The 461,373-nt window shown below is 51.5% G+C and carries 380 protein-coding genes, 8 tRNA genes, 2 other RNA genes, 5 pseudogenes and 1 riboswitch (2 of these 396 cut by a window edge); of the genes and pseudogenes, 224 read left to right on the forward strand and 171 right to left on the reverse strand.

The genetic code is table 11. From position 1 onward, the window contains the following. From E2566_RS02385 to E2566_RS02420, 8 genes and pseudogenes are all read left to right on the forward strand, one after another. Nucleotides 1–141, forward strand: the end of a protein-coding gene (locus E2566_RS02385; protein ID WP_107169469.1) for a DeoR family transcriptional regulator. The gene continues 558 nt to the left of window position 1, outside the view; 141 of the gene's 699 nt are visible here — the last part of the coding sequence; its start codon lies beyond the left edge, outside the window; its stop codon occupies nucleotides 139–141. 178 nt (nucleotides 142–319) lie between these two features. Next, the gene (locus E2566_RS02390; RefSeq protein ID WP_240958791.1) at nucleotides 320–892 is read left to right on the forward strand and encodes a hypothetical protein; all 573 of its coding nucleotides are present in this window, start codon (nucleotides 320–322) and stop codon (nucleotides 890–892) included. A gap of 35 nt (nucleotides 893–927) precedes the next feature. Further along, on the forward strand, nucleotides 928–1,401 hold the full coding sequence (locus E2566_RS02395; RefSeq protein ID WP_107169471.1) for a hypothetical protein: 474 nt from the start codon (nucleotides 928–930) through the stop codon (nucleotides 1,399–1,401). A 17-nt stretch (nucleotides 1,402–1,418) separates the two neighbouring features. After that, on the forward strand, nucleotides 1,419–1,652 hold the full coding sequence (locus E2566_RS02400; RefSeq protein ID WP_107169472.1) for a hypothetical protein: 234 nt from the start codon (nucleotides 1,419–1,421) through the stop codon (nucleotides 1,650–1,652). An 84-nt stretch (nucleotides 1,653–1,736) separates the two neighbouring features. After that, on the forward strand, nucleotides 1,737–2,210 hold the full coding sequence (gene radC, locus E2566_RS02405; protein WP_107169473.1) for a RadC family protein: 474 nt from the start codon (nucleotides 1,737–1,739) through the stop codon (nucleotides 2,208–2,210). 39 nt (nucleotides 2,211–2,249) lie between these two features. Then, a complete protein-coding gene (locus E2566_RS02410) occupies nucleotides 2,250–2,585 on the forward strand; it encodes a type IV toxin-antitoxin system YeeU family antitoxin (protein WP_107169474.1) in 336 nt (111 codons plus the stop codon). Between the two features lie 68 nt (nucleotides 2,586–2,653). Beyond that, entirely contained in the window at nucleotides 2,654–2,974 is a 321-nt protein-coding gene (locus E2566_RS02415) for a TA system toxin CbtA family protein (protein ID WP_107169475.1), read from the forward strand. A gap of 117 nt (nucleotides 2,975–3,091) precedes the next feature. Continuing rightward, nucleotides 3,092–3,574, forward strand: a pseudogene (locus E2566_RS02420) (DUF4942 domain-containing protein); the annotation flags it as partial. A gap of 7 nt (nucleotides 3,575–3,581) precedes the next feature. On the opposite strand, the gene E2566_RS02425 reads toward E2566_RS02420, so the two are convergent. The 8 genes from E2566_RS02425 to E2566_RS02460 all read right to left on the reverse strand — a co-directional run bounded on the left by E2566_RS02425 (nucleotide 3,582) and on the right by E2566_RS02460 (nucleotide 14,201). Next, nucleotides 3,582–4,747 (reverse strand): IS3 family transposase gene (locus E2566_RS02425; protein ID WP_107171070.1). Its coding sequence is split into 2 segments (ribosomal slippage): nucleotides 3,582–4,501 and nucleotides 4,501–4,747, totalling 1,167 coding nucleotides; the frame shifts between segments, so codons are not numbered across the junction. A gap of 272 nt (nucleotides 4,748–5,019) precedes the next feature. After that, complete coding sequence (locus E2566_RS02430) at nucleotides 5,020–5,640, reverse strand: helix-turn-helix transcriptional regulator (RefSeq protein WP_107170325.1); 621 nt, start codon at nucleotides 5,638–5,640, stop codon at nucleotides 5,020–5,022. 310 nt (nucleotides 5,641–5,950) lie between these two features. Continuing rightward, entirely contained in the window at nucleotides 5,951–8,065 is a 2,115-nt protein-coding gene (locus E2566_RS02435; protein ID WP_107170324.1) for a dynamin family protein, read from the reverse strand. Continuing rightward, nucleotides 8,062–9,039, reverse strand: coding sequence for a leucine-rich repeat domain-containing protein (locus E2566_RS02440; RefSeq protein ID WP_107170323.1), 978 nt, complete (start codon nucleotides 9,037–9,039; stop codon nucleotides 8,062–8,064). Before E2566_RS02440 ends, E2566_RS02435 begins: the two co-directional genes overlap by 4 nt. Then, entirely contained in the window at nucleotides 9,036–9,863 is an 828-nt protein-coding gene (locus E2566_RS02445; protein ID WP_107170322.1) for a hypothetical protein, read from the reverse strand. Before E2566_RS02445 ends, E2566_RS02440 begins: the two co-directional genes overlap by 4 nt. Continuing rightward, a complete protein-coding gene (locus E2566_RS02450) occupies nucleotides 9,860–11,395 on the reverse strand; it encodes a dynamin family protein (RefSeq protein WP_107170321.1) in 1,536 nt (511 codons plus the stop codon). The genes E2566_RS02445 and E2566_RS02450 overlap by 4 nt, the downstream gene beginning before the upstream one ends. After that, a complete protein-coding gene (locus E2566_RS02455; protein WP_107170320.1) occupies nucleotides 11,388–13,046 on the reverse strand; it encodes a dynamin family protein in 1,659 nt (552 codons plus the stop codon). Before E2566_RS02455 ends, E2566_RS02450 begins: the two co-directional genes overlap by 8 nt. 126 nt (nucleotides 13,047–13,172) lie before the next feature. Further along, on the reverse strand, nucleotides 13,173–14,201 hold the full coding sequence (locus tag E2566_RS02460; protein WP_107170319.1) for a helix-turn-helix transcriptional regulator: 1,029 nt from the start codon (nucleotides 14,199–14,201) through the stop codon (nucleotides 13,173–13,175). A gap of 442 nt (nucleotides 14,202–14,643) precedes the next feature. On the opposite strand from E2566_RS02460, the gene E2566_RS02465 reads away from it, so the two are divergent. The 3 genes from E2566_RS02465 to E2566_RS02475 all read left to right on the forward strand — a co-directional run bounded on the left by E2566_RS02465 (nucleotide 14,644) and on the right by E2566_RS02475 (nucleotide 17,712). Continuing rightward, nucleotides 14,644–15,072, forward strand: a complete 429-nt coding sequence (locus E2566_RS02465; RefSeq protein ID WP_107170318.1) for a GNAT family N-acetyltransferase — start codon at nucleotides 14,644–14,646, stop codon at nucleotides 15,070–15,072. 90 nt (nucleotides 15,073–15,162) lie between these two features. Continuing rightward, entirely contained in the window at nucleotides 15,163–16,284 is a 1,122-nt protein-coding gene (locus tag E2566_RS02470) for a ribosomal protein uL16 3-hydroxylase (RefSeq protein ID WP_107170317.1), read from the forward strand. A gap of 300 nt (nucleotides 16,285–16,584) precedes the next feature. After that, complete coding sequence (locus E2566_RS02475) at nucleotides 16,585–17,712, forward strand: lipase family protein (protein WP_107170316.1); 1,128 nt, start codon at nucleotides 16,585–16,587, stop codon at nucleotides 17,710–17,712. 63 nt (nucleotides 17,713–17,775) lie between these two features. On the opposite strand, the gene E2566_RS02480 is transcribed toward E2566_RS02475, so the two are convergent. The 10 genes from E2566_RS02480 to rtcR form a co-directional block, all read right to left on the reverse strand. Next, the gene (locus E2566_RS02480) at nucleotides 17,776–18,954 is read right to left on the reverse strand and encodes an ABC transporter permease (protein ID WP_107170315.1); all 1,179 of its coding nucleotides are present in this window, start codon (nucleotides 18,952–18,954) and stop codon (nucleotides 17,776–17,778) included. Beyond that, the gene (locus E2566_RS02485) at nucleotides 18,948–20,063 is read right to left on the reverse strand and encodes an ABC transporter permease (RefSeq protein ID WP_107170314.1); all 1,116 of its coding nucleotides are present in this window, start codon (nucleotides 20,061–20,063) and stop codon (nucleotides 18,948–18,950) included. The genes E2566_RS02480 and E2566_RS02485 overlap by 7 nt, the downstream gene beginning before the upstream one ends. Next, a complete protein-coding gene (locus tag E2566_RS02490) occupies nucleotides 20,063–21,061 on the reverse strand; it encodes an HlyD family secretion protein (RefSeq protein ID WP_107170313.1) in 999 nt (332 codons plus the stop codon). Before E2566_RS02490 ends, E2566_RS02485 begins: the two co-directional genes overlap by 1 nt. Further along, on the reverse strand, nucleotides 21,058–22,479 hold the full coding sequence (locus E2566_RS02495; protein ID WP_107170312.1) for a TolC family protein: 1,422 nt from the start codon (nucleotides 22,477–22,479) through the stop codon (nucleotides 21,058–21,060). Before E2566_RS02495 ends, E2566_RS02490 begins: the two co-directional genes overlap by 4 nt. 396 nt (nucleotides 22,480–22,875) lie before the next feature. Next, the gene (gene aspA / locus E2566_RS02500; protein WP_005971181.1) at nucleotides 22,876–24,315 is read right to left on the reverse strand and encodes an aspartate ammonia-lyase; all 1,440 of its coding nucleotides are present in this window, start codon (nucleotides 24,313–24,315) and stop codon (nucleotides 22,876–22,878) included. 376 nt (nucleotides 24,316–24,691) lie between these two features. Next, nucleotides 24,692–25,687, reverse strand: coding sequence for a LysR family transcriptional regulator (locus E2566_RS02505; RefSeq protein WP_107170788.1), 996 nt, complete (start codon nucleotides 25,685–25,687; stop codon nucleotides 24,692–24,694). A 607-nt stretch (nucleotides 25,688–26,294) separates the two neighbouring features. Continuing rightward, nucleotides 26,295–26,630, reverse strand: a complete 336-nt coding sequence (locus tag E2566_RS02510; RefSeq protein ID WP_107170789.1) for a hypothetical protein — start codon at nucleotides 26,628–26,630, stop codon at nucleotides 26,295–26,297. Nucleotides 26,631–27,114: 484 nt separating this feature from the next. Continuing rightward, nucleotides 27,115–27,459 (reverse strand): hypothetical protein, encoded by a 345-nt coding sequence (locus tag E2566_RS02515; protein ID WP_107170790.1) that lies wholly within the window; start codon nucleotides 27,457–27,459, stop codon nucleotides 27,115–27,117. Nucleotides 27,460–27,472: 13 nt separating this feature from the next. Beyond that, nucleotides 27,473–27,742 (reverse strand): hypothetical protein, encoded by a 270-nt coding sequence (locus E2566_RS02520; protein WP_010286776.1) that lies wholly within the window; start codon nucleotides 27,740–27,742, stop codon nucleotides 27,473–27,475. A 162-nt stretch (nucleotides 27,743–27,904) separates the two neighbouring features. Then, on the reverse strand, nucleotides 27,905–29,482 hold the full coding sequence (gene rtcR / locus E2566_RS02525; RefSeq protein WP_107170791.1) for an RNA repair transcriptional activator RtcR: 1,578 nt from the start codon (nucleotides 29,480–29,482) through the stop codon (nucleotides 27,905–27,907). A gap of 191 nt (nucleotides 29,483–29,673) precedes the next feature. On the opposite strand from rtcR, the gene E2566_RS02530 reads away from it, so the two are divergent. From E2566_RS02530 to E2566_RS02540, 3 genes are read left to right on the forward strand one after another with little or no spacing between them, the layout of a single operon-like run. Beyond that, a complete protein-coding gene (locus E2566_RS02530; RefSeq protein ID WP_165800678.1) occupies nucleotides 29,674–30,909 on the forward strand; it encodes an RtcB family protein in 1,236 nt (411 codons plus the stop codon). A 4-nt stretch (nucleotides 30,910–30,913) separates the two neighbouring features. Next, nucleotides 30,914–31,705 carry a nucleotidyltransferase domain-containing protein gene (locus E2566_RS02535; RefSeq protein WP_107170792.1) on the forward strand — a complete coding sequence of 264 codons (792 nt, stop codon included), beginning with the start codon at nucleotides 30,914–30,916 and terminating at the stop codon, nucleotides 31,703–31,705. Nucleotides 31,706–31,750: 45 nt separating this feature from the next. Further along, on the forward strand, nucleotides 31,751–33,352 hold the full coding sequence (locus tag E2566_RS02540) for a hypothetical protein (RefSeq protein WP_107170793.1): 1,602 nt from the start codon (nucleotides 31,751–31,753) through the stop codon (nucleotides 33,350–33,352). A gap of 156 nt (nucleotides 33,353–33,508) precedes the next feature. Here E2566_RS02540 and E2566_RS02545 read toward each other — a convergent pair whose 3' ends face one another. After that, nucleotides 33,509–34,546: a S66 family peptidase gene (locus E2566_RS02545; protein WP_107170794.1), complete on the reverse strand. Its 1,038-nt coding sequence runs from the start codon at nucleotides 34,544–34,546 to the stop codon at nucleotides 33,509–33,511. A gap of 82 nt (nucleotides 34,547–34,628) precedes the next feature. After that, nucleotides 34,629–35,420, reverse strand: coding sequence for an HNH endonuclease (locus tag E2566_RS02550; RefSeq protein WP_107170795.1), 792 nt, complete (start codon nucleotides 35,418–35,420; stop codon nucleotides 34,629–34,631). Nucleotides 35,421–35,573: 153 nt separating this feature from the next. Between E2566_RS02550 and E2566_RS02555 the strand changes: the two genes are divergently transcribed. Then, on the forward strand, nucleotides 35,574–36,671 hold the full coding sequence (locus E2566_RS02555) for a DUF1615 domain-containing protein (RefSeq protein ID WP_107170796.1): 1,098 nt from the start codon (nucleotides 35,574–35,576) through the stop codon (nucleotides 36,669–36,671). Between the two features lie 97 nt (nucleotides 36,672–36,768). Here the strand turns inward: E2566_RS02555 and E2566_RS02560 are convergent, their stop codons facing one another. The 7 genes from E2566_RS02560 to rhaB all read right to left on the reverse strand — a co-directional run bounded on the left by E2566_RS02560 (nucleotide 36,769) and on the right by rhaB (nucleotide 48,348). Beyond that, on the reverse strand, nucleotides 36,769–38,718 hold the full coding sequence (locus E2566_RS02560) for a methyl-accepting chemotaxis protein (protein WP_107170797.1): 1,950 nt from the start codon (nucleotides 38,716–38,718) through the stop codon (nucleotides 36,769–36,771). 350 nt (nucleotides 38,719–39,068) lie between these two features. Next, nucleotides 39,069–41,777, reverse strand: a complete 2,709-nt coding sequence (mgtA, locus tag E2566_RS02565) for a magnesium-translocating P-type ATPase (RefSeq protein ID WP_107170798.1) — start codon at nucleotides 41,775–41,777, stop codon at nucleotides 39,069–39,071. Nucleotides 41,778–42,337: 560 nt separating this feature from the next. Further along, complete coding sequence (locus tag E2566_RS02570; RefSeq protein WP_107170800.1) at nucleotides 42,338–43,915, reverse strand: methyl-accepting chemotaxis protein; 1,578 nt, start codon at nucleotides 43,913–43,915, stop codon at nucleotides 42,338–42,340. Between the two features lie 401 nt (nucleotides 43,916–44,316). Then, the gene (gene rhaM, locus E2566_RS02575) at nucleotides 44,317–44,631 is read right to left on the reverse strand and encodes an L-rhamnose mutarotase (protein WP_107170848.1); all 315 of its coding nucleotides are present in this window, start codon (nucleotides 44,629–44,631) and stop codon (nucleotides 44,317–44,319) included. A gap of 138 nt (nucleotides 44,632–44,769) precedes the next feature. After that, on the reverse strand, nucleotides 44,770–45,594 hold the full coding sequence (gene rhaD, locus E2566_RS02580; RefSeq protein WP_107170801.1) for a rhamnulose-1-phosphate aldolase: 825 nt from the start codon (nucleotides 45,592–45,594) through the stop codon (nucleotides 44,770–44,772). A 4-nt stretch (nucleotides 45,595–45,598) separates the two neighbouring features. Continuing rightward, nucleotides 45,599–46,861: an L-rhamnose isomerase gene (locus E2566_RS02585; protein WP_107170802.1), complete on the reverse strand. Its 1,263-nt coding sequence runs from the start codon at nucleotides 46,859–46,861 to the stop codon at nucleotides 45,599–45,601. Then, the gene (gene rhaB, locus E2566_RS02590; RefSeq protein WP_107170803.1) at nucleotides 46,858–48,348 is read right to left on the reverse strand and encodes a rhamnulokinase; all 1,491 of its coding nucleotides are present in this window, start codon (nucleotides 48,346–48,348) and stop codon (nucleotides 46,858–46,860) included. The genes E2566_RS02585 and rhaB overlap by 4 nt, the downstream gene beginning before the upstream one ends. 368 nt (nucleotides 48,349–48,716) lie before the next feature. Here rhaB and rhaS point away from each other — a divergent pair, with 368 nt between their 5' ends. From rhaS to E2566_RS02610, 4 genes are all read left to right on the forward strand, one after another. Then, entirely contained in the window at nucleotides 48,717–49,556 is an 840-nt protein-coding gene (gene rhaS / locus E2566_RS02595; protein ID WP_107170804.1) for an HTH-type transcriptional activator RhaS, read from the forward strand. A 24-nt stretch (nucleotides 49,557–49,580) separates the two neighbouring features. Further along, nucleotides 49,581–50,435 (forward strand): helix-turn-helix domain-containing protein, encoded by an 855-nt coding sequence (locus tag E2566_RS02600; protein WP_107170805.1) that lies wholly within the window; start codon nucleotides 49,581–49,583, stop codon nucleotides 50,433–50,435. 103 nt (nucleotides 50,436–50,538) lie between these two features. Beyond that, nucleotides 50,539–50,829: a CopG family ribbon-helix-helix protein gene (locus E2566_RS02605; RefSeq protein WP_012822277.1), complete on the forward strand. Its 291-nt coding sequence runs from the start codon at nucleotides 50,539–50,541 to the stop codon at nucleotides 50,827–50,829. Next, entirely contained in the window at nucleotides 50,817–51,122 is a 306-nt protein-coding gene (locus tag E2566_RS02610; protein WP_012822278.1) for a type II toxin-antitoxin system RelE/ParE family toxin, read from the forward strand. The genes E2566_RS02605 and E2566_RS02610 overlap by 13 nt, the downstream gene beginning before the upstream one ends. A 59-nt stretch (nucleotides 51,123–51,181) precedes the next feature. Here E2566_RS02610 and E2566_RS02615 read toward each other — a convergent pair whose 3' ends face one another. The 4 genes from E2566_RS02615 to E2566_RS02630 are packed head-to-tail and all read right to left on the reverse strand — an operon-like array spanning nucleotide 51,182 to nucleotide 56,276. Further along, complete coding sequence (locus E2566_RS02615) at nucleotides 51,182–52,870, reverse strand: dipeptide ABC transporter ATP-binding protein (protein WP_107170806.1); 1,689 nt, start codon at nucleotides 52,868–52,870, stop codon at nucleotides 51,182–51,184. Next, the gene (locus E2566_RS02620; RefSeq protein WP_107170807.1) at nucleotides 52,867–53,733 is read right to left on the reverse strand and encodes an ABC transporter permease; all 867 of its coding nucleotides are present in this window, start codon (nucleotides 53,731–53,733) and stop codon (nucleotides 52,867–52,869) included. Before E2566_RS02620 ends, E2566_RS02615 begins: the two co-directional genes overlap by 4 nt. Then, on the reverse strand, nucleotides 53,726–54,685 hold the full coding sequence (locus E2566_RS02625; protein WP_107170808.1) for an ABC transporter permease: 960 nt from the start codon (nucleotides 54,683–54,685) through the stop codon (nucleotides 53,726–53,728). The genes E2566_RS02620 and E2566_RS02625 overlap by 8 nt, the downstream gene beginning before the upstream one ends. Then, entirely contained in the window at nucleotides 54,663–56,276 is a 1,614-nt protein-coding gene (locus E2566_RS02630; protein WP_107170809.1) for an ABC transporter substrate-binding protein, read from the reverse strand. Before E2566_RS02630 ends, E2566_RS02625 begins: the two co-directional genes overlap by 23 nt. Before the next feature lie 545 nt (nucleotides 56,277–56,821). Here E2566_RS02630 and E2566_RS02635 point away from each other — a divergent pair. After that, on the forward strand, nucleotides 56,822–57,436 hold the full coding sequence (locus E2566_RS02635) for a YagU family protein (RefSeq protein WP_107170810.1): 615 nt from the start codon (nucleotides 56,822–56,824) through the stop codon (nucleotides 57,434–57,436). 290 nt (nucleotides 57,437–57,726) lie between these two features. Here the strand turns inward: E2566_RS02635 and E2566_RS02640 are convergent, their stop codons facing one another. The 3 genes from E2566_RS02640 to E2566_RS02650 form a co-directional block, all read right to left on the reverse strand. Next, the gene (locus tag E2566_RS02640; protein WP_107170811.1) at nucleotides 57,727–58,071 is read right to left on the reverse strand and encodes an immunity protein Imm33 domain-containing protein; all 345 of its coding nucleotides are present in this window, start codon (nucleotides 58,069–58,071) and stop codon (nucleotides 57,727–57,729) included. Between the two features lie 86 nt (nucleotides 58,072–58,157). Continuing rightward, nucleotides 58,158–58,622: a DUF4265 domain-containing protein gene (locus tag E2566_RS02645; RefSeq protein WP_107170812.1), complete on the reverse strand. Its 465-nt coding sequence runs from the start codon at nucleotides 58,620–58,622 to the stop codon at nucleotides 58,158–58,160. Nucleotides 58,623–58,736: 114 nt separating this feature from the next. Then, nucleotides 58,737–59,126 carry an Imm10 family immunity protein gene (locus E2566_RS02650; RefSeq protein WP_107170813.1) on the reverse strand — a complete coding sequence of 130 codons (390 nt, stop codon included), beginning with the start codon at nucleotides 59,124–59,126 and terminating at the stop codon, nucleotides 58,737–58,739. A 169-nt stretch (nucleotides 59,127–59,295) separates the two neighbouring features. Between E2566_RS02650 and E2566_RS02655 the strand changes: the two genes are divergently transcribed. After that, complete coding sequence (locus E2566_RS02655) at nucleotides 59,296–59,970, forward strand: hypothetical protein (protein WP_133169880.1); 675 nt, start codon at nucleotides 59,296–59,298, stop codon at nucleotides 59,968–59,970. A gap of 61 nt (nucleotides 59,971–60,031) precedes the next feature. Here the strand turns inward: E2566_RS02655 and E2566_RS02660 are convergent, their stop codons facing one another. The 4 genes from E2566_RS02660 to rhaT form a co-directional block, all read right to left on the reverse strand. After that, nucleotides 60,032–60,361, reverse strand: coding sequence for a hypothetical protein (locus E2566_RS02660; RefSeq protein WP_107170815.1), 330 nt, complete (start codon nucleotides 60,359–60,361; stop codon nucleotides 60,032–60,034). A 48-nt stretch (nucleotides 60,362–60,409) separates the two neighbouring features. Next, nucleotides 60,410–60,829 carry a hypothetical protein gene (locus E2566_RS02665; protein WP_107170816.1) on the reverse strand — a complete coding sequence of 140 codons (420 nt, stop codon included), beginning with the start codon at nucleotides 60,827–60,829 and terminating at the stop codon, nucleotides 60,410–60,412. A 172-nt stretch (nucleotides 60,830–61,001) separates the two neighbouring features. Continuing rightward, nucleotides 61,002–61,517 (reverse strand): hypothetical protein, encoded by a 516-nt coding sequence (locus E2566_RS02670; RefSeq protein WP_107170817.1) that lies wholly within the window; start codon nucleotides 61,515–61,517, stop codon nucleotides 61,002–61,004. A 197-nt stretch (nucleotides 61,518–61,714) separates the two neighbouring features. Then, the gene (rhaT, locus tag E2566_RS02675; protein ID WP_107170818.1) at nucleotides 61,715–62,749 is read right to left on the reverse strand and encodes an L-rhamnose/proton symporter RhaT; all 1,035 of its coding nucleotides are present in this window, start codon (nucleotides 62,747–62,749) and stop codon (nucleotides 61,715–61,717) included. A gap of 194 nt (nucleotides 62,750–62,943) precedes the next feature. Between rhaT and E2566_RS02680 the strand changes: the two genes are divergently transcribed. From E2566_RS02680 to E2566_RS02710, 7 genes are all read left to right on the forward strand, one after another. Continuing rightward, nucleotides 62,944–63,093, forward strand: coding sequence for a hypothetical protein (locus E2566_RS02680; protein WP_165800679.1), 150 nt, complete (start codon nucleotides 62,944–62,946; stop codon nucleotides 63,091–63,093). After that, the gene (locus tag E2566_RS02685) at nucleotides 63,077–63,583 is read left to right on the forward strand and encodes a TIGR00645 family protein (protein WP_012822286.1); all 507 of its coding nucleotides are present in this window, start codon (nucleotides 63,077–63,079) and stop codon (nucleotides 63,581–63,583) included. The genes E2566_RS02680 and E2566_RS02685 overlap by 17 nt, the downstream gene beginning before the upstream one ends. A gap of 94 nt (nucleotides 63,584–63,677) precedes the next feature. Next, entirely contained in the window at nucleotides 63,678–64,715 is a 1,038-nt protein-coding gene (locus tag E2566_RS02690; protein WP_107170819.1) for an NADP-dependent oxidoreductase, read from the forward strand. Nucleotides 64,716–64,802: 87 nt separating this feature from the next. Next, nucleotides 64,803–65,627, forward strand: coding sequence for a helix-turn-helix domain-containing protein (locus tag E2566_RS02695; RefSeq protein ID WP_005971115.1), 825 nt, complete (start codon nucleotides 64,803–64,805; stop codon nucleotides 65,625–65,627). A gap of 198 nt (nucleotides 65,628–65,825) precedes the next feature. Continuing rightward, nucleotides 65,826–67,196, forward strand: coding sequence for an aspartate aminotransferase family protein (locus E2566_RS02700; protein WP_107170820.1), 1,371 nt, complete (start codon nucleotides 65,826–65,828; stop codon nucleotides 67,194–67,196). A 10-nt stretch (nucleotides 67,197–67,206) separates the two neighbouring features. Further along, on the forward strand, nucleotides 67,207–68,361 hold the full coding sequence (locus tag E2566_RS02705; RefSeq protein WP_107170821.1) for an iron-containing alcohol dehydrogenase: 1,155 nt from the start codon (nucleotides 67,207–67,209) through the stop codon (nucleotides 68,359–68,361). 85 nt (nucleotides 68,362–68,446) lie between these two features. Then, nucleotides 68,447–69,850, forward strand: coding sequence for an APC family permease (locus E2566_RS02710; protein WP_107170822.1), 1,404 nt, complete (start codon nucleotides 68,447–68,449; stop codon nucleotides 69,848–69,850). Nucleotides 69,851–69,988: 138 nt separating this feature from the next. Here E2566_RS02710 and ubiI read toward each other — a convergent pair whose 3' ends face one another. From ubiI to E2566_RS02730, 4 genes are all read right to left on the reverse strand, one after another. Further along, nucleotides 69,989–71,200, reverse strand: coding sequence for an FAD-dependent 2-octaprenylphenol hydroxylase (gene ubiI, locus E2566_RS02715; RefSeq protein WP_107170823.1), 1,212 nt, complete (start codon nucleotides 71,198–71,200; stop codon nucleotides 69,989–69,991). A 28-nt stretch (nucleotides 71,201–71,228) separates the two neighbouring features. Beyond that, nucleotides 71,229–72,407 (reverse strand): 2-octaprenyl-6-methoxyphenyl hydroxylase, encoded by a 1,179-nt coding sequence (gene ubiH, locus E2566_RS02720; protein ID WP_107170824.1) that lies wholly within the window; start codon nucleotides 72,405–72,407, stop codon nucleotides 71,229–71,231. A 25-nt stretch (nucleotides 72,408–72,432) separates the two neighbouring features. Then, nucleotides 72,433–73,758 carry a Xaa-Pro aminopeptidase gene (gene pepP, locus E2566_RS02725; protein WP_107170825.1) on the reverse strand — a complete coding sequence of 442 codons (1,326 nt, stop codon included), beginning with the start codon at nucleotides 73,756–73,758 and terminating at the stop codon, nucleotides 72,433–72,435. A 61-nt stretch (nucleotides 73,759–73,819) separates the two neighbouring features. Continuing rightward, complete coding sequence (locus E2566_RS02730) at nucleotides 73,820–74,407, reverse strand: YecA/YgfB family protein (RefSeq protein ID WP_107170826.1); 588 nt, start codon at nucleotides 74,405–74,407, stop codon at nucleotides 73,820–73,822. A 192-nt stretch (nucleotides 74,408–74,599) separates the two neighbouring features. Between E2566_RS02730 and zapA the strand changes: the two genes are divergently transcribed. From zapA to E2566_RS02745, 3 genes are all read left to right on the forward strand, one after another. Beyond that, complete coding sequence (zapA, locus tag E2566_RS02735; protein ID WP_005971092.1) at nucleotides 74,600–74,929, forward strand: cell division protein ZapA; 330 nt, start codon at nucleotides 74,600–74,602, stop codon at nucleotides 74,927–74,929. 74 nt (nucleotides 74,930–75,003) lie between these two features. Then, nucleotides 75,004–75,188: non-coding RNA, 6S RNA (ssrS, locus tag E2566_RS02740), on the forward strand. A gap of 39 nt (nucleotides 75,189–75,227) precedes the next feature. Continuing rightward, complete coding sequence (locus E2566_RS02745; RefSeq protein WP_107170827.1) at nucleotides 75,228–75,869, forward strand: 5-formyltetrahydrofolate cyclo-ligase; 642 nt, start codon at nucleotides 75,228–75,230, stop codon at nucleotides 75,867–75,869. On the opposite strand, the gene nadR is transcribed toward E2566_RS02745, so the two are convergent. The 3 genes from nadR to serB all read right to left on the reverse strand — a co-directional run bounded on the left by nadR (nucleotide 75,866) and on the right by serB (nucleotide 79,561). Continuing rightward, nucleotides 75,866–77,119, reverse strand: coding sequence for a multifunctional transcriptional regulator/nicotinamide-nucleotide adenylyltransferase/ribosylnicotinamide kinase NadR (gene nadR / locus E2566_RS02750; RefSeq protein ID WP_107170828.1), 1,254 nt, complete (start codon nucleotides 77,117–77,119; stop codon nucleotides 75,866–75,868). The two genes, E2566_RS02745 and nadR, sit on opposite strands and share 4 nt — an antisense overlap. Before the next feature lie 64 nt (nucleotides 77,120–77,183). After that, on the reverse strand, nucleotides 77,184–78,566 hold the full coding sequence (gene radA / locus E2566_RS02755) for a DNA repair protein RadA (protein ID WP_039470544.1): 1,383 nt from the start codon (nucleotides 78,564–78,566) through the stop codon (nucleotides 77,184–77,186). A gap of 17 nt (nucleotides 78,567–78,583) precedes the next feature. After that, nucleotides 78,584–79,561, reverse strand: a complete 978-nt coding sequence (gene serB / locus E2566_RS02760; RefSeq protein ID WP_107170829.1) for a phosphoserine phosphatase — start codon at nucleotides 79,559–79,561, stop codon at nucleotides 78,584–78,586. Between the two features lie 156 nt (nucleotides 79,562–79,717). On the opposite strand from serB, the gene E2566_RS02765 reads away from it, so the two are divergent. Continuing rightward, a complete protein-coding gene (locus E2566_RS02765) occupies nucleotides 79,718–80,416 on the forward strand; it encodes a YtjB family periplasmic protein (RefSeq protein ID WP_107170830.1) in 699 nt (232 codons plus the stop codon). 51 nt (nucleotides 80,417–80,467) lie between these two features. Here E2566_RS02765 and E2566_RS02770 read toward each other — a convergent pair whose 3' ends face one another. Then, complete coding sequence (locus E2566_RS02770) at nucleotides 80,468–81,394, reverse strand: hypothetical protein (RefSeq protein ID WP_107170831.1); 927 nt, start codon at nucleotides 81,392–81,394, stop codon at nucleotides 80,468–80,470. Between the two features lie 291 nt (nucleotides 81,395–81,685). Here E2566_RS02770 and prfC point away from each other — a divergent pair, with 291 nt between their 5' ends. The 7 genes from prfC (at nucleotide 81,686) to E2566_RS02805 (ending at nucleotide 88,403) form a co-directional block, all read left to right on the forward strand. Further along, complete coding sequence (prfC, locus tag E2566_RS02775) at nucleotides 81,686–83,275, forward strand: peptide chain release factor 3 (protein ID WP_107170832.1); 1,590 nt, start codon at nucleotides 81,686–81,688, stop codon at nucleotides 83,273–83,275. A gap of 520 nt (nucleotides 83,276–83,795) precedes the next feature. Beyond that, on the forward strand, nucleotides 83,796–84,404 hold the full coding sequence (gene osmY / locus E2566_RS02780) for a molecular chaperone OsmY (protein WP_107170833.1): 609 nt from the start codon (nucleotides 83,796–83,798) through the stop codon (nucleotides 84,402–84,404). A 148-nt stretch (nucleotides 84,405–84,552) separates the two neighbouring features. Beyond that, nucleotides 84,553–84,714, forward strand: coding sequence for a DUF1328 domain-containing protein (locus tag E2566_RS02785; protein ID WP_012773166.1), 162 nt, complete (start codon nucleotides 84,553–84,555; stop codon nucleotides 84,712–84,714). Nucleotides 84,715–84,858: 144 nt separating this feature from the next. Beyond that, a complete protein-coding gene (locus tag E2566_RS02790) occupies nucleotides 84,859–85,047 on the forward strand; it encodes a CsbD family protein (protein ID WP_010284712.1) in 189 nt (62 codons plus the stop codon). 113 nt (nucleotides 85,048–85,160) lie between these two features. Next, nucleotides 85,161–85,958 (forward strand): TatD family hydrolase, encoded by a 798-nt coding sequence (locus E2566_RS02795; protein ID WP_107170834.1) that lies wholly within the window; start codon nucleotides 85,161–85,163, stop codon nucleotides 85,956–85,958. Between the two features lie 302 nt (nucleotides 85,959–86,260). Next, complete coding sequence (locus tag E2566_RS02800; protein ID WP_107170835.1) at nucleotides 86,261–87,538, forward strand: NupC/NupG family nucleoside CNT transporter; 1,278 nt, start codon at nucleotides 86,261–86,263, stop codon at nucleotides 87,536–87,538. Between the two features lie 148 nt (nucleotides 87,539–87,686). After that, nucleotides 87,687–88,403 (forward strand): 4'-phosphopantetheinyl transferase family protein, encoded by a 717-nt coding sequence (locus E2566_RS02805; RefSeq protein ID WP_107170836.1) that lies wholly within the window; start codon nucleotides 87,687–87,689, stop codon nucleotides 88,401–88,403. A gap of 49 nt (nucleotides 88,404–88,452) precedes the next feature. Here the strand turns inward: E2566_RS02805 and E2566_RS02810 are convergent, their stop codons facing one another. Both E2566_RS02810 and E2566_RS02815 read right to left on the reverse strand, forming a co-directional pair. Beyond that, nucleotides 88,453–90,414: a TonB-dependent receptor domain-containing protein gene (locus tag E2566_RS02810; RefSeq protein ID WP_107170837.1), complete on the reverse strand. Its 1,962-nt coding sequence runs from the start codon at nucleotides 90,412–90,414 to the stop codon at nucleotides 88,453–88,455. 97 nt (nucleotides 90,415–90,511) lie between these two features. Beyond that, entirely contained in the window at nucleotides 90,512–91,774 is a 1,263-nt protein-coding gene (locus E2566_RS02815) for an MFS transporter (protein WP_205942497.1), read from the reverse strand. A gap of 331 nt (nucleotides 91,775–92,105) precedes the next feature. On the opposite strand from E2566_RS02815, the gene E2566_RS02820 reads away from it, so the two are divergent. Genes E2566_RS02820 through E2566_RS02850 form a run of 7 tightly spaced genes read left to right on the forward strand, consistent with a single transcriptional unit; the run spans nucleotide 92,106 to nucleotide 108,186 of the window. After that, a complete protein-coding gene (locus E2566_RS02820) occupies nucleotides 92,106–93,302 on the forward strand; it encodes an isochorismate synthase (protein ID WP_107170839.1) in 1,197 nt (398 codons plus the stop codon). Beyond that, a complete protein-coding gene (locus E2566_RS02825; RefSeq protein ID WP_107170840.1) occupies nucleotides 93,299–94,924 on the forward strand; it encodes a (2,3-dihydroxybenzoyl)adenylate synthase in 1,626 nt (541 codons plus the stop codon). Before E2566_RS02820 ends, E2566_RS02825 begins: the two co-directional genes overlap by 4 nt. Nucleotides 94,925–94,934: 10 nt before the next feature. Then, nucleotides 94,935–95,810 (forward strand): isochorismatase, encoded by an 876-nt coding sequence (locus tag E2566_RS02830; protein ID WP_107170841.1) that lies wholly within the window; start codon nucleotides 94,935–94,937, stop codon nucleotides 95,808–95,810. Continuing rightward, nucleotides 95,807–98,950: a non-ribosomal peptide synthetase gene (locus E2566_RS02835; RefSeq protein WP_107170842.1), complete on the forward strand. Its 3,144-nt coding sequence runs from the start codon at nucleotides 95,807–95,809 to the stop codon at nucleotides 98,948–98,950. The genes E2566_RS02830 and E2566_RS02835 overlap by 4 nt, the downstream gene beginning before the upstream one ends. Before the next feature lie 5 nt (nucleotides 98,951–98,955). Continuing rightward, on the forward strand, nucleotides 98,956–99,729 hold the full coding sequence (gene dhbA / locus E2566_RS02840; protein WP_107170843.1) for a 2,3-dihydro-2,3-dihydroxybenzoate dehydrogenase: 774 nt from the start codon (nucleotides 98,956–98,958) through the stop codon (nucleotides 99,727–99,729). A 22-nt stretch (nucleotides 99,730–99,751) separates the two neighbouring features. Next, nucleotides 99,752–106,087, forward strand: a complete 6,336-nt coding sequence (locus E2566_RS02845) for a non-ribosomal peptide synthetase (RefSeq protein WP_107170844.1) — start codon at nucleotides 99,752–99,754, stop codon at nucleotides 106,085–106,087. Beyond that, a complete protein-coding gene (locus E2566_RS02850) occupies nucleotides 106,084–108,186 on the forward strand; it encodes an amino acid adenylation domain-containing protein (protein WP_107170845.1) in 2,103 nt (700 codons plus the stop codon). The genes E2566_RS02845 and E2566_RS02850 overlap by 4 nt, the downstream gene beginning before the upstream one ends. 79 nt (nucleotides 108,187–108,265) lie before the next feature. Here E2566_RS02850 and E2566_RS02855 read toward each other — a convergent pair whose 3' ends face one another. The 7 genes from E2566_RS02855 to E2566_RS02885 form a co-directional block, all read right to left on the reverse strand. After that, on the reverse strand, nucleotides 108,266–109,774 hold the full coding sequence (locus E2566_RS02855; protein ID WP_107170846.1) for a TolC family protein: 1,509 nt from the start codon (nucleotides 109,772–109,774) through the stop codon (nucleotides 108,266–108,268). Between the two features lie 108 nt (nucleotides 109,775–109,882). Then, entirely contained in the window at nucleotides 109,883–111,217 is a 1,335-nt protein-coding gene (locus E2566_RS02860) for a putative Ig domain-containing protein (RefSeq protein WP_240958795.1), read from the reverse strand. Next, the gene (locus E2566_RS02865; RefSeq protein ID WP_240958792.1) at nucleotides 111,099–120,293 is read right to left on the reverse strand and encodes a putative Ig domain-containing protein; all 9,195 of its coding nucleotides are present in this window, start codon (nucleotides 120,291–120,293) and stop codon (nucleotides 111,099–111,101) included. The genes E2566_RS02860 and E2566_RS02865 overlap by 119 nt, the downstream gene beginning before the upstream one ends. Nucleotides 120,294–120,503: 210 nt before the next feature. Further along, on the reverse strand, nucleotides 120,504–121,244 hold the full coding sequence (locus E2566_RS02870; protein WP_107170189.1) for a phage tail protein: 741 nt from the start codon (nucleotides 121,242–121,244) through the stop codon (nucleotides 120,504–120,506). Between the two features lie 484 nt (nucleotides 121,245–121,728). After that, nucleotides 121,729–123,837 carry a site-2 protease family protein gene (locus tag E2566_RS02875; RefSeq protein WP_107170188.1) on the reverse strand — a complete coding sequence of 703 codons (2,109 nt, stop codon included), beginning with the start codon at nucleotides 123,835–123,837 and terminating at the stop codon, nucleotides 121,729–121,731. Continuing rightward, nucleotides 123,834–125,156: an efflux RND transporter periplasmic adaptor subunit gene (locus E2566_RS02880; RefSeq protein ID WP_107170187.1), complete on the reverse strand. Its 1,323-nt coding sequence runs from the start codon at nucleotides 125,154–125,156 to the stop codon at nucleotides 123,834–123,836. The genes E2566_RS02875 and E2566_RS02880 overlap by 4 nt, the downstream gene beginning before the upstream one ends. Beyond that, the gene (locus tag E2566_RS02885; RefSeq protein ID WP_107170186.1) at nucleotides 125,153–125,956 is read right to left on the reverse strand and encodes an efflux RND transporter periplasmic adaptor subunit; all 804 of its coding nucleotides are present in this window, start codon (nucleotides 125,954–125,956) and stop codon (nucleotides 125,153–125,155) included. Before E2566_RS02885 ends, E2566_RS02880 begins: the two co-directional genes overlap by 4 nt. 685 nt (nucleotides 125,957–126,641) lie before the next feature. Between E2566_RS02885 and aepX the strand changes: the two genes are divergently transcribed. The 12 genes and pseudogenes from aepX to phnP all read left to right on the forward strand — a co-directional run bounded on the left by aepX (nucleotide 126,642) and on the right by phnP (nucleotide 136,900). Further along, nucleotides 126,642–127,574, forward strand: coding sequence for a phosphoenolpyruvate mutase (gene aepX, locus E2566_RS02890; RefSeq protein ID WP_107170185.1), 933 nt, complete (start codon nucleotides 126,642–126,644; stop codon nucleotides 127,572–127,574). Between the two features lie 179 nt (nucleotides 127,575–127,753). Then, entirely contained in the window at nucleotides 127,754–128,908 is a 1,155-nt protein-coding gene (gene aepY, locus E2566_RS02895) for a phosphonopyruvate decarboxylase (RefSeq protein WP_107170184.1), read from the forward strand. A gap of 26 nt (nucleotides 128,909–128,934) precedes the next feature. Continuing rightward, complete coding sequence (locus E2566_RS02900) at nucleotides 128,935–129,828, forward strand: NAD(P)-dependent oxidoreductase (RefSeq protein ID WP_107170183.1); 894 nt, start codon at nucleotides 128,935–128,937, stop codon at nucleotides 129,826–129,828. Then, a complete protein-coding gene (phnG, locus tag E2566_RS02905) occupies nucleotides 129,829–130,272 on the forward strand; it encodes a phosphonate C-P lyase system protein PhnG (RefSeq protein WP_107170182.1) in 444 nt (147 codons plus the stop codon). It abuts the gene before it with no gap. Nucleotides 130,273–130,278: 6 nt separating this feature from the next. Then, the gene (gene phnH / locus E2566_RS02910; protein WP_107170181.1) at nucleotides 130,279–130,860 is read left to right on the forward strand and encodes a phosphonate C-P lyase system protein PhnH; all 582 of its coding nucleotides are present in this window, start codon (nucleotides 130,279–130,281) and stop codon (nucleotides 130,858–130,860) included. Continuing rightward, nucleotides 130,860–131,942 (forward strand): annotated as a pseudogene (locus E2566_RS02915) (carbon-phosphorus lyase complex subunit); the annotation flags it as partial. The gene phnH and the pseudogene E2566_RS02915, both read left to right, overlap by 1 nt. 128 nt (nucleotides 131,943–132,070) lie before the next feature. Continuing rightward, the gene (locus tag E2566_RS02920) at nucleotides 132,071–132,868 is read left to right on the forward strand and encodes an alpha-D-ribose 1-methylphosphonate 5-phosphate C-P-lyase PhnJ (protein WP_233671875.1); all 798 of its coding nucleotides are present in this window, start codon (nucleotides 132,071–132,073) and stop codon (nucleotides 132,866–132,868) included. Beyond that, nucleotides 132,865–133,653: a phosphonate C-P lyase system protein PhnK gene (gene phnK / locus E2566_RS02925; protein WP_107170178.1), complete on the forward strand. Its 789-nt coding sequence runs from the start codon at nucleotides 132,865–132,867 to the stop codon at nucleotides 133,651–133,653. Before E2566_RS02920 ends, phnK begins: the two co-directional genes overlap by 4 nt. Before the next feature lie 21 nt (nucleotides 133,654–133,674). Then, the gene (gene phnL / locus E2566_RS02930) at nucleotides 133,675–134,391 is read left to right on the forward strand and encodes a phosphonate C-P lyase system protein PhnL (protein WP_107170177.1); all 717 of its coding nucleotides are present in this window, start codon (nucleotides 133,675–133,677) and stop codon (nucleotides 134,389–134,391) included. Further along, on the forward strand, nucleotides 134,381–135,517 hold the full coding sequence (gene phnM, locus E2566_RS02935; RefSeq protein ID WP_107170176.1) for an alpha-D-ribose 1-methylphosphonate 5-triphosphate diphosphatase: 1,137 nt from the start codon (nucleotides 134,381–134,383) through the stop codon (nucleotides 135,515–135,517). Before phnL ends, phnM begins: the two co-directional genes overlap by 11 nt. A gap of 2 nt (nucleotides 135,518–135,519) precedes the next feature. Then, complete coding sequence (phnN, locus tag E2566_RS02940) at nucleotides 135,520–136,086, forward strand: ribose 1,5-bisphosphokinase (RefSeq protein WP_107170175.1); 567 nt, start codon at nucleotides 135,520–135,522, stop codon at nucleotides 136,084–136,086. A gap of 61 nt (nucleotides 136,087–136,147) precedes the next feature. Beyond that, nucleotides 136,148–136,900: a phosphonate metabolism protein PhnP gene (gene phnP / locus E2566_RS02945; RefSeq protein WP_411829386.1), complete on the forward strand. Its 753-nt coding sequence runs from the start codon at nucleotides 136,148–136,150 to the stop codon at nucleotides 136,898–136,900. 62 nt (nucleotides 136,901–136,962) lie between these two features. Here phnP and E2566_RS02950 read toward each other — a convergent pair whose 3' ends face one another. The 3 genes and pseudogenes from E2566_RS02950 to E2566_RS02960 form a co-directional block, all read right to left on the reverse strand. After that, nucleotides 136,963–137,895, reverse strand: coding sequence for a hypothetical protein (locus E2566_RS02950; RefSeq protein ID WP_107170173.1), 933 nt, complete (start codon nucleotides 137,893–137,895; stop codon nucleotides 136,963–136,965). 1,333 nt (nucleotides 137,896–139,228) lie between these two features. Beyond that, nucleotides 139,229–139,411, reverse strand: a pseudogene (locus E2566_RS02955) (Arm DNA-binding domain-containing protein); the annotation flags it as partial. Between the two features lie 205 nt (nucleotides 139,412–139,616). Further along, nucleotides 139,617–139,790 carry a hypothetical protein gene (locus E2566_RS02960; protein ID WP_165800663.1) on the reverse strand — a complete coding sequence of 58 codons (174 nt, stop codon included), beginning with the start codon at nucleotides 139,788–139,790 and terminating at the stop codon, nucleotides 139,617–139,619. Between E2566_RS02960 and E2566_RS02965 the strand changes: the two genes are divergently transcribed. Further along, on the forward strand, nucleotides 139,722–139,895 hold the full coding sequence (locus tag E2566_RS02965) for a transposase (RefSeq protein WP_165800664.1): 174 nt from the start codon (nucleotides 139,722–139,724) through the stop codon (nucleotides 139,893–139,895). The genes E2566_RS02960 and E2566_RS02965 overlap by 69 nt on opposite strands. A gap of 432 nt (nucleotides 139,896–140,327) precedes the next feature. Here E2566_RS02965 and E2566_RS02970 read toward each other — a convergent pair whose 3' ends face one another. From E2566_RS02970 to E2566_RS02990, 5 genes are all read right to left on the reverse strand, one after another. Then, on the reverse strand, nucleotides 140,328–142,133 hold the full coding sequence (locus tag E2566_RS02970) for a UvrD-helicase domain-containing protein (RefSeq protein WP_107170171.1): 1,806 nt from the start codon (nucleotides 142,131–142,133) through the stop codon (nucleotides 140,328–140,330). A 2-nt stretch (nucleotides 142,134–142,135) separates the two neighbouring features. Beyond that, a complete protein-coding gene (locus tag E2566_RS02975; RefSeq protein ID WP_107170170.1) occupies nucleotides 142,136–144,274 on the reverse strand; it encodes an ATP-dependent nuclease in 2,139 nt (712 codons plus the stop codon). 103 nt (nucleotides 144,275–144,377) lie between these two features. Beyond that, complete coding sequence (locus E2566_RS02980) at nucleotides 144,378–145,409, reverse strand: hypothetical protein (protein WP_107170169.1); 1,032 nt, start codon at nucleotides 145,407–145,409, stop codon at nucleotides 144,378–144,380. 277 nt (nucleotides 145,410–145,686) lie between these two features. Beyond that, nucleotides 145,687–145,947: a helix-turn-helix domain-containing protein gene (locus E2566_RS02985; protein ID WP_107170168.1), complete on the reverse strand. Its 261-nt coding sequence runs from the start codon at nucleotides 145,945–145,947 to the stop codon at nucleotides 145,687–145,689. Between the two features lie 103 nt (nucleotides 145,948–146,050). Next, nucleotides 146,051–146,311: a helix-turn-helix domain-containing protein gene (locus E2566_RS02990; protein ID WP_107170167.1), complete on the reverse strand. Its 261-nt coding sequence runs from the start codon at nucleotides 146,309–146,311 to the stop codon at nucleotides 146,051–146,053. Between the two features lie 120 nt (nucleotides 146,312–146,431). On the opposite strand from E2566_RS02990, the gene E2566_RS02995 reads away from it, so the two are divergent. Beyond that, nucleotides 146,432–146,653 (forward strand): helix-turn-helix domain-containing protein, encoded by a 222-nt coding sequence (locus tag E2566_RS02995; protein WP_010301503.1) that lies wholly within the window; start codon nucleotides 146,432–146,434, stop codon nucleotides 146,651–146,653. 905 nt (nucleotides 146,654–147,558) lie between these two features. Here the strand turns inward: E2566_RS02995 and E2566_RS03000 are convergent. From E2566_RS03000 to aspA (E2566_RS03030), 7 genes are all read right to left on the reverse strand, one after another. After that, the gene (locus E2566_RS03000) at nucleotides 147,559–148,818 is read right to left on the reverse strand and encodes a tyrosine-type recombinase/integrase (RefSeq protein WP_107170165.1); all 1,260 of its coding nucleotides are present in this window, start codon (nucleotides 148,816–148,818) and stop codon (nucleotides 147,559–147,561) included. A gap of 163 nt (nucleotides 148,819–148,981) precedes the next feature. Next, nucleotides 148,982–149,057: transfer RNA gene (locus E2566_RS03005), tRNA-Phe, on the reverse strand. A 126-nt stretch (nucleotides 149,058–149,183) separates the two neighbouring features. Continuing rightward, on the reverse strand, nucleotides 149,184–149,759 hold the full coding sequence (locus E2566_RS03010) for a transcriptional regulator (RefSeq protein ID WP_014914059.1): 576 nt from the start codon (nucleotides 149,757–149,759) through the stop codon (nucleotides 149,184–149,186). Between the two features lie 34 nt (nucleotides 149,760–149,793). Next, nucleotides 149,794–151,518, reverse strand: a complete 1,725-nt coding sequence (locus E2566_RS03015; RefSeq protein ID WP_107170164.1) for a protein-disulfide reductase DsbD — start codon at nucleotides 151,516–151,518, stop codon at nucleotides 149,794–149,796. Next, entirely contained in the window at nucleotides 151,494–151,826 is a 333-nt protein-coding gene (gene cutA / locus E2566_RS03020) for a divalent cation tolerance protein CutA (protein WP_107170163.1), read from the reverse strand. Before cutA ends, E2566_RS03015 begins: the two co-directional genes overlap by 25 nt. Nucleotides 151,827–151,957: 131 nt before the next feature. After that, nucleotides 151,958–153,259 carry an anaerobic C4-dicarboxylate transporter gene (locus E2566_RS03025; protein WP_107170162.1) on the reverse strand — a complete coding sequence of 434 codons (1,302 nt, stop codon included), beginning with the start codon at nucleotides 153,257–153,259 and terminating at the stop codon, nucleotides 151,958–151,960. Nucleotides 153,260–153,508: 249 nt separating this feature from the next. After that, entirely contained in the window at nucleotides 153,509–154,948 is a 1,440-nt protein-coding gene (aspA, locus tag E2566_RS03030; RefSeq protein WP_107170161.1) for an aspartate ammonia-lyase, read from the reverse strand. 479 nt (nucleotides 154,949–155,427) lie between these two features. On the opposite strand from aspA (E2566_RS03030), the gene E2566_RS03035 reads away from it, so the two are divergent. From E2566_RS03035 to ubiA, 6 genes are all read left to right on the forward strand, one after another. Continuing rightward, the gene (locus E2566_RS03035; protein ID WP_107170160.1) at nucleotides 155,428–155,898 is read left to right on the forward strand and encodes an FxsA family protein; all 471 of its coding nucleotides are present in this window, start codon (nucleotides 155,428–155,430) and stop codon (nucleotides 155,896–155,898) included. 254 nt (nucleotides 155,899–156,152) lie between these two features. Beyond that, nucleotides 156,153–156,446: a co-chaperone GroES gene (locus E2566_RS03040; RefSeq protein WP_005971295.1), complete on the forward strand. Its 294-nt coding sequence runs from the start codon at nucleotides 156,153–156,155 to the stop codon at nucleotides 156,444–156,446. Nucleotides 156,447–156,491: 45 nt separating this feature from the next. After that, on the forward strand, nucleotides 156,492–158,138 hold the full coding sequence (groL, locus tag E2566_RS03045) for a chaperonin GroEL (protein ID WP_107170159.1): 1,647 nt from the start codon (nucleotides 156,492–156,494) through the stop codon (nucleotides 158,136–158,138). A 1,107-nt stretch (nucleotides 158,139–159,245) separates the two neighbouring features. Further along, nucleotides 159,246–160,895 (forward strand): group II intron reverse transcriptase/maturase, encoded by a 1,650-nt coding sequence (gene ltrA / locus E2566_RS03050; protein ID WP_107170158.1) that lies wholly within the window; start codon nucleotides 159,246–159,248, stop codon nucleotides 160,893–160,895. Nucleotides 160,896–161,899: 1,004 nt separating this feature from the next. Beyond that, nucleotides 161,900–162,433: a chorismate lyase gene (gene ubiC / locus E2566_RS03055; protein ID WP_107170157.1), complete on the forward strand. Its 534-nt coding sequence runs from the start codon at nucleotides 161,900–161,902 to the stop codon at nucleotides 162,431–162,433. 12 nt (nucleotides 162,434–162,445) lie between these two features. Next, a complete protein-coding gene (gene ubiA / locus E2566_RS03060; RefSeq protein WP_107170156.1) occupies nucleotides 162,446–163,309 on the forward strand; it encodes a 4-hydroxybenzoate octaprenyltransferase in 864 nt (287 codons plus the stop codon). 127 nt (nucleotides 163,310–163,436) lie between these two features. Here ubiA and plsB read toward each other — a convergent pair whose 3' ends face one another. Next, nucleotides 163,437–165,905, reverse strand: coding sequence for a glycerol-3-phosphate 1-O-acyltransferase PlsB (plsB, locus tag E2566_RS03065; protein ID WP_107170155.1), 2,469 nt, complete (start codon nucleotides 165,903–165,905; stop codon nucleotides 163,437–163,439). 251 nt (nucleotides 165,906–166,156) lie between these two features. Here plsB and E2566_RS03070 point away from each other — a divergent pair, with 251 nt between their 5' ends. Continuing rightward, complete coding sequence (locus tag E2566_RS03070; protein WP_107170154.1) at nucleotides 166,157–166,522, forward strand: diacylglycerol kinase; 366 nt, start codon at nucleotides 166,157–166,159, stop codon at nucleotides 166,520–166,522. Nucleotides 166,523–166,632: 110 nt separating this feature from the next. Next, nucleotides 166,633–167,241 (forward strand): transcriptional repressor LexA, encoded by a 609-nt coding sequence (gene lexA, locus E2566_RS03075; protein ID WP_005971310.1) that lies wholly within the window; start codon nucleotides 166,633–166,635, stop codon nucleotides 167,239–167,241. Between the two features lie 28 nt (nucleotides 167,242–167,269). On the opposite strand, the gene zur is transcribed toward lexA, so the two are convergent. Both zur and E2566_RS03085 read right to left on the reverse strand, forming a co-directional pair. Then, nucleotides 167,270–167,779 (reverse strand): zinc uptake transcriptional repressor Zur, encoded by a 510-nt coding sequence (zur, locus tag E2566_RS03080; RefSeq protein WP_107170153.1) that lies wholly within the window; start codon nucleotides 167,777–167,779, stop codon nucleotides 167,270–167,272. A 106-nt stretch (nucleotides 167,780–167,885) separates the two neighbouring features. Further along, nucleotides 167,886–168,584 carry a pirin family protein gene (locus tag E2566_RS03085; protein ID WP_107170152.1) on the reverse strand — a complete coding sequence of 233 codons (699 nt, stop codon included), beginning with the start codon at nucleotides 168,582–168,584 and terminating at the stop codon, nucleotides 167,886–167,888. 112 nt (nucleotides 168,585–168,696) lie between these two features. Between E2566_RS03085 and E2566_RS03090 the strand changes: the two genes are divergently transcribed. Further along, nucleotides 168,697–169,593: a LysR family transcriptional regulator gene (locus tag E2566_RS03090; RefSeq protein WP_005971317.1), complete on the forward strand. Its 897-nt coding sequence runs from the start codon at nucleotides 168,697–168,699 to the stop codon at nucleotides 169,591–169,593. 58 nt (nucleotides 169,594–169,651) lie between these two features. Here E2566_RS03090 and E2566_RS03095 read toward each other — a convergent pair whose 3' ends face one another. The 10 genes from E2566_RS03095 to E2566_RS03140 form a co-directional block, all read right to left on the reverse strand. Then, nucleotides 169,652–170,647, reverse strand: coding sequence for a glutathione S-transferase family protein (locus E2566_RS03095; protein ID WP_107170151.1), 996 nt, complete (start codon nucleotides 170,645–170,647; stop codon nucleotides 169,652–169,654). A gap of 108 nt (nucleotides 170,648–170,755) precedes the next feature. Then, on the reverse strand, nucleotides 170,756–171,151 hold the full coding sequence (locus E2566_RS03100) for a DoxX family protein (RefSeq protein WP_010298854.1): 396 nt from the start codon (nucleotides 171,149–171,151) through the stop codon (nucleotides 170,756–170,758). 276 nt (nucleotides 171,152–171,427) lie between these two features. Beyond that, the gene (locus E2566_RS03105) at nucleotides 171,428–171,718 is read right to left on the reverse strand and encodes a YqjK-like family protein (RefSeq protein WP_107170150.1); all 291 of its coding nucleotides are present in this window, start codon (nucleotides 171,716–171,718) and stop codon (nucleotides 171,428–171,430) included. Then, a complete protein-coding gene (locus tag E2566_RS03110) occupies nucleotides 171,715–172,110 on the reverse strand; it encodes a phage holin family protein (protein WP_107170149.1) in 396 nt (131 codons plus the stop codon). Before E2566_RS03110 ends, E2566_RS03105 begins: the two co-directional genes overlap by 4 nt. Nucleotides 172,111–172,123: 13 nt before the next feature. Further along, the gene (locus E2566_RS03115; protein ID WP_005971326.1) at nucleotides 172,124–172,429 is read right to left on the reverse strand and encodes an ElaB/YgaM/YqjD family protein; all 306 of its coding nucleotides are present in this window, start codon (nucleotides 172,427–172,429) and stop codon (nucleotides 172,124–172,126) included. Between the two features lie 190 nt (nucleotides 172,430–172,619). Then, the gene (locus E2566_RS03120; RefSeq protein WP_107170148.1) at nucleotides 172,620–173,009 is read right to left on the reverse strand and encodes a DUF1090 domain-containing protein; all 390 of its coding nucleotides are present in this window, start codon (nucleotides 173,007–173,009) and stop codon (nucleotides 172,620–172,622) included. A 5-nt stretch (nucleotides 173,010–173,014) separates the two neighbouring features. Next, nucleotides 173,015–173,410, reverse strand: coding sequence for an EnvZ/OmpR regulon moderator MzrA (gene mzrA, locus E2566_RS03125; protein WP_107170147.1), 396 nt, complete (start codon nucleotides 173,408–173,410; stop codon nucleotides 173,015–173,017). 2 nt (nucleotides 173,411–173,412) lie between these two features. Next, complete coding sequence (locus E2566_RS03130; protein WP_107170146.1) at nucleotides 173,413–174,096, reverse strand: DedA family protein; 684 nt, start codon at nucleotides 174,094–174,096, stop codon at nucleotides 173,413–173,415. Between the two features lie 486 nt (nucleotides 174,097–174,582). After that, complete coding sequence (gene exuR, locus E2566_RS03135) at nucleotides 174,583–175,359, reverse strand: transcriptional regulator ExuR (protein WP_107170145.1); 777 nt, start codon at nucleotides 175,357–175,359, stop codon at nucleotides 174,583–174,585. 207 nt (nucleotides 175,360–175,566) lie between these two features. Further along, complete coding sequence (locus E2566_RS03140; RefSeq protein WP_107170144.1) at nucleotides 175,567–176,868, reverse strand: MFS transporter; 1,302 nt, start codon at nucleotides 176,866–176,868, stop codon at nucleotides 175,567–175,569. 417 nt (nucleotides 176,869–177,285) lie between these two features. Here E2566_RS03140 and uxaC point away from each other — a divergent pair, with 417 nt between their 5' ends. The 4 genes from uxaC (at nucleotide 177,286) to E2566_RS03160 (ending at nucleotide 182,495) form a co-directional block, all read left to right on the forward strand. Next, nucleotides 177,286–178,695 (forward strand): glucuronate isomerase, encoded by a 1,410-nt coding sequence (uxaC, locus tag E2566_RS03145; protein ID WP_107170143.1) that lies wholly within the window; start codon nucleotides 177,286–177,288, stop codon nucleotides 178,693–178,695. A 203-nt stretch (nucleotides 178,696–178,898) separates the two neighbouring features. Continuing rightward, nucleotides 178,899–180,365 carry a tagaturonate reductase gene (locus E2566_RS03150; RefSeq protein WP_107170142.1) on the forward strand — a complete coding sequence of 489 codons (1,467 nt, stop codon included), beginning with the start codon at nucleotides 178,899–178,901 and terminating at the stop codon, nucleotides 180,363–180,365. Nucleotides 180,366–180,384: 19 nt separating this feature from the next. Then, nucleotides 180,385–181,875 (forward strand): UxaA family hydrolase, encoded by a 1,491-nt coding sequence (locus E2566_RS03155; protein ID WP_107170141.1) that lies wholly within the window; start codon nucleotides 180,385–180,387, stop codon nucleotides 181,873–181,875. An 89-nt stretch (nucleotides 181,876–181,964) separates the two neighbouring features. Further along, complete coding sequence (locus E2566_RS03160) at nucleotides 181,965–182,495, forward strand: YgjV family protein (protein WP_107170140.1); 531 nt, start codon at nucleotides 181,965–181,967, stop codon at nucleotides 182,493–182,495. A gap of 83 nt (nucleotides 182,496–182,578) precedes the next feature. Here the strand turns inward: E2566_RS03160 and sstT are convergent, their stop codons facing one another. From sstT to E2566_RS03175, 3 genes are all read right to left on the reverse strand, one after another. After that, nucleotides 182,579–183,826 (reverse strand): serine/threonine transporter SstT, encoded by a 1,248-nt coding sequence (gene sstT, locus E2566_RS03165; protein ID WP_107170139.1) that lies wholly within the window; start codon nucleotides 183,824–183,826, stop codon nucleotides 182,579–182,581. 340 nt (nucleotides 183,827–184,166) lie between these two features. Continuing rightward, on the reverse strand, nucleotides 184,167–185,120 hold the full coding sequence (locus tag E2566_RS03170; RefSeq protein ID WP_107170138.1) for a TerC family protein: 954 nt from the start codon (nucleotides 185,118–185,120) through the stop codon (nucleotides 184,167–184,169). Nucleotides 185,121–185,517: 397 nt separating this feature from the next. Next, on the reverse strand, nucleotides 185,518–186,516 hold the full coding sequence (locus E2566_RS03175; RefSeq protein ID WP_107170137.1) for a Gfo/Idh/MocA family protein: 999 nt from the start codon (nucleotides 186,514–186,516) through the stop codon (nucleotides 185,518–185,520). 160 nt (nucleotides 186,517–186,676) lie between these two features. On the opposite strand from E2566_RS03175, the gene rlmG reads away from it, so the two are divergent. Further along, on the forward strand, nucleotides 186,677–187,816 hold the full coding sequence (gene rlmG, locus E2566_RS03180) for a 23S rRNA (guanine(1835)-N(2))-methyltransferase RlmG (protein WP_107170136.1): 1,140 nt from the start codon (nucleotides 186,677–186,679) through the stop codon (nucleotides 187,814–187,816). Between the two features lie 15 nt (nucleotides 187,817–187,831). Here rlmG and E2566_RS03185 read toward each other — a convergent pair whose 3' ends face one another. Further along, nucleotides 187,832–189,886, reverse strand: a complete 2,055-nt coding sequence (locus E2566_RS03185) for an NADPH-dependent 2,4-dienoyl-CoA reductase (protein WP_107170135.1) — start codon at nucleotides 189,884–189,886, stop codon at nucleotides 187,832–187,834. 215 nt (nucleotides 189,887–190,101) lie between these two features. On the opposite strand from E2566_RS03185, the gene E2566_RS03190 reads away from it, so the two are divergent. The 11 genes from E2566_RS03190 to E2566_RS03240 all read left to right on the forward strand — a co-directional run bounded on the left by E2566_RS03190 (nucleotide 190,102) and on the right by E2566_RS03240 (nucleotide 205,052). Then, nucleotides 190,102–190,398 (forward strand): hypothetical protein, encoded by a 297-nt coding sequence (locus E2566_RS03190; protein ID WP_107170134.1) that lies wholly within the window; start codon nucleotides 190,102–190,104, stop codon nucleotides 190,396–190,398. Between the two features lie 296 nt (nucleotides 190,399–190,694). Next, nucleotides 190,695–191,183 (forward strand): ATP-independent periplasmic protein-refolding chaperone Spy, encoded by a 489-nt coding sequence (gene spy / locus E2566_RS03195; protein WP_107170133.1) that lies wholly within the window; start codon nucleotides 190,695–190,697, stop codon nucleotides 191,181–191,183. A gap of 374 nt (nucleotides 191,184–191,557) precedes the next feature. Continuing rightward, nucleotides 191,558–193,027, forward strand: a complete 1,470-nt coding sequence (locus E2566_RS03200) for a GGDEF domain-containing protein (RefSeq protein ID WP_107170132.1) — start codon at nucleotides 191,558–191,560, stop codon at nucleotides 193,025–193,027. Nucleotides 193,028–193,099: 72 nt separating this feature from the next. Further along, nucleotides 193,100–193,462 carry a CopM family metallochaperone gene (copM, locus tag E2566_RS03205; RefSeq protein ID WP_107170131.1) on the forward strand — a complete coding sequence of 121 codons (363 nt, stop codon included), beginning with the start codon at nucleotides 193,100–193,102 and terminating at the stop codon, nucleotides 193,460–193,462. A 355-nt stretch (nucleotides 193,463–193,817) separates the two neighbouring features. Beyond that, the gene (locus E2566_RS03210) at nucleotides 193,818–195,770 is read left to right on the forward strand and encodes a beta-glucoside-specific PTS transporter subunit IIABC (RefSeq protein ID WP_107170193.1); all 1,953 of its coding nucleotides are present in this window, start codon (nucleotides 193,818–193,820) and stop codon (nucleotides 195,768–195,770) included. Nucleotides 195,771–195,912: 142 nt separating this feature from the next. After that, entirely contained in the window at nucleotides 195,913–196,749 is an 837-nt protein-coding gene (gene licT, locus E2566_RS03215) for a BglG family transcription antiterminator LicT (RefSeq protein ID WP_107170192.1), read from the forward strand. 308 nt (nucleotides 196,750–197,057) lie between these two features. Beyond that, nucleotides 197,058–198,680, forward strand: a complete 1,623-nt coding sequence (locus tag E2566_RS03220; RefSeq protein ID WP_107170130.1) for a carbohydrate porin — start codon at nucleotides 197,058–197,060, stop codon at nucleotides 198,678–198,680. Between the two features lie 12 nt (nucleotides 198,681–198,692). Continuing rightward, entirely contained in the window at nucleotides 198,693–200,159 is a 1,467-nt protein-coding gene (locus tag E2566_RS03225; protein ID WP_107170129.1) for a DUF1593 domain-containing protein, read from the forward strand. A 127-nt stretch (nucleotides 200,160–200,286) separates the two neighbouring features. Then, nucleotides 200,287–202,017: a sulfatase family protein gene (locus E2566_RS03230; protein ID WP_107170128.1), complete on the forward strand. Its 1,731-nt coding sequence runs from the start codon at nucleotides 200,287–200,289 to the stop codon at nucleotides 202,015–202,017. 71 nt (nucleotides 202,018–202,088) lie between these two features. After that, on the forward strand, nucleotides 202,089–203,312 hold the full coding sequence (locus tag E2566_RS03235) for an anaerobic sulfatase maturase (protein WP_107170127.1): 1,224 nt from the start codon (nucleotides 202,089–202,091) through the stop codon (nucleotides 203,310–203,312). A gap of 60 nt (nucleotides 203,313–203,372) precedes the next feature. After that, nucleotides 203,373–205,052, forward strand: a complete 1,680-nt coding sequence (locus tag E2566_RS03240) for a sulfatase family protein (protein WP_107170126.1) — start codon at nucleotides 203,373–203,375, stop codon at nucleotides 205,050–205,052. A gap of 57 nt (nucleotides 205,053–205,109) precedes the next feature. Here the strand turns inward: E2566_RS03240 and E2566_RS03245 are convergent, their stop codons facing one another. Further along, nucleotides 205,110–206,498 carry a glycoside hydrolase family 1 protein gene (locus E2566_RS03245; RefSeq protein WP_107170125.1) on the reverse strand — a complete coding sequence of 463 codons (1,389 nt, stop codon included), beginning with the start codon at nucleotides 206,496–206,498 and terminating at the stop codon, nucleotides 205,110–205,112. A gap of 299 nt (nucleotides 206,499–206,797) precedes the next feature. After that, on the reverse strand, nucleotides 206,798–207,562 hold the full coding sequence (locus tag E2566_RS03250; RefSeq protein WP_107170124.1) for a type 1 glutamine amidotransferase domain-containing protein: 765 nt from the start codon (nucleotides 207,560–207,562) through the stop codon (nucleotides 206,798–206,800). A 178-nt stretch (nucleotides 207,563–207,740) separates the two neighbouring features. Here E2566_RS03250 and E2566_RS03255 point away from each other — a divergent pair, with 178 nt between their 5' ends. Then, nucleotides 207,741–208,643 carry a LysR family transcriptional regulator gene (locus E2566_RS03255; protein ID WP_107170123.1) on the forward strand — a complete coding sequence of 301 codons (903 nt, stop codon included), beginning with the start codon at nucleotides 207,741–207,743 and terminating at the stop codon, nucleotides 208,641–208,643. Nucleotides 208,644–208,665: 22 nt separating this feature from the next. Here the strand turns inward: E2566_RS03255 and E2566_RS03260 are convergent, their stop codons facing one another. Beyond that, nucleotides 208,666–209,025 (reverse strand): YebF family protein, encoded by a 360-nt coding sequence (locus E2566_RS03260; RefSeq protein ID WP_107170122.1) that lies wholly within the window; start codon nucleotides 209,023–209,025, stop codon nucleotides 208,666–208,668. 75 nt (nucleotides 209,026–209,100) lie between these two features. Then, nucleotides 209,101–209,176: transfer RNA gene (locus E2566_RS03265), tRNA-Ile, on the reverse strand. A 140-nt stretch (nucleotides 209,177–209,316) separates the two neighbouring features. Between E2566_RS03265 and mug the strand changes: the two genes are divergently transcribed. Beyond that, a complete protein-coding gene (gene mug, locus E2566_RS03270; RefSeq protein WP_107170121.1) occupies nucleotides 209,317–209,820 on the forward strand; it encodes a G/U mismatch-specific DNA glycosylase in 504 nt (167 codons plus the stop codon). Between the two features lie 96 nt (nucleotides 209,821–209,916). Here mug and rpoD read toward each other — a convergent pair whose 3' ends face one another. From rpoD to rpsU, 3 genes are all read right to left on the reverse strand, one after another. Then, nucleotides 209,917–211,752 carry an RNA polymerase sigma factor RpoD gene (gene rpoD / locus E2566_RS03275; protein ID WP_107170120.1) on the reverse strand — a complete coding sequence of 612 codons (1,836 nt, stop codon included), beginning with the start codon at nucleotides 211,750–211,752 and terminating at the stop codon, nucleotides 209,917–209,919. 154 nt (nucleotides 211,753–211,906) lie between these two features. Next, nucleotides 211,907–213,661, reverse strand: a complete 1,755-nt coding sequence (dnaG, locus tag E2566_RS03280; protein ID WP_107170119.1) for a DNA primase — start codon at nucleotides 213,659–213,661, stop codon at nucleotides 211,907–211,909. Nucleotides 213,662–213,813: 152 nt separating this feature from the next. Further along, nucleotides 213,814–214,029 carry a 30S ribosomal protein S21 gene (gene rpsU, locus E2566_RS03285; protein WP_001144069.1) on the reverse strand — a complete coding sequence of 72 codons (216 nt, stop codon included), beginning with the start codon at nucleotides 214,027–214,029 and terminating at the stop codon, nucleotides 213,814–213,816. Between the two features lie 227 nt (nucleotides 214,030–214,256). Between rpsU and tsaD the strand changes: the two genes are divergently transcribed. Beyond that, the gene (gene tsaD, locus E2566_RS03290; RefSeq protein WP_107170118.1) at nucleotides 214,257–215,270 is read left to right on the forward strand and encodes a tRNA (adenosine(37)-N6)-threonylcarbamoyltransferase complex transferase subunit TsaD; all 1,014 of its coding nucleotides are present in this window, start codon (nucleotides 214,257–214,259) and stop codon (nucleotides 215,268–215,270) included. 68 nt (nucleotides 215,271–215,338) lie between these two features. Here tsaD and argR read toward each other — a convergent pair whose 3' ends face one another. Then, complete coding sequence (argR, locus tag E2566_RS03295) at nucleotides 215,339–215,809, reverse strand: transcriptional regulator ArgR (RefSeq protein ID WP_012773258.1); 471 nt, start codon at nucleotides 215,807–215,809, stop codon at nucleotides 215,339–215,341. A 469-nt stretch (nucleotides 215,810–216,278) separates the two neighbouring features. Here argR and mdh point away from each other — a divergent pair, with 469 nt between their 5' ends. Continuing rightward, nucleotides 216,279–217,217 (forward strand): malate dehydrogenase, encoded by a 939-nt coding sequence (mdh, locus tag E2566_RS03300; RefSeq protein ID WP_005971486.1) that lies wholly within the window; start codon nucleotides 216,279–216,281, stop codon nucleotides 217,215–217,217. Between the two features lie 187 nt (nucleotides 217,218–217,404). On the opposite strand, the gene E2566_RS03305 is transcribed toward mdh, so the two are convergent. After that, a complete protein-coding gene (locus tag E2566_RS03305; RefSeq protein WP_005971488.1) occupies nucleotides 217,405–217,668 on the reverse strand; it encodes a helix-turn-helix domain-containing protein in 264 nt (87 codons plus the stop codon). 188 nt (nucleotides 217,669–217,856) lie between these two features. On the opposite strand from E2566_RS03305, the gene E2566_RS03310 reads away from it, so the two are divergent. Beyond that, nucleotides 217,857–218,243: a DNA-binding protein gene (locus E2566_RS03310; protein ID WP_107170117.1), complete on the forward strand. Its 387-nt coding sequence runs from the start codon at nucleotides 217,857–217,859 to the stop codon at nucleotides 218,241–218,243. 248 nt (nucleotides 218,244–218,491) lie between these two features. After that, nucleotides 218,492–218,866 (forward strand): DNA-binding protein, encoded by a 375-nt coding sequence (locus E2566_RS03315; protein WP_107170116.1) that lies wholly within the window; start codon nucleotides 218,492–218,494, stop codon nucleotides 218,864–218,866. A gap of 79 nt (nucleotides 218,867–218,945) precedes the next feature. Here E2566_RS03315 and ispB read toward each other — a convergent pair whose 3' ends face one another. Beyond that, nucleotides 218,946–219,917: an octaprenyl diphosphate synthase gene (ispB, locus tag E2566_RS03320; RefSeq protein WP_107170115.1), complete on the reverse strand. Its 972-nt coding sequence runs from the start codon at nucleotides 219,915–219,917 to the stop codon at nucleotides 218,946–218,948. Nucleotides 219,918–220,173: 256 nt separating this feature from the next. Here ispB and rplU point away from each other — a divergent pair, with 256 nt between their 5' ends. From rplU to cgtA, 4 genes are all read left to right on the forward strand, one after another. Continuing rightward, the gene (gene rplU, locus E2566_RS03325) at nucleotides 220,174–220,485 is read left to right on the forward strand and encodes a 50S ribosomal protein L21 (protein WP_010283026.1); all 312 of its coding nucleotides are present in this window, start codon (nucleotides 220,174–220,176) and stop codon (nucleotides 220,483–220,485) included. 19 nt (nucleotides 220,486–220,504) lie between these two features. Next, a complete protein-coding gene (gene rpmA / locus E2566_RS03330; protein WP_005971498.1) occupies nucleotides 220,505–220,762 on the forward strand; it encodes a 50S ribosomal protein L27 in 258 nt (85 codons plus the stop codon). A gap of 89 nt (nucleotides 220,763–220,851) precedes the next feature. Beyond that, the gene (locus tag E2566_RS03335; protein ID WP_107170114.1) at nucleotides 220,852–221,814 is read left to right on the forward strand and encodes a DMT family transporter; all 963 of its coding nucleotides are present in this window, start codon (nucleotides 220,852–220,854) and stop codon (nucleotides 221,812–221,814) included. A 260-nt stretch (nucleotides 221,815–222,074) separates the two neighbouring features. Further along, nucleotides 222,075–223,247: an Obg family GTPase CgtA gene (gene cgtA, locus E2566_RS03340; RefSeq protein ID WP_107170113.1), complete on the forward strand. Its 1,173-nt coding sequence runs from the start codon at nucleotides 222,075–222,077 to the stop codon at nucleotides 223,245–223,247. 70 nt (nucleotides 223,248–223,317) lie between these two features. On the opposite strand, the gene dacB is transcribed toward cgtA, so the two are convergent. Further along, the gene (dacB, locus tag E2566_RS03345; RefSeq protein ID WP_107170112.1) at nucleotides 223,318–224,751 is read right to left on the reverse strand and encodes a serine-type D-Ala-D-Ala carboxypeptidase; all 1,434 of its coding nucleotides are present in this window, start codon (nucleotides 224,749–224,751) and stop codon (nucleotides 223,318–223,320) included. A gap of 268 nt (nucleotides 224,752–225,019) precedes the next feature. Between dacB and greA the strand changes: the two genes are divergently transcribed. Continuing rightward, the gene (greA, locus tag E2566_RS03350) at nucleotides 225,020–225,499 is read left to right on the forward strand and encodes a transcription elongation factor GreA (protein WP_005971506.1); all 480 of its coding nucleotides are present in this window, start codon (nucleotides 225,020–225,022) and stop codon (nucleotides 225,497–225,499) included. A gap of 128 nt (nucleotides 225,500–225,627) precedes the next feature. On the opposite strand, the gene yhbY is transcribed toward greA, so the two are convergent. Next, the gene (gene yhbY / locus E2566_RS03355; protein ID WP_107170111.1) at nucleotides 225,628–225,921 is read right to left on the reverse strand and encodes a ribosome assembly RNA-binding protein YhbY; all 294 of its coding nucleotides are present in this window, start codon (nucleotides 225,919–225,921) and stop codon (nucleotides 225,628–225,630) included. Nucleotides 225,922–226,064: 143 nt separating this feature from the next. Between yhbY and rlmE the strand changes: the two genes are divergently transcribed. The 17 genes from rlmE (at nucleotide 226,065) to E2566_RS03440 (ending at nucleotide 245,279) form a co-directional block, all read left to right on the forward strand. Then, nucleotides 226,065–226,694, forward strand: coding sequence for a 23S rRNA (uridine(2552)-2'-O)-methyltransferase RlmE (gene rlmE / locus E2566_RS03360; protein ID WP_107170110.1), 630 nt, complete (start codon nucleotides 226,065–226,067; stop codon nucleotides 226,692–226,694). Between the two features lie 56 nt (nucleotides 226,695–226,750). Further along, the gene (gene ftsH / locus E2566_RS03365; RefSeq protein ID WP_107170109.1) at nucleotides 226,751–228,703 is read left to right on the forward strand and encodes an ATP-dependent zinc metalloprotease FtsH; all 1,953 of its coding nucleotides are present in this window, start codon (nucleotides 226,751–226,753) and stop codon (nucleotides 228,701–228,703) included. 117 nt (nucleotides 228,704–228,820) lie between these two features. Further along, nucleotides 228,821–229,654 (forward strand): dihydropteroate synthase, encoded by an 834-nt coding sequence (gene folP / locus E2566_RS03370; RefSeq protein WP_107170108.1) that lies wholly within the window; start codon nucleotides 228,821–228,823, stop codon nucleotides 229,652–229,654. Nucleotides 229,655–229,661: 7 nt separating this feature from the next. After that, nucleotides 229,662–230,999 (forward strand): phosphoglucosamine mutase, encoded by a 1,338-nt coding sequence (gene glmM / locus E2566_RS03375; protein ID WP_107170107.1) that lies wholly within the window; start codon nucleotides 229,662–229,664, stop codon nucleotides 230,997–230,999. Nucleotides 231,000–231,246: 247 nt separating this feature from the next. After that, on the forward strand, nucleotides 231,247–231,579 hold the full coding sequence (secG, locus tag E2566_RS03380; protein WP_107170106.1) for a preprotein translocase subunit SecG: 333 nt from the start codon (nucleotides 231,247–231,249) through the stop codon (nucleotides 231,577–231,579). Between the two features lie 24 nt (nucleotides 231,580–231,603). Continuing rightward, nucleotides 231,604–231,690 (forward strand) — tRNA-Leu (locus tag E2566_RS03385). Between the two features lie 1,292 nt (nucleotides 231,691–232,982). Next, a tRNA-Met gene (locus E2566_RS03390) sits at nucleotides 232,983–233,059 on the forward strand. A gap of 217 nt (nucleotides 233,060–233,276) precedes the next feature. Then, nucleotides 233,277–233,729 carry a ribosome maturation factor RimP gene (gene rimP / locus E2566_RS03395; protein WP_025919808.1) on the forward strand — a complete coding sequence of 151 codons (453 nt, stop codon included), beginning with the start codon at nucleotides 233,277–233,279 and terminating at the stop codon, nucleotides 233,727–233,729. 21 nt (nucleotides 233,730–233,750) lie between these two features. Further along, nucleotides 233,751–235,280, forward strand: a complete 1,530-nt coding sequence (gene nusA, locus E2566_RS03400) for a transcription termination factor NusA (RefSeq protein WP_107170104.1) — start codon at nucleotides 233,751–233,753, stop codon at nucleotides 235,278–235,280. A gap of 25 nt (nucleotides 235,281–235,305) precedes the next feature. Then, nucleotides 235,306–238,005, forward strand: a complete 2,700-nt coding sequence (gene infB, locus E2566_RS03405) for a translation initiation factor IF-2 (protein ID WP_107170103.1) — start codon at nucleotides 235,306–235,308, stop codon at nucleotides 238,003–238,005. A gap of 73 nt (nucleotides 238,006–238,078) precedes the next feature. Further along, nucleotides 238,079–238,477 (forward strand): 30S ribosome-binding factor RbfA, encoded by a 399-nt coding sequence (gene rbfA, locus E2566_RS03410; protein WP_005971529.1) that lies wholly within the window; start codon nucleotides 238,079–238,081, stop codon nucleotides 238,475–238,477. Beyond that, nucleotides 238,477–239,421, forward strand: coding sequence for a tRNA pseudouridine(55) synthase TruB (gene truB / locus E2566_RS03415; protein ID WP_107170102.1), 945 nt, complete (start codon nucleotides 238,477–238,479; stop codon nucleotides 239,419–239,421). Before rbfA ends, truB begins: the two co-directional genes overlap by 1 nt. 121 nt (nucleotides 239,422–239,542) lie before the next feature. Further along, entirely contained in the window at nucleotides 239,543–239,812 is a 270-nt protein-coding gene (rpsO, locus tag E2566_RS03420) for a 30S ribosomal protein S15 (protein WP_010279698.1), read from the forward strand. A 250-nt stretch (nucleotides 239,813–240,062) separates the two neighbouring features. Then, a complete protein-coding gene (pnp, locus tag E2566_RS03425) occupies nucleotides 240,063–242,183 on the forward strand; it encodes a polyribonucleotide nucleotidyltransferase (RefSeq protein WP_107170101.1) in 2,121 nt (706 codons plus the stop codon). A gap of 137 nt (nucleotides 242,184–242,320) precedes the next feature. Then, nucleotides 242,321–243,205 (forward strand): lipoprotein NlpI, encoded by an 885-nt coding sequence (gene nlpI / locus E2566_RS03430; RefSeq protein ID WP_107170100.1) that lies wholly within the window; start codon nucleotides 242,321–242,323, stop codon nucleotides 243,203–243,205. Nucleotides 243,206–243,316: 111 nt separating this feature from the next. Next, nucleotides 243,317–243,388, forward strand: a complete 72-nt coding sequence (gene yrbN / locus E2566_RS22015) for a protein YrbN (protein WP_223193433.1) — start codon at nucleotides 243,317–243,319, stop codon at nucleotides 243,386–243,388. Continuing rightward, nucleotides 243,381–245,279, forward strand: coding sequence for a DEAD/DEAH family ATP-dependent RNA helicase (locus tag E2566_RS03440; protein ID WP_168444495.1), 1,899 nt, complete (start codon nucleotides 243,381–243,383; stop codon nucleotides 245,277–245,279). The genes yrbN and E2566_RS03440 overlap by 8 nt, the downstream gene beginning before the upstream one ends. A 107-nt stretch (nucleotides 245,280–245,386) precedes the next feature. Here the strand turns inward: E2566_RS03440 and E2566_RS03445 are convergent, their stop codons facing one another. From E2566_RS03445 to ubiU, 3 genes are all read right to left on the reverse strand, one after another. Beyond that, nucleotides 245,387–246,394: a luciferase-like monooxygenase gene (locus E2566_RS03445; protein ID WP_165800622.1), complete on the reverse strand. Its 1,008-nt coding sequence runs from the start codon at nucleotides 246,392–246,394 to the stop codon at nucleotides 245,387–245,389. 165 nt (nucleotides 246,395–246,559) lie between these two features. Further along, a complete protein-coding gene (locus E2566_RS03450) occupies nucleotides 246,560–247,438 on the reverse strand; it encodes a U32 family peptidase (protein WP_107167889.1) in 879 nt (292 codons plus the stop codon). A gap of 11 nt (nucleotides 247,439–247,449) precedes the next feature. Next, nucleotides 247,450–248,445: a ubiquinone anaerobic biosynthesis protein UbiU gene (ubiU, locus tag E2566_RS03455; RefSeq protein WP_107167888.1), complete on the reverse strand. Its 996-nt coding sequence runs from the start codon at nucleotides 248,443–248,445 to the stop codon at nucleotides 247,450–247,452. Nucleotides 248,446–248,799: 354 nt separating this feature from the next. On the opposite strand from ubiU, the gene ubiT reads away from it, so the two are divergent. After that, on the forward strand, nucleotides 248,800–249,324 hold the full coding sequence (ubiT, locus tag E2566_RS03460; protein ID WP_107167887.1) for a ubiquinone anaerobic biosynthesis accessory factor UbiT: 525 nt from the start codon (nucleotides 248,800–248,802) through the stop codon (nucleotides 249,322–249,324). Beyond that, entirely contained in the window at nucleotides 249,318–249,860 is a 543-nt protein-coding gene (locus E2566_RS03465) for a GNAT family N-acetyltransferase (RefSeq protein WP_107167886.1), read from the forward strand. Before ubiT ends, E2566_RS03465 begins: the two co-directional genes overlap by 7 nt. 11 nt (nucleotides 249,861–249,871) lie before the next feature. Here E2566_RS03465 and E2566_RS03470 read toward each other — a convergent pair whose 3' ends face one another. Then, on the reverse strand, nucleotides 249,872–250,171 hold the full coding sequence (locus E2566_RS03470) for a GIY-YIG nuclease family protein (RefSeq protein WP_107167885.1): 300 nt from the start codon (nucleotides 250,169–250,171) through the stop codon (nucleotides 249,872–249,874). Nucleotides 250,172–251,229: 1,058 nt separating this feature from the next. Between E2566_RS03470 and deoA the strand changes: the two genes are divergently transcribed. From deoA to deoD, 3 genes are all read left to right on the forward strand, one after another. Next, nucleotides 251,230–252,558, forward strand: coding sequence for a thymidine phosphorylase (deoA, locus tag E2566_RS03475; RefSeq protein WP_107167884.1), 1,329 nt, complete (start codon nucleotides 251,230–251,232; stop codon nucleotides 252,556–252,558). 89 nt (nucleotides 252,559–252,647) lie between these two features. Then, nucleotides 252,648–253,871, forward strand: a complete 1,224-nt coding sequence (deoB, locus tag E2566_RS03480; protein ID WP_107167883.1) for a phosphopentomutase — start codon at nucleotides 252,648–252,650, stop codon at nucleotides 253,869–253,871. A gap of 45 nt (nucleotides 253,872–253,916) precedes the next feature. After that, a complete protein-coding gene (gene deoD / locus E2566_RS03485) occupies nucleotides 253,917–254,636 on the forward strand; it encodes a purine-nucleoside phosphorylase (protein ID WP_039485937.1) in 720 nt (239 codons plus the stop codon). A 50-nt stretch (nucleotides 254,637–254,686) separates the two neighbouring features. Here deoD and E2566_RS03490 read toward each other — a convergent pair whose 3' ends face one another. The 7 genes from E2566_RS03490 to E2566_RS03520 form a co-directional block, all read right to left on the reverse strand. Then, nucleotides 254,687–256,435, reverse strand: a complete 1,749-nt coding sequence (locus tag E2566_RS03490) for an ABC transporter ATP-binding protein/permease (protein ID WP_107167882.1) — start codon at nucleotides 256,433–256,435, stop codon at nucleotides 254,687–254,689. Nucleotides 256,436–256,483: 48 nt separating this feature from the next. Continuing rightward, on the reverse strand, nucleotides 256,484–258,979 hold the full coding sequence (locus tag E2566_RS03495) for a TonB-dependent siderophore receptor (RefSeq protein WP_107167881.1): 2,496 nt from the start codon (nucleotides 258,977–258,979) through the stop codon (nucleotides 256,484–256,486). Between the two features lie 145 nt (nucleotides 258,980–259,124). Beyond that, nucleotides 259,125–260,087, reverse strand: coding sequence for a FecR domain-containing protein (locus E2566_RS03500; protein ID WP_107167880.1), 963 nt, complete (start codon nucleotides 260,085–260,087; stop codon nucleotides 259,125–259,127). Then, nucleotides 260,084–260,626, reverse strand: coding sequence for a sigma-70 family RNA polymerase sigma factor (locus E2566_RS03505; RefSeq protein ID WP_107167879.1), 543 nt, complete (start codon nucleotides 260,624–260,626; stop codon nucleotides 260,084–260,086). The genes E2566_RS03500 and E2566_RS03505 overlap by 4 nt, the downstream gene beginning before the upstream one ends. A 220-nt stretch (nucleotides 260,627–260,846) precedes the next feature. Further along, nucleotides 260,847–261,326, reverse strand: a complete 480-nt coding sequence (locus tag E2566_RS03510) for a discoidin domain-containing protein (protein ID WP_107167878.1) — start codon at nucleotides 261,324–261,326, stop codon at nucleotides 260,847–260,849. A 313-nt stretch (nucleotides 261,327–261,639) separates the two neighbouring features. After that, on the reverse strand, nucleotides 261,640–262,083 hold the full coding sequence (gene rimI / locus E2566_RS03515; protein ID WP_107167876.1) for a ribosomal protein S18-alanine N-acetyltransferase: 444 nt from the start codon (nucleotides 262,081–262,083) through the stop codon (nucleotides 261,640–261,642). After that, entirely contained in the window at nucleotides 262,052–262,465 is a 414-nt protein-coding gene (locus tag E2566_RS03520; RefSeq protein ID WP_107167875.1) for a DNA polymerase III subunit psi, read from the reverse strand. The genes rimI and E2566_RS03520 overlap by 32 nt, the downstream gene beginning before the upstream one ends. Nucleotides 262,466–262,624: 159 nt before the next feature. On the opposite strand from E2566_RS03520, the gene rsmC reads away from it, so the two are divergent. Continuing rightward, entirely contained in the window at nucleotides 262,625–263,668 is a 1,044-nt protein-coding gene (gene rsmC, locus E2566_RS03525) for a 16S rRNA (guanine(1207)-N(2))-methyltransferase RsmC (protein WP_107167874.1), read from the forward strand. 4 nt (nucleotides 263,669–263,672) lie between these two features. Here rsmC and E2566_RS03530 read toward each other — a convergent pair whose 3' ends face one another. After that, nucleotides 263,673–264,665, reverse strand: a complete 993-nt coding sequence (locus E2566_RS03530) for an aldo/keto reductase (protein ID WP_107167873.1) — start codon at nucleotides 264,663–264,665, stop codon at nucleotides 263,673–263,675. A gap of 113 nt (nucleotides 264,666–264,778) precedes the next feature. Here E2566_RS03530 and E2566_RS03535 point away from each other — a divergent pair, with 113 nt between their 5' ends. The 4 genes from E2566_RS03535 (at nucleotide 264,779) to E2566_RS03550 (ending at nucleotide 266,187) form a co-directional block, all read left to right on the forward strand. Then, nucleotides 264,779–265,684, forward strand: coding sequence for a LysR family transcriptional regulator (locus tag E2566_RS03535; protein ID WP_107167872.1), 906 nt, complete (start codon nucleotides 264,779–264,781; stop codon nucleotides 265,682–265,684). Nucleotides 265,685–265,787: 103 nt separating this feature from the next. Then, nucleotides 265,788–265,874: transfer RNA gene (locus E2566_RS03540), tRNA-Leu, on the forward strand. A gap of 78 nt (nucleotides 265,875–265,952) precedes the next feature. Next, nucleotides 265,953–266,039 (forward strand) — tRNA-Leu (locus E2566_RS03545). A gap of 61 nt (nucleotides 266,040–266,100) precedes the next feature. Then, nucleotides 266,101–266,187: transfer RNA gene (locus E2566_RS03550), tRNA-Leu, on the forward strand. A 100-nt stretch (nucleotides 266,188–266,287) separates the two neighbouring features. Here the strand turns inward: E2566_RS03550 and E2566_RS03555 are convergent. Together E2566_RS03555 and E2566_RS03560 are read right to left on the reverse strand one after the other, a co-directional pair. Beyond that, the gene (locus E2566_RS03555) at nucleotides 266,288–266,578 is read right to left on the reverse strand and encodes a DUF1435 domain-containing protein (protein ID WP_107167871.1); all 291 of its coding nucleotides are present in this window, start codon (nucleotides 266,576–266,578) and stop codon (nucleotides 266,288–266,290) included. Nucleotides 266,579–266,684: 106 nt separating this feature from the next. Beyond that, nucleotides 266,685–267,587, reverse strand: a complete 903-nt coding sequence (locus tag E2566_RS03560; RefSeq protein WP_107167870.1) for a LysR family transcriptional regulator — start codon at nucleotides 267,585–267,587, stop codon at nucleotides 266,685–266,687. A 130-nt stretch (nucleotides 267,588–267,717) separates the two neighbouring features. Here E2566_RS03560 and budA point away from each other — a divergent pair, with 130 nt between their 5' ends. Next, nucleotides 267,718–268,500 (forward strand): acetolactate decarboxylase, encoded by a 783-nt coding sequence (budA, locus tag E2566_RS03565; RefSeq protein ID WP_107167869.1) that lies wholly within the window; start codon nucleotides 267,718–267,720, stop codon nucleotides 268,498–268,500. Nucleotides 268,501–268,521: 21 nt separating this feature from the next. Then, nucleotides 268,522–270,201, forward strand: a complete 1,680-nt coding sequence (gene alsS / locus E2566_RS03570) for an acetolactate synthase AlsS (RefSeq protein ID WP_107167868.1) — start codon at nucleotides 268,522–268,524, stop codon at nucleotides 270,199–270,201. Between the two features lie 87 nt (nucleotides 270,202–270,288). On the opposite strand, the gene fucO is transcribed toward alsS, so the two are convergent. Continuing rightward, complete coding sequence (fucO, locus tag E2566_RS03575) at nucleotides 270,289–271,440, reverse strand: lactaldehyde reductase (RefSeq protein WP_107167867.1); 1,152 nt, start codon at nucleotides 271,438–271,440, stop codon at nucleotides 270,289–270,291. Nucleotides 271,441–272,000: 560 nt separating this feature from the next. On the opposite strand from fucO, the gene gcvT reads away from it, so the two are divergent. From gcvT to E2566_RS03620, 9 genes are all read left to right on the forward strand, one after another. Further along, nucleotides 272,001–273,116: a glycine cleavage system aminomethyltransferase GcvT gene (gcvT, locus tag E2566_RS03580; RefSeq protein ID WP_107167866.1), complete on the forward strand. Its 1,116-nt coding sequence runs from the start codon at nucleotides 272,001–272,003 to the stop codon at nucleotides 273,114–273,116. Nucleotides 273,117–273,241: 125 nt separating this feature from the next. Further along, nucleotides 273,242–273,634, forward strand: a complete 393-nt coding sequence (gene gcvH, locus E2566_RS03585) for a glycine cleavage system protein GcvH (protein ID WP_107167865.1) — start codon at nucleotides 273,242–273,244, stop codon at nucleotides 273,632–273,634. Nucleotides 273,635–273,737: 103 nt separating this feature from the next. Beyond that, complete coding sequence (gene gcvP / locus E2566_RS03590; RefSeq protein ID WP_107167891.1) at nucleotides 273,738–276,608, forward strand: aminomethyl-transferring glycine dehydrogenase; 2,871 nt, start codon at nucleotides 273,738–273,740, stop codon at nucleotides 276,606–276,608. A gap of 83 nt (nucleotides 276,609–276,691) precedes the next feature. Further along, nucleotides 276,692–277,378 (forward strand): hypothetical protein, encoded by a 687-nt coding sequence (locus tag E2566_RS03595; RefSeq protein WP_107167864.1) that lies wholly within the window; start codon nucleotides 276,692–276,694, stop codon nucleotides 277,376–277,378. 173 nt (nucleotides 277,379–277,551) lie between these two features. Then, nucleotides 277,552–278,424, forward strand: a complete 873-nt coding sequence (locus tag E2566_RS03600; protein ID WP_107167863.1) for a carbohydrate ABC transporter permease — start codon at nucleotides 277,552–277,554, stop codon at nucleotides 278,422–278,424. Next, entirely contained in the window at nucleotides 278,414–279,313 is a 900-nt protein-coding gene (locus tag E2566_RS03605; protein WP_107167862.1) for a carbohydrate ABC transporter permease, read from the forward strand. The genes E2566_RS03600 and E2566_RS03605 overlap by 11 nt, the downstream gene beginning before the upstream one ends. Nucleotides 279,314–279,444: 131 nt before the next feature. Next, nucleotides 279,445–280,269, forward strand: coding sequence for a phosphodiesterase (locus tag E2566_RS03610; protein ID WP_107167861.1), 825 nt, complete (start codon nucleotides 279,445–279,447; stop codon nucleotides 280,267–280,269). Further along, nucleotides 280,269–281,357, forward strand: coding sequence for an ABC transporter ATP-binding protein (locus E2566_RS03615; protein WP_107167860.1), 1,089 nt, complete (start codon nucleotides 280,269–280,271; stop codon nucleotides 281,355–281,357). The genes E2566_RS03610 and E2566_RS03615 overlap by 1 nt, the downstream gene beginning before the upstream one ends. Next, nucleotides 281,350–282,657 (forward strand): ABC transporter substrate-binding protein, encoded by a 1,308-nt coding sequence (locus E2566_RS03620; RefSeq protein WP_107167859.1) that lies wholly within the window; start codon nucleotides 281,350–281,352, stop codon nucleotides 282,655–282,657. The genes E2566_RS03615 and E2566_RS03620 overlap by 8 nt, the downstream gene beginning before the upstream one ends. 64 nt (nucleotides 282,658–282,721) lie before the next feature. Here the strand turns inward: E2566_RS03620 and E2566_RS03625 are convergent, their stop codons facing one another. The 4 genes from E2566_RS03625 to E2566_RS03640 all read right to left on the reverse strand — a co-directional run bounded on the left by E2566_RS03625 (nucleotide 282,722) and on the right by E2566_RS03640 (nucleotide 288,099). Then, entirely contained in the window at nucleotides 282,722–283,984 is a 1,263-nt protein-coding gene (locus E2566_RS03625) for an MFS transporter (protein ID WP_107167858.1), read from the reverse strand. Nucleotides 283,985–284,077: 93 nt separating this feature from the next. After that, the gene (locus tag E2566_RS03630) at nucleotides 284,078–286,222 is read right to left on the reverse strand and encodes an alpha-galactosidase (protein WP_107167857.1); all 2,145 of its coding nucleotides are present in this window, start codon (nucleotides 286,220–286,222) and stop codon (nucleotides 284,078–284,080) included. A 210-nt stretch (nucleotides 286,223–286,432) separates the two neighbouring features. Beyond that, nucleotides 286,433–287,437 (reverse strand): LacI family DNA-binding transcriptional regulator, encoded by a 1,005-nt coding sequence (locus E2566_RS03635; RefSeq protein ID WP_107167856.1) that lies wholly within the window; start codon nucleotides 287,435–287,437, stop codon nucleotides 286,433–286,435. Between the two features lie 53 nt (nucleotides 287,438–287,490). Continuing rightward, the gene (locus E2566_RS03640) at nucleotides 287,491–288,099 is read right to left on the reverse strand and encodes an HD domain-containing protein (protein ID WP_107167855.1); all 609 of its coding nucleotides are present in this window, start codon (nucleotides 288,097–288,099) and stop codon (nucleotides 287,491–287,493) included. 407 nt (nucleotides 288,100–288,506) lie between these two features. Between E2566_RS03640 and trhA the strand changes: the two genes are divergently transcribed. Beyond that, a complete protein-coding gene (gene trhA / locus E2566_RS03645) occupies nucleotides 288,507–289,154 on the forward strand; it encodes a PAQR family membrane homeostasis protein TrhA (RefSeq protein WP_107167854.1) in 648 nt (215 codons plus the stop codon). Between the two features lie 54 nt (nucleotides 289,155–289,208). On the opposite strand, the gene ygfZ is transcribed toward trhA, so the two are convergent. Then, on the reverse strand, nucleotides 289,209–290,210 hold the full coding sequence (gene ygfZ, locus E2566_RS03650) for a tRNA-modifying protein YgfZ (RefSeq protein WP_107167853.1): 1,002 nt from the start codon (nucleotides 290,208–290,210) through the stop codon (nucleotides 289,209–289,211). Nucleotides 290,211–290,445: 235 nt separating this feature from the next. Here ygfZ and sdhE point away from each other — a divergent pair, with 235 nt between their 5' ends. The 3 genes from sdhE to rlmF all read left to right on the forward strand — a co-directional run bounded on the left by sdhE (nucleotide 290,446) and on the right by rlmF (nucleotide 292,268). Further along, the gene (gene sdhE / locus E2566_RS03655) at nucleotides 290,446–290,712 is read left to right on the forward strand and encodes an FAD assembly factor SdhE (protein WP_107167852.1); all 267 of its coding nucleotides are present in this window, start codon (nucleotides 290,446–290,448) and stop codon (nucleotides 290,710–290,712) included. A gap of 19 nt (nucleotides 290,713–290,731) precedes the next feature. Continuing rightward, on the forward strand, nucleotides 290,732–291,106 hold the full coding sequence (locus tag E2566_RS03660) for a protein YgfX (RefSeq protein ID WP_005971626.1): 375 nt from the start codon (nucleotides 290,732–290,734) through the stop codon (nucleotides 291,104–291,106). Between the two features lie 226 nt (nucleotides 291,107–291,332). Next, nucleotides 291,333–292,268, forward strand: coding sequence for a 23S rRNA (adenine(1618)-N(6))-methyltransferase RlmF (gene rlmF / locus E2566_RS03665; protein WP_107167851.1), 936 nt, complete (start codon nucleotides 291,333–291,335; stop codon nucleotides 292,266–292,268). 65 nt (nucleotides 292,269–292,333) lie between these two features. Here rlmF and E2566_RS03670 read toward each other — a convergent pair whose 3' ends face one another. From E2566_RS03670 to E2566_RS03680, 3 genes are all read right to left on the reverse strand, one after another. Further along, nucleotides 292,334–292,657, reverse strand: a complete 324-nt coding sequence (locus E2566_RS03670; protein ID WP_107167850.1) for a hypothetical protein — start codon at nucleotides 292,655–292,657, stop codon at nucleotides 292,334–292,336. Between the two features lie 28 nt (nucleotides 292,658–292,685). Beyond that, complete coding sequence (gene fldB / locus E2566_RS03675) at nucleotides 292,686–293,204, reverse strand: flavodoxin FldB (protein ID WP_107167849.1); 519 nt, start codon at nucleotides 293,202–293,204, stop codon at nucleotides 292,686–292,688. Between the two features lie 161 nt (nucleotides 293,205–293,365). Further along, on the reverse strand, nucleotides 293,366–294,691 hold the full coding sequence (locus tag E2566_RS03680; protein WP_107167848.1) for an MFS transporter: 1,326 nt from the start codon (nucleotides 294,689–294,691) through the stop codon (nucleotides 293,366–293,368). A gap of 311 nt (nucleotides 294,692–295,002) precedes the next feature. Here E2566_RS03680 and xerD point away from each other — a divergent pair, with 311 nt between their 5' ends. From xerD to E2566_RS03750, 14 genes and pseudogenes are all read left to right on the forward strand, one after another. Further along, complete coding sequence (xerD, locus tag E2566_RS03685) at nucleotides 295,003–295,902, forward strand: site-specific tyrosine recombinase XerD (protein ID WP_107167847.1); 900 nt, start codon at nucleotides 295,003–295,005, stop codon at nucleotides 295,900–295,902. Nucleotides 295,903–296,027: 125 nt separating this feature from the next. Continuing rightward, a complete protein-coding gene (dsbC, locus tag E2566_RS03690; RefSeq protein ID WP_107167846.1) occupies nucleotides 296,028–296,744 on the forward strand; it encodes a bifunctional protein-disulfide isomerase/oxidoreductase DsbC in 717 nt (238 codons plus the stop codon). Nucleotides 296,745–296,750: 6 nt separating this feature from the next. Continuing rightward, nucleotides 296,751–298,511 (forward strand): single-stranded-DNA-specific exonuclease RecJ, encoded by a 1,761-nt coding sequence (recJ, locus tag E2566_RS03695; RefSeq protein ID WP_205942447.1) that lies wholly within the window; start codon nucleotides 296,751–296,753, stop codon nucleotides 298,509–298,511. Nucleotides 298,512–298,748: 237 nt separating this feature from the next. Next, nucleotides 298,749–299,847, forward strand: a protein-coding gene (gene prfB, locus E2566_RS03700; RefSeq protein WP_107167844.1) for a peptide chain release factor 2 whose coding sequence is annotated in 2 segments (ribosomal slippage) — nucleotides 298,749–298,823 and nucleotides 298,825–299,847 — 1,098 coding nt in all. Because the reading frame shifts where the segments join, the coding sequence is not laid out codon by codon here. A gap of 8 nt (nucleotides 299,848–299,855) precedes the next feature. Continuing rightward, nucleotides 299,856–301,373, forward strand: coding sequence for a lysine--tRNA ligase (lysS, locus tag E2566_RS03705; protein WP_107167843.1), 1,518 nt, complete (start codon nucleotides 299,856–299,858; stop codon nucleotides 301,371–301,373). Nucleotides 301,374–301,653: 280 nt separating this feature from the next. After that, entirely contained in the window at nucleotides 301,654–302,409 is a 756-nt protein-coding gene (locus E2566_RS03710; protein WP_107167842.1) for an AraC family transcriptional regulator, read from the forward strand. A gap of 62 nt (nucleotides 302,410–302,471) precedes the next feature. After that, nucleotides 302,472–303,155: a LysE family translocator gene (locus E2566_RS03715; RefSeq protein ID WP_107167841.1), complete on the forward strand. Its 684-nt coding sequence runs from the start codon at nucleotides 302,472–302,474 to the stop codon at nucleotides 303,153–303,155. 81 nt (nucleotides 303,156–303,236) lie between these two features. After that, nucleotides 303,237–303,310 (forward strand) — tRNA-Gly (locus tag E2566_RS03720). A 134-nt stretch (nucleotides 303,311–303,444) separates the two neighbouring features. After that, nucleotides 303,445–305,085 (forward strand): site-specific integrase, encoded by a 1,641-nt coding sequence (locus E2566_RS03725; RefSeq protein WP_057515590.1) that lies wholly within the window; start codon nucleotides 303,445–303,447, stop codon nucleotides 305,083–305,085. Then, nucleotides 305,069–305,721 (forward strand): annotated as a pseudogene (locus E2566_RS03730) (DUF4145 domain-containing protein). The gene E2566_RS03725 and the pseudogene E2566_RS03730 overlap by 17 nt, the downstream one beginning before the upstream one ends. 970 nt (nucleotides 305,722–306,691) lie before the next feature. Continuing rightward, on the forward strand, nucleotides 306,692–307,402 hold the full coding sequence (locus E2566_RS03735) for a hypothetical protein (RefSeq protein ID WP_107167840.1): 711 nt from the start codon (nucleotides 306,692–306,694) through the stop codon (nucleotides 307,400–307,402). Nucleotides 307,403–307,703: 301 nt separating this feature from the next. Continuing rightward, on the forward strand, nucleotides 307,704–308,195 hold the full coding sequence (locus E2566_RS03740; protein WP_057515587.1) for a hypothetical protein: 492 nt from the start codon (nucleotides 307,704–307,706) through the stop codon (nucleotides 308,193–308,195). 83 nt (nucleotides 308,196–308,278) lie between these two features. After that, complete coding sequence (locus E2566_RS03745; protein WP_057515586.1) at nucleotides 308,279–309,268, forward strand: hypothetical protein; 990 nt, start codon at nucleotides 308,279–308,281, stop codon at nucleotides 309,266–309,268. A gap of 705 nt (nucleotides 309,269–309,973) precedes the next feature. Further along, the gene (locus E2566_RS03750) at nucleotides 309,974–310,366 is read left to right on the forward strand and encodes a YybH family protein (RefSeq protein WP_107167839.1); all 393 of its coding nucleotides are present in this window, start codon (nucleotides 309,974–309,976) and stop codon (nucleotides 310,364–310,366) included. A gap of 107 nt (nucleotides 310,367–310,473) precedes the next feature. Here E2566_RS03750 and E2566_RS03755 read toward each other — a convergent pair whose 3' ends face one another. After that, nucleotides 310,474–311,541 carry a DUF1176 domain-containing protein gene (locus E2566_RS03755; protein WP_107167838.1) on the reverse strand — a complete coding sequence of 356 codons (1,068 nt, stop codon included), beginning with the start codon at nucleotides 311,539–311,541 and terminating at the stop codon, nucleotides 310,474–310,476. Between the two features lie 378 nt (nucleotides 311,542–311,919). Here E2566_RS03755 and lpxP point away from each other — a divergent pair, with 378 nt between their 5' ends. The 24 genes from lpxP (at nucleotide 311,920) to E2566_RS03875 (ending at nucleotide 350,455) form a co-directional block, all read left to right on the forward strand. After that, a complete protein-coding gene (gene lpxP / locus E2566_RS03760; RefSeq protein ID WP_107167837.1) occupies nucleotides 311,920–312,843 on the forward strand; it encodes a kdo(2)-lipid IV(A) palmitoleoyltransferase in 924 nt (307 codons plus the stop codon). Between the two features lie 905 nt (nucleotides 312,844–313,748). Beyond that, nucleotides 313,749–315,116 (forward strand): NCS2 family permease, encoded by a 1,368-nt coding sequence (locus tag E2566_RS03765; protein ID WP_107167836.1) that lies wholly within the window; start codon nucleotides 313,749–313,751, stop codon nucleotides 315,114–315,116. Nucleotides 315,117–315,407: 291 nt separating this feature from the next. Then, on the forward strand, nucleotides 315,408–317,054 hold the full coding sequence (locus E2566_RS03770; protein ID WP_107167835.1) for a Na+/H+ antiporter: 1,647 nt from the start codon (nucleotides 315,408–315,410) through the stop codon (nucleotides 317,052–317,054). A gap of 358 nt (nucleotides 317,055–317,412) precedes the next feature. Beyond that, nucleotides 317,413–318,123, forward strand: a complete 711-nt coding sequence (locus E2566_RS03775) for a response regulator transcription factor (RefSeq protein ID WP_107167834.1) — start codon at nucleotides 317,413–317,415, stop codon at nucleotides 318,121–318,123. Then, nucleotides 318,101–319,615, forward strand: coding sequence for a sensor histidine kinase (locus E2566_RS03780; RefSeq protein WP_107167833.1), 1,515 nt, complete (start codon nucleotides 318,101–318,103; stop codon nucleotides 319,613–319,615). Before E2566_RS03775 ends, E2566_RS03780 begins: the two co-directional genes overlap by 23 nt. Nucleotides 319,616–319,923: 308 nt before the next feature. Continuing rightward, nucleotides 319,924–320,148, forward strand: coding sequence for a Flp family type IVb pilin (locus E2566_RS03785; protein WP_005971678.1), 225 nt, complete (start codon nucleotides 319,924–319,926; stop codon nucleotides 320,146–320,148). 10 nt (nucleotides 320,149–320,158) lie between these two features. After that, nucleotides 320,159–320,710: an A24 family peptidase gene (locus E2566_RS03790; RefSeq protein ID WP_107167832.1), complete on the forward strand. Its 552-nt coding sequence runs from the start codon at nucleotides 320,159–320,161 to the stop codon at nucleotides 320,708–320,710. A gap of 46 nt (nucleotides 320,711–320,756) precedes the next feature. Continuing rightward, complete coding sequence (gene cpaB, locus E2566_RS03795; RefSeq protein ID WP_107167831.1) at nucleotides 320,757–321,701, forward strand: Flp pilus assembly protein CpaB; 945 nt, start codon at nucleotides 320,757–320,759, stop codon at nucleotides 321,699–321,701. Nucleotides 321,702–321,781: 80 nt separating this feature from the next. After that, nucleotides 321,782–323,209 (forward strand): type II and III secretion system protein family protein, encoded by a 1,428-nt coding sequence (locus E2566_RS03800; protein ID WP_107167830.1) that lies wholly within the window; start codon nucleotides 321,782–321,784, stop codon nucleotides 323,207–323,209. Nucleotides 323,210–323,230: 21 nt separating this feature from the next. After that, nucleotides 323,231–323,917 (forward strand): CpaD family pilus assembly protein, encoded by a 687-nt coding sequence (locus E2566_RS03805; protein WP_107167829.1) that lies wholly within the window; start codon nucleotides 323,231–323,233, stop codon nucleotides 323,915–323,917. A gap of 14 nt (nucleotides 323,918–323,931) precedes the next feature. Then, entirely contained in the window at nucleotides 323,932–325,131 is a 1,200-nt protein-coding gene (locus E2566_RS03810; RefSeq protein ID WP_107167828.1) for a hypothetical protein, read from the forward strand. A gap of 78 nt (nucleotides 325,132–325,209) precedes the next feature. After that, nucleotides 325,210–326,616 carry a TadA family conjugal transfer-associated ATPase gene (locus tag E2566_RS03815; RefSeq protein ID WP_107167827.1) on the forward strand — a complete coding sequence of 469 codons (1,407 nt, stop codon included), beginning with the start codon at nucleotides 325,210–325,212 and terminating at the stop codon, nucleotides 326,614–326,616. 18 nt (nucleotides 326,617–326,634) lie between these two features. After that, a complete protein-coding gene (locus E2566_RS03820) occupies nucleotides 326,635–327,615 on the forward strand; it encodes a type II secretion system F family protein (protein WP_107167826.1) in 981 nt (326 codons plus the stop codon). A gap of 14 nt (nucleotides 327,616–327,629) precedes the next feature. Next, nucleotides 327,630–328,589, forward strand: coding sequence for a type II secretion system F family protein (locus tag E2566_RS03825; RefSeq protein ID WP_107167825.1), 960 nt, complete (start codon nucleotides 327,630–327,632; stop codon nucleotides 328,587–328,589). Between the two features lie 101 nt (nucleotides 328,590–328,690). After that, on the forward strand, nucleotides 328,691–329,542 hold the full coding sequence (locus E2566_RS03830) for a tetratricopeptide repeat protein (RefSeq protein ID WP_107167824.1): 852 nt from the start codon (nucleotides 328,691–328,693) through the stop codon (nucleotides 329,540–329,542). Next, a complete protein-coding gene (locus E2566_RS03835; protein WP_107167823.1) occupies nucleotides 329,542–330,102 on the forward strand; it encodes a hypothetical protein in 561 nt (186 codons plus the stop codon). Before E2566_RS03830 ends, E2566_RS03835 begins: the two co-directional genes overlap by 1 nt. After that, nucleotides 330,095–330,733 (forward strand): TadE/TadG family type IV pilus assembly protein, encoded by a 639-nt coding sequence (locus E2566_RS03840; protein ID WP_107167822.1) that lies wholly within the window; start codon nucleotides 330,095–330,097, stop codon nucleotides 330,731–330,733. The genes E2566_RS03835 and E2566_RS03840 overlap by 8 nt, the downstream gene beginning before the upstream one ends. 109 nt (nucleotides 330,734–330,842) lie before the next feature. After that, on the forward strand, nucleotides 330,843–332,474 hold the full coding sequence (locus E2566_RS03845) for a Tad domain-containing protein (protein WP_107167821.1): 1,632 nt from the start codon (nucleotides 330,843–330,845) through the stop codon (nucleotides 332,472–332,474). A gap of 57 nt (nucleotides 332,475–332,531) precedes the next feature. Continuing rightward, nucleotides 332,532–342,236: a beta-propeller fold lactonase family protein gene (locus tag E2566_RS03850; RefSeq protein ID WP_107167820.1), complete on the forward strand. Its 9,705-nt coding sequence runs from the start codon at nucleotides 332,532–332,534 to the stop codon at nucleotides 342,234–342,236. Nucleotides 342,237–342,365: 129 nt separating this feature from the next. Beyond that, nucleotides 342,366–344,168 (forward strand): TolC family protein, encoded by a 1,803-nt coding sequence (locus E2566_RS03855; protein WP_107167819.1) that lies wholly within the window; start codon nucleotides 342,366–342,368, stop codon nucleotides 344,166–344,168. Then, on the forward strand, nucleotides 344,168–344,923 hold the full coding sequence (locus E2566_RS03860; RefSeq protein ID WP_107167818.1) for an efflux RND transporter periplasmic adaptor subunit: 756 nt from the start codon (nucleotides 344,168–344,170) through the stop codon (nucleotides 344,921–344,923). Before E2566_RS03855 ends, E2566_RS03860 begins: the two co-directional genes overlap by 1 nt. After that, nucleotides 344,920–346,278, forward strand: a complete 1,359-nt coding sequence (locus tag E2566_RS03865) for an efflux RND transporter periplasmic adaptor subunit (protein ID WP_107167817.1) — start codon at nucleotides 344,920–344,922, stop codon at nucleotides 346,276–346,278. The genes E2566_RS03860 and E2566_RS03865 overlap by 4 nt, the downstream gene beginning before the upstream one ends. A 2-nt stretch (nucleotides 346,279–346,280) precedes the next feature. After that, nucleotides 346,281–348,410: a site-2 protease family protein gene (locus E2566_RS03870; protein WP_107167816.1), complete on the forward strand. Its 2,130-nt coding sequence runs from the start codon at nucleotides 346,281–346,283 to the stop codon at nucleotides 348,408–348,410. A gap of 329 nt (nucleotides 348,411–348,739) precedes the next feature. Then, on the forward strand, nucleotides 348,740–350,455 hold the full coding sequence (locus tag E2566_RS03875; protein ID WP_205942446.1) for a polysaccharide lyase family protein: 1,716 nt from the start codon (nucleotides 348,740–348,742) through the stop codon (nucleotides 350,453–350,455). Between the two features lie 276 nt (nucleotides 350,456–350,731). Here E2566_RS03875 and E2566_RS03880 read toward each other — a convergent pair whose 3' ends face one another. The 4 genes from E2566_RS03880 to acs all read right to left on the reverse strand — a co-directional run bounded on the left by E2566_RS03880 (nucleotide 350,732) and on the right by acs (nucleotide 355,958). Further along, complete coding sequence (locus tag E2566_RS03880; RefSeq protein WP_107170385.1) at nucleotides 350,732–351,652, reverse strand: Rpn family recombination-promoting nuclease/putative transposase; 921 nt, start codon at nucleotides 351,650–351,652, stop codon at nucleotides 350,732–350,734. 253 nt (nucleotides 351,653–351,905) lie between these two features. Then, the gene (gene actP, locus E2566_RS03885; protein WP_107170384.1) at nucleotides 351,906–353,564 is read right to left on the reverse strand and encodes a cation/acetate symporter ActP; all 1,659 of its coding nucleotides are present in this window, start codon (nucleotides 353,562–353,564) and stop codon (nucleotides 351,906–351,908) included. Continuing rightward, a complete protein-coding gene (locus E2566_RS03890; protein WP_107170383.1) occupies nucleotides 353,561–353,872 on the reverse strand; it encodes a DUF485 domain-containing protein in 312 nt (103 codons plus the stop codon). The genes actP and E2566_RS03890 overlap by 4 nt, the downstream gene beginning before the upstream one ends. A gap of 124 nt (nucleotides 353,873–353,996) precedes the next feature. Then, a complete protein-coding gene (gene acs, locus E2566_RS03895; protein ID WP_107170382.1) occupies nucleotides 353,997–355,958 on the reverse strand; it encodes an acetate--CoA ligase in 1,962 nt (653 codons plus the stop codon). 901 nt (nucleotides 355,959–356,859) lie between these two features. Between acs and E2566_RS03900 the strand changes: the two genes are divergently transcribed. The 6 genes from E2566_RS03900 to E2566_RS03920 all read left to right on the forward strand — a co-directional run bounded on the left by E2566_RS03900 (nucleotide 356,860) and on the right by E2566_RS03920 (nucleotide 363,212). Further along, nucleotides 356,860–357,252: a transcriptional regulator gene (locus tag E2566_RS03900; protein WP_107170381.1), complete on the forward strand. Its 393-nt coding sequence runs from the start codon at nucleotides 356,860–356,862 to the stop codon at nucleotides 357,250–357,252. 740 nt (nucleotides 357,253–357,992) lie between these two features. Next, complete coding sequence (locus E2566_RS21765) at nucleotides 357,993–359,324, forward strand: TonB-dependent siderophore receptor (RefSeq protein WP_240618655.1); 1,332 nt, start codon at nucleotides 357,993–357,995, stop codon at nucleotides 359,322–359,324. 27 nt (nucleotides 359,325–359,351) lie between these two features. After that, a complete protein-coding gene (locus E2566_RS21770; RefSeq protein ID WP_244861214.1) occupies nucleotides 359,352–360,377 on the forward strand; it encodes a TonB-dependent siderophore receptor in 1,026 nt (341 codons plus the stop codon). Nucleotides 360,378–360,550: 173 nt separating this feature from the next. Beyond that, nucleotides 360,551–361,075, forward strand: coding sequence for a sigma-70 family RNA polymerase sigma factor (locus tag E2566_RS03910; protein ID WP_107170380.1), 525 nt, complete (start codon nucleotides 360,551–360,553; stop codon nucleotides 361,073–361,075). Then, entirely contained in the window at nucleotides 361,072–362,019 is a 948-nt protein-coding gene (locus E2566_RS03915) for a FecR domain-containing protein (RefSeq protein WP_107170379.1), read from the forward strand. Before E2566_RS03910 ends, E2566_RS03915 begins: the two co-directional genes overlap by 4 nt. 182 nt (nucleotides 362,020–362,201) lie before the next feature. Next, the gene (locus tag E2566_RS03920; protein WP_107170378.1) at nucleotides 362,202–363,212 is read left to right on the forward strand and encodes an AI-2E family transporter; all 1,011 of its coding nucleotides are present in this window, start codon (nucleotides 362,202–362,204) and stop codon (nucleotides 363,210–363,212) included. Nucleotides 363,213–363,353: 141 nt separating this feature from the next. Here E2566_RS03920 and E2566_RS03925 read toward each other — a convergent pair whose 3' ends face one another. After that, the gene (locus E2566_RS03925; protein ID WP_107170377.1) at nucleotides 363,354–364,880 is read right to left on the reverse strand and encodes an MFS transporter; all 1,527 of its coding nucleotides are present in this window, start codon (nucleotides 364,878–364,880) and stop codon (nucleotides 363,354–363,356) included. A gap of 384 nt (nucleotides 364,881–365,264) precedes the next feature. Between E2566_RS03925 and E2566_RS03930 the strand changes: the two genes are divergently transcribed. Continuing rightward, nucleotides 365,265–365,639, forward strand: coding sequence for a hypothetical protein (locus E2566_RS03930; protein ID WP_107170376.1), 375 nt, complete (start codon nucleotides 365,265–365,267; stop codon nucleotides 365,637–365,639). Here E2566_RS03930 and E2566_RS03935 read toward each other — a convergent pair. After that, nucleotides 365,632–367,119 (reverse strand): mannitol dehydrogenase family protein, encoded by a 1,488-nt coding sequence (locus tag E2566_RS03935; protein WP_107170375.1) that lies wholly within the window; start codon nucleotides 367,117–367,119, stop codon nucleotides 365,632–365,634. The two genes, E2566_RS03930 and E2566_RS03935, sit on opposite strands and share 8 nt — an antisense overlap. A 322-nt stretch (nucleotides 367,120–367,441) precedes the next feature. Here E2566_RS03935 and E2566_RS03940 point away from each other — a divergent pair, with 322 nt between their 5' ends. Further along, complete coding sequence (locus E2566_RS03940) at nucleotides 367,442–368,722, forward strand: O-acetylhomoserine aminocarboxypropyltransferase/cysteine synthase family protein (RefSeq protein WP_107170374.1); 1,281 nt, start codon at nucleotides 367,442–367,444, stop codon at nucleotides 368,720–368,722. Nucleotides 368,723–368,783: 61 nt separating this feature from the next. Here E2566_RS03940 and E2566_RS03945 read toward each other — a convergent pair whose 3' ends face one another. The 4 genes from E2566_RS03945 to nifJ all read right to left on the reverse strand — a co-directional run bounded on the left by E2566_RS03945 (nucleotide 368,784) and on the right by nifJ (nucleotide 375,132). Beyond that, nucleotides 368,784–369,854 carry a L,D-transpeptidase family protein gene (locus E2566_RS03945; RefSeq protein WP_107170373.1) on the reverse strand — a complete coding sequence of 357 codons (1,071 nt, stop codon included), beginning with the start codon at nucleotides 369,852–369,854 and terminating at the stop codon, nucleotides 368,784–368,786. 181 nt (nucleotides 369,855–370,035) lie between these two features. Beyond that, on the reverse strand, nucleotides 370,036–370,833 hold the full coding sequence (locus E2566_RS03950; RefSeq protein ID WP_107170372.1) for a deaminated glutathione amidase: 798 nt from the start codon (nucleotides 370,831–370,833) through the stop codon (nucleotides 370,036–370,038). Between the two features lie 21 nt (nucleotides 370,834–370,854). After that, nucleotides 370,855–371,391, reverse strand: coding sequence for a cytochrome b561 (gene cybB, locus E2566_RS03955; protein ID WP_107170371.1), 537 nt, complete (start codon nucleotides 371,389–371,391; stop codon nucleotides 370,855–370,857). 207 nt (nucleotides 371,392–371,598) lie between these two features. Next, nucleotides 371,599–375,132 (reverse strand): pyruvate:ferredoxin (flavodoxin) oxidoreductase, encoded by a 3,534-nt coding sequence (gene nifJ, locus E2566_RS03960; RefSeq protein ID WP_107170370.1) that lies wholly within the window; start codon nucleotides 375,130–375,132, stop codon nucleotides 371,599–371,601. A gap of 587 nt (nucleotides 375,133–375,719) precedes the next feature. Here nifJ and E2566_RS03965 point away from each other — a divergent pair. After that, entirely contained in the window at nucleotides 375,720–376,145 is a 426-nt protein-coding gene (locus E2566_RS03965) for a hypothetical protein (RefSeq protein ID WP_107170368.1), read from the forward strand. Nucleotides 376,146–376,222: 77 nt separating this feature from the next. On the opposite strand, the gene E2566_RS03970 is transcribed toward E2566_RS03965, so the two are convergent. The 3 genes from E2566_RS03970 to E2566_RS03980 all read right to left on the reverse strand — a co-directional run bounded on the left by E2566_RS03970 (nucleotide 376,223) and on the right by E2566_RS03980 (nucleotide 380,570). Continuing rightward, nucleotides 376,223–377,791 (reverse strand): glycoside hydrolase family 43 protein, encoded by a 1,569-nt coding sequence (locus tag E2566_RS03970; protein ID WP_107170367.1) that lies wholly within the window; start codon nucleotides 377,789–377,791, stop codon nucleotides 376,223–376,225. A gap of 54 nt (nucleotides 377,792–377,845) precedes the next feature. Continuing rightward, nucleotides 377,846–379,282, reverse strand: a complete 1,437-nt coding sequence (locus E2566_RS03975) for a glycoside-pentoside-hexuronide (GPH):cation symporter (RefSeq protein ID WP_107170366.1) — start codon at nucleotides 379,280–379,282, stop codon at nucleotides 377,846–377,848. A gap of 355 nt (nucleotides 379,283–379,637) precedes the next feature. Further along, nucleotides 379,638–380,570 carry a LysR substrate-binding domain-containing protein gene (locus E2566_RS03980; RefSeq protein WP_107170365.1) on the reverse strand — a complete coding sequence of 311 codons (933 nt, stop codon included), beginning with the start codon at nucleotides 380,568–380,570 and terminating at the stop codon, nucleotides 379,638–379,640. Between the two features lie 92 nt (nucleotides 380,571–380,662). On the opposite strand from E2566_RS03980, the gene E2566_RS03985 reads away from it, so the two are divergent. After that, nucleotides 380,663–381,145, forward strand: a complete 483-nt coding sequence (locus E2566_RS03985) for a GNAT family N-acetyltransferase (protein ID WP_107170364.1) — start codon at nucleotides 380,663–380,665, stop codon at nucleotides 381,143–381,145. Between the two features lie 45 nt (nucleotides 381,146–381,190). Here the strand turns inward: E2566_RS03985 and E2566_RS03990 are convergent, their stop codons facing one another. Both E2566_RS03990 and E2566_RS03995 read right to left on the reverse strand, forming a co-directional pair. Next, nucleotides 381,191–381,817 carry a LysE family translocator gene (locus tag E2566_RS03990; protein ID WP_107170363.1) on the reverse strand — a complete coding sequence of 209 codons (627 nt, stop codon included), beginning with the start codon at nucleotides 381,815–381,817 and terminating at the stop codon, nucleotides 381,191–381,193. 195 nt (nucleotides 381,818–382,012) lie between these two features. Then, complete coding sequence (locus tag E2566_RS03995) at nucleotides 382,013–382,501, reverse strand: hypothetical protein (RefSeq protein ID WP_107170362.1); 489 nt, start codon at nucleotides 382,499–382,501, stop codon at nucleotides 382,013–382,015. 74 nt (nucleotides 382,502–382,575) lie between these two features. Here E2566_RS03995 and E2566_RS04000 point away from each other — a divergent pair, with 74 nt between their 5' ends. The 3 genes from E2566_RS04000 to E2566_RS04010 all read left to right on the forward strand — a co-directional run bounded on the left by E2566_RS04000 (nucleotide 382,576) and on the right by E2566_RS04010 (nucleotide 384,479). Beyond that, complete coding sequence (locus E2566_RS04000; RefSeq protein ID WP_107170387.1) at nucleotides 382,576–382,905, forward strand: DUF1493 family protein; 330 nt, start codon at nucleotides 382,576–382,578, stop codon at nucleotides 382,903–382,905. A 505-nt stretch (nucleotides 382,906–383,410) separates the two neighbouring features. Further along, nucleotides 383,411–383,902 carry a YhfG family protein gene (locus E2566_RS04005; protein ID WP_107170361.1) on the forward strand — a complete coding sequence of 164 codons (492 nt, stop codon included), beginning with the start codon at nucleotides 383,411–383,413 and terminating at the stop codon, nucleotides 383,900–383,902. Next, entirely contained in the window at nucleotides 383,895–384,479 is a 585-nt protein-coding gene (locus tag E2566_RS04010) for a putative adenosine monophosphate-protein transferase Fic (protein WP_107170360.1), read from the forward strand. The genes E2566_RS04005 and E2566_RS04010 overlap by 8 nt, the downstream gene beginning before the upstream one ends. Nucleotides 384,480–384,652: 173 nt before the next feature. Here the strand turns inward: E2566_RS04010 and E2566_RS04015 are convergent, their stop codons facing one another. The 3 genes from E2566_RS04015 to smpB form a co-directional block, all read right to left on the reverse strand. Continuing rightward, nucleotides 384,653–385,336 (reverse strand): primase-like DNA-binding domain-containing protein, encoded by a 684-nt coding sequence (locus E2566_RS04015; RefSeq protein WP_420892583.1) that lies wholly within the window; start codon nucleotides 385,334–385,336, stop codon nucleotides 384,653–384,655. A gap of 433 nt (nucleotides 385,337–385,769) precedes the next feature. Further along, nucleotides 385,770–386,132, reverse strand: a transfer-messenger RNA (tmRNA) gene (ssrA, locus tag E2566_RS04020). A 50-nt stretch (nucleotides 386,133–386,182) separates the two neighbouring features. After that, on the reverse strand, nucleotides 386,183–386,665 hold the full coding sequence (gene smpB, locus E2566_RS04025) for an SsrA-binding protein SmpB (protein ID WP_010282425.1): 483 nt from the start codon (nucleotides 386,663–386,665) through the stop codon (nucleotides 386,183–386,185). Nucleotides 386,666–386,820: 155 nt separating this feature from the next. Between smpB and E2566_RS04030 the strand changes: the two genes are divergently transcribed. Both E2566_RS04030 and E2566_RS04035 read left to right on the forward strand, forming a co-directional pair. Beyond that, a complete protein-coding gene (locus E2566_RS04030; RefSeq protein WP_107170359.1) occupies nucleotides 386,821–387,267 on the forward strand; it encodes a type II toxin-antitoxin system RatA family toxin in 447 nt (148 codons plus the stop codon). Next, nucleotides 387,257–387,538: an RnfH family protein gene (locus tag E2566_RS04035; protein WP_207189301.1), complete on the forward strand. Its 282-nt coding sequence runs from the start codon at nucleotides 387,257–387,259 to the stop codon at nucleotides 387,536–387,538. Before E2566_RS04030 ends, E2566_RS04035 begins: the two co-directional genes overlap by 11 nt. 235 nt (nucleotides 387,539–387,773) lie before the next feature. Here the strand turns inward: E2566_RS04035 and bamE are convergent, their stop codons facing one another. The 3 genes from bamE to nadK form a co-directional block, all read right to left on the reverse strand. Next, complete coding sequence (bamE, locus tag E2566_RS04040; protein WP_107170358.1) at nucleotides 387,774–388,109, reverse strand: outer membrane protein assembly factor BamE; 336 nt, start codon at nucleotides 388,107–388,109, stop codon at nucleotides 387,774–387,776. A 152-nt stretch (nucleotides 388,110–388,261) separates the two neighbouring features. After that, nucleotides 388,262–389,923, reverse strand: coding sequence for a DNA repair protein RecN (gene recN / locus E2566_RS04045; protein ID WP_107170357.1), 1,662 nt, complete (start codon nucleotides 389,921–389,923; stop codon nucleotides 388,262–388,264). 81 nt (nucleotides 389,924–390,004) lie between these two features. Next, entirely contained in the window at nucleotides 390,005–390,883 is an 879-nt protein-coding gene (nadK, locus tag E2566_RS04050) for an NAD(+) kinase (protein WP_107170356.1), read from the reverse strand. 148 nt (nucleotides 390,884–391,031) lie between these two features. On the opposite strand from nadK, the gene grpE reads away from it, so the two are divergent. Together grpE and E2566_RS04060 are read left to right on the forward strand one after the other, a co-directional pair. Next, the gene (grpE, locus tag E2566_RS04055) at nucleotides 391,032–391,619 is read left to right on the forward strand and encodes a nucleotide exchange factor GrpE (protein WP_107170355.1); all 588 of its coding nucleotides are present in this window, start codon (nucleotides 391,032–391,034) and stop codon (nucleotides 391,617–391,619) included. Between the two features lie 242 nt (nucleotides 391,620–391,861). Beyond that, nucleotides 391,862–393,100, forward strand: coding sequence for an Nramp family divalent metal transporter (locus tag E2566_RS04060; RefSeq protein WP_107170354.1), 1,239 nt, complete (start codon nucleotides 391,862–391,864; stop codon nucleotides 393,098–393,100). A gap of 110 nt (nucleotides 393,101–393,210) precedes the next feature. Here the strand turns inward: E2566_RS04060 and E2566_RS04065 are convergent, their stop codons facing one another. Continuing rightward, nucleotides 393,211–393,876 (reverse strand): hypothetical protein, encoded by a 666-nt coding sequence (locus tag E2566_RS04065; RefSeq protein WP_107170353.1) that lies wholly within the window; start codon nucleotides 393,874–393,876, stop codon nucleotides 393,211–393,213. A 146-nt stretch (nucleotides 393,877–394,022) separates the two neighbouring features. Then, complete coding sequence (locus tag E2566_RS04070; protein ID WP_107170352.1) at nucleotides 394,023–394,253, reverse strand: 2-hydroxymuconate tautomerase family protein; 231 nt, start codon at nucleotides 394,251–394,253, stop codon at nucleotides 394,023–394,025. Between the two features lie 180 nt (nucleotides 394,254–394,433). Here E2566_RS04070 and nudK point away from each other — a divergent pair, with 180 nt between their 5' ends. The 6 genes from nudK to E2566_RS04100 all read left to right on the forward strand — a co-directional run bounded on the left by nudK (nucleotide 394,434) and on the right by E2566_RS04100 (nucleotide 401,302). Further along, nucleotides 394,434–395,015, forward strand: coding sequence for a GDP-mannose pyrophosphatase NudK (gene nudK / locus E2566_RS04075; RefSeq protein WP_107170351.1), 582 nt, complete (start codon nucleotides 394,434–394,436; stop codon nucleotides 395,013–395,015). A 392-nt stretch (nucleotides 395,016–395,407) separates the two neighbouring features. Further along, complete coding sequence (locus E2566_RS04080; RefSeq protein ID WP_107170350.1) at nucleotides 395,408–396,673, forward strand: ABC transporter substrate-binding protein; 1,266 nt, start codon at nucleotides 395,408–395,410, stop codon at nucleotides 396,671–396,673. A 63-nt stretch (nucleotides 396,674–396,736) separates the two neighbouring features. Then, nucleotides 396,737–397,618, forward strand: a complete 882-nt coding sequence (locus tag E2566_RS04085) for a carbohydrate ABC transporter permease (protein WP_107170349.1) — start codon at nucleotides 396,737–396,739, stop codon at nucleotides 397,616–397,618. 1 nt (nucleotide 397,619) lies between these two features. Next, entirely contained in the window at nucleotides 397,620–398,432 is an 813-nt protein-coding gene (locus E2566_RS04090; protein WP_107170348.1) for a carbohydrate ABC transporter permease, read from the forward strand. A 36-nt stretch (nucleotides 398,433–398,468) separates the two neighbouring features. Then, nucleotides 398,469–399,554, forward strand: coding sequence for an ABC transporter ATP-binding protein (locus E2566_RS04095; protein WP_107170347.1), 1,086 nt, complete (start codon nucleotides 398,469–398,471; stop codon nucleotides 399,552–399,554). 224 nt (nucleotides 399,555–399,778) lie between these two features. Next, nucleotides 399,779–401,302, forward strand: a complete 1,524-nt coding sequence (locus tag E2566_RS04100) for a glycosyl hydrolase 53 family protein (protein WP_107170346.1) — start codon at nucleotides 399,779–399,781, stop codon at nucleotides 401,300–401,302. 61 nt (nucleotides 401,303–401,363) lie between these two features. Here the strand turns inward: E2566_RS04100 and E2566_RS04105 are convergent, their stop codons facing one another. Further along, on the reverse strand, nucleotides 401,364–402,395 hold the full coding sequence (locus E2566_RS04105; protein WP_107170345.1) for a LacI family DNA-binding transcriptional regulator: 1,032 nt from the start codon (nucleotides 402,393–402,395) through the stop codon (nucleotides 401,364–401,366). A 621-nt stretch (nucleotides 402,396–403,016) separates the two neighbouring features. Between E2566_RS04105 and maeB the strand changes: the two genes are divergently transcribed. Together maeB and mtr are read left to right on the forward strand one after the other, a co-directional pair. Beyond that, on the forward strand, nucleotides 403,017–405,296 hold the full coding sequence (maeB, locus tag E2566_RS04110; protein ID WP_107170343.1) for an NADP-dependent oxaloacetate-decarboxylating malate dehydrogenase: 2,280 nt from the start codon (nucleotides 403,017–403,019) through the stop codon (nucleotides 405,294–405,296). 434 nt (nucleotides 405,297–405,730) lie between these two features. Beyond that, entirely contained in the window at nucleotides 405,731–407,005 is a 1,275-nt protein-coding gene (gene mtr / locus E2566_RS04115; RefSeq protein ID WP_107170341.1) for a tryptophan permease, read from the forward strand. A gap of 78 nt (nucleotides 407,006–407,083) precedes the next feature. Here the strand turns inward: mtr and E2566_RS04120 are convergent, their stop codons facing one another. Continuing rightward, nucleotides 407,084–407,536: a YaiI/YqxD family protein gene (locus E2566_RS04120; RefSeq protein WP_107170340.1), complete on the reverse strand. Its 453-nt coding sequence runs from the start codon at nucleotides 407,534–407,536 to the stop codon at nucleotides 407,084–407,086. Between the two features lie 3 nt (nucleotides 407,537–407,539). Continuing rightward, nucleotides 407,540–408,472 carry an oxygen-dependent coproporphyrinogen oxidase gene (hemF, locus tag E2566_RS04125; protein WP_107170339.1) on the reverse strand — a complete coding sequence of 311 codons (933 nt, stop codon included), beginning with the start codon at nucleotides 408,470–408,472 and terminating at the stop codon, nucleotides 407,540–407,542. A gap of 181 nt (nucleotides 408,473–408,653) precedes the next feature. On the opposite strand from hemF, the gene E2566_RS04130 reads away from it, so the two are divergent. From E2566_RS04130 to cysM, 11 genes and pseudogenes are all read left to right on the forward strand, one after another. Further along, nucleotides 408,654–409,079 (forward strand): GNAT family acetyltransferase, encoded by a 426-nt coding sequence (locus tag E2566_RS04130; protein ID WP_107170338.1) that lies wholly within the window; start codon nucleotides 408,654–408,656, stop codon nucleotides 409,077–409,079. Nucleotides 409,080–409,406: 327 nt separating this feature from the next. Further along, nucleotides 409,407–410,357 carry a TonB family protein gene (locus E2566_RS04135; RefSeq protein WP_107170337.1) on the forward strand — a complete coding sequence of 317 codons (951 nt, stop codon included), beginning with the start codon at nucleotides 409,407–409,409 and terminating at the stop codon, nucleotides 410,355–410,357. A 76-nt stretch (nucleotides 410,358–410,433) separates the two neighbouring features. After that, entirely contained in the window at nucleotides 410,434–413,019 is a 2,586-nt protein-coding gene (locus tag E2566_RS04140; protein ID WP_107170336.1) for a TonB-dependent receptor plug domain-containing protein, read from the forward strand. 122 nt (nucleotides 413,020–413,141) lie between these two features. Next, entirely contained in the window at nucleotides 413,142–415,916 is a 2,775-nt protein-coding gene (locus E2566_RS04145; RefSeq protein ID WP_107170335.1) for a M16 family metallopeptidase, read from the forward strand. Next, nucleotides 415,913–417,586: an ABC transporter ATP-binding protein/permease gene (locus E2566_RS04150; protein ID WP_107170334.1), complete on the forward strand. Its 1,674-nt coding sequence runs from the start codon at nucleotides 415,913–415,915 to the stop codon at nucleotides 417,584–417,586. The genes E2566_RS04145 and E2566_RS04150 overlap by 4 nt, the downstream gene beginning before the upstream one ends. A 188-nt stretch (nucleotides 417,587–417,774) precedes the next feature. Beyond that, nucleotides 417,775–418,358 (forward strand): annotated as a pseudogene (locus E2566_RS04155) (RpoE-regulated lipoprotein). Nucleotides 418,359–418,527: 169 nt separating this feature from the next. Next, the gene (locus tag E2566_RS04160) at nucleotides 418,528–419,427 is read left to right on the forward strand and encodes a Dyp-type peroxidase (protein ID WP_107170332.1); all 900 of its coding nucleotides are present in this window, start codon (nucleotides 418,528–418,530) and stop codon (nucleotides 419,425–419,427) included. A 293-nt stretch (nucleotides 419,428–419,720) separates the two neighbouring features. Beyond that, nucleotides 419,721–420,749 (forward strand): sulfate ABC transporter substrate-binding protein, encoded by a 1,029-nt coding sequence (locus E2566_RS04165; RefSeq protein ID WP_107170331.1) that lies wholly within the window; start codon nucleotides 419,721–419,723, stop codon nucleotides 420,747–420,749. Continuing rightward, nucleotides 420,749–421,582: a sulfate/thiosulfate ABC transporter permease CysT gene (gene cysT, locus E2566_RS04170; protein WP_107170330.1), complete on the forward strand. Its 834-nt coding sequence runs from the start codon at nucleotides 420,749–420,751 to the stop codon at nucleotides 421,580–421,582. Before E2566_RS04165 ends, cysT begins: the two co-directional genes overlap by 1 nt. Beyond that, the gene (gene cysW / locus E2566_RS04175; protein WP_107170329.1) at nucleotides 421,582–422,448 is read left to right on the forward strand and encodes a sulfate/thiosulfate ABC transporter permease CysW; all 867 of its coding nucleotides are present in this window, start codon (nucleotides 421,582–421,584) and stop codon (nucleotides 422,446–422,448) included. Before cysT ends, cysW begins: the two co-directional genes overlap by 1 nt. A gap of 48 nt (nucleotides 422,449–422,496) precedes the next feature. Continuing rightward, nucleotides 422,497–423,378, forward strand: a complete 882-nt coding sequence (gene cysM / locus E2566_RS04180) for a cysteine synthase CysM (protein ID WP_107170328.1) — start codon at nucleotides 422,497–422,499, stop codon at nucleotides 423,376–423,378. Nucleotides 423,379–423,381: 3 nt separating this feature from the next. Here cysM and E2566_RS04185 read toward each other — a convergent pair whose 3' ends face one another. Beyond that, nucleotides 423,382–425,331: a MacB family efflux pump subunit gene (locus E2566_RS04185; protein ID WP_107170327.1), complete on the reverse strand. Its 1,950-nt coding sequence runs from the start codon at nucleotides 425,329–425,331 to the stop codon at nucleotides 423,382–423,384. Between the two features lie 3 nt (nucleotides 425,332–425,334). Further along, a complete protein-coding gene (locus E2566_RS04190) occupies nucleotides 425,335–426,531 on the reverse strand; it encodes an efflux RND transporter periplasmic adaptor subunit (RefSeq protein ID WP_107170326.1) in 1,197 nt (398 codons plus the stop codon). A gap of 375 nt (nucleotides 426,532–426,906) precedes the next feature. On the opposite strand from E2566_RS04190, the gene E2566_RS04195 reads away from it, so the two are divergent. Together E2566_RS04195 and E2566_RS04200 are read left to right on the forward strand one after the other, a co-directional pair. Then, nucleotides 426,907–427,587: a response regulator transcription factor gene (locus E2566_RS04195; protein WP_107171068.1), complete on the forward strand. Its 681-nt coding sequence runs from the start codon at nucleotides 426,907–426,909 to the stop codon at nucleotides 427,585–427,587. Continuing rightward, nucleotides 427,587–428,954 carry an ATP-binding protein gene (locus tag E2566_RS04200; RefSeq protein WP_107171067.1) on the forward strand — a complete coding sequence of 456 codons (1,368 nt, stop codon included), beginning with the start codon at nucleotides 427,587–427,589 and terminating at the stop codon, nucleotides 428,952–428,954. Before E2566_RS04195 ends, E2566_RS04200 begins: the two co-directional genes overlap by 1 nt. A 66-nt stretch (nucleotides 428,955–429,020) precedes the next feature. On the opposite strand, the gene crr is transcribed toward E2566_RS04200, so the two are convergent. From crr to cysZ, 5 genes are all read right to left on the reverse strand, one after another. After that, on the reverse strand, nucleotides 429,021–429,530 hold the full coding sequence (gene crr, locus E2566_RS04205; RefSeq protein ID WP_010284368.1) for a PTS glucose transporter subunit IIA: 510 nt from the start codon (nucleotides 429,528–429,530) through the stop codon (nucleotides 429,021–429,023). A 150-nt stretch (nucleotides 429,531–429,680) separates the two neighbouring features. After that, nucleotides 429,681–431,408 carry a phosphoenolpyruvate-protein phosphotransferase PtsI gene (gene ptsI, locus E2566_RS04210; protein WP_107171066.1) on the reverse strand — a complete coding sequence of 576 codons (1,728 nt, stop codon included), beginning with the start codon at nucleotides 431,406–431,408 and terminating at the stop codon, nucleotides 429,681–429,683. A gap of 45 nt (nucleotides 431,409–431,453) precedes the next feature. Beyond that, nucleotides 431,454–431,711, reverse strand: coding sequence for a phosphocarrier protein Hpr (gene ptsH / locus E2566_RS04215; protein ID WP_107171065.1), 258 nt, complete (start codon nucleotides 431,709–431,711; stop codon nucleotides 431,454–431,456). A 453-nt stretch (nucleotides 431,712–432,164) separates the two neighbouring features. After that, entirely contained in the window at nucleotides 432,165–433,133 is a 969-nt protein-coding gene (gene cysK, locus E2566_RS04220; RefSeq protein WP_039348726.1) for a cysteine synthase A, read from the reverse strand. A 162-nt stretch (nucleotides 433,134–433,295) separates the two neighbouring features. After that, on the reverse strand, nucleotides 433,296–434,087 hold the full coding sequence (gene cysZ / locus E2566_RS04225) for a sulfate transporter CysZ (RefSeq protein WP_107171063.1): 792 nt from the start codon (nucleotides 434,085–434,087) through the stop codon (nucleotides 433,296–433,298). A gap of 224 nt (nucleotides 434,088–434,311) precedes the next feature. On the opposite strand from cysZ, the gene zipA reads away from it, so the two are divergent. Further along, a complete protein-coding gene (gene zipA, locus E2566_RS04230) occupies nucleotides 434,312–435,331 on the forward strand; it encodes a cell division protein ZipA (protein ID WP_205942504.1) in 1,020 nt (339 codons plus the stop codon). 145 nt (nucleotides 435,332–435,476) lie between these two features. After that, on the forward strand, nucleotides 435,477–436,730 hold the full coding sequence (yjeH, locus tag E2566_RS04235) for an L-methionine/branched-chain amino acid transporter (RefSeq protein ID WP_107171062.1): 1,254 nt from the start codon (nucleotides 435,477–435,479) through the stop codon (nucleotides 436,728–436,730). A 61-nt stretch (nucleotides 436,731–436,791) separates the two neighbouring features. Here yjeH and ubiK read toward each other — a convergent pair whose 3' ends face one another. Next, the gene (gene ubiK / locus E2566_RS04240) at nucleotides 436,792–437,073 is read right to left on the reverse strand and encodes a ubiquinone biosynthesis accessory factor UbiK (protein ID WP_107171061.1); all 282 of its coding nucleotides are present in this window, start codon (nucleotides 437,071–437,073) and stop codon (nucleotides 436,792–436,794) included. A 186-nt stretch (nucleotides 437,074–437,259) separates the two neighbouring features. Continuing rightward, nucleotides 437,260–437,436, forward strand: a riboswitch (FMN riboswitch). A 127-nt stretch (nucleotides 437,437–437,563) separates the two neighbouring features. On the opposite strand from ubiK, the gene ribB reads away from it, so the two are divergent. Further along, a complete protein-coding gene (ribB, locus tag E2566_RS04245) occupies nucleotides 437,564–438,217 on the forward strand; it encodes a 3,4-dihydroxy-2-butanone-4-phosphate synthase (RefSeq protein ID WP_010284392.1) in 654 nt (217 codons plus the stop codon). 83 nt (nucleotides 438,218–438,300) lie between these two features. Here the strand turns inward: ribB and tehB are convergent, their stop codons facing one another. The 3 genes from tehB to norV all read right to left on the reverse strand — a co-directional run bounded on the left by tehB (nucleotide 438,301) and on the right by norV (nucleotide 441,933). Beyond that, entirely contained in the window at nucleotides 438,301–439,161 is an 861-nt protein-coding gene (gene tehB, locus E2566_RS04250; protein WP_107171060.1) for an SAM-dependent methyltransferase TehB, read from the reverse strand. A gap of 107 nt (nucleotides 439,162–439,268) precedes the next feature. Continuing rightward, a complete protein-coding gene (norW, locus tag E2566_RS04255; protein WP_205942503.1) occupies nucleotides 439,269–440,408 on the reverse strand; it encodes an NADH:flavorubredoxin reductase NorW in 1,140 nt (379 codons plus the stop codon). Nucleotides 440,409–440,415: 7 nt separating this feature from the next. After that, nucleotides 440,416–441,933, reverse strand: a complete 1,518-nt coding sequence (norV, locus tag E2566_RS04260; RefSeq protein WP_107171058.1) for an anaerobic nitric oxide reductase flavorubredoxin — start codon at nucleotides 441,931–441,933, stop codon at nucleotides 440,416–440,418. A gap of 166 nt (nucleotides 441,934–442,099) precedes the next feature. On the opposite strand from norV, the gene norR reads away from it, so the two are divergent. Beyond that, a complete protein-coding gene (gene norR, locus E2566_RS04265; RefSeq protein ID WP_107171057.1) occupies nucleotides 442,100–443,638 on the forward strand; it encodes a nitric oxide reductase transcriptional regulator NorR in 1,539 nt (512 codons plus the stop codon). 210 nt (nucleotides 443,639–443,848) lie between these two features. Here the strand turns inward: norR and fumA are convergent, their stop codons facing one another. From fumA to E2566_RS04280, 3 genes are all read right to left on the reverse strand, one after another. Then, nucleotides 443,849–445,492, reverse strand: coding sequence for a class I fumarate hydratase FumA (gene fumA, locus E2566_RS04270; protein ID WP_107171056.1), 1,644 nt, complete (start codon nucleotides 445,490–445,492; stop codon nucleotides 443,849–443,851). A 729-nt stretch (nucleotides 445,493–446,221) separates the two neighbouring features. Next, the gene (locus E2566_RS04275) at nucleotides 446,222–446,458 is read right to left on the reverse strand and encodes a Pathogenicity locus (RefSeq protein WP_107168221.1); all 237 of its coding nucleotides are present in this window, start codon (nucleotides 446,456–446,458) and stop codon (nucleotides 446,222–446,224) included. Between the two features lie 18 nt (nucleotides 446,459–446,476). Continuing rightward, complete coding sequence (locus E2566_RS04280; RefSeq protein WP_107168220.1) at nucleotides 446,477–447,370, reverse strand: LysR family transcriptional regulator; 894 nt, start codon at nucleotides 447,368–447,370, stop codon at nucleotides 446,477–446,479. Between the two features lie 403 nt (nucleotides 447,371–447,773). Between E2566_RS04280 and E2566_RS04285 the strand changes: the two genes are divergently transcribed. Next, nucleotides 447,774–448,244, forward strand: a complete 471-nt coding sequence (locus E2566_RS04285) for a multidrug/biocide efflux PACE transporter (RefSeq protein ID WP_107168219.1) — start codon at nucleotides 447,774–447,776, stop codon at nucleotides 448,242–448,244. 9 nt (nucleotides 448,245–448,253) lie between these two features. On the opposite strand, the gene E2566_RS04290 is transcribed toward E2566_RS04285, so the two are convergent. Beyond that, nucleotides 448,254–448,916, reverse strand: coding sequence for a DNA-3-methyladenine glycosylase family protein (locus tag E2566_RS04290; RefSeq protein ID WP_107168218.1), 663 nt, complete (start codon nucleotides 448,914–448,916; stop codon nucleotides 448,254–448,256). Nucleotides 448,917–449,152: 236 nt separating this feature from the next. Here E2566_RS04290 and ada point away from each other — a divergent pair, with 236 nt between their 5' ends. Further along, on the forward strand, nucleotides 449,153–450,253 hold the full coding sequence (ada, locus tag E2566_RS04295; protein WP_107168217.1) for a bifunctional DNA-binding transcriptional regulator/O6-methylguanine-DNA methyltransferase Ada: 1,101 nt from the start codon (nucleotides 449,153–449,155) through the stop codon (nucleotides 450,251–450,253). Nucleotides 450,254–450,415: 162 nt separating this feature from the next. Here ada and E2566_RS04300 read toward each other — a convergent pair whose 3' ends face one another. Then, a complete protein-coding gene (locus E2566_RS04300; RefSeq protein ID WP_107168216.1) occupies nucleotides 450,416–451,270 on the reverse strand; it encodes an EamA family transporter in 855 nt (284 codons plus the stop codon). Nucleotides 451,271–451,471: 201 nt separating this feature from the next. Here E2566_RS04300 and E2566_RS04305 point away from each other — a divergent pair, with 201 nt between their 5' ends. Further along, nucleotides 451,472–451,927, forward strand: a complete 456-nt coding sequence (locus E2566_RS04305; protein WP_094432061.1) for an Lrp/AsnC family transcriptional regulator — start codon at nucleotides 451,472–451,474, stop codon at nucleotides 451,925–451,927. An 18-nt stretch (nucleotides 451,928–451,945) separates the two neighbouring features. Further along, complete coding sequence (gene alkB, locus E2566_RS04310) at nucleotides 451,946–452,602, forward strand: DNA oxidative demethylase AlkB (RefSeq protein WP_107168215.1); 657 nt, start codon at nucleotides 451,946–451,948, stop codon at nucleotides 452,600–452,602. Nucleotides 452,603–452,685: 83 nt separating this feature from the next. Here the strand turns inward: alkB and E2566_RS04315 are convergent, their stop codons facing one another. The 6 genes from E2566_RS04315 to E2566_RS04340 form a co-directional block, all read right to left on the reverse strand. Next, nucleotides 452,686–454,215, reverse strand: a complete 1,530-nt coding sequence (locus tag E2566_RS04315; RefSeq protein WP_107168214.1) for an FAD-dependent oxidoreductase — start codon at nucleotides 454,213–454,215, stop codon at nucleotides 452,686–452,688. A 110-nt stretch (nucleotides 454,216–454,325) separates the two neighbouring features. Beyond that, nucleotides 454,326–454,673 carry an FMN-binding protein gene (locus tag E2566_RS04320; protein ID WP_107168213.1) on the reverse strand — a complete coding sequence of 116 codons (348 nt, stop codon included), beginning with the start codon at nucleotides 454,671–454,673 and terminating at the stop codon, nucleotides 454,326–454,328. A gap of 46 nt (nucleotides 454,674–454,719) precedes the next feature. Then, entirely contained in the window at nucleotides 454,720–456,096 is a 1,377-nt protein-coding gene (locus E2566_RS04325; protein ID WP_107168212.1) for an MFS transporter, read from the reverse strand. Nucleotide 456,097: 1 nt separating this feature from the next. Then, nucleotides 456,098–457,060: a cytochrome c nitrite reductase subunit NrfD gene (gene nrfD, locus E2566_RS04330; protein WP_107168211.1), complete on the reverse strand. Its 963-nt coding sequence runs from the start codon at nucleotides 457,058–457,060 to the stop codon at nucleotides 456,098–456,100. Continuing rightward, a complete protein-coding gene (locus E2566_RS04335; RefSeq protein ID WP_107168210.1) occupies nucleotides 457,053–457,751 on the reverse strand; it encodes a 4Fe-4S dicluster domain-containing protein in 699 nt (232 codons plus the stop codon). The genes nrfD and E2566_RS04335 overlap by 8 nt, the downstream gene beginning before the upstream one ends. Nucleotides 457,752–458,257: 506 nt before the next feature. Beyond that, nucleotides 458,258–459,223: an alpha/beta hydrolase gene (locus E2566_RS04340; protein WP_107168209.1), complete on the reverse strand. Its 966-nt coding sequence runs from the start codon at nucleotides 459,221–459,223 to the stop codon at nucleotides 458,258–458,260. A 278-nt stretch (nucleotides 459,224–459,501) separates the two neighbouring features. Here E2566_RS04340 and E2566_RS04345 point away from each other — a divergent pair, with 278 nt between their 5' ends. Together E2566_RS04345 and manD are read left to right on the forward strand one after the other, a co-directional pair. After that, nucleotides 459,502–460,401, forward strand: a complete 900-nt coding sequence (locus tag E2566_RS04345) for a LysR family transcriptional regulator (protein WP_107168208.1) — start codon at nucleotides 459,502–459,504, stop codon at nucleotides 460,399–460,401. Nucleotides 460,402–460,572: 171 nt separating this feature from the next. Beyond that, nucleotides 460,573–461,373 carry the 5' portion of a D-mannonate dehydratase ManD gene (gene manD, locus E2566_RS04350; protein WP_107168207.1) on the forward strand. It continues 414 nt past the right edge of the window, so 801 of the gene's 1,215 nt are visible here — the first part of the coding sequence; it begins with the start codon at nucleotides 460,573–460,575; its stop codon lies off the right edge, out of view.

A 461,373-nucleotide genomic window follows, 5' to 3' on the forward strand; every position in this document is an offset into this window, starting at 1 on the left:
GTGACGGTGTCCACCGAGTCATTCCAGCGCCGCGATGATATCTGCCATCTGACCACACAATCCGGCTTCATCACGGCATTGCCGCATTTTCGCTTTATTCACGATGTACTCACCACCTTCGGCACGTCTCCGACCACATAAGTCAGGGACGCGATGCCAACACCAGAGAAAACCAGAAAAACGGATAAAAAAGGACAGTACTCGTAGCGGCACACAGAGGCCGTTACCGGGCAGTTCAGTGAAGGACCACACCTGGCGTCACGGACAGGCACAGCCCTGTCTTGACGATATTCATGATGACTTCAACATAAAGGATACGATGATGTTTACATACCTTCCGGGCAAACGGGGATGGCTGATAATCGGGCTACTGGCGACCTTCTCCGCTCAGGCCGAAACCGAGCTTCCTGCTCAGGTCACCTGGCTTACCTTCAAAAGACTTGGCTGGACCAACCCTGATGGGCTGAGTGATGACCAGTTAATCCGCATGACCTATAGAGGCAGAACGATTTTTAACTATCCCTGGACTGAGCAGTTTTTTGTCAGAGATGGCTACGGGCCACTGTTTCTGGCGAATAAAAAGGCCAAAACCCTTTCTCGGGTAAATATGAATACGCGGTCAAAAACATCAGGTGACCTAGAAGTGGTCTATCGTGGTAACAAAACCAGCAACTGTACCTATGAAATTACCGACACAAAGGTCTACTTCAACGCCAATTTTGCCGACGGCAAACCCGAGCAGCCGACGTTATTGCTGAGTATTCCAGAAAAGTGTATCGACCAGAAAAAGATGGCGGAAATTAAGGCTCAGAAACGTGAACAAGAACAGAAACTGGGTAAATGGCTGGCAGACGGCTTCAACAAAGAGCACCACCGCCGTTACGGCTACTAACCCTGAGACGTGTCCATTCATACAGAGGAACCCGCATGAAACGCATCCCTTCACTTCTGTTTGCAGGCGCACTGCTGTTGCCGTTATCCGCACAGGCCGTACCTAACCTGTGGAGTGCCGATTCTGGTCAGGGTATCACCGAATATCGGATAGCCAATACCGCAGGCAGTGTCTTTACCGTTAACTGTACCGGCAACCCCGACGAGGACAACACGCTGCAACACAGCGTGGCGGTGTCGCCTGCCGGTGGTCAGAGTGTCGATTCCCATTTTTCCACCGAGGTGTATATCGTCGTCGTTATCGATGACCAACAGTACGGTATTCCGTCCTCGTTAGGATGGCGTAATGCGGATAATGCCTGGTTCGCTTTTATTGAGGCGATTGGCAGCGCAACGCAGTTTGACGTTTATCTCAATGACCGGCATGTGGGTGCCTGGGAGCTCAGGCAGAAAAACGTGCAAAAGGTACTGGCTGATATCTCGTCATGTGCCACGACACACCGGGAATAATCGGGAGAGGTAACGCTATGCCCATTATTGCCATCATCGTTATTGTCGTGGTTGTCATTATCTTAAGTAAAACCGGTATCTCGGACAGCCTTATTGGACTGGTTATCGCCACTGTTGCAGGGTTGCTAACCGGCAGCGGAACCGCAGGCGTTGCCAGCGTGGCACTGACACCGTTTCTGGGTATCCCGATAGGGCTGTTTGTCGGTGTAACCGTATTCGCCAAAGTACTACGCTGGTTTTCCCGACGCTAGTGATAGCGTTAACCACACAAAGTAAATCCATCCCTGCCCCTGTTGCTTATGCAGCGGGGGCGCTTTATTTATTAAGGAATCATCATGTCATGCAATTCATGGGCTGGCGGCATCGCGTCCAGAGAGCAGCGCATCATCCAGATGGCGTTGTGCCTGCTGGAAAAACGCGTGCGTAAAAATGCGCGGCAGTTCAAAACCTCTGAGGACACTAAAAGCTGGTTAATGCTGGAACTCAGCAACCTGGAGCGTGAAGTCTTTATGGTGCTGTATCTGGATAACCAACACCGTCTGATAGAAAAGGAAGTTATCGCGCTGGGTGGTATCAACAGTACCGAAGTGCATCCGCGTGAAATTCTCAAAGCGGCCCTGCGTCATAACGCCGCCGCCGTGATACTGGCACACAATCATCCTTCCGGCTGTGCCGAGCCCAGTCAGGCTGACCGCCATATCACTGACAAGCTGAAGGACTCACTGTCACAACTCGACGTCAGAGTCCTCGATCATCTGGTTGTCGGCGGCGCTGAGGTAGTGTCGTTCGCTGAACGTGGCTGGCTGTGATGAGCACATTTACCACCGCACTTTTATAAGGAAACCATCATGCCATCATCGGAGACCCCGGAATGGGGACTAAAAAGTGCTGTCACTCCGCGATTCGGAGCCAGACTGGTGCAGGAAGGTAACCGTCTGCACTATCTGGCAGACCGGGCCAGCTTTATCGGTACGTTTAGCAAAACAGAAGCCCAAAGTCTGGAACGTTGCTTCCCTGAGCTAATTAAGCTGTTGGAACAGAAGCTACGCATGGGGGAACTGAATCCCCGTCAGCAGAACTGCGTCACGCTGCATTGCAACGAATGGATCTGTGAAGCCGATACGCTGGGCAGTGTTGGCTACGTGTATATTGTTATCTATCCCTCTTCGGCAACAGCAGAATAACCTGCAACGTCTCTCCCATCCTGAGCATTTTCCTGATGTTAACGACTTAACCTGTAGAGAGTATTCCTATGCAAACATCACCGGCAATCCCTCCACGGGAGGATAACCCCTGTCCGTCACCTATAACCGTCTGGCAACAACTGCTGACCTACCTGCTGGAAAAGCACTACGGCCTGACGCTGAACGACACACCGTTCTGTGAGGAAAACGTAATTCAGGCGCATATCGATGCAGGCATCACGCTGGCCAATGCCGTCAATTTTCTGGTGGAGAAATACGAACTGGTACGCATCGATCGCAACGGCTTTAACTGGCAGGAGCAATCACCGTTTCTCACGACTGTCGACATCCTTCGCGCCAGACGTGCAACGGGCTTACTTAAGGCATAAAAATCCCGAGCTGTTTTCCAGTAACACCACACCAATCCTATTTATCTCTCTCCCCGATGCATAATGCGCCAGCCGGTAAGGGCTGGCGCATTTGCTTTTATGTATGGACCACAAATGATGCAAATTGAACCCGAGGTTTTAACCGAACACACCGAGCTGATTTGCTCGACCAATATCGAACGTATCGTGACTGGACGTGATACCGCGCTGCAACAGATAGAACAGCTCCTCAACCAGCTACGGGCGATCTCAACACTAACAGCAACTATTGGCGGCGGCACGGCTGGAGACTGGGCGTTAAAGCAAGGGCATCGCTACGACTGCTGGCTAACAGAAGCACCCAACAAGGCGATGTCAGCCATCACCCGCACACTGGATCGCAATATCTGGCGCGACCTGATGCTGAAATCCGGCATGTTGTCGCTGATGGATGCTGAAGCTCGCAGCCAGTGGCATAAAAATCTCGATGAAGGGGAGCTACCGGCCATCAGTGAAGCCAATATCCTCAGCACCTTTGAGCAACTTCACCAGAGCAAGCTGGAAGTATTCGAGCGTGGGGTCATCAACGTATTCAAAGGGCTATCGTGGGATTACAAGACTGTAGTGGTCAACAAAAACTGGCCACCGTGTTAGAGTTTTTCCAGTATCGGTTTTCCGATTCGTTTGGGGGCAACCCACCGTTATAGTCATGCGGCCTGAGTGAGCTGTAATATCCCACGATGTAGTCCGTGATAGCGTGAGCGGCTTCGCTGAAGTTCATATAGCCCATTACGGGTATCCACTCATTTTTCAGGCTTCTAAAGAACCGTTCCATCGGACTGTTATCCCAGCAGTTCCCGCGTCGGCTCATGCTCTGTTTGATCCGATAGCGCCACAGCAACTGCCGGAACTGCCTGCTTGTATAATGACTACCCTGATCACTATGGAACATGACACCCGCAGGTTTGTCTCGGGTTTCCCAAGCCATATCGAGTGCCTTAGACGTGAGCTTACTGTCGGGTGAGAATGACATTGCCCAACCCACCGGCTTTCTGGCAAACAGATCGAGAACAACAGCAAGGTAAGCCCAACGCTTGCCTGTCCAGATATAGGTCACATCGCCGCACCATACCTGATTGGGTTCTGTCACTGCGAACTGACGATCAAGATAATTTGGGACGGCAACATGCTCCTGACCTCCTCGCTTATACCTGTGCGCGGGTTGCTGGCAACTGACAAGTCCCAACTCTTTCATCAACTGACGAGCCAGCCAGCGTCCCATTCGGAAGCCCTTAAGTGTAGCCATGGTTGCGATACTTCTTGCTCCTGCGGAGCCATGGCTGGCGCAGTGCAGTTCCTGAACCAGACTGCGACAATGTATCCGGTGGGCATCCGGTTCGATTGGTCGTGCTTTCCAGTATTTGTAACTGCTGCGATGAACCCCGAACACATGACAAAGTGTTGCCACGGGATAACGCGTCTTGAGTTTCCCGATTAACGAGAATTGTTCAGGGAGTCTGACATCAAGAGCGCGGTAGCCTTTTTTAATATTTCGTTTTCCATTTCAATACGTTGTAGTTTTTTCTTTAACTCACGTATCTCAATCTGTTCAGGTGTAATGGGTGACGCTTTTGGTGATTTACCTTGCCGTTCTTCTCGTAACTGTCTGACCCAGCGCGTCATAGTCGACAGGCCAACATTCATGGCATTGGCGGCGTCAATAACAGTGTAATTTTGGTCGAGAACCAACTGAGCAGATTCACGCTTAAATTCGGGGCTGAAACGTCTTCTCATTGTGTCACCTGTGTTGTTATGAGATGAAGAATATCACCTCTTATCAGGTGGCCAAATTCATTAAACCACTACAGCTTTCGGGGTCTTATATCCTGGTGCAGCTGAGGATCAACGCACCGCCATCACCTTTACGGCATATAGACATGTTGGAAATTGTAGTTTGAAGCTCCTGAACAGATGGCATACGCAACACAAACTGGAAGGGAATATATTGCGACAATGCTAGCAAAATCAGTGGGATTCAAGCCTCCTGCTGCTCTCGGAATTTCATGTCACGCTACCTTATCGACGTAGATAACCCTGTGATGTTCGGCATCAGCGATACTTTTCATGTGTGAGATTCTAGCGATGAGTAAAAAGGTAAGCAGATCCTTTATTCCATATTTTCTGTAGATATTATTTTTCATGTTGTTGGCGGTTTTATGGGTTATCGCCATCTTTTTTGCGATATCTTTTATTGATATTCCGTCTAACCAATAGCTGAAGAATATTTTCTCATTCGGTGATAACGATATCGTCTTCCCTTTTATTTCTCTGAATGATGGCATGGCTGAGATAACTTTTTTAATTGTGCTCATCGATGTGTGTTTTGATAACAGTATTACCTTTTTTGCGATCATCACTGGCGCATGCCTGCGGTTGTTCAGAATAATAACCTTTCGTTCTTGGCTAGCGATATGGTGAGTTAATAATGCCAGATCAATACCATGTTCAATATCAATAATAGATATTCCGGCATGATCATCTATTTTTATATTTTCAAATGCTTTTTTCGTGAAGATACAGGGGGTAATGATATCAATTGCTGGCTGGATCGTTGCTTTTTTCAGACATTCTCTAGGTACATAGGTATGATTTATCACTGTTAAATGATCAACATTAATCGCAATCATGAAATCCCTCGGTCGTGATAGAGCGCTGGCAAAGGCCATGTCTATGTCAGTTTGCGTGTTCGCGTAGTGAATGGAGTAATCCATGATGTTGCTTGCCCACGAATCTATGTGACTTATTATTATTCTGATGGGAGCGACAGTTTGGGTCGCGTGAGGTAAAGAAGAAGGTTTTTTTCTTATGAAAGGTTTTAACGCGACGATTTGATGTGTGGGTAATAAGAAATAGCAAGTTCGCATTGACTATCGTGTAAGTATAGCAATACGAACTTATTTTAGCCTTTATAGGGTTACATCCATATGGACGCGATGCTTAACTGTCCTGTAGTTGGCGGAGTAAACATCGATACCCGTTAATTTCATTTTCTTTATCTTGAAGCCCTGCTTTAATTTCACTGACTTCTGTTTCCAGATTCTCGCTTAACGTTTCCTGGAGGGTATTTTTCAGCACATCGAGTTGGGAGAAGATTTGCTGTGCTCCTACGGTTAGCTGTTGGGACAAGCCGATAAACATCGATCCCAAGGCATCATCCAGTGCATTTTGTAACCGTTGTTTGTCCTCGCTTGTTTTGATTTCATCCTGAAAGGGGATCATGATGCGTGATTCATCCGCTTCCAGCATAAGCTCCGGTAACACTAGGCTGTAGATCGCATTTTCCAGTGCACTACGAAATACGCTAGGATCAAACTGATCGCTGCTTGTATTCAAATGTTGGATAAGCGCCTGACGTAATTGGTTCTTTAGCGCAGCGGGCTCAATTAACCGATTAAAATGCTGGCGGATCTGGCTGGCGCATGCCCGACTATATTGACGAACCTGTTCTATCGCATCCTGAGGACTAAAGTAGTGGTAAGACACGGTACGGGAATCGTATACGGTACGTGTGCTTCCCCAGGAAAAAGGGTTATACCAGCTTGAGTCACTCACCTCGTAGGAGTAGCGTTCTTGCTTAGAACCAGTATGATTTCTCAACTCACGATGACGGGTAATATCTTCACTTAGCCGCGCTTTGACACGTTCTGTTTCCTGACGAGCAGTATGGATGGTATCGCCCAGAATTGTGCGTAACTCTGACGCGATACCCTCAAGCCGTTTCTGACACAATGCTTGCTGCTGCTGCAAGCTGTGTATGTCTTGATTTTCTAACAGCTGTATACGGCTTCTGAGCCTGCCCGATAGGTGCGTGAGAATATGTGTTAGCTGGGTGTCGCTTTCATGCGTAAATGCAGCCCGCTGCTGTTCCAGAAGGGGCTGGCGATCTTGACGTGCCTGTTGCCATACCTTACTTAAGGTGTCGAAATTGGCGATACGCAGCCAGTCCTGCTGTGTGAACGTATTGGGCCAACGCTCTTCAGCGATGCCCTGTAGCTGATTAAAGGTATGCGACATACTGCCGCTCCATTTTTCTTGCGGCCAGTGGGCAAATCCCCATGCGAATGTACTGGCAAACACCGGATGTGCTAATTTCTCCAGAATGGTTGCCCGTGCGTCATTGCCGTTTCCCCGTTGAAATTCCACCAATTCAGCGGATTTTTGTTGGGCAATACGTAACAGTCGCTTTTGAATGTTGTTTTCTGTTTCTGCTAAAGAACCGCGATCGTATCCATCATCCAGAATCACGGAATCATATTGTCCCGCTACCAGTACCAGCCGTTTGACGCCTTTGCTGGGAAGCTGCTCGCCTAATAAGCGAATATCGGCATCATCAAGAAACTGGCTGCAACGAGAGAGGAAAAATACCACGTCGCAGTTCGCCATATAGTCACGGGTTTTCTGTGAGCGGCTTTGGACAGGGTCATTCATACCAGGAGTATCGACGACTTCAAACCCTTTCAGCGTCTCGTCCGGCAGGGTGAGGGTGGTGGATTTTACCAGCGGGGTTAACCGACCATCGTTGCCAGTATATGTGTTTAATAATCCCTGTAGCTCGCTGATATTATCGGCTAAGACGATTTCCGTATGATTCTCGAGGCACGCTACTTTTTGCCAGTGTGCGGCTAAATCGATACCAGCATGCGCTGACATCTCCAATAGCTCACGCGCTACCTTGTGGCTATCACTTACGGAGGATTGCTGCGCCTGAGCCGCTATTTGTTGCCATTCTTCTTTGCTGTAATACTCCACTTGCAGGCTGTGCTGTTCTCCGTAACCGATACGCGTCAGGTTGGCTGTTTTGGGGGTCGCTGCTTCCGGTAGAATAGGGCGGCCATCAAAAAGCAGGGTATTGAGGAAGGTGCTCTTTCCGGCCTTCACCTGCCCCATAATGCCAATATTTAGCGTTTGCTCATGATGCTGCCACCGAGCGAGTTTTTGTGCATAATCCTTTGCTAATGCCTGTAACGCATTACTTTCGTTAACAAATTGAGAGTGGGAAGCTGTGGTAGCTTCAAGTACGCGCTGAATACGCTGTTGCAACAACGTTGTCATTTTGGCCCCTTAATAAAGCAGCTATCATGAATGCTATGTGCAATATTATTGTCTTTGAGAAATGTGAAGACTTTTTCTGAGATGTTTTGCAAACTTGATGTCGGGATTGACAGTCTCTTTAAATTTTTCATCTGACAAATAGAGTCTGGTAGTGTATTAAATTTACCGTAACCTCCCGTTTTTATTTCACGTAGGTTTTTAGGTAATATACTAACATTAGGGAATTCTGTGATTTTGTATGAGTCGAAAGTAAGTGTTTCCATATTTTTTAACAAAGATAAACCCGCAGGGAAAGGTGTAGCGTATTTCCATCCATTGCTATAAATATTGATTTCTGTGATATTTCCTAAATCCTTTTTTTCTTGAGGTATTTTATAATCTAAATCATTACTTTCCCACCACTCTTTTAACCCAAGAAACAGTAACTCAATATAGTCATCCAAAAACTCTCGCCATACAGATATATAGTGAATACCCAGCGTGAGCTCCGATGCTTTTTTCTCTCCTGTTGGTAATCCTAATACCAGGCAGGCAGCATAAACGATGGTTTCCATATGTGGTTGTTCGATGTCCAGAAAGGTTGCTAACGCCTCCAGCAGTGTGACCTGCTGTTGTGTTAGCGGACCATTCGTTCGCGCGAAGATCAGGCAATCTAGCATAAAACTGTAATTTCCCCCCACGTCACGCAAGGTGTTTATCGCCTCTTCCAGCCCCTCCTGTCCCAGCTTCATCGCTAACTGACACAATTCCGCCTGTCGACCGTCCATGCCAATAGTCGGCAGCCAGAGTTGCAGCATTCTTTGTTGATCGGCACTGATTGGACCATGGCTCAACAGCACCATCAACAACAATGCACAGTAATGCCGACGGGTATGTTCATCTTCCTCATTTAGCGAGTGTGTTGAATAAGCATTCTCTTTTATGCGTAAGCAATCTAATTGATTTAGGATCGTGAGAGGGTTTATTTCATTCATGGTAGTTCTCTATAAAAAAAGGATTGCCAGGCACTGAAGGCCGTGGGGAGAGGAATGATTTTAAAAACTGGCTCACCGTTTTTACCGTAATTTAAATCATTACTTTTTACCTCATTCATAATGATATTAAACACGATGCAGGATTGGTGAATATAGACTGTTCGTGAGGTATATTGAGATGGAGAGAACATTTGAAATAGTTGTGTATTAAGAGGCTCTTTGACGCTATACACATAGCGCCCTTTGGTTAAGAATTCACCTTTTTGAGGAAAGGTCGCTTTGTCTGGATCATTGGATATGTATGACGAATCACATGTCGCGATGTTCACTTCCTCCGCGAGGTTGGAGAAATCCGCCAATCGTGTGGTTAGGCCCAGCAGTTGCATACTCCAAAAGTTGATATGTAAGAGCTGTTCTTCATGTAATCCCGTTAATTTGGCTATCCAGGATAAACGTTCGGTCGTGGTTGTGCTGAGTGGTCCGGCAATTCTCTGGGCGACCACAAAATCAAAAAGTAGCGCCTGAGAGGCGTGTTGATCCCGTCGCAGATTATCGAGAATATGCCGCAGTTTATCCGCATCTAATTTAGACGCTTGCTGAAGATAATGAGACAGCGGAAATGAAGGGTTAATGGCTGGCAGTAGCAGTGTCATCAGTCGATGCTGATTGTCATTGAGTGCGCCATTTTCTAGCAGAAGGGTGGCCAGCAAAGTCAGATAGTCGTTCTTAAATGCAGCCTCTTGTGGCGCAATATAATGAGCGTCTAACGGTTCCAGCCCGATGCGTGCCGTATTTATCAATGCGTCCAAATTATTGTGGGTCATGATGAGCTTCCTTTGCTCAGGGCTTGTAACGAGGCGAAGTGTGTATGATCGCGGCGAAGCAAAGCATCCAGCCCAGACAACGGGGCATCGTCCATCAACGGTTGCCAGATGTCGGCCATCTCAGGAACATCGCGTCGCAGCAGGCGCTCCACGTTTTCTGGCTGTATATCCCATGTCAATGGCCGCCACAGTTCGGTATCCACCTCATCACGTAAATCCATATCACGCTCGTCAGCCAAGGTTAATAACATTTTTTGTAGGCTGATGGGGGCATACTCTAGCAGTGATACGCTTTCTGGTTCGTCTAATGGAATACCCAGACGCTGACCAATCTGTTTGAGTCCGCTAAAGAATTGTTGCTGAATAACATTGAGTGACTGGCTAATGTCTTCCAGTTGATGCAGGCTGGCTTTGTTTTTACGTTGCAGGCTGAGAATATCGGCCTGCACACTTGGATCATCACTCAGGGTTAGAATACGGTTGAACTTACTGAGCTGACGTTGCGCATCCTGGCGTGCTTCGTCCAGATAGTTTCCATACGTCATAAACTGGCGTTTAAATTGTTTTGTGAACCCAGGATCGCGTGGAATGCGATCCCAGCCATCAAGGTATTTTGCCAACGGAGACACGGAGTACGGCTGGCGTGGGCGATTTGAGAAAGGAAGGACGTCTAATACTTCAATACCACGCTGTGCCAGCATTTTGCCCACTAACGTGATGATCTTGCCGATTGTTTCTTCAGGGTGTTTATCCGCACGGCTGACAATAACGAGTTTTGGGATCGCGCGATCGAGCGTGGCGAGAAACGCAATGTCGTCTTGGGTTATAGTGCCTTGATCTGCTGGCACCAGCCAAATGATAAACTGTGCGCTGTTTAATTGGCTGCGAGCGATGCTGGCGTCGGTTCTGGCACTTCCCTGCTCATCCGCTTTGCTGTAGCCCGGAGTATCCAGCAGTGCCAGATTTTCCCAGCCAAACCCGTGGTGAGAAACAATCACCGATTTCAGCATCCGGCTCACCTGGCTGCCATAGCTTTCCCGTTCTTCATGGGTCAGGGTGCGAAACTGTTTGTGGCTGATTGAGATAAGGCGGTTAAATAGATTAATGGCTCTGACTTCTGTTGCTTCACCGTCGTTCCCTTTTACCAAATAGGTAGGCAAAGAGGTGGTGGGGTCGACTTCTGTGACCAGGCAACTGCGATCGCCGACAAGCGCATTAATCAGTGATGATTTCCCCGCGCTGAAACTCCCCCCCAAGCCAACGACTACCTTGCTGGAAAGTTCTGGATACTCGCAAAACTCGCGAAAGCGCACCATTTCATGCCGTAATTCATGCAAAATATCGGTAAAGGTTGAAGGGCTGCCTTTGCGTGCCAAGGTCGGCAAATCTTGTTCAATCAGATTTTCCAGCGTTTGTAGGATGGCTTCATCCTCTTTTGCGGCCCCGTTGGGGCGGTCCTCGCAGGATTGGCAAAGTAGGCTGTAGCGTTCACGTAGTACATCTTCACCCAGCGTTGCGATTACATCAGCCATGATTGAATTCCTGCAATTGCGTCAACATCTGTTGCAGCGCTGCGCGATCCTGTTGATATGTTTGTTGGCGTTGCGATTCGGCACTTTTCTCTGCGGCTAACTCACGTGCGACCTGATCTAATGTCGTTTGCACGGTTGCTAATTTTTCCTGTGCGGCCGCGCTAATGGCTCTCATGATGTCATCAATCGTACTACTCAGCGCTTGCGATATTTCTGGTGCAGCTTTTGTGCGACAAGCAGGGATCACCGTGTTGATGACATGCTGTCGGGCTTCCTCCTGCTGCTGACGCTGTATCAGTTCTTTACTACCGCGACTAAACAGTGATTCCAACGCTGAGGTAATAATGGGTGTTAATAGCTTCGCCATCGGGATACGCGTGATGAGTGTGATAGCCATCGGCAAGATGTAGGCTAAGGTACTGGTGATGATGTCCTGAGCGGTTGAATCAGACTGGAACTGATAAGAAAAATTCATTCCTTCCGCCAGCGGCCCTCCCTGTAAGTGCAACTGCCCAAGCTCCTGACGTATTGCCGGTTTGAGGTGACGCTCAACCCCCTGAGAGTAGGCCATACGCAGAGCGTGGCCAATCGTGCTACCCGTCTCTTCTCCATTTAATAACGCGTAGGCGAGGGTGTCTAATTGAGCGTTCAATTTACTGGCAAACTCATCAATAATGGCTTGTGTGGCCACTTCCTGCTGTTCTTGAAGTGTCACGGTTACTTGCCGCAAATCATCCTGTAAACGCTGATACTGCGACGCTAAGATTTCTCGTTTATTTTCGATGCTGTCCAATGTTTGATTCTGACTCTGTGCCAGTTGATTGACACGCGATAGCACGTCCCCGATGTGCTTCTGGACGACACTGCCGATAGCCTGATGGAAAAAATGCTGCTGCAAGGGGAGTAAGCGTCGTAATGCTATAGCCCACTCTGTGGCATTTTTACGCTGTGTGCGGCAAACCGCGAGCAGTGGCTTTTTAGTGATGGCTTCAACCTGCTGCTGAACGTGTTGGACAACCGCATCCACATCTTCTGGGCGTTTTTTGTCACATTTGGTGATGACCAGCATCACGGGCTTTTCATGGATAGACAGCTCTTCAATAATTTTTCTCAAGCTCTCTTTCAGTACGCCTTCATCAACGCTGACGACTACACAGTAGGCTGCACTGCGATCCAGGTAGTTATCAATGGCGAGAGAGTGTTGTTTGATCCCCGATTCCCAACCTGGCATATCAACCAGCGTCATGCCTTCGAGGTGTGCCAATTCTTGAGAGGGCAGGCAAACTTCCACAATATTTTCTGAGTTATGCTCGCCATACTGTTGATTTTTAAGTGCATCACGGGTGAGTGTCTGTGATTCGTGGTGTTTACGCTGCAATACGATGCGTTCATGTGGCGCGAAACGTAGTTCTGTGGGTAAGCTGGTTTCTGGATCGATGGCAACGGAAAGCAAGTTTTCTTGCAAAAAGGTATTGATAAGTGATGATTTTCCCGCGCTGAAGGCACCGATTAGCGGTAAACGTACCGAAAACGTGCTGAGAGTATTCTCTAGCTCTTTTAGAGGAGCCTCAGGGAATTCATATCGTTGCCAGTAGGTTTGTAGCTGTGGAAAACAGGCTTTAACCCGTAATTCTTCTTGTTGTAATGACATACTGCCCTTCCTTGTATAATCGAAACTAAAGGCGAAAAATAAAAATGTGAAACGGTGCGATGTTAGCGTCTCGGGCGTTATTCAAAGGAGATCGTTGATTTTGACGATAAGCCACTGGCACCACGCTTAAATCGCTCTGCCTTTTCCTTCATACATCTCTCTGATTTTTTCGACTTTTTCCCGAATCTCCGCTACCCAACAATCAGGTTTATACACCCGAATATTGTCGTTTAGCCCAAAGATCCACCACAGTGTCTCCTGATCCAGTGGTACGTAAGCCCGTAGGCGTAGCCAGTCGCTGCCTGATAACGGTTCAAGCGTTTGCTGCTGGCTAAGTGGTGTTTCTCGTAAGAGCCAGGCAATTTGTGGGTGAACATCGGCGATTAACTCCACCTCTGTTTCACTCTGTCTTGGAGAAAAAGCGCCAGATGCGATATAGCTGTCAATATCGAAGCTCTCATGCGCGCGGGCGGGCATATCCAGACGTTCTGCGTGTTGGATGCGTTGCAGGGCGAAATGACGCAGGTCGTCATAACCATCGACAGTTGCAATCAGGTAACTTATTGAGTGCCGCGCGACTAGACCGACGGGGTGAATATGCAGATTTTTGGACTCACCTTTGCTACGGCTGAGGTAGAGAATCTGTAACTGGCGTTTTTCCATTAGCGCGGTAGAGACATGAACCCAAATGTCAGCATCCACTTCTGCAGGTTGAAGGATTTTACCGTTAGGTAAAGCCCGCACATGGTTTGCCCAGTGTGCTAGCCCATTATGCTCAAGCCCTTGTAATTGCCTGTTAGCCATTGCGAAATGTGGCTCAAGTAGATGGAGAACGCTGGGGGGTAATAATTTCTCTAGATAATTTTCGGCAAAAGCGAAAGCGAGCGCTGTTGGTGTGTCTAGCGCAGGGAAATCAAACTGGGGCATATTGCTGGGAAAACTCCAGCGGTAAGGTCGTTCATCTTCATTACAATGGAGCGGGAAATCCTTGCTTAGTCGTCCGCCAAGATCCCTCTGTAAAGTACGCAAATCGATGTCAAACTCGCGATCCTTGAGTTTTTGCAGTAGTGCGGGAGTAGAAATACTCCGTGGTTGACGAGGTATCAGGCGCAGGAGCGCCAGATGGCGAAATAATCTGTCTTTGGGATCTGACATAGTGCCGAGCCTAAAAAGAATGCTGTGCTTAAAAGTTGAATACGATAGTTTTTCTTATCGTCCGCTGTGTTGATCTACTCGTTCTCTAGATCTCTTTTCAAGTCATCTATCGTCTGGTTTTGCTTCACCAGCCAGACTCCAACGACCAGACCAACAGTAAAATAGATAAATCCTTTCATGTTGAACACCTTAATCAAGCTAGATAATGTATCGAGCTACACCTTCAGACAACCAAGCGACATTCTGCGTCGCTTGATAGAAAAATGTTGTGCTAGTGTCATCATCGTTGCCGTGAAAAGGGTTTTTATTGACCACTACAAGGCCATAAAAATGCGGTTTAGACATCCTATTCGTTGAAGCTGTTTCTTATGGTGAATTAAAAATAATATCAATTATATTCATATTGTTAGGTTTTTATCATTTCTATTCTTCGGAGGATCTAGTGGAATTAATCGTGACGCACGACATTACTGATAACGATCGGGAGGCGCTTTTTGCTGGCCTGAGAAGCTACAACCATCGGTTTATCAATCCTGCTTCCTTTGGGCAAATCGGTATTTTTCACCGAAATAGCGCTGGGACTATGCTGGGTGGGTTGATCGCAACGCGGAAAGGGTTATGGCTGTGTATTGATTATTTGTGGGTGAGTGAAGAATCCAGAGGTCTGAAGCTCGGTAGCGCGTTGATGAAGGAAGCTGAGCAGGAGGCTATGCGTCTTGGGTGCCGTCATGCGCTTGTGGATACGTTTAGTTTTCAGGCGCTTCCCTTCTATGAAAAGCAAGGTTATCAGTTACAAATGTCCTTACCTGATTTTCCTGAAGAAGGAATGTTAAGGCACTATCTAATAAAGCAAAATATGCAGTCTGCATGATAGTTATCACCCCATTGACCAATGACAAAGTCGTGCTGGCACCACCTTCTTTATAATCAGGCCCGTTTCTCTTCTCACTGGTGTGAACGCATGGCTTACCAACTTAATCTTAACTGGCCCGAATTCTTAGAAAAATATTGGCAAAAACAACCCGTTGTATTAAAGAACGCTTTCCCGAATTTTGTTGACCCCATTACGCCGGATGAGCTGGCGGGTCTTGCGATGGAGGCGGAGGTTGATAGCCGTCTGGTCAGCTATAAAAATGGTCAATGGCAGGCCAGCAATGGGCCTTTTGAACATTTTGATAATCTGGGTGAAACTGGCTGGTCGCTGCTGGCTCAGGCGGTGAACCACTGGCATGCGCCGTCTGCTGAACTTGTGCGTCCGTTCCGCGTATTGCCAGACTGGCGTTTAGATGACCTGATGATATCCTTTTCCGTACCGGGCGGTGGTGTTGGCCCACATATCGATCAGTACGATGTTTTCATCATTCAGGGGATGGGCAGCCGTCGCTGGCGCGTGGGTGATAAACTGCCGATGCGTCAGTTCTGCCCGCACCCTGCGTTGCTGCATGTCGATCCTTTCCCGCCGATTATTGATGAAGATCTTGAGCCGGGCGACATTCTTTATATTCCGCCAGGTTTCCCACATGACGGCTTTACTCACGAAACCGCACTTAACTATTCCGTGGGATTTCGTGGCCCGAATGGTAGAGACTTAATCAGCAGTTTTGCTGACTATGTGCTGGAGAACGATCTCGGAGGTGAGCACTACAGCGATCCTGATTTGACCTGTCGGGAGCATCCAGGGCGGGTTGAAGACTATGAGTTTGACCGTCTTCGCGAGATGATGATCGACGTGATTAATCAGCCGGAAGCGCTTAAAGCGTGGTTCGGCCGCTTTGTAACGACGCCGCGCCACGAGTTGGATATCGCTCCGGCGGAACCGCCTTACGAGCAGGATGAGATTGTGGGGGCGCTGATGGACGGTGACGTGCTGACGCGCCTGAACGGGCTGCGCGTTCTGGAAGTGGGCGGTAGCTACTTCATCAACAGTGAACGGTTGGATACCGTCGATCCTAAAGCGGCTGATGCGCTGTGCCGTTACACCGTTCTTGGTAAAAAAGAGCTGGGCAAGGCGCTGGAGAACCCAGCATTCGTGGCGGAATTAACCGCGCTGGTTAATCAGGGCTACTGGTTCTTCGACGAATAAATTTCCTTCTCTTTAGCGGTTTCTGGGCACGTTCGTCTTGCATGACGTGATTTGGGAGCCGCGCATTATCCCTTGAATGGTTCGCAGTACAGCACGCGTATAGGCTAGCCCTGTGAATACTCGGCAGTCGACCTGACGTCGATAACGCCAATGTGCAGATCGTTATAGCGTTAACATCCCTTGACTAAAAATTAGCTAGCTATTGAATTTATTGATAAAAAATTATCCCGTCACGCAATTTAATCCATAACTGAACTATCTTTAGAGTGATATCCAATTAAATAACTCTGGAGAAATGCCATGCTTCATGTGCCTACACTCAAGCAAAAACCCTTAGCGTTACTTCTCACCCTCTCTGTCGGGATGATGGCTCCGTTTGCTTTTGCAGAGACGAAAACACCCGGTACCCTGATAGAAAAGACGGAGTTGAAGAAAGAATTAGGCCTTATGGAGGCGGGGGAACAGTATCGAATCAAGTATTCTTCGAAGAGTGGCGTCGATGGTGAAAGCCTGCGGGAAGATACTGGCGCGGTTTTCATCCCCAAAGGTGAGGCACCCAAAGAGGGCTGGCCGGTTGTGGTATGGACACATGGGACGATTGGTGTGGGAACCTCCTGCGCGCCATCCCTCAATCCGCGTTCCGCTCGGGACTCGCAGTACCTGAATACCTGGCTGTCGCTGGGGTTTGCGATTGTGGCACCGGATTATGCGGGGCTAGGATCTGCTGGCTTGCATCACTACCTCAATTCACGTGGTGAGGCATGGAGCGTGTTGGATAGCGTCAAAGCGTCACTGACCACATTCCCGCTGCAAAATAAGTTGACGATCGTCGGCCAGTCGCAGGGGGCTCACGCGGCCTTTGCGAGTACGGGCTACCAACCGGGTTATGCGCCGAATCTGAATATCGCCTCGACCGTATTGACCGGCACGCCCTATTTTGATGATAAAACCTCGGCGAAAAAGATTTTTGACGTGGACGTAAAGGGCGGCGATCCTAAAATCCCTTATGTGATGTATATCTATCTGTCAGCAACCGATATGAAGCCAGGGTTTAAGGTCGAGGATTATTTCGAGCCGAAAGCCGCTAAGCTTGTCGAAGATGCTCGTAAGATGTGTATCGGTGAGTTGACGCAAAAAGTAATGGAAGAGGGGCTGAATGCCGCCAATAGTCTGAAGCCTGCGATCTATGACCTACTGGATGACCAAATGGCGCATTTTCGCTACAACACGCTACGTGTTACCCCTCCGGTCTTTATCGGGATTGGAACCAATGACATCAACGTGCCTACCAAGATGCAGGTTCACTTTGCGGAAGATGTCGTGAGTGCGGGGACGTCAGCCGATGTGCATCAATATAAAGGCATGGACCACAGCGAAACGGTGAACGTTTCACTGCGTAATTCTGTGCCTTTCGTATTGAGTAAATAGTGTAGACATACAGCAAAACCGTAAACCTCTTGTCCCGGCGTGTTCGCCGGGACAGTATTCCCGTTATCGACGCGCGGTCTGGTTTTCGCGGCGGTACTGCCACTGCCGATACCCTAGCATCCCCCACGCCAGCAGGCCGTAAAGCACGGCAAGCATCCACAAATGCCACCAAAATGCGCCGATCTGGGTGAAATCTGCTCCCATCTGATTAAGACGCAATATTCCCTGAATCGTGAAGACCGCGGGTATCCACTGAGCCAGCCAGTTCAGTGGTGCGGGGATCATTTCCACGGGCCAGATGAAGCCAGCAAGAAAGACAATCGGAATGGAGGAGAGCAGCACCGCCTGACTAGGGAGATCTTTGCGTGTAAAGGTGGCCCCCAATACGACGCCAAGCCACAGCGTTGAAAGGATGAAGGGTAATGTAAACAGGAGTAGCTGACTCATGCTGGCTTCGCGTGCGATGCCATAGGCATCAAGGCAAAAGCCGAGCATATAGAGCAGCGACAACAGGTAGGCACAGCCAACGACCAGCGTACGCGCCAGCAGTAAACGCCACGGTGCGGCATACTGCCAGTAGCGCACGCAGCCGGACCGAGTGCGCTGATTTTGTCCGGCACCGAGCAGACCGCATCCCATTAGTAAAATCTGGTGCAGTATCAACATGAAGACACCTGGAACTACATAATCGACATAGCCCATGGTTGGATTAAAGACCGGCACGACATTCAGAGAAGTGGCCTGCCACTGCGAGCTGGCGGCGGGTATGCCTTCTCCCTGAGCAAGCAGCCGTGCGACTTTGACCTGTGCGCCCGCGGTGCCGCCGACCGTCGCCAAAGACTGCGCGATCGCGCCATAGATCAGGAAGTAGCTGGCATCGGCCGAATAGCTTACCGTAACGCTTTTCCCCTGCATGATGTCGCGATAGAAGTGGCGCGGAATGTAGAGAATTCCCTTCGCTTCGCCATGCAGAAGCAGCGCTTTAGCTTCATCCAGCGTATTGCGCTGCGCCACCAGCCGTACCTCCGGTGTAGAATCGGCCATAAATGCCAGACGGCGTGAGAGCTGAGTTCCATCTTCATCCACCAATACCACCGGTAGTTCGCGTGGCGTCTGGGCGAGGTAAGGTCGCGGATAGAGAAAGGAATAGAGCAGAATCCCGCCGAACAGGGTGAGTAAGATAGTCGGATCGCGCAGTAAGCTGCGCAGCTCAAACCGGATGAGAGTGGCGAGAGTCAGCATGCGGCCTCCTTGCCACTGGAGCGGTAACGCCAGAGAGTGAGCGGTAGCAGGAGCCAGAATAGGGCGAGCGCGGCCAATGCGGGCGCGATCTGAGCGATCCCAGCACCGTAGCTGGTGATGGCAATGGCAATGTCGCCATAGTGCGCGACAGGCAGTAATTGTCGCCAGAACGTAGCGAATGTCTCCATTGCGGCGGCGGGAAAGGTGATGCCCATAAACGCCAGTCCGGGGGCCATTAGCGCTCCGACAATGGAAACGGCGCGTGCCGGGTCGCGAATCAGCGCATAGAAGGCCATGCCTAGCGCGATGCAGGCACCGGCAGTGATGCCAATCGAGATAACGAGCAGCAGCGCTGAACCGTTGAGTGGATAACCAAGCAGGCTATACAGCGCATAGCTCCATAGGCCGCCCCATGCCCAGCCGATTAGCCAGTGCGTCAGGAATTTAGCACCGATGGCGGTGCGATTCTCTGGCACCCAGAGTGTTCCGTGCCGATCCTCCCGTGCCAGCGTATTCAGGCCGTATAGCGCGAGTAGAATCGACCAGATCGAGGGGATGATCGCGTTCAGCAAAAACTGGGCGTAGTTGGCGTTCTGATTAAACAGTGCGGTAATCTGCCCGCCAATGGGTACCGCCAGTCCTTTGGCTTCGGGAACGGCTGCCCCCTGAGATAGCGCCTGCACCACGGCAATTTGTCCGTTGAATGTCCCCGCTACCAGCGCCAATGAGCTGTTGATGACTTTGGCAATCAGGACGAACTGCCCATTATTCCAGGCAGTAATCGTCGGTAATGTTTTCAGGCGAATATCACGCTCAAAGTGGCGGGGGATGACCACCAGCGCATAGATCTTGCCACCGCGCAACGAGGTCGAGCCTTCTTCTATTGATGAGAACTGATGATTCAGGTCGAAGGAGGATGAGGCATGCAACTCTCTGGCAAATTGGCGCGACATCGTGCTGTTGTCCAGATCAATTAAACCGATGGGGAGCTCGCGGACAATCGCTCCAGATAGCGTCCACCAAACAATCAGCATCGTGACAAGCGGCAGCCAGAGCGCTAATGCCATCCCCCAGCGGTCGCGCCACAGCGCCTTCCATTCGCGTACCATCACATTTCTACCAGCGCGCTCATGCCAACGCGCAGCCCGTCAACCGGTCGAACTGGCCGCGCTTCTACTTCGAACGTCCTCATATCAAATCCTTGGCGGGTGTCCGTTGCCCGCCACGTCGCGAAATCCCCCATGACGGAAACGTAAGATACCTTAAACCGGAATGTCTGGTTATTGAGCGCCGGGATACGCGCCTCAAATTCGGAGCCCATCGCAAAGCGCTCCAGCAGATCTTCGCGTACCGCTAGCTGAATCCAGATGTCACTCATGTCCAGTAGCGTGACCACAGGAAAGCCCTGTGGCGCAATTTCACCGCTGCGCAACAGCACATTGCTGACCTCGCCAGTGTGCGGACTGACAACGCGGGCCTCTGCCAGATAGGCCTCCACCTCGGCGACGGAGCCTGCCGCCATACGCGCTTTTTCCTCTGCGGCGACCTGAGTTTCCTTCCGCGTGCCTTCCTGCGCCATTTGATATTCCTGCCACGCCATCCCTTCGGTATAGCGCGCAGCATCCCACGAGGCTTTGGCTTCATCCCGTTTTTGCAGCGGTAACACGCCTTCCTGATAGAGGTTTTGTACGCGCAGATAAGTCTTATGGCTTAGCTCGGAACCGGCCTTGGCTTTTTGCCATTGATCTTTGGCGGCGGCGATCTGCTGTTCACGTGCGCCTTTTTTGGCTTCCAGCGCCACTGCTCCTGCCGCGGCTTCACCCGCTCTTGCCTGTTCCAGCTTCGCGTCCAGTTCCGGCGTCAGGAGCGTAAAGACGAGATCGCCGACGTCAAGCTGCTGGCCTTTTTGTACCTGCACCTCTGCGATACGGCCAGCTACTTTTGATGACACTGAATACTGCTGTGCTTCGATTTGCCCCTGAAGCCGTATCGGTTCGGGCTGATAGGCGAGCCAGAAGCGATAGGCTATCCAGACAATCACAATCAACAGAACGGCCTGAAGGAGCCATTTGCGTTTTGCACGAGAAGGGCGCAGGGGCTGTGTCATGGCGTCACCTGTATGGCGTATTGGGTCTGGTAGTCAGAGAAGCGGTTTATCTGGCCGGAAATCGCCATCAATCTGGCGATGGATACCACGTAACGATAGGCTGCAGAGGCGCGCTGTGTTTTGGCTCCAGCGAGTTGGTTTAGCGCATCCACGACGTCCAATGAGGTAGACATGCCCTGCGTAAACGCCTTATTACGTAGCTGGACGTTCTCTTCGGCCAGTTTTTCCGTTGAGGACAGAGAGTTGAACTCTTCCAGCGCCAGTCGGGCCTCTCGCCACGTACTCTCGACGACTATTTCAAGGTTCTGGCGCATATCGGCTTCCAGATAGTTAACCTGCATTTCCGCGCTTTTCGCGGCGGCGATGTTGTCGGAACGGCCTTCGCGGCTGATGAGCGGGACGGAAACGCCGACGCCCACCATCCAGTCCGGAGTCGTTCTGGCGGACAGCGTGTCCTGCTCATAGAGCTGATAGTTGCCGAATAGGAATACGTCAGGGGCGTATTTGGCGCGTTCGATACGGATAAGATCCTTGGCCTGATCGCGCTTGGCAGAGAGCACTTTTAAGCCGGGGTGCGTGTTGAGCGTTTGCTTCACCAGCGCAGGCAGTTCGGGAAGCGCTTTGTTGACGAACAGCGAAGACGAAGGGGTTGCGCCTTCTGTTTTGATGAGCTTGGAGAAGAGCATTTCGGTGGTCTCCATGCTTCGCCGCGCCTTTTGTGTTTCGATACGCGCCATGTCATAAGCGGATTGGGCAGACAGCACTTCGACTCGTGCGATTTGGCCCTGCGCTTCCAGCTTGCGCGCATGGTCATAGTGTTGCGCCATGCCTTTCTCAATATCCTGACGCGTCTTCATTACCTGATGCGCCATCACCACGCCGTAGTAAGTCTGTGCCAGCGCCTCAAACTGCGCCAGTGTGCGGACGATCAGCATTTGCTCTGCCTCATTCACCTGTGCGGCACGAATCGACTGAGCCGCATCAATCCTGCCTCCGGTGAATAACGGCCAGACGACCTGAACGGAGCTGGTGACCACATTTTGCTCTGTGAAACGGGTGACGAAGGGATTGCCACTGGTATTAATCAGCTGATTGAGCGCGGCGAAGATGTCCCGGTGGTTCGACAGCGGGTTTAAGTCACGTGCGTCCAGTTCGACAGGTTTGTCGAGGCGCGTATAGCTTGCGCCCACGTTGACCTGCGGCCAATAGAGCCCTTTGGCGGATTCTTTCAGGAACTGTGCGCGATCGACCCCGGCGTGTTCAGCGGCAATGCTGTCATCGCTCTGCAACAGGCGGGCCCAGGCCTGATTAAACGAGATGGTTTGCCCCAATGCCGTGGACGACCAGCACTGCAACAGCAGCAGCGCGACGGGGAAATAAGTCAGAAGCCGGATTTTGCCGTGTGTTATTCGAGGCATGCCAGGTGAAATCATCCTTTTACCCAAATACCGTCAAATTAATAAAAATAAGCCCGCTGAAAGCAGCACAAGGCTTGTCCGTTTGTACATGATGAGGAAAAGCATCTAACGTCAGGTAAACAAACACGTATTGCGGGTGATGTGTTCCGTATTATTTTTTGTGATGATTTAGTTTTGGTCTAAATCCCAAATTATTCAAATAATATAAGGGATTGAATTGGGAAATTTATTTTTAGGGGAGAGGTGCAGCGGGAAATAAGTCACGGTATCTCTGCTACGTCAGCACTCGGCGGATAAAAATAATATCGTCATACTGTAAATAATGAATAAGAAAAAGCCCGAAGTTTCCTCCGGGCCTGTATAGCAGCGATCGAAAATAGTGACAGAAAACGAAAATTAAACGGCTTCGTTTTCGTCGGTGTAGCGTTTGGCTTTGTAGGCCGGGTGCATCAGGTTCTGGATGGAGAAAATGTCGTCCAGCTGTTCTTCGGTCAGCAGGCCGCGCTCCAGCACCACTTCACGCACGCTCTTACCGGTTTCGGCACAGATCTTTCCGACGATATCGCCGTTATGGTGGCCGATGAACGGGTTCAGGTAGGTCACGATACCGATAGAGTTGAAGACGTAAGCTTCACACACGTCTTTGTTGGCGGTGATGCCGTTGACGCATTTTTCCAGCAGGTTGTAGCAGGCGCTGGACAGAATCTGGATGGATTCGAACATGGCCTGCCCGATAACCGGTTCCATCACGTTCAACTGCAACTGGCCTGCTTCTGCCGCCATGGTGACGCAGGTATCGTTGCCGATCACTTTGAAGCACACCTGATTGACGACTTCTGGTACAACCGGGTTAACTTTGGCTGGCATGATGGATGAGCCTGCCTGCAATTCTGGCAGGTTGATTTCGTTCAGGCCAGTACGCGGGCCGGAAGACAGCAGGCGCAGGTCGTTACAGATCTTCGACATTTTAACTGCGACGCGTTTCAGGGCGCTGTGCATCATCACGTAAGCACCACAGTCGGAGGTTGCTTCGATCAGGTCTTCAGCTGGTACGCAAGGCAGGCCGCTGACTTTTGCCAAATGTTGAACGGCCAGTTTCTGGTACTCATCCGGCGTGTTCAAACGTGTACCGATGGCGGTAGCGCCCAGGTTCACTTCCAGCAGCAGCTCAGCGGTGCGCAGCAGGTTACGGTTTTCTTCTTTCAGCAGCACGTTGAACGCGTGGAATTCTTGACCAAGGGTCATCGGTACGGCGTCTTGCAACTGGGTACGGCCCATTTTCAGGATGTTTTCGAACTCTTTTGCTTTGCGCTCAAAGCCATCACTCAGTTGGGTAATCGCTTCAACCAGTTTCAGGATAGAGGTGTATACCGCGATGCGGAAGCCGGTTGGGTAAGCATCGTTGGTGGACTGGCATTTGTTCAGGTGGTCGTTCGGGTTGAGGTATTGGTATTCACCTTTCTGGTGACCCATCAGCTCCAGACCGATATTCGCCAGCACTTCGTTGGTGTTCATGTTGACTGACGTACCCGCGCCGCCCTGATAGACATCGACAGGGAATTGGTCCAGGCATTTACCGTTATTCAGTACTTCATCACAGGCTTGCAGAATGGTATCAGCAATTTTACGTGGGATGGTTTGCAGTTCTTTATTCGCCAGCGCGGCCGCTTTTTTTACCATTACCATAGCGCGGACAAATTCTGGAATATCGCTGATGGTGCTATTGCTGATATAAAAGTTCTCAATCGCACGCAGCGTATGGATACCATAATAGGCATCAGCAGGGACTTCACGGGTACCTAACAGGTCTTCTTCAATACGGATATTCGTTGACATGGTTCTTCTTCCTTTTTCTTGTTCGATGTACATAGCATCGTTTTCAATATTAAGACTATGATTTTTTAGGGTTTGTCTTTCCTGTTTTTTGATTTTCAGGTAACACGAACCCATCACGATTTGTATAAAATCATGGCTATACCCTAAATAATTCGAGTTTCAGGAAGGCGGCAAGCGAAGGAATCCCGATGAGCTTACACAGGTAAGTGATTCGGGTGACTGAACGCAGCCAACGCACATGCAACTTGAAGTATAACGGGTATAAAAAGCGTTCTCGGGGAGACGAACATGAAATAAGCATCGTTAAATGGCTAGCGGTGGATATATTCCTCCATTTTTGTTCCGTCTCCCAATCGTGAATAGTTATACCTAACTGTTATTCCGTATTATCTGGGTTGATCTCAACCAGCTTTTCTATTCCGCGGTTCAGCGTTTTCAATTTCGGAATAAATACGGTTTTAATAATGTCATGTGTGACATCGCACGCTTCTTCAAAGAACGCGCTGTATTCATCACGGTGCCCGACAATATACAGCGAACGCTTAATATTCAGCTGTTCCGGCATATGCGTTAGCACCTCGCGGGAGTGTGCAACGGATTGCAGGAAACTGAGCGGGGTGGTTACCGCCCAACCGATACCTGCCGCCACCATCGAGGTTAAGGTATCCGCATTATCAAATTCGAGCATGTTTGGTACGCGGACATCGATGCGTCGGAGGTAACGCTCAATCTGCATCCCAATCTGCGAGTTCCGGTTAAAGCGCACCAGCGGCAGCGCGGTGGAAAGCTCGCGGATGTCCTCAACCGTTTTGATGCGCTTGCGGTAATCCGGTGGCGTGATAATGAAATAGCCTTCGGAAAACAGCTGATGACGCACTACGCTATCGCTGTCGATCAACGGGTCGCTGGTGACGATCATATCCAGCTCGCGGCGCATTAACGCTTCACCCTGCTGCGGACTGAGCCCGGTACGAATCAGCAACTGCGATGAACTCTTCATCAAACTCTTGGTAAACACCGAACCACAGGTGATGGCAAACGAATCCACCAGGCCGATACGCAAGTCAGGTTTAATCCCTTTTCCCGCTTCCAACACCTGCGCCTTCAGGTTCGCAATCTCCTCCGTCAGGATTTCTCCACGGTTTTTCAACGCAATGCCGTAAGGCGTCAGGACAAAGGGGCGACGAGCCCGGTTTACCAATTTGACGCCGAAATCTTCTTCCAATAACCGGATCGTTTGCGAAATGGCAGAAGGCGTCAGGCCTAGCCGCGTGGCGGCTGCCGTCATGCTTCCTGCTTCCGCCATCGTCACAAAAACATAGACGGCGTACATATCGATCGATTTATTGGCGGACACTGTGCGTTTAACCATGTGAGTTTGCCTACGCTGCAAGGTGAATGTCGTCGAAATATGAAGCGTTAGTCTATCTCATCTCGCTGACTACGACCTCGCTAACTAATGTCAGAATAGTCGGCTAACTTCAGAAAAAATACAGGTTGCATCACTGATTAATTTTTTCTTATTTCTAGCTTTAGCGGATCTGAAGATGAAGCATGAAGAGAGCTTAAGCGCTGCCTGTAAGAGTGACTCAGCTATTTCCTCCCCGTCTTCAGGGCTGCCTCTTAGTCATATTTTTATGCAAACTGAGAGATGGTTTCGTGCGCTATAACATCGATATTTTTATGCTATCTCCGTAGCACGCGCCCGACTCGGGACGGCTCAAACGCCGCTCGCCCCGAGACCCCAGGCTTTTGGCGGAAATTATGCCGCTTCGCGGTACCATCGGTATTCATGAGCACTAGTCGAGCCGCCAGTGACGCGTTCCCTACGCGGCACTGGCTTTCGCGGCATCCATGCCGCTCACTCGGTGCTCATGCCCACCGCTGCATAATTTTTTACGCCGGATAACGGCAAAACTCGTGATGAATCCCTGTATCTGTGTATAAGAAACAATATACAGGGATATAACGTATTGTTTTTACTGCGTAGTGAGACGCGAATCACCCACTGCCGTGACTGTGCGCACATGACGTTCCGCCTGTTCACACATTTCCAGCAGCGCTGGAATCAGGTGTGCGGTGGCGTTGAGGCAGGCGCCTAGCTGGTTGAGGCTTTCTTGCGGCAGTTCCACGTCATTTTGCAGTGTGTCGCCTAGGTAATGCAGGCCGTGGCACAGGCCTTCAACCGATTCGGCAGCAATCGCGCCGAGGTCGCAGAGCTGAACGTCATCTAACTGCGCGAAAGGCAGGCCAGCGATCAGATCGCGGAAAATGGTAATGGTGCTGTCTGCGGGTGTGGCGTGAGTGTCCGTCATGGTCATTTTTTCCTTGAGATAATTAAGTCCGCCACCACACAAGGTTCCAAACTTGGGGGGTGACACAGACAGGATTGGAACCCCGGCTCTCAAGAAGACCGGTCAACCTTACGGTTGTCCTGCCTGCGTCACCGTAAAGAGTGTGCACGCAGCCCCTGAAAAAACAAAGCGTTTTTCAGTCTTGAGATGCTCGGGGTTCCAAGCCCGGCTACGGATGTTGCCGCAGCACAGAGACTGTATTCCAACGATGAAAAACGTGAAATAGGGTGGATGGATTTACAGTGGAATTACAACGGGTTTTGGAATGAAGGTCGCAGAAACAGGCTTGAAAGCCTCCGCTGGCAAACCGCGATACACGGGGCGACCACAGGGGTGAGGCCTCCCTGCGGGAACCTCCCCCTGTGTTTCCCCTAAAATGAGGCGACTACGCTGCCTGTGGGGCGGAAAAGCGTTCTGTTTATCGAGCGGTATCTTATGGAACCAATCAGCTCAACACATGATAGCGATAGAGCATTTTCTCAAGGTCCTGTTTCATGCTGACGAAAAGCAGGATCTCTATGATTCCACTTTCTTCATCAACATCATACAAACAGCGAAAATCATCTTCTACTGAGAGACGTTCACGGAGCGAAATTCCCTTATCGGATAATATCGCGTTGTGCCTGTAGCGTGCAGGATCTTGAGAAATGGCCTGTATGGATGATGAGAACAACGATTCAGACCATGTAGCGGCCTGCGCAATGCCGATATAGTGAGATTTATAAGACTCAGCATCCTGCAAAGACCAGACAGCCGCAGGTGCGACTTTAATGGTGTACGAACTGGCCAAATTGGCTCCTTATTTACGTTCGTGCTTCACGTAATTTTTGTAGTGCTTCCTCGGCGGACATTCCCTGACCGTCTTTAATTTCTTTTTTGGCTGTCATCACCAGTTTCAAAAGTGCGTTAGATTGCCTTTCTCTTTCTCTCTCGATCAACTCTGCCTCGCGCTCTGCTGCCGTCTGCACGAAAAGTTCTGCGGAGCCGTTCTTCGTTATATAAACGCCCCCCTGGAACAGTTCAGGGTTGCCAAGGCCTTCACGGGCCGACTTCTGAGACATTGTGGTTTTCATATCATCTTCCTTAATTAAAACAATTGCTTATGTTGAATATGGCTATAAGCGGTAGACTTCTGCTATGTGACAATAGCGAGTAATTTTCATCTTGCTGTTGCCTTGAGAATAACAGAGTAATGATATCGTAGCCTACACGTAAGGTATAAATTTATGATGAATTTATACCCGCTTCAACCCCTCCCAGCTCAGCCCAAAACGCGCCAGATATTTACGCAGTCGGTCAGCGTCGTTGGGCTTCTGTTTTTGCTGGCGTGAGACGGCGAACAGCTGGCGACCGGCTTCGGAGAGCGAATTGGTGGTACGACAGACGTTGAGCACGGTTTCAAGCTGGCGCTGTTCAAACAGATCGATGTTGGCGAGTTCTGGCGGTAGCGCGGTTGCTGGCGCATCACTTCGCCAACTGGCTTGCAGGCGAGCAACTTCTTCCTCGACCAGTGCAACGGTGATACGCCCTTGTTCCGCCAGCGTCGCCATGCGGGCGATGGAAGAGCCGAGTTCGCGGAAGTTGCCGCGCCACGCGGCCAGCGATGAGCAGGCAAAGGTGAGGTAGCGTTGTCGAGCGTCTTTATCGAAGCGGATCTGTGTTTGGTGATCGCGTGCGAAGCGCTGGAGTTCGTAGTCAATGTTCGGTTCTATATCTTCCCGACGTTCCGCCAAGCCCGGCAAGGGAAAGGTCCACATATTGATACGGGCGTAGAGATCTTCACGAAATTTACCCTGTGCAATCCACTCGTGCAGGTTGCGGTGCGTACCGGCAATCAGTTGGAAATCGCTGCTGACTTCTTTATCCGAACCAAACGGTAAAAAGCGTTTTTCTTCAATGGCCTTGAGCAGCATCGCCTGTTCATCCAGCCCGAGTTCGGCGATTTCATCCAAAAACAGCATCCCGCCGTCCGCTTCACGTAGGAGCCCCGTTCTTGCTTGTAACGCACCGGTAAACGCGCCTTTCACATGACCGAACAGTGTCGACATCGCATTATCGCCGCGCAGCGTGGCACAGTTAACCGCAACAAACCTACCGCTGACCAGATGGCGAGATTGACGTAACTGATAGATGCGTTGGGCCAGAAAGGATTTCCCCGCGCCCGTCGGCCCAGTCAGCAGCATCGGCGCGGTAGAGCGTAGTGCGACGCGTTCAATCTGGTCGATCAGCGCGTTGAACGTGTTGTTGCGCGTTTCGATGCCTGATTTCAGGAACGAGACGGAGCGCTCCTGCTCATGCTGGAAGCGGCTGGTGAGGGTCGCGTAGCGGCTGAGATCCAGATCGATAACGGCATAGATGCCCTGCGGTGCCGGACGATCCGCTTTCTCCCCCGGCGCGGTTTGCAGCAGCTTGGCGGGCAGATAGCGGGCTTCGGTCAGCAGGAACCAGCAAATCTGTACGACGTGGGTGCCGGTGGTGATGTGAACGAAATACTCTTCGTTCTCGGTATCGAACGGGTAGCGGCTCGCAAAGTCCAGAAAGGCGCTGTAGACCTCTTCCAGATTCCACGGATCGTTTAACTCAACGGTCTGAAGCGTGACCTGCGTGGCGGGTGATACCACAGCGATATCCTCTGCCACCTGTTGTGCCATTCCCTCGTTGCGCGATTGATGCAGCAGTTCCAGACGGTCGACCGGAAAATCGGGCTGCTGACACAGGCCGACGGTAGGCCGCCATTTCGTCCAGCGATTCTCCCGTTTACCCCGCCTATCCAGCTTGGTTCCCAGAACACCAATGACGACACGACGCTTCATGTTATACCTTTATATAAATTATTATCCTATAGGATAAATTTACCGGTTCTTTTGTGTTGTTGCTAGTTTTCATGATTTATTTTTTAATCATTAATTATCAATTGGTTATATTTTTATTTTGTCTTTTTCAGAAAACTGGCACGCCTTTGGCAATATCTATAGCGAATAATGACAAACAAAGAGAAGAAAAAATGGAAGAGATGAAAACGCAGGATTACGACATGATGTCACCCGTGAATAGCGCACCGGTAAAAATGTGGACACAGGGCGTGCCTGTGGAACCGGAAGCTCGCGATCAACTGCTGAATACGGCCAAAATGCCGTTCATTTTTAAACATCTGGCGGTGATGCCGGATGTGCATCTGGGAAAAGGATCGACGATTGGTAGCGTGATCCCGACGCGTGGCGCGATTATCCCGGCGGCGGTCGGCGTAGATATCGGTTGTGGGATGATCGCGGTACGTACGTCACTGGTTGCCAGCGACCTGCCGGATAACCTGCTGGGGCTGCGTAGCGCGATTGAACAGGCGGTGCCGCACGGGCGTAGCGTCACGCGTTCCAAACGTGATGTCGGTTCCTGGCAGAACCCGCCGCAGACGGTGGATACACACTGGTCGCTGTTGGAACCGCGTTTTAAGCGTTTGACGGATAAATATCCGCAGTTGCTGAAAACCAACAACTATCAGCATCTGGGAACGTTAGGAACGGGTAACCACTTTATTGAAATCTGTCTGGATGAAGTGGATCGCGTGTGGGTGATGTTGCACAGCGGGTCGCGTGGTGTAGGGAACGCGATAGGGTCGTTGTTCATCAAGCTGGCACAGGAAGATATGCAGCAGCACATTGCGAATCTGCCGGACCGTAATCTGGCGTATTTCGAGGAAGGAAGCCTGCACTTTGATGATTACATCGAAGCGGTTGAATGGGCACAGGATTTTGCGCGTCATAACCGTGAAGTGATGATGTCGCATACGCTGGCGGCGTTGTCCCGTATTGTGACGAAGCCGTTTACCACTCAGCAGGAAGGCGTGAACTGCCACCATAACTACGTGCAGCGCGAAACGCACTTTGGTGAATCGGTGCTGATCACCCGTAAAGGGGCGGTGTCGGCGCAGAAAGGTCAGATGGGGATCATTCCGGGGTCGATGGGGGCGAAGAGCTTCATTGTGCGCGGATTGGGGAACGAAGAGAGCTTCTGTTCCTGTAGCCACGGTGCGGGAAGAACGATGAGCCGTACCGCCGCGAAAAAACGTTTTACCGTGCAAGATCAGATCCGCGCGACCGCACACGTTGAGTGCAGAAAAGACAGCGACGTTATCGATGAAATCCCGATGGCGTACAAAGATATCGATAAGGTGATGGCGGCGCAGTCATCGCTGGTGGAAATTGTGCACACGCTGCGTCAGGTGGTGTGCGTGAAAGGATAAGATCATGATGGAAAAGGATTATCGCGTCGATGCGGCTATGCGGACGCGGATAAAATTAGTCTTACAGGATGTGGAAGAACGTTATCAGGTGAAGGTGCTGTATGCCTGTGAGTCGGGGAGCCGTGGCTGGGGATTTGCCTCCCCAGATAGCGACTACGACGTGCGCTTTCTCTACGTGCATCGGCCGGAGTGGTATTTACGTGTCGAAGCACAGCGCGATGTGATAGAGCTGCCTATCGATGATGAGCTGGACGTCTGCGGTTGGGAATGGCGTAAAGCACTTGGTCTGCTCAAACGGGCTAACCCGACGCTGATCGAATGGCTGGATTCGCCCGTAGTCTATCAGGAAGATCGGGATGCTACGGCTGAACTGCGGGCGGCGGTGCCGACGTGGTTCTCGCCATCCAAGGCTCGCTGGCACTATCTGTCGATGGCGCGTAAAAACTTTCGCGGTTATTTGCAAGACGAGACGGTACGCCTCAAAAAATATTTCTATGTGCTACGCCCACTGCTGGCGGTGCGCTGGATAGAAGCGGGTAAAGGCATGCCGCCGATGCGCTTTTCGCAGTTGCTTGCGGGAACGGTAAACGATCCGCGCCTGTTGGCTGAAGTTCATCAACTGTTGGAGATAAAGCAACGGTCAGGTGAGGCGGAATACGGCCCTCGACGGGAAGTGATCCACGCGTTTATCACGCAGATGCTGAACGATGCCGATAGCCTCGTGGTATTGCCAGACAGTAAGTCCGATGACGACACGATGCTGGATGCGCTGCTGTACCGGACGGTGATGGCGTAATTGGCTATGTTCCTGCCGTCAGAGAAAAGATATTAAGGATAAAAAATGAAAACATGGTTAGCCCGTTTATTGGGTAAGGGAAATGCCCCTGTTTTTCCGGTGACGTGGGAACGCACGCGGCCATCGATTTATGACTGGCTTGCACCTTATGTGGATTCTGGAGAGATTTTGCCGGATAGCGCACAGACATTACCGGATGAGTTACCCGTGAAAAAGGGCGAGATCCGTTGGTCGGCGGGGGCACTTGATGGCGCGATGGGGCACCATTTTAGGTCATCAGGTGATGCGTCATCCGCAGAAACGATTGTTAAGGCGCTTGAAGCGGTACTGGCTCGGCCTGAACACGAGAATATGGCGCGGCTTTATCACCTGCTACAGGGTGACTCACCGCTGGATTACATTGATGCGTTATTGGAAATAATAGCGGAAGATCAGCGTGTTCCCGCTGAAGCATTATGCCGACTGGTTGAATGGCTGGCGATGAAAAGCCCCGATCGGAATGTCGTAAAATTTGCGATGGCTCTGCTGGCCTTTTTCCCTACGCAGAACAGTGTGCAAATATTGAAAGTCCTGGGCGCTCATGATGAATTGACGCTCTATGCGATTGTGGCACTCGGCGCGATTCTGGACGGTGATGAATATGAGCGTGAGAGTCTGGCTTTAGCGAAACGTGTGGGTGGCTGGGGACGTGTTCAACTGATTGAGCGTTTACCAGAAACCGTAGCCAAAGCGACGCGTGACTGGTTATTACGTGAAGGTTATGTCAATGCGGTGATGTATGAGTATACGGCGTGGCATTGTGCGACAAAGGGGTTACTGGTTGACGCGCTTAAACAAGAAAACGATGCGCCATTATTGTTGGGGGCTGGGGAAATTCTACAGGCGTTAATCAATGGTGGACCCGCTCAGGATATGCAGGACTATCCTGATGGCGCAGAAGCTTGCCAGCGATATCTTGAGCAAATGCAGGCAAGCTTTCAGCGTGATATTCGCCACTATCTGGCGATAAGCGATATCTGCCGTTTTGCTTCTGAGCAGCAAAGTGAAGAGGGGGGTTGGGAATCGGCACAGTGCAGTGAACTCATTGATCGAACAACGCGGTTACTGGACCGGCCAGAATGGGAGAGCATTATTGCCGATTGTCTTGAGGGGGAGGATAAGTACCACTTTAATCTTGCGCTTTCAGCCAGCCGTTTACGCCATAGCGATCCCTGGATGTTTATTTATGCCAGACAGCGTGATAACCCTCAGGACGATAACTGGTATCAGCTGATGCAGACGGATAATCCTGACTATGTTGCCAATGTTGTTACGTTGGCGGAACAACAGTTGGATTTACAAAGCATTGCTTCAGGGCCAGACAACTGCATGGGAATGGGACCTGAATATCGGCAGCATCACGCATTGGACTTTGTGCTTCAGGACTTGAAACGATTTCCGGGGATGGGATGGTCATTACTCGAGGTTGGTTTACAAAGCCCAGTGGTCCGTAATCGTCACATGGCGATTAATGCGCTGGAAGTTTGGCCTACGTGGGATGACGCGATTGCGCAGCGTATTGTTGAATGCTTGCGTCAAGAGCCTGATGAGCAGGTACGAGAACGCCTAAGCGCCCTCGCAACCGTATTTGAGGCAATGAAGGGCTAAGAGGATCTGCCCGTGTTGATGTTACCCCGCCCCAAAAAGATATGCTCACGGTGGTACGCCATTTGTGACAGGTCGAGTGGGTAGGCGTCTGGCAGGTGAATTTGCTTGCATTTGTATTGGGCAACGTCGTTGCTATGGCGATGCCCATCTTTTCATTTACAACAACTGAGTGATGGAGCCGCCATTTTCAGTGAATACCACACTCGCTCTTGCACCATTGACGAGTGACATTTGAGGGGGGATATGGCCAATGTCCACATCATACAGCACAGGAATAGTGAGATCCCCGAGAGCAGAACGTAAAGCGTCTAAATAATGTTGTTGTGTGGGGTCACTTACGTCTGGTGCTGCACTTCTGCCTATCAGAACACCTTTCAAGTCATTGAACCAACCCTGTAAGCGTAAGCTAAATAATGCTCGCGTTAGCTCACAAGGGTTCATTTCCACGTTTTCAAAATACAGAATGATTCCTTCGTCGTGATGCTGTGCCCTAAACAAAGATAGGTTACCGAATGGGGTACCCGCTAACCTTGATATGATATCCAGGCATCCACCAATTAGGCGTCCCTGAAAATAGGCAGAAGAAGTGGTTCCATCAAGGTGCTTCCACCTTGTCTTTTGCGTCAGATTAAAACCCGCATCGGTTGCGGTACCCCATTGATTTTCATCAATTTGAAACGCAGTTGATGCGTGTTGTTTAACTACCGTTCCCCGGTCGCTCTCCAAAATATTCCATATGGCTTGCGTGGTGGGATCTAGCTCTTTGGCACCAAGATCCATGAGGTTAGGTCCATGTACCGTTGCCCAACCAGAAAGCGTAGTCAGTGGGAAATGAAATGTACTGAGATCTGAAAATCCAACAAACCATTTAGGTTCGGTTTTTGCTAACCGATTGAAATCTAGTAGCTCAAGTAATTCGATGGCCAAATCACCTCCCCATGGTGGCATAACGGCCTTTACCTCATGGTCGGTTAGGTAACACATCAGCTCTTTTGCTCGTGACGTTTTGCTGGCACTTTTATTTTTATGCTGGGTGCGTAAGCATTCCCCCTCACGGACTCTAAATCCTTTTGCCCTTAGGTTTTTTATGGCGAGTTCCAGTCGAGCATGCAAATGTTGAGGGACACCAGATGATGGCGCAGTTATAGCAATCAGATCTCCTGGAACCAGTTTGGGGGGGAAGCGGATACTCATGTAGTTAAATCCTTATCTTCAAGGCAATCCATAGTCCATAAATTAAACTTAACTACCAGATTTATTTGGTAATATGACGTGATTACCCCTGCCCCAAAAAGATATGCTCACGGTGGTACGCCATTTGTGACAGGTCGGGCGGGTAGGCGTCTGGCAGGTGAATTTGCTTACCTTCGTACTGGGCAAAGTTGACGTCACTGACGGCGCTTTTCAGCTTTTTGATGCGTGGAGAAAGCAGCATTTCCAGCGAATCATTGAAGCTGATGAGTCCCATATCAAAGGCTTTGTCGTGCAGGTTGGACAGACAGAGACCGTTGCTGGGATCGAGGCGATATTCTGCCGCTGTTTTCCACGGTTGAATATGGCTGGCGACCAGTAGCGCGGGCTCTTCCAATCCAGTCACGCAGCAGCGTTCGCCGTAGTTGCTGAGTACGCGTTTGCGGAATAGCTGCTGACCAATGCGCGTTTTTACCTGTGTAAGGCGTTCTCCGCCGTGATAATCAGGGATTTCGCTGTCGTTGGCTTGGAACGGTGCTGGTACTGCTGTCGCTTCCGCCGCTCCTGTTTCGAGCGATACCATCGCCTGCTGGCACTGCTGTTCAAATAACTCAGGATTGTTGCCCATCTCCTTCCACAGCGCGCGGTCAGCGTTGGACGCGCCACGCAAACCGGTGCGTCCAGAATCGATAATAAACGGATCGAGACTAGCCAGATTAACTAGCTTCATCGCCAGTGCGGAAGGCGTGCGGTTAATCAACCCAGCATAGTGAATGATATCGGGGTTACGCGAATGCAGCCTGCCAAACGGTAGCTGACTGTACAGGGTGAAGGCGATCAGTAGCTGATCTCGCGTCCAATGGTTGGTAGCAGCCATGCGTGTGTTGTCCGTTCGTTAGCGCGTCGGGTTAGTGATAGCGTTAACTATGCCAGGTCAGCCGGTAAAATGCATGCGCTTGCCTCCGGCTGGATAATTGCCGCGGGCTGCGCTAACGTTCTGACAGCCTTCCTATTATGACGCCGAGAGACTATGCCCCGTTCTTCTATTCCCTTGTTTCGTCCCCTATGCGCATTGGCTCTGCTGGTGCTGGCGGGCTGTTCTAGCAAGACCGCGACGCTGCCGGAATCGCGGCCTGAGGATGTTCGTGCTCAGGTACTCAAGCTGCTGCCGGACAACGTGAAAGATCGTCAGGGTTGGGCGACCGACATCGCCACGGCGTTCACCACGCAGGGACTCGATCCCAGCAATGAAAACCTGTGTTCGGTACTGGCCGTAACCGAACAAGAGTCGACGTTTAATGCCGATCCGCAGGTGCCGAATTTGTCGAAAATAGCCTGGCAGGAGATTGACCGCCGTGCAGAGAAAGTTCATGTACCGGCGTTTCTCGTGCGTACCGCACTGCTCATCAAATCCCCTAACGGAAAAAGCTACAGCGAGCGGCTCGATAAAGTGCGTACAGAAAAAGAGCTCAGCGCGATCTTTGATGATTTCATCGACATGGTACCGATGGGGCAGACGCTGTTTGGTCGGCTAAACCCGGTGCATACCGGTGGGCCAATGCAGGTGAGCATCGCCTTTGCTGAAGCTAACGTGAGAGGCTATCCGTATACCATGGACGGCACCCTTCGGCAGGAAGTGTTTAGTCGTCGCGGTGGGATGTATTTTGGCATCAAACACTTGCTGAACTATCCAGCAAATTATCCGCAGTCCATTTATCGGTTCGCTGATTTCAACGCAGGACGGTATGCCAGCCGGAACGCGGCGTTCCAGCGTGCCGTGAGTCGTCTGACAGGGATTAAGCTGGCGCTGGATGGCGATTTAATCAACTACCGTTCGGATAAAGCCAGCGCTACGGAGCTAGCGGTGCGTGCGTTGGGGAAACGTCTGGACATGAGCGAGAGTGCAATTCGTCGTGCGCTGGAGAAGGGCAATAGCCTCGATTTTGAAGACACCAGCCTGTATGAACGCGTTTTTGCGCTAGTGGATAAGTCGGGCACGAAAGCGCCGCGCGCCATCCTGCCGGGGATTACGCTGGAAAGTCCGAAAATCACCCGCAAACTCACTACGGCATGGTTTGCCCAACGTGTTGATGAGCGCCGTCAGCGGTGCCTGGTGAGAGCCAAATAGGCAACGCCCTCAGTGAGGGCGTTAGTATCACAATGTGGAAAGGGCAGGCCGACCATTAGGCGATGTGGTCTGCTCTTCTCGAACGGTATCGTCCCCGCTACCTTGATAACAGCGTGTGCGGTAAAGGCTGCTGTGGTGCGCTATCGTCAACCTTGAAGCGGCTGACCAGCGATTCCATTTCAATTGCCTGTTCATCCAGTAATTGGCTGGCAACGGAAGCCTGAGAAACCAGCGTCGCATTTTGCTGCGTGACCATCTCCAATTGGCTGAGTGCTTCGTTAATTTGCGCGATGCCCAGCGACTGCTCATCGGCAGCAACCGCAATCTCATTCACCAGATCGCGTACTTTACGCGTGCCGGTGACGATGTCGTTGATCCCCCGGTTCGATTGGTTGACCAGCTTCGTCCCTTCACTGACGCTGGCAATGCTATCGGCGATGAGCGCACGGATTTTGCCCGCTTCGTCTGCACTACGCTGCGAGAGTTGACGAACCTCCGCAGCAACAACGGAGAACCCTCTGCCATGCTGTCCCGCCCGTGCAGCTTCAACTGCGGCGTTCAGTGCCAGCAGGTTAGTTTGAAAGGCAATAGCATCAATGGCGGCAACGACTGCGTTTACGCGCTGGCTGGAATCCTGAATTCTTTCCATCGCACTGCTGGCCGATTCGGTAATGGTTCCGACGCGGTGAGCCTGATCGTCTACCTCTGTCGTCAACTGACGTGCCTGCCCGGCAAAGTCTGCGGTTTGTTTTACCGTGACGGTGATTTCTTCCATGCTGCTAGCGGTTTGCACCAGTGAAGCGGATTGCTCTTCGGTACGCTGTGCCAGATCCTGATTGCCGTTGGCGATCTCGCTACTTGCACGCCCGATGGTCTGTGAACTGCGCTTAATATTTACCACCATATCGGCGATGTTTTCCAATGAGGCGTTATACGCCTGATTCAACTGCGAAAGCTCATCGGTTCCCGGTACGCGTAGACGGCGCGTAAGATCCCCGCCCATTTCGCGAATGGTCGTCAGCGTTTGCTGAAGCTGTTCGTTGATGCTGCGCATAATCATTAAGGCCAGGCCGATCGCCATCAGCAGAGACACCAGAGCTCCTGCTAAATAGCTAATCCAAGACTGGCGTGCATCGGCAGCCAAGGTGTTAACCTGTGTAGCCAGATCGTGGGCGGCGAGCTGTTCAACCTTTTTCAACTCATCTATTTTTGCTGTTTGCTGGTTAAACCACTGGCTTGCATCAATCGCAAAATTACCGCCAGGGGAAGCGATGGCCTTATTGCGCATTTGCAGCGCGCTCTGGGCGGAAGGGTTATTAAGAGCCTGTTCGAAAGCCTTGCGCAGCTCGATATTGGCGAACATGTTATAGGCAGTGATATACGCCTCTCCCTTACCCACCATTTGGTTCAGACGCTCGAACATCCCGGTAGCAAAGCTATTGGCAGAGAAGGTGTTGGAGAGTACGGCGCGCTCAAGCCCGGCTTGTTCTTTGACGTTCAGCAGGTTGTAGTAGGCCGCCAGCCGCTGTGCAATGCCGCCGTCACTGACCAGATGGGTCATATCTCCGACAATATTCAGCAGATAGGTGACGGAATCGGAATAGTAGCCGAGCGCCTGGGTAACAGAGATCGAGATATTATCGACATTACGGCGATGTTCGCCGATTTGTTGTACTTTCTGCGCGATTTTACCAAGCTCTTCGCTAACGGCAGACCCCAGTTCGTCCTGACTTAGGTTAGCGGTGGTTTGCTCCAGCACCTGCTGTGCCCGATCGGTCGCTTGCCGCTGCGTAGTGAGCTCTGCACCAAAATTTTTCCCCTGACTGCCAAAATAGCCCGCACTCAAACCACGTTCGCGCTGGAGTTGGTGGGCGAACTCGCCTGCATCGCGCGCCAGCGTAATCAGTTTCGCCATGCGGACCATTTCATTTTCCGTGCTGCGTCGCTCCACCACGCCGGAAAAACTGAACCACAACAGGGCAAGGATTGGCGGTAGGAGAGCCAAAATGAACTTACTACGGATCGATATGTGATGTAGGGATTTCATAGATATGCTCCATTGCTTGCAATCCGTCCGTATCTGACATGTGCAGTGTGCAAAAGTAGACAGGGGTTTATTTTAGTTTCGGCGTAATGGGACAATGGTTTAGCATTGATTTCATCGTTCCCTTAAAAAAATCACGCCTATTTCGAATACCACCATATTGATGAAAATATATTTATTATTATTTAATGGGTTATGTGATTTTTTGCAATGAGATCTTTAACTTATCGTACATCTAAGGTGGTATGCGTTTTTTTGCCTTGATGCTGGTATTTTTGCTATCTGGATTACTGTGAGCCGTATCGTGATACGGCGGGTAATAGCGCGCCCGCCGTGAAGATGTGACGAAAGGATTAGAACCATTGGCCGAAGCGGCGGATGTAGGCGCGCTTGACCAGTTGAGCGACGGTGCAGTAGCCAATCAGCGTGGCGACCAACCAAGGGAAATATTCCCACGGCAGCGGCTGCAAGCCGACCAGCGGCCCCAGCGGAGAGAAGGGTAGGTAGACGCCCAGCGCCATCACCAGTCCGGTCATCAACATCACTGGCAGCGCCGCCGTACTCTGAATGAACGGAATCTTCTGGGTGCGCAGCATGTGCACCACCAGCGTTTGTGACAGCAACCCCTCAATGAACCAGCCTGACTGGAACAGCGCCTGATGCTCGACGCTGTTGGCGGCAAACACGAACCACATCAGTGCGTAGGTTGTGATGTCAAAAATCGATGACGTCGGTCCAATACACAGCATGAAACGCCCGATGTTTTTAGCATCCCATTTGCGGGGTTTGCGCAGGAACTCTTTATCCATTTTGTCCCACGGTAGCGACAACTGAGAGATGTCGTACATCAGGTTCTGAATTAGCAGATGAATCGCCAGCATCGGTAGGAAAGGAATAAAGGCGCTGGCGACCAGCACGGAAAACACGTTGCCGAAGTTGGAACTGGCGGTCATGTTCAGGTATTTGATGATATTACCGAACGTTTCTCGCCCTTTGATGACGCCTTCTTCCAGCACCATCAGGTTCTTTTCCAAGAGAATGATATCGGCTGATTCTTTGGCGATATCCGTGCCGGTATCGACGGAAATCCCGATATCGGCATCGCGCAGAGCGGGCGCATCGTTGATGCCGTCGCCCAAAAAGCCAACCGTATGATTATTGCCTTGCAGCGCCTTCAGCACGCGGGATTTTTGTAGCGGGGTCAGCCGGGCAAAAATGGTGCGCTGTTCTACCAGTACGCCGAGCTGTTCATCGCTAAGCGCATCAATAGCATTCCCTTCCAGTACCTCACCCGGTTCCAGCCCGACATCGCGACAGATCTTGCTGGTAATAATCGCGTTGTCGCCCGTCAGGACTTTAACGGCCACACCGTTTTCATGCAGGGCGCGAATCGCGGCAGAGGCGCTTTCTTTCGGCGGATCGAGGAACGTCAGCAGGCCGCAGAGGGTGAGATCGCGTTCATCCTCGGCGCTGAGCGGCAGGGTGCTGCCCACTGGGCTCAGTTCGCGTGTGCCGATCATCAGCACGCGGAACCCTTGCTGGTTGTAGCTTTCTGCCAGTTTTTTCAGCGTGTGGCGGCGCTCGTCGTCCAGTTCATGCCGCTGCCCGTTCTCACTGACATGCGTAGCAACGGCCAGCATTTCTTCTACCGCACCTTTGCAAATCAGGCGCTGTTGGTTGTGCTCATCGGCCACGATGATGGACAGGCGGCGGCGGATAAAATCAAACGGCAGCTCATCGATTTTGCGGTAGCGGCCCAGTGCGGCAATGGCAGGATTATGGCGACCAAATTGCATGATGGCCTGATCCATCAGGTTTTTCATACCGCTCTGATGCGCGCTGTTAAGCCAGGCGAGTTGCAGCACGCTCTCATCGACCTGGCCCTGCGTATTGAGGTGATGCTCAAGGATGATACGATCCTGCGTTAGCGTGCCGGTTTTATCGGTGCACAACACATCCATCGCACCAAAGTTCTGAATCGCGTTCAGCCGTTTGACCACCACTTTGCGTCGCGCCATGGCGATCGCGCCTTTTGCCAGATTGGAAGAAACAATCATCGGCAGCATTTCCGGCGTCAGGCCGACCGCGACCGCCAGTGCAAACAGGCTGGCCTCCATCCAGTCACCTTTGGTGAAGCCGTTAATCAGTAGTACGACAGGCACCATCACGATCATAAAGCGGATCAGCAGCCAGCTTACGCTATTGACGCCGCGATCGAAGGCGGTTTGGGAACGCGTGCCGACGATGGATTTTGCCAGCGAACCGAAATAGGTATGGCTGCCGGTTGCCACCACGATTGCCGTCGCCGTGCCGCTGGAGATGTTGGTTCCCATTAGGCAAATGTTGGATAACGCCAGCAGGTCGCTTTCTCCGCCGCCAGTGGGCTGACAGCCTTTGGCACTGATATCGCTGAAGACATCGTATTTTTCGATCGGCAGCGATTCACCGGTCAGCACTGCCTGGCTGACGAACAGATCGCGTGATTCCACCAGCCGGATATCCGCAGGCACCATGTCGCCGGCTGAGAGGGTCAGGATATCGCCGGGAACCAGTTGTTGAAGAGGAATTTCCTGCATGACAGCAGTGGCGCTGGCGTGAGGGCGTCGTAGGACGGTGGCCGTTGTGCGCACCATGGATTTCAGCGCCTCTGCGGCTTTATTGGTACGAAACTCTTGCCAGAAGCGCAGCAGACCGCTCAGGCTAACCATCACCAGAATGATGACAACACCAGTAAGCGACGTCTCTTCATGGTCACGCAGCGGTAGCCAGTAATCGGTGAAAAAGCTGATAGCGGCCAGCGCCATCAGCACGTAAATAAACGGATTATTAAATGCGGCGGCTAGCTGCACCAGTGCGTGTGGCGCTTTTTCATGGGCGACGCGGTTTTCGCCATAGGTTTGCTGGCGCTCAATGACATCATCATGGCTTAAGCCGTGCAGGTGGGTATTCAGGTTAGCCAGCGTTTGGTCGAGGCTGTTTTGCGCTTCACGGGCAATCGCAAAGGTGGCCGTGGGGGTCTTACGGGCGTGATGATGCCCCGTTTGCGTGATCATATCGGTCATGATACTGCTCTCTTAATGTTGCCTGTCCGCCGCGTACGGGCGCGCATCCCGGATAAAGGGACGTAAAGCGGAAAAAATGAAGGTATTAAGGGAGGTAAACGGCGCAGGCGAGAGAACAGAGAGGTCGGGGAAGAAGACGATCCTTATTCTAACGGATGCGGTTCACCGGGCCATCTAGGGTGCTCGTCCATGTTGTCTCCTTATCGCCATGTAGCGAAATAGTTGTCGGTTTGCGAAACAAAGTACGTAAAAACAAAGTACGTAAAAACAAAGTACGTAAAAACAAAGTACGTAAAAACAAAGTACGTAAAAACAGAGTACGTAGAAACAGAGTACGTAGAAACAAAGTACATAGTTTAGTGGTGCAACCATAACTCAGTTTGCCTAAACCGCACGTCAACGTTTACTCATGAGTGACATCAGAGGGGCTTGTTGCCAATCAGCGGGTGTTACGGTGGCGTACTGCACGGCGGAGAGAGGTCGGAAAAGAAATGAATGAGAAACAAATGAGTTAGAAACAAATGGTCGCCCCGCCGGGTAGCCAGCGGGGCTGCTGCGAATTAATGAATTCTCAGCATGTGGTCCTGATTAACTTTGAAGAAACGAACGGCATCGCGCAGCTGTTCGCCCTGTTCTGTCATGGCATGTGCTGCCGTGGCGGATTCTTCCACCAGCGCGGCGTTCTGCTGGGTGACTCGATCCATTTGTTCTACCGCGACGCTGATCTCTTTGATGCCAATATGCTGCTCGTTGGATGCCTGAGAAATTTCCGCCACGATATCCGTCACTTTTTTCACCGACTGCACAATCTCCGACATCGCCTGACTGGCTTTATCTGCCCGTGCGGAACCGTCGGTGATCTTCTCCACGGTACCTTCAATCAGCGTTTTGATCTCTTTGGCGGCGTTGGCACTCTTCTGTGCCAGCGTCCGAACTTCGCCAGCCACAACGGCAAAACCTTTCCCTTCGCTTCCTGCTCTGGCCGCTTCTACTGCGGCATTCAATGCCAGGATATTCGTCTGGAAGGCAATACCTTCGATCACGGCGATAATATCGACAATTTTCTGTGAACTGTCGGAGATCTCGTGCATACGTTTAAGCATATCATCCACGATGAGCCCACCTTGAGAGGCGGTTTCCGACGTTTGCTGCGCCAACTGGCTGGCTTCTTTAGCGTTATCCGCATTCTGCCGCACGGTGTGTGTCAACTGCTGCATGTTGGCCGATGCCTGAATCAACGAAGCAGCCTGCTCTTCGGTACGCTGTGACAAGTCACTGTTACCTTGAGCAATTTCGCTGGATGCCAGCGAGATGGATTCACTGCCGTTCATGATGGTATGCACGATGTTCATCAACTGTTGGTTCATGTGGTTGATTGACGCGAGCAGACTCGAGTTGTCGCCCTGACGCAACTGGATTTTTGCTGTCAGGTTACCGGACGCGATCTCGGTCATGATTTCTTGTGCGTAATGAGGATCGCCGCCGAGCTGACGAGAAATATTACGTGAAATAATCGTCGCGATAGCAATGGTTGCCAGCAGAGCCAACACCAGCAGCCCCCACACGTAGTATTGTGAGGTACGGTATGTCGTTTCGGCGCTGTCTACGATAGTTTTTGTTGTGGCGATTTCCATCTCGACGAGTTTCGCCAGGTCTTTCATGAGCTGGCCGCGATATTTGCCAGAGCTTGCGCCGCTGATCTTGCTGGCTTCTTCCAAATCGCCCCGATTCACGATGTCAATCAGCGTGGCGTTGACTGAGTTGAAAGCAGAGAAGTTTTCGCCAATCACCTTGATCAGTGCTTTTTTATCCTCATTGCTGGCAACCGCTTGATAGTTCTTAAACGCAGTAAGGAAGGCATCGGCGTTTTGCAATAGTTCCTTACGGTGACCTTCACGCTCCTCAGGCGTTTTTGAGTCAATATACTGTACTTGCTGTAAACGTGTTTCAGACAGCACACCGCGCATTTCCAGGCTATATCGTACGCCGGGTAGGCTGCTGCTGCTTAATTCATCAATACGACTATTATTAACGCTAAGCTGGAGTAGTGAAACCACACCTAATAGCAACATCATTGCTATCAGCACGGAAAAGCCGAGTAATAACTTGGAAAGCACTGTGAGTTGAGAAAATTTCATCGCTATTCTTATTGATTATATAGAGAAGGTAGTAGTGATAACGGCAAAGAAAATAAGATCTTTATAATACGGAATTCGATAAATTGGCCTTAATGAATAAATGGAGTTTAATGTCACCCTGCATTAACATGTCAACACTAAATCCTGATAAATCAAAAATTGATAATATATTTACCCTGATAATGGAGGGTTAAAAATTATTTTAATAAATGTTTTTATTATTGATATAAAGAGGGGTATTCACAAATAGGATAAATAAAATGTGACTATCGTCAACAATCTATAGTTATTTATATCTTTTAAAATAACAATTGTCTGTAACAGAATTTATTCATCAAATTACGGAGGTAATATATTTATTATATTACCTCCGCAGGATTATTCTTAGTTCAAAGCATTACTCAGTCCAGATAAAACACAGGTTTCAGTGCAGCGCTGACCGGGCTGTTATCGGGGTTGGCGGGCATCACGTCGCTCATGTGTTTCCACCAGCGTTGGCAGACTTCCGTTTGCGCAATCGCCTCCCAGCGCGCTTCGGATTCGACTTCTACATAACCGAAGAGCAGGTTGCGTTGCTCGTCTAGAAAAATGCTGTAGTGGTGCGCCCCGTGGTTTTTCAGCACCTCGGCCAATTCCGGCCAGATCGGGTTATGACGACGCTGATATTCGTCGTGGCAGTCAGGAAAAACCGACATCACAAAAGCTTTACGCAACATGGCTGCGTCCTCATCATCGTTAGCAGAACAGAACGCCACGATGGTATGCCGTGGCGTTGTGAGATTGAAGGCAATGTTGTATGCGCCTATGCATTATCTGAACTACACGTATTATCTAAACTACACGTATTATCTAAACTACACGCGCAGCGCGGCTTCCAGCGGAGTGACGCCGAAACGTTTACCCAGTGCGATCAGCTCTTCGGTAGAGATCGTTTGTTTCTTACCGCCCATCGAGATGACTTTCACCATAACTTCGGCGGATTTCTCGGCAGTATCGATCAGGCCGAAGGCGTCATCCAGCGTTGGGCCAGTACCGAAAATGCCGTGAAATGGCCACAGTACCAACGAATGACGCTTCATTTGCTCGGAGGTGGCATCGCCAATGGCATCGGTGCCCGGCACCATCCACGGCACAATGCCTACGCCGTCAGGGAAGACGACCAGACACTCCGTGCTACCTTCCCATAGCTCACGGGTGAACTTGGCGGTATCCAGTTCTAGCACATAGCTCAGGGCGATCAGATTGGTCGCGTGGCAGTGCATGATGACGCGATCGTGTCCATGGGTCACACCCATGCGCACAATGTGCGACTGGAAATGCGAGGCCAGTTCAGAGGTTGGCAACCCGCCGTTGGTCAGCCCCCAGAAGATGCGGTAGCCTTTGCCGTCGCTATCGATCTGCAACACTACCAGTGAATCCGCCGGGTCCAGTTGAACGTTGCGGAAGAACTTGCCGGAGCCCGTAACGATAAACCAGCAGTCCGCCAGTTCTGGCATTGGCTGTGATAGCGCTTCATGACGCGGCTGCGGATAGAAATCGCTTTCATAAGGCGTCACATCCTCAGCCGTCAGGCGCAGGCTGACGTTACCGCCGTTACGTTCGTCCCAGCCTTTGAGCCACATGTCGCTGGTGGCTTTAACCATTCCCTGTACAAACCAGGAAGAGAGAATTGCTTGCATAGTCTTACCCTTGACGTTGAGTGAGGATAGTTTCTTCATACTGACGTACCTGTTGCAGCCAGTCGCTGCCTGGGATGACGTCATGACGCTGGCAGTAGTGCTCCCACACGGCTTGCCACGGCAGCGATTTTTGCTCTTCCAGCAGCGCCAGACGTGCGGTGTAATCGCCGTTTTGCTCCAATGTGCGCAGCGTTTCCGTGGGTTCCAGCAGCGCGCGCAGCAGAGCTTTCTTCATATTGCGCGTGCCGATGACCCAGGCCGCGATGCGGTTGATTGAGGCATCAAAGAAATCGAGCCCGATATGGACGCGATTAAGCAATTTATGGCGCACGATCTCGTGAGCGATAGCCTGCGTTTCGTCATCCAGCAGCACGACATGATCGCTGTCCCAGCGCACCGGGCGGCTGACGTGCAGCAGCAGGCGCGGGACGTAAAGAATCGCGCTGGAGATCTTGTCGGAAATCACTTCCGTCGGATGGAAGTGTCCGGCATCCAGACAGAGTGCGGTGCCGCGGCTGGCTGCGTAGCCGAGACAAAATTCGCTGGAGCCGACGGTAAAACTTTCCGCGCCGATCCCGAACAGCTTGCTTTCCACGGCGTCGATATGGTGTGCCTGATCGAGCGGTTCGGCGATGACCTCATCCAGTGCGCTGAGCAGCCGCTGGCGGAACGCCAGACGATCGATGGTTAAATCTTTCATGCCGTCCGGCACCCAGATGTTCATGACTGACGGTGTACCGAGTTCGCGACCGAAGTAAGCAGAAATCCGACGGCTTGCCTGACAGTGCTCAATCCAGAAGCGGCGCACTTTTTCGTCTGGGTGTGACAGCGTAAAGCCGTCTGCACTCAGCGGATGAGAAAAGCAGGTCGGGTTAAAGTCTAGCCCAAGCTGGTGGCGTTTAGCCCACGCAACCCAAGAGCTGAAATGTTCTGGGGCAATTTCGTTACGGGCGACAGGCTGTGCGGATTCCAGATAGATAGCGTGCAGGTTCAGCCGCTTGGGGCCGGGGATCAATGCAAATGCCTGCTCCAGATCGGCACGCAGTTCATCCGGCGTACTTGCCTTACCGGGGTAGTTGCCGGTGGCCTGAATACCGCCCGTTAATGGCCCGCCAGTGTTTTCGAATCCGGCCACATCATCGCCCTGCCAGCAATGCATTGACACCGGAATCTGGTCGAGCTGTTCCAGCGCGGCCTCTACGTCAATATTCAGGCTGGCATAACGCGCTTTTGCCAACTGCCATGCGGTTTCAATTGGTGTGCTCATTGCGTAGTCTCCTTTTTGCCCTGTGGGGCGGTTTCTGGCTGGCTGAGCGCCTGAAAGCGACGCCAGTGCCCGGCAAAATCACTCTCTGCACGCGGGGTATAGCGATGCAGAGGGAAGTTATGAGTCAGCATGTGACGGAATGCTGTAAGGTCGGTGACAGCACCTAGCGCCATCAATTGGCAGCCGATATTGCCGAGCGTAGAGGCTTCGACCGGCCCGGCGAGAACCGGGATCTGGCATACATCAGCACACAGTTGGTTCAGAAACGCGTTCTGGCTGCCGCCGCCGACAATATGCAACTGGCGGATTGGCGCATGACGCAATTCGCCCAACTCCAGCACGACCTGCCGGTAGAGCAAGGCGAGGCTGTCGAAAATGCAGCGTGCCAGCTCGGCATCGCTTTGGGGAATGGGTTGACCGTGCTCACGGCAATAGTCACGGATTGCCTGATGCATGGACGGTGGGTTGATAAAGCGTTCGTCATTAGGATTAACGAGGCTAACAAAAGTGGGCAGAGCGGCGGCGGACTGAATCAATGCGCCTAAATCCTTGATGCCACGCTCCTGACAAACGCGCTGTAGCAGCCACAGGCCCATGATATTTTTCAGCACCCGATAGGTGCCGTCTACGCCACCTTCATTGGTGATATTGGCTGCTAGCGCCTGCGGGCAGTTAAACGGGGTGTCGCTCTCGATGCCCATCAGCGACCACGTGCCAGAACTGAGGTAGGCGCTGTCGCGGCTCTGCAACGGTGCACCGACTACCGCGCTGGCGGTATCGTGCGTCGCGACGGCGGTAACGGGAATCTGCCGCCCGCTCGGCGCGGCCCAATTCCCGACGGCGTGCCCCGGCTGCACGGGATCGCTCAACCAGCGGCGCGGCACATCCAGATAGTCCAGTAGTTCGCCGTCCCAGGTTTTCTGTTCCAGATTGAGCAGTTGAGTCGTGCTGGCGTTGGTGTATTCGCAGACCCGTTGACCCGTGAGGCGATAGTGAAAATAGTCGGGGATCATCAGCAAATGCTCTACTCGATCCCGATCGTCGGGAGGCATGTCGCACAGCGCTTTGAGCTGGTACAGCGTATTGAACGGCAGAAACTGAATGCCGGTACGTTGATAGATGGCCTCACGGCCCAGCTCTGCGGTGACGGCAGCCATCACACCGTCGGTACGATGGTCGCGATAAGAATACGGTAGGCCGACGCGCTGTCCGTTTTTATCGAGTAGCACATAGTCCACGCCCCAACTGTCTATCCCAATGCTATCGGGGGCGAGACCCGTAGCATCAATTTGGTGTAATCCGGTAAGAATGTCGTGTTCCAGTGTGGCCAGATCCCACTGGTGATGACCGTCCTGAAAAATCAGCGTGTTGCTGAAACGGTGAATTTCTTTCAGCGTCAGATGCTGCGTTGCGGTATGGAACGTCGCCAGCATCACCCGACCGCTGGATGCGCCCAAATCCACCGCCACGATATTCTTCACCGCCATAGCCGCCACTCCTTATCGTTGAATGTGTTGCAGTGTAAGGATCGGTAACAGAAGCCACCTTCCGGTGAGTGCCACCTGTAACAGGCGATTGGCAAAATGACAAAGCTGACCGTGAAAGGGCTCACAATCTGGGAAATTACTCAGAGAATAACCATGAAAAAATCAGGGGAAACGCCGTGTGATCCTTGCCACACTTCAATCAATTAGGCGGAGCGATCTTAAAAAAAGTGCAGTCAGACGGCGCGTGGGTGACGGTATTTGAAGGCTGGTTTTGTGGCTTATGACTACTCTTTTTCAAAGACTGCCTTTTTCAACGGCTGTATTTTTCAAAGGTCGCATTTTTGCCAAAGGCTGAATGGAGAGCTGAAATGACGTTACTTCGTGGTGATGATTTTTTTACTTCGCGTGCCGTGACGGTCGCGGTAGAGCCGCGTACCCCACAGACGGCCTTTCCTGAGCATTATCATGATTTCTGGGAAATTGTGCTGGTGGAGCAGGGCGCTGGCGTCCATGTATTTAACGACCAACCCTACGCACTGTGTAGCGGGACGGTGTTCTTTGTTCGCGATAACGATCGGCATCTGTTCGAAGATGTAGAAGGATTGTGCCTGACCAACATGTTGTACCGTTCGCCGCGCGGGTTTCGCTTCCTGTCTGATATCGCCGCATTTTTGCCGTATGGTCCAAATGGCGAGTGGCAAGGGCAGTGGCAGGTGAATGTGGTGGGAATGCAACAGTTAAAGCAATCGCTGAACAGCCTGGCGGAACTGGCGCAGAGCGATGCGCCGGAAGCGATTGCTGCCAGCGAGAGCCTGTTTCTGCAAATTTTGGTGCAGCTGCGTCAGCACTGTTTCCAAACGCAGGGTAACGGTTCCGAGCGTCAGGGAGTGCAGGCGCTGTTGGGCTGGCTGCAAAATAATTACAGTGAAGAGGTTAACTGGGGCGGTCTGGCCGATCAGTTTTCGCTTCCGCTGCGTACATTGCACCGTCAGCTAAAACAACACACGGGTATGACACCACAACGCTATCTGAATCGGTTAAGATTGCTGGAGGCACGTCGGCGGTTGCAGCAGAGTGATGACTCGATCACCACCATTGCGCACGCCTGTGGATTTAGCGACAGCAATCACTTCTCGACGCAATTCCGCAAGGCATTCTCGCAGGCGCCCAAATCACTACGCCATCAGGCGTTTTCTCGTGAAGAGTAGGCAATAGTCACTGCGGGTGAGGAAATGGCGACAGCAATACGGGGTTTGAAATTACAGACTGAAGACTATTTCCTCACTGACAAGAATGCCGTGATGGTTGCCGAACGGCACCCGCAGCCGGTGTTTCCGCTGCATCATCATGATTTTGACGAACTGGTTATTGTCTGGCGTGGCAATGGGCTACATCTCTGGAATGATGTGCCTTACCGTATTACCCGCGGCGATATGTTCTATATTTCCGCGCACGATCGTCACAGCTATGAATCCGTCCACGAGCTTGAATTGGACAACATTCTCTATATTCGCAATCGCCTGACGTTATCCGCCGACTGGCACACGTTACTGCCGGGCGGAGAGCATCCGCAAAGCCAGCGCCACTGGTGTTTGGGCTCAGAAGGTATGGATACCATTCGTGAGAAGGTGGATGCGCTGACGCAGGAGTGTATGAAATCGGATGCATTGTCGCTGCAACTGAGTGAGGCGCTGCTGTTGCAGATCGCTTTGCTGGCAGCGCGCTATCGCCACACGCCGGATAATCCGCAATTGGCGGATGCCCACCAGCTAGATATGTTGATGAATGCCCTACGCGCCAGTATTGCCGCACCGTTCCGTTTTGAAGCCTTCTGCGAACAGCACCACTTTAGCGCCCGCAGTTTGCGTTCGCGCTTTAAAGAACAAACGGGCATGAGCGTACCGCATTACCTGCGTCAGCTACGGCTATGCAAGGCGATGGAGTTGCTGCGTTATGATTTGCAAACGATTGGTGAAGTTGCGGCACTGTGCGGTTTTGAAGACAGCAATTACTTTTCTGTCGTGTTCCATCAGGCGTTCGGTGTTTCGCCCAGCGCCTACCGCCAGCGCTTTCTGGATGCGGAGTGACTGTGCTTTTTGTCCTGTTCTAACGTTGTATAGCCATAGTGACACCTGCATCGTTCGGGGTTAATATCATTGGTGACACCAGTGATATTAATCGGAGCACATCATGGCTGACACGCCACGCCAAACCACGACGCTGCGCATCGATCAGGACATTAAAGAACGACTGAAAACGTTGGCCGATGACCGCCATAGCTCAGCCCATGCGCTAATGCTGGAAGCCATCGCCGAATACGTGGAGCGTGAAGAAAAACGCAGTCAGTACCGTAAAGAGGCGCTGGCCGCGTGGGAGGAATACCAGAACACCGGCGAACACATCACCGCTGATGAGACGGTCACCTGGTTAGAATCCTGGGGTTCTGGGCATGAACAGGATGCGCCTGCATGCCACAAGTGATTGTTTCAGAACGCGCAAGACGTGATTTGCAGCGTCTGCAGGATTTTCTAAAAAACAAAAATGCGCTGGCTGCGAAAAAGGCCGCTGAAGTTTTGATTCGGGGCATTCGTCAGTTAGAAGCGCTGCCGAATATCGGGCGACCCGTTGAACATCTCCCTCTTGAATATCAGGAACTGGTGATCGAATTCGGCAGCAGCGGGTACGTGATGCTTTACCGCCATGATGAACTGACTGACAGAGTGGTGATCCTGACCGTCAAGCATCAAAAAGAAGCCGGTTACCAAAACCCTTAATCCTGTCCTCTGAGATTACCCATTCGCCAAATTTAGCGTGCCACTACACGTCAACAGCGCTATTCCGCCACCGTCGAGAGCAATAAACGCGTGTAAGGATGCTGTGGCTGGTTGAAGATCTGCTCGACCGGTCCCGTTTCTACGATATCCCCGTCTTTCATTACCGCGATACGGTGGCTCATGTGCTGCACGACGCCCAGATCGTGGGAGATGAACAGCATTGTCAGCCCCAACTGGCGTTGCAACGCGACCAGCAAATCCAGCACCTGCGCCTGTGTGGTGACATCTAACGCTGATACTGGCTCATCGCAGATCAGAATTTCTGGCTCTGAAGCCAACGCCTGTGCGATGGATACACGCTGACGTTGTCCGCCAGACAGTGCTCTAGGACGTCGGGCTAGCAGGTCGGGTGTCAGCCCGACATATTCCAGCAGTGTCAGAATACGACGCTGTTTCTCATCCTCGCTCAGATCGCGGCGCAAACGCAGCGGCTGGTTCAGAATCTGTGCGACGGTAAATTGCGGATCGAAAGAACTGAGTGGATCTTGCGTGATGGTTTGAATGCGCGCACGCAGCGGTCGGCGCTCGCGTTCTGTCAGTGTACTCCAGGCGCTGTCTGCTAATTGGACGTCGCCGCTGTCCGGCTTTTGCAGTGCCAGAATGACTTTCCCCAGCGTGGTTTTACCTGAACCGGACTCCCCGACGATACCCAGTGTTTCACCACGTTTGATCTCAAGAGAAACTTGATTCACCGCCTGCATCCGACTGCCGTCCGGGCGTTTGAATGATACGGCAATCCGATCCGCCGTCAGCGCTACCGTGTCGGTGTTGATGCGATCGGTTGTCAGCGATGGTGCAATACCGCCCTGTAATGGATCGGCTCCAGCCAGCCATTTGCCACGCGTGGAGGCTGTTGGGATTGCCGCCAGCAGTTTGCGGGTATAGGGATGCGTCGGCGCAGACAGGATCTGCCGTGCCTCGCCACCTTCAACCAGCGAACCTTGTTGCATGACGATAACGCGATCCGCGACGTCTGCGACAACGGCAAGATCGTGGGTGATCAGTAGAACACCGTGACCCGCTTGTGCCAATGCGGTGAAGACTTTTAGCACCTGCTTCTGCACCGTAGCATCCAACGCGGTGGTCGGTTCATCGGCAATCAGCAACTGTGGACCCGCTGCCAACGCGGAAGCAATCAACGCGCGTTGACGCAGGCCGCCGGAAAGCTCATGGGGGTACTGTGCAGCTCGATTTTCTGGGTCAGGGATGCCCGCTTGTTTCAGGAGTTCGGCTACGCGTGCGGGAACCTGTTGGCGAGGCAATAAGCGATGGGTCAGAATCGGTTCGGCGACTTCCTGCCCGATCTTGCGCAGCGGGTCGAGAGACACCAGTGCATCCTGCAAAACAAAACCAATTTCACGGCCGCGAATCGCACGCCAGTCGCGATCGGTCAGATAGCGTAAATCGCATAGGCTGCCATCATGGCGCGTGAGTTCAATCGCATTTGCCTGAACATCGACGCCTTCGCCGGATAATCCCACCAGCGTACGTGCCGTGACGGATTTCCCTGAACCCGATTCGCCAACTAACGCCAGAATTTCTCCGGCATTGACCTGAAAAGAGAGATTTTTAACCGAACGAATCGGACCGAAGGGACTGGGAAACGTCACGCTCAAGCTGTCCACGCGCAGCAGCGGCGTCTTCGCCGGTGTATCTGAAGAGGGGTGAGAAGGTGTGTTCAGGCTCATCGGGCCTCTCCTTTTGCCAAAATAGCCTGTAAACGGCGACCGAGCACGGTAATGGAAATCACCGACAGCGCGACGACGCTGGCGGGTAGCAGGCTGACCCACGGTGCGATATCAAGGAAATTACGCCCGTCGGCGAGTAGTGCGCCCCATTCTGCGGTCGGTGGGACGACGCCCAGCCCCAGAAAGCTCAGCGCTGAGGCTGACAGTACGGCGTGCCCGACGCCAATGGTGGCGACAATCAGCAGCGGGCGCAGCGTATTGGGAATGATATGGCGGAAGACGATATATAACGGGTGTTCACCCAGCGCAATCGCATGCTCGACATAGCCAGATAACCTGACCTGTAGCACCTGAGAACGAATCAGACGGGCATAGCCAGCAATGCCTGCCAAGCCGACGGCCAGCATGGTGTTTTCCGGCCCACGTCCCAGCACGGCGATCACCAAGAGCGCCAGCAGCAGATCGGGAAACGCCAGCATGATGTCCAGTAGGCGCACCAAAACCTGACGAATACGCAGCGGGGCGAGCACCGACAGCGTACCAAACAGCACGCCGCCGAAGCAGGCGATGAGCATCGCACCGACGCCAATACCTAACGACAGTGACGTGCCGTGCACGATGCGGGCAAAAATGTCGCGCCCCAACTGATCGGTGCCAAACCAATAAGTGGCATTCGGTGACTGAAATACCGCGCCCATATCCATTTCATCTGCGGCGCGACTGGTAAACAGTGACGGAAAAAAGACCGCCAGCGCCAGCAGGAAAACAATAGCGGCGGGCAGCAGCGTCGCGGTGCTCAGCCACGGGCTGCGATAGGTTTTTCTTGAGGGTGTCTGCGTGTAGGGCATGGGTTCACTACTCATGGGCGCTCGCCTTCTTGCGTAAGCGGGGATCGATGATGAGGTACAGCGCATCCACCAGCAAATTTATGACGACGAAAAGGAACGCGGACAGCATAACGACACCCAGCACCAGCGGCATGTCACGGTTTTCAATCGCGCTCAGCGTGACCTGTCCGATACCGGCGCGGCCAAACACGGTTTCAGTCAGTACGGACCCCCCCAGCACGCTTGCTAATAACGTACCGGTCAGCGTTGAAGCGGCCAGTGACGCATGGCGTAAACCGTGGCGGAAACGCAGTCGGATTTCGCTGACACCGCGAGTACGAACGGTTAACGAGAACGGCTGGGATAACGCATCTTCCAGACCATCACGCAGTACCTGACTCAGAATAGCGGCAATCGGCAGGCTTAACGTGATCACCGGTAATACCAACGACATAAAACCGTCGTTGCCGGTGACAGGGAACCATTGCAGGCGAAAACTGAACAGGCTGAGTAGCACGATACCGATCCAGTAGACTGGCGTGCTAAGCAGCGTCAGTTCCAGCCACGATACGGCGCTGCGTAACACGCCATAGCGACCTGCGGTGAGTAGCGCACTGACGATAGCGAGGAACAGGGCCAATACCAAACCACCAAATGCCAGCGGCAGGGTTTGATGCATGGCATCTGCGATGACGGAGCCGACAGGTTGGCGATAGAGATAGCTGACGCCAAAATCACCCTGTAGCGCCTGCCCGCAGTAGCGCAGATATTGCACCCACAGCGGTTGATCCAAGCCAAACTGTTTGATGAGCACGGCGCGATAGGCTGCATCCACCACGTTTTCGCCGCCGCTGAGAATGGCAACGGGATCGCCGGGGATCAGTTTGACGGCAATAAACGTCAATGTGGCTGCGCCCCAGAGCACAGCCAGAATGGTGAAGAGACGTTTGCCTAACGCGAGCAGGTTAACGTTTAATCCAGACATCATAGAAATTCGGTTTTGCGTTGGTGGCCCAGCTTATGCCCTGTACCTGTTTGGACAAGCCGAGCTGATAAGCAGGAACGTACAAAGGAACGACATACGCCTGATCGATGACTTCGCGCTGTATTTCGGTATAGAGCTGTTTACGTTCCGCTTCGCCTGCGCCGATGGCTTTTCTCAGCTTATCATCCAGCACGCTGATACGAGTAAAACCGTTGCCGTTCGGTGGCGCATAGGCCGAATCAAAGACGGTACGCAGAATATCGGGCTCTGCACGTACGAAGAAGTTAGACGCGATGTCGTATTCGTTAGCGTTAGTGCGCGTGGTGAATTCACCTGCGTCGACTGGCGTCAATTGGACGTCAAAGCCTGCTTGTTTCACCTGGAATTGCACGGCCTGGAACAGAGCGACATCCGCTGCTTCAACGTTGGTTGATGCATAGACAAAGCTGACGCTCAGGCGCTTGCCGTCTTTGGTACGGAACCCTGCGCTGTCTTTCTGTTTCCAGCCTGCGTTATCCAGCAGGTCGTTGGCCTTTTTCACATCAAAGCCCCAGCGTGACGCGACGCTCGGATCGTAGTACAGCGTGGCTGGACCGAGCACGTTATCGGCCGCTTTTAGCGTACCGAAGAAGGCGACTTTTACCGCTGCGTTGCTGTCTACTGCGCTCTGGAATGCTTTACGCACCGCGACGTCCTGGAAAGGACCTTTGGAGGTGTTGAGATAGAGCACGCGGTTAACGCCTGGATTTTCATAGGTGATGACTTCCAGTTTCGGATTACGCTTCACCGTTGGGAAATTGGCAGGCGGTACGGCATCAATTGCCTGAATCTGTCCACTGCTTAGTGCGCCAAGGCGAACTGATGCTTCCGGCAGATATTTGAATACCAGACCATCCAGATAAGCAGGGCCTGTATGTTTTGCATAGCCCGGTCCCCAGTTGTAATCAGGGCGTTTCGTCAGTTTGCTGCCGCTGCCTTTTACAAAGGAATCGAGAATAAATGGCCCAGATCCCACCACGGTATTACTGGTGTTTGGCGTGTTCTTCAGGTAAGTCGGCGATTGAATGCCCAGATACGGTAGACTCAACCCCTGTAACAGCGCCGCAAACGGTGAGCTGTAGTGGAGCACAATGGTATAGTCATCCGGCGTTGATATTTTGTCGATCGGGCCTAACAGCGATTTGGCGTAGCTGGAGGTGGTTTTTGGATCGAGAATGCGTTCGATATTATATTTCACGGCTTCTGCATCGAGCTTGGTGCCGTCGCTGAACGTGACATCTTTGCGCAGATGGAAGGTGTATTCGGTATTGTTATCGTTGATCTTCCAACTTTCTGCCAACCAAGGCGTAAAGCGGTTGTCCTCTGCTTGCCCAACCAGTGAATCAACAACGTTACGGGAAATCAGTGCGGCCACGCCGTAGGCGGTAATGTGCGGATCGATAACGGGAGTATCGCTGCCCAAACCGACATTCAGAATGCCGCCGGCTACTGGTTTTTCAGCACCTTGCGCCGCGTAAGCGCCGGGGTTGAGTGCGAAGAGTAATGAGAGTAATCCTGCGGCGAGAGTCGTAACCTGCGGATGATTTTTTTCCATTCCCTGTGTCCTTTACGAATGTCATGAGGCCATACACGGCGGTCTTTTCGCTACTCTAAAGGGCTGTCTTATGCATGTAAAAGAATAAAAATTGATTTTCAATTCCATAAAAATATATATGCGGAAGGGGATTGGCAGGAACGCTTTACTTCGCTGATGTCGTTTTACTGGCTACGTGCCGGGACGTTCTTTGTCACGGGGTCATGTGTGATGCAAGGTGAGAGTATGAGTTACGGAACTGTTATTATTTCACAAATAAATAACCAGGCTATTTATTATTGACACTTTATTGCTGAGTTATTATTCATTTCTCTCTCTGTAAATATACATTTCGTCTACGTTATAGAATCTGGTTTTTCAATTATTGAATAAAAATTTCACAAAAAATCAACTCGTGATTTCTTATTGTCATTTTATAAAAATTAAAACCGCATTCCTAATAACAAAATAACCTAGAGATATTGTTGGATATATCAATTAACCTCTTTATAAGTACATAATACCTATGTAAGAATATAACCTTTAATGGTTAGATTGGTAAAAAAATGAACTTTTTTGAACAAACATCTCCATCTCGGAGACGCTATGGATTAGCTGCTTTTATTGGTTTGATTGCAGGTATTGTTTCATCTTTCGTAAAGTGGGGTGCAGAAAATCCACTTCCACCGCGTAGCCCTACTGATATGTTTAGTGGCGCTTGTGCACCCGAATCATTGATTAGAGCTGCTGAGCAAATTGATTGTTCTCGTAACTTTCTTAACCCTCCCTACATTTTTTTACGCGATTGGCTTGGCGTCGTTGATCCTAATGCGGCTGTTTATACCTTTGCCGGCCACGTATTCAATTGGGTTGGTGTAACGCATATTATTTTCTCTATTGTTTTTGCCGTAGGTTACTGCGTTGTTGCCGAAGTATTTCCTAAAATAAAATTATGGCAGGGTTTGTTGGCTGGTGCGCTGGCTCAATTATTTGTCCATATGATTTCATTCCCATTGATGGGTCTGACGCCTTCGCTATTTGTTCTTCCTTGGTATGAACATGTATCAGAAATCGTGGGCCATCTCATTTGGTTCTGGTCTATTGAAATTATTCGCCGTGATTTGCGTAATCGTATGACTCACGAACCTGACCCGGAAATTCCTTTGGGCGCTTCACGATAAATCGTGATTTTATTTTAGTGATATAAAATATTACGAGGCTTATTCTTTCTGTTTCACAGTAAAAATAAGCTTGCAATAAAAATTGAAGCTATTCCAGAACGCCTTGAGACTCTCTCAGGGCGTTTTTACTTTCTTGGTTATCAAAGCGATTGCCACTCGGACGGTCAGGTTTCCCTCACGGGAGGGCGATCGAACGAGCATAAAGCAACGACGTTTATTTAAGTTTGTGAGCACTTACATCTTTATTGGTTTTACTGGGAGCAAGGGAACCAAACAGTAAACGCTACCTGCTATGCTTCATCTTGCCAAACGTCCTCATATCCGGCCCGATCGATGATGAATTTTGTTCCTTCGGGTAAAAATAGATACGGTATGACTTCAGGCAACATTTCCTCCAGATGACTCGTGTGAAGTGCCTGATAAAAACCACTCTCAGCGGAATAGTCGCCACAATGAATAAACCAGCTTATCGTGCCATTTTCCGGTAATACGATCCGGGTTCCGTAAATGGGGGAATGTTGCAAGGTGTCTAAGGCAATGGCGATCATTTCCTCTGGGGGATGCAGCGGTAATTGATACTTATCGCAGGTCTGCTTTTGTTGCGCGCTGGGGTGTGCTCGATCCGCTTTTTGCATGGTTAAATTCGCTGTGGTTTTTTATGCCTTCCGAGATTGAGAAACTCAGTATTTTAATTGAGTGGTCAGCCTGTGCCTATGTGACCTCAGCTATCCAGCCACCAATTTAGAAGCGTCTCGTCTTCATCGTCGTCAATGTTCTTATAAATATTTGAAAAGTACCATTCGATGCCTGTTTTTTCGCGAAAGGCGTCGAAAACATCGGCAATCTTATCCATCCCATTCCTTGCAGGAACGGCCAATGTCAAATTTCCCTCAAATATACCGTCTAAGGTTCCATTCAGTTGGTTTAGCACCTCATTTTCTAAACGGGTGATATCTTCAGGGGGAAGTTCATCGGCATAAATATGAATGCAAAAATTACCGCCTCTTCTCAGTACTTCTGGATGTGCGTGCTTGTCTTTAATTCGGAAGGTATCTCCGCGTGCCAAATTTAGTGCCAGGCCAGGAGAAGACAACAGTTCGTAAGTATTTTTCTCGATTTCTCGGACGGGGAGTTCTTCAAACACCGGACCATCATCATTATTTGCTACATAAATATGAACTAACATAGGTGGGTATTACCAATATTTGAGTGCGTAGCGTAAAATTATGCCCCGATGTTAGCCTAAAAATACACTTTCGTATCTTGTTTTCCATAAGGCTGTTGTTTGTACGGCGAATCGTTACGATGATCGAGAGAACTTTGTTGGTGTATCGATAAATATCTGCCGAAGCGAGGCGTCAATGTCGTCAATGGTTCCCAACTTAGGTGTGAGTCCTATCTCAACCGTTTTTATCGTTTTGCACCAGTTTGTCGCGCTTGAGCACGTAAAAATGATTTTGTCTGTCGTGACTAAAACATCATCAATTCCGCCATACCCAGCCATGCCCGGATTACCGATCTCAACATAATAAGTATCTTGACCCAGCTCTTTATCCTGCTCGTCAGGCTCCTCCGCCCGCTGCAAAATCAGAAAATGCTGTGGATTATCGGCATTGTCGGCAAACCCAACCGTTAAAACCGCCTCTTCAGCCGACGCATCATAGTAGGCTGCCGAAAATTTAACGCTCATGACTTTCTCCAGGACTGATCTATCTATAACAGCGGCAGCAGGAACTTATCACGCAGGACGGTATGTTTACAGTCGCTGACGTGATGAAAACCTCTTTTTGCAAAATCTGTGGCAATATCGGATTCAGAACGGAACATGTTTGATAGAAAAAGGGTGAATAAGGTTGCTCATGACAGAGACTACAATGTTGCTCGATATGCCAATCGTGACGTCGACGCTTGACGATCTCAGAAAACAATTTCAGGTATTTGATACGACCCATTCATATTCTGATTACCTGGCGTGTTGTGATTTGGTCGATGAATGGAAATTTTCTGACGGCGATTATTTTGGACATTTACCGTACAGCGATGAGCGTATGGGATTTTCGTCACCCCGACTGATGAAAAGGAAATATGCCAATGTAGATGAAGCGCGTTGGCTGGGGAAATATTGCGCCGGTTTCTCTGGTGGCCGTCATGCTATTACCGTTTCTCCTGGGCAGAAGGGCATTCACGCCATTCAGGCAACCCAATATAACCGCACGGGCGATGTTTTAGAGATTGCTACTCTCGGTTTTAAGGGAATAGATCGTCCAGAACGTGTTGAATCAAAATTGCTTGGCTCGGGGAGAATGTTGCAAGTAGAAGATCGCGCGGTGGTTTATGTGGGCGTTGGTATTCGAGAGGCTTTTTCCGTATTTCTTTACCAGTATTCCTCTGCTGGTCAGGTGCTGTCTGGCCGAGCGTTTTCCAAAGGGTGGCCCAGTGAAGATGAATGGTTCTATCACTACGATAATGACGGGCAACTTGCTGAGATAACGTCAGGTAATACATCCGTTTGGCACAAGAAATCAGTCAGTTAAACGGTCTGCCGCTATCGATCATTGATACGAGGAATATCTGGGTACGATGAACAGACGTCGTTCACTGACCGTTCTTCAGCCGAAAGGCCTCGTTCAATTCGACTTCACTTTCTGCATCCCCATCTTCAAAGCACTTAAAGGCGCTATCGCTGAGTGTATTTAGCACCAGCGCATACAAGTTCGCCGATTTTACATTGACCTGAAGCCACAGCGAATTTTCATTCCCATAGATCAAACGGGCGTCATAGGGCGTATTATTGTTTAGGGTACGGTCTTTCAGATAGATATCGCCATGTTCGGCATGAACACAGGCGTCATTGTTCTTAATCGCATTCATAACACGTTGGGTAATCGAGGTGTCATCAAAGACGAGTTTGTACTCATAGCTCATATTGTTGGGGGCTTATTTATGCTGAACGCTGTTCAACGTCATTAATCATTATTTCGATCGCCATATTAGAGGCAAGTCGATATTGTTTTTGGATAGAATAAAGGCGATCTTTCCTGCAAGCTCAGCCGGAAGCGTCGTCGGTGCGCCATACATATCAACTATTCCGACCTCAACGGCACTATCAACAAGAAAGGAGAATGCTTCACTATCTTGCGGTGCAATTGATAGGACGAGATCTTGCGGTATCTCATCTCCGCGACCATTTAACGGCAGCATTGCCCCTTTTCTTTCCCACTCAATCAGGCTGCCACTTTCAGGATAGTCGTTAAGATGAGCTATCAGCGCCGCGATCGAGGGATGGCGAATCAATTTTGCGTCGCAGTAAGCCTGTAAACAGGCAGAGGCATAGCGTTGTAAATCCCTTGGGGAAAGCTCGGCTATTTCACTCAATGTCACTGAGACCTTCATGTTGTTGTTTCCACAAAATTAAAATTTGCGAATGTTGGATATTCATCCAACAAGTTCATCGCTGCGGATGAAATCGTCGAGTGGCTTATTCTTTTTTCCTATAGCAATAGCATTCGATTAATCCAATCACGACAAACTCATCATTATGTGTTTTATCATTTGAGCCGTACTCTCATCGGAATGTTGCCACTGTGTTCCACTGAATCATATTCTCAGCGAAAGTCCTGTCTGCTTGCAGGGCGCTAAGCTCTCCCGCATACAGTGGATCGCTTTTTATTGTTCTCTCGTCATCATCACTCAAGATTGCCGCTTTTCCTTCCTTCTCGTTGAGTAAAAAGCGCTGAGCCGCCAGGTAGCCATGAGCATCAATAAGAGAAGACTCTGCTGCCTCTAAGCTCGCTTTACCTTCAGAGAAAAACATCAGGAAGTCTGAAAATGCGTAGAGATACAGATTTTTTAAAATCTCTTCGTTATTAGCATCTTGTTCATCCACCATGGCTGCATCTATCGCCTCAAGAGCCCGAACGACATTGAGGTATTGCGTCTCTGATGCAAGATAGTTCCAAAGATCGTCCGTAAGTGAGGTAACCTCCTGCGGTAACTTAATACTCATCGAGTGAAGTACATCACTGAACCGATCAAACGCTTTTAATAGCACGAAGAAAGCGATTTTTTCTGGGTTACCCATTACTCATCCTTCTGATGTTGGGTGTTTAATCGATGAGGCAGAATTCACATCATGATGAATAATGACGTTTTCAGAGAGGCAGCATATAGGGCGGGATGCGGTAATATCAATGCGTTAACGCACTTTTCGTCTGTGTTGATGTTATTGCCATCGCGTTCGACAATAGTCTGGTGGCACCGAACGCGATGATGAAACGGTTACACGGCCATGCCTAACCCAACAATATTCGCCGCCAGAATTATCACCACGCAGCCCAGAACCAGCATACGTACGGGCTTCTGACCCACGGCTTTCCACTCCTTAAATAGCAAGCCGACGATGCCGCCACACAGCACGTAGAAACTCATGTGCAGCATCCAACTGATATAGGTGTAATCAGCTGGAATATTGGCGTGGCCCCAGGCATAGAAGAAGAATTGCAAATACCACATGACGCCGCCCAGAATGGCGAAGAGCGCATTGGCAATCAGTAAAGGTTTAGCCTGCGCCAGGTCGGCTTTTAGTGAGATTCCCTTACACGTCGCTAAACGAATGAAACAGAACCCCAGATTGACGACGGCTCCGCCCCCCATGATCACCACATAGCTGGGGAGCGCGATATACAGCGCGTTGATCCCCAACTCTTGTGCTGCGGTATGCATCGGCTTGGCGGCATCCATCGCAAAGGACATGCCAGCGGAGAAGATCCCGCACAGGACAGCCAGAATCAGCCCTTTTTTCAGGTTGAATTCTTCGGCGCGAATACCGAGTGCACGTTCTTTCAACAAGCCCGCGTAGCTGACAATCGCGACGCCGATGACCGCGACCAGCACGCCCAGCAGCGTCATTTGGCCACCTGCTGAACCAAACAGAATCGAGAATTTACCTTGTAGGACGGGCGTCATCAGCGTGCCAATAATCAACGTCACGCCAATAGCGATACCGATGCCCATCGACATGCCAAGATAGCGCATCGTCAGCCCGTAGTTGATATTGCCGATCCCCCACATAGCACCGAAGAGGAAGATCGGCAGCAGGGTGGCGATATCGAACGAACCGTAATAACGCCAAAAATCAGGCAGTAGCCACCAACTGATACTCCAGGGCAGGATAATCCACGAGAAAAATCCGCCGAGTGACCACATCGTTTCCCACGACCAATTTTTGACCTGCTTAAACGGTGCGTAGAAGCAGGCTGCGCTGGCCGCGCCGATGAAGTGCCAGAAAATACCAAGAAGAATAGGATTGCTCATGCGTAACCCCTTGTTTTTACTTTGTAGTAAGCCTGTAGTCGGCTTTGTATGTAGAGTACGGTGTATGATTGTTGCCAGACCGGCTGGCGTTAAACAGTGTAGAAAGGTGAAAAAATGCGCACCTTCAGATGCGTGCCATCAGGGGGAAAAGAGCGGCATCGGTTTGAAGGTGGATGCAGGCAGGATCACAAAACGTGGAAATCATCGTTGAAGGCGTGATAGGGCAGAACATTCCTCAAATGGCGTATTCGGTTCAAGAATTGATTACCACCGCAGCAGAATTTTTCGCTATTATTTCCCTCTTTTTTCACCTGCATATAGTGAGTTATGGAACGTTTTATTGAGAATCTGATGTACTCATCGCGCTGGTTGCTTGCCCCTGTTTATCTTGGGCTATCGTTGGGGCTGCTGGCGTTGGCGATCAAGTTTTTCCAGGAGGTGTTCCACGTCCTGCCCAATATCTTAGATATTGCGGAAGCGGATCTGGTATTGGTTCTGCTGTCGCTGATCGACATGACGCTGGTCGGCGGATTGCTGGTGATGGTGATGTTGTCCGGTTACGAAAATTTTGTGTCGGCATTGGATATCACTGAAGGCCGAGAAAAGCTGAGCTGGCTGGGGAAAATGGACTCTGGCTCGCTGAAAAACAAAGTGGCTGCCTCGATTGTCGCTATCTCGTCTATCCATCTGCTGCGCGTGTTCATGGACGCGCGTAATATCCCAGACAACAAGCTGATGTGGTATGTGATTATCCATTTGACGTTTGTGCTGTCTGCGCTCGTCATGGGGTATCTGGATCGCATGTCGCGTTACGAAAAAAGCAAAACGGCATAATCAACGCCGCACGGTTTGCGTAGCCAGAAGAAAGAACAGATCCTATTGTTAACGAAGTGATTTTATCAACGCGCTTTGTCTAATGGAGGATATTATGCCGCAAACCGATCGCATTAACCGTCGTGTGGTTCTGGCTCAACGCCCGCACGGCGCGCCGACACCAGAGAATTTTCGTCTGGAACAGCAGGCTGTCCCGTCAGTAGAAACGGGGCAGGTGTTGTTGCGCACCGTATTTCTTTCCCTCGACCCTTACATGCGTGGCCGCATGAGCGACGCGCCCTCTTATGCTAAACCCGTCGAACTGAATGACGTGATGGTCGGTGGAACCATCAGTCGCGTGGCTGAGTCAAAACACCCAGATTATCAGGCGGGCGACTGGGTACTGTCCTACAGTGGTTGGCAGGATTATGTGCTTTCCGATGGTAAAGGATTAACCAATCTGGGGCAGTCACCCACCAATCCTTCCTATGCGCTGGGTGTGCTCGGTATGCCGGGCTTTACGGCGTATATGGGGCTGACGGATATCGGTCAGCCGAAAGCGGGCGAAACGCTGGTGGTTGCCGCTGCGACCGGGCCGGTCGGCGCGACGGTCGGTCAGATCGGGAAACTGAAAGGCTGCCGGGTCGTTGGCATAGCGGGAGGCGCGGAGAAGTGTCGCTACGCGGTTGAGGTGTTGGGATTTGATGTGTGTCTCGACCACCGAGCGGATGATTTTGCCGAACAGCTGAAACAGGCTTGCCCACAGGGTATCGATATCTACTTTGAAAATGTCGGCGGGAAAGTTTTTGACGCGGTGCTACCGCTGCTGAACACCTCGGCGCGTATTCCGGTATGCGGATTAGTCTCTGGCTACAATGCCACAGGGCTGCCTGATGGGCCCGATCGCCTAGCGCTGCTGGCAGGGACTATCTTGAAAAAACGCATTCGCATGCAGGGCTTCATTATCTTTGATGATTATGGACATCGCTTTGACGAATTCTGGAAAGCGGTGTCGCCGTGGGTCGCGCAAGGCAAGATCAAATATCGGGAAGAAATTGTCGATGGTCTGGAAAACGCCCCAGAGGCCTTTATCGGCCTGCTACACGGCCGCAACTTTGGCAAGTTAGTGGTCAGAGTCGGGCCGGATGCGTAGCGACAAGCGCGAGCTAGCGTTGACGAAAAACGAGTTGGCGTAAAAATTGCCTGATCCCCTGCGTCATCGTTGCGGGGGAGAAGGCCAATGCATCCTGATTCTGCGTCGTTTCGCGTGCGGCCGTTGCAGCCGTGGTTTGTCATCAACGCGGCGGAAGATTACCTGAAGAAAAATGTCAGCCAGTCGCCTATTGCCCATTTTTACAGTTTCACGGTCGATCGTGCCGAATCGATGACGTTGGCTGTGCCGGATGGCAGCGTCGATCTGTTGCTGCACTGCTGTCCTGATGCTCCAAGTGGGCGCGTTTGCGGCAGTACCGCATCGGCACAGATTACCCGACTGATGCCGGGAGAGCGCTATTTTGGCGTGCGCTTTATGCCGGGGATCATGCCCGCTTTTCTCGACCTGTCGCCGGGGGAACTGGCAGGGCAGGAGATCCCTTTTGATGAGGTTGCACCTGACACGCCACGTTTGCTGAGACGGCTGGTAAACAGCCATGACTTTAACGAACAGGTCAGCTTGTTTCTGCACTATTTTTCCTACTGGACGAATCGTTCGGCACCGCCGCTATTGCTGCAAATCATCGATCTGATTATGGCCCATGACGGCAAAATCAGAGTCGATGAACTGGAGCGGAAAACGCTCTATTCCGCCCGCTACATTCACCGTTTATTTCATGATAACTGCGGTATGTCGCCCAAAACGTTCTGCCGCACGATTCGTTTCCAGCGGGCGCTTGCGTTGCTCAATCAGGGCAATATCGACAACCTAACCACGCTGGCACAGCGCCTGGAATACGCCGATCAATCGCATTTTTTCCGTGAATTCAAAGCGTTTACCTCCTGTTCGCCGCAGCACTATCTGGCACGGTTACAGGCTGTGCGCTACCAGTACCGTATCCGCCAGTGCTGAATCCGCCATGATGACGCCAGTGCGAAGGCACCTCTCATCCTATGCCGCTTTTTTTGGGGCAATCTGCACCAAAAAGAGGCTATTACTGCACCGTGGTGTGTGCCGATTTATTCTATTTTCCCCGCTTTACCCCTTGCTATAAACGTTTCACACCGTGCGCTATCGCACATTTCTCTTGTGAACGTTGTGAGGTTTTTTATGGCACAGGCAAAAGACATCGTACCGGGTTTTTACACCATTGATGACGCGATCGCACTGGATGGCGAGACCACCCGCGCGCTGCAATTAACCCACCTGAACCGCATGCGCTCTCTGGATGGCCATGCCAAATACTTTGTTCGAGCGGAAGGTAGCACCTTCATTGATGACAAAGGTGAAAAGCATCTGGACATGATTGGTGCGGTCGGAGTGGTGACGGTCGGCAACAACAATGAATTCGTGTGGTCCTGTTTGCAGAAGTGTTTCGATAACCGTCTCTTCATGATGGGCGCGATTTCCTATCACAATGTGGCGGCAGCGCTGGCGCACAACATGGCGCTGCTCTCGCCACAGGGAAAACTGACCAAAATGGGTACGGCGACCGGAGGAGCAGAAGCGATTGAGGGAATGATCAAACTGGTCAAGCTCGGCACTCGACATAAAGCACACAAGACTCACCTGCTGGCGACGCTGGGCGCGTTTCACGGTAAGACGTCTGGTGCGGTGTCGCTCGGCGGCAAGGATAAGTGGCGGGCGGGGCAGCAGCCGACATTAGGCAATATCGATCATGTTGCCTACGGCTCGGTCACGGAGCTGGAAAATGCGTTGGCGACAGGAAAATACAAGGCGTTCGTGGTGGAACCGATCCAAGGCGAAGGCGGGATTATCGTGCCGCCAGCGGGTTACCTGAAAGCCGCACGCGAGCTGTGCGATCGCTATGACACCCTGCTGGTGCTGGATGAGATTCAGTGTGGGGCGGCACGTACGGGCAAATTCTGGTGCTGCGAACACGATGATGTGGTACCGGACTGTATCGTGTTCGCCAAAGGTTTGTCCGGCGGGCTGGTGCCGTTTGGCGGCTATCTCTGTACGGAAAGCTTGTATGAAGCCGCTTATGGCACCATCGAAACCTGCTACCACCACACTGCTACCTATCAGGAAAATACCCTGAGTGCGGCGGCCGCACTGGGTTCCTTACAGTTCATCATCGAACACGATCTTTGCGGTATGGCGGAGCGTAAAGGCGCGTTAATGATGCAGCGGCTGCGTGAAATTCAGGCTCGCCACCCGCAGGTGATCAAAGAGGTGCGCGGTAAAGGGCTGATGATTGGTATTGAGTTTGGTCGTTTGCCGGAGGCACTGCAAGCCAGTATGGGCGAATTCTATTCTATGGCGATAGCGGGCCTGCTGGTAGAGAAATGGCGTATTCAGGTGAATTTCACCATCAATAATCTGGCGGTGTTCCGTTTCCTACCGGCGCTGACGATTAGCGAAGAAGAACTCGACTATGCGTTGAACGCGTTTGAAGCTGCGCTAATCAGCGTGGTTGAACAGGCTGAGCAGGCCAGTAACTCTGTCATGACGGCGTGAGGTGGCTACGATGACATTTACATATTCACAGCCGGTGAAACTGTGTATCGGCAGAGGTGAGGTTGACCGAGTAGGCGAAGAAGTGGCGCTGTTGGGGAAGCGCGTGCTGCTGGTGACGGGAAAAACCAGCTGTCGCCAAACCGGGTTGCTGACGCGTCTGACCGACCTATTAACGCAGAGCGGTGTGCGTTGGGTGCTATTCGACAGCATTGAAGCCAACCCGCTCACCACGACGGTGGATGACGGTGCAACGCTGGCGCGTGAACAGCAGTGTGATGTGGTGCTTGGCGTGGGAGGTGGCAGCGTGATGGACGCCGCCAAGGGCATCGCCTTTATGGCATGCCATTCGGGGAAACTGCTGGATTATCTGTCTCAACCACCGACGCCAGCCACGACGCTGCCTCTGGTGTTAGTGACCACGACGGCGGGAACGGGGAGCGAGGGCAACTGTGTCGCTGTTTTCACCAATCCTGAAACCCACGATAAACCGGCATTTTTCTCACTGGCACTGTACGCACGGACAGCCATTGTCGATCCGACGCTGATGGTTACGCAGTCACCACGTATGGTGGCGGCAACGGGGTTTGACGCACTCAGCCATAACATCGAGGCGCGGGTGGGTAAATTCTGCAATCCGATGACGGAAATCATGACTGAACGCGCCATTCGGCTGCTGACCACATTTTTGCCACGCGTTTGCCGGGATGTGACCGATCTGGATGCCTGGGATCGCGTGTGCTGGGCGAATACGCTCGGTGGTATGGCCATTGGAATGTCTGCCTGCGGTCTGCCGCATGCGATGGAGCACCCGCTGAGCGGGCTGTACAACATCACGCATGGCGAAGGGCTTGCGGCGCTGTATCCCGAACTGATGCGTTTTTCCTGTGCTGAAAATGTCGCGGGTTTCGCCGCGGTTACCTGTGCGATGAGCGATAGCGTAACGCATCTTAATGACACGGAACGGGCGAGACACAGCGTCTATCTGGTGCAGCGTTTTCTGGAAAACCTTGGATTGACGTTTACGCTGCGCGATCTGGGCGTGCGTGAGCAGGATATTCCCTGGCTGGCGGACAACTGTGTGCAGACGATGGGCGTGAGTCTGGAACAGAACCCGCGCTGGGCCTCACGTCAGGACATTGAAGCGCTGTATCGCACCTGCCTGTAAGGTGGCGCGGCAGCAAGGGATTTACCATCGGCCCGATTGCGCGACATCACGCTATTGGGGGCGTTTTGTGTATCCGGGGGCAAAGATGAATACTCATCAATTGAAAAAGAACAGTCTGGGACTGTGGTCGTTGGTCTTCTTTGTTGTCGCTGCCGCCTCACCGCTAACTGGCGTGGTTGGCGGTTTGCCTGTTGCGATCTCCGCTGGCAACGGGGCTGGTATTCCTGCGGTGTACCTGATGGCGGGCGGCATACTGTTGATTTTCTCTTTTGGTTATATCGCCATGAGCCGCTATGTGACCAATGCTGGCGCATTTTACAGCTATATCACTTTAGGTATGGGGCGTCGTGCGGGGTTTAGTGCCTTATCCGTCGCGCTGCTGGCCTATTTTGCCATTCAGATCGCGGTGGTCGCGATGTTTGGTTTTTTCAGCAGCATGTATCTACAGGAACACCTTGGTATTGATCTGCCGTGGTGGCTCTATAGCGTAGTGATGCTGTTGCTGATGTGCCTGTTAGGTATTGAAAGCGTGGAAGTTGGTGGGCGTGTGCTTGGCGTACTGATGTTGATGGAAGTGGGCATCATGCTGGTGGTGGATAGTGCGGTATTGCTGTCCCACGATACGCCACCGCTCACGCTAGAGGCGTTTTCACCCAGTGTGATTAATCAGGGCAGCATGGGTATTGCGTTGATTTTTAGTATCGCTGCGTTTATCGGGTTTGAATCCACGGCGATCTACGGTGAAGAGTGCCGCAATCCTGAGAAAACCATTCCCCGTGCGACGCTGGCTGCTGTGATATTGATTATGCTGTTCTTTGCCTTCACCAGTTGGATGATGGTGCAAGCTTACGGAGTGGATCAGGTTCGGCAGCAGGCGATTAACGATCCCGGACGCTTTATTTTTAACGTATCGAACGTGCTGGTTGGGAAATGGTCTGAGCAGATGATATCGCTGTTATTGATCACCAGCCTGTTTGCTGCGGCTCAGGCGTTTCATAATAATATCTCACGCTATCTGTTTAGTATTGGGCGAGATGGCGTTCTGTCCCCCAGATTGGCTCTGGTGAGTAAAAATAAAGGTACGCCTTACGTGGCGAGCATTGTGCAGACGATCGTTGTGTTGGGCGTATTGTGTATGATGGTGGTGGCGGATCTCGATCCGATGATGCAGATCTTCGCGTTAGGATCGGCGATCGCGACGATGGCGATCCTGCTGCTTCAGGTCGGTGTGTCGCTGGCCGTTATTCGCTTCTTCCAACGCGAAACGCAGCATCCGGTTTCGGCATGGAGTCGTCTGTGGGCACCGATTATCTCAACGGTAGCGATGCTCTCGGCGCTGATTATGGTCGTCAGAAACGTTGATGTCCTGAGTGGCTCATCATCCCAGATCGTTTCGCTGTTGCCCTGGGGCGTGTTCGGTATTGCCGTATTGGGCTATCTGTCTGCCAGTCGTATACGCATCCCATCGCCGCAGGAAAATATGCCGTAGCTGTGTCACGCTAAACGAACCGGACTTATGAGGGTGAGATGAGTCCGGTTCGTTGGTGAGTCGCCTTTATTAAAAATGAATAAGGATTTAAAAGTCAGTAAAATGTTAAAATTCAATCTATTATAGATTTTAGCTCTATTATTTCCCGGCACTGAGCCAGTCTGGCAGATCGTGTAATCCCATTGCCTGACGTACCAGCGTGGGTTTAATTCCGGGCAGTTTGTCCGCTAGCACCAGCCCGACGTCACGCAGCAGCTTTTTCGCCGGATTGTCACCGTTAAACAATTCGCGGAACCCCTGCATGCTCGCGAGCATCACGGCGGCGCTGTGTTTGCGGCGGCGTTCATAGCGCCGCAGATAAAGATGCTGGCCGATATCTTTGCCCTGAGCCTGTAAACGCTTAAGCTCTGCAATCAGTTCTGCGACATCCATCAAGCCCAGATTGACGCCTTGCCCTGCCAGCGGGTGAATGGTGTGTGCCGCATCGCCGACCAGCACTAACCGGTGTGCCGCGAAGCTGCGAGCGTAGCGCCCCATCAGTGGGAAAGTCTGGCGCTCGCTTTCCAGTTCACACAATCCCAATCGCATATCAAACGCCATGGCGACTTGACGGTTGAATTCCTCCACTGGCAAGCTCTGCATCACCTGCGCCTGCTCTGGTGAAAGCGACCAGACAATCGAACAAAGGTGCGGATCGTCCAGCGGCAGGAATGCCAGAATGCCGTCACCGTGGAACGCCTGACGCGCGACGGATTGATGAGGCTGTTCGGTGCGAATGTTGGCGACCAGCGCATGGTGGCCGTAATCCCAAAAAGTCAGCGGAATATCCGCATGTTGACGCAGCCATGAATGGGCGCCGTCCGCGCCGACCACCAGCCGGGCGGTCAGCATGCTGTCGTCCTGCAACGTAATAAAGGCTTCGTTCTCCCCCCAGGCGACCTGTTTTAATGACGCAGGGGAGAGCAGGGTGATGTCGCTTAACTGTGAAGCGCGTTGCCACAATGCCTGCTGAATCACGGGGTTTTCAATGATATGCCCAAGGTGGGAAAAGCCGAATTCTTCACCGCTGAAGCTGATTTTACCGAAGCTGTCTTTATCCCAGACCTGCATATCGTTGTAAGGGCTGACGCGCTGTGCCACAAGATTTTCCCACACGCCGATATGGCGTAGAAGGCACTCGCTGGCGGCATTGATAGCGGAGACGCGCAGGGCATGGCCTTTCCCAAGCGGCTGAGGTTCTGCCGTCTGTTTTTCCAGTACAGCGATGCGTAGGCCGCTCCCCTGTAAACCACAGGCGAGTGCCAGACCGACCATACCGCCACCGGCAATAACCACGTCGAATGATTGCATTTCCGTATTTTCCTGTTGGCGAGCTTAATTAACGTTTTACCCAACCCAGCGTGCGACGGGCAAAGGCATCGCGCATCATCGGCAGGTTATTCATGGCGATCAGACCCAAATTACGACTGACGGTCAGCGCGGTATAGCGGTTAGCGAACAGTCTGACCAGACCATCGGTAATCGCCACGGTGGCGTGTTGGTCGGGTTCACGCCGTTGTTGATAGCGGCTGAGCACCGTGTACTGGCCGATATCCTGCTGATTCTTCGCCGCATCGACGATAGTCTCCGCCAGCGACATCACATCGCGAATCCCCAGATTAAAGCCTTGTCCGGCAATGGGGTGCAGCGTTTGTGCTGCATTACCTACCAGCGCCAGCCGATGACTGATGTGCTGGTTGGCCGTTAGCAAGCGCAGCGGGTAGCTGTGACGTCCGCCGATGTGGGTAAACTGTCCCAGACGCCAGCCAAAAGCCTGCTGTAACTGCTGGCGAAATTCGGTTTCGCTCCACCCATCGATCTCAGCTTGACGATGTTTATCATGACACCAGACGAGCGAACAGCGGCCGTTATTCATCGGTAAGAGCGCCAGCGGGCCATGCGGGGTAAACCGCTCAAATGCACGCCCGCGATGGGGTTCGGTGGTGGTCACGTTGGCAATAACCGCGACCTGATTATACTCATGCTGTTGCCAGTGAATCCCGCAGGATTGTGACAACATGGAGTGCGATCCATCGGCAGCCACCAGTAACTGACCCGTTAGCTCTGTGCCATTGTCCAGCGTTAGCGTCGCATTCTCTTGCGTCCGCGTGACGGCAACGACTTTGGCTGGACAGTGCAGGCGTACGCCGGGGGCTTGTTGCAGCAGAGAAAACAGGCGTTGGCCGACGTCGTGCAGTTCAACCACATGGCCTAATGCCTGAACGTGGTAGTCCGATGCGTGCAGATCCACTGCGCTGGCATGTCCGCGTTCGCTGACATGAATGTCGGTAATCGCGGTCGCATGACCCGACAATGCTTGCCAGATACCCAGCGTCGCCAACTGCTGGCGTGTGCCATCGGACAGCGCAATCGCGCGTGCGTCAAAGCCAGGATGTGCCCTATCGAGCGGAGAATAGGCTTCAACCAGCTCGACCGGGATCGTACCTTGCGAGAGCCGCGATAGTGCCAGCGCTAGCGTTGCGCCTGCCATTCCGCCACCGACAATCATGACCGCCATGTTTTAGTCCTGTTGAAAAAGCGATTTATGCGTGTTTGCCATGCTGCTGTGCCATCAGCGCCTCGATGGCATCGGCGTCTTTGACCACGCTAGCCGTCAGGTTTTCATTACCGTTTTCGGTGATGACGATGTTGTCTTCGATACGCACGCCGATTCCTCGGTACTGCTGTGGCACTTTGGCATCGGGCGCGATGTAAATACCTGGCTCGATGGTCAGTACCATTCCGGGTTCAAGCGGGCGGCCTCGGTCTGTCGTACCGTAGTTGCCGACGTCGTGCACGTCCAGACCCAGCCAATGGCTGAGGCCGTGCATAAAGAATTGGCGGTGTGCCTGTTCGGCAATCAGCGCTTCAACCTCACCCTTCATCACGCCGAGTTTGATGAGCCCGTTAACCATGATGCGTACCACTTCTTCGTTTACATCGCGGATGCTGCGACCCGGCCCGAACAGCTCCAGCGCGCGCAGCTGTGAGCGCAGTACGATGTCGTAAATAGCCCGCTGCGGCGCGGTAAATTTACCGTTGACGGGGAAGGTACGGGTAATATCGCCAGCATAGCTTTTGTATTCACAGCCTGCGTCAATCAGCACGAGATCGCCGTCGCGCATTTGCGTTTCGTTTTCGGTGTAATGCAGGATACAGGCGTTGTCACCGCTGCCAACAATGGTGTTGTAAGACGGGTAGCGCGCGCCGTGACGAGTAAATTCGTGGTGAATCTCGCCTTCAAGCTGATATTCATACATGCCGGGACGGCATTTTTGCATAGCGCGCGTGTGAGCCAGCGCGGTAATTTCGCAAGCGCGGCGCATGACGCTGATTTCTTCAGGTGATTTGAACAGACGCATCTCATGCACCCACGGACGCCAGTCGGTCAGCGTAGCGGGGGCGGCAAATCCCTGACGGGAGCCGTTGCGCAGGGTCTCCAGCGCGGTGAAGACCAGTTTGTCGGCGTAATCGTACTGCCCCTGCGCGTGGTACACCACGTCCAATCCATTCAATAACAGATGCAGCTGCGCGCTGATTTCGCCAAACGGTAGTGCACGGTCAACGCCGAGTTTGGCGGGGGCGGCTTCCTGACCAAGACGACGGCCAAACCAGATTTCAGCCGTCAGATCGCGCACGCGATTGAAGATAACGCTGTGATGGTGTTTGGCGTCGCTTTTTACCAGCAGTAGAACGGCTTCTGGTTCGTTGAACCCCGTGAAATACCAGAAATCGCTGTTTTGACGATAAGGATAGTCACTGTCGGCATTGCGCTGCGCTTCCGGCGCGGCAAAAATAATCGCCGCGCTGCCCGGTGCCATTTTTTCTAACAGACCCTGACGACGACGAAGAAATTCTTGTGGATTCATCACCTGCTCCTGAAACTAGTCCGTGCGGTTGCTGTTCCCTTCCGCCCTGCGTAATACGGTATTAGTGCAACGTTGGTTTTTGCTGTTCTGGCGCCGTCACAACGTTCTGGTTGGTAAATTCGGTATGGCACAAAATGGCAGAAACACGAACATACTCAATCACTTCTTCCAGTGATTGTTCCAATTCTTCCTGATCTTCATCTTCGTCGTAGCCAAGCTGTGCGATGTTGCGCAAATCGTCGATGGCTTCTTTCAACTCGCCCTTAACCTTGTTCAACTTCGGTTGAGCGACGCCCAAACCAAGCAGGAAGTGGTTGACCCAACCTGCCAGTGCATCGGCGCGATCGAAAACGCTTACCTCGTCCTGCGAATCATCTGGCAGGAAAAGCTGAAACAGGAAACCATCATCTTCCAGCGCTTCACGCGTAGCCTGATATAGATCCTGAAGCGGTTGCGACAGCGTTTGAGTAAACGCCATACCTTCATTAGTCAGTTCAAAAACCAGCGTTCTCCAACTGTCGTCATGGTTTCCACCACACAGCATTCCGCTGATCAAGCCGTGCATTTCTGCTGCGGTCAGCGCGACTTGCTGTTGGTGAAGCAGTTGGTCAAGGCCTTCATAGGCAGGAAACGTATTCTCTATGGACATGCGGATTCGTCATCGTTGGCTGGATTGGTTCGTGCTATGCTACCACCAAGCTCCCTTTGGATTCCAGAAAGGGCTTGTATCTTAGATCTCGGCTATATATAGTGGCGCCCGCTTTAACGAACCCGATGTAACGGGTAATGCTCATGCTATGCGACACGCGGGCGCAAGAACGACAAAAGGCAGGAAGGTGGTATGTCTGCACAACCAGTAGATATTCAAATTTTTGGCCGTTCGTTAAGAGTGAATTGTCCGCCAGAACAACAGGAAGCGTTGAATCAGGCAGCGGAAGATCTTAACCAGCGGTTGCAAGATCTTAAAGTTCGCACTAGAGTCACCAACACCGAGCAACTGGTGTTTATTGCCGCGCTGAATGTGTGTCATGAACTGGCGCAGGAACGGGGCAAAACACGTGATTATGCGTCGAATATGGAACAGCGTATTCGTATGTTGCAGCAGACTATTGAGCAGGCATTGCTGGAACAGGGCAAGATCACGGAGCGTCAGGGTACACAATTTGAATAACGTCGTATTTTGACAAAAGTACGGTGTTTTTACGCGATAAGACGTGCTAAGGTTTATCGCGAGTAACGAATAAAATTTCTCTGAGATGTTTGTCAGCGGGTCAGTCCCCTGAGCCGATATTTCATACCAAACAGAATGTAATGCTCTGCGGTTGGTGAGCACGCTCGGTTCGTCCGAGAAGCCTTAAGACTGCGACGTTATGTTCACCTTGAACCAAGGGTTCAAGGGTTACAGCCTGCGGCGGCATCTCGGAGATTCCCTTTCTTTTATCACTCTTGACCCGTGGCGAATACAGCCCATGTCATCTTCTGATTCGTCAATTCTTCCCGATACCTCATTTTCTTCTACAGCAGCATCACGCCAGCAGATTCGTCAGGCTGTACGCCAGCGTCGACGTTTATTGACACCAGAACAGCAGGCGCGCTTTGCGCAACAGGTGTGCGAATGCGTCGTTGCGCACCCGAAAGTCATACAAGCAGATAGCGTCGCGGTCTTTCTGTCGTTTGACGGCGAACTGGATACGATTCCGCTGATTCAACAGCTATGGCAGCAGGGGAAGCGCGTGTATTTGCCGGTTCTTCATCCGTTTCGTGCCGGACATCTGCTGTTCCTGCGCTATGCGCCAGATACTGAATTGGTGCGCAATCGTCTGAAGATCATGGAACCGCGTCTGGACGTGCGGCAGGTGTTGCCATTACCCCAGTTGGATATTCTGCTGACGCCGCTGGTGGCGTTTGATCATCAGGGACAGCGCTTGGGTATGGGCGGCGGTTTTTACGACCGTACGTTGCAGTATCGTCGTCATACGGACAGCGGGCCTTATCCGATGGGGCTGGCTCATGATTGTCAGCAGGTTGATGAACTGCCAGTGGAAAGTTGGGACATTCCGCTGCCGGAAATTATTACCCCCTCCCGCCATTGGCAGTGGAACACGCGCTAGTTTTTTATCTGTTCAGGTGACCGATCGTGACCCAGCATTTGCTGTACCAGTTCTACACAGTGCAGGAAACGCGAATCGTAGTCCGATTCTTTGATGTAAACGTACGGGATATTATTTTTAGCCAGCATCGTTTTCAGCAGATTCTGGAATTCCGAACGTGCGGTGGTACTGCCTAAACTGCGCAGCCCATCGGCTACCCACGGCGTGTTGTTTTCCAGCAAAATCACCAGATCGAAGCGGTATTCGTCGACCAGTGCCTGAACGAACGGGTGTTCACGCCCTTCATATTTTTTGCAGAATGCCTGCGTGGTGACAAAATCGGTGTCGATAAAGGCCACTTTATTGGCATATTTGACCGCAAAATCAATGTACTGTGCCTGACCCAGCGCGATCTTGTCGTAGTCGGAATATTGCAACGCCATTTCATCGCCACCCAGATGGGAAAACACGTAATCGCGGCCATATTCCCAGGCGCTGGTGGTATTGAAGATATTAGCCAGCTTGTTCACCAGCGTGGATTTGCCACTGGATTCCCCGCCAAGAATGGCAACGGTACGCACAAAGAACGGTTTCACTTCGGTCGGGATATAGTCCCAGTAACGGAAAGGATCGTGGCGAATCTGCGAGCCACTGATGTTCATGAACGATCGCTGTGGGTCGATCAAGACGGCCTCAATCCCCAGATGCTCGCGATATTGCGCGGCATCCTGTTCTTCGCTGGTGTAGACGAAATTAGGCGTGATGCTTTTTTCCTGCATGAACGCCTGAACCCCTTTACTCCACACATCCCAGCCGTGCGGATAGGGCTCCATTCCCTGCTCATTAAAAGCGTGAATATGAATGTTTTTCTGATATTTAAAGGTTTGCAACAGCCAACGCAGGCGGTCGCTGACGGTGGGCTGCTGTGACATCGAACTGTTCTCAAACAGCAGACGGTCGCGCGGCTCGTCGTAGCCTAAAATCACATGCAGTTCATCGACCTGACTACAGGCGCGCTGAATCAGATAAATATGGCCGGTGTGTAGCGGATAGAACTTACCGAAGACAATACCAATATTCTTTTCGTAGCGGGGGAATTCCAGCTCGAGAAAACGATGCAGCGCTTCCAGCTTCTGTGCGCTAGGGCTTTTGATTTTGGCATTAAGTAATTGACTGAGATAGCCTTTGGTCATATCGGTTGCGTCGGCAACCTGCTGTAGGGTGCAACCCTTCTGGCGGATAGCGGATTTCAGGTAATCAAATGATGACATGGTGCAACACTCTTGTTTAGCTTACTAAACAACATACCACAGAATACCGCTTTTTGTGGCTTGTTTAGAGATCGTCGAGGATCGCCAGCGCGTCGGCCAGCTTTTTCACGCCGAACACCTGCATGCTGGCAGGCGCTTTCTTCGGCATATTGGCATGAGGAACGATGGCGCGTTTGAAGCCATGCTTGGCGGCTTCGGTAATCCGCTCTTGGCCGCTCGGAACCGGGCGGATTTCGCCCGCCAGACCGACTTCACCGAAGATGACAAGATCCTGCGGCAGTGGGCGGTCGCGGAAGCTGGAGACCAGGGATAATAGCAGCGCCAGGTCGGCGCTGGTTTCGGTGACTTTAACGCCGCCGACGACATTCACGAACACATCCTGATCGGACATCTGCAAGCCGCCGTGGCGATGTAATACCGCCAGCAGGATCGCTAATCGGTTTTGCTCCAGCCCGACTGCCACGCGGCGTGGGTTAGCCATCATCGATTGATCCACCAGCGCCTGAATTTCGACCAGCAGCGGACGGGTACCTTCCCACACCACCATGACCGAACTGCCGGACGTGATTTCGTCACCGCGACTGAGGAAAATTGCCGACGGATTGCTGATCTCGCGTAGACCCTGTTCCGTCATCGCGAACACGCCCAGCTCGTTAACGGCACCGAAGCGGTTTTTATGGCTGCGCAGGGTGCGGAAGCGCGAATCGGCATCGCCATCCAACAGCACGGAGCAGTCGATGCAGTGTTCTAACACTTTCGGCCCGGCCAGCGAACCGTCTTTGGTGACATGGCCGACCATCACGATAGCAACACCACGTGTTTTGGCGAAGCGCGTCAGGTAGGCGGCGGTTTCGCGCACCTGCGCTACGCTGCCGGGGGACGATTGAATATCGGCGAGATGCATGACCTGAATGGAGTCGATCACCATCAGCTTCGGCTGTTCCTGCTCGGCAATCAGGCAAATCTGTTCGATGCTGGTTTCTGACAGCATGTTGAGATTCTGGGTCGGCAAATTAAGACGGTGTGCCCGCATCGCGACCTGCTGCAAGGATTCTTCCCCGGTAACGTACAGGGTTTTCATATTTTCTGACAGCTTGCAGAGCGTTTGCAGTAGCAGCGTACTTTTACCTGCGCCGGGGTTGCCGCCAATCAGGATCGCACTGCCCGGAACGACACCGCCGCCCAGAACGCGGTCAAATTCCTGAAAGCCAGTGGAAAAGCGGGGTAGCGCTTCAAGGCTGATTTCTGAGAGCTTTTGCACCCGGCTGACGCCAGCACTCTCACCGGCATAGCCAGTGAGACGGTCGGAGCGTGATACGGATGCCGACGCCAGGCGCACTTCAGTAATGGTATTCCAAGCGTGGCAGGCGCTGCACTGCCCTTGCCAGCGCGGGTAATCAGCCCCGCATTCATTACATACAAACGCCCGCTTGACGGCTTTTGCCACGTATCACCTCCTGCTAATTAACGCTTTTCGTGTCTCATGCTGCCGCTGAGAATACAGAGTACGCCAGTGAGATCGGCATGACGGATCGTTACCGCAGACTGCTCATTAACCTTGGGTTTGGCGTGATAGGCAATGCCTAAGCTGGCGGTTTTGATCATCGGAAGATCGTTCGCGCCGTCGCCGATGGCAACGGTTTGGTGCATGGGAATTTCCAGCTTTTCCGCCAACTGTTGCAGCGTAGTGGCTTTATATTTTGCATCGACAATTTGACCTATGACTTCACCCGTCAGTTTGCCGTCTTGCATGCCTAATTCGTTGGCAACGGCGGCAACCAGACCTAGCTCGTCACGCAGATAATCGGCAAAGTAGGTAAACCCGCCCGACGCAATCGCAACGTGCCAACCCGCTTCCTGAAGCTGGCTAACCATATGGGTTAGGCCTGGCATCAGCGGTAGGGTTTTGCGTACCGTCTGTAAAATAGTAGCGTCGGCACCTTTTAATGTCCCTACGCGCTGACGTAGGCTGGCGGCGAAATCTAGCTCGCCCCGCATCGCACGTTCGGTGACTTCCGCCACCAACTCGCCTGTGCCTGCCAGCTTGGCGATTTCATCAATGCATTCGATCTGAATTGCGGTGGAATCCATGTCCATCACCAGTAAACCCGGTGAGCGTAGCGTCGGTGCGTTACGCATGGCCGCAACATCGATACCCAGCTCGTGAGCCAGCTTGGTGGCGCGTGGCGTCAGCGTACCCGCCAAACGGACGACTTGATAATCACCCACGTTCCAGGCGCTCACGATGACCATCGCGCTGCCTAGCTTACGCTGGTAGCGGGAAATCAGGTTTTTATCGAGAACGTCGCTATAAATCAGCCAGCCTGTGTCGCCAGCGCGGTAGTCAAGCGGCATCACTTCGTCACCGCTCAGTGATAATGGCAGTCCCGGCCAACAGTTGATCTCATCTGGGAGATCACAATAGGTCAGACTATTCGACATGGGGTAAATCCTCTGCTGGCAGTAGTGCGATAAAGTCGTGCGATAAAAAGGGATGTGGCGTCGACCAAACATATCCCTTCAAAAACTGGGCAACAAGCTATCCTATCGCTGGCGCTTCTGGCAACATGAAAGTATCCAAATCGTGTAAGGATTATCATGGTTCGCGCCCGGGTGAAATTTCGTCTACATCGCACGGCAATTGTGCTGATTTGTCTCGCCCTGCTGGTGGTATTAATGCAAGGTGCGTCCTATTTCAGTTTAAGCCACCAGATGGCGCGTTCTGAGCAGGTCGAAGATCTGTCGCGCACGCTCTCCAGACAGGTGGCTTACAGCCTGTCGCCGTTGATGGGCAGCGTGGATGATAATGGTCAAAAGATTACGACCATCCTCAAACAACTCACCGATCATAGCCGTATTCTGGATGCTGGCGTATATCAGCAGGACGGTTCGCTGGTGGCGCATGTGGGTGAACAGGTACAGTTGCGAGACAGGCTGGCGCTGGACGGTAACCGTGTCGGTAGCTACTTTAACCATCAACTGGTGCAGCCCATTGAAGGAAAAGAAGGGCCTATCGGCTTCCTGCGCATCACGCTGGATACGCACGTATTGGCGACCGAAGCCAGACAGGTGGATAACACGACCAATATTCTGCGTCTGATGATCTTACTTTCACTGGCTATCGGCATCATTCTGACTCGAACGCTGTTGCAAAATCGCCGCACTCGCTGGCAACAGTCACCTTATCTTCTTACTGCGAGTACGCCCGTGAAAGAAGAAGAGGATGAGGCAGAGAACGGCACGCAGACGGCTGGCAGCGTGGTAGTAAAAAAAGACGGAGAAGAGAAACGCCTCTGATGCGCTAACGGCACCCCGTAAAAATGGTCTGCTTCTACGGGGTCTACGCGGTTACTTCAATGCCAACTGAAACGCCATCCAGTGGCTATGGAATTGATTGAGTATCGAGGTGTACTCGCTTTTGGTATAGCGATCGAAATTTGAAGAGGCAATGTAGTCGCGAAAGCGACCAAACCCGGTAGAAACGTCTGTTGAGGCGGCTAGCGAGAAAATTTGCTGGCGCTGAAGTTGGGTGGTAGAGGTGCCTTCTGCGTTTTTTTGCAGTTGCAGAAATGTAGTATTCGCTTTATCGGCGTCTCCTGCGTCAACGCTGCGCTGGTATTCGTCTTGCAGGAGGTTTTTTTCCAGATTACTCAGCGCATCAGATTTGAATTGTATAATGCCCTGAATATCCCGATCTGCCTGATGCTGGTAATCGTTGTCGACATAGCGATTTTTCAATGTCTCTAGCTTACTGGCCGTAATCGCAATTTCCATACTATCGGTAGTGTAGCTCCATAGACTGACTTCAGGAGGGGAGGATAAGGCGGTTTTAACGAGGCCGAGAAACGCCTCTTTACTGATGCCGCTGTCCTCTTTGAGGTGGTTTGACCAAAGCCCGATGGTCATTTCGTGCGTGCCGATGTTATCAGGAGAGACATTGATATTGCCGAGAGGAAGGCTGGCGGCATTGTTTTGTCGTTCAAACTCACGAGCTCTCGCCGCGCTCATCGCTTCTAGCGCTTTTTCTTCTTTGTGGTCCAAAATCGGTGCATCAGCAAACTCTTTCCTTATGCGTGCGATGGCTTCCTCAGAGATCTCTACACTTTTAGGTAAGATGAAGGTTTTACCGGTAATGGGGTCGAAGACTTTTGCAGAGTCTGTTGGGGGACTTGTCGTTGTTGAAGGAGCGGCAGCAGACGGTGTGGTATTTGATGGTCGTGCGGTGCTTTGGGCCTGAGAATTGCTATAACCCGTATTATTTACAGACAAGCTCATACTCTCTCCTTAAGTGCGATCAAATGGTTAAATATTGACCCAAACATTATCGGCAAAGATAAATGATAACTTTATAAATGATTTATGGCGTAATTGTTGGTCGCGGTATCAGAACGGTGACTCAAGGCATGATTCATCCGCGCTGTTTATGCCATCACCGATTGTGTCTGCACGTTAAATCAGGGAAAATGCTTGGCTACAGTTTATTTCCGCTTTGCCTGACGATCTGACATCGGTGTGTTGTTGACTTGATGCTGGCGCCGGGTGGCTAACAAAAGAAACCTGAAAATCATGTCTCCAAGTGAATACGCCCGCGAAGTCTCTAAAAGAAGAACGTTCGCTATCATTTCTCACCCCGATGCCGGTAAAACGACGATTACCGAAAAGGTCCTGCTATTCGGACAGGCGATTCAGACTGCCGGTACGGTAAAAGGGCGTGGTTCCAACCAGCATGCGAAATCCGACTGGATGGAGATGGAAAAGCAGCGTGGTATTTCCATCACCACGTCCGTGATGCAGTTCCCCTATCGTGAATGTCTGGTTAACCTGCTGGATACCCCTGGGCACGAAGACTTCTCCGAAGATACCTACCGTACATTGACGGCGGTGGACTGCTGTCTGATGGTGATCGACGCTGCAAAAGGGGTCGAAGATCGTACGCGTAAACTGATGGAAGTCACTCGTCTGCGTGATACACCTATTCTGACGTTTATGAACAAACTCGACCGTGACATCCGCGATCCGATGGAAGTGCTGGATGAAGTCGAGAGTGAGCTTAAAATTGCCTGCGCGCCGATCACCTGGCCGATTGGCTGCGGTAAATTGTTCAAAGGCGTATACCACCTTTATAAAGACGAAACCTATCTGTATCAGACCGGTAAAGGCCATACGATTCAGGAAGTGCGCATCGTTAAAGGGCTGGACAACCCGGATCTGGATACCGCTGTTGGTGAAGAACTGGCTGCGCAACTGCGTGAAGAGCTGGAGCTGGTTAAAGGGGCATCGCACGAATTTGAGCTGGATGCGTTTCTTGCCGGTGAGCTGACGCCAGTCTTCTTTGGTACCGCGCTGGGTAACTTTGGCGTTGACCATATGCTGGACGGATTAGTCGCCTGGGCACCTGCGCCGATGCCGCGTAAAACGGATACCCGCGAAGTGACGGCAGCGGAAGAGAAATTCACCGGTTTTGTGTTCAAGATTCAGGCCAATATGGACCCGAAACACCGTGACCGCGTAGCGTTTATGCGCGTTGTGTCCGGAAGATATGAAAAAAGCATGAAGCTGCGTCAGGTTCGTACGGGCAAAGACGTGGTGATTTCAGATGCGTTGACCTTTATGGCAGGCGACCGTTCCCACATTGAAGAAGCCTACCCCGGCGATATCATTGGGTTACACAACCACGGCACGATTCAGATTGGTGATACGTTTACACAGGGTGAAGACATGAAATTCACCGGTATCCCCAACTTTGCGCCGGAACTGTTCCGTCGTATCCGCCTGCGTGACCCGCTCAAGCAGAAGCAACTGCTGAAAGGGCTGGTACAGCTGTCCGAGGAAGGCGCGGTGCAGGTATTCCGTCCATTGACCAACAACGACCTTATTGTTGGTGCTGTTGGGGTACTGCAGTTTGATGTGGTGGTTGCCCGTCTGAAAACGGAATACAACGTTGAGGCGATTTACGAGTCCGTTAACGTTTCAACCGCGCGCTGGGTTGAGTGCAGTGATGTGAAGAAATTCGAAGAGTTTAAGCGTAAGAACGAACTGCATCTGGCACTGGATGGCGGCGATAATCTGGCCTATATCGCACCGACGATGGTGAACCTGAACCTGACGCGGGAACGTTATCCTGAAGTCACGTTCCACCAAACGCGTGAACATTAATCTTATAACGACATTAATTTCGCTGAATTGTGCCACGATTTCACGAAAAATCCGTGATCATGGCGTTTAAATAGTAACCATTTTGTTAAACTAATTATCACCCGGTTATATTTGGTTTTAGGCCAAAAATGCCGGGTGTTTTTATTTTTAAATGATTTAAAAATCAATGTGTTATTTTTTTATTTCTCTCTGCTTCCTTTCTCGCCTCGGTGCAACAGACAAATCTGAATTGCTGTGCATTTCCCCTTGCTCCCCTGTGATTTCTCATTCTGTAGGCTATAGTTAACAGCGTGTTAACTGATTTGGCTCGTTCAACTGTTAATGCAATTTAAGTTGGTTCATTATTTTTATTTGTTTCGCTTTTGCAATTCAATACTCTGATTTTTTATGTAGGAAGAGAGAATCATCGGAGTATTGGCAACGTCATTATCACCTTGATTTGCTGATGACTGTGCAGGCGTAAACGTGACCCGGGTCAGTTATTTCGGGTTTACAGAAAAGCATAAGAAGGAAGACATCGATGAAAAAGACCAAATTGACACAATCGCTGATCGTAGTTGCCCTGAGTTCGATTCTGGCTGGTGGTGCAATGGCTGAAGAAACGTTAGGGCAGAAGGTAGAGCGTATCGCGGATACAACTGGTGCAAAAATCGATAGCTCCGCTAATAAAGCGTCTGGCTACATGAGCGACAGTGCTGTCACGGCAAAAGTGAAGAGCGCGTTGTTGGAAGATAAATCAATTACCAGCAGCGACATTTCAGTCGAAACATCAAATGGCGTCGTTACGGTGAGTGGCTTTGTCGGCAGTCAGGCACTCAGCACCCGAGCAGTGGAAATAGCCACGCAGGTTGAGGGCGTCCAATCTGTTAGCGACAAACTTCAGGTTAAAGATAATCAATCACAATCGGTTGGCGCTTACGCCGATGATGCCGTAGTAACGAGCACGATTAAGGCCAAACTGTTGGCGGATGATATTGTTCCGTCTCGTAAAGTGAAAGTCGAAACGCAAGAAGGCGTTGTGCTATTGAGTGGCACAGTGGATAACAAAGCGCAGTCCGACCGGGCAGAGAGTATTGCGAAGGCTGTTGACGGTGTGAAAAGCGTCAAAAACGACCTGACAGTTAAATAATAGCTATTTCACTCGGGGTTATCCGTTATCGCGGGTAACCCTACTTAATCCGCACAATAAAACACCACCTGTGGATACGCAATCAGGACGCACGACGCGCGTCAGGATGACCACCATGATTCTTCATTTTGTCTGGTAAGGAGAGCGTATGTTTCGTTGGGGCATTATATTCTTAGTTATCGCACTGATCGCGGCAGCACTGGGTTTCGGCGGGTTGGCCGGTACGGCAGCTGGCGCGGCGAAAATCGTCTTTGTGGTCGGTATTATTCTGTTTCTGCTTAGCTTGTTCACCGGTCGGAAACGACCGTAGCACAGCGCATTATTTTATCTAAATAATTGTCATGCAGAGCACACAGCCGCGCCACGCGGCTGTCACATTTTACCGGCACACTAATCCTTTACCGATACTACTCGTGTATTTGCTGCATTTCGACAGTTTATCAGGAGGTTTATGATGAATAGCGATATCGTTGTTGGCAAATGGAAACAGTGGAAAGGGAACTTTTTGGCGCTGTGGGCCGATTGGTTTGACAGCGACTGTGCCTGGCTGGAAGGAAGTAATGATTACTTGTCCGGCGTCTTACAAGAGGGTTACGGAAAAGCCCACGAAGAGGTATCCTCAGAGAAAACCACGTTACACTGAGGCTTCACCGCAACGACAAGTCCGATTCTGCCATGATGCTTTGGCAGGATATGACTTGTGTGTCGATTAGGTTGCCTCATCTGACGGGCTTAATCTTAGCGGAGAGAAGCGACGTGCCTTCTGAACGACATCGTTTTATCGATACCCACTGCCATTTCGATTTTCCCCTATTCTACGATGATGCACCGGAAAGCTTGCGTCTGGCGCAAGACGCTGGGGTTGAACGCATCATTATTCCTGCGGTGGCTTCTCAGCATTTTGAGCGCGTATTGACGCTTGCTCGCACCTATTCTTCGCTTTACGCCGCACTTGGCCTTCATCCACTTTATATTGCTGAACATCAGGAAAGCGATCTGCTTCGGCTAGAGGATGAACTAAGCCAATTGCCCGCAACGCTGGTGGCGATCGGTGAGATTGGCTTGGATCTCTATATGCCGGAACCGCAGTTCGAGCGACAGCTTGCTTTCCTTGAGGCGCAGCTTAGATTGGCGAAAAAATACGATCTCCCAGTGATTCTGCATTCGCGGCGCAGCCATGACCGACTGGCACAATTACTCCGGCGTATTGATGTGCCGCGTACTGGTGTGGTTCACGGCTTTGCGGGCAGCCTGGCGCAGGCGGAGGCCTTTATCCGGCTGGGTTACTACATTGGTGTAGGGGGAACCATTACCTATGACCGAGCGAATAAAACACGTCAGGCAATCGCGCAACTGCCGTTAGAACGGCTTTTGCTGGAAACGGATGCCCCCGATATGCCGATGAGCGGTTATCAGGGGCAGCCAAACCGGCCTGAACGTATTCCCTGTGCGTTTCAAGCGCTGTGTGCGCTGCGCGCAGAACCGCCTGAGGAGATAGCGGAGGCGCTCTGGCAGAATTCGCTTAGGCTGTTTGAGCGGCTCACTCCGGCGTAGCACGGCTACTGTTACGCCACGATATTCCCCAAAGCGGAACGACGCTCTGCTTCCGCTTTTTCTGTTATTTCTGTGCGACAATAGGCAAAACAGTCATTTTGATTTCATATGCCGACCATTAAATTGTGACGTAGATCACTATTATGTGTTTTGGGCTGTTCGATGTTGTATGTATTTGTGACATAAATTAGCGACCTTCACGGGCCACTCTTTATAATCGGCTCACCAGCGCGTGCTTACCGTTCTGGCGAAACGATTTTTATTATGCTTTCACTTTTTTCACGCGTTATAGGGAACTTCACATGCAACTCGTTATGAGTCTCATCGGCATGCTTGTTCTGATTTTTTTCGCGGTTATGTTGTCCAGTAACCGTAAAGCGATCAGATTGCGTACCGTAGCCGGTGCTTTCATTCTTCAGATCGGTATCGGTGCCTTGGTGCTATATGTACCCGTCGGGCGCAAGATTCTGGAGGGCATGACGGGCGGTGTAGCAAACGTTATCGCCTACGGAAATCAAGGCGTGTCATTCATTTTTGGCGGTCTGGTTTCCGACAAAATGTTCGAGGTATTTGGCGGTGGCGGGTTCGTTTTCGCATTCCGTGTATTGCCAATTATCGTCTTTTTCTCTTCCCTTGTGGCGGTACTGTATTACATGGGCGTGATGCAGTGGGTCATCCGCTTATTAGGCGGCGGATTGCAAAAACTGCTGGGAACGTCCCGTACTGAATCGCTCTCTGCAACCGCTAACATTTTTGTTGGACAGACAGAAGCACCGCTGGTGGTGCGACCATACATCGCCAATATGACGCGCTCAGAATTGTTTGCGGTGATGTGTGGTGGGTTGGCATCGATTGCAGGCTCTGTGATGGCAGGTTATGCCCAAATGGGCGTGCCGTTGGACTATCTAATAGCCGCGTCCTTCATGGCGGCACCGGGTGGGTTACTGTTTGCCAAACTGATGGTGCCGGAAACGGAAAAAACGCACGATCATGATGAAATGGGGGGCTTTGTCGATGGCGACGATCGCCCTGCTAACGTCATTGATGCGGCGGCAAGCGGTGCGGCTTCTGGGATGCAGTTGGCGCTGAATGTGGGGGCGATGCTGCTGGCTTTTGTCGCTTTGATTGCACTGCTTAACGGTATTTTGGGGGGGATCGGTGGCTGGTTTGATTACCCGCAACTGTCAATGGAACTGGTTTTGGGATGGATATTCTCACCTGTTGCTTTCTTAATCGGTGTTCCATGGCATGAAGCGACCGTTGCGGGTTCGTTCATTGGGCAAAAACTGATCGTCAACGAGTTCGTCGCTTACATGAATTTCAGTGAATATCTGAAAGCAGATGACGTGGTGCAGGCCGCTGGCTTGCAGGTTCTGTCGGATCATACCAAGGCTGTGATTTCGTTCGCGCTGTGCGGCTTTGCTAACCTTTCGTCTATTGCTATTCTTATTGGAGGTTTGGGCAGTATGGCACCGACTCGGCGTCAGGATATTGCCCGCTTTGGTTTGAAAGCGGTTGCGGCAGGTACGCTTTCTAACCTGATGAGCGCCTGCATCGCAGGGTTCTTTTTGGCTCTGTAAATGTAACCAGGCATTCTTGCAGTAGCGAGATGATGGGCGGCGAAAGTCGCCCATTGTTCGTTTTAAACCCTACGTTTTTCAGGGTTTAAGCGTGATCTACGCGATGTTTACTGAATGTGGGCGCGATTGCTTGCCTGAGTGGAGTGACATGCTTTCTGCTTTTATTGATGATGTTGAATGGATTACTTTTCCACGGGCAACGGACGGTGCCGCCTACCCAGGTATTACTGCTCGCTGCCATTTCCATTCTTCTGCCTATGATGATGCACTTTTCGCTGAGGCGAATATTCCTTTTTCTGATGCGCTAGAGCGTGCTGTACCGAAACGGCGGGCTGAATTTTTGGCTGGACGTTATCTTGCCAGACATGTGTTGAATAAGTTGGGTCACCCCGATTTTGTTCTGCATAGTGGGGAGGATCGTTCGCCGCAATGGCCGGAAAACATCGCTGGTTCGCTGAGTCATAATAAAGACAGCGTTCTTTGCGCTGCACATGTGCGTAATGACGAGCTGTCGTGCGTGGGGGTTGATATCGAAGGGTTTATATCCGACGAGCGTGCGCAGTCGCTGTGGCCCGGAATCATTGGTGACGAAGAGTTCCAGTGGTTTCTGGAGCGGGAGGAGTCGTTCTGCTGCCTGCTGACGGTAAGTTTCTCGGCAAAAGAGAGCCTGTTCAAGGCGCTTTATCCGCAGGTTCGGCACTACTTCGATTTTCTGGATGCCAGACTGGTGGCGCTGGATATCACTAAACGCGAGTTTGAGCTGGAGCTGTTGACCGATCTGACCCCCGTTTTTTACGCCGGACGCCGCTTTAAAGGTGCGTATCTGCTGAGAGAGTACGACGTCACTACCTTTCTCTGCTGCTAAAAAAGCCCGCGTTAGCGGGCTCCGAGTCATTCATTAGAACGTATTGGTATCAGAACTTGTAGCTCACGCCGCCGTATATCGTCCGCCCAGACAGGAAGTAGTCGTTGTTGGTTGCGACGTAATCCCGTTTTTCGTTGGTCAGGTTAGTGAGTCCTAATTTCAGGTCCACATTTTTAACTGGCGTATAGGTGGCACCGATATCCACGGTGTTGAAGCCACGTGTTTTGCTGACCTCTTTATCAAACAGATATTGATTGCCGGTGTATTGGTAAGCAATATAAGTCGATAGATTATCTAACGCCTGCCAGTTCAACTGCGTGTTAACCGTATTTTTTGGCGTTTGCTTCAGGCGCATTCTGGTGGTGCGATCTTCCGCGTCGACAATAGTCCAGTTAGTGGTCCAGTTCAGGTCATCTGTCACATCGACCCAGAATGAAGTTTCAATCCCTTGAATTCGCGCTTTATTCACATTTTCATAGGTGAGGCGCGTCGCGACTCTGTCCCAGGTCTGAACCTGAATCATGTCTTTAATATCGTTATTAAATAAAGTAACACCCGCGCCAAAGCGCTCGGCTTCATAAGCGGTGCCGACTTCATAGCTGATTGACGTTTCAGGCTTCAAATCCGGGTTACCTACCGTCTGGCAGCGGCCACGGCAGGCGGCAATCGCGTACGATTCCGATGATTGTGCAATTGAGGGGGCTTTAAACGCTTTGCTGACGCCGCCTTTTACCACCCAGTTGTCGGTGAGGCTATAGGTGGCGTAAGCGCGCGGGCTGAACTCTGTACCGTAAGTCTCATGCTTATCGACACGTCCGCCGAAGGTTAATGCCAGATCGGATAACTTGAATTCATCTTGCAGGAAGAGTGCACCCTGACTCACGTCAATGGTGCCGTTGGGCAAGTTCATACTGTGTTTCAAGGAAGTGAGGCGATATTCTCCGCCACCAGTCAGTAGATGATCGCCTAGATAGCCAGAGACCTGTCCGTCAATCGTATGGTTATCCTGCGTAATGTCGGCTTTGCCATTATTGAGTTGGGAATTATCCATCAACTCCACATTTTCATAGAAATAGCGCAGACGCGTATCGACGTTATCCCAACTACCGTTGTGCGTTAATCCCAGTCCCAGACGCTCCATTTTTTGAATGTTACGCACAGCTGCACCATAGTTGTTCCAACGTACGTCACGGTCGTCTTTGGCATATGTGGCGTCGAAATCCAAGCTCTGTTGATCATCAATCAACCACGTTAAATTTCCCATCACGCTGTAATTATCACGTTTTTCCAGTGCATCAGTATTCCGATTTACCGACTGTTCAGTTTTCCATGCATCGCGCTCTCCGCCATCGGCCAGCAGGCTCCCCAGCAGCGTGTTTTCTATGAGTGGTCCGCTGATATAACCATTCAGACGGTTATGGTCACCACCCGATCCTTCCATTGGCGATGTAATGTTATAGCCAATTTCGCCTTTTAGTTCGTTGCTCGGTTGGTTCAGAATGACGTTAATGACACCGCCCAGTGCATCGGCACCGTACAGAGAGGACATCGGCCCACGGATCACTTCAACACGCTCGATTGCTGAGATGGGAATTGCGCTCAGATCGAAATCATTACCCATATTTCCAGCAAGCGCATCACGGGAATTAACCCGACGGCCATTGATGAGTAACAACGTATAGTCCGCTTTCATACCGCGGATCTTGATTTCGTTACGACCATAACTCGTCGACGGATTGATGTTAATGCCCGGTAGCTTTTTCACCGCGTCGGAAATGTTATTCACCGACATCTTTTCCAGCTCGGCACGCGTGATGACAGAGACACTCGCGGGCGCGCTCAGCGTGGTGTGCTTCGTCTGTGTTGCTGTCACGACGATTTTTTCATCTGCCGCGTTTTCTGCCTGCGCAAGTGCAGGCAGTGCCAGTAATCCCGTCATCAGCAGGGCGTGATACACCTTGCTGTGTGGGAAATGATGATGTGAAAAACGACTTTCCGGTTTTAGCTGCATGTCAAAGACCCCATCAAATAGTAGAAAAAAACATCCCCGTAAGTAACTCACAGTGTTGTGAGTATTGCCGACCCACTCGTTGCGTGAGTCGATCGGTTTATTGCCCAGTCACCTGTGCTGACTGGCGTGCTGCCGTTCTCCGGCCGCGTTCAGCCAATTGCGGAATCAAGCGCATGGTCAGCAGCATGGCGACCAGCGCAAATACGGTGCTGGCCACGGCAAGCTGTGAGAACCCGTCAATTTTCCCCTCGGCGGAGGTGCTCAGATAAGCGGCTGAGGCAACGCTAGCAAGCCCTGATGCAATGTTGGCCGCTGTTCCCTGATAGGACATAAACGCGGCGCGCTGATGCGGTAGCGGAATACCTGCGGTAATCGCCAGCGTGCTACTAGAACGAGCCGCACTCAGCGCCATGAACAAGGGGAACATCAGATACAGAGAGAGCGATAAGGGCAACGCAAAGCCACAGAGAATGACAACCGCCAGCAGCAGTGTCGTTACTATGATTGTCTGGCTGGCATACCCACGATCCAACAGGTTGCCACACAGCTGCATGGTCACCATGCTTGCCAGCCCGCCACAGAGATAGAGCAGGGAAATATCATCCCGAGGGAAAGCGAGGTTGAACTGAAAATAGTTGGAGAAATGGGGGATCAGCAGGAAATGTCCGAACATTTGTAGCGAAATCACCGTCAGCCCCAATAGGAAAATGGGCGATGCCAGCAGGTCTTTTAATACCGAAGCGGGCGCTGTCGTGGGTGACGAACCTTGCTGAACCCGGTGCATCGGCGGCATTGAAGGAAAAAACCACAGCACTAACAGCGCCAGTAGCAGGCCGCCCAGGCCGAAGGTATAAAACGGTGCTTGCCAGTTAATTCGGTGGGCCAACTCCAGTGACAGCGGCATGATGACAATGGCTGCGAGTGAGAAGCTCATTCCGACGTAGGCCAACTGCTTTCCGCGTTCGTTGGTTGGCACGATATCAACAACCGCCGCCATCAAGACGCCCGATGCCGGGCCAGCAACACAGCCCGCCAAAATAAACAGCAGCAAAAGATGGGTTTGACTGGTGGCAAACATGCAGGCTGCCGTCAGACCAAAGCGCAACGTCAGTAGAACAAGTAGGGCGTGTTTACGGTTAAATCTATCCAGATAAGGCGCGGCGAGGAAGCCGACGATGGCTGAGGCAAACGTTGCGCCGCCGCTAATATAGCCGATGTTTTTGGCATCCATGGAGAGTGCGCTGATGAAGTCGGGGCCTAGCGGCATCACCATCATTAGGCTACCGAGAGAAAGCATATTGATTAGCAACGCCAGATGCACAACAGATCGGGTGTGCTGGCGGTACATGCTTTCATCCATGACAGGCTCACATTTAGACACAGTTAGTAAAATATTGGCGCAGTCTAGCGCAGCTTAATTCCGCTGACAATGAATGATAACTATTTTCATTATCATCTGTGATGTGGGTTTTATAATCAATACATTCCTATTGCTAATCATTAACGGTTATGAAAGATGAACAATAAAATTGATTAACATCAATATAACCCGCAGTTTTTGGGAGGAAATAACCATTTTGAGGAAGGATTGACCGAACACGTTACTTCAGTGTAATTTAACTTCGCTTAATATAAATGATAATGATTTTAATAATCATTGGTATTTAATTTGCGAGCGCAGGAGCTGTCTTGTGGATACACTGATTACAGAAACTGAAACATTTAGCGGGCTAACTTATTCAGAACAGACCGCTTTTTTATATGCATCGGAACACCGAAGCCTTTCTACTTCCGGCTTATTTGAACGTATTTCGTCCCCTGTTTGTACTCCGGGCTCGCACGATGACAGGCTTAGCTCAGCAATCGCGCAGGCGTTTCAGCGCGCGCGTCAAGCAGGGCAGTCGCTGCCTATTGTTGTAGGGGCAATCCCCTTTGATACCACACAACCTTCTTGTCTCTATGTGCCTGATAGTTACACCGTTACGACGAAATCGGAACTCGTTAGCCGCGCCCGTAAATACACGACTGCGGCACCTAAAGCATCAACGCTAAACAGTGTTCCTGATGAATCTCAGTTCAAATCCATTGTGGCAGAGGCCGTTGAGCGCTTCCGACGCGGTGAACTAAGCAAAGCGGTGCTGTCGCGCATTCTGGACATTGAGCTGACGGAACCCGTTAAGGCTCAGACGATCCTCAACAACCTGATGGTACAGAATGCGGGTGGCTATCACTTCTCGCTGCCGCTGCCGGACGGTTCGGTATTACTGGGTGCCAGCCCGGAACTGCTGCTGCGTAAGCAGGGGAGTGTGATTGTCTCTAATCCGCTGGCGGGCTCGGCACGACGGATGAGCGATGAACATCTGGACTACCTGAACAGCCAGCGTTTACTGAATTCTGGCAAAGATAAGCACGAGCATAAGCTGGTGGTGGACGACATTCGCCAACGCCTGATGCCGCTGTGCGTGTCGTTAACTATTCCATCGGTCCCCTCGCTGATGAACACCGCTTCAATGTGGCATTTGTCCACGGCGATTAGAGGCGAACTGGTGAACCCTGAGATGACAGCGCTTCAGGTCGCCTGTCAGCTACACCCCACCCCCGCACTCTGCGGTTTCCCCACGCAGGAAGCGCGCCAGCTGATCGCAGAATTGGAACCGCATGACCGTGGCGTATTCAGCGGCATTGTCGGCTGGTGTGATGCCAACGGTGATGGCGAATGGGCGATCGCGATTCGCTGCGGCACCATCAAACACAATAAAGTCTGCCTGTTTGCTGGCGCGGGCATTGTTGAGGCATCCGTCCCCGAGGATGAATGGGCTGAAACCGCTGCCAAATTAAACACGATGCTGAATGCATTTGGGCTTAACTCAGGTGTGGATGGACTATGAGCATTGAATTTACGCCCTGGCCAGAGGCGCTGGCACAGCGCTACCGTGAGAAAGGCTATTGGGTCGGCTTGCCGTTAACGGACGCCTGGGAGCGCCACTTGGCGACGCAGCCGGATGCCGTTGCGGTCGTGTGCGGTGAGCGTCAGTGGAGCTATCGGGAACTGGACCAACAGTCTTCCGCGCTGGCATCTCGCTTGACGGAACATGGCTTGCGCAGTGGCGATACCGCGCTGGTGCAACTGCCAAACGTAGCCGAATTTTACCTGACCTTTTTTGCATTGCTGAAAATGGGGGTCGCGCCAGTTAACGCGCTGTTCAGTCATAACAAGCTGGAGCTGCTGTCGTATGCCACGCAGATCGAACCACGCTTATTGATTGCATCAGCAGAGCATCCGCTGTTTGGCAACGGTGAGTTTCTGGATCGGCTACAGACGCAGGTTCCTCGCCTGCAAACGGTGGTGATGCTCGGCGACAGCCCGCTAGGGCACAGTCTGACTGACTGGCTGCAACCGAATGCTTCGGCCAGTCAGTATCAGCCTTCCGCGTCGGCGCAGGTCGCCTTCTTCCAGCTTTCTGGCGGCAGTACCGGTACGCCGAAGCTGATTCCTCGCACCCATGACGATTACTACTACAGCGTGCGTCGTAGCGTAGAAATTTGCGAGCTGACGCCACAAACCCGCTACCTGTGTGCGTTGCCCGCACCGCATAACTTCCCGTTAAGTTCGCCCGGTTCGCTCGGCGTATTTTACGCTGGTGGACGCGTCGTGCTGGCGTCCGATCCGGGAGCGATGACCTGTTTCCCGTTAATTGAGCGCCATCAGATCGATATTACGTCGCTGGTGCCGCCCGCTGCCGCGCTGTGGGTTCAGGCGGCAGAGCAGTTTGGTGCGGCGTTGCGTAGCCTGAAGGTTTTGCAGGTGGGGGGCGCGAAGTTAAGTGAAGCCGTTGCCCGGCGCATCCCGGCAGTCTTGGGCTGCCAGCTGCAGCAGGTGCTGGGGATGGCGGAAGGGCTGGTGAATTACACCCGACTGGATGATAGCGATGAACATATCTTCACCACGCAAGGCTACCCGATGAGCCCGGACGATGAGGTGAAAGTGCTGGATATTGATGGTAATCCGGTGCCGAGAGGCGAGGCAGGGCTGTTGGCGACGAGAGGTCCGTACACCTTCCGTGGCTATTACCGCAGCCCGGAACACAATGCCCGAGCTTTCGACGGAGAAGGTTTCTATCACTCGGGTGATGTGGTGCAAATGACCGAAGAGGGCTATTTGCGCGTGGTCGGGCGGGAGAAAGATCAGATCAACCGCGGTGGAGAAAAGATTGCCGCCGAAGAAATCGAAAACCTGCTGCTCAAGCATGACGGCATTCTCCATGCCGCGCTGGTGTCCATGCCTGACCCGGTTATGGGCGAAAAGAGCTGTGCTTTTCTGGTGGTCAGCGATCCTTCGCTGAAAGCCATCACATTAAGGAAATATCTGCGTAATCAGGGTATTGCTGAATTCAAACTGCCAGACCGCTTCGAGATGATCGACACCTTGCCCGTCACACCCGTCGGCAAGATTGATAAGAAATCACTCCGTCAGCGCATTCAGACCCAACTTAGCATTCAAAATAAATAAGGATTTTGTGATGGCAATCCCTTCTATTGCTTCGTATCCCCTGCCGTGCGCACAGGATTTCCCAGACAACAAGGTGTCCTGGGCGTTTGAACCTGGACGTGCGGTACTGCTGATTCACGACATGCAGGACTATTTCGTGAATTTCTATGGCGCGGACAGTCCGCTGATGCAACAGCTGATTGAAAACATTGCGGCATTGCGAGCCTACTGCAAAGCGCAGGGCGTTCCGGTGGTGTATACCGCGCAACCTAATGCGCAGAGCGCGGCCGACCGCGCGCTGCTGAACGATATGTGGGGCGCAGGGCTGAATAATCACCCTGAAAAACAGCGTGTTGTGAGCGCACTGGCACCCGATGAACATGACACCGTGCTGGTGAAATGGCGCTACAGCGCATTCCATCGTTCCCCGCTGGAACCGATGATGAAAGAGATGGGCAAAGATCAACTGATTATCTGCGGTGTTTATGGGCATATCGGCTGCATGATTACCGCGACGGATGCCTTCATGCGCGATATCAAGCCCTTCATGGTCGGCGATGCGATTGCGGATTTCTCACTTCAGGAACACCAGATGGCGCTGAAATATGTGGCGACGCGCGCCGGACGGGTGGTTAGCACAGCAGAACTCACAGGAGTAAAAATGGCACAGGCACTCACGAAACAAGGGCTGAGAGCGCATCTGCTGAGTTTGATCGACGAAGAAGACGATCAGTTCGATGAAGATGAAAATCTGATCGACTATGGCCTGGACTCGGTGCGTATGATGGCGCTGTTGACCGAATGGCGCAATCAGGGCGTGACGCTGAGCTTTGTCGATCTGGCGCGTAACCCCAGCCTGAATGCCTGGTGGGCGCTGATCGAAAAACAGCAGGGAGCCGTATTATGAAGCCGTTGAGCGTGGCGCAGTGCGGGCTGTGGTTAGGCCATGCCTTGAACGAGGATAAGGCGACGTTCAACACGGCGGAGTGCATCGCATTTGATGGCAAAATCGATATTGAAGCCATGTTAAGCGTAATCCGTCAGGCGGTGATGGAATGCGAATGCCTGTACTGCCAGTTTGTTGAGGTTGCGGGTGAACATGCAGAACAACCAGAGATCGGTTTTGTCGCTTCGCAACTACCCGTTCCGATTGGCGTGCTGCCGATTGTCGAACTGTTGCCTGTGCCGATGGCGGATGAAGAGCAGACGATACGCCAGTGGGCGCGTGATGAAATCTCCCAGCCGCTGGATTTGCTAAACGGATTACCTTGCCGCTTTGCGCTGCTGTGCGGTGAAAAGCGTGATTTTCTCTACAGCTGCGTTCACCACATTGCCTTGGACGGTTTCGGCACCACGATGCTGTTTCAACGTATCGCCCAGATCTACAGCGCGCTGACGGCAGGACAATCTGCACCGATGGCCGAGTTTGGCCCGTTCAGCGAAGTACTGGAAGAGGAGCGGCAGCGCGATGCCAGCGGGCAGACAGCACAGGCGCGTGATTTCTGGTTGGAAACGCTGAACGCGATGCCGGAACCGGTCAGTTTCAGCGAGAAGAAAGCACCGATAGCGGCGCGTTTTTTGCGTCAAAGCTGTGATATGCCTGCGGATCTCTGGCAGCCGCTAACGGCGCTGTGTGAAGGCAATAAAATCAGCTGGCCGGATCTATTTTTAGCGATGTTGGCGACACACCTGAAACTGGTATCCGGCAGCGACCGACTGACGTTCGGCATGATGGTGATGAACCGAATCGGTTCCGCCTCGCTGACGGTGCCGAGCATGCAGATGAATATCGTGCCGCTGTGCATTCAGGTGGATGAGCAGGCGGATTTTGTGGCGCTGGCGCAGCAGGTTGCCCGCACCAAACGCACGTTGCGTCGTCATCAGCATTATCGCTATGAGCATTTACGGCGCGATCTGAACCGCGTCGGCGGTGAACAGCGCCTGTTCGGGCCGCTGATCAATATCATGCCATTCGATCATCCGCTCAAGTACGGATCGCTGTCGTCCAGCACGCTGAATCTCAGCGCTGGGCCAGTAGAAGATCTGACGATCGAGATCCATTTTAAACCGGATGGCACCCCGGTGTTGGACTTTGATGCCAATCCTGCCTGTTACAGCGCGGAAGCGCTTGCCAGCCTGCAAGAAACCCTGTTCACGCTGCTTCAGCGTTGGCTGGCGCAGCCGCAGCAAACCAGCGGCGAGCTGCTAGAACGCTGGCTGCGTGAAGAACGTGAACTGGCGCTGCTCACCAGCCGTGAGCCTGAGCCGTTTGTTGAACCCGTTCTGACGGCGATTGCCAAGGCTGCGCGTAAAAACCCGCATCATATCGCGTTAGTGCAGCGCGATCGGCAATACAGCTATCAGCAACTGCTGGATCTGAGCGGTCAGGCCGCCGCGGCGTTGCATGAGCGTGGCGTACAGTCCGGCGAACGTATCGGCATTATGCTGAACCGTAGCCCGGAAACCATTATCAGTTTGCTGGCCGTGATGCAGTGCGGCGCGGTTTATGTGCCACTCGACCCTGAACAGCCACGCGAACGGCAGCAGCACATTATCCAGATTGCTGAGCTGCGTACGATTGTGACGCAGGCGGACTACCAGCATCGGCTAGCCTCCGTTTTTTCTGGTGAGATCGTTCTGGCAGGGCATCTTTTATCATCCCACGCGCAGGCCGTGGCTCTGCCGACTGTGGAGTCGAAAGCAGGGCAGATTGCCTATGTCATGTTTACTTCTGGATCGACGGGATTGCCGAAAGGCGTGGAGATCGGCGCTAGCGCGTTGGATCACTTCACGGCGGCGGCACGCCAACGCTATGGCCTGCGTGCAACGGATCGCGTGCTGCAATTTGCCCCGTTTAACTTTGATGCCAGCATTGAAGAGATTTTTGCCACGCTGACCAGCGGTGCGACGCTGGTGCTGCGCACCGATGAGATGCTGGAATCGATTCCGACCTTTGTTGAGCAGGTAGAAGCACAGGCGATTACGTTGCTCGATCTGCCGACCGCATTCTGGAACGAATGGGTGATCGGGCTGAAAACCGGCACGCTGGCGATGCCCTCCGCTCTGCGTGCCATCATCATTGGCGGTGAAGCCGTGTATCCCGAACAACTGGTGCAGTGGCAACGCTATGCGCCGGATACGCTGCGCTTAATCAACACCTATGGTCCAACGGAAACCACGGTGGTGGCGACCACTTGCGATCTGCAAACGCAGTCTGCCGATGTGGCACGGCTTCCTATCGGTCTGCCACTGGCAGGCGTCAACGCGCTGATTTTGGCGGTGGGCGATCGCCCTGCGGCAGAAGGGGAACTGGTGCTGCTGGGACCAACGTTAGCAGCAGGTTACATCGGTACGGAGCACTCGGCGTTTGCGCCGTTGGCGGTGGGCGATCGGCAACGGCCTGCCTACCGCACGGGCGACAGAGTACGGCTGGAAAAAGGGCGGCTGCTGTACCTCGGGCGGATGGATAACGAATTTAAAATCAGCGGCTATCGGATTCAGCCAGGGGAAGTCGAAGCTCATCTGCTGGCACAGCCTGATATCGACGAAGCCTGCGTGCAGGGCATGGTTTATCCCAACGGCGTGCGGCGTCTGGTGGCGTTTGTCGCGACCCAAGAGGGAGAAATCGATGCACGTGCGCTGAAGCAGCGCCTGAGCAGTGTGCTACCGCCTGCGATGATCCCGACCGATTACCGAGCCTTCCACCAGTTGCCGAAAACCGGCTCCAACAAGGTCGATCGCAAACGTCTGCTGGCGGAATACCGCGATGAAGCTCCTACGCAGGCGTTGGCCAACGAAACCGAGAACCGGGTCAGCGCTATCTGGCAGCAGATCCTTGGTGTATCGGGGATTCAATCGCGGGATAACTTCTTCGAGCTGGGCGGGCAGTCATTGCAGACCATTCAGATTGTTAATCGTCTGGCTGCTGAATTTTCCGTCAGCATCAAAGTGTCTGATGTATTCGATCACCCACAGCTCAGCGACTTCTGCCGTTATCTGGATGACAGGCTGTCGCAGGATGAAAACAGCGTGGAAATGGTGTGGTAGGGAAAATGATGAACAAGGCACAACCTCTTCAGTTTGATTTCCGTGGGAAAACGGTGTGGGTAACCGGTGCGGCGAGCGGCATTGGAGAAAGTATTGCCCGCCAGTTTGTCGCGCTGGGCGCGAACGTGATCGGCTTCGACCGTGCATTTCAACCGTATAACGATCGCCCGTTTACCAGCGTGACGCTGGATATTAGCGAGCCGAATCGCGTGGCGGCGGTGTGCCGTCAGCAGCTGGCGGAAACGGGGCTTGATGTTCTGGTTAACGCCGCCGGGATTCTGCGTTTAGGTGACATTGATACGCTGAGTGCGGACGACTGGCACCAGTGCATTAACGTCAATGCCTCCGGCGTATTTTATCTGCTGAACGCACTGGTTCCGCACTTTAAGCAGCAGCGTCGCGGTGCGATTGTTTGCGTCGGCTCTAATGCCGCCCATGTCCCCCGTCTACAGATGGCGGCGTACTGCGCCTCGAAAGCGGCGCTTACCAGTCTGTCTCACTGTGCTGGATTGGAGCTGGCGCCTTACGGTGTGCGCTGCAATCTGGTATCGCCTGGTTCGACGGATACGCCGATGCAGCGCGGCATGTGGCACAGCGCTGATGCCGAGCAGCGCACTATCGCGGGCTTTCCTGACCAGTACAAGCTGGGAATTCCGCTGGGTAAGATTGCTCAGCCGGATGAGATCGGCAATACCGTGGTTTTTCTGGCTTCCGATCTGGCCAGCCACATCACCATGCAGGACGTAGTGGTGGACGGCGGGGCAACGCTGACGGCCTGATTTGCGAAGAGAGTGACAAGTCATGAAAGATATCGTAACGCTGTTAAAGCAGTTGGAACGGCAGGGTGTTCGTCTGGCGTTAAATGCACAAGGGCAGTTGGTTTCTCAGTCCAATAAAGACGCGATCACGGCAGAGATTGGGAGCACGATTAAGGAAAACAAGGACGCCATCGTGCGTTGCCTGACGGCGCAACAGGCGTTTGAACGCCCCATCGCGCCGCAGAATGCGACGTCTGGCCCGCTGTCATCATCGCAAAGTGGGCTGTGGTTTATCGAGCAATACGAAGAGCAATCGCACCTCTACAACATGCCGGTCTATTTTCGTCTGACCGGCACGCTGGATGTGGCCGCACTGGAGTTTGCCTTTGACGCGTTGGCACAGCGCCATGCCAGCCTGCGCACCCGTTTTGTGGTCAATGAACAGGGCAAGGGTGAGCAGCGTATCGATGCCTATCAGCCGTTTGTGATACAGCATGATGACTTCTCACTGTTACCGGAAGCCGAACGGGAGGCGCGTTTACAACAGCAGGTGAAAGCGGAAATCAGCCGTCCGTTCGATCTCACGGCAGGCGATCTCACCCGTGTGCGGCTGGTAACGATGAACGAACGGGTGCACGTTCTGATGATCACCCAGCATCACATTATTTCCGATGGTTGGTCGGTGAAGAATATGTTTGCGGACTTCAAGCCGGCCTTTTTGGCCTGTCAGAACCGCCAACCCTATCCCGTCGAGACCACGCAGCTTAACTATATCGACTACGCACACTGGTTTAACTCTGCGTCGTTTCTCGATTACCACAATGAATTCAAACCGTTCTGGGTTGAGCGGTTGACGGGTATTCCTGAAGTACATAGCCTGCCGCTGGATAAACCGCGTCCGGCACACCAGAACAGTGGCGGTGAGGTGATCTTCTCCGCGATTAACAACGATTTGTGGGATAAATTTAAGCGTCAGTGTCAGCGCTACAACACGTCTAATTTCATTGGCCTGCATGCGGTGTTTTCCCTGATGCTGGCGCGCATCAGCGGTGAGAAAGATATCGTCATTGGTTCACCGCTGGCCTACCGCGAGCGGCCGGATATCGAAGATGTCGTCGGCTTCTTCGTTAACACCATCGTGCTGCGCACCCAGTTGCAGGATCAACAGAGTTTTGTCGATTACCTGCAATACTGCCGTGAGCAAGATCTCTCCGCTTTCGATCATCAGCTTTACCGTTTTGAAGCGCTGAGCGAGGCGATCGGCTCCGATCGCACCACGGCGATCAACCCGATCTTTCAGGTGATGCTGGTTTATCAGGCTAAAGTGGATTTTAACGATCTGATCCCCGGCTGTGATGCGGCGGAGGAAACCTCGCCGGTGCTGCCGGCGAAGACGGATATCTCGGTCAAAGTGACGGAGCTGATGGGCGAGGTGCGGCTGGACTGGCTGTTTGCCACTGCGCTGTTTGAGCGTCAGACGATCCAGTACTACGCCGACCGCTTTATCCGGCTGATCGAAGCCGTGGTGGAGAGCCCGGAAACCGATGTCTGGCATCTGCCGCTGATGGAAGCGGATCGATTTGCCGCCGTGTTGGCGGAAACACAGCAGTTGCCGCGTAGCTATCCGCAGCCGCAACTGACGGTAACCGACGTGATTGAAGCGGTGGCTCAGCGCGATCCACAGCAACTGGCCGTTGCCTTTGATGGCGAGAGTCTCGCTGACTCGCTGACTTATGCTGAGCTGAATAGGCAGGCTAACCAGCTAGCACATTGGTTATACCGCTTGGGGCTGGGTGAGCAGTCGCTGGTCGGCGTGTTGGCGAAGCGCGATCGCTATTTTGTCATTGCGCTGCTGGCCGTCTGGAAAGCAGGCGCAGCCTATGTACCATTGGACCCTGATTACCCGCCAGAGCGGCTACGCCACATCATTACCGATGCCAATCTTTCCGTCATTCTCGGTGGTGATGGGCAACAACTGGCGCAGTGGTCAGCCGAGCAGTGTATCGATCTGACCGATCCTACGGTTGCCGCGCAGTGGCACGATCTGCCGGGCGATGAACCGCCAGCCATTCTGCGCCATGCACAGCAGCTGGCACAGGTGATCTACACCTCGGGATCGACCGGTCTGCCGAAGGGCGTCATGATCGAACACGGTTCGCTGATCAATCTGCTGGACGATCATCGCGATCGCATTGCGTTCACGCCGCAAAGTACCATGTTCAACTGCATGTCGCTGTCGTTTGACGCCGGTAACATGACGACGCTGCTGCCGCTGAGCAGCGGTGGCACGCTGGTGTTTGGCGAACCCAACGATCGTGCGATTGTGCAGGCGGAACAGGCAGGGGCGACGCACCTGATCCTACCAACAGCGCTGATGTCGATTCTCGATCCCAAACAGGTTAACGGCATTCAGGCCATTGGCATGGGCGGTGAAGCGTGCCCGAATGCCGTGGTGGAAAACTGGGCCGATAAGGTTGCGCTGTACAACATGTACGGGCCGACGGAGTGTACCGTTACGGCGTTGAGCACCCGCCTGCGTAAAGGTCAGCCTGTCACCATCGGTAAGCCCATCGCTCATATTCAGGCGCTGATTCTGGATGCGGCTGGACAGCTGTGTCCGGTGGGCGTGCCGGGAGAGCTATGCCTTGCGGGACTTGGTCTGGCGCGTGGCTACCTTAATCAACCGCAGATGACCGCCAGCCGCTTCGAGCACATCACGCTACACGACGTGAACAATACGGGGCTGGGTACGGTGACCGTGCGCATTTATCGCACAGGCGATAAAGCCAGACTGCTGAACAACGGTGACTATGAATACTGTGGCCGTATTGATGAGCAGATCAAACTGCGTGGCTATCGCATAGAACCGGGTGAAATCGAGGCACAGCTGGCGGCGGTCTGCCCGTCTCTGAAGCAGGTTAAAGTCATTGTGGCGCCGGTGGGGAGTCGTCCGGCGCTGGTCGCTTATGGCACGGTGAAAGTAGGTAGCAGCACGCCTGAACCTGCTGCCGTGCTGATTGATGTCGCGAAGCACCTGCCGGAATACATGGTGCCTTTCCGGTTGATTGTGCTGGAAGAGATGCCGCTGACGCCAAACGGCAAGCTGGATACGAAACAGCTGCCGCCGGTGCTGGAAGCGAACGACGGCGACGGTGAAGCCGATAACCCGTTGGAAGCGGACGTGCTAGCGATTTGGCGCAGCGTGCTGAATACGCCGCTGGGCGTTGAGGATGATTTTTTCCGCTTAGGCGGTGATTCCATCCTCAGTATCCAACTGACGACGCGACTGCGCAGCGCAGGCTATGTCTGCACGGTGAAAGACGTTTTTGAAGCGAAGAGCGTGCGGCGTCTGTGTCGCGTGCTGGCGCAGAATAATCGTGATGTCGGTATCGTTGCAGAGCAGGGCACGCTGGAAGGCGAATTCGCGCTGCTGCCGATTCAGCGCTGGTTTATGGATCAAGCGCTGGTATGTCCTGAACACTGGAATCAGGCGGCGATGATCCAATTACCAGAGGTGGATGCCAGACGGTTTACCACCATGTTGCAGGCGCTGATGGCGCAACATGACGCGCTGCGTCTGGCCTGTGATGCCCAAGGGCAACGCTATCTGGCAGATGTGCCTTGTCCTGTTGTGTCGACGCTGGATTATCGCCAGCTTGGCGACGATGGCCTACAGCAGGCGTTTACCGCGTTGCAGAGTGAATTCGATCCCGCGCAGGGAAGAACGATGGGTTGTGCGCTGGTGCGACACCATCCACAGGCGGACACTGCCTTGTTCCTCGCTTTCCACCATCTGGTGATTGATGCCGTCTCCTGGCGCATTCTGGTCGACGATCTTGAGCGGCAGTACCTCGGTGAACCGCTGCTGCCTAAAACGTCGAGCTATCGCCAGTGGGGGACGGCACTGCAAAACTACGCCACACAACATGCAGAACAGCTGACGTACTGGCAGGCGCAGGAAGACGGCGTGGATCAGACGGCGCTGCTGGCGGCGAAAGATCCACAGGGCCAGGCCAGCGCCGCAATTTTGACACTGGATACGGAAACCACCGGCCAACTGGTGAGCGAGGCCAATCGTGCCTTTAACACCGACGTCAGCGATTTACTGCTGGCCGCGCTGATGCGCACGCTAAACGATCTCGGCTGGGGCGATAAAGCCCGCATCATGCTGGAAGGACACGGTCGCGAAACGATTGATCCGACGCTGGATGTCAGCCGCACCGTCGGGTGGTTTACCAGCACCTATCCAGTGTGTCTGCAAGATAAGCCTGACTGGACTTCCCTGATTCAATCCAGCAAGGAACGGCTGCGTCAGGTGCCGGACAAAGGCGTTGGGTTTAACCCGCTGCGCTACCATCACCCGCAGGGCGGTTTGCTGACGCTATCGCCGATTGTATTCAACTATCTTGGCCTATCGGTTCAGGCGGCTGGCGTGTGGCGTCCGGTTGATGTCGCGCCGGGGGGCTGTGTATCGCCGGAGAATAAACCGGCGGAGATTATCAGCCTTCACGGCGGTATTACGGGCGGACAGCTGACGCTGCGCCAGGTCGGTTGCCTCAACCAGCGCGACAGCGAACGCCTGATGGCGCGGCTGACGGAAAATCTGCGGGCGCTGACGGAAGCCTGTCTGGCACAACTACGTCACGGAGTCGTCTTTACCCCCAGCGATTTCCCGGCCGTTAACCTGAGCCAGACGCAGATCGACAGCCTGTCGCAGCGTTATGACATCGACACGCTGTTGCCGCTGTCATCGCTCCAGCAGTCGATGCTGTATCACCGTCTGCGTTGTCCGCAGGATGATGCGTATCATCTGCAAACGCCGATTCGCTATGCGCAGGCGCTGGATGTGGCAGGCTATCGTCAGGCGTGGCAGCGCCAGATTCAGCGTTTCCCTGCTTTGTGTGCTGCGTTGGAGAGCGAGTGTGCTTGCGTACAGGTGATTGTGAAGCAGGCAGACCTGCCTTTCTACTATCAGGATTTGATGCGGGATGCCGATCCACTGGCGGTCATCGAACGCTATCGTCAGCAGGATTTACGCACCGGATTTGATTTGTCACAGCCGCCGCTGTTGCGCATTGCCTGTTTCCGTTTGGGCGAGCAGGACTATCGGGTGCTCTTAAGCTGCCACCACAGCGTGATCGATGGCTGGAGCGGGCCACAGCTATTGGGGGCGGTGCACCGTGACTATCAGATGCTGATGAACAGTCAGATATTGATGCACGGCGAAGCACCCGCGATTCAGGTGGATCGTGCTTATGTGGATTATGCGCTGCACGCCGTGGCGCAGCAGCCCGTTGTCGAGGCTTTCTGGCAGCAGAGGGAACTTCTGCTGGCACAGACCAACGATGTAGCGATGCTGTTTGCGGCGGCGGGGAAGCGCGCCGATCTCAGCCAGCATCTGGCACAGGTTGAACCGCAGGTTACCAGCGTGAGCCTGAACGAACAGGATCAGGCTGCACTCATCGCCTTTGCCCGCGAGGTGGGCGTTACGCACAGCATTATCGCGCAATACGCCTGGCACCGGTTGTTGGCGCGATCGACCGGCGATGCGGTCAGTATTGTCGGGAATGTGCTGTCGGGCAGGGAAAGTCCGGTGGAGGACGTAGCGAGCAGCGTAGGTCTGTACATCAACAGCCTGCCGCTGGCGCTGAGCTGGCAGCAGTCCGTGTCGCTGCAACAGCATCTGGTGCAGTTGCAGAATGAATTGATGGCGATGAATCAGCATGCCACGCAGTCGCTGATTGCGCTGACAGCCGGACGTTCGCGTCTGTTCAACAGCCTGTTTATTTATGAAAACTATCCAGATGCGAAAGCAGAACCGGGCCAACGCGCTGACGAACCGCATCGGCTATCTCCCGAGTTCTCCGCTGCCTATGAAAAAGTCGAGATGCCGCTGAATTTGGTGGTGCGTGAGCAGGCGGGCTGTATGCTGCTGCGCTTCGAGTTTGATGCCGATGTACTGGACAGTGCGCAGGCGCGTCGGGTGCTGATGCGCTGGCATGACGATGTGGTCGCGTTGGTGAACAGTTCGCCACAGCAGCCTGCCGAGATTATCGGGCATGATAAAGCGACAGGTTTGGCGGCTGCACAGAAAATCGCGCCGCATAGCGGTGTTAGCCAGCCGACTACGCCGTCTGCTCAACTGCTGCTGCGCGTGTGGGCGCAGACGCTACATCTCGCTGAATCTGGCCTCTGGTCGCAGACGCTGTGTGAAAGCGGTGTCGATTCGCTCCAGCGTATTGCGTTGGCACAGGCGCTGAGCCGTGCATTAGCGCTGCCGATAAATGTTGCGCTCTTGCAGCGCTACCCGTCACCACAGGCGCTGAGCGAGTATTTGGCTCTTTCGAGGGCGATTGCCAATGAGGAAACGCTGTCATGACAGGGAGTAACGATGCCATCGGGAATCTGTTGGTAGATATTCAGCAACCGACAGCCTTCGGGCAGCGGGCGGGTGCCGCGCACGGTGAACAGCACCACAGCAGTGAGCTGTCCCGTCAGTATCCTACATCGCTGGTGTGTGCGGCGTGGAGCTGGCTGCTGTACAAATACAGTGGTGAAGAACAGGTATGTGCTGCGTTCGTTACGTCCGATCTTCCTGATAACGTGAGGCCATTGATCGCTCATTTTCACCAGCGCGATCGTCTTGTCAGCGAGTGGATCGCAGAGGTGGGATCGTCGTGCGATTCACAGTCTGCATCCGCAGTTCTGACTGATGAAACCCGGCATGCACTGTTTAGCAGTCTGCTAATTGCGGGAGATGCGGCATCGTTGCCTGAGGCCGTGCAAAAAGTGGCGCTGATCGTACAGGTGCAGAACGATCGATTGATTCTGACGGCACCTGATGGGCAGTTCGATAATCAGCAGCTACAGCGTATGTCTCGTCATCTCACGCAGCTACTCGATGGCCTGTTGGCACAGCGCTGGGAGTGTCTGACGCAGATTCGCCTCAGCCCGCAGGTGGCACCGCTACCGCACAGAGCGACGACGCTCGCATTGCACGATGAACTGCTGGCGCGTCTTACTGAGGAAACGCGTCAGGATCGTGTGGCGATCGCCTTTCAGGAACGCGAAATTCGCTATTGGGAACTGCTGCAACGCGTGGCGTTGATTCAACAGGTGCTGGCTGAGCAGAGTATCACTGCTGGTCAGCGCGTGGGGCTGCATCTCAGTCGGCAGCCTGACACGGTAGCGGCGCTGCTGGCCTGCTTGTTTTCTCAGGTAGCGTTTGTGCCGCTGGAGCCGGATTTTCCGGGAGATCGGCTACAGGCGATTCAGCGGGAAGCAGCACTGGCAGCGGTCTTGCAGGACGGCTATACCGGTGGGTCGCTGGCGTTTGACTGCCCGGTACTGAATCTGTGTGATTTACCGTATGCCGCCAGCGATTCTACGGCGAGCGTACAGTTGGCACGGGTCGGAGGACCGGAAACGGCGGCCTACATGATGTTTACCTCTGGTTCGACGGGGAAACCGAAAGGTGTGGTGATCGGTCAGCGGGCGCTGCAAACCTTTATTCATGCCAGCGTAGATCGGCTGGCTTTAACGGATAACGCCAACTGGCTGCTGATTACCACGCTGGCGTTTGATATCTCCATGCTGGAAGTGTTTGCCCCGCTGTGGATCGGTGGCGTGCTGCACCTGACCACGCATGAGGAATACAAAGATCCGCAAGCAGTGGCGGCGTATTTACAGGTTCGACCGGAAATCAACGTATTGCAGGCCACGCCCGCGTTTTGGCGCATGATGTTCAAAGCGGGTTGGCAGGGTAAACCCGATCTGGTGGCGTTGTGCGGCGGCGAAGCGCTGGATCTGCGGCTGGCACAGCGTTTGGTCAGCCGTTGCAGGACGTTATGGAATTGCTATGGGCCAACTGAAGCGACGATTTGGTCGCAGATGGCGCAAATAGATAGCGCAGCGTTGGAGAACCAGCACACGGTCGCGCTGGGCAACACGCTGGTGGGCTATCAGCATCTGGTGATCGACGACGATCGTCATCCGCTGGCAGAAGGGATGGTTGGCGAACTGTGCATCCTCGGTGACGCACTGAGCAGCGGATACTGGCAGCGTGACGATCTGACGCAAGACCGCTTTATTCAACAGGCGGAGTCGGGACAGCGGATGTACCGCACGGGCGATAAAGTCCGACTGCTGGCGGACGATCGTTACCAATATCTCGGACGTTTCGACGATCAGGTAAAATTACGCGGATTTCGCATCGAGCTAGGGGAGATAGAGGCACAATTAAAACGCATCGAACAGGTACAGGATGCGGCCGTCAAACTTCAGGGGGAAGGGGATGAGGCGATACTGGTCGGCTACGTTGAATATAAACCCGGCTCAGAGATGACCAAACTGGCGCTGCGCAAACAGCTGCATCAGTTCTTGCCGGCTTACATGGTGCCAGGGCGCATTGTGGTGCTCGACAAGCTGCCCAAAACGGGTAGTGGCAAGGTCGATCGTAAACGCCTGACCGAAGTCTGAAAGACACAGAGGGCAGCGTTGCTGCCCTCTGTGTCTGCGTAAAAAGCGGCGGTGGCAATACACGATTGCCACACGGCTATCAGAACGATTGTAATGTACTGATTTTACCCTGCTGCCAGTTGGTGTCAGATTGGCGCAGTGACTTGCTGATATCTACCAGACTATCGGATGGCAATGATTTCGGCAGTAAATCCAATCCGATCGTTGAGAATATCTGGCCATAGGTATTGCGTAGTTCTGCATAGGCCAAGTCCTGACGCAGGCTGGCGTTAAGGGCATTTAGCTCACCTTGAATCAACTGCAATTCGCCGATGCTGTTGGCTTTGTAGCGGTTTCGCAATTGTTCGACGATTTGGGTGTCTAGATCGCGCAATTCTGCACTGGTTTTATACTGTCTCTGTGCCTCATTAAAGTTGGCTCTGGCGATGTATAACTGCGCCATGATCGCCAGCGACATCGCCTGACGCTGAATTTCCGACACCGATTCGTTAGCCTGCGCCGCTTTACGTGCGGCCGGGCCGGACAACAGGTTAAACAGATTCCAGGTGGCTTTTACTCCGACGTCCGCCCAGCTGTTATTGACCAGGAAGGAGTTACTGTCATAGTGGCCGCCTGCGCTAATTTCCACGCCGGGCAGCATACGCAGCAGCGCTTTGCGGGTTTCGGCGGCATGAATTCGCACCTGATAATCCTGCTCACGCAGCTCCGGGCGGCTGACCAGTGCAGTCTCTTCCAGCACCTTCACATCGACATTCAACTGCGGTACGACTTCATCACCGCTCTGTGGCAACGCGAGCTTGTAGGCCGTATCCAGCGGCAGATTCATCAACGTAGCCAGCTCCGTTTTAGCCAGAGACAGCGCGCGGCGCTGTTCTTCCAGTTGGCGCGTGGCGTCAATCAGCGCGCGCCGATAGCTTAGTGCTTCAATCGGATCGCCAATCTGCTGTGATGACATATGCTCGCTCGCGTCGCGTGCGGCGTTAACGCGGGCGATAAGGCTGTCAATCTGTCCCAAGAGACGCTCGGCAGCAACGGCGCGCCAGTAGGCGGAGCGCACGTCTTGCAGGATGGTGTGCACGACTTTGCGTTTACGCTCTTCGGCTATCCAGCGCTGATCCGATTTTTGCTGAGCGGTAACGTAGCTGACGCCAAAGTCGAGCACATTCCACACCATAGTCAGATCGGCTACATCGCGGTCGCGATCCTGTGAAGTGGACGGTTCCAGAGAGGTACGTCCTGTTTCCACGCTGCGGCTGCTGGAGGCACTCATATTATTGCGTCCCACATAGCCCGCAGATGCCGCCAGTTTCGGCAACATATCGTAGCGTGCCAGATCCACCTGCTGCTGGCTCAGCGCATATTCCATCACCTTTAAGCGTGATTCGAGGTTGTATTTCAGCGCACGCGCCATCGCATCATACAGCGTGATCGGTGCTGTAACCGGCTCCTGCTGGCTGAACATGGCGACTCGGTCCTGCTGGCTGCGTTGCCCGCTTTCGACCTTGCTGATCGGCTGGGTGGTTACGGCACAGCCGCTGGCGGCTAGCACGATGGCGCTAAGGCTAAATAGTTTCCGACCCTTTAACACGATTCCGCTCCTCGTCATTGTCATTATTACCAATTTTGTTCTTGTGATGGTTCTGGTTGTTATTGCGATCGCCTGGCGTATCGCTGCTTGCTGCACAGTGGTGCAGGGTTATCCTTGCTGCTGACCACTTTCCTGCAATGCTTGCTCAATAGCTGCCAGACGTTGCAGTTCCGAGTCACCTATCTGTTGTAGTTGCCGATCTAGCGAAGGCGTAAATGCCACGGAACGCCCAGTGCCGTCATCGGTGCTATTCATTGTGTTACTTACTCTATCGAGCGGAATGTCCTTCCAACTGCCGCCGGAGAAGACCTCCATTGGCGTCAGTGAAGGCAGATAGATCCCCGAGAATGCGCTAGCCAGCGATGAGGTGCCGCCTAACGCGGGATCTTTGCTGAAGCTGGGGAAGGAACCTAGTGTGCTGTCGAAATTAATGCCAATGCCGCTGGTTACGCCACGTCCGAAAGTGCTGGCTACCTGGCTAGCTGGGAGGGAGCCTCCCTCGGTGTTCTGGCGTCCGGTAGCGAAAATAGCAGACATCACTGACTTCGGTGCACCGTCGCTACCCACGGTGAAATTGCCGAGTGAAGGATTGGCAATCAAACCACCTAATGTCGGCGGTGCTGTTATGGCATCTTGCGCCGACAACTGGTGTGTATCGCTAGCTGATGGTGTCCGGCCAATACCGTCGTTAGCTTTGAACTGCGGATCGCCGCTCACAAGACTGTGCGTCACCGTCAGGCCAAAGCTGGTGCTGATGGAGGTATTGCTGCCGTCGGTGGCTGTTACCCGGATTACCAAGGTACCAACATCCGTATTGCCCGGCGTGCCGGAGAAGGTGCCGATAGTCGGATCGAAACGCAGCCAGCTTGGCAGCGGTGACCCGTTGGCGAGAGTGGCGCTGAGCGTCAGCGTGTCACCATCCGGATCGCTAAAGGTGCCGTCAGGCACGGTGAAGTTGAAGCCACCATCCTGTGCCACGCTTTGCGGCGGGATTGGCGTGGCGACCACGGGTGCATCGTTGACGTTGGTGACCGTCAGGCCAAAGCTGGTGCTGATGGACGTATTGCTGCCGTCGGTGGCCGTTACCCGGATTACCAACGTACCGACATCCGCATTGCCCGGCGTGCCGGAGAAGGTGCCGATAGTCGGATCGAAGCGTAGCCAGCTCGGCAGCGGTGACCCGTTGGCGAGAGTGGCGCTGAGCGTCAGCGTGTCACCATCCGGATCGCTAAAGGTGCCATCAGGCACGGTGAAGTTGAAGCCGCCATCCTGCGCCACGCTTTGCGGCGGGATAGGGGTCGCGACCACGGGGGCATCGTTGACGTTAGTAACCGTCAGGCCAAAGCTGGTGCTGATGGAGGTATTGCTGCCGTCGGTGGCCGTTACCCGGATTACCAACGTACCGACATCCGCATTGCCCGGCGTGCCGGAGAAGGTGCCGATAGTCGGATCGAAGCGTAGCCAGCTCGGCAGCGGTGACCCGTTGGCGAGTGGCGCTGAGCGTCAGCGTGTCACCATCCGGATCGCTAAAGGTGCCATCAGGCACGGTGAAGTTGAAGCCACCATCCTGCGCCACGCTTTGCGGCGGGATAGGGGTCGCGACCACGGGTGCATCGTTGACGTTAGTGACCGTCAGGCCAAAGCTGGTGCTGATGGACGTATTGCTGCTGTCGGTGGCCGTTACCCGGATTACCAACGTACCGACATCCGCATTGCCCGGCGTGCCGGAGAAGGTGCCGATAGCAGGATCGAAACGCAGCCAGCTTGGCAACGGTGATCCGTTAGCAAGGGTGGCACTGAGGGTCAGCGTGTCACCGACATCGGGATCGGTAAACAGGCCGGTAGGGAGTGTGAAGTTCAGGCCACCGCCCTGTGCAATGGTTTGTGGCGGAATGGAACCAGAGACCACCGGTGCATCGTTGACGTTGGTGACGGTCAGGCCGAAATCCGTATGCACCGTCGCGTTACTGCTGTCAGTGGCGGTGATGCGGATAGACAGATTGCCGACATCCGCGTTGCCCGGCGTACCGGAGAAGGTGCCGGTGGCTGCATTGAACGTGATCCAGCTTGGCAACGGTGAACCGTCGGCCAGCGTGGCGCTCAGGGTCAGCGTATCGCCAACATCGGGATCGCTAAACAGTCCGGCAGGCAGGGTGAGGTTCAGGCTGCCGCCCTGTGCCAGAGTCTGTGGCGGAACAGAGCCGGAGACCACCGGTGCATCGTTGACGTTGGTGACGGTCAGGCCGAAATCCGTATGCACCGTCGCGTTGCTGCTGTCAGTGGCGGTGACGCGGATAGACAGGCTGCCGACATCCGCGTTGCCCGGCGTACCGGAGAAGGTACCGGTGGCTGCATTGAACGTGATCCAGCTTGGCAGCGGCGAGCCGTCGGCCAGCGTGGCGCTCAGGGTCAGCGTGTCACCGACATCGGGATCGGTAAACAGGCCGGTAGGGAGTGTGAAGTTCAGGCCACCGCCCTGTGCAATGGTTTGTGGCGGAATGGAACCAGAGACCACCGGTGCATCGTTGACGTTGGTGACGGTCAGGCCGAAATCCGTATGCACCGTCGCGTTACTGCTGTCAGTGGCGGTGACGCGGATAGACAGATTGCCGACATCCGCGTTGCCCGGCGTACCGGAGAAGGTACCGGTGGCTGCATTGAACGTGATCCAGCTTGGCAACGGTGAACCGTCGGCCAGCGTGGCGCTCAGGGTCAGCGTATCGCCAACATCGGGATCGCTAAACAGTCCGGCAGGCAGGGTGAGGTTCAGGCTGCCGCCCTGTGCCAGAGTCTGTGGCGGAACAGAGCCGGAGACCACCGGTGCATCGTTGACGTTGGTGACGGTCAGGCCGAAATCCGTATGCACCGTCGCGTTACTGCTGTCAGTGGCGATGACACGGATGGACAGGCTGCCGACATCTGCGTTGCCCGGCGTACCGGAGAAGGTGCCGGTGGCTGCATTGAACGTGATCCAGCTTGGCAACGGTGAACCGTCGGCCAGCGTGGCGCTCAGGGTCAGCGTATCGCCGACATCGGGATCGCTAAACAGTCCGGCAGGCAGGGTGAGGTTCAGGCTGCCACCTTGTGTCAGAATTTGTGGCGGAACGGAGCCGGAGACCACTGGTGCATCATTGACGTTGGTGACGGTCAGGCCGAAATCCGTATGCACCGTCGCGTTACTGCTGTCAGTGGCGATGACACGGATGGACAGGCTGCCGACATCTGCGTTGCCCGGCGTACCGGAGAAGGTGCCGGTGGCTGCATTGAACGTGATCCAGCTTGGCAGCGGCGAACCGTCGGCCAGCGTGGCGCTCAGGGTCAGCGTATCGCCGACATCGGGATCGCTAAACAGTCCGGCAGGCAGGGTGAGATTCAGGCTGCCGCCCTGTGCAAGGGTCTGCGATGGAACAGAGCCGGAGACCACCGGTGCATCGTTGACGTTGGTGACGGTCAGGCTGAAATCCGTATGCACCGTCGCGTTACTGCTGTCAGTGGCGGTGACGCGGATAGACAGGCTGCCGACATCCGCATTGCCCGGCGTACCGGAGAAGGTACCGGTGGCTGCATTGAACGTGATCCAACTCGGCAGCGGCGAGCCGTCGGCCAGCGTGGCGCTCAGGGTCAGCGTATCGCCCACGTCAGGATCGGTAAACAGTCCGGCAGGCAGGGTGAGGTTCAGGCTGCCACCTTGTGCCAGAATTTGTGGCGGAACGGAGCCGGAGACCACCGGTGCATCATTGAGGTTGGTGATGGTCAGGCCGAAATCTGTATGCACCGAGGCGTTACTGCCGTCGGTGGCGGTGACACGGATAGACAGATTGCCGACATCCGCGTTGTCCGGCGTACCGGAGAAGGTGCCGGTGGCGGCATTGAACGTGATCCAACTTGGCAGCGGCGAACCGTTGGCAAGGGTAGCGCTGAGGGTCAGGGTGTCACCGACATCGGGATCGGTGAAGGTGCCCGCCGGTACGGTGAAGTTGAAGCCGCCATCCTGCGCTACGCTTTGCGGCGGGATTGGCGTGGATACCACCGGAGCCTGATTCAATGGTGTGACGGTCAGGTTAAAGGTGGTGCTGGCTGAGGCATCACCATCGTTGGCGGTGACCTTAATACTCAGAATGCCAATATCGCTATTACCCGGCGTACCGGAGAAAGTGCCAGTGGCTGGATTAAAGGTGATCCAGCTTGGCAGCGGCGAACCATCTGCCAGTGTGGCGTTGAGGGTCAGCGTATCGCCGACATCCGGATCGGTGAAGGTGCCTGCCGGTACGGTGAAGTTCAGGCTGCCATCTTGTACCACGATTTGCGGCGGGATTGGCGTCGCCACCACCGGCGCATCGTTGACGTTGGTGACGGTCAGGCTGAAATCTGTATGCACCGTCGCGTTACTGCCGTCAGTGGCGGTGACGCGAATAGACAGGCTACCAACATCGGCATTGCCCGGCGTGCCGGAGAAGGTGCCGGTAGCAGCATTAAAGCTCAGCCAGGCGGGCAAGGCTGAACCGTTGGCCAGCGTGGCGCTCAAGGTCAGGGTATCGCCGACATCCGGATCGGTGAAGGTGCCTGCTGGTACGGTGAAGTTCAGGCTGCCATCTTGTACCACGCTTTGTGCCGGTATCGGTGTCGCCACCACCGGCGCATCGTTGACGTTGGTGACGGTCAGGCTGAAATCCGTATGCACCGAGGCGTTGCTGCCGTCGGTGGCAGTGACGCGAATAGACAGGCTGCCGACATCCGCACTGCCCGGCGTACCGGAGAAGGTGCCGGTGGTTGCATTGAACGTGATCCAGCTTGGCAGCGGCGAACCATCTGCCAGCGTGGCGCTGAGGGTCAGCGTATCGCCGATATCCGGATCGGTGAAGGTGCCACTGGGTACAGTGAAACTCAGGCTGCCATTCTGTGCGATGCTTTGTGCGGGGATTGGCGTCGCCACCACCGGTGCATCGTTGATGTTGGTGATAGTCAGGCTGAAATCTGTATGCACCGAGGCATTGCTGCCATCGGTGGCGGTGACGCGGATGGACAGGTTACCGACATCCGCATTAACCGGCGTGCCGGAGAAGGTGCCAGTGGTCGGATTAAAGGTGATCCAGCTCGGTAGCGGTGAGCCGTTGGCCAGCGTGGCGCTCAAGGTCAGGGTATCGCCGACATCCGGATCGGTGAAGGTGCCTGCCGGTACGGTGAAGTTCAGGCTGCCATCTTGTACCACGCTCTGTGCTGGTATCGGTGTCGCCACCACCGGCGCATCGTTGACGTTGGTGACGGTCAGGCTGAAATCCGTATGCACCGAGGCGTTACCGCCATCGGTGGCAGTGACGCGGATAGACAGATTGCCGACCTCCGCATTGCCCGGCGTGCCAGAGAAGGTGCTGGTGGCCGGATTAAAGGTGATCCAGCTTGGCAGCGGCGAACCATCTACCAGCGTGGCGCTGAGTGTCAATGTATCGCCAACATCTGGATCGGTGAAGGTGCCACTGGGTACAGTGAAACTCAGGCTGCCATTCTGTGCGATGCTTTGTGCGGGGATTGGCGTCGCCACCACTGGTGCATCGTTGACGTTGGTGATAGTCAGGCTGAAATCTGTATGCACCGAGGCATTGCTGCCATCGGTGGCAGTGACGCGGATGGACAGGTTGCCGACATCCGCATTGCCCGGCGTACCGGAGAAGGTGCCAGTAGTCGGATTAAAGGTGATCCAACCCGGCAGCGGCGAACCATCTGCCAGCGTGGCGCTCAAGGTCAGGGTATCGCCATCCGGATCGGTGAAGGTGCCTGCGGGTACGGTGAAGCTCAGACTGCCATCTTGTACCACGCTCTGTGCGGGGATCGGCGTCGCCACCACCGGCGCATCGTTGACGTTGGTGACGGTCAGGCTGAAATCCGTATATACCGAGGCGTTGCTGCCATCGGTAGCGGTGACGCGGATAGACAGGCTACCGACATCGGCGTTGCCCGGCGTGCCGGAGAAGGTGCCAGTAGTCGGATTAAAGGTGATCCAGCCTGGCAGCGGCGAACCATCTGCCAGCGTGGCGCTGAGGGTCAGGGTATCGCCGACATCCGGATCGGTGAAGGTGCCTGCCGGTACGGTGAAGCTCAGGCTGCCATCTTGTACCACGCTTTGTGCCGGGATTGGCGTTGCCACCACAGGGGGATTGCCAACGACTACCGTCAACGTTGAGGTCGCGCTGCGGCTGGCATCGTCATTGGCGGTAACCGAAATGGTACGTGCACCGCCGCTAGGCGTTGTCGCCACATTGACATAGACGATAGCGCGTAGTGCGGTCTGGAAGGCTTCTGACGTAGCGCCACCTGTGAGAGTCAGGGTTTGGCCGCCATCCCCTGACACGTTGATGCCCGCAGCATGGGCAGCCAGTAATGCCTGTTGCGATAACGTCAAGTATTCGCTAGCGCCATCAGTACTGCCAGCGAGCGCGAGCGTCAGAGTCCACAGACGAGTATCGCCATCGGTTTGCGACAGCGTCGCCAGCATATCGGTTATGGGGACGCCCGTGCTCAGACCGCTTGAGACGGTGGCGCTATAGTCACTGCCCGCTCCTGCACCGTTCAGGTCCACTTGTGGACTCACACCCGAAGCAAACTGTGATTCGTAAGCACCGATATCGACAGCCCCTTGTCGCACACGATCCAGACCCCGCGCATCACCATTGCCGGTAACATAGAAACGATCGCCCTGATTAATGGCATTGCTGGCTGTAGCAGCCAGCCGAGGATCTGACGATGACACCAGATCCACACTACTGCCGATCAGGTTATTACCGCCATTTAGGGTATAGGAACCGTTACTGGTGGTGTCGTTATGGATGACCATATCGACAGTATTGCCCGATATAATCGAGTTGCGCACACTGGTAACCCAGCTAGAGGCATGGTTGGTGAAGTGAAACTGAATACCGGCATCCTGACCGGTGATGGTGGTGTTCATTAAGGTGACATGCGTGTTGGGCGCGTTGGTGCTGCCGCTTGCCGCCAGATAGAGACCCGCCACGCCAATCGACCCATTGGCCGCATTGGCGCCAATATTGTTGTAGATGGATGAATTGGTGATCGACAGCGAGAGTGTTTGTTGGGCTGACACGAACAGCTTGATCACGCCTTCTTCATTCATGCCGCCCGACTGGGTATTATCATGGATATTGACCTGATCGAGATCGAAGATGTAGGCACCTTGTTGAATATTGCTCAGGTCAATCATGCCATTGCCCCACCCGCCATCGTCGGTGTTCCCCGTAATATCAACGTTGTACAACCTGAAGTTGATATCTAATGCGCTAGCATTGATCCCCAGCACACCACCTGAGAACTGGTTGGTGTTGGTGGTGAAATTCGTCAATGTCAGGTTCTGGATGGCGAGCGTCATTGACGAGGTGTTGATTTGGAAGCCGGAATAACCGCCACCGTTCAGGGTAAAGCTTTGCCCGTCGATCAGCATGGAACTGGTCGGTACCAGCAGGCCTTCAGCCAGCGTCACGTTGGTCTGCAATACGATACGGTCAATGCCGGGGGTGACGTTGGCCCAATACAGCGCCTCGCGCAGACTGAGCCCGCCGCCATCATTGATATCATCTTGCAGTGTATTGCCATTGCCAAAGGACGCATCGTCGCCGGTATCGTCTCCAGAGGTAACATACAGCGCGCTGTTGCTCGCTAACACATTGACTGAAGAGGTAAGGTTCAGCGACGTGGTGTTGTTGTTGGTCCCGCTATCTCTGACGGCGGTTAAGGACACATCCCGTGTTGCCGCCGTAACGCTGCTGTTGCTATTGCCGTAGCGTAAGCCATCCACCAGACCGGCAAATTGCGTGTTGCTGGCGGTCATCCCGCTCAACTGTAGCGTCACCGTATTGCCGACACGCGTTACCGTATAACTGCCGATGCCGGTCAGTGTGCCGCTGCCATTGCTCGCTAGGCTGATGGTGTTGCCCGCCACGCTGATAAATTCACCGCTGTCGTTGACGTTGGACACGGTCAGAGTCAGTGCGTTAAAGGTCTGCCCGCTGTCCCGCGTGTCTGCGCTGACGCCGCTGAACAGATCGACAGCACCCGCCATTCCGCCAATAAATATCGGATTGCTGCCCGTGGCGGACAAGGTTGGTGCGGTGCTGCTTGCGGCGGTCGTGACATCAAGCTTGACGACGCTGACGGTGGCATTACCGGCGCTGTCTCTGGCGACCACATACACATCATAGGCGGTGGCTGCGGCTAAACCCGTCAGGGTCAGGGATTGACTGTAGGGCGCGCTGCCGGCTAACTGACTGCCGAAAGTGAGTGCCAGGCTACCTGAGGCGTTCTGCCCGTTAATGACCTGAGTGACGCTCGGTGCACTGGCGCCGTCGGGGAGCACCACATAATAGATGGTGCCCCGTTCGTTGAGGTCAGTATTAAGGGTAAAACCGCTCACTGTCGGTGCGGTGATTGTGGGTGTCGCGTCAAACGTAGGCGCGATATCGTCAGCCACCGTTAAGGTGATGACCTTCTCATAGGTTGCTTGCCCGTCGGAGACCTGGAGACGCACGGAATAGGTTCCGGGTGCCATGGTGGCGGCATTGACCGCTCTCAGCGTGCTGCCGCTGAGGATAAAGAGTGCATTATCAGTACTGCCAGCGCCACTCACCAGACTGTAGGTAAATGTGGTGGAGTCTACGTCGGTTGCCGACAACGTCCCAACGATGCCATTGCTGCCCAGAGACTGGCCGAATGTTGTGTTGGAAAGCGCCAGATCCGTTGGGGCATCGTTGACCGCAACCACGGCCACGGTGCTGCTAATGGCTAAGGCCGTGCTGTTATTGCTGGCACCTGAATCGGTGACCTGAGTCAGGGTCACGACCCGTGCGGTGGTATGGGGATTTTCACTGCTGTTGCCGTAGGTCATGCCAGATAGCAAGGTGCCCATATCGGCATTGCTCAATGCCGCTCCGCTTAGGCTGACGACTGCCGTGCCAGCGCTGAGGGAGACACTGGCCGAACCGTAACCACTGCCAAGTGTGACGCTATTGCCATTGATCAAGGACACCTTGACGCCATTGATATTCAAGTATTCGGTACTGTCTGCTACGTTGGTGACGGTAAAGGTGGCGCTGGTAAAGGTTTGCCCACTGTCGTTGGTATTCGCGATTACATTAGTAAATAAGCTGACGGCGGCACCGTTTTCTGTATAGGTCGGATTGGTCGCTGAGCCAGCTATGCTGGGAACGTTATCGGTGGGAGCTGCGAGAGATGCAGTGACGATATTATCCCATGTAACAGTACCGTTACCGATTGTTGCTGTTGTTAATCTCACCTCGTCAATATCTTGAAACGCATTAGAGAGCGTCGCCGTCTGGAATGCTACCGTGAGGGTGATGGTTTGCGTTGCCCCCGCCACCGCGCTACCGTCTTTATACCCCGTGATGGTGAACGTTGATACGTAATTGCCTAGCCCTCTAAGATCAATACTCGATAGTTTGAATTCGCTGCCATCCGTCGATTTAAGTGCAAAATAGTTAAGATTTCCCCCAGGAGTAACAATCGTATTCAGGACCTGGTTACCGCTTATCGCAACAGTTTGAATGGTTACATTGCCAGTACTGTTAGCAACGTAGGTAAAACCGTTGTTTTGATCGTTATACGTTTGGAGACCCGGTTGGGTTTTGACAAATTCTTCCGTGCCTGAAAATTGCGAGAACGTGTTAGTACCATGCGTTGGGGAAGCCAACAAACTATTGTATTCTTGCGCGATGGTTCCCAGTGCTGCGCCGGTTGTCTCTATATTGCCAACCGTTGTTTCCAGTTGCCAGTTGCCACCTTTGGATGCTGCGCCCGTCAAATCATCTGAGGCTGCAATATCTGCCTGAGTGAGCTGTGATAGTAAAGAGACAAAACTTTTTCCTGTGTCCTGTGCAATATCACAGCCATAAAGCAGCAGATCGCCATCCTGTGTTAGCGCGGTGCCGAGTTTAGCCAGGTCGGCCGAACGTGCTTCCGCCGTAGCGCTATCCAGCGTCAGATTACCAAGGCGAACTTGTCCTTCGTTGCCATGGCTCAATATATGGATCGCATCGTAACCCGTATGAGTTTCAGCCCATACCGCCATCTGCGTCAGGCCGTCTTTGCTACTATCCAATAAAAATACATCAACCCCAGCGGGGACACTGTTGACCAGTGTTTGGTAATCCGTCAGCGCTGTGTCAATAAATACCGCTTCTTTACGTATTGTTTCGCCTGCAACAGCCTGTACAACGACGTCAGTCGTGATGTCATGCGTGGCACTATTCTGATCGGATGATGTGTTGTTCTCCGATGTGGCCTCAGCAGAATGATTTGCGGTCTGTGCAGGATTAGGATTAGAAGAAGCCGTGGCGTCACTCGAGTTACTGGTTTCGGCCTGAGTGGCCGTTGCGGCGATTGCGCCGTCAAATAAGACGCGGGATTCAAGGGCAAAACCAAGAGGAGCGGAATAAGTCTGCTCAATATGGTCAGTTGGATGGTCATTTTTCTTACTGAATAATTGGCGCCACAGCATAAGACATACTCCAGAGTGGTGTTAGTACGTATAATTTTTCTACAGCTAATATCGGGAAGTCATCACTAAATACGGACTATCGGTACGCTTGCCATCGTGACTACCAACAGACCACTCCTATGTCCATCATTAGATTACATATTGCGCTTTTAATTTCAAAATCTTACAGATGTCGCGCTCCCCTAAAAATGAGGGAAGCGCGTAGTTATATTAGTTTGGGTTTACAGGATAAACGCCCATAGTAGCGATGCACGCAGTGAGACCTACACTGGGGTTACGAACACTAAAAGGTGTACCGCCAATATTAGGGGAAATGGTTATACCCGTTAGGTTGCTCACACTAAACGGGGCTGAAAATGGTTTCAACGTTGTTGTAGGTGTGGCATTACTGTAAATTTTAGCTGGTGAGTCAACCCCACCAACGGCACTTAAATCAAACGAAGGAGACGTTGTCGCCAGTGATGTCGTGTTGTCTGGTACGTTGGCTGTTGCCGCACTGTTTACCACTGGAATAGCGATAGAAGCTGTACCGCTCACGCTTCCAGAAGAGGCAACAGTGGCCGGATGGATGTGTGGGGCAACGTTGCTCGTCGTCAATGAGACATTCTCTGCCCCAAATACTTGTCCACGAGTGACATTCGCTAATCCTGTTCCTTGTCCAGCCCCTACCGGTACGCGCCCACGCATGTCGGGGAGCATAAAGTTCCCCTGCTGTGGAGAACCTCCCCAGATATTTCCGATCAAGGCATAAAGCGCCTGATATTGATTGATAGTCACTGTTTGCCCATTTGCAGGCAGATAGCCCTCTGGGCAATAGCTGGTGACCATATAACAAATAGAGCCAATGTAAGGCTCAATACTGCATGCAGATGCGGTAGCTGGTTGCGATAGGCCTACAGCTAACACAGTTGCGATCGCAGATTTGGCAAACAGACGCTGAACGCATTTCATAAACATCTCTCCTTGGAATGGGGGATAATTCCACGCTGGGTGAAATATATCTGATGATTTTGATGCTTGGTCTTGTGATGCCTAACTTCACTTGCTAAGTAACATGTAATTTTATGTAAACAATAAAAACAAAATTACATATAAAAAGTGAAACTGGCAATAAGCTTTTACGTGGGCAGATAATAAAAAGATTTATTTTTTTAAATAATTGATTTTATTTGATATTTATTTGTCTTATCAAAGTGCGGATGTGCTGAAGTTGCTGCGATATGTGTATGTTGTCAGCGTAATAAAAAAACCAGAGAGAAATTTATTTGTTAATAAAATGTAGTGTATGTTCGACGCAATAGGTACGTGAAAACGTTAGGTAATCTTATTAACGGATGAAATAAAAAAAGGTGTAACGCTTTTCTACAGAGTCTGGAGCATTTCCTGCTCCAGATACCAGCGAAGATAGGCGTATATATCGAGGATAACCAGCCCGCTAAAAACCACTTTCCCTGATACCCAATGCCGCTACCCGACGCCACACCGTACCAAGAATAGATTCCTTTTCTCCTTCCAGAATAACGCTGCCCCGTAGAGGCTGTTGCAGCGGCAGAAATTGCTCTTCCTGTACCATAAAACGAACGCGGTACTGCGCCTGTACCGGTTGAGGATTGTGGTCGCGGTCGCGTCGCACGGCAATCGGGCCGTGGCGATCGGACGCGAGCATTTCTTGTTGTAGGTAAGCGCTGCCCGTGGGGGCGATGTCATGAAGCGTGACGTCAAGGCGTGGGAAAGCGGGATCGTCGGCAAGGAAGATGCCCTGCATGGTCTCTTGAGTACGAATGAGTGATTCTTCAGGTATATAGCCAACCACCCGTCCCTGCGTGGGTTCCACCACGCGTAATAATGGTGTATCCGCCGTTAGCCAGCGCCCAGCTGTCATATCACGTGCCAGATCGCGTACCACACCTGCTTGCGGTGCCCGAATCGTTAAGCGTTGACGCTGTGCTGCCAACCCACGATAGCGTGCCAGCGCCTCAGCTAACTGCCAATCCATGACCTGAATTTCACTCGCCGTTTCCTGTCGTGCCGCTCCACGCTGTCGCTGCTGTTGTAACTGGGCGATACGCTGACGCTCAATATCAAGACGATAATCCAGATCGACCGACGTCAGCTCTAGCAGGATGTCTCCGGCATCTACCCGCTGACCATCTGTAACGTGTAGCCGGTTAACCTGTGCCGGTACCGGACTGTAGAGGGTACTGACCTTCTCGGCTTCCAATACGGCAGGAATGTGGATGTTGCCACTCCATGGATAGAGCAAGATAAACAAGAGGGCTAAGCACAGCAGGGCGCTGCGCAAAAAAGCGATGGGGTGTATTGATTTTCGCATGGACCACCAGGCATAGGCTTCTTTGGCTATCGGTAGCGCGATAAACCAGACGATTTCAACCAGCATTAAACCAATGCCGATCACCTTGATAAAAAAGTGGTAAACCACCAGCGCGATGCCAAAGAACAGGAAAAAGCGCCATATCCAGGAGGCATAGCCCCACACCAGCAGTTTGCGCTGCAAGGATGGGGAAAGGTTTTCCGGCGCAGGGTGACCATGGCCGAACAGACTTTCCCGCAACCGCCAGCGGCAGAGCGCATAGGCACGTTCTTGCAGATTTTCTACGCGCCAGAAATCGCTAAGTAAAAAGTAGCCATCGAAGCGCATCAAAGGATTAAGGTTTACAACCAATGTGGTCAGCCACGTCGCGCTGGAAAGCATAAAGGCGGCTGTTCGTGCCGGGCCATCTGGCAGTAATGTCCAGGCCAATAGCGCAATAACCGCCAACATCAGTTCTGCCAGAATGCCGCCTGCGCCGATCAGCAAACGTGCCTGACGATCCTTCAGTTTCCAGGCGTCGGTAGCGTCAGTGTAAAACAAGGGAAATAACACGATAAAGGCAACGCCCATGCTTTGCACACGGCAGCCCGCCCGTTTGGCCATGAAGGCATGGCCTAGCTCATGGATAAATTTGGCGAACACCAGAGAGACACCGAACACGGCCATACCGGACAGGCTAAAGAGGTGTGGAAATGAATGGGTGTAACGTACCCAGTCTCGACTGACTAAAAATAAACCCAGCAGCAGGATTAATGGAAAGATCCAGACCAGAAAGGGCGCACCATAGCGCTGTAGCCACGGCCAACAGCGGTTGAGTACCGGATCGGGTCGCCACAGAGGAATACGGAAAAACAGATACTGATGCAGCACGCTTTTCCACAAGCTGGTGCGCATCGCCTGAGCTTTGCCCAGATAGCGCCGACGTTGTTCTGGATCGCTTGCCGCGACCAAATCGTGCTGGCGTAGGAACTGTAGCAGTTGCTCCAACTCTTTCACTCGCAGCGGCAGGCCGGGTTCCTTGTTGGCGGCGTCCAGTATTTGCTGCGGCTGGCGCAGTGGCCAATGACGCAGCAGGCGGATAGCCGAGGGAGTCAGGGTAAAATAACGCCCGGTTATCGGATCGGACAGCACCCACTGCGGGGCTCCGTTTATGCCCGGAGCCGATTCTACCAATTGAAGATCGGTGCGCAGGGGAGGCAGGTGCGGATTCATAACCCAATCGCCTGACGGATCACTGCCAGCGGTCGACGGAACAAATAAACGGCAAGGGGAACATAGTCGCCGGAAATTTTTGCCGTGCCGCGCAGGCCGATACGTGGCGGTGTGTCAGTGAAGCGTGCATCCAGACGGTAGGCAAGATTGCCGGCTGGTGTCTGTTCCGACTCATAGGCGATACGTTCTAACAAGGCCGCGTGCGGCGTGAGTGGATCGCTGTCCAGAAACAGTGTGATGGGTGCCTCTTGCTGCAACTGTATGGCGTCGCCTACGTCCAACTCAATGCGTAATGCGGTGAGAGCGGGGTCTGCCAACTCCATCAAACGTTCGCCGGTGCGTACTGGTTTACCCATCCAGCGCGTAGCGTCGGCAAATACCGCAATGCCATCCCGTTCGGCACGGATTTCTGTGCGACTCAGCAGGGCATTGGCGTAATCACGTTCTGCTCGTTTTTGTGCTACCTGGGCTGCGAGAAAGTCGAGCCGAGCCTTGGAGTCCGCATCCTGAAATGCGCGTTGAGAACTGGCGCGGTGCTCTGCTTCGGCGACATTCAATGCACGTTCGGCTACATCTGCCTGGGCTTTCAGGGTTGTGCTGTCAAAGCGAACCAACACGTCTCCTTGGCGCACACTCTGGTTTGGTAACACGGTAAAGGATTGAATCACACCGTCCAGCGGGGCGGCGACGACACGTCCTTGATGGGGAATAACCTCAGCGGGGGCCAATACGGATTGACGTACCGGAATAAACAGACAAGCGAGCAGCAGCAGTGCAGGTACGACGATTTTCCACCGGGCCTGTCGACGACGCCAACGGGCAGTTTGCGGTTCGAGAGCCAGCCAGGCATGGCTAAAAGCGCCGCTGAGTTGCTCTGCCAATATCTGATCGGCAGGCTGCCAGATCTGTTCTCTGGCATACCAGATTCCACCAAACGTGCGCCCTTGACGATCTTTCAGCGGTGACCATAGTACCTCGGGTGCAGATAGCGTTTGCCAGTCGTTGCGGTTTTGCTGATCCAGTGAGGTTGCCGCCACCACCGCGCACTGTTCATGCTGTTGGTTACTCTGCAACTGCGTGCAGGCGCGTTCCACAAAAGCGACAAAGGGTGCATGGGGCGCGGGTTGAGTGACGCCGGTTACGGCACGCACCTTACCGTTAATCACGAGGGCGGCATGGCGAAAACCAAATAGCGGCTGGCTGTCGTTGACGATGCAGTAGGCCAGCTCTTCGGTGCTGTTGGCTGCTCGTGCTTGCCGCTCAACGTCAAGAAAGCGGGCAAATGCGGCGGTACTGGCAGAGGTTGGCGTGATGCTCACCGCGCCTCCGAAAACTGTGCCGTGCCGCTCATTCCGGCCATCAAGGTCTCGTCCGTGTGGGCCAGCGTACCGGTCAGGCCAAGGGTTTGACTGCTTTCATCAATGCGTGCGCCAAGCCGTGTGACCTTGGCTTGTAACGGCTTTCCGGTTTCATCAGGGGTGAAGGTAAAGGTTAATCCCGGTTTTAGTACCGACAAAAGCCGTGATGGCACGAGTAGATTAATCTCCAGATGGCGATTATTGACGATATCCAAAACGGGTGCGCCAACCCCGACGCTTTCGTACGTTTGGGCTCGGCGTTTTACCACTTGCCCATCGAATGGAGCCAGAAGACGACAGCGATTGACCTGGATTTGATAGACCTGGCTTTCTGCCTGAGCTTGTGCAAAATGCGCTGCGGATAAGGACACCGCGTGTTTCCCCACTGATTTCATCTGTGCCAGTTGCTGATTTTGGCTCAGCTCCGCTTCTGCGGCTCGCGTAGCCGCTGAGGCTGCGGCTAATTGAGCCTGATAAATTGAACAGTCAAACCGCACTAATAGATCGCCTTTTTTGAAGGATTCCCCTTCTCTAAACGGTATTTCGATAATGCGCCCAGCCAGATCGCTGGATAGCGTGGCTTGATCGACAGCGATCAGAATCCCACGTGCCTGATTGTCGGCGTGGGTAGGGGATTGATTATCATGAGAAGGCATTGCCAACAGTGGGTCGCTAGTTTGGGCATGAGCGTTAAACGTCAATAGGCAAAATGCCAGTGACGTAAAAGCGCGACGAAGTGCTGAGTTATTGAAACTATCCACACTGACCTGCCTTAATTTTGTTGAAATGCGTGCCAAGCCCGAAAGAGTCATGACCCTCTGAATTTTCACTTATTAGCGGTGCTAATTTTGGAGGATATCATGGTACAAAATGGACCAAGCTGACAAGATCAACAGAGAGCCGTCGAACAATTCCTTTTTGTGTCGCTGAACGTGGCATCGATAGCGAAGAGAGGCGTGTTTGGGGAGCGTGTTACACCGCTATCAGTGAAACTGAAATCGGATTGTCATAAACTCACTATAGTCTAAGCATATTCTCGACTTCCCATCCTAATGATTTACCTACGAATGTAGGCTCAGCGATGAATACCCCTCTCAGCAGAATTTTCTTTCTACCTCCCCATGATGTAGACGATATGTACTGAATTAAAAAACCAAAAAAAACCATATTTTTAGTTTTTTAACACGAATAAAAATGTGTACTGTAATTAACGTTCTGTTTTTAATATTTTCTTCTCGTTTAAATTGATTCTATTTCAATAAGGTAGGCGAAATAAAAAAATAAACGAAAAATTTCCAACCCTATTGCAGTGATTTTTTCAATGAATAGAATTGCTCCGTTGGTATATTTAATTTAAATAAATATAACGTTGCGTGGTCTTTGGATTGTTGCACTTGGTTTACTAGGGAAAGTTTACCCCAACTCTATGGTACATAGGAGATAACCATGTCTGTCATTTTACCTCATCATGCCCCAGCGGATTCCTATATGGGATGTACGCCTGGCTCACGGCGTAGTGCGCTCCGTGAATTATTGCAGCAGCAAAAAGGTATTAGAGTGATGGAGGCTCACAGTCCGCTTTCTGCTTTATTAATCGAACAAGCTGCTTATGAAGATGGCGATACGCATTACCAATTTGATGCATTTTGGTCCAGTTCACTCACGGATTCCACTTTGCGCGGAAAGCCTGATACGGAGTTAGTGGATATCAGCCATCGTTTTCATGCGATTACGGAAATATTTGATGTTACCACTCGCCCATTAATTTTTGACGGTGATACTGGTGGGCAAACGGAGCACTTAGCCCATCGTATTCGTGCTGCCGAAAACCTGGGTATTTCAGCCATGATTATTGAAGATAAAACTGGCCTGAAAAAGAACTCTTTATTTGGCAATGAGGTAAAGCAAACGCAGGCTTCCATAACGGATTTCTGCGAAAAAATCACGACGGCCAAAAAGGCACAACTGACGCCCGAGTTTATGCTGATCGCGCGTATTGAGAGCCTTATTCTGGACGTTGGTATGGAAGATGCGATAAACCGTGCCTTGCATTATGCTGATGTGGGTGCCGATGGCATTATGATCCACAGTAGGCATAAAACCCCCGCTGAGATTTTAGCTTTCGCTAAGCAATTTCGTGAACATTACCCGCATTTGCCTTTGGTTTGTGTCCCGACCAGTTTTAATGATATTACTTTCGATCAACTGATTGATGGCGGATTTAATATCGTTATTTACGCAAACCATATGTTACGCGCGGCGTATCCCGCGATGAAATCAATTTTGCCAGAAATTCTCAAACATGGCCGAACGCTGGAAGTTGAGGATAAATGTATGTCGATAAAAGATATTCTCGATCTTATACCGGGTACACGATAACGAAATAGAGTGGGGCGTCAGTATAATTATTTTTTTATCACGCTATTAATTGGCGCTGTAGGCGTATTGTTATTATTTAACGCCATCGCGTAGCCCCAAGTTATTCGCACAATATAATGATAAAACTAAAACGTCATCATTGTTGCTAATTACAACATGATGCGAAGGGGAGGTTTATTATGATTGACCCTAATAAGCTTATCGAATTTCTGGTTCAACGTGGCGTACATTTTTTCAGTGGCGTTCCTGATTCATTATTAAAAGCATTTTGTCTGGCGATCGGAAGCCATAACAGTGGGCTTGCGCACCGTATCGCGAGTAATGAAGGCTGTGCGATGGGGATGGCGATTGGACATTATCTGTCGACGCGAACGTTGCCCGTGGTCTATATGCAAAATTCGGGGTTAGGCAATGCGATTAACCCACTTTGCTCCCTGGCTACGCCGGATGTGTATGGTATTCCGCTGTTACTGATTATCGGCTGGCGGGGCGAAGTCGACGATAGTGGGGAGCAACTTCACGATGAGCCACAGCATGTTATGCAGGGGCGAGTCACATTGCCTCAACTTAATGTGCTGGATATTCCGCATATCGTGCTGGATAGCCATAACACGCCTCCGTGGGATGATATTCAGGTTTTGCTCCAGCACGCGCATGAGGAACACCGTCCTGTGGCGCTGGTGGTGAGAAAAAACACCTTTTCCTCGGTAGCCACTCCTGCCAACCCACCTGTTGAGTCAGCGTTGATGCGGCGTGAAGCCATTGTCGCCGCATGCTTGAATGTGCTGCCATCCACTCTCCCCATCGTCAGTACCACGGGCATGTTGTCGCGTGAGCTTTATGAATTGCGCGAACAACGGGGAGAAGGGCATCAGCGAGATTTTCTGACGGTCGGAGGAATGGGGCTTGTCAGCCAGATCGCACTGGGTTTGTGCGATGCGCAGCCGCGGAGAAAAGTCGTTTGTCTGGATGGGGATGGGGCGCTGTTGATGCACATGGGAGGGCTGACGAACACGGCTCAGGCTAGCAACCTGATACACATCGTCATCAACAATGGCGCGCATGATTCCGTAGGGGGGCAGCCCACGGCGGCATCCCGCTTACCGTTAGCCCCTATCGCGGCTGCCAGTGGCTACGGTGCGACGTACTACGCGGAGACAGAAGACGCTTTACAGGCTGCGCTGCAACAGGCACTGCGGGCACAAAGCAGTCAATTCATTGAAGTGCAATGCCGCGTGGGCCATCGCAGCGATCTGGGTCGACCAGCGACGTCTCCCGCGCAAAACCGTGATGCGTTTATGCAATTTCTTACTACATCACCTCAGTCCTCTTGATAACCTCAGCGACAAGGATTGCCGATATGACTCATTCTGTTTCTTTAGTTGGCGTTGGTGTATTAGGAAAAGCTATTTCGCTCAGACTATTACGGCGTCATTTTTCTCTCAGCGTGTTCAACCGGACTCGCAGCAAAACGAACGAGGTTGCTGCTGAAGGCGCGCACGCCGTCCCTGAACTGCACCAGTTGTTCACGCAGGAAAAACAAATTGTGCTGATCTGCCTGAAGGATGCAGGAGCGATACGTGAGGTTTTTCAGTCGGAGGAAGTCACACAGAGACTGGCTCGCTATCGTCCTCTGTTACTCAATATCAGCACAATAGGGCCGGAAGAGAGCCGCTGGATGGAAACCTTTTTTCACCAGCACGGTGCGCATTATGTGGAGTGCCCCGTCTCGGGCGGGCCAGAAGGTGCGCGACAGGGCAAACTTGCCGCCTGGGTGGGGCCTTGTGTGGATAGCTTTGCCAGCGTGGTTAATGATGTCATTACCAGCCTGTCAGATCGCTATGTGCTGATGGCGAACAACCACAGTGCGCAGACCATGAAGGTGATTAATAACTATTGTGAAGCGGTACATCTACTGGTGGCGGCAGAAGCGCTATTGGTGGCGGAAGGTCACGGCATTGCCCCCGATGTGCTGGCAAAGGCGCTAACGTTGGGACGCGGGCGTTCGACTTACATGGAAGTTATGCTGGATCGCTATCTGAACCCGCGTGAAACCGTGTCTGTCCCGTTATCCATCCGTCTGAAAGATCTCGACCTCGCCAACACGCTTTTCCAGCGCTCTGCGATCCACAGTGAATTCTTTGATACGGCGCGCCAGCTCTATCAAAACACGGCCGATCTCTCTGCTGTTCCTCAGGATCAAACCGCCTGCTTTTCGTATCTCTCACGTACCTCGCCGACGGGGAGGGACTAAATGCCTGAGTTAACACAGCGACAACGCTGGATGTCTATCCTCGCTCACTCCGACCCTGCCGAGCTGGAAGAACACTGGAACACGCTGCACTTTTCCGCGGACTACCAGCTCTTACGTCCTACGCAGATTGGTTTGATCCAGCTACAGGGAAGAATGGAAGTTGATGGTCCGCGTTTTATTGTGGGTGACATGACAGTGACCCGTGCTGCGGTGCAACTGGAGGATGGGACGTGCGGTTACAGCTATATCGCAGGCAGAAATAAGCCGCATGCCGAGCTCTGCGCCTGGATCGATGCACTGCTGCAAACCCGATCCTATTTCCATGAGATATGGGAGCGAATCATCACACCGTTGGCAGACCAACAGCGTGCTCACCGGGAACAGCAACAGCAGGAAGTGGCTGCCAGCCGGGTGAATTTCTTTACTTTGGTCAGGGGAGAATGATTTGTCATGACAACGATGACGGGCTTCGCCCACCCTGTATTTGGCACACAGCTCTGCTTTCGAAAAATCGTGAAGGCAATGAGTGAGCCGGGTGCTCTGGTTACGGTTCCCAATGTTTCCGGTCTGGAATCGATGTCGTCTGCAACGGCAGCCACGCTGCTTACGCTGACCAGCCACACGACACCGTTGTTTATCGATCCCAAGATCGGTAATCCACTGCTGCTGCGTACGCTTTGCCTGCATACGAATGTGCCGATCGCCACGACATTCGAAGAGGCCTATTTCGTGCTGTTGAGTGGAAACCGCTTTTCTTATGACCTGATGGCACTCTCCTGCGGCAGCGAAGTTGAACCGGAGAAATCGACCACCGTTATTGTCGAGGTGGAAGGCATGCATGACGGGCCGTGTTTAAAGTTGACCGGGCCGGGTATCAAGACCCACCGCATTATTTCTCCCCGTTTACCCAGTAGTGTCAGGGACTATCTGTGTAACCGCCCTCATACCTTCCCGACAGGGTTGGATTTTCTCTTTACCTCTGGGAAAAAGCTCTTTGCAATCCCCAGAAGTACCCACGTGGAGGAATGCTAATGTATGTTGCCGTCAAAGGGGGGGAAAAGGCTATTGAGGCCGCCCACCAGCTACAATCCTGTCGCCGCCGCGGATGTACGGATATACCAGAGCTAGACTGCTCACAAATAGAACAGCAACTTAATTTAGCCGTCGATCGCGTTATGACCGAAGGTAATATTTATGACCGCCAACTCGCTGCGCTGGCCATCAAACAGGCCAGTGGCGATCTGGTGGAAAGTATTTTTCTTTTACGAGCCTACCGTTCCACGCTGCCACGCTGGGGAATCAGTCAGCCGCTTAACACGCCCGACATGCGGCTTGAACGTCGTGTTTCGGCCATTTTCAAAGATTTACCCGGTGGGCAACTACTTGGCCCGACCTACGACTATACCCATCGTCTTCTGGATTTTTCTCTGTTGGCCGACGGTGACGACCCTATCGCACCGCAGTCAGGCGATTCTGATGAAGATGAAGAAACGCGTGAGTCTATTCCCCATGCGTTTCAATTCCTTTCTCAACAACACCTCATTCCTGAGCGGAATATCAGCAACGATAGCGATCCGCCAGATATCACAATGGAACCTCCGAGTTATCCCGGCACGCGTGCGGCGCGTCTCCAGCAGTTATTCCGTGGCGATGAGGGGTTCCTTCTATCTCTGGGGTATTCAACCCAGCGCGGCTATGGCCGTAATCATCCGTTTGTTGGTGAGATCCGCACGGGGTATATCACCGTCAGTCTTGTTGCTGAAGAGGTGGGATTTGCTATCGATATTGGCGAGATTCTGCTCACCGAATGCGAAACCGTGAACGGGTTTGTTAAACCTGCTAACGACGCGCCCCATTTCACCCGTGGTTACGGGCTGGCATTTGGCCGCTCGGAACGTAAGGCTATCACGGTGGCATTAGCCGATCGCGCACTTCAGGCCGCTGACTATCAAGAAGAGGTGCGCGGCCCGGCTCAGGATGAGGAGTTTGTCCTCTCCCATGCTGACAATGTGGAGGCTGCTGGCTTTGTCTCACATCTGAAACTCCCGCATTACGTCGATTTTCAGTCAGAGCTGGAGCTATTAAAACGACTACGTGAGGAATACCTCGCTTCTGTGCCAAGGAGTAACGCGTGATGGGTCAGACAACGATCTCCCGCCAGAAAGGCAATCAGCCAGAAACGGAATACGGCTATTCAGAAACAGAATACAACTACGCCTATCTGGATGAAAACACGAAGGGCATGATACGGCGCGCTATCCTGAAAGCGATCGCCATACCCGGCCATCAGGTGCCGTTTGGTAGCCGGGAAATGCCGATGCCCTATGGCTGGGGCACTGGCGGCATTCAAATTACTGCCAGTATTATCGGGCCGGACGATACGCTCAAAGTGATCGATCAGGGTTCCGATGATACGACCAATGCGGTATCGATCCGCGCTTTTTTCCGTAAGGTCGCGAATGTGCCAACGACGGAAAAAACCAGCGACGCAACGCTGATTCAAACACGACACCGCATTCCTGAAACGCCGCTTAAGGAGGATCAAATTCTGGTCTTTCAGGTGCCGATCCCTGAGCCCCTGCGCTTCATTGAGCCGCGTGAAACCGAGACGAGAAAAATGCATGCGTTGGAAGAATATGGCGTGATGCAGGTGAAGCTCTATGAAGATATTGCACGGTTTGGGCACATCGCCACGACCTACGCCTACCCGGTGAAAGTCAACCATCGCTATGTTATGGACCCTTCGCCGATCCCGAAATTTGATAACCCGAAGATGAACATGAGCCCTGCGCTGCAACTGTTTGGTGCCGGCCGTGAAAAGCGGATCTATGCCGTTCCGCCGTATACCGTGGTGGAAAGCCTCGATTTTGACGATCATCCGTTCAGAATACAGCAGTGGGACAAGCCCTGTGAACTGTGTGGCGCGCGCGACAGTTTCCTCGATGAAGTGGTAATGGATGATGACGGTACACGCATGTTTGTCTGCTCCGACACTGACTATTGTCAGCAGCGTCAAAGCCAGAGAGGAGAAACGTCATGACGACAGAGCATCATGTATCCGACAGCCCGTTGCTCGATGTACGGCATCTCACGCACCTGTATGCGCCGGAAAAAGGCTTTCGCGATGTGTCGTTTCAGCTGTGGCCGGGGGAGGTGTTAGGGATTGTCGGTGAATCCGGCTCGGGGAAGACGACGCTGCTGAATGCGATCTCTGCCCGTCTGGCACCGCAGGAAGGCGAGGTGATCTACCGCAACGCCGAGCAACAGAGGCTCTCGGTCTATGACATTAGCGAGCGGCAACGGCGTGCGCTGGTGCGTACCGAGTGGGGAATCGTCTGGCAGCACCCGTTGGCAGGGCTGCGCCCCACCGTTTCTGCGGGCGGCAATATTGGCGAACGACTTATGGCTATCGGTCATCGGCACTACGGTGATATTCGCAGCAAGGCGGCAGAGTGGATGGCAAACGTCGAACTGCCCGAAAACCGTCTGGACGATCTGCCGACCACCTTTTCTGGTGGGATGCAGCAGCGCCTTCAGATTGCCCGCAATCTGGTCACCGCACCGCGGTTGATATTTATGGATGAACCGACGGGTGGGTTAGATGTATCGGTGCAAGCACGGTTGCTCGATCTGCTCAGGACGCTGGTGGTGGAGATGCAACTTTCAGTCGTCATCGTGACGCACGATCTTGGGGTTGCCCGGCTACTGTCACACCGCCTTCTGGTGATGCAGCACGGTCGGGTTGTCGAACAGGGATTAACGGACAGGGTGCTCGACGATCCGAAGCATCCTTATACCCAATTGCTCGTTTCTTCCATTCTGTAAATCCAGCCAAAAGGACGCTTGATGGATACGCAATTACGCATCGAGAACGTTGATAAAACGTTCGTGTTATATAACCAGCAGGGCGCGCGGCTGCCAGTTTTCCACGATATTAGTCTGTCGGTGAAAAGCGGTGAATGCGTGGCGCTGCACGGGCATTCCGGGAGCGGGAAATCCACGCTGCTGCGCTCTCTGTACGGCAACTATCAGCCTGACGGTGGCCATATCTGGGTACGTCATCGCGAGCGCTGGGTCGATATCGTCAACGCGGATGCCCGCCATGTGCTGGAAATCCGCCGCGAAACGTTGGGCTGGGTAAGCCAATTCCTGCGTGTCATCCCACGTATTAGCACATTGAACGTGGTCATCCAGCCTTTGCTTGAACGTGGTATGTCACGTCAGGAAAGCGAGATTCGCGCTGGTGAATTACTGACGCACCTGAACGTCCCTGAGCGGCTGTGGTCGCTCGCGCCCGCCACCTTTTCCGGCGGTGAACAGCAGCGCATCAATATTGCCCGTGGGTTTATTGGTGATTACCCGATTTTGCTGTTAGACGAACCAACGGCCTCGCTGGATGCCAAAAATCGACTGGCTGTCACACAGCTCATTAACAATGCGAAAGACAAAGGGTGTGCCATCGTCGGCATCTTTCACGATGACGAAGTGCGCCAACACGTCGCCGATCGCCTTTATTCAATGGCAATGGCTTCCCGCACGCAGGAGAACGTAAATGATCATTAATAACGTCAATATGGTGCTCTCACGGGAAATCATTCATGGCTCACTGGAAGTGCGTAACGGTGTGATCCATCACATCAGCGATAGACCGAGCCGCCATCCCGGTGCGCTGGATGGTGAACAGGCCTGGCTCCTGCCGGGGTTGGTCGAGCTACATACGGATAATCTCGATAAGTGTTTCACCCCACGCCCCGGTGTTAACTGGCCGTCTGAAGCGGCGATGCGCAACCACGATGCGTTGATTATCTCTAGTGGGATCACCACCGTGCTGGATGCCGTTGCAGTAGGGGACTTACGTGATGGCGGGCATCGGCTTGAGAACCTGCGGCGCATGACAGATGCGGTACTGCACAGTCAGCAACACGGTACCAATCGGGCGGATCATCATTTGCACCTGCGCTGCGAGCTGCCGCATCAGGATACGTTCCCCCTCTTTGAACAACTGGCGGATATTCCGCTGGTCGCGCTCGTATCATTGATGGATCACTCTCCGGGGCAGCGGCAATTTTCCTCTCAGGAGAAATATCATCAGTACTACAAAGGCAAGTATCACCTGAATGATGAACAAATGGCCGCGTTTGAGGAAGAACAACTGACCGGTTCACGCCGTTGGTCGCAGCCTAACCGCGAGGCTATCGTGCACCTTTGCCACGAAAAAGGTATCACGTTGGCCAGCCATGACGATGCGACGCCGGAGCATATCACCGAATCCCACCAGCATCGTGTGAGCATTGCCGAATTTCCCACTACCGCGATCGCGGCGCAGCAGGCACATCGCGTTGGAATGGACGTACTGATGGGAGCGCCAAATGTTATCTGCGGCGGCTCGCATTCCGGCAATGTGTCGGCACACCAGTTGGCGACGCTGGGCGTACTTCACATCTTGTCTTCAGATTACTATCCGGCCAGTCTGCTGGAGGCGGCGTTCATGATCGCAGAGGATGAGCGTAATGATTACGATCTGCCGCGTGCTATCGCACTGGTTAGCAGCAATCCCGCTCAGGCACTGAAATTTGACGATCGCGGCTGTATTGAAGAAGGACGGCGAGCTGACCTGCTGCTCGTCAAACGGCATGTGCCGCACATGAAGTTGATGCGCGTGTGGCGTCAGGGTGTTCGGGTATTCTGATCATGACAAAACTCATCTACCTGATTGGTGCTTCTGGAGCAGGCAAAGACAGCCTGCTCCGGGCAATCCGACAATTACCGCTGCCACGTCTGCTGGTCGCGCATCGGTACATTACCCGTCCCGCAGAAATTCAAGGAGAGAACCACATTGCGTTGACTCCTGAAGAGTTTGCGATCCGTCAGCAGCTTGGTATTTTCGCGCTCAATTGGCAGGCGCATCAGTGCCATTACGGCATCGGGATAGAGATTGATGACTGGCTACAGCGGGGAAGTGACGTCATCGTCAACGGCTCGCGAGCTTATCTGGCTCAGGCGCGTGAACGCTATGGCAATACGCTGTTTCCGATATGTTTGACCGTCTCTGAATCGGCACTGCGTCAGCGGCTACGCGCCAGAGGGCGGGAAAGCGAACAGCAGATTGCCACTCGCTTACAGCGTGCCGGGGAAGAGCAAAGCCGCTTACAAAATGACTGCGTTTTATTGAATAACGACGGCGATCTGCAACATACCTTATCTGTCTTTCAGTCGCTGCTGCCGTTCGACAGGGCTTGCGCGGTGCACCGCGAATAATAACGACATGTCAGGTATACCGTATATCAGGAGAAAGTTGATGACTGCGGGCAATGACGGGATCGCTTTTCACTTTCTGGGAACCGGCGGCGCGCAGCAGGTTCCCGCATTTGGCTGCGAATGCGAGATCTGTCAGCAGGCGCAGCGAGATAAAAGAAAACGGCGTCGCGCCTGCTGCGCGGCGATCACAACCAAAGACCGGATCATCCTGATTGATGCGGGATTGCCCGAGCTAGCGCCGTATCTACTCCCTTATTCGCATCGGTATATTTTGCTGACCCACTACCACATGGATCACGTTCAGGGATTATTTCCCCTGCGTTGGGGTTACGGCGATCCCATTCCGGTTTTTGGCCCCCCAGATGAAGCGGGCTGCGACGACCTCTTCAAACACCCAGGGATTCTGCATTTTCAAAAACCGCTGATGGCTTTCCAGTCCTTCGAACTGGACGGTATCAGGATCACGCCGGTGCCCTTAATCCATTCCAAATTAACCTATGGCTACCTCATTCAGACACCGACGCACACGCTGGCCTACCTGACCGACACCGTCGGTCTACCGCCCGAAACGGCTCAGTTTCTTGCATCACACACGCTGGATTATGCCGTTGTCGATTGCAGCCATCCTCCCCAAGCGACACCTCCACGCAACCACAATGACATCACTCGTGCGCTGGAGATTTTTACTCAGCTTAACCCCAAACAGCTATACCTGACCCACATCGGCCACGAACTGGATCGCTGGCTACAAACGCAAACGCTGCTGCCTGAGAATGTTCATGTTGCTTATGACGACGGGGAGTTGGGATTGTAGGAGGAATGGACCAGCCTCAGATTGTCGAATCTAGGCTGGCCAATGTTTTTGGCTAAGTTAGATCATTCTGACTTCAGCGCCTGAATCAGTTTGTCGAAATGCTGTGCCAGATTCTTGGTCCGAGCCAGTTCGATTTTGCGTCCTATCAGGAAGTTGTTCTGACGCGTATGCAGTTCGGCGATGCCTTTGAGGTCTCCATCCTTTTTCTTGAGTTGCTCAATCTTGCGAATCACTTCCAGGGTTCTTGCTTCTAACTTGTCGGCGGTCTCAAGATACTGGTCGAGATCGATGCTACCATTGGAGAACTTGTCGTCATTCTGTATGGATGCCTTGTTCAGAGCGTTGAGTGTTCGTTCGTACTGGGCTACCAAAGTACGCTCTGCTTGTTCATGGAACTCGTCTACTGAATAGGATACGAAGTAGACGTAACGATACGTGCAGAGAATTTTGTTATTGAAGAACGAGCGCTGCTGACTGACGTTGGTGGCGACCGAAGCAAAAATACGCAATCCTTGGCCGATCGGTATGGTGCTTGATGCGGTATGCACCTGAACTTTGCTGATGCTACCGAACGAGTTGACGATGCCCGACAGCAAGTTGAAGCAGTTTGTGGCGACCAACAAGCGAGTGTCATCGGTCAGATTACCGCTTTTATTGATCTCCTTGGCATCGGGAGACACTGTTGTTCCTTCCGGTACGTTGGTGATTTGCCCAGTAACAGTGCCAACGACGGCGTTAGAGATCTTGTTGATGATTTCCGAAAGGTTACCCAGTGACCAGCTGTCCTCTAGTTGGAAATCGGACTGCTTACCGGAAATATACTCATTATAATCCCAGTTTCTGCCGTCGTTCTGATAGAAGTTTTTCGCATATTGGCGAAGTTCTTCATCAGCGCCTTTCAACTGGGCCTCAAGGTCACGCGATATTTCATCAAGACGCTCTTTGTTGCGTTTTTCCTCGGCCAACATTTTTTCTAGGCTTTTGCTTCTTCCCATGATCTTTCCTTCCTCGATTTAGATGTGTAAAACTCAGATAAGAGTTTCTCTTTGCTGCTTGGTGTATGGATGTTTTTAATATTATTAATATTTGGTTTTTTTAATCTGAATTGTTCTGCATTATTAATTAATTCCCTGCTAATTATTTTTGTTAATTTAATTCGTAAGAATGTAATTTTAATAAAATAATTAATCTATTTATGAACAGTCCGTTGGAGGTGGTGATTAATGGTTGTGAATATTAATTTAGCTGCTAGCAAGGGAAAATCAACTAAGAAATAAAATATTTATTCGGTGTTTTTTTGTGTGTGTTTTATAATTAATATCGTAATAATTATTTTATTGATTATAGTTTATTTCATTTGTTTTTGGTTATTACCATTGTGATGAATATGAGTATTTCAAAGCGAAAAATAAAAATAAGTCACTGAATAAAAATAAGAAATTTAATGTATTTTTTTAAGTGAGGTGTTAATTTTCAAATCCACTTGAATTTTTTTACAAAAACTTAAGCGCTATGTGAAAATTAATTTACCTTATCAGTGAGTGGGACGAAAAAGGAGTATGCCATTACAATGGTATGCAGAATGATTCTCTACTTAAAATTTATAACGTTCAATATAACAGCAAGGTTGAACAGTCTGCATTATATTATCGTATTGATAGTGCTATTAAAACATCAAGTGTGGATGAAAGTTTTCCATTGATGGTTTTTCTGTATGAGGAAGTAACAATTTGCTGATTTTTTCATTTTTCACATCAGGGGGAAATAATATCTCTGGGGCTATCCTGAACACTGATGGTGATATTTCTACGCTGGATTTTATTTTTTGTCGATTTTTTCTGAAGCAGAGAAAAGGTCGTTTATTCAGCATAATGAATGCTGTTATTCAATCGGGTTATCGCAGGAGCACCCTTCACCTATCAGATGCCGGATAATATTCCCGTGCTTTGCGGCTGTATAACGGCGGTCGAGAGAATAAAGAGAAGGGTTAGCTGTAAATTTTTTATGATTACGACGTTAGAAATACTTTATTAACGCGTATTGATGAACGCTTGTTACAGTGTCTGTGGGGAGTGGATTTTATTTTTGTACAAAAAGATGGCGATAAGACGTCGGCTACGTGGATAAAGCGTGTTCTGCGTAAGGAACTCCAGACGTGCGGTATTGAACCAAAAGGCTGAACGGTGGTGTGAGTCAGTTGATATAGCAAATTCTAACGTATCAAAAGACGGTTGGCAGAATGTTCGAATGATTTTATGACAAGGCTACTGATGGGTTTTCTATCATAGAGAAAGTCCATCAGGAGCCAATAAGCGCAGCGCGTTAGCCAGCCGTATAACTCCGCGCATAGGGGCCAAAGGCCAGACGGCTTTCTTTACCGCCGAAGCGATAGCGGAAATACCATAACTTAGCGCCGCTGGGTGATACCGTGAGGTACAGGCCTTGCGAATCAGTGAGCCTATAAGATTTTGCGAGAGGTTTCGCAGATCGGACTTTGCTGTCAGTTAACATATGAGGGTCACTCCCGTTCATCGAACTGAATGACCCGCAATCTGACCCACAAATTCCCCGATACGAAGGGATAAATCAAAACGCATCGGAAAAGATTTTCACGCCAACTTGTTGAATCGCAACAACATAGGGATTGATAAGGAGGCATAAAAAAGGAAAGGTGGTGCCGGACTCGGAATCATACTCACGATTAACTTGCTGTTAATTATCTATTTTTTTGATTTTTATCGTAAACCGCGCCCCCACGAAAGCCCCCATAAAAAATCGCTTTGTTTTTGTGATGGTTGTCACGATAAAAAGAAAGGTGTCCATGAGCGGTAAGCGTTATCCCGAAGAGTTTGAAATTAAAGCAGTCAAGCAGGTTATTGACGGGGCTCATTCTGTTTCCTGCGTGGCAACACGTCTTAGTATCACCATACACATCCTTTACATCTGGATAAAGGTGTTTAGCCCTGACTCCTTAACCAATAAAATCCAGTCATAACCAGTCGGGAAATAATGTGCACGACAGTATTTAATTATATTGAGTGCAATTACAATCGCTGTGTCGTCACTATATCTGTAGTGGTCTCAGCTCAGAATAGTTTGAAAAAAAGAAACTAAATAGCTGTTCCGAATAGTAGATCACTTAGTAACTAATAGTTATTACTCCATTGCTCATCATTACGACTTTAGAGCCTTGATACCAAGGGCTTTCATGCTGGAAATCTGACTATTCCTTGTGCCACAAAACTTGTGCAGGGTGTAGCGGTATTAGGAACAGCTATTTAGATTAGGAGCGTTTCCATATTATACAGGCAGGATAAAATGTGTATGGCTACTGCTTTTGGAAAGTGAGGCGCGAACCGGATTTCTTTATGTTGCCTACAGATATGTAGGCAACAATTAATAACTTTTTTGTACGGGTTTTTAGTTACTAAGGAATCTTGTCATATCCAAAGTTACATGCCATAAGCTTAAGGGTTGCTTGGTATTCTTGGCCACTATATTGGTGAATACGCCCTCTTTCTGAAATTAGATGCAAGTTCTTTCTGGCTCGAGAACTGATGACGTATAGCAATTTCATTGCACTTTCTTGGCCGTTAGGATCATTAAAGTGCGGAACCATGTCTTCTAATAAAGCGTAGGCGATAACTGTATCAAATTCAGTGCCTTTTACTCCGTGGATTGTTGAAATTGTTATGCCTGTTTTACTTTGAAACACTTTCCTGAATGTTTTTATATCTCCGATAAATTCACTACCTTCACTTCTAAGCCGATCAATTCTAGATTGTGAACTTTTGAAAAATGCTGTGTGATGTTCTTGAAGTTGTGGAAAGAGACGAAAGTTTATTGTTAAGTTGGTAAACAGCATTTCAAAAAAGGTATGGAGATAGATGAGACCATCTATTTCATCTATTTTAATTGTATTACATTCTCTTAAAAAAGTGCTCCGAGTGAGCGCGGCTGTATTCACTCCTGCTGCCTCAAGGTCACCTAGTACTTCGCCAGCCCAACGGAGTCTACGTACATACATTCCTGGAGATGCTTGTGTAAGAGCAATTTTTGAAAGTTTGTACCAAAAGTTTTCTATGTCTCTGGCGAAAGGTACTTGGCCGGGACCATCGAATGAATACTCGGGCATGCTTGCTGCGAGACGACGGGTCATACTCGCAAGATGTGTCCATTGTGGAGCAAGCACACACACATTATGCGGCGCAATTCCTATAGTTTCTATATTGAATCGGATGAGTCGTATTAATTCAGATTCCAGATTTTTTTTATTTATCGCGTTGTCGAAGGAGATAAGGCTTTGGTAAGTTTTGTCATCAGAGGCTGCTTCAATACGAGTTGCATGAGCATTGAAATTTCCGAAATAGTTAATGATGCGCTCGGATGAACGATAGTTCCTCGATAATTCAAGTTCTTCAATATCAATGCTAGCCATTGATTTGAAATCCTCAAAAGAAATTGGGTATCCACCGAGTGACTGGTAAATAGCTTGATTCGGATCGCCGACAATGAAGGCTCTGGTCGCACCTCGACTAGCTTTAAGGATAGCTGTAATGATTGAATACTGAATTTGCTTAGTATCTTGATACTCATCAACCAGCACGATAGGGAACAGTTGTCCTAGGAGCGAGCTAATTTCAGGGTGATGAGTAATTAACTGATAGGAATAAAAGAGGATAAGCTCAAAATCTATTTTTCGGCTTTCTCTAAGTATTTCAAAGTATTTATTCAGTATTTTATTCAGGCCATTGTGCTTGTTGACCTGTGGGCATAACAGTATATAGCCTGCTTCTATGAAATAAAAATCACAATCCCAGAAAGTGATTTTTGGCTTTAGTTTTAAATAAGGTTTGCACAAATCATCAAGAATCTCTTGGCGTTCATGTTGATCGATTACGCGAAAGCCTCGATCCAATGCTTCATGATATATGCCGTAGGGTTTTAGTATCCATTCAAGACAGAATGAATGAATGGTGCCTATCCATAGTTGGGAGGTATCCACTCCAAGGTCTTCAATACGTTCGTGTATCTCATCCGCAGCACGATGTGTATAGGTGATCGCAACAACAAATTGTTTGTTAGATTTCAGCCTAGACAGTTCATAGGCAATCTTGTAAGTCAGCGTTCGAGTTTTCCCACTACCGGGACAAGCAATGAGAAACACACTCTCAGGAGCAAGAATGGCATCTTCTTGTTCTTGATTCAAATCCCCTTTATTCCACGTGAACATAGTTAGAAGACCTTAAGAATATTGTTGATGCGATCAGTGGGGAAAGTGGCGAGCATTTCTTTCCGGATGTCAACAAAGTCAATATCTCCTCTTCTGAAGGATTGAAGTTTTTCTCTGAACTCTGCGAAAACCGCCGATGGAGTGACAAAATCATTCTCATCAATATAGTTCACTCGATAGCTTAATACGTTAAACCAAACTTCCTTTTTGATTAAAGGGTGTGCAAAAGCGATAGCATCGAGAATGTACTGAGGAATTACCGTTTCTGGATTGACTTTCTTCCCCAGCAAGATGGCAAACCAACCTTTCCCCTCACTATTAGCCATCGTTAGTGCTCTTTGCCCATAAAGAGCAATATCGGCAGATTTAAGCTCCTTCTTGGCTTTTTCTATGGTTGGTTTGTCCGTATAGATATGAGGAAGAATACTAACCAGAAGGTCTGCATTACCGGCAGAAACAAAATCGACTTCGAAAGTATGTGGGGCAAAGTACGACGAAACCCAGTGATTATTTTTATACAATTCCGCCAATAATGTTTTTCTGGCGATACCTTTCTCCTGAGAAGCCTTGTACTTACTTTTACGTCGTAGCATCTTGTCGGAGTCACCAACAGCGGGTGTTGTGTTAATTATTGCTTTGTCGAGATCTGTGATAATGCTGCATCTCTTTCGGATTCGATCACTATGGAAAAGAACCGCAATATTCTGGAATCCGGTGCTCCGAATGTTTATCAAGCTAATGCCAAGTTCATCCAGGCTGATACCAAGCACTTTTTTAATGAGAATAGGGATCAAGATTTCTTCAGCATCGCCTTCCACAAGAATAACGCTTTTAGCAAACAGTAAGTTGCTACGTACAGCATCCAGATAGCGTTGGATATTACCAACTTCTTCTGGTTTTAAACCGGTAGAGGGCTGGTACGCCTCGCATCGATCGTTTTCTCTGCCGAGAATGTTTACGTTCTGAACGTTACTCACCTCTGAGATATGCGTAGAATGGGTTGAGTATATTATTTGTGTATTTTCGTATTGAAGCTTGTCGAAGAGCGTCTTCTGGATGTGCGTATGAATATGGGCTTCCGGTTCCTCAATCAGCAGGAAGTTAGCGATTGACTGCTTAGCTTTCTGATATTTGAACTCCAATAGCTTTAGGGTAAGAAATATCAGATTTGCCCCACCTAAACTCAGTTCGTGGATAGGCCCTTCATAGCCTTCTCCTGACTCTCCGACAAATAGCTTGAGTGATTGGAATAACTTGTCAGCTTCATCTGGCAAATCAGATTTGATTGAAAGCGATGATGGAGAGTAAGCCTCGCCAGCTGCGTCTTTTATAGTGCTTCTGATGTCTGTCCGAACGATTTGCACGTCCGATAGGGCTTCAATTGAGTTATTTAACGCTTTAACATCATTGGTGATAGCTTGGAATGCTACAGAATCGATTTCACCACTTTTACTCTTCAAAAGTGACAATAGTGGATTGGTTCTATTGTTATGAAACTCTGATACAACATCCCGCAGTGCTTGGACGAAGGTAAAAGAAATCTCCTTGGAAACAGAAAGTACGCTCGGAATTTTTGCTCCAATAGCAGGAAATTCTACTTCTTCATTGAATCGAACGTTATCAAAATCGCCAACTACGGTTTTGTAGAAGGTTTCATCATTGAAGTCAGCATTGCTCCGACCTGTAAATATGGTTTCATAATCGTCTGGAGTGATTGGATCCAATATCGTAGCAAGGCCCGCATGGTCACCATCGTTCAACTGAGCAAGGCGTAGTCTAATTTCTTTCTTTGGCCGGAAAATAAGATTGTATGTCGCTTTGCCAATCACCTCATCATCAATGATACCAGCCCCATGTCGGAACAATGCTTGAATCGCTTCATCAGCTGAAATTTCTTCGAACTCAAGACTAATGATGATCCAGTGACCTTGCCAACGACCTAGACCGCGATGAAAATCTGTAGAGTCCAATCGGTAGGCCGAGCGGATCATGTTATCGTCAAGCAGCAGTCTAACAGCTCGAAACAGGTTAGTTTTTCCAGAACCGTTCTCGCCAATAACGGTATTTATACCTTTTTGGAATAACAGCTTGGTATTGGCAAAGTTTCTGTAGTTAACCAGACTTAGCTTGGAGATGTGCATAAGTGAATTGTCCTTTTTTGCTTAAGCTGTTAGTGTTTAAATAGAAAAATAAACTGTTATATCAATGCATTAAATAGTTTTTGGATATGTGGTCTGTGTATTATCACCGCTGCAAAGCGTCGATAACAGTTTCTGTCACTTCTCTAGATATCCGATACAACGATTCATCGGCGATGATATTTTCGCGAAGTTGTTTGTTGGGATGGACAAGGTTGCGGGTATCACGCAACTCATGGATATGCTTTTCTATACTGGAGGGGATTATTCTTAGTTCAATGGCTACTTTTATGTAGTCTTGTAGTGTCCATATATCAATGGGTTTTACATTTCCACTATTTCTGTTCTTAGGTGCAGAAACTGCATCCAGAGCTTTTTTCCCGGCTGCTTCTAACACTGCGAGTAGTACACCTTCTAATAGGCTGCCGAGCATAATTACACTGGCAAGCCAGGCTTCAGAAAAAGCACATTTCTCTATTTCTGACCAGCGAGAATTAAGGTTTTCTTTAATGTGGTCTTGCAAATTAGGCAGGTTAAAGATCTTGTCATTGATATATTTCTCAGCTACAGGTGTGAGTATCCCTGTATCTGAATTTAAGCCTAATGTTTGCCTGACTGTGGAAAGGTAATATTGTAATCCCGACCCAGTAATTCTAAACCAATTGTTACGGAAAGGTGCTTCAGTTGCCATGAAACCTTTATCTAGCAATATGGTAATGGCATCATTAATATTCTTGGATGAATGTTGGTGTAAGTAAATACCTATTCCGGACTCAGTGAAGCTTGACTGGCTCCATCCATCTATTTTATTGCTTGCGAGTAAAGAAAGAATCAGATCATCTGTATTGTAGTTATGTTGCTCTCTAAGGGCTGGCTGTAGCTTTTTCTTTTCCGCCAGATGCACTATTCGAGTAATTCTCCCTTTCCTAGTAACACTATAATAATCGTTATCTTCGCTTTTTATTATTAATCCGTTCGATATGAATTCTGCGATGCCAGATGAAATGTCTGTAGGTGGTAATTCTGCTAGCGAATTATAGTTTAAAATCAGATAATTAATGCTAAAGCTGCTGATGCCGCCACCTTCTGGTTCGAATGGATCGGTTTCAAGTAATAATCCATTGACGTTTTTATTCACCGCTATATTCCTTTTCAAATTTTACTGTGTTGATAGAAAGAAGGCACTGGCGATAACCTCTACAGAGGGAATAGCTATACTTTACTAATTAATTTTTCTTAATAGTATAACACTCCGATAAAACTCAGTCCGGACTGAGCGATTTGGTCAATCAACAAATAATCCTTATTGCTGCTCTTGAGAATATTATCAAGTGAATAGACATGAAGCCTCATTTGTAACCCCCTCTCAAATTATTCAGTAACTCATTATTATTAGTTATCCGTATTATTAGTATTTAATGATCGTTCGACCATTCATTATAAATTTTTAGAATAACTTCAGCAAAATCATCATCAACTGTATAAAAATAACACTCTGGCACATTAAGCACTTTAGCAAACGCGCACATCATCTCAAATGTTGGGCGATGTATACCGCTTTCATATTGGGATATGCGTGATCGTGCAGTGGCTTCTTCAATGCCAGCCAGTACGCCTAGCTTTTCTTGAGTGAGATTGGCTTGTAAACGAGCCGTTTTAAGGCGAATGGGCAACATGATGGCACCATCAATAAGGATATTGATAGCATGTTTAGCACTACTTTACATGTAGGTTGCTTAGACTTCCTGAACAATAGAGGCGGGGATTTATTTGCATTCGTTAAGAATGACTCTGATGTTTAAGGTAAAGCTCCAGAATCATCTTAGCAAAATCATCGTTTACCGTGTAAAAGTAACATTCCGGTACATTAAGTACCTTTGCAAATGAGCACATCATTTCAAATGTTGGACGATGTATCCCACCTTCATATTGAGACACGCGAGAACGCGCAGTTTCTTCTTCAATGCCAGCAAGAACTCCCAATTTTTCCTGAGTTAGATTAGCCCGTAGTCGGGCGGCTTTGAGACGAGTAGGCAGCATCCATTACACCATCAATGATCATACATTGACTTAGTGTTTAGCATTACTTAACATCGTAGTTGTTTAGACTATCTGAACAAATGATGTTTAATGTGAGGCCACAAAATAAGGATCATGGAGATGATTGATAAGGATTGGCACCCGGCAGATATCATCGCCGGGTTAAGAAAGAAGGGAACAACATTGGCGGCCGTTTCCCGAGAAGCGGGGTTAGCGTCTTCCACGTTGGCAAACGCGTTAACAAAACACTGGCCGAAAGGGGAAAAGCTGATTGCGGAAGCGCTGGGGGTTTCACCTGCGGAAATCTGGCCTTCCCGTTACCGCAAATCAGAAGATCGTTAAAGTAAAACAGGATCTCCCGAACCGTTATCGACCTAGGTTGGTAACGGTTCGGGAGAAGGCAAGCGAAGCGCGACAGTTTACTTTTGTTGTTCGCCCCATGCTCTCACCCCGTGACTTCGCCCCATGGTATGGGGCAAGTATATGCGGCGAGCGCATGAGGCGAATGCGGTGGCAGCAATGCAGCCCTGTGCCGGAAAATACATTTCCAGGCACAAAACGGCGTGCGCCAGTTCATGCGGGCTGGACGCCCTTATTGCCTGTCGCATGGGGGTAATGTCGCGGCTGGACGCCACGCCAAAACCCCCAAGGTCAACGGCGGCACACCGTCGCGCGCTACGCGCGACCAACCCCTTTAAGACGCGCGTTTTAGCCTGTTATTTCTCTTTCTCGCAAGCTCGGTGCGAAATAACGGGAAACGCTGCTTTAAATGGGTTGGTCGCGCCTCGCTACCGGCTTTTGGCCGGAGACTTAGCTGCGACGGTGTGCGGGGCAAGCCCCCCAAATAAACCGACGCGTGGGCGCGTCTTTTTGCTCGCTGGGGCGGCAAAATTTATTCGGCTCCCCCGGCCTGCTCGGTTTCCCTTGGGGGAAACGCTCGCGGGTGGGTTCGGGCGACGCAAATTAGCCATTTCTACGAAATGGAATTTACTCGCCTCACGCCACTTTTTAATTTCTGCTGTTCGCATCCATTAAAAAGCCAATACAAGGGCGGCCTGTCATATCGCTTGTCCCTGTAAACACGTGTAATTTTGATGATGACAGAATCCCGCTGTTGTATCAGGGATGTTCGGTGCTCGCTCTGCTGCGCTCCGCCTCAGCCCTGATACAACAGCGGCGTAGAGAAACAAGATAAGCCGCCTCTGTTCGATTAGAAGCGACTTATTCCATAGGTATATCAGTCTGGCTCAGGCAACCTTAATCGACTTCTCAAAGCGATAAGCCGGGATGAATTGATGCTGGCAGGCATCGAGATAATCTGACCACCATTGCATCATCTGAGTCCGTTCGTCGAGGTGTTCCGCTTTGTGAATATAGGCGGCACGAACGTGATTGCGCTCCTGATGGCTCATCTGCCGCTCCACAGCATCTTTTGACCAGCGACCTGATTCGATCAACGCACTACACGCTATCGTGCGAAAGCCATGTCCGCAGATATCCACCTGTGTGTCATAACCCATTGTGCGCAGCGCCTTGTTGATGGTGTTCTCACTCATTGGCTTACGGGCATCGTGATCGCCGGGAAAGAGTAATTCCCCGTTGCCGGACAACAGTTTTAGCTGCTTCAGTATCGTTACCGCCTGTTTTGACAGCGGCACCAGATGAGGCGTTTTCATTTTTGCGCCGCGCTCTGAGTGACGCACGCCAGCGATAGGCTCCCGCTGTGCGGGAAGTGTCCACATGGCGTTATCCAGATCGATCTCTACCCAACGGGCAAAACGCAATTCACTGGAGCGGATAAAGATCAGCAAATTAAGCTGTACCGCCAACCTTGTCAGCAGTCTGCCTGAATAGCCTTCTATTCTTTCCAGCAGTTCTGGCAACTTTTCCAGCGGTAGGGCAGGGTAATGGTTTTTCGGCGGCGGGGTGATTGCTCCGCAGAGGTCATTGGCCGGATTGCTGGCAATCAGTCCTTCCTGCACGGCGTAACGCATGATGACTGTCGTGCGTTGCTGTATCCGTGCAGCCGTTTCCAGACAACCCTTTTTCTCCGCTATCCGCAGCGGGATCAGCAGGTTGGCGGTTTTCAGGTCGGTGACAAGGACATTGCCGATGAGCGGAAAAACGTGCAGTTCCAGTGAACGCAGGACTTTGGCGGCGTGTGCTTCACTCCAGCGAATGTTCGCGGCCACCCACTGACGAGCGATGGCTTCAAAGGTATTGCCGTTTTTCTTTGCCTGTTTGTCGTGCTGTTTTTTTACGCCGGGATCGTCCCCTGCGCTGAGAATAGTTCGGGCTTCTTCACGCAGTTTACGGGCACTGGCAAGCGAGACAGTCGGGTAAGCGCCAAACGCTAGCTTCTTCTCCTTGCCGCCGAAGCGGTACTTAAGATGCCAGAGCTTGGAACCGTTAGGTTTAATCAGCAGGTACAGACCCTGCGCGTCGCTGAGTTTGTAAGGTTTATCGAGCGGCTTGGCGTTGCGGATGGCGGTATCAGTCAGAGGCATGGTGGGGGCTCCGTAGTTTATCGAACCGACAGGCCCCCAATTAAGCCCCCAAAAACTACGGATGTCAAAAAATCTGGTAGTACCTTGAGGTACTCCAGATTTTCATCAACTTACTGATTTTGCTATGTTCCCGGACGTATAGGAACGTCCCAAAACAAAAATATGGTGCCCGGACTCGGAATCGAACCAAGGACACGAGGATTTTCAATCCTCTGCTCTACCGACTGAGCTATCCGGGCAACGGGGCGCATTAAACCGTATTGGCCGCGTGTCGTCAACGGGTTTATCAATGAAAGCATGGAAAACCCTACTGACTGCCGACTTTTCAGCCAAAATGCGGGCTTTACCGCATTTTGTGCCTGAAATCAGGTGAGTGCACCGTTTTTGCGGCACAGTGCAAAGCGTAGTACATCCTCTGCTAAGCGTTGAGCGGTGGCGATGCTGGCGGCCTGATGCTTGACCAGCAGGTTGCTCAGGCAGCCTTCCAGAATCAGTTCCATCTGCTGTGCCACCATTTCGGGATCGTCGGTTTCCAGTTCTTCCAGCAAATCGCGAGTGTACTGGTAAGACGCTAGCTTCTGCTGTTCCGCAATCTGGTGGATAGGGTGATTGATATCAGGGAAAAAGCTGCACGCCGCAATAAACAAGCAGCCCGGATAACGCTGTTTGTTCACCGATTCGTGTAACACCTGATAGCGTGCCAGTAGCTTTTGCTCAATGCTTTTCTCGTCATCCAATAGTAGCTGACGCCGCCAGGTATCGACTTGCTGGCTGTGGTGACGCAGGCCGTCGTACAGCAGTGCTTCACGATCTGGCCAGAATGGCGTCAGTTCCTCTACCGGAACGCCTAGTCTCTCCGCCAGCATATCCAGCGTCGTCATGGCAAAGCCGTGCTGCTCCAGCAGAGTAAGCGCATGTTCAAGAACATCTTCCCGTTGCATTAGGTCTCCTCCAGAAGCACATATAACGTGTCGTTTATGGGCTGAACTTCTGTAAATGTGCCTGAAATTGTTCAGCATTCATAAAACCGGTGACGCGCGAGCCGGGGATTTCTTTCCCCTGAGCGTCAAAGAATACGATGGTCGGCAGCCCTAAAACCTGTAGCTTTTTCAGCAGCGCATTTTGTTCTTCGCGGTTAGCGGTGACGTCCGCCTGTAGCAGCGTGATGCGCGACAGATGGTTTTGCACAGCCGGGTCGCTGAACGTGTATTTCTCGAACTCTTTGCAGGCAACGCACCAGTCAGCGTAAAGATCGAGCATAACAGGCTGAGCGCTCTTTGCCAGCGCGCTGTTGAGATCGGCAATATTGGCGACAGGGGCGAAGTTCAGTGCTGATGTGTGGGCTTGTGCCACGCCAGCCGGAGGAAATACCCAGTCTTGCAGCGGCTTGGCGCTGATCACCACGCCTGCCAGCAGCAGTAGCTGTGCGCCACGCATCCAGCCTTTGTTGCTGCGCAGCGTCAGCATAAGTGCCCAGCCGAAGAAGGCGATACCCAGTGCGCCCCACAGTCGCACTCCCCACGTCTCACCGAGAATGCGTTCCAGCAGGAAGACGGGCAGTGCCAAAATAATGAAACCAAACGCTTCCTTAACGTACTGCATCCACGGGCCGCTGCGTGGCAGCAGTTTATTGCCGAACAGCGTGACCAGAATGAGCGGTAAGCCCATCCCGAGCGCGTAGAGATAAAGCGTGCCACCGCCTGCCAGCATGTTGCCGCTCTGGGCGATATAAAGCAGGATGGCGCTGAGCGGCGCGGTGGTGCAGGGGGAACAAATCAGACCTGCCAGCGCGCCCATGCAGAATACGCCCGTAACGGAGCCGCCTTGCTGACGGTTACTCCACTCTGTCAGCCGGGTTTGTACCGATGATGGGAGCTGGAGCGTATACAGGCCAAACATAGAGAGCGCCAACGCGGCAAACATCACCGACAGGCCAATCAGAATGTACGGATGCTGGAGCGCAGCCTGAAAACGCAATCCGGCCGCGGCAACAACCAGCCCAAGTAGCGTGTAGGTTAGCGCCATACCCTGAACATAAGTCATCGATAGTAGCAGCGTGCGGCGCGGTGTTAGCTGTTCTTTTCTGCCCAGTACCAGACTGGCAATTAGCGGGTACATTGGCAGGACGCAGGGGGTAAAGGCGACGCCGATGCCAATCAGCAGCGCCCACCACGGCGAGAACGGCATCGGCGTGGCCTGCGGCGTCTGGGCTGATGCGGTATTCGATGTATCCGCGCCTGCGTTAGCCAGCACCTGATTGAGCGGTACGGTTCGCGTTTCTGGCGGATAGCAGAAACCTGCATCGGCGCAACCTTGATAGGTCACTTTGACGGTTGCACCGCTCTCTGCCTGTTCAATGGGAACCGCTAGCGCCAAGCGATCCCGCAGAATAAAGACCTGACCGAAAAACTCGTCGTTATGGCTTTCGCCTTGTGGCAACGCTATCTTGCCGAGTGCGGCACCGTTTCCTTCGATCTTGATTTGTGCGCGGTACAGGTAGTAATCGGGATTGATATCCCAGCGCAGATTAAGTTGGTTCCCCTGCTGCTGAAACTCAAAGGCGAAAGCCCCATCGACCGGCAGAAAGCGCGACGTCGCGCTGTTGCCAAACAGTTTCTGACCGAAAGAAGAGGCGGCCACATTGGATGTGCCGACAGCTGTCCATAACAGGAAAATCAGCGTAAAGATGCGTTGAGCCATGTCAGATAATCGCCATCGCCCCCAGATACCGGCAGGGCTAATAGCTCTGGCGTATCATAAGGGTGTTGTTGTTTCAGATGAGTCAGCAGGGCTTGCTGATGTGAGATATCGCTTTTTATCAGCATTTGTACTTCTGATTGCTGCTCAAGCTTGCCGTCCCAATAGTAGAGCGAACGAGCACCGGGCAGCAAGGTGACGCAGGCGGCAAGCCGCGTTTCCAGCAGCGAATGGGCAAGCTGTTGTGCACAGGCCTCGTCAGGTGCGGTACATAATATGACGACGGCATCGCAAAGCGGGCGGTCAGACATCATATCCTCCGTGTCAGATGAACAAATTCCAGACAACCAGAGCCACACTATACCTTGCTTTATTTGCGTGAGGAAATGATACGGATCGACCTGTCAGGCCGATCCGCGAGGGGCTATTCGAAGGATAATTTTTAGATCAGGATGCTGCCGAGGATAAAGCCAAATATCACCGACAGTGTAATCGCCATTACGCCGGGAATCAGGAAGGAGTGGTTAAACACAAACTTTCCGATGCGCGTTGAGCCGGTATCGTCCATCTCCACCGCTGCCAGCAGGGTTGGATAGGTTGGCAGAACGAACAGGGCGGAAACGGCAGCAAAAGACGCCACCGCCGTGACTGGTGATACGCCCAGCAGCAACGCCGCAGGCATCAGCGCTTTTGCTGTTGCCGCCTGCGAGTAAAGCAGCGTGGCAGCGAAGAACAGTACAACGGCCAGCATCCACGGGTAGCTTTGCAGCAGTGCGCCTGCGGTGTCCTGAATATCGGAAATATGCGCTTTAACAAAGGTATCACCCAGCCAAGCCACGCCCATCACGCAGATACAGGCGCTCATGCCGGACTTAAACGTGCTGGCAGAGAGGATGCGTGCGGTGTCGATTTTACAGGTGATGCAAATCAGCGTAGCGATGGTCAGCATGAAGACCACGATCGCTTCATTACGTGGCAGAACGGGGTTTTGAATCAGCCCAACCGTGCCGCTGATCGCCGTGGCATACAGAACGACAGCGACGATACCAATCAGGAACAGCACCACGGACAGCTTGGCACCCGGTTTGATCTCATGCTGGCTATTACCGCGCAGCGTGGTTTCACCTTTTTTCAGACGTTCCTGATAAATTGGGTCGTCTTTCAGCTCTTTACCTAGGAAGTTAGTCACTATCGCCGTCAGCATGATCGCAGCCAGCGTGGTAGGAATACAGATCCCCAGCAGCAGCAGGTAGCTAACCCCGTGTGGTTCAAGAATACCGGCGACAAACACCACCGCCGCTGAGATTGGCGACGCGGTAATCGCGATTTGCGAGGCGACAACGGCAATCGAAAGCGGGCGAGAAGGGCGAATTCCCTGCTCTTTGGCGACTTCGGCGATAACCGGAAGGGTGGAAAACGCGGTGTGCCCGGTTCCAGCCAGAATCGTCATAAAGTAGGTGACCAGCGGCGCGAGAAAGGTGACGTATTTCGGGTGCTTACGCAGCAGTTTCTCCGCCAGACTGACCAGATAATCCATTCCGCCCGCCACCTGCATGGCGGCGATGGCGGCGATAACGGCCATGATAATTTCAATGACATCAAAAGGGATTACGCCAGGTTTTATCTGAAACCCCAGCGTAAGAACAAGCACTCCCAGGCCACCGGCGAAACCAATGCCGATACCTCCCAGTCGTGCCCCCAAATAGATGGCGAGCAGAACGATGAGTAACTCAAGACCAAGCATGACTATGCTCCTTAATTAATAATAAAAATTCAATCTACTCGTCATACTTCAAGCTGCTTGTGCGTTGGCTGCCCTTACTCACCCCAGTCACTTACTTGTGTAAGCTCCTGGGGATTCATGCGGTTGCCGCCTTCATGCAACTCGAATTATTTAGAGTACATAACTTATTCTTATGGCCGTAGACGGCAAAAAATAAAGGCACGCGGTTCTTCGTGAACGGACGTGCCTGATAAAAATTAAACGTTGGTGTTAAGGAAGCTCGTTTTCATCGGTATAGCGTTTGGCTTTGTAAGCCGGATGCATCAGGTTCTGGATGGAGAAAATGTCATCCAGCTCCGCTTCTGTTAGCAGACCTCGCTCCAGTACGACTTCACGCACGCTCTTGCCCGTTTCCGCACAGATTCTGCCGACGATATCGCCGTTGTGGTGGCCGATGAACGGGTTCAGATACGTCACGATTCCGATAGAGTTGAAAACATAGGCTTCGCAAACGTCCTTATTGGCGGTGATGCCGTTGACGCATTTCTCCAGCAGGTTGTAGCAGGCGTTGGTCAGGATATGAGTCGATTCAAACATCGCCTGACCGATAACCGGCTCCATCACGTTCAACTGTAATTGCCCGGCTTCTGATGCCATGGTGACGCAGGTGTCGTTACCGATAACCTTGAAGCACACCTGATTGACGACCTCCGGCACCACGGGATTCACTTTTGCGGGCATGATCGAAGAGCCCGCCTGTAATTCCGGCAGGTTGATTTCATTCAGGCCAGCGCGAGGACCTGAAGAGAGCAGACGCAAGTCATTGCAGATCTTCGATAGTTTCACCGCCAGACGCTTCAGAGAACTGTGGACCATGACATAGGCACCGCAGTCTGACGTGGCTTCGATCAAGTCTTCTGCTGGTACGCACGGCAGGCCACTGACTTCTGCCAGACGCTGCACCGCCAGCTGTTGGTAGCCGTCCGGCGTGTTCAGACGCGTACCGATTGCGGTAGCCCCTAGATTGACCTCAAGCAGCAGTTCCGCCGTGCGCAGCAGATTTTTGATTTCCTCTTGCAGCAGTACGTGAAATGCATGAAATTCCTGGCCGAGCGTCATTGGCACGGCGTCCTGCAACTGGGTCCGCCCCATCTTCAGAACGTCTTCGAACTCGTTGGCTTTACGCTCGAAGCCAGCGCTCAACTTCGCTATCGCATCCGTCAATTTGAGTATGGCTGCGTAGACCGCGATACGGAATCCGGTAGGGTAGGCGTCATTGGTGGACTGGCATTTATTCAGGTGATCGTTGGGGTTCAGATACTGGTATTCGCCTTTCTGGTGGCCCATCAGCTCCAGACCAATATTGGCTAATACTTCGTTGGTATTCATGTTGACCGACGTGCCAGCGCCCCCCTGATACACATCCACCGGAAACTGATCCATGCATTTGCCGTTATTCAGTACTTCATCACAGGCGCGGATGATGACATCGGCAATTTTCTTCGGGATAGTTTGCAGTTCTGTGTTCGCCAGCGCGGCGGCTTTTTTCACCATGACCATGCCGCGCACGAACTCCGGAATGTCGCTGACTTTATTGTTACTGATATAGAAGTTTTCGACGGCGCGCAGAGTATGAACGCCATAATACGCGTCTGCGGGAACTTCTCGGGTGCCTAACAGGTCTTCTTCAATACGGATGTTTTCTGACATGAAAATTCCTATCCTGTTGTACGACTAGTGAGGTGGCTAGACGTTGTGGGCTGGTTTTTCAGATGGCCTTACTTCGGAAAATAGCGAGACTACGGATAAACCGTCTTCTCTCGGCAATAGTATTGGGATGTTTGACCAACCATATATCCATTGCCGTGAGGATATGTCGTTGTGACAGTGAAAAATAGGTGTTTAGATCACTATACTGGCGTTCTCTACCGTTACGGTAAATGAACTGTGATTGTAGTCACGAGTCATTATTTTAGAACAATAATCGTGGAGTGGCGGCTTGAAAACGTGCAAAGGCGTACCCATTTAACTAAATCATGATGTGCCAGATCGCAGAGCAGAGCGCGTGCCTTACCTAATCCATTGGGAGTAAAGCGTATCTGGATTTTCAATCGCGATGGCTTAACACGTTTTCATTAACACACGTTCTTATTAACGACAGTACGCGTTAAAAAACACAGGAGAACCGGGTGCGCTGGTTACCGTTATTACTGATTTTTCTTTTAGCTTACATCGAGATATCGCTGTTTATTCAAGTGGCTGAAGTGCTGGGCGTCGCCATGACCCTGCTGCTGGTGGTCTTCACGTCCTGCGTGGGCGTCTCACTGGTGCGCAATCAGGGGATGAAAACGCTGGTGCAGATGCAGCAGAAAATGGCGGCAGGTGAAAGCCCTGCGGCTGAAATGGTAAAAAGCGTTTCACTGGTGCTGGCTGGCTTCCTGCTGCTGATTCCGGGCTTCCTGACCGACTTTCTGGGGCTGTTGCTGTTACTGCCGCCAGTACAGAAAAGCCTGACGCTTAAACTGATGCCTCACTTACACATCTGGCGTTCCGCTTCCGGCGCACCGCCTTCTGGCGGGAACACCTTTGAAGGTGAATACCAGCGTAAGGACGGTGGGCGCGGAAATATTGAACACCGCGACGATCGAGATGACCGCTAACGTTGCGACAGTCTGAAAAATCGCTAAGGATTATCATGTTGATAATCCTTATTTTTTATCTGCTATCGGTAATACATAGCCGCCTAACGCAAAAAAAATGAATTGTCTCCCTTGAAGGGCGATTAAACGCCCCCACTTAGAAAACCACAAGGCCGATTATGAAAAGCATAATCGTTATGAAAACATAGTTGTTATGAAGACATCGTCGGCGTTTATCCTAAACCGATATGGACTTTCTCAAAGGAGAGCTATCAATGAATATTCGTCCATTGCATGACCGCGTGATCGTCAAGCGCAAAGAAGTTGAGTCAAAATCTGCTGGCGGTATCGTACTGACTGGTTCCGCTGCTGGTAAATCTACCCGTGGTGAAGTTCTGGCCGTAGGTCACGGACGTATCCTGGAAAATGGCGAAGTGAAGCCGCTGGATGTGAAAGTGGGCGACATCGTTATTTTCAATGATGGCTATGGCGTGAAAGCAGAGAAGATCGATAACGAAGAAGTGTTGATCATGTCTGAAAGCGACATTCTGGCAATTGTTGAAGCGTAATTGCGCGTAATCATCTGAACTGAACGAATTTAAGGGAAATACACCATGGCAGCTAAAGACGTAAAATTCGGTAATGACGCTCGCGTAAAAATGCTGCGCGGCGTGAATGTACTGGCTGATGCAGTGAAGGTTACCCTGGGCCCGAAAGGCCGTAACGTAGTTTTGGATAAATCCTTCGGTGCACCGACCATTACTAAAGACGGCGTATCTGTTGCGCGCGAAATCGAGCTGGAAGACAAGTTCGAAAACATGGGCGCACAGATGGTGAAAGAAGTTGCCTCTAAAGCGAATGACGCAGCAGGCGACGGCACCACGACCGCAACCGTATTGGCGCAGGCTATCATCACTGAAGGCCTGAAAGCTGTTGCAGCGGGCATGAACCCGATGGATCTGAAGCGCGGTATCGATAAAGCCGTTATCGCTGCTGTTGAAGAGCTGAAAGCACTGTCTGTACCGTGCTCTGACTCTAAAGCTATTGCTCAGGTGGGTACCATCTCTGCTAACTCCGACGAAACTGTAGGCAAAATGATTGCCGAAGCAATGGACAAAGTCGGTAAAGAAGGTGTTATCACCGTTGAAGAAGGTACTGGTCTGCAAGACGAGCTGGACGTGGTTGAAGGTATGCAGTTCGACCGTGGCTACCTGTCTCCGTACTTCATCAACAAGCCAGAAACCGGTGCGGTAGAACTGGAAAGCCCGTTCATCCTGCTGGCTGACAAAAAAATCTCCAACATCCGCGAAATGCTGCCAGTTCTGGAAGCTGTAGCGAAAGCGGGCAAACCACTGGTTATCGTTGCTGAAGACGTTGAAGGCGAAGCGCTGGCAACGCTGGTGGTTAACACCATGCGCGGCATCGTGAAAGTGGCTGCGGTGAAAGCACCGGGCTTCGGCGACCGTCGTAAAGCAATGCTGCAAGACATCGCTACGCTGACTGGCGGTACCGTTATCTCTGAAGAGATCGGTCTGGAGCTGGAAAAAGCGACGTTGGAAGATCTGGGTCAGGCAAAACGCGTTGTTATCAACAAAGACACGACTACTATCATCGATGGTACGGGTGAAGAAGCTGCGATCCAGGGCCGTGTTGCTCAGATCCGTCAGCAGGTTGAAGAAGCGACCTCAGACTACGACAAAGAAAAACTGCAAGAGCGTGTGGCTAAACTGGCTGGCGGCGTAGCCGTTATCAAAGTTGGCGCAGCAACTGAAGTTGAAATGAAAGAGAAGAAAGCACGCGTTGAAGATGCCCTGGCTGCGACTCGCGCCGCGGTAGAAGAAGGCGTGGTTGCGGGTGGTGGCGTGGCGCTGGTTCGCGTTGCCGCTAAACTGGCTTCTCTGACTGCTCAGAACGAAGATCAGAACGTGGGTATCAAAGTTGCGCTGCGCGCGATGGAAGCTCCACTGCGTCAGATCGTTTCCAATGCCGGTGAAGAGCCGTCTGTGGTTGCGAATTCTGTTAAAGCGGGCGAAGGTAACTACGGTTACAACGCAGCAACTGAAGAATACGGCAACATGATCGATTTCGGTATCCTGGACCCGACCAAAGTTACCCGTTCTGCGCTGCAATTTGCCGCTTCCGTTGCTGGTCTGATGATCACCACCGAATGTATGGTCACCGACCTGCCGAAAGGCGATGCGCCTGATTTAGGTGCTGCTGGTGGCATGGGCGGTATGGGTGGTATGGGCGGCATGATGTAGTGCGACGAGAGTCGTGTAGGTAGCTAGCCTAGCGGACTACTTCCATAGTGAGTATTAACGAATGTTATGCTCACTATTTCCCGCTAAATTAGCACAAATATGATAAATGTCCGATGTTCCGGACTTTAAATGCCTCCGGAACATCGGCTCTTCGCTAAGCGAAGAACTAACTTCTGGATATGGCTTTAAAGTCAGAATCCCCTAAAACTTACAAATGTATTAACTGTTATAACTATTTGAAATTTATCAAATATAGTAACGACAATAACTATTGTAACGTCCAAAAGATTCACGCTGAAGCAAGTTGAGGTTTGACTTGTGATGTAGCGGGGTAACTATCGTCTTTATCAACACTATGTGCACTAGCGCCTACCGGTGTGAAGCTGTACTGATGATTGTCTGACTGTATTGCTGTTTGATGCAGAGCCAGACCTGTTATGTAACTAACAGTAGCCTAGGAGCAGCGCGTTACCAGTAATGGTGAGGTGTGAGAGCGTTCTGACAATGTACTCCTCGATGTGTGGGCATTGCGTTACCGTGAGGTAAGCAATGGATTTTGCCAGTAGCAGGCGGATGAGAGGCTAGGCTGGATCATAGGGTTAACGTTAAGTGAACTGTTGTAAGCACCGTCAGCCGCAAGCAGCAAAAGCTACTGATATGCTGTGACCAAAAGGTACAGGGTCGGTTATTCCTTTTACATCTGGGAATACGTTGCCATCAGACCTTCGGTGTATAGGCAGAACCTAAGTGATTCGTGTCATGAGTACGGAACTCGGTAAGCCCGTATTTTTGCCCTTGTGGCAGGGGAGTCGTAAGACAAACTGTTGAGAGTGCGGGTAGCGGAGGTTGGAAGAAGCGAATGCCATTCTTTAATCGAGTGGATAAGGGGTTAAACGTTCCCCTACCGGAAACGGGGCAGACTTCTGGCTGGTCTTTAATTGTGTGCAGTACTGTAAAGCAAACCTAATGTGACAGAAAGTTGGCTAAGGTGGTTCATACCCACCTTAACCAGACCCTTGCGGGAGCAAAAGATAACTCCCGCAAGGGGGCTGTCCGTCTGCTTTCGCTCGGGGCTTTCTAACCAAAAGCACTGAGGAGAGTAGCAAGATGAGTACGTTAATAAAAGTATCTGCGCTTTCCGGCAGGGCGGAAAACTGGCACCAGATTAACTGGCGTCAGATACACCGTCAGGTCAGAGGGCTACAGATACGAATCGCAAAGGCAACGGAGCAGAAGCGCTGGCGTAGGGTGAAAGCCCTGCAAAGGATGCTGACGCGCTCGTTTGCAGCTAAAGCACTGGCTGTCAGACGAGTTACCGAAAATCGAGGCAAAAAGACGGCTGGAGTGGATCGTGAACTTTGGAACACTCCCGAAAAGAAATGGCTGGCGATAGGTCAACTGACGCGCACAGGTTACAAACCTGCTCCGCTGAGGCGTGTTTACATCCCTAAAAGCAACGGTAAACGTCGCCCATTAGGGATTCCGACTATGAAGGATCGTGCGATGCAGGCTCTATTCCTGTCAGCACTAGACCCGGTATCGGAAACCACGGCCGATCGTAATAGTTATGGTTTTCGTCCAGTGCGTTCAGCGGCGGATGCGATTGAGCAATGTTTCGTCAATCTCAGTCGGGGAAGTTCGTCTGAATGGGTATTGGAAGGCGACATTAAAGGATGTTTCGACAATATCAGTCATGACTGGCTACTTGCCAATATTCCGTTGGATAAACAGGTGCTCGGGAAATGGCTTAAAGCGGGATTCATTGAATCCGGTCGGTTATATCCAACCGAAGCTGGCACACCACAGGGAGGCATTATCTCTCCGGTGTTGGCGAATATGGCATTGGATGGACTGGAAGCGGTGTTAGAAGCTCACTTCGGGCGGAAGAACACCAAAGCCAGTTACAAGACCAAGGTCAATTATGTGCGTTACGCAGACGACTTCATTATTACGGGTATCTCGAAAGAGCTGCTGGAAAGTAAAGTCAAACCTCTTGTCGAGGCCTTTATGGCTGACCGAGGGCTGCAATTATCACCAGAAAAAACGGTGATCACGCATATTTCGGATGGGTTTGATTTTCTGGGGCAAAACGTGCGCAAGTATCGAGGCAAAATGCTGATAAAGCCTGCTGCTAAAGGTCTTCGCAATCACCTTCAGAAAATCCGGCAGATAGTGAAACGCAATGCGGCGTCAAAACAGGGTGACCTGATAAGGCAACTTAATCCGGTACTACGGGGTTGGGCAAATTATCATCGTCATATTGTTGCCAAAGAAACGTTTAGCTATATCGACTATCGCGTCTGGAAGTTGCTCTGGCGCTGGTCATGCCGTCGGCACGGTAATCGCAACAAGTACTGGGTGAAACCGAAGTATTTTCACTCAGTCGGTGGCGATAACTGGGTGTTCCAGAGTATCGATGCGGACAACGGCCTGCAAAGGTTGCTGTCCTGCAAAGATATCCCGATTAAACGTCACATTAAAATCAAGTCCCAGGCTAATCCATACGATCCGGTTGATGAGCTGTACTTCGAACAGCGGCAGGTTAAGCGCTGGAAAGAAGGCAAAATGCAGCGAGGAAAACTGCGAATGATATGGGAGCGACAGGGCTATCGGTGCCCGATCTGTCACCAGCTATTCAGAGATAATGATGATTGGGATGTCCATCACATTATCAGACGGGTAGATGGCGGTGGTGACGAAATCGATAATTTAATGATGTTGCATCCAAATTGCCATAGATTGATCCATAACCATTGAATGGTTATAGATGGATTAGTAAAATCATGAGGATCTCTAACTTCACGGGAATTCAAGGAGGCTTGTTTTGGCCAAATTTTTGAATGTCCCCGAGTTGTTCTCCGTGTAACGGCACAGAGTCCTGACCGGAAGGGGATCGACTCGAGAGACTAGGGAGCAAAAGGGTGGCACTGTGTGCATTGTGGGAAGAAGCCGTGCTCTTCCTACTTGAACCTTTACCGGACGGCCGTTACCTGAGGTTAACGATCCTGAAAGAGTTGGAGAAGGTCAGGTATGGATCGATACTTCCTCTATTACATGAATTTTGAGAATAATTATTTTGATACTGCAATCCCAGAGAGGCGTGGAGCCCCCTGAATTAATTAAAGCAATTTAGAATTGTTCTAGTTAAGCAACCTTGATTTCCAAGGGGTATTGATATAACTCGTTAATTTTTGATTATATGAAATATTGAGAAATAAACAAAAACTTCACTTTGTCTCAACTGATTTTGCTAGTTATTACGTTGTCGGCCCAAACAGTAGTGCGGGTTTATAAGGGCTTGAGCCGTATGCGGGGAAACTTGCATGTACGGTTCTTAGGGGGCGGCGGCACAGTAATGTGCTGCTGCTACCCGACATGTGACACTCCTGCCACCGGAAGCCATTTTCCGGTGACTGGCGGTCAGGTTACAGAAGCTCGTCTTTCTGTCCTTTAAAGAGCACTATCCGGTCGCGATACCGGGTGGTGCTTTTTTTATGCGCCTCTTTTCTATCAATCAATTCAATGCATTATTGAGATAAGCATACTTGTGCTTGTTGATTTCCCACCAAACTGCTGTGTGAATGACTAAAGAGGTATCGCGATGGCTGGCGCGTAACCAGCCACATTGCCAAAATGTTGCCACATCGGGGATGAATTGGTTTATAGCGTGTTATCGGGGGAAGCATTCTGCGCTACAATAGGGGCGCTTACTTTATTTACGAATGCTTTATCGATAAGCAACCCTGTCTGGAGTAGGGACAATGTCTGACGATGCGTCAACGCTTTTGCGCACCATATCCTGGTTTACTGAACCCCCTTCGGTATTGCCTGAACACATTGGTGACTGGTTGATGGAAACCAGTTCCATGACGCAGCGGCTTGAAAAATACTGTGCCCAACTGAGGGTCACGCTTTGTCGTGAGGGTTTCATTACGCCACAGGTATTGGGCGAAGAGCGCGATCAACTCCCTCTTGATGAACGTTACTGGCTGCGTGAAGTCGTGCTGTATGGTGACGATCGCCCTTGGCTTTTCGGCAGAACGATTGTCCCACAACAGACGCTCGATGGTTCAGGCTCAGCGTTGACCAAAATAGGCAATCAGCCGTTAGGCCGTTATCTGTTTGAGCAAAAATCGCTGACGCGTGATTATATTCATACCGGATGTTGCGAAGGTTTATGGGCGCGGCGTTCCCGCCTGTGTCTTTCGGGGTATCCGTTACTGTTGACTGAGCTTTTCTTACCGGAATCACCCGTTTATTACACACCTGGTGATGAAGGTTGGCAGGTAATTTGAGGAGATAAATCCTTGGAAAGAAGTGTTACAGCAGGGAAATGGCTGGCTTATTGTCGCTTGATGCGAATTGATAAACCGATAGGTTCTCTGTTACTGCTGTGGCCAACGCTATGGGCGCTGTGGCTGGCGGGAGGGGGAACACCTGCACCGTGGACGCTCTTTGTTTTTGTCGCTGGCGTTTTCCTTATGCGTGCGGCGGGTTGCGTTATCAATGATTATGCCGACAGGCATTTTGACGGCCATGTAAAACGTACGGCTTCTCGCCCATTGCCCAGCGGCGAGGTGAGCGAGCAATCAGCCAAAATTCTGTTCGTGGTTCTGGTCTTGTTGGCGTTTGGTCTGGTGTTGACGCTGAATAAGATGACGATTCTATTGTCTGTCGCCGGGCTGGCACTGGCATGGGTTTATCCGTTTATGAAACGAATTAGCCATCTGCCTCAGTTCGTGCTGGGGGCGGCGTTTGGCTGGTCGATTCCGATGGCCTACGTCGCGGTCAGTGAAAGCTTGCCCGTGACCTGCTGGATGATGTTTTTGGCGTATATTTGCTGGACGGTGGCTTACGATACGCAATATGCGATGGTGGATCGTGATGACGATCTGAAGATCGGTGTGAAGTCTACTGCGATCTTATTTGGTCGTTTTGATAATCTCATTATCGGGCTATTGCAGTTGAGTATGCTGGCCTTGCTGCTGATTTTAGGAAAGATCACCGGGCTGGGAACCCCCTACTATATCTCGCTGTTGGTCGCTGGCGGGATGTTTATCTATCAGCAAATACTGACTGCCGGGCGCGAGCGCGATGCCTGTTTTAAGGCATTCCACAATAATAAATATGCGGGTATGGCGATATTTATTGGCGTACTGTTTGGGCTGTAAGGTAGACAGTAGAGACAAAAAAGCAGCGATTTCTCGCTGCTTTTTTTATTGACGGATCGTCACGCTAAATGCGTCCACGGCTTGATGGCGGCGTGTTATCCACCATTTTACCGTGGTTCCTGCCTGACTATTCCTGCTTTACCTCTTCCACCGTCTGACCGGCTGTTTCCATTTCGGCAGACGAACTGGCACTTTCGATAGTCAACCTAACTTCCGGGGTGATCAAATCGCCAAGGATGTTGTAGATTGCCACGATATCACCTTGCGCTGCTTCCGCACTGTCGGTGATATATCCGGCTGTGCGTAACGTCGCGACCAGCGTTGAGAACACCGCTTTATCGAAAAACTCCGGCGCATTAATACCGTGCAGAACAGACAGACGCTGTGCCATATTTCGGCTTTCTTTCTCCAGCGTGCCACGGTTGATTTCTGGGTTCGCGCACAGCAAAGACAGCGTAATCGCATAACGTTGCAGCGTCTCACGCACGCCAGCTGATAACAGTTGCAGCGTACGGATGCGTGGTGGATTAATGGCGAGTTCGCCGTCACGGCTACACAGCAACTGTTGTCGAACCAGTTCATTAGCTAGCGTTTCCAGCACGCCCGGTAATTGCTCTTTGGAATAATGCAGGAACAACTCGGCTTGCAGCAGCGGATAGATTAGCGTGATTTGTTGCACGACGTCGGCGAGAGTAATCCGACGATGATGAATGACGATACTGGCGATCAGCGACGGCAAGACCAACAGGTGCTGGATATTATTGCGATAATACGTCATCAGAACCGCTTGCTCGCGCGGCAGAATGATGATGTCACCAATACTGTCCTTCTCTACTTCAAACTTGTTCATGCCCAGCGCGTGTTCCAACAGTTCATCCGCTGTCTTCTTAGGCGCTGTAATATCTTTGTGGTAAGGCACTTGGCGCAGTAGTTGCAGGTAGCAGTCTAGCTGTTCATGCATTTGCTCACGGGTCAGAGAACGCTGGCGCGATGCTAACAGGGCGGTAGAGCACAGGTTCATTGCGTTCGCTGCCGCAGAGTTATTGATGCGCACCATGATATCCATGGAGATATCCTGCACTGTCGGCGTTAGCCAGCTTGGGCGCTGTGCCTCAATCGGGTCAATCGCGTCACGCCATTGCGGCACATGCTGGTTCAGATAGGTGGTCAGCGGCAGAGGTTCGCCGAAGTTCACATAGCCCTGACCCAGATTACGCAGCTTGCGCAAACCGCGCACCATCTGCATAAAGCCTTCTTTTTCCTTCACCGCGCCGCGCAGCTCTTTCGCATAGGTGCCGACTTCCATCACGTGCTCGTAGCCGACATAAATCGGCACCAGTGTGATAGGGCGCGTACCGCCTCTTAGCATAGCCTGAATGGTCATCGCCAGCGTACCGGTTTTGGGCTCTAACAGACGTCCCGTGCGCGAACGCCCGCCTTCCATGAAGTATTCAACGGAATAACCACGGGCAAATAGCTCGCCCAAGTACTCGCGGAAAATTGTGGAATAGAGCTTGTTACCTTTGAAGGTCCGGCGAATAAAGAACGCACCAAGACGGCGGAAGATGGGACCCGCCGGCCAGAAATTAAGATTGATACCTGCGGCGATGTGCGGCGGAACTAAGCCTTGATGATACAGAACGTAGGACAGCAGCAGGTAATCCATATGGCTGCGGTGGCAGGGCACATAGACAATACCATGACCATCCTGCGCCAGTTGTCGCACGCGTTCGGCGTTATGGACGTTAATCCCCTGATAAAGACGGTTCCACGTCCAGCTCAATACGCGATCTGACAGACGCACCGCTTCGTAAGAGAAGTCGGCAGCGATTTCCTCCATCAGCGCGATTGCATTTTGCTGCGCTTTCTCGTGGGAAATCTTCTTACTGCGCGCCTCATCGTCTACGGCTTTCTTGATCGCTTTGGAGTCCAGCAGCTTGTTAAATAGCTCCTGACGTACGGGTAAGCGTGGGCCAACTGCCGCCAAACGCTGACGGGAGAAATGCATACGCGCGACACGCGCCAGTTTGTGGGCTATGGTTTTGTCAGTACCATGCTCGGTCGCCATATAGCGCAGCGACACCGGGCTGGAGAAGCGGACAAAGCTGTCACGGCCTAGCCACAGTACGGCGAAGAATTTCTCGATGCCGTTGAGCAATCGCAGGTGTGGTGTGGCCTGTGAATGGCCTTCCCGACCTGGAGAACGCCCAAACATCACGGAAACCGGCACCATCTGCACATCTAAATCTGGATTGGCACGGTGCAAGTCCAGATAGTCGTGGAACAGTTTGACGGATTTCTGCTTGGGAACGTAGTAGCGGAAAACGCGCGGCCCGTCATTAATAAAGACATGGCTGGGGAGTTCGACGCCATTGAATTCGAACGGCTGCGAGGGATCGGGTAACCCCAATGCCAGACATTTCGCACGTAGCGTCAATAGGTCCGCCTGAGAGTTATAAGGCAGAACATAGAGTATAGGACGTGAGGGATCTAACCCCAACTCGACCACCGGATCTGCGGGAATAACTTTGCTTTTCACCAACAGTTTCAGTGGGAGATTCAATAGTTTATAGTAAATTTTACGCCAACCTGACATAACAACATGGAGCCTCTTGTTAGCAACGCGCCGCAAGGATACCAGAAACTGCGCCAGAGATCTGTGGTGATGAGACAACGTAAGCGCGTTAAAATGCGAACTATTTTGCATATACTCGTCATACTTCAAGTTGCATGTGCGTTGGCAGCGTTCAGTCACCCGAATCACTTACTTGAGTAAGCTCATCGGGACTCCCTCTCTTGCCGCCTGCCTGAAACTCGAATTATTTAGAGTCTAAAAATGGAGGATAAATGAATAAAGCAACGGGGATGACCCGGATTATTAAGGCTACCGGTTATTCCTTTAAGGGACTGAAGCAGGCCTGGCAGCACGAGGCGGCGTTTCGTCAGGAAACGATACTGACGGTTGTCGGTATTATTATTGCGTGTTTACTACCGGTGACGCTGGTTGAAAAACTGCTGCTTATCGGATCTGTTGTGTTGATCATGCTGTTTGAACTGGCTAACAGCGCCATTGAAGCTGTCGTCGATCGCATTGGTTTAGAGCACCACGAATTGTCCGGTCGGGCGAAAGATATTGGGTCAGCGGCTGTCTTTGTTGCCATCTTGTTAGCTGCTGTCGTATGGGGCAGTATCCTCTGGCAACATTTTGCCTGACGCTCCGCATAAATGAATAAAAGTCAGGGGCTTTGCCTATATCTCGATTCCCAATTGTGCCTTACCTGTATATACTCACAGCAAGACTGTATAAACAACCAGGGGGCGGAATGAAAGTATTAACAGCAAGGCAGCAGCAGGTTTATGACCTGATCCGCGATCATATTGCGCAAACCGGAATGCCGCCAACGAGGGCGGAAATTGCCCAACAGCTGGGATTCCGCTCTCCAAATGCGGCTGAAGAACATCTGAAAGCTCTGGCGCGTAAAGGCGTGATTGAAATTGTTTCGGGCGCGTCTCGTGGTATTCGTCTGCTCATGGAAGAAGAGACGGGAATTCCTCTGGTTGGTCGTGTCGCCGCAGGTGAACCTCTGTTGGCACAGGAACATATCGAATGCCGCTATCAGGTTGACCCCGCTATGTTTAAACCTAGCGCCGACTTTTTGTTGCGTGTCAGCGGTATGTCGATGAAAAATATTGGTATTATGGATGGCGATTTGCTGGCCGTACATAAAACAGAAGATGTGCGCAACGGTCAGATTGTGGTGGCGCGTATTGACGATGAAGTAACGGTGAAACGCCTGAAGAAGCAGGGTAATACAGTGCATCTTCTCGCTGAAAATGAAGAGTTCGCCCCTATCGTTGTCGACCTGCGTCAGCAAAGTTTTTCGATAGAAGGTTTAGCGGTTGGCGTTATTCGTAACAGTGACTGGAGCTAGCCGTTCGTAAAAAACGATAGCCCAAGGGCTATCGTTTTTTAATAGGAACAGTATGGTCGTGATCGCAATGATCCGGCTGTTTGCATGATGCCACTTCCTGACAGTCTCCACACAACCCATGTGCTTCCACAACGCTGTGACGCAGCGTAAACCCTGACTGCTGCGCCAGACTGCGTAGCGTTTCTTCTACACCTTCGGTTTGACGTTCAGTGACTTGCCCGCAGCGGTCGCAGATGAAAAGGGCAGACGTATGACTGTGATCTTCGATATGGTGACACAGCACATAGCTGTTGTTTGATTCAACGCGGTGGATAAAGCCCTGTTCCAGCAGAAAGTCCAGTGCGCGATATACAGTGGGCGGTTTAGCCTGAGGTTCTGTGAGTCGCAGAAGATCCAGCAGGTCATAAGCGCTGATAGCACCCGTTTGCTGTGCCATAAGGCGTAGAACCTCCAACCGCTGTGGCGTTAGACGCACAGCGCGCTGCTGACAAATCTGTTCAGCCTGGGCAAGAAGTTTGTCCTGTTTGGTTGAATCCATTGTCATATCACCCTGACACATTGAGGAACAAGACAGATATCTTACCACGGCTGAATAAAAACGCCGAGCGAGTGGCGCTTTCCTGCGAAGACGATGGGAAGAGGAACTACACGACCAGATCGATGAGCAGCGCTCGCAAAGGAGATTCTGCCTGTAGCGTCAACGTTGTTTCTTCCTTAATGAAAGCACCATCGCCGCAGTGTAATGTTTCACTGTGCCGATCGCTTTTCACCGTCATTGAACCGTGAATCAGTTGGAGATATGCCTGATTCCCTTGTAGCACTATCGTGCTTTGTTCATTCGGCTGGAGATCGACATGGTGAATCCAGACCTGTTGGCGCAGTTGTAGACTATCCTGCTCGCCTTCCGGTGACGCGAGCAGAGTATGACTTGATGAATTGAGCCCCATGCGTTGCAGCGGGCTGTTCTCTCTGGTTTGGCAGGCATTCAACCATAATTGTAGGCGCGTCAACGGGCTGCTGGGGTTGGTATTATGTTCGCTATAGCTGACGTTTGGTTGAGTGGCAAGCAACAAAACATCGCCAGCTTTAGCCTGAATATGACCGCCGTTGCTGTCACGGTATTCTGCTTCGCCCTGAAGAATAATGTTCAGGATATCAACCCGTGGGTAAGTTCGCGGCTGGAATGATGCCCCCGGTGCCAGTACTTCCTGATTGAGCACGCGAAGAGAAGCATAGCCCAGTAACTGTGGGTCAAAATAGTGACCGAAAGAGAAAGTGTAGCGTGCCTGCAACCAGCCATAATCGGCCTGGCCGCATTGCCCGGCTGCTCTTCGTGTGATCATAATTTTTATCCCCCAGATAATTATTTCTTAAACCGATAGTAATTGTGTGGACGTTGGATTGTTAGCTAGTTAATCTGGTCGGTATATTCAAAATTCCTGAATGAGTACGAAGATGGCGAGAGAACGAGCATTGACGCTGGAAGCCCTGAGGGTGATGGATGCGATCGATCGTCGTGGCAGCTTTGCCGCTGCGGCAGACGAATTGGGTAGGGTGCCTTCGGCACTGAGCTATACCATGCAGAAACTGGAAGAAGAGTTAGATGTGGTGCTGTTCGATCGTTCCGGGCATCGTACTAAATTCACGAATGTTGGACGAATGTTGTTGGAACGCGGGCGTATTCTGCTGGAAGCCGCAGATAAACTCACCACGGATGCGGAGGCGCTGGCTCGCGGTTGGGAAACGCACCTGACGATTGTGACGGAAGCCCTGATTCCAACTCAGCGGATTTTTCCCCTAATCGATAAACTGGCGCTCAAAGCGAATACGCAGGTATCGATTCTGACTGAAGTGCTGGCAGGGGCGTGGGAGCGTCTTGAACAAGGGCGTGCCGATATCGTGATTGCGCCGGACATGCATTTTCGTGCGTCGTCCGAAATGAATACCCGCAAACTGTATACGATGAATAACGTTTACGTCGCTAGCCCAGAGCACCCCATCCATCAGGAGCCTGAGCCGCTGTCAGATGCGACCCGTGTGAAATATCGCGGGATTGCAGTCGCGGATACCGCGCGTGAACGCCCGGTGCTGACGGTGCAACTATTGGATAAGCAGCAGCGTCTGACGGTGAGTTCGCTAGATGATAAACGGCGTGCACTGCTGGCTGGATTAGGTGTCGCAACCATGCCTTATCCAATGGTAGCGCAGGATATTGCCGAAGGGCGCTTACTGGTGATTGGGCCGGAACATCAGATGGAAAGCCAGATTATTATGGCGTGGCGGCGAGACAGCATGGGCGAAGCGAAATCCTGGTTCCTGCGGGAAATTCCCAAACTGCTGAACCAGCCTTAAATTTTACGCTTTTCTGCGGCAAGGTGTGGTATCACACCTTGCCGCTACATTTATTACTTCAGTATAAACTGACAAACGTCTTATCACGCTGGTGAGGCTGGTTCAGATCTTGCTCTGGGCCCAGAGAAATCACACCATGTGGATTAATCGTGCCGTGGCTACGATAGTAATGGTGGCGAATATGCGCCATATCGACGGTATCAGCGATGCCAGGCATCTGATAAATATCACGCAAAAAACCGAACAGATTGGGATAATCGCTCAGGCGATATTTATCGCATTTAAAATGCGTATGATAGACAGGATCGAAACGGATCAATGTCGTCCACAGCCGCAAATCGGCCTCGGTTAACTGCTCACCAGTCAGATAACGCTGTTTTGCCAGAATGGTTTCCAGATCGGATAGCGCGGCGAAAACGGTGGTGGCAGACTCATCGTAGGCTGATTGGCTCGTCGCAAAACCCGCTTTGTAAACACCGTTGTTGACCTTGTCGTAAATCCAGCCGTTCAATTCGTCAATCTGAGTTCGTAGCGCTTCCGGGTAGTAGTCTCCGGCTGTTGCGCCCAGACAATCAAAAGCGCTGTTCAGCATACGGATGATATCTGCAGATTCATTACTGACGATAGTGTGCTGCTCGGTGTCCCACAGGACAGGAACCGTTACACGACCGCTGTAGCCCGGTTTGGCGTGAAGGTAGAGTTGGTAGAGAAATTCGTGCTGATAGAGCAAGTCGCCCGTCGCGGCCTCAAAATCTGTACCGAACGTCCAACCGTGATCGAGCATGAGTGGATGAACTACCGAAACCGCGATGTGATTTTCCAATCCTTTCAACTGTCGCATTAGCAGAGTGCGATGTGCCCACGGACAGGCGAGTGAAACATACAGATGATAACGGCCAGATTGAGCGGGAAAACCACCTTTACCGGTGAGGCCAGGGGAACCATCAGGCGTTACCCAATTGCGGAATACGGATTCTGAACGTTTAAAGTGACCGCCGGTAGATTTGGTTTCATACCAGGTATCGTGCCATACGCCATCAACCAGTTGTCCCATAAATCCTCCCGTTAGTGAGTGATGATAAGACGACGGCAAGCTTTGTGAGCTTGCCGTCTAATTCATTATTCGATGATTAAGTGTAGTACAGGCCGGAAAAGGCTCGTCTTACCACTTTTTGCCCAGCAGACGGTCGATGCTGAATGCGCCTGGGCCAGTTACAGCCAGCAGGAGGTAACCACCCGCGATGGTCAGGTTTTTCATGAACATCAGTTGGTTCATGCCTTCTGCAAAGTTAGAGTGGAAAATCAGTGCGGTCAGCAGCGTAAAGCCAGCAGTGAACAGCGCGACAGTACGTGTCAGCAGCCCGAACAGAACTGCCAGACCACCACCCAGCTCCAGCAGAATCGTCAGCGGCAGCAGGAAGGTCGGTACACCCATTGCCTGCATATATTGCTGTGTGCCTGCATAGGCATCACCCAGCTTACCGTAACCTGCAACGATAAACAGAATTGGCATTAAGATACGTGCAACCAGCAGTGCAGTGCTTTCTAAATTTTTCATCATCTCTCCAATTAATTTTGTTGTGGGCTATATGGCCCTGTTGTGTTTGTTGCAGCAGGTGTTGTCTGAAAATTTGGCCCGCCATCAGGTTATGGGCAGATAGTATAGGGAGATGATTTACGCTACCAGCGAGTATAATTGTTGTTTTATTTCAGAAAAATTGATGTTCGGTTAAATTGTCAAGAACGCGCTGTAATAACGTGAGCGCGTTAGGCAAAAAGTGAGATGAAAAGTGTCTAATGTGGGGAAGGCAAATAATCGATGAAACAGAGAGAGTCACGGACGTTGGTCAAATGTTTTGCGCACGAGTCGGAATGTCCCCCAAAGCCCGACGAGGCGGCGTCCCCAACGAATCATGCGGCTGGGATGGCGCACGCCATAGAGTGCCACGAGGCTGGAGCCCACGATCCAGTATTTACGCCACTGCATCAGGCTTTGCCAGCCGCGATCGTAACGGGCTGTGGTATCCAGCCAGTGTTTCTTACCGGCCGATAAATCCAGCCGCTGTTGCTGTATCCGGCGCAGTAACTGGGCTTTTTCTCTGTCTCGCTGTTGGCGCTGGTTCACTTAGTTTCCTCCTCCAACAGCGATCTGTCGGTCGCCAGCTCCTTGCGTGTCGCTTTGAGCAAGGTAGAACGACGTACTTTCAGAAGTGTCCATATGCCGCCTATCAGCGCCAACCCAAGTAATGTGGCAGTAATACACCCCAGCGCAAAGAGACGATATTGTGGGTCAATGCCCCAGATGATCAGCGCAATCAGGCTCATAATGCCAAAAGCGGCAAAAAGCAGCGTCAAACCGACCATAATCAGCAACTGAATGAGATTGGCTTTCTCTTCCTCTAATTCAATCACAGCCAATCGGACACGGCTTTCCACCATGCTGACAATAATGGAGATGATGCGCTGAGCAGAAGCCATGACCCCGCTTGCGGGGCCTTGTTGTAGTTTATCTGTCATAACAATCTGCTAATTAGCGGCGAGACAGCAGGACGCCAAGCACGACGCCGACTGCGGCACCAATGCCGACACCCGTCCACGGATTCTGACGCACATAGTCATCCGCTGATTCAACCGCTTCTTTGGTTTGGGATGCGATGCGCTCACCGGTATCGCTCAGGCGGCTGCGGGTTTCTTTCAGCGCGCTCTCTGCCTTATTGCGCAGCTTGTCCAGTTCCGCTTTAGACTTATCGCTAGAGGTGCTTAATACTTCTTCCAGCGTGTCCGCCAGTGATTTCAATTCGGCGCGTAGGTACTCAGAATTTTGATCTTTAGCCATATTAATAACCCTTCATGTTATAAACCTGAACGTTAACTATAGCTGAAGCTGAGATTTATGCCGCCCCAAACGGGTACGGACAATTCTGATAACTCGCTGTAAATTTTAGTGATTTGGTTTTTGAATACAAAATGAACAATTGTCGGCGTTTTGTATGGGCACTATTTTATCGGAGCCGTGTGGTGAGGTGTTAGTGCGATGAGCCGCTTTCCGCCGCGCGCAACTCCTGCTCGGCTTCAGCTAGTTTTCTTTCACGTTTAAGGATCTTTTCTGCGTCATCCCGTTTCTGACGGCTTTCATTCAGTTCCTGCTGCCGTTCAGCGACGTCTTTGCGTTTTTCCTCAATAGCTTCTTGACGTTTCTCTGCTAGCCCGGCGTCCGTACAATGGGTTCTTACGCCGTCCAGCGCCTTTTCTAACCCATTGATGCGGTTCTGGTTACCGTGCTTGTGCGCTTCATCGATTTGGCGCTGAATATCCTGCGCTTTCTGTTGACAAGTTTCTACTTGATTGGCGGTGTTGGCCAGCGTATGGCCGGAAAACAGGACAGATAATGCAATTATGGATGGAGACAATTTCATATTCGTCACCCCAGTTTGGATTGTTTCTGTGTCAGTTTCTGCTGCCAGAATGGTGTTGGGGTTGTCGCTTGCTGTGCAGTAATGGTGACCTTAGGCAGGGACAAACGCAGAACATCTCTGGCAGCGATACTTTGCTCTGGTGAGGCAAGACGGACGATCAGGCTATCTTGTTCTGGCGTAATACTTTTGATCGCAATCCCTTTTTCATTAAGACGCTGATACACGTAAAAGCCATCTGGCAATGCGGCACCTTCATAAGGCTTGATGTGTAGCATAGCATCGTCTTGGGAAAGACGTAGCGATTGGGACTGCGTTAAGGCAATAAGTGGCAGGGCAAGTAAGAGCAGTATGCGTCCTACTTTCTTGGGGGAAAGCTTAGGGAATAGCCAATGAATTGACACAGTTAGCTTCCTTTTTCTGCATTATTGGCGTTGGCATCACGTTTTTTACGCCAAAGTACAAAGAGCGATCCAAATAGGCCGATAAACAGTAGCGCGAGGGGCAGCATCATAAGGAAAAACATCAGTTCGTCTTCGTACTTTTGGAAGATCGTCGTTTTCCCCAAGGCAAAGCCCAGCGTAACCAGAATAAACACCCACAGGAACCCGCTCATCCAGTTGAAGAACTGAAAGCGCGCGTTGTTCAAGCCAGACAAACCTGCAATGGTCGGTAACAGCGTTCTTACAAAAGCCAGAAAACGACCAACTAAAAGTGCGGACAGGCCATGACGGTGGAAGAGTTGATGGGCACGTTGGTGATAGTGTGCGGGTAAGTGTGATAGCCAGCCCTGCACAACTCCTGTGTTACCAAGCCATTTCCCTTGTACATAGCTAGCCCAGCAGCCGAGGCTGGCGGCCGTCGTCAGTAGAAATATCGTAAAAGGGTAATTCATCGTACCTTTGGCGACGAGGACGCCGACCAAAATGAGTAAGCTATCACCGGGCAAGAACGCGGCGGGAAGCAGACCATTTTCAAGAAATATAATTAAAAACAACAAGATGTAGATGGTCCACACCAGCTTCGGGTCGGCTAAAATATCGAAATCCTGATGCCAGAGCGCGTTTAACAGTTCTTTGATTAATTCCATCCGGTATTCCTAATACTGCTGTTTCATTTTAGCCTTGGCGACAATCACGCTTCTGGACATGACAAGAGTGAATACAGTTTTATACCCGTCATATTTCACGTTATTTAGGGTATATCGGGGCACAGGATTATAGTTTTTTTGATGATCTCTGTTTGCTTCCGCCGATAGTGACGCTGGTGTCTGACTTGATGCTCGCTTCTCGCTGCGAACCTGATAAACAGGTGGCTTAGGGATTGTTTGGCCTTGGCAGACTTTACGCCCGAAGCGATGGATTAAGCGTAAGAAAGACGCGTTAACTGTAACAAAATAGGTGTTACTGAGACAGGGAAATATTACGACAACCGAGGCGATTTAGGGGGATTTTTCGAGGAAGAGTTGGGGTTTCTACGATATTTTACACTCGCTGACAGAAATCAACGTTTTCTGACCTTTTCTCTCGGGTTCAAAAATATGACCCCTCGTTTAAAACAAGGGGCGGAAAGCGTTTTAGGGTTTACCTGTGTGTATCTGGTCGAGGTGAACGACAGGATTTTCGGCGAACATGTAGCGATCGACATTAAACTCGAAATCATCCGTTGTGGCGCGAAATAGCATCTGTTTGGTATTTTCCAGATGTTGCCACATTGCCAGTTTTGCCGCGTATGGATCTTTGCGAATCAGTGCTTTAAGGATGCGATCGTGCTCTTCGCACCAGCTTTCAATGGATTTGTCGTCGATGTGCTCATGCAACTTACGCCAGTAGGGATTGTGAATCCGCTGGCTCCACATTTTCTCGACGATGGTTGCCATCGCGGAGTTTTGCGTCGCCAGCGCAACCTGAACGTGGAATTTGAGATCCCACTGAGAATCACGGAAGCGATCTTCCTGACGCGCATATTCCTGAATCTCCATCAGTTGAATGATGTCCTGACGGGTCACCTGCGTGGCCGCAAATTCAGCAATGTTACTTTCAATGAGCTGACGAGCCTGAAGTAGCTCAAATGGACCAGCCGCAACGAATTCAATATCGCCACTATTAATGAATGGATTCTTCTGCTGGTTGGAAATAACGTGAATACCTGAACCCTTGCGTACTTCAACGTACCCTTCGACTTCCAGCATGATGATAGCTTCACGCACTACGGTGCGACTGACGTTCATTTCTTCAGAAATATAACGTTCTGCCGGTAATTTTTCGCCGACCTGATACATACCGCTTTCGATACGCTGTTTTAATTCTGCGGCTAACTGCTGGTATAGCCGTCTGGGTTCAGTGAGTGCCATGATGATGTCTACTCTCGATAGATGACGGTCCATGTGCCACGTCAGGGCCTGAGTGTCTATCTCGTTAATCTTTGAGGGATGATTTGTTATACCACTTAATAATGGCAGTAACCAATATTGTGGTCACAGTTATTACAATGTGTGACTGGGGAGGTGGCTCACCCGGTATCCGATCATACCGGATGAGTCAGGATAATGCAGGGATTATCAGTGCTGGTTAGCTTCTTTCAATGTTTCAGCGGCGGCGGCGACTTCTGACGCGGGTTGGTTTTTCAACACTGTCCAGATGACGACAGCGCCCAACAGATCAAAGACTGCCAGTGCAGCAAACAGCGGGCTGAAGCCCATAGTATCGGCCAATGCACCGACCACTAATGCAAACATGGTGCTTGCCATCCAGGCCGCCATACCGGTCAAACCATTTGCCGTTGCGACTTCATTACGGCCAAATACGTCGGATGACAGGGTAATCAGCGCGCCAGACAGCGACTGGTGTGCGAAGCCACCGACGCACAGCAGTGCGATGGCAACATAAGGACTGGAGAACAGCCCGATCATACCGGGGCCAATCATCAGTACCGCACCCATGGTAACGACCAGCTTACGCGAAACGATCAGGTTCACTTTGAAATGCTTTTGGAACAGCATTGGCAAGTAGCCACCCAGGATGCAGCCGATATCGGCGAACAGCATTGGCATCCAGGCGAACATGGCAATTTCTTTCAGGTTAAAGCCGTAGGCCTTAAACATGAATAGCGGTATCCATGCGTTGAACGTGCCCCACGCGGGTTCAGCCAGAAAACGCGGCAGGGCGATACCCCAGAATTGGCGGTTACGCAGGATCTGCCAGGCAGACATTTTTTTCGCGTTATTGGTTTGGTGCTGTGCTTCCTGCCCGCTAAGAATATAGTCGCGCTCTTCGTCGCTAAGTTTTTTCTGATCTTTCGGGTGCTTATAGAAAACGAGCCAGCAAATGGCCCAGATCATGCTCAGGGCGCCAGTAATGATAAAGGCCATTTCCCAGCTGTGCGCCACAATGGCCCACACCACCAGCGGTGGAGCAATCATCGCGCCGATAGATGATCCCACATTGAAGTAACCGACCGCGACTGAACGCTCTTTTGCCGGGAACCACTCGCTACTGGCTTTCAGACCCGCAGGGATCATGGCCGCTTCGGCCATACCGACCGCGCCGCGGGCGATAGCCAGGCCACCCCAACTGTTTGCCAGCGCCGTTCCCATACAGAAGATCGCCCACAGAATGGCAAACATGGCATAGCCTATTTTTGTGCCGAGCAAATCCAGTACGTAGCCGGCGATGGGCTGCATAATGGTATAACAAGCTGAATAGGCAGCAACGATGTAAGAATACTGCTGTGTGGTGATATGCAATTGATCCTGTAGCGTCGGGGCAGCGACAGAAATTGCATTACGCGTCAGATATCCCAGCACGGTGCCAATGGTCACCAAGCCGATCATATACCAGCGTAATCCTTTGATTTTACGCATTTAACTTTCTCTCCGAGTCAATAAAAAACACAGTGGTGGCTCTTGAGTAGCGTCACGGTGTGAGGTGTCTTGTGATGTAATGCGACACGTTTTTTTGTTGTGCTGAACAGGAAAACCCTTCTCTTTGTGAGATAGCGATTGAATCCCTGCTTAAGGCAGCGCTACAATAATTTGTCATACAACTTTAAAAGTTGAGTGATATCACAAAACCATTATTTTTATGCGGAATAACGAATTATTTGTTTAAATAGAGAAGAGCCAGTCGTACAGGGCCATGAATGCTGAGTTATTGTACTGCTTTGTTACATTTTTGCGATCATGACCTCACAAATGCTGTGAGATATTGCGCATAATTGGTGTGATATCTTTTAACGACCAACCCATTTGGTGCACAAGAAGCACGGTAAGGAAGAAAACATGCCCCAGTTTCTGAGTGAAGATTTTCTGTTAGACACTGAATTTGCCCGCCGCCTTTATCATGAGTATGCCGTCGACCAACCGATATTTGACTACCACTGCCATTTACCGCCTGAGCAGATTGCGGAAAACTATCGCTTTAAAAATTTGTATGACATCTGGTTGAAGGGCGATCACTACAAGTGGCGTGCGATGCGCACCAACGGTGTGCCTGAGCGTTTGTGTACGGGTGATGCCAGCGATTGGGAAAAATTTGAAGCCTGGGCCGCTACCGTGCCGCACACCATCGGCAACCCGCTTTATCACTGGACACATCTGGAACTGCGTCGTCCGTTTGGCGTAACCGGTACGCTGCTGTCGCCAGACACGGCAAAAGATATTTGGGATCGTTGTAATGCGATGTTGGAACGCGATGACTTTACCGCGCGCGGCATCATGCAGCAGATGAACGTGAAAATGGTGGGTACGACAGACGATCCGATTGACGATCTGCGCCACCACAAAACCGTTGCTCAGGATTCAAGCTTCTCCATCAAGGTGCTGCCGAGCTGGCGTCCAGATAAAGCGTTCAACATCGAGTTGGCGACCTTCAACGACTATATGGCGAAATTGGGTGAAGTTTCTGACACCGACATTCGTCGTTTCAGCGATCTGCAAACGGCACTGACCAAGCGTCTGGATCACTTCGCGGCGCACGGTTGCAAAGTTTCTGACCATGCGCTGGATGTGGTGCTATTCGCTGAAGCGGATGACGCAACGCTGGACAACATTCTGGCGCGTCGCTTGGCTGGCGAAACGCTAAGCGAGCATGAAGTGGCACAGTTCAAAACCGGCGTTCTGGTTTGGCTGGGTGCAGAATATGCCCGTCGTGGCTGGGTTCAGCAGTATCACATTGGTGCGCTGCGCAACAATAACCTGCGTCAGTTCAAGCTGCTGGGGCCAGATGTCGGTTTCGACTCCATCAATGACCGTCCGCTGGCTCAGGAATTGTCTCGCCTGCTCAGCAAGCAGAATGAAGAAAACCTGCTGCCGAAAACCATCCTTTATTGCCTGAACCCGCGCGATAACGAAGTGCTCGGCACCATGATCGGCAACTTCCAGGGGGAAGGGATGCCGGGCAAGATGCAGTTCGGTTCTGGCTGGTGGTTCAACGATCAGAAAGACGGTATGCAACGCCAGATGACACAGCTCGCGCAGCTTGGTTTGCTGAGCCGCTTTGTCGGTATGCTGACCGATAGCCGTAGCTTCCTGTCTTATACCCGTCATGAATATTTCCGCCGCATTCTGTGCCAGATGATTGGCCGCTGGGTGGAAGATGGCGAAGCGCCAGCCGATCTGCCGCTGCTGGGCGAAATGGTGAAAAACATCAGTTTCGATAACGCTAAAAACTATTTTGCCATCGAGCTGTAATTCCACCGCGTCGTAGCGCGTGAATTGCACGAGAGGCGCGGCAGTAAGATTCCCAAAGGGGCTTACGCCGCGGCTCTCAGCGTCTCGGTCTTTTGTCATCAGCGCGCGTGGTGATTGGGTGCTGGTGAATATGAATATAGGGCAAGGATGACGGTTTATCGGTCATGCCCTGAATGTGAGATTCGTCCTGAGGTAGCCTGTTAATGCAAACGTTAAATCGTCGTAATTTCCCCGGTCGTCAACACCCGGATCGTGTTATCCAGTTTGGTGAAGGTAACTTCCTACGTGCCTTTGTTGACTGGCAGTTGGATTTGCTGAATGAGCACACCGATTTGGATGCGGGTATTGTCATTGTTCGCCCGATCGATTCCGATTTCCCGCCCGCACTGGACACTCAGGATGGGTTGTACACCACCATTATCCGTGGCCTGAATGAGCAAGGTGAGGCCGTTCGCGAGCCCCGCCTGATCCGTTCGGTAAACCGTGAAATCAACGTATACCGTCAGTTCGATGACTATCTGGCGTTAGCGCACGATCCGAACATCCGTTTCGTCTTCTCCAATACCACCGAAGCCGGTATCAGTTATCACGCGGAAGATCGCCTGAGCGACGCGCCGCCAGTCAGCTTCCCGGCGAAATTAACGCGTCTGCTGTATGAGCGTTTCTGTCATTTTGACGGTGCGGCAGATAAAGGCTGGGTGTTGCTACCGTGTGAATTGATTGATTACAACGGCGTGGCGTTGAAAGAACTGGTGCTGCGCTATGCTGCACAGTGGGAACTGACACCAACATTTACCGCGTGGTTGAACGATCACAACACGTTCTGCTCAACGCTGGTTGACCGCATTGTTACGGGCTATCCGCGTGCCGAAGTTGAGGCGCTCCAGCAGGAAATGGGCTATCAGGATACCTTCTGGGATACGGCGGAGCACTTCTATCTGTTCGTGATTCAGGGACCACAGTGGCTGGCGGAAGAGTTACGTCTGAACAAGCTGGATCTGAACGTTCGTATCGTTGATGACATCAAGCCATATAAAGAACGTAAAGTGGCGATCCTCAACGGCGCGCATACTGCGCTGGTGCCAGTCGCATTTCTGGCGGGTCTGGATACCGTTGGCGAATCGATGGATGATGCCCTGATTGGCAAATTCGTGGAAAAGACCATTGCCGAAGAGATTGTACCGGTATTGGATTTACCGCATGACGAACTGACCTCATTTGCTCAGGCCGTGTTAAGCCGCTTCCGTAACCCGTTCATTCAGCATCAACTGCTGTCTATCTCGCTGAATGGCATGACCAAATTCCGTACCCGCATTCTGCCGCAGTTGCTGACTTACCGTGAACGTCACGGTGAACTGCCTGCGCGCTTGACGTTTGCGTTGGCGGCCTTGATTGCCTTCTATCGCGGTGAGCGCAGCGGTGAAGGCGATGCGTTGCAAACTTATCCGCTGCAGGACGACGCACACTGGCTGGAGCGTTATTCCTCGCTGTGGGCGGGCGTAAAAGAAAACACCGTCAGCCTGGCTGAGTTGGTGAATGTAGTGCTGCGCGATGCGGACCATTGGGAACAGGATTTAACGCAGGTTCCTGGGCTTGCTGCGCAGGTGACAGAACAGTTACAAACCATCGTTGAACGCGGTATGCGCGCAGCCGTGGAAGGTTATTGCTAATCAGCAAGAAGGGTTATCCATGCAAAGTATTATAAAAATTCATTCTCTGGACAATGTGGCTGTCGCCTTGCGTGATGTGGAGCAAGGTGAAACGGTGTCGGTGGATAGCTATACGGTGACACTTCAGCAACCTGTCGTGCGCGGGCATAAGTTCGCGCTGGAAACCATCGCACCGGGAGAAATGATTACCAAGTATGGCCTGCCGATCGGCCATGCGCTGGTTTCCATTGCTCCCGGAGAACATATTCACTCCCAGAATGCGAAGACTAATCTGAGCGATTTGGATGAATACCAGTACCAACCTGAGTTTCTCGAACTGCCTGCACAGATGGGCGACCGAGAGGTGCAGCTTTACCGCCGCAAAAATGGCGATGTCGGTATCCGTAATGAGTTATGGATTCTGCCAACCGTCGGCTGTGTAAATGGTATTGCTCGTCAGATTCAGCAGCGTTTCCTGAAAGAAACCAACGATGCGGAAGGTATCGACGGCGTTTACCTGTTCAGCCATACCTTCGGCTGTTCACAGCTGGGTCAGGATCATGAGAACACCCGCACGATGCTGCAAAACATGGTGCGTCACCCGAATGCGGGCGCGGTGTTGGTGATCGGTCTGGGCTGTGAGAACAACCAGGTTGACGCATTCCGCAGCACGCTGGGCGGCTTTGATTCTGATCGTGTCACGTTCATGGTCTGCCAGCAGCAGGACGATGAAGTTGAAGCGGGTCTGGAGCGTCTGCACACGCTGTATGAAGCAATGCGCCATGACAAGCGTGAGCCAGGCAAGCTGAGTGAACTGAAGTTTGGTCTGGAATGTGGTGGCTCCGATGGATTGTCTGGTATTACGGCCAACCCACTGCTAGGCCGTTTCTCCGACTATCTGATTGCCAACGGCGGCACCACCGTGCTGACCGAAGTGCCGGAGATGTTCGGTGCGGAACGTATTCTGATGAGCCGTTGCCGTGATGAAGCCACGTTTGAGAAAACGGTGCACATGGTGAATGACTTCAAACAGTACTTCATTGCGCACAACCAGCCGATTTACGAGAACCCATCGCCGGGGAACAAAGCGGGTGGGATCACGACGCTGGAAGAGAAATCACTGGGCTGTACGCAAAAAGCCGGACAGAGCAAAGTGGTGGACGTGCTGAAATATGGTGAGCGCTTACATACTCCGGGGCTCAACCTGCTTAGCGCACCGGGAAATGATGCGGTAGCAACCAGCGCACTGGCGGGAGCGGGTTGTCATATGGTGCTGTTCAGTACCGGACGTGGCACCCCTTACGGCGGATTTGTTCCTACCGTAAAACTGGCAACCAATAGTGAGCTGGCGAAAAAGAAACCGCACTGGATTGATTTCGATGCGGGTCGTCTGATCCACGACATGCCGATGGATGAACTGCTGAGCCAGTTCGTCGAGCTGATTGTCGAGATTGCTGACGGTAAGCGTACGAAGAATGAAGTGAACGACTTCCGCGAATTAGCCATATTTAAGAGCGGTGTGACGTTGTAAATTTCATGCATTCCAATTAAAATAAAACGGCGTTTCATTTTTATAATGGCGCCGTTTTTTTTCGCCACAACTTTTTAGAGGCAGGGATCATGACACACTATTGGGTTGCCCAGTCTGTTGGTGTATTGGCTTTTCTGGTCGGTATCACCATGTTTTTCAACCGTAACGATAAAAAATTTAAAATACAGCTCTCGGCATACAGCGCGGTGATTGGCCTACATTTCTTCTTGATGGGGGCAAATGCGGCAGGTGCCAGCGCCTTGTTGAACTCGGCACGTACGCTAATCTCACTCAAAACACATAACATCATTGTGATGTTTGTCTTTATTGCATTAACGCTCGGATTTGGTTTGTCGGGTATGCACCATGCGATGGAACTGCTGCCGATAGCAGGGACGGTCGCCAGTACCTGGGCGCTGTTCCGCACCTCTGGGTTAACGACGCGCTGCGTGATGTGGTGCTCAACCGCTGGTTGGGTTGTGCATAATATCTGGCTGGGCTCGATTGGTGGATCGCTGATCGAAGGCAGCTTCCTGCTGATGAACGGCTTTAACATCATCCGCTTCTGGCGTATGCAGCAGCGCGGCATCGATCCTTTCAGCGTAGAGAATAAAGCGTAACTTCAGGTATTTCTCGTAATCTAACGCCGTTCGTTTTGACGCGAACGGCGTTATAGGAAAGAGGATAATCAATCCCTAATCCGTTACAGCAGATTCAAACGCTCTTTTTCCGCTAGTTTGGCATCTTCTGCCTGACACACGGCGGCGGTAAAAATCACGTCCGTTGATGAGTTTAGTGCCGTTTCTGCGGAGTCCTGCAATACGCCGATGATGAAGCCAACCGCGACCACCTGCATGGCGATATCGTTGGAAATACCGAACATGCTGCACGCCAGTGGAATCAGTAACAGTGAACCACCCGCCACACCTGATGCACCACAGGCACAGATAGCTGCCACCACGCTCAGTAATAATGCGGTAGCGATATCAACTTCAATCCCTAGTGTATGAACGGCCGCCAGCGCCAGTACCGTAATGGTAATTGCTGCGCCCGCCATATTGATGGTAGCGCCCAACGGTATAGCCACTGAATAGCTATCTTCATTAAGATTCAGCTTGCGGCACAGTTCCATATTCACCGGAATGTTGGCGGCAGAGCTACGGGTAAAGAAGGCTGTCACGCCGCTCTCACGCAGGCAGCGTAGCACCAGCGGATAAGGGTTGCGGCGAATCTTCCAGTAGACGATCAGCGGGTTAACGACGAATGCCACCAGCAGCATGCCGCCGAGCAGTACCATTAGCAGATGAGCGTAGCCCCACAGTGCGCCGAAGCCGGTTTCTGCCAGCGTTGAGGCGACCAGACCGAAAATCCCCAGCGGTGCGAAACGAATCACGACACGCACGATAGCCGTTACTGCGTGAGATGCATCGCTGATCAGGTTCTTTGTGGAAGCTGATCCATGACGGAAAGCTAATCCCAGACCTACAGCCCACACCAGAATACCGATGTAGTTGGCATTGAGCAGAGCGTGAATCGGGTTAGCGACAATACTCATCAACAGGCCTTTTAATACTTCGACAATACCCGATGGTGGCGTGATGTCGGCGGCCTGCGCGTTGAGCGCCAGCGTGGAAGGGAAGAGGACACTGAGTACAACGGCAATCAGCGCCGCAGAGAAGGTACCGATGAGGTACAGAAACAGGATCGGGCGAATATTGGTTTTCTGCCCTTGCTGATGATTGGCAACCGATGCCATTACCAGCATCAAAACCAGAATGGGGGCGACGGCTTTCAATGCGCCGACGAACAGCGTTCCCAATAAGCCAGCCGCCAGTGCAGCCTGCGTAGACAGCGAAGCCAGAATAATACCAGCCGCAAGCCCCAGAAGAATCTGTTTAACCAGGCTGCCGTGGGTAACGTACTGCAAAAAACGAGAGTGTTGAGTTGCCATAATTTTGACGGGATAACCGTTCCGCTAAGTGGTTGTTTGTACGGAGTTGGCACCTCTGACGTGTGTCGGGTGACTTTTTCTTTCCGTAACGATATGTGTTTGCGCGTATCAGTATATGAAAATTTGTTCTTGAGAAAAGCAATGATGTGGTTTTTTATGACGGACGTCCTTGTCCGTCACCCTGCGGGCCGTTGCTGCGCAACGTTGAAAAACGCTCCCGGCGTTTTTTTATGACGAACATCCATCACCCTACGGGCCGTTGCTGCGCAACGTTGAAAAACGTTCCTGACGTTTTTTTATGACGGACGTCCTTGTCCGTCACCCTATGGAGGGATAAGCATTAACGCTCGGCGCGTTTGTTCACCCAGACGTTGATCAGCATCGTAATGATCAGAATACTCGCGACGACGCCCAGAGAAACGGCCACCGGAATATGGAAGATATCGATGAGCAGCATCTTGATACCGATGAAAATCAGGATGACGGCCAGACCATATTTCAGCAGCGAGAAGCGTTCAGCCACGCCAGCTAGCAGGAAGTACATGGCACGCAGGCCCAGAATAGCGAACAGGTTAGACGTTAGGACAATGAAGGGATCGGTCGTGACGGCGAAAATCGCTGGGATGCTGTCGACGGCGAAAATCACGTCACTGATTTCAACCATAATCAGTACCAGAAACAGCGGCGTGGCGTACAGCAGGCCGTTACGGCGTACGAAGAATCGTTCATTCTCGATGCTGTCCGTCATACGCAGATGGCTACGCAGCCAGCGCACCAGCGGCTTGTCACCGATCGCGCCATCCCCGTCTTTAGCCAGCGCCATTTTAATGCCGGTGAACAGCAGAAATGCGCCAAACACATAGAGTAGCCACTGGAACTGTGTGACCAGCCAACTGCCGCCAAACACCATCAGCGTTCTGAGAACGATGGCACCCAGCACGCCATAAATCAGCACGCGACGTTGATATTGTGGCGGAACAGCGAAGTAGCCGAAGAGCATCAACCAGACGAAGACGTTATCAACGGCGAGGGCTTTCTCAATCAAATAACCAGTCAAGAATGCCAACGACTGGGCGTTGGCAACGTCGCGACCCAATGTGCCGTCCAGATACCACCAGAAACCGGCATTGAACAGTAGAGAGAGTGTGACCCAGATGATAGACCAGACGGCAGCCTGTTTAAACGTCATGACCGTTGACCCTTTGCGCCCTTGGTAGAGCAGGTCAATGGCCAGCATCACAATAACAATGGCAGCGAAGCTGCCCCATAACCACGGAGTGCCAATGGTGTGCATAGCAAGATCCTTAAATATCCCCGTCATACTTCAAGCTGCATGTACGTTGGCTTTCCTCGCTCACCCCAGTCACTTACTGATGTAAGCTCCTGGGGATTCACTGTGTCGCCGCCTTCCTGCAACTCGAATTATTTGGGGTATAGAAACAAAAACGGCCAACATCGGAAGGACGCTGGCCGCTCATAATTAAAGCTGCAAATGCACCTCGCCTTCCGGCAAGGTCTCACTTACAACATTAATGAAGCTGTTTCATCAAGAATCAAGCTTTTCATCAAGGTTGCCCAGTAACCGGATGCGGAACGCATCGTAATGACGATTAGCTGGCGGAAAAGTTACTCCCCTTTGCCTGACAGAAGATAGGTGAAAAGATGATCTTGGTCAAATAATTATCACCATCTTACTCTGCACTTCCCGGCGCTGCGGCATCGGCTGGAAATACGACACCTGTTTGGCGGCGAATTTCTGTCAGCAGCCCAGCGACGGTACGTGAGCGCGCCAATTCCGCATGGTTAATATCGCCGTCGTTCACCAACGCGGCAAAGATGTCGGCTTCGTACAGCATGCTGTTGATATGCTGCGGCTGGCTGAGATCCAACTGCTTGCCTTCACGCGGGATGAATTTCACGTTATGGCATTCGGAAACTTTTTCAATCACCAGCGAGCCGTCTTCCCCCTGAATTTCACTGGGGATGGCGGAGTGGCTGACTTTGGAATGAATGATGGTTACATCGAAGTCGCCGTAATTCAGGGTAATGCTGCCATGTGCATCCACGCCGCTTTCCAACAATGTTGCGCTGGCCTGCGTGGTACACGGTTCTCCCCACAGTGCCACGGCGAAGGCCAGACAGTAGTAGCCGATATCCATAATGGAACCGTTGGAAAACGCCGGATTGAACGTATTTGGGTTCTCGCCTGCCAGATAGCGCGGGTAGCGTGAGGAATACTGGCAGTAATTCAGCACCACTTTACGCAGCCGGCCGACTTTTGGCAGCGCCTGCTGGATCACGCTAAAATTGGGCAGGCTGGCGGTTTTGAACGCTTCAAAGAGCACGACCTGATTTTCTCTGGCACAGGCGATCATCTGTTCGACTTCATAGCGGTTGGAAGCCAGCGGTTTTTCACAGATGACATGCTTGCCGTGGCTCAGGAAGAGCAGAGCCTGCTCGCAATGCAGTGAGTTAGGGCTTGCCAGATACACGGCGTCGATAAGATCGGATTTCGCCATGGCGTCCAGTGAATCAAAGCGCGTATCCACCATATAATCAGCTTGAAACGGCTGCGCTTTTTCTGCCGTGCGTGAATAGATGGCGGTAAGCTTCAGTTTGCCGGTTTCATGGGCGGCATCAACAAACTGACGGGTGATCCAACTGGTTCCTACAATAGCGAAGCGAATCATAAATGTTTGGTATCCTGAGGCATCGGTGATGAATAGGCAGATTATCACGGTGAAATGACAAGGCAACGTCAATCATTTCCTTTTCTGGCAGAGAAAAGCATTTACTGATGGGCTATTTTAAGGGATAAACAGCGCAAATTTTATGATGTAGGAGAGGCTAATGAGCCAACTCGAATTGGAAACGTGCAACCTGACGTTGGTGCGTTACCCTCAGGTCGCTGAAAACTCGGCGCTACAGGCGTGGGATGCCGCAGATGAATATCTGCTGCGTGAGCTGGCCAGCATGGAGATCGCGCCGGGGCCGCGCCTGATTTTCAATGATACGTTTGGTGCGCTGGCCTGCGGCTTGCAGGCGCAATCACCTGTCAGTATCAGTGACTCTTATCTCAGCCAACTGGCGACGCGACATAATCTGGAACTGAACGGTTATGATGCCGATGCGGTAACGCTGTTGGATAGCATGGCGGAGCTACCCGATGCGCCTGCGCTGGTGGTGATGAAGATACCCAAAACGATCGCGCTGCTGGAACACCAGTTGAGAATGTTGCGTAAGGTCGTCACGCCGCAAACGCGTATTATTGCCGGGGCGAAGGCGCGGGATATTCATACCTCTACGCTGCAATTGTTTGAGCGTGTGATGGGGCCGACGAAAACCTCGCTGGCCTGGAAAAAGGCACGTCTGGTTCACTGTGAGTGGGCGGAACTAAAAGTCAGTGAGCAGTCACTTACTACTGAGTGGGAGCTGGATGGTTACGGCTATCGTATTCAAAACCACGCTAACGTGTATTCTCGTAATGGGTTGGATATCGGCGCACGTTTCTTTATGCAGCATTTGCCGGAACAGATAGATGGCAAGATCGTCGATCTCGGCTGTGGCAACGGTGTCATTGGGCTGGCCGCGCTGAAAGCCAACCCGGAGGCTACCGTCGGATTCTTTGACGAATCCTACATGGCGGTGGCCTCAAGCCAGATGAACGTTGAGGTTAACTGTCCGCAGGATATCGAGCGCTGTAGCTTCACGGTGAACAACGGATTGTCCCGCGTTAGGCGCGATACGTTGCAGGCGGTGCTGTGTAACCCGCCGTTCCACCAGCAGCAGGCGGTGACGGACGAAATCGCTTGGCAGATGTTTATGGATGCCCGTCGTTGCCTTCAGGTTGGTGGTGAACTACGTATTGTGGGCAATCGCCATCTGGATTACTTCCACAAGCTGAAGCGCCTGTTCGGTAACTGTGAAACCATTGCCAGCAACACCAAGTTTGCCGTGCTGCGTGCGGTTAAAACGGGCTCGTCCCGCTAAGCCACCTTGCCTAAATTATAGCGTTAACGCCAGCCGGGTAGCCTGATCGATTGCCCGGCGAGCGTCTAATTCCTGTGCCACATCAGCACCGCCAATCAGATGAACATGGCACCCGGCAGCCTGCAAGGGGTCATACAGTTTTCGGTTGGGCTCCTGACCAGCACAAATAATGATGTTATCCACTGGCAGGCAGCGCATTTGCTGGTCATGGGTAATATGCAGCCCTTCATCATCAATACGGTGATATTCCACGCCGCCCAGCATCGTCACGCCGTGGCGCAGCAGGGTAGTGCGGTGTATCCAACCTGTCGTTTTGCCCAGATTTTCGCCGGGTTTGCCTGCCTTCCGCTGTAATAAGGTAATGTCCCGCAGGTGGGGAAGCTCGCCAGATTGATGGGGCAGCAGGCCGCCCCGGTGTTGTAGCTGTTTATCGATACCCCATTCCGCATAAAAATCATTGTATTCAGGCTGAGAAGAAGGGGAATTAAGGTGATGATGGCTACTGGGAAGGCGCTTTTCAGTTAAAAGGTAGTGTGCAGTATCAAAACCGATGCCGCCTGCACCGATAATGGCCACTCGCTTACCGACGGGTTTTTTATCGCGCAGTACGTCCAGATAACTCAGCACATTGGGGTGATCGATGCCTGCAATCGCGGGGATACGCGGCACAATGCCAGATGCCAGGATCACATCATCAAAACCGAGCAAATCCGTCGCCGTTGCCTGCGTGCTCAGGCGCAGCGTGACGCCGTGCAGTTCTAACTGGCGACGGTAGTAGCGCAGCGTTTCATAAAATTCCGCTTTACCAGGGATCTGTTTGGCAATATTGAACTGTCCGCCAATATAGGAAGACGCTTCAAACAGTGTGACCTGATGGCCGCGTGCGGCGGCGTTGACGGCAAAGGCCATGCCAGCAGGCCCTGCGCCGACCACTGCAAAGCGTTTACTGACCCGCGCAAGCTGGATAGGTAGTTCAGTTTCGTGACAGGCGCGTGGGTTGACCAGACAAGAAGTGACCTTACCAGCGAAAATCTGATCGAGGCAGGCCTGATTGCAGCCGATGCAGGTATTGATTTCATCAGCACGCCCCGACTGCGCTTTTGCCACCAGTTCAGCATCGGCGAGAAAAGGGCGCGCCATTGATACCATGTCAGCACAGCCCTCGGCCAGCAGTTGTTCCGCTACGCTGGGATCGTTGATGCGGTTGGTGGTAATCAGCGGGATGCGGACTTTCCCCATCAACTTCTTTGTCACCCAGCCGAAGGCACCGCGCGGCACCAGTGTAGCAATAGTGGGAATACGCGCTTCATGCCAGCCAATGCCGGTATTGATGAGAGTGGCGCCCGCCTGCTCAATGGCCTGCGCCAGTTGCACAATTTCCTGCCAGCTTGAGCCTTCTTCTATCAGGTCGAGCATGGATAAACGGTAAATCAGGATGAAGTCAGGCCCTGTTTGCTCCCGCACGGCGCGGACAATCTCAAGTGCAAAACGGCAGCGGCGTTGAAAATCACCGCCCCATTCATCGTCACGATGATTCGTGTGTGCCACCAGAAACTGATTAATCAGATAGCCTTCCGAGCCCATGATTTCCACGCCATCGTAACCTGCCTGCTGCGCCAGCACGGCGCAATGAGCAAAGTCGTTGATGGTTTGCATAATATCCTGCGTGCTCATTGCCCGTGGCGCAAAGCGGTTAATCGGAGCCTGAATGGCGGAGGGCGCGACCGGATCGGGCTGATAGCTGTAGCGCCCCGCGTGGAGAATTTGCAGCGCAATTTTTCCGCCTGCCTCGTGTACCGCCTGCGTGAGTATCTGGTGATGCGCCACCTGTGTCTCGTCATGTAGGGTCGCGCCTCCTTTGGCGACGGCTCCTTTTGCGTTTGGCGCAATACCGCCTGTAACAATCAAACCTACGCCGCCCAGCGCCCGCTCACGATAAAATGCTGCCAGCCTTTCTGCGCCGTCCGGGTGTTCTTCCAAACCCGTATGCATCGAACCCATGACTACGCGGTTCTTTAACGTGGTGAAGCCAAGATCGAGTGGAGTAAGCAGCATGGGGTAGGCAGTCATTGCACTCTCCGGTGAAGTTAACTGGTCTGATGAGTCATGATGTTCAATCTAGCGGTAATTGAGTGAGTTGTGAAATTTATGTTTGTTTATTGTGAGTGAAGTCATTGCTAATCGTAGGGAGAAGCGCGAGTCAGCAAGGGATCGCGTGCCGGAGTGTTTGTTGTCAGGGGCGTGTGACATTATAATCCGCGGGTTTATTGGGCAAAGGTATCGTTATGCGGGTGGAAGAGTTGGAATATCGGCTGGATAGCGCGCTTCGGGCGTTAGAGCAAAGCGTTCAGCGTCAGCAGCAGACGTGGCGACAGGAACATCACTCCCTTCATCAGCAACTGCTTCAGGCGAGAGAGCGTGACGCTTACCTTTGCACGCAGATTGAAAGGCTCTCTGCGCAGTTGAGCTCGATGGATAGCTCACCGGAGCGAAATCCGCTGATTCAGAAAATGAAAGTCATTCATGCCCATCTTGATGTGTTGGCACAAGAGGCCACTGCCTTTAGGCGCTCGCTGCGATAATTTCACGGCTGGTATTTTTCAGCGATTACCCGTGGTGCTGTAAAAAAGCATCAAGGGTAGAGTAGCAAAGCCGTGTCGCGGTGTTAACACAGGTTTTATTAACACAAGGTTTGATTAACGCAATGCTTCCGCTTTCTTACACAATTCCTCCTCATTCTCCACAATTGCCGCAAATGTGGAGCTGACACTTGCAGAGATTTACCCTTGTTCTAATTAACTGAAGGTGTCGAGCCTATACTTTCTCTCGTAGCACGGCACTCGCCGTCGATAAGTTAATTCAGAGAGAGGAATAGAATATGCGTAAACTCACTGCAATGCTGGTTGCTTCTTCTTTGGCATTGGGCGCGGCAGGCCTCGCGCATGCTAATGACGCACCGAAAGGCCCGGCATCAGAACACAAGATGATGATGAAAGAGGGTCGTGAGCACCGTGGCATGATGGGGCCGGATGCGATGTTTAAGGAGCTGAATTTAACGGAAGCGCAGAAGCAGCAAATTAAAGACATCATGAAAGATTCACGCGAGAAAATGCATAAAGCGATGCAGGACGATCGTCGTGAGATGCATAGCCTGGTCGCATCAGAGACTTTTGATGCCGCAAAAGCGCAGGCGCAATTGGATAAAGCTGACGCCGCACACAAGGCCAGAATGCTTAATGGACTGGAAACCAAAAACAAAATTTACAACGTTCTGACGCCAGAGCAGAAGAAACAGTACAACGACAGCTTTGAAAAGCGACTGACTCAACCGCAAAAACCTGATGGCAAGCCAACGCCTGCGGAATAACGCATTATTTATCAGACCGTTGACAAAGCTATTTGCCGAATGAAAACGGGCGTAACGGAATAGAAGAGTAAAGCGTTTGCGCCATGGATGGCGCAAGCCGAGCGCACAAGGACGTGTTTACAGCGTCTTTACGATCTATCCGTTACCCCCGCTCTGCGGACTTTGTCAGCAACCTCATTATTCATGAGTCCGCGCTAGACCTGAAATAAATGAGCCAAGACCACCGGACTGATGGGCTGCCAACAAGCAGTACATCAGCCCGGTGGTTTTTTTATTTTTTCCCTTAAGCATCGTGCTGAGTAGGGAAATGATTAATGCTATTCTCCCGTAGATGAAGCGGGTGGACTTATTGGGTAGCGGGCGGCAAAGGGCAGATGAATAACGATTTGATGTTGAAAACTAAAAAGTTCATGCCGTTTTTATTTCTGACCACCCTAATCGTGAGCTGTATGGGATTTCGATTTCGCGTGCTGGATGAGTTATCGCTGTTTTGGCCCGCGAATATTTTAGTTTTTTGTCTCATGGTTAGCTTCAGGGTCAGAAAAGGGACGATAAAAGCTAAAACGCTCTCTATCTGCATGGGGTTTTTAGTGAGTTATGCAGCGATGCTGTTAGCGGCGTTACTGATGGACAATAACTCACCGTTAAAAACCAAGGTGCTATTGTGCTTGTGTAATATGGTTTTTGTCGTGACGGCCTGGTGCGCCTTTTGCCTGATGTGTCGGTTTACCGGAAAGTGGTCCACATTTGAAAAATTCAGCAAATATTACGTCTATATTATTTTCGCTTCGACGTTTTTAGGCGCCTTCTCATCCGGTGTGGCATATGGCTTTTACGCCTATGTCTACGATACGGGCAACCGCTATGACGAGTTTATGGACTGGTTCAGTGAGCAACTGGGCACCGGCATTATCCTCGCGTTCTTTTTCCTGCGGGGTAAAGACATTCTGCGGGTGCTGCGGAATATTCCGCTATGTCCTAAGCACGTCAGAGACAATGTTTTTCCTTTCCTGGTCTTTATTATTTTCCTCTTGGTTAGCCTATTTTTTTTGGATGCCAGCCTGATTACGCTGTCCGTTATTCCGCTCACGCTGTGTGCGTTCAACTACTCTTTCCCGGTGATGTCGTTACTCTGTGCGATAACGGGGGTAATACTAAATTATCTCTATATTAATCAAGTCGGTATCCTCATTAATTCAAACTCTGAAGCGTACATTAATTCGTTTCTCACCACGGCGCGGCTGAATATTGCGATGTTAATTATGGCGATGTTAAGCGTCTCTCATTTTGTCTCGATGAACCGGCGACTGATTAAAATCATCGAAAGCAATAGCCTGAAGGATGCGCTGACCAATACCTTCAATCGCCGCGCTTTCCTCAGCATGCTGAACGGAAGGCAGGGTATGTTGATGAATAAGAAAAAGCGCCAATTAACGCTGCTATTTCTGGATATCGATTATTTTAAGCAGGTCAACGATACCTATGGGCACGCCAGCGGTGATGAATTGATCGCCAGCTTTGCCCGTATGCTGAGCGCAAATATTCGCCCGAGCGACATTCTTTGCCGCTGGGGCGGAGAAGAGTTTGTGATTGCGGCTTATGATCTCACGGTTGAGCAGTCTGAGGCCATGGCCGAAGTGCTACGGCGTCTTACGGAATTAACTCCGCTTACGCTGTCCGATGGCCGGGCAATCCATTTTACGACCAGCATTGGCGTTGCCATTTTTTCCCAGTATGAAGGCGGCAATATTTACGATCTGATCGGTCTGGCAGACGAGCAGTTGTATAAGGCGAAGGCGCAGGGACGTAACCGCGTTTGCATACGCCTGGCCGAGGGAGTCTGAATCTTTTCTTGACCTTCCCCTTACAGGAACGTCTACCCTCAAAAAAGTACTGTGACTGATTGAGAGGTGGTGATGAAGCGTGTCCATTTTTTATTAACGGCGACCTTGCTGGTTCCGTTTTTCTCGCTGGCGGCCGACAGCGCCCATAGCGGCCATGGTGCAACGAACAATGTGTCGTCCTCCCAGCAGGCGTATGCGAAAGGGATGGATGCGATGCATACTGAGATGATGGAAGGCATGCAGTCCAGCGATCCTGATATTGCCTTTGCTAAGGGGATGATTGCGCACCACCGCGGCGCGATTGATATGGCAAAAACGGAGCTGCAATACGGTAAAGACCCGGAATTGCGCAAGCTGGCGGAAGCGATTATCAAAGCCCAGCAGCCGGAGATCGACCAAATGGAAGCCTGGCTGAAGAAGCAAGGCAAGCCTTAATCAGGCACTATCCATTCGTGTCCGAACCACGCTACCGATGTGTCGAGTTGCCAGATCGGTAGCGCTATCCATCTGCTAATTTTTGAGCAGAGCCTGAGAGGTTTTTAGCTAATTAGACGAAATTTAGTGACAGTTTTCACAGAATAAAACGGAGAGATAGCTTTCTTAGCATTAACTTGTTAGAAAGCAGGCAAAGGACGTCACCAGAATATTCTGGGCGAGACCTGGATAAAGCCGCGTATAGCACGCGTTTTTATCCAGGTTTTTTTTTGCTTATTTTCCAGCTGGCCAGCGGATAACAAGCGGGATGACGTGTATTGGGCAGTTGCAGCCATTGACGAAACGGGAAGTCATTATGAATAGCAAAGTGCTAGCTGAAAATATTTTGAGGTTGGTCGGGGGAGAGGCGAATGTCTCCACTCTGGTTCATTGTGCAACACGCTTGCGCTTTAAGATCGTTGATCACAGCAAAGTGGACATAGAAGCACTGGAGGCAGAGGACGGTGTCATTACGGTTCTGAACGCTTCAGGGCAGTTGCAGGTCGTTATTGGGAATCGAGTGCCGGAAGTGTACCGCGCCTTTGGTTCCATCTCTGGTTTACTGGAAGATGGCACGAATAAACAGAAGCCAGTAGAAAATGAAAAATCGGTTTCTATGATGGGACGATTGATTGATCTGGTCGCGGGTATTTTCACCCCGCTGCTAGGAGCAATGGCGGCAGCGGGTGTATTGAAAGGTGCGCTGGCGATTGTTATTGCCTGTGGGTGGTTAGGTCCAAAAGAAAGTACTTATGTGATACTGCATGCGGCCTCTGACAGCTTGTTCTACTTCCTGCCTATGCTGTTGGCTATTACGTCCGCACGTAAGTTTGACACCAATATTTTCGTGGCAGTATCGATTGCGGGCGCGCTGGTTTATCCCTCAATACAAGGGCTGTTTGAGGCGGGCCAGCCTGTAACATTCTTAGGGTTGCCGGTCGTGATGATGAAATACACCTCCTCGGTACTCCCGATTATTTTCAGCATATGGTTGATGTCCTATCTCGAACGTTTCCTGAATCGTCATATTCACGAAAGCGTGCGTAACATTTTAACGCCGTTCTTCCTATTAACGCTGATGGTGCCGTTAACGCTGATGACCATTGGCCCGATCGGTATCACGGCCAGTAAACTCGTCGCTTCACTGTTTGTTAGCATCTATAGCTTTAACCCGATCATCGCTGGTGCGTTGATTGCGGCTTCATGGCAGATCTTAGTGATTTTCGGTATTCACTGGGGTTTCGTGACCGTCTTTATCAATGATATTTCCGTTATGGGGCACAGTTACCTGAAAGCGGCATCTAGCCCGTCTGTCTTTGCTCAATCCGGTGCGTTATTGGGCGTGATGGTGCGAACCAAAGATAAGAAACTCAAAGCGTTGGCGGGGAGTTCGTTCATTGCGTCACTGTTTGGTATCACAGAACCCGGTGTCTACGGCGTAACGCTGAAGCTGAAAAAACCGTTTATCTGTGCAGTGATCGCCGCGGCAATGGGCGGGGCTATCGCAGGCTATGCGAAAAGCTCGGCGATTTCCATGGGGATGCCCGGGTTGCTGACACTGCCGATTTTCTATGGTGAAGGCTTCGTTGGCTTCCTCATTGGCTGTGCTATCGCATTTGTCGCAAGTTTTGTGCTGACTATTGTGGTTGGGTTTGATGATCCAATCCCGCCAGCCGGGAAAGTGCCAGCACCAGCCACTGCGCCGGCAGCGCCTTCCACTTCAACGACAGCATCCACTACATCCAGTGCATCGACAGCCCCGGCTGCTGGCGCGAACGTGATGCCATCGACAATACCGTTGGCAGAGGCGCCTGCCACGGCAGAACAGCTGGGCTCGCCCGCAAAAGGTGAACTCATCCCATTGGAAGAGGTAAATGACAAGGTGTTCTCTTCTGGTGTGGTTGGACAAGGCGTTGCCATTGTGCCGAATGAAGGTTGCATTTATTCACCGGTAGATGGCGTGGTTGCCAGCACGTTTGCCAGTGGCCACGCCGTCGGCATTCGCTCGCAAAATGGTGCGGAAATCCTGATCCATGTGGGTATCAATACGGTTCAACTGGAAGGGCAGCACTATCAAATGCGTGTTGAAGAAGGTGATGAAGTGAAGAAAGGCCAACTGCTGCTGGAATTCGATCTGGAAGCGATCAAGAAAGCGGGTTATGACATCGTGACGCCGATGGTGGTAACAAATCCTGAAGACTATCGCGTATTTGGCCTGAGTTCTGTTCGTCACCCGCAGGCTGGCGACACGATCATCGCGCTGGCTTAACACGCGAATGGCATGACGAATGACAGGCGACAAAGTGTGGAGGCTGTCATCGGGTATCAATACGCAGGGAGGGCGGCAGTCAACGAACAAGGGAATGGCGGATTGGCCATTCCCTTGGCGGCACAACCATACGGGCGTAGTGATGAAAATAATAAGAATATTAAGCAATAATGCGGTATTGGCAGTGACTGATAAGGGGGAAGAATGCGTCGCACTGGGGCGGGGTATTGGATTTGGCAAAAAGGATGGTGACAGCGTAAATGAAGATCGAATAGACAGTCGATTTCTCAAAACCAGTAATGGGCTGAATGCGTTCTTCGCTGAAATACTGGCTGATATTCCGCCTGTTTATCTGAGTATTACCGAGAAAATTATTATGCTTGCGCGGGAAGTGCTAGATATCAAATTACAGGACACGCTGTTTTTGGCATTGAATGATCATATTAATTTTTCGGTAAAACGTCATAATGAAGGGATCAAAATAAATAACCAGTTACTCTGGGAAGTTAAGCTTTTCTATCCGCGAGAGTTTTCAGTCGGATTAAGAGCGCTTGATATTATTGAAGAAAAATTGCAAGTGCGTTTGCCAGAAGATGAAGCAGGTTTTATTGCTTTCCATTTGGCGAATGCAGCAAACAATAGCAATATGGAAAGCACGATGCAAAGTGCTACCCTTATTAAGGATATTTTGACGATTGTAAAATATGACCTTAATATTAACTATGATGAAAATGCGATTGATTATCAGCGTTTTATCACGCATTTAAAGTTTTTTTCATTGCGTTTATTCAATCGAACACCTGTGAGCCATGCTGATGATAGCATTTATGACGGTATCAAAGAGTTAATGCAAGTGGCTTATGCTTGTGCAATGCGCATTTTTTATTATGTCGAGAAGCATTATGAATATAAATTAACGACAGATGAAATCATGTTTTTAACGATTCACATTAATCGTCTTAGTCATCATCCTAAATAAATTGATCTGAATTTTTCAGGTGATGTTGCTCACGTTTCTAAATTGTAAAAATTGAAATGATGATCTTAGCTAATTATACTTATTTCTAATTAGGACGTAACTGATTAAATTCAGGCGAAACCTGTCTTGTTAGATGAGTTTTTTCATCTGGCTGGATAGGTTTTTTTTTGCCTAATAAAAATGGGGGAATGGAAAACATACAGACTACTTGAAGGATAACAAGTTAGAAAATGACTACTTCGCCACACCAGGGATATATCACGGTGATGTTTACTCTGTGATAACAGTCAAGAAAAATGAGGGGTAATATGATGAATAATAAAAAAATGAGAAATAAAATGCTGACGTTCAGAAAAAAAGCCGCTGTGTTAATGTTGTTATCTTGTTACGGTCTGGCACCGGATGCGATGGCACAAAAATTAACGCTTGAGCAACGGATGGAATTGCTGGAAACACAATTAAAACAGACGCAGGAAAAGCTACAGGCTTATGAAGATAAAGAAAAAAAACAAAATTCATTAGTTAGTTCTTCCCCTGTAAATCCGGTTGCTGGGCATGAAAGCGTGGCGCAACCAGCGGCAGCATTACAAGCCAAATCCACGGCAGTGGAGAGCGATCCGGTATTATCAGAATCGGCACTGAAAAAAATTAGCAAATACGTTCAGGAAGACACGGGCTTTAAATATTCGGGTTATTTCCGTACTGGCTATGCATCAACAACTAATGGTGGGCCTCAATCCTGGGCCGCAGGCTCGCTGGGGCGCTTAGGCAATGAATATGACGGCTGGTATAACCTGTCATTTAAAAAACGTGCCTGGCAGGAAGGCAATAAATCAATTTGGGCGAACGTACAGTTTGAAGGCGATTTAGGATTATCTCAGAGTGATGAATCCTTTGAGAAAGGCATGGCTGGCGGTGGAATGGGAAAACTCAGCAAGTTATTTGTTGAAACGAAGGGCTTCCTGCCATTTGCACCAGAAGCGACATTCTGGATCGGTAAACACACGCTGCCACAATATGAAATCCAAATGCTGGATTGGAAAGGGAGTCGGACACTTTCTGGTGCAGGTCTGGGAATTGAGAATTGGGAAATGCCTGTTGGATCATTAAGCATGGCATTGACGCGCAATGATATCGATAATTACAGCACGACCTGTACAACGGCAACATGTAATAAAACCACCCAAGTTAATGTGAATATTGCTGAAGTTAGGTATAAAGATATTCCATTGAGCAAAGATTTGTCTCTTGAATTGGGGGCGAAACATGCTTTTGCTAACCAGACTGATGAGCAAAAAGCGGCACAATCTGCCGGTAATGACTATAAAGTGAAATCCGCCTGGTTAGGTCAGGCCATTTTACGTCACCCTGTGTTAGGCGGTTTTAATGAATTAACCGCGCAAGTTGCTAATAACTCTTTTGCTAGCCAGTTTATGAATATTTCTGGCCCAAATCCCGATTTTGACTATAAGAGTGCTTATTACGGTATTCACAGTGAAGGCATTGGCTGGCGGTTAATCAACCAAGGTGAGATATACCTGCGTGATAATGTCATCATGGCGCACTCTCTGGTCTATGGCCGCGGTAATAATCTTTACTCGATCAATAATGGCGCGCACACGGATTTTGAGACCATGCGTGCGGTGATCCGTCCCTCCTATATTTGGGACAGAACGAACCAGACCGCGATAGAACTTGGTTATTTTGTGCAGGAAAATACCAATAAAAATAGTAGCTATGATGAATCCGGTTATAAGGTAACTCTGGCTCATATCCTCAAAGTGGATACCAGCCTTCTAAAATCTCGACCAGAAATTCGTTTCTACACCAGTTATCTTAAAGCGCTGGACAATGAAATAGATAAACACAGCTTTAATGATAAGAAAGATTATCAAATCAGTTTTGGTGTCCAGGCTGAGGTTGTTTTCTGATGAGGAATAACTATGTTTTTATCGACTAAAGGTATTAAATCGATTTCGCTAAGCATTTGTTTGGCAACGACTTGTGTTCCAGTATTCGCGATTGCCGCGGCTTCTTCCACGGCAGGAGAGCGCGTTGAGCAGAAAAACGTCGTCAGTGCAGAGAAAACACGCATCTTGATTCTGAGTGACATAGGTAATGAGCCGGATGACTCACAATCGCTGGTCCGGTTCTTACTGTATAGCAATGAGTTTGATGTTGAAGGGATTGTGGCGACAACCTCAACCTGGCTGCGCGACAAGGTCAATACTCCCATGATCCATGAACGTATTGATGCTTATGAACGTGTTCTGCCTAATCTGCAAAAGCATGCACAAGGTTATCCTTCCGCTAAAGCGTTACGTGATGTTGTTCGCAGTGGGCGGGCAGGCTTCGGGATGGCGTATGTTGGCGAAGGGAAATCCACCGACGCATCGAAATTGATTATTCAGGCGGTTGATAAACGTGACGATCGCCCATTGTGGATCACCCTATGGGGTGGTGGGGTGGATTTAGCTCAGGCTCTGCATGATGTGAAAGCAGAGAGAACGCCGAAAGAGGTCGATGCGTTCATTAGTAAAATCCGTGTTTATGCTATTTCCGATCAAGATAATACGGGGGCCTGGATTCGAGGCAATTTCCCACAATTGCGTTATATCACCAGTATTCATGCCTGGAATGAGTATTTTCTCTCTACGTGGGTTGGCATGTCTTCATCACGCGCGGCTGGTGGTGACATGAGTAAGGTGAATAACGAGTGGCTGGCAGAAAACATACGGCGCAAAGGTCCGTTGGGCGCAGTCTATCCTCCTTTGGAGTACTCCATGGAAGGCGATTCTCCATCATTCTTATATTTGCTCCGTACGGGTCTTGGCGATCCTGAGCATCCAGAATATGGCAGTTGGGGTGGACGTTATGGCGAGATTTCTCCAGGGAGTGAACTTGGTTTGCGTGTCAGCACTTCAGATGAGGTTGTTGGCATCGATGGTAAGAAGTACCGCACCGCACCTGCGACTATCTGGCGGTGGCGTGATGCGTATCAGAACGACTTCGCTGCGCGTATGGACTGGACGTTGACGGGGGATGTGAAGAAAACAAATCATAACCCGCATCTGGTGCTGAATGGTAAGCCGGGAACGGAGATCGTTTCCTGGCAGGTGAAAGCGGGTGAGTCGGTCACGCTATCGGCGCAAGGTTCAGGTGATGTCGATGGTCACGCGGTGACCTATCGCTGGTGGCAATATAAAGAGCCGACCGCTACGGCGATGGGCGTGCACTTTGGCCCAGGTATCACGCTATCTCAGCCTGAGGGGGGAGAAACCCGCTTTGTCGCGCCAGCCGTTAAGGTTCCGACACCGTTCCACATTATTCTGGAAGGAACAGATAGCGGATCGCCAGCATTAACATCTTACCGACGTGCAATTGTGACAGTTGTCCCTTCAGAAAAGTGAGAGCGTTTTTAGGCGCGGCTATTTCATTGATGGCGTTATGAAAGGGCTGTTAGCGCTGTGAATGATAGAGCATTGCCGCCACATAACGCGTGGCGGCATGCGGATCAAGACGTCTGAGGAAACATAAATGATGAAGAAAACCCCTCTGGTGGCGGCCATGTTGGCCGCATTCTCGCTGTCCGGTCAGGCAATGAGTAGCGATTTTTCCGCCCAGATCGCCAGCCCGCGTCCGAACGTGGTGCTGATTGTCGCGGAGGACATGAACCCGCGTCTAGGCGCATACGGCGATACACAAGCGCGAACGCCGAATCTGGATGCGCTGGCAAAAGAGTCCGTTGTCTTTACGCAAGCTTTCACCATGGCGGGGGTATCCGCGCCGTCACGAGCAGGGCTGATTACTGGCGTATTTCAACATACCACTGGGTTGCAGCACATGCGCACGGCGACCCGACCCGCAGGCGGCTATCTGGGAGTGCCGCCTTCCTATGTGAAAGGCTATCCCGAACTGCTACGCCGCAGCGGTTATTTTACCTATAACGACACCAAGACGGATTACCAGTTTACCAAAGGGCATGCCGATGTCGGTCCTTTCACCCTGTGGACGCGCCATGGGGAATACAGCAGCATGGACGATCTGCATATTCAACTGGCCTGGCGTAATTACGATCTGAAGGGCAAGCCATTTTTCATGAATTTCAATCCCCAGATTACGCACGAGTCAGCGCTCTTTACGGCGGAAAACCACCCAGCGGGTCAGTCGCGCTTTGTTAAGCAGTGGGATACCTTCCGCCAGCAATACCGCTATACGCCAACGGACCCACAAAGCCTGAAACTGGAACCTTATCTGCGGGATACGCCGCAAACGCGGCAGGAACTGGCACAGCATTATGACAATATTCATATTATGGATATGCAGGTTGGTAAGCTGTTGGATGGGCTGAAAAAGGACGGGCTGTGGGATAACACCATCGTGATTTTTACGGCGGATAACGGTGATGGGATTCCGCGTCATAAGCGTGAGGGCTATGACTCCGGTACGCATGTCCCGCTGATCGTTCATATTCCAGAGAAATATCGTCCGGCAGGCTGGTCGACGGAGGGGAGCCAGAATGAACGGCTGGTATCGTTTGAGGATCTGGCACCGACCATTCTGGGGTTTGCCGACATCAAACAGCCTGATTATATGCGCGGCATCAGCCTGGCACAGGATTTTGCGCCGCCGCGCCAGTTTGTCTACGGCGTGCGCGGGCGGATGGATGAATATGATATGCGCGCCTATTTTGTTCGGGACCGTGACTATCAGTATGTCCGCAATGTGGCGACTACACCGGGGGGCATCGGTATCGCTTTCCGCAACGCGCTCGGGTCAATGAAAGATTTGAATGCGGCACATGATCAGCACCAACTGAGTGAGGATCAGCAAAGCTGGTTTGCCGATCGTCCGGCGGAAGAGCTTTACGATCTGCAACGCGATCCTTTGCAGTTGCATAATTTGGCGGCCGATCCTGCCCAACACACTGTACTGGTGCGGATGCGTGAGGAGATGGATCGCTGGCGAAATAGTGCGAACGATATGAATCTGATCGCGGAAGATCAGATGGTTGCCGATTTGCTGGATGAGCAGGGCAAGCAGCGTGCAACGCTGACGCCGGTGGCGCAGTGGGATGCGCTCAGCCACAAAATTTATCTGGCTAACCGCACGCAGGATGCGTCCATCGGCTATAGCTGGGATGGCAAAGAGTGGGAACTGTACACGGGGAGTATCACGCCGCTGAAGAGCGCATCGCAGCTGCAATTCAAAGCGATTCGCTATGGCTGGCAGGAAAGCCCGGTCGGTACGTTGCCCATTCAACCGTGAAAATGAGGGAATCCGTTCGCTTTCTCTGGGACGGAAATAGTGTGTTGTCGGTAAGGTAAATCGAGGTGCCAATGAGTCAATCCATTGCTAATTTTCAGTTGATGGCCAAGCCTTCAGGGTCTGTGTGCAATATCGATTGCTCATATTGTTTTTATCTTGAGAAGGAACACCTTTATCCCGAGCGGAAAAGCCGCTGGAAGATGGATGGCGATACGCTGGAAAACTATGTACGCAAGAACATCAGCAGCCAGCATGCACCTGTCGTCGATTTCCCATGGCAAGGCGGTGAACCGACGCTACTGGGCATCGATTTCTTCCGCGAAGCGGTGCGGTTGCAGAACCAATACCGTGGCACAAAGCAGATCAATAATTTCTTTCAGACCAATGGCACCAACATTGATGACGACTGGGCGCGTTTTTTAAAAGAACACCAGTTTCTGGTGGGGCTGTCGATTGACGGTGACCGTATCAGCAATGATGCACATCGTCTCACGCGGGCGGGGAAAAGCACCTTTGATGACGTGATGAAAGGGCTGGAGGCACTGAAGCGTCACAAGGTCGAGTTTAATACGCTGACGGTGGTGAATGCCGAAAACGTGCGACGTCCGCTGGATGTTTACCAGTTTCTCAAACGTATTGGCAGTCGCTATATGCAGTTTATTCCGCTGGTGGAGCGCCGTGCCGCCCAACCGGATGACAACGGACTGGTGCTGATTCAGCCGGACTTTTCGGGTCAGTGCAGCGTGACGGAGTGGTCAGTACCCGCAAAAGCCTATGGTCGCTTTCTGAATACGATTTTTGACTATTGGGTTCAACACGATCTGGGCAATGTGTTTGTCATGAACTTCGAGCAAACGCTGACCAAAATGACCGGACAGCTTAGTGCCTGCGTCATTAATGAAACCTGTGGCGGCAACCTGATTGTTGAAGCAAATGGTGACGTGTATTCCTGCGATCATTTTGTTTATCCCGAAAATAAGCTCGGCAATATTAATCAGGACGATCTGGTAGCGCTGGTGAATTCGCCACAAAACCTCGCCTTTGGTGAAAGCAAACAAAAAAACATCAGTAAAGATTGCCTTAACTGTGAAGTCAAAGCGGTTTGCCACGGCGGTTGCCCGAAGCATCGGTTTGATATTTCCAGCGATGGGCGGCCGAATAAAAATTATTTCTGTGATGGATTTAAAACCCACCTATTCCATGTTTTACCTCGTATGAATGCTCTGCTCTCTCAACTGGGACGTCAGGAATCGATGAAAAAAATAAGAAGGAATATAAAAGCAGAGTTCTATTAACAGATGCCGAATAGTCTCCATGTGCTCTGGGGAGGGATGGCATAAAAAAAAGGAACGGATATGAAAAGAAACAGACTCCTGGCTGCGATTACGCTGGCCTGTATGCAAGCGGCGGGGGCGCATACCGCAGCGGCGGCTTCCCCTTCAGCGACGGTGCAGTCGGCTGATGGAAAGCAACCTAACGTGGTTTACATCATTCTTGACGATCAGCGTTACGATGCGTTCGGCTTCCTGAATTCAGCTATTCACACGCCAAATATGGATAGCATCGCCAAAGAGGGGACGTATTTTAAGAATGCGTTCGTGACGACCTCGCTGTGCTCGCCCAGCCGTGCCAGTATTCTGACGGGGATGTACGTGCATAATCATGGGGTGTCGGATAACAATCCGTCCGACCTCTCTCATTTGAACTACTTCCCTGAGCTGCTGCGTGACAACGGCTACCAAACCGGTTTCTTTGGCAAATGGCACTTTGGTGGCGCAGATAAAACGGCCACAAAAGGCTTCGCCGGTTTCGATCGCTGGGTCGGGTTGCTGGGGCAAGGCAGCTATTATCCGATTGATAGCTACGGCAAGCCGACCATGCTCAATATCGATGGCAAGATGGTGCCGCAAAAAGGGTATATCACCGATGAGCTGACGGACTACGCCGTAGACTGGCTGAACACGCTCGATAAGAAAAAGCCGTTCATGATGTATCTGTCGCACAAAGGCGTGCACTCTGACTTCCTGCCCGCCAAGCGCCACCGTGGCAGCATGAAAGAGGTGACCTTCCCCGTACCGGATACCTATGCTGATACGCCGGAGAACTATGCTGGCAAGCCGATGTGGGTGAAGAACCAACGTAACAGCTGGCACGGCGTGGATTATCCCTATAACACGGATATGGATCTTCAGCAGTATCAACGTGATTACTATGAAACGCTGCGCTCGGTGGATGACAGTGTAGGGCGCGTGCGTGACTGGCTGCAAAAACAGGGGCTGGATAAGAACACCATCATCATGGTGATGGGGGATAACGGCTTTATGTTCGGCGAGCATGGGCTGATCGATAAGCGTAACGCTTATGAAGAATCGATTCGCGTGCCATTGATCGCCTCCGGGCCGGGCTTCGCCAAAGACAAGGTAGTGGAAGACATTGTCAGAAACATCGATGTTGCGCCAACTATCCTTGAAGCCGCAGGTGTCGACGCGCCGAAGCATTACGATGGGCAGAGCTTTTGGCGACTGGGGCTGGACGGCTATAACGTGCCGAAGCGGAAAGATTACTTCGTCTATGAATACTTCTGGGAATACAGCTTTCCGCAGACGCCAACCACGTTTGCGATCCGTACGCCGGAATACAAATACATCCAATACTACGGCGTCTGGGATAAAGAAGAACTGTACGACATGCAGAACGATCGGGAAGAGAAGCACAACCTGATCGATTCTACCGATGAGAAGATCGTCAATACCAAAATCGCGCTGCGCAAAAAGCTGTATGAAGAGCTGGGCGATCGGCAGGGGAAAAACGTGATCCCGTATAACCAACGTACTGGGCAAGGGCAGGTTTATCGCCATGAAGGTGCCGGTGAGCAGCTAGCCCCGTTCCCGCGTGAATGGCTGAAAGGGTACAACCACGAGGAGATTCTTGCCGGATTTATCCCCGATCAGGTTGGCAAAGAAGCGAAGGTAAAAGCCTCGAATGAAGCCGTGAAGAAGAGCGCGCCGCAGCTAAAAGAACTGATGGATAAGTAATCCACCGCAATAAACCAAACGGCGACGCGTTTGTGCGCCGTCTGGTTTTCTCGATAGCTACAACGATTCCCCGTTGCTGCCAATTACACTTTGATACCAGTAGAAGCTGTCTTTACGCCGACGTTCCAGCGTGCCTTTGCCTTCATCATCACGATCGACATGAATAAAGCCGTAGCGTTTTGACATCTGCGCCGTGCCTGCGCTGACCAGATCGATTGGCCCCCAACTGGTGTAGCCCAGCAATTCGACGCCATCATCGATAGCTTCACGTACCTGAATCAGATGGCGACGCAGATAATCAATGCGGTAGCTGTCGTGAATGCTGCCATCTTCTTCCACCACGTCACGCGCGCCTAATCCGTTTTCCACGATGAACAGTGGCTTCTGATAGCGGTCATACAGTTCGTTCAGCAGGAAACGCAGGCCTTCGGGGTCGATCTGCCAGCCCCATTCGGACGCCTCAAGGTGCGGGTTGGGAATCAGGCGGATGATGTTGCCGCGTGAAGACTGGTATTTTTCCGGCTCGAAGGTTGCACAGCCGCTCATGTAATAGCTGAATGAAACAAAGTCTACGGTGTGACTCAGATCGTCTTTGTCCTGTGCGGTAATGGTGAGTTCGACGTCATTTTCCCGGAAATAGCGCTGAATCCAAGCTGGATAGGTGCCGCGAACCTGAACATCACCGAAGAACAGCCATTCACGGTTCTTGTTCTGTGCTTCCAGTACATCTTTCGGGTGGCAGGTCATGGGGTAGCGTACCGCGCCCAGCAGCATGTTGCCGATTTTAGCATCCGGGATAATCTCGTGGCAGGCTTTTACCGCACGCGCGCTGGCAACCAGTTGGTGGTGGATTGCCTGATAAATATCCTGCTTCGAGGGTTCGCCGCTCAGCCCGATGCCCGTAAAGGGCGAGTGCAGCGCCATGTTGATTTCATTGAAGGTTAGCCAGTACTTCACCTTGTCATGGTAGCGGCTGAAAACGGTACGCGCATACTTCTCAAAATGGTCGATGACGGCACGATTTCCCCAGCCCCCCAGTTTTTTCACCAGACCGTACGGCATTTCATAATGCGACAGTGTAATCAGCGGCTGAATCTGATGTTTCGCCATTTCGTCAAATAGGCGATCGTAGAAGGCCAGACCGGCTTCACAAGGTTCCGCATCATCGCCTTCGGGGTAAATGCGGGTCCAGGCGATGGAGGTACGCAAGACCTTGAACCCCATTTCGGCAAACAGCTGGATATCCTGCGGATACTGATGATAAAAGTCGATTGCCCGATCTTTGATACAGCTAATGCTGTCATCGCGTTCCGTCACCGGGCCATGGACGCCTTTTAGCTGAAGATCGGAGGTTGACACACCTTTACCGTCTTCATTCCATGCCCCTTCAACCTGGTTTGCTGCGACTGAACCACCCCATAAAAATCCTTCGGGGAATGCTTTCATGGTATTTCTCCTTATCGTTTTCTACATCATTACGCTGCGCTGGCCTGTGGCTCTACGCTGTGAACCGCCGGATAACAGGCAAAAAAAAACTTGGGCAGAGGAGAGTATCACTACTCACTTCTGCCCAAGTCTCGCCCGCCATTGGCGGTAACGTCTTATTAGCTCACTATACAATCCTGAATCTCTGCGGCAATGCCCCTGTCTGGTTATGTGACTTCGGTCACGACATCTCTGTAGATGCCATGTGTTGTTGCCAGCGTTAGGTGTTTTACCACCTAACGCAACTTATGATGTGGTGATTATGCTTTCGCTTTCAGCGCGCTGACGACAGCTTCACCGAGTGCTTTAGCGGATGCTGGGTTTTGGCCGGTGATCAGTCGTCCGTCAACGACGACTTTATTTTCAAAGATTGGCGCTTCTTCGAACGTTGCGCCATCCTTTTTCAGCGCGGCTTCAAGTTCAAAAGGCACAATCTTATCGTAATGGCGGAACGCCTCTTCTTCTGCGGTAAATCCAGTAAGGTGACGCCCTTTAATTAACAACTCGCCATTGCTGAGTTTCACATTCAACAGGCCAGCTGGACCGTGGCAGACTGCGCTGATGATCTTATTGTTCTCATACATCGTACGTACAATGTTGATCAACTGAGGATTGTTGGCGAAATCCCACATTGGCCCGTGTCCGCCGACGAGCAGGATCGCGGTGTACTTAGCAGGATCAACCTTGGCTAGTGGGATTGAATTGGCCAGTTTGTTGCGGTGTTCTGGGTTAGTCCAAAAATCCAGACTCGCCCGATCTTTGAGATCGAACCCGTCGAAGGGCGGTAATCCTCCTTTGGGGCTGGCAATATCGTAATCCAGCCCTGCTTTATCGAAGACTTCGACCGGATGAGTCAGTTCTGGAAACCAGAAACCGCCAACAAGTTCTGGCGTCTTTTTATCCAGGCTGGAGACGACAATTAATACTTTCTCTTCTTTCTGATTGTCCTGGGCAAAAACAGGGGAGGCTGCGGCAAACACAGCAATCGCGGCGATAAGACCCGTACAACGCTTTATTATTGACATAGCAAATTCCTTCAGCAGGTGGTGTTTGCCGACTATATCTGGGATAACTGATTGAAAATAGGTGGTAAAAACGGAATGCGTTGTTTAAAAAATCGATGTAATGCTGTTGTATTAGCGTGATAAATTGTCATAAATTGGGTTTGATAATCCCTGTATTGCATGACGATAAGGAACCCTGATGGGGCAATCCGACAGTTTTGATGGACTTGCAGAATTTCTGGCGATAGCGAAGCGATTGAGCATTCGCAAAGCGGCGATCGATCTGGGCAAGACGCCGGGTTCGGTGAGCTTGTCGCTCCAGCGACTGGAGCATCGCCTCGGCGTGCTACTTTTCCACCGCACGACGCGCAAGATGGCACTGACAGAAGCAGGAGAAGACCTGTTACTGAGAATTGGCCCCGCGGCACAGGCCATCGCGGCAGGTTTTGAAGATGTCGCGCAATCGGCAAAAAAGCCATCGGGGACGTTGAAGCTGATTGTTGAACGCTTAGCATTACCCCATGTCATCGAACCGCTCATCCCTGCATTTCGTCAGGCGTGGCCGAATTTGAATGTCGATATCACGGTGAGCAACCGTCACGATAATTTCGTCTCTGAAGGCTATGATGCTGGCATCATGATCGGTTCGTACATCGAACAGGATATGATTGCGATACGACTTTCGCCGCCCTTTAAGTGGGCAGTTTTTGGTTCGCCGGACTATTTCAAAACGCATGGAAAGCCGAAAGTCACAAACGATCTGGTACATCACGAATGCATTCGCTTTCGCCGCCCTGAAAAAGGAGATATTTATCGGTGGGAGTTTATCGAAAATAAAGAAAGTGTGAGGCTTGAACCAACGGGTTCGGTCACCGTTAACGATGGGGAACTGATGCGCAGCCTTGCGGTGAGGGGAGTCGGACTGATTTACTCATCCACTTTCCATACCTCACGCGAACTGGCAGACGGCACGCTGGAAGCGGCGTTACTCGATCTCTCGCCGGGAAACGATGGCCTCTTTCTTTATTTCTCAAAAGCCGCGAGGAACCAACCCAAACTGCGTGCGTTTATCGACGTATGTTCGCAGGTTGTTAAGACGTGAATGCGTGGGATGAATTCATTCTTTAGTCTTTCGAAGCATACTCAACTGAACCTGTTTTACATTCGTACATGGCAAACAGCGAGTGTGTTTTCTGTGGGCCGGAGACGGTGAATGCTAGGAGGTAAACCTCTGGATCGGATAACGTGGGTGAAGCGGTTTTAGCAAAAGTAATCGCGGGTGTCGCGGTACCGAGGTTTTCGGGTTTTAATTTAGCCCAGCGGGGAATACGGTGTGTCAGGAGGTCGTGCTGCACATAGTCGACGGCTTGCTCATACGTCACCTCCAGGCAGGATGGGCCGCTATGCTTGAGGTAATAATTGTAGCCCGCTAAGACGATGGCCGCTGTCATAACGCAACCAGCCGTTTTGGTTTTCCATCCCATCCCGCTTCTTCCTGATAAACATAAACCGACGCCCAAAAATAAAGGAGCAGCGCTATTAACGCAACTCCTTGAATTTGGTGGCCCCTGCTGGACTTGAACCAGCGACCAAGCGATTATGAGTCGCCTGCTCTAACCACTGAGCTAAGGGGCCGAATGGGCGGTGATTATACGGTAATGTGTGGGGAAAGGTCTATAGCCGATCTACCGGGTGGTGATTTTATACTCAAGATAGCTTGTTGTTATTCTTATCAGAATTTACGATAGGCGCAGTCAACGGCAGTAGGGAAAGACATGATTACCGATATTCTGGCAACGAATCTTCAGGTTGTTTTTTGTGGCATTAACCCTGGGCTGTCGACGGCTCATCACGGTTACCACTTTGCTAATCCCAGTAATCGCTTCTGGAAGGTGATTCATCAGGCGGGCTTTACCGAACGTTTGCTGACACCTGCGGAAGAACAGCATCTGCTAGATACCGGATGCGGCATCACCATGCTGGTGGATCGCCCAACGGTTGAGGCAACCGAGCTGGGGCTAGATGAATTGCTGCAAGGCGGAAATGCGATTGTTGAGAAGATCGAGCGTTATCAACCGCGTGCGCTGGCCGTGTTGGGGAAGCAGGCGTTCAGTCAGGCGTTTGGTATCAAAAAAGTTTCATGGGGGCGTCAGGAGCGGCGTATCGGTGAGACGCAGGTTTGGGTGTTGCCGAACCCTAGCGGGCTGAATCGTGCGACGTTAGAGTCGCTGGTGGCGTCGTATCAGGAGCTACATCAGGCATTGCAGGATAACGTATAATCGTATGCTGAGTATTCTGACAGGTAAAAAATAACCCCGGCGAACCGGGGTTATGTAGAGATAACGTTATTGAGCGTGGATTAGCCGAGGAATGAATTAATCATCCAGGAAGCTACGCAGCACTTCAGAACGGCTTGGGTGACGCAGTTTACGCAGCGCTTTCGCTTCGATCTGACGGATACGCTCACGCGTAACATCAAACTGTTTGCCGACTTCTTCCAGCGTATGGTCGGTGTTCATATCGATACCGAAACGCATGCGCAGGACTTTCGCTTCACGTGCAGTCAAGCCAGCCAGTACGTCGTGTGTCGCCGAACGCAGGCTTTCCGATGTAGCGGAATCCAGCGGCAGCTCCAGCGTCGTATCTTCGATGAAATCGCCCAGATGTGAATCTTCATCATCACCAATCGGGGTTTCCATTGAAATCGGCTCTTTCGCGATTTTCAGCACTTTACGGATCTTGTCTTCCGGCATCAGCATACGTTCAGCCAGCTCTTCCGGCGTCGGTTCACGACCCATTTCCTGCAACATCTGACGAGAGATACGGTTCAGCTTGTTGATCGTCTCAATCATGTGTACCGGAATACGGATAGTACGCGCCTGATCGGCGATAGAACGAGTAATCGCCTGACGAATCCACCAGGTTGCATAGGTCGAGAATTTGTAACCACGGCGATATTCGAACTTATCTACCGCTTTCATCAGACCGATGTTGCCTTCCTGAATCAGGTCGAGGAACTGCAAACCACGGTTGGTGTATTTCTTCGCGATAGAAATAACCAGACGCAGGTTGGCTTCCACCATTTCTTTCTTGGCGCGGCGTGCTTTTGCTTCGCCAATCGACATACGGCGGTTGATGTCTTTAACCTGCTCGATCGTCAGACCGGTTTCTTCTTCGATCTGCTGCAATTTTTGCAGGCTGCGGGTGACATCTTCTTCAACATCATTCAGCTTTTCAGACCAAGGTTTGCCCATTGCGACTGCTGCGGCAAACCAGGTGTTATTGGTTTCATTGCCGGTGAACATGGTGACGAAGTTTTTCTTCGGCATTTTGCACTGTTCAACGCACAGTTTGATGATCAAACGTTCCTGAGTACGGACGCGATCCATCATGGAACGCATGCTGTTAACCAGGAAATCGAACTGTTTCGGCACCAGACGGAACTGTTTGAACACTTCAGACAGGTTCAGGATTTCCTGTGCTGCCAGCGCATGACTGCGGCCGTGTTCTTTGATTACCTGACGGGTCGTCTCGTATTGCTCACGCAGTTCGGTGAACTTTTCACGCGCCAGTTCAGGATCGATACTGTTGTCGTCTTCTTCTTCCTCGTCGTCTTCTTCCTCGTCGTCATCGTCCATTTCTTCGCTCGAAAGCTCAGAACCAACGTGAGTCGCGGTAGGGGCGATGTCCTCTTCCGCATTAGGATCAACGAAGCCGGTGATCAGATCGGACAGACGGCTTTCGCCCGCTTCGACGCGATCGTATTGTTCTAACAGGTAGGTAATAGCCTCAGGATACTCGGCAACAGAGCACTGAACCTGGTTGATACCATCTTCAATACGTTTGGCGATATCGATCTCGCCTTCACGTGTTAACAGTTCAACGGTACCCATTTCACGCATGTACATGCGAACCGGATCGGTAGTACGGCCAATTTCCGATTCAACACTGGATAGAACCTGCGCAGCAGCCTCTGCCGCATCTTCATCGGCATCATTGGTGTTTTCGGCCAGCAACAGATCGTCAGCATCCGGTGCTTCTTCCATCACCTGGATGCCCATGTCGTTAATCATCTGGATGATATCTTCGATCTGATCCGAGTCGATGATATCTTCCGGCAGATGGTCATTGACCTCAGCATAGGTCAGGTAGCCTTGCTCCTTACCACGGGTGACAAGCAGCTTCAGCTGTGACTGCGGGTTTTGCTCCATAAGACGGTATCCACACTTCAGAGTATTTGGGTTGGTGTCGGTCAGCGTAGTTCGCTAACAATAGCATTAGGGGTATTTTTATTATCGCCGCAGCCCCTGTAGCGGCTCTTTGCAGGGCTCGACCCTGCTATTTATCGGCAATTAAGCCTCTGTATCAGTGTTTTCTGGTCAACGCCAGTTGCAACGACCAAAGCTCTTTTTTTTCTTTGGCGTTGAGCCCATGCGTTCTGTCACGGGCTATCAATGTTTCTTGTCGCTGTTTCAACAGCTGATCGTAGAGCTCTGCCAGACTGATTCTGAACTTCTCGTCGAGCTCTTCCTCTACGATCATATGGTTCCATGAAGCCATGGTTTCAAGCTGTTTACGGTATTTGCTGTCGCGATATTTTTCCAACAGCAGGCCCATATTCATTCCTGGGCTGGCGTTGCAGGTTTTCACCAAATCCTGAAACAGCGATAAACCAGCCACTTTGTCTTCTTCAATGCCTTCCAGCGCGAGGTCAGGAACCTCTGTCGCCAGTCTTGGGTTTTGTACTAAAAGTCCTACAAGTATACGCATAGTTGTGACTTTTAGTTGCGGTGGCTGGTAGGATTGAGTCTGCTCAGCCACTTTGGGTAGCAGTCTGTCCAATTGGCTGTCGTCCAAAATCCCTAGTTTGTTACCGAGCTGCTGGCGTAAATACAGCCGCAGAGTTTCTCCCGGTACCTGGCCTATCAGCGGCAGCACCAGCGTGCTGAGCTTGGTTCTGCCATCGGGTGAACTCATATCCACCTGCTGTTGCAGTGTCTCGAACAGGAACTGCGACAGTGGCAGAGCCTGTTCCATGCGCTGTTCAAAGACGGCCTTGCCTTCTTTACGCACCAGTGTATCGGGGTCTTCACCGTCCGGCAGGAACATAAAGCGTAGCTGACGACCATCGTTCAAATAGGGTAGCGCAGTTTCCAGCGCGCGCCATGCCGCTTCGCGTCCGGCACGGTCTCCGTCGTAACAACACACCACCTGGTCTGTAGCACGAAATAGTAACTGAATATGATCGGCGGTCGTGGACGTCCCCAACGAGGCCACCGCATAATCAATACCAAACTGCGCCAGTGCCACCACATCCATATAGCCCTCAACAACCAAGAGTCGCTTGAGATCGGTGTGGCTCTGCTGCGCTTCATACAGGCCGTATAATTGGCGACCTTTATGAAAAATCTCTGTTTCCGGCGAGTTGAGATACTTTGGTGTACCGTCGCCTAATACCCGTCCGCCAAAGGCAATCACTCGACCCCGTTTGTCGCGGATAGGGAACATGACGCGCTCACGGAAACGGTCATACGTTCTGCCCTGATCGTTAGTCACCAGCATGCCGGCATCGTTCAATGTGCTACGGTTGTCATTATTTCGACCAAAGCGTTTTAGAACGTTATCCCAACCGGGCGGTGCGAAGCCAATTGCAAAATGGCTGATGACATCTGCGCTTAAGCCGCGCTGTTGCAGGTACTGTAACGCTGGCGTACCAACCGACTGTGTGAGCGCTTGCTGGTAAAACCCGCTCAGCTGCCCCATCAATTCGTACAGACTTTGCCGTTGGTGTCGCTCTAACTGAGTTGGGCCAGTGCCCGTTTCATAAGGCACTTCGAGGCCGTATTGGGTGGCCAGTTCTTCAATAGTTTCAACGAATTCGAGGCGATCGTAATTCATCAAAAAGTCAATGGCGTTGCCATGTGCGCCACAACCAAAACAGTGATAGAACTGTTTGTCACCATTTACGGTGAATGAGGGGGTTTTTTCGTGATGGAATGGACAACACGCATGGTAGTTTTTGCCCTGCTTTTTCAGTTTGACGCGCGCGTCAATGAGATCGACGATGTCGGTGCGAGCCAGCAGGTCATTAATAAATACGCGTGGGATTCGTCCAGCCATAAGCCCCTGGTGTATACCTTCTGTAACGTGGTTACATCGGATATAGCTTATAAACGACAACAAGCCGCGCTTCCTTTCGGAAAGCACGGCCTTCGTATGCAACTGCTAAGTCTGCGGATTAATCACGCGTAGGAGGGAAGCCCTCCTGAAAATTAATACAGACGAGTGCGGCGTGCGTTTTCTCGAGCCAATTTCTTCGCGTGACGTTTCACTGCAGAAGCTTTAGCGCGCTTACGTTCGGTCGTTGGTTTTTCATAAAACTCACGACGACGAACTTCAGCCAGAACGCCTGCTTTTTCACAGGAACGTTTGAAGCGACGCAGAGCTACGTCGAACGGCTCGTTTTCACGTACTTTAATTACCGGCATGTGCCTCTCACCTCAATAAATTCGGTTTGCCGCTGGCCTTGTGCCAGCCTTTTCAAAATGGTGCGGAATTCTACTGCAAACGTGACGCCTTTGTAAAGCATTGCGGTGATCATAAAACGCGCAACCAAGGCCAGCGCAGAAATCAGGCCGCTTATGGTAGACTATCCACAGTTTGAAGCAAGTGGCATTTAACGCGTGCTTGTATCGTCATCAAGGTAGGAACAGTAATGCGCGTATTGGGTATCGAAACATCCTGTGATGAAACTGGTGTGGCCATTTATGACACAACAACTGGTTTGCTCGCTAATCAATTATACAGCCAGGTCAAGTTGCATGCTGACTACGGTGGCGTAGTGCCTGAGCTTGCCTCACGTGACCACGTGCGTAAAACGGTGCCGTTAATTCAGGCAGCCTTGCGTGAAGCCGGGTTACAGGCCGGTGATATTGATGGCGTGGCTTATACCGCCGGGCCTGGCTTAGTTGGCGCATTATTGGTGGGCGCGACGGTTGGTCGTGCTCTTGCCTTCGCTTGGGGCGTTCCGGCGATTCCTGTGCACCACATGGAAGGGCATTTGCTGGCACCCATGTTGGAAGATAACCCTCCAGCATTTCCCTTCGTCGCGTTGCTGGTTTCTGGCGGTCATACGCAGCTCATCAGCGTGACGGGTATTGGCGAATACCGTTTGCTGGGTGAATCGGTTGACGATGCTGCGGGTGAAGCGTTTGATAAAACCGCCAAATTACTGGGATTGGATTATCCGGGGGGGCCAATGCTGTCGAAAATGGCGCAGGCGGGCGATCCCCATCGCTTTACGTTTCCACGTCCGATGACTGATAGGCCGGGGTTGGATTTTAGCTTCTCTGGGCTAAAAACGTTTGCTGCTAATACGATTCGTAGCAATGGTGATGACGATCAAACGCGTGCCGACATTGCACGTGCGTTTGAAGATGCCGTCGTGGATACGCTGGCCATCAAATGTCGTCGTGCGCTGGATGAAACGGGCTTTAAACGACTGGTCATGGCAGGAGGCGTCAGTGCAAATCGGACGCTGCGCCAGCGTCTAGGTGAGGTGATGGCGAAACGCGGTGGTGAAGTGTTTTATGCGCGTCCCGAGTTTTGCACGGATAACGGCGCGATGATTGCCTATGCGGGCAGCGTTCGCCTAGTTCACGGCGCTAGCCAGACGCTTGGCGTCTCTGTTCGACCACGCTGGCCATTGGCTGAATTACCCGCGGTGTGAGCGTTCGGGCGATAATCACTACGTGTAGCAGGCCTACACGTAGTAAAAAGTGGCACCAGACGAGCGGATTACAGCTCTTGTTCGAATAACACCAGAATTGCTTCGTAAAGTTGTTTGACGCTGAAGCCTCTGGCTGGCGTGGTGAAGATGGTGTCATCACCCGCGATGGTGCCAAGAATACCTTCAGATTTCCCAAGTGAATCTAGCAGGCGGGCGATGAGCTGCGCGGCTCCTGGGCTGGTATGGATCACGATGACAGCGTCGTTGTAGTCCACGTCCAACACCAGGTTCTTTAGCGGGCTGGACGTAGTAGGGACACCGAGCTCGGCTGGAAGACAATACACCATCTCCATTTTTGCATTGCGCGTGCGCACTGCGCCAAATTTCGTTAGCATGCGCGACACTTTGGATTGGTTGATGTTTTCAAATCCTTCATCTTGCAATGCCTGAACAATTTCACTTTGTGAACTGAACTTCTCTTCCTTTAACAGCGCTTTGAACGCTTTAACGAGGTCTTCTTGTTTTGTCGAATTTCGCATTCTGCACCGGATTAATTGTTATGGTTAATCTTTCTATTATGCAGTTGTGTGAATTTTTATGCAATTAAATTGCGTATAATTCCAGTCGATTTCCCCAGATATGCGCTAGTTGCTGTTTTCAAAAAAATTGAGCCTCCCGGTAGTCCGAAAAATGCGTCCTTCGTCACATAAAAGTAAATCAAATGTTATCAGAATGATGTTGTTTGGACGCCATTGATCGGTGTAATGTAGCGCACTGGTTAAACGCACGTGAATGAATACCACGTTATAGCTCAATAACTTATTAACTTTACTTACCTTTCAAACGAATGGCTGTTTTTGATTTATTATTAGAGACATAGCGTATCTTTATCTCTCATGTTATTTGCAGAAAGATAAGTAGACTAATTTTATCTGTATTTTTTACATTCTGTTTATAACCAAATGAATTCACGGCACTTTTTTATTTTACGATAATAAGGAGTTTAGGATGAAAGTTGCAGTTCTCGGAGCAGCAGGTGGTATCGGTCAGGCACTCGCACTCCTCCTCAAAACCCAGCTTCCTTCAGGTTCAGAACTATCCCTTTACGATATTGCTCCGGTAACACCGGGTGTTGCTGTCGATCTGAGCCATATTCCTACAGCAGTGAAGATCAAAGGCTATAGCGGTGAAGACGCTAAACCGGCACTTGCCGGTGCGGATATTGTGCTGATTTCTGCCGGTGTGGCACGCAAACCTGGTATGGATCGTTCCGATCTGTTCAACGTCAACGCAGGTATTGTGCGTAACTTGGTTGAACAAATTGCAGTTACCTGCCCGAAAGCCTGCATCGGTATCATTACTAACCCGGTGAACACGACCGTCGCTATCGCGGCCGAAGTGCTGAAAAAAGCCGGCGTGTATGACAAAAACAAACTGTTCGGTGTAACCACGCTGGATATCATCCGTTCCAACACGTTTGTTGCCGAGTTGAAAGGCAAACAGCCGCAGGATATTAACGTGCCAGTTATCGGCGGACACTCTGGTGTGACGATTCTGCCTCTGCTCTCTCAGGTTCCTGGTATCAGCTTCAGTGAGCAAGAAGTGGCCGATCTGACCAAGCGTATCCAGAATGCGGGCACCGAGGTTGTTGAAGCCAAAGCAGGTGGCGGATCGGCAACGTTGTCTATGGGGCAGGCTGCTGCGCGTTTTGGTTTGTCTCTGGTTCGTGCGCTGCAAGGCGAAAGCGGTGTGGTGGAATGTGCGTATGTTGAGAGTGATGGCAAGCATGCCCGCTTCTTCGCTCAGCCGATTCTGTTAGGTAAAGATGGCGTCGCCGAGCGTAAAGACATTGGCGCATTAAGTGCGTTTGAGCAAAATGCACTGAACAGCATGCTGGATACGCTGAAGCAGGATATTGAGCTAGGCGAGACGTTCATCAAAAATTAATTACCCGTCATACTTCAAGCTGCATGTGCGTTGGCTTTCCTCGCTCGCCCCAGTCACTTACTTATGTAAGCTCCTGGGGACTCTCTGCGTCGCCGCCTTCCTGCAACTCGAATTATTTAGGGTATTATTGAATGTTAATAATACGCAGAATAAAAAGCCGGAGATGTCGATCTCCGGCTTTTCTTTTTTAATCGGGGCGGATGAGTTTTTTTCTATCGATAAGCTCATTGGTTTCTGGATTGTAATATCGGCTGGGCCAAATCTCTGATGGGTGAATACTTAGCGCATCGGCGATAAGCCATTCCCCTTTGGGCCAAGGGCGTGATAACGCGTTAGCTAGTGTAGATGAGCTTAATCCGGCCGCTCGCGATACTGCCGCCAGCGTCGTATTTTTCTTGCGCAGTGCAGCAATGATATCAGCAGGATGCCAGTCTTGTTTCCTTAAAATCATAATCCTTCCCTTATTTGCTATAAGACGACTGTAGATTAGTGGTATAAATAACGGATGTTAGTTATATGCCGAGCTAACATGACATTATTATTTGGAAATAATATAGCATTAATTTTCCTTAAAATTCTCAATTAATTTCCAAAATAAATGCGTTTTTGTTAGGGATGGCACTATCAGGATGAAAGGCAATGAAAAAAGAGTGGTTTGCTACCAGCGAATTGGTTGGAGTCGGCGGCCTTCCGAAATCAAGACAAGGATTGAATAAGCGCGCCCGCGAAGATGGATGGGAGAAACGTCGCCGTAAAGGCGTCCAGGGAAGGGGAGTGGAGTACTCAATTAACAGCTTGCCGGAGACGGTAAGAAAGTCCCTATTACTCGAAATCGAGCCTTCCGCCTACTCGGCGAGACAGCCTGCGGCACTGGCCGTATGGATGCAGATCTATCAGCAACTATCTGAAAAAGAAAGAGATGAATTAATTGCTTATATCCTACGGGTCGGGGTGTCTACTACGCTGAGCCAGTTGGGTATTAGGCCATTAGATGGGGACGTTGTCTCATCTATAGAGATTGACTGAATTACCACTAATACGTGCTCTGATCGCTAATCCTAGCGATAGAGAAGAGTCTGGGTTGTCTTTTGTTTTGTCGCATTGTTCTGGCCGCTATGTTGTGGCATTGCGCTGGATTTAATCATTTCTTCTATTACTTAGGTGTGTCGATAACGCGTAAAAGTTAGCGGTTTAGGTAATTATAGTCTATTATATGGAAACTTTTGGGCGAGTTGACGTAATGCCTGTTCAAAACAAACAAGGGAGTGACGAGTATGGACAAAGAATGGTTTGCAACAAGTGAGCTGGTCGGCGTAGGTGGATTGCCTAAGTCACCGCAGGGGCTGAACAAACGAGCACGAGACGACGGTTGGGAAAAGCGCCGACGGAAAGGGGTTCAAGGGCGTGGCGTCGAATACTCTATTCGCAGTTTGCCGAATGAAGTCAGAAACTCTTTACTGGTGAAAGAGAATCCGCCAACAGAATATTATCGTATCGATAATGAGCCGACCCTGCTGTCATCATGGGTGCATATTTTCCATCAGCTATCCGTTGATGAACGTGCCCAACTGATTAATTTCATCTTGCGTGAAGGCACAATAGCAATGTTGTCTCGATTGGATGATGCCACCATCGATCAAACTGCCTAATTTGTTGAGCGAGTAGCGCTGCAAGGCAGCGCTACTTAGACTGAATCAATATTTTTGCCAGGAAAAATCTAACACCACGTTAGAAATCGCGCTGTACGGCTAAGTGGGCAAGTCCTTCAAGTGCCACACGGTACGGCGTGTCTGGTAGTAACTGTAGCGCACTGATCGCCTTATCCGCCTCTTCTTCCGCACGCTGGCGCGTATAATCGAGTGAACCGCATTGCTGCATTGCAGCCAGAACCGGTTCCAGCAGATGGCGCCCGTTTCCTTCTTCAATCGCAGTGCGAATCAGCGAGCTCTGTTCTGCATTCCCATTACGCATGGCGTGCAGCAACGGCAGCGTTGGTTTGCCTTCATTAAGGTCATCGCCTGTGTTTTTGCCCAGCGTTTTGCCGTCTGCACTGTAATCTAGCAAATCGTCAATTAATTGGAATGCAGTGCCTAGATAGCGACCGTAGTCCTGAAGTGCTTTTTCTTGCTCTGGCGTCGCGCCTGCAAGGATAGAGGATGACTGCGCTGCGGCTTCAAATAAACGTGCCGTTTTGCTGTAAATGACGCGCATGTAACTCTCTTCCGTGATATCCGGGTCGTTGCAATTCATTAACTGCAAGACTTCCCCTTCAGCAATCACGTTTACCGCTTCTGACATCAGCGCCAGCACACGTAACGATTCAAGGCTGGTCATCATCTGGAAGGCGCGGGTATAGATAAAATCTCCAACCAGCACGCTTGCCGCGTTGCCAAAGGCAGCATTGGCCGTTGCTTTACCCCGGCGCATGTCGGATTCGTCTACCACGTCATCATGCAGCAGCGTTGCGGTATGAATAAATTCGATCAGTGCGGCGACAGTGACATGTTTATCCCCGTCATAGGCAAGGGCTCTGGCTGCAAGCACGGCGATCATCGGACGTATCCGTTTTCCACCACCGCTGATGATGTAATGCCCAAGCTGGTTGATCAAAACGACGTCGGAATTCAGTTGTTCAAGAATGACTTTGTTAACAGCCGCCATATCCTGCGCGGTTAATGTTGTAATTTGTTCTAGATTCATGGTTTATGCCAACGTATGTCTTCAACACTGCCGTAAGATTGCTGTTGCATATCGGCAAGATGGAACTTATTAAGCAGATTGTACTTGAAAAATGAGAGAGATAAACGGCAGTTCATACGTTGTATTCTTTTTCTTCACATCCGTTGATTATGCACTTGTCATCCTCAGTATTTTTGCGTAGAATTCGCGCCCTATTATGAATATTTATAGCGCGCTCTGAAACCTATTAACGGGTGCGCGGAAAGCGGAGTTTTATATGTACGCAGTTTTCCAAAGTGGTGGTAAACAACACCGAGTAAGCGAAGGACAAACCGTTCGCTTGGAAAAGCTGGACATCGCAACTGGTGAAGCCGTTGAGTTTGACCAAGTTCTGATGGTTGCTAATGGTGAAGAAATCAAAATCGGCGTTCCTTTCGTCGATGGCGGTAAAATCAAAGCTGAAGTTGTTGCTCACGGTCGTGGCGAAAAAGTGAAGATCGTTAAGTTCCGTCGCCGTAAACACTACCGTAAGCAAGCAGGCCACCGTCAGTGGTTCACTGACGTGAAAATTACCGGCATCAGCGCTTAAGATTAGGAGAGCGGATTAAATGGCACACAAGAAAGCTGGCGGTTCAACCCGTAACGGTCGTGACTCTAACGCACAACGTCTGGGCGTAAAACGTTTTGGCGGCGAAAGTGTACTGGCTGGCAACATCATCGTTCGTCAACGTGGTACCAAATTCCACGCAGGAACTAACGTTGGTTGCGGGAAAGATCATACTCTGTTTGCTTTGACTGATGGTAAAGTTCAGTTTGAAGTTAAAGGCCCAAAAAACCGTAAATTTATCAGCATCGTTGCTGAATAATTTTTCGCGTTAGGTCTTACGGATTTAAGCCCCGCAATTCTTTGCGGGGCTTTTTACATTCTGATTCTGAGTAAACCTCCTGGATAAGTATGAATACTAAACAGCAGATGGGTATCGGTCTTTGTCTGGCGCTTACCACGGCTGTTTGTTGGGGAGCGTTGCCGATAGCTATGAAACAGGTTCTGGTGGTGATGGAACCTTATACAATTGTTTGGTATCGCTTTCTTATCGCATCGATTGGACTTGGCATTATTTTGTCATCCCGTAAGAAGTTACCCCCAATGCGGGTTTTCCGTCATCGGCGTTGGTGGGTTCTGCTGCTAATTGCGACGGCGGGACTGTTAGGCAATTTTGTTTTCTTTAGCTCATCCCTACAATATCTGAGCCCGACGGCGTCTCAGGTCATTGGACAGCTTTCCCCGGTTGGAATGATGTTCGCCAGCGTACTCATCCTGAAGGAAAAGATGCGTGGCACGCAGATCATTGGCGCGATCATGCTGATCTGTGGCCTAATTCTTTTCTTTAATACCAGCCTGATTGAGATTTTTACTCGGTTAACGGACTACACGCTGGGCGTATTGTTGGGCGTTTGCGCCTCGGCAGTATGGGTATCCTATGGTGTAGCGCAGAAAGTCCTGCTACGGCGTCTGACATCGCAGCAGATTCTGTTTCTGCTATATGTTCTATGTGTTGTCTTTATTACGCCTTTTGCCAAGCCCGATGTTATTTTTCAACTTAGTGGGTGGCAACTTATCTGCCTGCTATTCTGCGGTGCGAATACATTAATTGGGTATGGCGCGCTTGCGGAGGCGATGGCTCGCTGGCAGGCGTCGCAGGTTAGCGCGGTCATTACGTTAACACCGCTGTTTACGCTGTTGTTTTCTGATCTACTGGCGTTAGGGTGGCCGACTTTTTTTGCTGCGCCCGTGCTGAATTGGGTTGGTTATGTAGGAGCCTTTGTCGTGGTTGCTGGCGCGATGTTTTCCGCTATCGGGCATCGTTTTCTTCCTGGAAAAAAGGAACCCGTGCCACCATTGATGGCGCAAAAGTAGATTAAATAAAGTGTATTGCGGTGGGTTACAGGCGTTTTTTGACATACAGCATGCGCTGTTTATTTTTAATACAGATGAAATTATTGGAGCAGGCAGGTACAATCCTGCTCCTTTGCTGGAATGCGTTCTAGTGCGTCAGTTTTTTAATGGTGGGTAGAAATATATTACCTTCCGTAAAATCAAAAAGTTACGCCAAAGAGAACCAATAACAAGCCTAAAACACGTAGATATTCTCTATTGGTTTTTTGCGGAGAGAATCAATGAAGTTTGTAGATGAGGCCACAATTCTCGTTGTGGCGGGCGATGGCGGTAACGGTTGTGTTAGCTTTCGCCGTGAAAAATATATTCCTAACGGTGGCCCGGACGGTGGTGACGGCGGTGATGGCGGTGACGTTTATCTGCTGGCAGACGAAAACCTGAACACGCTGATCGACTATCGTTTTGAAAAATCCTTCCGCGCTGAGCGGGGACAAAATGGACAAAGCCGCGACTGTACTGGTAAACGCGGTAAAGATATTACAATTAAAGTCCCTGTTGGTACCCGTGTTCTGGATCAGGGTACTGGCGAGGTGCTAGGTGATATGACACGCCATCAGCAGAATCTGATGGTGGCGAAAGGCGGCTGGCACGGTTTAGGTAACACGCGTTTTAAATCGTCCGTCAACCGTGCTCCCCGTCAGAAGACCAGCGGCACGAAAGGCGAAGAACGTGAACTGACGTTGGAGCTGCTGTTGTTAGCTGACGTGGGTATGCTGGGCTTACCTAACGCAGGTAAATCGACCTTTATCCGTGCTGTGTCAGCGGCGAAGCCGAAAGTGGCCGACTATCCGTTTACCACGCTGGTACCTAGCTTGGGTGTGGTTCGTATGGATAGCGAGCAGAGTTTTGTTGTGGCAGATATTCCTGGGTTGATCGAAGGGGCATCCGACGGCGCCGGGCTGGGGATTCGTTTCCTGAAGCACCTTGAACGTTGCCGTGTACTGCTGCATTTGGTTGATCTGGCGCCGATCGATGAATCAGATCCGGTTGAAAATGCCAAAATCATTATCAACGAGTTAGAGCAGTATGGCGCTGGTTTGGCAGAAAAGCCGCGTTGGCTGGTTTTCAATAAGGTTGACTTGATCGACAAGGCTGAAGCAGAACAACGTGCCAAAGAGATTGCGGCCGCGCTTGGTTGGGATGACAAATACTATCTGATTTCTGCGGCAAACCGTGAAGGCGTGACTCCACTTTGCTGGGATGTGATGAGCTTCCTGAAAGCCAACCCGAAAATAACGGCGATTGCCGAAAGTGCGCCGGAAAAAGTTGAGTTCATGTGGGATGACTATCACCGTGAACAACTGGCTGAAGTAGAAAAAGAAGCCGAAGAAGAGTGGGATGATGACTGGGACGATGAGGATGATGAAGGTGTTGAGATTATCTATCAAAAGTAATCCCTCCTTCTGTTAGTCAGTTCTCGTCTATCGCGGCCTTATCCTGACAGGATAAGGCCGTATTCTTATGTTAGTTGCTCTGATAAATGTCTTTGTAGAGGCGGCTTTCAAATCTCACCAGAGGGACGCGACGTGCGCGCTGGTCTTCTGGCGGAACGGCATAGCCTGACAAGAACTGAACGAATGCCATACGCTGGCCGCTCGCGGTGGTAATGAAACCAGCCAGATTGTATACGCCCTGCAAGGCTCCTGTTTTAGCCGAAACCTTGCCATCAACGCCCGCTTCATGCAGGCCGCCACGATAACGTAACGTACCGTCATAGCCGGAAAGCGGAAGCATCGTGATATAATTCAGCTCATTATCGTGCTGCGCGATGTACTGTAATACTTGCATCATCGTTTCCGGTGAAATCAGGTTGTGTCGTGACAGGCCCGAACCGTCAACAACAATACTATTTCCTAAATCTACACCTGCTTTCTGACGCAGAATCTGGCGCACAGCATCTGCACCTGCACGCCACGTTCCCGGTACACTAAAACGTTCATGCCCAATGGTGCGAAAGACCGTGTCGGCAATCATGTTGTCGGATTTTTTTAGCATGATAGTGAGAAGGTCATGCAGTGGCGCTGATTGTGTCTGGGCAAGCACGCTTCCCGCTGCACTTGGCTGTGTCTGTCGGCGTAGGCTACCTTTAATGCGGATATCTGCCTGCTGTAATTCATCTTTAACGATCGCGCCGGCATAGCTGGCCCCATCCTGAATAGCGAATGCCAGTGGAAGGGGCTCTGTACGTTGAGTCAAACAGCCTGTGAGCGTAAAGCGATTTAATTCTCCGGGAACCACATCCAGTTCGCAGTATTGCGCATCGGGAGCGCCTTTCGCCAGCGTGCGCACCTCGCTGAACATTTGCACTGGATAATAGGATGCAACGCGGATGAATGCGTTATCACCCGCTTTAGGCGCACTGTAGAGCGAAACGGAAAAACAGTTACGATCGACAATAGCAGCCCCCGGCGGGGCGCTGAAACACTGTGTCATGTCGTTCCAAGGCCAGCCTGGTGCTTTATCGTGGCTAGCAAAAACGGAGGTATCGATCAGCACATCACCTGCGATTTCCCGTATTCCTCGTTTCCTTAATTCCTGCACCATATTCCGTATCTGCTGGCGTTTCAGGGTTGGGTCACCGCCAAACCGTACGATAAGGTTGCCGTTCAGAATTCCGCTGGTGACAGAGCCATGGCTTTCCATCGAGGTGATGAATCGATAATCTGGACCCAATTGTAGTAATGCAGCTAATGCGGTTATCACCTTTTGTGTACTGGCGGGAAGCGCCATTTGTTGGCTATTGAAGGCCATGCTGGGTGTTGTTGCGCCAACTTTCTGCACCAATAACGCCAAATTGGCGCCATCTGGCAGATATTGACGATGATCCTCAACAGAAGCTGCATTGGCATGCAGAACAAAAGCGCAGGCAAGTCCGGTAACAATCGATGAAAAACGCATAATCTCAGCTAAGAACGGGGTAACGTGTGGTCATACTACGGCGCAATAAGGTCTAAAGTAAACGATGACCCTCATTGAACTCTGGGGTAAAATACGTATCAAAATGCAAAACCGCTGCTAGCCTGGAAATTTTGTTCCGGGGCTGGTTGCTTTTGTTTTATGTCCAGTGAGGACTGGCACGTTGCAGAGACTCCGTCGCCTTTGATTTTTAGCGCGTCAGGATGACGATTATTTGAGTCTTACAGACTTTTTTAGAGGTATAGACATTATGAAACAATTTCCGATGACGTTGCGCGGTGCTGAAAAATTGCGCGAAGAGCTTGATCACCTGAAATCTGTGCGCCGGCCTGAAATTATTGCGGCGATTGCTGAAGCGCGTGAGCATGGCGATCTGAAAGAAAATGCAGAATATCATGCTGCACGTGAGCAACAGGGCTTTTGTGAAGGGCGTATTCAAGATATTGAAGCCAAACTGTCTAACGCACAGGTTATCGATGTCACGAAAATGGCCGCAAACAACGGGCGTGTTATTTTTGGTGCAACCGTGACGGTGATGAATCTGGATAACGATGAAGAGCAAACCTACCGGATTGTTGGCGATGACGAAGCGGATTTTAAGCAAAATCTGATTTCTGTTAACTCTCCCATCGCGCGTGGTCTGATCGGCAAAGAACAAGATGACGTTGTGGTCATTCGTACGCCGGGCGGCGATGTGGAATACGAAGTTCTGAAGGTCGAATATTTATAAATTTTGCCATATTGTTGATTAAAACAGCAAAAATTGTAAAGAAAAGAAAAAGGCCGCTTGCGGCCTTTTCTCTAACCGAGAGGCATGGCACCTTTCCGTTAAAACCGAGTATCCTGAAATAAAAAGTGTTATCGTGGTAACACAATTTTACGTTCTTTCGCAGGACGGTAGAGTACCAGCGTATGGCCAATAACTTGAACGTTAGCGGCGCCTGTTTCGCGAACAATCGCTTCAACAATCAAGGCCTTGGTTTCGCGATCTTCTGTCGCTACTTTTATCTTGATCAGTTCGTGATGCGATAATGCTTGTTCGATCTCAGCCAGAACACCTTCGGTGAGACCGTTATTGCCTAGCATGACAACCGGTTTTAACGGATGGGCCAAGCCTTTCAGGTGTTGTTTTTGTTTATTACTTAGGTTCATTGTCTTTTTTACTTAGGTTGGGATTGAAAACGGGTCATTCTACCGCCATCTCATGATTATAACCAATTTGACTGTTCTGATTGGTAATATGTGAGAAGTTTCTCCCCACCACGAGCGTGTTACTGAGAATAGTTGGAAAATCGATGGCGAATAAAAAGCGTTCTGCAAGTTCCAGTCGCTGGTTGCAGGAACACTTTAGCGATAAATATGTGCAGCAGGCTCAGAAAAAAGGGCTGCGCTCACGTGCTTGGTTTAAACTTGACGAAATACAGCAGGGCGACAAACTGTTTAAACCTGGCATGACGGTTGTAGATTTAGGCGCTGCACCGGGAGGCTGGTCGCAATATGTGGTCACGCAAATTGGTGGAAATGGTCGAATCATCGCGTGTGATATTTTACCGATGGACCCGATTGTTGGCGTCGATTTCCTGCAAGGGGACTTTCGTGATGAACAGGTCCTCAAAGCTTTGCTCGAAAGAGTTGGCGATAGCAAAGTTCAGGTGGTGATGTCTGACATGGCCCCTAACATGAGTGGTACACCAGCCGTTGATATTCCGAAGTCGATGTATCTGGTTGAATTAGCTCTTGGTATGTGTCGAGATGTATTAGCCCCAGGCGGAAGTTTCCTGGTGAAAGTGTTTCAGGGAGAAGGCTTTGATGAATACCTGCGGGAAATTCGCTCCCTGTTTACGAAGGTGAAAATTCGTAAACCAGACGCCTCACGTGCCCGGTCTCGTGAAGTGTATATTGTAGCGACAGGGCGCAAACTGTAGTACCCTAACGCTGTTTTTTAACACAGTTGTAATATGAGGTTAATCCCTTGAGTGACATGGCGAAAAACCTAATTCTCTGGTTAGTCATCGCAGTTGTGCTGATGTCTGTTTTCCAGAGCTTTGGGCCCAGCGAGTCGAATGGCCGTAGGGTGGATTATTCAACCTTCTTGACTGAAGTGAATCAGGATCAGGTCCGTGAAGCACGTATTAATGGGCGTGAGATCAGTGTTATCAAAAAAGACAGCAACAGATACACGACCTACATTCCTGTCAATGACCCCAAGCTACTGGATAACCTGCTAACGAAGAATGTGAAAGTCGTTGGTGAGCCACCGGAAGAACAGAGCCTGTTGGCATCTATTTTTATTTCCTGGTTCCCGATGCTGTTACTGATTGGCGTTTGGATCTTCTTCATGCGTCAAATGCAAGGCGGCGGTGGTAAAGGTGCCATGTCCTTCGGCAAGAGCAAAGCACGTATGTTGACTGAAGATCAGATCAAGACGACGTTTGCTGATGTAGCCGGTTGCGACGAAGCGAAGGAAGAGGTTAGCGAGCTGGTCGACTACCTGCGCGAACCTAGCCGTTTCCAGAAATTGGGCGGTAAAATTCCGAAGGGTATTCTGATGGTCGGCCCGCCGGGAACGGGTAAAACGCTGCTAGCGAAAGCGATTGCTGGCGAAGCGAAAGTACCTTTCTTTACGATTTCTGGTTCTGACTTCGTTGAAATGTTTGTGGGTGTCGGGGCATCTCGTGTTCGTGACATGTTCGAACAAGCCAAGAAAGCAGCACCTTGTATCATTTTTATCGATGAAATTGATGCCGTTGGTCGCCAGCGTGGTGCTGGTTTGGGCGGTGGCCACGATGAACGTGAGCAGACGCTGAACCAAATGCTGGTTGAGATGGATGGCTTTGAAGGCAACGAAGGCATTATTGTCATCGCCGCGACGAACCGTCCCGATGTTCTTGACCCTGCCTTGCTGCGCCCAGGTCGTTTTGATCGCCAGGTTGTGGTTGGGTTGCCAGACGTTCGCGGTCGTGAACAGATTCTGAAAGTTCATATGCGTCGCGTACCGCTGTCTCCAGATATCGATGCGTCTGTTATCGCGCGTGGAACACCAGGTTTCTCTGGTGCGGATTTGGCTAACCTGGTTAACGAAGCCGCATTGTTCTCCGCTCGTGGCAACAAACGTGTTGTTTCGATGGTCGAGTTCGAGAAAGCGAAAGACAAAATCATGATGGGCGCAGAGCGTCGTTCCATGGTAATGACTGAAAAGCAGAAAGAGTCGACGGCGTACCATGAAGCTGGGCATGCAATTATTGGTCGTCTGGTACCAGAGCACGATCCGGTACACAAGGTGACGATCATTCCACGTGGTCGTGCACTGGGTGTGACGTTCTTCCTGCCTGAAGGTGATGCGATTAGCGCCAGCCGTCAGAAGCTCGAAAGCCAGATCTCTACGCTGTACGGTGGTCGATTGGCTGAAGAAATTATTTACGGCGTGGAACATGTTTCGACCGGTGCGTCCAATGACATTAAAGTTGCGACGTCAATTGCTCGTAACATGGTGACGCAGTGGGGCTTCTCTGAAAAACTCGGTCCATTGCTCTATGCGGAAGAAGAGGGTGAAGTATTCCTCGGTCGTTCCGTCGCAAAAGCCAAGCATATGTCAGATGAAACGGCGCGTATCATCGATCAGGAAGTCAAATCTCTGGTTGAGCGTAACTATGTGCGTGCTCGTGAACTGCTGATGGCAAATATGGATATCCTTCACTCAATGAAAGATGCGTTGATGAAGTATGAAACCATTGATGCGCCGCAGATCGACGATCTGATGGGACGTAAGAAAGACGTACGCCCGCCAGCAGGTTGGGAGGCTTCTCGCTCCGATAACGATTCAGGCAATGGTGGCGGCACACCGAAAGCCCCTACGCCAGTGGATGAGCCGCAGACTCCTAATTCAGGCAGCAATCCTGGTAATACGATGTCTGAGCAAGCGGACGACAAATAATTTGCCCGTGATAGACATCTGTAACGTTACGAAACCCCAGCCTATGCTGGGGTTTTTTACTGGGAATGCTCTTGAATCACATTACACGCTAACTACACCAGAATGCGGAGGTAAATCATGCAACTGGTTGCCAGAGACTCAACGCTGGATCTTTCCTGCCCACACATCATGGGCATTCTTAACGTCACGCCAGATTCTTTTTCCGATGGTGGCAAACACAATAAGCTTGATGCGGCGTTACTGCACGTTCAGGAGATGGTTACCGCTGGCGCGACCCTGATCGATATTGGCGGTGAATCAACGCGCCCTGGGGCGGATGAGGTCAGCACAGAAGAAGAGCTGGAACGTGTGGTGCCCGTGGTTGAAGCCATTGCTAGACGTTTTGACGTATGGATCTCGGTCGATACTTCAAAACCCGAGGTGATGACGGCGTCGGCACTGGCAGGCGCGCATCTGATTAATGATATTCGTGCTTTGCAAGAGCCCGGTGCTCTGGAAGCAGCAGCAGCAACAGGTTTGCCAGTGTGCCTGATGCACATGCAGGGTATGCCGAGAACCATGCAGCACAAACCGCATTATGATGACTTACTACAGGATATCGGAAATTTTTTTCAACAGCAGATTGAACGCTGCGTGAATGCCAACATTCCGAAAAGTAAGCTATTACTGGACCCTGGGTTTGGATTCGGTAAGAATCTTGCTCATAATTACGCGCTCCTGGCTCGTTTGAGCGAGTTACACCGCTTTGAGCTGCCTCTGCTAGTTGGCATGTCGAGGAAATCCATGATTGGACAACTCCTTAATGTGCCGCCAGCACAGCGTGTTCATGGTAGCGTCGCCTGCGCAGTCATTGCGGCGATGCAAGGAGCACAGATTATTCGCGTCCACGATGTTAAAGAAACGGCTGATGCCATGCGCATTGTTGAAGCCACCCTTTCTGCGAAGGAATAAAAACAAGATGAGTAACCGCAAATATTTTGGTACCGATGGTATACGTGGCAAGGTCGGCGATACGCCTATTACACCTGACTTTGTACTTAAATTGGGCTGGGCTGCTGGGAAAGTACTCGCGCGGCATGGTTCGCGTAAAATTATTATCGGCAAAGATACTCGTATCTCTGGCTATATGCTCGAATCCGCACTAGAAGCTGGACTCGCAGCCGCGGGGCTGTCCGCTTCTTTTACTGGCCCGATGCCGACGCCTGCGGTTGCTTATCTCACCCGCACATTCCGTGCAGAAGCGGGTATCGTTATTTCTGCTTCTCACAACCCGTATTATGACAACGGCATTAAATTCTTCTCAATTGACGGCACCAAGCTGCCAGATGACGTAGAAGAAGCGATAGAAGCTGAACTGGAAAAACCACTGACGTGTGTTGAATCCGCAGAGTTAGGCAAAGCCAGCAGGATTGTTGACGCTGCTGGGCGTTACATCGAGTTTTGTAAGGGGACGTTCCCGAGCGAACTGAGTCTCAATGGTTTAAAAATTGTCGTCGATTGCGCCAATGGCGCTACCTATCATATCGCCCCCAGCGTATTGCGTGAGCTTGGTGCTAAAGTCATCGCGATTGGCTGTGAGCCGGATGGGATGAATATCAATGAAGAGTGTGGCGCAACGGACGTGAGGCAGCTACAGGCACGTGTACTGGCTGAAAAAGCGGATGTTGGGCTGGCCTTTGACGGCGATGGCGATCGGCTCATCATGGTCGATCATTTGGGCAACAAGGTCGATGGCGATCAAATCCTGTATATCATCGCTCGTGAAGGCCTGCGTCAAGGGCAACTACGTGGCGGTGCGGTAGGCACCCTGATGAGTAATATGGGGCTTGAGGTTGCGTTAAAGCAACTGGGTATCCCGTTTGCTCGTGCCAAGGTGGGTGACCGCTATGTGTTAGAAATGATGCAGGCAAAAGGATGGCGTATCGGTGCGGAAAATTCCGGTCATGTAATCCTATTAGATAAAACCACGACGGGAGACGGAGTGATCGCTGGTTTGCAAGTACTTACCGCGATAGTGAAAAATCATATGAGCCTGCATGACCTATGCAGTGGCATGAAGCTGTTTCCACAGATCTTGGTTAATGTACGGTTTACTGGCGAAAATGATCCGCTGGAAGATAGCAATGTGCAGCAGATTACGCAGGATGTAGAAAAAGAATTGGCCGGACGCGGACGAGTACTGTTGCGTAAATCTGGTACTGAGCCACTGATTCGCGTCATGGTTGAGGGTGAACACGAAGAGACGGTAATTGCGCTGGCTAATCGTATTGCTGATGCGGTGAAAGCCGTCAGCTGAGGTTTTTTTGATTCACCAATCAGGTAGATAAGGCTTTCGATATGTGCTTTGTGTCGAAAGCCGCTGTTTTTTTCTGCAATCAAGCTGTAGTAGCTAAATTACCCTTGCGTAGGTTACATCCTTTGGTTAGTATTCAGACCCGCTTCATAAGGGATGTCCTACACCCTGTTTAGCGGAATGACACGCGGTTTGCCGCCAGAATATAGCATCTCCATGAATCATGGGGGAAAGGTTAACGGGTACGACTATGTACGAAGCTCTATTAGTGATTTTCCTGTTAGTATCGATCGGGCTTGTTGTCTTGATCATGCTTCAACAGGGTAAAGGTGCTGATATGGGGGCCTCGTTCGGAGCAGGTGCTTCTGCCACTTTGTTCGGTTCGAGCGGCTCCGGTAATTTCATGACCCGCATGACTGCGATACTGGCGACCCTGTTCTTCATTATCAGTCTCATTCTGGGCAACTTAAGTTCGCTGCAGAAAAGAGGTGGTGCATGGGATAACCTAAGCCAGCCAGAAAAAGTGGAACAGACAACAACGCCTGTTGCACCTTCAACGCCGGCGAGTGACATTCCGAAGTAAGTGTTTTGAAGCAGTAATTGTGATGCCGTGGTGGTGGAATTGGTAGACACGCTACCTTGAGGTGGTAGTGCCCGATTGGGCTTACGGGTTCAAGTCCCGTCCTCGGTACCAACATAAAAAATAGACGCTAACAGCGTCTATTTTTTTGTCTTTAATTTCTCGCATTAACCTTACAGATGCGCCATTGACCTGCTAAGGGTTACCGTCTAGTAAGTCGATAAAGGCTTGAGGCGCGTTTCCTATCCCTCCCCAATAATATAACTCCACTGTCTTATATCTTATTTTCTCCGTGTTATAGAGGGCTGGTAGTCGGTTAAAGATTCAATGGGTTGGATTTATCTATGCTTGTAGTTTTTTAGGGAACCAGTGTGGCTACGCCCATCATTCCTGTGTCGGTTGGGCTTGGTCTATTGTCTATTAGGTGAGGCGTTCTTGGCGTGATCTTTTAGTGAAATGGGACTTCTTGCTACTCTGTGATGCTATTGAGGCTCTATTCTCTGTTACTTTGGGTGTGTTTTTCCTCGGGGAATAATTTTTACCGTGAAGGGTTACAAGATGAGTAGGTTCGTTAGATTACCACCCTATTTATCATGCGATAAATATAAAAACGCGCAGGAAATACCTTTTTTAGTATTTAATAGTTGGGTGAGAGTGAGTTTGTGAGCTTTTTTTATATAATGTTATATGCTGGATTTCATGGTTTTAAAAATATACCTTGTTAAGGTTTAACTTATTTTTTTAATTTATATCATCCACTATTTATCTTAAATAATTATTTCTGCATGTATGCTTTATCCTTTTTATGTCTAAAAATAAAAATTCCCTGTCGTGATTTTGTTGTAAGTAAATGAAATTGTTGATTAATTTTTTATTGTTATCTCTGGAAATAAAGGGAAGAGATGGATGTGTTGTTGTGGATAAATCTATTTTTATTCTTGGCTAATTTTTTGAAGCTAATGATTATATGAGGTATCAATATTTTTTTGTATGAAAGGAGTATTACATAGCATTTTGTCTTGAAAGCGTAATTTAGCATTTTTTTCTAAAAAAATTTGAAGCATAGTTTTTCTTGAAAATCAGTATGAGCGATATTGATGTTAGGGTGATTGTTGTAGCGGATTTTATTGTTAGAGGAAGAATGAAGGTAAATTTCGGTTAGTTATTATTTTATTTAAACATATGGGGGCAAAGTGCCATATCTTTCCCTCTTTGGCCTCTTAGTCTTCCTCGACGGACAGAACAGGAGTTCTTTAGCGTCCCTGGTTTTGCGGTTGATGCCTCCAGCCAAGCTGGTTGTTATTGACAAATGGACCTATTCTGCGTATAAAAATCGCCTTCGAACCAATCCTATGGATGACTTGCATTTATGCGGTTGTCAGCGTAGTATTTGCCACGTTTTCGGACGCGGGGTGGAGCAGCTTGGTAGCTCGTCGGGCTCATAACCCGAAGGTCGTCGGTTCAAATCCGGCCCCCGCAACCACTTACTTCCAGTAAAGTGTTTTTTCAAATACGTTCTTCACTCAATTTCTATCTCTTTTTGCAGTGATTTTTGAAAAAATCCTTCACCGAAAGTTATGCCGTGCTGGTTCGCGGTATTAGGGTCCAGTTGCATAAAGCCCCGATTTTTCGGGGTTTTTTGTTATTTGGCAACAAACAACTGGGCTATTAGGCCCTTTTTTTATGTCTTGGGGGTGGACTTGTCCACATTAGAGCAAAAATTAACAGAGATGATTTCAGCGCCCGTGGCCGCATTAGGCTACGAATTAGTTGGAATTGAGTTCATCCGTAGTCGCCAATCGACGCTGCGTATCTATATTGATAGTGAAGATGGGATCACTGTTGATGATTGTGCTGATGTCAGCCACCAGGTCAGTGCGGTATTGGATGTAGAAGACCCAATCACTGTTGCTTATAACCTGGAGGTTTCGTCTCCAGGGCTCGAACGTCCCTTATTCACAGCAGAACACTATCTGCATTTCATCGGTGAAGAGGTGACAGTGGTGCTGCGTATGGCAGTCCAGAATCGCCGTAAATGGTTGGGTGTGATCAACGCTGTTGACGGCGAAATGATCACCATAACAGTGGAAGGCAAAGATGAAGTATTCGCGCTGAGCAACATTCAGAAAGCGAATCTTGTACCCCACTTTTAAAGTTTGGATGAGGCAACTAGGATGAACAAAGAGATTCTGGCTGTTGTTGAAGCAGTTTCCAATGAGAAAGCCCTTCCGCGCGAGAAGATTTTTGAAGCGTTGGAAACCGCACTGGCGACAGCGACCAAGAAAAAATACGAACAGGAAATTGATGTTCGCGTCAGTATCGATCGCAAAACGGGCGATTTTGATACTTTCCGTCGTTGGTTAGTCGTGAATGAAGTCACTCAGCCAACTCGCGAAATTACGCTTGATGCTGCGCAGTTTGAAGATCCTTCTCTCGATGTTGGTGGCTACGTTGAAGATCAAATCGAATCCGTAACCTTTGACCGCATTACCACGCAAACGGCAAAACAAGTTATCGTACAGAAAGTTCGTGAAGCTGAACGTGCGATGGTTGTTGATCAGTTCCGTGAACAAGAAGGCGAGATTATCACCGGTGTCGTGAAGAAGGTGAACCGTGATAATATTTCGCTTGAAGTCAGACCAATGGATGGCTCTAACACGAGTGCGGAAGCAGTCATTGGCCGTGAAGACATGCTGCCTCGCGAAAATTTCCGCCCTGGTGACCGTATTCGTGGCGTGCTGTACTCTGTTCGTCCTGAAGCTCGCGGTGCTCAACTGTTTGTCAGCCGTTCCCGTCCGGAAATGCTGGTTGAACTCTTCCGCATTGAAGTGCCAGAAATCGGTGAAGAAGTTATCGAGATTAAGGCTGCGGCTCGCGATCCGGGTTCACGTGCGAAAATTGCAGTGAAGACGAATGACAAACGCATCGATCCCGTTGGGGCTTGTGTCGGTATGCGTGGTGCACGTGTGCAGGCTGTTTCCAGTGAACTGGGCGGCGAGCGTATTGATATCATTCTGTGGGATGATAATCCTGCACAGTTTGTGATCAATGCTATGGCTCCTGCTGATGTGGTATCGATCGTCGTTGATGAAGATACCTGCACGATGGATATCGCCGTTGAGTCAAGCAATCTGGCTCAGGCGATTGGTCGCAACGGGCAGAACGTCCGTCTGGCTTCCCAATTGTTGAAACAGCATCGTTCAGACGATCGTTGGGAACTGAACGTGATGACAGTGGAAGATCTTCAAGCCAAGCATCAGGCTGAAGCACATGCTGCAATCGACGTCTTTACCAAGCATCTTGATATTGATGAAGAATTTGCCACTGTGCTGGTTGAAGAAGGTTTCTCTTCACTTGAAGAACTGGCCTACGTGCCAATCAAGGAACTATTGGCCATCGAAGGCCTTGATGAAGAAACCGTTGAAGCATTGCGTGAGCGTGCTAAAGCCGCATTAACAACGCTGGCACTGGCGCATGAAGAAAGCCTTGGTGACGGTCAACCTGCTGAAGACTTGCTTAGCTTGCCTGGGCTGTCGCGTGAGTTGGCGTTCAAACTTGCTGCGATCGGTGTTTGTACGCTGGAAGATCTTGCTGAACAGGGCGTCGACGACCTGACGGATATTGAAGAGCTCAATGATGAGCAAGCGGGCGAATTGATTATGGCCGCGCGTAATATCTGTTGGTTTGGCGACGACAACGAATAACGAACTGTAGCAGGAAAGGAACAGCATGACAGATGTAACCGTAAAATCGCTGGCCGCAGAGATTCAAACTCCGGTGGACCGCCTGGTACAGCAGTTTGCTGATGCGGGAATGACCAAGTCTGCATCGGACTCTGTGACCCAGCATGAAAAAGAAACGTTATTAGCGCATCTGAACCGCGATCGCGGTAATGCGCCGAGTAAATTGACGCTGCAACGCAAAACGCGTAGCACGTTAAATGTCCCTAGCACCGGCGGTAAAAGTAAGTCGGTGCAGATCGAAGTCCGCAAGACACGCACTTATGTAAAACGCGATCCAATTGATGCCCAACGGGCTGAAGAGGAAGAGCAGGCACGGCGTGAAGCGGAAGAACAGGCACAACGTGCCGCTGAAGAGCAGGCTAAGCGCGAGGCCGATCTGCGCGAAGCTGCTGAGAAAGCGAAGCGTGCTGCCGACGAGCAAGCCAAACGTGAAGCCGCTGAAAAAGCTAAGCGTGATGTAGCGGAAAAAGAAAAAGTGACGAACCAACAAAACGAAAATATGACCAAGCCGGCTCAGTCTGAGAAAGCGAAACGTGAAGCGGAAGCTGCCGAGCTTAAGCGTAAAGCAGAAGAAACTGCGCGTCTTAAAGTTGAAGAAGAAGCGCGTCGTATTGCTGAAGAAGCTCGCCGCATGGCTGAAGAAAACGCCGGACGTTGGGAAGCGGAAAGCGCTAAACCTGAAGAATCTGCTGATTACCATGTGACGACATCTCATCATGCACGCGAAGCAGAAGATGAGAACGACCGTCAGGTTGAAGGTGAACGCCGTAGCCGCACCCGTGCTGCTAAAGTCACCAAGCAGAAGAAAGGCAACCGTCAGTCTGAGTCCAAAGCTGACCGTGAAGAAGCGCGTGCTGTTACCCGTGGTGGTAAAGGTAAGCGTAAGCCAAGTTCATTACAGCAGAGCTTCAACAAGCCTGCTCAGGCGGTTAACCGCGATGTTGTGATTGGCGAAACGGTTACCGTTGCTGAGCTGGCTAACAAAATGGCAGTTAAAGGCTCTCAGGTCATCAAAACGATGATGAAACTGGGTGCAATGGCAACCATCAACCAGGTCATCGATCAGGAAACCGCGCAGCTGGTAGCGGAAGAGATGGGGCATAAAGTCATCCTGCGTCGTGAAAACGAGCTGGAAGAAGCGGTAATGAGTGACCGTGATATGGGTGTTGCGGCGGAATCCCGCGCGCCGGTCGTGACCATCATGGGTCACGTTGACCACGGTAAAACCTCTCTGCTTGACTATATCCGTTCAACCAAGGTAGCAGCAGGCGAAGCGGGTGGTATTACCCAGCACATCGGTGCTTACCACGTTGAAACTGACAACGGTATGATTACGTTCCTGGATACACCGGGACACGCCGCGTTTACCGCAATGCGTGCTCGTGGTGCTCAGGCTACGGATATCGTGGTACTGGTTGTTGCGGCAGATGATGGCGTGATGCCTCAGACAATCGAAGCAATCCAGCACGCGAAAGCGGCTCAGGTTCCGGTTGTTGTCGCCGTAAACAAAATCGATAAACCTGATGCCGATCCAGACCGTGTGAAAACCGAGCTGTCTCAGTACGGTATCATGCCAGAAGAGTGGGGCGGTGAATCTCAGTTTGTCCACGTATCTGCTAAAGCGGGTACGGGTATCGACGAGCTGCTAGATGCGATTCTGTTGCAGGCCGAAGTTCTGGAGCTGAAAGCGGTCCGCAGCGGTATGGCAAACGGTGTAGTGATCGAATCCTTCCTGGATAAAGGTCGTGGCCCGGTTGCAACCGTACTGGTTCGCGAAGGTACACTGAATAAAGGCGACATCGTTCTGTGCGGCTTTGAATATGGCCGTGTTCGTGCGATGCGTGATGAGTTAGGCCGTGAAATTGCGTCAGCGGGTCCTTCTATTCCTGTAGAAATTCTTGGCATGTCCGGTGTGCCTGCCGCAGGTGATGAAGCGACGGTTGTTCGTGACGAGAAGAAAGCGCGTGAAGTTGCCTTGTATCGTCAGGGTAAATTCCGTGAAGTCAAACTGGCTCGTCAGCAGAAATCTAAACTGGAAAACATGTTTGCCAACATGACTGAAGGTGAAGTTTCTGAACTGAACATCGTTCTGAAATCTGACGTACAGGGTTCTTGTGAAGCCATTTCTGATTCACTGCAGAAACTGTCTACTGACGAAGTGAAAGTGAAGATTGTCGGTTCCGGTGTGGGCGGTATCACAGAAACTGACGCTACGCTGGCAGCGGCATCGAATGCGATTATCCTTGGCTTTAACGTTCGTGCAGATGCATCAGCTCGCCGCGTAGTTGAAGCTGAAAGTCTGGATCTGCGTTACTACTCCGTCATCTATGATTTGATCGACGAAGTGAAACAGGCGATGAGCGGTATGCTGGCGCCGGAATACAAGCAAGAGATCATCGGTCTGGCCGAAGTGCGTGACGTCTTTAAATCACCGAAATTTGGCGCTATCGCTGGCTGTATGGTGACGGAAGGCATCGTCAAACGTCACAACAAAATCCGTGTACTGCGTGACAACGTGGTTATCTATGAAGGCGAATTGGAATCTCTGCGCCGCTTCAAAGATGACGTTAACGAAGTCCGTAACGGCATGGAATGTGGTATCGGCGTGAAGAACTACAACGACGTTCGCCCAGGCGATATGATTGAAGTCTTTGAAACGATTGAGATCAAACGTACGATCGCCTAATCCATTTCAGCGACGACGTAAGTGATTTGTAAGGGGGGCCTAGTGCCCCCCGATTTTTACTGGAGGATTTATCATGGCAAAAGAATTCAGCCGCACCCAGCGCGTTGCGCAGGAAATGCAAAAAGAAATCGCCATTATCATTCAACGTGAAGTGAAAGATCCGCGCATCGGCATGGCGACCGTCTCTGGTGTGGAAGTGTCTCGCGATCTGGCGTATGCCAAGGTTTTTGTAACCTTCCTGAATGATAACGAGCCAGAGCAAGTTAAAATAGCGGTGAAAGCACTGCAAGATGCGTCTGGCTTTATCCGTATGATGATCGGTAAAGCAATGCGCCTGCGTGTTGTTCCTGAATTGACGTTCTCCTATGACAACTCATTGGTTGAAGGGATGAGAATGTCCAATTTGGTAACCAATGTGGTTAGAAACGATACGGAACGTCGTTCTGTTACGGGCGAAGATCAGGAGGATTAATGAGTCGTCCTCGTCGCCGTGGCCGTGATGTACACGGCGTATTGTTATTAGATAAACCGCAGGGCGTGTCGTCTAATGATGTTTTGCAGAAAGTAAAACGGATTTTTAACGCGAACAGAGCAGGCCATACTGGAGCGTTGGACCCATTAGCAACCGGTATGCTACCGATTTGTCTTGGGGAAGCGACAAAGTTTTCCCAATACTTGCTGGACTCTGATAAGCGCTACCGTGTCATTGCTCGCCTTGGGCAACGCACCGATACCTCTGATGCCGATGGCAACGTAATTGAAGAGCGTGCCATTGGCTTTTCTGCTACGGATCTGGAGCAGTCGCTGGAGAGCTTTCGCGGTACTACGCAACAAGTGCCATCCATGTACTCGGCGCTGAAATACCAGGGGCGTAAACTGTATGAGTACGCTCGTCAGGGGCTGACGGTTCCGCGTGAAGCGCGTGAAATCACCGTTTACGAACTTCAGTTTATTCGTTGGGAAGGCGATGAGCTGGAGCTAGAGATCCACTGCTCGAAAGGGACGTACATCCGTACCATTATTGACGATCTGGGTGAAAAGCTGGGATGTGGCGCGCATGTTATTTACCTGCGTCGCTTGCAGGTTGCTACGTACCCTACCGAAAGAATGGTGACGCTGGAGCAACTGTCGGCATTGGTCGAGCAGGCTCAGACGCAAGAACACGCACTTTCTCTGACTCTTGATCCGCTACTTATGCCGATGGAAAGCCCGGTCATTGATTTCCCAGAAGTAAATTTGCCACCCGTTGTTGCAGGTTATTTGAAGCTTGGACAAGCGGTCCAGGCAGCGAATGCACCGTTGAACGGCATGGTGAGAATTACCGAGGGCGACGCGCACAAATTTATTGGAATGGGTGAAATTGACGACGATGGTCGCGTTGCGCCACGGCGTTTGGTTGTTGAGTTTCCGGTGTAAACCCGCCCGTAGCTACCTTGCTATCGCGGAACGCTGAGGGTAGAATAGCGCGGCTTGACTATTGGGTAGCTGAATTAGAGATCGGCGCCTGTTTTTTATCTATAATGTTTGGAGTATTACAATGTCTCTAAGTGTTGAAGCTAAAGCTAAAATCGTAGCAGACTTCGGTCGTGGCACTAACGATAGTGGTTCTACTGAAGTTCAGGTTGCTTTGCTGACCGCGCAGATCAACCATCTGCAAGGCCACTTTTCTGAGCACAAAAAAGATCACCACAGCCGTCGTGGTCTGCTGCGTATGGTTTCTCAGCGTCGTAAGCTGCTGGACTACCTGAAGCGTAAAGATGTAGCACGTTACACCAGTCTGATCGAGCGTCTGGGTCTGCGTCGCTAAGTCTTCTGAGTTTCAGTGGGAAGGGGCCTCTTTTGGCCCCTTTCTTCTAGGAAGCGTTAGCAAAACAGAGTAGTGTATTGTTGTTAAATATGATCTTTCATTACAGAGGTTCGCGCGGCTAATGAGAGGCTTTATCTGCATAAGCAAGATAAGGGTTGTCATTAGTCGTGAGGATGTAGTGTAAAGGTCGGGAGTTCATTGGTGCGTTTATCTAGAATACGTGTAACGCGCCCCAGTTAAGGATATTATTTTGCTGAATCCGATCGTTCGTAAGTTTCAATATGGTCAGCATACCGTCACGTTAGAGACGGGTATGATGGCACGCCAGGCTACCGCCGCTGTAATGGTAAGCATGGATGATACAGCGGTATTTGTTACCGTTGTCGGCGCTAAAAACGCTAAACCCGGCCAAAGTTTCTTCCCGTTGACGGTTAACTATCAAGAGCGTACTTACGCTGCTGGACGTTTCCCCGGTGGTTTCTTCCGCCGTGAAGGTCGTCCAAGCGAAGGCGAAACGCTGATTTCCCGCCTGATTGACCGCCCGATTCGCCCTCTGTTCCCAGAAGGTTTCCTGAATGAAGTTCAGGTGATTGCAACTGTCGTTTCCGTTAATCCACAGGTTAACCCTGACATCGTTGCTATGATTGGTGCTTCTGCTGCGCTGAGCCTGTCCGGTATCCCGTTCAGCGGCCCTATCGGTGCGGCGCGCGTCGGTTACCTGAATGACCAGTATGTCCTGAACCCAACGACAGATGAGCTGAAAGAAAGCCGTCTGGATCTGGTTGTTGCAGGTACTGAAGGCGCGGTTCTGATGGTGGAATCTGAAGCTGACTTGCTGAGTGAAGACCAAATGCTGGGTGCAGTCGTATTTGGTCACGATCAACAACAGGTTGTTATCGAAAACATCAACGCTCTGGTTGCCGAAGCTGGCAAGCCGAAGTGGGACTGGCATGCGCCAGAAGTGAATGTTTCTTTAGAGCAGCGTGTACAGGCTTTGTCTGAAGCTCGTTTGGGTGACGCTTACCGCATCACCGAAAAACAAGAGCGCTATGCACAGGTTGACGTCATCAAAGCTGATGTTGTTGCTGCTCTGCAAGCCGAAGATGAGACGTTGAATGCTGGCGAGATCCAGGAAATCCTGGGCAACGTCGAGAAAAACGTTGTGCGTAGCCGCGTACTGGCTGGCGAACCGCGTATTGATGGCCGTGAAAAAGACATGATTCGTGGTCTGGATGTGCGTACTGGTGTACTGCCGCGTACCCACGGTTCCGCGCTATTCACCCGTGGTGAAACGCAGGCGTTGGTCACTGCAACGCTGGGTACTGAGCGTGATGCGCAGACCATTGACGAACTGACCGGTGAACGTACCGATCGCTTCCTGCTGCACTACAACTTCCCTCCGTACTCTGTTGGTGAAACGGGTATGGTGGGTTCGCCTAAGCGTCGTGAAATTGGTCACGGTCGTCTGGCTAAGCGCGGCGTGTTGGCTGTTATGCCGAAGGCGAGCGAGTTCCCGTACACTGTGCGTGTGGTCTCTGAAATCACAGAATCTAACGGTTCTTCTTCGATGGCGTCTGTCTGCGGTGCTTCTCTGGCACTGATGGATGCAGGTGTGCCGATCAAATCAGCCGTTGCGGGTATCGCGATGGGTCTGGTGAAAGAAGGCGACAACTTCGTTGTTCTGTCCGACATTCTGGGTGATGAAGACCACCTGGGCGATATGGACTTCAAAGTTGCTGGTAGCCGTGAAGGCATCACCGCGCTGCAAATGGATATCAAGATCGAAGGGATTACCCGTGAGATCATGCAGGTTGCTTTGAATCAAGCCAAAGGTGCTCGTTTGCACATTCTGGGTGTGATGGAGCAGGCAATCAGCACGCCACGTGGTGATATCTCCGAATTTGCACCGCGTATTCACACCATTAAAATCAGTACCGATAAGATCAAAGATGTGATCGGTAAAGGTGGTTCAGTGATCCGTGCTCTGACCGAAGAGACGGGTACGACCATTGAAATCGAAGATGATGGTACAGTGAAGATCGCTTCAACTGACGGTGAAAAAGCGAAACACGCGATTCGTCGTATTGAAGAGATCACTGCCGAAATCGAAGTCGGTCGCGTGTATCAGGGTAAAGTTACCCGCATCGTTGATTTTGGTGCTTTCGTTGCTATTGGCGGCGGTAAAGAAGGCCTGGTACATATTTCTCAGATCGCCGACAAGCGTGTAGAGAAAGTGACTGATTACCTGCAAATGGGTCAGGAAGTGCCAGTTAAGGTTCTGGAAGTTGATCGTCAGGGCCGCGTGCGCTTAAGCATCAAAGAAGCCAATGCGCAAACTCAGGAAGCGGCAGCCCCGTCTTCTGAGGAATAACGGCTGTTAGAAAACGGTCCTATGGCACCTTGCCTGATTATGGCAAGGTGCTGCATATATCGTAAGGGTATGGATGTCCTTGCGTTGAGCAGTCCGGGACAGGATGTTCATCCAATGTTTGTCTTCGGGAGTGGGAAATGAAGCCTTTCTTGCGCTGGTGTTATGTTGCAACAGCACTCATGCTGGCAGGATGCAGCAACACGGATTGGCGTAAAGACGCAGTATTGGCGATTCCGTTACAGCCGACTTTGCAGCAGGAAGTGATCCTGGCACGCATGGAACAAATCCTTGCAAGCCGGGCATTAACCGATGATGAGCGAGCACAGCTATTATATGAGCGCGGAGTGCTGTATGATAGTCTCGGGCTACGGGCATTAGCGCGGAATGATTTTTCACAAGCGTTGACGATCCGCCCTGATATTCCAGAAGTTTTTAACTATTTGGGTATCTATTTAACGCAGGCAGGCAATTTTGATGCTGCCTATGAAGCGTTTGATTCTGTACTAGAGCTTGATCCAACTTACAATTACGCGCGTTTAAACCGTGGCATCGCTTTGTATTATGGCGGTCGCTATCTGTTAGCGCAGGATGATCTGCTGGCGTTTTATCGAGACGATCCGAATGATCCTTTCCGTTCGTTATGGCTGTATCTTGTGGAGCGAGAAATCAATCCAGAGACGGCCAAAATTGCGTTGAAGAAACGCTATGACGACGCGAAGAAAGGGCCTTGGGGATGGAATATTGTCGAATTCTACCTGGGCAGTATCAGTGAAAAAACACTGATGCAGCGTTTACAGGAAGAAGCTACGGATAACACTTCGCTCGCTGAGCATCTCAGTGAAACTGACTTCTATTTAGGTAAGCACTACCTAAGTCTGGGGGACAAGAACACCGCTTTGGCGCTGTTCAAGCTGACGGTTGCCAACAACGTCCATAACTTTGTTGAGCACCGCTATGCATTGTTGGAATTGGCGCTATTAGGCCAAGAGCAAGACGACCTATCAGGATCGGACCAGCAATAGCTGACGAACACTTACATCAGCCTAAAAAACTTCGGTTATCACCTTCACGGGTGAGGGCTTTTTTGTTCGCTTTTTAATCCAATTTGAGCCGGTTCACACTTTTCAATGAAAATGACTGAAAATTTTCACGACGAGTTATGTAGACTGGCCGCCATGTTTAATGAGGCACGTGTACATGACTGATTTATTTACTTCTTTTTCCGATTTGGGGCTGTCTGCTCCTATTATTAATGCCCTGACCGATCTGGGCTATGAAAAACCATCGCCGATTCAGGCTGAATGTATTCCTCACCTGCTGAACGGTCGTGATGTGCTGGGTATGGCACAGACCGGTAGCGGTAAAACTGCGGCTTTTGCTCTGCCATTACTCAATAACTTAAAACCTGAGTTAAAAGCGCCGCAGATGCTGGTGCTGGCACCAACCCGTGAGTTGGCTGTTCAGGTTGCTGAAGCCTGTAATGATTTTGCTAAGCATATGCACGGCGTTAATGTTGTTGCCCTGTACGGCGGCCAGCGTTATGACGTTCAACTGCGCGCTTTGCGTGGTGGAGCCCAGATCGTTGTTGGTACTCCTGGTCGTCTGCTGGATCACTTGAAACGCGGTACGCTGGATCTGTCCAACCTGAGTGGTCTGGTTCTGGATGAAGCTGATGAAATGCTGCGTATGGGCTTCATCGAAGATGTTGAAAACATCATGGCTCAGATCCCTGCGGCGCACCAGACTGCGCTGTTCTCTGCAACCATGCCAGAAGCGATTCGCCGCATTACGCGTCGTTTCATGAAAGATCCGCAAGAAGTTCGCATCCAATCAAGCGTGACTACGCGTCCAGATATCAGCCAGAGCTACTGGACTGTGCAGGGTATGCGTAAAAATGAAGCGCTGGTGCGTTTCCTGGAAGCAGAAGATTTTGATGCGGCAATTATTTTCGTTCGTACCAAGAACGCTACGCTGGAAGTGGCTGAAGCGTTGGAACGTAGCGGTTACAACAGTGCTGCGCTGAATGGTGACATGAATCAGGCACTGCGTGAGCAAACGCTGGAGCGTCTGAAAGATGGCCGTTTAGATATCCTGATCGCGACCGATGTTGCGGCGCGTGGTTTGGACGTTGAGCGTATCAGTCTGGTAGTGAACTACGATATTCCGATGGATGCCGAATCTTACGTCCACCGTATTGGTCGTACTGGTCGTGCAGGTCGTGCAGGTCGTGCTCTGCTGTTTGTAGAAAACCGCGAGCGTCGCCTGCTGCGCAACGTCGAACGCACAATGAAGCTGACTATTCCTGAAGTGGAATTGCCAAATGCGGAACTGTTGGGACAACGTCGTCTGGCTAAGTTTGCTGCTAAAGTACAGCAACAGCTGGAAAGCAGCGATCTGGACATGTACCGCGCGCTGTTAACGAAACTGCAACCGCAGGAAGAGCTGGATATCGAAACGCTGGCCGCCGCGCTGCTGAAAATGGCACAGGGCGAACGTCCTCTGATTCTGCCGCCAGATCCGGTATTCCGTCCGCGTCGTGAATTCCGCGATCGTGATGAGTCTCGTGGTGATTCACGTGGCGATCGTCGCCGCGATCCGCGTGATTCTCGCGAAAGCCGTGACGGTGACCGTCCACAACGCCGTGAGCGTCGTGATGCGGGTGAGATGGAACTGTATCGTATCGAAGTGGGTCGTGATGACGGCGTCGAAGTTCGTCATATTGTTGGTGCTATCGCCAACGAAGGGGATATCAGCAGCCGTTACATTGGTAACATCAAGCTGTTCGGGTCCCACTCAACGATCGAGCTGCCAAAAGGTATGCCGGGCGACCTGTTATCGCACTTTACTCGCACGCGTATTCTGAACAAACCAATGAATATGCAATTGCTGGGTGATGCCGTTGCACAGCCAGAACGTCGTGGTGGTGGTCGTCCTGGTGGCGAACGTCGTGATGGTGCCGCTCCACGTCGCTCTTTCGGCGGTGGTGAACGTCGTGAAGGTAACGGTAACGGCGGTGAGCGTCGTGAGCGTTCTTTCAACCGTGAAAACCGTGACGGTGCTTCACGTGCTCCGCGTCGTCGTCCTGCTGACGCGTAAGTTTCACTTCAGCTTGTTCCAATACAAGCTGTTGTAGCAATATTTTACTCAATGCAAAACGACCCGTTCAGGGTCGTTTTTTTGTTACTACCACCCATCAAGGCGTGTTAGAGCGTCTGCCGTATATCCATCGCGATTTCAAAAGATCGCAATCGTGCCTGATGGTCAAAGATTTGACCATTGATCATCACTTCATCCGCCTGTGTTTCACGCAAAAGACTCTGTAATCCATGACGTACCTTGGCGCTATCACCGACAATCGACAGCCGTAGTGCTTGCTCTGCGCCAAACTGTTCAACGGGAGATCCAACCGTATCGATGTTTTCTACCGGTGCCGGGAGCGGACCCGGCGTGCCACGGCGTAGGTTGATGAACTGTTGCTGCATCGAGGTGAAGAGGAAACGCGCATCCCGATCGCTATCGGCCGCCACCACATTGATGCAAACCATCGCGTAGGGCTTGGCGTGGGTGGCAGAAGGGACAAAGTTTTCACGGTAGAGACGGAATGCTTCCAGCAACATGTCGGGCGCGAAATGGGCGGCGAAGGCAAAAGGTAGCCCCAGTCTCGCGGCCAGCTGTGCGCTATACAGGCTCGAACCTAATAGCCAGATCGGAACGTGTAAGCCTTGTCCCGGGACGGCCAGCACTCCCTGACCCGGCTGTGCATCGGCGAAATAGCGTTGCAATTCCTGCACATCGCGTGGGAAATCTTCGATATCGGCATTAAGGTGACGACGCAGCGCCATCATGGTGCGCTGATCGGTGCCGGGTGCGCGGCCTAATCCCAAATCGATGCGGCCGGGATACAGCGATTCCAGCGTACCAAACTGCTCAGCGATGACGAGCGGTGAGTGGTTCGGCAACATGACACCGCCGGAGCCAAGACGGATGCGCGCCGTTCCCGAGGCAAGGTAGCCGAGCAGGACCGACGTTGCCGCGCTGGCGATACCGGTCATGCTGTGGTGTTCCGCCAGCCAATAGCGGTGATAGCCCCATTTTTCTGTGTGCTGCGCCAGATCCAGAGAGCGATGGAAGGCGTCACGCGCTGTCGCACCTTGTGGAATCGGCGCAAGATCGAGGACGGAAAACACGGTGGGTTGAGAAGACATAGACATAATATGGCTCACTTTGTTGTTCACTGACTCCACCAGGCCGGTGGATGCTAACGCCGTCAGTCAATGATGAAAGTCAGATCAGTATGCGGGAATGTCACGGTTATACGTAGTTCAAAGATGCGCTTAGGAAGGAAAGGGCGGTTAGCCGCCCTGATAGGATATCAGTTATTGAACAAGTTCCAGGCCAGCAACGCGACGCCAGTAGCCGTTGCAATCAGCCTGATTTTCCAGTGTTAATGGTGCATGACCTTGCTCGTTGGCGCGGAATGTATCCAGCATGGCTGGAGTGGTGATATCGTTTGGCGACAGCCGGACAATATCGACTAAATCCCGCATTGACGTCAGCTCGTTACCGAGGTTGTAGCAATAGCCGCTTTGCGTCTGGATACCATTGAGGACGAACACCTGCTGGTTTTCCTGCGACAGCATTTTTCTGCCTTGCGGGTAGCTAAGGCAGCAGGTTTCGCATTCATCTTTTGGTCGATCTTCTGAACGGGCAGTGAAGCAGCGCGCAGAATAGGCTAGCGGCAAATGGCCGTAGCTGAGCACTTCTACTTCAAATTGATGGCGAAAACCAAGCTCGTCACACTGATTCAACAGGTTTTGCAGCCAGTCGCGAGAAAGCTCGACCGGCATGCACCAGCGCACCATGCCTTGTTTGTGCAGCACACGTAGGGTATACGCGTTGTAGCAATTGAGCGCGTGCCCGGCAACAAACGGCAGATTGCGTTCGGCTGCGATGTTAACGGCGCCCAGATCGTTCGCTTCCAGCAAGAACTCGCCGTTCTCTACATAGCGCTTTAGCTCGGTGAGTTCAGACGGGGCTTGTAACAGTGCCAGCGTAGAGATCACCACCTGTTTACCGCTGTTGGCGACTTCGCGGGCCACGTTGAACCAGTCGGCTACTTTCATCAGACGGCGTTTGCTACACACGGTTTCACCGAGATAAACGATATCGGCGCTGCTGTTCACCGCTGCCTGATAAAATGCCTCGACGTCTTCTTTGGGCCAATAGTAGAGGATATTCCCTAATGCGTATTTCATGTGCTCTCCTGCTACTGCCATTTACGGTGATACGCGCCGAGCGTGGTTTGCGTGCCTTCTGCCACTGCGCCTAACGCATCCATCCAGGCCTGAGTGGGTATGAATGTTTCAGGATTGGCACGGCAGCGATCGATAGCTTGTCTCCACACTTGTGTAATCTGGCTGACGTAAGCTGGGCTGCGTTGACGACCCTCTATCTTCACGGAAGCAATATTGGCAGCCATCAGTTCAGGCAGAAGCTCCAGCGTGTTCAGGCTGGTTGGCTCTTCCAGCGCATGATAGCGCTGTCCATCGACCAAATAGCGGCCTTTACATAGTGTCGGATAACCAGCGTTTTCATCGTCCTGATAGCGGTCGATCAGAATATTGTTCAGGCGTGATTCCATGCCGTTTTCCGTTTGCTGCCAGCGAACAAACCGAGCGGGCGAGCAGGCACCTACGGTATTCGGTGATTCACCGGTCAGATAAGAAGAGAGATAGCAGCGGCCTTCCGCCATGATGCACAGGCTACCGAAGGCGAAAACTTCGAGCGGCACCGGACTGGTACGAGCGATTTGCTTTACCTGATGGATGGACAACACGCGTGGCAGCACGATACGTGAGACATCGAAGTGACGATGATAGAAACGAATCGCTTCGGTGTTTGTCGCGGAAGCCTGCACCGACACATGGCGTTCAATGTTGGGGTAGCGCTCGGCGGCATATTCCAACATGGCGAGATCGGCGAGGATCAGCACGTCGGCGCCGATCTGCGCGGCCATATCGACGGCACGCTGCCAGCGCTGATAGCCGTCCGGGTGAGCAAACGTATTGATAGCGATATGCAGCTTACGCCGATGACGATGCACGTATTCGCGTGCTTCCTGTAGTTTCTTATCGGTAAAGTTCAGCCCGGCAAAATGACGTGCATTGGTGTCATCTTTCAGGCCGATATAGACCGCATCTGCGCCATTATCGATGGCAGCTTTCAGTGCTGGCAGGTTGCCAGCGGGGCAAAGCAGTTCCATACACAATCCTTCATTAATCCCTTCGGGCCGTAGCGGGTCGGTACGATCAATGATGTTCAGACTGATACCGCTTTTATGACGGGCGTTTTGCCAGCCACTCTTGCGGGTCGTCGTAAGCGATTATTTATCAGTCGATGAATGTTGTTAACGATTGGGAATCTTAATTAACCCATCAGGTAAGGACTTTGATTTAAGGCAGTTTATGGTGCTAATCGTCGCGCAAGGACAAAATCTGTTGGGCATAATCGGATAAGCGACTAAATTATTGACATAGACCCCTGCCGCTTGCGGTGGATGTGGCAAAATGTTTGCAGATTATCTGAACAGTCAGATTGCTTTAAGAGGAGTATGCCAGTGTTGGAAAAACTACGAGCGCAGATTGTGCGTCAGGGGCCGAGCTTATTAGGTAAGCCACTCAAGTTCACCCCCTTTGCGCTACAGCGTCAGGTTTTGGAACAGATGTTGGGCTGGCAGTTCCGTCAGGCGCTGGAAGAGGGCGATCTGGTATTTCTCGAAAGCCGCTGGCTGAAAATTGAGGTGCGTGATGTCGGTTTGCAGTGGTTTATGACGCTGCGTGATGGTCGTCTGGTGGTCAGTCACGATGAGACGCCGGATGTCAGCTTTAGTGCGGATGCTAACGATCTGATTTTAATCGCCGCGCGCAAAGAAGATCCCGATACGCTGTTTTTCCAGCGTCGTCTGCGCATTGAGGGCGATACCGAGTTAGGTTTGTATGTGAAGAACCTGATGGATGCCATTGAGCTCGAAGCCATGCCAGCGCCGCTGCGTATCGGCCTGCTGCAACTGGCGAACTTTGTTGAAGCAGGCTTACAGGAGGGCGTGGTGCAGACAACGAATCACGCGCCAGTATCATGCTAATTCGGGTGGAAATTCCCGTTGATGCCGCAGGGATCGACAGCTTATTGCGCCGTTCTTTTCCTACGGGGGCGGAAGCCGATCTAGTACATCAACTGCGTGAAGACGGCTTATTGACGCTTGGCGTGGTAGCCACCGACGATGAAGGCGGCGTGGTGGGCTACGCCGCATTCAGCCCGGTGCTGATCGAAGGTGAGGATCGGCAGTGGGTGGCGCTTGCGCCGTTGGCGGTAGACGAAAGTCTGCGCCGACAAGGCATGGGGGAGAAGCTGGTCTACGAAGGGCTGGATGCGCTGAATGAATTTAGCTACACCGCCGTCGTCGTGCTGGGTGAGCCGGCTTACTATTCCCGCTTTGGTTTTGTTCCGGCTACCGAGCACCAGTTGCATTGTCGCTGGCCGGACAGTGAATCGACTTTTCAGGTCTACCCACTGGCGGACAATCAGGTTGCTGGTGAAGAGTCGTCTGAAGGCGAAAGCGGATTTGAACAGGCGATCGGGCTGGTTGAATATGCAGAGCCGTTTAACCGCTTTCTCTAACCGATAGCGTATCAATACAGTGTGTCTGAAATGTATAGTGTCTGAGGCTGGTCTTGTACCAGCCTTTCTTTTTGTTTTTTGCTCAACTGCTTAATACGATGTTCCAGTTTGAGCGCGTTTGAGCGATCGCCCGCCAGGCAGTGAAACACCAGCGTCAACTCGCCTTTCCCCCGTAGCGCTTTTGCCCCTTTTCCCGTTTGATGTTGATTCAGGCGGCGGCCGATATCCGTCGTAATCCCCGTGTACAGCGCCCCGTTGACCATGCGCAGCATGTACAGATACCAGAGGGTATGTTCAGCGTCTTCAGTCATGGTTTTGTCAGTGGTTTCTCTGAAACAGTCTGGTTGGCGGTCAGTTTAGGACGCTTATTCTGCTACGTGAAGTGCCGCGTCACTGTTGTTAAGTACTCCGGCATTCATTCAACAGGCGAAGGCTGAATTTATCAAAAGCCGTGGAGATAATTTCAGCTATAAGCTTCTGCTGGGCGATCGAGAACCTGCATTGGATTACCGGAAGCCTTCTTCAGGGAAATAATTTTCCTGCGGTTTTTCCCTGTGCCTAGGGAGAAGCCGCTATGCTTACTCTATGCTCTTAACCAGAGGCATCAGGCGGTTTTTACTCGAGTGTTGCGCTGATGATATAGCGTTCCCGTTATTCACCTGATTAACCTTCCTGAGGGCAGTTTATGTGATTAAAATCACATATAATAACCATCTATTGCATTCCTCTTACATCAAGTGTGAATGAATGCACAAAATAGCCAGGCGCAGCGTGTTCAAATATCTGATGTGTTCACGTGCCTACATAGTTTCTTCCAGTATTGTTCTTTCGGTGTTGAAGCCATCGCAGGATGAACGGTAGAGGAAGGCAGATTGCGGTGAGAAGGATCTCAGTGCCGTTACAGGTTGTATCTCCTGAGCGCCATCTTCAAGGAACCAAGTCCGCTCGCCAAACGTGCTGGTTTACGCCAGTTAATGTTCAGGGCCGGCTAGACCGGCTGACGAGTTGGAGAGTTATATGATCAAGCTGACCATAGCCGCGCAACGTGCGCTGACGCTGATGGGGTTAACCACGTTTTATCGCCTCTGGCGAAAAAGATCCTGCGTGAGTAAGAAACCCCGCCATCTATCTGCAACTGGCGGACGATATCATGGGTGCTGAAGTAGACCCGTCTGCTGGCAACGCTTGAGTACGCCGTTTCTGCTCAACAGAACTGCGCTTAATCACGCGCACACGGCGCACTGTTTTATTCGTGAAAACATTTCATTCATGACAGCATTTTGTTTATGACTACATCGGTTCACCACAGCAAATGTGCTTGCAGAGACTGGCTGCTGAGCCATATCAGAATTCATCAGGAGTACAGACCTTGTTTCTGATTCAGGAAATTATTCGTAAGAAGCGCGATGGAAAAGCTCTGAGCGAAGAAGAAATCCGCTTCTTTATTAACGGTATTCGTGACAATACCGTCTCTGAAGGTCAGATTGCCGCTTTGGCGATGACCATTTATTTTCACGATATGTCGATGGATGAGCGCGTGGCGCTGACGTTGGCGATGCGTGATTCCGGTACGGTACTGGACTGGAAAAGCCTGAACCTGAACGGCCCGCTGGTGGACAAACATTCTACCGGCGGCGTGGGAGATGTGACCTCGTTGATGCTGGGGCCAATGGTTGCCGCCTGTGGGGGCTATGTCCCGATGATCTCCGGGCGCGGCTTAGGGCATACCGGCGGCACGTTGGATAAGCTTGAAGCGATTCCGGGACTGGATATTTTCCCGAACGATGACCATTTTCGTCGTATCATTCAGCAGGTTGGCGTCGCGATTATTGGACAAACTTCATCGTTGGCTCCGGCGGATAAGCGCTTTTACGCCACGCGTGACATTACTGCTACGGTCGATTCAATTCCACTGATCACCGCATCGATTCTGGCGAAGAAACTGGCTGAAGGGCTGGACGCGTTAGTGATGGACGTCAAAGTCGGCTCTGGGGCGTTTATGCCAACTTATGAACTGTCCGAACAGTTGGCGCAGGCGATTGTCGGTGTGGCGAACAATGCGGGATGCCGCACCAGCGCACTACTGACGGACATGAATCAGGTGTTGGCCTCCAGCGCGGGGAATGCGCTGGAAGTGCGTGAAGCCGTGCGTTTCTTGACGGGGGAGCACCGTAATCCACGCTTGTATGATGTTACTATGGCGCTATGTGGTGAGATGCTGCTAGCGGGCGGGCTGGCAAACTCGGCGGACGATGCACACTCACGTTTGCAGGCCGTGTTGGATAATGGTAAAGCCGCCGACGTCTTTGGCCGCATGGTTGCTGCACAGCGTGGACCGGGCGATTTTGTCGAACACTACGATCGTTACCTGCCGATGGCGACCTTAAGTAAGCCAGTGTTCGCCGCGCGTGAAGGCATTGTGACCGCGATGGATACCCGTGCACTGGGAATGGCTGTCGTCTCGCTGGGCGGCGGACGCCGTCAGGCGACGGATACGATCGATTACAGTGTCGGTCTGGATAGCATGATCAGTCTGGGTGAGCGCGTTGATGCGCAGCGCCCGCTGGCGGTGATCCACGCCAATACGGAAGCGCAGTGGCAGCAGGCGGCGAATGAAGTCCGGGCTGCGATCCAGTTGGGTGACACTGCACCAGAAAAGACCCCGATGGTTTATCGTCGGGTGAGTGCGGAAGCGTGATTGCGTAGGGTTGGCGATAGGTCGTCTTGAATTGATTTTCCCCTGCCGATAGGTGGGGCGTTAGCGCATCGCTGCGCAGGAGAGAAAAAATGAAACGTGCATATATTATGGTTCTCGACTCGTTTGGCATCGGCAGCAGTGCTGATGCAGAACGTTTTGGTGATGTGGGTTCGGATACGCTGGGCCATATCGCTCAGGCGTGTGCGGCGGGAACGGCGGATAAAGGGCGTAGCGGTACGCTGCATTTGCCGAATCTGAGCCGTTTGGGTCTGGGCAAAGCGGCTGAGGCTTCAACGGGGACGTTTCCAGTAGGGTTAGATGAACACGCCGACATCATCGGTGCTTATGCGCACGCCAGCGAAATCTCCTCGGGCAAAGATACACCGTCTGGCCACTGGGAGATTGCCGGTGTACCTGTCCTGTTCGACTGGGGCTATTTTAAAGATGAAGAAAACAGTTTTCCGCAGGCGTTGCTGGATAAACTGGTAAAACGCGCCAATCTGCCGGGCTACCTGGGCAACTGCCACTCTTCCGGTACGGTGATTCTGGATCAGTTAGCTGAAGAACACATGAAAACCGGCAAGCCGATTTTCTACACCTCTGCGGATTCCGTGTTCCAGATTGCCTGCCATGAAGAGACGTTCGGTCTGGATAAGCTGTATGAGCTGTGTGAGATTGCCCGCGAAGAGCTGACCGAAGGCGGCTATAACATTGGGCGCGTGATCGCACGTCCGTTTATCGGCGACAAACCCGGCAACTTCGAGCGTACTGGCAACCGTCACGATCTGGCCGTTGAACCACCTGCGCCTACCATCCTGAAAAAAATGGTGGATGAAAAAGGGGGCGAAGTGGTTTCCGTCGGTAAAATTGCGGATATCTACGCGCAGGTCGGTATTACCAAAAAGGTGAAGGCGACTGGTCTTGATGCGCTGTTTGATGCCACGCTGAAAGAAATGGATAGCGCGGGCGACAATACTATCGTGTTTACCAACTTTGTTGATTTCGACTCAGCCTACGGCCACCGCCGTGACATTCCGGGCTATGCCGCCGCGCTGGAGCTGTTTGACCGTCGCCTGCCAGAATTGATGTCCCGCGTGAAAGGCGATGACATATTGATTCTGACGGCTGACCACGGCTGTGATCCGAGCTGGCACGGCACCGATCATACCCGCGAAAATGTACCGGTGTTGATCTATGGGCCGAAAGTGAAGCCGGGATCGTACGGTCACCGTGAAACCTTCGCCGACATTGGGCAGACGGTTGCTGCCTACTTTGGCCTGTCGCCTATGGACTACGGCAAATCGATACTGTAAAACACGTCGTTTTTACGTGAACTTGATTAATTAAGGAATAAACGCATGGCTACGCCACATATTAATGCAGAAATGGGTGATTTCGCGGACGTTGTACTGATGCCGGGCGACCCGCTGCGTGCTAAGTATATTGCAGAGACCTTTCTGGAAAATGCCCGCGAAGTGAACAACGTGCGTGGCATGCTGGGTTTCACTGGCACGTATAAAGGCCGTAAAATTTCGGTCATGGGGCACGGTATGGGCATCCCATCCTGCTCGATCTACGCGAAAGAGCTGATCACTGAATTCGGTGTGAAGAAGATCATTCGTGTGGGTTCCTGCGGCGCGGTGCGTGAAGACGTTCAATTGCGCGACGTGGTGATCGGTATGGGAGCCTGTACGGATTCCAAAGTGAACCGTATGCGTTTCAAAGATCACGACTATGCGGCGATTGCCGATTTCGATATGGTGCGCAATGCCGTTGATGCCGCCAAAGCGCGCGATGTTTCTGTGCGCGTAGGTAACATCTTCTCCGCCGATCTGTTCTACACGCCAGACCCGCAGATGTTCGACGTGATGGAAAAATACGGCATCCTGGGTGTGGAAATGGAAGCGGCCGGTATCTACGGCGTAGCGGCAGAGTTCGGTGCGAAAGCGTTGGCAATCTGTACCGTTTCTGACCACATTCGTACCGGTGCACAAACCACGTCAGAAGAACGTCAAAATACGTTCAATGAGATGATCGAGATCGCGCTGGAATCCGTTCTGCTGGGCGATAACGAGTAATATCATCACAGCCCGGACATTCGCTCCGGGCTATGTTTCTCCCGTTTTCTTCACACCTTTCCGTAAGAAACCTGCTGATTGTCCGCCTCTTGCCGCGCAACAGACAGATCGATAGCGTGTTTCCCTGCTTCCTTTTTTTCCTCTGGGGCAAGTGGCGTTAACCGTATCTGATACGTGAAACAATCCAGCACGGCGGGCTGATGGCTGACGGCCAGCACGATGGTGTGTGGTAGCGCTATCCTGATGTGATCTAACAGCTGAAGCGCCGCTGCATCATCGAGCTGGCTGGTGGCTTCATCCAGACAAAGCAGTGTCGGGCGCAGCAGTAGCGCACGCGCGAGTGACAGGCGCTGTTGTTCACCGCCCGACAGCTCTCGGCTCCAGTTTGCTTTGTCATCCAGACGAGAAATCAGTGAGGCGAGTCCGGTGTGTTCCAGTACCGTGATCAATTGTACGGTATCGGCTAGCTGTGCCTGTGGGTAACACAATACCTGACGCAATGTATCCTGTGGTAAATAGGTTTTTTGCGGCAAGAAGAGTGCTTGACCTACCGGAAAACGACATTCTCCTTGCGATACCGGCCACAGCCCAGCCAGCGCACGCAGTAGCGTAGTTTTCCCACTGCCGCTGGCTGCGCTGAGTACTGCCCATTCACCCGCCTGAAGCGTAAGTGTCAGCGGGGCGAAATACGGCGAACCATCGGGGCGTGGTATGGATAGCGCATTGATAGACAAGGCATGTCCTTCACGGCACGGTGCGTCTGGCGTCGGTAATTGCTGCAAGCGGTGCTGAAACTCCCACAGCCGCTCAATGGTGGAAGACCATTGAACCAACTGACGATAGGCATCGATGAACCAGCCAAAGGCATCCAGCACATAGCCGAAGGCGGATCGCGCCTGCATAATTGCTCCAAGGCTAACCTGACGGGCAAGAAACAGCGGCAGGGTGGCGAAAACGGGGATAATCAGGCTGAAGCGGAAATAGCTGGTGGTAAAGCTTTCTAACCGAAATTCCCGCGCCATTAAACGCTGCCAGTTTTGCACGATGGGCTGAAAGTGTTGCCGCATCCGCTGCTGCTCGGCGTCGCTGCCCTGATAAAACGCAATTTGCTCGCTGTTGTCCCGCACTCGCAGCAGCGTGGCTCGGTAGTCCGCTTCTGTCCGCTGACGCTCAATATTCAGTTTGTGTAGGCGATGGCCCAGCCGATGCGTCACGATACTCGCAAGTGCAGCGTAGGCGAGGGCAATCCACACCAGATAGCCGTGTATCGTGAGGGTATAGCCGCTTAATGTGAAGGTATGGACGCCGGAAAGCTGCCAGAGAATGGCGATGAAGGAGAAGAACCGGGCGGTATTTTTTAACAGCGAGAGCAGGAGTTCGAGGCTTTGCTCGATCAGCAGGCGAATATCTTCTGCAATGCGCTGATCGGGGTTATCCAGCCCTGAATTGAGCTGGTAGTGGGCGTGATTGCGCAGCCAGTCCTGTTCATATTGGCGTGTCATGGTATCGCGCCAGCGGATAATCAGCTGTTTCTTGAGCCAGTTTCCGCAGATGATCACCAGTACGAATAGCAGCGTGTAGGCAAGATAGCGCACCGCCATATCGTAGATTGATACGTGCTGAAAGTAGTCGGCCAGCGCGTCGTAAAAATCCCGACTCCAATTATTGTACTGCACGCTGATCCACACGACGGAGAGCGTCAGGCTCATAATCAGCAGCAGTAGCAGCCACAACAGCGTGGCGCGTGTGGTCAGCCAGAAAGGTGCAACCAGCGAATAAAAACGTTTAAGCGTTTGCATAATGGATTGAGCGATAGCCTGCCAGCAAAAGCCGGCAGGCGAGTGCGCTTAGAACTTCCACTTCGCGGTTAGCATGAAATTACGTGGGTCACCGTAATAGTTATTGCCGCTGAGATGGCGGTTATTCAGGTTCAAGTAGTAGGTTTTATCCGTCAGGTTATTGCCTACCAGATTGAAGCTCAGGTTTTTGCTGTACTGATAGCGGACATTGGCGTTAAACAATGTATAGCCGCCTTGATGCAGGCCATAAACCCGGTTAGGGTAAGTTTGCGTCTCGGTCTGCGCCGTCATACCCGCGCCAATCGTCCATTGATTCAACTCACCCGGCAGATTGTATGAGGTGTACAGCTTGAACATATGCTTCGGCGTGCGCGGGCTGAACTGTGCGGCCTTTTCGTTCGCGCTTCCTTCAAGAATTTTACTGTTAATCAGGGTATAACCCGTCTGAATCTGCCAGCCTTCAGCCAGTTTCCCTGTGACATCTAGCTCTACCCCCTGGCTTTGTACCTTGCCTTCTGGCTGGGAGCAACTGGTGCCGATCAGACAAACCGAGCTATTCGCGACGGCCATTGCCCGATTTTCCTGAATGATGCGGAACAGCGCCAGCGAGGTGTTCAGATCGCCATCAAAGAACTCGCCCTTCACGCCGGTTTCGTAGTTGGTGCCGGTAATGGCGGGCAACAACTTACCGCTGCTGTCCTTCTCGCTCTGCGGCTTGTAAATCTCGGCGTAGCTCAGGTACCAGGTATAGTTATCGGCAAAGTCCCACAGCAGGCCACCGTAAGGTACAAACTCATTACTGGCATGCAGGGTGCTGAGCGAAGACGTATTACGAATCTGATTCGTGAAGTATTCGTCATAGCTGTAGGCGCTGTAGCGACCGCCCAGAATCAACTTCCAGTCGTCTGCCAGTTCAAAACGGGCGGTAGCGAAAGCACCGCGCTGATACAAATTAAAACGGTCGTTATAATGGTTGTTGTAGAGACTCGTATTTGACCAGTCTGGCTCTGCCAGCGAATTCGGCTGCCAGTTGAAAATATTTACCGCATCCTTGTTGTCGATGCGAATGTGGTTGTTATCAAAATTTTCTTTCTGATAATCACCACCTACCACCAATTCGTGGCTGCGACCCAGCAGCTCGAACGGACCGCTCAGGCTCAAGTTGTAGCCCCACTGTTCGGCTTTATTGTCGTAGCGCAGATTATTGTTTAGCGACGAACTCCCCGTTGCCGGATTGACGCCGCTTGTGCCGTTCATGATACCGATATAACTGCTCGCCGCGCGGGAGTGGATATAGTTCAGCGCGGTTTTTAGCGTCCAGTCATTGTCGAACTGGTGTTCCAGTTCGACGAATGGGTTAATTTTTTCAAATTCGATGCGGTTCCAGCTTGCGCCCAGATAGGTCGATCGAGGCAGGTTCAGGCTGCTTTTATTGGTGGCAAACGGGACGCCATACACATCCGGCACGCCTCGGGTTTTTTGCCAGTTGATGCCGCCGGTGACGGTGGTGGAGGGTGTCAGATCGTAGGCCAGCGTGCCGAACAGCACTTTTCTTTCACTATGCTCGTAATCTTTAACGCTTTGCTTATCCTGATAAACGCCAACGAGACGGCCGCGTAGGCTGGCATCGTCGTTCAGCGGCCCAGAAACGTCGAGTTCACTGCGATAATTATCCCAACTGCCCGCGCCAACGCTGCCAGATGCCTGAAAGTTGTGAGTAGGTTGCTTACGTACCAGATTCACGGTGCCGCCGGGTTCGCCATTTCCCTGTGACAAACCGGATGCGCCGCGCAGGATCTCGACGCGGTCATAAATTGCCAGATCGGGTGATTCGCTTGAAGACTGAACGGCGCCCATGTTGGATACGCTGTTTTGGCTGGAGAAATTAATGCCGTCTTCTTTGATATTATCCACCACGAAAGCGCGCGATTCGTATTTCACCTGATAGCTGTTCTGATTGACCACGTTGATGCCGGTGGTTTGTTTCATCGCTTCATCCAGTGATGTCATATTCTGATCGTCCATGCGCTGGCGTGTGACGACGCTCACTGACTGCGGCGTTTCTCGCGGCGACAAAGCTAACTGTGTCGCGGTGTTCATGCTGCGCGTGGTGTAGGACTGTGTCCCTTCGGTCACGCCGTTGCGGTTGACGCCCGCCACGATCAGCATTTCATCTCCTTGCGGTATTCTCTGTAAACGCCAGACGCCGTTAGGCTGCGGCATCACCTGAAGCCCGCTTCCTGCCAGCAGCGTCGCGAATCCGCCATCCACGCTGTAATTCCCTTGCAGAGAGGGCCCCGTTTTCCCCGTTGCCAACTGTGCATCGCCGACCAGATAAACGCCCGACTGGGTGGCAAACTGGTTGAGTTGCTGGTTAAGCGGCCCGGCAGAGATGGAATAGGTTTTGGTTGCCGCCGCGACTGCTGTTTCTGCCGCGGTGGCGGTGGAGTGCACGAACAGCGGTGCGCCGCACAGCAACAGATGAACGGCAATCGCCAGTTTGGAAGGAGTGCGCTGTGTAGAGAAAAATGGAATCAATGCCATGAAAGTTCGCCTTCTGACCCAGAGTAAAAATTGGTGGTTTTACTGTGAATCGAACGACAGTCGAAAAAGGGGAACTCAAAAGAGAAAATTTTTTGTCTTTATTCCAAAAACGGTCTCTAAAAAGGTGACTGGTATAAGAACGATATCAGCGCGGTTCGACGGTCACCCACCACGGAAAACGCCGATGGATGCGGACGGGAAAGGCCTGCGCCAGCATATTCAGCGCCATGTCAGTATCGATTAAGGGGAAGGTACCCATCACGCGTAGATCAGCGATAGCGGGTTGGCACGCCAGATAGCCGTGGCGATAGCGTGACAGCTGCGCCACGACCTCACCCAGCGGCATGTTGTCTGCCTGTAACATGCCGTGTGACCAGTCGGCATCGTTCTGCTGATTGGGCTCGATGTTACCTTGACCGTCGGTGCCAAAACGCAGGTGATAGCCTGCGTTGACCCGACGTGCGGCGCTCGCGTACTTGGCGCTGACCTCGACCGCGTGTTGGTAAACGGTCAGCGTTGTGACGTCCGGTTCCTGCGCTACGCTAAAACGCGTGCCCAGCGCCTGCAAGTGCCCTTGTGCGGTGGTGACGAAGAAGGGGCGAGCATCGGCAGCGGTATCAATCAGAATATCGCCCGCCAGCAGCGCGATTTCCCGACGCTTATTGCTGTAGCGGATATCAATCGCGCTGGCGGTGTTCAGCCACAGCCGGGTGTTGTCCGGCAAGGTAAGCGATTTGATTTCTCCTACCGCACTGTGATGATCGGCCGTCATCGCCAGCAGCGAGCCTTTTAACGGTGTATGGTGATACGTCAGCCAGGAAAGTAATGAACCGGTACTGAGCAGTGCGGCGAGTTTGAGCGCACGACGGCGTGCCATTGATTCCGGCTTATGTAGTAGCGTATTCAATGCGGGCTGCTGACCGTCGCCGCGCAGCGGTTGGAAACGCTGGCTGACGGTTTGCACATAGTCCCAGGCATGACGATGTTCCTCGCTTTCCTCCATCCAGCGTTGCCAGTGGTGGTCGTGTTCATCGCCAGGTTCTCGATCGCACAGCTGAGCGTACCATTGCGATGCCTGCTGTAAGGCAATAAAACTGGGTTTATTCATAAGTGAGCGGCCTGAGCGTCCGCATCTATCTCTGCTTCCAGCAACACACAGTGCAGCATGGCCTGCGCCATATATTTCTTCACCATGCGTTCGGAAACGCCCAGCGCCTCGGCAATTTCCCGATAGGGTTGCCCTTGAACCTGCGCCATGATGAAAGCCGCACGCACCTTCTCTGGCAACGCACGCAGCATGGCATCGACTTGATATAAGGTTTCGAGAATGATGTTGCTGTCTTCCGCCGACAGGGCAACGGGTTCCGGCTGTTCGGCGAGCGAGATGAGCCACACTCGCTCAATTTCTCGCTTACGCCAGAGATCGATACACATGCCTTGTGCCATCACGCTTAGATAAGCTCGTGCGCCAGCGTGGCTGTCGAACTGGCGTGGTTTCAGTAATAGCCGTAAAAACACATCCTGCGCCAGATCGGCAGCATCACACAGATTCCCCAGTCGTTTACGTAATAGCCCCTGCAACCAGCCGTGGTGCTGACAATAGAGCTGATGCAGATCTGCTGAGGTATCAATATTGGCTGATGACATGTCAGGTGCCTGAAACGGATCGATCGGAGGTCAAATTTCAGGCGCATCTTAGTTGAGAATGATTTTTATTTCAACGCTAAGGAAAATGTGGATAACGCTACCAAAGGAGCGAGGTGGGGGGTTAAGGTTGGAATGCACCACGCCCGGTAATCGATTCAGGCGTGGTGAGGTTTAACGAAATAGAGATGGGTTGGTCTACGCGCCAGACCCTTCCAACACGTTACTTAATAGCCTGGGCTGGAACCTGCGCAGCGCTGTTAAAGCTGATCTCGTTGATGGCGCTCCACTTGTTCACATCGGTGCCAAACGTATCCAGCTTGAAGAATTTGGCTTTAACGGCAGGGAACGTGAATTTCTCGCCGTCTTTGGCGTTGTTAGAGGTAACCAGATTGTCAGCCAGTTTTTGCCAGCTTTTCCCATCAGTAGAGTAGGAAACGGAGAATTTCAGTTTGCGCTCGTCTGCTTTGAAAGGAACCAGCACAAAGTTCTCAACGGATTGTTCTTTATCCAGTTCTAACTGAACCCAGCTCTCACCATTTGCCGCCCAGCGCGTTTTTACGTCGCCATCGGCAATGTTGGCAGGCTTGTGGCCCTTGTCTGAATCGTAAGCGGAGGCCGTAACCGCCGTGACTTGTACCGCGTAAGCGGAAAGAGAGAATAAGCCGCACAGGAGCGTCGTAGCCAGAGTGTATTTTTTCATAGTAGTCCTCGTAGATAACGGATAAACCATGGCATGCCTGCAAACCAGAAACATGAAATGGAACCTTATTGTGATAAAAAAGAAACAAGGTTTTATTTATGACGATCACGTTGCGGGGATTTTTTTGTCGGAAAAAAAACCAGAGCGGGACGGGGTTCACATTATGGCATCCGCCGTATACTCGTCATACTTCAAGTTGCATGTGCGTTGGCCGCGTTCAGTCACCCGAATCACTTACCTGAGTAAGCTCATCGGGATTCCTTCTCTTGCCGCCTTCCTGAAACTCGAATTATTTAGAGTATAGATAAAGGGGTTAACCGAGTGGCAGCGCCATAAGAATGGCATCTTCCCGGCCTTGTGCCGTGGGGTAATAATCGCGGCGCACTGAGACTTCGTTAAAGCCCAGACTTTCATACAGCGCGATGGCTCGAGTGTTTGATTCGCGCACTTCCAGCCACAGCGTCAGAACGCCACGCCGCTCCATCTCATCGATCAAGTGTTCCAACAACTGGCGACCGAAACCCTGACGTTGATGGTCCGGGTGCACGGCGATATTGAACAGTGTCGCTTCATCCAACACGACTTGCGTGATGGCGTAAGCGGCAAGTTGCCCGTCATGGTTCAGCTTCAGGTTGACATAACGTTCACCCTGATTACTGACAAACGTTTTTTCTGTCCAGGGGAAGGCGTGGCTGGCTTGTTCAATTTTAAAAGCTTGTGCCAGGTCAGCTGGCGTCAGAGAAGATATCGTGTTCATGTTCACAGATCTGTTGCCATAACGCCCGTTTGGCGTCGGCATTTTGATGAAGTTCGGAAAGCAGAGGGCTGGAAAGCTGAACGCCCTGTAGCGCAATGGGGTCCGTTATGCCCAACCGCCAACTGTGGCAGTGTGCGTCGGCGGGCAGCATCTCGATCTGCTGCGGCGTCAGGCGATAGGCTTGCGCAGGCGTCAACGCCAGACTGTGCAAAACGTCGGCCAGCAGCGGTTCATCATCAGCCAGCGGCTCGGCGGAGACGATCACCAGACGCACCTGGTCGGGTAGACTGACGGCGATTTCGCCTTGCAGCACTGTCGGGCGACGCAGCGTCCACTGCGTAATCCCCAGTTGCTGTAGCAGCCTGTCACGTCTTGATTCCATGCGTTGTCCTGTCTGGCGGGCGAGAAAATAATTCGTGCCTATGCTAGCAAACCCCGTCAGGCTGCGCCAATGTCGGCGCGGTTATTTCCTCTCCGCTCTGCAACTTCGGGGACGAAGTGTATATAATCCCCCGTTCAATGATTAAGGAGCCGTAGCCTGATGTCCGCATTAACCCCCGCCAGTGAAGTTATACTGCGCCATAGTGACGAATTTCTTTCACGCCGCGTTTTGTTTGCCGGTGATTTGCAGGATACCCTGCCCGCGCAATTTGAGGCGGCGTCGGTGCGTGTCCATTGCAACCAATATCACCACTGGCAGCAGATGACAAAGCCGCTTGGAGAGAATGCGCAATTCGGTCTGGTGGCGGATGCGGCGCTGGTGGCGGATAGCGACACGCTGATTTATTACTGGCCGAAAAGCAAACAGGAAGCGGAATTCCAACTGCGTAATCTGTTGTCCTTGCTGCCTGTCGGCGCGGAGATCTTCGTGGTTGGAGAAAACCGCAGCGGCGTACGCAGTGCTGAAACTGTGCTGTCTGACTTTGTTGAACTGGTAAAAATCGACAGCGCGCGCCGCTGCGGGCTTTACCACGGTCGGATTGATAAGCAGGCCAACTTCACGCTGGATGAGTGGTGGGATGAGTATGTGACGGACGGCGTTACTGTTAAAACGCTTCCGGGCGTCTTCAGTCGTGATGACCTGGACCCAGGTAGCCGACTGCTGCTGTCTACGTTTGAACCGCACATGAAAGGTAAAGTGCTGGATATCGCCTGCGGTGCTGGCGTGTTGGCATCGGTGCTGGCGAAGCAGTCACCGAAAATCCGCCTGACGCTGAGCGATGTCAGCGCTGCGGCGGTGGAGTCCAGTAAGGCTACGCTGGCAGCGAACGCGCTGGAAGGCAGTGTGATTGCGAGTAATGTCTATTCAGACATCAATGGCCGCTTCGATATGATCGTGTCCAATCCGCCATTCCACGACGGCTTACAAACCAGCCTGCAAGCCGCGGAAATGCTGATTCGTGGTGCGGTGACCCATCTACCAATTGGTGGACAACTGCGCATCGTCGCTAACGCCTTCCTGCCTTATCCGGCGCTGTTAGATGCTGCATTTGGCAGCCATGAAGTGCTGGCGCAGACCGGGCGCTTCAAGGTGTATCAGGCCACCGTGGGTCGTCCGCCGCGTACAGGTAAAGGCCGTCGGTAAAAACCTACTGATTCAGGGCTGCCATACTCTCCTTGCCGTAGCGTTCACCTGCTGCGGCATCGGGCGGGAAGATGGCATCAATAGCGGCCAGTTCTTCTTTCGTTAGTGTGACATCCAGCGCCGCAACGTTTTCTTCCAGATAACGACGGCGTTTGGTGCCCGGAATTGGCACGATATGTTCGCCCTGCGCCAGTACCCATGCCAGTGCCAGCTGTGAGGGCGTGACCTGTTTTTCCTGCGCTAGTTGGTTAATTTTCTCTACCAGTTGCAGGTTTTTCCCGAAGTTTTCCTCAGAGAAACGTGGATTGGTGCGACGGAAATCGTCGACAGCCAAATCGTCCGGGCTACGGATTGCGCCCGTCAGAAAGCCGCGCCCGAGCGGGCTATAAGGCACAAAGCCGATGCCCAAACGCTCACAGGTCGGCAGAATCTCAGCTTCCATATCGCGCGTCCACAGTGAATATTCGCTCTGTAACGCCGTAATGGGGTGTACGCGATGTGCGCGCTCCAGCGTGGTGACAGAGGCTTCACTCAGGCCGATGTAGCGAATTTTACCTTCCTTAACCAGCTCGGCCAGCGCGCCGACCGTCTCTTCAATCGGCACGGCTGGATCGATACGATGTTGATAGTAAAGATCGATAACGTCCGTACCGAGCCGCGTCAGGCTGCCTTCTACCGCACGACGAATATAGTCCGGCTTACCGCAGACACCGCGTGCGTGGGGATTTGCCGGATCGCGCACGATGCCAAATTTGGTTGCCAAAAAGACCTGTTCGCGCTTGCCTTTTATCGCTTTGCCCAGCAGCAGTTCATTGGTATGAGGGCCATACATATCGGCGGTATCCAGCAGGGTGACGCCCAGTTCCAGCGCCCGATGCAACGTGGCGATGGACTCTTTTTCATCTTGCGCGGTGGAGTAAAAATCACTCATCCCCATGCAACCTAGCCCAATGGCTGAAACCTGCGGACCATTTGCTCCTAATTTGCGCTGTTGCATTGTCATCTTCCTCATCTCGTTGGCAGTGAGAGCAGTCTGGTTGTTTATCTGAAAAAGATAAATACCGCTTTTTATGCAACACTATTCAAAAATAACTAACAATGGTGGCGGTGATGGATCATATTCAAGCGATGCGGGTTTTTGTGCGAATTGTCGAACTGGGCAGTTTCAGCCGTGCAGCGGAGCGGCTGGCGCTGCCGCGTGCGACGGTGAGCAACACCATTAAACAGCTTGAAGGGCGGCTAGGGGTACGTTTGCTGCAACGCACGACGCGTCAGGTGCAGATTACCGATGAAGGACGCGTTTATTATGAACGTTACCTGCAATTGCTCGCGGAAATTGAAGAAATCGACACGCTGTTCACGCAGCAAAAGCAACTGCCGGTAGGCAAAGTACGGGTGGATATGCCGCATTCGCTGGCGCGAGAAATCGTGGTTCCGGCATTGGGCGAGTTCTATGCGCGCTATCCGCAGGTGACGCTAATGCTGAGTGCCAATGATGCAGCGATTAACGTACTGCGTGAAGGTGTCGACTGCGTACTGCGTGCCTGGCAAACGGAGGACGAGACGCTGGCGACCCGCCATTTGCCGTCCATGCCGCAGGTCACCTGTGCGTCGGCCGGCTATCTGGCGCGTTACGGCGTGCCACGCTCGCTTGATGAGCTGTCAGGGCATCACATGGTGGGCTATTTCTCTCTGCGTACCGAATACCTTTATCCGTTGGAATTCATGTCGGGCGGCGAGCGGATTACGCGTATGCTTCCCGGCACGTTGCAGATAAACGGTGCTGATGCCTACATTGCAGGCGCACGCGCGGGATTGGGGATTATTCAGGCTCCGCGTCGCGGCTTAAGCTCACTTCTGGAAAGCGGAGAACTGGTGGAGATCTTGCCGGAGACGCCACCGCCCGCGATGCCGCTTTACGTGATGTATGCGCCTGGCCGCTTTCTTGCGCCACGGATTCGGGTGTTTATTGAATGGCTTGATGAACTCTTTACGCGCAACGCCGCGGAGAGATGATGATTTTTACAGCAAACCCCGCATTCCCGAGGAAATAATCATTGACGTGAACGCGAAAACCTCTAGAATTCGCCCCCGTAGTGATATTGCGTAAAGCAGTGTTGCGAAGGTGGCGGAATTGGTAGACGCGCTAGCTTCAGGTGTTAGTGTTCTTACGGACGTGAGGGTTCAAGTCCCTCTCTTCGCACCAACATCACTACAACGGTTCTGGTTTGTCGAACCGAAGCAGTAAATCAGTATCGCATAGTAAAAATTGCATGACAGCGTTGCGAAGGTGGCGGAATTGGTAGACGCGCTAGCTTCAGGTGTTAGTGTTCTTACGGACGTGAGGGTTCAAGTCCCTCTCTTCGCACCATGTCGTGATAAATGTATTACATGAGATAAATTTACTGCATAAAACAAGCAACGTTCTCAGTGCGAAGGTGGCGGAATTGGTAGACGCGCTAGCTTCAGGTGTTAGTGTCCTTACGGACGTGAGGGTTCAAGTCCCTCTCTTCGCACCACCGAACGCCTCTGTATCTTCCTGATGTTCTTCTCTGTTTATCCTCTATTATCCCGTTTTTAGCTATAGCGCTTTCTGCGTTTGTTTGTCATTCATGGTTTTTATAGCGTCGTTAGATTAAACATAACGGACAGCGCCGCCAAACCGCCAGCCAGCGCAATGCAGGATGGCAGGAGTAAATAGTGACGCAAACGTTGATGGAACAGCATGACAAGCGTCGCCAACAGGGCGATGGCGATAATCACTTTTAAGTGTGTCAGGTTCAGATTGAGCAGTGCGAGTAGCGGCATAATGGCACAGGGCAACAGCACGCCCCAGGCGCTAGACAGATGTTTCCCCATACACCAGCTCACACCCCATAGCCCGCAGGCTGTGATCATTGCTGTTAGCATTTTTCCACCCGGCAAAAGTGATAATGATAACTAATATCATATAAGAATTTATATCAATTACTAGCTTTTTGACGGGGAGATGGCCGGAATTTTCTACATAACCGCATTAATCGGGATGCTGATTGTTCAGATGTTGGCGAATCAGGTGGATCAGATTCACGATCACGGCCGATCGTTCATGTTTACGCCAGATAGCCGCAATTTGTGTATGGATTTTGGGCATGCCGATATCATGATAGGTCACATTATCGGCCTTAATACAGGCGAGTGATTCTGGTACAAGAGTAATGCCGAAGCCCGCAGCGACCATCCCAATGGTCGCCGTCAACTGTGGGGCAAAGGGGCTGGGTCTGGGACCATAGCCTGACAGGTAGCAGGTACGAATAATCATATCGTGCAGCCCCGGACAAACCTCGCGCGGGAAAATAATCAGCGGCTCCTGACGCAATTCGCTCAGCGAAACCTGCATTTTATGGCTAAGCGCATGTTCAGCGGGCAGCACCAATTTCATTGGCTCTTCGGCCAAAATTTCCCCGTTAATCTCATCACTGAGATCGCAAGGTAAGCGCAGAAATGCGATGTCGATATGGCGTTCTTGTAATGAGGCGATAAGCGTCGCTGGATTTTCTTCCTTCGGTAGTGGTTGAACGTGTGGATGTTGCTGGCAGTAGCGATGCAGCAGTGCAAGCACGGTGGGGTGGAACATGGCCGACGGTGAAAAACCTACTTTCAGGCTCCCCGTCTCACCTCGCGCAATACTTCTCGTCCGTGCGATGGCCGAATCGGTGAGTTGCAGAATTTGGCATGCATCCTCATACAATGCTTGCCCCGCCTCTGTCATTTCTACACCGCGCGTCAGTCGTTTGAACAGTGGTGTACCGATCTCCTGTTCGAATTTCTTGATCTGCTGGCTGAGAGGCGGCTGTGACATCCCCAGATTCTCCGCCGCCCGCGTGAAATGTCGCGCTTGTGCAACGGCGACAAAATAGCGCAGATATCGTAGTTCCATTCACGTAGCTCCAATATGTTCCCGATCTTGAAATGACCTTCATTGCATATTGGAATTTTGTCCTCTCTCGCGTCAATCTTTATCTAAAGATTAGTAATTTTTAAGTAATTGGCGCAGTGAGAAGGAATGTATGAAAACGAGTATCGATGAACAATCCTGTGAAGAAGCCTTTGCTAGCTATGCTTGTGACTTCCGCGGTCAGCATGTAGACAGCGTTATTTATCAAACTTCACTAATGAGTGGACTAATAAATGGCGTGTACGAAGGTAGCCGAACAATGACGGAATTACTGGAACATGGTGACTTTGGATTAGGAACATTTAACAGTTTGGATGGGGAACTCGTTGCGTTAAACAGCCAGATTTTCCAACTGTTATCTGACGGCAGTGCACGAGCGGCGCAGCCGGAGCAGAAAACTCCATTTGCAGTCATGACGTTCTTTCATCCGACGGAAACGATCCATTTTGATCGCTGGACCTCACGTGAAGAAGTTCATCGCCAGATCGATGGGATCGTGGGAACAGACAATCTGTTCTGCGCGCTACGGATTGATGGGCGTTTCCGCTGCGTTGAAACGCGTACTGTGCCTCGGCAGTGTCGGCCTTATAAACCGATGCAGGAGGCCATTGAAGGGCAACCGACGTTTCATTTTGAACACCGTAGCGGCAGCGTTATTGGATTTCGTAGCCCAGCTTATACCCAGGGCATTAACGTTGCGGGCTACCACGAACACTTCATTACCGACGATCGCCAAGGCGGCGGCCATATTCTGAATTATGACGTTGAAAATGGCACGCTGACGTTTGGCGCGATTGCCAAATTGATCATCGACTTGCCTCAGGATCGGGAGTTTCTCAATGCCGATCTGTCATCAGAAAACCTCAATAGCGTCATCCAGTCAGTAGAGAGTTAGTCATTTCATCGGAGTTATGTTATGGAAAAGTCAACGGAACCACAGCGCTGGCATAGCGGAGCAGAGCTGGTGGTAAAACACCTGGAAGCGCAGGGCGTGAAGCATATTTTTGGTATTCCCGGCGCAAAAATTGATCGCGTGTTTGATGAGCTGGAAGATTCGACGATTCAAACGATCCCTGTGCGGCATGAAGCGAACGGCGCATTTATGGCGGCGGCGATAGGACGCCTGACAGGGAAAGCCGGCGTGACGCTGGTGACATCCGGCCCCGGCTGTTCCAATCTGGTGACCGGGCTAGCGACGGCAACCGCAGAAGGGGATGCCGTCGTGGCGCTGGGCGGTGCGGTTAAACGGGCAGATAAACTTAAGCTGACGCACCAGAGTCTGGATACGGTCAGCTTGTTTCAGCCGGTCAGTAAATTCAGTGCAGAAATCACCGCATCTTCTGCCATATCCGAAGTGTTAGCGAATGCTTTCCGGGCTGCGGAAAGTGGGCGTCCGGGGGCGGCGTTTGTCAGCCTGCCGCAGGATATCGTCAACGAACCGGCTATTAGCCCGGTATTGGCCTGCCCGCATTTACCGCTATTAAACGGTGCGCCTCAGAGTGACATTGCTGAAGCCGCCAAGCGGCTGAAGCAGGCTAAAAATCCGGTGCTGCTGCTCGGATTAATGGCGAGCCAGCAGGAAAATGCGCAAGCACTGCGTCGTTTTTTGCACCACAGCCAGTTGCCGGTTACCAGCACATATCAGGCTGCTGGTGTGATCGATCAGCAACAATTTAGCCATTTTGCTGGACGTGTCGGACTATTCAACAATCAGGCTGGTGACAAGCTGCTACAGCGGGCGGACGTGATTGTCACCGTGGGCTATAGCCCGATTGAGTATGATCCCGTTTTGTGGAATAACGGCAAAGCGACGCTGATCCATATCGATGTGCTACAAGCGGAGATCGACAGCGCCTACCGGCCTGATATCGAACTGATCGGGAATATCGCGATGACGGTGGATTCGTTGAATGCGTGTATCAGTGAATCGTTTATTTTGTCTGCTGATACACAGTCCGTATTGCAGGATCGGCAGCGTCAGCGGCACGATCTCAGTACGCGTGCTATCAACATGTCAGGATTTGCGATCCACCCGCTGCGCCTCGTGCGGGCGATGCAGGATATCGTGAATGAGGATGTCACGCTGTGTGTGGATATGGGGAGTTTTCATATCTGGTTAGCGCGTTACCTGTATAGCTTCCGGGCGCGACAGATTCTGATGACTAACGGTCAGCAGACCATGGGCGTGGCGCTACCGTGGGCGATAGCCGCATCGCTGGTGCAACCCGACAAAAAAGTGGTGTCCGTTTCTGGCGACGGCGGGTTTATGCAATCCAGTATGGAGCTGGAAACGGCGGTGCGCCTGAAAAGCAATCTCCTGCATATCATCTGGGTGGATAACGGCTACAACATGGTAGAAATCCAGCAGTTGCATAAATACCATCGCCCGGCGGGCGTAGCGTTCGGGCCGATTGATTTCAAAGCCTATGCGGAAGCGTTTGGCGCGAAAGGGTTTGCGGTAGAATCTGCTGATGAACTGGTCAGCAAGCTCCGTCAGGCAATGGACGTTGACGGCCCCGCGGTGATTGCCATCCCGGTTGATTATTCTGACAACCACTGGCTGATGGAGAATCTGAATATCAGTGTGCTGATTTAGCGTGTGTAAATGTTGTGCCCGCATAATAACGATAGCGGGCACAAAACAGAGCCTTGTTGTCATGCGCTAATAAACGTCTGTAACTCCTCAATAAATAGATCGATACAGCGCGTTGATGTCGTCGATGTTCGCATCGCGTGGGTTACCGCCGGTACAAACATCGTCAAAGGCGGCCTGTGCCAGCGCGGGAATATCCTCTTCTCTCACGCCGACATCGCGCAGCCTTGGTGGGATATCTACATCGTGAGAAAGCTGCCGTACCGCATTAATCGCGGCTTCTCGCGCCTGAGTGATGGGCATATCTGCCGCGCTTTTTATTCCCATTGCAACAGCGATATCCCGGAATTTTTCACCGGTATAATCGGCGTTATAGGCCATAATATGCGGCAGCAGGATCGCATTAGCGACACCGTGCGGGGTGTTGTAGAACGCGCCGAGCGGGTGCGCCATACCGTGTACCAGCCCAAGCCCAACGTTTGAAAAACCCATACCAGCGATGTATTGCCCCAGCGCCATCTCTTCCACGCCTTTCGGCTTCCCGGCAACGGAATCGCGCAGTGAACGGCTGATAATTTCAATGGCTTTCAGGTGCAGCGTATCGGTCAGTTCCCAGGCGGCTTTGGTGGTGAAACCTTCAATGGCGTGTGTCAGAGCGTCAATCCCCGTGGCAGCTTTCAACGAAGCAGGCATGCTCATCATCATGTCGGGATCGACGATGGCGACAATCGGAATGTCATGTGGGTCGACACACACGAATTTGCGGCGTTTTTCTTCGTCGGTGATCACGTAGTTGATCGTAACCTCGGCGGCCGTGCCGGAGGTGGTCGGGATAGCGATAATCGGTACGGCAGGGCGTCGGGTGGCGGCAACGCCTTCGAGGCTACGGACATCTCCAAATTCAGGGTTATTGATAATAATACCGATGGCTTTGCAGGTGTCCTGCGGTGAGCCGCCGCCAATCGCGATCAGGTAATCGGCCTGGGATGACTTGAAACGCTCGATGCCGCTTTTCACTACGCGAATGGTGGGGTTGGGAATCACCTCATCGTAAATATCGTAGGGTAACCCTGCCGCATCCAGCTTTGCTGTAACTTTGGCAGCGACGCCAAATTTAACCAAATCCTTGTCCGTCACCAACAAGGCCTTCCTGAACCCTCTTCTCCTCACTTCATCGACAATCTGAGCGATGGCGCCTGTGCCAAAATAGGATGTTTCGTTAAGAATCATTCTGTTAGCCATTGTATGCTCCTGTTTAACGTTAATTTTGATAAACCTAAAAATGTATGTTGTGCAATTCCTTGTTATTAGTGTGGAAAAAACACGCTGCGAGCGCCTTCCGTCTGCTGCCATGTCATCTTGTACGCTGGCACGGAGGTAAAGACGCCTGAGAAGTGGCTCACAGAATCGTGATGATGGCAGTGTAATGGCGGGAGTCAGGCTGGGATTTATCGTTGGGTTTTGATTGAAAAAATCTAATTTAAGCTTGTTTTTATCATTATATTATCTAATCCGAATGGGGTTTTTATTTGGGTGGTATTCCCTGAGTTATCCAGTTTTAATGTCATTAATCTGTTTTATGTGCGCATTTAAATAATTTACATGCTTAATTTAATCGATTATTAAGCATATTACACTGCTTTGTTTTTTGTGAGTGGCTCGGCTTTCTTTGCTTTCTATATAATTTATCTTATGGATAAGAGTGTGGTTTAACCCGCGCTTCGGTGGTAAGTTCAGTCAGAAGATATCGTTTGCGCAGTGTGTTTTATCGCCTGGACGCATGCGCTGAAGAGGGATGAGGAATGGCAAAGCAGACCCCGTTGTACCAACAACATCTGGCCGATGGCGCCAAAATGGTTGATTTTCATGGCTGGATGATGCCACTGCATTACGGCTCCCAACTGGATGAGCACCATATTGTGCGTCGGGATGCGGGCATTTTTGATGTCTCCCACATGACCATCGTCGATTTACACGGCGCGAGAACGCGTGAGTTCTTGCGCTATCTGCTGGCGAATGATGTCGCCAAACTCACACAGCCAGGTAAGGCACTTTATACCGGCATGCTGAATGCCTCCGGCGGCGTGATCGACGATCTGATCGTTTATTTTCTGACGGAAGACGATTTCCGTCTGGTGGTGAACTCCGCGACGCGTGAAAAAGATCTCGCCTGGATCGAGCAGCACGCGGCTCCGTTCGGTGTCGACATTCGCGAGCGCGACGATCTGGCGCTGGTTGCGGTACAAGGTCCACTGGCGCAAGAAAAAGTTCAAGGCCTCCTGAGAGCAAAAGGCCTGAGTGATGAAGATGTGGCTGCGGTTGCCAGCATGAAGCCGTTTTTTGGCAGGCAGGCAGGGGACTTCTTCGTTGCCACGACGGGATATACGGGCGAAGCCGGTTATGAGATTGCATTGCCGAATGTGCAGGTGGTCGATTTCTGGCAGCAACTGCTGGTCGCGGGCGTGAAGCCCTGCGGGCTGGGCGCGCGCGATACGCTGCGGCTGGAAGCGGGGATGAACCTGTACGGTCAGGATATGGATGAAGGCATTTCGCCGCTGGCGGCCAATATGGGCTGGACAATCGCCTGGCAGCCGGAAGAGCGTCAGTTTATCGGGCGTGAGGCGTTAACGCATCAGCGCGAAAAAGGCACCGAGCAACTGGTTGGTTTAGTGCTGACGGAAAAAGGCGTATTGCGCAATGATTTACCTGTGCGCTTTACTGATAGTGATGGTGTGATGCGCGAAGGGGTCATCACCAGCGGATCGTTCTCACCGACGCTTGGCGTGAGCATCGCGCTGGCGCGTGTTCCGGTGGGGATTGGTGAACAGGCTATCGTGCAGATTCGTAACCGCGAACTGCCCGTACGCGTGACCAAGCCCGGCTTTGTCCGTGCCGGAAAAGCCATCGTTCAGTATTAATAGCCGCGTGCTTATCACAATAAGCCATACCCTAAATAATTCGAGTTGCGTGAAGGCAGCTAACGCACAAGCAGCTTGAAGTATGACGGGTATACAGGATTAACGACTTTAGGAAAGGGGATGCAATGAGCAATGTACCAGCAGAATTAAAATACACCACGTCGCACGAATGGGTGCTGCACGAGGGCGGCGGTATCTACAGCGTGGGTATTACCGAACACGCACAGGAGCTTTTGGGTGACATGGTGTTTATCGATTTACCTGAAGTAGGCACGGTGGTCGCCGCAGGCGATGACTGCGCAGTGGCGGAGTCGGTAAAAGCGGCATCGGATATTTATGCGCCCATCAGCGGTGAGATCGTGGAAGTTAACGAAGACCTGGAAAGCTCCCCTGAGCTGGTCAACAGCGCGCCTTATACCGACGGCTGGCTGTTCCGTATCAGAATTTCTGATGAGTCTGATTTGGATGAATTGCTTGATGCCGAAGGCTATCAGGCGTCGTTAGAAGAAGACGAGTAGTGAACGCGCCCCAGCCTCTGTGCTGGGGCGTTTTATTTTATTCGCCCGCGTCGTATTTCAGCGCGGCAACGATCTATCACGATTGATGCAGGAAATTGCTGTAATGACCCAGACACTCAGTCAACTCGAACATGACGGCGCGTTTATCGAGCGCCATATCGGTCCTTCCGTCAGTCAACAGCAGCACATGCTGTCGGTGGTGGGGGCGGCATCGCTGGATGCGTTGATTCGCCAGATTGTCCCGGTGGACATTCAACTGCCTGGCCCGCCAGCGGTAGGGGAAGCCGTGAACGAGCATGAGGCGTTGGCTGAGCTGAAGGCCATTGCAGGGCGCAATCAACGTTATAAAAGTTACATCGGTATGGGCTACAGTGCGGTGCTGATGCCGCCGGTGATTTTACGCAACCTGCTGGAAAACCCTGGCTGGTACACCGCCTATACGCCGTATCAGCCGGAAGTCTCTCAGGGGCGTCTTGAAGCGCTGCTGAATTTCCAGCAGGTCACGCAGGATTTAACCGGTCTGGACTTGGCCTCTGCTTCGCTGCTGGATGAAGCCACTGCTGCGGCGGAAGCGATGGCGATGGCAAAACGTATCAGCAAACTCAAGCAGGCTGAACGTTTCTTCGTCGCCGACGACGTGCATCCGCAAACGCTGGACGTTGTGCGTACCCGTGCGGAAACCTTCGGCTTTGAGATTGTGGTCGGCAAGGCTGAAGAGGCACTGAAAGACGATGCGGTGTTCGGCGTACTGCTGCAACAGGCGGGGACAACGGGCGAACTGCACGATTACAGCGACCTGATGGCCGCACTGAAAGCGCGTAAGGTCGTTAGCTGTGTGGCGTCGGACATCATGGCGCTAGTATTGCTAACTGCGCCGGGCAAGCAGGGCGCGGATATCGTTTTCGGTTCCGCACAGCGTTTCGGCGTGCCGATGGGTTACGGCGGCCCACACGCGGCGTTCTTTGCCTGTCGTGATGAACATAAACGTGCCATGCCGGGACGTATCATCGGCGTGTCGCGTGATGCGGCGGGCAATACCGCGCTGCGCATGGCGATGCAGACACGTGAGCAGCATATTCGCCGCGAGAAGGCGAACTCGAATATTTGTACTTCGCAGGTGTTACTGGCCAACATCGCAGGGATGTATGCGGTATTCCACGGGCCGGAAGGGCTCAAACGTATTGCGGGGCGCATCCATCGTCTGACCGATATTCTGGCAGCAGGATTAACGCAGGGCGGACTACTTCTGCGCCATTGCAGCTGGTTTGACACGCTGACCATTGAGGTGGCGGATAAGGACGCGGTGCTGAGCCGCGCATTAAGTTTTGGCATCAATCTGCGCAGCGATTTGGCGAGTGCCGTGGGCATTACGCTGGATGAAGCGACCACGCGTGAAGACGTGCAGGCGCTGTTCGCGGTGCTGTTAGGCGACGATCACGGGTTGGATATCGACGCGCTCGATGCGGCCATCGGCCAGAAAGCGGCAACGATCCCCGCTGGGCTGGTGCGCCACGACGCGATCCTGTCGCATCCGGTGTTCAACCGCTATCACAGTGAAACCGAGATGATGCGCTACCTGCACCGTCTGGCGCGTAAGGATCTGGCACTGAATCAGGCGATGATCCCGCTCGGTTCTTGCACCATGAAGCTCAACGCGGCGGCGGAAATGCTGCCGATTACCTGGCCAGAATTTGCCGAGCTACATCCATTCTGCCCGACGGAACAGGCGCTGGGCTATCGCCAGATGATCGAACAGCTATCGGGCTGGTTGGTGCAACTGACCGGCTATGACGCGATTTGCATGCAGCCCAATTCTGGTGCGCAGGGCGAGTACGCGGGGCTGTTGGCGATCCGTCGCTATCATGAAAGCCGCAATGAGGCGGGTCGTCATCTCTGTCTGATTCCTAGCTCCGCGCACGGAACTAATCCGGCATCGGCGCAGATGGCGGGAATGGAGGTCGTGGTGGTAGCCTGCGACAAGCAGGGCAATATCGACCTGCACGATCTGCGTGAGAAAGCGCAGGCTGCGGGCGAACAGCTGTCCTGCATTATGGTGACCTACCCGTCTACCCACGGCGTCTATGAAGAGACGATCCGCGAAGTGTGCCAGATCGTGCATCAGTACGGCGGTCAGGTGTACCTGGACGGTGCGAATATGAACGCCCAGGTTGGGATTACGACGCCGGGCTACATCGGCGCGGACGTATCGCACCTGAACCTGCATAAAACCTTCTGTATTCCGCACGGCGGCGGCGGACCGGGCATGGGGCCGATTGGCGTGAAAGCGCATCTGGCACCGTTTGTGCCGGGTCATCAGGTGGTCAAAATTGATGGTGTGCTGACGGAGCAGGGCGCTGTCTCTGCGGCGCCGTTCGGCAGCGCTTCTATCCTGCCGATTAGCTGGATGTACATCCGCATGATGGGGGCGGAAGGGCTGAAGCAGGCCAGCCAGATGGCGATCCTGAACGCTAACTATATCGCGACGCGCTTGCAGCAGGCATATCCAGTACTTTATACCGGCCGTGACGGTCGTGTCGCGCACGAGTGCATTCTGGATATTCGTCCACTCAAGGAAAGCACGGGTATTAGCGAAATGGATATCGCCAAACGCCTGATCGACTACGGTTTCCATGCGCCGACGATGTCGTTCCCGGTGGCGGGTACGCTGATGGTAGAACCGACGGAATCAGAAAGTCAGGTGGAGATCGATCGCTTTATTGATGCGATGCTGGCGATCCGTGCCGAAATTAACCGCGTCGTGCAGGGCGAGTGGCCGCTGGACGACAACCCGCTGGTTAACGCGCCGCACACGCAGGCGGAACTGGTAGCCGACTGGGTGTACCCGTACAGCCGCGAACTGGCTGTCTTCCCGGCGGGGAGTGAACACAAATACTGGCCGAGCGTGAAGCGTCTGGACGACGTTTACGGCGACCGTAATCTGTTCTGTTCATGTGTACCGATGAGCGACTATTAATGCGTTCGGCGTGATATATTGGTCTCGCATGTGTTTTAGCGCGTGCGAGGCCAATAAAGTGAAGAAGAATAAAAGGGATAGCGATGATTTTAGGAATAAAAAACAGAACCGAGAATTGGACAACGGTCGGTCATCTTTTTGATCTGCGAAATAATAAGTTAATCAGATATTTGATGGGGAATAATAGCGACGATAGCGCCCCTTTTGATAATGGCTCAGAAGCTAGACTCGAACTTTTTTGGTATGGCTATCGGGATTATATCTTTGGGAAGAATATTACTCGAAACACGGTCAAGATTGACGCTATCTATGAGCGGTTTTTACGATTATTTCCTGGTTTACAGGAAAGGGTATTGAATTTTAATGGGGAATCTAATAAGTATTTACGTGTTAAAAAAACGGCTAATTATTCTCTTGAACGAGAAGATGCTCCTCTGCGTTTATTTCAAAATATCCGCCATACGGAAATTGATATCGTTATTGAGACGCGTAATAAACTTTACATTGGTGAGGTTAAAGATTCACAAACTTTTGGTGCACATGGCGGCTTATTTTTACCCCACCAATTACTTCGCCAATACGTTATGGCTAGAATACTCGTCGATGAATTGGGTAAGGATTTAGACGTTGTGCCTTTTGTTATTGTTAACGATAGCACCCCAAGGAATGATCAGAATAAGGTACAACTGAAAAATGGGCAGGTGCTACTTATGGAAAACCTTAATTACCTGAATATGAAAAATGTGTTCACATGGAGTGATATAGAATAAATGCTTATCCGTTCACAATAAGAGAGAACATCTCCACGTCGATCTTTAAGATTAAAAATTAGCCAGCGAATTATTTACTTCCGAAAACAAACTGTCATTAAACTGACGCCCCAGTGACACGCTGGCGTTCTAGGGTTAAGCCTCTGTGTTCCACACTGAGCGACCCTAGAGTTATGCGTGCAAAATGCTTTCCCTACCTTGTGCTGTTGCCGACGCTGGTTTTTTTGCTTGCCTTCACCTATTTCCCCCTGCTGCGTTCGGTCATCGACAGCCTGTATGACACTCGGCTGAATGCCGATACGCCGCTGTTCGTCGGGTTAGATAATTTTGTTCGTTTGGTGCAGGACGCCGTGTTTTGGCAGGCATTGCTGAACAACGTGTTGTATATCCTGATGACGGTCGTGCCCGGCGTGCTGTTGGCACTGTTGCTGGCGGTGCTGCTGTGGGAAAACACGCGGGTAAATCGTTGGTTGCGCACTGCTTTCTTCTTTCCGATGATCATTCCGCTGGTGAGCGCCGCGACGCTGTGGCTGTTCATCTTTATGCCGGGACTGGGACTGCTGGATTACTCTCTGGCGAAAGTGTTCGGCCCGATGAACAACAACTATCTCGGTATGAGTGACAGCGCGCTGGTGGCGGTGAGCGTCATAGGTATCTGGAAGTTTGCGGGTTATTACATGCTGTTTTTTCTCGCCGGTCTGCAAGCCATTTCTGCTTCTGCACGCGAGGCGGCGCTGATGGAGGGCGCTTCGCGGCGTCAGGTGTTTTTCTACGTCACGCTGCCGCTGTTGCGGCCAACCATCGCCTTTGTGGTGACCATCGCTTTTATCTACGCCATTACTCAGATTGATCACGTCGCCGTGATGACGCGCGGCGGGCCGAATAACGCCACGACTGTGCTGCTTTATTACATTCAGGATCTGGCGAATGACACGCACGATCTGGGCAAAGCCTCTGCGGCTACCTTCCTGACGCTGGCGCTGCTGTTTGCCTTTTCCATTATGAATCTGAAGGTGTTGGAGAAGGGGGCACATTATGAGCGCTGAAAATCAGATCGTTGACGTTCGGAGCGTGAAAAGTCAGCGCGTTGAAAGCCGAAGCATGGCCAATCCTCTTCGTATCACGACGCGGTTTACGCTGCCGCTGTTGCTGATTTGTGCCGCGTTACTGTGGGTCAGCCCGTTTATCTGGATGCTGTCTTCTTCTGTCAGCACCAGCAGCTTTGGCGTAGACATGGCCTCGCTGTTGCCGCGTCTCCCGCTGACGCTCGATAACTTCCGTGATGCGTGGGACAGCGCCGACTGGTTACGGCTCTACACCAACACGCTGATCTTTGCCGTTGGCACGTTTCTGGTACAGCTGGTCACGATCACCACGGCGGGCTACATCTTCGCCTACCACGAATTCCGTGGCAAAACGCTGCTGTTCTACCTGCTGCTGATTCAAATGATGATCATGCCTGTCGTCATGATGGTGCCAAACATGATGACGCTCAAGCAGCTCGGCCTGCTCAATACCCTGACTGGCGTGATGATGCCGTATTTCGCCTCAGCGTTTGGCGTGTTTCTGATGCGTCAGGCGTTTCTCAATATTGCCAAAGAGATCGAAGAGGCCGCGTTGATGGAAGGCTGTCGCTGGTGGCAAGTGGTGTTTCACGTCCTGATTCCTATGACCTGGCCGTCGATTCTGGCCTTCGCCACGGTCAGCATTACCTACCACTGGAACGAATATCTCTGGCCGCTGATGGTGCTCAACGACCCGGACAAACAGGTGCTGACCATCGGGCTGGTGTCGTTCGCGATGGGCGCAGAGTCTGGTGGACAGTGGGGATTGATCTGCGCGGGTACGCTGCTGGTGTGCCTGCCGCTGATGGTGGCTTTTGTCGTGTTTCAGAAGCAGTTCCTGAGCAGCTTCGGCTTCTCGGGCATTAAGTGAATCGCGGATGAGGCTATGCGGGTAAGACGGATTACTTAGTTCTATTTATCAGGAGCGACATGCTCCGCGTATCTCGATTCTCAAACGATCGATGTTCGCCAGTGGGCGAAATAATGATAGAGGTGGTTGTTATGTTGCTGGCACAGATTTCCGATCTGCATTTTCGCAGTGAAGGGCGCAAGCTCTATGAATTTATTGATATTAACGGGGAAAATGCGGAGGTCATCAACCAGTTAAACGCGCTACGTGAGCGGCCAGATGCCGTAGTGATTAGCGGTGATATCGTTAACTGCGGGCGTCCGCAAGAGTATCAGGTTGCACAGCGCGTGTTACAAATGTTGGATTACCCGCTGTATGTGATCCCAGGCAATCATGATGATAAGCAGCATTTTCTCAACGCGATGCGCCCGCTGTGTCCGCAACTGGGTGATGACCCGGAAAATATTCGCTATGCAGTGGATGATTTCCCGATGCGTTTGCTGTTTATCGATACCAGTCTGGCTGGGCAATCGAAAGGCTGGCTGACGCCGTCCACGCTGGGCTGGCTGGAGCAGCAATTGCAAGATCACTCGACGCGTGAAACGGCGATCTTCATGCATCATCCACCGTTGCTGCTGGGATCGGCACAGATGGATCGTATCGCCTGCGAAAACGGGCATGAGCTGCTGATGCTGATCGAACGTTTCCCACAGCTCACACGCGTATTTTGCGGGCATACGCACCGTTTGATTATGACGCAGCATCGGCAGGCGATTATTGCCACCGTACCGGGAACCGTCCATCAGGTTCCGTATTTCTACGAAGATGACGCACCGTATTACAACCTGGAGCCTGCCAGCGTGGTGATGCATCGCTATGTGCCGGTGACCGGGCTGGTGAGCTATTGCCAGTCGCTTGCGTCTTACCCCGGCCCTTATCTCTATGATCCGCGTATCAGCTGTCCGGTGGATGCGTAATGGCCGTGATTCAGTTACGTAATATCAGTAAACGCTTCGAGCACATGCAGGCGCTGGCATCGCTGTCTTTGGATATCGCCGACGGTGAGTTTCTGGTGCTGGTTGGGCCGTCCGGCTGTGGAAAAAGTACGTTGCTGCGTATGTTGGCCGGTCTGGAAGACGTCAGCGATGGGCAAATCCTGCTGGGTGATGACGACATTACCGCATGGAGCCCAAAGCAGCGTAATTTCTCGATGATCTTCCAGAACTATGCGCTGTTTCCACACTTGACGGTCGAGCAGAACATCACTTTTGGTATGCGGATGCGCGGTGAACCGAAAGCGGAGTATCCACAGCGGGTACAGCGCGTCGCCAGTCTGCTCCAGCTTGAGCCATTACTCAAACGCAAGCCGGGGAAATTGTCCGGCGGCCAGCGTCAGCGCGTGGCGATGGCGCGAGCGATCGTGCGCGATCCACGCCTGTTTCTGATGGATGAACCGCTGTCGAATCTGGATGCTCGACTGCGCAGCGATGTGCGGGACGGCATTATGGATCTGCATCGGCAGTTGAAAACCACCACCGTCTACGTCACGCACGATCAGATCGAGGCGATGACGATGGCGGACAGGATTGCCGTACTGGATCGTGGCGTGCTGCAACAGGTTGGTACACCAGAGCAATTGTACTCCCATCCGGCTAACGTTTTTGTCGCCGGATTTATCGGGACGCCAGCAATGAACATGGTGACGCTGGCCTGTTCTGATGGTCATGCGTTTTTGCAAGCATTGTCTGTGGCGCTGCCCGCCAGTGAAGAAACGCGTTCATTAACCAGTGTGCTGCTAGGGGTTCGCCCTGAGCATATTACCGAACACGCCGCGTCAGACGGCGATTTATCGTTACCGGGAACGGTGAAGCAACGGGAGCTGTTTGGCGCAGAGTATCTGATTCACGTGGATACGCCGCTGGGCAATATCCGCTACCGTCGGCCAAATCGTGATGGTGTGCCGGACATTGGTACGTCCGTTGTGCTTCATTTTTCACCGCAGGATTGTCATTGGTTTTCCGGGCAAACCGCCCGTAATTTATCCCAGGAGAAAAGAAATGCGTAAGCCTCGTATGATGGCGCTGGCGATAGCCTTGCTGATGTCTGGCCCGGCGCTGGCAAAAGAGAGTATCGATTTTATGTTCCCCGCCCCGGTCGATGGCAAGTTGACGATGGAAATGACGCGCATCATCAAGGAATACAACCAATCACAGGATCAGGTTGAAGTGCGTGGGATATTCACCGGCAATTACGACACGACGAAAGTGAAAGCGGAAGCCGCCGCCAAAGCGGGCGATCCGCCAGCGTTGGTCATTATGTCGGCCAACTTCACCGCCGATCTGGTCATCAAAGATGAAATCCTGCCGATGGACGAGCTGTTCAAATACGGCAATGAAAAAGCGACGCCTTTTCTGACCAAAAACTTCTGGCCTGCACTGCATCAGAACGCGCAGGTGATGGGCGTGACCTACGCGATCCCGTTCCACAACTCGACGCCGATCCTCTATTACAACGAAGACATGCTGAAGAAGGCTGGCTTTAATGAACCGCCGAAAAATTGGGATGAAGTGGTTGCAGTTGCGAAGAAACTGACCGATCCGGCGAAGGGGCAGTGGGGCATCATGATTCCGTCCACGAACGATGACTACGGCGGCTGGATGCTGTCTGCGTTGACGCGCGCCAACGGCGGAGCGTATTACAATGCTGATTATCCAGGAGAAGTGTATTACAACACCGCATCGACCAAGGGTGCGCTTCAGTTCTGGCGCGATCTGGTGCACCGCGACAAAGCCATGCCCGCTGGCGTGCTGAATTCCAAGCAAATCAGCGCCGCGTTTTTCTCCGGTAAGCTGGGTATGGCGATGCTGAGCACGGGGGCGCTGGGCTTTATGCGTGAAAACACCAAAGATTTTCAACTTGGTGTGGCAATGATGCCGGAAAAAGAGCGTCGTGGTGTGACCATCGGTGGGGCGAGTCTGGTGAGCTTCAAAGGGATTTCCGAGGAGCAGAAGAAAGCGGCCTGGCAGTTTATGAACTATCTGGTCAGCCCGGAAGTCAGCGGAAGTTGGAGCCGTTTTACCGGCTATTTCGCACCGCGTATGGCCGCCTACGATCTGCCAGAAATGAAAGACTATCTGGCGAAAGATCCGCGTGCAGCCATTGCGTTGTCGCAGCTGCAATATGCTCATCCGTGGTATGCAACCTATGAAACGGTCGCCGTACGCAAAGCGATGGAAAATCAGCTGGCGGCGCTGCTAAACGATCCGGCGAAAAAGGTTGATGACGCCGCGGTGGCTGCGCAAAAAGAGGCAGATAACATCATGAAGCCTTATGTGGATAAAACCGCGTTACGGGACGTGAAATAAGAACATCTTGCCCCGTTGATGTTGATGCAACGGGGCAAGAGGAGCACCAGGAGTGAGAGCGTTTTTAGTGCGCAGCCTGAGAATGCATGCTCGCCGTGCTGCGTGAAGATGACAGCGTAAAGGCGGAGATCGCCGTAAAAGCAAGCGCAATGCCGCCCAGAATCAGGTAAGTCTGGTTAAAACCGATACGATCGTACAGGTTGCCTGCGGCGGAGGAGAGAAATATCGCCATGAACTGTTTGGCGAACTGGAAGCCCACCAGATAAATTGTGGCCGATAAGCGTGAATCAAACGTATTGGCGATGTATTTGAAGATCCCGATGAGCAGCAATGGCACTTCGAAGGCATGCAGCATTTTTAGAATGATGACTTCCGTGACGGACGTGGCGCAGGCCGAACCCAAGATCCTGATCGACATAATCGTTCCTGCCACCAGCAGCGCATTTTTGGCACCGATCCGACCGATCAGCCACGGCGTGCAGAACATCACCAGTGCATTCGCCGCTTCCCCAGCTGTGGTGACAAAACCAAAAATCTGATTGCCCTGTTCCTGCGAGCTAAAGAACGATTTAAAGAAGTTAGCGAATTGCTGATCGTAGACATCATAAATACAGGCGACGCCGACTACGTACAGTACCAGCAGCCAGAATTGACGGTTAGTCAGCAGGCCTAATGCCAGTTTGAGGCTAAAAGGCGAGGCGTTAGCACCCAGTGAATCCATGACGGCGGCGGTTGGGTTGCTCTCTGTTTTTGCCAGACATAGCAACACGAGCAAAATAATCGCCGACCCGGACCCCATCCAGAATACGATATCGGGGTTGATGTTAAACAACATGCCCGCCGTTGAGGCGCAGATTCCCCAGCCAAAGCAGCCAAACATGCGCGCCTTACCATATTCAAAGTGGTGCTGTCGGCTGATGCGTTCGATGTAGGCTTCAATGGCACCGGCTCCTGCGCTGAAAGAGAATCCGATATACAGGCCGCCGACTAAGGCACCCAGTATTACGTTAATTTTTAACAGCGGGGCGAAGACATACAGGAAAAAAGGGGCAAAAAAGAGCAACAGCACGGAGATTACCCAGAGCAGGTGCTTCTTCATGCCCAGCTTGTCGGACAGAATGCCGAGGAACGGCTGAAACAGAATGGCGAACAAAGACAGGAAGGAAAAGACGATGCCGGTATCGGTTTTATTGAGCCCGATAACATCCGACAGCCAAATCGGCAAAAACGGAAAGCATGTCGCCATGATAAAAAAATAAAGAAAGAAGAATGCGCCGAAAATCCAGAAGTTACGGTTATTTTTGTAGTAGCACGAGGTAGTTGGCATCTTTATTCCCCCTCATGGGGTAGACGTTATCATGACGCGGGACAATGCTGTCCCGCGCGGTCGTGTTGTGTATTAGTTGGGCAAGGAAAAAGGTTATTGACTGGCGGTGTCCCGCACTGCAGAAAGCCCGATCAGAATGGCGGTTTCTGGCGTCAGGACGGGAAGGGCAAGACCGGCCTGCATCAGCCAATCGCCGGAGACCACAATCGGCTGACGTAACCAAGGCGGAAGCTCCCGCATGGTGCCGCCACCTTCACGTACCGTTTTGATCTCCGGGCCATCCAACAATTTGACTTCATAGCGTGCATCGGGCAGCAGGCCGGGGAAGCGGAGCGTGCCTGCCAGCGAATAATCCGGCATACGCAACTGGGCTATTTGGAAAACCGCGTGCTGGCGATCGCGGCTCACCACGCCGGTGGCCTGTACCGTATCGTCCGGCATCTCTACCCGCCAGGTTGTGCCGCTGTGCAGCAGCGGGCGCAGCGTCTTATGCAACTGAATGTAGTGGCGATAGCCTTCCAGTTCGTTGTCATCGGCTTTGACAGGATCGAGCTCGATTCCCATGTGGCCGAACAGGGCCGTCAAGCCGCGAAAGGCGATGGTATGGCGTCGGTACGTCGCGTGGCAGCGCGCGTGGCCGATGTGTTGCCCCATCACTTCTGGTGGAAAGAAGTAGCTCATGCCGCGCTGGATGGTCTGACGCTCCAGCGCGTCGTTGTTATCCGATACCCAGAAGCGTTGCGTACGCTCAAGTACACCGTAATCGATGCGGCCGCCACCGGAGGCGCAGGATTCAAATTCAACATGAGGAAAACGCTGGCGCAGGGTATCGAGCAGGCGATAGAACTGCCGGGTTTGCGCATCGGCAGCCAGCCGCCCTTCATGGCCGGGCTGCACCAGTTCGCGGTTCATATCCCATTTCACATAATCGACGGGATGCTCGCCCAGTAGCCAGCTCAGCCGCTCCAGTAGATAAGCGAAAGCGTCGGGCTGGTTTAAATTCAGCACATACTGGTAGCGGCCAGTGGGTTGCTCGTAGCCGGGCAATTGCAGCACCCAGTCGGGATGTGCGCGGAACAGGTCGGAATCGGGATTAATCATCTCCGGTTCGACCCAAATACCGAACTCCATTCCCAACGCTTTGACGTGCTCAATCACTGGCATCAGCCCGTTAGGGTATTTTTCCTCATCCAAATACCAGTCGCCGAGTGCGGCCCTGTCGTGATGGCGTCCACGAAACCAGCCGTCGTCGATAATGAAGCGCTCTACACCGACGTCGGCGGCTTTGCTCGCCATCTGCATGATGTACTCTGGATTGTGATCGAAATAGATCCCTTCCCACGTATTGAGATGCACCGGGCGTGGCTTATCACCACAGAATTGGATGAGGGACTGGCGTAGGAAGGTGTGATAACGCTGGCTCATGCCATTCAAGCCAGTATCGGAGAACGCTGCGTAGACCCACGGTGTGGTGAGGGATTCCGACTGTGCCAGCGTGATTTCGCCCGGCAGATAAAGGGCTTCCGCCTGTACGACGCGACGACCGTCAGTTTTGATATCGGCACGTAGCCGATGGTTGCCGCTCCAGCCTAAATGCACGCCCCATACTGAGCCACGTTGTTCGCTGAACGCGGACTCACCGAGAATCAGCGCCGGGAAATATTCGTGGGAGCTTCTTCCCCGACGGCTTTCCTGAATAAAGCCACCGTGCTGTAACGTAAGACGATGAGTCTGAAATTCACGCAGCCAGCGGCCGTGAAACGCCATGACATCATTCGCCCGCTCCGGGACAGGCAACGTGACAGCGAGGCGTTGTACTTGCCAGGCGTCAGCACGCAGATTCTGTAGCGTGTGGCGCAGTTGCAGCACATCGGTTTGCGGGTCCAGATGCAGTTCGCTGGTCAGGCGAAGACCAGCCTGCGTATCGTCCGCTGTGATAGTGAGTGTGTTGTCTTGAACGTCAACCTGCGTAGTGGTGAAGATCGGCGCGGCATCATAGCCCGCTCGATGCCCTTCAATACCCGGCGAACCGAACTGACCACGCCCATATTCCATTGCCAGCGTCAGAGGGAGATCTACATCCAGACGACCGTTGGCGACGGGGCGTTGCAGAGAAATGACATCTTCTGGCGAAAAACCGCGTAGCCGCGGCCCCCAATAGAGAATTTCTGCTGCTGGGGCGCAGCGTACGATGACATCGCACTGTGCGCTGGTTAATTGAACAATATCACGCTTCATGAGGAAGACTCCAAATTACGGCTCGTGCTTCTCAGTGAAAACTTAAACGTTTAAGTCATCAACTTAAACGTTTAAGAAGTGTGATGTTGTTAAAATAATCATTAGGAAATGGAAAAGGATTTCGATGACGGTGTGAAGGCGATCTCGCTTGCGGCTGGCGTAAAAAAACCAACCGATATCGTTATATACGGTGGCAGTTTGCTGAATGGCTTAGGCGGGAAAGCTCGTTTTACCGAGGCGCAGCGTCGGCTGCCATAACACCTGCAAATTTTCTACGGCTTCGCCCGCGATGAGCGCCTGCGTCATGCTGGCAATCTGTTCACCAACCTGTTCCCGCGTCGCTTGCTCTATCGCCGTCACGCTAATGTCTGTCAGGCTGTCCTGTGGCAAACCGTCATACATCACTAACGCGATAGGGTGTGAACCGGAAAGGCGGCCTGCTTGCTGCAATGCGGCGACAGCTCCATCGCCGTGGACGTTGCCATCCATCACCATTGCTGTTGGCGGCTCCGGCAGCGCCAGAAGGTCGAGCATGGCCTGGTAGCCCGCACGGCGCGTAGGGCTGACACAGCGCAGGTAGGCATCGTGAAAGGGTAGGCTGTGGCGTTGCAGAGTATCGCGGTAGCCCTGACGACGTTGCATAATGAACGCCTGCGGGTGGTCTTCGCTCAACATGGCGATACGGCGGTGGCCACGTTCAATCAGGTGTTCCGTCGCTAGCGCCATGCCTGCACGGTTGTCAAAATCGAACCAGGCATAAGGATGCGGTAACTGGCTGCGCCCCAGCGCGAGAAAAGGCACCTTGTTACGTTGCAGTAGCATCAGGCGTGCATCCTGCTCACACGTGTGCGCCACGATTAGCGCGTCGATACGGCGGCTGTTGATCAACCGAACACCGCCCTGACATTCGTCTTGTTCATCTGCCAGCAGGAGAAAATCGACGTCGTGCTGTGCCAGTTTGCGACTGATCGCGCCGATCATCTCAAAAAAGATATCGTTACTTAGAGAAGAGGCATAGGGATAGACCAGCCCGACTGCGTCGCTTTTGCCCATTTTCAGGCGGCGCGCGTGCGTATTAGGGCGATAGCCGATGCGCTCGGCTTCTTCCTGAATACGCTGGCGCGTGGCGTCGGAGATATCCCGATGGCCGTTGAGGGCACGACTCACTGCTGCCACCGACAAACCCAGGTTATTTGCGATTATTTTTAAAGACACCACACTCTCCTGACGCGAATGCCCAGCGACGGACGTTTATCGGGAAAATCGCATTATAGCAACCATCCCTTGGCTTTGGCGTCTTCCAGATGCTGCTTCAGGTATTGCCACAGTTCCGGGTTGATATCGGCGATGAATTCGGCGCGGTCGAGAACCTGTTCCAGACGGATACCGTTTTCTACCCAGCTTTGACCACCGTTGTACAGATTCATCAGCATCGGCATGACGCGATCGAGCATCAGGGCGAACTGGGCGCTGGGCGTTTCATTCGCTTCGTATTCTTCCCACAGATCGTGGAATTGCTGGCGCTGTGGCTCTGGCAGCAGGCCGAAAATACGCGCTGCGGCAGCGACTTCCTGGTCGTGAATCGCGAGACGTGCGGAAAGATCGTAAACGAGCACATCGCCCGCATCGATTTCGACGATATCGTGAATCAACGCCATTTGGATTACGCGCTGAATATCCACACCTTCACTCGCGTAGGGGGCCAGCGCCATCGCGGCGACGGCAAAATGCCAGCTGTGTTCGGCTGAATCTTCGTGGCGTTCGCTGGCGATAATCTTGGTGCGGCGCTGTACGCTTTTTAATTTATCGATTTCTATCAGAAAGCCGAAGACATCGGTCATGGAACCGAAATTCAGAGTAGATGGGGAAGATGACATGAAAAGCGTACCTCTTGCAGTGAAAACGATGCGTGACAAAGTCGTGCATGACAAAGTTATGCAATAAGACCAGAGGAAGGCACTGTGGGCGTTAGAACCGGGTGACCGTTAACGCGAATAACCGGTAAGAACGGCAGAGCCCTTCAAAAAACAGGGAGATATCGAAGTCGGTCATTGTAGGGGATGTCGTCTGAGATTGACATGCATGATTGCAGGTTAAATCAGAGAGAAACTGGGAGGAGGCATGAGGATAATTATTTTAGCTTACACGTGTACACTGAAACTATTCTCAGTTAATCTGCTCAAAGGTTAAACACCTCTGTCTGCGTCAGTCCGCTCAAGAGTGCGAAAAGCGGGGCAGATCATGTCAGAACACTCTCTATTGAAAAATACTGCGGAACCTATTGATGTCAAAAAATGCACAGATGCCGGACTACTCGCTGGCAGAGGAAATTGCGAACAGCATCAGCCATGGAATCGGCGTGATTTTCGGGATTGTTGGCCTGGTTTTGCTGCTGGTGCAGGCGGTCAACAATGATGCCGGGAGCGTGGCGATTGCCAGCTATAGCCTCTATGGCGGCAGTATTATCCTGCTATTTTTGGCCTCGACGCTGTATCACGCGATCCCTTCTCAGCGCATTAAACCGTGGCTGAAAAAGTTCGACCACTGTGCCATCTATCTGTTGATTGCCGGAACCTACACGCCTTTTTTGCTGGTGGGGCTGGATTCACCGCTGGCACATGGCTTGATGGTCGTCATCTGGAGCATGGCGCTGTTGGGCGTGCTCTTCAAACTGGCGTTTGCCCATCGTTTTGAAGTGCTGTCGTTGATTACCTATCTGGTCATGGGCTGGCTGTCGCTGGTGGTGATTTATCAGATGGTGATGAAACTGTCGGCAGGGAGTGTGACGCTGTTAGCGGTGGGCGGTGTGGTGTATACGCTGGGGGTGATTTTCTATGCCTGCAAGCGTATTCCCTATAACCATGCGATTTGGCACGGGTTTGTGTTAGGCGGCAGCGTCTGCCACTTTCTGGCGATTTATCTTTATATCTAATCCAGTATAAAGCGCATGAGCCTAAGTGGTTCATGCGCGATGTCATCCGTCGGATTAATCCGTTATTTCATATGGCAGAGGCTGAACCGTGAGCTGGCTTTCGGCTTCTTCACGCACACGCAGAACGTTCTCTGCGGTGAGATCGTTATTCAGCACCGCCTGTACCCACACGTCACTGTTCTGCAATTGGCTGGCAGCCAGTACGGTGCCCGTACGGCGCCAATTCTCACCGAGTTGCAGCTCGAGATCGTCTCCCGCCTGCGGCACCCGACTTGCTTTACCCGCCAGCCAGTAGAGCGCGCGCTTGTTAGCACCGCGATATTTTGCCCGAGCAACCATTTCTTGACCGGTATAGCACCCTTTGCTGAAGCTAATTCCATTTAATGCCTGTAAATTAGTCGCTTGCGGGATGAACTGCGCACTGTTTGCGCTGTCAATGATGGGCTGACCTGCCTCAATATCCAACGTCAGCCATTGGCGGCTGTCATTCAGGCTGACTTTATCGCCGAGCTGTTCAAGTAGCGCAGCGCTTTGCTCTGGAGACAGTACCAGCAAGAAACGCTCTGCGGGATGAGTGAAATGCAGTAAGGTGGCTCCTTCGAGCTGCACAACAGGGTGTTCGGCATCGGGAAGTTGGTTGAATACTGAAGCCAGCAGCTCGCGGATACCCGCTCCTGCCGCGCCCAGCAGCACGGCGTTGTCGTCTGGTGCGATGGTGGTTTTCGAAAAAACGGCGTATTTTTTCAGTTCGCTAAGCTGGGCGTCGCGTAGATTACGGCGTTCAATGAAAGCAAACCCCTCGCCGTGATGGAACAGACGCAGGTTGCTCCACATTTTTCCTTTCGCGTCGCAGTGGGCGCAAAGGATGTGCCGATCGTCAGCCAGTGCGCTGACATCTGCGGTGACCTGTCCCTGAAGATATTTGACGGTATCCGGCCCGATCAGCGTGGCTAGCGCCCAGTCATCCAGTGAGATGAGTGTGGCGGTGAGCTCGGCAGAAGCAAAGGGGGGTTGTGAGGCAAAAGGGCGTTGATGAGCCGTATGTTGATTAACCATATAGTACAATCCTGCGCTAAGGGCGATACCCGAATGGCCTAATGGTAAAAGAGCGCTCAGGGTTTGCAAGTGGTTATTCACGCGGTGTTATGACATAGCACATCCTGACGCTGATAAGCGTGCTTGGCGCGGTGCATGTCAGTAAGTTATGTCAAAATGTTACTATTAGTTGATGTCCGCTACCGGAATCGGAGTACACTAGCGGCAAGCAGCGATAACAAGGTGGACATGAAATATGGAAATCGATAATAAATCACGTATTCATTGGGCATGCCGCCGTGGTATGCGCGAACTGGATATCGCCATCATGCCGTTTTTTGAGCATGATTATGACACACTTAATGACAGTGATAAGCACACGTTTGTACGCTTGTTACAAAGCGACGACCCTGATTTATTCAATTGGTTGATGAACCACGGTGAGCCGGAAGACGGAGAGCTGAAACGCATGATTTCCCTTATTCAGACGCGAAATAAAGATCGTGGCCCAGTGGCAATGTGACCTTCGCGTTTCCTGGCGCATGCAACTGTTGTCATTGGTTGTGCATGGCCTATTAGTGTTGCTCATTCTGCTGGCACCGTGGCCGGACGGCTATGCGTGGCTGTGGCTCTGTCTTGTTACAATGGTGATGTTTGGTTTTATTCGTAGCCAAAGGAATATCAAATCGCGGCAAGGCTGTATTACTCTGCTTAGCGAAACGACCCTAAACTGGCGGCAGCAGGAGTGGCAGATTGTCAAACGACCATGGCTTTTAAAAAATGGTGTGTTGTTGGCATTGCAGTCGGCTGATGGGAAAGACAAGCAGCAACTGTGGCTGGCATCGGATAGCATGGGCGATGACGAATGGCGCCATTTGCGCCAACTTCTCTTACAGCAGAAACACTGGGCGAGATAACGGCGCGTTTTGGCGTAGGTATCACGCTTAGTGTGTAGAAACATCACCACGGTGATTTACGGAAATAATCGCAGCAGGTATCTTACGCCGCTTCGTGAGGATAGGATATCGGCTGTTCCCATCACGGGAATGTCGGCTTTCCTTTCTTTTTCCCCCGCGCTATTCGGGGAAATGTTCTTATTCGGCCACCGTCTGGCCGTGCCTTGAAATTTATTGGGTATAACTGATGACTAAGCCCGCAGTGCAAAAAAGTGGTCTGCATCCTCGTAATCGCCATCGCGACCGTTATGATTTCCCCGCGCTCAAACAGAGCTATCCTGCGCTAATCCCGTTTGTGAAGGTGAATGCCTACGGTGATGAGTCAGTGGATTTTGCCAATCCCGAGGCGGTGAAAACGCTGAATCAGGCATTGTTGCAGCACTTTTATCAGATTGCGCACTGGACGATCCCTGACGGCTTTCTGTGCCCACCGATCCCCGGCCGCGCTGATTATATCCACCATCTGGCCGATTTACTGGCGGAAGATAACCGCTCGGTGGTGCCGCGTGATGCATCCGTACTGGATGTCGGTTGCGGTGCCAACTGCGTTTACCCGCTGATTGGGCATCGCGAGTACGGCTGGCGTTTTACTGGCAGCGAGATTAACCCGCTGGCGATGAAAGCGGCCAATGAAACGATTGAAGCGAACCCCGGTTTGAATCGGTCGATTCGCCTGCGTCGTCAGAAAAACAGCAAAGCGATACTGGCGGGCATTATTCACAAGAACGATACGTTTGATGCCGTTATGTGTAATCCTCCGTTCCATGCTTCCGCTGAAGATGCCCGTCAGGGAACGCAACGCAAATTGCATAATCTGGGGCTGGATAAACGCTCACCGCTGAATTTTGGCGGCCAGCAGGATGAGCTGTGGTGTGAGGGCGGCGAGTCAGCTTTCATTGGTCAGATGATCAAAGAGAGCGCCGGTTTTGCCCGCCAGTGCCTGTGGTTTACGTCGCTGGTGTCGCGCAAAGAGAACCTGCCGGAAATTTATCGTGCGCTGGAAGCGGTTGACGTGGAAAAGGTCAGAACGATAGATATGGCACAAGGTCAGAAGCAAAGCCGCTTTGTTGCGTGGAGCTTCCTGGATACTGCCGCCCGTGCCCGCTGGTTACAAAAACGCTAAGCTATTTCAACTTCTACAAATATCAATGTTCGCGGATACCGGTCACAACGGTATCCGCGAACGTGTTACTCGACGGTAATCGTATCCGGTTCCTGTTGGGTCACTTTCAACGGCGTACCCTGAATCGCTATAAACACCGCTTCTCGTCTGGTCAGGTAGCCTTTGACGGGATGTGGCTTAATCGTGCCAGTCAGCGTGGTGTCGGTGATGATGCCACAGCCCGTCGCGTGCGCGATTTGCTGCGCTGTCTCATCAAACCTTGAGAAATCGATATCGTAATATTGTGGCACATCGCATTTTCCGCCCAAATTTCTGGCGTATTCCTCTGTACCTGTTTGAGCACAACCGGCAAGCAACAATCCTGTGACTGCTATGAGTAACATCTTCATCGTGCTTACTCCTGTTGATACGTACCGTTTACAGTAGCGATGCCATTTCCTGTAGGATTTGTTCGCACCACTGTTCCAGCCGTTCATCGCTGAGGTCGTATTGGTTCACTTCGTCCAACGCGAGTCCGACAAAATGTTTGCCGTCAGCAGACAGCGGTTTCGGGCTGGTGAAGTCGTAGCCATCGATTGGCCAATACCCAATAAATGTGACACCTAATGGCAGCAGTTGTTCATGCAGCATGCCCAGCGCATCAAGGAACCATTCGCTGTAGCCAAGCTGATCGCCCATGCCGTAAAGCGCTATCACTTTTCCTTTGAGGTTCAGCGTCGCTAATTGGCCCCAAATGTTCTCCCAGTCTTCCTGAATCTCACCGAAATCCCAGGTCGGGATGCCGAGAATCAGCGTACTGTAGTCTTCCATACGTTGAGGTTCGACATCCTTAACGTTGTGCAGATCCACTAATTCTTCGCCCAGAATGTCGCGAATTTTTTCCGCTGCCATTTCGGTGTAGCAGGTGCTTGAGCCGTAAAACAGACCGATTTTCATATTCAGTTCTTTATAAACAATTTCTATCAAGAAGAGCGCGTTCGCTTTAAGTCACAGAGAAGACGTGACAGGCGAATGATGCCGCCGGATGTCGGTATTCTAAAAGGAGAACAGGCGTAAGAAAAGGTGCAGTGAGGGCCGTAGCCCTCACGGAAGGGAAATTATCCCAGCGACTGGTGGCGCGTTTCTTTGGTGAGCAGCAGTGCAATCAGCGTCAGTGAGGCCATCGCCGCCAGATAAACGCCGACATAGAACAGACCGTAGTTGGCCGTCAGCCATGCTGCGATATACGGTGCGACCGATGCGCCCAGAATCGACGAGACGTTATAGGAGAACGATGCGCCGGTGTAACGCACTTCTGTCGGGAACAGTTCCGGCAGCAGTGCACCCATCGGGCCGAACGTTAGCCCCATGATGCTCAGACCCAGCACCAGAAAGCCCATCACCAGCGCCTGATTACCTGAACCGAGCATATAAGGGAACAGCATGGCGAAGACGATCATGAGGCAGGTGATGGCAATCATGGTTTTACGGCGGCCGAAGGCATCTGCCAAATACCCTGCTACGGGTACCATCAGGCCAAAGCCGATCACCGCGATCATCAGCATCAACAGGAAGCTGTTGCGCGAGAAACCAAGCCCTTTCGGCACGGGGGCTGTGCCATACGTCATGGAGTATACGGTCATGATGTAGAACAGCGTGTAGGTTGCCAGCATGATAAAGGTGCCAAGAATCGTCACTTTCATATGCTTGCTAAGCAGCGTTCCCAGCGGCATGCGCACCTGCTTACCGGCTTTGACCGCTTTGGTAAAGACCGGGGCTTCATGCAGAGAGATACGAACATACAGACCAACCAGCACCAGCGCGGCGGACGCGACGAACGGCACGCGCCAGCCCCAGGTCATGAACTGCTCTTCCGTCAGCAGCCAGGATAACAGCAGGAAGGTGCCGTTAGCGAAGAAGAAGCCAATCGGCGCGCCAAGCTGGGGGAACGACCCATACAGCGCACGTTTATTGGACGGAGCATTTTCGGTCGCCAGCAGTGCCGCACCGCCCCATTCACCGCCCAGACCCAGCCCCTGACCGAAACGTGCCAGTGCCAGCAAAATAGGGGCAAAAATCCCAATGGTTTCGTAGGTCGGTAACAGCCCAATCAGAACGGTTGAAATCCCCATGGTCAGCAGAGAAGCGACCAGCGTGACTTTACGTCCGACACGGTCGCCGAAGTGACCGAATACTGCCGAACCAATAGGGCGAGCCACAAAGGCAATCGCAAAGGTGGCCAGTGACTGTAGCGTCGCAGCCGTTGGATCGCCTTGCGGGAAGAAAATATGCGGGAAAATCAGCACCGCAGCGGTGGCATAGATATAAAAATCGAAAAATTCGATCGCGGTGCCAATGAGTGACGCAACGATGACCTTATTGCGTGAGTTTACGGGTGGCGCTTCCGCTTCGGCATCGAGAGTGGGAGTGATGGTGGCTTGCATAATGTTTCTTTATTTTAACAACACGAACAGCCATTCTACGCACAGAAAAATCGGCTTTTCAACGTTGATTAAGTAAGGTCAATACCCATACGAACAAGGCTTCAAGGCACCTGTTCCAGTATACTGTCGATACATAAAATATAATGTTATATGACCTTATTTTTGCCGGAGAATGTTATGGTGATGTTGGTATTCACGGAATATGTGAGATCGCGCACAATTCTGTCTGTGCGAGAATATCGCCTCGATGAAGATGTAAAGTCGTTGCTTCATCGGCATAATATTGCCAATCAGTGAAGAAGGGCACAGCGATGCAAGAACACGATCAGGCGCTTATCGAACAGTTTCTCGATGCGCTGTGGCTGGAAAGAAATTTGGCCGAAAATACGCTGGCGTCTTATCGGTTGGATCTGCGAACGCTGGCAGAGTGGCTTGCGCATCATAACAACGATTTATTGCAGGCACAGTCGCTGGATCTCCAGGCGTTTCTCGCCGATAGGGTTGATGGGGGCTACAAGGCGACCAGCTCGGCTCGTTTGCTGAGTGCGATGCGTCGCTTCTTTCAGTACCTTTATCGGGAAAAGCTGCGTAGCGACGATCCCAGCGCCGTTCTATCGTCCCCGAAGTTGCCACAGCGTTTACCCAAAGATCTGAGCGAGGCGCAGGTTGAGGCATTACTCAACGCCCCAAGCATTGAACAGCCGCTGGAATTACGCGATAAAGCCATGCTTGAGGTATTGTATGCAACGGGGCTGCGTGTTTCCGAGCTGGTCGGTTTGACGATGAGCGATGTCAGCCTGCGGCAAGGCGTGGTACGCGTGCTGGGGAAAGGCAATAAAGAACGGTTAGTGCCGCTGGGTGAAGAAGCGGTGTATTGGATCGAGTATTATCTGGAACATGGTCGCCCGTGGCTATTGAATGGGCAGACGTTGGATGTCCTGTTTCCCAGCAATCGCGCACGGCAAATGACGCGCCAGACGTTCTGGCACCGCATCAAGTATTATGCAGTACTGGCGTCCATCGACAGCGAAAAGCTCTCGCCGCACGTTCTCCGCCATGCGTTTGCTACCCATTTATTGAACCACGGCGCGGATTTACGGGTCGTACAGATGCTTTTAGGGCACAGCGATCTTTCCACGACGCAGATTTACACCCATGTTGCGACGGAGCGGCTGAAACAGCTGCATCAGCAGCACCATCCGCGCGCCTAATATAGAGTAAGTAGACAGAGTAACAGGATGTTATCTGACTGGCGGGGACTCTCGCCAACCACCTTGGCGTATTGCTACGAGCGGCGTATTCACCATGACGTTGCGACACAAACAGGATTGATGAAATGAAAAAAGGGTTATTACTGCTTTCTTTACTGGTGGCGACGGCAACCAACTTTGCTCACGCTGACGACGCCGCGATCAAGCAGACGTTGACGCGTCTGGATATGCAGGGGGCGGAAATTCTGCCTTCGCCAATGGCAGGCATGAAAACCGTTATTACCGAGAGCGGCGTGCTGTACATCAGCGAAGATGGCAAGCATTTGCTGCAAGGCCCGCTTTACGATGTGAGCGGCACGATGCCGGTCAACACCACCAATCAAATCCTGATCGGCAAGATGGATGCGTTACAGGAGCAGATGATTGTTTATAAAGCCGCGCAGGAAAAACACGTGATTACCGTTTTCACCGATATCACCTGCGGCTACTGCCACAAACTGCATGAGCAGATGAAAGATTACAACGCCTTGGGCATCACCGTGCGCTATCTGGCCTTCCCGCGACAGGGCATGAAATCCCCGGCAGCCAAAGATATGCAGTCCATCTGGTGCGTGGCCGATCGCAATAAAGCGTTTGATAACGCGATGAAGAGCGAAGCGATCTCGCCAGCAACGTGCAAAACCGATATCGCCGCGCATTACCAACTGGGTATCCAGTTTGGCGTGCAGGGCACCCCCGCCATTGTGCTGCAAGACGGTTTGGTTGTACCGGGATATCAAGGGCCGAAAGAGATGTTGGCAATGCTGGAAGCACACAAAGCCTCGAAAAAAACCGGCGGTTGATGCTACGTGAACATGATTACCCAACTCCGCCGGCGTCCGCTGGCGGAGGATATTGATTTACCTGATACCGTTCCGCCCTTATTGCGTCGCCTCTATGCGCAGCGCGGCGTTAAAGGGGCTCAGGAGCTGGAACGTAGTCTGAGTGGTTTACTCAATTACCGTTTACTCAGCGGCATTGATAAAGCGATCGACCTGCTGCAACTCGCGCTGGCAGAGAAGCGTTGCATCGTGATTGTGGGCGACTTTGATGCTGATGGCGCCACCAGCACCACGCTTGCCGTACTGGCGTTGCGCAGCATGGGCGGCACGAACGTAAAATATCTGGTGCCGAACCGTTTTGAAGATGGTTACGGGCTAAGCCCCGCCGTGGTGGCGCAAGCCGCCGCCTTGGGTGCGGAACTTATCGTTACTGTTGATAACGGAATCTCTTCCCATGCGGGTGTCGAGGATGCCCATCGGCGCGGTATTTCAGTGCTAGTGACCGATCACCATCTGCCGGGCGAAACCCTGCCTGACGCCGATGCGATGATTAACCCCAATCTGCCAGATTGTGCATTCCCTTCCAAAGCGCTAGCTGGCGTGGGTGTGGCGTTTTACATGATGATGGCGCTGTTTGTACGCCTGCGTGACAGCGACTGGTTTACGCAACCCTTGTTTACGCAACAAGGTCTGGCGAAGCCGAATCTCGCTGAATTACTGGATCTGGTGGCGCTGGGCACCGTGGCTGACGTGGTGCCGCTGGATGCCAACAACCGGATTTTGGTGGCGCAGGGATTAAATCGCATTCGTGCGGGCGAGTGTCGTCCGGGTATTCGAGCGCTGCTGGAAGTAGCTAATCGCGATGCCAGTCAACTGGTCGCTAGCGATTTAGGCTTTGCTATCGGACCTCGCCTCAATGCCGCCGGACGGCTGGATGATATGACGGTCGGGGTCGAACTGCTATTGAGTAACGATATTACTCAAGCGCGCATGTTGGCTAACGATTTAGATGCATTGAATCAGGATCGGCGCGAAATCGAACAGGGAATGCAGGTCGAAGCCCTGCGCCTGTGTGAATCGCTGGAGCGTACCCGTACTGAATTACCTTACGGTCTGGCGATGTATCACCCAGAGTGGCATCAGGGCGTTGTGGGTATTCTGGCTTCACGCATTAAAGAGCGTTTCCATCGCCCGGTGATTGCCTTTGCCCCCGCTGGTGACGGCATGTTGAAAGGCTCGGGACGTTCCATTGCCGGTCTGCATCTTCGTGATGCGCTGGAACGACTCGATACGCTATACCCCGGCATGATGGACAAGTTCGGCGGACACGCGATGGCGGCAGGATTATCGATGCATGAAACGCAGTTCGAGGATTTCCGCCAGCGCTTCGGCGAATTAGTAGGGGAGTGGCTCGAGCCATCTCAGCTTGAAGGGGTCGTCTGGTCTGATGGCGAGCTAGCGCTGCCGGAATTGGATTTGCTCTCAACGGCAGAAATGCTGCGCTACGCCGGGCCGTGGGGGCAAGCATTCCCTGAACCGACATTCGATGGCTGCTTCCGCATTCTTCAACCCCGCTTGCTCAAAGAACGCCATTTGAAAGCGATGTTTGAACCGATCGGTGCAACAGGAACCGTGCCGCTGTTAGATGGCATCGCGTTTAATATTGATACCACCGTCTGGCCCGATCCGAGCATTAAAGAAGTGGAAATGGTGTACCGGCTGGATATTAACGAATTTCGCGGTAAACGCTCGGTGCAATTGATGATCCAACATCTGTGGCCGCGCTGATACCCGTTATACTTCAAGCTGCTTGTGCGTTGGCTGCCCTTACTCACCCCAGTCACTTACCTGAGTAAGCTCCTGGGGATTCGTGCGGTTGCCGCCTTCACGCAGCCCGAATTATCTAGGGTATAGCGTGAACCGAATACGGCGGGCAGAAAGTCTATAAACTGGGCGTTTTATCCGCTAGAATGGCGGGTTACATCATTCCGTTGTCAACGACTTAACGTAAGAATACAAAAAATCATGTTTGAAATTAATCCGGTAAAAAACCGCATTCAGGATCTGTCTGAACGTAGCGCCGTTCTTCGGGGGTATCTTTGACTATGATGCCAAGAAAGAACGTCTAGAAGAAGTAAACGCCGAACTGGAACAGCCTGATGTCTGGAATGAGCCTGAACGCGCTCAGGCATTGGGAAAGGAACGTTCCTCGCTGGAAGCCATCGTGGACACCATCGATCAACTGAATCAGGGGCTGGAAGATGTGGCCGGTCTGCTTGAGCTCGCGGTGGAAGAAGACGACGAAGACACGTTTAATGAAACCTCGCTAGAACTGGACGCGCTGGAAAATAAATTAGGCCAGCTCGAATTCCGTCGTATGTTCTCCGGCCAGTATGACAGCGCAGACTGCTATCTGGATATTCAGGCGGGTTCTGGTGGTACGGAAGCGCAGGACTGGGCCAGCATGCTGGTGCGTATGTACCTACGTTGGGCGGAAGCCAAAGGGTTTAAAACCGAAATTATTGAAGAGTCAGACGGTGACGTGGCCGGTACGAAATCGGCCACCATCAAGATCATTGGTGACTACGCGTTTGGCTGGCTGCGAACTGAAACTGGCGTACACCGTCTGGTACGTAAGAGCCCATTTGATTCCGGTGGCCGCCGCCACACCTCATTCAGCTCCGCGTTTGTCTACCCGGAAGTGGATGACGATATCGATATCGAAATCAATCCGGCCGACCTGCGTATTGACGTTTACCGCGCATCCGGTGCGGGTGGTCAGCACGTTAACCGGACAGAATCCGCGGTGCGTATTACCCACATTCCGACCAACATTGTTACGCAGTGTCAGAATGACCGTTCCCAGCATAAAAACAAAGATCAGGCGATGAAACAGCTGAAAGCCAAGCTGTACGAGTTTGAGATGCAAAAGAAAAATGCTGAGAAACAGGCGATGGAAGATAATAAATCGGACATCGGCTGGGGCAGCCAGATTCGTTCCTATGTTCTGGATGATTCGCGCATCAAAGATTTACGTACCGGCGTGGAAACACGTAACACTCAGGCGGTACTGGATGGCGATCTGGACAAATTTATTGAAGCAAGTTTAAAAGCGGGGTTATAAGAATTCACATGGCTGAATCACAATCACAGGGTGCCGATCAGGCGCAAGATCTGAATAATGAATTAAAAACGCGTCGTGAAAAGCTGGTGACGCTGCGTGAAAACGGGATTGCATTCCCGAATGATTTCCGCCGTGACAGCACCTCCGATCGTCTGCATGCTGAGTTCGATACCAAAGAGAACGAAGAACTGGAAGAACTGGGCATCGAAGTAACCGTTGCAGGCCGTATGATGACTCGCCGCATCATGGGTAAAGCCTCTTTCGTGACCTTGCAGGACGTCGGTGGTCGTATCCAACTGTATGTTGCTCGCGACGATCTGGCGGAAGGCATCTATAACGAGCAGTTCAAAAAATGGGATCTGGGCGATATCCTGGGTGCGCGTGGCAAGCTGTTCAAAACCAAAACGGGTGAACTGTCTATCCACTGTACTGAACTGCGTCTGCTGACCAAAGCGCTGCGTCCGCTGCCGGATAAATTCCACGGTCTGGCCGATCAGGAAACCCGCTACCGTCAGCGCTATTTGGATCTGATCGCTAACGACGAATCTCGCAACACCTTCCGCATCCGTTCCAACGTGATGGCGGCTATCCGTCGCTTCATGGTGGATAACGGCTTTATGGAAGTGGAAACGCCGATGATGCAGGTGATCCCCGGCGGCGCATCTGCCCGTCCGTTCATCACCCACCACAACGCACTGGACATCGACATGTACCTGCGTATCGCGCCGGAACTGTATCTGAAGCGTCTGGTTGTTGGTGGCTTTGAGCGCGTGTTCGAGATCAACCGTAACTTCCGTAACGAAGGCGTTTCCCCACGTCACAACCCTGAATTCACCATGATGGAGCTTTATATGGCGTATGCCGATTATAAAGATCTGATTGTGTTGACGGAAAATCTGTTCCGTACGTTGACGCAGGACGTGTTGGGCTCAACGACGGTGGTATACGGCGATCAGACATTCGACTTCGGTAAGCCGTTTGAGAAACTGACGATGCGCGAAGCGATCTGCAAATACCGTCCTGAAACCAACGTTGCCGATCTGGACGATCTGGAGAAAGCGACCGCGATCGCCCAGTCTCTGGGCATCAAGATCGAGAAAAGCTGGGGTCTGGGCCGCATCGTGACCGAGATCTTCGAAGAAACGGCAGAAAGCAGCCTGATTCAGCCGACTTTCATCACCGAATATCCAGCTGAAGTGTCGCCGCTGGCACGTCGTAACGATCAGAACCCGGAAATTACCGATCGCTTTGAATTCTTCATCGGCGGTCGTGAAATTGGCAACGGCTTCTCCGAGCTGAATGATGCCGAAGATCAGGCTGAGCGTTTTGCGCAGCAGGTCAACGCGAAAGATGCCGGTGATGACGAAGCGATGTTCTACGACGAAGACTATGTGACGGCGCTGGAGCACGGACTGCCGCCAACCGCGGGTCTGGGTATTGGTATCGACCGTATGGTGATGTTGTTCACGAACAGCCACACCATCCGCGACGTGATCCTGTTCCCGGCGATGCGCCCGCAGAAGTAAGGCAGAGAAAGTCCGCCTGACGGACGTTGTCGTCATACTTTATTGAACCGGTGCAATTGCGCCGGTTTTTTTATTATCGACAATGCAAAATTTTAGGGGAAACACGGGGATGAGGTTCCCGTAGGGACACCTCGCACCGTGGTAACCCCGCGTATCTCGATCTCACCTCGATAGTATTATCACCTCGTTTTATCTCCGCATTCTTGTCGTCATTCTGTGATTGTCGCCCAGCGGGGGAAGATGCTATTTTCAGGCATTCATTCGCTGCCGGAACACTCTCATGATGACGTACCGCGATGCCTGGTTCGAACTGGCGCTGTTAACCAACGGCCGCAGTTTTCCACGCCATACGCATGATGAGTTCGTCATCAGCGCCAACCTCAGCGGGTTGGAAACGGTCTGGCTGGATGGCGAGACTTTTGTTGCCACCAACGATATGGTGACGACCTACAATCCCAATCAGCTACAGGGTAGTGATAATGCGTTCGACCGCTGGCAGTGTGCATCGCTGTACGTTCACCCACGGGCATTCGAGCAGTATTTCCATCAAACGTTTCTATTCTCACAGGGTTGGAATCCATCGGCGCAGCTGGCGTCCGAGCTAAAACAGCTCGTCACCTCTGATTTGGACGACAGTACCCGTCAGGAGCGCATTATTCTGTTGTTGGCAGGGTTGATGGAAGGGCAACATCGAATGCCGCCCCAAGGCCAGATCAAAGAGGCTGAGCGGATCACGCGGATCAAAGAGGGGCTGCTGAACGATCTCAGTGATATCCCCACGCTCGATCGGCTCGCGCAGCAGGAAAATCTGTCGGTTGCGCATCTGGTACGTTCATTTAATCAGGCGGTCGGGCTGCCACCACTGGCGTGGCTAATGCAGCGACGTATGTGCAAAGCACGAGAACTGCTGCGGCAGGGGACAGCGATCAGTCAGGTTGCAGGCGATGTCGGGTTTGCCGATCAGGCGCATTTCACTAAAGCTTTCAATCGCTATAACGCCATGACGCCGGGACAGTTCCGCCGTATCAATTTTTGACAATACAGCGTTTCCTTTGGGTTCTACACTCGCCTTATTGCTTAACGCGCTAAGGGAATATCATGCTGTTAGTTGTCTTCACGGGGATGCTGCTGTCCCTGTCACTGTGTCTCGATCTGGGAATGGTCAATACCGCGATTATTAACCGTGGGTTGCGGCACGGGGCGCGTTCTGCGTTTTATATCGGACTGGGTTCCTGTTTCGGCGATCTGTTTTATGCCACGTTGTCGGTGCTGGGGCTGGCGGTGGTATTTAACCTTACGCCGGTACGCTGGGTATTATGGATTGGCGGCGGGCTGATTCTGATCTGGATGACGATCAGCATGGCGCGTGCGGCATGGCGTGACTATCAGGTTAAGCGCTTTGCTGATTTATCTATGACAGAGAATGCTATGGGTTCCACCGCGCCACCAGCCCGGTACACTGAATTTTTCAGTGGTGTCGGCATGGCATTGGCATCACCAACCGCGTTACTGTGGTTTGCGGCGATTGGCGGCACCATTATCGCGCAGTCTACTGATGGTTCTGCTTTCATGATTAGCCTGTTTCTGCTGGGCTTTTTCGTCGGAGGCGTACTGTGGACGTTCTTCCTCGCGGCGCTGGTTAAATATGGTCAGCGCCTGCTGAAAGAACGTATTTCATTCTATTGCAGTCTGATCTCTACGTTGCTATTTGCCTACTTTGCCTGGCACGTCATTTCCAATGGCTATGAGACGTTGTTCCTACCGCTAGCCACGGCTGTATGACCGGTCAAAACAACAGCACTTTGCCGGGTTTTTTACTTGCTCGGCAACGGCATAGCGCTATAATGCCACCCGCCTCTCTGTGCGAGTGTAGTTCAATGGTAGAACGGCAGCTTCCCAAGCTGCATACGAGGGTTCGATTCCCTTCGCCCGCTCCATGACACTTCTTAAAGTTCAATAAGTTACTGAATCCTATGGGACATGGCTTAAAGCCTTCCGATAGTTTTACTCACTGTAACCAACACTGTGACTAACTTTGTTGAAGTAGTGAGCAGACCTAAGGTCTCAGTACATGCTCAACTCAAGAACCTACCTTTATCAGCGTAATGGTGTCTTTTACATCCGTCTTAGGATGAAGACCACTGGTCGCCTGACCGCTTCGCTTCCCTCTCATAACCGTTATAAACTAGCGTCAGTATCACTACGGACTAAGGACAGACGCACCGCTATGGCTCACTCTCGGCACATCAAGTCAGCACTTAAAGCAATCCATGCAGATAACCCTAGCGCGTCCTATGAGGAGCTACGGGAGCACCTGAAGACCATTGTCGAGTGGGAACTTAGTGTCAGCCGTGATGACCTGAACGACCCTGAGTCCTATCAGCTTTATGTTGACCAGTACGATGACATTAAGTCCAACCTTCGGGAAGCTGTAGCAACTGAGCGTCTGACTGTAGACCAGCATCGCTATATCAATGACGTTATCGGTGTGCTTAAAGCCTGTCAGGATAGACTCAAGGGCGATAGCTCTGGCCTGTTGTCTTACCTTGAGCCTGAGACTGGCAGTCTAAGACCGTCCGTCTCCCTATCTGTATCATCGGAGCCTGAAGTCCCTGAACCTCTCGTGACTCTGGAACGAGTAACTAAAGCACTGACCCTCGCGTCTCTCATTGAGCAGTACGAGCAGGAGAACGCCCAGAACTGGAAGCCAGCGACCCTAAGCGAGAACCGAGCGTCACACTCTACGTTAATCGAGATATTCGACTATCTGGATATTCAGGATGTTGGCAAGGCGACCCGCTCAGATATGCTCAGGGTCCGTGAAGTCCTTCAGCAGATACCGAAGAACCGCAAGCAACGCTTTAAGGATATGCCGCTGTCTGACCTGCTGAACCGGGAGTCTAAGACTGACTGTCTGGATGTCGTAACCATCAACAATAAATATCTTATCAAGATGGCTGCTGTCTTTAAGTGGGCGGTACGCAACGACCTGATAGCTAAGAACCTGACAGAAGGTCTTGAGTTGAAGGTCCCGCAGCGTAAAGCCTCAGACGCCCGTGATGCGTTCAGTCCTGAGCAGGTAGGGCAACTACTGGTCGCCGCTAAAGCGTACTCTCAGAAGACCTCAGGTAAGCCCTACCACTATTACGTCACTGCTCTGGCGGCAATCACTGGAGCAAGACTTAATGAGGTCGCTCAGCTACAGGTCAAAGACGTCAGGGTCACTGAGGCCGGGACCGTGTATATCCATATCAACGAAGACGATAGCAGCTTACCGGGCAAGAGCGTTAAGAATGCGCATAGTGATCGCTGTGTCCCGTTGGTAGATGGTGCTTATGGTTTTGTATTGGCTGACTTTATGTCGCTTGTGGAAGACCGTAGAAAGGCTAAGGGTGATAATGCTATGGTATTCGATGGCCTCAAGCTGATGAAGAACGGCTACGGTGAGCAGGTGAGCAAATGGTTTAACCGGACGTTGCTGCCTAAAGTCCTCGCTGACCGTAGCGGCTTAGCTTTTCACTCGTTTAGACATACAGTTGCGACCCAGTTAAAACAACATGGGGTCGAGTTAGCATATGCTCAGGCGATTATGGGTCATAGCTCAGGGTCTATAACTTACGACCGTTACGCGAAAGAGGTCGAGGTAGATAGATTGGTTAATGTGATGGCGGGTGTTTATAAGGAGACTGGAGTAGATGGCGATACCGTTTAAGGCACCTGAGTTTGAAGATCAGGCTTTTAACTGTCCATATTGTAATGCTTTTGCTCAACAACGCTGGCAACAGCTTTATTATTATAGCAGTCACTCAAGTGTCCCCATGCACACGGCAACGTGCAATCATTGCCAACATAAAAGTTACTGGTTTGAGGAAAGGTTAATCATTCCAGCAGCAAGTGGAGTTGAGCTTCCTAATCCAGATATGCCGGAAAACTGCAAGTCCGATTACATGGAAGCCAGAAGCATCATTAATCTGTCTCCTAAAGGTGCTGCTGCGCTCCTGCGTTTGTGTCTCCAAAAAACTAATGGTCCATCTCAAGGAGCCGGGTGAAAACATTAACACTGACATTCGGTCTCTCGTTAAGAAAGGACTCCCTGTTCGTATCCAGCAGGCCGCAGACATTTGCCGAATCGTTGGTAATCAGGCAGTCCATCCGGGAGATTAACCTTGATGATGACCCGAAGTTAGCTCATGGTCTCTTTAAGTTACTGAACATTATTGTTGATGACCAAATTACGAGACCGAAAGAGCTTGAAGATATGTTCCTAAGCATGCCTGAAGGCCCGCGCCAAGGTATTGAGAATCAGGATAAGAAGGCGAGGGAACAGCAGCAGGCCGCTAACGAGTAAGACTGGTCGTTCAGATTGAATATACCCTCACTATAGGGAAGGGGGGACTAAACTATCACTATAGGGGGAGGCCCTAAGCCCCCACCTTAATAATTGTCACCGACCCACACATTCATATAGTCTCAGGCTTCCGGTAGCGGACCGATTGGAAACCATCCGCAGACGCCTAGTGTTAAATCACCTTGGCCTGAGACCATTCCCTTTAACGTAGCAATCTCTCTCCTTTGACAGGCGGAGAACATCAGACCGCAGCGGAAGTATCCGTCTATGCGACCATCGGTGTGCGAGATTGTGAAGAACCAAGACATCATTGCTGAGGTCTGCCATCCATTGTGGACAGGCGGAAACTCAAAGAGGTTAGACCAGTGGTGTCTGAGGTTGAACCTTGAGTCCTGACCAGCAGGCTGGAGGAGACCATGAGTTTATCTTGTTATGGATTGTGTTTATCACAATTCCAATAAGAAGAACTTTAAGTCCAGCCTCCAGTCCTGTCAGCCCGAAGTAAATTATGGTCACTATGATGTGGTCTCCATACTTCGGGTCTAACTGGAGGTCAGATTATGGCCTTATCAGGTAGCAAATCTTATACCCTCACTATAGGGACTGGACCCTTAGCTATCACTATAGGGACCATACATTCCGCCTCTGGTCTTGATGCGTCAAGTTATGCGGAAGCTCTCCCGACATTAAGTCTTTCTCCATACCAAGGCTAGCAAGACAGCCTCTGTCAGACTCCCAGCCCGTTAGCGTTCTCGTGTCTTCATTTGACTTGGGTCTATCACCGCTCACCATCTGGTCGTCCTGACACGCTGTCTTGCACCTTTATCATTACTGGTCATCGCAGACCACATAACAATTACCTCAAGTCATTCTGTTTGCGTCCTGTTGCCTGCTGGTCTCCCTTTACGTGGGGGCTTGAGTAGGTCAGTAGGGTGCGACTTCAGGGTGCAAACAAAAGGAGTACACGTAAATGTCTCAACAAGTAGTCATCTTTAACGATGAGTTCTCTCTGTCTTCCTATGAGTTCCTGACCAAGGTTATCAATCCTGCCCGTGAAGAGGCCGGGGAGAATCCCGTCAGTAATAAGGACTTCATCAATCGCGTGAAGGATGAGCTGGATTTAAAAGAGGAAAATTTCCTTTTATTAGACACGGGCGCTTCTGGACGTAAAGCCTCTCACACTATCCTTAACGGAGACCAACTACTATTGGTCGGTATGCGTGAGTCTAAAGCTGTGCGTCGCAAAGTCCTTGACTACATCCGACGAATTGAGAAGGACAAGCAGCTACTGGAAGACCAGAAGAAGCGAGCAGCCATTCAGTCCGCTAACCGCCGAGGCGTGACTTGGGGCGACTACTGCAAAACCTATGGTCTGCCCGCTCAGAAGCTAATGACCGCACTTCTCCAGCATCGTGGCCTCTTTCGTAAGAACTCAATCAGTAACGAGTGGTCTGTAAATCCGAAGTATTCCGACTGCTTTCGTATCATTAAGCCGTCAGACCAGAAGTTCTCAGCAGGTGGGTATAACTTCCGGTTCAACGCTAAGGGGCTGGAGGTCTTCGGTAAGCCTGAGAAGGTTGACAAGATGCGAGGCATCCTTATTGCATTCACTGGCACCGACCAGCAGAAGCAAGAGCACCTCCTGAAGCTGGCACAATCCGGTAAGGTGGAGGGAATCTAAGATGATGATTGACCCGCGCACACCTGAGGGGCGCATGACTCTCCGTTACCGTGGCTACCGGACTGAGGTCATCCTGAAGGAGCTTGGTCTAGACCCGGAAGATGAGACCCGCCAGCACCAATCCCGAGACGAGCTAATAGCCCAACTGGTCGCTATGAAACTGCCGCCTAACCGTTAGTAGCTCACCTACTCAATACCTAATTTAAACACCTTTTGAGATGACCGATGCGGGGAGACGCCGCAGGACTAAACACGCCTGTGGTCGACCGATAGTCTCAACTCTCAAGAGGAGTACCAATTTATGTTATTCAATAACCAAGACTGGAAACTGTCAGTCACCGACATCAATCTCTACGAGAATACTGTGAGTCTGGACGGTCAGTCCTATCCGCTGTCCCTCGCTATCAAGACCCTCATTCCGGGGTATCTGTCAGGCTTGCCGTCCACCAGCCGCGAAGCAATGGAGTTACTGGAAGCTCTTGCTGAAGCTGGCGTGACCATTGGTAACTTCTTCAGTAATGACCTGATGACCGCCTACCAACGCCGCCAGATGAATAAACGTGTTGAGGCTGAGCGTATCGCTAAAGAACTGGCGTCTCAGAAAGAGCGTACCCGCGAGATGTTCATGACTGAAGACGAATGGCAAAAAGAGCTACAGCGTCGCGAACAGGTCAAAGCTGAACGCCGGACCTATGGTGAGAACCTCCGCAGTGCTAACCATTCCGCTGGTCGTTCCAAGGCTTCAATTATGGCTGACCTCGATAGTGGCGCTAACTGGATGGACTGCTTGTAAGCAAGTGACCCTCATCTAAGAACACACGGTCCCTGACTTACCGTTAGGGACTTCAAGTATTTGACTCAAGGAGATTAATTATCATGACTATGACTAAAGACGCTTTCCAGTTCGGCATTGAGCCTGTTCGTATCACCGACACCGACAACCTTCAGATTAACGAAGGTCTTCCGACTAACGCCGACCCTCAGGTTTATGCCCTTGAGCTGGCTAAGCTGGTTAAGACGATGCTCAATGGTGTGCTTAAAGACGCTCAGGATAACATTCCGTTCCCTGTAGAAGTCCTGCCGACCCGTAACAGCTTACCAACTCCAATCATCGCTCACACGCTGGCTGACCGCTCTGTGGTCGTTCCTGTCCGTGGTGGTAAGCGACCTGAAGTCGTGACCGCTCCGTCCGGCACTGAAATCACCGTGGAGCCGATTGAACAGGCTATCCTCGTATCACATCAAACCAAGCTGTGGGACGCTAAGTCTTCCACTGGTTTCACTCAGGGGACGCTCCAGCAGGACGCTCTGAACATCTGCGATAACGTGGTCCGTACCATCAATAGTCGCATGGTCGATGTACTGGAATCCTCCAAGCTGTTGAAGACTGTAGAGCTTCCGGTCCTGACTGGTAGCCTGACAGCTAAGGCAGACACTATCATGGACGCGCTGTATGAGAACACCGAGTCTTCTTTCGGTTCTGAGGTTTCTGACTACGGCATTATCGCCCATGAGTCACACCTCAAGGCTCTCTCCCGTCTGGCTGCTAAGCAAGGTTTTGGTGGTGAAGACGCTATCGTCGATATGCTGGGGACTGACATCGCCTATTACAACGGTGAAGACCGTGGCGTGTTCATGATGGCTAAGCGTTTTACGGCTCTGAGCTTCGGTTGCTTCCGTCACGATGGCGAGAACATTACTGTGGTCCTTTCACGTGATGGTGACTCCCAGTCTCACGACCTTGAGATTCTCGGCAAGGTGTTTGTTGTAGCTGAAGCTGCTACGACCATCAAGATGGGTACTGGCTCGGCTACTGCTGTCCTGCCTGTAGTCAAACGCCTGAGCTTCACTAAAGAAGCTAACTAACAATAACGACTATTGGTCAGACTTCCTAACTGGATATCTGGCCTTTATTTTGTACTAGTAATCTAGTTCATGGGTGCGGAAAGAGGAGGACCTAATGGACCTACACAAAGTCTATCTCGGGGTCTTCCTGCTAAAGTTAGCGCTTGTTGTTTGGCTGGTGGTTCTTAGACGATGAGTTTTGACTGAAAAAATGTGAGACCCTATCTAATATAAAGAGCGAGCCAAAAGTCCCCATAGCCCGACCCTGAGTCAGGCCAAAAGGGCCGGGTAGTCAGACCGTGAGTTCTATTCCTTTAGAGGGAATATTACGTGCTTCAAGTCTTGACCGTCAGCCTCTCAATGTGTAACCATCACTGTAACCACTGGATTCATCAGTCTTTAAGAAACAAGAAGTTAGCTAGTTGTCCTCGGCTCCCTTCACTCGCTCCAAAAACATTTCTAATGCCTTGATTCCAAAAGTGTATATCCGTGTGCTATACAATCAATTATATTACCCTATGGTTACCCATGAAATTTGTAACTGCCGGGCTACATCCGCGTCATGCTCAAGAGAAGAAGGTCGTGATTTCTCGGTCATCGATGAATTAAGTTGAACAAATCACTCGCTATTTTGTGGCGTTGTATGAAGAAAGAAGGATTTAATATCCGTCTCTATTGAATCTTTACGTCAGAGTGTTCTGCGTCACGTTACTGAGGTCAGTGTTTATGGAACCACATCCGATACGCGAAATCATTGAAGCCTGTGATAAAGCAATATCTGAACGAAATTTTGATGCCTTGATGAATTATTATGCCGAGGATGCCGCACTTGTTATCAAGCCAGGAATGGTTGCAAGAGGGAAAGGTGATATAAGAAAAGCGTTTATCGCTATTGCCGATTACTTTAAAAATCAACTTGTTGTTGAACAAGGAAATATGCAGGTCATCGAAGGTGGTGGAGACGCTTTAGTGATTATGGAAACGGTGCTTCATTACCCAGACGATCAGGGGAATAGTGTCACCACAACCCGACGAGCGACCTACGTGTTCAAGAAAGACGCTGATGGACGCTGGCTTTGCACAATTGATAACTCCTATGGAACAACACTTCTTGACTGATGATGTCTAGTCAATTCAGGCGTCAGGGTGATGCTGGCGCGTTTTTCGTCTTCCTCGATGGCTTTCCCATGTTTGGATATGAGGCCAACGAGTGACCCCAATCTCTTTTATTTCTCTGCTTTAATGACGGTCGCTGTCCAACTGGGTAAATCCCAGGTGCCGCCGAGTTGGATCATGCGGCATGAACCTGTGGTTGATACACTGCTTTGCTGGAATGTTTTTCCATCCCATATCCAGGATTCATAGCTCATGCAGTCCGCGAGCCCGCGTCCTTTATGTACTGCGGTAATTTCACCGTTCTCGTAATTTGTGCCATCCGTCGTCACGAGCTGCGGCTGAGTTTGCATGGTGTTATCGATGACCCAGTAGGCATAGCCTTCGTTATAGGCTGCGCGCCAGCAAAGGGTACTGAGCAGAGACAGGCTGTCAGTCAGTGGGGTGAACGTAATGGGTTCTGCTTGTGGGTCATCTTGTGGCAGCAAGTTATCGCAGTCGTTATGCAGCGTTTTAAGTAGCTTTTTATGGAGAACGGATTGTTCCACATCCGTCAGAGTCCGCGATGCCTCCTGCTTAGTGATTGCTGCGTAGATAACGGGGGCAACTACAGCAGGTAACTCACTGCTTTTATTTCCTTTTTTGGTGATGGCATCCGTTGTCCCGATGCGACCTTGTTTCTCATCCATTTTTAATAGTACGGCGTAGGCACCGGCCCCGGACAGTTCGGAAACGGCACCATTGTGGCGAAAAGCGACTTTCCCGCTTCCTTTTAGAGCCTGCAATACGCTGGGAATTTGTTTCTCATTGAGCTGCCAGAGATTGTCTTTGATTGGGGTGAGCAGGCCTTTATCCACACCATCAATGGTTAGCGTGAGCGTGGTGCCTTTAGGAATCGCTTGGTATACCTCAGCGAGCATGACGTCTGCCGTTATGGGCGTATTCTTCCCGGCATGACGCGTGAGAAGCAGTGATATTCCAGGAACATCTTGCTCGTCCCCCGCGTATTGCTCTTCGGATGAGTAGCCGGCGGCTCGGCACGTCAGCGTGTTATCACAGACCACTTCCCAGTCTTTATGAGAGAAAGAACTATCGGTGAATGTTGTGGCAAATGCCAGAGCCGGGATACCCGCGATGAGGGCAGTGAACATATTGACGCGGTAAGGGAGAGAAAAAATCATTTTCCATCAAATCCTTGGTTATGTTACGGCTTACCCTTGACCTATTTGGAGCGTAAAGAAGGCCGTCGCTTTTTTTGACATATGCCAAGATGTTAGCTTTAGACCACGTGATATTGCGAATATTTCTTGTTCGGCCACTCCTCTATTAAGAACGAATCGGGTATGATGCCGCTGCCGTCGGCCGTTCATCGGTTGCTCAAAATCCCCTCTGCGTTATCAGCATGTTTATCCTGCTTTTTAACCTCATGCGTGATAACGGTCAGAAATCAGTTTCCCACACAGCTGAAACGATCCCTATAAATAAGTGTCATGATAGATGTAGCGCGATGAGAACGACTCTTTATGCGGTACGCTGTTAATCACTTAAAGATGAGTATCATGAAAATTAAGCAAACATTTACCAGGGCATTACTCCACCCGCGCTATTGGGCGACTTGGTTCGGTCTGGGCGTGCTGTTTTTATTAGTTCAGCTCCCTTACCCGCTGTTGATGAAACTCGGGAGCAGCGCAGGTCGTTTATCCCGCGTCTTCCTTAAGCGTCGGGTGTCGATTGCCCGGCGTAATCTTGAGTTGTGCTTCCCTACAATCTCCGACGATGAGCGAGAAGCTATGATCGATAGCAACTTTGCGTCGCTTGGCATGGCATTGGTCGAAACCGGTATGGCCTGGTTCTGGTCCGATCGTCGTGTGCGCCAATGGTTTGATGTCTCGGGGCTTGAGCATTTGCGGCACGCTACGGATAAAGGACAGGGCGTGATGGTGATTGGTATTCACTTTATGTCGCTGGAACTGGGCGGCAGGGCGATGGGGTTGTGTCGGCCAATGATGGCGATGTACCGCCCGCACAATAATAAAGCGATGGAAATGGTGCAAACCTGGGGACGTTCTCGTTCAAACAAGGCGATGATTGACCGTAAAGATCTGCGCGGTATGGTGCAGGCGCTAAAGCGTGGTGAAGCGGTGTGGTTCGCGCCCGACCAAGATTACGGTCCTAAAGGCAGCGTCTTTGCCCCATTCTTTGCCGTGAAAAACGCGGCTACCACTAGCGGCACATTCACCATCAGTCGCCTGGCAAAACCTGCAATGATGACGACGGTGCTGATTCGTAAACCGAATGCTTTGGGTTACCAACTGGTGATTCAGCCGGAATTACAGGATTATCCTTATCACGATGAACAGGCTGCGGCGTGTTACATGAATAAGGTGATTGAGAAAGAAATCATGCGTGCGCCTGAACAGTATCTTTGGCTGCATCGCCGCTTTAAAACGCGTCCCGCAGGGGAAATATCACTTTACGCCTGATGATTGGGTGAGATGATGTAAGCATGTGCGAAATGGGGTGGCGCTTCGGCGCCATTCTGACAAGACAGTTGCTACGTTTGGTGCAGAAACAAAAATGGCCGCCAGATGGCAGCCATTTTAGGGTGGTTAACGTACTGAGTACGATTAACGGAAGATAGCGTGGGGGTTAACACCGCGATAGGTTTTGCCCAACGCTTTTAATATTTGATTGATTTTGCGGACAACGCGCATCTTTTTATCCCCACGATTCTTAAATAATTATTGGTTAAAAGTACCAAAGTTGATGTTGATGTTTTCAAACATAGCGATGATTTTGTTCAGCAGTTTCATGGTCATTTCCTCGTTGTTAGTTAATTTGTTTTCTGTGATGCTGTTCACGTTTTTAAGAATACTCGCACTGATACGGCTGGTCAACTTTTTTGTGATGGCAATCACAAAAAAATGAACGATCAGTTTGTGAGGAGTAAACCGCTGTTTTGATTTCAGTCTAAAAACCCTTTCTGTTTTTTATTCATACTGGCGCGTTTTCAGCGAGTTGCCTGATTGCACAGTACTTGTACCGATTGCACATTTCCTTAACGGGAAGGTGAAATAGAGATAGGTAAATTGTCTCGATTAGCAGTTGAAATAAGCGCGGGGGAAGCGGGATAATCGTGCGCTTCGCATTACCTGGCACTGTTTATCCGGTGATGTTTTACTTCCGCTTGTTTTTATACCGCTCGTTTTGATCGGGCAACGTTTTCTGGTTCTGCACCCAGCGAGTTAATCGTTTGCGTGCGGAGCCATAGGGTTCATGGCGCGTTCTGTTCATTGCTAATTAGTGTGCTAATGCGCTCGCGGGGCAAGGCTGCGAGAACCGTTCAGAATTGATCGTAAATAATAATGGCATTTCAGGGGATACCACTATGTCAAACACCACCCGTCAGGCAGAGAATGCGGCGCGTCCGCAAGGCGCGCTTGATGCTTTTTTCAAAATTACACAGCGTGGCAGTAACACGCGTCAGGAAGTGTTAGCTGGTCTGACAACGTTCCTGGCTATGGTTTATTCGGTGATAGTCGTACCGGGTATGCTGGGCAAGGCAGGGTTTCCGCCAACTGCCGTGTTCGTTGCAACCTGTTTGGTTGCTGGGCTGGGATCGCTGCTGATGGGATTGTGGGCTAATCTGCCGATGGCGATTGGTTGTGCTATTTCTCTGACGGCGTTCACTGCGTTTAGTCTGGTGCTGGGGCAACAAATCAGTATTCCCGTGGCGCTGGGGGCGATCTTCCTGATGGGGGTACTGTTTACCATCATTTCCGTTACCGGCATCCGTTCCTGGATCTTGCGTAATCTGCCGCTAGGCGTGGCGCATGGTACCGGGATTGGTATTGGTCTGTTCCTACTGATTATTGCTGCCAACGGTGTGGGACTGGTAGTAAAAAACCCGATTGATGGCCTGCCTGTCGCGCTGGGTAATTTTACCTCTTTCCCTGTTGTAATGTCCCTACTGGGATTAGCTGCGACCATTGGTTTAGAGAAACGTCGCGTACCGGGCGGTATTTTGCTGGTTATCATCGTGATCTCTATTCTGGGGCTGATTTTTGATCCGAATGTAAAATATGCCGGTTTCTTCGCACTGCCGAGCCTGACGGCGGCTGACGGTTCGTCGCTGATCTTCAGTCTGGATATCATGGGCGCGTTGCAGCCTTTGGTTCTGCCGAGCGTACTGGCGTTGGTCATGACGGCGGTGTTTGATGCTACGGGGACGATTCGTGCGGTAGCCGGGCAGGCGAATCTGCTGGATAAAGACGGGCAAATCATCAACGGCGGCAAAGCGTTGACAGCAGACTCCGTGAGCAGCATTTTCTCTAGTCTGGTTGGGACGTCACCGGCGGCAGTCTACATAGAATCTGCCGCAGGTACAGCCGCTGGTGGTAAAACAGGTTTAACAGCAACGGTTGTCGGCGTGCTGTTCCTGCTGTTGCTGTTTGTGTCGCCGTTAGCGTATCTGGTTCCCGGTTATGCTACCGCTCCTGCGCTGATGTATGTTGGCCTGCTAATGCTGGGCAACGTATCCAAACTGAATTTTGATGACTTCGTAGATGCGATGTCTGGTCTGGTCTGTGCTGTATTTATCGTACTGACCTGTAACATCGTGACCGGTATCATGCTGGGTTTTGGCGCACTGGTATTAGGTCGCATCTTTTCCGGCGAATGGCGTAAACTGAACATCGGTACAGTGGTTATCGCTGTGGCTCTGGTGGTGTTCTACGCTGGCGGCTGGGCTCTGTAAGTCGTTTTTCTATAAACCTTCGGGCACCGTCCCGAAGGTTTGTTCCGCGCGTTTTCCTTTCTTCTCTCTTTTCCTCTTCGTTCCTCGTGGTATGCCTCCAGAATAGGTGTTTATAGGCCTTTTTATTGGCTTTGGGTTTAAGTTTTTTGTGTGATAATCAACCTTGTTATTAATTTAGGTTTTTCGACCAAAAACCCATTTTCATACCGGGCTAAATGCGCTAAATATGGAAGGGGTGTTTATGTGCTAACAGGCAGAATTTTTTGATTTAGGAGTACGTCTAAGGAAAGCATGGAAATATTTTTTACGATTCTTATTTTGACCCTGGTTGTCTCCCTTTCCGGGGTGGTTACCCGCATTTTACCTTTTCAAATTCCTCTGCCTTTAATGCAAATCGCGCTTGGTGCCATCCTTGCCTGGCCCCAGTTCGGTTTACATGTTGATTTCAATCCTGAGCTGTTTATGGTGCTTTTCATTCCACCGCTGTTGTTTGCCGACGGCTGGAAAACGCCCACGCGTGAGTTCCTGAAGCACGGTCGGGAAATTATTGGCCTGGCACTGGTACTGGTGCTGATTACCGTAGTGGGCATCGGCTATTTCATCTACTGGATGGTGCCGGGCATGCCGCTGATCGCGGCTTTCGCGTTGGCTGCGGTGTTGTCGCCAACGGACGCCGTCGCGCTGTCTGGCATTGTTGGAGAAGGCCGCATTCCGAAAAAGCTAATGGGCATTTTGCAGGGCGAAGCGTTGATGAACGATGCGTCAGGCCTGGTGTCGTTGAAGTTTGCCGTCGCGATTGCGATGGGCACCATGGTGTTTACGGTGTCCGGTGCGACGCTGGAATTTATGCAGGTAGCGCTAGGTGGGTTGCTGGCGGGCGTCGGCGTGACCTGGATATTCGGTAAATCGCTGCGCGTTATTAGCCGCTGGAGCGGTGATGATGCAGCAACGCAGATTGTGTTGCTGTTGCTGCTGCCTTTTGCGTCATATCTGATTGCAGAACACATCGGCGTGTCGGGTATCCTGGCGGCAGTCGCGGCGGGGATGACTATCGGCCAGTCTGGTGTGATCCGTAGTGCACCGCTAACGATGCGGATGCGTGCTAATGGCGTGTGGTCGATGCTGGAGTTTGTGTTCAACGGCATGGTGTTCATTATGCTGGGCCTGCAATTGCCGGACATTCTGGAAACCTCGGTTACGCAGGCGGAGCTGGACCCAACGGTTGAAACCTGGATGCTATTTACCGATATTGCAATCATCTATGGCGCCTTGCTGCTGCTACGTTTCAGCTGGCTGTGGGTGATGAAAACATACAGTACGCATATCCAGAAAAAGCGTCCGATGGTCTTCGCCGAATTTTCCACACGCGAGCTGTGGATCGCGTCTTTTGCCGGCGTTCGAGGCGCGATTACGCTCGCGGGTGTGCTGTCTATTCCGCTGTTGCTGACGGATGGCACGGCATTTCCGTCACGCTACCAGTTGGTGTTTATCGCCACGGGTGTCATTTTGTTTTCTCTGCTCTGTGGCGTATTGGCGTTACCGTTTCTGCTGCGTGGTGTTGTGGTGGCGGACAAAGCAGCGCATGCCAAAGAAATCCGCATGGCGCGTATGGCTGTGGCGGAAGTGGCGATCAAAAGCATGCACAAAATGGAGGAACGTCTGGCAGCCGATCGAGAGGAAAATATCGATGAGCAAGTGCTGAAAGAAGTCAGCGCACGTGTCATCGGTAATCTACGTCGACGGCTAATTAATAAAGACGATCCTGAAAACGGTATGCTGATTGAGGATCTGGAGCGGCGTTTTCGCCTCACTGCGCTAAATTCCGAGCGTGCGGAGCTGTATCACCTGCGAGCCACGCAGCAGATCAGCAATGAAACATTGCAAAAAATGCTGCGCGATCTCGATCTGATGGAAGCGCTTTTGATCGAAAATGAGTAACACCGTGTGAAGCGATCTCCGCTACTGCGTTGATTTATTTATCTTCTCTTTCTTTCCTCTCCATCCCCCTTGCGTAAGCAATGGGGATGTTTTTTATACGCCGGATCTAAGAACAGCGTCAGACGATTGTAAACTGCTTGTCATTAAATGATAATGATTGTTATTATCTGTAGGACTTTTCTTAGAAGTAGAAAAGCCATGAATAGAAAGCTTAGAAACAAAAATCTCTGAAGTAAAAACGGCCCGCACGGTATCAGAACCGTGTGGGATGAATGGCTGTTTGAAGGACCAGATAAAAAATAAATGCCTATTAACCCTAAATTAATGAGGGGAAATCTGCGTTTATAGGGGAACATTTATGCGTGTATTAGTGGTTGATGATGATTCTGTGCTGTGCCATTGGCTGGGGTCTAAATTACATTCCCACGGCCATTCTTGCCGAATGGTGCACGATGGCGCACACGCATTAAAAGCGATCAAGGATGAAGTTTATGATGTCGTTCTGTTGGACAGAATGCTACCCATCATGGATGGATTTACGGTATTACGTGAATTACAAGGGTCTCGTCATCCGCCTATTATGCTGCTTTCGGCTCTGGATCGTGATGTTGATCGCGTCATGGGATTAGAACTTGGTGCGGAAGATTATCTCGGTAAACCTTTTAACTTTAATGAGCTTAGATTACGTCTGGATATTATGGCGCGGCGTAGTAAACGTCATACTGATAATCCGTCAATGCTAACTTTTGAAGATCTGCAACTTGATCGTATGCAGCGTGTAGCATGGCGCGGTAGCAAACGTATCGACTTGACCGATAAAGAGATCAAGTTACTGATTATATTAATGGAAAATCCAGGCCAGGCAATTACGCGCACGATGTTGTTAGAGCGAGTATGGGGCTATAATTTTGATCCGCAGACTAACCTCATCGATGTTCATATGTCAAAGCTGCGGGCGAAAATTGATAAAGGGTTCCCTCGTCCATTAATTAAAACGTTGAGAGCAATGGGCTATGCATTAGGCGCGGTAGATAAGGGTAAAACCGATGTTGGCAGCCACGCTGAATAAAATAAAAATAAAGAGGCTGGGGCAGCGCTGGCAGATAAAAATAAAACATTGGCAATTACTTGGGGCAAGCCAATATCCTGGCTTCTTATGCACCTCTAATTTTCGCCAGGCAATAACCATTGTTTTTCTGTTCTTATTAATGATGCTGATGTGTATTGTCGGCTTCAGCTCATTAAGTGAAACATTGATTAGAACGCATGTTCGCGAAGTTATTTTGGGTAATATTTACGATTACTCAATGCAGTCGCGTTTAACGAATGCCGATAGCCTGATTACGCAATTGCGGCAGGATAATCGCGCAAAGGGTGACGAGTTACCGCTGTTTCTGGTGATGGATAAAGAGGGTGGTATTCTGTATCACAATCATCCATTAAAGGTGCATCCATTAAAGCCGGACCCATTAATACCGCATCCCACAAACATGCATCCTCTGGAAATGCGGCAACATACCGATTGCCAAATGGATGTCAGCTGTCTCAAGGCCGAAATTTCCAGCCCGGACGATCCTAATCTGATTGGTCTGTCTGTCATGTTAGATGACGGAGGCGTGCTATTCACCGCGTACAATATTCGGCCCATGTTGGAGCGGGTGAGAACGATTCCGCTGGTAGCAGGGGCTGGTCTGTTTGTTGTTCTGCTTTTCTGCCTGTTTGTCAGCCGCCATTTCAGCTTACGTAGCTTACGCAGTGTGGAGAAAATTCGCACGGCTTTACATCGCTACAGCAGCGGTGAGCAGCAGGTACGTATGCCGTTGTCGCCTTACGACGATGATTTTGACAGCCTGAGCGCCGATATTAACCAGAATCTGGAACGTATTGAGCGACTGATGGAGCAGGTGCGTAATACATCGAGCCATGTTGCACACGAACTGCGTACGCCGTTGACGCATTTACAAAACCGCCTGTTTAACCTGACAGAGCGGACAGGGCTGGATAACGACATTCGTGATGAATTGAATTTGGCCGTGGATGAGGTGCACAAAATTCTCGGGCTGTTCCGCACCGTGATGCGTATCGGTGAAATTGAAAGCGGGCGCTGCGTGCACCAGTTTGAGAACATTGAAGCGCGCCAACTGCTGGAAGAAATTGCGGAATACTATCAACCGCTGGCGGAAGCTCGGGGCTGCCAACTGAAGATTGAAATTAAGTCAGGCATCCAACTCTTCGGCGATCGGGCGCTGCTGTTTCAGGCTCTGGCTAATCTGGTAGAGAACGCGCTGAAATATGCGGCTCAAGGGAAATACATCACGTTGAGTGTGACGCTTTATCGCGGTTGGATCGCGCTGAGCGTTGCTGACCGTGGGCCGGGCATTCCGCCCGCACTTCATGCTAAAGCGCTACAGCGCTTTCAACGGCTGGATACCTGGTTTCAGTCTGGTTATGGTCTGGGGCTATCTTTGGTTCAGGCGATTACCGATCTACATGGTGGAAAACTTTACCTGGATTCCTCCGAGCCGGGCTTGAACGTCTACCTCTGTCTTAACCGATGTTAATCCATTCGTTGGTTAATACCCCGCGCAATAAGCGATCACATATTGCTTACTACGATGTTCCTCTCATGATTTTTTATGAATATCCCTGCAAAAAATATGAATATTTATCAGTTTTATCGGTAAGGTTAAAATATGTTAACTATTGATTTGTATCGATAATTATTTGTATGGAAAGATTAACGAATATTAATGTTCTGCTGCTTGCGGCGCTTGATAATAAGTCTCATTATTAATCTTATTATCATCATGGCTCCCCCCGATTTCCAAGTAAGCCATGATTTCTTTGGCGGCGGATAGAGAATCTTTCCATGAAAAACATGAAAACAAAATTACGTTCTTTCCTGCGTGACGAAAGCGGTGTAACGGCAATCGAATACGGCATCCTCGCGGCGGCAATGGCGGCGGCCATCGGTGCTATTTTCGGCGGCGACGGTATCTTCGTGAAAGCGCTGAATGAAAAATTCACCCAAATCGCCGATCAGATTACCGGCACGGGTACGACGGGCGGTGGTTCATCCGGCGCTGCGAAATAACTCACGCAAGATGACGGATTACACGCACTGGCTACAGATAGCGCTACTGGTAGGGTGCTTGCTGTGGTGTATCAGCACCGATCTGTTAGTACGAAAAATTACCAATCAGGCGGTATTGATTTTATTGCTGGGCTGGCTGTTCTTCAGCGCTTTACATGTCCTGCAATCCGGTGCGTTAGATATGTCGGCATTACGGAAAATGCTATGGGCGTTGCCCGGTGCGGCGGTCGTTCTGGTTGTGGGATTTTTACTTTTCCTCACGGGTAGATTGGGTGCCGGGGATGTGAAGTTGATGAGTGTGCTGTGCCTGTGGGTTGGGCAAGGGCACCAGATCGTTTTCGTCATGGTAACAGCGCTGGCTGGCGGTGTTTTGGCATTGAGTCTGCCTCTGCTTAATACCGTGCCGACAGCGGTTGCGTTGGGCATCCAAACCACTAACCGGATATTCAAGAGTCGGCTGCCTATGCCACCCGCGTTGCCCGCCGATCTTTCTCAAGGCATACCTTACGGTGTCGCGATTGCATTTGGCGCGATATATGTCCTGATTTTTCCTTTGTTTTAATTCCGTCGCAGCTTTAAGACACACACGCTAGGGTAGGCCAGTTGAAATGAAAGTGAACTCTACATACGTACTGTCAGGCGCGCTCGTTCTGGCAGGTATTGTTGCGTTAATGGTACGCAGCCATCTCTCTTCTGCACCCCCACCGCCGCCTCCGGTTGTTGTTCAGGCACCGGAAAAAACGGCTATTTTGGTGGCGGCGAAAGATCTGCATCCCGGTGATTTTATTGATTCCGCATCACTGCGCTGGCAGGTCACTGAGGAACCTGTTTCCCGTACGTTTAACTTTGTTCGCGGTAAAGACAGCCAATCACTGCTATTCGGTGCGACGCTGCGTGAAACCGTGACAGAAGGTTCCGCGCTGACAAGTAACGTGCTGGTGAAGCCGAATGAACCGGGCTTTGTCGCAGCGGTCTTGCACAAAGGGATGCGCGCCATTTCTGTTCCCACCAGCGCCGTTGCCAGCAGCGCTGGCCTCGTGACGCCAAACGATCGTGTAGATGTGATCCTCAGCATGAAAAGGGACGATCAGCCTGAGTTACCGCCAAGCCGTACGCAACCCGTAGTCATGCCGCTGCTGGCATCACAAACCATTGCGCGTGATTTACGCGTGTTGGCGCTGAACGATAAAGTTCACTCCCCTGTTTACCTACGTGCAGATGTTGCACAAGACGATGTGGCGCTTGATGCCGCAGCCAAAAGCCGTGAGCCTGCCGCAGGTCCTCGTGCGCGTTCCGCTACCTACCAAACCGTTACGCTGGAAGTGACACCGCAGCAGGCTGAGGTGTTGGCCGTGGCAAAAGAGCTGGGCATTCTGCATTTAGCGTTGCGCAGTGCCGAGCAGGATGATGCGGTTGATTCGCTGACCGGGCGTCCGCTGGTGACCACCGTGCCACAGGCGACGGATATCTACGGTGCATTATCCGCCGGAAGTCACAAGGTAAAAGTCTATCGCGGTGAACAAAAAGACGTGGTCGCGTTCCCTGCCCGATAGGACGAACACGTAATCTGACAGCCTGCGGAGAGCCGTGTGCTGATCGTAGAAAAATAAAGCCCATTACGGAAATTAAGTAAATGACGATGTTTTCGCTGTTTTTGAAATCGGACGCTCGGGGAACGTGCAAACGGTTGCTGATTGCCAGCCTGTTTAATGCAGTATTGCCTGTCATGCTGATGTTGCCTGTGACCACGCAGGCTGCCGGGGTGTCTGAAGTCGCTGAAACCAATGTGGTGCACCTGACCGTGCATCAGGGGCGGTTACTCCAGCTTGATGCGTTGCCGGACAGCGTGCTGGTGGCCGATCCGAATATTGCCAGCTTTGAACTGCCTTCACCGGGGAATCTGTTTGTTTACGCCAAAAGTGTCGGTACGACCACGCTTTATGCGATGGACGAAAATGGCAATGTCATCAACGCCATTCGTCTGGTGTCTGAACATGATTTGAAAGCACTGGGTGAACGCATGAAGCGTGAATTCCCCGGTGCGGATATCCAACTGGAAGCTTCGATCCCGAGTGGGGTCATTGTACGCGGCAGCGTCGATACCCCGCAGGATGCTAAACGCGTCATCGACAGTATACAGGCTTATATCAGCGCGTCCTCAGGCGGGCAGGGCGGTGGTGGTGGCGGTGGCGAAAAATTGCCGGGCTCCAGCGAATCCTCCGGCAAGGTGATCAACCAGCTGAAAATCAAAACGCCTTCGCAAATCAATATTCAGGTTCGCGTGGTGGAAGTGTCCCGCAAGTTAACCAGTGAACTGGGCTTCAACTGGGCGGCATCACTGAGCACCGGTAGCGGCAACATGACCGCAGGCAGCGGTTCGCGTCTGAATCTGTTCAACGCCACAACCGGAAGATTTGCTAACCCAACGGATTCTGGCTTCCTGAACTTCGGCCGCTCCAGACTGAGTGGATTGTTAACCGCCATGAATCAGCAGGGCATGGCGACCGTATTGGCCGAACCCAACCTGACGGCGATGTCAGGGGAAACCGCCGCGTTTGCTGCGGGTGGTGAAGTCCCCATCGTCCTGATCACCAACAACAGCGTCAGCATCGATTACAAATCCTACGGCGTCATTCTGCGTATGACGCCAACGCTGCTGTCTGCTAACCGTATCAGCCTGCACATTGCGCCGGAAGTCAGTGAACTCACGGACGTCGGTTCCGTACAGCTGGAAGGCGGCTCACGTATTCCAGCCTTAACGGTACGTCGTGCGGATACCACCGTAGAGCTGGCCAGCGGACAGAGCTTTGCGCTGGCGGGCATGTTGCGTAGCGCCGGTAGCCAGACAATCAACGGCGTGCCAGGGCTGAGTAGCGTCCCGATGTTTGGCCGCCTGTTTGAAAGCGAAGCCACCAGCCAAGAAGAAACGGAACTGGTGATTATCGCGACCGCTTATGTGGTTGAACCGGTTAATGCAGGCGATCTTCAGACGCCGGGACAAGGCGTGAAAATGCTGGATTCGTCCATGCCACGTTCTGCATCTATCGGCTATCTCTACTGAGTTCGCGAGGGGAAATAACACATGAAAACGATTAATAGCAACCACCCTCCGTTTCGTCCTCTGCCCCTGCGTGCAGCGGTGCTGACCGCCGTTTTTCTGCTGGCAGGCTGCGGATGGAATAAACCGATTAACGATGTACGTATGCAGCGTTTTGACCAACCTGCTCTGCAACCCATCGCCGTCCAGCCGTCATCGGTGTCCATGCCGTTAGTGGCTGCGCCGAACGGGCGGGGCTTCCTCCCTGAGTCGTTAAAGCAGCTCAACGTCATGTTGAAGGATCAGGGGCGGTTATCGGCACAGACGATCACGCTGATTCCGCACAGTGCGAGCGGTGAGCAGATGGCTGGAAGATTAGCGACCGTGCTTAAAAACGCTGGTGCTAATCCACAGAACGTGAAACAGATGCGCCGTTCTACGGCGAGCGGTCAGAACGGCGATCTGGAAGTGATCTCCGAGGCACTGGTGGTCAAAGCCACCCGTTGTACGATTAATGATCCCAACCAGTTGATGGTGAAGCCCTATGAGGCGATTGGTTCTCTCGGCTGCGCCACGCAAAACAACCTGGCGATGATGGTCGCCGAGCCACGCGATCTGATTCAGGCGAAAGCGCTGGATGATGCGGATGGCGTAGCGGCGGTGAATAGCATTGAACGCTATCACAAAGGTGAAGTGAAAGAGCTCATCGACATTAACTTTGAAGAAGATTAAGGGCGTGACATTCCATGAGTGAAATTACCCCTAACGATGGTGAAGAACTGGCGCTGCCGCTGGTCGCGTTCGCCAATGACGTGCGCGATGTGGCCGATATTAGCGATCTCTTCACGCGTCTGAAACAGCCGGATGTTCCGGTGATGCCCGGTGGTATTACCGCTGCTCGTCAGTGGTGCGAACTGAATGTGCCACCACACATTTTACTGGTAGATCTGGAAGGGGCGCATTGGCCGCTTCCGGCTCTGGAAGAGTTGCTGAGCGTCTGCGGCCCCACCAGCCAAGTGATTGCGACGGGCAAAGAGCAGGATGTTGGCTTGTACCGCGCCCTGCTTCAGGCGGGCGTGGTGGATTATCTGGTGAAGCCGTTCACGCTGGATCTGCTGGCGGCAACGCTGGCGAAGTGCGAAGGCGAGCAGTCTGGGCCGGAATATGCCCGTACTGGCAGGACGATTGCTGTCGTCAGCGCCAGCGGCGGAAGCGGCGGAAGTACTGTCGCGATGGGACTGAGCCGTCTGCTGTCCGGTGAACGTCATTTACCTGTGGCACTGGTGGATTTTGACCGTCGTAACGGTGACCAACTGCTGTTGCAGGGGCAAACCGATGATGCGGGGCTGGCTGCGGTGTTGGGGACTCAGGAACTGGATACCCGACTGCTTCAGCGCGCGATGTTGCGTGTCGATACGCGTTTGCACCTGCTGGCACAGAAGCCAGAACTGGGTGAGCTGAGCCCGGTTGACGTAGATAACGTACTGAATCTTGGCGGTGCGCTGTGCCGCATGTTCAATCAGGTTATCTGGGATCTGCCCAGCAGCTACCCGGCAGGGGCGCTGGATGTGCTGACCTATGCGGATCTGCGCATTATCGTGACGGAATTGACGCTTCAGGATGCACGCAATGTACGGCGCGTACTGAATGAGATCGGTGATGAAAGCGAAGGGCAGCGTTTGCTGTTGGTGCATAACCAGAGCCGCTTTGCCACGACTGCACCGCTGAGTCGCGATCAGTTCGAACAGTTTATTGGCCGGAAGATTGATGTCGTGCTGCCTAATGCCGGTCATGCGCTGGCGCAGAGCCTCGCTCTCGGCGCATTAAATTTCGCCGCAGCGCCTGCTTTCCAGCAGGGATTACGCCAACTGGTCGATTTAGCCTGCGGTGTACGCGCCAGACAGGCGGAAAAACGCTGGTTCTCGCGTTGGTTAAAGCGAGCCTGATGATGTTCAGCGGTCGGCGTTTCTCAAAGGGTTAACCGACTATTTTAGGGTTACGGACTGTTTTTTGGGTTAAGGATTATGTTGATTCGCAAGAATAACCTGCAAAAAAGTGAAGCAGGAAAAAGCACGCCTCAGCCTGCGCCTGCTGCCAATGTGGCAGAACTGAAAACGCGTCCTGCTGCGGAGAACCGCACGCAACCTGCGGCAAATACGTCTTCAGGATCGGCTACGCCAGCAGCCCGCCAGACGGACAACCGGACGAGTCAGCGCCGTATTATCCGTGCACAGCTTTACGATCAGATCGACGCGGGTAAAGCGGCGATGATGGGGCGTGACAAGCTGCTGGTACAGATCGAAACGGTCATTCGCCGTATCTGTGATGAGCAGCGCTTGCAGCTTTCTCGACAGGAAGAGGAAGCCATCGCCACCGAAATGTTGGATGAGATGACGGGGATCGGGCCGATCCAGCCGTTGCTGGCGGATGATACGGTCAACGATATTCTGGTTAACGGTGCAGGTCAGGTATTTGTCGAACGTTTTGGCAAGCTGGAGCTGTCGCCGATTACCTTCATCGATGAAGAACATGTTTTTAATACCGCGCAGCGTATTGCAGCGGCGGTCGGGCGGCGTATCGATGAAGCTAGCCCAATGGTGGATGCGCGTCTGCCTGACGGTAGCCGCGTTAACGTCATTACCTATCCGCTGGCGATCGACGGCACCACGATCTCAATCCGTAAGTTCATGCGCCGCAACCTGTCGCTGGAAATGCTGGCGGAGCGCCGCTGTATGTCCTATGCGATGGCGGATGTGCTGAACAAAGCCATGCAGGCGCGCGTTAACGTGATCGTTTCTGGCGGTACGGGGGCGGGTAAAACCACTTTGCTGAACGCGCTGTCGCAGAAAATCGGCAGTACCGATCGCATCATCACCATTGAAGATGCCGCCGAACTGCAATTGCAACAAGAACATGTCGTGAGACTGGAAACCCGCCCTGTCAGCGCCGAAGGTACAGGCCGCATCGATCAGCGCGATCTGATGCGTAACGCACTGCGTATGCGCCCTGATCGTATTATTTTGGGTGAGGTGCGCGGTGGCGAAAGTTTCGACATGTTGCAGGCGATGAACACCGGCCATGACGGTTCGCTATGTACGGTGCACGCCAATACCTCGCGTGATGCGATACAGCGTCTGGAAAACATGGTGATGATGGCGAACATGCAACTGCCGCTGATGGCGATCCGTCGGCAGATCGCCAGCGCCGTTCACCTGATCGTGCAAATCGAACGTATGCGTGACGGCATGCGCCGTGTCGTGTCCATTACCGAAGTCTGTGGCATGGAGAATGAAGTGATCCAACTTCAGGATCTGTTCAGCTTCAATATCCAGGGGATGGATGGACAGGGTCTGTTGACGGGTGAATATGTGCAGCACATACAGCGCCCGCAGTTCTACAGCGATAAAGCGCATTTGTTTGATGCGCAGTGATGGGCTGAGGAGACGCTGATGAGTGATTTACGCCTGAATCTGATTACGCTGCTGGTGTTTTGCAGCGTGCTGATGCTGCTTTTGGCGGTCAACGCCTGGAGAAAATCACGTCAGCAACGCATGCAGCGTGAACAACGCTGGCAACAGGTTTTGAACGAGGTGAGTCCATCGGTAGCCGCCGTGGCGTCTGATTCAATCCTGCGTGACGAGATTAAAACGCCGCTGATGGGAATTCCTGTTATCGGGCGCTGGTTAGCGATCCTCTGGGCGCAGATGGCGTTTATTGGCTGGAAAAAGAACCTGCTTCAGCGTTCCCTCGCGCTGGCGGCAGCCAGCCTGATACTCGGTATGATCCTGGGGCAACGTACTCTGCTGCCGCTTACGATGGGGTTGATATTTACACTGCTGTTGTTTGTCAGTATCGGCATGCTGATGTTTCGATCGACGTTGCAAAAGCACCTGAAAGCGTTACGTGAGAGCCTGCCTGAAGCGATTGATGCGATTACGCGTAGCTGCCGTGCGGGTGTGCCTGTCGCGAATACTTTCTCGATTGTCGCTGAGCACCTGACCGGGCCGCTGGCGAATGAATTTAAGACGATCGATCACTGGCTGCGGCTCGGCATCCCACTGCGTCAGGTGATTCAGGCCTCGGCCACGCGAGTGCCGATGTCCGAATACCGTTTCTTCGTGGTGATTCTGATCATCAATCAGGAAGCGGGTGGACGACTAGGTGAAACGCTTGAGCGTTTGTCCGCTACGCTGCGTGACCGGCGGGAACTGCAACTTAAAGTGCAATCGAAAACCTCTGAGGCACGTGCATCGGCCAAGATTGTCGCCGCATTGTTTCCCGGCTGTTTGGCCTATCTGTACATGAAATCGCCGGAGGATTTCAGCTTTTTGTTCTCCGATCCGGTGGGGACAACGGTACTGATTTACGCCTTATGCAGCGTTTCGATCGGCATGCTGGTGACACACGTTATGGTTAAACGGATAGGGTAAAGGGTGAGCCACTCATGACTGTTTTTGACGATCCTTTACTGCTGCTGGCGCTCGTGCTGATGGTGGCTGGAATCTATCTGGCCCGTACGCATCATAAAACACAGCAATACAAGCAGCTGGAAATTCGCATGCGCGGGCATCTGCCCACGGCCTCTATAGAGGCGACCTCTCAGGAAAACATCCTGAGAGGTCAGGGAACAACCCTTTCCCCCCTGCTGGAAAAGCTGTTGCAGCCCCTTGCCACACAGGGGGAGCGTCTGTCGGGAGCGGAACGCGATCGTCGCAATCTGCGCCGCCTGCTGGATCTGGCAGGCCTCCGCCGTAACGAAGCGGTGGGCTGGCTGGTCATGGGGAAATTTGCCGCCGGCGCGCTGCTCGCGATCGCTCTGGTGTGGGGATGGCTGCCACCTGCTGACCGTGCTGGCCTGACGGGAGTCGCTGCGGGACTCATTGGCTTCTTTGTCGGCTCTATGGTGCCGGAGTGGTGGCTGAAGTGGCGTGCAGCAAGTCGAGGTGAAAAGCTGGCGCGTGCGGTGCCGGATGCACTGGATCTGATGGTGGTCTGTGCCGAAGCCGGTTTGCCTATCGGGCGTGTATTGCAGGTGGTGTCGAAGGAGTTGGGGCTATCGTCACCGGAAATGGCGGATGAACTGCACTACACCGCTGCCGAACTACAGATCCTGTCGGATCGCACGCTGGCGATGAAACATCTGGCAGAGCGTACCAAAGTCAGCGAGATCGAAAGCATGGTCGCAACACTGATTCAGGCGGAGCGCTACGGTACGCCGCTGTCTCAGGCGCTGCGTACGATTGCGGATGAAAGTCGCAAGACGTTGATTTTAGGGTTGGAAGAGAAGGCGGGCAAGTTGCCTGCGCAGTTGAGCGTGCCGTTGATGGCGCTGATCCTGCCACCGATTATCGCCATCATGGCATCACCTGCACTGGTGCGGGTGGTCCGCCTGCTGGCGCAGTAGCGTTTTTTTAAAATATTGATTTTAAAAGTATTGATTTTAAAACATCGATTCCCGATATGCGCTGGGAGTCGCAAGGGTGACAACCGATGGAGTTATCGAAGATGGTCGATCTGGTAGCAAAACTCAAGCGCGGTGCGCCCATGCTGGCACTGCTGATCGTCAGTACCGTGCTGGTGGGATGCGGCAGCTCAATGGCGATTAAGGGCAGTAAGGATGAAGGCCTGCGTCTGGCACGCCTACTGCGCGATCAAGGGCGTGTTGAAGCGGCGACGGAAGTGTATGCGCGCCTCGATAGCCGTGATGCGCTGAAAGGGGCTGAGATGCTGGAGTATGCCAGTGTGGCTGCTTTAGCGCGTTCGCCGCAGCAAACGCTGGAATTATATGGACGAGCACGTCAGGCGCTGGGCGGTGATACCAGTAAAATGACGAAGGAAGAAGCGCTGGCGGTGTGTCTGGGAATGGGACGTGCACAGCTTGCGCTGGGACGTAATGCGATGGCGCAAACTGACTTTACCTGTGCGCTGAAAGCGCAGCCGAACGACGCAGGCGCACTCAATGGCATGGGTGTGGTGATGGATGCATCGGGCAAACATGCAGAGGCGCGTCAGCTGTTTGAAAAAGCGCTACAGGTGAATCCGGCAGATATCGCGGCGCTCAACAATCTGGCGCTCTCATGGCTGGCAAGTGGCAATGCGGACAAAGCGATTTCCCTGCTGCGTTCGGTCGATGGCAGTAACGCAACGGGCAAGTTGAATCTGGCGCTAGCCTACCTTGCTGGTGGCAGAAACGATGAGGCACGTGCGGCGTTGACAACCATTGCCCAGCCGCAGCGTATTGATGGACTGATCGATGAGTTGAATCAGCGTTTACAGCAGATGCAGCAGGATAAATCTCGTGGCGAAGCGCTGCTGTTATCCAGTCGTCAACGCCTGCAATTGAGTTCGCCTGAGTAATGGCGTGGTTTCACCGTCGTTCCTCCACGCGTGATGCAGGCAGAGTGCAAGGAATCGTGCCGCGTCAGGATCGCAACTGGCGTAGCACATGCGGCGTAATCGCGACTGAAGTGGCGTTTCTGGTGCCCGTCGTGCTGGTTGGCGTGATGATGCTGTTTGAACTGGCACGTATCGGGCTCGTGATCGCCATCGGCAGCGCCGCGCTGGATAAAGCGGTACAGACTTTTCGTCTTGATAACCTTGTATCGGACAGTGCGGAACAGATGGGAACCCGACTGAAGGCGCGCATGATTGAGGCCGGTTATGGCTACCTCAAGGAAGACGATTTAACCGTTAGCGTGTTGCACTTCGACAATCTGACTCAGCTTGGCGGGTTAACAAACGGAAATAGCAGTCAGGTCGATCCCGATAGCGAGGCAACCACGACGTTGCCCGTGTGGTCCGTGACGGTGCAGATCAAAAAGGCGTTTATTACGCCGTTGCCGGAGGTGTTAACGCTGGGTGACACTTTCCGCTACCAGTACAAACATGTGTTCGGGACGGAACTGCGTAATGACTGATCGCTTATTGAAACCCCGTCATGTGTTGCATATCAGCCGCTTCCTGAGCAGGCTCCGCGGCTTCTGGCATTCTTGCCGTGCTTCTACTGCGGTAGAAACGGCGCTGGCGTTTCCGATCGTGCTGGCGATAGGTTCGCTGTGTGCGGATATTTACACCGTTGGGTTGGAGCGTACGCGAATGGAACAGCGTGCGGGTGCCATTGCATCAATATTAGCGATGCAGCAGGCGCTGGATGAGCAAGGGCTACAAGGCTTGCTTGATACGGTGTTGCCAACGGAAGGAACGGGAAATTACCAGTTGTTAATCAGTAACGTGCGCCAGACTGGCGAACTGTATTGGCAATTAAGTCGAGGGACGGCGGCAGCACTTTGCGCCGAAAGCGAGACGCTGCCCGGTCAAGAATATACGCCTGAACTGCCGGAAAGAGACCGGGAAGAAGGCAGTAAGAACACCTCTATGATGGTAGTCGAAATCTGCCGTGAGGGGAAAGATGTCGGGTTGTTGGGGGGCTTGTCACTGGGCGGCATGTTGCATGCTTCATCCATCAACCGGGTGGCTATTGGCGTGGTGACGCTGGATGAGACACTCAGAAAAGAAGCCGGATTAGAAGAGGATGAGCGGAACCCGTAATCCCGAGCCGGAATAATAACGCTATCACTATGAGCAATGTCGTTTTTATTTTCCCGTTTTATGGGCGGGATGAGTACGCGCTGAATCCAGGTACACAGGATAGAAATTGATGAAAAAAACCTTACAGAACAGAAGAGTAAAAAAAGACGATAGCAGAACCACTCTGTTCTGGCGCGAACGCCTGTCTGCTTTTATTCAGCAGGAAAAGGGAGCGGGTACCGCATTCTATACGCTAGGGGCGATGGCGCTGTTGGTGACGGCGGCTTTCATTGTGGATACCTCAACGTCAACGGGTGATGCGACGCAGATCAAGCGTGCGACGGATGCCGCCGCGCTGGCCGTTGGCCATCAGGCCACCATCAATGGCGAAGAATACAGTCAGGAAGACATCAATACGCTGGCGTATGAATACGTCAAAAGCAATCTGGGAATGAATAAGGCCCTGAGTGAAAAACTGGTGGCGGGCGACGTGTCCGTCACTGAAGGGCGCAATAGCGCTACGCGTAAAACCTATACCGTGACCGTGGCTTTTGAAACCAAGCCCAGCCTGTTGAGTTTGGGGTCTAGGGCTCAGGAAGTGTACTCGACCTCGGAAGTCATCAATCGCCCGACGGAAGTCGCCCTGGTTATGCCAGTGACGGGGGATATGAGTGATGCTGATATTCGCGCGTTGAAAAGTGTCAGTCGCTCGTTTGTCGAGCGTCTGCTCAGTAGTGGAGATACTAAGCGCGACAACCTGTGGCTGTCGCTGGTGCCGTACAGCCAATCGGTCAATGTGTACGATGCGGAAGATACGAACCGGATTCGCCGTTGGTCTACACCGAGTGCACTGAACCCACCGGAGCTGCGTTCATTGTTTGCCAGTGGTGTGGTGAGTAGCCTGGCAGACCGCCGTTTCCCCGATCGGCGCGCTAACCTGCTGTGCATGTACCGTGGACTGGGTCGGGAAGAAAACTTCTTCTGGGATGAACCGCCCGTTGGGCAATTTCGTGTGTATTACCGTCACGATTTGCCGCAAAACGACAGCCCCGGCGCCCCACCGATTAGCTGGCGCGGTCCCAACCCCGATCTTTATCCGTGGGATAACGACTCCAATGCTGTAGATACCCGCTTTATCGTGGCAGACCGAGGATGCCCGAACGCGGCATTGATGCCGTTGACCAACGAAAAAAGCAAACTGGATCAACGTATCGATCAATTTTCTGCCCGTTTTAACGTGAACTACGCCATCGGCATGTCGTGGGCAGGGGCGGCGCTGTCGCCAAACATGCGCGGTTCAGACGGCTGGGGCGATTCCAAGCTGCCGCTGGATTTCAATCTGGACGGCAACGGTGACGGGCAAAAAGTGATTGTGATGATGGCCAACACCATCGGTAACTGGTTTGACACCGACAGCTATAACTTCAATCGCAATGAATTTCGTGGCGGTACTGGAACGGATCTTGCCCGCTCCTTTGCCGTACAGCGCTTTCACGATCTGTGCTCCAGCTTCCGCGCAAGCAACATCAAATTCTATTTTGTCGGCATTCGCCCCGGCGATCCAGAAGACTTCGGTCGCAACCTGTTCGACAGAGAAGCGACGCCGGGCCTGCTGGTCTGCACTGAGGGCGAAAAACGTATGAGCTTTATCGATGGTTCGGGCTTTGGTGCAGAAGGCGTTGAGGATCAATTGATTCGGCGTTTGGATCGTATCGCCGGCCAGATCGAAACCGAGGGCGGCTATGTTCGGCTGGTTGAATGACCGCTGAAGGTAGCCAGAAATAACGCGATTTGCCCCTTTATTACAGGACATGACACGATGACTTTTTCCCGCTCAAAATCTGGTTCAGCCTTAACGCGCCCTCCGCGTCAGGCGTGGGTATTGGAACCGCGCATGATGTTTGATGCTGCAGCTGTGGCTACCGTTGCCGATGTGGCTGCACACGTTGCTGTTGCAGCAACGGATACCGCGCCCGGTGTTGATGCCACGCCAGTTAAGGCGACGGTCACCGTTACCGACACCAGCAGCAGCTTCGAACCGATCGATCTGTTCAGCGGCGTTAGCGTGTCAGCGGATAAAGACGGGCAGGAACTGAAAGAGTTGGTGATTACCGTCAATCGTTCAGGTGCGAATCAGGCAATCGTCATCGACGGTACGGAAATTACGCTGGAGGCCGCTAATGGCGCAAGAACGACGGAAGGTGTTGGAAAATACGGCTATACCGTTGCGGTAAGCGGCGCGACGACAACCATTACGGTGAGCATTGATTCATCTGATGCATTTCAGCCCAACGATGTTGCTACGTTGATCGAGGGTATGACTTACCGACCACTCGATAAAACCGTGGCAGGTGGCGATGTAACGGTAACACTGAAGAGTCTGAGTGATGAGAGCGATACTGCCGAACTGAATATCCACTCGACCATCACCATTGACAGCAAAATCAACGTCGCGCCAGTGGTGTCTGTATCGGATGCGCCTGAACTGGCAGAACTTATTATTGTACCCGGTATGGAATCGCCACAGGACGTGCGCTATTCCAGTAATGGCGAGCGTGCCTATGCCATCGGAAGCGATGGAACACTGGGTGTCTTCACGGTTGGTGAGCATGGCAAACTGACGTTGAGCCAAACGCTGAGTGATATCAGCGCGCTTAAAGGTGTGAAAGACATCGCGCTGAGCGCAGATAACCGTTCGCTATACGCTATCACGGGCAATAACAATATTGTCGCCCTTAGCCTTGGCGACAACGGACAGGTGATTCAAGTCGAGGGCAGCGATACCCAGACAATCCCTTCGCAAAACGGCAATATTACTGGGCTGGCCATCTCCAGTGATGGTACACAGGTTTATGTCGCCACACAGTGGAACGGTTTGGTCGTCTTTACTCGCGATGCGACGACAGGGGGCCTGACATTCCTCCAGCGCGTAAGTGACAGCGGGATCGATCGCAGCGGTATTGTGGCGAGCAGCGGTAACTATGTTTTCACGATTGGGATGGGAGCAAAGCACACGCTGTCGGTTTTCCAGCGGAGTGAAACCGGGACATTAGTTTCTGTCACAACGCTGGAGACGTCTGGGGAAGGTTATGGCGCGGTGGATTATCAACTGGCGATCTCGAAGGATCAGCAGTTTATCTATGTCGCCGATCCTGATAACGGCGAAATCAGCGTTTATCAATTGCGTGATGGCACCGAAGGAAAGACGCTGACCCGTGTGGATACGAAAGCGTTGGAAAACATCAACGCGCTGTATCTTAACGCTGATGGTAGCCAGCTCTATGCCTTAAGCAGCGAAGGTACGTTGCAAATTTATAGCGTCAATACTTCTACGGGGACGCTAAATGAAAGCGGCCAGATGACGAATATTGGCGATACGCATGGCATGGTGCTGTCGCCAGATGGGCAATCACTTCTGGTGGCTGGCGAAGCAATCCAACGCTTTAGCGCATTACGCACTTACCTCTATGGCCGTGAATTACCGTTTGCCGATCATGTCACGCTGTCCGATAGCAATCTGGATGTGTTAAACGGCGGTGCGGGTAACTATAACGGTGCCACGCTGACTATTGGTCGTGAAACCCCCTCGGCAGACGATCAATTCGGCCTAAGCGCAGGTAATGACCTGACGCTGCAAGGCGGAAAAATTCTGCAAGCTGGCGTAGAAATTGGCACTTTTGCACAGAATCAAGGCACGCTCAGCGTGACGTTTACTGCTGATGTGACAAAAGAAACCGCTAATGCGGTCCTGAAACAGATTACGTATCGCAATATCGGCAGCCAGAGCACCACCGAGACGGTGGCGCTGACGGTGACGGCGAACGATGGTGAGCTCAACAGTACGGTGACGAGCATTGCGTTGCTGCTGACTGCCAACAGTGCGCCAGCGCTGGTTAGCCAGGGCGGAAGCAACCTGACGTTGGATACGCGCGGTGCATCCGTCACGCTGTTCAAAGACACGGCGGTTAACACCGGAGAAGCTGGGCAGGCGCTGACAAAATTGTCGATCGGTATTGGTGGCCTAAATAACCCGCATCAGGAATACCTGACGGTGGATGGTACGGCCATCGATCTCAGTGAGGACAGTGCGGGCACCACGGTGAGTGGTTACCAATATAGCTACACCTATAACGCCGTGAATGGTGAGTCTTCTCTGGTGCTAAGCAGTGCTCAGGGTATCAGCAGTATGGCGATGATGAAGCTGGTCGACGGCATGAGCTATTCTGCTGGTAAAGAAAGTACCAGCGCCAGCGGTTTACGTACCATTACGCTAACAGAATTGCAGGATAACGGCGGTATCGCCAATGGTGGAAATGATACTGCGACGCTGACTGTCTCCAGCAGTATCAATCTGGCCTTAAATGAGCAACCCGCGATCGAGGTAACCTATTCCCCTGATGCTGCGCTGTTTTACAACGACGGCAAGCTCAGCGATTACAATGAACGCGTCTCGGCAATGAGTGTTTCTCAGGATGGTAAAACCCTGCTGGTCACCGGCAGTGAAGGGAACAATAACGGTGGAAAGACTTACCTGCGCGTTTACGCGCGTGATGCGGAAAACGGTAAGCTGACGCTACTGCAAAGTTTCACGCAGGGCGAGCAGGATGATCCGTCTACTCCCGCGTTTGAAGTTAACGGTTTGAACACGATCACCACGCTGGCACAGTCGAAAGACGGCACCAGCGTGTATGTGGCAGGCTATGCGGCGGGGGGAAGCACCAGTGTCTACTCGCTGGTGCAGTTTAGCCGCGATGCCACAACGGGACAGTTGAGCTATGTCGGCATTGTTGCCACACAGGGTGTGGATGGCGTTAGCGGCCTGGATGCGGCCGTTTCCGAGATCGTCATATCCGACGACGGCACCTCACTGTATACCATTAATGGTGTGACGCCGATGGATGGCTCTACGGGTAAAAACGCCGTGGCTTTCTTCTCGCGTGATACCACCTCTGGTGCGCTGACGTTTGTTGGTTCACTGATCGGCAGTGATACCCTCCCGCTGAAAAGCCCGAGTGGTATTGTGCTGTCCAGCGATGGTAAATCAGCCTATATCTCTAATCAGGGGAACAACAGCATTACCGTACTTTCGCGTGATGCGGAGACGGGTAACCTGAGTTATGTCGCGACGGTTAATAAAAGCACGATCGCGGCTGACGTAAATAGTGCGGAAATTCCGAAGGACGATCGTTACCTGACAGCGTTGCAAGACATCGCTATTTCACCCGATAACCGTTTTGTTTATGTGTCATCAAACTCACAGGGTACCGTTTCGATTTTCAGCCGTGATAGCGATACAGGCGCGCTGACCTACGCTGGCATAATGGACTTGTACAACAGTGAAAGCCACGTTCCTACTGAGTTACGCGCGACATCACTGCGTGAAATCGTTATCTCTCAGGACGGCTCAGCGCTGTATGTTGCGGCGTTCGGCGGTAGTTCACTGCTGGTATTCGCCCGCGACGCTAATTCTGGGGCACTAACGTTCCGTAACGGTGTTGACCTCTCAGTTAACACCGTCAACCATCTTGCTGTCAGTGCCGATGGTAAGAATATCTATGCGGGTGTCAGCACGTTCTTTGCCGGGTTAAACGTGTTCACCGCAACGGCAAATGCCCCTTATAGCCAGACGACGGATATCGCGTTTGCCAGAGGTGTCATGCTGTCAGACCAAGAGCTGGATGCTGCTGATGACTATAAGGGTGCATCAATCACGATTAGCCGCAACGGTGCCGCGTCGGCAAATGACCACTTCGCTTTCCAGGATGGCGGCGGTCTGACGCTGTCCGGCAGTGATATTCAGTATCAAGGCGAGACAATGGGTACGCTTAATGTGAATGAAGGCGCGGTGTCGATCGTGTTCACCGAAAGCGTCACAAAAGCGGTTGCCAATCAGGTTCTGCATCAGATCACTTACCGCAATGATGGTGATGCGGCAGGCGCATCGATTCCACTGAAGATCACCTTGAGCGATGGGTCTAAAGATACCAGCCTGTTGTTGGCGCTGGTAGAGAACAAAGCGCCAGTTGTGGATAACACGGGGTACGTACCGCCGTCAGCCGTCGCTGGGCAATCGTACACCGCAGTGCTGCCAGAAAATCTCTTTCGCGATCCTGAAAATGACACGCTGACGTGGAAAGTCACTGGTCTTCCTGATGGATTCGATTTCGACCCTGCAACACGTACCATTTCTGGTACGTCTGCGCTTAATGGAGCGGGTACGTTTGACGTTACCGTCACGGTAAGCGATGCGTCAGGCGAGGGCGTAGACCACGAATTGACGCTGACCATTGCCCCTAATCCTGCACAGGTGCCGACGATTGGCGGTGAATCCAGCACCCTTCAGGATGATTACAATCTTGAGGGCAATGACTCTAATAATTATGTGGATGTACTGAACGGGGTAAAAGACACCGCGTTGTCTGCTGACGGAAAAACGCTCTACGTTGTCAGTTCGCCGGATAGTGGTTCAGCGGTACTGAGCGTGTTTGTCCGTAACGAAGAAGGCAAATTTACCCTGTCGAAGACCTTCTATAACTATCGCTCCGTGTATAACGATGAAACGAAAGAGCTTGATAAGATTGTGGACAATGCCGCGTTGGCGGGGGCATCAGACGTTACCCTGTCTGCCGATGGGCAGTACCTGTATGTGGTAGGCAGTGAAGGCAATGCGGTGACCCTTTTCCGCGTTGGCAGCGATGGGGAACTGACGCAAGCCGGTGTCCTCGATCAGGCTGATCTGGGAGGGCGTTCGCTGGATGTGCGTTCTCACATTGTTTCTCAAGGCGATTATCTCTATCTCACCGCTGCCCAGTCTGGCAGTGATAATGACAGCCGCAGCGTGCTGGTGTTTAAGCGCGGGACGGACGGTACCCTGACGTCGGTTTCTCAGACTGATAATTTGATCGGGGCGAGCCGTCTCGTGCTTGATCCTGAAAGGCGTTACCTGTTCGTGTCGGGTTCAGGTGATACCGTTGGCGTCACTGGTTTCAGTATTGATGCCGAGGGCAAGCTCACTCAGGTTTCCCAGATTCGAGCTGAAGGCGACAACCTGTATTACATCAATTCACTTGCCCTGTCACCTGATGGCAAAACGCTGTATGCGATTAATGCTGATGGCGTTCAGTACACGCTTAATACGATAACGGTGGGGGCTGATGGGGCGCTCTCGCTTACGGAGACAACGCCAATTACCGATGACGGAGGCGATAGCGGTGAAGCATTGGCAACCGGTTTGGTGGTTTCTGCCGATGGTACGGCGCTGTTCGTAATTGGCAAGAATATTTCTGTTTTCGCTCGTGCCGAAGATGGCAGCCTCACGCTGAAGAATACAATTAGCGGCGGCTGGGATAGCTCGATCAATATTTCCTTCTCGGATCTACAAAATGTAGAACTGAGTGCAGACGGTAAGCAACTGTATCTGATTGGCGGCGATAAGGTTCATGTGCTGAATGTCGGTACCGCCGGTGCGAGTTACACCGAAGGTGATGGCGCAACGGTGTTACTGCCGTCAGGCCGTCTGTCCGATCCGCAGCTCGATGCGTTAAATGAAGGAAAGGGTGATTATAGCGGTGCGAGCATCACGGTAGGTCGGCAAACGGGCGGGCTACTGGAAGACGTCTTCGGCTTTAAGGCTGATAACGACTTAACGCTGGACGGTAATAATATCGTCAAAGATGGCACCACGATCGCCACTTTTACGCAGGTTGACGGTGCGTTGACAGTGACCTTTACCGCAGCGGTGACAAAAGCGGATGCGCAGAACGTGCTGCGTCAGATCACCTATCTCAACAGTAGCAAAGATCCTGAACATGCGGGCGCATCACCTGTCTTCACCTTCAGCATTAATGATGGCGACAATAACGTTGCGACATTGGACGTGACGGTTAATCTGATTGGCGTAAACGATCCGGCTGTACTGACGACGACGGTGTTGAATCCATCGGTTCCGGGCAACGGCGAGTTTGTGAAGCTGTTTAAAGATACCCAGATTGATACGGTCGAAAGCGGGCAAACCATCTGGCAAGTGATACTAACCTTTGATGCATCAGGTCCGAATGAAGCCATAAGCGTAGGCGGTGAAACGATCGTTCTTGAAGACACTAACGGTGTCAGGAGAACTACGTCGGGTATGGAGTATCTGGTTGACGTTGTGGATGGCAAAGCTACCGTTACCCTCTATGTTGAGCAAGACGGTATTGGCCCCGAAGCGATGATTGACAGCATCGGCTACAACTATCTGGGTAGCAACGGCAGCGGAGAACGACACGTTACGTTGAGCATTAAAGAGAATGATTATAGCGGAAGCTCCCCCGTCACCACGCTGGAACAAAGCATTACGCTGACGCTGGTGCCCGCGACAGAAGACAATACCGCGCCGGTTATCACCGTTCCGGTTGCGGCGCCGACATATACCGAACGTGCCGATCCTATTGCGTTGGCAGCTGACGCAACGGTGTCCGATACGCAGATGGACAAACTCAACGGCGGCAAAGGTAACTATGACGGTGCGACGCTGAAAATTACGCTGGGCGACGGTAAAACAGCACTCGATAAACTCGGTTTCAATGCGGGTAATGGCCTGACGTTATCGGGCGATATGCTGCAAAAAGACGGCGTAACCATTGGTCAGGTCAGCAATAAAGACGGTGTGCTGACGATTCGCTTTAACGCGAATGCTGGCACCATTCCCACCACGGAAGATGTGCAGAACACGCTACGTCAAGTTACTTACGCCAGCGACAGCCATACGCCTGCCGCACAGGTGGCGGTGACGGTAACGTTGTCCGATCGTTATCTGGTGTCTCAGGATACGGCTTTAACCATAGATATCACACAGATTAATGATGTTCCAGCCGTCAATACCGATCCTGTTCTGTCATTTGGTGATTTAGATCGACTCCAAACTCTGGAATTGTCGGCATTTGGGCTGACAGGTTCAACGAACAGCGCGGTGTCTGCGGACGGTAGCCGTGTATATATTGCCGACCAGCAAGGTCACATTGCGTTATTTACTCGTAATGCTGATGGCACCTTGACGCACATGCGTACGAGCGCGATTGCTAGCGGCGTCATTCAACTCCAAATGACGTCTGATGGTGCGAATTTATACGCTCTGCAACGAAATAATAACGAAGGCATTATTGTTACTTTCACTCTCGATAGTGAAGGTAATCTGACAGAGCAAAGCTCTCTGAAACAGCTCTGGGATACGGCGCAGATTACGCTGTCGGGTGATGGGAAAAACCTTTATCTGATGAATCGGGAGACGGTGATCGTTTATGGTCGAGATACGACGACCGGTACGCTTACCCGTCTTCAAGCGCTTGATAATGATATGTCAACACCGCCTTATCTCTGGGCTCCGACGAAAGTCATCACGCAGGGAGATAAAGTTTATGTGGTTACCAACCCCAGCAACGGCTCATCCCTGATTGTTTACCAACGTAATAGTGAAACGGGCCAGTTGACCCCGCTGACGTATCTCCATTCAGGGGAAACGGATAGCGCCGGTAAGGTCGTGAATCTGGACTATGTGCAACATGTATCTGTCAGTGCCGATGGTCAAACGATCTTTATCGCGAATAGCCGAACCAGCTCCTTCACATGGGAAGGGGAAATCGCGGTAACTGACCACCCAATGAAGATCGATGCTTTCCGCCTCAACGCTGCCGGAACGTTAACGCATTTGGGCACCATCAATGGCACCGCGACGGTGGAAGACATTTCACTGTCAGCGGATGATAAAACGCTGTATGTCGCCTTATCCGATGGCTCTCTGGCTTATTATTCGGCGGACACGTTGGAACGTATTGATGCCCAGAATAATCTGGCGAATGCCCAGAGAATTGCGGTATCACCACGAGGTGAGCTCATTATTCTTGCCGATGCGCTGGTGGTTATGCGCCAGACTCCGCTAAGTGCTTTCTATACCAATGGAGGATCTGCGGTAGCGGTAGTGCCAACATTGACACTCAGCGATGCGGAATTAGATGCCGCAAATGGCGGGGCAGGGGATTACCGTGGCGCATCGGTTGTGTTTCAACGTAGTGAATCGGCTTCATCAAACGATCGTTTCGAGATGATTGCCGGCAACGGTTTTACCGTCTTGGGTAACGTTATCAGTAAAGATGGGCAACCGGTGGCAACGTTGAGTCAGACTGATGGTCGTGCTTCTGTGACGTTTACCGCCAGCCTTTCCCGTGATGAAGCAACCGCTCTTGTGCGCCAAATGGGGTGGCGTAGTACGGTAGTGGTTAATGAAAGTTCTGTAGCACTCCGCGTGGTGCTGAATGACGGAGAGCAGGATTCCACGCCTTATGAGGCAACGGTAACGATTTCCGATAGTGTTGTGAACCAGGCACCTGTGGGGAATAGTGATGCCTTTACCCCGCCTGTCGCACAGGTTGGCACCCGCTGGAGTTATACCTTACCTGATTCGCTGTTTACCGATCCTGAAAATGACGCGCTGACGTTTACCGTTGACGATACGCGATTGCCTAACGGTGTGAGCTTCGATAGCGCAACTCGTACTCTCAGCGGCACGCCGTTAACGGCGGGAACATTCAACCTGACGATTACCGCGACGGACAGCGCGGGCAACGCGGCGGCGCTGAATGTGGCGCTGACGGTTAATGCTGCCGCAACGCCGGTTGACCCTGGCACGCCGACGGAGCCTGCAAATCCCGATAACACCGCGACTGCGGCTCCGGTGATTCTGGTGCAGCAGAGCGCAAGCCTACCTGTTGATGCGAGCGAAAGAGAACGCGAACAGCCGCTGAATGCCATTGTCGCCGATCTGTCTCGTTCAGAAACACAGTCGTCACCGACTAACCCCCTTATCGAACCGATGCGCCAGCGCGATGCCGATACGGTGCGCCAATCGGATGCGCCTTGGGTGCTCGATCCTGTGATGTCACAGCTGATGCCGACGCTGGATCAGGTCAACTTCTCTTCTCGTGCTAGCACCGCTGTGCGTGACAGTTCGCCAGCCTCTCTGGCGGATTCCAACCTGTTCCTGAGCGTGCGTGGTCAAACAACTTCACTGGAATCGGCGTTCAGCAGCGTGCAGGGCGCGTTACAGCCTGATGCCTCCGGTGCGCTTGCCTTTAGCTTGCCGCAGCGCATGTTCAGCGTGCGTGAAGGTAATGCCACGCTGACGCTGCAACTGGCGAACGGGCGTCCGCTACCGGCGTGGGTGCAGTTTGATGCCCGCAGCGGTGTCGTACGGATTACCGATGCCAGTGCTGTGCAGGTGAACCAGATCCAACTGGTGCTGAAAGCCCAAGCCGCAGATGGTACTAGCCGGACGGTACCGATCACGCTGCAAACCGGGCAGGGCGATGGCGCAGCGATGGCGACCGACCGTGGCGCGATGCAACTGCCTTCACACGCTACTCAAAACGACGATGTGGAGCCGTTAGCACCAACGGGGAAAACCGCCTTTACCGAACAGCTGCGTCAGCATCAGCCGGAACAGGATGCATTGCTGGCTGCGCTCAGTGAATTGGGCAGCCTGCGTGCATAGCACACGCAGACTGAATATTGAGACGAGATTTTATTTACTTAACCACTAACCCAGGCGCTTGCAGGCGGTAATCAGTCCACTGCCTGCAAGATGAAGGGAACAGACAAATAGAAGATGGGGAGAACCCGGGTGAATCAGCACATAGCGCATTTCTGGGATAGCCAGCAACACGACAGTCAGCAGCAGAATGTTCAACACGAGGCTACACCACGCACCGCAGGTTCCCGAGCGTTACGGATCGCGGTAACCCTCGCCTGTCTGGGGTTAGCCGGCTGTGCCGTCAAACCAGAACCTGTTACGGTCGAACAGCAGGTTGCACAGGCATTGAGTGACAGAACGCAGATGTTCGCTAATCAGGAGCCGGTACGCGGCACGATTACGCTGGATGAGGCGATTGCCCGTGCGCTGAAATATAACCTGCAACAGCGGGTCGCGCTGATGGAACAGGCAATGGAAGATGACCTGTTAGGTGTGCAGAATCTGGACATGCTATTACCTAAACTGACCGCACGTGCCGGGCTGCAAACGCGCGATAATGTGGCCGGTTCTAGCAGTCAGTCGGTCACAACGGGTCGGCAGTCGCTGGAGGCGTCTACCAGTCAGGATCAGACCCAACGTACCGCCGATCTGACAATGAGCTGGAACGTGCTGGACTTCGGTATCAGCTATTTCAACGCCAAAGTACAGGCGAACAAATCGCTGGCGGCGGAAGAGCGTCGTCGTCGCGTAGTGGCAGATATTACCCGTCAGGTGCGTACCGCTTATTGGGAAGCGGCAACGGCGCAGCGTTTGCAGCCGGAAGTGACGACTGCGCTGACGCAGGCGCGTCAGGCGCTGGAATACGCACGCCAGACAGAACAACAGCGTTTGCTGGCACCGGTCGAGGCGCTACGTTTCCAGAAAAATATGCTGGAGATGGTGCGCCAGTTGGAAATCGTCGACAGCGATCTGGTGGTGGCGAAATCCCGCCTGGCCGCGCTGATGAACCTGCCGCCGTCCAGCAAATACGATGTCGTCGTGCCGAGCGAAAGCAGTCTGGTTGCGCCAAAGATGGCCTACTCGCTCGACGATCTGGAAAACTTCTCGATGGTGAAACGCCCGGAAGTGCGTGAAGAGAGCTATCTGGCACGCAATAGCGTACTGGAAACCCGTAAATCGCTGCTGCGTCTGCTGCCGGGCGTGTCATTGTTTGCTGGTATCAACGGCGACAGCAACAGCTATTTGGTCAATCACCAGTGGGCAAACGCGGGCGTTCAGGTCAGCGGTAACCTGCTGAACGTGTTGTCGTGGTCATCGGTGAAACGTGCCGGACAGGCGAATGAAGATCTGGCAGAAGTGCGTCGTCAGGCACTGCGTATGGCGGTGTTGACGCAGGTGAATGTCGCCTGGCAGGAGTATCAGCAGAGCACGCGGATGTTTGGTCGTTATCAGGAACTGGCGCGGATTCAGCGCGGTATCCTCAACCAGACCACGCTTAGCGTACAGCATCGTGCCGAGACGCAGATGGAACAGGTGCGCGTTAGCACGGAAACTATTCTGACCACGCGCGCACGCGATCGCAGCTTTGCCGATGTGCAGAACGCATTGGGTGCAGTCTATCAGGCCGCAGGTCTGGACGTGCTGCCGGATAACGTGAACGATGTCAGTCTGGCGGCGTTAAGCAACTCGATCGCTCGCACCACGGGGAATCTTGAAAAAGGCGGCGTTGCGGTGCCGCGTTTGTCCCTGTCAACACCGGCAGTGCCAGCCACCACGACGGCTTCCACCAAAGCCATTTCTACCGCGCCTGCACCGTCAACCGCTGCGCCAGTCACAAAACCTATCGTGCCCACGACGGTTACGCCTGCGGCTAACGCGGGGAAACCTTACCGCGTGGTGAATACGGATATGTGGGATAACCTGCAATCCTTACAGGCGGGAGGCTCGCGTTAATGGCTGTCGGCATGGTGCGTCCGCTGTTACTGGTCAGTGCGTTAAGTCTGCCCCTATGGGGGCAAGCTGCGACGCAGGGAGACATTCGCGTGCAGCTTAGCGCGCAGCGCTATACCGTGTTATCCAGCGAAATTGCCGGGAAAGTGACGGATATTGCCGTGAAAGAAGGTGAACACTTCAAACAGGGGGATACGCTGCTCACGTTTGACTGCACCGTGCTGCGTGAAAAACTGAACTACTCAAATGCGGCAGAGAATGCCGCGCGTAAGAAACTGGCTATTGCCGATCGGTTGGATAAACTCAATTCGATCAGCCTGTCGGATGTCGATCAGGCGCGATCGTCGGTGTCGATGGCGCAGGCGGAAAGCGGCGTCAATCGTGCGATGCTGCAACGCTGTGCCATTAAAGCGCCGTTCTCTGGTCGCGTAACAGAAACCAAGGTTAAGCGCTGGGAATCGGTACCGGAAGGCAAAGAACTGTTGGCGATCTATGATGACAGTGCGTTCGAGTTGGAAATGATCGTGCCATCGCGCTGGCTAGTGTGGTTAAAGCAGGGTAGTGCTTTTCAGGTCACATTGGATGAAACCGGCCTGAGCTATCCGGCTGAAATCAGCCGCCTCTCGTCAGCCATCGACCCGGTTAGCCAATCGGTGAAGGTCTTTGGCCGGATTACACAATCTACCGCCGGATTGCTGCCGGGTATGAGCGGTGTGGCACAAATCGTACCGCCTGATGCAGGTAGCGTAACCCCATGACCGAGCGGCATTCGACGGCAGCAGCATCAACTGAACAGGATACCCGGCTGGCGCTGCTGGCCGAGCTGTTACAGTTGCAAAGCCGTGCCAGAGCGCGAGAAACGCTGGATGAACTGGCATTTTTCATCGTCAACGAGACACATAATTTAGTGAAGTATCGGCAGGCGCTGCTGTGGGACTGCGATAAACAGCACTTGCAGGCGGCTTCCGGGCTGGCCTCGCTCGATCACAATGCGCCGTTTTGCACCGAATTTAGCCGCCTATGCCGGCAGTGGCAGGCTGAAGGACGTCAAGCGCAGGCGCTCAGTTTTCGGGATTTGCCCACGGACGATCGCCAACTGTGGCAGGAGCATCTGCCGGAATTTTTACTCTGGTTACCACTGCGCGTGGCACAAGGTGATGCGCCGTTAGTGCTGGTGTTAGCACGAGACAGCGCGTGGTTGCCCGCCGAAATTATCCTGCTGGAAAAGCTGGCAGACGCCTACGCACATGCATGGTTAAGCTTGTGTAAAGTGCGCCGTCGTCAGGTCAAAAGCAGTCCGAAAAAACGCCGTCTCATCGTTGCTGCTGTGGTGGTGCTAGTGCTGATCTTATTGATCCCGGTTCGTCAGTCGGTGCTGGCTCCGGCGGAAATCGTCGCACATCGTCCGGTGATGGTTCGCGCTCCTGTAGCGGGCGTGGTGGATGATATTCTGGTTCGCCCTAATCAAACCGTTAGCGCTAACCAACCGCTGGTGCGGCTGGACGTGCGCGAACTGGAAAATCGTTTGGAATCGGCTCGGCAGGCTTTTGCGACTGCTGATGCCCAGTACCGTCAGGCACAACAACAGGCGCTGTTCGATGCCAACAGCAAAGCCAGTCTGGCCGTGCTGCAAAGCCGCCGCGAGCAGGCGCAGAGCGACATGGATTTTCTGCAACGTCAGCAGGAACGTATGCAGCTGGTTTCCCCGCGTGACGGCGTGGCGATTCTTGATGATGCCAGTGACTGGATTGGCCGTTCGGTAGCGGTTGGCGAACGTATCATGATGATCGCCGATCCACACGATGTGGAGCTGGAGATCCAATTGCCTGCGGCGGATGCGATTGCACTGGAAAACGGTGCGGATGTACGCCTGTTCCTCAATGTGGCACCGAATTCAGCACAAGAAGCGCGGCTTGAACAGATCGGCTATCGTGCCGCGCCAACGCCGGATAATGTGATGGCCTATCGGCTGCGTGCGCGTTTTACGCAGGATGATCCACAGCTACGCGTAGGGCTGAAGGGGACGGCTAAGCTATACGGAAAACGTACGGTGTTGTTCGTTTACCTGCTGCGTAAACCGCTGGCCTCTTTGCGCGTTTGGCTGGGCGTGTAACGATGGCTGGAGGCGTGATGCCTACCGCTGGGCTTAGCCCGCTGCGCGATGAACTGATCCTGCACGCCGGACCGGCTAACCGTGACGGCTCGCCCAGTTGGACATTGGAAGATCCGCTGCGCGGCCTCTATTTTCGTATCGGCTGGGCAGAAATGGCAATGCTATCGCGCTGGTCGATGGGGAACGCCGCGCAGATTGTCGCCGAGATTAACCAGACTTCCGCGTTGACGCTTGATGACAGCGATGTGCAGTACTTCAACCGTTTCTTACAGGCCAACAGTCTGACGCGTGTTTCCGGCGATGACGCGCTGGCGCAGTTTGCTCGTCAGGTAGAACAATCGCGTGTTTCGATTTGGCGCAAGCTGCTAAAGAATTATCTGTTCTTCCGCATTCCTTTATGGCACCCGGATCGCTTTCTGGGTGCCACGCTGCCGTGGGTCGAACCCTTTTTCAGTCGTACTTTTCTCAAACTGACGCTGCTGGTGGCCGCGCTGGGGTTATTCCTCGCCGGACGCCAGTGGGAAACGTTCAAACATACCTTTCTACATTTCTTCACGCTGGAAGGGGCGGCGCTGGCAGGACTGACGCTATGCGTCACCAAGATTTTGCATGAGCTCGGTCACGCCTACACCTGCAAGCGCTTTGGTGCGCGGGTTGCCACCATGGGGGTCGCGTTTCTGGTGATGATGCCAGTGCTGTACACCGATACGTCCGGTTCGTGGAAGCTTACCCGCCGCCGACAGCGGATGGCGATTGGTGCAGCGGGTATGATGACCGAACTGGCGTTGGCGGCATGGGCAACGTTGGCATGGAGCTTCTTGCCGGACGGTATGCTGCGCAGCGCCGCATTTATGCTGGCGACCACCACCTGGATCATGACGTTGGCGATTAACCTCAGCCCGCTGATGCGCTTCGACGGTTATTTTCTGCTTTCTGATGGGTTACAGGTGCCGAATCTGCAAAACCGAGGCTTCGCTATTGGCCGCTGGAAGATGCGGGAATGGCTGTTCGGCTTAGGTGATGCGCCGCCGGAGCACTTTCCCCGTTGGCTACAACGCACGCTGGTGGGCTATGCCTTTGCGGTGTGGATATACCGTTTCTTTCTGTTTACCGGTATCGCGATTCTGGTTTATCACATGGCGTTCAAGCTGCTGGGGATGCTGCTTTTCGCGATTGAAATCGGCTACTTCGTGGTGATGCCCGTGGTGAATGAAGTACGCGAGTGGAGTAAACGCCGTAAGGATTACCGTATGAACCGTAATATGACGACAACGCTGGCGGTGAGCGCCGTGGTTCTGCTCTTGCTGATGATTCCCTGGCAGCGCAGCGTGTACGCACCGGCGCTGCTGCGGGCGGAACAGCAAAGCAGCCTGTACATGCCCGTGCCTGCGATGATTCAGCGCATTGAGGTGCAGGTTGGTCAGCCTGTGCACGCCGGGCAAACGCTGTTTACGCTGTCGTCTGACGCATTGGCGCATGAACGGCAACAGCTTGAACGCCAGATTGCGACATTGAACTGGCAAAGCACTTTTCAGGTTTTCAACAAGGAAGCCGCAGGCGATCACCAACGCGTGAAGCAGGAGCATGAAGCCGCACTGCAAAAGTTGCAGGTATTGCAGCGCCAGTCTGAGCAGTTGACGGTGCGTGCGCCGATAGACGGCGTAGTTGCAGATATGGCGACACCGCTGGAAGCGGGCGAATGGCTGGGGCAGGGCGAGTGGCTGGCGGTGGTGACCAAACCAACCGGTGGACTGGTGGAAGCCTTCGTGTCGGAGAAAGACTGGCAGCGGCTCAGTACTGGCGCAAAAGGCACGTTTTATTTACAGGATGTCAGTCGTTCATCGTTGCCGCTCACGATTGTGGAAATCGCCAGTACGGCGACCCGCGATCTGAATGCAGCACCGGAACTCGCCTCCGTATATGGCGGTGATATTGCCACGCTGAGTGATGCACAGCGTAAGCTGCACCCTGAACAGGCGGTGTATCGCGTATTGCTCAGCCTGCCTGCCGATTACCGTACTCAGCCGCAGGTACTGCGCGGCACGGTGGTGATGGACGGTGAAGCACAAAGCCTATTGGTTCGTGGCTGGAAAGTGGTATCCGCAGTGCTGATCCGCGAGCTGTCATTCTGATTAGTTTTGATTTCTGCGATGTCGATCCTGACTTTCTTCCCGCTATTGCCAGATTGTTATTTTTTCTGGCAGTGGCGTGAAGGAGGGCGCTTAACGCCTCGATTATGTTGTTCCTGATGTTTCTATCCTATCTATTTAAAATGGCAGAAATTTTTTAGGTATCTCAGGCTATATCTCATGTTGGATATTAGGGGAAACACGGTGATGAGGTTCCCGCAGGGACACCTCACACCGTGGTAGCCCCGTGTATCTCGATATTGAAGCGGTAATAGCCTGAAACACTGAGATGACAATTCTTGTCTAACCAATGGAACACAAGAGGGCTGACTGTGAAGCGATCTGTCTTGTTGTTGGTGGGAGCCATGCTGGCACCCTATGGCTATAGTGCACAGGATAATGCCGTGTCGTTATCCGTTTCGGGCTTGAATACCGTGTTGGATAATGGCTTGCTGAAAGTCACATTCGGTGAGGATGGCAGCGCGGTGAGCATGGTGACGGGGGGTAAAAATATCGTTATCAACCTGTCCGGTGCGGCGCGTGACCCGAGCAAAACCCGTAGTGCTTACCTCGACTATTACGTTAAAGGCGTCAAAGATTTTGTCCCCGAGCGCGTAGAGGTGCTGCGCAACGATCGTGAGATGGCGCATGTGGCCTATATTGACGATCGCGGCGGGCTGCTAAAACTTGAATATCACCTGATTATGCGGCGCGGCGTTAGCGGGCTTTATAGCTATGTGGTGGCCGAAAATAGCGGAAGTCAGAATGTTAACGTCAGTGAACTGCGTAACGTTTATCGCTTCGATCCTGCGCGGTTAGACCACCTCTACAGCGGCGTTCGTCAGGGCAAACCGCTACTTTATAGCCAGCTTGAGGCCTCACCAAAGGTGCAGGATGAAACCTGGCGACTGCCGGATGGCAGTATCTATTCCAAATATGATTTCGCTGGCTACATGCGTGCAGCGCCTTTCTGGGGCGTTTTCGGTAACGGCGTAGGCGCATGGCTGATTCACGGCAATCGGGAGTATTTCTCCGGCGATGCGCTTAAGCAGGATTTGCTGGTGCATCAGGATGCGATCATTCTGAACTATATGACGGGTTCGCACTTTGGTACGCCGGATATGAAAGCTCCGCCGGGCTGGAAAAAATTCTACGGACCGTGGCTGCTCTACATTAACCAAGGCGATACCAGGCAGATGCTAGCGGATGCACAGCGTCAGGCGCTGACAGAAACGGTTAGTTGGCCGTACCAATGGGTGAACGATTCTCGCTATGCGCTCGAACGCACGCAGGTTAGCGGACGCGTTGCTAGCCAGCAGCCCGTCACCGTCGTGCTTTCATCATCATTGGATGAACCGTTTGATGTGCAGACCCGCGGTTATTCGTATCAGGCAACGACAGACTCACAGGGACATTTTGCTATTCCTCATGTCCGTCCGGGCAATTACCATCTAACCGTGTACGCCAATAGCGGTACTCAGCCAGGGGTATTGGCAGAGCAAACGCTGTCCGTTTCCGGTGATAAGCAAGCGTTGCCGGTGATAACGCTGCCGAACGCTGAACCGGTGGTTTGGGCGATTGGACAGGCAAATCGGCTGGCGAGCGAATTTCGCTTTGGTAACGAGGCGCGCAATACCCGCTGGCAGCATGAGGTTCCGGCAAATCTGACGTTCGATATTGGCCGCAGCGACTATCAGCGCGACTGGTATTACGCACAGACCAAACCGGGAAAATGGGATATCCGTTTTGCTCTGCGGCCGGAGAAGAAAACCTATTTCCTGAACATCGCACTGGCGGCAGCCAGCAACAGCGGCATGAGCGAACCGTCCACGCCGCAACTGGCGGTAATGGTAAACGGCACAACGCTGGAGACGCTGACTTACGACAATGACAAAGCCATCTATCGCGGTGCGCTACAGAGTGGTCGCTATCACATTGCCCGTATCCCAGTGTCATCCCGTTTCCTGAAAAATGGCAACAACACCATCACACTGCAATTAAAAGGCGGCAGCGTGATGTATGACGTAGTGACGTTAAGCGAGGAATAAACGCGGTTTCCATAACGTGAAGGGTCGTGGGCAGGGATAGCCCACGATAAAAAAGTGCAGGAGCAATTTTCAACAACGCGAAGCGTTGGCCCGGAGGGTCGTGGGCAGGGATAGCCCACGATAAAAAAGTGCAGGAGCAATTTTCAACAACGCGAAGCGTTGGCCCGGAGGGTCGTGGGCAGGGATAGCCCACGATAAAAAAGTGCAGGAGCAATTTTCAACAACGCGAAGCGTTGGCCCGGAGGGTCGTGGGCAGGGATAGCCCACGATAAAAAATTATTTTTGCTCACAGCGAAGCAGTTGCGCCATCTCTTCATCGGACAATTGTGTGACGCGCTGAACTAACTCCTGTTCCATCCCGCTTTGCAGCAACTGGCGGGCGATGTTTAGCGCGCTAGATTTCATCCCTTCTTGTAGTCCTTCTTGTAGCCCCGCCTGCATCCCCTGCTCAAATCCCCTTTGGTGTAATTGTTGTGCAATGGTCATTGTCTCCTCCTTATGCGTTGACAGGGGCTCAGCCACTGAATCAATGAACCTGTCTATGTCAGAGGTATTGCCCACTGTCGCGACGTACAGTAATAATGCGTGCCGCAGTGGCAAAGACAGGTTCCAGTGTTCAAATAATAGCCCGATGTCGTGTGCCAATTCCAGCATATCCCGTGTGCGAATATGTTTTTGCACAAGTTCCAGCAGTGCTGCACGACGGTGCGTTTTGATCTCTTCATCTGGAATAACGGTCAGGTCTATCAGCGGAAAGGCATGATGGTAAATCTGTGCTGCCAGTTCCGGATTGGTGAAATGATCCAACCACTGCATGCTATACGGGTAAGGACTCTGTTTGCCGTGATAGAACAGGAGCGGAATGACGACGGGTAACGACCGATGGCCTTGTGATAAATGCTGCTGCATCGCATCAAGGCAATAGCGTAATAACCGGAAGGGCATTAGGTTGTCGGGTCGGCTTTGATGCTCTATGACGCAATAGATATATCCAGAGCCTGAGCGAGTTTGTAGCGAGTACAGCATGTCTGACAGACGTGAGCGTAATGTGTTTTCGATAAACGATGCTGACTCCAACTGTAATGTACTGAAATCGCATTGCTGCTGAATAGCGGGTGGTAAGTGAGCGGCAAGAAAATCTCTGGCGATATCAATATCGCTCAAGAACTGCTTGAAAATGGCATCGTGAGGCTGCATCGCATCCTTCCCTGTGATGAGTATGCTGACACCATAGTGAATGGTTCAGAGAGGAAAAGTATGCAGGTTATTATTGGGAATCCGTCCCGCAAAAAATCGCAGGAGCGATTTTCAACAACGCAAAGCGTTGGCCCGAAGGGTCGTGGGCAGGGATAGCCCACGATAAAAAATCGCAGGAGCAATTTTCAACAACGCGAAGCGTTGGGTTTCTGAAAGGAACTGGCCCGCGAAATGCGGGCCAGAGAGGCTGGTATTAGTGGGAACTGCCTTTTGAAGCGCCGACGCCAGTTTGTGAACGGACAAACTGTGCATGGAAGCGAGCGCGTTCCTGCTGTCCGGCTTCGGAGCGATCGGTGATGGAGAAGAACCAGATACCGATAAACGCGACCAGCATGGAGAAGAGCGCTGGATAATCGTAAGGATAAATCGGCGTGGCGTGGCCGAGAATTTTCACCCAGATTGTCGGCCCCAATATCATCAGAATGACGGCCGTTAACAGACCCGCCCAACCGCCAATCATGGCACCGCGTGTCGTCAGCTTCGACCAATACATGGAAATGATAATGATCGGGAAGTTACAGCTGGCAGCGATAGAGAAGGCCAACCCAACCATGAAGGCGATATTCTGGTTCTCAAACAGGATACCGAGCGAAATTGCCACCACACCCAGCACCAGTACGGTGATTTTCGAGACTTTCAGCTCATCACGTTCTGTCGCTTTCCCTTTCTTAATCACGTTGGAATAAAGATCGTGAGAGACGGCAGACGCGCCTGCCAGCGTTAGCCCGGCGACGACGGCCAGAATGGTGGCAAAGGCCACGGCGGAGATAAAGCCGAGGAAGAAGTCGCCGCCGACCGCATCAGCCAGATGCACGGCCGCCATGTTATTCCCGCCAATAAGTGCACCCGTCGCGTCCTTAAACGCAGGGTTGGCACTAACCAACAGGATGGCACCGAAGCCGATGATGAAGGTCAGGAAGTAGAAATAGCCCATGAACCCTGTGGCGTAAAACACACTTTTCCGGGCTTCTTTGGCATCGCTGACGGTGAAGAAGCGCATCAAAATGTGCGGCAAGCCGGCGGTACCGAACATCAGACCTAATCCGAGAGAGAGCGCGGAAATTGGGTCAGAAACCAGTCCGCCGGGGCTCATGATCGAGGCACCTTTTGGGTGAACCGCCATTGCCTGCTTGAATAGTGCGTCAAAGCTGAATCCGACGGATTTCATGACCATGACGGCCATAAAAGTGGCACCGAATAGCAGTAGGACGGCTTTGATAATCTGTACCCATGTGGTGGCGAGCATGCCGCCAAACATCACGTACATCACCATCAAAATACCAACCAGTACCACGGCTACATGGTAGTTGAGACCGAACAACAGTTCGATAAGTTTCCCCGCACCGACCATCTGTGCGATGAGGTACAGGGCCACGACCACCAGCGAGCCGCAGGCCGAGAGGCTACGGATTGGGCGCTGCTGCAAGCGATAGGAGGCGACGTCAGCAAAGGTATAACGGCCGAGGTTGCGCAGCCGCTCTGCGATCAGAAACAGGATAATTGGCCAACCGACTAAAAAGCCAAGTGAGTAGATCAGGCCGTCGTAGCCGGAGGTATAGACCAGTGCAGAAATCCCGAGGAAGGAGGCAGCGGACATGTAGTCGCCCGCAATCGCCAGCCCGTTCTGGAAACCGGTAATGTTGCCGCCAGCCGTATAATAATCGCTACGTGAACGGGTTTTCTTCGATGCCCAGTAGGTGATATACAACGTACCGCCGACGAACAGCAGAAACATCACGATGGCCTGAATATTCAACGGTTGACGCTGTACATCTCCCGTGAGTGCATCCGCCGCCCACGCAAGCACCGGCAGCGTCAATAGCCCGAACAGCATCATAAAGCGTATTTTCATTGCTTTACCTCATCCAGTAACTGTTTGGTCAGACGATCAAATTCACCGTTAGCGCGATACACATAGACGCCTGTCAGAATGAAGGAAATCGCAATCAATCCCACACCAATCGGAATGCCGCGGGTAATGCTGGAACCAGGGCTGATCGGTGTTCCTAACCAGCCGGGCGCAAAGGCAATGAGCAGAATAAAGCCGACATAAAGCACCAGCATGATCAGCGAGAGAAAAGCAGCGAAACGCTGCCGCTTATTAACCAGTTCTCTGAATAAGGGGTTACTTTCAATCCGTTGATAAATGGCATCATTCATCGTAAGTCTCCAGTAATCTGTAGGGTTGGGTCTTACCGCGAGTCACCGCCTGATTTAGCGCCAGCCACATCCCCGCAAGCCACGTCATGGCTTACGGGAATGGAGAGAGCGGTGGGTCAGGTAGTTATTGAGAGGCGGTACTCATGGCATGCTTTTCTTCGAGCAGTTTTTCGACGACGCCAGGATCGGCCAGCGTTGAGGTATCCCCCAGATTGCTGGTGTCACCGGCGGCGATCTTACGCAAAATACGGCGCATGATTTTGCCGGATCGCGTTTTGGGTAAGGAATCTGTCCAATGTAGAATGTCCGGCGTGGCAATGGGACCGATTTCCTTACGCACCCAGTTGCGCACTTCCGTATACAGCTCGCTGGACGGCTCTTCGCCGTGGTTCAGTGTGATATAGGCGTAAATGGCCTGACCTTTCATATGGTGCGGGATACCTACCACGGCAGCTTCTGCAATCTTGGGGTGGGCAACGAGCGCAGATTCGATTTCCGCCGTCCCCAGACGGTGCCCGGAAACATTCAGCACGTCGTCAACGCGACCCGTGATCCAGTAATAACCATCCTCGTCACGACGTGCGCCGTCTCCGCTGAAGTACATGCCTTTAAAGGTGGAAAAGTAGGTTTGCTCAAAGCGGTCGTGATCGCCAAATAGGGTTCGTGCCTGACCCGGCCAGGAATCCACAATGACCAGATTGCCTTCAGCGGTGCCTGCCTGCGGGTTGCCGAGGTTGTCGACGAGCGCAGGCTGGACACCAAAGAACGGACGTGTCGCGGAGCCCGCTTTTGCCTCGATCGCGCCGGGGAGCGGGGTGATCATGAAGCCGCCCGTTTCCGTCTGCCACCAGGTATCGACGATAGGGCATTTTCCATTGCCAATTTTGTTGAAATACCACTCCCAGGCTTCCGGGTTGATGGGCTCACCGACAGAACCCATGATCCTGAGCGATTCACGCGATGTACCCTCGATCGCTTTATCACCTTCGGCCATGAGTGCGCGGATTGCGGTCGGCGCGGTGTAGAGGATGTTGACCTGATGTTTATCGACCACTTGTGCCATACGGCTGGCATCTGGCCAGGTTGGCACGCCTTCAAACATCAGCGTAATCGCACCGCATGCCAGCGGGCCATAAAGCAGGTAGCTATGCCCCGTGACCCAACCGACATCCGCCGTACACCAGTAGATGTCGCCATGATGGTAGTCGAAGACATACTTGAAGGTCAGCGCGGCATAAACCAGATAGCCGCCAGTGGTGTGCAGTACGCCTTTGGGTTTACCGGTCGACCCTGATGTATAAAGGATAAAGAGGGGATCTTCCGCATTCATCTCTTCTGGTGGGCAATGGTCGTCTGCTTTTTCAACCAGGTCGTGCCACCACAGATCGCGCCCATCTTTCCATTCACCGCCCTTTCCCGTACGACGGAAAACGATAACGCTGGAAATGGTGGTGACGTTCGGATTCTTCAACGCTTCATCAATATTCTTCTTCAGCGGAATCACCCGTCCGGCACGTACGCCTTCATCAGCGGTAATGACCAGTTTGGCGTTGGAATCGATGATACGCCCGGAAATCGCTTCGGGAGAGAAGCCCCCGAAGATCACCGAGTGAATCGCGCCGATTCTTGCACAGGCCAGCATGGCTACTGCTGCTTCCGGCACCATCGGCATATAAATGGCAACGACATCGCCTTTCTTGACGCCTTGTGACTTCAGCACATTGGCGAAGCGGCACACAGACTGGTGCAGCTCTCGATAGGTGACTTTCTTACTTTCTGTTGCGTCATCGCCTTCCCAGATAATGGCGGTTTGATCGCCACGTTCTGCCAGATGACGGTCTAGGCAGTTTGCTGCCACATTAAGCGTCCCGTCTTCAAACCAGCGGATACGGATGTGGCCAGGGTCGAATGAGGTGTTCTTAATCGTTTCATAGGGTTTGATCCAATCGACGATCTTTCCCTGTTCACCCCAAAAGGTGACGGGATCGTCAACGGACAGCCGATACATATTTTCGTATTGCTGGGCATTTATCAGTGCATTTTCCGCAATTGTAGCGGGAATGGCGTGTTTATTATGTTGTGTCATAGCGCTTCTCCTTAAACATGTTAATGCTATGTCAAATAATGGTTAATTGTAGTTAACCCGTTATCTTTGTTTCTTTTTTGCGCGATTGATCACGCAATGCAGGAAAAGCAATGAAGCGTTACTTAAAAGATAGTCTTTTGGTTCAGGAAACAGGCTGCTTTTTTTGGGTAGCCAAAACGCGATAAGTGATGTATGTCACAATATGAAAGTCAGTAGAATTATCTATGCTGTTATAATGTCATTAACGATCAATTCATTGTTTTCAATAGATTATGTCTATCGTTATCAAGTTTTTGATCGCCCTTTACGATCAAAGGGTATAAAGATCCCGCTTATTCAGCCGATAGTAAAAATCCTGTTCAGAGTATATTTCTACGTGAGCCAGCTATTTAGCGCACTCAAGTGTGTTTCATATGTTGATATTTTGTTCTATTTGTTAATTATATGTAGGCTATTAATGAAATAGATTTATCTGATTATCAACGGGCAGATAAGTATGAATAATCTACACTCTAGGTGGTTGCATAGCACAGATGCTGGCTTTCTTAAAAAGAGTAAAGATGCCGCTCAGCAAGTTGCTGACAACAAAGAAAAGTGAAATGTTATTTTTGTGTCTTATTCAGAAATATCCGGTTTCCAAAAATAAATAACATAGATATACCCAACATCACTGACGTCGAGTAAGGCGGCAGATGTTTGAGCCTTGGTAGCCTAAGAACATGTAAAGGGTTCTGGTTAGTGATTTCACCTTCTTCATCAGGTGATTTCCTGGGGTAGGGAAGAACACTATTAATCCGGAAACCTTTTGTATTCCGGTAGGTTGATTGCTTATCAATGGTGCACTGTGAGGGCATGGTGCGCTGTGAGATATCTTTTTACATAGCATGATGCAGAGGAAACAATGAGTCTGATATTTGGCCGGAATGAGATTTTAGGCATGCTTTCTCAACCAGTTCAGAATGATCGGCGTGCTGTGGCAGTGATTGACGAGAAATGTAAAGTCGTCTGCGCAAATTCTGCCTTCAACGCCCATTTTGGATTACGTGCTGAAATGAATACGCCCGTCTCAATTGATGATGTGCTACCTATCAATGTGAAGTTTGCCTATCACGACTTTATGACGAATGCGAACGTGTTGAGTACACGCGTGGTGTCGGATCTGTTGTCTGATGGCTTTACGAAAAAGCAGCTCAGTACGCTGTCTTTTTCTAAGCTGAACGTTGAAAACCGGGTACTTTCTTTGCTAATCCTGAACCAAGAGACGGTTGAGCCTTCAACAAATTTGGCTTCATAAGTTTGAAGAATCGTAGACTATCTGACCGGAAGCGTAGACTCGCGCATTTTCCAGTGCAAGATAATGGCAAAAGAAAAATTATTGTTATTAACAACGCCATTATTGCTAGCATAGGTGCGTTTTATCAATAGCAAACGATTGCCTTAGATTGTTTACCACATTCGTTTACGGACAGTAGAACGATAAAGCAGTACCCATTTTCCTTTAATGGAGAATAAACACCGACTTCATTAGCCACAGGGATGTGAAAAACAAGTTAAAATAAAGAGTTAACTATTTTATTGTATATAATATGCCTCTTTAAAATAAGCAGCGAAACGTTTCGATTTTATCCTATTCTTCTCTTCTCTATTCCCTTTTGCTTGTGTTTGCTCACGAATTATTCCTTTAAGCATCGCTGTTTATTAAATACGAGTAATAAGCTCTGAAAAATTTCTTTATTTTTAGCCTGTTGAATCCGAATTCGCGGTAAGTGAAATAAGTAGACCCTCGTCTAATTATTGATGTCATTAAGCCAATATGGCCTTTCCGACCATGCAGTACATGTTGATAAGAATGATGCTATTTTTTTACTGGTTCTGGCATGGTTTACCAATATTGACAACAGGTTTCCCGTAATGGTTGTGTTTTATTCACAATGCATCATTTCAATTATTTTTCGATTTTTAGTTCCCCTTTTTACGCTCTCAACTGGCATAGCTTCTGAAAACAAGCGTTTCTTATGCGATAGGGGATAAATAATGGTCAAATTTCGTACCCACCTGTTGGCGCGTACTTTACGTGCCGGGGTACTTGGGGCATCGTTTGCCTCAGTGCTGCCAGTGGCAGTGGTCTATGCTGCATCTGTCCAACCATACGCGGTGTCATCAGGTCCGCTTAATCAGGTACTCAATCAATTCGCACAACAGGCTGGTGTATTACTTTCTTACGACCCTGCATTAGTAGCAGGTAAACGTGGTGCGGGATTGCAGGGAAACTACAGCGTTGAGCAAGGTTTCCAGCAGATTCTTGGCAGCAGTGGCTTAAATGCACAGTTCAGTGCCGATGGCAGCGTGACGCTAGTACAGCGTACGGCGAGTGAACCAGTGCCAGTTTCAGCGCCTGTTGCTGCTAAAAACGATCGGATCGTTGTCACTGCACCACCGAATACCGCGATGAAGCTGGATGTACCTATTTCAGAGACGCCGCGTGCGGTTGCGGTTGTGACAGATAAACAGATCGAAGAGCGCGGAGCACAAAAAATCGATCAGGCGCTACGTTACAGCAGCGGGATTCTGGCTACGCCATATGGGCCGGATAATAAAGCCGAATGGGTGACTATTCGTGGATTTAGCGATCAATCCCGGTTCCAAAATGGCCTGGCTACGCTGAATGAAGATGGGTTCTATGGGCAGCAGATTGAGCCATTTGGCGTCGAGCGTATCGAAGTGCTGAAAGGCCCCGCCTCTGTTCTGTACGGGCAAAACCCACCGGGTGGCCTGGTTAACGTCATTACTAAACGACCAACGCGTTTGCCGCAGGGAAAAGTGGAGCTGGAATATGGCTCTAACGACTATCGCCATCTTGCCGTCGACAGTGCAGGTCCGTTGAATGATGATGGTTCGGTGCTGTACCGTGTTGTCGCGCTGGCACGTGATACCTCAGGAGAGATGGATTTCTCGAAGAGCAAACGTTTCTATTTAGCGCCAAGCGTTACGTTCCTTGGAGAAAATACGGAACTGACGGTGTTAGCCAGCTACATGGATACGAAGTCAGACACGACCAACGGTTTTAAGCTGCCGTACGGTACATTACATGGCACGCCGTTTGGCAAAGTTGGCTATAAAACGTCGCTGGGCGAGCCGGGTATGAACCGCCACGATACCCGACAGTTCAACTTAGGCTATGAGTTTACGCATCATCTGAACGACACCTGGACGTTCCACCAGAACCTGAACTATGCCTATCTGAATTTGGATCTGCGTAATGCTTATGCAATAAGTATGGTAGATGAACGCCGTGCCGACCGTGGGCTGACCTACCGCGACGGCTTTGCGCAAAACTGGGCTACCGATAACCGTCTCGTTGGCTAATGGCAGTGGGAAAATATTGAAAACACGCTGCTACTCGGGTTCGACTATCGTCGAGCCAATACACAAAGTCACGATGCTGATTTATCACCTTATAATTCAGCACAGTATCGGTTCATTAACGACCCGATTGATATTTTCAATCCAGTCTATGGCAACTATATGCTGCGTGACGATCAACTCTCTTACCATCGCTCCGACCGCCATCAGAATGGTTACTATATCCAGAATCAGATCAAATATGATGAACGGTTGATCTTCTTGCTGGGAGGGCGTTACGACCAGTCAAAATCACGCACGCAAAATGAAATTATGGGGATTGATTCCCGGACGGATGATTCCAAATTTACGAAGTCTGCGGGAGTGATGTATCTGTTTGATAATGGAGTTTCTCCTTATATCAGCTATGCGGAATCTTTCCTGCCTATCGCCGATTACGATGCATCAGGACGGCAATATAAACCGACGATGGGCAAGCAAACTGAGGTGGGCGTTAAGTACACCCCGAGTGGGTTTAACGGCTATGCTTCAGCTGCCGTTTTCAATCTGAATCAGGTCAATATCCTGACGACAGATATCAATAACCCTATTCGCCGGGTGCAAGCGGGTGAAGCACGCTCTCGTGGTGTTGAGTTAGAACTGAGTGGCGAGGTGTATTCCGGTCTTTCAGTGACAGCCAACTACACGTACAACAAAGTTGAGACAACGCAGTCTGGCACCGTGGAGGAAGTGGGAAAACGTCTGGCAGGTTTGCCGTTACATAGCGCTTCTGCATGGGCAATCTACGCTTTCTCTGGCCCACTTGAAGGGCTGACGGTAGGGAGCGGCGTACGTTACGTTGGGAGTTCATTCGGTGATAAAATTGAAAGTCGGAACTTGAAAGTCCCAGCTTATACGTTATGGGATGCGATGATCGCCTATGATTTCAGTAAAGACTGGCGATTGCAGGTTAATGCCACCAACCTGACAAACCGTGAGTATGTCAGTGCGTGCGATTTTTGGTGCTACTACGGCGAAGGCCGTAACGTTAGCGCGAATGTCAGCTATCGCTGGTAATCTTCCGCTTCGAATAGGACTGAAAGAAGCCTTCGGGCTTCTTTCTTTTTTGCATTACAGGCCATGCAACCCCTCCGTTTTACTGTAATCGGTACGATCGGCGTGAATAGTCGTTGACTTTGCTGTTAATGATAATGAAAATCATTTCATTGCTGTCACATTGAGCGAATACCGTGAAGAGTCCCACTGCTGTCTGCCCGAATCAGCCTGAAACTTTAAGCGTTCAGCAAATTTATCATGACCACCATGCTTGGTTGCAGGCATGGTTGCGTCGGCGTTTGGGGTGTTCACAGCAGGCTGCGGATTTGGCACAGGATACGTTTCTACGTTTGATCTACCAGCATCAGACCGATCGCATCCGCGAACCGCGCGCCTGGCTGACGACCGTGGCTCATGGGTTGATGGTGAATCACTGGCGACGTAAAGATATCGAGCATGCCTATCTTCAGGTGCTGGCAGAGCAGGAATTTACCTTTTCGCCCTCATTGGAACAGCAGGCTATGGTGGTTGATGCGTTGCTGGCTATAGAACAGATGCTATCGACGTTACCGGGTAAAGTACGTCAGGCATTTTTGCTGGTGCATCTTGACGGTTTGACCTATCGGCAGGTGGCTGAACAATTAGCCGTTTCCGAGCGGATGGTGAAAAAATATATGGCACAGGCAATGCTGAATTGTCTATTGTGTCAGGACTTATGATTTCTTCTATCACTTCCTCTATCCCGAAAGACGTTCTTTATGCTGCCGCAGAGTGGTATGCCACGCTGTATGACGAAGACTGTTCTGAATACGATCGTCAGACATGGCAGCGTTGGTTACATCAAGATGACTCCCATCGTCTTGCCTGGCTGCAGGTTGAACAGATTCATGCCCGTTTCCATGCGGTAGACAGTCAATTAGCCTCCTCGGTGCTGAGTAAGCGCGGCGAAGAACGTCGGCGTATGCTCAAGTTGTTGGTGATTGCTAGTCTCACCGGTGGCGTAGGCTTTAGTCTGCCGTGGGAAAGCTATGCTGCGGATTACCGTACCGGTACGGGAGAAACCCGTGAACTTAGCATCGAAAAGGGCATGACCCTCTGGCTCAATACGGATTCGTCATTGAATCAACAGGGTAACCCCGCGTTGTCTCAGCCGCTGACGTTTCAATTGATCAAAGGTGAGCTGATGCTGGATAACCAAACGGCCCATGCAGTCAGGTTGACCACGCCACATGGCGATCTCGCTGCTGCGGCGCACGCCTGCCAATTGGCACTACGCTATACGTCCGCCCACAGCGTGCTCTCTGTTTTTCGCGGTGAGGTTTTGCTACAAACGGCAGTGCCTGCCGCGCAGCGCGTAGTCGCTGGGCAGCAGGTTATTTTTACCCGTGACAGGTGCAGCGAACCTGCACCCGTTGAGAGTTTCCGCCAGAGCTGGCGCAAAGGGCAACTGGTGGCGGACAGCATGCCGCTAGGGCAGTTCATCAATGAAATTTCCCGTTATCACAATGGGTATTTTCATGTTGATTCTGCTGTTGTGAATCTACGAATTTCGGGCGTTTTTCCACTACAAGAGACCGAGCGCTTGCTTGATGCACTGACACGGACGTTACCCGTGAAGGTGACAAGGCGTTTTTCCTGGTGGATTGATATCCGCCCGAGCTAAAACACTGCTGGCATTTCGCTGATAAAACACCAAAAATACGCCTCGTTTGTTATCTGGTTGGTTATCACTCGCAGAGTAGACACAAATCTAGCGCATATATATCAATCTGTTGATGCTGAAAAAGGCGTAGCATACTCCACAAAGGGTATTCTCGGCGTTGCCTCTTCATACAGGATGTCATCATGCAGTTACTGAACCTGAAACAAGCTCGCCTGCTGAGCTTTTTCTTTATCATGGGTGGCCTGTTTATATTGCTGCCTTTACGCTTGCTGGCCTGTTTCATTGCTGGCTTTTTGGTGTATGAAATTGTCAATTTGCTGACCCCCTATTTTCAACGGGTCATCAGCGGCAAACGCGCCCGTTGGATTGTAGTCGCAGTAATCAGCACGCTGGTAGTCAGCCTGCTGAGCTTATTGTTTGGCAGTCTGGTCGGGTTGTTGATGCAGGAAATGAAGGATACCGCGGCGTTCAACGTGCGTATTGGCTATATCCTTAATGATATCCAGCAGCAGATTGTTCACTACTTACCGGGATATTTGCCGGTCAGTATTGAAGAGCTTCAGCATGAGTTGCTGCAATGGGTTCAGGCACACATTGTGATGTTGCAGAACATGGGGAAAAGCTTCCTGCATGGGTTTGTGACGATGCTCATCGGTATGGTGCTTGGCGCGATTGTCTCGCTTTATAACGTCGATCAGGATACGGAAAAGCCACTGCTAAAAGCGGAGTTGCTGCGCCGTGTTTCACTGCTGTCGGCATCGTTTCGCAACATTGTTTTCGCTCAGGTAAAAATTTCTGCGGTTAACACGGTACTGTCCGCCATTTTTATTCTTGGCGCTCTGCCGCTGTGCGGTATTCATCTGCCGTTTGCCAAAACGCTGGTGGTGCTCACCTTTGTTTTTGGCCTGCTACCGGTTATCGGTAACCTGATCTCTAATTCGATCGTTTTTCTTTCTGGTTTATCCCTTTCGTTGCCGATAGCGTTGGTTGCGCTGGTGTATTTAATGCTGATTCACAAGCTTGAGTATTTCCTGAATGCACAAATAGTCGGGACGAGGATCAAGGCACACGCGTGGGAAATCCTACTGGCGATGCTGGTGTTTGAAGCGGCATTTGGTCTGTCCGGTGTGATTGCCGCGCCGATATACTACGCCTACCTGAAAAGTGAGTTGAAAGAAGCGTCACTGATTTAATCCTGCACTCTGGCTGGTGATTGACGCGATCGCCTGCCATATCTTGCTTGCTCTGCGAGTCAAAAAGCCAAAATAAATCAGCCCAATACGAGATTGGGCTGATGGTTTTCAATAAACGTCTGTATAAATGATTGGCTTCGATTAATGTTGCGCCGTTGCAACCTGAGGTTTCGTCTCTTCTGACTGAACACCTAACGGGTTGTTGCCCCAGCACTTCTCATATTCCCAACCTGTCAGCTCTTCTGCGACTGCACGAGCATGAGCGGGTACATCGGCAATGGCGCCACCCGCTTTGATACGTGCAATTTCTTCCAGCAGAATGGCGTGGTTCTTACGATCCAGTTTCATCTGCGTCGTGTAGTAAATCGCAACCAGCGCAAGAGCGATAACGCCCAGTGAGAACACGCCAACAATCGCCTGTACGGCAGATTCCGGCTGTACTGACTGCCCGGAGACAAACCCAAATTGGCTCAGCGTCCAACCCATCGCGAAGACAATGACGGAACGCACCATTTTGCCAGCAAACGTCATTGCACCTGCGTAAATGCCTTCACGGCGACGTCCAGTCAGGACTTCATCCACATCGGCCAGGAAGGTATAAACCGTCCAGGGAATGTAGTAGATACCACCAGTGCTCAGACCAAATACAGCGGTAATCGCAAACAGAACGAAGATGGTCATGTCTTCTGACCAGTTTGTGAAATAGAGCGCGGCATAGGCCAATACGCTGACAATCACCACCATCAGTGCCAGACGGAACGGTCGTGCGAAGCCCATTTTCACGCAAATACCGATGAAGGCTGCGGTAGAAATAAGCTGCATGACGGAGCTGAAACTGTTGAGGTGTGACACCAGCGCCGTGTTTTGTTTCAGACCAAAGACGATGAAGTAGGTAAACGCGGAAGCGAAAAGCCATTCCGCGCCGAAGCCAAACAGGTACATCCCCAGATGCTTGCGGAAAATACGCAGGCGGAAGGTAGAGACCATATCCACGCTCAGCTTTTTCATGGCTTGCCACAGGCTGGACGTGCTTTCACGTACGATTTCGTTTACCGGACGCTCCCAGGATGTCATATACAGCGCGATCATTGCCGCACACATGATGGCACCATAGACCAGTCCGGTGTAGAAGAATGGCGTTGCAGAATCTTTACCGTAGATGGCAATAAACTGCCCTGGAATGAACGCTGCCAGGAAGTTGGCGATTTTACCGAAAATGGCTTTAGAACCTGTCAGCTTAGAGCGCAGTTTAAAGTCGGAAGTCATCTCGGTAGCCAGCGTTTCATACGGCACCATGATCGAGGTATAAATCAGCTCGAACAGCACGTATGTCGCCAGATAGTACCAGAAGCCAAAACCCTCAACCCACAGCATGGGGTAAACCAGTACCAGCGGTGCACCTAGCAAAATAAAGAAGCGTCGGCGGCCAAACAGGCGACCAATACGGGTGTTGTAGAAGTTATCGCTGATGTATCCCATGATAGGGTTACTGATAGCATCAATGATGCTGGCGACAGAAAAAATAGCAGCAGCCTGAACCAATGTTAACCCACAAAATGTGGTGTAAAAGTACATCAGCCATGCGCCGCTGATAGCGAGCGCGCCACTGCCAAGCAGGTTTGCGCTGCCGTAGCAGAAGGTGTGTTTAAAAGAGATTGGTTTATTCATGATCAGCCTAATTACAAATATGAAACAATATTTCAGTTCGATTGAACTATCATTTCTTTATAATTTGCTCTATTGAAAAGAAAGTAAACTGACGATCACGCTTTTGAGTGCTTTTAATGGCGATCTGTCAGGTTGATCATGAAATTAGATATTTTAATTTGCTTTTTATTGTTTTTTGATTTTCTTTTTATGTTCTTAATTTACAAAATGTGTAGATTTATTACAGTGAAGTGATCGGCATGCAAGCGGGGTGACGAGGCAATAGTGAGCGCTGCCCCACAAATCGATAGCGTGGTGTGCAATAACGCATTGACCTCATAGAGGAAATGTCGTCATCATCCCGAGCAGTGTGCTTTATCGTATTCCCTCATCAGGAGCCGTAACGTGAGTCATTTGCTGGTCTATGCCATTATTTATGTGATTTTTATTGCTGTGGTTGGGTTGTTTGCTTTTCAGGCTTGGTTACCGGCGTCCGCGCCGCGTGGGTTGAGAGATCGCGCAGGTATTGTGGTCGGGGTATTACGCTGCGTCACGTTGTTTCTTGTGGTTTCTGCGTTGCAAATACTGTTCCCCAATTCGCTGCTGGATAAGCTTGTCTGGTTGGTTGCCGCAGCGATGTTGGTGATTGCGGTGATCGGTGGGGGAATGAGCTGGTCAGCGCTGCCGTGGCTGGATGAAACAAAAGGTAAAAGCCGCACTCTGGCGTTGGGTGTCCAGAGTGCGTTGTACCTTGGCCTGCTTGGGTTTATTGTTATTTAATGTCTTGTACCAGTGCAGCCACGGTGTTTTGGGCACCGTGATCGCGCAGCTTCAAATAAGCCTGTGCGATGGCGTTAAATACATCGTGGTTTGCTGGCAGATCCTCGCCGAAAATAGAGCGAATATTGAGAAACGCACTGACCCGCTCGGCACTATCTGAGGTTTCCGCAACGATGTGTCCGAGCTTGTCAGCTAGCGGATCGCGAATTTCGATTGGGTTACCTGCATCATCTTTTCCGCTGACATAGCGCATCCAGCCTGCGATCCCCAGGGCTAGAGCGCGATAGTCTCCGCCATTGCGCACATGCCAACGCAAGGATTCCAACATACGTTGAGGCAGCTTCTGTGAACCGTCCATCGCGATCTGCCAGGTTCGATGCTTGAGTGCCGGATTGGAAAAGCGGGTAAGTAGTTGAACGGCGTAGTCTTTCAGATCGATATCTACCACGCTGAGCGTCGGTGCCTGCTCTAGCAACATCAGGTGGGACACGGCTCGGCGATAGTTCTCATCATTCATACAATCGCTGACGTGATCATACCCGGCGAGATAGCCAAGATAGGCTAAAAATGAGTGGCTGCCGTTCAACATGCGCAGCTTCATTTCCTCAAACGGCAGGACATCATGCACCAGTTGTACGCCCGCCTTTTCCCACTCTGGACGTCCGGCAGTGAAGCGATCTTCAATTACCCATTGAATAAAGGGCTCACAGGCTATCGCGCAGGGATCGGCGACGCCAAGGTGATCGGCAATTTCCTGCAACGCTTCAGGCGTCGCAGCAGGGACAATGCGATCCACCATTGTGTTGGGGAAGGAAACATTAGCGTTGATCCAATCGATCAGGTTTTGATCGTTGATCCCCGCGGATTCCAGCACGGCGGCTTTGGCCGTTTTGCCATTCTCTGGCACGTTATCACAGGAGAGTACGGTGAACGGTGCAATCCCACGTTCGTGGCGCAAGCGCAACGCTTCCGCCAGTAACCCCGGTACGGAGGCGGGATGGCGTGGATCGGCAAGATCCTGCTGAATCAGTTTATTGGTACGATCCAGCTTGCCGCTCGCACCGTCCATGCAATAGCCTTTTTCGGTAATCGTCAGGGAAACGATGGCCGTTTCTGGCGCCGCGAGTTTCTCAATAATGGCGTCAATGCCTTCTATTTTGGCATGTAACGATTCGCATACGGCACCGACGACAATGGGTTGATTGCCCGTTGCGGCTTTTTCCAGCACGGTAAACAGATGATCCTGCTGACGAAGTGCGTTGATCATGGTGTCGTCGCTGAATAGCACAACTTCACAAATCCCCCAGTCACCTCCCACCCTATTCAGTACGCGATCGGTGAGCAGCGCCTGATGAGCGCGATGAAAAGCGCCAAAACCGATATGGACGATACGCGGCTTCAGCGCCTGGCGATCGTAGTGGGGGAATTGAACGGTACCGGGTAGTTCGCAGGTGGCGATATTTTTTATTTTATCAGTCATTTATTGCGCTTTTGGGTGGGGAGATCCATGAGGTTAAAAGTAGCTGTGATTTGCCGGCGGTGCAATACGCTACGCGCAGATAGGTTACGGCGCGCACGTTTTTTTCTCTGCGCAAATTTGAGTACTTTTTTAGATTCTGTTCAGCGGCAGCGTGCGGTTTTGTGAGGGGGCTCCAGCGTAATAATGTAACGCTGAAATTTAGTCTTGTTTTTACTAACTTATCTCCATTTCTTCTACATCATCAAGTGCTTTTCCCGATTGTAGTCTGCTATTTTGTCTCAATATTTTCCTCACTCCAACGATCAACAACAAGGTCTGTAAGATGAAACTTGAATCCCTTGCGCTCCATCATGGTTATGAGTCTGAAGCGACAACGAAGTCCGCTGCTGTGCCGATTTATCAAACGACCTCTTACACCTTTGACGACACGCAGCACGGTGCCGATCTGTTTGATCTAAAGGTGGCAGGCAATATCTATAGCCGCATCATGAACCCGACGAACGCGGTGCTGGAGCAGCGCTTGGCGGCGATCGAAGGGGGAATTGGTGCGCTGGTGCTTTCATCCGGCATGGCGGCAATTACCTATTCGCTTCAGGCTCTCACGCAGGTTGGTGACAATATCGTCAGCACCAGCCAGCTGTATGGCGGCACCTATAACCTGTTTGCTCACACATTGCCGCGTCAGGGGGTTGAAGTACGGATGGCCTCTTTCGATGACTTTACAACGTTAGAATCGCTGATTGATGAGCGCACTCGCGCTGTTTTTTGCGAATCTATCGGGAATCCTGCGGGAAATATTGTAGACATTGCCAAAATTGCGGAGATTGCGCACCGCCACGGCGTCCCGGTGATTGTCGATAACACAGTGGCGACTCCTGTGCTGTGCCGGCCTTTTGAGCACGGTGCAGATATCGTTGTCCACTCGCTGACCAAATATATTGGCGGTCATGGCACCACGATCGGCGGTGCGATTATCGATTCTGGCAAGTTTGACTGGGTCGCGAATAAAGCGCGTTTCCCGTTATTAAATGAACCCGATCCTTCTTACCACGGAGTGGTGTACACCGATGCTTTCGGTCCGGCAGCCTATATTGGGCGTTGCCGCGTGGTGCCTTTGCGCAACACGGGGGCGGCGCTTTCTCCTCACAGCACGTTTCTGTTGTTGCAGGGATTGGAAACCCTCAGCCTGCGCATCGAACGCCATTGCAGCAATGCGGAGGCGCTGGCTGGCTATCTGAATCAGCATCCGCTGGTGACGTGGGTGAACTATGGCGCGTTGCCGGATAGCCCATACAAAGCGAACTGCGACAAAATTACCTCAGGTAAGGCATCTGGGATTATCAGCTTTGGTATTAAAGGCGGGAAAGCGTCGGGTGGTCATTTTATTGATGCACTGAAGATGATCTTACGACTGGTTAATATTGGTGATGCCAAATCGCTTGCGTGTCATCCTGCAAGTACGACACATCGGCAACTGAATGCGGAAGAGCTGGCGAAAGCGGGAGTGAGTGAAGATTTGGTTAGAATTTCAGTGGGTATCGAGCACATTGACGACATCATCGCTGATGTGGCGCAGGCGCTGGAAGCCTCGCAGAAAAATTAAACCGTCTGGCGTTTGAGAAACGCGTTGGAAACCTGAGTCGGTTTCCAACGCGTTATGACGATTACGAACGGCTGGCGTTGGCCTCTGCCGTCGTCGCTTGTGACTCAACTGGCGCGGTATTTTGGTCCGCATTAAGGCTATCTTGCGGCTGTGCTTCTGGAGTGATTGGCGCAGCAACAGATTCAACCGGAATGGCAGGCGTGGCTTGTTCGATCAGACCATTGATTTTGGTCGGCATACCAGAACGTCTCTGAATTGCCTGATCCACTTCACTGGTGTTCACGCTGGCATCAGCCAGAACTTTGCTCACTTTTGGCGTCATGCTGATCGGTGCTGGAGAATCAGAATGGAATTCTTCTACCGTACGGGACAGCGGATTGTGAACTTCGACATAACGTGAACCATCTGGCTCAACGGTGGCTTTCACTGGTTCATTGATGAACTGAACACGTGTACCGACCGGAACAGTGTTGAATAGATATTTAATATCATCAGCACGCAGACGCACACAGCCGTGGCTTACGCGTAAGCCAATACCGAAATTGGCGTTGGTGCCGTGGATGGCGTACAGGTTACCGATGTACAGTGCATACAGTCCCATTGGGTTATCTGGGCCTGCTGGGAATACTTTTTGCAGCGTTTCACCGCGTGCCGCATATTCTGCGTGCATTTTGGCGGTTGGCGTCCAGGTTGGACCTGCTTTCTTGCGCTGAACGGAGGTTGTCCAGTTAATCGGCGTATCTTTACCCAATTCGCCAATACCGATAGGCAGTACGACCACGGTCTTGGAGCCTTTCGGGTAGTAATACAGACGCATTTCTGCGCTGTTGATGACAATGCCTTCACGCGGTGCATCTGGCAGAATTAACTGATGAGGGATCACCATTTTACTGCCGGGAACGGGCAGGTAGACGTCCGCATCTGGGTTGGCTTCCATCATGTTGCTTAGTCCCATTTGGAACTGTGCGGCAAAATGCTCCAACGGCTGCGTGCTATCTTCCGGTATGGTGATTTCGATATTCTCGCCTACCAGTCGGCTATTAGCCGCGGGCAGGGGATAAACAACGGCAAAAGCGGCCTGGCTGAATGCGGCAGCTGCAAAAACTAAAGTAAAGATCGCGCGAATACTCATTTTCATTTCTTTATTTGAGTGATAAATGCGCCTCCGAATAGGGAGGCCGGGCTGCTTGGGTCGATAAAGACCGGATGCGCATTATATGTGCAGAATGGTCTTCTAGGGAAACAACATGTGCAACTAATCACACTTTTTGATGCGCCAATGAGATAGCTGGCTTATCCAGTCTATCGCTGACTCAGTTTTCCCCTTCCAGCATGGGTTTTTGAAAGCGTCGATTAGCGAGTACCGGAAGAACCTGACGGGCGTGCGCCAGCCGTTCTGACTGAATATCGGCATAGACGAGCGCGGGTGTTTCCGGTGCCTGAACCACGACAACGCCTAAAGGATCGACGACCATACTGTTGCCGATATTTTTGACGCCGCATTCGCCAACGGCGACGAGATAGGTCGTGTTTTCCAGTGCTCTTGCACGTACCAGTAGCTCCCAATGCGCTTCTTTTAGCGGCCCCTTAATCCAGGCAGAAGGGAGAACAAGTACATCTGCGCCGTCCAGTACCAGGCGACGTGCAAGCTCAGGGAAGCGAATGTCATAGCAGGTCATCAGCCCGACGTTTAACCCAGCGATGGTTAATAACGGCGGGATGGCTTCGCCTGCCAGAACGTTTTCCGACTCTTGTACGGAAAATGCATCGTACAGATGCAGCTTTCGATATTGAGCAATAATCTCACCGTTACGCAGCGCCAGCAGCGTGTTCCAGACTTTTCCTTCGCCATTTGGGATATGCACGCACAGCATGGTTGTCATGTCACTGCCTTTGCTGGCCTCCAGCAGATGCGACACAAACGGGCCATCGAGCGGTTGAGCGGCGGTGAGCACCATATTCGGGTTAGTGATATCGCGAGCCAGCACACCTTCAGGCAGCACCAGCAGATCGGCACTGTTTTGCTGTGCTGCTGACATAAATTCAGCAATGGTCGTGGCGTTTTGTTGCCACTCACGGTCAACGGCGAATTGTCCCAGCGCGACTTTCATTCTTGCTCCTTCGTTGCCTGATTAATCACGCTTGGCTGGCATCATGCGCAGCAGCGTGTTGTCTTTCATAATATAGTGGTGGAACAGGGCGGCTGCGGTATGCAGTGCAATGAGCCAGTATCCTAGCGGTGCCAGCGTTTCATGCCAGCCAATCAGCGTTTCGGCCAGTTCGAAATTCGGCGTGCTTGATGTTGGCATACCGATACCAAAAAGCATCCAGTCCCGGCCGTTGTAGTAACGCGAGGCTACGCCCAGTATCGGCAGCGTGATAAACAGTAGATAAATGATAGCGTGGGTGAGTGAACCCAGCGCACTCTGCAAACGGGACGGTGGTGGTGTAATCGCGGGTGAAGTGTGTCGATGGCGTAAGAACAGACGAGCCAGCATAAGAACCAGTATGGCTACGCCACAGCTAAAATGCGTCACGATCATCACGGTGCGCAGCAGTGAACCCCGTTCAGCAAATCCGCGTAATTCTATTGTGGCATAGGTAACAACGAGCAATATAAAAACCAGCCAGTGCAGTGCAATCTGCGATGGTGCGAACTTTCCTTTCATGTTTCATCCTCTGCAACGTTGAGATCGATTTAACACCGTAACGAGCGAATAATCCCATAAAGTATAAGGTAACGCGCCTCTTGTCAGCCCTTCTTTACCCAGCCTGACAAACTGGGTTATCAGCGGCGGATGCTTAGTTCTTCCTCCCGTTTGGATAGGAAAATATGGATATAAAAAAACCGGCCGAAGCCGGTTTGGGGGGAAAAGTTATTCCTGTGGGCTTTTCTCTGCCTTGCCTGCCATCATGGTCAGGAAGTCAAAGCGGCGGCGCAGATCCAGCTCTGCTTCTTCATAGAGCTGTGCGGTTTCTTCCGGTATCATGCTATTCAGGCGGCGGAAGCGTTGCTCTTTCAGCAGCGTTTCACTCAGGCTGCTTGATGGCGGACGAGAATCCGTCACCAACGCCGCTTTCCCTTCTTCGGCACGACGTGGATCGAAGCGATAGAGTGGCCAGAAGCCGGTTGCCGTCAACTGACGCATCTGATCGTGGCTGAATGCCAGATCGTAACCGTGTTCTTCACACGGGCTGTAGGCGATAATGAGTGACGGACCCGGCCAGGCTTCCGCTTCCTGAATCGCTTTCACCGTTTGATTCAGCTGTGCACCCAGCGAGATCTGTGCAACATACACGTGGCCGTACATCATGACGTTGATGCCCAGATCTTTACGCGCTTTGCGTTTCCCTTTCTCACCAAATTTAGTCACGGCGCCTAGCGGTGTCGCTTTGGACTGCTGGCCGCCAGTATTGGAGTAACACTGCGTATCCAGCACCAGTACGTTGACGTTTTCGCTCAGGCTCATAACGTGATCCAATCCGCCATAGCCGATGTCATACGCCCAGCCGTCACCACCGATGAGCCAGATGGATTTATCGACAAAGTGGTCGGCTTCGTTCGCCAGCACCTTGGCGTCGGTATCATTGACGGCTTTTAGCAATTCACGTAGTTGCTCAATCTGCTGACGGCGCAAATCAGGCGCGATGGACGCTTCCTGCAAGGCACTGACCAGATCTTGCGGCAGCTGTGGTGCCAGTTTATTGAGCAAGCGTACGGCGCGCTGACGGTGTTGATCGACGCTCAGACGGAAGCCCAGACCGAATTCGGCGTTATCCTCGAACAGCGAGTTAGCCCAGGCTGGGCCGCGACCGTTGGCATCGGTGGTCCACGGCGTAGTAGGCAGGTTACCGCCATAAATAGACGAGCAGCCCGTCGCATTCGCTACCAGCAGACGATCGCCATAGAGCTGGGTTAACAGCTTGATGTACGGCGTTTCGCCACAGCCGGAACAGGCACCGGAATACTCGAACAGCGGTGAAATCAGCTGAGAAGTACGGATATCAATACGTTCCAACGTGGATTTGTCGATTTCCGGCAGTTGCAGGAAGAAATCGAAGTTCTCTTTTTCCGCCGCCAGATTATCCAGACGGGATTCCATATTGATGGCTTTGATTTCTGGGTTCTGACGGTCTTTGGCCGGACAGACTTCAACACATAAATTACAGCCAGTGCAGTCTTCTGGAGCGACCTGCAACACGTATTTCTGGCCGCGCATGTCGCGTGCTTTTACATCCAATGATTGCAGCGAAGCAGGCGCATTCTCCATTGCATCGGGCTGGACAACTTTAGCGCGGATGGCCGAATGTGGGCAGGCGGCGACACAGTGGTTACACTGCGTACAGAGCTGCGGTTGCCACAGCGGAATTTCTTCCGCGATATTGCGTTTTTCCCACTTGGTGGTGCCAGTCGGCCAGGTGCCATCGGGTGGCAGCGCAGAAACGGGCAGCGTATCACCCAGCCCAGCCAGCATGGCCGCTGTGACGGTCTTGACGAAATCGGGTGCGGCGTCAGAAACCACCGGTGGGCGTTGCGGGCTGTCTGGATTGACGGCTTCTCGTGGGACTTCCGCTAGTGCTTCCAGCGTGGCGCTCAGCGCCTGCCAGTTACGCTCAACCAACTCTTGACCTTTACTGCCGTAGCTCTTGGCGATGGCGGTACGGAGTTTTTCTACCGCTACATCTGCTGGCAGAATCTGCGACAAGTGAAAGAACGCCATCTGCATCACGGTGTTAATACGTGCGCCCAGATGGCACTCTCGGGCAATTTTGGCCGCGTTGATACTGTACACACGAGCATTACGCTGATTAAGCCCAGCTTGCACTTCCTGTGGCAATCGGTGCCACAGGTCATCGCTGCTATACGGCGAGTTAATCAGGAAAACGCCGCCGGGCTTTAGTCGTTCGACCATGCTGTACTTGTCGATAAACTGCCACTGATGGCAGGCGACAAAATCAGCCTGATCGATCAGATAAGCTGAGTTTATCGGATGCGGACCAACACGCATGTGGGAAACCGTCAGACTACCGGCTTTCTTCGAGTCATAGACAAAGTAGCCCTGTACAAACATCGGCGTGGTTTCACCGACGATTTTGATGGCGTTCTTGGTCGCAGAAACGGTGCCGTCACTACCCAAACCGTAGAACAAGGCTTCGAGTGAGGCGCTGCTTGGAAAGTGCTGTTCCGGCAGCGGCAGAGACAGATTGGTGACATCGTCATAAATCCCGACGGTGAAACGGGGGCGTGGGTTAGCAAGCGCTAACTCATTAAAGATGGCCTGTATGCACTGCGGGGTAAATTCTTTGGAAGACAGTCCGTAACGACCGCCAATCACACGTGGCATAAGTGAACGCTCACCTGCGGAGAACGCCTCTGCCAGCGTGGTCATCACATCGAGATACAGGGGTTCTGCCAGTGCACCCGGCTCTTTAGTTCGATCCAGTACCGCAATACTCTTTGCCGTCTGTGGAATGACGGCCAGCAGATGTTTGGCGGAGAACGGACGGTACAGGCGAATTTTCACTACGCCAACTTTCTCGCCGTGCGTCAACAGGGTATCAACCACTTCTTCGCAGGTGCCGACGCCAGAACCCATTAGAATGACGACTCTTGTCGCTTCTGGGTGGCCATAGTATTCAAACGGCTGGTACTGGCGTCCTGTGGCAGCGGCGAAATCATTCATCGCCTGTTCGATGTGCTCATAAGCGGCGTCATACCACTGATTGGTGGCTTCACGCGCCTGGAAGAAAGTATCTGGGTTAGATGCCGTACCACGAATCACCGGACGTTCTGGTGTGAGTGCTCGCTCACGGTGTGCATCAATAGCCTGCTGTGGTAGAAGTTGGTGGATAACCTCATCACTCAGCGGCTCAATTTTATTGATTTCGTGTGAGGTACGGAAACCGTCGAAGAAATGGATAAACGGTAGGCGGCTGTTCAAACTGGCAATCTGTGAAATCAACGCGAAGTCCTGCGCTTCCTGCACATTGCTGGCGCACAGCATGGCACAGCCTGTCTGACGTACCGCCATGACGTCCGAATGATCGCAAAAGATGGAAAGTGCATGCGTAGCAACTGTACGGGCAGCGACGTGCAATACGAACGGTGTTAACTCACCAGCCAGCTTATATAGCGTGGGGATCATCAGCAGCAAACCCTGCGATGAGGTAAACGTGGTGGCGAGTGTACCTGTCTGCAATGCGCCGTGGACGGTAGCGATCGCGCCGCCTTCCGATTGCATTTCAACAACGTGTGGCGTGTCTCCCCATATGTTCAGCCCACCGTCGCTCGACCAGGCAGCCGCGTGTTCAGCCATGCTGGAACTGGGAGTGATGGGGTAGATGGCGATGACTTCATTGCTTCGCCACGCCACAGAGGCGACTGCGTTATTACCGTCGGTGGTGATCATGACTTATAGCCTTCTTGCTCACGAAGCCCTTTATTTTACATGGTCTTTTCGGGCGATGAAAATGGCAGGGCATAAACGAAAATACGATTTTTATCGGAGGATTATCGCATTTCAGGAAAAAAGAGGGGGGAGCGATGTATGCGGAGTTGTATCAATATGTGTTTTATCTCCGTCATACTTCAAGCTGCATGTGCGTTGGCTTTGTTACTCGGCCAACTTATGGCCTCGCCCTAAAGGGCCGCCGCAAGCGGCGTTCAAATCAGCTAGACGCTGATTTGTCGCTCACCCCAGTCACTTACTGGTGTAAGCTCCTGGGGACTCGCTGCGTCGCCGCCTACCTGCAACTCGAATTATTTAGGAGATACTCCGTCATACTTCAAGCGATCTTTCTGTACGTTGCTTTCGTGATGAGGAAGAGCCGCGTTTCCGAAAGATGGGCGTTATTATACGCCTCAAAGCAGGTTGGTGTCTTTTTGTACCTATTCAAGAGTACTGATGCATGATTTTGTTTGCTCATTGCCGCCATGACAGGTAGCGTGCTGGTATTAAAAATAACATCTGTAATGAATGTATGAAGGAACCGAATGATGGCGAATGATGAAATAAAAAATAAATTGGTTTCCGTACTGGCTTCACAACAGGCGCAGGGAAAAACGCCAGAACAGGCCGTCGAGCACATCCTTCAGGCATTGGGCGGACGAGCGGGTGATGTGTCCCGCATTTCAGTTTTGACGTCAACACTCATTGCCGATGTGCTTTATACCGTGTATCAAGATGCGATAACACACCAGCAGATTGCGGTGATTTTACGCAAACTAGGTTACGCTGCCCGCGACATCGCCGTTGCATCACACGCCATCTACCCTCAGTTGACGGTTCAGGAAATCGGCCAGCTTTTGCAGCGCTCTGATATTTATCCGACGATCGATCGGGCTGCGCTACTTGATGCGCTGACCTATGCAAACTTTTCCAAGGCGGAAGGCGAGCAGGCTGCTGATGCTCTCGGTATTTAATACTAAACAATGCGATACCAGCGCTGCACCGAAGCGCAAGCAGCCAAACTCGTGACTTCTCTATAGCCGCTATTGGGTTAGTGATCGATAGCGGTAATTTTCACCTCTTTGACCCAAGCGTGACTTGTGCTATTTCCCGATGCCGTTGTCAGCGCATACAACCCCACTTTAGCACCCACCCATTTGCCAGGTCCTGCTGCGAAGCTATCGTCAAGCAAACAATATTTCCCGTCATCGCCTAGCCAGGCAAACTGGCAAATGGCGTTTTGCCGCACGGTGACGCGCAGAGTGATGTTCAACTGCCCAGATAACACCGCTAACGTCTTCTGGTGTTGTTCCAACTGCTGTGCATCACTCATCCAGCCGAATCCGGTCACTAATTCAAGACCTTCTGCGCTTTTCTCTACGCCGAGGAAAGCGAAACGTTCGCCATAAATAATCAGGCCACAGCGATCGCCCACCTGCTCTAACATTGGCGCCAGGCTCGTCGTCACTTCGAATTCCTCAGCCGGAAATTTTTGCATCAGCAAATTCGGTACGTCATACCATGAAGGCTCACCTCCACGAATCGGCATAGTTTGGCAGAATAGCTTAAGCCCCGGTTGGGTATGCGCTAACCAGCGTTCATCGGGGTTTGCTTGCCATTGCCACTGTCGCCCCAGCGTTGTCGAAGAAAAATCATCGGAGGTTGAGGGCTGCTGCGTGCTAACCGGGGAGCTTACGCGAGGCTTGACGGCTTCCAGAACCGGTTGGCCTAATCCTTGTGCGTTATGCTGTTCACCGATCAGCGGCCAGTCGTCCTGCCAGCGCATCGGCTGTAGGTGGACGACTCGTCCATAGGCATGGCGATCCTGAAAATGTACAAACCAGCTTTCACCGTTATCTAATTCGACCCAACCCCCCTGATGCGGACCATTAACCGATGTGGTGCCCTGATGCAGTACGATCCTGCTTTGCCACGGCCCATTCAGTGAACGTGCACGTAGCACCGTTTGCCAGCCGGTGGGTACGCCACCCGCCGGTGCGAAAATGTAATACCAGCCGTTGCGCTTATACAGCTTCGGCCCTTCAATAGTGGGTTGCGTTGCCCGACCATCGACGACGATCTTTCCTTCATCAAGCAGGGAACGACCATCTTCTGCCATTCTGCACAGTTGCAGAAGGTGTTTCTTACCGCTGCGGCTGAAGGCGAAAGCGTGGATTAGCCAAGCTGTGCCGTCATCATCCCAGAACGGACACGGATCGATCCAACCTTTAACCTGTTTCAGACAATGTGGTGTGCTCCATCTGCCTCTGGGATCGTCAGTTTGTGACATAAAGATCCCTTCATCTGGCGTGCTGAAAAATACCCAAAATTTTCCAGCATGGTAACGAATACTGGGTGCCCATACGCCTTTTCCCGGCTGAAATTGTTCATATCCTGGCAGATCGAACCGGCTGAATACGTGATTGATCAGCGTCCAGTTCACCAAATCCTGAGAATGCAGGATCGGTAGCGCGGGCATGTGGTTAAAGCTGGACGACACCATATAAAAGTCATCGCCGACGCGCACAATGTCAGGATCGGAATAATCAGCGCATAAAATCGGATTTTTATAGCGACCGTTACCCAAATCTGGGTTCCAGGGAGAATGTGTTGTACTCATGTCATCATCCTGATAGTTAAAGGGCGGGCAGCGTGCCACCCGCAGATATCGCGATCAGGCTGCACCTTTTGGCGTCAGGCCCTGATCGACAGGAAGTTCGCTTTCCGCCGCGCGGTCGGCCGTATTGTGACGTCTCGCCAGATCGGCCTGAATGGTTTCCATTGTCTTATCGTCTAGCTTGTAAAAACGTACCAGCCAATACAACACCAGATAGGAAAGTGAGGGGCCGATGCTCAGCAGACCAATAATCCCGGCGGTGGCGAGCGGCGTTTGCGTAGGTGAACCCGCCACATAGCCGAACCAGCCGAGTGAAAAACCAACGGTGGCTCCGGCAATTGCCATGCCTAATTTCAGTGCAAACAGATTACCTGAGAAGGAGAGACCGGTAATGCGGCGGCCCGTTTTCCATTCGCCGTAATCGGCGGCATTCGCCATCATGTTCCATTTGAACGGTTGGTACATCTGGTGGAAAAAGCCGATCAAAAAGTAGAGCGGAAAGACGACAGCCAGCCACTGCGGCGGCACCATGAACAGGATGATGCCAACAAACACCAGCAGCAGGTTGATATTTTTGAACAGGCTTATGCTGCTGAAGCGCTTGCCAAAATAACCCGCCATCATCGCACCAATAATGGTGCCGACAACGCTGGTGGTAATAAACGCAGATTTCATGGCCGTTCCGGCGGCGCTGCCTTGTTCCGGCCCCACCATCAGGTAAGTTGCGTAATACAGCGTTGCCGCGCCACGCATAACGCCTGCCATGCTGGAAAAGAACGTAATAATGGCCACGATGCGCCACTGATCGTTACTCAGCAGGTTTTTGACATCGTCCCAGACGTTCTGATTTTTATCTACGGCAGGGTTGATGCGCTCCTTTGTGGTGAAAAAGCAGAAAAACAGCATCACGACAGCCAGGCTGCCCATGATCATCATCGTGCCTTGATAACCCAATTGTTTGTTGGTGCCGCCAATCCAGTCAACCAACCACAGCGTGCCGACCGACACCAATAGCCCAGCCATTGAGGAAATGGTAAAGCGGTACGACTGTGCGGAAATTCTGTCCTTTTCATCGCTGGTGATGACACCACCGAGTGAACAGTAAGGGATGTTGATAAAGGTGTAGAACAGCATTAGCAACGTATAGGTAATGTAGGCATAAACCAGTTTGCCCGTGCCATTCAGTTCTGGTGTGGTATAGGCCAATACGGCAATTACAGCATAGGGGACGGCAAACCAGACCAGCCACGGGCGAAAGTGCCCCCAGCGGGTTTTAGTGCGGTCTGCAATCAGACCAATCAGCGGGTCAACGATGGCGTCCAGCACGCGAGTCACTAAAAACATTACCCCTACTGCGGCGGCGGAGATGCCATAGATATCCGTATAAAAGTAGGTAAGGAACATGGTTACGGAAGAATAGACGATGCCACAGGCGGCATCGCCCATGCCAAAGCCGATTTTCTCCGCAACGCTCAGCTTATTATTGTTGGTCATTGGAAACTCCAAAAGAGGATGAGGAACTTCTTGCCAGGCTCGCGGCTATTGTTATCTCCTTGGCTGAGATTAACTATTGCGGATTTTATTAAGAAGGTTACGTTTCTTGGTATGTGTTAGACAGGTCACAAAAAAATGACAGTAAAAGTAGCGTGACCAGAAGATGTGCGGAGTTATTTCCATTTTATATCAATAAATTAACGTGGTCTTTTTCTTATTGATCTGTATGACAAGTCACCTTGAAGAACTATTTTGGAGGGAAATTGCTATCTGTGGGGGCTTCTGAATCCCATTATTGGAGCAATTATAGGAGCGGAGATATGGGGTTGGTCATGTAGAGCGAAAGCCCGTAGCGCTACTGTGCAGAGGGATTAATCAAGCTGTGTAATAGGTTTTTAATCCACTGGCTAGCTTCTGAACGGCTATTGCGGCGATGGCTGTAAATTTTCACGCGATAGGACGGCACAGTGAAAGGTAGAGCGTGAATACGTAACGGCAGAAGTTGCGCAAAAATTTTCGCAACATTGCATGGTAATGCCATGATCAGCGCCGAATCGGCTATGATAAACGGTGCGCTCATCATGGACGGCGTTTTCAACGCAACATGACGTTTCCTATTGAGCTTATCCAGCGCGTAGTCAATCACCCCGCGTGATTCATTCCACGGCGTAACGACAAGATGCCGTGCGGCAAGGTAATCATCTAGCGTAAGCACTTCGCCTGACGGATAATCAGCGGCACTGATGATGACATAGCTGTCTTCAATCCAGTCTATCTCTTCAATCTCTCGGTTTTCCGCTTGCGTCATATCGGTGAACCCTAAAGCAAAGTCGATTTTTCCTGCCAGCAAATCTGTAATCGCAACTTTCTGCGGCGAATAAACCAGATTGAATTTGATGTGGGGAGCCAGCTTTTCCATTCGTGCCATGAGGGTAGGAAACACCGAAAATGCAGTGTAATCGGTGATGGAAAAGGTAAAGCTTTCCGTGCTGCGTGCGGGATTAAAGCGTGGCCGCGGCGTCAAACCTTGCGTCAGCAGGGCCAGGCTTTCTGCGATAGGCTCGGCGATATCTTCTGCTAATACGGTTGGGTGCATGGTGTTGCCAACCCGAAAAAATAACTCATCGGAAAACGTATTGCGTAAACGCGTCAGCGCGTGGCTGACTGCCGATGCACTCATCGCCAGCTCTTTTGCCGCGGTGGCGACGGATTGATGCTGGTACACACTGTTAAACACCACTAACAAATTTAAATCGATACGTCGTAAATCCAGATGCATGATGTTCATTAGTCACTGTAGAAAATGCAGTTCATACAGTATTTTTAATCCGGTAGCATGACAAGCCTTGGTTATGGTGAGCATTGGAAAAAAGAGGCTTTATGAACATTGTCATCCGCGCTGCGCAGAAATCAGATGCGAGCGTGATCCTGGATTTAATCATTGAACTGGCCGTGTACGAGAAGGCGCGTCACGAAGTATTAGCCTCGCTTGAGGATATTGAGAACTCGTTATTTGGCGAGGGGGCGACGGCCGAAACGCTGATCTGTGAGATTGATGGCAAGCCCGTCGGCTATGCGATTTTCTTCATGAGCTATTCAACCTGGCTGGGGAAATATGGCATCTATCTGGAAGATCTCTACATCGCGCAGGCGTATCGCAATGCAGGAGCGGGCAAAGCGCTGCTGAAACAGGTTGCGCGTCTTGCACAGGAAAGGCAGTGCGGAAGGTTGGAATGGAGTGTGCTGGACTGGAACCAACCCGCGATCGATTTCTATAAAAGCATCGGCGCGAAGCCGCAGGATGAGTGGGTTCGCTATCGGATGGACGAGAAGGGCATTGCTGATTTCGTTACGGCATCGTAAAGACCGTGGCTCCTGTTGACTTGAAGGCAGCAGGAGCCATGTTTCTTAACGCGTCGATGCCGCCAGTGTGGTGCCTGCCAGAATAAAAATCCCACCCGTTGAGCGGTTGAACAGCTTGATGCGGCGTGGATTGGAAAACAGACCCGATAAACGGCGGCCGGTGCAGGCATAGATAAACATGATGCTGAAATCGAAGAAAGCCCAGGTTACCGCCAGAATGACGAGCTGTAAGGCGTGTGGGGCGCTAGTATCGATAAAATTTGGGAACAGTGCTGCGAAAAACAGCAGATCTTTAGGATTACTGATCCCAACCAGAAAGCCCTTTCGGTATAGCGGAAACCAGCCTGGAGCCCCTGTTTCCTGCACATCTTGCTCCGCTGTGGTCATATCTTTGGAACGCCATGATGCGATACCTAACCAGATGAGATAAACCGCACCAATAATTTTTAATACGATAAATGCGGTCGTTGACGCGGCGAGGATGGCACCTAACCCCAGTGCTGAACAGGACATTAATATCATTGCCGCACTGACACCACCGCACACGGTTGCCGTTGCGCGTGAAGCGCCGTAGCGTAAACCGTGCGACATACTGATGAGGGCTGAGGGGCCCGGAATGGCAATCAGGGCGATGATGATACCTGTATAAGCCAGCCAGAGGTGAAGGCTCATGATTTCTCCTGCGTGTCGTTCGTTGTGAAAGCGTAATTGAGAGCGGCGATGTGATTCGAGATATATTCACATATATATCGCTATTTTCCAACGCGCGATAGTAACAGAAAAGGGCGCTGGCGGCGCGCCCCTTCTTATCAAAAGAATGTTGCTAAGAAGGGGAGGGATCACTCACTGTTAGGTCATGAGGAAGCATTAGTTCTTAAACACTACCTGTTGTTCATAACCGTTTTCTTTAATCACACAGTACGTGCTCCCCGGTGGGGTCTCTATGATCGTATCCACTTTTGTTAGCCCGCAACTTTCTTCATAGCTGACTTGATATTGCAGTTGGTCAAAGAAATGTCGCAGCAGTGGCCTGATTTTCCCAATAGCGAATGGATCGACACTTTTTATGTAAAAGGGGGCGATATCTAATTGCTCTGTCATCCCAACATGGAAATCGACAATGAAATAGGTGTCGGAAAGCGAAGCTGAACGATATACCCAAATGTCACCCTGACCACAGACGACATCATCAAAATAGTGATCGCACAGTGTGCACAGATTTACATCAATATCTAACAGGTTTAGAACGTCCTGTATTATTGGGTTGGGAACCGCAATATCATCATTGTTTGGGTAAGTAACGAGATCGCCAATAAAGGTGCTAATTGAAAATACGGTTACGGGTATAGTCTGCATTTTTCTACCTGGTTAATGTGCCTGTGTATAATTCAAGACAAACGATTTTCATCCTACAATACATTCAAACGGGTATGAGCGAGAAAAATACTGAAAGTGAGGTTATTCAATATCTCATGGAACATTACCCTATTAGGGAACATGGGTTTAAATCCGGTATTAGGCACGTCACTAAAGACTGGACATTGCAGGATGATTATCAGTTTCTGCCGGAAGATGCGCACGATTTCCTTCTCGATGTATTCGGACACTTTACTATTGATTATTCAAATTTTGAGGGAAGAAATTATTTTGCATACGAGTATCCAATCTGGCAAAAAAAACCACTACCGCAAGCGTTAAAACCGCTCACTGTCGAGATGATTATTGAATCCGCTAAAGCAGGGAAGTGGCTATACGATTAGAGGTATCTCATCGTGGATGTCGTATTGATGTGTTCGTTTGACGCCAGCTCACATTTTGGCAGCCAGTCGGCGCTGGTTCGTCTTTCAGCTCAACGTTAGTCTGTAGGTCTTGTTTGCGTACACCTAAACGTGAGCCTACGAAAAATGACGATGAGTATATGAGATAAAAACGAGATCGATTTTTACTCAATTCTTCACGCTTCAATTTATAACTCATCCAGATCGACCCTAACGCGTTTCTCCTTCACTCGTGATACGGAATTTAGCGATTAACCCAAAAAGCAGCAATAGGGCGTTATAAACGAGATGCCAAAATAAAAAGATTTTTCACAAAACTGTTCACTCTCTTCACCTTTCATTTTTTATCTTTATTTTTAGCACGTTAAGTGGTTAACAGTGAGTGAACAGGTGACGAGTTACTTATCACCCATACAGGTAAGATACTGCCAGGCTGCAATTATGGTACTCTTTATCGCATATATATGCGGATTAAAGGTGAAAGCCCATGCGTTATGAAATGGCGGTACTCGCGGCTCTGGTTCAAGAGGATTCTCCTAATACGCAATCTATCGTCACCGCGACAGGTATCTCTGAAAGAAAAGTACAGGACGTGTTAAACACGCTTCAGTCAACGATGGATATCAGCATTACACGCGTAAAAAATGGCAAACGGCAAGCTTTGTCTGTCTCGTCATGGGGCGTGTTTGGTGACGGAGAAAGGTTGATCGAGAAACTGAAAAATATCGATCTGTTGATATTCAAACAACATCGTAAAGTCACCACAAAAGCGTCGCCAAACAAAACGCGATCCTCGCGCATGGTGACGCTGGAAGAAAAGCGTGATTACTACAATCAGGTGAAACTCAAAAACTATCGGGACAGTATGCGCCTTGAGGGATTCAATATTGAAGATACACCACTTCCCGCTGACAAACAGGAAAGGGAAGCGCTGAGAAAAAATCTGATTGCCATGTATAAAGCGAGTGGTTATGTCTGATAAATACGGCTCAGGGCAAGATCCTTATACCTATCCTGATAGCAATGTTCTGATAAATAAGCTCGGCGTTAACGATGACAGTCAATTCGACGATGCGGAGCGTCAACTATCCGAACTGGCCGTTCTCGATATTGAATTTGAAGAACCGCCTTACGATCTGCATTATTGGTGTGGTCTGCATGGGAAAATATTCGGAGATTTATTCGATTGGGCAGGAGAAATACGGCGTATCGATATTTCTAAAGGTCAAACACGTTTTTGCACCGTATCCCGTATTGAAATTGAAGCCAATAAAATTTTTACGCAGCTATCCAATGATGATTTTTTACAAGGCTTTGAACGTCCAGCGCTAATAACCCAGTTAGCAGAATATTACTCAGATTTGAATGTGATTCACCCGTTTCGGGAAGGCAATGGACGTTCTCAGCGTTTATTGTTCGAGCATATGATTATCAATTGTGGCTATGGTGTCTCTTTCGAAAATATCGGCGTTCAGGAATGGTTAGCGGCTAACGTGGCGGGATACCATGGCAATACTCGACCATTAGCCGATATCTTCGAGAAAAGTATTCTCTGAATTCCCAATAAAAAGATTTCTCCCAAAGCTGTTCACTTTCTTCACTACGGTTTTTTATTAATCAATGGATTAATCGGAGATGAGTTGGTGAACAGGTGATGAGTCACTCGTCACCCTTTGAAATTTTTGGACGTCAAAAAACCGGCCGAAGCCGGTTTTGTCGTTTCTGGTGTCTACCTCGCTATCTCGCACTTGGGCAGCCAGTCGGCGTCTGATTCGTCTTTCAGTTCAAGGTTAGTCTGTATGCCCTGATTGGTTCTGCTCTTGAGGTAAGTCTGCCCGTATTCCGACATCATATTCGGCAGCACCTTACCAAAGGCCGTCAGGCTGATCGGCTTCTGGTGGCCGTGCGACTCCATAGAGGGCAGATAGGCGTGGTACAGGTATTTACGTGGATTACGCGGCGTAATGTTGGCGTTGCCCATATACAGTCCGTGTGCCAGCAGGTAGCCGCAAAAATCAACCCACGGGTCAGCCTGTCGTTTTATTTCCAGCGCCTCAGCGGACTGTAACCGCGTCTGGGCGTTGTTCGGCTCTTCAAAGCGTTTCATCAGGTGGCGCACAAGCACCGCCAGTTTTGCGCGGATTTTCTCTTTCAGCTTGGGGTCGCGTTCGCTGGCTGGGATGGTTTCGCCGAAGTGGATTATCATCCGGCGACGGGGCACGCCACCGCTGCGGTCGCTAAAGCGCATCGGGATATTCTCAATCGCTGGGAGCACGTCTTTTTCCAGCGATCGCCAAATGTCTTTGGCGTGATCCGCACTGACTTTGGTCTGCTTCAATGTGAACCAATTACGTGCCACATTGATGAAGATGCTTTCTACCGCGATTTGCGCTTCTTCCTCTTCTTTAGCCACTTTTTGCTGTGGATCTATGCCTTTTGCAAGCAGGGCTAAATGTTCAGCTCGTAGTTGTCTTGCGTCGGCCAGCGATAAGGCCGGAGAGCTGCAAAGGAGAGTGTCGTGCGTTTCTTGGTATCAGGGCGTAGATAGCGAAACCGCCATAATTTTTCCCTGACGGTTTGATAAGTAGAAAGAAGCCATCGCCATCATGCCAGGCTTAACTCTTTATCAGGCGTTCGTGCTTTGCTGGCTTCGGTATGTGTCAAAGGGAGCGCAATTCTTGGCATGGTGTGGTCGTCCGTGTTTTAGGCCTAAACGTATACCAATAATCTCTGGATTCAGGCGAATATCGTCGGACAATGACGGACACAAAAAAGCCCGCAGGGCTTGTGCCATGCGGGCTTTTCGTACTTCATCGGACTTATCTGGTAATACCCGATGTCTAAATTGGTGGAGCTGGGGGGATTTGAACCCCCGTCCGGAACCACTCTACCGTCGGTACTACATGCTTAGTCTATCTTTGCATTCGCTTGCCAGCTGCGAATAGACACGCCACTAACAAACTAGCCTGATTAGATTTAGTGCTTCAACCCCAGGCAAGGCATCCACACGATCTCTTTTGGGTTTGACCTCTCTTGATCCCCGTCCTAAGAGCGGAGGCTAGGGAGAGAGGGCTCAAAGCAGGTTATTAAGCTGCTAAAGCGTAGGTTTCGTCGTTTGCGACTATTTTTTTGCGGCTTTTTACGAGGCCAACCGCCCCTCGGCATGCACCTTGGGCTTTGCAAATCCCGTCGAATCCAGAATCAGCCCCCAAGAAACTGTTGCCAGTATACCAGAACTTACCGTTGTTAAGCCAGTGACTTAACGATTGGCGTTCTTCATGATACGGGCTTTGTCTAACTTCCATTCACGTTCTTTAATGTCATCACGCTTGTCGTGATCTTTTTTACCTTTCGCCACGCCGATTTTGACTTTGCTCCAGGCATTTTTCCAATACATGGACAGCGCGACGACCGTGTAGCCATCGCGACTAACTCGGCCAAACAGAGAATCTAGTTCGCGTTTGTTGAGTAAGAGTTTACGCGTGCGAATAGGATCGCAAACGACGTGCGATGAAGCCACATTCAGTGGCGTGATCGTTGCGCCAAACAGGTAAGCCTCACCGTTCATGAAGGTGACATAGCTGTCGCTGAGGTTTGCTTTGCCTGCGCGCAGTGATTTGACTTCCCATCCTTGCAGCGCAAGGCCAGCCTCAAATTCTTCCTCAATGAAGTATTCGTGACGGGCGCGCTTGTTTTGCGCAATGGTGGCGGAACCGGGTTTGTATGCTTTTTTCTTTGTCATAGTGCCGTCATTATACTGGATGTCATTGGGAATGAAATCCCCGCAGTGCGTCCGTGTCGTGGTTAATGATATCGTGCGATAAGCTTCGCAGAATTTTTGTCTGTCGGCCTATCAGTGCTATTATTTTGCGCGTTTTATGAATTTCGGAAAATAGTATGCCAAAGATAAGTCGCTCCGCACTGGTGCCGTTCAGTGCTGAACAGATGTACAAGCTGGTGAATGATGTCGCTTCCTATCCCGCGTTTTTACCGGGTTGTACGGGGAGCCGCGTGCTCTCTTCGTCAGAAAGGGAAATGACTGCCGCAGTCGACGTTTCCAAAGCTGGTATCAGCAAGACATTTACTACACGTAATACGCTGACGCACAACCAGAATATCAATATGCAATTGGTCGATGGCCCATTTCGTCAGTTGGGGGGCGATTGGCATTTTACGCCGTTGAGCGCCGATGCCTGCAAAGTCGAACTGCACCTGGAATTTGAATTCACCAATGCCTTGATTGAACTCGCTTTTGGCAAAGTATTCAAGGAGCTGGCAGGAAATATGGTGCAAGCTTTCACGCAGCGAGCAAAAGAGGTCTACCGTGTCCGCAATGCAGGTTGATGTGGTGTACGCGTTGCCAGAACGTCAGTATCTACGCACGGTGAAGCTGGAAGAGGGCAGCACGGTTGAGCAGGCTATTGTCGCATCGGGACTGTTGGAACTGCGCCATGATATCGATTTGCAGGTGAATAAAGTTGGTATTTACAGCCGTGCAGCGAAACTGGCTGATGTGGTGCAGGATGGTGACCGCGTAGAGATTTATCGTCCTCTGATTGCCGATCCGAAAGAACTACGCCGCCAGCGGGCGGAGCGTTCTAAGAGTAAATCCTGAGTTATGTCGTTAAACGACATAGGATGTTTCCACCGATTGCCCTGACCGATATGTCCTTACAAAAAACACAGGCAAACCTGAAGGCTTCAGATTTGCCTGCTGTTATTCCTGCCATACCAGACATCAAACCGCGTGTGCGCCGATTTCCCTAAGAGTCTGCCCATTGTGGGCTTCGTCGCAACGCATTGGCTGCCAAGATCGTTCATCCTGATTCAACTAAGCAGCGTGGAAAGTACTAATCCAGTGCGGGCTTGTTGTTGATGTTGGTCAGCACACCAGCGCCGCTGAAGGTGAGGGTCAGCGTTTGCTGTTTTACCGATTCATGACCTGGCTGTTGGCGGAAGACGTAAAACCAGGTATCGCTGCCAAACGGGTCCTGCATCATGGGAGTACCCAGCGTATAAGCGACCTGTTGTTTGGTCATGCCGGTGTGAATTTTTGCAACGTCAGCCGGTGCCAGATAGTTTCCCTGATTGATGTCCGGCCGATAGACCACTTTTTCCAGTGTGGAACAACCGGCAGTCAGCATAACAACCACCGCGGCGACGACAGTCAGCGTTTTACAGCGCATAGTGATTACATTCCTTAAGGGCATAGGTTGCCGATGATAATAGACCTTGCAGGACTTGGAAACCTACAAGGCGATTGTATGACCTCAGGAAGGTAAAAAAGTTGAGCTTTTTTACCTGTGATGCACCTTTCTTGCCCCGTCGGCAGCAGATTTTAGGCTGCCAGCAATTCTTTGGCATTCGCCAGCGTGTTTTTGGTCACGGCGCTGCCGCCCAGGAGACGAGCCAATTCTTGTAACCGAGCACGTTTATCCAACGGCTGCATCAGGGTTTCCGTTTCTGCGCCGTCTGTTTGTTTGCTTACGAAGAAATGCTGATGACCGCAGCCTGCGACCTGAGGCAAGTGTGTCACGCACATAACCTGCGTGGATTCACCGAGCTGGCGTAGCATTCTGCCGACGATGGCGGCGGTTGGTCCGCTAATACCCACATCGACTTCATCGAAGATCATTGCTGGCGTATCCATTTTCTGCGCGGTAATGACCTGAATAATCAGTGCGATACGCGACAGCTCGCCGCCCGATGCTACTTTCGCTAGCGTCTGATGCGGTTGACCTGGGTTGGTGGTAACGCGGAATTCGATATTGTCAGCACCGGTGGCCGTCAGGCTGTCTGGCGTAAATTTCACATCAATGGTGAAGTGGCCGTGCGGCATTGCCAGTTCACGCATATTGGCAGTGATGAGCTGTGCCAGTTCACTCGCGTGGTGCTGACGACGCACGTGAAGCTGTTGTGCCAGATGCAATGCCTGCTGGTGATATTCACCCACGGAGGCGCTGAGCGAGTCATGGTCGCTTTCCTGCTGTTCCAACTGTTGCTGTTCTTCCAGCAACTGCTGATGGAACGCGGGGAGCGCCTCTGGAGCAACATGATGTTTGCGTGCCAGAGTGAGCTGGCGCGACAGGCGTTGTTCTAGCTCATACAGTCGAATTGGATCGAGGTCCATTTGTTCGCTGTAGTGGCGCAGTTCATCGCTGGCTTCGCTAAGCTGAATGCCAGCTTCTTCGAGCATGGATAGCACGCCGGATAGCTTGTCATCCATACCGATGAGTTCGCCAAGCTGATGTTTTACGCTGTGCAGCATACTGATTATATTCTGCTCTTCGTCTTCGCTCAGCAACTGCATGGCCTGTTGGCTCATCGTCAACAACTGACCGCTATTTGCCAGACGCTTGTACTCAACATCGATCTGTTCGTATTCACTAGGCTGTGGTGCGAATTCATTCAGCTCCTTCAATTGATATTGCAGCAGTTCCCGGCGGGCTTCGCGTTCAATAGCCGCTTGTTGCAACTGCGCCAGCGCGCGGCAGCTTTGGTGCCACTGATGCCAAACTTGTTGCATGGCAACAAGCAATTTCGGTTCATCGGCATAAGCATCCAGCAGGTGTTTTTGATGGTCGGGACGCAGCAGGAGCTGATGAGCATGCTGGCCGTGTACCTGAATCAGGTGCTGGCCAAGTTCACGCAATTGAGACAGCGGTACGGCGGTGCCGTTAATAAAGCCGCGTGAGCGGCCATCGGCACTAATGACGCGACGTAGCAGGCACTCGTTACTGTCATCCAACTGGTTTTCTTCCAGCCACTGACGTGCCGTTGGGGTATCTGCGAGCGCAAAACGGGCGCAGATGTCGGCTCGGGCAGATCCCGGCCTGACCATGCTGGCGTCAGAACGATTTCCCAGACATAAGCCGAGGGCATCAATCGCAATCGATTTCCCCGCACCAGTTTCCCCGGTGATGACGCTCATTCCTGATTGAAAATCGATCTCTAATTCGCGCACGATGGCGAAGTTACTGATAGTGAGTTGCGCCAGCATGATAAACCTCTGTATGTAATTACATGTGATTACATACAGTATAAACTGGTTTTATATACAGTAAAGTAGATTGGTGGAATCTTAGAATAATTTTTTTGACCAGCCAAGTTTTGAACTTAGTGTATTGAAATAACTATAGTTTTCTGGATGAATCAAATTCAGGTGATGTTCGCTGCGGCGAATCAGTACCTCTTCGCCTTCTTGCACCGGTAGCGCAATCTGGCTGTCGCAGCTGATTTCCAGATCGTTAGTGATGCAAGAAAATTTCAGCCGAATTGTACTGCTACTGTTGATGACCAGCGGGCGGGCAGACAAGGTGTGCGGGAACATTGGCACCAGCGCAATGGCTTCCAAAGATGGCGTTAAGATCGGGCCACCAGCGGAAAGGGAGTAGGCGGTTGAGCCGGTTGGCGTGGCGATAATCAGGCCGTCTGAACGCTGAGAGAAAGCGAATTTGTCGTCAATATAGACTTCAAATTCAATCATGTGTGCGACTTTCCCTGGGTGAAGTACGACTTCATTAATGGCGGTGCTGATGCTGTCGGGCTGGTTTGCGCGGCAAACGTGCGCTTCCAGCATGAAACGCTGTTCGCTCAGGTAATGGCCGTCGAGCACGTCAGAAAGTTGCTGCTGGGCATGATCGGGATCGAGATCGGTTAAAAAGCCGAGGTTGCCACGGTTCACACCGATCACCTTGATGTCATAGCGCGACAGCACGCGTGCGGCGCCCAGCATGTTGCCATCACCGCCGACCACCACTGCCAGATCCGCCTGCTGACCGATGTCGGCAAGGCTAGCTGTCGGTGCGTTTTTGAGGTTAAGTTCCCGCGCAATCTGCTGTTCGATCAGAACGGAGTAACCTTTTTCGGTGAGCCAATGATAGAGCATCTCATGCGTTGCCAACGCCGTTGGGTGGCGCGGGTGGCCGACAATGCCAATACAATTAAACGGCCTGTTCATTGTAAGCGGTGTGTTCATTGCTGTTTTGTCCTCAGCGTGGTGTATCGGCAGCGTTGGGAACCAATATATGACAGGTTCCCTTGAATCCCCGATTTTGATCCCCATAATAAGCAACTAGCGAGATTAATGCTAAACCGCGGAGAATTTCATGAGTAGTAAAGAACAGAAAACGCCTGACGAGCAAGTCCTGGATCAAAAGGAAGCAGCAAAAGGGCAGCAAGCGGATGCCGCACCAGAGACGGCAGACGTAGCTGACCCGCGTGATGCGCGCATCGCCGAGCTGGAAGCCCAGTTTAGTGAACTGCAACAGCGCGAACGTGACAATATGCTTCGCGTTCGTGCTGAAGCCGATAACGTTCGCCGCCGTGCGGAAATGGATATCGAGAAGGCGCATAAATTTGCGGTAGAGAAATTTGCCAATGAAATGCTGCCAGTCATCGATAATCTGGAACGTGCGCTGGATACGGCGGACAAAGCCAACGAATCATTGGCTGCGATGATTGAAGGTGTCGAACTGACGCTGAAATCGTTGCTGGATGCCGTGCATAAGTTTGGCATCGAGGTTGTGGGTGATGTGGGTGTGCCGTTTAATCCAGAAGTGCATCAGGCGATGACCATGCTACCTTCGGCCGATCACCAGCCGAACCATGTCATGATGGTTATGCAAAAAGGCTACACGCTGAACGGGCGTTTGCTGCGCCCGGCGATGGTTGCGGTTTCAAAAGCACAAGACTAATATTTTCTGCTTTTACGCACGCTATTTAAAATGTATCTTCATCCCAAACCCCGTGCCTACCGCATGGGGTTTTTTGTTTATATCTTGTTAAGATTTGTTTGATAAAAAAGATGTTTTTTAGCTTTTGAATGACTCATCATCGTTAACTATCAAAAGAATTGGTATTACCACTCTAAATGCACTTGATAATCATTATCGTTTTTGTGAGAGTAATAAAACAACAGTGTTAGAAGGGTCATACTATGCCGGGTAGTCGTGCTATTGAGTCCACAAGCCGTACATCAAGGAAGGTCAAACTTTCGCTGATGGGCCCGGCGTTTATCGCGGCAATTGGTTATATCGATCCCGGTAACTTTGCCACAAACATCCAGTCAGGTTCGGCCTATGGTTACACGCTGCTGTGGGTGGTGGTGTGGGCTAACCTGATGGCGATGCTGATCCAGTTGTTGTCCGCCAAATTGGGGATCGCAACGGGTAAGAATCTGGCGGAGCATATCCGCGATCGTTTCCCGCGCCCGGCCGTTTGGGCTTACTGGGTGCAGGCCGAAATTATTGCGATGGCGACCGATTTGGCCGAGTTTATCGGGGCGGCGATTGGCTTCAAATTGTTGCTGGGCGTGTCACTGCTGGAAGGTGCTATCCTCACCGCTATCGCTACTTTCCTGATTCTCATGCTGCAACAGCGTGGGCAGAAACCGTTAGAAATGGTCATCGGCGGGCTGCTGCTGTTTGTGGCAGCGGCGTATATTGTCGAGCTGGTATTTTCTCAGCCTGAGCTGTCCGCGTTAGCCAAAGGCATGGCAATTCCTAGTCTACCGACCTCCGATGCCGTGCTGCTAGCGGCGGGTGTGTTAGGGGCGACCATTATGCCGCATGTGATTTACCTGCACTCTTCGCTGACGCAACATGAGGGAAACCATACCCGTGCCGAACGCTATTCGGCAACGAAAGTCGATGTCGCGATTGCGATGACGATAGCGGGATTCGTCAATCTGGCGATGATGGCAACAGCAGCCGCAGCGTTCCATTTTAGCGGCAACCAGGATATTGCCGATCTGGATAAAGCCTATCTCACGCTTGAGCCGCTGTTAGGAAAAGCTGCCGCAGTCATTTTTGGCTTAAGTTTGGTGGCCGCGGGTCTTTCCTCTACCGTCGTTGGTACGTTGGCAGGGCAGGTGGTGATGCAGGGATTCGTGCGTTTCCATATTCCGCTCTGGGTTCGCCGTACTGTCACAATGCTGCCGTCATTTATCGTGATCCTGTCCGGTATGGACCCGACGCGGGTGCTGGTGCTGAGTCAGGTGATACTGAGCTTCGGGATTGCTCTGGCACTGGTTCCGTTATTGTCTTTCACTGGTAACCGTGAACTGATGGGCTCGATGGTTAACGGCAAATGGGTACAGCGCATCGGACAACTCATTGTCGTGCTGGTCGTTTCCCTGAATATGTATTTACTGATTGATACCATACTGGGGATATAAATTGGGGGCGATCTTACCGCTAAAATAGAATTGCCCCATAAAATAAGCGTCACTAACCAGATCGTTATAGTTAGGCTCAACTCGTTCATTCATCATCGTCTCATGAGCATTCAGTAGTCGATGTTTTCTTGGTCTGCTGATATTTCAGTGTCGGGGAAGATTTCTTGCAGTTCCACACGTTTGCAGATGACAAAGCCAGAATCAAAGAGCAACGCTTTAACGCTCCCTTTCATTTCAACTGACGGAACGAATCGGGTTTTAAGCACGCTGGATAACGCGTGTTGATAAGCTTCTAATAAAGGTTTAGGTCCGTTAGCGAGTAACCCGTTGCCATCATTGCCGAATATCGGCTCGCCTTGGTGTCGATACGTATTGATGTAACGGCTCATTGGCCGCCAGTCGCCGAGAAGATGCTTGTGAGCCACCCAGATACGCCCGAGTAGTTCATAGCTTGATGCCGTCGCTGCGGTGGAATAGTACAGGCCACCTTTCTGTGCGTTGTAGTCCCACAATAGCGGATGGCGATCGGTAAATGTTATTTCGCCTGAGCTGGTGGGCTGGATATCATGTTCGACAACGTCATAGCAGCAAATCATAAAGTGACGCAGATAAGACTCATGCGGTTCGCAGTAGACGGAGTGATTGTGTTGCTCGTCATAGCGCCAGTTATCGCAACAGAAGTGGATCGTTAGCGTATTCGTGCTGGTGTGTTGTACGCTGGAAATATAGCCGTTTAAATCCTCGTACAGCGCCTCGGCTAACTGTTCAATATCCATATTTCTTGATCCCTTAAGCGGTGGACTCTCAGAGAAAATGCAGGTATTCCCGTTCATACTCGGCAAAGACGGATACCAGCATATCAGTATCAGCCTCGTACATCAGCAGCGCCCCGCGAAAGGGGATGTATCGCGGGTGAGCATCCTTAATCTGCATCAGGCGGTGCAGAGGGTTTCTCTGGCGCTTTTCTCAATTCTGTTACTTGCACGCCGCCGATCCCCCAATTGTCTGTTTCGACTTCATCAATGACGACTACGGTTGTTTTTGGGTTTTTATCAAGCACATCGACCAGCAACTGTGTTACGCCCTCAATCAGCTGACGTTTTTGTTCAGCGGTGACGCCTTCATTGGTGATTTTGATATTGACGTATGGCATGGGTTCTCCAGAGCGATTGTAGTGGTCAGCGATAAGGTAGAGAGGTCTATCATACGACGAACCATAACAGGAATGTGCCGTTATCCTGCCCGTTTTCTCATCAAATAAAAGGGGATATGATGGATTAACGTTGTTGTAAATGAATAAGCCTTTCCAACCATCGATCACCGAGGTGTTTGCATGTCGTCTCCTATTGATATCGTCGAAAAGAAGCTGCTATCCGATAACTGGTATATTCTGAATAAATATACATTTGATTTAAAAAGAAATAATGGCGGTGTGGTTCGCCAGGTCCGTGAGGTTTACGACCGGGGGGATGGGGCGACGATTCTGTTGTACAACCGTGAGAAAGGCACGGTAATTCTGACACGACAATTCCGTATTCCCACCTTCGTTAACGGCAACGAAAGCGGCATGCTGTTGGAAACTTGCGCGGGTTTGCTCGACGATCATTCGCCCGAAGAGTGCATTCGTAACGAGGCGATAGAAGAAACGGGCTATGCGATCGGCAATGTTGAGAAACTGTTCTATGCCTATATGTCGCCGGGCAGCGTGACGGAGCGCGTGTACTTTTTCGCTGCCGAATACGATGAATCGCTGCGGGATAATGCGGGCGGTGGCGTGGAAGATGAAGATATTGAGGTACTGGAACTGCCGTTCAGCGAAGCCGTCGCGATGATGAACGATGGCCGGATTAAAGACGGCAAGACCATCATGCTGCTACAGCACGCGATCATTCGCGGCTGGTTTGCCAAGGCATAGGCATGTTTTGCGGCACACGGGTATCCCCATGTGCCGCTTGATTTTCTGTGGTAACGCTTTCATTTTTGCGTAATTCCACGGTGAAGGGGTGATTATGGTTAATATGAGCTGAATAATCTTTTTATTTGTTTTTGTATTGTTGTTTTTTGCTTTATTTTCAATTGATTGTGGTTTTTGTTGTTTTTATTTTAATCAAGATTATCGACTGGCATGGGATTTATGGGAGGAAATTTTTCCTAAATTTTTTGTATTTAGATCGAATATTTAGTCATTTTTCTCCCTGTTGTGTGACCCGTATCACCGGATGAAAGAATGTAAGCGGTGTAACTCGTTGCTTCATTATGCAGTAACTCATATCCTCTCTTTACAAAAAGTAAAGAAGGACTGCTCTGATGAAGATCAAGAATAAAGTACCTGCCCTATTTGCAGTTTCATTCCTCACGCTGAGTTTATCGAGTCAAAGCCTGGCTGCTGAAGTCAGCGTGTGGGCCTGGGACCCTAACTTCAATGTCGCGGCAATGCATGAGGCATCGTCGGTATATAAAAAGTCCGATCCAAGTTTTAGTCTGAAGGTGATCGACTCAGGCAAAGAAGATATTGAGCAGAAATTAAATACCATGCTGGCTTCTGGGGTTAAAAACGCGCTTCCTGATATTGTACTTATTGAAGATTATAATGCTCAGAAATATCTTCAGGCTTATCCTGACTCGTTTATCCCATTACAAGATTCTATCGATTATAGTAAATTTGCACCTTATAAAACTAAAGTGATGACGGTAGGGAATAAGGTATACGGTGTTCCTTTTGATTCTGGCGTGGCCGGAATGTTCTATCGACTCGATTATCTGGAAGCTGCCGGCTATAAAGAAAGTGATATGGTGAATATCACTTGGGATAAATATATTGAGATCGGCAAGCAGGTAAAAGCGAAAACCGGTGTTGATATGCTGACCTACGATATGAACGATGTGGTTCTTCCTCATATTATGATGCAGTCCGGTGGAGAATGGTTCTTTGATAATCAAGGGCAGCTCAATCTCACTAAAAACAATGCACTGAAAGAAACATTGAAAACAATTAAAGCAATTAATGACGCCAAAATAGCACGTCCTATTTCTGGTTGGTCTAGTTTTGTGGGGAGTTTTAATGCCGGGAAATCAGCGAGTGTGGTTTCTGGGGTATGGGTGATTGGTTCAATTAAAAGTGCTGAAGATCAGAAAGGGAAATGGCGTGTTGCGCCTATTCCACGGTTGAACCTCGACAACGCGGTACATGCCTCCAATCAGGGGGGCTCGAGCTGGTATGTCTTAAAGGGTGGGAAGAATACTAAACAGGCGATTGAATTTTTGCAGAAAACCTTCGCGGCGGATAGCAGTATGTATCAAACCCTTTTGGTCGATCGTGGTGCGCTCGCAACCTTCCTTCCTGCCACTTCCGGCCCTGCTTACGCAGTAAACGATCCGTTCTTTGGTGGGCAACCCGTGTTCGCTGATTTTTCTAAATGGGTGACTGAAATCCCACAAGTTTCCTACGGCATGTATACCCAGGAAGTTGATAACGCAATTGCCGCGGAAATACCTGCATTACTAAAAGGTGATTCTGTTGATAACGTTTTAAAACGTGCCGAAACGACATTAAAAAACCAGATTATGCAGTAGCGAGTGTGAGCTTGGGGGTGGTAAGCCCTCAAGCATTTCTCTCCAGAAATCGATGGTGTAATAATGATGTATAAACCTAAAATGAATAGGCTTTATAACATCAACGGCTGGTTTTTTGTTGCTACCGCCGTTGGGTTAATTGCCTTAATGACGATATACCCTATATTCAAGTCACTTTGGCTATCGTTTCAGTCTGGCCGTGGTGTAGTGACACAATTTGTTGGCCTGGGAAATATCTTTCGTTTATTCAATGATCCTATGTTCAAAACGGCACTTTGGAATACGTTAGTTTTTTTGGTCATCCAAGTTCCGATTATGATTTTATTATCATTAGCTATTTCTTCTTGTTTAAATTCGTCTCAGCTGAAATATCGACAGTGGTTTAGAATCGCGATCTTTTTACCTTGTGTAACATCATTGGTTGCCTACTCAATTCTTTTTAAGAGTATGTTTGAACTGGATGGCGTGATTAACTCATTTTTATTGTTTATTCATGTCATTGACGATCCGATTCCGTGGCTATCCGATCCCTTCTGGGCGAAAGTGACTATCATTATTGCCATTACATGGCGTTGGACGGGATATAACATGATATTTTATCTTTCCGCTATGCAGAATATTGATAAGTCGATTTATGAGGCCGCCCGGGTTGATGGTGTTAGCCCCATTAAGCAATTTTTCTTCATTACGATACCTTTACTGAAACCGGTTATTCTTTTTACCAGTGTGACATCAACTATTGGTACATTACAGTTGTTTGATGAAGCGATGAATATCACGAATGGTGGTCCGGCAAATGCGACGCTGACGTTATCGCTGTATATCTATAACCTGTCATTCAAATTTGTGCCTAACTTTGGCTATGCTGCAACGGTTTCATACGTCATTGTTGTTTTTTCAGCAGTGCTGGCACTGATTCAGTTTAAAGCTGCGCGGAAGGGATGATATGAGAAAAAGTAAAGTTAACAGTATACTCATGCATATTTTTCTCGTGTTGATGAGCATTTTTTCGCTTTTCCCTTTCTATTGGATGGTGGTATCGAGTACCAATAGCACCAGTCAAATTAACATGGGGAAATTCACGTTTGGCGATCAATTGCTGGTCAACTTTACCAATCTGACGAGCCAGGTGGATCTGGGGCTGGTATTCTGGAACACATCAAAAATTGCGTTGATTAGTACGGTATCAACACTTGTCGTGTGCTCTATCGCAGGCTATGCGTTTGAAATTTATGCCAGTAAGAATCGTGAGCGTGTCTATGTGGCGCTATTAACGACGATGATGATTCCGTTTGCGGCATTAATGATTCCGCTCTTCACCATGTTTGGTCAGGCTGGGTTACTCGATACGCATTTTGCCGTGATCATGCCGACCGTGGCCGGGGCATTTATTATTTTCTACTTTAGACAGTGTACTAAAACATTTCCGAGAGAACTGATCGATGCGGCGCGTGTGGAAAGCGTTGCTGAGTGGAAAATTTTCTTGTATGTCTACGTGCCGATTATGCGTGCCAGTTATTCTGCTGCTTTTATTATTGTGTTCATGACGTCATGGAATGCCTTTCTCTGGCCGCTTATTGTCCTTCAATCTAACGAATTAAAAACGATTAATCTGGTGCTATCGAGTTTTGCTTCCGCTTATTCTCCAGATTTCGGACTTATTATGGTTGGAACAGTGATTTCTACACTTCCCAGTTTACTTATCTTCTTTGCCATGCAGAAGCAATTTATCGCCAGCATGACGGGAGCGGTAAAGTAATTCGCTCTCAATGGCAAATTAACGTTTGAGGTTCACATGGCTGATATTTTACTAAAAAATATAGTGAAACGTTACGATAAGACGGAAACGATCCATCGTATCAATCTTGAAATTAATTCTGGTGAGTTTGTGGTATTCGTTGGCCCATCGGGATGTGGTAAGTCGACGTTGCTGAGAATGATCGCTGGACTGGAAGAGATCACGGAGGGTGAAATTCATATTGATAACCGTCTGGTTAACCATTTTGATCCCGCGGAGCGAGGAATTGCGATGGTTTTCCAATCCTATGCGCTGTATCCACATATGACAGTGGCTGAAAATATGGGATTTGGGTTAAGAATGAATGGGCACCCTAAAGCCGAAGTCGAAAAAATGGTGCGAAAGGCGGCGATGACGCTTCAGCTCGAAGCCTTGTTAGATCGTACACCGAAGCAACTGTCTGGCGGCCAGCGTCAGCGCGTTGCGATCGGGCGGGCCATTGTACGCGATCCTAAAGTGTTCTTATTCGATGAGCCGTTATCAAACCTTGATGCCGAATTACGCGTGGAAATGCGTTTGCAGATTGCCCGGCTTCATCAGGAAATGCGTAACACGATGGTATATGTGACGCATGATCAAGTGGAAGCGATGACGTTGGCGGATAAAATCGTGGTGCTGAACAAAGGATATATTGAGCAGGTTGGCACACCGATGGAGCTATACCATAAGCCAGAGAATATTTTTGTCGCTGGTTTTATCGGTTCACCGAATATGAATTTTCTACCCGGTGAAGTGATACAGATTGAAGGGAATTGCGTGAGTATTTTGATCAATAAACTCAATACGCTTTCCGTTAATCTTGCTAACCACGGATTGCGTGTCGATCAGAAAATCACCGTGGGTATTCGCCCTGAGCATCTGAGTATTGACCCGAATGGTGGTGATGTCAGCTTGTCTATCAATAATGAGGTCACTGAAAGGTTGGGTAATGCTACGTATATTTTTGGTGCTTACTCTGGTGTGAATCATTTTAAGGTGCATTTATCGGGTGACAACAGTATTGCGCCTTATTCAACGATCCCGCTTACCTGTCGTAGTGAAAATCTGCATTTTTTTGATGAGAGCGGAAAGCGAATTAATTAATTAAATAATAGATGCCTGTAATGGTGAGGTTAACTTCATCGAAAACGTAATATTGAATTCGTGGGAAAAGATCAGGGAATTAACTAAGCAGCCAATGATATTAACATTGGCTGTTTGGTTTGTTATGTGAAATTTATTTTTTATAAATATCGAACGCTATTTTTTCTGTACCGGATGTTTATGTAATCAATACCATTTAAGAGTGTTATCTCAAGGAGAAATGAATGAAAAAGAATAATTATTCAGGAATGATCCCTGTATTGTTAATGCTATTTATAGGGTTCATGGCGACCAATCTGGCTAAAGCGGCACAGCCGTTTGCTTATGGTGCAGATATTGGTTGGGTAAAGCAATTGGAAGATCGAGGGGTTACCTGGCGTGACGATGCTGGAACTCAGCGTGATGTCTTACAGATATTGCGCGATCACGGCATAAACGCCGTGCGGTTGCGTATTTTTGTTAATCCCGATCCCAGCGCGTTATGGCATAAAGATAATACGACCTGGACGATGCTTGGCTATACGGATAAAACCCGCGTGGTGGATGCCGCGCAGCGTGCCAAAGCGATGGGAATGCGCGTCATGGTCGATTTTCATTACAGCGATGTTTTCGCAGATCCTGGTCATCAAATCAAACCAGCCGCGTGGAAGAACTACAATCTGAGCCAATTAACGACGGCCGTTTATAATCACACTCATGAGGTGATGGCTGCGTTGATATCCGCGGGCGTGACGCCTGAATGGGTGCAGGTCGGCAACGAAATGAATCCAGGAATTTTATTACCGGAAGGCAGCACCAGTCGGTTTGCCAATTTAACTCAGCTACTGAATGCGGGCTATGATGCGGTTAAATCAGTCAGCCCTTCCTCTAAGGTGATCAGCCATTTGGCGCATGGAGATAATAATTCCAACTCTCGCTGGTTTTTTGACAATTTCCTCACCACGCACGGTGGGAAAACCGATGTGATTGGTTTTTCATTCTACCCCTATTGGGAGGGGAAAAATTATTGGGAGCTTACTGGCGCTCTGGCGAGCAATCTCAATGATATGGCGAGCCGGTATGGTAAAGAAGTCATGGTCGTTGAAGTCGGCGGTTTGGAAACTAACCCGACAGATAGTTACTGGACGATTAAGGATACGATTAATCTTGTTAAAGCGGTGCCGGGAAATAAAGGGATTGGGGTTTTTTATTGGGAACCTGCGGGGAATGCCAGCGTGTTGCCGGATGGCTACGCATTAGGGGCGACGACGCGCGTTTCAAACAATGTATTGCAATTTACCCGAGCACTGGACGCGTTTGCCGAATCACAAATCAATTTCATCAACGGAACCCGTTATAAGATCGCTAATCGACATAGTGGTAAATCGCTTAATGTTGTGAGCGGTTCGCGTGAAGATGGCGCATGGGTTGAACAATACAGTGACGGCAACTGGGACAGCCAGCGTTTTTATTTTAATGCGATTGGCAATGGTTATTTCAATCTGGTGAATGTGAATAGCGGAAAGTACATTGATGTTAATTTCAGTGCCAATGAGGATGGTGCGCAAATTCTCCAAATGTATAACACCGGCCATTTTAGCCAGCAATGGCTGATTTTAGATGCTGGCGATGGCTATTATAAAATCATGAATAGGAACAGTGGGAAGCTTTTGGATGTTAACAGCCGTTCAACAGAGAACGGTGCATCCGGTATTCAATGGCATGATAACGGGGGATGGAATCAGCTGTGGAAAATTACCGCTAATTGATGCTCTCTGGCCACGTAGCTTATTCATAAAGGTAATAAATAGAAGCATAATACGGGTACGGTTACATCGGGTTGAGTGTGAAGCTTTCGCGCCAAACCATCTCATAACCAATCTGTACGTGTTTTTTATAATAGCGTCCTGCCACCAACTCTAAAAACAGATCGACGGCGGCTTCGCCCATTTCAGTGGGGTAGAGCCGCATTGTGGTCAAACTGGGATTGAGATGCTGTGCTGTGGGGATGTCATTCATCCCAATCACTTTTATTTGCTTAGGAATGGCAATACCTTTCTCTTGAATCGCCCGGTACACGCCAATAGCGATAATGTCTGTCGCCGCAAACACGACATCAGGCCACTCTTTTTGTTGCAGCAACTCATTCATCGCCTGATAGCCGGACTCAATACAGAATAACTGACTGACCTTGCATCGCGATTCGTGGTAGATACCATATTTTTGGGTTATCTCTTGGAATACATGCAGTCGGCTCTCATTGTTCCCTATAAAGGCGGGGCGTTGGGCACCGCTATTAACAATATAATGTAAGACTTCGCGTGCAGCTGCTTCCCGATCAAAAAGCACGGCATCGCATTGTTTATCGAGAGGAGCAGAATCTATAAAAATTAAATTCTTATTTAATGAATAGATTAAGGCGATATCGTTATCGCTAAAGTGACCTACGCAAATGATCGCCTGCGCTTGCGCTAAAGTCTGACTATTGGATGATAAATTTGTGGTGAATAGGTTGCGCAACGAAATATTAAAATGGTGGCAGCGGTTTTCAATACCAATACGCATTGCGGTGAAATAAGGGTCATTAAGTTCTTCTGAGGGGGTAAGAAAGTGGACGACGGCGAGATTTAATACGTTGTCATTATCCATTTTGAAATGAGATCGAACCACAAGCGAGTTCTCTAACCTTTTTTTCTGCTGTTTACGTTGTGTGGGCGATAAATATGCCAACTCATAGGCAATTTTCTTGATGAGTTGACGCTTTTCTTTGGTTACGGACAAGGTGGGATCGTTATTAAGCACGCGAGAAACGGTTGATGCTGCTACTCCAGCTTTTTGAGCGATATCTGCAATTGTTGCCACAAAAAATTTTCCATAATTTTTCTATAAGGCTGATATTAACGAATAGCTTATCGATTTAACATGCTCAGCAACCCAAAACGCGATGAAATCTTCAGTAGTCACTTCTGCCTGTATGGTATGGCTGTCGTTGAACTCAAAGCGTAAGCGGATGGCGCAACGTGTCGTGTTGCGCCGCAAGATCAGCATGCGTCGCCGGAGTTATGCAATGTACTCAGGTGAATTAATCTATGTGGATCACAAACAGTATCGCCGTTTGCGATCCTTTTTGGCGGGATATCGCAGTTTTACTTCAGGGGATACGCGTCAACCGCGCCTGCACCGCGCGATTTTTCGCTGTAGCTCATCTGGTTTCTGAACGAAAAACCGTCAAGTAAAATAACTATATTAACCAACATTCCCCCGCAGTTTTTGCCATCCTCGGTAGTTTCGCCATTGGCAAACACATACCCTAAATAATTCGAGTTGCAGGAAGGCGGCAACCGCGCGAATCCTCAGGAGCTTACACTGGTAAGTGACTGAGGTGAGTAAGGGAAGCCAACGTACATGCAGCTTGAAGTATGACGGGTATATACTGGGTACTCTTTACCCTACAGACACAACAAAACCGAAAAGGTACATAAAATGGATGAACAGCTAAAGCAAAGCGCCCTTGATTTCCACCAGTATCCGATCCCCGGCAAAATTCAGGTTTCCCCGACTAAACCGCTGGCGACGCAGCGCGATCTGGCACTGGCATATTCTCCCGGTGTGGCGGCACCCTGTCTGGAAATTGCGGCAGATCCGCTGGCTGCCTACAAATATACCGCACGCGGTAATCTGGTCGCGGTGATCTCTAACGGGACGGCCGTGCTGGGCCTCGGCAATATCGGCGCGCTGGCCGGCAAACCGGTGATGGAAGGCAAAGGCGTTCTGTTTAAAAAATTCTCCGGCATTGATGTTTTCGATATCGAAGTCGACGAGTTAGACCCAGACAAGCTGATCGATGTGATTGCTGCGCTGGAGCCGACGTTCGGCGGTATCAATCTGGAAGACATCAAAGCACCGGAGTGCTTCTACATTGAGAAGAAACTGCGCGAGCGCATGAAAATTCCCGTTTTCCACGACGATCAGCACGGCACGGCAATCATCTGTACCGCCGCCGTTCTGAATGGCTTGCGCGTAGTAGAAAAGGAAATTTCCGATGTACGTTTGGTGGTGTCCGGTGCGGGCGCGGCGTCTATCGCCTGTCTGAACCTGCTGGTGGCGCTGGGTCTTCAGAAGCACAACATTGTGGTATGTGATTCGCGCGGTGTGATTTTCCACGGTCGTGACGAAAATATGGAAGAAACCAAGGCCGCTTACGCGATTGAAGATAATGGCGCACGCAAGCTGGCTGATGTGATCCCTGACGCGGATATCTTCCTTGGCTGTTCCGGCCCTGGCGTACTGACGCCAGATATGGTGAAAACCATGGCACCACGTCCGCTGATCATGGCGCTGGCAAACCCAGAACCGGAGATTCTGCCGCCGCTGGCGAAAGAAGTGCGCCCGGATGCGATAATCTGTACCGGTCGTTCAGATTACCCGAATCAGGTGAACAACGTGCTGTGCTTCCCGTTCATCTTCCGCGGCGCATTGGATGTTGGCGCAACCACCATTAATGAAGAGATGAAGCTGGCCTGCGTACACGCGATTGCCGATCTGGCGCTGGCGGAGCAGAGTGAAGTGGTGGCCTCCGCCTATGGCGATCAGGAGCTGTCATTCGGCCCGGATTATCTGATTCCGAAACCGTTCGATCCGCGTCTGATCATCAAGATTGCACCGGCAGTGGCGAAAGCGGCAATGGATTCTGGCGTAGCCACGCGCCCGATCGCAGATTTCGATGCCTATATCGAAAAACTGACCCAGTTCGTCTACAAAACCAACCTGTTCATGAAGCCGATCTTCGCACAGGCGCGTCAGCAGCCGAAACGGGTCGTATTCGCCGAAGGTGAAGATGCTCGCGTGCTGCACGCTACGCAGGAATTGGTCACGCTGGGGCTGGCGTTCCCGATTTTGATTGGTCGTCCGAGCGTGATTGAAATGCGTCTGCAAAAACTGGGGCTGCAACTGACCATCGGTAAAGATTTCGAAGTGGTCAATAACGAATCCGATCCGCGCTTCAAAGCTTACTGGAGCGAGTATTTCGAACTCATGAAACGTCGTGGCGTGTCGCAGGAAAAAGCGCAGCGTGCGGTGATCGGCAACCCGACGCTGATTGGGTCGATCATGGTTCACCGTGGCGAGGCCGATGCGCTGATTTGTGGCACGATCGGCACGTATGAAGAGCACTTCGATGTCGTCGAGAAAGTGTTCGGCTATCGTGAAGGCGTACATGCGGCAGGGGCGATGAACGCGCTGATGCTGCCGAGCGGCAATACCTTTATCGCCGATACCTACGTCAACGCAGATCCTACGCCGGAACAGCTGGCGGAAATCACGCTGATGGCGGCAGAAAGCGTACGTCGTTTCGGTATTGAACCAAAAGTCGCGCTGTTGTCGCACTCTAGCTTCGGCACCTCGGATTCTCCGACGGCGCAGAAGATGCGGGCAACGCTGGCGCTGGTCAACAAGCTGGCACCGGAGCTGGAGATTGACGGCGAGATGCACGGTGACGCCGCGTTGGTGGAAGCGATCCGCCGCGAGCAGATGCCGGACAGCCCGCTGAAAGGTTCGGCTAACATCCTGATCATGCCTAACATGGAATCTGCGCGTATCAGCTATAACCTACTGCGCGTATCGTCTTCAGAAGGCGTGACGGTAGGGCCGGTACTGATGGGGATCTCGAAGCCGGTACACATCCTGACGCCAATTGCCTCGGTACGTCGGATCGTGAACATGGTGGCGCTGGCCGTGGTGGAAGCGCAAACTCAACCGCTGTAAATTATTTCCAGTAATACAGACAAACCCAGTCGATTGTTGGCTGGGTTTTTTATTTACCGCAGTTTATCGACCAGATGGTCGCCTAGCCAATATGAGCCGATGAGGCCAAAAACGCCGGCGGGGAATAGCAGGCTATCTGGGAATAGAGAGACGACGATAACAGTAGAAAAAACACAGAGAATAAATGTCAGTATCATCGAAAGAATATCGAATAAAACAGATTTCACTGCCTTCAGCATAAGTCCATCATCCTAATATTGCGTTTCCCTTAATCTCTTACAACATAACACGCCATTTTTAGCAAAACATGGATTTTCCATACCGAGGCATAAGTTAAATCAATGGAATAATTTTGGTTTTATGCCATGATCCCGCCTCGTCTATCGGGAGCATTTTCCTCAGATTCGATAAAAACCAACGAGCGAATATCGGTTATGGCAACAGGCGCAGTGAAAGAAAATACAGTAGAAAAAAACGGTACAGAAAAGCGTCTTCCTTCGCTATTTGGCGGGTCGATGATTATTGCAGGGACGATTATCGGCGCGGGGATGTTTTCCCTGCCAGTAGTGATGTCGGGCGCTTGGTTTTTCTGGTCATTTGCCGTGTTGGTGTTTACCTGGTTTTGCATGTATCACTCGGGGTTAATGATACTGGAAGCGAACCTGAATTATCAGAGCGGTGCCAGCTTTGATACGCTGACCAAAGATCTGCTGGGTAAGCGCTGGAATGTCATTAACGGCATATCAATTGCCTTTGTCCTTTATATCCTGACCTACGCCTATATCTCGGCGAGTGGTTCCATTATCCATCACACGCTTGCTGAGATGTCGTTCGACTTCTCCGCCCGCCTTGGCGGCTGCCTGTTTGCGCTGTTTGTCGCGTTTACCGTTTGGTGGAGTACGTCGGCGGTGAGCCGCATGACCGCATTTTTTTTGGCGGCGAAGGTGCTGACCTTTTTCATGACGTTCGGTAGCCTGCTGTGGAACGTCAAGCCTGTGGTTTTACTCAATGTTGCGGAAGAAGCCCCCAGCTATCTTCCCTATGTGCTGATGACGTTACCATTTTGTCTGGCCTCTTTTGGTTTTCACGGCAACGTTCCCAGTTTGGTGAAACATTACGGTCACAAGCCACTGGTAATCAAGCGTTGCCTGTTTATTGGCAGCGTGCTGGCGCTGGTGATGTATGCCATCTGGCTGATTGGTACGATGGGAAATATTGCCCGTCCTGATTTTATCGGGATTGCGGAGCGGGGCGGTAATATTGACGTTCTGGTGCAGACGCTAGGCGGGGTGTTGAACAGCCCTTATCTGGATGTGCTGCTCACCGTCTTTTCCAATTTTGCTGTTGCCTGTTCGTTTCTTGGGGTGACGCTGGGGCTGTTTGATTATCTGGCCGATTTGCTGAAATTTGACGATAGCCGAACGGGAAGAGCCAAAACGGCCTTGGTGACCTTTCTACCGCCTATTATTGGCGGGTTGGTATATCCGAACGGCTTTATTTACGCCATTGGGTTTGCCGGGCTGGCAGCTACCGTATGGGCGGTGATTACGCCTGCGCTGCTGGCGCTTGCCTCGCGTCGTCGTTTCGGTAGTCCGCTGTACCGCGTGCGGGGCGGCAATGCGACGATCGCGCTGGTGCTATTATTTGGCATCGGCACCGCGCTGATACATATTCTTTCCAGCCTCGATCTGCTACCGGTTTATCGCTAAGCCATGTGTGTTTACCCGCCTTGCCTGCTCAAGCAGAAGAGGCGGGATGGTTCGCGCCAGATAACGACTCTCAGATAGCTATGATTTCCGCACCTGCTGTAACCACTTGTCCAGTTCATTCGCAAATTGCTGACGATCGCGCTGGTTTAAGGCGCTGGGGCCACCGGTCTGTATCCCGCTGGCGCGCATGGTGTCCATAAAATCCCGCATGTTCAGGCGTTCCCGAATCGTATCTGGCGTATAGCGCTCACCGCGCGGGTTCAACGCGATGCCCCCTTTTTCTATCACTTCCGATGCTAGTGGAATATCGGCGGTGATCACCAGATCGCCCGCTTCAACGCGGCGCACAATTTCATTGTCGGCGACGTCAAAGCCTGCGGAAACGCGCAGCGTACGAATAAAGCGCGATGGCGGCACTTTTATGGTCTGATTAGCGACCAACGTGACCTGCATTTGTGTGCGATCCGCCGCGCGAAAGAGCACTTCTTTGATGACGTTAGGGCAGGCGTCGGCATCGACCCAAATCTGCATGACTTATGTTTCCTTGTTGTGCGTGTTGCTTTCTGCCAGCCAGTCTCTAACGGGCAAGAAATCTTGATACAGCAGGGCTTCCGGGCTATCGGGTTCCGGTTGATGCTGGTACTCCCAGCGTGCTAACGGCGGCATCGACATCAAAATGGACTCAGTGCGTCCGCCGCTTTGCAGGCCAAACAGCGTACCGCGATCCCAAATCAGGTTGAATTCCACATAGCGGCCACGACGGTAGAGCTGAAATTCACGCTCGCGTTCTCCCCACGCCAGATCCTTACGCCGCTCGACGATGGGCAGGTAGCCATCGAGAAATCCATTACCGACAGCGCGAATGAAAGCAAAGCTGGTGGCAAAGTCCGGCTCGTTCAGATCGTCAAAAAATAGCCCGCCGATGCCACGCGCTTCGTTACGATGCTTGAGGAAGAAATAATCGTCGCACCACTTTTTGTAGCGCGGATAGACATCATCACCGAACGGCTGGCACAGGTCGTGAGCGGTCTGGTGCCAGTGCACGGCATCTTCTTTAAAACCATAATAGGGGGTGAGATCGAACCCGCCGCCAAACCACCAAACTGGCTCTTCTCCCGGTTTCTCGGCGACGAACAGGCGTACATTGGCGTGGCTGGTGGGAATGTAAGGGCTTAGCGGATGAATCACCAGCGACACGCCCATCGCCTGAAAGCTACGACCCGCCAGTTCAGGGCGATGCGTGCTGGCCGACGGTGGCAACGACGTGCCAGTCACGTGGGAAAAATTTACGCCAGCGCGTTCAAATAGGCGTCCGCCCGACAGCACGCGGCTACATCCGCCGCCGCCTTCTGCACGTTGCCATTCGTCCTCGGCGAAATCGGCTCCGCCATCGATCGCCGCAAGCTGCTGACAGATATCTTTCTGTAAGCTAAGTAAAAAATGTTTTACTGCGTTGATGTCAGACATAGTGGATATCTCGTTTCCATCGCGATGGTGGCGCTCTAATAAGGCGGACAGTATACCATCAATAAAATCGATCCCCGGTCACCTGTTGTGTGATTCCTGATAGCGGCGCGCAATTTGCGATTGCGTCTGATAAAAATCACGCGATAATCACGATTTACCTTATTGAAAAATGGCGACTGTGATGGAAATCCGCATATTCAGGCAGGATGACTTTGAAGCCGTGATCACCCTCTGGGAACGTTGCGATTTGCTGCGCCCGTGGAACGATCCTGAAATGGACATCGAACGTAAGCTTAATCACGATCCCGATCTGTTTCTGGTCGCAGAGGTGAACGGCGAAATCGTAGCATCGGTGATGGGCGGTTACGACGGCCACCGTGGATCGGCATACTATTTGGGCGTACACCCTGATTTTCGTGGGCGCGGCATTGCTAACGCGTTGATTAGCCGCCTGGAGAAAAAGCTCATTGCCCGCGGCTGTCCGAAGATCCACCTGATGGTGCGTGAAGATAACGACGCCGTGATCGGTATGTATGAAAAACTCGACTATGAGATCGTCGATAGCGTCACGTTAGGAAAACGCCTGATTGAAGATCGGGAATATTGATTCGTTCTTTCACTGATACTAAATCGCTATTCGCCCTCCTTTATCCTCATTCTACGTAAAAAGTGCGCCTCCGTAAGCGCACTTTTTTCATTCATCCTCAATGTGTTACTTCGAACTGTAATGATATTGCAGGTAATTTGTTAGACTTTGTGGGTAACAGTTTTCATTTGTAAAACGATTCTTATTTGTATTATTATTTATTAATGTTGAGTCATCTGTATTGACATTGTTTTCCGTGTCTTGCTGTTGCTTACACTTTATTGCCTGGAAGATAGTGATTGCCCTACTGACACCAGGAAGTTGATGTTCAAGAGATGGAGTTGGATAGTGAGTAGTGAAAATCCTCCGGGAGCCTTATTAGGTGCGAATCGCACTGGCGGCAGCGCATTGCTGTCTCCTCGCTCTCTTGCTCATTCCTTTTCAACGACTACGTTAACTTCTGATGTGCCTAACTGGCGTTCTCTGGCCTTTTTTGTTTTGTCCTGCATGGCACATGCGGCATTGGTGATTTTCTTTTTATTGCACACTTCCCCGAAAGAAAGCATTGAAGAGATGGCGGGAAACGCAGGCGGAAGCATGCAGGTGACGATGATGGCTGCCGCGATGTCACAGGCTGCTGATACGTCGCCACCCGCAGCCGACCCTCCCGTTGCCCAACCTACTCCCGTCGTGATGCCGATTTTAACGCCGTTACCAGAACACCCCAACCCAGTCATTAAACAGCCTGTCATTGAGCGCAAGCCCGTTACGCCCGTTGCGGAAAAAAAACCGCCAGTGCGTGAGAAGCCGCAGGCCGAAAAGAAGCCTGAGAACAAACCGAAACAGCAACAGCAGGCTACGCAGCAGCAGGCAGAGAAAAAGAGCGAGTCTCCCATAGCCACAAGCCAGACCGGTGACGCGCCTTCTCCAATGCCATCTTCTGTTGGTATGCCAGGCAGTGCAGCGACGGCCAAAGCAGGAGAAAGCGATAGCGGTCAGGCGGCACGTGGTGCAGGGAAGAGCAATAGCCAAAATTTCAAAGCGCTGCATCGCCGCGTAAATTATCCCGCGCGGGCAAAAGCGCTGGGCGTGGAAGGAAAAGTGCGCGTCAAGTTCGATATTACCGGTAGCGGTACCGTTACTAACGTACAGATTCTGTCTGAAACGCCAGATGGCGTATTTGGTGATGACGTAGTGAAAGATATGGCGCGTTGGCGTTATAGGACAGAGGCTCCGGTTGATAATCAGGTGGTTTCCATCGTTTTCAAACTGAATGGCCATATTCAGGTTGATGATTAGTCGTGAGCATTACATGCAGTACATACAACAATAATTTTATTTCTTAATAATTGGATTTATTGGGGACTTTGAATAAATGAATAAGAACGTCTATTTAATGATGCTGCTGTCATTATTATCAGGGCCTGCACTTGCACAGCAAAATGACACCTCTGCCGATGAAAATCAGCAAAAGAAAAATGCGGAAACCGAAGAGGAACAGCAGAGCGATACCTCTTCGGAAAATAGTGAAGATACCATTTTGGTGCGCTCAACCCCGACCAGTCAGTCGATGGGAACACAGATTCTTAATGCCGAGCAGATTAAAAAGATGCCTACTGGCAACGGTTCGGTAAGCGAGTTATTGAAGAATAACCCCGCGGTGCAGTTCTCGAATACGGCGAATAGTAGCAATACGCCGGGTGAGCTGGCACCAGAAAACGTCTCGTTCCACGGCGAGAAGTTTTATAACAATAACTTTATGATCGACGGGTTATCGAATAATAGCAATATTCACCCCGGTGCTAATGGTGGTGAATTGCAGAAAGATCCAGATGGTTATAGACCTTGGGATTTACCTGCGGGTGGTACACAATCATTCTGGATTAACTCGGAGCTGATTGAATCACTGGAGGTGTTTGACAGTAACGTGTCCGCTAAGTACGGTAATTTTACTGGTGGCGTGGTTGATGCCCGCCTGATGGACCCTAAACTGGATAAAGCATCAGGTAAGGTTTCTTACCGTACCTCGCGTGACAGTTGGACCAGTTATCACGTCGATTCTGGAATCAGCGATGAGTTCTACTCTGGAACTAACCTGTTCTATCAACCAAAATTTAAAAAGCAATTTTATTCTGCCACTTTCAACCAACCATTGAGTGATAAAGCCGGTTTTATTTTTGCCTATAACCGTCAGCAGTCAGATATTCCCTATTATCATCAGTACTTACAACAGTGGGACGATCAGGAACGGATTAGTGAAACCTATCTGTTAAAAGGTACTTATCTGACGGACAGTGGCGATATTATCCGTATGACCGGCATGTATTCCCCACATGAATCTAAATATTATAAAAAAGATGTGAAGAACGGCTCATTTACCAATACCGGTGGTGGCTATCGCTTCAATATGGAGTGGGAACACAATACCAATTGGGGTAAAATGACTAGCCTAGCGGGCTATCAGTTTGAGCAAAATAATATTGAACATGAGGATAATTCCTTTAAGCAATGGCGACGCTTTAATAGTACGTTTACTTCTAATGTCATTGACTGGAGTAGTACTGGTGGTTTGAATAACCAAAGTGCTAACATTGGAGGTTATGGGGAATATTCGACCGAAAAGACGACTACGACATTAAAGCAAAATTATGAATTAAATCCTTTGGTATTATTCGGAGCTAACCATCAAATTGATTTTGGTTGGGAAACTAATTTATATAGTGCGCAATATCGACGGTTTAATGATGTGTACTCTACTGGTGCTGTTACGCTTCAGCCTAATGTAGTTTGCGGGGTTGGCGATGAATATTGTATAGCAGGAGAGCAATATTTTAAAACCCGGAGTCTATATCCCGCTCGCACTGTTGAGGGAAACTATACGGACTATATGGCATATCTACAAAATAGTATGAGTTATGGGCGTCTAGAAATAACACCGGGAGTTCGTGTTAGTTACGACGATTTTTTAAGTAACTTGGATATTGCTCCTCGATTTTCCGCTTCCTATGATGTTTTTGGCGACCGTTCAACTCGCTTATTTGGCGGAGCAAATCGCTATTATGGTCAAAGCGTATTGGCTTATAAATTACGTTCTGGTATCACATCTTTTGTGTCACAAACACGCACCAGTGCTAGTGATCCTTGGCGTTCGAATCCTTCAAGAGTAAGTGGTACTGATTACAATATTTCTGATTTGAAAACTCCTTATAGTGATGAGTTAAGTTTTGGCCTGTCACAGCGAGTTATGAATACCATCTGGACGGCTAAATGGGTTAATCGTCAGGGGAAAGATCAGTTTGGTCGTGAGTCAAAGATGGGGAGTGATGGAAAGCGTTACAACGTGATGAATAATTCCGCTAAAACAGAAGGAAATACGTTCTCATTGAAAGTTGAACCCATCAGTCCACATCGTTTCCGTCTTGCTGAAGTTAATTGGTCCTTGGGGGCGAGTCTTGCGAAAAACAAAGTTAATTCGCAGCTTGATTACGACGACACCGATCAGGATGACGGCAGAGTTATTTTTGACGGTAAGTTAATAAACCGGGGTGAGATGGATTCTATGAATTTTAATACCCCATGGCGTGCTTTCCTGAATGTGGATACTTATTTTCCCGCAATCCGCCTTAATTGGGGGCAGCGTGTAGGTTATACCGCGGGATATAAAGGGTATGACGTCTCTGCGCTTTTTGTTCAATGTCCTGGTGGTCACGTGGCGTGCGGTAATGAGTCAGGTAACTTCACGGAATATACAGGGATGAAATACGATGATTTTATCTCTTACGATTGGCGCTTATCTTACTCGCAACCACTCTATAAGAATCAGACGTTGGACATCACGCTAGATGTGCTGAACGTTCTGGATAACGTCGTGGAAACTCAGCAAACTACGAACATCGGCAAAAGAACCGTAACCTACAAACCTGGCCGTCAGTTCTGGCTTGGCGTCGCTTACACCTGGTAAATCCTATGCCCCGTCATACGTCGCATGCCGACGTATGACGGGGCATTTTTGCATTCTGCATATTTACATATTTACATTCAGACATTGCCTTACAGGCAAACATAAAAAACAAAAAGGTTGTTATGAACTGGAAGAAGTGTTGCTGGTTATCGCTAACGGCTGTCGGCCTGTTAGCGGGAAGCGTTGTGAGTCAGGCTGAAGAAATAAAAATCCCGTTGCCGGTTATTAAAGAAGGCACGCTGACGAACGGGTTGCGTTATACCCTTGTGCCGCTGGAAGGATCGAAGGCGCGGGTTGATATTCGCCTGATTGTTGATGTCGGCTCGATCGATGAAAACGACAATGAATCCGGTGTGGCGCACATGGTGGAGCACATGGTGTTTCGCGCCAGCGACGCCTTTCCTCAAGGTGTGAGCACGGAACTGCACAAACAGGGCTGGGTTCGAGCGCAAAGCTATAACGCCGTGACCAACTACGAACGCACCATGTATATGATGAGCCCGCCGAAAGGTAATCGCGATCTGGGAACGTCCTTGCAGGCGCTGAGCCAGATGACAGGCCATGCCAAGCTGTTACAAAGCGATCTGGATGATGAGCGCAAAATCATTCTGGAAGAGTGGCGTGGCAAGTTGGGTGTATCGGAACGCATGAACCAGCAGCGCGTACAGGCAATTCGCCATGACTCTCGTTATCCTTCCCGCCCGGTAATTGGCACTGAGCAGTCGATTAACGACACGCCAGCTAGCGTGCTACAGGATTTCTATCAGCGCTGGTATCACCCATCGAATATGCGTTTGATGATTATTGGTGATATCACACCTGCGGATGCGGAACGTGAAATTCAACGCTATTTTGCACCACTGCCGAATGTCGCGGTGCCAGCCCGTGATTACTACGAACCATTACTGAAACCACGCCTCAACGTGGCACGTTTGCAGGATAGCCAAAGCGGCAGCAGCCAAGTGTCGTTCGTCTATCGTTTCAATGACAAAGACACATTTGGTCAACCTGAGTATCGCCACCGCTTGCTCACGCAAATCACGATGTCTGCGGTCACGCGTCAGATTCGTCGACAACAAGCAGAATTACCGCAAGACGCCAGTAGTTTGGTGGTGCGTAAATCGGATATCGGTAAAACCACCGCTGCATTGGGCTTTTTCGCCAATGTAATGCCGGGAGGCCACGACGCTGCGCTTTCTGCCGTATTGAAAGAAATCGAGCGGTTAAAACGCTATCCGCTAAACGAGCAGGACATCACGGAGATCACGTCCGACATTCGTGAAGTCGCGCAGCGTATGGCAGATAGGCAGGAAACACGCGAGTTTGCGGATTGGGTTCAGCAGTTGACCATCGTTTGGCAACAGGATCGCCCTTATGTCGGCAGCCAGCAGCGCGGCAAAGATGCGCTGGAAGTGCTGGAGACTATCACGGTGGAAGATGTGAACCGCCATTTGCAACGCTGGTTAGCTTCGCCAGATACGCTGGTGCAGTTTAGCGTACCGGGCGCAACGCCTTTCACGCTGCCTAAGGCGGATGCGATTCTCAAATTGCAGAAACAGTGGGCGGTGGCGACGTTGGCACCGTTGCAGGTAGAAAAAGAGAAAGTCATTCCTGAGCTGCCTTCCGTGACGCAAAGCGGAAAGCGCACGGCGGTGAAAACCTTTGCTGCCCAAAAAGTCGAGCAGTGGCAACTGAGTAACGGTGACCGCGTGGTATGGCTGCGTGCACCAGAGGCTGGTAAGAAAGTGTATCTCACCGCGACGAGTCAGGCTGGCTTCATGGCAGCCACGCTGAATCCGTGGCAGGCACAACTGGCGAGTCAACTGGTCGATCAAAGCGGGCCAGCAACATGGAGTGGTGAAGCGTTAAGTAACTGGAAAAAGGAAAAAACGCTGTCGCTGAGTATCGATCAGGGCGCGGATCAACTGACCGTCAGTGGCACCGCGCCAACCGAGCAACTGGCAAATTTGTTTGGGTTATACCGTGAGCTGAATGTTGCGCCGGGAATCGATCCTGATGTGATGAAAGAGAGCATGATGAGTCTGGCGCGTCAGAAAGCCAATGATGACCAGTCTGTTTCAGGTATACGCGCCAGTGAAATTACCAAACTGCGCTTTGGTGGACCCGCGTGGCAACAGCCTGAAATTGCAGAACTGAAGAAAATTTCTGCGCCAGCCTTGCTGTCACAGTGGCATAAAGCCGCTTCTGCACCAGTGACTTACTATCTGATCGCAGATATGCCCGCTGCACAGCTGTTGCCACAGGTTGAACGCTATCTTGCGACCATTCCGCGTCAGCCTGCCAGCGAGGTAAAACAGCATCTGGCGCTTCCGGGCAAACGTGAAGCAACTTCTGCCATCAATATTGAACCGCGTGCCGATATCCTGACCTGGAGTTTCACACCGCATACGTGGACGCCGCAGGCTGCGGTACAGGTGAGCATTGCTCGTAACATTGCGAGTAAATATCTCAAGGCGAGCCTGCGTGATGATGCACTCGGTATTTACCGTATGCGTGTCGATAGCGAGCTGGAAGATAAAAAACAGCGCATTGAGACGGAGGTGAGCTTTACCAGCGCACCTGAGCGAGCGCAGGAGCTGTGGACGTTGGCTGAGCAAGCTTTCGCTGAACTGCCGTCAAAGATTACGCAGCAGGATGTGGACGAGCAAAAAGCACAATTCATCCGTGCGGAAAAAGGGCGTCAGAGCGATTTGACCACGATACAGCGCCGCTTGCTGCTGAGCTATCGCCACTATGACGATCCGCGCTATTTGAGCCGCGTATCTACACTGGCGGACAGCATCACGCTGGAAGGTGTACGCGCAATGTCGGTGAAGCTGTATAACCCAGAAAACCGGGTGCTTTACATCACCTTGCCGCAAGAGGTGAAAAAATGAAAAAGATCGTGGCGCAGTTTGTCGATCTCTGCCGTCCCTTTTGGGGCGGTAAACGGAGCTGGCGAGAATGGCTACTCTTGCTCGTTGCCATCTCGATGGGCGGTGCGATCGTCTATCTCAACGTGTTGATAAACGAGTGGAGCAAATCGTTCTATGATGCGTTAGGGGCATTCGACAGCAGTTTGTTGCTTTCGCTGATGAAAGATTACGGTATTTACATCCTGATCTATATTGGGGTGATCGTATATCAGGAGTGGTTTACCAAACTGCTGATTATTCGCTGGCGTAGTGCGTTAACCGCCGAGCTCGTGGAGAGCTGGCTGGCGAAGCGGGCATTTTATCGTATGTCGGTGGAAGGCAAGATTGATAACCCCGATCAGCGTATTGCCGAAGATATCAATCTGTTCGTCGACAAAGCCGTTAGCCTGGTGGTGGAGTTTTTGATCGTCACAGCACGCTTGTTTTCTTTCGTCGTTATCCTGTGGGGATTGTCGGGCGTTCAGCGCTTTACGCTGTTTGGCGAAGAGTGGGTGATTAAAGGCTATCTGGTCTGGGTCGTTATTCTGTATACGCTGCTCGGCACCTTGATCACGCATGTGGTCGGGAAACGCCTGCATGATATTAATTATGAGAAGCAAAAAGCGGAGGCTGATTTCCGCGCTGCGTTGCTGCGCAAGCATGATAACGCTGAGCAAATCGCGCTGTACGGCGGTGAAGCACAAGAGAAAAGCCACCTTCAGCGTCATTTCTCGTCCATCGTGTCGAACTGGCGGCGTTTTATGAATGCCGAGCGTAATCTGGGCTTTTTCACCACGGGTTACATGCGTGTGAGCCTGATTGTGCCGATCTTTGCTGCCATGCCTGCTTTCCTGAATAAGACGGTAACGCTGGGCGGATTGATGCAGATCCGTGGGGCGTTTGCGCAGGTACACGGTGCGCTGAGCTGGTTTATCCATAAGTACAAGGAGTTTGTGATTCTGTCCGCCAGTATGGCGCGTTTGAGTCAGTTCAAGGAAGAAATCAAACGTCATCAGTCTGAACAGACCGATGCGGTAGTAGGGCAGGATTTACGCATTGAGCAACTCTCCTTTACTACGCCACAAGGTTCTCCTCTGCTGCAAAATGTGGATCTGAACTGCGAAGCGGGTAGCTGGAGTAAATTTTCTGGGCGCAGCGGGCTGGGAAAATCAACGCTACTGCGTACGCTGAATGGTTTATGGCCGTATTACGATGGTCGCTGGCAGTCGCTCGAAGGTCGCAGCCTGCTGCTACCGCAGCAAAGCTATTTAGGTCAGGGGACGCTGGCGGAGATTCTCTGCTATCCACACCCACCGCTGGCTGATAGCGAGATGCTGCGCCAGACGCTGGATAGCGTCGGGCTGGGAGCGTGGCGCGAGCGTTTAAGTGAGCAATTGAACTGGGATCGGGTGTTTTCCGGCGGTGAGCGGCAGCGCGTTGCCTTTGCCCGTGCGCTGATTGCCAAACCCGATACCCTCTATCTGGATGAAGCGACCAGTAATCTGGATCATGACTCTGCCAGACAGCTTCTGGCGCTGGTCAAGCTGGCGTTGCCGATGTGTACCGTGGTCGCCATTACGCACCAGACAGAATTGGACGATCTGTTCCCACATCGTTATGACCTAACCGATTTCGCCTCACCGCGCAGTTGATGTTGCCCGCAGGCCTTCCGGTTATCGGAGGGCCTGCGGTTCTGGTAGGTTTCTTCCCCTATGCCCCCTATAATCCCTCACAAGATTATCCCGTCTTTTACGGCACTTTTCGTCGCTTGCAGACTCCAACTCCCATCTTGCTAGGGTGGCTGACGACAGAAACCGTTCAATTTTGAGGAGTATACACCATGAATTCTCGCCCGCTATCTTTGGGGTTACCGCTAGTGTTGGGTTTACCACTATTGCTGACCGGATGCAGCACGCTGTCCAGTTTTTCCTGGTCCAGCCTATCGCCGTTTAATTGGTTCGGTAGTTCGCTGCAAATCACGGATGCGGGCGTCGGTGGCATCAATGCGGGTACGCCGTTATCTGAAGGCGCGTTACAGAACGCGCTGGATGGCAGTTATCAACTGCGTAGTGGAATGGGGACATCCAACGGTCAATTGGTCGCGTTTTATCAGGCGCTTGATGGCAAAGAGGTGAAAATGGTCATCAGCGGCCAGCCGAAGTTGAAGTGGCGTCAGGTGGCGTGAAAATCGGTGATGCCTTTAGCAATACCTACAGCAAAGCCTTTGAGTCTTGTCAGTTGGGGCAAGGTGATGATGCGCGGGGCGTTGAATGTGCCGCGCCCCAGAGCACGCATATCAGCTACGTCTATTCCGGCGAGTGGAGTGGGCCAGAAGGCTTGATGCCGCCCGACGATATCCTGAAAAACTGGAAAGTGAGCAAAATCGTGTGGCACGCACAGGCGCGTAACACATCCGTTTTATAAAGGGCGTCTTGACGTTAACGGACTAATTTGTCTTCACGCAAGGTAAAATCCAGGCGGCTTCCGGTATGATACCCGTGCCGCCTGATTTTTTTTCGGTACCCGTATTTGCTGTAACCATGGTAGTAAACCATAACAACAAAAGAAAAAACTGACGTTTGAGGAAGCAGAAATGACACCAATTCAAAGCGGTATTTTATTGGAACACCGCCGTTTTGCCATCTTTATGGAAGCGATGATTCAGGGAGAGTTTGATGCTATCCGGCAGGGATGCAAAAAATTCTGTCAGACATTACAAGATTTACAGCAGCAGTATCCCGATGCCGGGTTAGGCGCGGTACTGGCGTTTGGTAACGATGTTTGGCGCGATCTGGACTGTAACCACAGCGCGGCGGAGCTGAAATCGTTTACGCCGTTGGGTAAAGGGCTTGCCCCGGCAACGCAGCGCGATTTACTGATTCATATCCAATCGCTCCGCCATGACGTTAACTTCACGCTGGCACAGGCTGCGCTGGCCGCGTTTGGTAGCGCAATTCGTATTGAAGAAGAGACGCACGGTTTTCGCTGGGTAGAAGATCGCGATTTAAGCGGTTTTATCGACGGTACAGAAAACCCACAGGGTGAGGCACGGCACGCCGTGGCAATTATCCCTGAAGACCAGCCGGATGCCGGTGGCAGTTACGTGTTTACCCAACGCTGGGAACACAATCTGAAGCAGTTGCAGCGTTTTAGCGTGGAACAACAGGAACAGATGATCGGGCGCACGAAGCAGGATAACGAAGAGCTGTCTTCGGATCAGCGCCCTGTAACGTCGCACCTCAGCCGCGTGGATTTAAAGGAAGACGGCAAGGGGCTGAAAATCCTGCGTCAGAGTCTGCCTTATGGCACCGCGAGCGGGAAAAATGGGCTTTATTTCGTCGCCTACTGTGCGCGTCTGCATAACATTGAACAGCAGTTGCTGAGTATGTTCGGCGATCGTGACGGCAAACGTGATGAGATGCTGCGCTTTACGCGCGCTGTCAGTGGCAGCTATTTCTTCGCGCCGTCTTTGGCGAAGCTTTTGTCACTGTAAGGTTTGACGCGTTTTCCTGATGCCTGCATTCGTGCAGGCATCAATGCTCTGCATTGGCTATCTTGCTGTGTTTTTCTCTTTTCTTTTTCTTCTTTTTTGCCGTTATCTCTCGTTGTGGTGTTATGCCCTTTCGCGCTTAAAAACTCCGAAATATTATATATAAAGGTTATATGTTAACCAGCACTTCCCCTACACTGATTTGCGCTACTACGCGCATTCCAATATCGGTTATTCACACGATAGCTCCCATAACAAAGCCTATCGAATAGGCGCTAACTCTGGCAGGACATAAGATGAATCAAGTACAGGTGAAAGGCTGGCTGGTGAAAGGTTCTCTGGCGCTGTCATTGTTGCTGGGCGGGCAGAGCGCTGTCTCTGCTACCGAGCTGCTAAACAGCTCTTATGATGTGTCGCGCGAGCTCTTTGTAGCGCTCAATCCCGGCTTTGAAAAGCAGTGGTTGTCGCAACATCCCAACGATCCAATCACGATCAAACAATCGCATGCGGGTTCATCTAAACAGGCGCTGGCTATCCTGCAAGGGTTGAAAGCCGATGTGGTGACCTACAATCAGGTGACAGACGTTCAGATCCTACACGATCGTGGGCAACTGATTCCCGCTGACTGGCAGGCGCGTTTACCGAATAACAGCTCTCCGTTCTACTCCACCATGGCTTTTCTGGTTCGCAAAGGTAATCCAAAAGGGATTCACGACTGGAACGATCTGGTACGTGATGATGTAAAACTGATTTTCCCGAACCCGAAAACCTCTGGCAATGCCCGTTATACCTACCTTGCCGCCTGGGGCGCGACCAGTAAAGCTAACGGTGGAGACGAGGCCAAAACGCGCGCGTGGATAACGCGTTTTCTGGCGAATGTCGCGGTATTTGATACCGGCGGCCGTGGCGCAACCACGACATTTGTGGAGCGCCAACTGGGGGATGTGTTGATCAGTTTTGAATCCGAGGTGAATAACATTCGTAACCAGTACGGTGCTGAAAACTACGAAGTCATCGTTCCGAAGGTCAATGTGCTGGCAGAATTCCCGGTCGCGTGGATTGATAAGAATGTCGAGAAGAATGGCACCGAACAGGCGGCAAAAGCCTATCTGAATTATCTCTATAGCCCAGACGCGCAGAAAGTGATCACCGATTTTTACTACCGTGTGAATAACCCTGAACTGGCGAAAACGCTAAAATCTCGCTTCCCTGAGACCACCTTATTTCGCGTGGAAGATCAGTTTGGCTCGTGGCCACAGGTGATGAAAACCCACTTCGATACCGGTGGTGAATTGGATAAACTGCTGGCGGCTGGTCGTCAGTAATGTCTTTTGGTTCAGGTAAGCGGGTGCTGCCGGGATTCGCGCTGAGTCTGGGCAGTAGCTTGCTGTTCGTCTGTCTGATTCTGCTGCTGCCTTTAAGTGCGCTGGTGATGCAGCTCTCAGAGATGAGTGTGGCACAGTACTGGGCGGTGATCTCCAACCCGCAGGTGGTGGCGGCGTACAAGGTCACGCTCTTGGCGGCGGGGCTGGCGACGGTATTCAACGCAGGGTTTGGCCTGTTAATGGCATGGATTCTGACGCGCTATCGTTTTCCCGGTCGTGCCTTGCTGGATGGATTGATGGACTTACCCTTCGCTCTACCCACTGCCGTGGCGGGGCTGACGCTGGCTGCGCTGTTTTCAACAACAGGCTGGTACGGCGCCTGGCTGGCAGAATACGGCATCAAGGTGTCCTATACCTGGCTTGGTATCACGGTTGCGATGGCGTTCACCAGCATTCCTTTTGTGGTGCGTACCGTGCAACCAGTGTTGGAAGATCTGGGGCCGGAATACGAAGAGGCGGCACAAACGCTGGGGGCGAATCGCTGGCAGTGTTTTCGTTACGTCATTTTACCAGAGTTAACGCCAGCGCTATTAACCGGCACCGCGCTGTCGTTTGCCCGCAGTCTGGGTGAATTTGGCGCGGTTATCTTTATTGCGGGGAATATTGCCTGGCAGACAGAGGTCGTTTCGCTGATGATTTTTATCCGTTTGCAGGAATTTGATTTCCCTGCCGCCAGTGCGATTGCCTCCGTCGTGTTAGCCGCATCCTTATTGATACTGTTTGCCGTCAACGTGCTGCAAAGCCGTTTTGGACAACGGACCCGGAGCGTGTAATGGCAGAGAGCCCTACCGTGACGCCGCGACGTCAATCTCACCCTGTTCGGCAGGCACGTAACTGGGCGAGAGCCGCACTGATTGCGTTGGGCGTGATATTATCGCTCATCATGCTAGTCATCCCTTTAGTGTCAATTTTTGCCGCTGCGCTATCGCACGGACTGGGGGGCGTTTGGCGCAATCTGAGCGATCCTGACATGCTGCATGCGATTGGCCTTACGCTGCTGGTGGTCGCAATTGTCGTACCGGTGAATCTGGTTTTTGGCACGCTGCTAGCGTGGTTGGTCACACGCTTTCAGTTTCCGGGGCGACAACTCTTGCTCACGTTGATCGACATTCCTTTTGCCGTCTCGCCAGTGGTCGCCGGTTTACTGTATCTGCTTTTTTATAGCACCAACGGTCCGGTCGGCGGCTGGCTGGATGAACAGGGGCTACAGTTGATGTTTGCCTGGCCGGGTATTGCGCTGGTGACAATATTTGTGACCTGTCCGTTTATGGTCAGGGAACTGGTTCCGGTGATGATGAGTCAGGGCAGTCAGGAGGAAGAGGCTGCCGTGCTGCTCGGTGCGTCAGGCTGGCAGGTGTTCTATCAGGTGACGCTACCGAATATTCGCTGGGCACTGCTCTATGGTGTCGTGCTGACCAACGCCCGGGCGATTGGCGAGTTTGGCGCGGTATCCGTCGTGTCGGGCTCAATTCGTGGTGAAACTTACACGCTGCCGCTACAGGTTGAATTACTGCATCAGGATTATAACAGCGTGGGAGCGTTTACCGCGGCGGCGTTGCTAACCGTGATGGCGATACTGACGCTGTTCATCAAGAGCGCCTTGCAGTGGCGCGTAAAACGGCAAATGAATAAACACTAACTTTTATCTCACTCACGCCGCGCGCGTGAGTTTTTTAGGACTCAATTTGTGACGACGCTTGAGCAGTGTATTGGCAATACCCCACTGGTGAAATTGCAGCGTGTGACGCAGGGGTTAAACAGCGAAATCTGGCTGAAGTTGGAAGGGAATAATCCCGCTGGATCGGTAAAAGATCGTGCTGCACTTTCTATGATCCAGCAGGCGGAGAATCGCGGAGATATCTCCCCCGGTGACAGGCTGATCGAAGCAACCAGCGGGAACACCGGCATTGCATTGGCGATGATCGCGGCGGTGAAAGGCTACCGACTACGCCTGCTGATGCCGGACAATATGAGCTATGAACGTCAGACAGCGATGCGTGCCTACGGTGCGGAGCTGGTGTTGGTTAACCGCAAACTGGGGATGGAAGGGGCGCGGGATCGCGCGAAACAGATGGTGTTGGCGGGAGAGGGTAAAACGCTCGATCAGTTCAATAACCCAGACAACTCGCTGGCGCATTTTCTCACGACGGGTCCAGAAATCTGGCAACAGACGGCAGGCAAGCTGACTCATTTTATTTCCAGCATGGGGACAACCGGCACGATCTCTGGCGTCAGCCGCTATCTGAAGCAGCAGAATCCGGCAGTGTGTACCGTTGGGCTACAGCCTGCGGAAGGGAGCCACATTCCCGGCATTCGCCGCTGGACGCCGGATTATATGCCGGGCATCTTCCGTGCCGATCTGGTCGATCGCATTCTGGATATGACACAGATGGACGCAGAGAATACGCTGCGGCAACTGGCGCGTCAGGAAGGTATCTTCTGCGGCGTCAGTTCTGGTGGCGCGGTTGCGGGTGCACTGCGGCTTGCGGAGGAAAACCCCGGTAGCGTGATTGTGGCGATAGCCTGCGATCGCGGCGATCGGTATCTGTCCACCGGGGTCTTTGACTGATGACTATTCCCGCTCCAGCGCGTGAATCGGTTCCATCCGTGCAGCGCGGCGAGCAGGGAAGAAGCCGAAGATAATGCCGATCAGGCTGGAGCACAGGAACGCGGCAATAATCGAGGCGCTGGAATAGATCATCGAAAAATTGCTGCTGAACTGTGCGAATAGCACGCCGATTCCCAACGACAGCGCTACACCCACGATGCCGCCGAACAGGCAAACTAGCACGGCCTCGATGAGAAACTGCTGCATGATGTCGCTGGTGCGCGCGCCAACCGCCATGCGAACGCCGATCTCTCGGGTTCGTTCTGTGACGGATACCAACATGATGTTCATCACGCCGATACCGCCGACCAGCAGCGAAATCAGGGCGATCATCGACACCAGTAGTGCGAGTGTGGTGGTGGTTTTCTCGATCATCTGGCGGATGTTGTCGGTGTTCATGATAAAGAAGTCTTTCGTACCGTGCCGCTGCGTCAGCAGCGTGGTGATGTTCTTCTCGGCGATGTTCATATCAATATTGTCTTTTACCCGCACCGTAATGCTTCTCAGGTAGGACTGCCCGACCATGCGTTTCATCACCGTGGTGTACGGCACCCAGACATTCAGATTTTCATCGCTGCCGAAACCGCCTTGATTCTTACTGACGACACCGATAATCCGCACGGGTAGCGAGCCCAGCAAAATCACTTGCCCAATGGGGTCCTCGCCGTGGGGAAAGAGTTTATCGCGCGTATTTTTGTCAATCACTGCATCCTGAGTCAGTTGATCGACGCTGCTGCGTGGGAAAAGCACGCCGCGATCTACTGTGTAGCCACGCACGGTGAAGAACTGTTCGCCAACCCCAGAAACGCTGGCGGAAACGGCGATGTTGCCGTAGCGCATGGTAACGCTGGTGGAGATTGAGGGCGTGACGCTATGTACGTAGGGCTGCTGTGCCAGTGGCTGAATATCGCTGGCGCGCAACGTCTGGATAGCGCTGGCATCCATGTCGCCGAAGTCTTTGCCGGGAAAAATTTCCAGCGTGCTCGTGCCCATCGAATTGATATCGGCCAGTACCTGCTGCTGCGAACCTTTTCCCAGCGCGACCACCGAAACGACCGACGCAATCCCAATGATAATGCCGAGCATGGTCAGAAAGGTGCGCATCCGCTGCGCATTCATCGCCAGCAACGCCATTTTGAAGGCATCAATAAAGCGATCTTTGAACTGATTCAGGGCAGAGGTGGTAGGAGACACGGTGTCAGGTAATGGCGCGGTGACTTCTTGGGGGCGCGTTTGTCGATCGGCAATCACTTCGCCATCGCGCAACTCGATGATGCGCTGTGCGTGTTCGGCGATCGTCATATCGTGCGTGACGATCACGACCGTGTTGCCCTGTTTGTGCAGGTCGCGGAGTATGCTCAGGACTTCGTTGCCGCTGTGGGTGTCCAGTGCTCCGGTCGGCTCATCCGCCAGAATAATGCCGCCGCTGTTCATCAGTGCCCGCGCGATACTCACGCGTTGCTGTTGGCCGCCGGAAAGCTGGCTAGGCCGATAGTGAAGGCGATGTTCCAGCCCGAGTTTGGTCAGCAGCTCTGCCGCCCGCTGACGGCGCGTCAGTCTGCTCTTCCCTGCATAAATCGCAGGGACTTCGACATTCCCGAGTGCAGTCAGGTCACCAAGCAGGTGGTAGCGTTGAAAAATAAAGCCAAAGTGTTCGCGGCGCAGTTCGGCCAACTGGTCGTTATCCAATTCACCCACGGCGCGTCCTGCCACCTGATAGTCACCGGCAGACGGCTTATCAAGGCAGCCGAGAATATTCATCAGCGTGGATTTTCCCGAGCCTGATGCGCCGACAATCGCCACCATTTCTCCCTGATTGATGGTCAGATTAATGTCTTTAAGAACGGTAACGTCCTGTTCGCCGTTGGAAAAACGGCGGGTGATGCCAGTCAGCTTAAGCAAAGATGTCGACATGCGTTACATCCCCATCGGCGGGCCGGGATGCGTGGAGGTTACATCGCCGGGAGAGGGACTGACCACGATCTGTTCCCCGACGCTGAGCCCCGAACGAATCTGGGTGCGCACGTTATCATTGAGGCCAAGCGTGACCAGACGCGATTCAACTTTCTTGTTCGCATTGACGACCTGCACATACCACATGCCATTGCGCAAGGTTAACGCCGTCGCCGGAACGACAATGGCATTTTTCACCGAAGACAGCAAAATATTGACCTGTGCCGTCATTGAGATACGCAATACGCCATCAGGATTTTGCACATCGAACTGACCGTTGTAATAAATTGCGGTACTGGATGAGGAACTGGAACTGCTTGTACTGGATGACGTCGTTGTCGAGTCAGTGTTGATGGAGTCCGGCGCGGGCTCGATCGAACTCAGCGTTGCTTCATAACGCTTATTCGGTTCACCCAGAATACTGAACCAGACCGGCATGCCGGTTTTCACCTTAACGACGTCGGCTTCTGAGATTTTTACCTTGATGGTCATGGTGTCTAAATTGGCGACTTTGGCAATGGTTGGCGTAGTCTGGATCGCATTCACCGTTTGGCCTGCTTCTACGGGAATCGCCACCACCGTGCCATCCATCGGCGAGCGAATTTGGGTATATCCCAGATTCACTTTGGCGGTGTTAACGGTTATCTGCGCCTGAACGATTTGGGCGTCTAACGCGTCGATATTGGCTCTGGTGGCATCAAGCGTTGCCTTTGCACTATCGTAATCCGCCTGTGCGCCCACACCGCGCTTCATTAGCATCTGCTGACGTTGCCAGCTCAATTCGTTATTACGCAATTCTGCCACTTTGGCAGCCCGCTGAGCCTGAACATTTTTCAGCGCCGCTTCGCTATTCTTTAATGTGTCCTGCTGCGTGAGGTCATCGATCTCGGCGATCAATTGCCCTTTTTTCACCTTATCGCCGAGTTCGACGTGCAGTGCTTTGATTTGCCCTGAGGCTTGAGCGCCGACGCTAACTTGCTTCTGCGCCTCAATGTTTCCATCGGCGAGTACCGTCTGTTCGAGATCGGCAATCTCTGCGGCGGTAGTGATCGCGTTTGGCGTTGGCGCTGGTTTGTTGAAAAACAAATGAATAAGCACGGCTGCGGCGATAATACCAAGCGCGATCGTGATACGGCGTCGTGTAAAAAATCGTGATTGCATCAGGGGGAGTCGTCCTTAATGAATGCATCTGTATCCGTCATACTTCAAGTTGCATGTGCGTTGGCTGCGCTTAGTAACCCGAATCACTTACCTGAGTAAGCTCATCGGGATGCCTTCTCTTGCCGCCTGCCTGAAACTCGAATTATTTAGGGTATCAACGGGAATAAATAACGCAGGTGAGTAATTTACTCCGAGTCCGTAAAGGTAGCGGTAATCTTTGCTGAAAGAAATGGTAAGGATTAAGTAAATCTGGCTGCGAATATTCACGCCAAGCCTGAGAATACATCATCTATACCCATCATACTTCAAGCTGCATGTACGTTTCCTTCCCGCAACTCGAATACGTAGGGTATACCCGATTAAAGAGGACAGGATATGAATATTTTACTGGTCGATGATGATGTAGAGCTGGGCGATATGCTCTGTGAGTATCTGAATGCGGAAGGGTTTTCAACCTCGCGAGTGCTGACGGGCAAAGAGGGCGTTGATGGCGCGATGTCGGGGGATTACACCGCAATGATTCTGGATGTCATGCTACCGGATATGAGTGGGATTGATGTACTGCGCCAAATCAGAAAAACCCAGCAGTTACCCATTATTATGCTGACGGCGAGAGGGGACAACATTGACAGGGTCATTGGTCTGGAAATGGGGGCGGATGACTATATGCCTAAACCTTGTTACCCGCGTGAACTGGTGGCAAGGCTGCGTGCGGTGTTACGTCGCTATGACGAACAGCCGAGTACAAAGCGGGACGACAGCGTCGCGGCCAGTGGCGATCTGGTATTGAACCCCGCAACACGCATTAGCGAATGGCGCGGGAAGCCGTTTGATCTGACGGCATCTGAGTTTAACTTGCTGGAGCTGCTATTGCGCTTCCCCGAGCGGGTGGTATCGAAAGACGAGCTGTCTGAAAAATGTCTGGGGCGTCGCCGTGAGGCCTATGATCGCAGCGTAGATGTACACATCAGCAATATTCGTCAGAAGCTTGGGGCATTATCGGGCAACACGATGACGATTGAAACGGTGCGCAGCGTCGGATATCGGGTTCGCTGATGATGATTCGTGGAAGGCTTTTCTGGAAGATACTACTGGGATTCTGGCTGACGTTTCTCGTCATGTCTCAACTGTTATGGTTGGCTTTTTCCTTGAGTGGAGATCGCCATAAGCCGTTGGAAGAAATCGTGGTGTCGCGCATTGCGACGATGCAAACCGAGATAGTGGCCGCGGCGCTGCAACATGGTGGTCTGGGCGAACTCAACGCTGTGATGTCGCTGTTACCGCAGAAAGAGCAGCAATACATTTCCATCACGGAATCGCCTCTGCCGCTGTCGGAACAGGAATTAGTTTCTTCCCCGCAGAACGCGTTGCTCGATGACGCGTTTACGCCGGATAAACGTGGTGCGCAGCGTGCCACCTACGTTATCAAGCAGGTCAGCGGCCCGGCGGGAAAGTGGTATCAGATACGTTATGATGCTGAGCTGCTGCGCAGCGAATTTCGACCTCCTCGTCCCGTTGAATTTCTCAATGTGCCGATGCCATTTGTCATCATTGCAGGGCTTGGCGGGTTGCTATTTAGCTCGGTACTGGCGTGGAGTCTGGCACGCCCATTGAACCAGATCCGTGCCGGTTTTGATCAGGTGGCGCAGGGCGATCTGACTGTGCGCCTGCTGCCGGTAATGCGTAAACGTCATGATGAAATCAGCGACGTGGCACGCGATTTCGATTCTATGGTTGAGCGGCTGGACAGCCTGGCCAGCGCGCGCGAACAACTGCTTCATGATGTCTCGCATGAGCTGCGTTCTCCACTGGCGCGTTTGCAGCTTGCCATCGGGCTGGTGAGGCAGAACCCAGATAACCTGGAGAACTCCTTGCAGCGTATCGAACGTGAGGCGTTGCTGATGGATAAGATGATTGGCGAACTGTTGACGCTATCGCGCACGGAGCATTCCGGTATTGAGGAGGCCTATTTCGATTTACTGGGTCTGGTGACGGCCGTGGTCAATGATGCGCGCTATGAAGCGCAGGTCACCGGCGTCGAAATCCTGCTTGCGGCGAATGAAGACGAAGACTACACGGTCAAAGGCAACGCGGAGCTGATGCGCAGGGCGGTCGATAATGTCATGCGTAACGCGTTACGTTTTTCTGCTCCCGCACAGCAGGTTGCCGTGTCGCTTATTGGCAATGAGCATGAGTGGATGATTCAGGTTGTCGATCAGGGGCCTGGCGTGGAGCAAAGTAAGCTCTCCAGCATTTTCGATCCTTTCATTCGTGTTGATTCGCCACTGTCTGGTAAGGGCTATGGATTGGGGCTGGCGATAGCCCGAAAGGTTGTGCTGGCGCACGGCGGGCATATTGAGGCGGATAATGGTGAGCAGTGCGGGTTAGTGATTCGCCTGTGCGTGCCGCGTTGGAAAGCCTGAAACGAAAACGGCACCATCCGGGTGCCGTTTCGTGCAAACGTAGTAAACCATCCGTAGAGGAAAGGCTTACTTTTTGATACGGATAACCGGCGTTTCACCGACAACAACCGTACCACTCAGTTTGGTCAATTCCTTGATTTCATCCATGTTGGAAATAACCACTGGTGTCAGAGTAGACTTCGCTTTTTCTTCCAGCAGAGCCAGGTCGAACTCGATAACGAGATCGCCTTTCTTCACGCGCTGGCCTTCTTCGGCGATGCGCTTGAAGCCTTCGCCTTTCAATTCAACGGTATCAATACCAAAGTGCACAAACAGCTCAATACCGCTGTCAGACTCGATGGAAAACGCATGGTTGGTTTCAAAAATTTTGCCGATGGTGCCGTCTACCGGTGCGACAATCTTGTTGCCAGTTGGCTTGATGGCAATACCGTCGCCGACGATTTTCTCTGCAAATACGACATCAGGAACATCTTCAATATTGACGATTTCACCGGACAGCGGGGCAATGATTTCGATGCTGCCAGTGTCTTTTTTATCGTCAGAAACCAGAGATTTCAATTTATCGAACAAACCCATGATTCTCTCCTAAGCATTAATATTGGGCCAGCGTATACCCTAATCTTTCAAGTTGTTGTGGCATTGGTGTTTTTTCGCTACCCCGACTGCGGCAGTATCGCCTGTCGGGGGTGCTGATTGCCACCTTGAAACCTATTAGGTAAAGCAGAATCAGCAGAGCGTTTTTTCTTTAATAAAGCGGCTCACCAGATTGCTTAACTCTTGTGCTGTCGGTTGAGCTAATGCTTGTTCCGCCAGCGCCTTCGCATCTTCGTAATTCGCATTACGGATGATTTTCTTGATGCTCGGGATAGAGATCGCACTCATACTGAATTCGTCCAGACCCATTCCCAATAACAGTAGTGTAGCACGTTCGTCACCGGCGAGCTCACCGCACATCCCTGTCCACTTGCCTTCGGCGTGAGACGCGTCGATGACCTGCTTAATCAGGGTAAGGACGGCGGGAGACATCGGGTTATAGAGATGAGAAATCAGCTCATTACCGCGATCAACTGCCAGAGTATACTGGGTTAAGTCATTTGTCCCAATACTAAAGAAGTCGACTTCTTTGGCTAAATGAGGAGCAATAGCCGCGGCAGCAGGTGTCTCAACCATCACGCCGACTTCAATGCTTTCATCGAAGGCTTTACCTTCTTCTCTCAGCTGTGCCTTCAACATTTCCAGTTCAGCTTTCAACTCACGCACTTCTTCCACGGAGATAATCATCGGGAACATGATACGTAGTTTGCCAAAGTTGGATGCACGCAGAATGGCGCGCAACTGAGCATGCAGAATTTCTTTGCGATCCAGACAGATACGTATAGCACGCCAGCCAAGGAACGGATTCTCTTCCTTCGGCAGGTTCATGTAAGGCAGATCTTTGTCGCCACCGATATCCATGGTACGGACGATAACCGCCTGTGCGCCAACGGCTTCAGCAACGGCTTTATACGCCTGGAATTGTTCTTCTTCGGTCGGCAGTGAATCACGATCCATGAACAGGAATTCGGTACGATACAGGCCGACACCTTCTGCGCCGTTACGTTCTGCACCCGCGACATCACGCACGGTGCCGATATTGGCACAGACTTCAACCTGATGACCGTCCAGAGTGATGGCTGGCAGATCTTTCAGCTTGGCCAGCTCATACTTTTCAGCGTGGTATTGCTGCTGAACGGCTTTTAATTCTTCAATTTTATCCGCAGTCGGATTCTGATAGATCTGGTTGTTTACCGCATCCAGAATCAGATAGTCGCCGTTTTTGACCTGCTGGGTCACGTTGGTCGTGCCGACGATCGCAGGCAGTTCCAAAGAACGCGCCATAATGGAAGTGTGAGACGTGCGGCCACCGAGATCGGTAATGAAGCCCAACACTTTGTCCAGATTCAACTGTGCGGTTTCTGACGGCGTCAGATCCGTTGCGACCAGAATAACTTCATCCTGAATATCGCCCAGATCGACGATGGTCATATTGAGAATGTTGCGTAGCAAACGCTTCCCGATATCACGCATGTCCGCAGCGCGTTCTTTCAGATATTCATCATCAAGCTCTTCCAGCGCTTTGGCCTGGTTTTCGATAACGGAAAACGCAGCGGCATCGGCGGAAGCATGCTCATCTTTAATCAGGGCTATGATTTCCTGCTCGAACTCTTCATCTTCCAGCAACATGATGTGGCCTTCGAAGATGGCTTCTTTCTCTGCGCCCAGCGTCTCGCCCGCTTTCTTCTTGATAGCTTCCAACTGTGCGGATGCTTTGGAACGACCAGTCAGAAAACGTTCAGTTTCCTGTTCCACCTGATCCGCAGAGATTTTTTTCCGGTTGATGAGAATTTCATCTTCTTTCAGTAGCAGTGCCTTACCAAAAGCAATACCCGGTGATACTAATATGCCTGAAATCATAACCCTACCTTACTCGATTCTGGTGTTCACTAAAAAACTCGTCGATTACTCGAGCTCAGCCATCAGTTTGACCAGGTGTTCAACCGCTTTTTGTTCGTCTTCGCCTTCCGCAGCGATAGTAACCACAGTTCCTTGGGTTAAGCCGAGTGTTTGTAATTTGAATAGGCTCTTGGCGCTGGCGCTCTTGCCGTTGGACGTCACGGTGATGTCTGAAGCGAAGCCTTTGGCTTCTTTGACAAACTGAGCAGCGGGACGAGTGTGCAGGCCATTCGGTGCGGTGATAGTCACTTCTTGCTGGAACATGCTTTTTTCCCCAACTTATGGATTAGATTAATGTTGTGGAACTAAAGTTTAGCTGATTCACTGAACTTTAGCCTGTTTGGTTAGCGCCTGATTTATGTTACAGGGGCGGGCCACGATGCGACAAGAAAACCGTCAAACGTATTTCCTGAATAAAATACCATCAAACACCGCAGGTTCCGTCACCCATTATCTTAACCCCTGTCGCAAAACGGCGATGTGGGCTATCGTGCGCAGGACAAAACAATCGTACGCAGGACAAAAACAATGCGGTAAGGTGTGGTCTTTGCCGGATATTAATTTCACGCATCAAAATAATTGTTCGGTTAAATACTAAACCTGATGCAGAAAAGCAATCTGTATGTAGTGGAAAGTTTGAAGTGTGCCACAAAAAAGCACCTAAATAGGTGCTTTTTTAACATATTGGTCACTTGTTGTACGAGGTGACCAAGGTGGCTATTGTTGCAGTTCCTGCTCGGTGAACAGGTCGGCAAAGAGTGCGGTACTGAGGTAGCGTTCACCAGAAGAAGGCAGAATAACGACGATAGTTTTGCCTTCAAACTCTTTCTCTTTGAGCAAATTCAGCGCGGCGGCAACGGCTGCACCGGAAGAAATGCCAGCCAGAATGCCTTCTTCTTCCATCAAGCGACGTGCGGTGCTGATTGCTTCTTCGTTCGTGACTTTCTCTACGCGATCAATCAGTTTCAGGTCGAGGTTACCAGGAATAAAGCCTGCGCCGATGCCCTGAATCTTGTGCGGACCTGGTTTCAACTCTTCGCCAGCCAGCGCCTGAGTGATTACCGGTGAGTCGGTAGGTTCAACCGCCACACTGATGATAGCCTTGCCTTTGGTGTTCTTGATGTAGCGGCTTACACCAGTCAGCGTACCGCCTGTGCCGACACCAGAAATGAAAACATCAACTTGACCGTCGGTATCTTCCCAGATTTCAGGGCCGGTGGTTTTTTCGTGGATCTCTGGGTTAGCCGGGTTGCTGAACTGTTGCAATAGCAGATAACGGCTCGGATCGCTGGCGACAATCTCTTCTGCTTTGGCGATAGCGCCTTTCATGCCTTTTGCGCCTTCGGTCAGCACCAGATTAGCACCCAGCGCTTTCAGCAGTTTACGGCGCTCAATACTCATGGTTTCCGGCATGGTGAGCGTGAGTTTGTAACCGCGAGCGGCTGCGACGTAGGCCAAGGCAATCCCTGTGTTTCCGCTGGTAGGTTCAACCAGTTCAATGCCCGGTTTGAGAACGCCACGCTTTTCTGCATCCCAAATCAGGTTGGAGCCGATACGGCACTTTACGCTAAAGCTAGGGTTGCGGGATTCCACTTTAGCCAGAATGCGTCCGTTGCCGATACGGTTCAGACGAACCAGCGGCGTATGGCCGATTGTGAAAGAATTGTCTTCGTAGATCTTGCTCATAGCCTGTCCTTATAACTGTATGAAATTTTTGCGAACGTAGAGAGAATACTCGTTCACACTTTTCAGTGAAGTAAAGAATTGCTATATCGTTATGTTCTTAAGAAATATCTTTTCATTACAATAGAAAGCACTGGCCGTTCTGAGCCAGTGCGCACGGTCTTTTTATGACGCGTTTTTCGGCAGCGTCGCGGACAGAGCCCGATAGCGATCCACCCACAGTTGCGTTGCGCCACATACCGCGACGGGCATGATGACCAGATTCAAAAAAGGCACTAGCGTAAACAGGCTGACCAAGGCACCAAACTGCATATTGGCGACTTTGTGGCGGCGTAATGCCTGCCGCATCGTGGAAAACCCCACTTTGTGGTTATCAAAAGGGTAATCACAGTACTGAATTGCCAGCATCCACGCGCTGAACAAGAACCACAGAAGCGGAGCGACAGTCTGCCCAATACCTGGGATGAAATAGAGAAGTAGCAGCACAATCGCACGGGGCAGGTAATACGCCAGCTTTTGAACCTCACGCGTCATGATGCGCGGGACGTCTTTGGCAATACTGAGTATGCCGCTGTCCGGCAGCGTTTGGCCGGTTAATTTTGCCTCCAACTGCTCGGCCAATAAGCCGTTAAACGGGGCGGCAATAAAATTGGCGATCGTGCTGAATAGGTAGCTGAATACCAGCAATATGGAGAGGACGGCGAGTGGCCAAATGAGGTAGCTGAGCCATTGCAGCCAGCTCGGAATGTAGCTCATTATATGGGGAATCCAGTCATTAAGCCGGGTGAAAAGCCACCAAAAAGCCCCCCCCATTAGCACAATGTTCATGAGCAAAGGAAGAATGACGAAACGTCGGATACCTGGCAGTGAGATTAAGCGCCATCCAGCAAGAAAATAGTGTATACCGCTGCGAGTTTGGTCTGCTGTATTGCCATAAGGCGGTTTTTCGGAAGACATTGTGACAATATACTCAGTCATTTGTTTGTTGAGGCATCATATCGGGATGATCTTATGCTGGCTAGCCCGTATTTGGATGAAAAAACAGCAAAAAAGTGCGTTGTATCTATCTTTATTGTCATAAAGTACCGTGCAGGCTTGCACTTGTGTACTCAGGCAAATAGAGTTAGTAGTATAAGTATTTGCCGTGGTGGCAATGTATTGTTAGAACAATTGGGATAGCAATGATGCAGGACTTGCGTCTGATATTAATCGTTGTTGGCGCGATCGCTATAATAGCGCTGTTACTTCACGGCTTGTGGACTAGCCGTAAAGAGCGCTCGTCCCTTTTTCGTGACCGCCCGGTTAAACGAGCAAAAAAAGCGCGAGATGAAGCGCCGCTTGACGATCTGGATGAAGGCGTTGGCGAAGTTCGCGTAAAGGGCGCTCGCCCGCAGCAAAATGAGCCTTCATTTGGCAACGCATCGTTTGATCGCGACGTGTCTGACAACGCGTCGTCTCATCACTACGATACACGTGAAGACGTTCGCTCAGAGGCGAAATCGCCGTTTGAACATCTGTCTCCCGCTTCATCTTATGACCCTTTACTGGATGAAGCGACGCCAGTGGATTCTCCGCGTGCGCAGGTGCGTAGTGAGATGGCACCGCAGATCGTTTCTCCCACAGAATCCTCTGTTTCTGAGCCCAGCAGTGGTGCTCGGCGTGAACCCTTTGCGTATGATGCAGCGCCACAGCAGCCTGTTACGCATTCACTGCATGAGAAAGTTCAGCCCGCGCCCGCGCAGCCTCCGCAACCCGCAGAACCGGTTGAACCCGCAGCGGCGAAAGAAGCTGTTCTGGTGCTGCACGTAGTGGCGCATCAAGGCGGTGTCATTGGTGGTGAACTGCTGTTACAAAGCCTGCTTCAGGCTGGTTTCCAGTTTGGTGAAATGAACATTTTCCATCGCCATGTGAATCCTGCTGGCGCAGGACCAGTGCTGTTCAGCCTGGCGAATATGGTTAAACCTGGCTCGTTTAATGTGGATGCAATGGCAGAATTCTCGACGCCCGGCGTATCTATTTTCATGATGGTGCCGTCTTATGGTGACGCCAGCCAAAACTTTAAACTGATGTTACAGTCTGCACAGCGTATTGCTGACGATGTTGGCGGCGTGGTGCAGGACGATGAACGTCGTATGATGACGCCGCAGAAGGTCGAATCCTACAAAGCCCGCATTCGCGATGTGCTGAAAGCCAACGCCTGATAGCATACGTGAAAGCATCAAAAGCGCCTGTGAAAACATAACGTGTGCGAATGCAGTGGGTGAGAAAGAAGCCTCCGTTAGTGGAGGCTTTTTTTTATCCTTCGATCTGGCTGTGATGTAAAAAGGTAAGAAAAGGGGAAAGGTTGTGAGTGAAGCAAAAGGATTAAAACAAGAGCTTGGCCTGATTCAAGGCGTTGGACTGCTTTCTACCTCGCTATTGGGGACGGGGGTATTTGCAGTTCCTGCTCTGGTCGCACAGTTGGCGCAGCAAGACAGCCTGTGGGCATGGCCGATTTTGATCCTGTTTGTCTTTCCTATCGCCATTGGCTTTGCTGCGCTGGGGCAACATTTTCCTAATGCGGGCGGTGCCGCGCACTTTGTTAATTTAGCCTTTGGGCCGCGTATGGCGCGCGTAACTGGCTGGCTATTTCTGTCCGTCATTCCTCTGGGCCTACCAGCAGCCTTGCAGATTGCTGCCGGGTTCTGGCAGGCAGCATTTGGCTGGAGCGATCTGGGGCTGCTCTGCGTACAGTTGCTGACGTTGGGCGGTATCTGGCTACTTGGCCTGCGTAGTGCGGGTTCGAGTGCCAACATTCAGATCGTCATCGCGCTGCTCGTGGTGGGGTTGGTTGTCGCGATTTGGTGGCAGGGGGAAATCACGCCCGCGCATATCCCTTGGCCGTCGGTGAACGAGCTGTCATGGTCTAACACCTTCGGCGCATTGGCCGTCATGTTTTGGTGCTTTGTTGGCCTTGAGGCTTTTGCGCATATGGCGACGGAGTTTCGGGTGCCAGAGCGGGATTTTCCACGGGCTTTGCTCATCGGCATGTTGGTCGCGGGGGCGGTTTATTGGGGATGCACGGTAGCCGTATTGCACTTTAAGGCTTACGGTGAGGGGATTGCCGCAACGGCGTCGCTGCCGGGGATCGTTGTGCAGTTGTTTGGTCAGCACGCGCTGTGGATTGCCTGCTTCGTCGGTTATCTGGCCTGTTTTGCCAGCGTGAATATCTACACGCAGGGGTTTGCCCGGTTAGTTTGGTCACAGGCACCGAAAGGGAGTGCATTAGCGAAGCTGTCCGCAGGACAGGCACCGGTGAATGCGTTGTCGATTGTTGTTGCTTGCTGTCTGGTATGCTGCCTGGTGATTTATTGGCTCAGGTTACCGCTGGATATGCTGATTGTGTACGCGAATGGCATCTTCGTGCTGATTTATCTGCTGTGTATGCTGGCAGGATGGCGTTTGCTGAAAGGGCGTGCGCGCGTGATGGCGGCAATAGGAGGCATGCTCTGCTGTGCACTGTTGTTGATGATTGGCTGGAAATCGCTGTACGCGCTAATCATGCTGGCCGTGCTGTGGCTGTTTTTACCGCGCAGGCAGGTCGAACTCGTTTCCCATTGACCCGTTTGCCGTATTGGGAATTGAGCAGCACCCTGAACAGGGCGCTGCGTTGGGATGACGATTAATCGTTTTCCGGTGCGGCGGCAGGTTTTTCTTCCGCGGACAATTTCGCTTCCAGCTCGCTCAGACGCTGTTCCAGGCGGGCAATCTTCTCGCGCGTGCGGAGCAGAACCTGGGTCTGAATATCAAACTCTTCACGGTTCACCAAATCCAGTCGGGTCAGCTGTGCTTGCAAGACCTGACGAATCTTTTTCTCTACATCATCACCCAATTCCCGGATACCTTTTGGCATGGATTCATGCACTTGACGGGCGATTTGCTCAATCTTCTTTGGGTCAATCATGTCGCTTTCCTGATTAGGTTGTGTAAGTAGGTACTATAGCAAGAGCAAGTGTAATGCCTATAAACGAAATCTGACATCTGCTTTGCACATATTCAGCATAATTTTACTGTAATCCAGCATACGTTTTGCCCTATTTCCTGTGGCGGATCAATTGCCCTATCGAGGTATTAGCGTTATAGTAAATCCGCTTATTCTCAGGGCGGGGTGTAATTCCCCACCGGCGGTAAACCAGTACACATACTGGAAGCCCGCGAGCGCTCTCGCTGTTTTCTCCGATTTAATTATCGATTTTGCAGCGTGGGGTCAGCAGATCCGGTGTAATTCCGGAGCCGACGGTTAGAGTCCGGATGGGAGAGAGTAACGGTATCTGTCGGGCTATATGCCCGCTCGCGTTATTTTTGTTAGCCATTACTATGCAACCAGTGGTAGTGGTTACTCCTCAAGCTCGCCCTGATTCTGGTAATTCATAATAACATTGAGGTTTTTTACCATGAATCAGACATTACTTTCTGAATTTGGCAATCCTACCGAACGCGTAGAACGCGCCCTTGATGCATTGCGTCATGGCCGCGGCGTGCTGGTGCTGGATGATGAAGATCGTGAAAACGAAGGTGACATGATCTTTTCCGCTGAAAATATGACTGTTGAACAAATGGCGCTGACGATTCGTCACGGCAGTGGCATTGTGTGCCTGTGCCTGACGGAAGAGCGTCGCCAGCAGTTGGAATTGCCGATGATGGTGGAGAAGAACTCCAGCCATTACCAAACGGCATTCACCGTAACCATCGAAGCCGCTGAAGGCGTGACGACGGGGGTTTCTGCTGCCGACCGCCTGACCACCATTCGTGCCGCGATTGCGGATAACGCCAAGCCGAGCGATCTGAATCGCCCCGGCCACGTATTCCCGCTGCGCGCCCAGCCGGGTGGCGTGTTAACGCGCGGTGGTCACACTGAAGCAACGGTTGACCTGATGACGCTGGCTGGCCTGAAGCCGTCTGGTGTTCTGTGTGAACTGACGAACGACGATGGCTCAATGGCGCACGCGCCGGAAGTCATCACGTTTGCCAAACAGCACGATATGCCGGTGCTGACGATTGAAGATCTGGTTGCTTACCGCATTGCGGCAGAGCGCAAAGCCAGCTGATTTCCGCAGATATCATGCATATAAAAAGGGCCGATTAATCGGCCCTTTCGTTTCATGGTGGATGCAGTAAAACTCACTCGTGCTTAGGGCTTTCTTGCCAGCAGCGTAGCGAAGCGTAGTTTGATGCGATTACCCTGCGCATCTGTCTTGTGTAGTTCGCCCATATCCTCGTTATATTTGAGGATCTCCCAGCCGGCGTAATAGTTCTTCAGCTCGCCTTCTTTAAAGGTAAATGAGAAGGGCATCGGGCACGGACAATCTTCTGTCGACATCGCGGCAATAATCAGGTTATAGCCACCCGCAACTGTGCTGTCTTGCATATTGCTGATGATGTGCGGAATGCGGTCACGCTCCAAAAACATCAGCACGACGGTTGATAGGATAAAGTCGTACTGCTCTTTTATTTCCGCCAGATTGATGTTGTAAACGCCTGCGCGGATGTTGTCCAATGCTTCGCTCTTGATGATGTTATTCAGCGAATCAATGCTTTGCTCATGCTTGTCACAGGCGGTCACGTCAAACCCGCGCAGGTTAAGATACAGCGAGTTACGCCCGCCGCCGCAACCTAAATCCAGCGTTTTGCCCGGTTTGATGTGCTGTACGGCGTTGATGACTTCGGAATGGGTTCGCGTCAGACCGTATTTTTTATGGTAGAAATCTTCCGCTGAGCAGAAAAAGCTGAGCTGGCATTCCAGATCGTCAGAGAACGAAACAATGCGGTGCCACGCCTGCGGTTCCACAAACGGTGGCTGGTTCTGCTCAGAAAAATGGAATGTCTCCAGCGTCTCACCGTCTTCAGTCAGCATGGAAAAGGTCATTTCTCCTTTCAACACGGTCAATTTTGCCCACGTGCCTTCCTGCGTGTTGTGCTTTTCCTGAAACGCGGCGGGCAACGTTTGGCTGTTCCACTGCGGCATCTTCTTATAACAAATGAGATCTTGCATCTTCACCTCGGTGTGTAAATTTCAAATAACTATGACCGTATTCTATAAATCTGCGCGCAGGCTGGCTATAAAATATGTATTTTAAATGCATTATTTGTTTTTCAGTGTCAAACGGTAATGGAAAGCTGTCGCAGCAGTGGAAACGCCTCTTTCATCCGTTCACCGCCGACTACAAAGGCACGCAGTTTCTGCTGACCGTCCAGCGCTTTCGCCACCATCCCCTGTTCGTTCCATTCCTGCTGCCAGTGCAAATCGTCGCCGGTAGTATCACCAGCCATTTGTAAGGGAAACAGCGGCGTCTTGATTTTAACCAGCATCGGTGGCAGTGCCAGCGTCTCATTACCCCCCAGCAAATTTTTCGCCAGCGTAATGGCGCTGAGTTGAATCGGTTGCAGGAAAGGTAGCAACTTACCGCCAATTTCCGCACAGTCGCCCAGCGCATAAATCTGTGGATCGGTAGTCTGTAACTGTTGATTGGTCTGGATGCCTTTCCGCACCGCCAAATCTGCCGCTTGTGCCAATGATGTATTGGCCTGCAAACCGACAGCAGAGAGGACGTCGTCCACCTCGACAGCTCGCCCGTCGGTAAACGTAGCCTGTATACCGGTTTCAGTTTTCTCTAGCTGCTGCACGGTCGTATTCAGCAGCAGCGAAATGCCCTGTTGCGTCAGCGTGAATAGCAGGCGTGCGCTGACTTCGGGTGGCATCAACGCGGGCAGAATGCTGCTGGCACAGTCAACCAACGTGACATGTTTTCCCGCTCGACCTAAATCCATCGCCAGTTCGGTGCCGATGAGCCCGGCACCGAGCACCAGTATGCGTTCTGCCTGCCAGAGCCGGCTTTCGTGAGTGCGATATTCCTGCTGACTATTGAGCGTCAGCATGTGTTCGCGCCCCGGAATCGGTGGCACGATGGCGCTGGCTCCAGTTGCGAATACCAGTTTGTGGTAATCGTAACGATCCGTGCCGCAGATGACCTGTTGCGCATGGCGGTCAATGGCGGTGACGCGCGTATTGGCCAGCAGCGCAATGCGGTTTTCTTCAGCAAACGCGGTTGCCGACATCTTGGTCAGATCGTCGGCATGCTGTTGCAGACTCATCACATGGCTCAGATCCGGCTTGTTGTACTCATCGCCGCTGTCGGCAGTAATCAGGCGGATAGGGCAGTGTGCATCCAACTTGCGCAACTGCCGGATGAGCTGGCGGGCGGCAAAGCCCGCGCCAATAATCACAATATCTTTCATCATCCTCTCCTTAGCGAATCGGATTGAAAACGTCTTTACCCAGCCCACATTCCGGGCAGAGGAAGCTGTCGGGTACGTCCGACCACATGGTGCCGGGGGTAACGTCCTGCATCGGCTCGCCAAGTGCCGGATCGTAGATCCACTGGCAGACGCTGCACTGCATACATCCGTTTTCTGACTGTGCCGTTGGCTGTACTGCTGACGGTGGCGCAGTAACTTCATTGCACCCACAGGCGCTTTCGACAGGGGTGCTTACAGCTGCTGAGGTTTGCGGTGCGGCGACCTGTTTTGCGGGAGAGATGACGCGACGGGTAGGCGTATCATCCAGCGGATGCAGCGCCCACTGGCGGGCAATTTCGCGGCCGTGTTCGCGGCAAATTTCCAGCGCGGAACCGTCAGGACGCCACTTGGTTTTCAGCGCCAGCGTGGTTTCAAAACCGGCGTCCATCAGACGAGTTTGAACGCGATCTACCGCGCCGCCGTTCCAGCCGTAGCTGCCGAACGCCGAGGCTTTCTTGTTTTGGAAGCGCAGGCCGGTGATCTCTTCCAGCATGGCAGCGACCTTTGGCATCATCACGTTATTCATGGTGGATGAACCGACGAGCACGCCTTTCGAGCGGAAGACCTGCGTCAGAATTTCGTTTTTGTCGTGGCGGGCGACGTTGTAAATTTTTACTGCAACGCCCGGATCGACATCGTTGATGCCTTGCGCAATCGCGTCGGCCATCATGCGGGTGTTATTGGACATGGTATCGTAGAAAAGCGTGATGCGATCTTCCTGATAGCTGTCTGCCCATTTCAGATATAGGTGGATGATTTGGGCAGGATCGTCACGCCATACCACGCCATGTGAAGTGGCAACCATCGACAGCGGCAGGTTGAAACCCAGCACTTCGTGGATCTTGGCGGTGACTAAGCGACTGAATGGCGTCAGGATATTGGCGAAATAGCGCTGGCACTGCTCAAACAGCTCGGTTTGATCCACTTCGTCATTAAACAGGTGTTCATCGCAGTAGTGCTGGCCGAATGCATCGTTACTGAACAGCACAGCATCTTCGGTCATGTAGGTCATCATACTGTCCGGCCAGTGCAGCATCGGCGTTTCGATAAAGATCAGCTGTTTGCCATTACCAATATCCAGCGTGTCGCCGGTTTTGACCGTGTGGAAATTCCACTCGGGGTGATGGTGATGCCCAGTAATGGAATCGATCGCATTGTAGGTGCAGTAAATCGGCGTGTTGGGAATACGCGCCATCAGTTCGCTCAGTGCGCCAGCGTGATCCTCTTCGGCGTGGTTAATCACGATATAATCAATCGTGTTGAGATCGATTTCTGCCATTAGATTCTGCACAAACTCGCGGCTGAATTTGTGATCGACGGTATCGATCAGCACGGTTTTCTCTTCGCGGATCAGGTAACTGTTGTAGCTGCTGCCTTGCAGCGTTTTGTATTCTGTACCGTGAAAATCACGGACTTCCCAATCGCGCTGCCCAACCCAGTGGATGTTGTTCTTAACGTGAATCGTCATGTTCTGAAACCTCAATAATCATATGCGGAAAATATGCTGTAGAGATTGCAGGAAGCGTGCCAGTTTTTAATGTGTTGATTTATAACATTTTAATAAATAATGATTGTCAAAATGACATGGTGTGTCTATTGTCCTAATGACATAGTTATTGTCATTAGGACACACCATGACGCTCTCCATTAACGCGCTTGCCCGCATCGCTATCGAACTGCAAATGGGGCTATCGAATCAGGATCGTTTTCAGCGCTTGATCAACAGCCTGCGCCAGTTGCTGCGCTGTGATGCGTCGGCGCTGCTGCGTTACGAAAATCAGCTGTTCCGCCCATTGGCGATTGACGGCCTTGCGCCGGACGTGCTGGGGCGACGCTTTCGCCTGTCCGATCATCCCCGGCTAGAGGCGATTGCGCGTGCGGGCGACGTGGTGCGTTTTCCGGCAGATAGTCAGCTGCCCGATCCGTATGACGGTCTAATCCCCAGCCAGGAGGATCTTAAGGTGCACGCCTGCGTTGGACTGCCGCTATTTGCTAATCAAAACCTGATCGGGGCGCTGACCGTAGACGGCATGGACCCGTGTCAGTTCGACCATTTTAGTGATGAAGAACTGCGGCTGGTGGGCGCGATGGCGGCGGCGGCGCTGAGTAACGCGCTATTGATGGAGCGTCTTGAGCGGCAGTTGCCCGCACCGGTGCGTGCTGAAAGCCCGGCGGCGGAAAGCGTGGAGGAAATGGTTGGGCTATCGGAACCGATGCAGCGTTTGAAGAAAGAAGTGGATATCGTCGCAGGTTCCGATCTGAACGTGTTGATCATGGGGGAAACCGGCGTCGGCAAAGAACTGGTGGCGCGGGCGATTCATCATGGTTCCAGCCGGGCAGCGCATCCTCTGGTGTACCTGAACTGCGCGGCACTGCCTGAATCGGTGGCGGAGAGCGAGCTGTTTGGTCATGTGAAAGGGGCGTTTACCGGGGCGATCCACCATCGAACGGGAAAATTCGAAATGGCGGATAATGGTACGCTGTTTTTAGATGAGATTGGCGAGCTGTCGCTGACGCTACAGGCGAAGCTGCTGCGTGTATTACAGTATGGCGATCTCCAGCGCGTGGGGGATGACAGCAGTCTGAAAGTGAATGTTCGCGTACTGGCGGCGACCAACCGCGATCTGCGGCAGGCGGTGCTGGATGGCGCTTTCCGTGCCGATTTGTTCCACCGTCTGAGCGTGTTCCCGCTGTCTGTACCACCGCTGCGGGAGCGCAGTCAGGATGTGGCACTGCTGGCGGGATTCTTCTGCGAGCGCAGCCGCGTGCAACTGGGGCTGGCGCGACTGGCGCTGACGGCAGATGCGGGCGCGCTACTGGAACAATATGACTGGCCGGGGAATGTGCGCGAGCTGGAACACGCTATTTATCGTGCCACCGTGTTGGCGAGAGCAGGGCAGGAATCGGGTGAGGTGCTGTTAGGCCCTGAACATTTCAATCTTGAACTTCCCTCCCAGCCTGTTCATACCGCCGCAGGGGCGTCGAGCGCTATCGACACCGAACCCGCCTATTTCATCAGCGGCGGCCTGCGGGAGGCAACGGATGACTATCAGCGTCGGATCATCCAACAAACGCTGGCACGCCATGAAGGCAACTGGTCATCCTGCGCCAGAGAACTGGAAATGGACAGCGGCAATCTGCACCGTCTGGCGAAGCGGTTGGGCATCAAATAAAAAACGCCCCGAAAATCGGGGCGCTGTAGACCGTAGACAAACCTATTTACCGAGCGAAAACGGGAGTAACGGAATAGAAGAGTAAAGCGTTTGCGCCATGGATGGCGCAAGCCGAGCGCACATGGACGTGTTTACAGCGACTTTACGATCTATCCGTTACTCCCGCTCGGCTGACGTTAGCTACTAACCTCTAATCACGGTAGGAGTGAGTTAACCGCATTTCACGCACTTGGCGCTCTGAATCACCTGGAAGAAATCGTTTCCTTTATCATCGACCAGAATAAAGGCTGGGAAATCTTCAACTTCGATTTTCCAGATGGCTTCCATTCCCAGTTCTGGGTATTCCACGCAGGTCAGACTCTTGATGCTGTTCTGCGCCAAAATCGCTGCCGGGCCGCCGATGCTGCCGAGGTAGAAGCCGCCGTGTTTATGGCACGCGTCGGTTACCTGCTGGCTACGGTTACCTTTTGCCAGCATGATCATGCTGCCGCCGTTGGCTTGCAGCAAATCAACGTAGGAATCCATGCGGCCTGCGGTGGTGGGGCCTAATGAACCTGATGGGTAACCTTCTGGCGTTTTTGCCGGTCCCGCGTAGTAAATCGGGTGATCTTTGATGTACTGCGGCAGGCCTTCGCCGTTATCCAGACGTTCCTTCAGCTTGGCATGAGCAATATCACGACCCACGATGATGGTGCCAGTCAGGGAAAGGCGGGTGGAAACCGGATATTGCGACAGCGTCTTCAGGATCTCGGCCATCGGACGGTTCAGATCGATTTTAACCGCATCGCCTTCGCCCGTTTCACGCAGGTGTTCAGGGATATATTTGCCCGGATTCTGCTCTAACTGCTCCAGCCAGATGCCCTTGCGGTTGATCTTGCCTTTGATGTTACGGTCAGCGGAACAGGATACGCCCATACCGACCGGGCACGATGCGCCGTGGCGCGGCAGGCGGATAATCCGCACGTCGTGTGCAAAATATTTGCCGCCGAACTGTGCGCCCAGACCCAGATCGCGCGCCGCTTCCAGAATTTCCTGTTCCAGTGCCACATCGCGGAACGCCTGACCGTGTTCATTACCTTCAGTCGGCAGTTCGTCATAGTACTTGGTTGAGGCCAGCTTCACGGTTTTCAGCGTGGTTTCTGCCGAGGTGCCGCCAATGACAAAGGCGATGTGGTACGGCGGGCAGGCTGCGGTGCCTAGTGAACGCATTTTCTCGATCAGAAAGCTCTTCAGTTTACCCGGCGTCAGTAGCGCTTTGGTTTCCTGATACAGGTAGGTTTTGTTGGCAGAGCCGCCGCCTTTGGTGACGAACAGGAATTTATAGTCTTCGCCCTCGGTGCTGTAGAGATCGATCTGCGCGGGCAGGTTGGTGCCGGTATTGACCTCTTTATACATATCCAGCGCGGCGTTCTGTGAGTAACGCAGATTGTCTTCAATGAATGTGTTGTATACGCCCTTGGACAGCGCTTCGGCATCGTTGCCGCCAGTCCAGACGTTCTGACCTTTTTTACCCACGATGATCGCGGTGCCAGTATCCTGACAGGTCGGCAGAATGCCCTTGGCGGAAATTTCTGAGTTGCGCAGGAATTGCAGGGCAACGTATTTATCGTTTTCGCTAGCCTCTGGATCGCTAAGAATATCGGCAACTTGCTGCTGGTGAGCGGGGCGGAGCATGAAAGAAGCGTCATGGAAGGCTTGTTGGGCCAGAAGAGTCAGCGCCGCTGGCTCGACTTTCAGGATGTCCTGACCTTCAAATTGTGAGACAGAAACAAAGTCGCTGCTTAGCAGGCGATATTCGGTGTCATCTTTACGGAGTGGAAACGGATCTTGGTAATAGAAGGGTTTATTCGACATTTTTTTCTCACTTGCAATTGCATCAATTAGTAAATTTTCACCTTATAGGATTCAGCATCTTATTATTAAGGCGTATTACCGCAGCACGACAGGAATGTCTCGAATACAAAAATAGTATACCCGTCATACTTCAAGTTGCATGTGCGTTGGCCGCGTTACTCGGCACACTGGCGTGAGCCTCGCCCCGTAGGGGCCGCTGCAAGCAGCGTTCAAATCTGCTTTTAGCAGATTTGTCAGTCACCCGAATCACTTACCTGAGTAAGCTCATCGGGATGAAATGAGAGACATCCTGTCTCTCACCGAAGGCCAGCCTCTGGCTGGTCAAATTCGTTCCAGACGAATTTGTCCTTCTCTTGCCGCCTTCCTGAAACTCGAATTATTTAGGGTATAAACGCCATAATAGTATGGTTTTTTGCCGGGAAGTACTACTTTGGTACATCACAATAATAATGGTGTAGCGGGTTATTTTTTCCCTGAGGCGGAGATGCGGAACGGCGGCACAGCATAGGTTTCCTGTGTGCGGGGATACAGGAAACAATACGAGATTGAGCGTGAAAATATTCCTCTTTTAATTGGCTTAATTAAGTAAAGTAAATGGTGAAATTAAAAACAATAACCATTTATTCTTTAATGTTATTTGATGGCGATATAAAGAAATCGTTATTGGCTTTTTATCGCTTGACGAAAAACGAGATCGCCACAAAAGCCACAATGCTGTGGCTGATGTGATCACTTATGTGATTTTGCCAGCGTAATCGCGGCGGTGATGGCGGCACGTGCCTGCGGGCTGTTTTTCCAGCAGGTTGAGCCCGTCAGTGCGGCGGCGTTTGCCACAATATCGCTAACGTCGGCTTCGCTCAACTGCACCAGCGTGGTGAAGCCCATTTGCTCCAGACGGGCGACTACCGCAGGGCCAACGCCTTTTACGGCCAGCAGCGCCTCACGCTCCTGTGGGGAAAACGTCATGATTGTTCCGTAGATAAATCAGCGAATGTCACCATAGTGTAGCGTACTCTCTTGTTGAGCAAGGAGATTGTCGATCATCCACAGCCCAGCCGGTCCGGGTGGATGGGGTTTGGACCAGACGACATCGACGTCAATCCACTGTGGCCAACCCGCCACAGGCAACTCCACCAGTTTTTTCCGATCGTATTGCGCCACCAGCCAGCGCGGCAGAATGCTCCAGCCGTGCCCCTGCTGCGCCATTTCCAACAGCATAAGGTAGGACGGCGCAGACCAAACGATCCCTTCCGGCTGCGGTCGGTCACTGCGTTTATAGGTATTGAGATAGAGCTGACGGATCGTCGCCAGTTGACTACGGGTTACGGTGTTCTCAGTCGCGAGCGGATGGGCTGCCGACACGAAGACGGCCATTTCAGTCTTAACCTGCAAACGCGCGGCGGCGATATCGGGTGGGTAATCCGTTTGGGCGCGTACTAGTCCAACATGCGCGCGATCGGTTTGCAGTAGATCGATGACGTCATCGCCTTCCGCAACCAGACATTCAAATTCAATATCGGGAAAGTTGTGTGCGAAACGCTGAATAACGGGTTCGTAATGGGTGGCCTGCCAGATATCGGACAGCACAAATGTCAGACGGGGTTCGATATGGTTGGCCAGACGAATCGCTAACTCATCCAGTTCCTCACTGGCGGATAAGATGGCCTGTACGTGAGAAAGTACTTTTCTACCTGCCAGCGTCAGAACGGGCTGGTGGCCGGATCGATCAAACAGCGTCAGCCCCAGATCGGTCTCCAAATTCGCTATCGCGGCGCTGATGGTGGACTGGCTTTTATGTAATCGCCGGGCGGCGGCAGAAAACGAGCCTGCATCAACGGTAGTTATAAAAGCCAGCAAGGATTCTGGTGAATATCGCATCTTTATCTATACCCTAAATAATTCGAGTTTCAGGACAAAAACGGCAAGGCGTTTTTGAACAGCGCTTGCGCTGACCCCGGAGGGGGAGGCCGTAAGGCCGAATAACGCGGCGACGCAGTGAATCCCCAGGAGCTTACATCAGTAAGTGACTGGGGTGAGCGACAAATCAGCGTCTAGCTGATTTGAACGCCGCTTGCGGCGGCCCTTTAGGGGGAGGCCGTAAGGCCGAATAACAAAGCCAACGCACATGCAACTTGAAGTATGACGAGTGTATCGCTTTTATCGATGGAATCTAACTTTACTCTACCATCTTATACGATGAAAATAAGGTGGTAATACGATGCCATCCATGGTCATGGCAAAAATTGACCAGTAACGTGCAATAAATAAAAGTGAATGTGCTATGCAGAACAAGACCAGCAAAACCTTACGTGAACGCTTGTACCATGCGGTGGGCTTTGAGCTGATTGCGTTAATGATCTGTGCGCCAGCGGGTGCCTGGCTGCTGAATAAACCGCTTTTCGACATGGGCGCGTTGGCGATTATGCTGTCCAGCGTCGCAATGATCTGGAATATGATCTACAACGCGATATTCGATCGCCTATGGCCAGCGGATCGCGTTAAGCGTCGGCTGCCGATCCGTGTCGCTCACGCACTGGGGTTTGAAGGCGGATTTATCCTGATTGGTCTGCCGCTGGCGGCGTGGATGCTGAATATCACGCTGTGGCAAGCGCTAATGGTGGAGATTGGCTTCTTCCTGTTCTTCCTGCCTTACACTGTGGCGTATAACTGGGCCTACGACACTTTGCGTGAACGTATTGTGAACCGCCGCAATCATGTCCAGCACGTGTCGACCAACTCCCGTCTGCGCTAACCCTGAGTTTCACCGGTGTGTCAGTTTAAAACGCTGATACGCCGGTAGCTCAAGCGATCGCCATAAATACCAGGATGCCACCGTGCGGTAAGGTTGACAGGGCAGGCTGAGCGCCTGCAATTCGCGCGGCTTCGGCATATCCGATAAATCATAGACGTAGCGTAATCCTTGACGAATTCCCAAATCGTCGAGTGGCATGATGTCGGTGCGTTCCAGCGAATAAATCAAAAACATTTCCACCGTCCAGCGTCCGATTCCTTTTAGCGACGTGAGCTGCTGAATGAGCGTGTCGTCGTCCATATTTGCCGCCTGCTCGAGGCTGGGCACCAGCCCGCTCAGCGTACCCTGTGCGATGTCGTGTAGCGTATCTGCTTTGCGGGCGGAAAAGCCGCACTGCCGTAGCGTGTCGGTGGAGCAGGCCAGTATCTGTTCCGGGGTGGGAAAGACATCGCCATGTACCCGCAGGAGTTTTGCGACCATCGCATCTCCGGCACGCGTCGTTAGCTGCTGATAGGCGACGGCGCGCATCAGTGCCTCATAGGGTTCCCGGTGTGGTGCGGTCTGATGGCGACAGTCGCCAACCTGATCGATCACGCTGGCCCAGCGTGTGTTAATGGCGCTGAGATGTGTTTTGGCGCGCTGCATGAAATCCGACGACGGATAGGATGACATAAACGGTTTCCGTGATAAGAACGCAAATAAGAACGCAAAGGACAGGAAACGAGCATAGGTGATTGTCGCGTGGTGCGCTATGTGGGAAGCACTATTCGTATGAGAAAGAAAATCCGAATGAAAAAGCAAGAGTTGGACGTGTGCACTGGGCGGTTTTGGTTTAGCGTTAGCGCATGATGTGACTTTCCGTAATAGTAAGATTGGCAGTAATACTGAAACCGGAATGGGGTGTGTACATGCTTAACGATATGCCGTTTCAGAATGCAGATTCTCGCTGGCAGGCGATAGTGACGCGCAATAAATCGGCTGATGACTGGTTTATCTACGCAGTAAAGACGACGGGCATCTACTGTGCACCGTCTTGCGCATCACGTCAGCCTCGGCGTGAAAATGTGCTGTTCTTCACGACGGCTGATGAAGCGCAGGTGGCGGGGTATCGCCCGTGTAAACGGTGTCGGCAAGGAATCATGTCACGGCAAGAACAGCAGGCACAGCAGATTGCCCGCGCGTGTCGGATGATTGAACAGTCGGAGCGTTCGCCAACGCTGGCGATGCTGGCTCAGGCCGTGGGGATAAGCACGTTCCATTTTCATCGCCTATTCAAAACCACAACCGGTCTGACACCCAAACAGTACGCCAGCGCCCACCGTCACCAGCAGTTACGTGAAAAATTGGCAGACAACGGCGAGGTGACCGCAGCGATTATCGCGGTGGGCTATGACACCAGCGGGCGCTTTTATGCCGAGGCTGGTGCGCATTTAGGGATGACGCCGACGGTGTTTCAGCACAAGGGAAAGGGGATGACGATCCACTTTGCCGTTGGCCGCTGCTCACTTGGTGAGATTTTGGTGGCGGAAAGCGAGAAAGGGATCTGTGCGATCCTGCTGGGAGACGAACCTGAACCTCTGCTCAACTCGCTTCAGGAGATGTTTGCTAATGCGCATTTGATCGGTGGTGATGCGACGTTTGAACAACGGATGGCGCAGGTTGTCGGATTTGTCGACGATCCGACCATCGGGCTGACGCTGCCGCTTGATATTCGCGGTACGGCATTCCAGCAGCGTGTTTGGCAAGCACTACGGGCGATCCCGACAGGAGAAACACTGAGCTACAGTGAGGTTGCTCATCGGATTGGAACGCCCGCTGCCGTGCGCGCTGTCGCGGGTGCCTGTGCGGCGAACAGGCTGGCGGTTGTGATTCCTTGTCATCGTGTGGTGCGGCATGATGGGACGCTGTCCGGCTATCGCTGGGGTATTGAGCGTAAGCGTGCTCTGCTGGAGAAAGAGCAGATGGAAAAAGAACAGATTGTGCATCAGTCAGGGGAATCGTCACTGTGAATTTTGATTTATTTGCCGATGAAGCGCCACCGTTCGGTAAGGCTGACAGGGCAAGCTAAGCGTCTGCAACTCGTGCGGCTTCGGCATCTCCTGCAAATTGTAAACGTAACGCAGCCCTGGAATTATTCAATGGCATGGTGAGTTTTTCGTTTTTCTCTTTGCTCATTTATTTTTCACCGTCTTTGATTTTGCACAATACGTTGCTCCCATACAGGCAACGGTAATTGCCAGTATGCCGCTAGATTGAGCGAAGCTAAGTTTTTCTCCCAATATAAAAAAACCAGATAATGCACTGACGGCGGGCGATGCACTCATCAGAATTCCAAAGGTATTGCTAGATAAGCGGCGCAGCGCATAGATATCCAGTAAAAAAGGTAGCGCACTCGACATAATCGCAATCAAGAAACCGAGCATGAAAATATCGGGAATAAGAAGTGCAAAGCCGCTCTGATAAATACCGATTGGTACGATAAACAGTGAGGCAAAAACAGTGCCAATAGCAACGCCACGACTACCAAACTCTGCCGCTTTGCTGCCAACTCGTACGTACATTCCCCAGCAAAAAGCGGCGGCTATGACGTAGGCGATCCCGCGTGGATCTAGGGAACCATTCTGGTTGCCTAACGGTAGTAGTAGAAGTCCAAGAATGGCAAAACTGATCCATACCAAATCGGATTTTTGGCGCGAAGCGAGCATTGCAACGGTGAGTGGCCCCAATACTTCAATGGAAATGGCGATGCCCACGGGAATGTATTTGAATGACATATAGATGAGGATGTTCATTGCCCCCATCATCACACCGTAGACGGCGAGAGTTTTCCATCCCTTTTTGTCCGTTCGTAATTGCCAGGGTTTAAATACGGCAGCGAGCAACAGCATGGCGATACCCACTCTTAGCGCAGACATACCAAATGGCCCCACCACGGAAAAGGCACTTTTGGCAAAAGCAGCCCCCACCTGGATAGAAATAAGCGAAACGAAAACAGCCAGTAATGGCAGGTGAACGGATTTATTCATTATGGTGTCGATATTTCTTGGTTAAAAAAGAACAAGTTGGCAAATATTTAGAAAAACGGTTTTGCCGCCATCATTGGTATCGTTAGCGCGGTAAATTTTACCAATGACATGGTGGTGGATGTGTGCAAACATCTTCATGTAATGCATTTAAATTGACGTAAAGCGGCAAGATATTTTATTTTTTGAAGGAAACGGCTAAGTATGAAATTAGACGCTATCGATCGTCGTATCCTTGCTGCTTTGGTCAGCAACGGCAGAATGACTACAGCAGAGGTGGCAGAACGCATCGGGCTTTCGCCTACGCCTTGTGGGAGACGTATCCGGCAGATGGAAATGGCTGGGGTGATTGAGGGGTATTCTGTAAAGCTGAATCCCAATGCACTTGGTCTGGGGATTTGTGTTCTGATTTCAGTTAAATTGTCTCGTCCTAATCCTGGAGCGCATCGAGAGTTTGTTAACGCGGTGAAAGGCATGGAAGAAGTCACAGAGTGTATGCTTGTGACAGGAGAAAGTGATTACATGCTGAGAGTATGGGTAAAAAGCATGGACACGCTGGCGGATTTTGTCACTACCGAGCTTCAGGGGATACCTTGTGTCGCAGAAACGTCGACTACGCTTGTGATGAAACACATTGGCGGGACACCGTTGGTTCCCTAGTGAGATAGGCTAAATACCGTGAATTTTGATTTATTTGCCGATGAAACGCCACGTCGCTGGACAGAAACGCTGGCGCCGGGTGCGGTCATCCAGCGTGGTCGCGCCTATGACGACGCCCCGGCGTTGTTTGCGGCACTGAAAACCGTCATTGCACGTGCGCCACTGCGTAATATGATCACGCCGGGCGGCTTTGCGATGTCGGTGGCAATGAGTAACTGCGGTCGGCTCGGCTGGGTGACGGATGAACGCGGCTATCGTTACACCTCACGCGATCCGCTGAACGGGGAAGCGTGGCCTGCGATGCCGGAGATTTTTTTCCGATTGGCGAAGCAGGCGGCGAGCGACGCTGGTTTTGCAGATTTTGAACCGGATGCCTGTCTGATCAACCGCTATGATGTTGGCACGCGTATGTCTCTGCATCAGGATAAAAACGAACGGGATTTTCGCCAGCCAATTGTGTCCGTCTCGCTGGGGCTCAGTGCGACGTTCCTGTTTGGCGGTATGGTGCGTAGCGATAGAGCAAAACGAGTTCCGCTGACACACGGCGATGTGGTGGTCTGGGGCGGCGAATCGCGGCTCTATTTTCACGGTATACTGCCGTTGAAAAATGGCAGCGTGCCGGAAGGAATGACCGATGAATGCCGTTTTAATCTGACGTTTCGTAAAGCGGGATAAGGGGAAGCACAGGGAGGCTTCCCCTGTGGTTCCCCGGTGTCTCTCGATGCTCAAACGATCGAGACTAGGTTTAAGGGTAGGGCTTATTTTTTGCTGAACTTCATGTAATCAAGGGCGCTTTCTGCCGCGATACGACCGGAGTTGAGCGCAAAGCCAAACGTGCCGCCGCCTAACAGCAGATCGTAGGTATCGCCGTACATACCTGCCGCATCGTTACCCGTGACGTACAAACCCGGAATGACCTCGCCGGATTTATCTATCGCCTGCATTTTCTCGTCGATCTTCACGCCGCCGAGTGTACCCAGCGCGGCGGGCTGCATTCTCACCGCATAGAATGGTCCGGTTTTTACCGGACGTAGGTAATCCATGTTCTTGTTAAACACCTCATCCCGTTTCTGCGCCGCAAACGTGTTGTTTTCTTCCAACGTATGCTTCAGCACGCTGGCATCAACCCCCATCTCTTTTGCCAGCCCATCAACGGTGGCGGATTTGAAGACGAAGCCGCGATTTTTCTGACTTTCTTTCGTAAATTCGCTATCAAATTTTGTCAGCTTGGTATTGGCGATCACCCATTCGCCAATCGGCACGTCAATGCCGTCTTCGACGTAATGCTTACGGGAGGTTTCGTCGAAAATGGAGTACATGATGCCGCCCGCCTTTGACAGCGCGTTGCCGGAGTGTGGCCAGATAATGACATTGGATTCATCGGTAAAGCGGCGGCCGTGTTGGTCAACCCACAGATAGGGTTGACGCGCGGCGGCCAGCAGGTGAGAGTTGGGGGCGTAGTCTGGTAGGCCGGGGCGATAGGCTTGCAGCAGCCCGAGGCCGTCCGGTTTGGCACCGGCTTTCCAGGCCATATTAATCCCGTCGCCGTCTTTACCGACGTTGCCAACCATAATGGTGTCGGGGAACGCGGCGTATTTTTGCAGCATCTCTTTATTGTTGGCGTAGCCACCGGTTGCGATGATGACAGCCTTGGCGTCTATCTGGAAGGTATTGCCTTCGCTATCTTGTGCGATGACGCCCGTGACTTTACCGTCTTTCACGACCAGATCTTTACCCGCCGTTTTTACCAGCGTGGTGACATCCATACTTTTAAACTGCTCGTGGAATGTCTTGATCAGGTGGCGTCCGTGGCCGGGGCCGTCAATCACATGCCAGGTCAACATACCGCCGGGGCCACCGGGGCCGATGTATTCAAATTTGATGCCTTTCGACTTCACCCACTCAATGGTGTCTGCGGAACGGTTTACGAAGGCGCGAACCACGAAGGGATTGGCCATCCAGTGGCTGTACTCCATGATGGTCTTAAAGGCCATATCGGGCGTTACCACAATTCCCTGACGTTTCTGCATGCTGCTGTTGGCCGCGAAGATGCCTTCGGCAAAATTACCTGTGCCACCGACAACAGGCTGTTTTTCCAGTAAGACGATTTTTGCCCCTTTTTCCGCGGAAGCCATGGTTGCCGAGGTGCCAGCCGCACCCGCCCCGATGATCACGATATCGGCGCTTTTCGGGATGTCCGGCTTTGCTGCGTCCGCCGCTTGTGCGGTAGACCAGCTCATCATCGAGAGACAGAGCGTCGCGAGTACACGTTTTCTGAAGCGTTTCATGATGTTTTCCTTGATGTGATTAATATTCTTACAACACGGTGTGTGACCGCCGTGTTCCCGCTGCCGTGTTTCGCGTATTGAGAGCGTTGCGCGTGGAGAACCGGGCGGTATTAATTCGCTTTGGCCTGTGAATACGCGTCTTCCGACGCCTCTTTTACCGCCTCGCTGGTCATCGTGGCGCCAGATATCCCATCAACCTGTATGCTCTGTTTTTCGGTCATGGTTTTTGCGAGTTCAATGGCGGCTTCCCCACCGACTTCGGGGGTCTCTTCCGGGGCATCAATCGTCGATTTGAGGACTTTCCCTTGCGCATCGATATCTAACGTAACGGTGACGTCTCCACCGATCCCCTGTCTGGCGGCGGAATAAGTCCCGGCTTTAAAATTCCCTTCTTGTGCAACGGCGGTTCCCATTACGAATAACAAGCAAAGCGGAAGGATTCCTGAGCATATTTTCATATCAATAGTTCCATGAGTTTTTGAATGAATACGGTGAATAGCCACGTTATCTCCCATGAATAAAGTGATAGCCGTCATTGTTATTGAGTGGCCTGAATATCAGGCAGCACATCGGTAAGCCAAGGCCGAGTAATAAAAACAACAGGCTAAAAGGATTAAGATTGAAGAGGACTTCAAACTGGGAAAGAAAACGCAAGATTGGGAACGTTAGCGTCATACTGAGCATGACGGAAAGCAATTGGCTAATAGTCAGTAGATTATTACCGCTATGGTACGTGCTGTTATTCAGGTTGCTAAAAGCCAGCGTGCTTTCTGCTGAATATAAGGTCGAAATCAGCACACCCAACAGCATGACGATAATGCCGATGAAGGGCATTGCTCTCTCTTGTACGGCGGCACTCAGGGCGAGAACGCACAGCGACGTTACACTGGTTGACAGCATCAACAGCCGCCGGTAGCCAATACGCTTGACCAGCGGCTCGAACAGCAACTTTGACAGCAGTGCGCCACTGGAAAAAATCAGTAAAATCAGGCTGGTTTCGGCGGGTTGGCAGGCCAGCGTCGTTTGTAGCGTTAATGAAAGGACGACTGGCGTTGACGCCAGTAGCGTGCGCGTCGCGATGCCGCCAATAATACCGACAGAAAAGGTTCTAATGCTAAACAGGGCGCGCGGGAATAAGGCTGTTTCTGCAATGAGGTGTTGTCGGTAGTAAAGAAAAACCAGCCCCAGCGTGCTGCAAGACAGAAATAACATGACGAACGTTGGCAATATATTTTTCGTGGCGCTGGTTAACATGAAAGCGATAAGAAATAACATCAAAATGGGAAAGGCCACTTCATAGGCACCCGTGCGTGACGTCTCGTTTATCGCTGCAACTGGTATATATTTGCTTGCCAGAAAAAAGCAGACGAAAGCCAGTGGAATATTGACGAGGAAAATAGCCTGCCACGAGAGAAAGCTAACCAGAATATTACCGAGCACGGGGCCGAGCAGGGTGCCAAGCAATCCCAACAAGGTCACCCGATTAAGAAAGCGTAACTTCAGGCTCTGCGGTGTGGTACGCAATATCACGGTTCTGATGATGGGTAACATAAGCGCACCGCCAATGCCTTGAATAAAGCGGTACACGCTTAAGCTGCCGAGTGTGGTAGCCGTCATGCACAGTAGCGAACCGAGTGTGAAAGTGGCGATCGCTATCTGGTAGGTTTTCCTTTCTCCGAGTCGTTCCGCCAGCCAGCTATTGGCCGGCGTAAACGCGACGACCGTGACAATATAAGAAATCACGATCGTTTCCATATGCAACACCGGTTGACGCAGCGACTGCGCGATAGCTGGAATAGCGGTATACACCATGGTGGTATCCACGGATTGCATGAAAAAGGTGGTTGAGGCAATCCAGAATAAAACCCATGACGTATTCATTTTAGGCCACCGTCATTTGTCCGGCGTAAAGCACGAACAGTCGTAGCAGGAACACGCCGAACAGGCTCATGACGGCTAAGGTAATCACTTGCCCTTTGCCGGAATAAGCAGAAGATTTGCGTACCCGATTGATAATCGAGGGGATCACAATGCCGATGCCGATAACGCCAATCCAGAATACGCTTCCCCAGAAGCCTGACAGTGCGGTCTGAGCGGCGACAACTTTTTGCCCGCCGCCAAGCAGCAGCCCGACAAAAAACGCCAGCAGTAGGAACAGCTCGGCATACACCACCGGGGTTTCTACACGATGGATGAAGTGCAGGGAGCGTGAATCTCCAGAGGTCTGACGCCCCCACGCGCTGGCCAGCAGCATGACGGCAATACCGGATGTGGTACCGGATACTAAAAACAGGACGGGCAGAACGGGGTTATTCAAGAGCGGGAACGATTTCAGGGCGGACAGCAGAAAGCCGGTATAGCAGCCGAGCAGGATGGCCAACACCAGCAGCAAGTTTTCAATCAGTGCGGCCTTGTTGACGATTGTCGCCGCCACCTTACGCGCTAGTGCAGCCAGTGCGGGACGGTGCCAGACGGCCTCAAGCTGCGTCAGCCATCCGTCATGGTAAAGCGTGATGAGCCATAACAGCATCACGACGAAATACACCTGAAAGAGCATCACCCCAAGCGACATGATGGAAGTGGGATTGTAAAAGATCATCAAATACCAAAAGGTCAGCGGTTGAGTCAGGTGAAAAATCAGAATCACTAGCCCGAGGATGACGGCAAGCGGTGCCACGATGGCGGTGGCTTTGATCACGCGATTACTGCCGTGATATTCGCTGGGAACATAGCGCCTGAGGAGCATAGAGAGCGTGACCATCCCCGCTGAAATGCCGACCAGAAGAAGGTAAACGGCGATGGGCCAGTCCCACACCAGCGTGTCGAACGTGAAGGCGTTATGCATTGTCGATGGCTCCTCGTTTCCCTGGAATACGATAGAGTTGGGGTTCGGTGCCCAGATAAACCTTGGAGCGGTAGGTCGCGTTGCTCTCAATCATCTTGGCAATGTTGCTTTCAGGATCGTTAAGATCGCCAAATACCAACGCTTTGGTCGGGCAAATCTCGACGCAGGCGGGCTGTTTCCCGGCGGCTAGATTGGATTCGCGACAAAAATTGCATTTGTCGGCCGTTTTCGTGACGGGGTTGATGAAGCGCACATGGTAAGGGCACGCGGCAATACAATAGCGGCAGCCCACGCAACGTTTATCGTTGACGTCGACAATACCAGTGAGCGCATCTTTGAAGGACGCCCCCGTTGGACAGACGGCAACGCAGGGCGGATTCTCACAGTGCTGACAGGACTTACGGAAAAATTGCTTAATCGCACGTGTTTTCTCGACAGCGGGAATGTCGACGGTTTGCAATATATCCAAGCGCGTGACGCCATCAGGGACGTTATTCGTTTCTTTGCAGGCCTTGATACAGGCTTTGCATCCGATACAACGCATTTCGTTATGTAATAAACCATATTTAACGGCTAATTTACCCTGCGTTTTTTCTGGTTCATTTTGCGCTTGAGCGAGGCCGACATTTCCGCTAACAGCAATCGCACTTCCCATATAGGCAATAAAACGACGGCGAGATAATTCTTCCATATTATAAATCTTCACAGTGAGGTGAAATTTGCGTGAATACCCAATTTTTCATGGATGTTATTAATCCAGCAATAGCGCTAATATTTCGCACGTTGACGCGAATAAAAAACAGTGATTCATCATTACGATGAAAATAATAAATAGGCCATGTTGTTATTGTGGCTTTATTGGAGCATGGCGATAAAAGGCTAAATGTGACCAAGCGCACATTTGTTTTTTTGTAGAATCGTATATGACAAATATGGATTTGTTATAAGTGAATTTTGATTTTATTTATTCCTCTCGTTCATTTAAGAAATCGTGTTTCTATTGTATAGACGTACGCTGTTATTTTTATTCTCGTGATAAAAGTGAATAATTGATGTGTGTCAGATTACTTGTTTTTTATATGAGGAATGTAGGGAGAGATAAATGGATGATGACCTTTTTTGTAACAAATAAAAAACGTTAGTGCTTAATAGCACTAACGTTTATGTAGTATGCGTCATTCAGTGTGCAGATTGATGTCAGGGTTTTAGGTGTTTATCAAGAAAGCGGACGGTAATTTGCATGATTTCCGGTTGTAACCAGTGTGGCCCGCCGTGCTCTGCGCCCTTAACGCTGTAGTAGGTCGATTCGATATTTTTTGCCGTCAGAGCCTGATGCAGTCGCTCGGTCTGGCGTGGAGAAACTATCGTATCGTTCGTGCCGTGCATGATGAGAAATGGAGGCGTGGCATTGCTGATAAAGTTAATCGGGTTAGCCGCTGCCGCTTTGTCTGGATAACGGGTGATTGCACCTCCTTCATTAAACACCGCAGTGCCGTTGACCCAGATAGCTTCAGTCGCAGAAGGTGATGCGTGTTTCTGCACGACATCGTCAGGGAAGCCTTCACCGACGAGCGTCAGGTCGGATAATCCATAGAAATCGATAACGGCCTGGACATCACTACTTTGATCGAGATTATCGCCTTTATCGTAGGTTTTTGAACCATTCGTCGTCCCGGCAAACGCTGCCAGATAGCCTCCCGCCGAGGCACCGAAAACAGCAGCATGCTGACCATCAATACCGAATCTTTTCGCGTTTGCTCGCAGATAGCGAATCGCGGACTTTACATCTTCCAGCGGCGAAGGGAAAAGTACGGTAGGAGCGACACGATATTCCATGCTGGCAACGACGTAACCCGCTTCGGCAAGGCTAAGACGCTGTTGCAGATAATTATCTTTATTGGCGTTAATGAAGCCGCCGCCGGTAATGAATAATACGACGGGGAGGGCTTTCTTCGCCTCAGGCTGAAGAATATCCATTTTTAATGCAACATTTGGATAGCCCCGCATTGATACCTGAGAATAAACGACATCGGAGATTAACTTCACCGATGTCGTTTCCTGCTTGACGGTGATTTCATGTTGATTCTGTGCTGCATTGATTGCTGTAGCGCTCATCATTGCCAAGGTCGCCAACCCTATTTTTGTTGTTTTCGAATAATCCATATCTTAAATCCTTTTGTTAGGGGGATGTGAATTTTTTCAACTTGTGATAGGTAATGTTGTATTTGTAAAAATAATATTAAAAAATCTTTATTAAAATGATTTGAGCATTCTTGCTGGGATTAATTATTTTCTCCTTGATAATAAGTTGACTATATCTGCTATTAACGCTATTTCTCATGAATTAAATGTGCATCTAATCACATTTGATTATTTACAAATCCCTATAATTGTCATTATGGGTGGTTATAAACGAGACAGTTGATGCGTAATATAAAACAATGTTGAGTATAAAGCGTGTGATTTATTATCAGGAACTCATTCGAGTTGGGAGTTTCACTAAAGCGGCGAAGGCGCTGAATATTTCTCAGGCTTTTTTGTCACAGGAGATCGCACGCCTGGAGATTGAAACGGAAAGAAAACTGATCAACAGAACCACTCGACAGTTTTCTCTGACGCCATTTGGGAAGATCTTTGCTGACAAAATTCAGGGGATGATTAAAGAACACTATGAGTTGGAGCAGTTTGTCAGCAGCTATGAGGAAAGCTCGGACGGTGCGCTACTGGTTGGCGTGATCCCGATTTTTAATCGTCTGGCGCACTACAATGTGTTTAACCTGTTTCAGAAAGCCTATCCCAATATCGATATCTCTTTCATTGACGGCGTGAGCACCGATTTACTGGAAAGGGTGCGCAACGGCGAGATCCATCTGTCTTTCTCGACGCCTTTTGATGAATATCTGAGCGATCCTTTATTTCATCACACCATTTGTCAGATTGATGACATTGTTGCCGTGATGGCGACGTCGCATCCCCTTGCTGACAATAAAATGCTAAGTCTGCCGCAGCTGGTAAAAGAAAAGCTGATCGTTCCGCAGAAAGGAACCGGGGAGCATGCCGCTGTTTCTGAATCCTTCGCCAGACAGGGGATCAATCCCAGCTACTTCCGTGAATGCAGCAACATGGACATCATTATGGATCTGGTGATCAACCTGTCTGGCGTCGTTTTCCTGTGTTCGTCCGTCGCCAAAAGCCTGACTGCCTACGATGTTGCCGTGATTCCACTGGAAGAAAAGTTGAAAAGGACGTTCGCCATTAGCTACCTGAAGCGCAGCGTGAATATTCCCATGGTGCGCCTGTTTTTGGATTTTCTGAAAGATTACCGCGAGCCCGATCGGTAGCGCGTTTACTCCCCCCGCAATTCATTCCAGTTCCTTTTCTCCACTATTCACGGGTTTTAGATGAATGTTGCAAATGTGAATAAATGTGAGGCAATTCAAATTATCGTTATTAATATACTTGTATGGTAGTCAGCATAAACGAATGGCTACATGCATAGAAGGATAAGTAACGTGAAGATTGTCAGCGCTGAAGTGTTTGTCACCTGCCCGGGACGGAACTTTGTCACCCTGAAAATTACAACAGATAGCGGATTAACCGGCCTCGGCGATGCGACGCTCAATGGGCGTGAGCTGCCGGTTGCCTCTTACCTCAAAGATCATGTGTGTCCGCAGCTTATCGGGCGTGACGCGCACCAGATTGAAGACATTTGGCAGTATTTCTACAAAGGCGCGTACTGGCGTCGTGGACCCGTGACCATGTCCGCGATTTCGGCGGTCGACATGGCGCTGTGGGATATCAAGGCTAAAGCCGCCAACATGCCGCTTTATCAACTGCTGGGCGGCGCATCGCGCACGGGCGTTATGGTGTATTGCCACACGACAGGCCACTCGATTGATGAAGTGTTGGATGATTACGCTAAGCATCGCGATCAGGGTTTCAAGGCGATTCGCGTGCAGTGCGGCGTGCCGGGCATGAAAACCACCTATGGCATGGCGAAAGGAAAAGGGCTGGCGTATGAGCCCGCGACGAAAGGCAATTGGCCGGAAGAGCAACTGTGGTCCACAGAAAAATATCTCGATTTCACGCCGAAGCTGTTTGAAGCGGTGCGCGATAAGTTTGGCTTCAACGAGCACCTGTTACACGACATGCATCATCGCCTGACGCCGATTGAAGCGGCGCGCTTTGGTAAAAGCGTTGAAGATCATCGTCTCTTCTGGATGGAAGACCCGACGCCGGCGGAAAATCAGGCGTGCTTCCGTTTAATCCGTCAGCACACCGTCACGCCGATTGCCGTCGGTGAAGTCTTTAAC

The sequence above is a fragment of the Pectobacterium punjabense genome (assembly GCF_012427845.1).
Lineage (GTDB): Bacteria > Pseudomonadota > Gammaproteobacteria > Enterobacterales > Enterobacteriaceae > Pectobacterium > Pectobacterium punjabense.

Excerpts from the sequence above, each read along its gene's own strand:
- E2566_RS02390 (WP_240958791.1), top strand. The coding sequence starts at position 320 with ATGATGTTTACATACCTTCCGGGCAAACGGGGATGGCTGATAATCGGG.
- E2566_RS02395 (WP_107169471.1), top strand. The coding sequence starts at position 928 with ATGAAACGCATCCCTTCACTTCTGTTTGCAGGCGCACTGCTGTTGCCG.
- E2566_RS02400 (WP_107169472.1), top strand. The coding sequence starts at position 1,419 with ATGCCCATTATTGCCATCATCGTTATTGTCGTGGTTGTCATTATCTTA.
- radC (WP_107169473.1), top strand. The coding sequence starts at position 1,737 with ATGTCATGCAATTCATGGGCTGGCGGCATCGCGTCCAGAGAGCAGCGC.
- E2566_RS02410 (WP_107169474.1), top strand. The coding sequence starts at position 2,250 with ATGCCATCATCGGAGACCCCGGAATGGGGACTAAAAAGTGCTGTCACT.
- E2566_RS02415 (WP_107169475.1), top strand. The coding sequence starts at position 2,654 with ATGCAAACATCACCGGCAATCCCTCCACGGGAGGATAACCCCTGTCCG.
- E2566_RS02430 (WP_107170325.1), bottom strand. The coding sequence starts at position 5,640 with ATGATTGCGATTAATGTTGATCATTTAACAGTGATAAATCATACCTAT.
- E2566_RS02435 (WP_107170324.1), bottom strand. The coding sequence starts at position 8,065 with ATGACAACGTTGTTGCAACAGCGTATTCAGCGCGTACTTGAAGCTACC.
- E2566_RS02440 (WP_107170323.1), bottom strand. The coding sequence starts at position 9,039 with ATGAATGAAATAAACCCTCTCACGATCCTAAATCAATTAGATTGCTTA.
- E2566_RS02445 (WP_107170322.1), bottom strand. The coding sequence starts at position 9,863 with ATGACCCACAATAATTTGGACGCATTGATAAATACGGCACGCATCGGG.
- E2566_RS02450 (WP_107170321.1), bottom strand. The coding sequence starts at position 11,395 with ATGGCTGATGTAATCGCAACGCTGGGTGAAGATGTACTACGTGAACGC.
- E2566_RS02455 (WP_107170320.1), bottom strand. The coding sequence starts at position 13,046 with ATGTCATTACAACAAGAAGAATTACGGGTTAAAGCCTGTTTTCCACAG.
- E2566_RS02460 (WP_107170319.1), bottom strand. The coding sequence starts at position 14,201 with ATGTCAGATCCCAAAGACAGATTATTTCGCCATCTGGCGCTCCTGCGC.
- E2566_RS02470 (WP_107170317.1), top strand. The coding sequence starts at position 15,163 with ATGGCTTACCAACTTAATCTTAACTGGCCCGAATTCTTAGAAAAATAT.
- E2566_RS02475 (WP_107170316.1), top strand. The coding sequence starts at position 16,585 with ATGCTTCATGTGCCTACACTCAAGCAAAAACCCTTAGCGTTACTTCTC.
- E2566_RS02480 (WP_107170315.1), bottom strand. The coding sequence starts at position 18,954 with ATGCTGACTCTCGCCACTCTCATCCGGTTTGAGCTGCGCAGCTTACTG.
- E2566_RS02485 (WP_107170314.1), bottom strand. The coding sequence starts at position 20,063 with ATGGTACGCGAATGGAAGGCGCTGTGGCGCGACCGCTGGGGGATGGCA.
- E2566_RS02490 (WP_107170313.1), bottom strand. The coding sequence starts at position 21,061 with ATGACACAGCCCCTGCGCCCTTCTCGTGCAAAACGCAAATGGCTCCTT.
- E2566_RS02495 (WP_107170312.1), bottom strand. The coding sequence starts at position 22,479 with ATGCCTCGAATAACACACGGCAAAATCCGGCTTCTGACTTATTTCCCC.
- aspA (WP_005971181.1), bottom strand. The coding sequence starts at position 24,315 with ATGTCAACGAATATCCGTATTGAAGAAGACCTGTTAGGTACCCGTGAA.
- E2566_RS02505 (WP_107170788.1), bottom strand. The coding sequence starts at position 25,687 with ATGGTTAAACGCACAGTGTCCGCCAATAAATCGATCGATATGTACGCC.
- E2566_RS02510 (WP_107170789.1), bottom strand. The coding sequence starts at position 26,630 with ATGACGGACACTCACGCCACACCCGCAGACAGCACCATTACCATTTTC.
- E2566_RS02520 (WP_010286776.1), bottom strand. The coding sequence starts at position 27,742 with ATGAAAACCACAATGTCTCAGAAGTCGGCCCGTGAAGGCCTTGGCAAC.
- rtcR (WP_107170791.1), bottom strand. The coding sequence starts at position 29,482 with ATGAAGCGTCGTGTCGTCATTGGTGTTCTGGGAACCAAGCTGGATAGG.
- E2566_RS02530 (WP_165800678.1), top strand. The coding sequence starts at position 29,674 with ATGGAAGAGATGAAAACGCAGGATTACGACATGATGTCACCCGTGAAT.
- E2566_RS02535 (WP_107170792.1), top strand. The coding sequence starts at position 30,914 with ATGATGGAAAAGGATTATCGCGTCGATGCGGCTATGCGGACGCGGATA.
- E2566_RS02540 (WP_107170793.1), top strand. The coding sequence starts at position 31,751 with ATGAAAACATGGTTAGCCCGTTTATTGGGTAAGGGAAATGCCCCTGTT.
- E2566_RS02545 (WP_107170794.1), bottom strand. The coding sequence starts at position 34,546 with ATGAGTATCCGCTTCCCCCCCAAACTGGTTCCAGGAGATCTGATTGCT.
- E2566_RS02550 (WP_107170795.1), bottom strand. The coding sequence starts at position 35,420 with ATGGCTGCTACCAACCATTGGACGCGAGATCAGCTACTGATCGCCTTC.
- E2566_RS02555 (WP_107170796.1), top strand. The coding sequence starts at position 35,574 with ATGCCCCGTTCTTCTATTCCCTTGTTTCGTCCCCTATGCGCATTGGCT.
- E2566_RS02560 (WP_107170797.1), bottom strand. The coding sequence starts at position 38,718 with ATGAAATCCCTACATCACATATCGATCCGTAGTAAGTTCATTTTGGCT.
- mgtA (WP_107170798.1), bottom strand. The coding sequence starts at position 41,777 with ATGACCGATATGATCACGCAAACGGGGCATCATCACGCCCGTAAGACC.
- E2566_RS02570 (WP_107170800.1), bottom strand. The coding sequence starts at position 43,915 with ATGAAATTTTCTCAACTCACAGTGCTTTCCAAGTTATTACTCGGCTTT.
- rhaM (WP_107170848.1), bottom strand. The coding sequence starts at position 44,631 with ATGTTGCGTAAAGCTTTTGTGATGTCGGTTTTTCCTGACTGCCACGAC.
- rhaD (WP_107170801.1), bottom strand. The coding sequence starts at position 45,594 with ATGCAAGCAATTCTCTCTTCCTGGTTTGTACAGGGAATGGTTAAAGCC.
- E2566_RS02585 (WP_107170802.1), bottom strand. The coding sequence starts at position 46,861 with ATGAGCACACCAATTGAAACCGCATGGCAGTTGGCAAAAGCGCGTTAT.
- rhaB (WP_107170803.1), bottom strand. The coding sequence starts at position 48,348 with ATGGCGGTGAAGAATATCGTGGCGGTGGATTTGGGCGCATCCAGCGGT.
- rhaS (WP_107170804.1), top strand. The coding sequence starts at position 48,717 with ATGACGTTACTTCGTGGTGATGATTTTTTTACTTCGCGTGCCGTGACG.
- E2566_RS02600 (WP_107170805.1), top strand. The coding sequence starts at position 49,581 with ATGGCGACAGCAATACGGGGTTTGAAATTACAGACTGAAGACTATTTC.
- E2566_RS02605 (WP_012822277.1), top strand. The coding sequence starts at position 50,539 with ATGGCTGACACGCCACGCCAAACCACGACGCTGCGCATCGATCAGGAC.
- E2566_RS02610 (WP_012822278.1), top strand. The coding sequence starts at position 50,817 with ATGCCACAAGTGATTGTTTCAGAACGCGCAAGACGTGATTTGCAGCGT.
- E2566_RS02615 (WP_107170806.1), bottom strand. The coding sequence starts at position 52,870 with ATGAGCCTGAACACACCTTCTCACCCCTCTTCAGATACACCGGCGAAG.
- E2566_RS02620 (WP_107170807.1), bottom strand. The coding sequence starts at position 53,733 with ATGAGTAGTGAACCCATGCCCTACACGCAGACACCCTCAAGAAAAACC.
- E2566_RS02625 (WP_107170808.1), bottom strand. The coding sequence starts at position 54,685 with ATGATGTCTGGATTAAACGTTAACCTGCTCGCGTTAGGCAAACGTCTC.
- E2566_RS02630 (WP_107170809.1), bottom strand. The coding sequence starts at position 56,276 with ATGGAAAAAAATCATCCGCAGGTTACGACTCTCGCCGCAGGATTACTC.
- E2566_RS02635 (WP_107170810.1), top strand. The coding sequence starts at position 56,822 with ATGAACTTTTTTGAACAAACATCTCCATCTCGGAGACGCTATGGATTA.
- E2566_RS02640 (WP_107170811.1), bottom strand. The coding sequence starts at position 58,071 with ATGCAAAAAGCGGATCGAGCACACCCCAGCGCGCAACAAAAGCAGACC.
- E2566_RS02645 (WP_107170812.1), bottom strand. The coding sequence starts at position 58,622 with ATGTTAGTTCATATTTATGTAGCAAATAATGATGATGGTCCGGTGTTT.
- E2566_RS02650 (WP_107170813.1), bottom strand. The coding sequence starts at position 59,126 with ATGAGCGTTAAATTTTCGGCAGCCTACTATGATGCGTCGGCTGAAGAG.
- E2566_RS02655 (WP_133169880.1), top strand. The coding sequence starts at position 59,296 with ATGACAGAGACTACAATGTTGCTCGATATGCCAATCGTGACGTCGACG.
- E2566_RS02660 (WP_107170815.1), bottom strand. The coding sequence starts at position 60,361 with ATGAGCTATGAGTACAAACTCGTCTTTGATGACACCTCGATTACCCAA.
- E2566_RS02665 (WP_107170816.1), bottom strand. The coding sequence starts at position 60,829 with ATGAAGGTCTCAGTGACATTGAGTGAAATAGCCGAGCTTTCCCCAAGG.
- E2566_RS02670 (WP_107170817.1), bottom strand. The coding sequence starts at position 61,517 with ATGGGTAACCCAGAAAAAATCGCTTTCTTCGTGCTATTAAAAGCGTTT.
- rhaT (WP_107170818.1), bottom strand. The coding sequence starts at position 62,749 with ATGAGCAATCCTATTCTTCTTGGTATTTTCTGGCACTTCATCGGCGCG.
- E2566_RS02685 (WP_012822286.1), top strand. The coding sequence starts at position 63,077 with ATGGAACGTTTTATTGAGAATCTGATGTACTCATCGCGCTGGTTGCTT.
- E2566_RS02690 (WP_107170819.1), top strand. The coding sequence starts at position 63,678 with ATGCCGCAAACCGATCGCATTAACCGTCGTGTGGTTCTGGCTCAACGC.
- E2566_RS02695 (WP_005971115.1), top strand. The coding sequence starts at position 64,803 with ATGCATCCTGATTCTGCGTCGTTTCGCGTGCGGCCGTTGCAGCCGTGG.
- E2566_RS02700 (WP_107170820.1), top strand. The coding sequence starts at position 65,826 with ATGGCACAGGCAAAAGACATCGTACCGGGTTTTTACACCATTGATGAC.
- E2566_RS02705 (WP_107170821.1), top strand. The coding sequence starts at position 67,207 with ATGACATTTACATATTCACAGCCGGTGAAACTGTGTATCGGCAGAGGT.
- E2566_RS02710 (WP_107170822.1), top strand. The coding sequence starts at position 68,447 with ATGAATACTCATCAATTGAAAAAGAACAGTCTGGGACTGTGGTCGTTG.
- ubiI (WP_107170823.1), bottom strand. The coding sequence starts at position 71,200 with ATGCAATCATTCGACGTGGTTATTGCCGGTGGCGGTATGGTCGGTCTG.
- ubiH (WP_107170824.1), bottom strand. The coding sequence starts at position 72,407 with ATGGCGGTCATGATTGTCGGTGGCGGAATGGCAGGCGCAACGCTAGCG.
- pepP (WP_107170825.1), bottom strand. The coding sequence starts at position 73,758 with ATGAATCCACAAGAATTTCTTCGTCGTCGTCAGGGTCTGTTAGAAAAA.
- E2566_RS02730 (WP_107170826.1), bottom strand. The coding sequence starts at position 74,407 with ATGTCCATAGAGAATACGTTTCCTGCCTATGAAGGCCTTGACCAACTG.
- zapA (WP_005971092.1), top strand. The coding sequence starts at position 74,600 with ATGTCTGCACAACCAGTAGATATTCAAATTTTTGGCCGTTCGTTAAGA.
- E2566_RS02745 (WP_107170827.1), top strand. The coding sequence starts at position 75,228 with ATGTCATCTTCTGATTCGTCAATTCTTCCCGATACCTCATTTTCTTCT.
- nadR (WP_107170828.1), bottom strand. The coding sequence starts at position 77,119 with ATGTCATCATTTGATTACCTGAAATCCGCTATCCGCCAGAAGGGTTGC.
- serB (WP_107170829.1), bottom strand. The coding sequence starts at position 79,561 with ATGTCGAATAGTCTGACCTATTGTGATCTCCCAGATGAGATCAACTGT.
- E2566_RS02765 (WP_107170830.1), top strand. The coding sequence starts at position 79,718 with ATGGTTCGCGCCCGGGTGAAATTTCGTCTACATCGCACGGCAATTGTG.
- E2566_RS02770 (WP_107170831.1), bottom strand. The coding sequence starts at position 81,394 with ATGAGCTTGTCTGTAAATAATACGGGTTATAGCAATTCTCAGGCCCAA.
- prfC (WP_107170832.1), top strand. The coding sequence starts at position 81,686 with ATGTCTCCAAGTGAATACGCCCGCGAAGTCTCTAAAAGAAGAACGTTC.
- osmY (WP_107170833.1), top strand. The coding sequence starts at position 83,796 with ATGAAAAAGACCAAATTGACACAATCGCTGATCGTAGTTGCCCTGAGT.
- E2566_RS02785 (WP_012773166.1), top strand. The coding sequence starts at position 84,553 with ATGTTTCGTTGGGGCATTATATTCTTAGTTATCGCACTGATCGCGGCA.
- E2566_RS02790 (WP_010284712.1), top strand. The coding sequence starts at position 84,859 with ATGAATAGCGATATCGTTGTTGGCAAATGGAAACAGTGGAAAGGGAAC.
- E2566_RS02800 (WP_107170835.1), top strand. The coding sequence starts at position 86,261 with ATGCAACTCGTTATGAGTCTCATCGGCATGCTTGTTCTGATTTTTTTC.
- E2566_RS02805 (WP_107170836.1), top strand. The coding sequence starts at position 87,687 with ATGCTTTCTGCTTTTATTGATGATGTTGAATGGATTACTTTTCCACGG.
- E2566_RS02810 (WP_107170837.1), bottom strand. The coding sequence starts at position 90,414 with ATGCAGCTAAAACCGGAAAGTCGTTTTTCACATCATCATTTCCCACAC.
- E2566_RS02815 (WP_205942497.1), bottom strand. The coding sequence starts at position 91,774 with ATGGATGAAAGCATGTACCGCCAGCACACCCGATCTGTTGTGCATCTG.
- E2566_RS02825 (WP_107170840.1), top strand. The coding sequence starts at position 93,299 with ATGAGCATTGAATTTACGCCCTGGCCAGAGGCGCTGGCACAGCGCTAC.
- E2566_RS02830 (WP_107170841.1), top strand. The coding sequence starts at position 94,935 with ATGGCAATCCCTTCTATTGCTTCGTATCCCCTGCCGTGCGCACAGGAT.
- E2566_RS02835 (WP_107170842.1), top strand. The coding sequence starts at position 95,807 with ATGAAGCCGTTGAGCGTGGCGCAGTGCGGGCTGTGGTTAGGCCATGCC.
- dhbA (WP_107170843.1), top strand. The coding sequence starts at position 98,956 with ATGATGAACAAGGCACAACCTCTTCAGTTTGATTTCCGTGGGAAAACG.
- E2566_RS02845 (WP_107170844.1), top strand. The coding sequence starts at position 99,752 with ATGAAAGATATCGTAACGCTGTTAAAGCAGTTGGAACGGCAGGGTGTT.
- E2566_RS02850 (WP_107170845.1), top strand. The coding sequence starts at position 106,084 with ATGACAGGGAGTAACGATGCCATCGGGAATCTGTTGGTAGATATTCAG.
- E2566_RS02865 (WP_240958792.1), bottom strand. The coding sequence starts at position 120,293 with ATGCTGTGGCGCCAATTATTCAGTAAGAAAAATGACCATCCAACTGAC.
- E2566_RS02870 (WP_107170189.1), bottom strand. The coding sequence starts at position 121,244 with ATGAAATGCGTTCAGCGTCTGTTTGCCAAATCTGCGATCGCAACTGTG.
- E2566_RS02875 (WP_107170188.1), bottom strand. The coding sequence starts at position 123,837 with ATGAATCCGCACCTGCCTCCCCTGCGCACCGATCTTCAATTGGTAGAA.
- aepX (WP_107170185.1), top strand. The coding sequence starts at position 126,642 with ATGTCTGTCATTTTACCTCATCATGCCCCAGCGGATTCCTATATGGGA.
- aepY (WP_107170184.1), top strand. The coding sequence starts at position 127,754 with ATGATTGACCCTAATAAGCTTATCGAATTTCTGGTTCAACGTGGCGTA.
- E2566_RS02900 (WP_107170183.1), top strand. The coding sequence starts at position 128,935 with ATGACTCATTCTGTTTCTTTAGTTGGCGTTGGTGTATTAGGAAAAGCT.
- phnG (WP_107170182.1), top strand. The coding sequence starts at position 129,829 with ATGCCTGAGTTAACACAGCGACAACGCTGGATGTCTATCCTCGCTCAC.
- phnH (WP_107170181.1), top strand. The coding sequence starts at position 130,279 with ATGACAACGATGACGGGCTTCGCCCACCCTGTATTTGGCACACAGCTC.
- E2566_RS02920 (WP_233671875.1), top strand. The coding sequence starts at position 132,071 with ATGATACGGCGCGCTATCCTGAAAGCGATCGCCATACCCGGCCATCAG.
- phnK (WP_107170178.1), top strand. The coding sequence starts at position 132,865 with ATGACGACAGAGCATCATGTATCCGACAGCCCGTTGCTCGATGTACGG.
- phnL (WP_107170177.1), top strand. The coding sequence starts at position 133,675 with ATGGATACGCAATTACGCATCGAGAACGTTGATAAAACGTTCGTGTTA.
- phnM (WP_107170176.1), top strand. The coding sequence starts at position 134,381 with ATGATCATTAATAACGTCAATATGGTGCTCTCACGGGAAATCATTCAT.
- phnN (WP_107170175.1), top strand. The coding sequence starts at position 135,520 with ATGACAAAACTCATCTACCTGATTGGTGCTTCTGGAGCAGGCAAAGAC.
- E2566_RS02950 (WP_107170173.1), bottom strand. The coding sequence starts at position 137,895 with ATGGGAAGAAGCAAAAGCCTAGAAAAAATGTTGGCCGAGGAAAAACGC.
- E2566_RS02965 (WP_165800664.1), top strand. The coding sequence starts at position 139,722 with ATGAGCGGTAAGCGTTATCCCGAAGAGTTTGAAATTAAAGCAGTCAAG.
- E2566_RS02960 (WP_165800663.1), bottom strand. The coding sequence starts at position 139,790 with ATGAGCCCCGTCAATAACCTGCTTGACTGCTTTAATTTCAAACTCTTC.
- E2566_RS02970 (WP_107170171.1), bottom strand. The coding sequence starts at position 142,133 with ATGTTCACGTGGAATAAAGGGGATTTGAATCAAGAACAAGAAGATGCC.
- E2566_RS02975 (WP_107170170.1), bottom strand. The coding sequence starts at position 144,274 with ATGCACATCTCCAAGCTAAGTCTGGTTAACTACAGAAACTTTGCCAAT.
- E2566_RS02985 (WP_107170168.1), bottom strand. The coding sequence starts at position 145,947 with ATGTTGCCCATTCGCCTTAAAACGGCTCGTTTACAAGCCAATCTCACT.
- E2566_RS02990 (WP_107170167.1), bottom strand. The coding sequence starts at position 146,311 with ATGCTGCCTACTCGTCTCAAAGCCGCCCGACTACGGGCTAATCTAACT.
- E2566_RS02995 (WP_010301503.1), top strand. The coding sequence starts at position 146,432 with ATGATTGATAAGGATTGGCACCCGGCAGATATCATCGCCGGGTTAAGA.
- E2566_RS03000 (WP_107170165.1), bottom strand. The coding sequence starts at position 148,818 with ATGCCTCTGACTGATACCGCCATCCGCAACGCCAAGCCGCTCGATAAA.
- E2566_RS03010 (WP_014914059.1), bottom strand. The coding sequence starts at position 149,759 with ATGCAACGGGAAGATGTTCTTGAACATGCGCTTACTCTGCTGGAGCAG.
- E2566_RS03015 (WP_107170164.1), bottom strand. The coding sequence starts at position 151,518 with ATGGCTCAACGCATCTTTACGCTGATTTTCCTGTTATGGACAGCTGTC.
- cutA (WP_107170163.1), bottom strand. The coding sequence starts at position 151,826 with ATGTCTGACCGCCCGCTTTGCGATGCCGTCGTCATATTATGTACCGCA.
- E2566_RS03025 (WP_107170162.1), bottom strand. The coding sequence starts at position 153,259 with ATGCTTGGTCTTGAGTTACTCATCGTTCTGCTCGCCATCTATTTGGGG.
- aspA (WP_107170161.1), bottom strand. The coding sequence starts at position 154,948 with ATGTCAGAAAACATCCGTATTGAAGAAGACCTGTTAGGCACCCGAGAA.
- E2566_RS03040 (WP_005971295.1), top strand. The coding sequence starts at position 156,153 with ATGAATATTCGTCCATTGCATGACCGCGTGATCGTCAAGCGCAAAGAA.
- groL (WP_107170159.1), top strand. The coding sequence starts at position 156,492 with ATGGCAGCTAAAGACGTAAAATTCGGTAATGACGCTCGCGTAAAAATG.
- ltrA (WP_107170158.1), top strand. The coding sequence starts at position 159,246 with ATGAGTACGTTAATAAAAGTATCTGCGCTTTCCGGCAGGGCGGAAAAC.
- ubiC (WP_107170157.1), top strand. The coding sequence starts at position 161,900 with ATGTCTGACGATGCGTCAACGCTTTTGCGCACCATATCCTGGTTTACT.
- plsB (WP_107170155.1), bottom strand. The coding sequence starts at position 165,905 with ATGTCAGGTTGGCGTAAAATTTACTATAAACTATTGAATCTCCCACTG.
- E2566_RS03070 (WP_107170154.1), top strand. The coding sequence starts at position 166,157 with ATGAATAAAGCAACGGGGATGACCCGGATTATTAAGGCTACCGGTTAT.
- lexA (WP_005971310.1), top strand. The coding sequence starts at position 166,633 with ATGAAAGTATTAACAGCAAGGCAGCAGCAGGTTTATGACCTGATCCGC.
- zur (WP_107170153.1), bottom strand. The coding sequence starts at position 167,779 with ATGGATTCAACCAAACAGGACAAACTTCTTGCCCAGGCTGAACAGATT.
- E2566_RS03085 (WP_107170152.1), bottom strand. The coding sequence starts at position 168,584 with ATGATCACACGAAGAGCAGCCGGGCAATGCGGCCAGGCCGATTATGGC.
- E2566_RS03090 (WP_005971317.1), top strand. The coding sequence starts at position 168,697 with ATGGCGAGAGAACGAGCATTGACGCTGGAAGCCCTGAGGGTGATGGAT.
- E2566_RS03095 (WP_107170151.1), bottom strand. The coding sequence starts at position 170,647 with ATGGGACAACTGGTTGATGGCGTATGGCACGATACCTGGTATGAAACC.
- E2566_RS03100 (WP_010298854.1), bottom strand. The coding sequence starts at position 171,151 with ATGAAAAATTTAGAAAGCACTGCACTGCTGGTTGCACGTATCTTAATG.
- E2566_RS03110 (WP_107170149.1), bottom strand. The coding sequence starts at position 172,110 with ATGACAGATAAACTACAACAAGGCCCCGCAAGCGGGGTCATGGCTTCT.
- E2566_RS03115 (WP_005971326.1), bottom strand. The coding sequence starts at position 172,429 with ATGGCTAAAGATCAAAATTCTGAGTACCTACGCGCCGAATTGAAATCA.
- E2566_RS03120 (WP_107170148.1), bottom strand. The coding sequence starts at position 173,009 with ATGAAATTGTCTCCATCCATAATTGCATTATCTGTCCTGTTTTCCGGC.
- E2566_RS03130 (WP_107170146.1), bottom strand. The coding sequence starts at position 174,096 with ATGGAATTAATCAAAGAACTGTTAAACGCGCTCTGGCATCAGGATTTC.
- exuR (WP_107170145.1), bottom strand. The coding sequence starts at position 175,359 with ATGGCACTCACTGAACCCAGACGGCTATACCAGCAGTTAGCCGCAGAA.
- E2566_RS03140 (WP_107170144.1), bottom strand. The coding sequence starts at position 176,868 with ATGCGTAAAATCAAAGGATTACGCTGGTATATGATCGGCTTGGTGACC.
- uxaC (WP_107170143.1), top strand. The coding sequence starts at position 177,286 with ATGCCCCAGTTTCTGAGTGAAGATTTTCTGTTAGACACTGAATTTGCC.
- E2566_RS03150 (WP_107170142.1), top strand. The coding sequence starts at position 178,899 with ATGCAAACGTTAAATCGTCGTAATTTCCCCGGTCGTCAACACCCGGAT.
- E2566_RS03155 (WP_107170141.1), top strand. The coding sequence starts at position 180,385 with ATGCAAAGTATTATAAAAATTCATTCTCTGGACAATGTGGCTGTCGCC.
- E2566_RS03160 (WP_107170140.1), top strand. The coding sequence starts at position 181,965 with ATGACACACTATTGGGTTGCCCAGTCTGTTGGTGTATTGGCTTTTCTG.
- sstT (WP_107170139.1), bottom strand. The coding sequence starts at position 183,826 with ATGGCAACTCAACACTCTCGTTTTTTGCAGTACGTTACCCACGGCAGC.
- E2566_RS03170 (WP_107170138.1), bottom strand. The coding sequence starts at position 185,120 with ATGCACACCATTGGCACTCCGTGGTTATGGGGCAGCTTCGCTGCCATT.
- E2566_RS03175 (WP_107170137.1), bottom strand. The coding sequence starts at position 186,516 with ATGATTCGCTTCGCTATTGTAGGAACCAGTTGGATCACCCGTCAGTTT.
- rlmG (WP_107170136.1), top strand. The coding sequence starts at position 186,677 with ATGAGCCAACTCGAATTGGAAACGTGCAACCTGACGTTGGTGCGTTAC.
- E2566_RS03185 (WP_107170135.1), bottom strand. The coding sequence starts at position 189,886 with ATGACTGCCTACCCCATGCTGCTTACTCCACTCGATCTTGGCTTCACC.
- E2566_RS03190 (WP_107170134.1), top strand. The coding sequence starts at position 190,102 with ATGCGGGTGGAAGAGTTGGAATATCGGCTGGATAGCGCGCTTCGGGCG.
- spy (WP_107170133.1), top strand. The coding sequence starts at position 190,695 with ATGCGTAAACTCACTGCAATGCTGGTTGCTTCTTCTTTGGCATTGGGC.
- E2566_RS03200 (WP_107170132.1), top strand. The coding sequence starts at position 191,558 with ATGAATAACGATTTGATGTTGAAAACTAAAAAGTTCATGCCGTTTTTA.
- copM (WP_107170131.1), top strand. The coding sequence starts at position 193,100 with ATGAAGCGTGTCCATTTTTTATTAACGGCGACCTTGCTGGTTCCGTTT.
- E2566_RS03210 (WP_107170193.1), top strand. The coding sequence starts at position 193,818 with ATGAATAGCAAAGTGCTAGCTGAAAATATTTTGAGGTTGGTCGGGGGA.
- licT (WP_107170192.1), top strand. The coding sequence starts at position 195,913 with ATGAAAATAATAAGAATATTAAGCAATAATGCGGTATTGGCAGTGACT.
- E2566_RS03220 (WP_107170130.1), top strand. The coding sequence starts at position 197,058 with ATGATGAATAATAAAAAAATGAGAAATAAAATGCTGACGTTCAGAAAA.
- E2566_RS03225 (WP_107170129.1), top strand. The coding sequence starts at position 198,693 with ATGTTTTTATCGACTAAAGGTATTAAATCGATTTCGCTAAGCATTTGT.
- E2566_RS03230 (WP_107170128.1), top strand. The coding sequence starts at position 200,287 with ATGATGAAGAAAACCCCTCTGGTGGCGGCCATGTTGGCCGCATTCTCG.
- E2566_RS03235 (WP_107170127.1), top strand. The coding sequence starts at position 202,089 with ATGAGTCAATCCATTGCTAATTTTCAGTTGATGGCCAAGCCTTCAGGG.
- E2566_RS03240 (WP_107170126.1), top strand. The coding sequence starts at position 203,373 with ATGAAAAGAAACAGACTCCTGGCTGCGATTACGCTGGCCTGTATGCAA.
- E2566_RS03245 (WP_107170125.1), bottom strand. The coding sequence starts at position 206,498 with ATGAAAGCATTCCCCGAAGGATTTTTATGGGGTGGTTCAGTCGCAGCA.
- E2566_RS03250 (WP_107170124.1), bottom strand. The coding sequence starts at position 207,562 with ATGTCAATAATAAAGCGTTGTACGGGTCTTATCGCCGCGATTGCTGTG.
- E2566_RS03255 (WP_107170123.1), top strand. The coding sequence starts at position 207,741 with ATGGGGCAATCCGACAGTTTTGATGGACTTGCAGAATTTCTGGCGATA.
- E2566_RS03260 (WP_107170122.1), bottom strand. The coding sequence starts at position 209,025 with ATGGGATGGAAAACCAAAACGGCTGGTTGCGTTATGACAGCGGCCATC.
- mug (WP_107170121.1), top strand. The coding sequence starts at position 209,317 with ATGATTACCGATATTCTGGCAACGAATCTTCAGGTTGTTTTTTGTGGC.
- rpoD (WP_107170120.1), bottom strand. The coding sequence starts at position 211,752 with ATGGAGCAAAACCCGCAGTCACAGCTGAAGCTGCTTGTCACCCGTGGT.
- dnaG (WP_107170119.1), bottom strand. The coding sequence starts at position 213,661 with ATGGCTGGACGAATCCCACGCGTATTTATTAATGACCTGCTGGCTCGC.
- rpsU (WP_001144069.1), bottom strand. The coding sequence starts at position 214,029 with ATGCCGGTAATTAAAGTACGTGAAAACGAGCCGTTCGACGTAGCTCTG.
- tsaD (WP_107170118.1), top strand. The coding sequence starts at position 214,257 with ATGCGCGTATTGGGTATCGAAACATCCTGTGATGAAACTGGTGTGGCC.
- argR (WP_012773258.1), bottom strand. The coding sequence starts at position 215,809 with ATGCGAAATTCGACAAAACAAGAAGACCTCGTTAAAGCGTTCAAAGCG.
- mdh (WP_005971486.1), top strand. The coding sequence starts at position 216,279 with ATGAAAGTTGCAGTTCTCGGAGCAGCAGGTGGTATCGGTCAGGCACTC.
- E2566_RS03305 (WP_005971488.1), bottom strand. The coding sequence starts at position 217,668 with ATGATTTTAAGGAAACAAGACTGGCATCCTGCTGATATCATTGCTGCA.
- E2566_RS03310 (WP_107170117.1), top strand. The coding sequence starts at position 217,857 with ATGAAAAAAGAGTGGTTTGCTACCAGCGAATTGGTTGGAGTCGGCGGC.
- E2566_RS03315 (WP_107170116.1), top strand. The coding sequence starts at position 218,492 with ATGGACAAAGAATGGTTTGCAACAAGTGAGCTGGTCGGCGTAGGTGGA.
- ispB (WP_107170115.1), bottom strand. The coding sequence starts at position 219,917 with ATGAATCTAGAACAAATTACAACATTAACCGCGCAGGATATGGCGGCT.
- rplU (WP_010283026.1), top strand. The coding sequence starts at position 220,174 with ATGTACGCAGTTTTCCAAAGTGGTGGTAAACAACACCGAGTAAGCGAA.
- rpmA (WP_005971498.1), top strand. The coding sequence starts at position 220,505 with ATGGCACACAAGAAAGCTGGCGGTTCAACCCGTAACGGTCGTGACTCT.
- E2566_RS03335 (WP_107170114.1), top strand. The coding sequence starts at position 220,852 with ATGAATACTAAACAGCAGATGGGTATCGGTCTTTGTCTGGCGCTTACC.
- cgtA (WP_107170113.1), top strand. The coding sequence starts at position 222,075 with ATGAAGTTTGTAGATGAGGCCACAATTCTCGTTGTGGCGGGCGATGGC.
- dacB (WP_107170112.1), bottom strand. The coding sequence starts at position 224,751 with ATGCGTTTTTCATCGATTGTTACCGGACTTGCCTGCGCTTTTGTTCTG.
- greA (WP_005971506.1), top strand. The coding sequence starts at position 225,020 with ATGAAACAATTTCCGATGACGTTGCGCGGTGCTGAAAAATTGCGCGAA.
- yhbY (WP_107170111.1), bottom strand. The coding sequence starts at position 225,921 with ATGAACCTAAGTAATAAACAAAAACAACACCTGAAAGGCTTGGCCCAT.
- rlmE (WP_107170110.1), top strand. The coding sequence starts at position 226,065 with ATGGCGAATAAAAAGCGTTCTGCAAGTTCCAGTCGCTGGTTGCAGGAA.
- ftsH (WP_107170109.1), top strand. The coding sequence starts at position 226,751 with ATGGCGAAAAACCTAATTCTCTGGTTAGTCATCGCAGTTGTGCTGATG.
- folP (WP_107170108.1), top strand. The coding sequence starts at position 228,821 with ATGCAACTGGTTGCCAGAGACTCAACGCTGGATCTTTCCTGCCCACAC.
- glmM (WP_107170107.1), top strand. The coding sequence starts at position 229,662 with ATGAGTAACCGCAAATATTTTGGTACCGATGGTATACGTGGCAAGGTC.
- secG (WP_107170106.1), top strand. The coding sequence starts at position 231,247 with ATGTACGAAGCTCTATTAGTGATTTTCCTGTTAGTATCGATCGGGCTT.
- nusA (WP_107170104.1), top strand. The coding sequence starts at position 233,751 with ATGAACAAAGAGATTCTGGCTGTTGTTGAAGCAGTTTCCAATGAGAAA.
- infB (WP_107170103.1), top strand. The coding sequence starts at position 235,306 with ATGACAGATGTAACCGTAAAATCGCTGGCCGCAGAGATTCAAACTCCG.
- rbfA (WP_005971529.1), top strand. The coding sequence starts at position 238,079 with ATGGCAAAAGAATTCAGCCGCACCCAGCGCGTTGCGCAGGAAATGCAA.
- truB (WP_107170102.1), top strand. The coding sequence starts at position 238,477 with ATGAGTCGTCCTCGTCGCCGTGGCCGTGATGTACACGGCGTATTGTTA.
- rpsO (WP_010279698.1), top strand. The coding sequence starts at position 239,543 with ATGTCTCTAAGTGTTGAAGCTAAAGCTAAAATCGTAGCAGACTTCGGT.
- nlpI (WP_107170100.1), top strand. The coding sequence starts at position 242,321 with ATGAAGCCTTTCTTGCGCTGGTGTTATGTTGCAACAGCACTCATGCTG.
- E2566_RS03440 (WP_168444495.1), top strand. The coding sequence starts at position 243,381 with ATGACTGATTTATTTACTTCTTTTTCCGATTTGGGGCTGTCTGCTCCT.
- E2566_RS03445 (WP_165800622.1), bottom strand. The coding sequence starts at position 246,394 with ATGTCTATGTCTTCTCAACCCACCGTGTTTTCCGTCCTCGATCTTGCG.
- E2566_RS03450 (WP_107167889.1), bottom strand. The coding sequence starts at position 247,438 with ATGAAATACGCATTAGGGAATATCCTCTACTATTGGCCCAAAGAAGAC.
- ubiU (WP_107167888.1), bottom strand. The coding sequence starts at position 248,445 with ATGGAACTGCTTTGCCCCGCTGGCAACCTGCCAGCACTGAAAGCTGCC.
- E2566_RS03465 (WP_107167886.1), top strand. The coding sequence starts at position 249,318 with ATGCTAATTCGGGTGGAAATTCCCGTTGATGCCGCAGGGATCGACAGC.
- E2566_RS03470 (WP_107167885.1), bottom strand. The coding sequence starts at position 250,171 with ATGACTGAAGACGCTGAACATACCCTCTGGTATCTGTACATGCTGCGC.
- deoB (WP_107167883.1), top strand. The coding sequence starts at position 252,648 with ATGAAACGTGCATATATTATGGTTCTCGACTCGTTTGGCATCGGCAGC.
- deoD (WP_039485937.1), top strand. The coding sequence starts at position 253,917 with ATGGCTACGCCACATATTAATGCAGAAATGGGTGATTTCGCGGACGTT.
- E2566_RS03490 (WP_107167882.1), bottom strand. The coding sequence starts at position 256,435 with ATGCAAACGCTTAAACGTTTTTATTCGCTGGTTGCACCTTTCTGGCTG.
- E2566_RS03495 (WP_107167881.1), bottom strand. The coding sequence starts at position 258,979 with ATGGCATTGATTCCATTTTTCTCTACACAGCGCACTCCTTCCAAACTG.
- E2566_RS03500 (WP_107167880.1), bottom strand. The coding sequence starts at position 260,087 with ATGAATAAACCCAGTTTTATTGCCTTACAGCAGGCATCGCAATGGTAC.
- E2566_RS03505 (WP_107167879.1), bottom strand. The coding sequence starts at position 260,626 with ATGTCATCAGCCAATATTGATACCTCAGCAGATCTGCATCAGCTCTAT.
- E2566_RS03510 (WP_107167878.1), bottom strand. The coding sequence starts at position 261,326 with ATGAAAAAATACACTCTGGCTACGACGCTCCTGTGCGGCTTATTCTCT.
- rimI (WP_107167876.1), bottom strand. The coding sequence starts at position 262,083 with ATGAACACGATATCTTCTCTGACGCCAGCTGACCTGGCACAAGCTTTT.
- E2566_RS03520 (WP_107167875.1), bottom strand. The coding sequence starts at position 262,465 with ATGGAATCAAGACGTGACAGGCTGCTACAGCAACTGGGGATTACGCAG.
- rsmC (WP_107167874.1), top strand. The coding sequence starts at position 262,625 with ATGTCCGCATTAACCCCCGCCAGTGAAGTTATACTGCGCCATAGTGAC.
- E2566_RS03530 (WP_107167873.1), bottom strand. The coding sequence starts at position 264,665 with ATGCAACAGCGCAAATTAGGAGCAAATGGTCCGCAGGTTTCAGCCATT.
- E2566_RS03535 (WP_107167872.1), top strand. The coding sequence starts at position 264,779 with ATGGATCATATTCAAGCGATGCGGGTTTTTGTGCGAATTGTCGAACTG.
- E2566_RS03555 (WP_107167871.1), bottom strand. The coding sequence starts at position 266,578 with ATGCTAACAGCAATGATCACAGCCTGCGGGCTATGGGGTGTGAGCTGG.
- E2566_RS03560 (WP_107167870.1), bottom strand. The coding sequence starts at position 267,587 with ATGGAACTACGATATCTGCGCTATTTTGTCGCCGTTGCACAAGCGCGA.
- budA (WP_107167869.1), top strand. The coding sequence starts at position 267,718 with ATGAAAACGAGTATCGATGAACAATCCTGTGAAGAAGCCTTTGCTAGC.
- alsS (WP_107167868.1), top strand. The coding sequence starts at position 268,522 with ATGGAAAAGTCAACGGAACCACAGCGCTGGCATAGCGGAGCAGAGCTG.
- fucO (WP_107167867.1), bottom strand. The coding sequence starts at position 271,440 with ATGGCTAACAGAATGATTCTTAACGAAACATCCTATTTTGGCACAGGC.
- gcvT (WP_107167866.1), top strand. The coding sequence starts at position 272,001 with ATGGCAAAGCAGACCCCGTTGTACCAACAACATCTGGCCGATGGCGCC.
- gcvH (WP_107167865.1), top strand. The coding sequence starts at position 273,242 with ATGAGCAATGTACCAGCAGAATTAAAATACACCACGTCGCACGAATGG.
- gcvP (WP_107167891.1), top strand. The coding sequence starts at position 273,738 with ATGACCCAGACACTCAGTCAACTCGAACATGACGGCGCGTTTATCGAG.
- E2566_RS03595 (WP_107167864.1), top strand. The coding sequence starts at position 276,692 with ATGATTTTAGGAATAAAAAACAGAACCGAGAATTGGACAACGGTCGGT.
- E2566_RS03600 (WP_107167863.1), top strand. The coding sequence starts at position 277,552 with ATGCGTGCAAAATGCTTTCCCTACCTTGTGCTGTTGCCGACGCTGGTT.
- E2566_RS03605 (WP_107167862.1), top strand. The coding sequence starts at position 278,414 with ATGAGCGCTGAAAATCAGATCGTTGACGTTCGGAGCGTGAAAAGTCAG.
- E2566_RS03610 (WP_107167861.1), top strand. The coding sequence starts at position 279,445 with ATGTTGCTGGCACAGATTTCCGATCTGCATTTTCGCAGTGAAGGGCGC.
- E2566_RS03615 (WP_107167860.1), top strand. The coding sequence starts at position 280,269 with ATGGCCGTGATTCAGTTACGTAATATCAGTAAACGCTTCGAGCACATG.
- E2566_RS03620 (WP_107167859.1), top strand. The coding sequence starts at position 281,350 with ATGCGTAAGCCTCGTATGATGGCGCTGGCGATAGCCTTGCTGATGTCT.
- E2566_RS03625 (WP_107167858.1), bottom strand. The coding sequence starts at position 283,984 with ATGCCAACTACCTCGTGCTACTACAAAAATAACCGTAACTTCTGGATT.
- E2566_RS03630 (WP_107167857.1), bottom strand. The coding sequence starts at position 286,222 with ATGAAGCGTGATATTGTTCAATTAACCAGCGCACAGTGCGATGTCATC.
- E2566_RS03640 (WP_107167855.1), bottom strand. The coding sequence starts at position 288,099 with ATGTCATCTTCCCCATCTACTCTGAATTTCGGTTCCATGACCGATGTC.
- trhA (WP_107167854.1), top strand. The coding sequence starts at position 288,507 with ATGTCAAAAAATGCACAGATGCCGGACTACTCGCTGGCAGAGGAAATT.
- ygfZ (WP_107167853.1), bottom strand. The coding sequence starts at position 290,210 with ATGGTTAATCAACATACGGCTCATCAACGCCCTTTTGCCTCACAACCC.
- sdhE (WP_107167852.1), top strand. The coding sequence starts at position 290,446 with ATGGAAATCGATAATAAATCACGTATTCATTGGGCATGCCGCCGTGGT.
- E2566_RS03660 (WP_005971626.1), top strand. The coding sequence starts at position 290,732 with ATGCAACTGTTGTCATTGGTTGTGCATGGCCTATTAGTGTTGCTCATT.
- rlmF (WP_107167851.1), top strand. The coding sequence starts at position 291,333 with ATGACTAAGCCCGCAGTGCAAAAAAGTGGTCTGCATCCTCGTAATCGC.
- E2566_RS03670 (WP_107167850.1), bottom strand. The coding sequence starts at position 292,657 with ATGAAGATGTTACTCATAGCAGTCACAGGATTGTTGCTTGCCGGTTGT.
- fldB (WP_107167849.1), bottom strand. The coding sequence starts at position 293,204 with ATGAAAATCGGTCTGTTTTACGGCTCAAGCACCTGCTACACCGAAATG.
- E2566_RS03680 (WP_107167848.1), bottom strand. The coding sequence starts at position 294,691 with ATGCAAGCCACCATCACTCCCACTCTCGATGCCGAAGCGGAAGCGCCA.
- xerD (WP_107167847.1), top strand. The coding sequence starts at position 295,003 with ATGCAAGAACACGATCAGGCGCTTATCGAACAGTTTCTCGATGCGCTG.
- dsbC (WP_107167846.1), top strand. The coding sequence starts at position 296,028 with ATGAAAAAAGGGTTATTACTGCTTTCTTTACTGGTGGCGACGGCAACC.
- lysS (WP_107167843.1), top strand. The coding sequence starts at position 299,856 with ATGGCTGAATCACAATCACAGGGTGCCGATCAGGCGCAAGATCTGAAT.
- E2566_RS03710 (WP_107167842.1), top strand. The coding sequence starts at position 301,654 with ATGATGACGTACCGCGATGCCTGGTTCGAACTGGCGCTGTTAACCAAC.
- E2566_RS03715 (WP_107167841.1), top strand. The coding sequence starts at position 302,472 with ATGCTGTTAGTTGTCTTCACGGGGATGCTGCTGTCCCTGTCACTGTGT.
- E2566_RS03725 (WP_057515590.1), top strand. The coding sequence starts at position 303,445 with ATGCTCAACTCAAGAACCTACCTTTATCAGCGTAATGGTGTCTTTTAC.
- E2566_RS03735 (WP_107167840.1), top strand. The coding sequence starts at position 306,692 with ATGTCTCAACAAGTAGTCATCTTTAACGATGAGTTCTCTCTGTCTTCC.
- E2566_RS03740 (WP_057515587.1), top strand. The coding sequence starts at position 307,704 with ATGTTATTCAATAACCAAGACTGGAAACTGTCAGTCACCGACATCAAT.
- E2566_RS03745 (WP_057515586.1), top strand. The coding sequence starts at position 308,279 with ATGACTATGACTAAAGACGCTTTCCAGTTCGGCATTGAGCCTGTTCGT.
- E2566_RS03750 (WP_107167839.1), top strand. The coding sequence starts at position 309,974 with ATGGAACCACATCCGATACGCGAAATCATTGAAGCCTGTGATAAAGCA.
- E2566_RS03755 (WP_107167838.1), bottom strand. The coding sequence starts at position 311,541 with ATGATTTTTTCTCTCCCTTACCGCGTCAATATGTTCACTGCCCTCATC.
- lpxP (WP_107167837.1), top strand. The coding sequence starts at position 311,920 with ATGAAAATTAAGCAAACATTTACCAGGGCATTACTCCACCCGCGCTAT.
- E2566_RS03765 (WP_107167836.1), top strand. The coding sequence starts at position 313,749 with ATGTCAAACACCACCCGTCAGGCAGAGAATGCGGCGCGTCCGCAAGGC.
- E2566_RS03770 (WP_107167835.1), top strand. The coding sequence starts at position 315,408 with ATGGAAATATTTTTTACGATTCTTATTTTGACCCTGGTTGTCTCCCTT.
- E2566_RS03775 (WP_107167834.1), top strand. The coding sequence starts at position 317,413 with ATGCGTGTATTAGTGGTTGATGATGATTCTGTGCTGTGCCATTGGCTG.
- E2566_RS03780 (WP_107167833.1), top strand. The coding sequence starts at position 318,101 with ATGTTGGCAGCCACGCTGAATAAAATAAAAATAAAGAGGCTGGGGCAG.
- E2566_RS03785 (WP_005971678.1), top strand. The coding sequence starts at position 319,924 with ATGAAAAACATGAAAACAAAATTACGTTCTTTCCTGCGTGACGAAAGC.
- E2566_RS03790 (WP_107167832.1), top strand. The coding sequence starts at position 320,159 with ATGACGGATTACACGCACTGGCTACAGATAGCGCTACTGGTAGGGTGC.
- cpaB (WP_107167831.1), top strand. The coding sequence starts at position 320,757 with ATGAAAGTGAACTCTACATACGTACTGTCAGGCGCGCTCGTTCTGGCA.
- E2566_RS03800 (WP_107167830.1), top strand. The coding sequence starts at position 321,782 with ATGACGATGTTTTCGCTGTTTTTGAAATCGGACGCTCGGGGAACGTGC.
- E2566_RS03805 (WP_107167829.1), top strand. The coding sequence starts at position 323,231 with ATGAAAACGATTAATAGCAACCACCCTCCGTTTCGTCCTCTGCCCCTG.
- E2566_RS03810 (WP_107167828.1), top strand. The coding sequence starts at position 323,932 with ATGAGTGAAATTACCCCTAACGATGGTGAAGAACTGGCGCTGCCGCTG.
- E2566_RS03815 (WP_107167827.1), top strand. The coding sequence starts at position 325,210 with ATGTTGATTCGCAAGAATAACCTGCAAAAAAGTGAAGCAGGAAAAAGC.
- E2566_RS03820 (WP_107167826.1), top strand. The coding sequence starts at position 326,635 with ATGAGTGATTTACGCCTGAATCTGATTACGCTGCTGGTGTTTTGCAGC.
- E2566_RS03825 (WP_107167825.1), top strand. The coding sequence starts at position 327,630 with ATGACTGTTTTTGACGATCCTTTACTGCTGCTGGCGCTCGTGCTGATG.
- E2566_RS03830 (WP_107167824.1), top strand. The coding sequence starts at position 328,691 with ATGGTCGATCTGGTAGCAAAACTCAAGCGCGGTGCGCCCATGCTGGCA.
- E2566_RS03835 (WP_107167823.1), top strand. The coding sequence starts at position 329,542 with ATGGCGTGGTTTCACCGTCGTTCCTCCACGCGTGATGCAGGCAGAGTG.
- E2566_RS03840 (WP_107167822.1), top strand. The coding sequence starts at position 330,095 with ATGACTGATCGCTTATTGAAACCCCGTCATGTGTTGCATATCAGCCGC.
- E2566_RS03845 (WP_107167821.1), top strand. The coding sequence starts at position 330,843 with ATGAAAAAAACCTTACAGAACAGAAGAGTAAAAAAAGACGATAGCAGA.
- E2566_RS03850 (WP_107167820.1), top strand. The coding sequence starts at position 332,532 with ATGACTTTTTCCCGCTCAAAATCTGGTTCAGCCTTAACGCGCCCTCCG.
- E2566_RS03860 (WP_107167818.1), top strand. The coding sequence starts at position 344,168 with ATGGCTGTCGGCATGGTGCGTCCGCTGTTACTGGTCAGTGCGTTAAGT.
- E2566_RS03865 (WP_107167817.1), top strand. The coding sequence starts at position 344,920 with ATGACCGAGCGGCATTCGACGGCAGCAGCATCAACTGAACAGGATACC.
- E2566_RS03870 (WP_107167816.1), top strand. The coding sequence starts at position 346,281 with ATGGCTGGAGGCGTGATGCCTACCGCTGGGCTTAGCCCGCTGCGCGAT.
- E2566_RS03880 (WP_107170385.1), bottom strand. The coding sequence starts at position 351,652 with ATGCAGCCTCACGATGCCATTTTCAAGCAGTTCTTGAGCGATATTGAT.
- actP (WP_107170384.1), bottom strand. The coding sequence starts at position 353,564 with ATGAAAATACGCTTTATGATGCTGTTCGGGCTATTGACGCTGCCGGTG.
- E2566_RS03890 (WP_107170383.1), bottom strand. The coding sequence starts at position 353,872 with ATGAATGATGCCATTTATCAACGGATTGAAAGTAACCCCTTATTCAGA.
- acs (WP_107170382.1), bottom strand. The coding sequence starts at position 355,958 with ATGACACAACATAATAAACACGCCATTCCCGCTACAATTGCGGAAAAT.
- E2566_RS03900 (WP_107170381.1), top strand. The coding sequence starts at position 356,860 with ATGAGTCTGATATTTGGCCGGAATGAGATTTTAGGCATGCTTTCTCAA.
- E2566_RS21765 (WP_240618655.1), top strand. The coding sequence starts at position 357,993 with ATGGTCAAATTTCGTACCCACCTGTTGGCGCGTACTTTACGTGCCGGG.
- E2566_RS03915 (WP_107170379.1), top strand. The coding sequence starts at position 361,072 with ATGATTTCTTCTATCACTTCCTCTATCCCGAAAGACGTTCTTTATGCT.
- E2566_RS03920 (WP_107170378.1), top strand. The coding sequence starts at position 362,202 with ATGCAGTTACTGAACCTGAAACAAGCTCGCCTGCTGAGCTTTTTCTTT.
- E2566_RS03925 (WP_107170377.1), bottom strand. The coding sequence starts at position 364,880 with ATGAATAAACCAATCTCTTTTAAACACACCTTCTGCTACGGCAGCGCA.
- E2566_RS03935 (WP_107170375.1), bottom strand. The coding sequence starts at position 367,119 with ATGACTGATAAAATAAAAAATATCGCCACCTGCGAACTACCCGGTACC.
- E2566_RS03940 (WP_107170374.1), top strand. The coding sequence starts at position 367,442 with ATGAAACTTGAATCCCTTGCGCTCCATCATGGTTATGAGTCTGAAGCG.
- E2566_RS03945 (WP_107170373.1), bottom strand. The coding sequence starts at position 369,854 with ATGAGTATTCGCGCGATCTTTACTTTAGTTTTTGCAGCTGCCGCATTC.
- E2566_RS03950 (WP_107170372.1), bottom strand. The coding sequence starts at position 370,833 with ATGAAAGTCGCGCTGGGACAATTCGCCGTTGACCGTGAGTGGCAACAA.
- cybB (WP_107170371.1), bottom strand. The coding sequence starts at position 371,391 with ATGAAAGGAAAGTTCGCACCATCGCAGATTGCACTGCACTGGCTGGTT.
- nifJ (WP_107170370.1), bottom strand. The coding sequence starts at position 375,132 with ATGATCACCACCGACGGTAATAACGCAGTCGCCTCTGTGGCGTGGCGA.
- E2566_RS03965 (WP_107170368.1), top strand. The coding sequence starts at position 375,720 with ATGGCGAATGATGAAATAAAAAATAAATTGGTTTCCGTACTGGCTTCA.
- E2566_RS03970 (WP_107170367.1), bottom strand. The coding sequence starts at position 377,791 with ATGAGTACAACACATTCTCCCTGGAACCCAGATTTGGGTAACGGTCGC.
- E2566_RS03975 (WP_107170366.1), bottom strand. The coding sequence starts at position 379,282 with ATGACCAACAATAATAAGCTGAGCGTTGCGGAGAAAATCGGCTTTGGC.
- E2566_RS03980 (WP_107170365.1), bottom strand. The coding sequence starts at position 380,570 with ATGAACATCATGCATCTGGATTTACGACGTATCGATTTAAATTTGTTA.
- E2566_RS03985 (WP_107170364.1), top strand. The coding sequence starts at position 380,663 with ATGAACATTGTCATCCGCGCTGCGCAGAAATCAGATGCGAGCGTGATC.
- E2566_RS03990 (WP_107170363.1), bottom strand. The coding sequence starts at position 381,817 with ATGAGCCTTCACCTCTGGCTGGCTTATACAGGTATCATCATCGCCCTG.
- E2566_RS03995 (WP_107170362.1), bottom strand. The coding sequence starts at position 382,501 with ATGCAGACTATACCCGTAACCGTATTTTCAATTAGCACCTTTATTGGC.
- E2566_RS04000 (WP_107170387.1), top strand. The coding sequence starts at position 382,576 with ATGAGCGAGAAAAATACTGAAAGTGAGGTTATTCAATATCTCATGGAA.
- E2566_RS04005 (WP_107170361.1), top strand. The coding sequence starts at position 383,411 with ATGCGTTATGAAATGGCGGTACTCGCGGCTCTGGTTCAAGAGGATTCT.
- E2566_RS04010 (WP_107170360.1), top strand. The coding sequence starts at position 383,895 with ATGTCTGATAAATACGGCTCAGGGCAAGATCCTTATACCTATCCTGAT.
- smpB (WP_010282425.1), bottom strand. The coding sequence starts at position 386,665 with ATGACAAAGAAAAAAGCATACAAACCCGGTTCCGCCACCATTGCGCAA.
- E2566_RS04030 (WP_107170359.1), top strand. The coding sequence starts at position 386,821 with ATGCCAAAGATAAGTCGCTCCGCACTGGTGCCGTTCAGTGCTGAACAG.
- E2566_RS04035 (WP_207189301.1), top strand. The coding sequence starts at position 387,257 with ATGCAGGTTGATGTGGTGTACGCGTTGCCAGAACGTCAGTATCTACGC.
- bamE (WP_107170358.1), bottom strand. The coding sequence starts at position 388,109 with ATGCGCTGTAAAACGCTGACTGTCGTCGCCGCGGTGGTTGTTATGCTG.
- recN (WP_107170357.1), bottom strand. The coding sequence starts at position 389,923 with ATGCTGGCGCAACTCACTATCAGTAACTTCGCCATCGTGCGCGAATTA.
- nadK (WP_107170356.1), bottom strand. The coding sequence starts at position 390,883 with ATGAACAGGCCGTTTAATTGTATTGGCATTGTCGGCCACCCGCGCCAC.
- grpE (WP_107170355.1), top strand. The coding sequence starts at position 391,032 with ATGAGTAGTAAAGAACAGAAAACGCCTGACGAGCAAGTCCTGGATCAA.
- E2566_RS04060 (WP_107170354.1), top strand. The coding sequence starts at position 391,862 with ATGCCGGGTAGTCGTGCTATTGAGTCCACAAGCCGTACATCAAGGAAG.
- E2566_RS04065 (WP_107170353.1), bottom strand. The coding sequence starts at position 393,876 with ATGGATATTGAACAGTTAGCCGAGGCGCTGTACGAGGATTTAAACGGC.
- E2566_RS04070 (WP_107170352.1), bottom strand. The coding sequence starts at position 394,253 with ATGCCATACGTCAATATCAAAATCACCAATGAAGGCGTCACCGCTGAA.
- nudK (WP_107170351.1), top strand. The coding sequence starts at position 394,434 with ATGTCGTCTCCTATTGATATCGTCGAAAAGAAGCTGCTATCCGATAAC.
- E2566_RS04080 (WP_107170350.1), top strand. The coding sequence starts at position 395,408 with ATGAAGATCAAGAATAAAGTACCTGCCCTATTTGCAGTTTCATTCCTC.
- E2566_RS04085 (WP_107170349.1), top strand. The coding sequence starts at position 396,737 with ATGATGTATAAACCTAAAATGAATAGGCTTTATAACATCAACGGCTGG.
- E2566_RS04090 (WP_107170348.1), top strand. The coding sequence starts at position 397,620 with ATGAGAAAAAGTAAAGTTAACAGTATACTCATGCATATTTTTCTCGTG.
- E2566_RS04095 (WP_107170347.1), top strand. The coding sequence starts at position 398,469 with ATGGCTGATATTTTACTAAAAAATATAGTGAAACGTTACGATAAGACG.
- E2566_RS04100 (WP_107170346.1), top strand. The coding sequence starts at position 399,779 with ATGAAAAAGAATAATTATTCAGGAATGATCCCTGTATTGTTAATGCTA.
- maeB (WP_107170343.1), top strand. The coding sequence starts at position 403,017 with ATGGATGAACAGCTAAAGCAAAGCGCCCTTGATTTCCACCAGTATCCG.
- mtr (WP_107170341.1), top strand. The coding sequence starts at position 405,731 with ATGGCAACAGGCGCAGTGAAAGAAAATACAGTAGAAAAAAACGGTACA.
- E2566_RS04120 (WP_107170340.1), bottom strand. The coding sequence starts at position 407,536 with ATGCAGATTTGGGTCGATGCCGACGCCTGCCCTAACGTCATCAAAGAA.
- hemF (WP_107170339.1), bottom strand. The coding sequence starts at position 408,472 with ATGTCTGACATCAACGCAGTAAAACATTTTTTACTTAGCTTACAGAAA.
- E2566_RS04130 (WP_107170338.1), top strand. The coding sequence starts at position 408,654 with ATGGAAATCCGCATATTCAGGCAGGATGACTTTGAAGCCGTGATCACC.
- E2566_RS04140 (WP_107170336.1), top strand. The coding sequence starts at position 410,434 with ATGAATAAGAACGTCTATTTAATGATGCTGCTGTCATTATTATCAGGG.
- E2566_RS04145 (WP_107170335.1), top strand. The coding sequence starts at position 413,142 with ATGAACTGGAAGAAGTGTTGCTGGTTATCGCTAACGGCTGTCGGCCTG.
- E2566_RS04150 (WP_107170334.1), top strand. The coding sequence starts at position 415,913 with ATGAAAAAGATCGTGGCGCAGTTTGTCGATCTCTGCCGTCCCTTTTGG.
- E2566_RS04160 (WP_107170332.1), top strand. The coding sequence starts at position 418,528 with ATGACACCAATTCAAAGCGGTATTTTATTGGAACACCGCCGTTTTGCC.
- E2566_RS04165 (WP_107170331.1), top strand. The coding sequence starts at position 419,721 with ATGAATCAAGTACAGGTGAAAGGCTGGCTGGTGAAAGGTTCTCTGGCG.
- cysT (WP_107170330.1), top strand. The coding sequence starts at position 420,749 with ATGTCTTTTGGTTCAGGTAAGCGGGTGCTGCCGGGATTCGCGCTGAGT.
- cysW (WP_107170329.1), top strand. The coding sequence starts at position 421,582 with ATGGCAGAGAGCCCTACCGTGACGCCGCGACGTCAATCTCACCCTGTT.
- E2566_RS04185 (WP_107170327.1), bottom strand. The coding sequence starts at position 425,331 with ATGTCGACATCTTTGCTTAAGCTGACTGGCATCACCCGCCGTTTTTCC.
- E2566_RS04190 (WP_107170326.1), bottom strand. The coding sequence starts at position 426,531 with ATGCAATCACGATTTTTTACACGACGCCGTATCACGATCGCGCTTGGT.
- E2566_RS04195 (WP_107171068.1), top strand. The coding sequence starts at position 426,907 with ATGAATATTTTACTGGTCGATGATGATGTAGAGCTGGGCGATATGCTC.
- E2566_RS04200 (WP_107171067.1), top strand. The coding sequence starts at position 427,587 with ATGATGATTCGTGGAAGGCTTTTCTGGAAGATACTACTGGGATTCTGG.
- crr (WP_010284368.1), bottom strand. The coding sequence starts at position 429,530 with ATGGGTTTGTTCGATAAATTGAAATCTCTGGTTTCTGACGATAAAAAA.
- ptsI (WP_107171066.1), bottom strand. The coding sequence starts at position 431,408 with ATGATTTCAGGCATATTAGTATCACCGGGTATTGCTTTTGGTAAGGCA.
- ptsH (WP_107171065.1), bottom strand. The coding sequence starts at position 431,711 with ATGTTCCAGCAAGAAGTGACTATCACCGCACCGAATGGCCTGCACACT.
- cysK (WP_039348726.1), bottom strand. The coding sequence starts at position 433,133 with ATGAGCAAGATCTACGAAGACAATTCTTTCACAATCGGCCATACGCCG.
- cysZ (WP_107171063.1), bottom strand. The coding sequence starts at position 434,087 with ATGTCTTCCGAAAAACCGCCTTATGGCAATACAGCAGACCAAACTCGC.
- zipA (WP_205942504.1), top strand. The coding sequence starts at position 434,312 with ATGATGCAGGACTTGCGTCTGATATTAATCGTTGTTGGCGCGATCGCT.
- ubiK (WP_107171061.1), bottom strand. The coding sequence starts at position 437,073 with ATGATTGACCCAAAGAAGATTGAGCAAATCGCCCGTCAAGTGCATGAA.
- ribB (WP_010284392.1), top strand. The coding sequence starts at position 437,564 with ATGAATCAGACATTACTTTCTGAATTTGGCAATCCTACCGAACGCGTA.
- tehB (WP_107171060.1), bottom strand. The coding sequence starts at position 439,161 with ATGCAAGATCTCATTTGTTATAAGAAGATGCCGCAGTGGAACAGCCAA.
- norW (WP_205942503.1), bottom strand. The coding sequence starts at position 440,408 with ATGATGAAAGATATTGTGATTATTGGCGCGGGCTTTGCCGCCCGCCAG.
- norV (WP_107171058.1), bottom strand. The coding sequence starts at position 441,933 with ATGACGATTCACGTTAAGAACAACATCCACTGGGTTGGGCAGCGCGAT.
- norR (WP_107171057.1), top strand. The coding sequence starts at position 442,100 with ATGACGCTCTCCATTAACGCGCTTGCCCGCATCGCTATCGAACTGCAA.
- fumA (WP_107171056.1), bottom strand. The coding sequence starts at position 445,492 with ATGTCGAATAAACCCTTCTATTACCAAGATCCGTTTCCACTCCGTAAA.
- E2566_RS04275 (WP_107168221.1), bottom strand. The coding sequence starts at position 446,458 with ATGACGTTTTCCCCACAGGAGCGTGAGGCGCTGCTGGCCGTAAAAGGC.
- E2566_RS04280 (WP_107168220.1), bottom strand. The coding sequence starts at position 447,370 with ATGCGATATTCACCAGAATCCTTGCTGGCTTTTATAACTACCGTTGAT.
- E2566_RS04285 (WP_107168219.1), top strand. The coding sequence starts at position 447,774 with ATGCAGAACAAGACCAGCAAAACCTTACGTGAACGCTTGTACCATGCG.
- E2566_RS04290 (WP_107168218.1), bottom strand. The coding sequence starts at position 448,916 with ATGTCATCCTATCCGTCGTCGGATTTCATGCAGCGCGCCAAAACACAT.
- ada (WP_107168217.1), top strand. The coding sequence starts at position 449,153 with ATGCTTAACGATATGCCGTTTCAGAATGCAGATTCTCGCTGGCAGGCG.
- E2566_RS04300 (WP_107168216.1), bottom strand. The coding sequence starts at position 451,270 with ATGAATAAATCCGTTCACCTGCCATTACTGGCTGTTTTCGTTTCGCTT.
- E2566_RS04305 (WP_094432061.1), top strand. The coding sequence starts at position 451,472 with ATGAAATTAGACGCTATCGATCGTCGTATCCTTGCTGCTTTGGTCAGC.
- E2566_RS04315 (WP_107168214.1), bottom strand. The coding sequence starts at position 454,215 with ATGAAACGCTTCAGAAAACGTGTACTCGCGACGCTCTGTCTCTCGATG.
- E2566_RS04320 (WP_107168213.1), bottom strand. The coding sequence starts at position 454,673 with ATGAAAATATGCTCAGGAATCCTTCCGCTTTGCTTGTTATTCGTAATG.
- E2566_RS04325 (WP_107168212.1), bottom strand. The coding sequence starts at position 456,096 with ATGAATACGTCATGGGTTTTATTCTGGATTGCCTCAACCACCTTTTTC.
- nrfD (WP_107168211.1), bottom strand. The coding sequence starts at position 457,060 with ATGCATAACGCCTTCACGTTCGACACGCTGGTGTGGGACTGGCCCATC.
- E2566_RS04335 (WP_107168210.1), bottom strand. The coding sequence starts at position 457,751 with ATGGAAGAATTATCTCGCCGTCGTTTTATTGCCTATATGGGAAGTGCG.
- E2566_RS04340 (WP_107168209.1), bottom strand. The coding sequence starts at position 459,223 with ATGGATTATTCGAAAACAACAAAAATAGGGTTGGCGACCTTGGCAATG.
- E2566_RS04345 (WP_107168208.1), top strand. The coding sequence starts at position 459,502 with ATGTTGAGTATAAAGCGTGTGATTTATTATCAGGAACTCATTCGAGTT.